Source organism: Chryseobacterium nepalense (assembly GCF_023195755.1).
Taxonomy (GTDB): domain Bacteria; phylum Bacteroidota; class Bacteroidia; order Flavobacteriales; family Weeksellaceae; genus Chryseobacterium; species Chryseobacterium nepalense.
Genome location: NZ_CP096203.1, coordinates 922,743 through 1,384,115, shown reverse-complemented (window position 1 = coordinate 1,384,115; position 461,373 = coordinate 922,743). Strand labels below are relative to the sequence as shown.

General features: G+C 36.8%; 377 protein-coding genes, 5 tRNA genes and 2 pseudogenes (2 of these 384 running past the window's edge). 272 read left to right on the top strand and 112 right to left on the bottom strand.

Features of this window, described 5'->3' with window-relative positions; genetic code table 11:
• A protein-coding gene (locus M0D58_RS05835; RefSeq protein WP_248394206.1) for a hypothetical protein crosses the window boundary here: on the top strand, positions 1 to 352 show its final stretch. Its footprint begins 548 nt before the window's first position; only the last 352 of its 900 coding nucleotides appear in the window; its start codon lies beyond the left edge, outside the window; it ends in the stop codon at positions 350 to 352.
• 145 nt (positions 353 to 497) lie between these two features.
• Here M0D58_RS05835 and M0D58_RS05830 read toward each other — a convergent pair whose 3' ends face one another.
• Entirely contained in the window at positions 498 to 3,551 is a 3,054-nt protein-coding gene (locus M0D58_RS05830) for a DNA polymerase III subunit alpha (RefSeq protein ID WP_248394205.1), read from the bottom strand.
• Positions 3,552 to 3,556: 5 nt separating this feature from the next.
• Positions 3,557 to 4,699 (bottom strand): DNA polymerase IV, encoded by a 1,143-nt coding sequence (gene dinB / locus M0D58_RS05825; protein WP_248394204.1) that lies wholly within the window; start codon positions 4,697 to 4,699, stop codon positions 3,557 to 3,559.
• Between the two features lie 61 nt (positions 4,700 to 4,760).
• On the opposite strand from dinB, the gene M0D58_RS05820 reads away from it, so the two are divergent.
• The 7 genes from M0D58_RS05820 to M0D58_RS05790 all read left to right on the top strand — a co-directional run bounded on the left by M0D58_RS05820 (position 4,761) and on the right by M0D58_RS05790 (position 11,235).
• Positions 4,761 to 5,519, top strand: coding sequence for an XRE family transcriptional regulator (locus tag M0D58_RS05820; protein WP_248394202.1), 759 nt, complete (start codon positions 4,761 to 4,763; stop codon positions 5,517 to 5,519).
• 640 nt (positions 5,520 to 6,159) lie between these two features.
• Positions 6,160 to 6,753: an antirestriction protein ArdA gene (locus M0D58_RS05815; RefSeq protein WP_248394200.1), complete on the top strand. Its 594-nt coding sequence runs from the start codon at positions 6,160 to 6,162 to the stop codon at positions 6,751 to 6,753.
• A gap of 165 nt (positions 6,754 to 6,918) precedes the next feature.
• Complete coding sequence (locus M0D58_RS05810) at positions 6,919 to 7,671, top strand: helix-turn-helix domain-containing protein (protein WP_248394198.1); 753 nt, start codon at positions 6,919 to 6,921, stop codon at positions 7,669 to 7,671.
• 22 nt (positions 7,672 to 7,693) lie between these two features.
• Positions 7,694 to 8,857: an FAD-dependent oxidoreductase gene (locus M0D58_RS05805; RefSeq protein WP_248394196.1), complete on the top strand. Its 1,164-nt coding sequence runs from the start codon at positions 7,694 to 7,696 to the stop codon at positions 8,855 to 8,857.
• A 145-nt stretch (positions 8,858 to 9,002) separates the two neighbouring features.
• Positions 9,003 to 9,458 carry an Hsp20/alpha crystallin family protein gene (locus M0D58_RS05800; RefSeq protein WP_072884239.1) on the top strand — a complete coding sequence of 152 codons (456 nt, stop codon included), beginning with the start codon at positions 9,003 to 9,005 and terminating at the stop codon, positions 9,456 to 9,458.
• A 90-nt stretch (positions 9,459 to 9,548) separates the two neighbouring features.
• The gene (locus tag M0D58_RS05795; RefSeq protein WP_248394195.1) at positions 9,549 to 10,724 is read left to right on the top strand and encodes a cation:proton antiporter; all 1,176 of its coding nucleotides are present in this window, start codon (positions 9,549 to 9,551) and stop codon (positions 10,722 to 10,724) included.
• A gap of 262 nt (positions 10,725 to 10,986) precedes the next feature.
• Complete coding sequence (locus M0D58_RS05790; RefSeq protein WP_248394194.1) at positions 10,987 to 11,235, top strand: hypothetical protein; 249 nt, start codon at positions 10,987 to 10,989, stop codon at positions 11,233 to 11,235.
• A gap of 246 nt (positions 11,236 to 11,481) precedes the next feature.
• Here the strand turns inward: M0D58_RS05790 and M0D58_RS05785 are convergent, their stop codons facing one another.
• Positions 11,482 to 11,826 (bottom strand): helix-turn-helix domain-containing protein, encoded by a 345-nt coding sequence (locus M0D58_RS05785; RefSeq protein ID WP_248394193.1) that lies wholly within the window; start codon positions 11,824 to 11,826, stop codon positions 11,482 to 11,484.
• 1,128 nt (positions 11,827 to 12,954) lie between these two features.
• Between M0D58_RS05785 and M0D58_RS05780 the strand changes: the two genes are divergently transcribed.
• Positions 12,955 to 15,378, top strand: coding sequence for a two-component regulator propeller domain-containing protein (locus tag M0D58_RS05780; protein WP_248394192.1), 2,424 nt, complete (start codon positions 12,955 to 12,957; stop codon positions 15,376 to 15,378).
• Positions 15,375 to 15,896, top strand: a complete 522-nt coding sequence (locus M0D58_RS05775; protein WP_248394191.1) for a sensor histidine kinase — start codon at positions 15,375 to 15,377, stop codon at positions 15,894 to 15,896. The genes M0D58_RS05780 and M0D58_RS05775 overlap by 4 nt, the downstream gene beginning before the upstream one ends.
• On the opposite strand, the gene M0D58_RS05770 is transcribed toward M0D58_RS05775, so the two are convergent.
• On the bottom strand, positions 15,897 to 16,532 hold the full coding sequence (locus M0D58_RS05770; protein ID WP_248394190.1) for a response regulator transcription factor: 636 nt from the start codon (positions 16,530 to 16,532) through the stop codon (positions 15,897 to 15,899).
• A 116-nt stretch (positions 16,533 to 16,648) separates the two neighbouring features.
• Positions 16,649 to 17,119, bottom strand: coding sequence for an Lrp/AsnC family transcriptional regulator (locus tag M0D58_RS05765; RefSeq protein ID WP_248394189.1), 471 nt, complete (start codon positions 17,117 to 17,119; stop codon positions 16,649 to 16,651).
• A 143-nt stretch (positions 17,120 to 17,262) separates the two neighbouring features.
• Here M0D58_RS05765 and M0D58_RS05760 point away from each other — a divergent pair, with 143 nt between their 5' ends.
• Together M0D58_RS05760 and M0D58_RS05755 are read left to right on the top strand one after the other, a co-directional pair.
• Positions 17,263 to 18,648, top strand: a complete 1,386-nt coding sequence (locus M0D58_RS05760) for an MFS transporter (protein ID WP_248394188.1) — start codon at positions 17,263 to 17,265, stop codon at positions 18,646 to 18,648.
• Between the two features lie 111 nt (positions 18,649 to 18,759).
• Complete coding sequence (locus M0D58_RS05755; protein WP_248394187.1) at positions 18,760 to 19,506, top strand: metallophosphoesterase; 747 nt, start codon at positions 18,760 to 18,762, stop codon at positions 19,504 to 19,506.
• Positions 19,507 to 19,614: 108 nt separating this feature from the next.
• On the opposite strand, the gene M0D58_RS05750 is transcribed toward M0D58_RS05755, so the two are convergent.
• From M0D58_RS05750 to M0D58_RS05735, 4 genes are all read right to left on the bottom strand, one after another.
• Positions 19,615 to 21,876 carry a glycoside hydrolase family 3 C-terminal domain-containing protein gene (locus M0D58_RS05750; protein ID WP_248394185.1) on the bottom strand — a complete coding sequence of 754 codons (2,262 nt, stop codon included), beginning with the start codon at positions 21,874 to 21,876 and terminating at the stop codon, positions 19,615 to 19,617.
• Between the two features lie 225 nt (positions 21,877 to 22,101).
• Entirely contained in the window at positions 22,102 to 22,908 is an 807-nt protein-coding gene (metQ, locus tag M0D58_RS05745) for a methionine ABC transporter substrate-binding lipoprotein MetQ (RefSeq protein ID WP_248394184.1), read from the bottom strand.
• A gap of 174 nt (positions 22,909 to 23,082) precedes the next feature.
• A complete protein-coding gene (locus M0D58_RS05740; protein WP_248394183.1) occupies positions 23,083 to 23,739 on the bottom strand; it encodes a methionine ABC transporter permease MetI in 657 nt (218 codons plus the stop codon).
• On the bottom strand, positions 23,732 to 24,760 hold the full coding sequence (locus M0D58_RS05735; protein ID WP_248394182.1) for a methionine ABC transporter ATP-binding protein: 1,029 nt from the start codon (positions 24,758 to 24,760) through the stop codon (positions 23,732 to 23,734). Before M0D58_RS05735 ends, M0D58_RS05740 begins: the two co-directional genes overlap by 8 nt.
• 440 nt (positions 24,761 to 25,200) lie before the next feature.
• On the opposite strand from M0D58_RS05735, the gene M0D58_RS05730 reads away from it, so the two are divergent.
• From M0D58_RS05730 to M0D58_RS05660, 16 genes are all read left to right on the top strand, one after another.
• Complete coding sequence (locus M0D58_RS05730) at positions 25,201 to 26,130, top strand: ring-cleaving dioxygenase (protein WP_248394181.1); 930 nt, start codon at positions 25,201 to 25,203, stop codon at positions 26,128 to 26,130.
• Between the two features lie 75 nt (positions 26,131 to 26,205).
• Positions 26,206 to 26,499: a GNAT family N-acetyltransferase gene (locus tag M0D58_RS05725; protein ID WP_248394179.1), complete on the top strand. Its 294-nt coding sequence runs from the start codon at positions 26,206 to 26,208 to the stop codon at positions 26,497 to 26,499.
• 30 nt (positions 26,500 to 26,529) lie between these two features.
• Positions 26,530 to 27,483: a VOC family protein gene (locus tag M0D58_RS05720; RefSeq protein WP_248394177.1), complete on the top strand. Its 954-nt coding sequence runs from the start codon at positions 26,530 to 26,532 to the stop codon at positions 27,481 to 27,483.
• A gap of 3 nt (positions 27,484 to 27,486) precedes the next feature.
• Entirely contained in the window at positions 27,487 to 28,107 is a 621-nt protein-coding gene (locus M0D58_RS05715) for an alpha/beta hydrolase (protein ID WP_248394175.1), read from the top strand.
• A gap of 45 nt (positions 28,108 to 28,152) precedes the next feature.
• Positions 28,153 to 28,500, top strand: a complete 348-nt coding sequence (locus tag M0D58_RS05710) for a cupin domain-containing protein (protein WP_248394173.1) — start codon at positions 28,153 to 28,155, stop codon at positions 28,498 to 28,500.
• A gap of 1,331 nt (positions 28,501 to 29,831) precedes the next feature.
• Complete coding sequence (locus M0D58_RS05705; RefSeq protein WP_248394172.1) at positions 29,832 to 31,442, top strand: Na+/H+ antiporter; 1,611 nt, start codon at positions 29,832 to 29,834, stop codon at positions 31,440 to 31,442.
• A gap of 182 nt (positions 31,443 to 31,624) precedes the next feature.
• Positions 31,625 to 31,936 carry a hypothetical protein gene (locus M0D58_RS05700; protein WP_248394171.1) on the top strand — a complete coding sequence of 104 codons (312 nt, stop codon included), beginning with the start codon at positions 31,625 to 31,627 and terminating at the stop codon, positions 31,934 to 31,936.
• Between the two features lie 9 nt (positions 31,937 to 31,945).
• A complete protein-coding gene (locus M0D58_RS05695; RefSeq protein WP_248394170.1) occupies positions 31,946 to 32,530 on the top strand; it encodes a Crp/Fnr family transcriptional regulator in 585 nt (194 codons plus the stop codon).
• A 789-nt stretch (positions 32,531 to 33,319) separates the two neighbouring features.
• Positions 33,320 to 34,195, top strand: a complete 876-nt coding sequence (locus M0D58_RS05690) for a pirin family protein (protein ID WP_248394169.1) — start codon at positions 33,320 to 33,322, stop codon at positions 34,193 to 34,195.
• 285 nt (positions 34,196 to 34,480) lie between these two features.
• Positions 34,481 to 34,606: a hypothetical protein gene (locus M0D58_RS18115; protein ID WP_282569134.1), complete on the top strand. Its 126-nt coding sequence runs from the start codon at positions 34,481 to 34,483 to the stop codon at positions 34,604 to 34,606.
• A 223-nt stretch (positions 34,607 to 34,829) separates the two neighbouring features.
• Positions 34,830 to 36,947: a type IA DNA topoisomerase gene (locus tag M0D58_RS05685; RefSeq protein WP_248394168.1), complete on the top strand. Its 2,118-nt coding sequence runs from the start codon at positions 34,830 to 34,832 to the stop codon at positions 36,945 to 36,947.
• A 292-nt stretch (positions 36,948 to 37,239) separates the two neighbouring features.
• Positions 37,240 to 37,662: a PaaI family thioesterase gene (locus M0D58_RS05680; RefSeq protein ID WP_248394167.1), complete on the top strand. Its 423-nt coding sequence runs from the start codon at positions 37,240 to 37,242 to the stop codon at positions 37,660 to 37,662.
• Between the two features lie 73 nt (positions 37,663 to 37,735).
• Positions 37,736 to 38,080, top strand: coding sequence for a phage holin family protein (locus M0D58_RS05675; protein ID WP_248394166.1), 345 nt, complete (start codon positions 37,736 to 37,738; stop codon positions 38,078 to 38,080).
• Positions 38,081 to 38,272: 192 nt separating this feature from the next.
• Positions 38,273 to 40,267: a S9 family peptidase gene (locus M0D58_RS05670; protein WP_248394165.1), complete on the top strand. Its 1,995-nt coding sequence runs from the start codon at positions 38,273 to 38,275 to the stop codon at positions 40,265 to 40,267.
• A gap of 80 nt (positions 40,268 to 40,347) precedes the next feature.
• Positions 40,348 to 40,836, top strand: a complete 489-nt coding sequence (locus M0D58_RS05665) for a DNA-deoxyinosine glycosylase (protein ID WP_248394163.1) — start codon at positions 40,348 to 40,350, stop codon at positions 40,834 to 40,836.
• Positions 40,833 to 41,519 (top strand): hypothetical protein, encoded by a 687-nt coding sequence (locus M0D58_RS05660; protein ID WP_248394161.1) that lies wholly within the window; start codon positions 40,833 to 40,835, stop codon positions 41,517 to 41,519. The genes M0D58_RS05665 and M0D58_RS05660 overlap by 4 nt, the downstream gene beginning before the upstream one ends.
• A gap of 50 nt (positions 41,520 to 41,569) precedes the next feature.
• Here the strand turns inward: M0D58_RS05660 and M0D58_RS05655 are convergent, their stop codons facing one another.
• A complete protein-coding gene (locus M0D58_RS05655) occupies positions 41,570 to 42,262 on the bottom strand; it encodes an AIM24 family protein (protein ID WP_248394159.1) in 693 nt (230 codons plus the stop codon).
• Positions 42,263 to 42,435: 173 nt separating this feature from the next.
• Here M0D58_RS05655 and queA point away from each other — a divergent pair, with 173 nt between their 5' ends.
• The 6 genes from queA (at position 42,436) to M0D58_RS05625 (ending at position 48,288) form a co-directional block, all read left to right on the top strand.
• Positions 42,436 to 43,485, top strand: a complete 1,050-nt coding sequence (queA, locus tag M0D58_RS05650) for a tRNA preQ1(34) S-adenosylmethionine ribosyltransferase-isomerase QueA (RefSeq protein WP_248394157.1) — start codon at positions 42,436 to 42,438, stop codon at positions 43,483 to 43,485.
• 47 nt (positions 43,486 to 43,532) lie between these two features.
• Positions 43,533 to 43,880, top strand: a complete 348-nt coding sequence (locus M0D58_RS05645) for a four helix bundle protein (protein ID WP_248394154.1) — start codon at positions 43,533 to 43,535, stop codon at positions 43,878 to 43,880.
• Between the two features lie 40 nt (positions 43,881 to 43,920).
• Positions 43,921 to 44,955: a dual-specificity RNA methyltransferase RlmN gene (rlmN, locus tag M0D58_RS05640; protein ID WP_248394152.1), complete on the top strand. Its 1,035-nt coding sequence runs from the start codon at positions 43,921 to 43,923 to the stop codon at positions 44,953 to 44,955.
• Positions 44,956 to 45,029: 74 nt separating this feature from the next.
• The gene (locus M0D58_RS05635; protein WP_248394150.1) at positions 45,030 to 45,968 is read left to right on the top strand and encodes a sterol desaturase family protein; all 939 of its coding nucleotides are present in this window, start codon (positions 45,030 to 45,032) and stop codon (positions 45,966 to 45,968) included.
• A gap of 275 nt (positions 45,969 to 46,243) precedes the next feature.
• Positions 46,244 to 47,122, top strand: coding sequence for a hypothetical protein (locus tag M0D58_RS05630; protein ID WP_248394148.1), 879 nt, complete (start codon positions 46,244 to 46,246; stop codon positions 47,120 to 47,122).
• A gap of 188 nt (positions 47,123 to 47,310) precedes the next feature.
• Positions 47,311 to 48,288: a polyprenyl synthetase family protein gene (locus tag M0D58_RS05625; protein WP_248394146.1), complete on the top strand. Its 978-nt coding sequence runs from the start codon at positions 47,311 to 47,313 to the stop codon at positions 48,286 to 48,288.
• A gap of 1 nt (position 48,289) precedes the next feature.
• Here M0D58_RS05625 and M0D58_RS05620 read toward each other — a convergent pair whose 3' ends face one another.
• Positions 48,290 to 48,583 (bottom strand): hypothetical protein, encoded by a 294-nt coding sequence (locus M0D58_RS05620; protein ID WP_248394144.1) that lies wholly within the window; start codon positions 48,581 to 48,583, stop codon positions 48,290 to 48,292.
• 137 nt (positions 48,584 to 48,720) lie between these two features.
• Here M0D58_RS05620 and M0D58_RS05615 point away from each other — a divergent pair, with 137 nt between their 5' ends.
• Entirely contained in the window at positions 48,721 to 51,153 is a 2,433-nt protein-coding gene (locus M0D58_RS05615; RefSeq protein ID WP_248394142.1) for an alpha-ketoacid dehydrogenase subunit alpha/beta, read from the top strand.
• A gap of 82 nt (positions 51,154 to 51,235) precedes the next feature.
• Positions 51,236 to 51,694: a DUF2750 domain-containing protein gene (locus tag M0D58_RS05610; protein ID WP_248394140.1), complete on the top strand. Its 459-nt coding sequence runs from the start codon at positions 51,236 to 51,238 to the stop codon at positions 51,692 to 51,694.
• Between the two features lie 8 nt (positions 51,695 to 51,702).
• On the opposite strand, the gene M0D58_RS05605 is transcribed toward M0D58_RS05610, so the two are convergent.
• On the bottom strand, positions 51,703 to 52,092 hold the full coding sequence (locus tag M0D58_RS05605) for a winged helix-turn-helix transcriptional regulator (protein WP_248394138.1): 390 nt from the start codon (positions 52,090 to 52,092) through the stop codon (positions 51,703 to 51,705).
• 344 nt (positions 52,093 to 52,436) lie between these two features.
• Between M0D58_RS05605 and M0D58_RS05600 the strand changes: the two genes are divergently transcribed.
• Positions 52,437 to 53,498 (top strand): NADH:flavin oxidoreductase, encoded by a 1,062-nt coding sequence (locus M0D58_RS05600; protein WP_248394136.1) that lies wholly within the window; start codon positions 52,437 to 52,439, stop codon positions 53,496 to 53,498.
• Between the two features lie 269 nt (positions 53,499 to 53,767).
• On the opposite strand, the gene M0D58_RS05595 is transcribed toward M0D58_RS05600, so the two are convergent.
• Positions 53,768 to 54,970 carry a C1 family peptidase gene (locus M0D58_RS05595; RefSeq protein ID WP_248394134.1) on the bottom strand — a complete coding sequence of 401 codons (1,203 nt, stop codon included), beginning with the start codon at positions 54,968 to 54,970 and terminating at the stop codon, positions 53,768 to 53,770.
• Positions 54,971 to 55,519: 549 nt separating this feature from the next.
• On the opposite strand from M0D58_RS05595, the gene M0D58_RS05590 reads away from it, so the two are divergent.
• The 19 genes from M0D58_RS05590 to M0D58_RS05500 all read left to right on the top strand — a co-directional run bounded on the left by M0D58_RS05590 (position 55,520) and on the right by M0D58_RS05500 (position 76,674).
• Positions 55,520 to 56,038 carry an RNA polymerase sigma factor gene (locus tag M0D58_RS05590; protein ID WP_248394132.1) on the top strand — a complete coding sequence of 173 codons (519 nt, stop codon included), beginning with the start codon at positions 55,520 to 55,522 and terminating at the stop codon, positions 56,036 to 56,038.
• 11 nt (positions 56,039 to 56,049) lie between these two features.
• On the top strand, positions 56,050 to 57,156 hold the full coding sequence (locus M0D58_RS05585) for a hypothetical protein (protein WP_248394130.1): 1,107 nt from the start codon (positions 56,050 to 56,052) through the stop codon (positions 57,154 to 57,156).
• Positions 57,157 to 57,317: 161 nt separating this feature from the next.
• Entirely contained in the window at positions 57,318 to 59,321 is a 2,004-nt protein-coding gene (locus M0D58_RS05580; RefSeq protein WP_248394127.1) for a vWA domain-containing protein, read from the top strand.
• A gap of 6 nt (positions 59,322 to 59,327) precedes the next feature.
• Positions 59,328 to 60,941, top strand: coding sequence for a DUF4139 domain-containing protein (locus M0D58_RS05575; RefSeq protein ID WP_248394125.1), 1,614 nt, complete (start codon positions 59,328 to 59,330; stop codon positions 60,939 to 60,941).
• A 155-nt stretch (positions 60,942 to 61,096) separates the two neighbouring features.
• Complete coding sequence (locus tag M0D58_RS05570; RefSeq protein ID WP_066439641.1) at positions 61,097 to 61,600, top strand: GbsR/MarR family transcriptional regulator; 504 nt, start codon at positions 61,097 to 61,099, stop codon at positions 61,598 to 61,600.
• Positions 61,601 to 61,720: 120 nt separating this feature from the next.
• Positions 61,721 to 62,065, top strand: a complete 345-nt coding sequence (locus M0D58_RS05565) for a hypothetical protein (RefSeq protein ID WP_248394123.1) — start codon at positions 61,721 to 61,723, stop codon at positions 62,063 to 62,065.
• A gap of 6 nt (positions 62,066 to 62,071) precedes the next feature.
• Positions 62,072 to 62,476 carry a hypothetical protein gene (locus tag M0D58_RS05560; protein ID WP_248394121.1) on the top strand — a complete coding sequence of 135 codons (405 nt, stop codon included), beginning with the start codon at positions 62,072 to 62,074 and terminating at the stop codon, positions 62,474 to 62,476.
• A 78-nt stretch (positions 62,477 to 62,554) separates the two neighbouring features.
• On the top strand, positions 62,555 to 62,962 hold the full coding sequence (locus M0D58_RS05555; RefSeq protein WP_248394118.1) for a hypothetical protein: 408 nt from the start codon (positions 62,555 to 62,557) through the stop codon (positions 62,960 to 62,962).
• A complete protein-coding gene (locus M0D58_RS05550) occupies positions 62,955 to 63,440 on the top strand; it encodes an SRPBCC family protein (protein WP_248394116.1) in 486 nt (161 codons plus the stop codon). The genes M0D58_RS05555 and M0D58_RS05550 overlap by 8 nt, the downstream gene beginning before the upstream one ends.
• Positions 63,441 to 63,856: 416 nt before the next feature.
• Positions 63,857 to 64,753: a TIGR01777 family oxidoreductase gene (locus M0D58_RS05545; RefSeq protein WP_248394114.1), complete on the top strand. Its 897-nt coding sequence runs from the start codon at positions 63,857 to 63,859 to the stop codon at positions 64,751 to 64,753.
• Between the two features lie 375 nt (positions 64,754 to 65,128).
• The gene (locus M0D58_RS05540) at positions 65,129 to 66,571 is read left to right on the top strand and encodes an alpha-L-fucosidase (RefSeq protein ID WP_248394112.1); all 1,443 of its coding nucleotides are present in this window, start codon (positions 65,129 to 65,131) and stop codon (positions 66,569 to 66,571) included.
• Between the two features lie 257 nt (positions 66,572 to 66,828).
• Positions 66,829 to 69,492 carry a glycoside hydrolase family 3 N-terminal domain-containing protein gene (locus tag M0D58_RS05535; protein ID WP_248394110.1) on the top strand — a complete coding sequence of 888 codons (2,664 nt, stop codon included), beginning with the start codon at positions 66,829 to 66,831 and terminating at the stop codon, positions 69,490 to 69,492.
• Positions 69,493 to 69,547: 55 nt separating this feature from the next.
• Positions 69,548 to 70,639, top strand: coding sequence for a DUF5700 domain-containing putative Zn-dependent protease (locus tag M0D58_RS05530; protein WP_248394108.1), 1,092 nt, complete (start codon positions 69,548 to 69,550; stop codon positions 70,637 to 70,639).
• Positions 70,640 to 70,802: 163 nt separating this feature from the next.
• Complete coding sequence (locus tag M0D58_RS05525) at positions 70,803 to 71,141, top strand: nuclear transport factor 2 family protein (RefSeq protein WP_248394106.1); 339 nt, start codon at positions 70,803 to 70,805, stop codon at positions 71,139 to 71,141.
• Positions 71,142 to 71,464: 323 nt separating this feature from the next.
• Complete coding sequence (locus M0D58_RS05520; protein ID WP_248394104.1) at positions 71,465 to 72,778, top strand: PQQ-dependent sugar dehydrogenase; 1,314 nt, start codon at positions 71,465 to 71,467, stop codon at positions 72,776 to 72,778.
• A gap of 98 nt (positions 72,779 to 72,876) precedes the next feature.
• A complete protein-coding gene (locus M0D58_RS05515) occupies positions 72,877 to 73,149 on the top strand; it encodes a hypothetical protein (protein WP_248394102.1) in 273 nt (90 codons plus the stop codon).
• A 169-nt stretch (positions 73,150 to 73,318) separates the two neighbouring features.
• Entirely contained in the window at positions 73,319 to 74,707 is a 1,389-nt protein-coding gene (gene lpdA / locus M0D58_RS05510) for a dihydrolipoyl dehydrogenase (RefSeq protein WP_248394100.1), read from the top strand.
• A gap of 394 nt (positions 74,708 to 75,101) precedes the next feature.
• Complete coding sequence (locus M0D58_RS05505; protein ID WP_248394098.1) at positions 75,102 to 75,716, top strand: PH domain-containing protein; 615 nt, start codon at positions 75,102 to 75,104, stop codon at positions 75,714 to 75,716.
• A gap of 160 nt (positions 75,717 to 75,876) precedes the next feature.
• On the top strand, positions 75,877 to 76,674 hold the full coding sequence (locus tag M0D58_RS05500; RefSeq protein WP_248394096.1) for a patatin-like phospholipase family protein: 798 nt from the start codon (positions 75,877 to 75,879) through the stop codon (positions 76,672 to 76,674).
• 28 nt (positions 76,675 to 76,702) lie between these two features.
• On the opposite strand, the gene M0D58_RS05495 is transcribed toward M0D58_RS05500, so the two are convergent.
• From M0D58_RS05495 to M0D58_RS05485, 3 genes are all read right to left on the bottom strand, one after another.
• Positions 76,703 to 77,140 carry a hypothetical protein gene (locus tag M0D58_RS05495; RefSeq protein ID WP_248394094.1) on the bottom strand — a complete coding sequence of 146 codons (438 nt, stop codon included), beginning with the start codon at positions 77,138 to 77,140 and terminating at the stop codon, positions 76,703 to 76,705.
• A gap of 48 nt (positions 77,141 to 77,188) precedes the next feature.
• On the bottom strand, positions 77,189 to 77,911 hold the full coding sequence (locus M0D58_RS05490; RefSeq protein ID WP_248394092.1) for an ABC transporter ATP-binding protein: 723 nt from the start codon (positions 77,909 to 77,911) through the stop codon (positions 77,189 to 77,191).
• An 82-nt stretch (positions 77,912 to 77,993) separates the two neighbouring features.
• Positions 77,994 to 78,551: a hypothetical protein gene (locus M0D58_RS05485; protein WP_248394090.1), complete on the bottom strand. Its 558-nt coding sequence runs from the start codon at positions 78,549 to 78,551 to the stop codon at positions 77,994 to 77,996.
• Between the two features lie 659 nt (positions 78,552 to 79,210).
• On the opposite strand from M0D58_RS05485, the gene M0D58_RS05480 reads away from it, so the two are divergent.
• The 7 genes from M0D58_RS05480 to M0D58_RS05450 all read left to right on the top strand — a co-directional run bounded on the left by M0D58_RS05480 (position 79,211) and on the right by M0D58_RS05450 (position 96,242).
• Positions 79,211 to 80,674 carry an OmpA family protein gene (locus tag M0D58_RS05480; protein ID WP_248394088.1) on the top strand — a complete coding sequence of 488 codons (1,464 nt, stop codon included), beginning with the start codon at positions 79,211 to 79,213 and terminating at the stop codon, positions 80,672 to 80,674.
• Between the two features lie 158 nt (positions 80,675 to 80,832).
• Positions 80,833 to 81,726 carry an SDR family oxidoreductase gene (locus M0D58_RS05475; RefSeq protein WP_248394087.1) on the top strand — a complete coding sequence of 298 codons (894 nt, stop codon included), beginning with the start codon at positions 80,833 to 80,835 and terminating at the stop codon, positions 81,724 to 81,726.
• A gap of 9 nt (positions 81,727 to 81,735) precedes the next feature.
• A complete protein-coding gene (locus M0D58_RS05470) occupies positions 81,736 to 82,653 on the top strand; it encodes a helix-turn-helix domain-containing protein (RefSeq protein ID WP_248394086.1) in 918 nt (305 codons plus the stop codon).
• Between the two features lie 486 nt (positions 82,654 to 83,139).
• Positions 83,140 to 84,519, top strand: a complete 1,380-nt coding sequence (locus tag M0D58_RS05465; protein ID WP_248394085.1) for a T9SS type A sorting domain-containing protein — start codon at positions 83,140 to 83,142, stop codon at positions 84,517 to 84,519.
• 10 nt (positions 84,520 to 84,529) lie between these two features.
• Entirely contained in the window at positions 84,530 to 95,215 is a 10,686-nt protein-coding gene (locus M0D58_RS05460) for a polymorphic toxin-type HINT domain-containing protein (protein ID WP_248394084.1), read from the top strand.
• A 4-nt stretch (positions 95,216 to 95,219) separates the two neighbouring features.
• A complete protein-coding gene (locus tag M0D58_RS05455) occupies positions 95,220 to 95,696 on the top strand; it encodes a hypothetical protein (RefSeq protein ID WP_248394082.1) in 477 nt (158 codons plus the stop codon).
• Positions 95,697 to 95,792: 96 nt separating this feature from the next.
• Positions 95,793 to 96,242, top strand: a complete 450-nt coding sequence (locus M0D58_RS05450; RefSeq protein ID WP_248394080.1) for a hypothetical protein — start codon at positions 95,793 to 95,795, stop codon at positions 96,240 to 96,242.
• A gap of 109 nt (positions 96,243 to 96,351) precedes the next feature.
• On the opposite strand, the gene M0D58_RS05445 is transcribed toward M0D58_RS05450, so the two are convergent.
• Positions 96,352 to 97,269 (bottom strand): LysR family transcriptional regulator, encoded by a 918-nt coding sequence (locus tag M0D58_RS05445; RefSeq protein ID WP_248394078.1) that lies wholly within the window; start codon positions 97,267 to 97,269, stop codon positions 96,352 to 96,354.
• Positions 97,270 to 97,353: 84 nt separating this feature from the next.
• Between M0D58_RS05445 and M0D58_RS05440 the strand changes: the two genes are divergently transcribed.
• Both M0D58_RS05440 and M0D58_RS05435 read left to right on the top strand, forming a co-directional pair.
• Complete coding sequence (locus M0D58_RS05440; RefSeq protein WP_248394077.1) at positions 97,354 to 98,790, top strand: NADP-dependent isocitrate dehydrogenase; 1,437 nt, start codon at positions 97,354 to 97,356, stop codon at positions 98,788 to 98,790.
• Positions 98,791 to 98,867: 77 nt separating this feature from the next.
• The gene (locus M0D58_RS05435) at positions 98,868 to 99,182 is read left to right on the top strand and encodes a hypothetical protein (RefSeq protein ID WP_248394075.1); all 315 of its coding nucleotides are present in this window, start codon (positions 98,868 to 98,870) and stop codon (positions 99,180 to 99,182) included.
• A gap of 69 nt (positions 99,183 to 99,251) precedes the next feature.
• Here M0D58_RS05435 and M0D58_RS05430 read toward each other — a convergent pair whose 3' ends face one another.
• The 3 genes from M0D58_RS05430 to M0D58_RS05420 all read right to left on the bottom strand — a co-directional run bounded on the left by M0D58_RS05430 (position 99,252) and on the right by M0D58_RS05420 (position 101,978).
• Positions 99,252 to 99,698, bottom strand: coding sequence for a hypothetical protein (locus tag M0D58_RS05430; RefSeq protein WP_248394074.1), 447 nt, complete (start codon positions 99,696 to 99,698; stop codon positions 99,252 to 99,254).
• A 437-nt stretch (positions 99,699 to 100,135) separates the two neighbouring features.
• The gene (locus M0D58_RS05425) at positions 100,136 to 101,617 is read right to left on the bottom strand and encodes a contractile injection system tape measure protein (protein ID WP_248394072.1); all 1,482 of its coding nucleotides are present in this window, start codon (positions 101,615 to 101,617) and stop codon (positions 100,136 to 100,138) included.
• Positions 101,618 to 101,657: 40 nt separating this feature from the next.
• On the bottom strand, positions 101,658 to 101,978 hold the full coding sequence (locus tag M0D58_RS05420; RefSeq protein ID WP_248394071.1) for a hypothetical protein: 321 nt from the start codon (positions 101,976 to 101,978) through the stop codon (positions 101,658 to 101,660).
• 434 nt (positions 101,979 to 102,412) lie between these two features.
• Here M0D58_RS05420 and M0D58_RS05415 point away from each other — a divergent pair, with 434 nt between their 5' ends.
• The 17 genes from M0D58_RS05415 (at position 102,413) to M0D58_RS05335 (ending at position 126,198) form a co-directional block, all read left to right on the top strand.
• Complete coding sequence (locus M0D58_RS05415; protein WP_248394070.1) at positions 102,413 to 103,000, top strand: Pvc16 family protein; 588 nt, start codon at positions 102,413 to 102,415, stop codon at positions 102,998 to 103,000.
• A gap of 137 nt (positions 103,001 to 103,137) precedes the next feature.
• On the top strand, positions 103,138 to 104,859 hold the full coding sequence (locus M0D58_RS05410; RefSeq protein WP_248394069.1) for a phage tail sheath family protein: 1,722 nt from the start codon (positions 103,138 to 103,140) through the stop codon (positions 104,857 to 104,859).
• A gap of 85 nt (positions 104,860 to 104,944) precedes the next feature.
• Positions 104,945 to 106,687, top strand: a complete 1,743-nt coding sequence (locus M0D58_RS05405) for a phage tail sheath family protein (protein ID WP_248394068.1) — start codon at positions 104,945 to 104,947, stop codon at positions 106,685 to 106,687.
• Between the two features lie 38 nt (positions 106,688 to 106,725).
• Positions 106,726 to 107,163 (top strand): phage tail protein, encoded by a 438-nt coding sequence (locus M0D58_RS05400; RefSeq protein ID WP_248394067.1) that lies wholly within the window; start codon positions 106,726 to 106,728, stop codon positions 107,161 to 107,163.
• 19 nt (positions 107,164 to 107,182) lie between these two features.
• Complete coding sequence (locus tag M0D58_RS05395; RefSeq protein WP_248394065.1) at positions 107,183 to 108,514, top strand: phage tail sheath family protein; 1,332 nt, start codon at positions 107,183 to 107,185, stop codon at positions 108,512 to 108,514.
• A gap of 38 nt (positions 108,515 to 108,552) precedes the next feature.
• Entirely contained in the window at positions 108,553 to 108,984 is a 432-nt protein-coding gene (locus M0D58_RS05390; RefSeq protein WP_248394063.1) for a phage tail protein, read from the top strand.
• A gap of 2 nt (positions 108,985 to 108,986) precedes the next feature.
• Positions 108,987 to 109,454: a phage tail protein gene (locus M0D58_RS05385; protein ID WP_248394061.1), complete on the top strand. Its 468-nt coding sequence runs from the start codon at positions 108,987 to 108,989 to the stop codon at positions 109,452 to 109,454.
• A gap of 200 nt (positions 109,455 to 109,654) precedes the next feature.
• A complete protein-coding gene (locus M0D58_RS05380; protein ID WP_248394059.1) occupies positions 109,655 to 109,816 on the top strand; it encodes a DUF5908 family protein in 162 nt (53 codons plus the stop codon).
• Positions 109,816 to 110,556, top strand: coding sequence for a CIS tube protein (locus tag M0D58_RS05375; protein ID WP_248394057.1), 741 nt, complete (start codon positions 109,816 to 109,818; stop codon positions 110,554 to 110,556). Before M0D58_RS05380 ends, M0D58_RS05375 begins: the two co-directional genes overlap by 1 nt.
• A gap of 1 nt (position 110,557) precedes the next feature.
• Positions 110,558 to 112,303, top strand: a complete 1,746-nt coding sequence (gene vgrG, locus M0D58_RS05370; protein WP_248394055.1) for a type VI secretion system tip protein VgrG — start codon at positions 110,558 to 110,560, stop codon at positions 112,301 to 112,303.
• Positions 112,304 to 112,307: 4 nt separating this feature from the next.
• A complete protein-coding gene (locus M0D58_RS05365; protein ID WP_029297107.1) occupies positions 112,308 to 112,598 on the top strand; it encodes a PAAR domain-containing protein in 291 nt (96 codons plus the stop codon).
• Between the two features lie 151 nt (positions 112,599 to 112,749).
• The gene (locus M0D58_RS05360; protein WP_072884160.1) at positions 112,750 to 113,160 is read left to right on the top strand and encodes a GPW/gp25 family protein; all 411 of its coding nucleotides are present in this window, start codon (positions 112,750 to 112,752) and stop codon (positions 113,158 to 113,160) included.
• A gap of 88 nt (positions 113,161 to 113,248) precedes the next feature.
• The gene (locus M0D58_RS05355; protein WP_248394053.1) at positions 113,249 to 116,299 is read left to right on the top strand and encodes a baseplate J/gp47 family protein; all 3,051 of its coding nucleotides are present in this window, start codon (positions 113,249 to 113,251) and stop codon (positions 116,297 to 116,299) included.
• A gap of 24 nt (positions 116,300 to 116,323) precedes the next feature.
• Complete coding sequence (locus M0D58_RS05350) at positions 116,324 to 119,113, top strand: hypothetical protein (RefSeq protein WP_248394051.1); 2,790 nt, start codon at positions 116,324 to 116,326, stop codon at positions 119,111 to 119,113.
• Between the two features lie 13 nt (positions 119,114 to 119,126).
• Positions 119,127 to 122,366, top strand: coding sequence for an Ig-like domain-containing protein (locus M0D58_RS05345; RefSeq protein WP_248394049.1), 3,240 nt, complete (start codon positions 119,127 to 119,129; stop codon positions 122,364 to 122,366).
• A gap of 125 nt (positions 122,367 to 122,491) precedes the next feature.
• Positions 122,492 to 125,116, top strand: coding sequence for a PKD domain-containing protein (locus tag M0D58_RS05340; RefSeq protein ID WP_248394047.1), 2,625 nt, complete (start codon positions 122,492 to 122,494; stop codon positions 125,114 to 125,116).
• 146 nt (positions 125,117 to 125,262) lie between these two features.
• A complete protein-coding gene (locus M0D58_RS05335) occupies positions 125,263 to 126,198 on the top strand; it encodes a hypothetical protein (protein WP_248394046.1) in 936 nt (311 codons plus the stop codon).
• A gap of 70 nt (positions 126,199 to 126,268) precedes the next feature.
• Here the strand turns inward: M0D58_RS05335 and M0D58_RS05330 are convergent, their stop codons facing one another.
• Positions 126,269 to 126,934 (bottom strand): S24 family peptidase, encoded by a 666-nt coding sequence (locus tag M0D58_RS05330; protein ID WP_248394044.1) that lies wholly within the window; start codon positions 126,932 to 126,934, stop codon positions 126,269 to 126,271.
• Between the two features lie 874 nt (positions 126,935 to 127,808).
• Here M0D58_RS05330 and M0D58_RS05325 point away from each other — a divergent pair.
• The 20 genes from M0D58_RS05325 to M0D58_RS05230 all read left to right on the top strand — a co-directional run bounded on the left by M0D58_RS05325 (position 127,809) and on the right by M0D58_RS05230 (position 157,371).
• Positions 127,809 to 127,967, top strand: a complete 159-nt coding sequence (locus tag M0D58_RS05325) for a hypothetical protein (protein WP_157456450.1) — start codon at positions 127,809 to 127,811, stop codon at positions 127,965 to 127,967.
• A 304-nt stretch (positions 127,968 to 128,271) separates the two neighbouring features.
• Positions 128,272 to 128,436, top strand: a complete 165-nt coding sequence (locus M0D58_RS05320) for a hypothetical protein (RefSeq protein ID WP_248394042.1) — start codon at positions 128,272 to 128,274, stop codon at positions 128,434 to 128,436.
• A gap of 189 nt (positions 128,437 to 128,625) precedes the next feature.
• Entirely contained in the window at positions 128,626 to 128,892 is a 267-nt protein-coding gene (locus M0D58_RS05315; RefSeq protein WP_248394041.1) for a hypothetical protein, read from the top strand.
• A gap of 349 nt (positions 128,893 to 129,241) precedes the next feature.
• Complete coding sequence (locus M0D58_RS05310) at positions 129,242 to 132,550, top strand: hypothetical protein (RefSeq protein ID WP_248394040.1); 3,309 nt, start codon at positions 129,242 to 129,244, stop codon at positions 132,548 to 132,550.
• A 7-nt stretch (positions 132,551 to 132,557) separates the two neighbouring features.
• Positions 132,558 to 132,836 carry a DUF6966 domain-containing protein gene (locus M0D58_RS05305; RefSeq protein ID WP_248394039.1) on the top strand — a complete coding sequence of 93 codons (279 nt, stop codon included), beginning with the start codon at positions 132,558 to 132,560 and terminating at the stop codon, positions 132,834 to 132,836.
• A 94-nt stretch (positions 132,837 to 132,930) separates the two neighbouring features.
• A complete protein-coding gene (locus tag M0D58_RS05300) occupies positions 132,931 to 133,254 on the top strand; it encodes a hypothetical protein (protein WP_248394038.1) in 324 nt (107 codons plus the stop codon).
• A 482-nt stretch (positions 133,255 to 133,736) separates the two neighbouring features.
• On the top strand, positions 133,737 to 137,723 hold the full coding sequence (locus M0D58_RS05295) for a phage tail protein (protein ID WP_248394037.1): 3,987 nt from the start codon (positions 133,737 to 133,739) through the stop codon (positions 137,721 to 137,723).
• Entirely contained in the window at positions 137,723 to 138,589 is an 867-nt protein-coding gene (locus M0D58_RS05290; RefSeq protein WP_248394036.1) for a hypothetical protein, read from the top strand. The genes M0D58_RS05295 and M0D58_RS05290 overlap by 1 nt, the downstream gene beginning before the upstream one ends.
• A gap of 113 nt (positions 138,590 to 138,702) precedes the next feature.
• Positions 138,703 to 139,122 (top strand): 5-fold beta-flower protein, encoded by a 420-nt coding sequence (locus M0D58_RS05285; protein ID WP_248394034.1) that lies wholly within the window; start codon positions 138,703 to 138,705, stop codon positions 139,120 to 139,122.
• Between the two features lie 411 nt (positions 139,123 to 139,533).
• Positions 139,534 to 140,385 carry a hypothetical protein gene (locus M0D58_RS05280; RefSeq protein ID WP_248394032.1) on the top strand — a complete coding sequence of 284 codons (852 nt, stop codon included), beginning with the start codon at positions 139,534 to 139,536 and terminating at the stop codon, positions 140,383 to 140,385.
• Between the two features lie 781 nt (positions 140,386 to 141,166).
• Entirely contained in the window at positions 141,167 to 141,904 is a 738-nt protein-coding gene (locus tag M0D58_RS05275; RefSeq protein ID WP_248394030.1) for a hypothetical protein, read from the top strand.
• A 914-nt stretch (positions 141,905 to 142,818) separates the two neighbouring features.
• Positions 142,819 to 144,132 (top strand): ATP-binding protein, encoded by a 1,314-nt coding sequence (locus M0D58_RS05270; protein ID WP_248394028.1) that lies wholly within the window; start codon positions 142,819 to 142,821, stop codon positions 144,130 to 144,132.
• A 142-nt stretch (positions 144,133 to 144,274) separates the two neighbouring features.
• A complete protein-coding gene (locus M0D58_RS05265; protein ID WP_248394027.1) occupies positions 144,275 to 144,847 on the top strand; it encodes a hypothetical protein in 573 nt (190 codons plus the stop codon).
• Positions 144,844 to 145,284, top strand: coding sequence for a lysozyme (locus M0D58_RS05260; protein WP_248394025.1), 441 nt, complete (start codon positions 144,844 to 144,846; stop codon positions 145,282 to 145,284). Before M0D58_RS05265 ends, M0D58_RS05260 begins: the two co-directional genes overlap by 4 nt.
• Before the next feature lie 174 nt (positions 145,285 to 145,458).
• On the top strand, positions 145,459 to 146,307 hold the full coding sequence (locus tag M0D58_RS05255; protein ID WP_248394023.1) for a hypothetical protein: 849 nt from the start codon (positions 145,459 to 145,461) through the stop codon (positions 146,305 to 146,307).
• A 2-nt stretch (positions 146,308 to 146,309) separates the two neighbouring features.
• On the top strand, positions 146,310 to 147,728 hold the full coding sequence (locus tag M0D58_RS05250) for a phage tail protein (RefSeq protein ID WP_248394021.1): 1,419 nt from the start codon (positions 146,310 to 146,312) through the stop codon (positions 147,726 to 147,728).
• Between the two features lies 1 nt (position 147,729).
• Entirely contained in the window at positions 147,730 to 149,541 is a 1,812-nt protein-coding gene (locus M0D58_RS05245) for a pyocin knob domain-containing protein (protein ID WP_248394019.1), read from the top strand.
• Positions 149,542 to 150,001: 460 nt separating this feature from the next.
• The gene (locus tag M0D58_RS05240) at positions 150,002 to 150,808 is read left to right on the top strand and encodes a hypothetical protein (protein ID WP_248394017.1); all 807 of its coding nucleotides are present in this window, start codon (positions 150,002 to 150,004) and stop codon (positions 150,806 to 150,808) included.
• 15 nt (positions 150,809 to 150,823) lie between these two features.
• Positions 150,824 to 151,843, top strand: a complete 1,020-nt coding sequence (locus M0D58_RS05235) for a hypothetical protein (protein ID WP_248394016.1) — start codon at positions 150,824 to 150,826, stop codon at positions 151,841 to 151,843.
• Entirely contained in the window at positions 151,843 to 157,371 is a 5,529-nt protein-coding gene (locus M0D58_RS05230) for a pyocin knob domain-containing protein (protein ID WP_248394015.1), read from the top strand. Before M0D58_RS05235 ends, M0D58_RS05230 begins: the two co-directional genes overlap by 1 nt.
• A gap of 128 nt (positions 157,372 to 157,499) precedes the next feature.
• Here the strand turns inward: M0D58_RS05230 and M0D58_RS05225 are convergent, their stop codons facing one another.
• From M0D58_RS05225 to kdpB, 5 genes are all read right to left on the bottom strand, one after another.
• On the bottom strand, positions 157,500 to 159,224 hold the full coding sequence (locus M0D58_RS05225) for a HAMP domain-containing sensor histidine kinase (RefSeq protein WP_248394014.1): 1,725 nt from the start codon (positions 159,222 to 159,224) through the stop codon (positions 157,500 to 157,502).
• 106 nt (positions 159,225 to 159,330) lie between these two features.
• A complete protein-coding gene (locus M0D58_RS05220; protein WP_248394013.1) occupies positions 159,331 to 160,449 on the bottom strand; it encodes a sensor protein KdpD in 1,119 nt (372 codons plus the stop codon).
• Positions 160,450 to 160,591: 142 nt separating this feature from the next.
• Entirely contained in the window at positions 160,592 to 161,677 is a 1,086-nt protein-coding gene (locus tag M0D58_RS05215) for a porin (protein WP_248394012.1), read from the bottom strand.
• A 111-nt stretch (positions 161,678 to 161,788) separates the two neighbouring features.
• Positions 161,789 to 162,403, bottom strand: coding sequence for a potassium-transporting ATPase subunit C (locus M0D58_RS05210; protein ID WP_248394011.1), 615 nt, complete (start codon positions 162,401 to 162,403; stop codon positions 161,789 to 161,791).
• A gap of 222 nt (positions 162,404 to 162,625) precedes the next feature.
• Positions 162,626 to 164,713, bottom strand: a complete 2,088-nt coding sequence (kdpB, locus tag M0D58_RS05205) for a potassium-transporting ATPase subunit KdpB (protein WP_248394010.1) — start codon at positions 164,711 to 164,713, stop codon at positions 162,626 to 162,628.
• Positions 164,714 to 164,849: 136 nt separating this feature from the next.
• Here kdpB and M0D58_RS05200 point away from each other — a divergent pair, with 136 nt between their 5' ends.
• Positions 164,850 to 165,206 carry a four helix bundle protein gene (locus M0D58_RS05200; protein WP_248394008.1) on the top strand — a complete coding sequence of 119 codons (357 nt, stop codon included), beginning with the start codon at positions 164,850 to 164,852 and terminating at the stop codon, positions 165,204 to 165,206.
• 129 nt (positions 165,207 to 165,335) lie between these two features.
• Here the strand turns inward: M0D58_RS05200 and kdpA are convergent, their stop codons facing one another.
• The 3 genes from kdpA to M0D58_RS05185 all read right to left on the bottom strand — a co-directional run bounded on the left by kdpA (position 165,336) and on the right by M0D58_RS05185 (position 169,059).
• Positions 165,336 to 167,033 carry a potassium-transporting ATPase subunit KdpA gene (gene kdpA, locus M0D58_RS05195; RefSeq protein ID WP_248394006.1) on the bottom strand — a complete coding sequence of 566 codons (1,698 nt, stop codon included), beginning with the start codon at positions 167,031 to 167,033 and terminating at the stop codon, positions 165,336 to 165,338.
• 104 nt (positions 167,034 to 167,137) lie between these two features.
• Complete coding sequence (locus M0D58_RS05190; RefSeq protein WP_248394956.1) at positions 167,138 to 167,215, bottom strand: potassium-transporting ATPase subunit F; 78 nt, start codon at positions 167,213 to 167,215, stop codon at positions 167,138 to 167,140.
• A 497-nt stretch (positions 167,216 to 167,712) separates the two neighbouring features.
• Positions 167,713 to 169,059: a sigma-54-dependent transcriptional regulator gene (locus M0D58_RS05185; RefSeq protein ID WP_248394004.1), complete on the bottom strand. Its 1,347-nt coding sequence runs from the start codon at positions 169,057 to 169,059 to the stop codon at positions 167,713 to 167,715.
• A gap of 268 nt (positions 169,060 to 169,327) precedes the next feature.
• On the opposite strand from M0D58_RS05185, the gene M0D58_RS05180 reads away from it, so the two are divergent.
• The 8 genes from M0D58_RS05180 to M0D58_RS05145 all read left to right on the top strand — a co-directional run bounded on the left by M0D58_RS05180 (position 169,328) and on the right by M0D58_RS05145 (position 179,311).
• Positions 169,328 to 169,879, top strand: a complete 552-nt coding sequence (locus tag M0D58_RS05180; protein WP_248394002.1) for a DUF421 domain-containing protein — start codon at positions 169,328 to 169,330, stop codon at positions 169,877 to 169,879.
• Between the two features lie 161 nt (positions 169,880 to 170,040).
• Positions 170,041 to 172,542, top strand: coding sequence for a PIG-L family deacetylase (locus tag M0D58_RS05175; protein ID WP_248394000.1), 2,502 nt, complete (start codon positions 170,041 to 170,043; stop codon positions 172,540 to 172,542).
• 100 nt (positions 172,543 to 172,642) lie between these two features.
• Positions 172,643 to 174,334 carry a sodium:solute symporter family protein gene (locus tag M0D58_RS05170; protein ID WP_248393998.1) on the top strand — a complete coding sequence of 564 codons (1,692 nt, stop codon included), beginning with the start codon at positions 172,643 to 172,645 and terminating at the stop codon, positions 174,332 to 174,334.
• 219 nt (positions 174,335 to 174,553) lie between these two features.
• Positions 174,554 to 175,072 (top strand): DUF2911 domain-containing protein, encoded by a 519-nt coding sequence (locus tag M0D58_RS05165; protein ID WP_248393996.1) that lies wholly within the window; start codon positions 174,554 to 174,556, stop codon positions 175,070 to 175,072.
• Between the two features lie 185 nt (positions 175,073 to 175,257).
• Entirely contained in the window at positions 175,258 to 176,079 is an 822-nt protein-coding gene (locus M0D58_RS05160; protein ID WP_248393994.1) for a hypothetical protein, read from the top strand.
• 510 nt (positions 176,080 to 176,589) lie between these two features.
• Positions 176,590 to 177,741 (top strand): zinc-dependent alcohol dehydrogenase, encoded by a 1,152-nt coding sequence (locus M0D58_RS05155; protein ID WP_248393992.1) that lies wholly within the window; start codon positions 176,590 to 176,592, stop codon positions 177,739 to 177,741.
• A 25-nt stretch (positions 177,742 to 177,766) separates the two neighbouring features.
• Positions 177,767 to 178,291: a hypothetical protein gene (locus tag M0D58_RS05150; protein ID WP_248393990.1), complete on the top strand. Its 525-nt coding sequence runs from the start codon at positions 177,767 to 177,769 to the stop codon at positions 178,289 to 178,291.
• A 174-nt stretch (positions 178,292 to 178,465) separates the two neighbouring features.
• Positions 178,466 to 179,311, top strand: coding sequence for a phosphatase PAP2 family protein (locus tag M0D58_RS05145; RefSeq protein ID WP_248393988.1), 846 nt, complete (start codon positions 178,466 to 178,468; stop codon positions 179,309 to 179,311).
• A gap of 155 nt (positions 179,312 to 179,466) precedes the next feature.
• Here the strand turns inward: M0D58_RS05145 and M0D58_RS18175 are convergent, their stop codons facing one another.
• Together M0D58_RS18175 and M0D58_RS05140 are read right to left on the bottom strand one after the other, a co-directional pair.
• Positions 179,467 to 179,685, bottom strand: coding sequence for a hypothetical protein (locus M0D58_RS18175; RefSeq protein WP_428037172.1), 219 nt, complete (start codon positions 179,683 to 179,685; stop codon positions 179,467 to 179,469).
• A gap of 231 nt (positions 179,686 to 179,916) precedes the next feature.
• Positions 179,917 to 180,312 carry a DoxX family protein gene (locus M0D58_RS05140; RefSeq protein ID WP_248393986.1) on the bottom strand — a complete coding sequence of 132 codons (396 nt, stop codon included), beginning with the start codon at positions 180,310 to 180,312 and terminating at the stop codon, positions 179,917 to 179,919.
• Between the two features lie 120 nt (positions 180,313 to 180,432).
• On the opposite strand from M0D58_RS05140, the gene M0D58_RS05135 reads away from it, so the two are divergent.
• Entirely contained in the window at positions 180,433 to 180,789 is a 357-nt protein-coding gene (locus M0D58_RS05135; protein ID WP_248393984.1) for a winged helix-turn-helix transcriptional regulator, read from the top strand.
• 209 nt (positions 180,790 to 180,998) lie between these two features.
• On the opposite strand, the gene M0D58_RS05130 is transcribed toward M0D58_RS05135, so the two are convergent.
• A complete protein-coding gene (locus M0D58_RS05130; protein WP_248393983.1) occupies positions 180,999 to 181,379 on the bottom strand; it encodes a YidH family protein in 381 nt (126 codons plus the stop codon).
• A 5-nt stretch (positions 181,380 to 181,384) separates the two neighbouring features.
• A complete protein-coding gene (locus M0D58_RS05125; protein WP_248393982.1) occupies positions 181,385 to 181,555 on the bottom strand; it encodes a hypothetical protein in 171 nt (56 codons plus the stop codon).
• 344 nt (positions 181,556 to 181,899) lie between these two features.
• Between M0D58_RS05125 and M0D58_RS05120 the strand changes: the two genes are divergently transcribed.
• The 6 genes from M0D58_RS05120 (at position 181,900) to M0D58_RS05095 (ending at position 187,207) form a co-directional block, all read left to right on the top strand.
• Positions 181,900 to 182,877, top strand: a complete 978-nt coding sequence (locus tag M0D58_RS05120) for an aldo/keto reductase (RefSeq protein WP_248393981.1) — start codon at positions 181,900 to 181,902, stop codon at positions 182,875 to 182,877.
• Positions 182,878 to 182,888: 11 nt separating this feature from the next.
• On the top strand, positions 182,889 to 183,626 hold the full coding sequence (locus tag M0D58_RS05115) for an SDR family oxidoreductase (RefSeq protein WP_248393980.1): 738 nt from the start codon (positions 182,889 to 182,891) through the stop codon (positions 183,624 to 183,626).
• Positions 183,627 to 183,642: 16 nt separating this feature from the next.
• The gene (locus tag M0D58_RS05110; RefSeq protein WP_248393979.1) at positions 183,643 to 184,557 is read left to right on the top strand and encodes a helix-turn-helix domain-containing protein; all 915 of its coding nucleotides are present in this window, start codon (positions 183,643 to 183,645) and stop codon (positions 184,555 to 184,557) included.
• Positions 184,558 to 184,799: 242 nt separating this feature from the next.
• Complete coding sequence (gene gntA, locus M0D58_RS05105) at positions 184,800 to 185,486, top strand: guanitoxin biosynthesis heme-dependent pre-guanitoxin N-hydroxylase GntA (protein WP_248393978.1); 687 nt, start codon at positions 184,800 to 184,802, stop codon at positions 185,484 to 185,486.
• On the top strand, positions 185,486 to 186,064 hold the full coding sequence (locus M0D58_RS05100; protein ID WP_248393977.1) for a DUF1989 domain-containing protein: 579 nt from the start codon (positions 185,486 to 185,488) through the stop codon (positions 186,062 to 186,064). Before gntA ends, M0D58_RS05100 begins: the two co-directional genes overlap by 1 nt.
• A gap of 414 nt (positions 186,065 to 186,478) precedes the next feature.
• Positions 186,479 to 187,207 carry a fatty acid desaturase gene (locus M0D58_RS05095; RefSeq protein WP_248393975.1) on the top strand — a complete coding sequence of 243 codons (729 nt, stop codon included), beginning with the start codon at positions 186,479 to 186,481 and terminating at the stop codon, positions 187,205 to 187,207.
• 721 nt (positions 187,208 to 187,928) lie between these two features.
• Here the strand turns inward: M0D58_RS05095 and M0D58_RS05090 are convergent.
• Genes M0D58_RS05090 through M0D58_RS18110 form a run of 4 tightly spaced genes read right to left on the bottom strand, consistent with a single transcriptional unit; the run spans position 187,929 to position 192,224 of the window.
• Positions 187,929 to 188,732: a hypothetical protein gene (locus M0D58_RS05090; RefSeq protein WP_248393973.1), complete on the bottom strand. Its 804-nt coding sequence runs from the start codon at positions 188,730 to 188,732 to the stop codon at positions 187,929 to 187,931.
• A 22-nt stretch (positions 188,733 to 188,754) separates the two neighbouring features.
• Positions 188,755 to 191,031: a glycosyltransferase gene (locus tag M0D58_RS05085; RefSeq protein WP_248393971.1), complete on the bottom strand. Its 2,277-nt coding sequence runs from the start codon at positions 191,029 to 191,031 to the stop codon at positions 188,755 to 188,757.
• Between the two features lie 32 nt (positions 191,032 to 191,063).
• Positions 191,064 to 192,092, bottom strand: a complete 1,029-nt coding sequence (locus M0D58_RS05080; RefSeq protein WP_248393969.1) for a glycoside hydrolase family 130 protein — start codon at positions 192,090 to 192,092, stop codon at positions 191,064 to 191,066.
• On the bottom strand, positions 192,093 to 192,224 hold the full coding sequence (locus tag M0D58_RS18110) for a hypothetical protein (RefSeq protein ID WP_262486255.1): 132 nt from the start codon (positions 192,222 to 192,224) through the stop codon (positions 192,093 to 192,095).
• 166 nt (positions 192,225 to 192,390) lie between these two features.
• On the opposite strand from M0D58_RS18110, the gene M0D58_RS05075 reads away from it, so the two are divergent.
• The 4 genes from M0D58_RS05075 (at position 192,391) to M0D58_RS05060 (ending at position 193,889) form a co-directional block, all read left to right on the top strand.
• Positions 192,391 to 192,951: a helix-turn-helix domain-containing protein gene (locus M0D58_RS05075; protein WP_051289100.1), complete on the top strand. Its 561-nt coding sequence runs from the start codon at positions 192,391 to 192,393 to the stop codon at positions 192,949 to 192,951.
• Positions 192,952 to 193,054: 103 nt separating this feature from the next.
• Positions 193,055 to 193,273, top strand: coding sequence for a CsbD family protein (locus M0D58_RS05070; RefSeq protein ID WP_027378534.1), 219 nt, complete (start codon positions 193,055 to 193,057; stop codon positions 193,271 to 193,273).
• Positions 193,274 to 193,404: 131 nt separating this feature from the next.
• On the top strand, positions 193,405 to 193,623 hold the full coding sequence (locus tag M0D58_RS05065; protein ID WP_248393967.1) for a hypothetical protein: 219 nt from the start codon (positions 193,405 to 193,407) through the stop codon (positions 193,621 to 193,623).
• Positions 193,620 to 193,889 (top strand): heme oxygenase, encoded by a 270-nt coding sequence (locus M0D58_RS05060; protein ID WP_248393965.1) that lies wholly within the window; start codon positions 193,620 to 193,622, stop codon positions 193,887 to 193,889. Before M0D58_RS05065 ends, M0D58_RS05060 begins: the two co-directional genes overlap by 4 nt.
• Before the next feature lie 147 nt (positions 193,890 to 194,036).
• On the opposite strand, the gene M0D58_RS05055 is transcribed toward M0D58_RS05060, so the two are convergent.
• Positions 194,037 to 194,110 (bottom strand) — tRNA-Arg (locus M0D58_RS05055).
• Positions 194,111 to 194,158: 48 nt separating this feature from the next.
• Between M0D58_RS05055 and M0D58_RS05050 the strand changes: the two genes are divergently transcribed.
• Genes M0D58_RS05050 through M0D58_RS05040 form a run of 3 tightly spaced genes read left to right on the top strand, consistent with a single transcriptional unit; the run spans position 194,159 to position 197,936 of the window.
• Complete coding sequence (locus M0D58_RS05050; RefSeq protein WP_248393963.1) at positions 194,159 to 195,205, top strand: ABC transporter substrate-binding protein; 1,047 nt, start codon at positions 194,159 to 194,161, stop codon at positions 195,203 to 195,205.
• A gap of 42 nt (positions 195,206 to 195,247) precedes the next feature.
• Entirely contained in the window at positions 195,248 to 195,892 is a 645-nt protein-coding gene (gene mtgA / locus M0D58_RS05045; RefSeq protein ID WP_248393961.1) for a monofunctional biosynthetic peptidoglycan transglycosylase, read from the top strand.
• A gap of 13 nt (positions 195,893 to 195,905) precedes the next feature.
• Positions 195,906 to 197,936, top strand: a complete 2,031-nt coding sequence (locus M0D58_RS05040) for a site-specific recombinase (RefSeq protein ID WP_248393960.1) — start codon at positions 195,906 to 195,908, stop codon at positions 197,934 to 197,936.
• On the opposite strand, the gene M0D58_RS05035 is transcribed toward M0D58_RS05040, so the two are convergent.
• Genes M0D58_RS05035 through M0D58_RS05020 form a run of 4 tightly spaced genes read right to left on the bottom strand, consistent with a single transcriptional unit; the run spans position 197,914 to position 200,073 of the window.
• Positions 197,914 to 198,210: a hypothetical protein gene (locus tag M0D58_RS05035; protein WP_248393959.1), complete on the bottom strand. Its 297-nt coding sequence runs from the start codon at positions 198,208 to 198,210 to the stop codon at positions 197,914 to 197,916. The two genes, M0D58_RS05040 and M0D58_RS05035, sit on opposite strands and share 23 nt — an antisense overlap.
• A gap of 26 nt (positions 198,211 to 198,236) precedes the next feature.
• On the bottom strand, positions 198,237 to 199,316 hold the full coding sequence (recF, locus tag M0D58_RS05030; protein ID WP_248393958.1) for a DNA replication/repair protein RecF: 1,080 nt from the start codon (positions 199,314 to 199,316) through the stop codon (positions 198,237 to 198,239).
• A gap of 3 nt (positions 199,317 to 199,319) precedes the next feature.
• Entirely contained in the window at positions 199,320 to 199,589 is a 270-nt protein-coding gene (locus tag M0D58_RS05025; RefSeq protein WP_248393957.1) for a hypothetical protein, read from the bottom strand.
• Positions 199,590 to 199,599: 10 nt separating this feature from the next.
• A complete protein-coding gene (locus M0D58_RS05020) occupies positions 199,600 to 200,073 on the bottom strand; it encodes a hypothetical protein (protein WP_248393956.1) in 474 nt (157 codons plus the stop codon).
• 18 nt (positions 200,074 to 200,091) lie between these two features.
• Here M0D58_RS05020 and M0D58_RS05015 point away from each other — a divergent pair, with 18 nt between their 5' ends.
• Positions 200,092 to 205,980 (top strand): alpha-2-macroglobulin family protein, encoded by a 5,889-nt coding sequence (locus tag M0D58_RS05015; protein WP_248393955.1) that lies wholly within the window; start codon positions 200,092 to 200,094, stop codon positions 205,978 to 205,980.
• Positions 205,981 to 206,061: 81 nt separating this feature from the next.
• Here M0D58_RS05015 and M0D58_RS05010 read toward each other — a convergent pair whose 3' ends face one another.
• Positions 206,062 to 207,858, bottom strand: a complete 1,797-nt coding sequence (locus M0D58_RS05010; protein ID WP_248393954.1) for a T9SS type A sorting domain-containing protein — start codon at positions 207,856 to 207,858, stop codon at positions 206,062 to 206,064.
• A gap of 411 nt (positions 207,859 to 208,269) precedes the next feature.
• Between M0D58_RS05010 and M0D58_RS05005 the strand changes: the two genes are divergently transcribed.
• The 10 genes from M0D58_RS05005 to M0D58_RS04960 all read left to right on the top strand — a co-directional run bounded on the left by M0D58_RS05005 (position 208,270) and on the right by M0D58_RS04960 (position 214,781).
• A complete protein-coding gene (locus tag M0D58_RS05005; RefSeq protein WP_248393953.1) occupies positions 208,270 to 208,725 on the top strand; it encodes a DinB family protein in 456 nt (151 codons plus the stop codon).
• A gap of 20 nt (positions 208,726 to 208,745) precedes the next feature.
• A complete protein-coding gene (locus M0D58_RS05000; RefSeq protein ID WP_248393951.1) occupies positions 208,746 to 209,219 on the top strand; it encodes a hypothetical protein in 474 nt (157 codons plus the stop codon).
• A 35-nt stretch (positions 209,220 to 209,254) separates the two neighbouring features.
• Positions 209,255 to 209,626 carry a VOC family protein gene (locus M0D58_RS04995; protein WP_248393949.1) on the top strand — a complete coding sequence of 124 codons (372 nt, stop codon included), beginning with the start codon at positions 209,255 to 209,257 and terminating at the stop codon, positions 209,624 to 209,626.
• Positions 209,627 to 209,644: 18 nt separating this feature from the next.
• Positions 209,645 to 210,094, top strand: a complete 450-nt coding sequence (locus M0D58_RS04990; protein WP_248393947.1) for a VOC family protein — start codon at positions 209,645 to 209,647, stop codon at positions 210,092 to 210,094.
• A 150-nt stretch (positions 210,095 to 210,244) separates the two neighbouring features.
• Entirely contained in the window at positions 210,245 to 210,919 is a 675-nt protein-coding gene (locus tag M0D58_RS04985; protein ID WP_248393945.1) for a DUF2490 domain-containing protein, read from the top strand.
• 166 nt (positions 210,920 to 211,085) lie between these two features.
• Entirely contained in the window at positions 211,086 to 211,511 is a 426-nt protein-coding gene (locus M0D58_RS04980; protein WP_248393943.1) for an SRPBCC family protein, read from the top strand.
• Between the two features lie 96 nt (positions 211,512 to 211,607).
• On the top strand, positions 211,608 to 212,630 hold the full coding sequence (locus tag M0D58_RS04975) for a glutaminyl-peptide cyclotransferase (protein ID WP_248393941.1): 1,023 nt from the start codon (positions 211,608 to 211,610) through the stop codon (positions 212,628 to 212,630).
• A gap of 100 nt (positions 212,631 to 212,730) precedes the next feature.
• On the top strand, positions 212,731 to 213,702 hold the full coding sequence (locus M0D58_RS04970) for a hypothetical protein (RefSeq protein WP_248393940.1): 972 nt from the start codon (positions 212,731 to 212,733) through the stop codon (positions 213,700 to 213,702).
• 32 nt (positions 213,703 to 213,734) lie between these two features.
• Entirely contained in the window at positions 213,735 to 214,349 is a 615-nt protein-coding gene (locus M0D58_RS04965) for a deoxynucleoside kinase (protein ID WP_248393939.1), read from the top strand.
• 81 nt (positions 214,350 to 214,430) lie between these two features.
• Positions 214,431 to 214,781, top strand: coding sequence for an arsenate reductase family protein (locus M0D58_RS04960; protein WP_248393938.1), 351 nt, complete (start codon positions 214,431 to 214,433; stop codon positions 214,779 to 214,781).
• A gap of 35 nt (positions 214,782 to 214,816) precedes the next feature.
• Here the strand turns inward: M0D58_RS04960 and M0D58_RS04955 are convergent, their stop codons facing one another.
• Complete coding sequence (locus tag M0D58_RS04955; RefSeq protein WP_072884052.1) at positions 214,817 to 215,122, bottom strand: DUF493 family protein; 306 nt, start codon at positions 215,120 to 215,122, stop codon at positions 214,817 to 214,819.
• A gap of 40 nt (positions 215,123 to 215,162) precedes the next feature.
• Positions 215,163 to 215,840, bottom strand: a complete 678-nt coding sequence (locus tag M0D58_RS04950; RefSeq protein ID WP_248393937.1) for a DUF4197 family protein — start codon at positions 215,838 to 215,840, stop codon at positions 215,163 to 215,165.
• A 430-nt stretch (positions 215,841 to 216,270) separates the two neighbouring features.
• Between M0D58_RS04950 and M0D58_RS04945 the strand changes: the two genes are divergently transcribed.
• From M0D58_RS04945 to M0D58_RS04880, 14 genes and pseudogenes are all read left to right on the top strand, one after another.
• Complete coding sequence (locus tag M0D58_RS04945) at positions 216,271 to 219,087, top strand: SusC/RagA family TonB-linked outer membrane protein (RefSeq protein ID WP_248393936.1); 2,817 nt, start codon at positions 216,271 to 216,273, stop codon at positions 219,085 to 219,087.
• 10 nt (positions 219,088 to 219,097) lie between these two features.
• The gene (locus tag M0D58_RS04940) at positions 219,098 to 220,561 is read left to right on the top strand and encodes a RagB/SusD family nutrient uptake outer membrane protein (protein WP_248393935.1); all 1,464 of its coding nucleotides are present in this window, start codon (positions 219,098 to 219,100) and stop codon (positions 220,559 to 220,561) included.
• Between the two features lie 18 nt (positions 220,562 to 220,579).
• Positions 220,580 to 221,560 carry a LamG domain-containing protein gene (locus M0D58_RS04935; RefSeq protein WP_248393933.1) on the top strand — a complete coding sequence of 327 codons (981 nt, stop codon included), beginning with the start codon at positions 220,580 to 220,582 and terminating at the stop codon, positions 221,558 to 221,560.
• A 45-nt stretch (positions 221,561 to 221,605) separates the two neighbouring features.
• Entirely contained in the window at positions 221,606 to 222,991 is a 1,386-nt protein-coding gene (locus tag M0D58_RS04930) for a glucoamylase family protein (RefSeq protein ID WP_248393931.1), read from the top strand.
• A 17-nt stretch (positions 222,992 to 223,008) separates the two neighbouring features.
• Positions 223,009 to 224,397: a glucoamylase family protein gene (locus tag M0D58_RS04925; RefSeq protein ID WP_248393928.1), complete on the top strand. Its 1,389-nt coding sequence runs from the start codon at positions 223,009 to 223,011 to the stop codon at positions 224,395 to 224,397.
• Between the two features lie 160 nt (positions 224,398 to 224,557).
• Positions 224,558 to 225,265, top strand: a complete 708-nt coding sequence (locus M0D58_RS04920) for a carboxylesterase family protein (RefSeq protein WP_248393926.1) — start codon at positions 224,558 to 224,560, stop codon at positions 225,263 to 225,265.
• Between the two features lie 189 nt (positions 225,266 to 225,454).
• Positions 225,455 to 227,785: a beta-glucosidase BglX gene (gene bglX, locus M0D58_RS04915; RefSeq protein ID WP_248393924.1), complete on the top strand. Its 2,331-nt coding sequence runs from the start codon at positions 225,455 to 225,457 to the stop codon at positions 227,783 to 227,785.
• A 79-nt stretch (positions 227,786 to 227,864) separates the two neighbouring features.
• Complete coding sequence (locus M0D58_RS04910) at positions 227,865 to 228,278, top strand: hypothetical protein (protein WP_248393922.1); 414 nt, start codon at positions 227,865 to 227,867, stop codon at positions 228,276 to 228,278.
• A gap of 145 nt (positions 228,279 to 228,423) precedes the next feature.
• On the top strand, positions 228,424 to 229,851 hold the full coding sequence (gene purB / locus M0D58_RS04905; protein WP_248393920.1) for an adenylosuccinate lyase: 1,428 nt from the start codon (positions 228,424 to 228,426) through the stop codon (positions 229,849 to 229,851).
• A 57-nt stretch (positions 229,852 to 229,908) separates the two neighbouring features.
• Positions 229,909 to 230,871: a WG repeat-containing protein gene (locus tag M0D58_RS04900; protein WP_248393918.1), complete on the top strand. Its 963-nt coding sequence runs from the start codon at positions 229,909 to 229,911 to the stop codon at positions 230,869 to 230,871.
• Positions 230,872 to 230,982: 111 nt separating this feature from the next.
• Positions 230,983 to 231,456 (top strand): annotated as a pseudogene (locus M0D58_RS18170) (IS200/IS605 family transposase).
• A gap of 273 nt (positions 231,457 to 231,729) precedes the next feature.
• Complete coding sequence (locus M0D58_RS04890) at positions 231,730 to 235,425, top strand: phosphoribosylformylglycinamidine synthase (RefSeq protein WP_248393916.1); 3,696 nt, start codon at positions 231,730 to 231,732, stop codon at positions 235,423 to 235,425.
• 48 nt (positions 235,426 to 235,473) lie between these two features.
• Positions 235,474 to 235,854 (top strand): barstar family protein, encoded by a 381-nt coding sequence (locus M0D58_RS04885; RefSeq protein WP_248393915.1) that lies wholly within the window; start codon positions 235,474 to 235,476, stop codon positions 235,852 to 235,854.
• Positions 235,855 to 235,975: 121 nt separating this feature from the next.
• Positions 235,976 to 236,308, top strand: a complete 333-nt coding sequence (locus M0D58_RS04880) for a gamma-glutamylcyclotransferase family protein (protein WP_248393914.1) — start codon at positions 235,976 to 235,978, stop codon at positions 236,306 to 236,308.
• A gap of 69 nt (positions 236,309 to 236,377) precedes the next feature.
• Here the strand turns inward: M0D58_RS04880 and M0D58_RS04875 are convergent, their stop codons facing one another.
• Positions 236,378 to 236,728 carry a diacylglycerol kinase family protein gene (locus M0D58_RS04875; protein ID WP_248393913.1) on the bottom strand — a complete coding sequence of 117 codons (351 nt, stop codon included), beginning with the start codon at positions 236,726 to 236,728 and terminating at the stop codon, positions 236,378 to 236,380.
• 197 nt (positions 236,729 to 236,925) lie between these two features.
• On the opposite strand from M0D58_RS04875, the gene dnaN reads away from it, so the two are divergent.
• The 4 genes from dnaN (at position 236,926) to M0D58_RS04855 (ending at position 242,272) form a co-directional block, all read left to right on the top strand.
• Complete coding sequence (gene dnaN / locus M0D58_RS04870) at positions 236,926 to 238,056, top strand: DNA polymerase III subunit beta (RefSeq protein WP_169230932.1); 1,131 nt, start codon at positions 236,926 to 236,928, stop codon at positions 238,054 to 238,056.
• A 78-nt stretch (positions 238,057 to 238,134) separates the two neighbouring features.
• Positions 238,135 to 238,965 carry a M23 family metallopeptidase gene (locus M0D58_RS04865; protein ID WP_248393912.1) on the top strand — a complete coding sequence of 277 codons (831 nt, stop codon included), beginning with the start codon at positions 238,135 to 238,137 and terminating at the stop codon, positions 238,963 to 238,965.
• Between the two features lie 189 nt (positions 238,966 to 239,154).
• Positions 239,155 to 241,557 carry a phenylalanine--tRNA ligase subunit beta gene (gene pheT, locus M0D58_RS04860; RefSeq protein ID WP_248393911.1) on the top strand — a complete coding sequence of 801 codons (2,403 nt, stop codon included), beginning with the start codon at positions 239,155 to 239,157 and terminating at the stop codon, positions 241,555 to 241,557.
• Positions 241,558 to 241,864: 307 nt separating this feature from the next.
• Entirely contained in the window at positions 241,865 to 242,272 is a 408-nt protein-coding gene (locus tag M0D58_RS04855; RefSeq protein WP_248393909.1) for an META domain-containing protein, read from the top strand.
• A 51-nt stretch (positions 242,273 to 242,323) separates the two neighbouring features.
• On the opposite strand, the gene M0D58_RS04850 is transcribed toward M0D58_RS04855, so the two are convergent.
• From M0D58_RS04850 to rplS, 7 genes are all read right to left on the bottom strand, one after another.
• Positions 242,324 to 242,563 carry a hypothetical protein gene (locus M0D58_RS04850; protein ID WP_002977986.1) on the bottom strand — a complete coding sequence of 80 codons (240 nt, stop codon included), beginning with the start codon at positions 242,561 to 242,563 and terminating at the stop codon, positions 242,324 to 242,326.
• Between the two features lie 38 nt (positions 242,564 to 242,601).
• A complete protein-coding gene (locus M0D58_RS04845; protein ID WP_248393907.1) occupies positions 242,602 to 243,918 on the bottom strand; it encodes a hypothetical protein in 1,317 nt (438 codons plus the stop codon).
• A 75-nt stretch (positions 243,919 to 243,993) separates the two neighbouring features.
• The gene (locus M0D58_RS04840; RefSeq protein WP_248394955.1) at positions 243,994 to 244,884 is read right to left on the bottom strand and encodes a 3-hydroxybutyryl-CoA dehydrogenase; all 891 of its coding nucleotides are present in this window, start codon (positions 244,882 to 244,884) and stop codon (positions 243,994 to 243,996) included.
• A gap of 28 nt (positions 244,885 to 244,912) precedes the next feature.
• Positions 244,913 to 245,320: a hypothetical protein gene (locus M0D58_RS04835; protein ID WP_248393906.1), complete on the bottom strand. Its 408-nt coding sequence runs from the start codon at positions 245,318 to 245,320 to the stop codon at positions 244,913 to 244,915.
• Positions 245,321 to 245,350: 30 nt separating this feature from the next.
• On the bottom strand, positions 245,351 to 246,229 hold the full coding sequence (gene bla-A / locus M0D58_RS04830) for a CGA/CIA family class A beta-lactamase (protein WP_248393905.1): 879 nt from the start codon (positions 246,227 to 246,229) through the stop codon (positions 245,351 to 245,353).
• A 225-nt stretch (positions 246,230 to 246,454) separates the two neighbouring features.
• Positions 246,455 to 248,176 (bottom strand): cellulase family glycosylhydrolase, encoded by a 1,722-nt coding sequence (locus M0D58_RS04825; RefSeq protein ID WP_248393904.1) that lies wholly within the window; start codon positions 248,174 to 248,176, stop codon positions 246,455 to 246,457.
• 184 nt (positions 248,177 to 248,360) lie between these two features.
• Positions 248,361 to 248,717, bottom strand: coding sequence for a 50S ribosomal protein L19 (gene rplS, locus M0D58_RS04820; RefSeq protein ID WP_034709455.1), 357 nt, complete (start codon positions 248,715 to 248,717; stop codon positions 248,361 to 248,363).
• 282 nt (positions 248,718 to 248,999) lie between these two features.
• Here rplS and M0D58_RS04815 point away from each other — a divergent pair, with 282 nt between their 5' ends.
• A complete protein-coding gene (locus tag M0D58_RS04815; protein ID WP_248393903.1) occupies positions 249,000 to 251,738 on the top strand; it encodes a fibronectin type III domain-containing protein in 2,739 nt (912 codons plus the stop codon).
• Between the two features lie 176 nt (positions 251,739 to 251,914).
• Here the strand turns inward: M0D58_RS04815 and M0D58_RS04810 are convergent, their stop codons facing one another.
• Positions 251,915 to 252,292 carry a DoxX family protein gene (locus M0D58_RS04810; protein ID WP_248393902.1) on the bottom strand — a complete coding sequence of 126 codons (378 nt, stop codon included), beginning with the start codon at positions 252,290 to 252,292 and terminating at the stop codon, positions 251,915 to 251,917.
• A 164-nt stretch (positions 252,293 to 252,456) separates the two neighbouring features.
• Between M0D58_RS04810 and M0D58_RS04805 the strand changes: the two genes are divergently transcribed.
• Entirely contained in the window at positions 252,457 to 253,158 is a 702-nt protein-coding gene (locus M0D58_RS04805) for a CoA transferase subunit A (RefSeq protein ID WP_248393901.1), read from the top strand.
• A gap of 148 nt (positions 253,159 to 253,306) precedes the next feature.
• On the opposite strand, the gene M0D58_RS04800 is transcribed toward M0D58_RS04805, so the two are convergent.
• Complete coding sequence (locus tag M0D58_RS04800) at positions 253,307 to 255,100, bottom strand: ABC transporter ATP-binding protein (RefSeq protein WP_248393900.1); 1,794 nt, start codon at positions 255,098 to 255,100, stop codon at positions 253,307 to 253,309.
• 122 nt (positions 255,101 to 255,222) lie between these two features.
• Between M0D58_RS04800 and M0D58_RS04795 the strand changes: the two genes are divergently transcribed.
• The 11 genes from M0D58_RS04795 to M0D58_RS04745 all read left to right on the top strand — a co-directional run bounded on the left by M0D58_RS04795 (position 255,223) and on the right by M0D58_RS04745 (position 267,941).
• Complete coding sequence (locus tag M0D58_RS04795; protein WP_248393898.1) at positions 255,223 to 255,876, top strand: CoA transferase subunit B; 654 nt, start codon at positions 255,223 to 255,225, stop codon at positions 255,874 to 255,876.
• 120 nt (positions 255,877 to 255,996) lie between these two features.
• Complete coding sequence (locus M0D58_RS04790; protein WP_248393896.1) at positions 255,997 to 258,255, top strand: family 20 glycosylhydrolase; 2,259 nt, start codon at positions 255,997 to 255,999, stop codon at positions 258,253 to 258,255.
• Between the two features lie 16 nt (positions 258,256 to 258,271).
• Complete coding sequence (locus tag M0D58_RS04785) at positions 258,272 to 258,904, top strand: Crp/Fnr family transcriptional regulator (protein WP_248393894.1); 633 nt, start codon at positions 258,272 to 258,274, stop codon at positions 258,902 to 258,904.
• Positions 258,905 to 259,277: 373 nt separating this feature from the next.
• A complete protein-coding gene (locus M0D58_RS04780; RefSeq protein WP_248393893.1) occupies positions 259,278 to 260,066 on the top strand; it encodes a sulfite exporter TauE/SafE family protein in 789 nt (262 codons plus the stop codon).
• Positions 260,067 to 260,547: 481 nt separating this feature from the next.
• Entirely contained in the window at positions 260,548 to 261,960 is a 1,413-nt protein-coding gene (locus M0D58_RS04775) for an MBL fold metallo-hydrolase (RefSeq protein ID WP_248393891.1), read from the top strand.
• Between the two features lie 16 nt (positions 261,961 to 261,976).
• Entirely contained in the window at positions 261,977 to 262,540 is a 564-nt protein-coding gene (locus M0D58_RS04770; RefSeq protein WP_248393889.1) for a YeeE/YedE family protein, read from the top strand.
• A 10-nt stretch (positions 262,541 to 262,550) separates the two neighbouring features.
• Entirely contained in the window at positions 262,551 to 263,033 is a 483-nt protein-coding gene (locus M0D58_RS04765) for a DUF6691 family protein (RefSeq protein ID WP_248393887.1), read from the top strand.
• 96 nt (positions 263,034 to 263,129) lie between these two features.
• Entirely contained in the window at positions 263,130 to 264,125 is a 996-nt protein-coding gene (locus M0D58_RS04760; protein WP_248393885.1) for an isoaspartyl peptidase/L-asparaginase family protein, read from the top strand.
• Between the two features lie 103 nt (positions 264,126 to 264,228).
• A complete protein-coding gene (locus M0D58_RS04755) occupies positions 264,229 to 264,891 on the top strand; it encodes a copper homeostasis protein CutC (RefSeq protein WP_248393884.1) in 663 nt (220 codons plus the stop codon).
• Between the two features lie 177 nt (positions 264,892 to 265,068).
• Positions 265,069 to 265,446, top strand: coding sequence for a GxxExxY protein (locus M0D58_RS04750; protein ID WP_248393883.1), 378 nt, complete (start codon positions 265,069 to 265,071; stop codon positions 265,444 to 265,446).
• Complete coding sequence (locus M0D58_RS04745) at positions 265,446 to 267,941, top strand: beta-mannosidase (protein WP_248393882.1); 2,496 nt, start codon at positions 265,446 to 265,448, stop codon at positions 267,939 to 267,941. The genes M0D58_RS04750 and M0D58_RS04745 overlap by 1 nt, the downstream gene beginning before the upstream one ends.
• A gap of 17 nt (positions 267,942 to 267,958) precedes the next feature.
• Here M0D58_RS04745 and M0D58_RS04740 read toward each other — a convergent pair whose 3' ends face one another.
• Positions 267,959 to 268,429 carry a hypothetical protein gene (locus tag M0D58_RS04740; RefSeq protein ID WP_248393881.1) on the bottom strand — a complete coding sequence of 157 codons (471 nt, stop codon included), beginning with the start codon at positions 268,427 to 268,429 and terminating at the stop codon, positions 267,959 to 267,961.
• 104 nt (positions 268,430 to 268,533) lie between these two features.
• On the opposite strand from M0D58_RS04740, the gene priA reads away from it, so the two are divergent.
• The 7 genes from priA to gldG all read left to right on the top strand — a co-directional run bounded on the left by priA (position 268,534) and on the right by gldG (position 279,287).
• Positions 268,534 to 270,981 (top strand): replication restart helicase PriA, encoded by a 2,448-nt coding sequence (priA, locus tag M0D58_RS04735; protein ID WP_248393880.1) that lies wholly within the window; start codon positions 268,534 to 268,536, stop codon positions 270,979 to 270,981.
• Between the two features lie 159 nt (positions 270,982 to 271,140).
• On the top strand, positions 271,141 to 272,613 hold the full coding sequence (dacB, locus tag M0D58_RS04730) for a D-alanyl-D-alanine carboxypeptidase/D-alanyl-D-alanine endopeptidase (protein WP_248393879.1): 1,473 nt from the start codon (positions 271,141 to 271,143) through the stop codon (positions 272,611 to 272,613).
• A gap of 86 nt (positions 272,614 to 272,699) precedes the next feature.
• Positions 272,700 to 274,628: a M1 family aminopeptidase gene (locus M0D58_RS04725; protein ID WP_248393878.1), complete on the top strand. Its 1,929-nt coding sequence runs from the start codon at positions 272,700 to 272,702 to the stop codon at positions 274,626 to 274,628.
• A gap of 87 nt (positions 274,629 to 274,715) precedes the next feature.
• Positions 274,716 to 275,909 carry a glycine C-acetyltransferase gene (kbl, locus tag M0D58_RS04720; protein ID WP_248393877.1) on the top strand — a complete coding sequence of 398 codons (1,194 nt, stop codon included), beginning with the start codon at positions 274,716 to 274,718 and terminating at the stop codon, positions 275,907 to 275,909.
• A gap of 337 nt (positions 275,910 to 276,246) precedes the next feature.
• Positions 276,247 to 276,795, top strand: a complete 549-nt coding sequence (locus tag M0D58_RS04715; protein ID WP_248393875.1) for a CopD family protein — start codon at positions 276,247 to 276,249, stop codon at positions 276,793 to 276,795.
• Between the two features lie 88 nt (positions 276,796 to 276,883).
• The gene (locus M0D58_RS04710; RefSeq protein ID WP_248393874.1) at positions 276,884 to 277,612 is read left to right on the top strand and encodes an ABC transporter permease subunit; all 729 of its coding nucleotides are present in this window, start codon (positions 276,884 to 276,886) and stop codon (positions 277,610 to 277,612) included.
• 4 nt (positions 277,613 to 277,616) lie between these two features.
• Positions 277,617 to 279,287, top strand: coding sequence for a gliding motility-associated ABC transporter substrate-binding protein GldG (gene gldG, locus M0D58_RS04705; RefSeq protein ID WP_248393873.1), 1,671 nt, complete (start codon positions 277,617 to 277,619; stop codon positions 279,285 to 279,287).
• A 294-nt stretch (positions 279,288 to 279,581) separates the two neighbouring features.
• Here the strand turns inward: gldG and M0D58_RS04700 are convergent, their stop codons facing one another.
• Positions 279,582 to 280,310 carry a hypothetical protein gene (locus M0D58_RS04700; protein ID WP_248393872.1) on the bottom strand — a complete coding sequence of 243 codons (729 nt, stop codon included), beginning with the start codon at positions 280,308 to 280,310 and terminating at the stop codon, positions 279,582 to 279,584.
• Positions 280,311 to 280,382: 72 nt separating this feature from the next.
• Entirely contained in the window at positions 280,383 to 281,297 is a 915-nt protein-coding gene (locus M0D58_RS04695) for a helix-turn-helix domain-containing protein (protein ID WP_248393871.1), read from the bottom strand.
• Between the two features lie 161 nt (positions 281,298 to 281,458).
• Here M0D58_RS04695 and M0D58_RS04690 point away from each other — a divergent pair, with 161 nt between their 5' ends.
• The 18 genes from M0D58_RS04690 to gcvP all read left to right on the top strand — a co-directional run bounded on the left by M0D58_RS04690 (position 281,459) and on the right by gcvP (position 298,771).
• Positions 281,459 to 282,049 (top strand): Crp/Fnr family transcriptional regulator, encoded by a 591-nt coding sequence (locus M0D58_RS04690; RefSeq protein WP_248393870.1) that lies wholly within the window; start codon positions 281,459 to 281,461, stop codon positions 282,047 to 282,049.
• Positions 282,050 to 282,126: 77 nt separating this feature from the next.
• On the top strand, positions 282,127 to 282,531 hold the full coding sequence (locus M0D58_RS04685; RefSeq protein WP_248393869.1) for a VOC family protein: 405 nt from the start codon (positions 282,127 to 282,129) through the stop codon (positions 282,529 to 282,531).
• A gap of 24 nt (positions 282,532 to 282,555) precedes the next feature.
• Positions 282,556 to 283,080 carry a DinB family protein gene (locus tag M0D58_RS04680; RefSeq protein ID WP_248393867.1) on the top strand — a complete coding sequence of 175 codons (525 nt, stop codon included), beginning with the start codon at positions 282,556 to 282,558 and terminating at the stop codon, positions 283,078 to 283,080.
• Positions 283,081 to 283,082: 2 nt separating this feature from the next.
• Entirely contained in the window at positions 283,083 to 283,859 is a 777-nt protein-coding gene (locus M0D58_RS04675) for an alpha/beta fold hydrolase (RefSeq protein WP_248393865.1), read from the top strand.
• Between the two features lie 752 nt (positions 283,860 to 284,611).
• Positions 284,612 to 285,043: a VOC family protein gene (locus tag M0D58_RS04670; protein ID WP_248393863.1), complete on the top strand. Its 432-nt coding sequence runs from the start codon at positions 284,612 to 284,614 to the stop codon at positions 285,041 to 285,043.
• A gap of 60 nt (positions 285,044 to 285,103) precedes the next feature.
• Complete coding sequence (locus tag M0D58_RS04665; protein WP_248393861.1) at positions 285,104 to 285,517, top strand: SRPBCC family protein; 414 nt, start codon at positions 285,104 to 285,106, stop codon at positions 285,515 to 285,517.
• 66 nt (positions 285,518 to 285,583) lie between these two features.
• Positions 285,584 to 285,799 carry a helix-hairpin-helix domain-containing protein gene (locus M0D58_RS04660; protein ID WP_248393859.1) on the top strand — a complete coding sequence of 72 codons (216 nt, stop codon included), beginning with the start codon at positions 285,584 to 285,586 and terminating at the stop codon, positions 285,797 to 285,799.
• 157 nt (positions 285,800 to 285,956) lie between these two features.
• Complete coding sequence (locus tag M0D58_RS04655) at positions 285,957 to 286,823, top strand: VOC family protein (RefSeq protein WP_248393857.1); 867 nt, start codon at positions 285,957 to 285,959, stop codon at positions 286,821 to 286,823.
• A gap of 301 nt (positions 286,824 to 287,124) precedes the next feature.
• The gene (locus tag M0D58_RS04650) at positions 287,125 to 287,958 is read left to right on the top strand and encodes an SDR family oxidoreductase (protein WP_248393855.1); all 834 of its coding nucleotides are present in this window, start codon (positions 287,125 to 287,127) and stop codon (positions 287,956 to 287,958) included.
• Positions 287,959 to 288,006: 48 nt separating this feature from the next.
• Positions 288,007 to 288,435, top strand: a complete 429-nt coding sequence (locus M0D58_RS04645; protein ID WP_248393853.1) for an SRPBCC domain-containing protein — start codon at positions 288,007 to 288,009, stop codon at positions 288,433 to 288,435.
• A 232-nt stretch (positions 288,436 to 288,667) separates the two neighbouring features.
• Entirely contained in the window at positions 288,668 to 289,126 is a 459-nt protein-coding gene (locus M0D58_RS04640) for an SRPBCC family protein (protein ID WP_248393851.1), read from the top strand.
• 17 nt (positions 289,127 to 289,143) lie between these two features.
• The gene (locus M0D58_RS04635; protein WP_248393850.1) at positions 289,144 to 289,602 is read left to right on the top strand and encodes a DoxX family protein; all 459 of its coding nucleotides are present in this window, start codon (positions 289,144 to 289,146) and stop codon (positions 289,600 to 289,602) included.
• A 109-nt stretch (positions 289,603 to 289,711) separates the two neighbouring features.
• Positions 289,712 to 291,715: a S9 family peptidase gene (locus M0D58_RS04630; protein ID WP_248393849.1), complete on the top strand. Its 2,004-nt coding sequence runs from the start codon at positions 289,712 to 289,714 to the stop codon at positions 291,713 to 291,715.
• Between the two features lie 342 nt (positions 291,716 to 292,057).
• A complete protein-coding gene (locus tag M0D58_RS04625; protein ID WP_248393848.1) occupies positions 292,058 to 292,612 on the top strand; it encodes an RNA polymerase sigma factor in 555 nt (184 codons plus the stop codon).
• Between the two features lie 13 nt (positions 292,613 to 292,625).
• Positions 292,626 to 292,967, top strand: a complete 342-nt coding sequence (locus M0D58_RS04620) for a hypothetical protein (protein ID WP_248393847.1) — start codon at positions 292,626 to 292,628, stop codon at positions 292,965 to 292,967.
• Between the two features lie 83 nt (positions 292,968 to 293,050).
• Positions 293,051 to 293,320: a hypothetical protein gene (locus tag M0D58_RS04615; RefSeq protein WP_248393846.1), complete on the top strand. Its 270-nt coding sequence runs from the start codon at positions 293,051 to 293,053 to the stop codon at positions 293,318 to 293,320.
• Positions 293,321 to 294,741: 1,421 nt separating this feature from the next.
• Positions 294,742 to 295,392, top strand: coding sequence for a J domain-containing protein (locus M0D58_RS04610; RefSeq protein WP_248393845.1), 651 nt, complete (start codon positions 294,742 to 294,744; stop codon positions 295,390 to 295,392).
• Between the two features lie 520 nt (positions 295,393 to 295,912).
• Positions 295,913 to 298,771 (top strand): aminomethyl-transferring glycine dehydrogenase, encoded by a 2,859-nt coding sequence (gene gcvP, locus M0D58_RS04605; RefSeq protein ID WP_248393844.1) that lies wholly within the window; start codon positions 295,913 to 295,915, stop codon positions 298,769 to 298,771.
• Between the two features lie 273 nt (positions 298,772 to 299,044).
• On the opposite strand, the gene M0D58_RS04600 is transcribed toward gcvP, so the two are convergent.
• The 3 genes from M0D58_RS04600 to M0D58_RS04590 all read right to left on the bottom strand — a co-directional run bounded on the left by M0D58_RS04600 (position 299,045) and on the right by M0D58_RS04590 (position 300,939).
• Positions 299,045 to 300,208: a hypothetical protein gene (locus tag M0D58_RS04600; RefSeq protein ID WP_248393843.1), complete on the bottom strand. Its 1,164-nt coding sequence runs from the start codon at positions 300,206 to 300,208 to the stop codon at positions 299,045 to 299,047.
• A 137-nt stretch (positions 300,209 to 300,345) separates the two neighbouring features.
• Positions 300,346 to 300,654 (bottom strand): hypothetical protein, encoded by a 309-nt coding sequence (locus tag M0D58_RS04595; protein ID WP_248393842.1) that lies wholly within the window; start codon positions 300,652 to 300,654, stop codon positions 300,346 to 300,348.
• A gap of 105 nt (positions 300,655 to 300,759) precedes the next feature.
• Positions 300,760 to 300,939 (bottom strand): hypothetical protein, encoded by a 180-nt coding sequence (locus tag M0D58_RS04590; RefSeq protein WP_248393841.1) that lies wholly within the window; start codon positions 300,937 to 300,939, stop codon positions 300,760 to 300,762.
• 405 nt (positions 300,940 to 301,344) lie between these two features.
• Here M0D58_RS04590 and M0D58_RS04585 point away from each other — a divergent pair, with 405 nt between their 5' ends.
• Positions 301,345 to 304,344 carry a LamG-like jellyroll fold domain-containing protein gene (locus tag M0D58_RS04585; protein ID WP_248393839.1) on the top strand — a complete coding sequence of 1,000 codons (3,000 nt, stop codon included), beginning with the start codon at positions 301,345 to 301,347 and terminating at the stop codon, positions 304,342 to 304,344.
• 215 nt (positions 304,345 to 304,559) lie between these two features.
• Here M0D58_RS04585 and M0D58_RS04580 read toward each other — a convergent pair whose 3' ends face one another.
• The gene (locus M0D58_RS04580) at positions 304,560 to 305,282 is read right to left on the bottom strand and encodes an AAA family ATPase (protein WP_248393837.1); all 723 of its coding nucleotides are present in this window, start codon (positions 305,280 to 305,282) and stop codon (positions 304,560 to 304,562) included.
• 790 nt (positions 305,283 to 306,072) lie between these two features.
• Positions 306,073 to 306,783 (bottom strand): endonuclease, encoded by a 711-nt coding sequence (locus tag M0D58_RS04575; protein ID WP_248393836.1) that lies wholly within the window; start codon positions 306,781 to 306,783, stop codon positions 306,073 to 306,075.
• Positions 306,784 to 306,943: 160 nt separating this feature from the next.
• Here M0D58_RS04575 and M0D58_RS04570 point away from each other — a divergent pair, with 160 nt between their 5' ends.
• The 3 genes from M0D58_RS04570 to M0D58_RS04560 all read left to right on the top strand — a co-directional run bounded on the left by M0D58_RS04570 (position 306,944) and on the right by M0D58_RS04560 (position 311,608).
• A complete protein-coding gene (locus M0D58_RS04570; protein WP_248394954.1) occupies positions 306,944 to 308,299 on the top strand; it encodes a deoxyguanosinetriphosphate triphosphohydrolase in 1,356 nt (451 codons plus the stop codon).
• 124 nt (positions 308,300 to 308,423) lie between these two features.
• Entirely contained in the window at positions 308,424 to 309,380 is a 957-nt protein-coding gene (locus tag M0D58_RS04565) for an SPFH domain-containing protein (protein ID WP_248393834.1), read from the top strand.
• A gap of 206 nt (positions 309,381 to 309,586) precedes the next feature.
• The gene (locus M0D58_RS04560) at positions 309,587 to 311,608 is read left to right on the top strand and encodes a DUF3857 domain-containing protein (RefSeq protein ID WP_248393832.1); all 2,022 of its coding nucleotides are present in this window, start codon (positions 309,587 to 309,589) and stop codon (positions 311,606 to 311,608) included.
• A 67-nt stretch (positions 311,609 to 311,675) separates the two neighbouring features.
• Here the strand turns inward: M0D58_RS04560 and M0D58_RS04555 are convergent, their stop codons facing one another.
• A complete protein-coding gene (locus M0D58_RS04555; RefSeq protein WP_248393830.1) occupies positions 311,676 to 312,017 on the bottom strand; it encodes an Mpo1-like protein in 342 nt (113 codons plus the stop codon).
• Positions 312,018 to 312,130: 113 nt separating this feature from the next.
• The gene (locus tag M0D58_RS04550) at positions 312,131 to 313,801 is read right to left on the bottom strand and encodes an APC family permease (RefSeq protein WP_248393828.1); all 1,671 of its coding nucleotides are present in this window, start codon (positions 313,799 to 313,801) and stop codon (positions 312,131 to 312,133) included.
• Between the two features lie 252 nt (positions 313,802 to 314,053).
• On the opposite strand from M0D58_RS04550, the gene M0D58_RS04545 reads away from it, so the two are divergent.
• The 4 genes from M0D58_RS04545 to M0D58_RS04530 all read left to right on the top strand — a co-directional run bounded on the left by M0D58_RS04545 (position 314,054) and on the right by M0D58_RS04530 (position 319,448).
• Entirely contained in the window at positions 314,054 to 317,014 is a 2,961-nt protein-coding gene (locus M0D58_RS04545) for a tetratricopeptide repeat protein (protein WP_248393826.1), read from the top strand.
• A gap of 5 nt (positions 317,015 to 317,019) precedes the next feature.
• Positions 317,020 to 317,511, top strand: coding sequence for a hypothetical protein (locus tag M0D58_RS04540; RefSeq protein WP_248393824.1), 492 nt, complete (start codon positions 317,020 to 317,022; stop codon positions 317,509 to 317,511).
• Positions 317,512 to 317,542: 31 nt separating this feature from the next.
• Positions 317,543 to 319,303: a TonB-dependent receptor gene (locus M0D58_RS04535; RefSeq protein WP_248393822.1), complete on the top strand. Its 1,761-nt coding sequence runs from the start codon at positions 317,543 to 317,545 to the stop codon at positions 319,301 to 319,303.
• A gap of 71 nt (positions 319,304 to 319,374) precedes the next feature.
• A tRNA-Arg gene (locus tag M0D58_RS04530) sits at positions 319,375 to 319,448 on the top strand.
• Between the two features lie 121 nt (positions 319,449 to 319,569).
• On the opposite strand, the gene nhaA is transcribed toward M0D58_RS04530, so the two are convergent.
• Entirely contained in the window at positions 319,570 to 320,895 is a 1,326-nt protein-coding gene (gene nhaA / locus M0D58_RS04525; protein WP_248393820.1) for a Na+/H+ antiporter NhaA, read from the bottom strand.
• 417 nt (positions 320,896 to 321,312) lie between these two features.
• On the opposite strand from nhaA, the gene M0D58_RS04520 reads away from it, so the two are divergent.
• The 6 genes and pseudogenes from M0D58_RS04520 to M0D58_RS04495 all read left to right on the top strand — a co-directional run bounded on the left by M0D58_RS04520 (position 321,313) and on the right by M0D58_RS04495 (position 331,276).
• A complete protein-coding gene (locus M0D58_RS04520; RefSeq protein ID WP_248393818.1) occupies positions 321,313 to 321,696 on the top strand; it encodes a hypothetical protein in 384 nt (127 codons plus the stop codon).
• 214 nt (positions 321,697 to 321,910) lie between these two features.
• Positions 321,911 to 326,338, top strand: a pseudogene (locus M0D58_RS04515) (CusA/CzcA family heavy metal efflux RND transporter).
• Positions 326,339 to 326,342: 4 nt separating this feature from the next.
• Positions 326,343 to 327,482 (top strand): efflux RND transporter periplasmic adaptor subunit, encoded by a 1,140-nt coding sequence (locus tag M0D58_RS04510; RefSeq protein ID WP_248393816.1) that lies wholly within the window; start codon positions 326,343 to 326,345, stop codon positions 327,480 to 327,482.
• Between the two features lie 145 nt (positions 327,483 to 327,627).
• On the top strand, positions 327,628 to 328,503 hold the full coding sequence (gene fdhD / locus M0D58_RS04505) for a formate dehydrogenase accessory sulfurtransferase FdhD (RefSeq protein WP_248393814.1): 876 nt from the start codon (positions 327,628 to 327,630) through the stop codon (positions 328,501 to 328,503).
• Complete coding sequence (locus M0D58_RS04500; RefSeq protein ID WP_248393811.1) at positions 328,500 to 328,850, top strand: DUF7009 family protein; 351 nt, start codon at positions 328,500 to 328,502, stop codon at positions 328,848 to 328,850. Before fdhD ends, M0D58_RS04500 begins: the two co-directional genes overlap by 4 nt.
• A 29-nt stretch (positions 328,851 to 328,879) precedes the next feature.
• Positions 328,880 to 331,276, top strand: a complete 2,397-nt coding sequence (locus M0D58_RS04495; protein ID WP_248393809.1) for an FdhF/YdeP family oxidoreductase — start codon at positions 328,880 to 328,882, stop codon at positions 331,274 to 331,276.
• A gap of 17 nt (positions 331,277 to 331,293) precedes the next feature.
• On the opposite strand, the gene M0D58_RS04490 is transcribed toward M0D58_RS04495, so the two are convergent.
• Positions 331,294 to 331,893 carry an NTP transferase domain-containing protein gene (locus M0D58_RS04490; protein WP_248393807.1) on the bottom strand — a complete coding sequence of 200 codons (600 nt, stop codon included), beginning with the start codon at positions 331,891 to 331,893 and terminating at the stop codon, positions 331,294 to 331,296.
• Between the two features lie 146 nt (positions 331,894 to 332,039).
• Between M0D58_RS04490 and M0D58_RS04485 the strand changes: the two genes are divergently transcribed.
• Positions 332,040 to 333,185 carry a cysteine desulfurase family protein gene (locus tag M0D58_RS04485; protein ID WP_248393805.1) on the top strand — a complete coding sequence of 382 codons (1,146 nt, stop codon included), beginning with the start codon at positions 332,040 to 332,042 and terminating at the stop codon, positions 333,183 to 333,185.
• Here the strand turns inward: M0D58_RS04485 and moaCB are convergent.
• From moaCB to M0D58_RS04440, 9 genes are read right to left on the bottom strand one after another with little or no spacing between them, the layout of a single operon-like run.
• Positions 333,182 to 334,090 carry a bifunctional molybdenum cofactor biosynthesis protein MoaC/MoaB gene (moaCB, locus tag M0D58_RS04480; RefSeq protein WP_248393803.1) on the bottom strand — a complete coding sequence of 303 codons (909 nt, stop codon included), beginning with the start codon at positions 334,088 to 334,090 and terminating at the stop codon, positions 333,182 to 333,184. The genes M0D58_RS04485 and moaCB overlap by 4 nt on opposite strands.
• A gap of 3 nt (positions 334,091 to 334,093) precedes the next feature.
• Positions 334,094 to 334,531, bottom strand: coding sequence for a molybdenum cofactor biosynthesis protein MoaE (locus tag M0D58_RS04475; protein ID WP_248393801.1), 438 nt, complete (start codon positions 334,529 to 334,531; stop codon positions 334,094 to 334,096).
• The gene (gene moeB / locus M0D58_RS04470; RefSeq protein WP_248393799.1) at positions 334,518 to 335,633 is read right to left on the bottom strand and encodes a HesA/MoeB/ThiF family protein; all 1,116 of its coding nucleotides are present in this window, start codon (positions 335,631 to 335,633) and stop codon (positions 334,518 to 334,520) included. Before moeB ends, M0D58_RS04475 begins: the two co-directional genes overlap by 14 nt.
• 3 nt (positions 335,634 to 335,636) lie before the next feature.
• A complete protein-coding gene (locus M0D58_RS04465; protein ID WP_248393797.1) occupies positions 335,637 to 335,867 on the bottom strand; it encodes a MoaD/ThiS family protein in 231 nt (76 codons plus the stop codon).
• A 42-nt stretch (positions 335,868 to 335,909) separates the two neighbouring features.
• On the bottom strand, positions 335,910 to 336,644 hold the full coding sequence (locus M0D58_RS04460) for a sulfite exporter TauE/SafE family protein (RefSeq protein ID WP_248393796.1): 735 nt from the start codon (positions 336,642 to 336,644) through the stop codon (positions 335,910 to 335,912).
• A gap of 10 nt (positions 336,645 to 336,654) precedes the next feature.
• Positions 336,655 to 337,830, bottom strand: a complete 1,176-nt coding sequence (locus M0D58_RS04455; protein WP_248393795.1) for a molybdopterin molybdotransferase MoeA — start codon at positions 337,828 to 337,830, stop codon at positions 336,655 to 336,657.
• Entirely contained in the window at positions 337,827 to 338,423 is a 597-nt protein-coding gene (locus M0D58_RS04450) for a nucleotidyltransferase family protein (RefSeq protein WP_248393794.1), read from the bottom strand. The genes M0D58_RS04455 and M0D58_RS04450 overlap by 4 nt, the downstream gene beginning before the upstream one ends.
• Complete coding sequence (gene moaA / locus M0D58_RS04445) at positions 338,423 to 339,403, bottom strand: GTP 3',8-cyclase MoaA (protein WP_248393793.1); 981 nt, start codon at positions 339,401 to 339,403, stop codon at positions 338,423 to 338,425. The genes M0D58_RS04450 and moaA overlap by 1 nt, the downstream gene beginning before the upstream one ends.
• Positions 339,404 to 339,410: 7 nt before the next feature.
• Positions 339,411 to 340,529, bottom strand: a complete 1,119-nt coding sequence (locus M0D58_RS04440; RefSeq protein WP_248393792.1) for an XdhC family protein — start codon at positions 340,527 to 340,529, stop codon at positions 339,411 to 339,413.
• A 252-nt stretch (positions 340,530 to 340,781) separates the two neighbouring features.
• On the opposite strand from M0D58_RS04440, the gene M0D58_RS04435 reads away from it, so the two are divergent.
• The 6 genes from M0D58_RS04435 (at position 340,782) to M0D58_RS04410 (ending at position 348,554) form a co-directional block, all read left to right on the top strand.
• Positions 340,782 to 341,384: a (2Fe-2S)-binding protein gene (locus M0D58_RS04435; protein ID WP_248393791.1), complete on the top strand. Its 603-nt coding sequence runs from the start codon at positions 340,782 to 340,784 to the stop codon at positions 341,382 to 341,384.
• Positions 341,371 to 342,348: an FAD binding domain-containing protein gene (locus M0D58_RS04430; RefSeq protein WP_248393790.1), complete on the top strand. Its 978-nt coding sequence runs from the start codon at positions 341,371 to 341,373 to the stop codon at positions 342,346 to 342,348. The genes M0D58_RS04435 and M0D58_RS04430 overlap by 14 nt, the downstream gene beginning before the upstream one ends.
• A gap of 26 nt (positions 342,349 to 342,374) precedes the next feature.
• Positions 342,375 to 344,603 carry a xanthine dehydrogenase family protein molybdopterin-binding subunit gene (locus M0D58_RS04425; protein WP_248393789.1) on the top strand — a complete coding sequence of 743 codons (2,229 nt, stop codon included), beginning with the start codon at positions 342,375 to 342,377 and terminating at the stop codon, positions 344,601 to 344,603.
• Between the two features lie 191 nt (positions 344,604 to 344,794).
• Positions 344,795 to 345,277, top strand: coding sequence for a (2Fe-2S)-binding protein (locus M0D58_RS04420; RefSeq protein ID WP_248393788.1), 483 nt, complete (start codon positions 344,795 to 344,797; stop codon positions 345,275 to 345,277).
• Positions 345,270 to 346,289, top strand: coding sequence for an FAD binding domain-containing protein (locus M0D58_RS04415; protein ID WP_248393787.1), 1,020 nt, complete (start codon positions 345,270 to 345,272; stop codon positions 346,287 to 346,289). The genes M0D58_RS04420 and M0D58_RS04415 overlap by 8 nt, the downstream gene beginning before the upstream one ends.
• 27 nt (positions 346,290 to 346,316) lie before the next feature.
• Positions 346,317 to 348,554, top strand: a complete 2,238-nt coding sequence (locus M0D58_RS04410) for a xanthine dehydrogenase family protein molybdopterin-binding subunit (RefSeq protein WP_248393786.1) — start codon at positions 346,317 to 346,319, stop codon at positions 348,552 to 348,554.
• Between the two features lie 125 nt (positions 348,555 to 348,679).
• Here the strand turns inward: M0D58_RS04410 and M0D58_RS18105 are convergent, their stop codons facing one another.
• Positions 348,680 to 348,811 (bottom strand): hypothetical protein, encoded by a 132-nt coding sequence (locus tag M0D58_RS18105; RefSeq protein ID WP_262484279.1) that lies wholly within the window; start codon positions 348,809 to 348,811, stop codon positions 348,680 to 348,682.
• Positions 348,812 to 348,893: 82 nt separating this feature from the next.
• Complete coding sequence (locus M0D58_RS04405) at positions 348,894 to 350,225, bottom strand: alpha-amylase family glycosyl hydrolase (RefSeq protein ID WP_248393785.1); 1,332 nt, start codon at positions 350,223 to 350,225, stop codon at positions 348,894 to 348,896.
• Positions 350,226 to 350,419: 194 nt separating this feature from the next.
• Between M0D58_RS04405 and M0D58_RS04400 the strand changes: the two genes are divergently transcribed.
• A complete protein-coding gene (locus M0D58_RS04400) occupies positions 350,420 to 351,211 on the top strand; it encodes a glycosyltransferase family 32 protein (RefSeq protein ID WP_248393784.1) in 792 nt (263 codons plus the stop codon).
• Positions 351,212 to 351,523: 312 nt separating this feature from the next.
• Positions 351,524 to 354,880, top strand: a complete 3,357-nt coding sequence (locus tag M0D58_RS04395) for a response regulator (RefSeq protein ID WP_248393783.1) — start codon at positions 351,524 to 351,526, stop codon at positions 354,878 to 354,880.
• A 73-nt stretch (positions 354,881 to 354,953) separates the two neighbouring features.
• Here M0D58_RS04395 and M0D58_RS04390 read toward each other — a convergent pair whose 3' ends face one another.
• The gene (locus tag M0D58_RS04390; protein ID WP_248393782.1) at positions 354,954 to 357,041 is read right to left on the bottom strand and encodes a PAS domain-containing sensor histidine kinase; all 2,088 of its coding nucleotides are present in this window, start codon (positions 357,039 to 357,041) and stop codon (positions 354,954 to 354,956) included.
• A 145-nt stretch (positions 357,042 to 357,186) separates the two neighbouring features.
• On the opposite strand from M0D58_RS04390, the gene M0D58_RS04385 reads away from it, so the two are divergent.
• Genes M0D58_RS04385 through M0D58_RS04370 form a run of 4 tightly spaced genes read left to right on the top strand, consistent with a single transcriptional unit; the run spans position 357,187 to position 366,361 of the window.
• Complete coding sequence (locus tag M0D58_RS04385; RefSeq protein ID WP_248393781.1) at positions 357,187 to 358,851, top strand: T9SS type A sorting domain-containing protein; 1,665 nt, start codon at positions 357,187 to 357,189, stop codon at positions 358,849 to 358,851.
• A 7-nt stretch (positions 358,852 to 358,858) separates the two neighbouring features.
• Entirely contained in the window at positions 358,859 to 362,344 is a 3,486-nt protein-coding gene (locus M0D58_RS04380) for a hypothetical protein (protein WP_248393780.1), read from the top strand.
• Positions 362,345 to 362,348: 4 nt separating this feature from the next.
• Positions 362,349 to 365,936, top strand: a complete 3,588-nt coding sequence (locus tag M0D58_RS04375) for a DUF6443 domain-containing protein (protein ID WP_248393779.1) — start codon at positions 362,349 to 362,351, stop codon at positions 365,934 to 365,936.
• An 11-nt stretch (positions 365,937 to 365,947) separates the two neighbouring features.
• Positions 365,948 to 366,361, top strand: coding sequence for a hypothetical protein (locus M0D58_RS04370; protein WP_248393778.1), 414 nt, complete (start codon positions 365,948 to 365,950; stop codon positions 366,359 to 366,361).
• A 53-nt stretch (positions 366,362 to 366,414) separates the two neighbouring features.
• Here M0D58_RS04370 and M0D58_RS04365 read toward each other — a convergent pair whose 3' ends face one another.
• Complete coding sequence (locus M0D58_RS04365; protein ID WP_248393777.1) at positions 366,415 to 366,687, bottom strand: XRE family transcriptional regulator; 273 nt, start codon at positions 366,685 to 366,687, stop codon at positions 366,415 to 366,417.
• 155 nt (positions 366,688 to 366,842) lie between these two features.
• On the opposite strand from M0D58_RS04365, the gene M0D58_RS18165 reads away from it, so the two are divergent.
• The 4 genes from M0D58_RS18165 to M0D58_RS04345 all read left to right on the top strand — a co-directional run bounded on the left by M0D58_RS18165 (position 366,843) and on the right by M0D58_RS04345 (position 371,452).
• A complete protein-coding gene (locus tag M0D58_RS18165; protein WP_428037170.1) occupies positions 366,843 to 367,892 on the top strand; it encodes an RHS repeat-associated core domain-containing protein in 1,050 nt (349 codons plus the stop codon).
• Positions 367,893 to 368,103: 211 nt separating this feature from the next.
• Complete coding sequence (locus M0D58_RS04355) at positions 368,104 to 368,622, top strand: hypothetical protein (RefSeq protein ID WP_248393776.1); 519 nt, start codon at positions 368,104 to 368,106, stop codon at positions 368,620 to 368,622.
• A gap of 697 nt (positions 368,623 to 369,319) precedes the next feature.
• On the top strand, positions 369,320 to 369,952 hold the full coding sequence (locus tag M0D58_RS04350; protein ID WP_248393775.1) for a hypothetical protein: 633 nt from the start codon (positions 369,320 to 369,322) through the stop codon (positions 369,950 to 369,952).
• 252 nt (positions 369,953 to 370,204) lie between these two features.
• On the top strand, positions 370,205 to 371,452 hold the full coding sequence (locus M0D58_RS04345) for a hypothetical protein (protein ID WP_248393774.1): 1,248 nt from the start codon (positions 370,205 to 370,207) through the stop codon (positions 371,450 to 371,452).
• Between the two features lie 149 nt (positions 371,453 to 371,601).
• Here M0D58_RS04345 and M0D58_RS04340 read toward each other — a convergent pair whose 3' ends face one another.
• The 6 genes from M0D58_RS04340 to M0D58_RS04315 form a co-directional block, all read right to left on the bottom strand.
• Entirely contained in the window at positions 371,602 to 371,883 is a 282-nt protein-coding gene (locus M0D58_RS04340; RefSeq protein ID WP_248393773.1) for a TIGR03643 family protein, read from the bottom strand.
• Between the two features lie 181 nt (positions 371,884 to 372,064).
• Positions 372,065 to 373,543: a cryptochrome/photolyase family protein gene (locus tag M0D58_RS04335; RefSeq protein WP_248393772.1), complete on the bottom strand. Its 1,479-nt coding sequence runs from the start codon at positions 373,541 to 373,543 to the stop codon at positions 372,065 to 372,067.
• Positions 373,528 to 374,826, bottom strand: a complete 1,299-nt coding sequence (locus M0D58_RS04330; RefSeq protein WP_248393771.1) for a DASH family cryptochrome — start codon at positions 374,824 to 374,826, stop codon at positions 373,528 to 373,530. The genes M0D58_RS04335 and M0D58_RS04330 overlap by 16 nt, the downstream gene beginning before the upstream one ends.
• Complete coding sequence (locus M0D58_RS04325; RefSeq protein ID WP_082423549.1) at positions 374,778 to 374,933, bottom strand: DUF2256 domain-containing protein; 156 nt, start codon at positions 374,931 to 374,933, stop codon at positions 374,778 to 374,780. The genes M0D58_RS04330 and M0D58_RS04325 overlap by 49 nt, the downstream gene beginning before the upstream one ends.
• A gap of 183 nt (positions 374,934 to 375,116) precedes the next feature.
• Positions 375,117 to 376,433 (bottom strand): ABC1 kinase family protein, encoded by a 1,317-nt coding sequence (locus tag M0D58_RS04320; RefSeq protein WP_248393770.1) that lies wholly within the window; start codon positions 376,431 to 376,433, stop codon positions 375,117 to 375,119.
• Positions 376,434 to 376,637: 204 nt separating this feature from the next.
• Positions 376,638 to 377,297, bottom strand: coding sequence for a TetR family transcriptional regulator C-terminal domain-containing protein (locus M0D58_RS04315; protein WP_248393769.1), 660 nt, complete (start codon positions 377,295 to 377,297; stop codon positions 376,638 to 376,640).
• Between the two features lie 731 nt (positions 377,298 to 378,028).
• Between M0D58_RS04315 and M0D58_RS04310 the strand changes: the two genes are divergently transcribed.
• From M0D58_RS04310 to M0D58_RS04285, 6 genes are all read left to right on the top strand, one after another.
• A complete protein-coding gene (locus M0D58_RS04310; RefSeq protein WP_248393768.1) occupies positions 378,029 to 378,607 on the top strand; it encodes a CinA family protein in 579 nt (192 codons plus the stop codon).
• 338 nt (positions 378,608 to 378,945) lie between these two features.
• Positions 378,946 to 380,541 (top strand): PAS domain S-box protein, encoded by a 1,596-nt coding sequence (locus M0D58_RS04305; RefSeq protein ID WP_248393767.1) that lies wholly within the window; start codon positions 378,946 to 378,948, stop codon positions 380,539 to 380,541.
• On the top strand, positions 380,526 to 382,877 hold the full coding sequence (locus M0D58_RS04300; RefSeq protein ID WP_248393766.1) for a response regulator: 2,352 nt from the start codon (positions 380,526 to 380,528) through the stop codon (positions 382,875 to 382,877). The genes M0D58_RS04305 and M0D58_RS04300 overlap by 16 nt, the downstream gene beginning before the upstream one ends.
• Positions 382,878 to 382,890: 13 nt before the next feature.
• Positions 382,891 to 383,247 (top strand): response regulator transcription factor, encoded by a 357-nt coding sequence (locus M0D58_RS04295; protein WP_248393765.1) that lies wholly within the window; start codon positions 382,891 to 382,893, stop codon positions 383,245 to 383,247.
• Between the two features lie 5 nt (positions 383,248 to 383,252).
• Positions 383,253 to 384,317 carry a HEAT repeat domain-containing protein gene (locus M0D58_RS04290; protein WP_248393764.1) on the top strand — a complete coding sequence of 355 codons (1,065 nt, stop codon included), beginning with the start codon at positions 383,253 to 383,255 and terminating at the stop codon, positions 384,315 to 384,317.
• Entirely contained in the window at positions 384,311 to 387,745 is a 3,435-nt protein-coding gene (locus tag M0D58_RS04285) for a sulfatase-like hydrolase/transferase (protein ID WP_248393763.1), read from the top strand. Before M0D58_RS04290 ends, M0D58_RS04285 begins: the two co-directional genes overlap by 7 nt.
• A gap of 249 nt (positions 387,746 to 387,994) precedes the next feature.
• Here the strand turns inward: M0D58_RS04285 and M0D58_RS04280 are convergent, their stop codons facing one another.
• The 3 genes from M0D58_RS04280 to M0D58_RS04270 all read right to left on the bottom strand — a co-directional run bounded on the left by M0D58_RS04280 (position 387,995) and on the right by M0D58_RS04270 (position 390,740).
• Positions 387,995 to 389,227 carry a YaiO family outer membrane beta-barrel protein gene (locus tag M0D58_RS04280; protein WP_248393762.1) on the bottom strand — a complete coding sequence of 411 codons (1,233 nt, stop codon included), beginning with the start codon at positions 389,225 to 389,227 and terminating at the stop codon, positions 387,995 to 387,997.
• Positions 389,228 to 389,356: 129 nt separating this feature from the next.
• Positions 389,357 to 390,001, bottom strand: coding sequence for a MarR family winged helix-turn-helix transcriptional regulator (locus tag M0D58_RS04275; protein ID WP_248393761.1), 645 nt, complete (start codon positions 389,999 to 390,001; stop codon positions 389,357 to 389,359).
• 40 nt (positions 390,002 to 390,041) lie between these two features.
• Complete coding sequence (locus tag M0D58_RS04270; protein WP_248393760.1) at positions 390,042 to 390,740, bottom strand: SDR family NAD(P)-dependent oxidoreductase; 699 nt, start codon at positions 390,738 to 390,740, stop codon at positions 390,042 to 390,044.
• Between the two features lie 112 nt (positions 390,741 to 390,852).
• Here M0D58_RS04270 and ribA point away from each other — a divergent pair, with 112 nt between their 5' ends.
• The 6 genes from ribA (at position 390,853) to M0D58_RS04240 (ending at position 396,591) form a co-directional block, all read left to right on the top strand.
• Positions 390,853 to 391,443 (top strand): GTP cyclohydrolase II, encoded by a 591-nt coding sequence (gene ribA, locus M0D58_RS04265; RefSeq protein WP_248393759.1) that lies wholly within the window; start codon positions 390,853 to 390,855, stop codon positions 391,441 to 391,443.
• Between the two features lie 41 nt (positions 391,444 to 391,484).
• Positions 391,485 to 392,918: an SDR family oxidoreductase gene (locus tag M0D58_RS04260; RefSeq protein ID WP_248393758.1), complete on the top strand. Its 1,434-nt coding sequence runs from the start codon at positions 391,485 to 391,487 to the stop codon at positions 392,916 to 392,918.
• 173 nt (positions 392,919 to 393,091) lie between these two features.
• Complete coding sequence (locus tag M0D58_RS04255; protein ID WP_248393757.1) at positions 393,092 to 393,913, top strand: alpha/beta fold hydrolase; 822 nt, start codon at positions 393,092 to 393,094, stop codon at positions 393,911 to 393,913.
• A gap of 57 nt (positions 393,914 to 393,970) precedes the next feature.
• Positions 393,971 to 394,459, top strand: coding sequence for a MaoC family dehydratase (locus tag M0D58_RS04250; RefSeq protein ID WP_248393756.1), 489 nt, complete (start codon positions 393,971 to 393,973; stop codon positions 394,457 to 394,459).
• Between the two features lie 258 nt (positions 394,460 to 394,717).
• Complete coding sequence (locus M0D58_RS04245; protein WP_027381692.1) at positions 394,718 to 394,894, top strand: histone H1; 177 nt, start codon at positions 394,718 to 394,720, stop codon at positions 394,892 to 394,894.
• Between the two features lie 269 nt (positions 394,895 to 395,163).
• A complete protein-coding gene (locus M0D58_RS04240; RefSeq protein ID WP_248393755.1) occupies positions 395,164 to 396,591 on the top strand; it encodes a hypothetical protein in 1,428 nt (475 codons plus the stop codon).
• Positions 396,592 to 396,653: 62 nt separating this feature from the next.
• Here the strand turns inward: M0D58_RS04240 and M0D58_RS04235 are convergent, their stop codons facing one another.
• The gene (locus tag M0D58_RS04235; RefSeq protein WP_248393754.1) at positions 396,654 to 398,777 is read right to left on the bottom strand and encodes a Tex family protein; all 2,124 of its coding nucleotides are present in this window, start codon (positions 398,775 to 398,777) and stop codon (positions 396,654 to 396,656) included.
• A 260-nt stretch (positions 398,778 to 399,037) separates the two neighbouring features.
• Positions 399,038 to 401,440 carry a hypothetical protein gene (locus tag M0D58_RS04230; RefSeq protein ID WP_248393753.1) on the bottom strand — a complete coding sequence of 801 codons (2,403 nt, stop codon included), beginning with the start codon at positions 401,438 to 401,440 and terminating at the stop codon, positions 399,038 to 399,040.
• Between the two features lie 272 nt (positions 401,441 to 401,712).
• Between M0D58_RS04230 and M0D58_RS04225 the strand changes: the two genes are divergently transcribed.
• Positions 401,713 to 402,390: a YceI family protein gene (locus tag M0D58_RS04225; protein WP_248393752.1), complete on the top strand. Its 678-nt coding sequence runs from the start codon at positions 401,713 to 401,715 to the stop codon at positions 402,388 to 402,390.
• Positions 402,391 to 402,489: 99 nt separating this feature from the next.
• Here M0D58_RS04225 and M0D58_RS04220 read toward each other — a convergent pair whose 3' ends face one another.
• Complete coding sequence (locus M0D58_RS04220) at positions 402,490 to 402,885, bottom strand: hypothetical protein (RefSeq protein WP_248393751.1); 396 nt, start codon at positions 402,883 to 402,885, stop codon at positions 402,490 to 402,492.
• Between the two features lie 518 nt (positions 402,886 to 403,403).
• Here M0D58_RS04220 and M0D58_RS04215 point away from each other — a divergent pair.
• Entirely contained in the window at positions 403,404 to 403,847 is a 444-nt protein-coding gene (locus tag M0D58_RS04215; RefSeq protein ID WP_248393750.1) for a hypothetical protein, read from the top strand.
• Between the two features lie 26 nt (positions 403,848 to 403,873).
• On the opposite strand, the gene M0D58_RS04210 is transcribed toward M0D58_RS04215, so the two are convergent.
• The 6 genes from M0D58_RS04210 to M0D58_RS04185 form a co-directional block, all read right to left on the bottom strand.
• On the bottom strand, positions 403,874 to 404,248 hold the full coding sequence (locus tag M0D58_RS04210; RefSeq protein WP_248393749.1) for a hypothetical protein: 375 nt from the start codon (positions 404,246 to 404,248) through the stop codon (positions 403,874 to 403,876).
• Positions 404,249 to 404,397: 149 nt separating this feature from the next.
• The gene (locus tag M0D58_RS04205; RefSeq protein WP_248393748.1) at positions 404,398 to 404,952 is read right to left on the bottom strand and encodes a hypothetical protein; all 555 of its coding nucleotides are present in this window, start codon (positions 404,950 to 404,952) and stop codon (positions 404,398 to 404,400) included.
• Between the two features lie 243 nt (positions 404,953 to 405,195).
• On the bottom strand, positions 405,196 to 405,615 hold the full coding sequence (locus M0D58_RS04200) for a hypothetical protein (protein ID WP_248393747.1): 420 nt from the start codon (positions 405,613 to 405,615) through the stop codon (positions 405,196 to 405,198).
• 10 nt (positions 405,616 to 405,625) lie between these two features.
• Positions 405,626 to 409,366: a DUF6443 domain-containing protein gene (locus M0D58_RS04195; RefSeq protein ID WP_248394953.1), complete on the bottom strand. Its 3,741-nt coding sequence runs from the start codon at positions 409,364 to 409,366 to the stop codon at positions 405,626 to 405,628.
• Between the two features lie 59 nt (positions 409,367 to 409,425).
• Entirely contained in the window at positions 409,426 to 412,227 is a 2,802-nt protein-coding gene (locus M0D58_RS04190) for a hypothetical protein (RefSeq protein ID WP_248393746.1), read from the bottom strand.
• 5 nt (positions 412,228 to 412,232) lie between these two features.
• Positions 412,233 to 413,963: a T9SS type A sorting domain-containing protein gene (locus M0D58_RS04185; RefSeq protein ID WP_248393745.1), complete on the bottom strand. Its 1,731-nt coding sequence runs from the start codon at positions 413,961 to 413,963 to the stop codon at positions 412,233 to 412,235.
• A 563-nt stretch (positions 413,964 to 414,526) separates the two neighbouring features.
• Between M0D58_RS04185 and M0D58_RS04180 the strand changes: the two genes are divergently transcribed.
• The 4 genes from M0D58_RS04180 to M0D58_RS04165 all read left to right on the top strand — a co-directional run bounded on the left by M0D58_RS04180 (position 414,527) and on the right by M0D58_RS04165 (position 416,542).
• Complete coding sequence (locus M0D58_RS04180) at positions 414,527 to 414,916, top strand: helix-turn-helix domain-containing protein (RefSeq protein ID WP_248393744.1); 390 nt, start codon at positions 414,527 to 414,529, stop codon at positions 414,914 to 414,916.
• Between the two features lie 343 nt (positions 414,917 to 415,259).
• On the top strand, positions 415,260 to 415,667 hold the full coding sequence (locus M0D58_RS04175) for a DUF6266 family protein (protein ID WP_248393743.1): 408 nt from the start codon (positions 415,260 to 415,262) through the stop codon (positions 415,665 to 415,667).
• Complete coding sequence (locus M0D58_RS04170; RefSeq protein ID WP_248393742.1) at positions 415,618 to 415,902, top strand: DUF6266 family protein; 285 nt, start codon at positions 415,618 to 415,620, stop codon at positions 415,900 to 415,902. The genes M0D58_RS04175 and M0D58_RS04170 overlap by 50 nt, the downstream gene beginning before the upstream one ends.
• A 319-nt stretch (positions 415,903 to 416,221) precedes the next feature.
• The gene (locus M0D58_RS04165; RefSeq protein WP_428037169.1) at positions 416,222 to 416,542 is read left to right on the top strand and encodes a GIY-YIG nuclease family protein; all 321 of its coding nucleotides are present in this window, start codon (positions 416,222 to 416,224) and stop codon (positions 416,540 to 416,542) included.
• 245 nt (positions 416,543 to 416,787) lie between these two features.
• On the opposite strand, the gene M0D58_RS04160 is transcribed toward M0D58_RS04165, so the two are convergent.
• Positions 416,788 to 418,122, bottom strand: coding sequence for a lipase family protein (locus M0D58_RS04160; protein WP_248393741.1), 1,335 nt, complete (start codon positions 418,120 to 418,122; stop codon positions 416,788 to 416,790).
• Positions 418,123 to 418,581: 459 nt separating this feature from the next.
• On the opposite strand from M0D58_RS04160, the gene M0D58_RS04155 reads away from it, so the two are divergent.
• Genes M0D58_RS04155 through M0D58_RS04140 form a run of 4 tightly spaced genes read left to right on the top strand, consistent with a single transcriptional unit; the run spans position 418,582 to position 426,186 of the window.
• A complete protein-coding gene (locus M0D58_RS04155) occupies positions 418,582 to 418,929 on the top strand; it encodes a nucleotide pyrophosphohydrolase (RefSeq protein ID WP_248393740.1) in 348 nt (115 codons plus the stop codon).
• Positions 418,930 to 418,944: 15 nt separating this feature from the next.
• On the top strand, positions 418,945 to 421,116 hold the full coding sequence (locus tag M0D58_RS04150) for a DNA/RNA helicase domain-containing protein (RefSeq protein WP_248393739.1): 2,172 nt from the start codon (positions 418,945 to 418,947) through the stop codon (positions 421,114 to 421,116).
• 38 nt (positions 421,117 to 421,154) lie between these two features.
• Entirely contained in the window at positions 421,155 to 423,563 is a 2,409-nt protein-coding gene (locus M0D58_RS04145) for a hypothetical protein (protein WP_248393738.1), read from the top strand.
• Positions 423,556 to 426,186 (top strand): hypothetical protein, encoded by a 2,631-nt coding sequence (locus M0D58_RS04140; RefSeq protein WP_248393737.1) that lies wholly within the window; start codon positions 423,556 to 423,558, stop codon positions 426,184 to 426,186. Before M0D58_RS04145 ends, M0D58_RS04140 begins: the two co-directional genes overlap by 8 nt.
• Positions 426,187 to 426,251: 65 nt before the next feature.
• Here the strand turns inward: M0D58_RS04140 and M0D58_RS04135 are convergent, their stop codons facing one another.
• A complete protein-coding gene (locus M0D58_RS04135) occupies positions 426,252 to 426,608 on the bottom strand; it encodes a hypothetical protein (protein WP_248393736.1) in 357 nt (118 codons plus the stop codon).
• A 63-nt stretch (positions 426,609 to 426,671) separates the two neighbouring features.
• Between M0D58_RS04135 and M0D58_RS04130 the strand changes: the two genes are divergently transcribed.
• The 3 genes from M0D58_RS04130 (at position 426,672) to M0D58_RS04120 (ending at position 431,967) form a co-directional block, all read left to right on the top strand.
• Positions 426,672 to 426,929, top strand: a complete 258-nt coding sequence (locus tag M0D58_RS04130) for a DUF1294 domain-containing protein (RefSeq protein ID WP_248393735.1) — start codon at positions 426,672 to 426,674, stop codon at positions 426,927 to 426,929.
• 368 nt (positions 426,930 to 427,297) lie between these two features.
• Positions 427,298 to 429,103 carry a translational GTPase TypA gene (typA, locus tag M0D58_RS04125; protein ID WP_248393734.1) on the top strand — a complete coding sequence of 602 codons (1,806 nt, stop codon included), beginning with the start codon at positions 427,298 to 427,300 and terminating at the stop codon, positions 429,101 to 429,103.
• 1,271 nt (positions 429,104 to 430,374) lie between these two features.
• A complete protein-coding gene (locus tag M0D58_RS04120) occupies positions 430,375 to 431,967 on the top strand; it encodes a glycoside hydrolase family 10-like protein (RefSeq protein ID WP_248393733.1) in 1,593 nt (530 codons plus the stop codon).
• A 225-nt stretch (positions 431,968 to 432,192) separates the two neighbouring features.
• On the opposite strand, the gene M0D58_RS04115 is transcribed toward M0D58_RS04120, so the two are convergent.
• On the bottom strand, positions 432,193 to 432,519 hold the full coding sequence (locus tag M0D58_RS04115) for a winged helix-turn-helix transcriptional regulator (protein ID WP_248393732.1): 327 nt from the start codon (positions 432,517 to 432,519) through the stop codon (positions 432,193 to 432,195).
• Positions 432,520 to 432,632: 113 nt separating this feature from the next.
• Here M0D58_RS04115 and M0D58_RS04110 point away from each other — a divergent pair, with 113 nt between their 5' ends.
• From M0D58_RS04110 to M0D58_RS04080, 8 genes are all read left to right on the top strand, one after another.
• On the top strand, positions 432,633 to 433,406 hold the full coding sequence (locus M0D58_RS04110; RefSeq protein ID WP_248393731.1) for an SDR family oxidoreductase: 774 nt from the start codon (positions 432,633 to 432,635) through the stop codon (positions 433,404 to 433,406).
• Positions 433,407 to 433,528: 122 nt separating this feature from the next.
• On the top strand, positions 433,529 to 433,717 hold the full coding sequence (locus M0D58_RS04105) for a hypothetical protein (protein ID WP_248393730.1): 189 nt from the start codon (positions 433,529 to 433,531) through the stop codon (positions 433,715 to 433,717).
• Between the two features lie 160 nt (positions 433,718 to 433,877).
• A complete protein-coding gene (locus M0D58_RS04100; protein ID WP_248393729.1) occupies positions 433,878 to 434,429 on the top strand; it encodes a ferritin in 552 nt (183 codons plus the stop codon).
• A 206-nt stretch (positions 434,430 to 434,635) separates the two neighbouring features.
• Positions 434,636 to 435,727, top strand: a complete 1,092-nt coding sequence (ychF, locus tag M0D58_RS04095; RefSeq protein ID WP_248393728.1) for a redox-regulated ATPase YchF — start codon at positions 434,636 to 434,638, stop codon at positions 435,725 to 435,727.
• Between the two features lie 87 nt (positions 435,728 to 435,814).
• Positions 435,815 to 435,937 carry a hypothetical protein gene (locus M0D58_RS18100; protein ID WP_282569133.1) on the top strand — a complete coding sequence of 41 codons (123 nt, stop codon included), beginning with the start codon at positions 435,815 to 435,817 and terminating at the stop codon, positions 435,935 to 435,937.
• A gap of 224 nt (positions 435,938 to 436,161) precedes the next feature.
• Entirely contained in the window at positions 436,162 to 436,896 is a 735-nt protein-coding gene (locus M0D58_RS04090) for a hypothetical protein (RefSeq protein ID WP_248393727.1), read from the top strand.
• A 45-nt stretch (positions 436,897 to 436,941) separates the two neighbouring features.
• Positions 436,942 to 437,889 carry a helix-turn-helix domain-containing protein gene (locus tag M0D58_RS04085; RefSeq protein ID WP_248393726.1) on the top strand — a complete coding sequence of 316 codons (948 nt, stop codon included), beginning with the start codon at positions 436,942 to 436,944 and terminating at the stop codon, positions 437,887 to 437,889.
• 89 nt (positions 437,890 to 437,978) lie between these two features.
• The gene (locus M0D58_RS04080; RefSeq protein WP_248393725.1) at positions 437,979 to 438,743 is read left to right on the top strand and encodes an SDR family NAD(P)-dependent oxidoreductase; all 765 of its coding nucleotides are present in this window, start codon (positions 437,979 to 437,981) and stop codon (positions 438,741 to 438,743) included.
• 431 nt (positions 438,744 to 439,174) lie between these two features.
• Here the strand turns inward: M0D58_RS04080 and M0D58_RS04075 are convergent, their stop codons facing one another.
• Positions 439,175 to 440,323 carry a methionine aminotransferase gene (locus tag M0D58_RS04075; protein WP_248393724.1) on the bottom strand — a complete coding sequence of 383 codons (1,149 nt, stop codon included), beginning with the start codon at positions 440,321 to 440,323 and terminating at the stop codon, positions 439,175 to 439,177.
• A gap of 351 nt (positions 440,324 to 440,674) precedes the next feature.
• Here M0D58_RS04075 and M0D58_RS04070 point away from each other — a divergent pair, with 351 nt between their 5' ends.
• From M0D58_RS04070 to M0D58_RS04055, 4 genes are read left to right on the top strand one after another with little or no spacing between them, the layout of a single operon-like run.
• Entirely contained in the window at positions 440,675 to 442,540 is a 1,866-nt protein-coding gene (locus tag M0D58_RS04070; protein ID WP_248393723.1) for a DNA topoisomerase IV subunit B, read from the top strand.
• A gap of 56 nt (positions 442,541 to 442,596) precedes the next feature.
• The gene (locus M0D58_RS04065) at positions 442,597 to 443,079 is read left to right on the top strand and encodes a hypothetical protein (RefSeq protein WP_248393722.1); all 483 of its coding nucleotides are present in this window, start codon (positions 442,597 to 442,599) and stop codon (positions 443,077 to 443,079) included.
• Positions 443,080 to 443,082: 3 nt separating this feature from the next.
• On the top strand, positions 443,083 to 445,665 hold the full coding sequence (locus tag M0D58_RS04060) for a DNA gyrase/topoisomerase IV subunit A (RefSeq protein WP_248393721.1): 2,583 nt from the start codon (positions 443,083 to 443,085) through the stop codon (positions 445,663 to 445,665).
• Between the two features lie 12 nt (positions 445,666 to 445,677).
• Positions 445,678 to 446,331, top strand: coding sequence for a rhomboid family intramembrane serine protease (locus tag M0D58_RS04055; protein WP_248393720.1), 654 nt, complete (start codon positions 445,678 to 445,680; stop codon positions 446,329 to 446,331).
• Positions 446,332 to 446,384: 53 nt separating this feature from the next.
• Here the strand turns inward: M0D58_RS04055 and M0D58_RS04050 are convergent, their stop codons facing one another.
• The 6 genes from M0D58_RS04050 to M0D58_RS04030 all read right to left on the bottom strand — a co-directional run bounded on the left by M0D58_RS04050 (position 446,385) and on the right by M0D58_RS04030 (position 450,122).
• A complete protein-coding gene (locus M0D58_RS04050; protein WP_248393719.1) occupies positions 446,385 to 447,635 on the bottom strand; it encodes a hypothetical protein in 1,251 nt (416 codons plus the stop codon).
• 49 nt (positions 447,636 to 447,684) lie between these two features.
• Entirely contained in the window at positions 447,685 to 447,822 is a 138-nt protein-coding gene (locus tag M0D58_RS04045) for a DUF4180 domain-containing protein (RefSeq protein WP_248393718.1), read from the bottom strand.
• 12 nt (positions 447,823 to 447,834) lie between these two features.
• The gene (locus M0D58_RS18145; protein WP_345892716.1) at positions 447,835 to 448,293 is read right to left on the bottom strand and encodes a HemK/PrmC family methyltransferase; all 459 of its coding nucleotides are present in this window, start codon (positions 448,291 to 448,293) and stop codon (positions 447,835 to 447,837) included.
• Between the two features lie 32 nt (positions 448,294 to 448,325).
• Positions 448,326 to 448,682: a class I SAM-dependent methyltransferase gene (locus M0D58_RS18140; RefSeq protein ID WP_345892712.1), complete on the bottom strand. Its 357-nt coding sequence runs from the start codon at positions 448,680 to 448,682 to the stop codon at positions 448,326 to 448,328.
• On the bottom strand, positions 448,683 to 449,441 hold the full coding sequence (gene yaaA / locus M0D58_RS04035; RefSeq protein WP_248393717.1) for a peroxide stress protein YaaA: 759 nt from the start codon (positions 449,439 to 449,441) through the stop codon (positions 448,683 to 448,685). It lies immediately after the preceding gene.
• 69 nt (positions 449,442 to 449,510) lie between these two features.
• A complete protein-coding gene (locus M0D58_RS04030) occupies positions 449,511 to 450,122 on the bottom strand; it encodes an L-threonylcarbamoyladenylate synthase (RefSeq protein ID WP_248393716.1) in 612 nt (203 codons plus the stop codon).
• 101 nt (positions 450,123 to 450,223) lie between these two features.
• Here M0D58_RS04030 and M0D58_RS04025 point away from each other — a divergent pair.
• The 4 genes from M0D58_RS04025 to M0D58_RS04010 all read left to right on the top strand — a co-directional run bounded on the left by M0D58_RS04025 (position 450,224) and on the right by M0D58_RS04010 (position 451,042).
• Positions 450,224 to 450,296: transfer RNA gene (locus M0D58_RS04025), tRNA-Met, on the top strand.
• Between the two features lie 39 nt (positions 450,297 to 450,335).
• Positions 450,336 to 450,408 (top strand) — tRNA-Met (locus tag M0D58_RS04020).
• Positions 450,409 to 450,443: 35 nt separating this feature from the next.
• Positions 450,444 to 450,516 (top strand) — tRNA-Met (locus M0D58_RS04015).
• Positions 450,517 to 450,631: 115 nt separating this feature from the next.
• A complete protein-coding gene (locus M0D58_RS04010; RefSeq protein WP_248393715.1) occupies positions 450,632 to 451,042 on the top strand; it encodes a hypothetical protein in 411 nt (136 codons plus the stop codon).
• A gap of 34 nt (positions 451,043 to 451,076) precedes the next feature.
• Here the strand turns inward: M0D58_RS04010 and M0D58_RS04005 are convergent, their stop codons facing one another.
• Positions 451,077 to 451,283 carry a hypervirulence associated TUDOR domain-containing protein gene (locus tag M0D58_RS04005; protein ID WP_248393714.1) on the bottom strand — a complete coding sequence of 69 codons (207 nt, stop codon included), beginning with the start codon at positions 451,281 to 451,283 and terminating at the stop codon, positions 451,077 to 451,079.
• A 115-nt stretch (positions 451,284 to 451,398) separates the two neighbouring features.
• Positions 451,399 to 451,983 carry a hypothetical protein gene (locus M0D58_RS04000; RefSeq protein ID WP_248393713.1) on the bottom strand — a complete coding sequence of 195 codons (585 nt, stop codon included), beginning with the start codon at positions 451,981 to 451,983 and terminating at the stop codon, positions 451,399 to 451,401.
• A 330-nt stretch (positions 451,984 to 452,313) separates the two neighbouring features.
• On the opposite strand from M0D58_RS04000, the gene M0D58_RS03995 reads away from it, so the two are divergent.
• From M0D58_RS03995 to M0D58_RS03975, 5 genes are all read left to right on the top strand, one after another.
• Complete coding sequence (locus M0D58_RS03995; RefSeq protein WP_072885664.1) at positions 452,314 to 452,679, top strand: BlaI/MecI/CopY family transcriptional regulator; 366 nt, start codon at positions 452,314 to 452,316, stop codon at positions 452,677 to 452,679.
• Between the two features lie 6 nt (positions 452,680 to 452,685).
• Complete coding sequence (locus M0D58_RS03990; RefSeq protein ID WP_248393712.1) at positions 452,686 to 454,536, top strand: M56 family metallopeptidase; 1,851 nt, start codon at positions 452,686 to 452,688, stop codon at positions 454,534 to 454,536.
• Between the two features lie 68 nt (positions 454,537 to 454,604).
• Entirely contained in the window at positions 454,605 to 455,510 is a 906-nt protein-coding gene (locus M0D58_RS03985) for a GLPGLI family protein (RefSeq protein WP_248393711.1), read from the top strand.
• Positions 455,511 to 455,654: 144 nt separating this feature from the next.
• Positions 455,655 to 456,608 (top strand): GLPGLI family protein, encoded by a 954-nt coding sequence (locus tag M0D58_RS03980; RefSeq protein WP_248393710.1) that lies wholly within the window; start codon positions 455,655 to 455,657, stop codon positions 456,606 to 456,608.
• Between the two features lie 91 nt (positions 456,609 to 456,699).
• Positions 456,700 to 457,260, top strand: coding sequence for a sugar O-acetyltransferase (locus M0D58_RS03975; protein WP_248393709.1), 561 nt, complete (start codon positions 456,700 to 456,702; stop codon positions 457,258 to 457,260).
• Between the two features lie 54 nt (positions 457,261 to 457,314).
• Here the strand turns inward: M0D58_RS03975 and fsa are convergent, their stop codons facing one another.
• Positions 457,315 to 457,968 (bottom strand): fructose-6-phosphate aldolase, encoded by a 654-nt coding sequence (fsa, locus tag M0D58_RS03970; protein ID WP_248393708.1) that lies wholly within the window; start codon positions 457,966 to 457,968, stop codon positions 457,315 to 457,317.
• Positions 457,969 to 458,347: 379 nt separating this feature from the next.
• On the opposite strand from fsa, the gene M0D58_RS03965 reads away from it, so the two are divergent.
• Positions 458,348 to 458,839: a DUF1905 domain-containing protein gene (locus tag M0D58_RS03965; RefSeq protein ID WP_248393707.1), complete on the top strand. Its 492-nt coding sequence runs from the start codon at positions 458,348 to 458,350 to the stop codon at positions 458,837 to 458,839.
• Between the two features lie 39 nt (positions 458,840 to 458,878).
• Here the strand turns inward: M0D58_RS03965 and M0D58_RS03960 are convergent, their stop codons facing one another.
• Entirely contained in the window at positions 458,879 to 459,454 is a 576-nt protein-coding gene (locus M0D58_RS03960) for a tetratricopeptide repeat protein (protein WP_248393706.1), read from the bottom strand.
• A 184-nt stretch (positions 459,455 to 459,638) separates the two neighbouring features.
• Between M0D58_RS03960 and pepE the strand changes: the two genes are divergently transcribed.
• Both pepE and dacB (M0D58_RS03950) read left to right on the top strand, forming a co-directional pair.
• A complete protein-coding gene (gene pepE, locus M0D58_RS03955) occupies positions 459,639 to 460,331 on the top strand; it encodes a dipeptidase PepE (RefSeq protein ID WP_248393705.1) in 693 nt (230 codons plus the stop codon).
• A gap of 174 nt (positions 460,332 to 460,505) precedes the next feature.
• Positions 460,506 to 461,373 carry the 5' portion of a D-alanyl-D-alanine carboxypeptidase/D-alanyl-D-alanine endopeptidase gene (gene dacB, locus M0D58_RS03950; protein WP_248393704.1) on the top strand. The gene runs 503 nt beyond the window's last position, so 868 of the gene's 1,371 nt are visible here — the first part of the coding sequence; the start codon lies at positions 460,506 to 460,508; its stop codon lies beyond the right edge, outside the window.

Sequence of the window (461,373 nt, the reverse complement as noted above, 5' to 3'; positions counted from 1 at the left end):
TTCTATTAAACTCCATAAATGGGTTGGACACAGCCAGCCATTAGGTTATCATAAGCATAACGACTTCGATGACTGTCTCTATTATATTCGTTATACAGATTCTTCATTTCAGGAAGTAACAACAGCGATGGAAAAAGTTAATAAAAATGCTAAAATATTACTTGCGGAACATCCAAAATATATTGAATATTTGGCTACAAATGATCCTAATGCATATCAAGGGAATAATTTCATTTATGATTTATTAGGGGTGGATGAATATGTTAATTTTATGATGGAGATTAACAAAGACTATATTGAAGTGCTTAAAAAAGCAAAATATGAAGCTGTCATTAATAAGCAAGATTTTTAATTGCAAAGATATTCATCTTTTTCTAATGGACTTACAAAAACAAAGTCACATATTTATAGCTCACCTATTTAATTGGATATTTATATACAAAGCTATATATTTATATAAATTTTGAAAAATTTTCTTAATTCTTTTTTAACCATTGTTAAGTCATTTTATGTCTAGGTAACCCAATTTCTTGCTCTTGTGGGTATGGTTTTCTAAACGTCATACTAACATCCTCCCTAATATTTGCTTGAGCTTTTTGAGCCATTTCTTTGTCAAGGGAATATCGAGGGTCTGGGATGAAAGGCATCTTTGCCATTTTGGTAATTGTAATTGTTGGAAAATGAAAGTCAACTTCAACAGTTCCAAGTAACAAATAACAGCCTCCACCTTGAAATGGATACTTTTCCAAGCAATCAGAAAAATGAGCTGTATCAAAGTATTCGCCTTCTGCATCAATCCAAGTACCAAAAAACATAGTTCCTCTCTTGGTTGGTACATGCTTTCTTGAAATCAGATAAGCTAACATTTTCACTTCTTGTTTATGGTGTTTTATTAAGTCTTTAGCCATGACACTACCTCTGTACTTTGTTTGCAGAATATCAAAAGGACTATAAGAAACTGGAAAACCTAAAATCTCTATTTCATCAAATGCATCTTCATATTTATGTCTGTCAACCTTTGGTAGTTTATAATTCTTTGGGGGTTCTTCCAGTAATGTCAAGTATCTAAAGTCAAATTTGTTCTCAGATAATAAAAATCTTACTTCAATAAGTAGTTCATGTTTTTGTTTACCTGTAAATCTAAATGCTCCAATAAAAATTAATATTTGTATAGTCTCAACTCCTACAGGAACTCTTTTCACAAAGTCTTCTAAAGATTTAAAATCTCCATTTTTTTTTCTTTCCTCTGGAATAAAATGCCCCAATCTAATTTCTAGTTTTTCCAAATGCATGAGTCCGAGATAAACCTCATCATCGTATAAGGTTGTTTTATATTCACTTTTGTTTACACAGGGATTCATAATTTTAGCACCAGACATTCTTGCTTCATGAATGTAAACTTCTGTTCTATAAAAGCCTCCCTGATTGTTTATTACAGACACCATAAATTCAAGAGGATAATAAACCTTTAAATATAAACTTTGATAACTTTCTACTGCATAAGAAGCCGAATGCGCTTTACAAAATGAATAACCTGCAAAGGATTCAATCTGCCTATAAACTTCTTTTGATAGTTGCTCTGAATGACCTATTTGTTTACAGGATTCAAAAAAATGGTCTTTTACTTTCTGTAGTGCTGATAGTGACCTTCCTTTACCACTCATAGCTCTTCTCAAGATATCACCATCAGGAGCTGATAAGCCTCCAAAATGCAAAGCAATCTTTATCACATCCTCTTGATAAACCATGATGCCATAGGTTTCTCCCAATTCTTTTTCAAAAACTTCATGAAAATATTCAAATTTATCTGGATTATTATGTCTAAAAATATATTCTTTCATCATTCCACTTTGAGCAACTCCAGGTCTGATGATAGATGATGCAGCAACCAAAACTTTATAATTTTCACATTTAAGTCTCCTTAGCAGGCCTCTCATTGCGGGGCTTTCTATATAAAAACATCCAATGGTTTTCCCTTTACTTAAAAATTCATTCGCTCTTACCTCATCTTTAGAAATTGCTGTATTTCTGATATCTACTTTTATACCTCTTTTTTCTTCGATTAACTTAACAGTATCATTTATTGTTCCCAATCCTCTTTGAGATAAAATATCAAACTTCTCAAAGCCTATATCCTCTGCAATGTGCATATCAAATTGAACAATAGGAAATCCTTTTGGTGGCATTTCTAATGCTGTAAAATTCGTAATTGGCTCTTCAGCAATTAAGATTCCACAAGCATGCATACTTCTTTGATTAGGAAATTTTTCTAAAAGCTTTCCATATTTATGAACAGAACGGAACACAGAGTTATCATCATGTTCATTTATTGATTTTGTTGCCAAAATATCAAGTTCTTCTTTTGGCAATCCAAAAGCTTTTCCTACTTCCCTAAAAATAGATTTGTACTTAAACTCAACATTAGTTCCACAAAATGCTACATGGTCTTTTCCATATTTATTAAAGATATATCTTAATATAGTATCTCGGTTTTCCCATCCCCAATCGATGTCAAAGTCTGGAGGTGTTTTTCTATTTAGATTAAGAAATCTTTCAAAGTACAAATCTAATTCTAACGGACAGATGTCAGTAATTCCCAAACAAAAACTTACAATACTGTTTGCTCCACTTCCTCTTCCAACATGCATAAATCCCATTTTATTACTATATTGAATAATATCCCAAGTGATAAGAAAATACCCGCAAAAGTTTAGCTGGTCTATAACTTCAAGCTCTTTTTCTACTCTTGCCAATGCAATACCTTTATCATTAGGATATCTCTGTTGTAGTCCCTTATAGGCAAGTTGTTTTAGTAACTTAAAATCATTCTCTTTACTATCTGTATAGTGCTTCTTATTCTTTGGAGTTGAGAAATCAAATTCAATTTCACAATCATTCAGAATTCTTTTTGTATTTTCTATTATTTCTGGATAATGTTCATACTTTTTTGAGAGGTCTGAAATACTAATAAACTTTTCATTCTCTCCACAATAATCATCTGCTGAAAGTTTAGTCAGTAAAGTGTTTTTATCAATTGCTCGTAATATCTTATGCAAATTATATTCTCTTTTGGTTTGAAATGTTACTGATTGTAGAACAACCATTTTACTAATTAATTTCTTTAACTCGGGTTTAATTAAAAGATTTAATTCTTCTGGCTTTACACCTATAAACTCGTTCTCAAATAATACTTCAGGAAGATTGCTAAGGGGATAAATAATATAAGAATCTATCAGCTTAGGATTAGTTTTAGGGATTTCAATTCCATCACAATTATAGTTTGTTAAAATTCGATTTACTTCACCTATGCTACTTCTATTCTTAGCTAAACAGATATAATACAGTTCATTCTCAACTCTTACCTCAACTCCAACAACTGGTTTGATTCCATACTCTTTACAAAGCTTGTAAAAATCATAAATTCCAGTAATTGTATTAATATCCGTTAGAGCCAAAACTTTAGTTTCCGATTCAACAGCCTGTTGAACTAATTCTTCAATCGAGATGGTTCCGTATCGTAAACTATGATAGGAATGACAGTTTATAAACATATTATTTATTTTAAAAATCCTGATGCCTTCATTACACTATCACTACCAAATCTATGTTTCAAATAATCCATAGTTTGATATAATGACATAAGTTCTTCAGTGTCTTCAAATAAATTCATTTGATGACAACCATGTACTAAGCCTGTAAATTTGACTCCAATCAATCTTATCCTAATTCTTCTTGTGTAGAGTTTATTGAAAAGTTCTAATGCATACTTTAACAAAGTATGGTCGGATGATGTATATGGAATTCTGCATTGCTTAGTTTCAGTATCGAAATTACTATATCTTATTTTTATAACTACAGTTGAAGTCAGCCACTTTTCTTTTCTTAATTGAAATCCTAATTGTTCAATCATACCAGATATAATACTTTTAATTCCCTGAATGTCTATTGTGTCTTGTGCGAAAGTATTTTCTGTAGAAATAGATTTTCTTTCACTATAAGGAATTACTGGTGTTTCATCAATTCCATTTGCTTTTTTTGACAGCTCAATTCCATTCTTTCCTATTAGTTGATGTAGTACCTCAACTGGCATTTCAGAAAGAGTTTTAATAGTTCTTACACCAATCCTCGATAATAGCTGGAAGGTCTGATTTCCTACCATTGGAATTTTTTTTACGGAAAGAGGATTTAGAAATGGTTTTACCAACTCCTCATGTAATTGTAATCTACCAACTGGTTTTGATTCTCCTGTTCCAATCTTGGAAACAGTTTTATTAGTTGACAATGCAAAGCTTATTGGTAACCCTGTTTCTTTTGTTACACTGGCTGCAATTTCAGTCGTCCATTTGTAACATCCGAAAAACTTATCCATTCCTGATAAATCTAAATAAAATTCATCAACACTGGCTTTCTCCAAGACAGGCACTTTTTCCTGAATAATTTCTGTTACGGTATGTGATAGGTTAGAGTACATTTCCATATCTCCTTTTATGACTCTTGCTTCAGGGCAAAGCCTTAAAGCCATTTTTATAGGCATCGCACTTCTTACTCCAAAAAATCTTGTTTCATAGGAGCATGAAGCAACAACACCTCTATCTCCGCCCCCTATAATCACTGGCTTCCCAACAAGTTCTGAGTTTTTAAGCCTTTCACAGGAGACAAAGAAAGTATCCAAATCCATGTGTACTATACTCCGTTTCATGAGACAAAATTAGTATGTTTTATATCAAAAAAATGTAAATTTGTTGCTACAATTTATAGCAATGTCAATTTTTTCAGAAAACATAAGGTATTTAAGAAGTAAGCTTGGGGTATCACAACAAAGTGTTGCTGATAGTATTAACATTACTCGTGGGAGATATGCCAAATATGAGGATGATGCTAACAGTCCATCCCCTGAAATTTTAGTTAGTATTTCAAGATATTATAAAGTTAGTATAGATTTATTGCTAACTGTTGATTTAAAAAAATATTCAATCGATGACATTTTAAATCTACCTGATAATAGAATTGTCTTGCCTATCAAAGTTGGGAAGACAGGTGAAAATAAAATTGAGATTGTTCCCCATAAGGGAAAGATGGGCTATCTTACTGGCTACAATGACCCTGAATACATTGAAGCTTTACAACACATGTCCCTTCCTTTTTTAAGAAATGGGAAGTACAGAGCTTTTCCTGTTGAAGGAGATTCTATGCCTCCTTATAATGACGGTACATACATTATTGGAAAATACATTGAAAGTAAAGATTATTTAAAAAAAGGCAAAAGCTATATGTTTGTCACTAGAGACGGTATAGTTTACAAGAGGTTTGGTAAACTTAATAATTCTGGTACTTTTGTAAGTTCTGACAATGTTTTCTATGAACCTTATGAGATTGAATGGAAAGACATTCTAGAGATATGGGAATTTGCTGGAAGTGTTAACACTAAAGAGTTGGAAATACCCAGCAATGATTTTGAAATGATAAAAAAAATGTTTAAAGTTTTACATAATGATATAAAATCTCTTAAAGATTCCTAAGTTATTTATACAATTATTTAAGATGTATAGTTATTCAATATATATCTACCGAATTACCCCAAAACGAGAAAAGTCTCTCGATAAACGAAAGACTCAAAAGCGTAAATGATGAAAAATTTATTACTTTTTATAGGTTAGTGTAACCTCACTGTACAATCTCTACAAACTGTAATAAAAGTGTTTTGAGAGTTGATAATATAAACTCTCTAACTCACTTCTAATAATTTTAAACCAACATTTTAGGAAACTATGGTAGACGGTTTGTGATGTTGTGGTTCAATACCTAATTCGATTATTGATATATAATGGGAATGTATAAGACTTAGCTTACTATTTACACCAACCCGTCAAATTTTACTTTAAAAATGTACCCCTATGCCCAAATTTCAAAATTTTCATAGACGCATCGGGTCTGTACCCACTATACGGATTTCATAACTCATAAGAGTGTTTTTTTTGTTACACCCCTGCCAAAGATTCTTTGTTTTTTGGCGGCTGTTTTACTTTCGTGCGCTCCGAGTGATTAAAAAGTTTTTAACAGACGTTGATATTTTAGTTAAAAACTGCTTTAAACACTTGTGTTTATCGGCATTTTGTTGTATATTTATACTGCTTTTGTGAGCGACTTTTTCACAAAAAAATGCCTAGAAGTATTGGCGTACTGCTAGGCGAATCAATAAATTTTAAATCACGCTTAAAACTTATCAACATGACAAATTTACAAAATTGTCTTGATACTTCTAGTATCTATGTATCAACGTACGCTAAGTACAACAACGGCTCATTATTTGGGAAATGGTTAAACCTTTCGGATTATTCCGACTATGATTCACTACTCACCGCAATGTATGATTTACACAGTGACGAATCCGACCCTGAATTTATGTTTCAGGATTATGAGTGTCCTTTTCTTGAAAAAATGGGGTTGTTAAGTGAATGTCACATATCTAAAGATATTTACGAAATAATAGAACAAATCAACGATTCAGGTCATGACCTAGAAGTTTACGAAGCGTGTTTGGATTGTTTAGGTAAAATGGAGTTTCAAAGCTTATATGAATATGTAAACAATTTTTATTACGGCGAATTTAATTCGGACGAAGATTTTGTACAATACTTATATGAAGATGATACCTTTAATATTCCTAATTGGGTTGTTATTGATTGGGAAGCTACGGCAAGGAGTATAATGCATGATTATTTTGAGAGTAACGGACATTATTTTAGGTCTTAGCTATCTTTGTTACTAGCGAGCTGTAATTGGTGAAAATAATGTTATTTTTAATTATTTGATGCTATATTGTTCCTATTTTTTATAACTAATTGATAATTAGTATTAACTATTTTTGTATCGGGAAATAACACATAAATATAACTTATTGTAGAAATTGTCCTAAGAATGTCTTCGCCTCTACAATATCATTTTAAAAAGCCAGCAGAAAAGCTTGCTGATTTTGTATATGGATTTTCTTCATTAAGCAATATTTCTGAGTGCAAAGAAGGGATCATCATTCCTAACGGCAGAATTGATCTTCTCCTGTGCCGGACAACAGACGGACGGTTTTTCACAGTATTGATGGGCCTTGAGACAAAACCTAAAACAATGCCGCAGCAGAATATTGCCATGTTTTTTTCCATCAGTTTTAATCCGTTGGCGCTGGAATATATTCTCAATGAATCGATTGCTGAACTTATCAACAACGGAAAAGAACTGCCTGAAAATTTCTGGGGTTTCCGGGAAGAGGATCTCAATAATTTTGAAGATTTTTGTGACAAAGCCTCCCATGCAATAAAAAAACATCTCAGTAATTCAATTGATGAACGAAAACGAAATTTATTCCGGCTGATTTTTGAGGCGAACGGTGAGATCAGCATTAAAGAATTATCACAAACCATACACTGGAGTGAAAGGCAGATTAACCGGTATTTCACAAAATATTTGGGCGTTACCTTAAAAATGTACTGCAAAATACTTCGTTTTCAAAAATCATTGGAATACATCAAAGACGGGATTCTTTTTCCCCAGCTTAATTTTTCGGATCAGTCACATTTTATAAAAGACGTTAAAAAACTTTCGGGTGTTTCGCCAAAAGAACTTTTTAAAAATGATAATGACCGATTTTTACAATTTTTAGTTTTTCCTAAGAAATAACTTTGCAGCATAATTTAAAACTATGCTGATAAAAAACAAATCCGTTGCCATTATCGGCGGCGGCCCCGGAGGACTGACTCTGGCAAGACTTTTACAGATGAAAGGAGTACAGGTAAAAGTATACGAAAGGGATTTTGATAAAAATTCCCGTGTTCAGGGTTCCCTGCTTGATATGCATCAGAATTCAGGACTGGCTGCTATCCGTGCTGCAGGTCTGCTGGAAGTATTTAAAGAAAACTTTATGACCGGTGCAGATAAAACTAAGATCATGGATGAAGATGGAAAGGTTTGGTTTAGCGATCATGATGCTAAATCTGATGAAAATTTCGAAGAAGAACACTTCCGGCCGGAAATTGACCGCGGGACTTTAAGAAAAATTCTGCTGAATTCTTTAAATGAAAATACAATAGTGTGGAACAGTCATTTTCTGTCGATGGAGAAAGAAAATGAAGGCTGGATGTTGTATTTTAAAAATCAGCCTGCAGTATATGCTGATATCGTGATCGGATGTGACGGAGCAAATTCAAAAATTCGGCCTTATATAACGGAAATCAAGCCTTTTTATACGGGAATTGTAATGTTGGAGGGAAATATTCCGGATGCTGATGTGAATGCTCCTGAAATTAATACAATTTTGAGAGGCGGAAAAATTATGGCTTTCGGAAATCAAAAAAACCTGCTGATGGGACAGAAAGAAAAAGGGGCAATCGGTTTTTATGCCAGTTTTAAAGCCGATGAAGACTGGTCATCCACAAGCGGATTGAACTATTCCGATAAGTCTGAAATTATCCAATGGTATAAAAAGATGTATCCAGGATGGAACAGCATCTGGCTTAAATTGTTTGAAAGTGCGGAAATACCGTTTATTCCTCGTCCTATTTACTGTATGCCGTTTGATCAGTACTGGAAACCTTTAGAAAATGTCACCATTATTGGCGATGCGGCACATGTTATGCCTCCATTTGCGGGAGAAGGAGCGAATATGGCGATGAAAGATGCGTTGCACCTGAGTGAATGTTTAACATCCGAAAACTATTCGACAATAAAGGAAGCTATTGCCGGCTATGAATCGGAAATGAGAAAAAGGGCTTCTTCAGCTGCAGAAGAATCTGTTAAAAATGGAGAAATCATGCATTCTGAAACAGCTTTACAATCAATGCTGGACTTCTTTGGCAGCTTTAAGTGATTTCAGGATGAAATTTTTTCATACTGACTGTCAATTTTTCAGTTTAAAAATGACAAAATTTCAGAATTTTTCGATGGTATATTGTTTGTAATGAATAGGTTACGATCATTAAATATATTGTTTAACCTTTAAAAACTCGTAAATTATGTCAATCGTTAAGAGAAACAATGGCAGTTTGCTCCCTGCAAATCCACGTACACTGTTCGATGACTTTTTTAGCCGCGAACTTTTTAACTGGGGCAACAACAATTTTTCGTCAACACTGACTACACTTCCTTCGGTGAACATTCGTGAAAATACCGAAAATTTTGAAGTGGAAGTGGCTGCTCCGGGAATGGAGAAACAGGATTTTGAAATTACGCTGGAAGGAAATGTACTCACGATTTCTTCTTCACGAAAAAATCAGAAAGAAGAAAAAGATGAGAACTATATCCGAAGAGAGTTCAGCTATCAGTCATTCCGAAGAAGTATTGAACTGGCTGAAAATGTGGTTGATGAAGAACACATTGAAGCAAAATACGAAAACGGTGTTCTGAAACTTACCATTCCGAAATCGGAAAAAGCCAAAAAACAGGCGCCTCGCCTTATAGAAGTTCAATAATTAGTTATTAATCAGTTTATACATTGGTTTTCCTTTTGGAAAACCAATTTTTGTCGTACCTGTTTCATTTGTACTCTAAAACAATAAGCTATGAACGGATTACTTTGGTCGATCTCAATTTTGTGCCTTACCACATTGGGGATTATGTTTGTTCTGAAAAAATTTAATCAGCCTTATCTTATTGCTTATATATTGGTGGGAATTATTCTCGGGCCACACATTTCAGGAGTTTTCACAGATCCTGAGCAAACGGAAACGATAGGAGAAATAGGAATTTTGCTGCTTATGTTTTTCCTGGGAATGGAAATCAATGTACCGGACAACAGAAGCCTGCTTATAAAACCAATAGTTGCACAGCTTATTAAAATTCTTCTGAGTATTGGTTGTGCATTTCTGGTGGGATATTTTGCAGGTCTTCCCATGAACAGTATCTTGCTTATTGCTATTTTATTCATTTTCAACAGTACCGCGGTGGTCAGTGAGTTTTTAAACAAACATCAGACTTTAAAAACAACTTTCGGTATTATGATTTTAAATATACTCATATTTCAGGATCTGCTTCTAGCTCCTGTACTTACTTTGTTGAAAGCTTGGAATAAACAGGATTTTCATAGCTTTACTATCATTTTTCCGGTTGTATTGTGTGGTGTTATTTTCCTCATCCTTAAAAGAATCAGGACTTTCCGGGAAATAAAACTCCCGAAATTCTTCGCCTCAATTGAAAAAGATCATGATCTGCAGGTATTTTTCGGATTATTTATATGTCTTATTTCCGGATTATTGGCTGAGGCAGCGGGAATAAGCAGTGCTTTTGGAAGTTTTATGGCTGGTGTTGTAGTAGGAAGGGTAACAACATTCAGCTGGCTGGAGCATTCATTGGCTCCTTTTAAAGTATTTTTCGTTACATTCTTTTTTGTGTCGATAGGATTAAGGCTTGATATTCCTTACCTTTTTTCCAATTTTAGCATAATTCTTCTGGGAACTTTTTTTGTGTTAGCCAGTAACAGTATCATGTCTGCAATAACGTTCCGTCTGTTGAAATTCGGGTGGAGGGAAAGCTGGTATGGCGGAGCCTTACTTTCACAAACGGGAGAGTTTGGAATTCTGGCATTGTCTGTAGCATATAAATCAGGAATTATAGAGTACAGCCTTTATAAATCCGGTCTTGGAATTACCTGTCTTTCACTTTTGCTCTCCACGATCTGGATTGCCATACTCTATAATGTAGCGAATCGAAGCAAACTAGGGAAAATAATATGTAAGTAATCAAATAATCTTAATAGTACTAATATTACATGTTGTAGGTTAAGTATGTATGTAAAGCCGATAAAGTTTTACAATCTTTTTTTTACAACTTGAATAACTTTATATATATAGATTCTTGCTACAGTATCATTAAATAGGGAATATAAATTTTTTATAACAACTTTGTCGTTGTAAATAAACGTCCCTAATTGGAGATTTCTTGAACATAACCGTAATTTTTTGAAATATATATATTGTGATTAATATAAAAACATAACCTGAAATGAAAAAGAAATCCAAGCAAAGTGGGGAAAACAATTTCATTCCCAATCTTCAGCATATGAAGAAAGAAGAAGTGTTGGCGACATTGGAATCTTATACAAGAGTACTTGACAATGATGATATTTTGATATTTCAGCTTAAAAAAACATGGTATGGAGAAAAAACGCTATTATATGTTTTTTTCAATGAAAATAAAGTAGAATGGTATACAAAAAGATTTCGTCTTTGGTATGAGAAACTATCTCTTTAACATTTGTACAATCGATTCTTTGAGAAATTTGTGATAATATGAGTAAAGCCTTCCAGAGCAGCAGGAAAAATCAAAACTATCAACCAAAATTTATTTCCGGGTAAAATACATATTGGTATTTTATATCTCTACTATCTCTAGTGTACATCGCTGAAACTCTGATTGTACTTGGAAACATTTTACAGTAAAGAAACTGCTCTGAAAAGGCTGTTATTATATTTTTCAGTGTAATTCGATAGAATGGAATTACAAAAAATTATTATTCTGTGGTAAAGAGAATGTCTTTTTCCACTTACTTACTGTACTCCGGCTTAAATTAAAATGTCTGGATACTGCTACATTACTGAGATTATTTTCCTTTTGATAATTCAGAATTTCAGTAATGGTGCAGCTGTCGTAGCTTTTGTGCTTTTGATTAGTAACATCAGATGCTGTTTTTTTATCAAAAATAATATCATTCAGCCGCAGAACATCCATTGCTGATATTTCGCGTTTATTCAGTATGTGTTCGCACAAAGTATATTTTTCAGGACATTTTTTGCTGATAATATCTTCGAAGATTTTTTTATAATTAGGTACAGATCTTTCCATAAAGTTTTTAATATATTGCTAAGGCTTCTTATACAGGCCGTACAGGAAATTATAAGCCATTTCGTTATCGTGATTTTTAAAGTTTTAAATTCTTTTTTGTTTTCTAAATGAACTCAATGCTTACAATTTAATTTTAGTTAATCACTGTGGATATTCTGTTAGCTGTTAAAGAAAATAGTTGGTTCATTTAATGTTTTTTTCAATTGAGAATGTTATGAATATGCTTTATAGAAAGTTTTCAAAACAATGATGTAAACCATAAATATGTTATGAGCTGCGGAACGAACGTAAGATCATCCAATTTATCGTTCCGCAATGAATTCCTTTATTTTGAAATCGTCTGGAATCTCACGTATGCTCAAACCTTTAAGAAAACTTTTAATGTATGGGAATAATTTTATCTTCATCTTAAAATGCATGTGTTAATGAATTTGTGTTTTTTCATCTAAGTTTCAGAAATGCAGAGTAAAAGTCTCTGCAATATCTGAATACTTAATTAATCATTATGTGTTTTAGAATCTTATAAGGAAATGTTTTCTTATTTCTCGCAGCAATAAATTTCTATTATTTATGCTTTCTTTTTTTATATCGTACTTTCTTTCTCTGAGATTTTAAAGAATCATTCTGGTGATTGCCGTAGAGTTTTGATAAGGAAACGGTAAAAATCAAAATGTTTCTTCTTAAATCATATAATATTTTCATTGGGTTTAGGTGTCATCTTCAAAAATCCTTCCGGATTTTATTTTTCTTATTCCGTTTCAACAATGGCCTATCAGTAATCTAATTGCCCAACAGGCCATGTGATGATCAGGAATCCGAATTTTTTCTCATTATTTGCTTTTTAGGCTTTTCAAGGTTTTTGTTTTTAATTTTTTATATCTGATTCATTAAATTGTTTTACTAATTGCATATTATGGTAAAATAATATGTGAAATATCATAAAAAAATGTATTTTTGATATACATTTTACAGTTGACATCTATTATTGTTAACTGTAAAACTACAAACACAAAGTTATTTTTATGAAAAGATAGAAGTTGTAATACTATTTTAAATTTTAATAAGTATTTGTATGACTTGTTGTAGTATTAGTATTACAAAATATTAACTGTCTTATTATAACACAATATGAAATATCTTTGCGTACTGTTCCTTGTTCTCGTATTCGTTCGGATCTCCGCACAACAGGATAATTATTTTGAAAAATGGTACAATGCTGATGAATGTAAGCTTCCCCAAAATACCATAAAATCAATTGTAAAAGATAAATATGGCTTTATATGGCTCTCTACTGATAACGGTATCGCACGGTTTGACGGAAAGAATTTTCTGACATATGATGTGAATTTACCATCGGTTGAAAACAGAACTCTACTGATAGAAGGCTCTGCGGATGACGACTGGCTGTTTACATTCTACAATTCGGGAGATATTCCGGCTTTGATCAGCCGCAGGGGATTTTCGGTAATCTCTGATACGAATTCATCTTCTTTTAAGCAATTGAAGCCTCATGGTGCAGAGAGCCTCTGGAAAATATTAAAAGAAACGTCTGAAAAAATAAAAAAAGGGAAATATTATTTTTTTATTACAAAAAAGGAATTTTATTATATCGACAATTACAGACTTTTTTACCAAAAGGACGGCAAAAGCCGATTCATTAGAGATTTGAATGGTTATACTTACTTTCGGTTTTTCATTCTGGGAGATCAGTTGTTTTATATGAGGAAGCCTTCTTTAATCGAAAAAATAGAGAAAACAGGAGAAATAAAAGAATGTCAGACAGGAATTACAGAAAAAGAAGATTTTGAGTTCTTCATTAATACAGCTAATAAACAGCTTCTGATAAGGAATGATAACAAAGTTTATGTGATTGAACATAAGAATAATACGATATTATCAACTGAGATCTGCGACAGTAAAACGGTTAAAAACGTTGCGATCACATGTATGTATTATGATCATAGTACCAGAACGCTTATCCTGGGAACAGTTTCACAAGGCTTTTTAGTAGTTAGAGAAAATTTTATCAATGCCTATAACACTCCTGATAAAACGATTTTTCATGCTATAACTCCATATAATAATAAGGAGGTGATTACAGGTGATGGCGATATCTTTAATTGCAACGGATATGTGAAAACTTTTCCTTTTCCGAATAAAGATCCGTACGGAATTCTTCCGCTTAAAAATAAACCCGAATTTCTCCTGAAAAGTGAACATAGTCTCATTCTTTACGCTCAGGGTCAAGCTAAAACGATCCGGAATTTCGGTAAAAATACGGTAGTTCGGGGTATAAGCAGTACGATAGGAAATAAAATATGGGTTTCTCTTGCATCAGATAAAGACCTTATAGGCTACATAATCATTGAAAACCAAAAAATTATAAAAGAAAAATTTTATGCGATCAATGTTCCGGTAAGAGGAATCACACAAGTCAATAATGATGAATTGCTTCTTGCCGCACACAACGGACTTTACCTTTTCAATGAAAAGAAAAGCACACGAAAAACACTTATCAAAAATATAACTTTCAGAAGTATTAACAACAATGGGGATCATTTTTTCTGGATACAAACCTATGGAAAAGGCCTTTATCTTTATAAAGACGGAAAAATATACGAACCACCACAAAAAAATAGTGTACTTTCAGCGGTACATAGCGTAATTGACGACGGAATAGGATATTACTGGCTTTCATCAAATAAAGGCCTGTTTCAGGTTAAAAAAGAGAACTTTCTAAACTATTATCTCCATGGAAATACCGCTGTATATATTCATAAATACAGCCGTACAGACGGTCTGCTGACTTTGGAGTTCAACGGTGGTGCAAATATCAACGGATTGATGCATAATGGCTCTATCATATTTCCTTCTATGAATGGAATGGTATATATTAATGCAAGAAATGCTTTTCCTGTTACGCCTGGTAAAGATTATTACTTAGACAGAATTGCCATCAACGAAAAAGAAAAAAATATTTCCGGTATTTTAAATCTTGAAAATAATTTCGGTTACGTGAAAATTTTCGTCGACTACACGAATTTTGGTAATCAGGGGAATGACTACATCGAATATCGAATTGATGATAACAAGTGGCAGCCATTGTCCGATAGCAGGGTAATAAGCATTAACTCACTTACTAACGGAAATCATGAGATTCATGTAAGAAAACTGAAAGATTTTTCTTCCGATTATAATTACAAAACATTACATGTCTTTGTAAAGCCTGCCTTTTGGGAAACTGTCTTATTCAGATTATCCGCAATTGTACTATTGCTTTTGATTTTTTACTCGTTTTACAAAATAAGGCTGAAACAAATAGAAAAAGAGTCTCTCATTCTTAATACTAAAATTGATGAACGTACCAGAGAACTGAAAGAAACCATAGGTTCATTGTCTAAAACCCGGGAAGAACTTTACGCTCAGCTTTACAGGCAAAAAAAACTTGTGGCAGCAATAAGCCATGATATCAAAAGCCCTCTCAAATTTATCAATATGAGTACCGAGATTCTTATGGATAATACTGATGATGACTGCTATGAAAAAAAGTGATCGGTTCTATCAAAGAATCTTCCGCGCAGATACTTGAATTTATAGATTCCACCATTAATTACAATAAAATTTTTATTTACGATAATCATAAAACCAGGGAAAATATCATGCTGCGTGATTTCGTTTTCCAAAGGATGCGGCTGTTTGCGAATACTGCTGAATTTAAGTCTATACAAATACAGAATAATATAGGCAAAAATGATGTTCTGATAAGTAATCCGGATGTTCTGAGTATTATCATTCATAATATACTTGATAACGCCATTAAATATACAGACCAGGGTTTTATCTATATTTATGGTATTACCAACGAGTGCCGTTATCACCTGGTAATTGAAGATACAGGGTTGGGAATGTCGGAAGAAGAGATTTCAAAACTAAAACAGGCTGAAGATTTCTCGGGTTCCAGATTAGGAATGAAGATCGTAAAAGAACTTTTACCGTTTATTGATGTATCCTTTAATATTGAAAGTAAAAAAGGGGAAGGAACAAAAATGATTTTAACATTTACCGGGTAATCAGTTCAGATTGAAAAGGTTGAGAAGAGCAGGAATGTTGTTGACTCCCAGTTTTTCGAAAATCCTTGTTTTATAGGTGCTTACAGTAGATTTGTGAATATAAAGTTTGGAAGCAATCTCATTATTGGATAATCCGGCAACAAGAAGTCTTGCAATTTCAAGCTCGCGGATGGACAGCATTTCAATAGGAGATGCATTGCTTTTCCGGATCATATTATCAAGCAGTCTTTCTTTAAGTTCGTCACTTAAGTATTTACCTGTCTCAAAAAACTTGCTGAAAGCCCTAACGATTTCTTCCTGTTCAGAAAGTTTGCTTAAAAAACCATGTGCACCGGCTTTAATAAAATTAAAAGCAAAAATTGTTTCTTCAAGAGCGGAAAAAATGAGTATTTTGATGCTGTCGCCGTATTCAATGGAAAGATTTTCAACAAAATTTAAACTGTTGCCTTCAGGAAAATTAATATCAAGTATAATGAAGTTTATATTCTCCTTTTTAATGATCGATTTACCGTCATTTAATGTTGAAGCTTCAAATATCTCGGTATTGGTGAAATGCTTTCTGATGAGCAGATAAACGCCCTGCCTCACAATACTATGATCGTCAATAATTAAAACTTTTCTTTTGTTGGTCTCCATTGATGCAGTTTTCATCATGTTTACAATTCAAATATATTAATATTTTTTCTAAATCGTGTATATCTTGGGATTTGTGTAGAGAATTTTTGGATAATAATATTTATTCTTCAGAATGATTAAAGAATCTGTACACTTTCTTTAATGCTGTTCATCACAAAAATGCTTTTTGTTTGTCCGATGCCTTCAATTTCCGAGAGCTTATTCACGAAAAATTCATGAAATTCATCCATATTTGGAGCCAGAATCTTCAGCATAAAATCAAAATCTCCGCTGATATTATAAAATTCAACGACTTCTTTCAGTTTACCAACCTCTTCTATAAATTTTCCTGCTGTTTTTTTATTATGAATATTAAGCGCGATCATGCAGATCACCATCATGCCTTTATTCACTTTTTTACGGTCTACAACGGTTGTATATTCTTTAATGATGCCTGATTTTTCCATTCTTTTAATACGCTCGTGTGTCGGGGTAGGACTCAGGTTGATTTTTCCTGCAATATCCCGAACACTCAGTTTGGCGTCTTTCTGAAGAATTCTCAGGATTGCAAAATCTTTTTCGTCCGGAATGTAATTTTCTGTTGCCATATGTTCTGTTTTATATCATTAAAAATCAAATATAAGAATAATTGTTCTTTAAATGTATTTATTTTTTATTATTTGTTCTTAATTTGTGTTTAAATTTTAATGTATGTCCTACAAATGGTAATTTTGCAGCATAAATGAACTATATGGACAGAAAAAAGATCATCTTGATGGTAGCATCGGCAGGAACATTTGTAGAAGCTCTGGATATCGCGATTGTTAACCTCTCAATTCCTTCTATCCAGGAACAGTTTGGCATCGGTACCGAAACCGTACAATGGCTTCAAACATTGTATGTGCTGTTTTTCGGAGGATTTCTCATTATCGGCGGAAAACTTTCTGATCAAATCGGACGAAAGAGAATTTTTCTTGTGGGTTCATTAATTTTTATGCTGACTTCCTTAGGCGCAGGATTATCATCCGGTTTTGAAATGCTGGCTGTTTTTCGGGCTTTGCAGGGGTTGGGTGCTGCATTCATCATGCCTTCTGCGATGTCTGTCGTTACCAATACGTTTACGGGGGATCAGGAAAGAAACCGTGCGGTGGGGATCTTCAGTTCATTTGCTGCCATAGGTTCCGGAAGCGGACTTTCATTAGGCGGAATTATCAGTACTTATCTCAGTTGGCACTGGGTTTTCCTTATTAATGTTCCGGTTTTGGCGGTCACGCTTATACTTGCTTATTACTATCTTCCGAAAGATACCATTATTGAAAAATCAAAAAAAACAGACACTTTATCTGGAGTTTTATTGGTGTTGGGACTTCTGAGTCTTACCTACGGAACACATGAACTTATTCATATTCAAGAACAGACCGTAACTGTTGTTTCCTCTTTTTTAATGGCGTTTTCATTATTAACAATCTTATTTTACCGTTTAAGATCAGCATCACAGCCGTTGATTGATTTATCACTGATGAAACACAGATCATTAAAAGTATCCGGACTTGGTTTTGTTGCGTTGGGAGCGTTTTTCATAGGCTTTTTGTTCCTTATTTCACTGATGCTCCAGAAAGATATGAATCATAGTGCTGCTTCTGCAGGATTAATGTTGGTTCCATTTAGTATCATGTCTGCGCTGGTTGCCAAATTTGCTTTGCCGCATATTTCAAAAAGGCTGGATTCTGCTCAGATGGCTATTTTCGGGTGGAGCTTTATGTTAGCAGGCGCTTTATTGCTGCTGATTTCAGTATTTACCGGACATCTTTTGCCTTTGGTTTTAATGGGCGCAGCCTGTATTTCGGGGATAGGCATGACATTCTGTTTTACCGCCCAGTCAGTGTTAGGGGTTCAGGATATTGCGTCTTCAGATTATGGAGTAGCCTCAAGTGTGGGGTCTACAAGTTATTTCTTAGGTGCGGGGATCGGACTGTCATTCATGACTTTAATGAGCCAGATCTTTCCTTCAGAATGGGCAGTGGGAAACTTGAGTTTAATTATTCTGATGATATACGCTTTATCTGCATTGGGAGTATTGTTATATTTTATTTTCAGAAATATAAAAATAAAAGAGGTTGAAATAATTGTAGAATAGCTTTCTGAATGAGCCATTATGATGCAAATTCTTCATTAAAATCTTGATGATCACATTTAATAAAATAAAGAATCGGTGCAAAAAATGCCGGTTCTTTTTTATTTTAGCAGAATGAAAATACAAATCATCAGTGATCTGCATCAGGAATTTGGAGTAACCGATTTATCTTTTGATAATTGCGATGTAGTAATACTGGCGGGAGATGTAAATCTGGGAACCAAAGGAATTGATTGGATTAAAAGCTACATTCGTGACATGCCTGTAATCTACGTGCTCGGAAATCATGAATATTACAAAGGATCCCATCCTAAAACTTTAAATAAAATAAAAGAAGCGGCCGCGAAATCCAATATTTTTGTCTTGGAAGATGAAAGTATTGATATTGAGGGTATTCGTTTTCACGGAGCAACTTTATGGACAGATTTTTCAGTATTCGGAGATCCCAGATATTACGGTTTTCTTTGTCAGAACGGAATGAACGACTATAAAATGATCCGTCGAGATCCTTCTTATTCAAAAATAAGATCAATTGATATTTATAAAATCCATCAGTTTTCAAAAGCATGGCTGAAAGAAAGTCTGGAAAATTCTAAAAAATTACAAAATATAGTCATTACCCACCATGCTCCAAGCCTTCAATCGGTGCCTGAACATTTTAAAAAGGATCCTCTAACTTCTGCCTATGCTTCGGATCTTGAGCGTTTAATTCTAGAATATCAACCTTTATACTGGATCCATGGGCATATTCATATGCCCTGCAGGTATAAAATAGGAGAAACCGAGGTTATTTGTAATCCACACGGTTATATCACGGAAAAGTACAACGGATACGAGAAGGAACTGATTATAGAAGTTTAAAATTTTAATTAAAAGTATCTTTGATAATCTCATTTGATACTATTAAATAATAAAAATGCCCGGATAAATTCCGGGCATTCACGTTTTAGAAATATAAATAAGGTAAAACTACTTTAAAGTAAACTTCACTTTGGTTTTAATAGCATCGGAAGCATTACCGATTAAAGCCTCAAAATCTCCCGGTTCTGCTACCCAGTCGTGTTTATCGGCATCGAAGAAGCTTAATGCTGTTTTGTCGATGGTAAAGGTTACTTCTTTTTCCTCTCTAGGGTTCAGGAATACTTTTTCAAAACCTTTCAGTTCTTTAGCAGGACGCTGAACAGATGATTTCAGATCGCTGATATACAACTGTGCCACTTCGGCACCCGCTTTTTTTCCTGTATTTTTAACCGTTACTGTAAAAGTAATTTTGTCATCCTGTGCCATTGTTTTTTTATCCGCTTTTGCTTTTCCGAATTCAAAAGTCGTGTAGCTTAAGCCATGTCCGAAACTGAATAAAGGTTTGATTTTTTTCGTATCGTGCCATCTGTATCCTACCAGAATACCTTCGTTGTATTTGATATTGATCGGGTTTTTCTGGTCTTTTCCTTTTCCTGCAGCCAATTCTTCCTTATTCCCCGGATATTCTCCCATCTGATGTGCTGCATTATCTTCAAGTTTTACAGGAAATGTAAACGGCAGTTTTCCGGAAGGGTTCGCATCACCAGCCAAAATTGCGGCTAAAGAATTTCCGGCTTCAGAACCAAGATACCACGCCTGAACAATTGTCGGAACATCCTTTACCCACGGCATTGCCACGGCATTTCCGGAAACCAGAACTACGGCAAGGTTTTTATTGGCTTTTGCCAGCGCAGAAATGACTTGATCCTGATTGTATGGCAGTCCGTAGCTTTTTCTGTCATTTCCTTCACTGTCTTGGAAATCAGCTTTATTCAGTCCGCCAACGAAAATTACGTAATCAGAAGATTTTGCCAGTGCTACAGCTTCTTCCAGAAGAGCTTCTGGAGACCTGTCTTCCTTCAGGTTTTGTCCGGACTTTACCCCGTTGTATTCACCGCCGATATCTCCTACATAGCCTCTTGCATACTGCACATCTGCCTGTTTCCCGAATCTCGCTTTAATTCCTTCCAAAGGAAGCGTTTCATATTTTACTTTCAGGGAAGATGAACCTCCTCCTACGGTCATTATCTTGATGGCATTTTCACCAATAACGGCAATTTTTTTAGCTTTATTGATGTCAATCGGAAGAACATTTCCCTGATTTTTAAGCAATACAATTCCCTCTTCACCGATTTCTTTAGCAACGGCTTTATGTTCTTCAGAAGCAATATTCCCGAAAGGTTTATTCCTGTTCATGGTGGTTTTATAGGCAAGACGTAAAAGTCTGGTCACTTTATCGTCAAGCTCTTTAGTTCCAACTTTTCCTTCTTTAATCAATTTTAAATAAGGCTGGGCCAGATAATAATTATCATAAGCATTGGAATGCCCGTCCGATAAACCGTTGGTCCAGCTTCCAAACTCCAGGTCAAGGCCGTTGTGAATCGCCTGTTCGGTATTGTTTACCGCACCCCAGTCTGAAACAACCACACCTTTATAATTCCATTCTTTTTTAAGGATGTCATTCAGAAGATATTGGTTTTGGCTGGCGTACTGTCCTTTGTACATATCATAAGCTCCCATAATTGTCCAGGAGTCTCCTTCGGTTACAGCTGCTTTAAAAGGGGGTAGATAAATTTCATATAATGTCCTGTCATCTATGATCACATTGCTGGTATGACGGAACATTTCCTGATTGTTCAGGGCGTAATGCTTCACGGAAGTTGCTACACCGTTCGACTGCACACCTTTAATATAAGGCACCACCATTTTTGAGGTTAAAAAAGGATCTTCTCCCATATACTCGAAATTTCTTCCGTTGAGTGGCGTTCTGTAAATGTTGACACCAGGTCCCAGAAGAATGTCTTTTTTTCTATAGCGGGCTTCTTCACCCAATGCTTTACCGTAATTCCACGACATGTTTTTGTTCCACGTTGCGGAAAGTGCTGTTAAGGCAGGGTAGGCGATGATTGAATCATTGGTCCAGCCGGCCTGATCCCACTCGTCCCATTTTACTTCAGAACGTACTCCATGAGGGCCGTCGGTTGTCCAGAATTCAGGAATTCCCAGTCTTGGTACTCCGGGAGAGCTGAACTTGGACTGTGCATGAAGCATCGCAATTTTTTCTTCAAGCGTCATTTTGGACAGAGCATCCTGAATACGCTGTTCAACAGGTTTCGATTCGTCTAAATAAACGGGAATGGTATTATTTTGAGCCATATACGAAGCAGAAATAAAAGTAAATAAACTTACAATGGCGGTTTTCTTTAACATAAAAAGCCTTTTTAGATTAAAAACAAAAATAGGAATTTTTTTTATTATCTCAAATTGAGAAAATGTAATTTCGTGAAATTGGTTATTTCTCACCATTCACTTAAAGAGAACAAAAAAGCATCATTCCGTTGTATAGAATGATGCCGCAAAAATATATAAATAACAAAAATCTCTTAGCAATAACTAATTTCTGTGAAATGCATTAATATTAAACTTTTATCATATTTAGTTCCAGCCTTTAACGGCACCACCTTTAAAAATTTCTTCTGCTTTTTTTTCTACCTCATCAGATTCGTAAGCTTTTACAAACTTCTTCACTTTTTCAGAATTTTTATTATCCTCTCGTGAAACAATCACATTCACATAAGGCGAATTTTTATCTTCCTTTAAAATTCCCTGCTTTTCTGCATCCAGTCCGGCCTGTGCTGCAAAATTATTGTTAATGATCGCCAGTACAACTTCCTTATCATCCAATACTCTCGGTAGCTGTGGTGCTTCAATTTCGATAATTTTCAACTGCTTCGGATTATCAGTAATATCAGTGACTTTTGGTAATAAACCGATTCCGTCTCTCAGTTTTAGCAAACCATTTTTTTGTAACAGCAATAAAGAGCGGCCGCCGTTGGTTGGATCGTTCGGAATAACAACCGTACTTCCATTCTGCAGCTCGCTGATGTTTTTTATTTTTTTGGAATAGGCAACGATCGGGTAGACAAATGTATTTCCCACTACGGCAAGTTTATACCCTCTCTGTTTGGACTGCTCACTCAGATACGGGACATGCTGAAAAGCATTGGCGTCGATATCCCCGTTGTTCAGGGCTTCATTGGGAATGACATAATCGTTGAAGGCAACCAGCTCCACATCAAGGTTGTATTTTTCTTTGGCCACTTTTCTGGCAGTTTCCGCAATTTCCTTTTCCGGTCCGGAGGTAATACCTACTTTAATCGAATTGGGATTGTCTTTCCCGGAATTGCAGGCTGACAGTAATAATCCAACAGTTATCAGTCCTAAAATCTTTATTTTTTTCATTGTAAATTATTTTCTTTTTTAAATGGTAAGAAAGCGAAAATCACGGAACGGTATTAATCTCAGGATGCCCCGGAAATTCGCCTTTTACCATCAGTGACAAAGTTTTGCAATGCCACCACACTATTTCACATTCACATTATATTATCTTAAATTTGAAGGACAATTATTATCCTTTTATCGATGATCAAACCGTTTAGCCAGTCGGTCACCAGAAAATTGGATGATAAATACAATCGCTACCAATAAGGCAAGTACAAGGTTCATAATGACCGCATCATAGCCGATATAGCCGTACTGATAGCCGATCTGTCCGAGTCCTCCGGCTCCCACCGCTCCACCCATTGCAGAATAACCCACTAACGTTATCAAAGTGATTGTTGCGTTGTTGATTAAAGAAGGCAGTGCTTCCGGGAGGAGAATTTTCCTGATGATCTGAAACGGGCTGGCTCCCAATGCTCTGGCGGTTTCTATTAATCCGGCAGGAACTTCCAGCAGGCTGTTTTCAACCAGTCTTGCAATAAATGGTGCTGCCCCGATACTCAGCGGAACCAATGCTGCATTAACACCAATAGATGTTCCTACCAGGCTCCTGGTGAAAGGAATCATCCAGACAATCAGAATAATAAAGGGGATTGAACGGAAGATATTGACCAGCACCGATAAGATTTTGTTATAAATCCTGTTTTCCAAAAGCTGTCCTTTTCTAGTCAGAAATAATAAAATCCCAACCGGCAGTCCCAAAACAAACCCAAAAAATCCGGAAACAAATGTCATGAAAACCGTCTCCCAAACTCCTTTTGAAAGGAGCGTAATTATCGTGTCACTAAGCATAACCTCTTACTCTGTTTTGGATTTTATTCTGGTTTAAATAATAAATGGCCTGCTGATTTTCTTCTTCATCACCCTGGAGTTGTAGAAGAAGTCTACCAAAATTTGTGTCTCCCAGATATTCTACGTCTGCCTTTAAAACTTTATAAGGAATCTTATATTTATCGTATACAATGGAAAGAAGTGCTTCAACGGAAATATCTTCATTCACTTCTACTTCTATAAGGGGAAAAAGCCCTTCCTGCGGTTCTTTTTGCAATTTTTTACTGAGTTCCTGCGGTATATTCATAACACCTGAGTTTAAAAATTTTTTGATGATGGGTTGATCTTTTTGTGTAATAATTTCACCTAAAGTTCCTTTTGTAATAAGTTTTCCTTTGTCTATAACAGCAACATGGTCGCAAATCGTCCGTATGACTTCCATTTCGTGGGTAATCAAGAGAATGGTAATGCCGAGCCTCTGATTAATATCTCTTAGCAGCTGCAAGATTGACCATGTTGTTGCGGGATCCAGTGCACTGGTCGCTTCATCACAGAGCAGGAGATAAGGATCGTTGGCAAGTGCTCTGGCAATAGCTACTCTTTGTTTCTGACCTCCTGAAAGGCTTTTAGGATAATCATTGGCCTTATCTTCAAGTCCTACAATACTTAGAAGCTCATTAACTTTTTTACTGATTGCTTCTTTTTTTACGCCATCAAGTTCTAGCGGTAAAGCAATATTTTCAGAAACAGTTCTTGATGAAAGAAGGTTGAAATGCTGGAAAATCATTCCTATTTTTTTTCTTTCCTTTGCCAGCTCTCTGGATTTTAGTCTGGTAAAATCTTTTCCGTTAATGATGATTGCACCTTTATCCGGTTTTTCAAGCAGATTTACCGTTCTGATCAGAGTGCTTTTCCCCGCTCCGGAAAACCCTATAATTCCTACAATATCGCCCTTTTCTATATTCAGGCTGATTTGGTCCAGTGCCTTAAAAGACTGATTTTTCTGATGGAAGGTTTTTGATATATTTTTTATCTCTATCATAATTACGATGCTTCATTAAACAAAAAAAGGCTCTACAACGTGGTAAAGCCTTTAAAATATGTCATATAAAAGTAAGGTCAGTCACCACAATGCTCTATTTCAGGCATACAGCAATACTTCATCATTATTCTGATGGTATGCTTGATGATGAAAATATTTTTCAAACCTGTATTCATTGTTTTTATCTTCTGATTACGGTTGCAAATATAAAACATAAATTTTCAATAGTCTACTAAAAAAGTAGGGTTTTTACAAAATATTTTTTAATCGAATTTTAATATATTGATTTTTAATGGTTTATTTTTACTAAGCTAAATTTAGCCCTCTAATTAATTTAAAATAATAACTTAAAATGATATTTAGGATAATATCATTTATTAAACTAGTTAAATGTGCAGGATTTTATAAGCTCATACATTTGTCATATAAAATTAAACAACATGAACAATAGAATTTTAGGGCTGCACCATATCACTGCGATCGCAGACAACGCCAAAAGAAATTTAGATTTTTATACTCAGGTATTGGGGGTAAGACTGGTTAAGAAAACTGTCAATTTTGATGATCCCGGAACCTACCACTTTTATTTCGGAAATGAAGAAGGAACACCCGGAACTATTCTGACCTTCTTCCCGTGGGAAGGAATAGGAAAAGGAACAAACGGAGCGGGATTGGCCACGCACATCGGCTATTCAATTCCCAAAGGAAGTATTGATTTCTGGAAAAACAGACTGCAGCAGTTTAATGTAAATGCGGAAGAGGGAGAAATATTCGGTGAAAAACTGATTTCATTTAAAGATCCGGATGGTTTACAGCTGCAGTTTATCGAATCTTCCACAGATGAAAGAAAAGTCTGGACAACAGAAGACATCAAAGAAGAAAATGCTTTGAAAGGATTTCACAATGTAACGCTTTCATTAAAAAAAGCAGAACCCACCATAAAAGTTTTAACGGATATCTTCGGATATGATCTCCAGAAACAGGAAGGTGAAAGATACCGTTTTGCTACAGATGCAGTTGAAACTGCCAACCGGGTTGATATTATTGAAAATGATAAATTGTTATTGGGAAGGAATGCGGCAGGAACCAATCACCATGTTGCTTTCAGAGTGAAAGATGATAATGTGTTGATGGAATTCCGTGAAAAAGTCCTTTCCGCAGGTTTGAATATCACTCCGAAAATCGACAGAGATTATTTTTATTCACTGTATTTCCGTGAACCGGGCGGTGTTTTATTCGAAATTGCTACCGATAATCCTGGATTCACCGTAGATGAACCTTTAAACGAGTTGGGAACAAGCTTAAAACTTCCGAAACAGCACGAGGGTTTACGTGAAAAAATAGAAGAGGCATTGCCGAAGTTATCATAGGTCATCAGCCATTTTCAGCAAACACAGTAATTTAGCAATTAGCAATTAACCAACAACCAACAACCAACAAACATTATGGAAACAACGAAAGTAGTTTTAGGAAACGTAAGAGGAGAAATACAGCTTTTTTCAGACGAAAACAAAGCCGGAAAAATGGATATTTCAGTAATGGGAAACAAATTGACCGTTTATCACACTGAAGTCAGCGAAGAATATGCAGGAAAGGGTTTTGCCAAAATATTATTGGATAAGCTGGTTTCGTATGCAAGAGAAAATGATCTTAAAATCGTACCGTTGTGTCCGTATGTTCATGCCCAGTTCAAAAGAAATCCGGAATTGTACAACGATGTCTGGCTAAAAGAAGAATAATTATTAACCTTAACCTTAATCTCAACAACCATGAAACTGATCACAGGACTTCATCACGTTACAGCCATCACAGGCGACACACAAGAAAATATAGACTTTTATACCGGAGTATTAGGACTTCGGCTGGTTAAAACAACGGTTAATTTCGATTATTCCGATGTATACCATTTTTATTTCGGGGACGAATTCGGAACTCCGGGAACGATTATGACGACTTTTCCCTACGGAAAAGGACTGGTAAATGGAAGGCACGGAAAAGGTATGCTGAATACAACAGCGTTTTCCATATCCATGGATGCACTGGATTACTGGATGAATCGCCTGAATCAGTTTAATATCCCTTTCAAGCAGCCTCAGCAAAGATTCTCAGGTGAAGTATTTATTTATCTTGAAGATTTTGATGGACTCGGACTGGAATTGGTTTTTAATGATAAGGATGATCGTAAAGGATACTACAATCATTTTATCCCAAAAGATTTTGCCATTAAAGGAATTCACCATGTGGAAATATGGCTGGATGCTTATGAAAGAACTGCAGCGCTGCTCACAACCCAGATGAATCATCAGCTTATTGCGGAAAGTTCAGACAGGTTCAGATACGCCGCGGAAGATGCTCCGGGAAAATATGTAGATCTTGTATGCACCCCGAATGCTTTGAAAGGACTTGCCGGAAGAGGAACGGTTCATCACGTTGCCTTCGCTACACCAGATGCACAAACCCAGCTTGAGATGATTGAAAAACTCAATACATTCGGATTGGAACATACTGAAGTGAAAGACCGTAAATATTTCACTTCCGTATATTTCAAAGAACCGGGTGGTGTTTTGTTTGAAATTGCTACTTCAGGTCCGGGATTTGATGTGGATGAGGAACTCGCTTCATTGGGTGAGCATCTCAATCTTCCTCAACAGTTTGAAGAAAAAAGAGAACATTTAGTAGAAGTTCTTCCGAAATTTAATTATCCAACAGAAAAATACAGATAAGTCATGGCTCATATTTTAGATATAAAAACAGCAGGAAAACCATTGAATGAAGCAGAAAAAGTTCTGATTATGGTGCATGGAAGAGGTGGAAGCGCACAGGATATTTTAAGCTTGTCGCAATATTTAAATGTGAAAGATTATGCATTACTGGCTCCTCAGGCCACAAAAGGAAGCTGGTATCCGTTTTCCTTCATCGCTCCGGTGGAACAGAATGAGCCGTGGCTCTCTTCAGCCATTGAAAACATAGGCAAAACCGTAGAAAAAGCTTTAGCTGAGGGTATAGAGCCGGAAAATATCTACTTCTTCGGATTTTCACAGGGAGCCTGTCTTACGCTGGAGTTTTTAGCAAGAAATGCACAGAAATTCGGAGGGGCGGCAGCCATTATCGGTGGAGTAATTGGTGAAAAGATCAACAGAGAAAATTACAAAGGAGATTTTGCACAAACACCTGTTTTGTTAGCAACCAGCAATCCGGATTTTCATGTACCGGTAGAAAGGGTATATGCAACGGCTAATATTCTCCGGGAAATGAATGCTGATGTTACCGAAAAAGTCTATCAGAATTTTGGACATTCTATCAATCAGGAAGAAATTGAACTGGCAAATTCATTGATTTTTGTTTAAATAAAGATAAAGCTATTATACTCTTTTATTTTAAATTGAAACATCATGAAAATCACAAGAATATTTAGTGATGAAGAAGGAGAATCTCATTTTGAAGATCTTGAAATTCCTTTAATTGACCAAGGTGAAATAGGATATTTATCCGAGAATTTTGAAGTTAAAAGATTACAGTTCAGAAAAGTTTCTGCAGATTACGATTACGATTTCCATCATGCTCCGCAGAAGCAATTCATTGTGCTTTTGAATGGAGGTGTTGAAATAGAAACCTCACTCGGAGAGCTTCGTCAGTTTCAGACCGGCGAAATCCTCCTGGTAGAAGACACAGTCGGAAAAGGTCATAAAACCAGAAACCTGGAAAAGAAGGAAAGAACGTCATTATTCATACATTTGTAAGAAAAAGACCGTAAGATAATAGACGGATAGAGGATAAAAGAAAAATTGTTTAAAATATGTTGAAATTCTTCCAGAATGAGACAGTTAGATAATACAATCTGTGAAACTGTAAGCAAAGCAATTGAAGGTTCTTTTAGAAATGACTTAGGAAGCTGAAGCGTAAAGAAAATTACTTTTGCGAACGTAAAGAAAATTCTACTGTCCGAAGCGCGACAAAATATAGAGCAATAGTGAACTCGCGCAAGTTTTAGAATTTTTAGAGAGCAAAAGGAATTTTTAGCGGAAGATTCCAGTCTTGAACTTTTGTTTCTTTTGTTTTAAGACAAAAGAAAAAATAACAGATAATAATTCTTTGTTTCAAGACAAAGAAATGTAATTAAAAGAAGTTGAGATTCTTTCAGAATGACACAGTCACATAATACACTCTGTCATCCTGAACACGAAGCAGTCGAAGGATCTTTATTCACAATAATATAAAAAACGACCTAGGAAACTGGAGCGTAAAGAAAATTACTTTTGCGAACGTAAAGAAAATTCTACTGTCCGAAGCGCGACAAAAATATAAAACCGAAGAACCAATAGTGAACTCGCGCAAGTTTTAGAATTTTTAGAGAGCAGAAGGAATTTTTAGCGGAAGGTTCCAGTCTTGAACTTTTGTTTCTTTTGTTTCAAGACAAAAGAAAATGTAATAAAAAGAAGTTGAGATTCTTTCAGGATGACACAGTCACATAATACACTCTGTCATCCTGAACGCGAACCAGTCGAAAGATTTTTATTCACAATAATATAAAAACGACCGAGGAAACTGAAGCGTAAAGAAAATTACTTTTGCGAACGTAAAGAAAATTCTACTGTCCGAAGCGCGACAAAAATATAGAACCGAAGAACCAATAGTGAACTCGCGCAAGTTTTAGAATTTTTAGAGAGTAAAAGAAATTTTTAGCGTAAGGTTCCAGTCTTGAACTTTTGTTTCTTTTGTTTCAAGACAAAAGAAATGTAATTAAAAGAAGTTGAGATTCTTTCAGGATGACACAGTCACATAATACACTCTGTCATCCTGAACACGAAGCAGTCGAAGGATCTTTATTCACAATAATATAAAAAACGACCTAGGAAGCTGAAGCGTAAAGAAAATTACTTTTGCGAACGTAAAGAAAATTCTACTGTCCGAAGCGCGACAAAAATATAAAACCGAAGAACCAATAGTGAACTCGCGCAAGTTTTAGACTTTTTAGAGAGTAAAAGAAATTTTTAGCGTAAGGTTCCAGTCTTGAACTTTTGTTTCTTTTGTTTTAAAACAAAAGAAATTAATATATAGAAAAATAAAAACCATGCACGAACAACTACTCCTTATACTAGGCCTACTCCTAATCGTCATGCTCCTCGTGATGCTGGCGCAACGTATAAAAATTGCCTATCCCATATTTCTGGTATTGGCAGGATTGGGCATCAGCTTTATTCCCGGCGTTCCTGTGCTAAGGCTGGATCCGGAAATCATATTCCTGATTTTCCTTCCGCCGCTTCTGTATGAAGCAGCCTGGTACACTTCATGGAACGACTTCTGGAAATGGAAAAGAACGATCGGACTGTTAGCTTTCGGTTTGGTTTTTTTAACATCACTGGTTGTGGCATTTGCTTCACAGGCTTTAATTCCGGGTTTTACCCTGGCATTGGGTTTCTTATTGGGCGGTATTGTTTCTCCTCCGGATGCCGTTGCGGCAACTACTGTTTTAAAAGGACTGAAGGTTCCCAAACGCACCATTGCCATATTGGAAGGAGAAAGTCTTATTAATGATGCTTCGTCACTTATTGTTTTCAGGTTTGCCCTCGCTGCGGTTATGACGGGTGTATTTTCTATGCAGGAAGCGACCGGGCAGTTTTTTCTTGTAGCAGGAATGGGCGTAGTGGTAGGAATTGCCGGGGCGCATGTTTTCTATGCCATTCATCGGTTTCTGCCTACAACTCCTGCTATTGATGCGGCGCTAACGGTAATTACGCCCTATATTTTATTTCTTTCTGCAGAACATTTTCATTTTTCAGGTGTTATGGCGGTGGTGAGCGGCGGATTATTCATGTCGTTCCGTGCCCATGAAATATTTAAAACCGGAACAACCAGAGTCAACATGCTGGGAGTCTGGAATACCCTTATTTTCGTGATGAATGCATTGGTGTTTGTTCTGATAGGTCTTGAGCTGCCGGATATCATCCACGGATTGGGAGAAACCTCTTTAGCGGAAGGCATAAAATACGGTCTCATCATCAGTGCTATTGTTATTGTGGTAAGAATGCTATGGATCTATCCCGTAGCCCATATCCCGAGATGGCTCAGTAAAAATATACGAAAAGATCCGACGCCGGGCTGGAAAAATCCGCTGATTATCGGTTGGGCAGGAATGCGTGGCGTTGTTTCGCTGGCAACAGCACTTTCAATTCCGGTAATGATGAATGGACAGTCGGAATTTCCCATGAGAAATCTGATTCTTTTCATCACATTTGTTGTCATTTTTGTGACACTGGTGTTTCAGGGGCTTACGCTTCCTTTAATTATCAGGCTGATTAGAATTGAAGAAATAGATCTCATTCAGCCCTCCCATGAGCAACAGGCGGGAATTCAGATCAGGCTTGATAAACTGGCGCTTAACACACTTCACGAAAAATATCAAAAGAATATTAATCGAAACAATCTTGTTGAAAACTTTAAAAATACCATAGAAAATGACATTAAGCTCCATAAGAATCATTTAAGTTCCATTGAAATGTGCACCAACAGGCAGAATGATCTTAGAGAATATCATGAAATCATGCTGGATATTTTTGCACTGCAACGGAAAGAGCTGTTTACTATGAAAAGAGAAAAGCTATACAGTGATGATGAAATCCGGAAAGCAGAGTCACAGTTGGATTTAAATGAATTAAAGATCACGGGAAGCAAGCATTTGTAGAGTAAATCGAAGGTTGAGGTTAAGGTTTAGATTAAGAAGATCCTATAACTTCAGTCTGACAATATTGTAGCGGATCTCCCTGTGCTCTTATAAGTGAACGGCTTTGTGAATCTTAAACAGAAAATATTAAAAAGAATCTTAGTCCCTTAGTGTTCAAACCAACATAAAATAAACAATCAAAAATGAATACCTTACACTTCTTAGTCATCGGTAAAAATCAGGAGATCCTTGATACCCTGAAAAGAGTCATTGAAAACAATGAAGGCTGGAAAGCAACCATCCAAATGGATGAGAATACATGCTATGATACCATCAGAAATACCAATATAGATATTGTACTGCTGAGTTCCGGACTGGAAGAACAGTTTGAAAAAGACATCAATACCTTTTGTGAAAATCTGGATAAAAAAGTAAAAGTTATTGAGCATTATGGTGGAGGAAGCGGATTATTAAAGAACGAAGTTTACACAGTTTTTCCTAATTTGCAGCCATAAACTGCAACTATGTCTGAAAACATCATCGGAAATGTAACAAGATTCATTAACCTTGAGCCTAAAGAGGAACAATTTTTCACCGGTTTGCTTACCCTGCAGACCTTTCCCAAAAAGACAATCCTGCTTCGTGAAGGAGAAATCTGTCAATTTGAGGGATACATCCAGAAAGGGTGTGTAAGAGTATATTATCTTGATGACAATGGCTTTGAAGTGACCATCCTGTTTGCCATAGAAGACTGGTGGATCAGTGATATTGCTTCCTTTCAGGATCAGAAACCATCTAATTTATACATAGAAACCCTGGAAGATTCGGAAATTTATATGCTGAATCCGGCAGCTAAAGAAAAACTATTATCCGAAATCCCAAAATTTGAAAGGGTTTTCAGAATGCTTGTGCAAAGAAATCTTTCCACGCTCCAGCACCGTCTGGTCAATACTATTTCCAAAAGTGCTTCAGACCGGTACCTGGAATTTATAAAAGTTTATCCGTCCATTCCGCAAAGAGTGGCACAATACTATATCGCTTCCTATCTCGGCGTTTCCAAAGAATTCGTAAGCACCATCCGAAAACGCCTCGCTTCCAAGCAAAAATAATTTTCAAAATCAAGATCCGCACAATTCCCCTCCTAAGGAGGGGTGGCAAAAATTTGCAGAATTTTTGACGGGTGGTTTTATCACCCAATTTCTTTTCATGGTTAATGGTTTGACACTCTGTCATTCTGAGCGCGAAGCAACGAAGAATCTCCAAACATCACACTATCAACCGACCTGGGAAACTGAAGCGTAAAGAAAATTACTTTTGCGAACGTAAAGAAATCCCACTGTCTGAGTGCAAGAGCAATAATAAACCGAAGAACCAATAGTAACTTTGCATGAGTTTTGGGATTTTTAGAGAGCAGAAGGAATTTTTAGCGTAAGGTTCCAGTCTTGAACTTTTTTTCTTTTGTTTGACTACGTCGAATCTTCGATTTCAAGACAAAAGAAAATATATCAAATGTAGTTTAAGATTCTTTCAGAATGACAAATTCATGTAATACACTCTGTCATTCTGAGCGCGAAGCCGCGAAGAATCTCCAAATATCACACTATCAATCGACCTAGGAACCTGAAGCGTAAAGAAAAATAATTTTATGAACGTAAAGAAAATCCCACTGTCTGAGTGCGACAGCAATAATAAACCGAAGAACCAATAGTGAACTCGCACGAGTTTTGGGATTTTTAGAGAATAAAAATATTTTTTAGTATTCAGGTTCCAGTCTTGAATTTTTGTTTCTTTTGTTTTAAGACAAAAGAAAATAATCACATTTATTAAACTAGTTAAATGCACAGCAAAACCCACCAACCTAACTTTGTCCTATCAAAACAAATAAATACACACCAGATATGGACAGAAAAGATTTTTTAAAAAAAGGATTATTGGGAACGGGAATGTTCGTGGCATCAGCATCATTGGGCAATACCATGAAAAATGAGATCGATGAGATCGAACCGTTGGAACCGATTGGCTACAACCATCTTCCCAATCCAGATTCAAAAATAAAAGACAACTCTGTTATTCATAAAGCGGATACCAGAGGAAAGGCAGACCATGGCTGGCTGGTGAGCAATCATACCTTTAGTTTTGCCAATTACCATAATCCGGAAAGAATGCATTTCGGGGTATTAAGAGTTTTAAATGATGATAAAGTGGAGGCGGGAAGAGGCTTCGGAACACATCCTCACGACAATATGGAGATTATCAGCATTCCATTAGAAGGCGACCTTGAACATAAAGACAGCATGGGAAATTCAGCCATCATCAGAAGTGGTGATATTCAGGTAATGAGTGCGGGAACCGGAATTATGCACAGTGAATTCAACAAAAACCAGGATCAGCTGGTAAAATTCCTCCAGATCTGGGTATATCCGAATAAAAGAAACGTTACCCCGAGATATGACCAGATTACATTAGACAAAACGAAAAGCAAAAATAAATTCCAGCAAATCCTTTCTCCAAATGCCGATGACGAAGGAGTGTGGATTCATCAGGATGCATGGTTTCATTTGGGGAACTTTGAAACCAATACCGAAACCGATTATCAGGTTAAGAAAAAAGGAAACGGTGTTTATGCTTTTATCATTAAAGGAAGTGCGGAAATCGAAGGCCAAAAGCTGGAAGAAAGAGATGGCTTCGGAGTTTGGAATATTAATGAGCTTCACATCAAAGCGACATCCGAAAACACGGAAATTCTTCTCATGGACGTTCCGATGACCATGTAATAGAAATTAAATTCATGAACCTGGTTCATAAGTATTGTTGGTGAGCTCTCTTTTTTAAGGGAGCTTTTTTTGAATTAATTAATCTTAATAGTCTAAATTTCTTATGCAGTTAAAATAATAAGCTTCATCGAATCAACTCGTTGATTAATTATTTGCTCCTTAAATATGCTGGATTATAATTTCAACTTTGCGAAAAAAAATTCTTTTAACAACAAGTTTAATCTATATTCTCCAATACTTATACACACTGCAAACATACTTCTGTTTACTTCAGATTATATTTTTATGCCTGCAAACTATATTTCAGTTCCTGTAAATAATATTCTTGCTACTGCAATGGTAATTGAAGTCCCTGTAAATAATATTCTTGCTACTGTAAACCATATGGTGATTACTGCAAATGCAATATGAACGCCCGCAGAAATACTTCCTGCATTAATACATCCGGAATTCCCAACATTATTTATAATACACGATATAGGAAACACTTTTCTTACCAATGAGCTTAATTGCAAAAGATATCACCCACACGCTCAACCATCAACAAACAACGCTTCACCATCCGCCATCAACAAATTAGCAAAATCCAAAAAAAATCCCGATTTTTGCCCCTCTTCAAAACTCCGAAAAATTCATGAAACTTTGTATTGCCGAAAAACCCAGTGTTGCCAGAGATATCGCCAAAGTATTGGGGGCCACCACTCCCAAACAGGGATATATGGAAGGAAACGGCTATTGTGTGACATGGACTTTCGGGCATCTCTGCACCCTCAAAGAACCTCACGATTACGGTCCGCAGTACAAATCCTGGAATCTTTTTCTGCTGCCCATCATTCCTCATAATTTCGGGATCAAATTAATTCCGAATAAAGGCGTTGAAAACCAGTTTAAAGTGATTGAAAGATTAGTATCCGAATGTGATGAGGTCATCAACTGCGGGGATGCCGGACAGGAGGGAGAACTCATCCAGAGATGGGTGCTGCAGAAAGCAAAATGCAACAAACCGATTCAGCGTTTGTGGATCTCGTCCCTTACCGAAGAAGCCATCAAAGAAGGTTTTGCAAGCTTAAAACCTGCCGAAGATTACAAAAATTTATATCTCGCAGGAAATGCAAGGGCTATCGGCGACTGGCTTTTGGGGATCAACGCAACCAGGCTTTTCACCAAAAAATTCGGGGGAAATAAAGCCGTGCTTTCTATCGGAAGGGTTCAGACGCCAACATTGGCGATGCTGGTTCAGCGCCAAAAGGAAATTGATGCCTTTACTGTAGAAGAATACTGGGAACTGAAAACGCGATACAGAGATGTTGTTTTCAATGCCGCTATCGACCGTTTAAAAACATTAGAACGGGCCGAAAAAGGCTTAGAATATCTAAAAGAAAACTTATTCGAGATCGTTTCTTTTGAAATTAAAGAAGGTAAAGAAAAGAATCCGAGGCTGTTTGACCTTACCGGACTTCAGGTGGAAGCCAACAGAAAATATGGTTATTCCGCAGAAAATACGCTGAATTATATCCAAAGTCTTTACGAAAAAAAGCATGTGACCTATCCTCGTGTAGATACGACCTATTTATCTGAAAGTTTATATCCGAAAATAGAAGGAATTCTGAGAAAAATGTACTTTTATCAGGAACTTGTGGCACCTTTGCTGGAAGCCCCGATTCCGAAATCCAAAACGGTTTTTGATGATACAAAAGTCACAGATCACCACGCCATTATTCCTACCGAAGTTCCGCCTTCCCAAAATCTGAGCAGGGAGGAAAAACTGGTGTATGATTTAATTGCGAAACGTTTTATTTCCGTCTTCTATCCCGAATGTAAAATCTCTAATACTTTGGTAGAGGGGAAAGTGGGAACCATTCCTTTCAAAACCAGCGGAAAACAGATTCTCGAACCGGGATGGAGAGCCGTTTATGCAAAAGAGCCGAAAGATGAGTCGGAGAAAGAAAAAGATAAAGAGGAAGAACAGACCATTCCGGAATTTACCGTAGGGGAAACCGGACCTCATGATCCGATGATCCATCAGGGTAAAACTTCGCCGCCAAAACCTTACACCGAGGCAACGCTTCTTCGTGCCATGGAAACAGCCGGAAAACAGGTGGAAGATGATGAGCTCCGAGAATTGCTCAAAAATAACGGGATCGGAAGGCCATCAACCCGCGCTAACATTATCGAAACTCTTTTCAAAAGAAAGTATATTGAAAAGAAAAGGAAAAATCTCATCGCTACCCAAACGGGAATTCAGCTGATCGATACCATTGAAGATGAACTCCTTAAAAGCCCGGAACTTACCGGTGAATGGGAACTTAAACTCCGGAAAATTGAAAAAGGAGAGTATGAAGCCAATCATTTCAAGGAAGAATTGATTCAGATGGTTACTGAGCTTACCGAAAAGGTAGTCTACGGAAAAGGAAAAGTAATCAATCTGGAAGAAGAGAAGGTAGTGAAAGAAAAAAAGAAACGTGAACCAGCCGTAAAAAAAGAACTGCAGTCCTGGGAAGAAACAAAATGTCCGAAATGCAAAGAACATCATCTTATGAAAGGAAAGACAGCGGTAGGGTGTTCAGATTTCAAAAACTGTGGCTTTAAAGTTTTGTTTGAAATTTTTGGTAAAAAAATATCAGACAAGCAGCTGATGGATCTCGTTCTAAAAGGGAAAACTTCAAAACTAAAAGGTTTTACGGCACATCCTGAAAGCCTGACAGAAGGTGTTTTGTCTTTGGATGACAATTTTCAGATTGTTTTAAACTAGGTATGCATAAAATGCTTCACCTCTGTACAAAATGACACTGCTGCAAAATCATGTTTAATAAACTGTTAGCATTCGCAATGTCATGCTGAGCTCGTCGAAGCATCTGTTCAAAATAATAATTCAAAAGATATCAATAGGGGCGGACTTTAGTCTGCTTTCTAATAATAAAAACCTCAAAATGGCTTTGGCCAAAACTTAATGCAATCGGATCTGCTTAAATTAATTTAAGGTCAGAACCATATTTGCATTGTTTTTGAAATTTGTCTTTACATTTACATTTTAAAATCATTACATGACACCCGAAAAAAAACAGCTCATCACCGACAGCTTTCACCGTTCCGAAACATTGAAATTCTATAAAGCAGAACTCCTGGAAGTTGAAACCGATTTTATCTCTATGAAAATCCCTAAAATGGATCTGATGACCAGGAAAGCCGGAATGTTCAACGGAGCAATGATTGCTTCTTTAGTGGATGTTTCTTCAGGATACGCCGCGGTAAGTCATTATGAAGAAGATTGCTATGTAGTAACCGTAGAATTGAAGGTGAATTATCTGCGTCCGGCAATCGGCGATGCACTCGTTTCAAAATCGTATGTCATCAAGGGCGGAGCAAAGATCAGTGTCATCCGTACGGAAATCTATACTGTTGATGAAAACAATGATTCGGAAAGCCATGTTGCCACTTCTTTGGTAACCATGATGAAAATAAAGTAAATCTTTTCGGAAATTTATGCTATATTTAATATAACAATTTCTGAATAAGTGACTGAACTAAAAAAATAAAAATATGAACTTAATTATTCGTCTGCTGGTAACGGCAATTGTTGCCTACCTGCTTACCATGATCTTACCGGGAGTACATTTTTCCGGATTCGGTGGGGCCATTATCTTTTCCATTGTATTGGGAATTTTAAACCTGATTGTAAAACCGATCCTTAATCTTTTGGGATTACCTTTAACAATTATTACTTTAGGTTTATTTGCCCTTGTTATAAACGCGATCATCATTCTTATTGCAGATTATTTTATAGACAGTATGGTCGTCGACGGTTTCTGGTGGGCACTGATTTTCAGTATTCTTCTCTCCCTGATAACTTCTCTGGCAAACTCCATGTTTTCAGACAGAGATTAAATCATAAACATTTCAAAGGTTGATAATGAGTGGGCTTCGGTTCACTCTTTTTTATGTAGACAATACACAATTTTGCTTAAATTTTATCTCTGAATATTCTCTTGCTGTATGGTAAAAATAAGTAACTTTGAAAACTTTGAAATAAACAGGATTATGAGCTTTATATCATAATCAAAAAATTTGATCAACAATATGAAATTTAAGTACAGTCTGCTGGCTTTGGCAGCGCCGCTCTTAATGAATGCACAGAAAGTAATGACGCCGGAAATCCTCTGGACTTTAAAGAAAGTCGGGGTACAGGCAGTTTCACCAGATCATTCTTCGCTTATATATAAAGTGGGACAGGTGGATCTTAAAACAGAAAAAACCAAAAACGAAAGCTATTTCCTGAATGTTCTGAATAACCAGTCCGCAAAAATGGATTTGGGCAAAAAAGCCCTTATCCAATGGGATAAAAACGGAATTTATGCCCAGGAAGGTGACAAAATTTTTGTTTCTAAAGACAATGCAAAAACCTGGACGGAATTTTATACAATAGGTGAAGCGGATAATATTGTCATTTCTCCCGATGGCAAAAAAATAGCATTCAGCAGACAGGTTCTTGTGGAAAAAGTAATGGGGAAAGATAAATATTCCGACACCCCGAAAACCACGGCACAGGTTTATACCGACCTCAACCACAGACACTGGGATTATTTCAACGAAGGAAAATACAACCATATTTTTGTAGTAAATGTTTCGGATAAAGCAGATGCTGCAAAAGATCTTCTGGAAGGAAAGATGTGGGATTCTCCACAAAGACCATTCGGGGGAGCTGAAGATTTTATCTGGAGCCCGGATTCCTCACAGCTTCTTTATGTAACAAAGCCTAAGACCGGAAAAGAGTATTCCACCAGCACAAATACTGATATCTTCGCTTATGATATTGCAACAGGAACCACCAAAAATCTGACGGAATCTAATAAAGGCTATGATGTGAATCCTAAATTCAGTCCGGACGGAAAGTCGTTAATTTGGCAGAGTATGGCCAGAGACGGTTATGAAGCGGACAAAAATGATGTGAAAATCATGGACTGGAAAACGGCTAAAGTAACAAATCTTACTGCAGGATGGGACGAAAGCGTTTCGGGAGATGTCTTCTGGAGTGCAGATTCAAAAACAATTTATTTTACGGCTGCATTCAGAGGAATAAAACAGCTGTTTTCATTAGACCCGAAAAATGCTAAAGTTCAGCAGATCACAAAAGGTGATTTTGATGTGAATGAAATCTTTGCAGATCAGAAAAAATCGTTACTGGTAGGAAGAACAGACATCAACCATGCAACAGACCTGTTTTCGGTGAATATCAAAAACGGAGAAATGCAGCAGGTAACCGAAGTCAATAAAGACACGTACGCAAGCCTCTCTCAGGGAAAATCTGAACTTAAAATGGTGAAAACTTCGGATGGCAAAGAAATGGGCGTATGGTTCCATTACCCTCCAAATTTCGATCCTAATAAAAAATATCCTACACTGGTGTATTGCCAGGGCGGGCCACAGTCGGCTTTAACTCAATTCTTTAGTACAAGATGGAATTTCGCCTTAATGGCTGCCAACGGATATATTGTTGTGGCACCAAACAGAAGAGGAATGCCGGGCTGGGGAACAAAATGGAATGAAGAAATTTCCAAAGACTGGGGCGGTCAGCCGATGAGAGATTATCTTGCCGCAACAGACTTTGCCAAAACATTACCTTACGTGGATGGTGAAAGAGTAGCAGCTGTTGGAGCAAGTTACGGAGGATACAGTGTATTCATGTTAGCCGGAATCCACGAAAACAGATTCAAAACGTTTATTGCCCATGATGGATTGTTTGATATGAAATCCTGGTATCTTACCACAGAAGAGCTTTGGTTTGCCAACTGGGATCTCGGTTCGCCTTGGGAAAAGCCACTTCCTAAAGCGTACACAGAATTTAATCCAAGCAATTTTGTGGATAAATGGAACAAGCCGATTATGATTGTTCAGGGTGGAATCGACTACAGGGTTCCTTACGAGCAGGGTCAGGAAGCTTTCCAGGCAGCACAGCTCAGAGGGTTAAAATCCAAACTGGTGTACTTCCCGAATGAAAACCACTGGGTGCTTCACCCTCAGAATGGTCTCGTTTGGCAGAGAGAATTCTTCGACTGGCTGAAAGAAACATTATAAAATATCAATAGGAGCGGGCTTTAGCCCGCTTTTTGTTTTTTGAAAATGAAAAGGCTTTAGCCAAAATATAAAATCCAATTATGCAAAACAGAATCTTCTCTTTTCCTCCAATTATTGATGATCATTCTGAAATTATAATTTTAGGCTCAATTCCGGGTGTTAAATCCTTGGAAAAGCAACAATATTACGGTCATCCGCAAAATAAATTCTGGAAGATCATTTTTGAATTGCTGAATGAAGAATTTACGGAAGATTACGACCAAAGAATTCAGATCTTAAAGAAAAATCATATTGCGCTTTGGGATGTTATCGATTCCTGCGAAAGAAAAGGAAGCCTGGATTCGGAAATTAAAAACGAAGAAGCCAATGAGATCGGTGAATTGCTGGAAGATCATCCTAATATTAAAGCCATATTTTGCAACGGCGGAAAATCATATAAAAATGTACAGAAAATTTTAGGCAAGAATTATAAAATTCCGGTATTTTTACTGCCTTCTACCAGTCCTCTCCACACCGTGTCTTTTGAGAAGAAACTAGAAGAATGGAAGAAGGTAAAACAATATCTATGAAAAAATTCATCCTATTATTGCTTATTTTAAGTTTTACGAATGCTTTTTCCCAGGAATATCATTTTGATTATTTTGTTAAATATAAATTCCAATCAAAACAAAAAAAAGAAAAGCGAACAGAGAATTTTGAATTTCTGAGTATTGTAAATTCAAAAGACTATTCTTATCAGATTAATTTCAGAGCTGAAAGTAGAGATACAATGACAGCAACAATAACTGACTTGAAAAATAATTTACAACATTATTTTCATGTAACGAATACCACGTTTCCTTTAAGTAAGCTGAATTTTGACTATAAATATTCAAAAAGAATTCCTTCTGCTAAAAAACAACTTGAAGATGAGTCAAAAAGAAGGTTCTTTAGATCTGAGTTTGTTGGAAAACAAAATGACGGCTTGTCACGATATTTAATCAACGAATATACAAATGGAAAGATGAAAAAGCCGAGAGTTTCAGCAGAAGTTATTTTTGCAGACTTTCAGGACGATTTATCATATATTGGATTACAGTTTTTATTCGATTATTATGAAATCTATAATAAAGTTAAATTTGAAAAAAATTATATAGTAAAATCAGCATCAGCAAAATCTGAAAATCTTGAAATTGTATTGTCATTAGATAGTATTGAGCCTCAAAATTTTGATATAAAAATTAATCCTGATCAACTAAAATTTCAAAACTAAAACAGCAAAGTGAGCAATTTGCAAACTTTACTGTTTTTATGGGTATTTTACTATTTATCAATCCTATACACTTCCTCATAAGGCTGTATTAAAACCCATCCGTTCCCGGAGAATTTCATCTGAAATTCTTCGCCGCTCCCTCTTCCGATAAGACTTTTAAAAGAAACATTGGTCTTTAATTCAGGAGTTAGGTTTCCGGACCATGCTACCGTAGCATTAGGATCTGTAAAAACAGGTGCATCAGGAGTTACCAGCAAAGTCAATGGCTCACCGTGCGTAGTAACTGCAATGTGTCCTGTTCCGGATAGCCTTACCTGGAAAAGTCCGCCGGACATAACGCCTGCAATGCTTTTCAGCATCGTAATATCACTTTTTACGCTTTGTTCGTGAGCTAATACGTCGTTTCCGTTTACACAAACTGCTTCATTGTTAAGGTAAAGAATGCGTACCTTCTTTCCTTCATCGGCCACATATAATTTTCCGGTTCCTTCGGCTTTCATCAGTCTTGCTCCTTCACCGCTGATTGCTTTTTTAAGCAGATTTCCCAAACCGCTCGAAAGCATTCCCTGTCTTTCAAAATTGATGTTTCCTATATAACTTACCATACTTCCGGTCTTTGTCCATACTGCCTGATTGTTCAGGTTAATTTCCAGAAGCGCTGGCTTTTCAAGTTCGAAGTAATCTCTGTTTTCGGGTTTTTCTTTTGTTTCGTTGACGAAAGATTCAATTGAATATTTGCTCATAAGTGTACATTTAAACTGCAAAATACAAATTTTCAGACGTAATATTCGCCGTAAAATCACGGTTTTTTGCCTGATTGTAAATAATACTTGACAAAGGGGTACCGAATGTCGTATATTTGCAGTCCGAAAATTACATCTTGTAATTTGATAATTTTTAAACCGTAATTTAAAAAATGAAAACATCAGATTTTAATTTTGATCTTCCTGCAGAATTATTAGCAGAACACCCATCCGAGCACAGAGACGAAGCAAGGCTAATGGTTTTGGACAGAAAAACCGAAACTATTGAACACAAATTGTTCAAGGATGTGGTTGATTATTTTGATGAAGGAGATCTTTTCATCTTTAACAATACCAAGGTTTTCCCGGCACGTCTTTATGGAAATAAAGAAAAGACAGGAGCAAAAATCGAAGTTTTCCTTTTGAGAGAACTTGATAAAGAAACCCGCGTTTGGGATGTATTGGTAGATCCTGCAAGAAAAATCAGAATTGGAAATAAATTATTCTTCACGGAAGACGAATCTCTGGTAGCGGAAGTTATCGATAACACAACTTCAAGAGGGAGAACATTAAGATTCTTGTTCGATGGTTCTTACGAAGAATTCAGAGCTAAATTAAAGGAGCTTGGAGAAACACCGCTTCCAAAATATATTAAAAGAGACGTAGAACCGGAAGATGCAGAAAGATACCAGACAATCTACGCAAAAGTGGAAGGAGCGGTTGCTGCACCTACGGCTGGGCTTCACTTCTCAAAACATCTGATGAAAAGACTGGAAATCAAAGGAATTGATTTCGCAGAAGTTACCCTTCATGTTGGATTAGGAACATTTAACCCGATCGAAGTGGAAGATCTTTCCAAACACAAAATGGAATCTGAAGAGATTTTCATCGATGAAAAAAATGCTCAGATCATCAACAATGCCGTTGAAGCTAATAAGAGAGTGTGTGCTGTAGGAACTACAACAATGAGAACACTGGAAACTTCAGTATCTTCAAATAAGAAAATTTCCGCATTCCACGGATGGACAAATAAATTTATTTATCCTCCTCATGAATTCGGGGTTGCCAACTGTATGATCACGAATTTCCACACGCCGAAATCTACGTTAATCATGATGATTGCAGCGTTTGCAGGAAGAGACTTCGTAATGCACGCGTATGAAGAAGCTGTAAAAGAGAAATACAAATTCTACTCGTACGGAGATGCGATGCTAATTTTATAAAAAAGTAAAAAGAGCCAAGTTAAAAGTAAAAAGTTAAAGAACACAAAATGAAACAAAACGATTTACTTGCAAGAACTTTTATGTTTGGCGTGAATTGTCTTAAGTTTTTAAGAACACTTCCAAATGATCCTGAAAGTAAGTTAATTAGGTTTCAACTTGGAAAATCAGCCACTTCGATAGGGGCGAATTATGAAGAATCACAAGCCGGGTCTTCAAAAGCAGATTTTAAAAATAAGGTGAAAATTGCCTTAAGAGAAGCTCGGGAAAGCAATTTCTGGCTTCGGATTTTAAAAAATTTAGACGGTTATAATTCAGAAGAATTTCAAGTATTATTAAATGAAAGCGCTGAATTAAAAAATATTTTAGCAACAATAGTTAACAACACAAAGTTGTAAAAACTTTTCAATTTTTACTTTTAACTTGGCTCTTACCTATATGAAAGATATCAGAACTTTATCACTCGACCAGCTTAAAGAGTATTTTACGTCTTTAGGAGAAAAGCCTTTCCGAGCGAAACAGGTGTACGATTGGCTGTGGAGCAAAAACCTTCATTCGATTGATGAGATGACGAATCTTTCAAAGTCTCTTCGTGAAAGAATTTCCGAAGAATACACCATCAATCCGGTTTCTGTTGATCAGCTCCAGAAAAGTACCGACGGAACCATCAAAAACGGAGTCAAATTACACGACGGTTTATTGGTAGAGTCTGTTTTGATACCTACCGAAACAAGAACTACAGCTTGTGTCTCTTCTCAGGTAGGATGCTCATTAAATTGTGAATTCTGTGCAACAGCTAGACTCAAAAGAATGAGAAATCTGGAAGTGGCGGAAATTGTAGATCAGGTTGCTTTAATCGACAGCCAGAGCAAAATGTATTTTAACAGGCCACTTTCCAATATTGTTTTTATGGGAATGGGAGAGCCGATGATGAACTATAAAAATGTAGTGGAAGCCATCAGGAAAATCACACAACCGGAAGGTTTAGGGATGTCGCCGAGAAGAATTACCGTTTCTACATCAGGAATTCCCAAGATGATCAAAATGCTTGCTGATGACGATTTGAGAGTAAAGCTCGCCTTATCACTTCACTCCGCTATCGAATCAAAACGTAATGAGATCATGCCCTTTTCCGAAAAATTTCCTTTAACGGAAATTATGGAAGCGCTTCAATACTGGTATCAGAAAACAGCTTCTGTCATTACTTTCGAATACTGCGTATGGAAAGGGATCAATGACGGAGATGAAGATATTAAAGCGCTTATTAAATACTGTAAACAGGTTCCTTCAAAAGTTAATTTAATCCAATACAACCCAATTGGAGACGGGAAATATGATCAATGTAATAAGCAGGCAGAAGAAAATTATATCCGTCAGCTTGAAAATGCAGGAATTGTTTGTGTAATAAGAAAAAGCCGGGGAGGCGATATTGATGCAGCCTGCGGACAATTAGCCAACAAAACAGCTGATTAAAATTTCATTAAAAAAATCATGAAATATTCTTAACGTTTCTTAAAATCTTACCTTTGTACCAAATAAAAGTGACAATGGTAGATTACTTTTTTGGTAAAGATGGTCTTGAAAATATTTATGCATGGTCGATCCCGGTACATGCAACAATCATTCTGGCAGAAATGATTTACAGTCATGTTGCCGAAGCCAGGCTTTATAACGGAAAAGATCTTGCAACAAATATTTATCTTGCGCTACTCAATTTTGGGTTGGATCTTCTGATGAAAGCTTTTGCCATGGGAGTAATGTTTTTCTTCTTCAACCACAGGCTTTTTTCATGGGAATATACAGTATGGTACGGATTGCTTTGCTTCATTATTACGGATTTCGATTATTATGTCCTTCATTATGTAGATCATCATTCCAGGGCGTTTTGGGCGGTACATATTACCCATCATAGCTCGGAATTCTTCAATCTGACAACCGGTTTTAGGAGTCCGGTTCTACAGCCGCTGTACCGGTATCTTTATTTTTCACCGCTCGCTTTTTTAGGTTTTAATCCGTGGCATATTATGGTGGCATATGCGATAGGCCAGGTGTACGGAACCTGGGTGCATACACAGACCGTAAAAAGTATGGGTATTCTGGAATATATTCTCGTTACTCCCTCTCATCACCGGGTGCATCATGCCTGTAATATTAAATATCTGGACAGAAATATGGGAATGTGTCTTATTATCTGGGATAAAATTTTCGGCACCTTTGAAAAAGAAGATCCCAATGTGCCCGTAAAATATGGTATATATCCTAAAATGCCCGACAATAAGCCTGATACAGTTCTTTTATATGAATGGCGAAAAATATGGAAAGACATTAAACAACCGGGGTTAAAATTCTCAGACAGAATTAATTATATTTTTAATTCTCCCGGATGGCGACATGACGGAACCGGAAAAACAGTACGGCAATATCAGAAAGATTACTGGACAAAGAAGAATAAGAAAAAACCGGAATCACATAAAAAAACAGCGTAAATTTTCTCCGTTCTAAATAATTTTCAATATCTCTATATAATCAATTCAAGCGGCTTGGTCCGTCTTTTTTATTAGATTTTTTAATTTTCATTTAGACTTGGCTGAGTGGAACAATAGTATCAAAAAAACTCAAATTATATTAATATCAGATTTGCTATCATTTGCTGAGTACTAACGCCTTTGCGAACGAAAAATAAATACAGTTATTTTAAAAAAAATTGCGTCCATTGCGCTAAAAAGATTGCAATTACTGTCATTTATAATATTTTTACAAAATGAAAAAATTATTTCCTGTTTTAGCCATTCTGATTTCTACGTTGTATTCTTCCCAACAATCTGAAACATTAAAGATCAGAAAATTCAGAATTGCTTATCTGGATGAAAAGATTGAAGAAACATCAGGGTTAAGCTTAATGAACGGGAAATTGTACACATTTAACGATAGTGGAAATTCACCGGAAATTTTTGAACTGGATAAAACAACAGGATCAATCATCAATATCCTACCGATTAATGCTAAAAATAAAGACTGGGAAGCTTTAACTCATGACGGAAGTAATTTTTACATCGGCGATTTCGGAAATAACGGAGGGACGAGAAGAGACCTTGAAATTTATAAAGTATCATCTGGAAACAATTCTTTCACAAATGATTCGGTTCGGTTGATCTCATTTGAATATCCGGAACAAAAAGACTTTACCCCGAAGTATTCTTCAACGGATTTTGATGCTGAAGCAATGATTTATCTCAACGGGAAAATTCACCTTTTTACGAAAGATTGGGACACGAAATCCACCGTGCATTACAGCATTGATCCTGAAATTTCAGGAAAGCAGCAGGCGCAGCAAACAGAATCTTTTAAAATAAATTTTTTGGTTACGGATGCTTCTTATTACAATAAAAAGTTATACCTCATCGGCTATACAAAGAAAACGGAAGTTTTTTTGAATATTTTCAGGGAAACAGAACCGGGGATTTTTTTCAACGGAACTCCGGATAGATATTATTTAGGAAGCGCACTGTCAATAGGACAGATTGAAGGCATTGCTGTAGATGAAACCGGCATTTATATTTCCGGAGAAAAATTTCATTCACCTTTGGGAACTGCAAAGCAGAGTCTGTATTTTATTCCAACTGACAAGCTCAAAGATTAATAATTTAAACATTTGTGTCACTTGCTGAGCTAAGCGCCTTTGTGGGCGTAAAAATATTCAAATAATTATACAATTCTCTGCGACTTTGCGTTAAAACTAAAAAAATGATATTCGTATTAAATTACCTTAAAATTGACTGAAAAAAATTATCTTTGTGGTAATTAATAATTTATCCATCATCAAAGATTGTGGCGAACACTGTAGAAGAAATCAAGCGACCGATCAATGAGGAAATGAAACTTTTCGAGCAGAAGTTTTATGAATCCATGCAGAGTAAAGTACCTTTATTAGATAAAGTCACACGTTTTATTGTTACTACAAAAGGGAAGCAGATGCGGCCGATGTTCGTTTTTCTTTGTGCCAAGCTTGTGGGAGACGTTAATGAAAAGACCTACCGTGGTGCTTCCATGATTGAGCTCATTCATACTGCAACGCTGGTACACGATGATGTGGTGGATGAAAGTTTTAAGCGACGCAACTTTTTTTCGATCAATGCGTTGTGGAAAAATAAAATCGCTGTTTTAGTAGGAGATTACCTTTTGTCAAAATCGGTTTTACTTTCAACGGATCACAAAGATTACGATTTACTGGGAGTTATTTCCAGAACAATCCGTGAAATGTCTGAGGGAGAACTTCTCCAATTGGAAAAAGCCAGGAAACTGGATATTACAGAAGAAGTGTACTACGAAATTATCCGTCAGAAAACCGCTACCCTTATTGCAGCCTGTTGTGAAATCGGAGTTTTGTCGAATAATGCTGATGCAAATTTGGCAAAAAAAATGATGGATTTCGGAACTTATACCGGAATGGCTTTTCAGATTAAAGATGATCTATTTGATTACCTGACTTCTAATGTCATCGGAAAACCCGTAGGAATCGATATCAAGGAGCAAAAGATGACATTGCCATTGATTTTTACCCTGAGAAACGCCAACGAAAAAGACAAAAAGTACTATTTTAATACTATTAAACGGTATAATAACGATCAGAAACGTGTAAAAGAGCTGATCAGCTTTGTAAAAAGTTCCGGTGGGCTGGATTATGCCATTTCAATAATGAAAGATTTTCAACAAAAAGCCAAGGATATTCTTAACGAATTTCCCGATTCCGAAGCCAGAAAATCTTTACATATTATGCTGGATTACGTAATTGAGCGAAAATTTTAAATTAAATTATTTTCATCGTTACAATAATAACGGCTAAAACTATGCAAAATAAAGCTGTTAAAAATAAATAATCCGCAATAGTTTCAAATCTGTGTCCACGCTTTTCATGCGTAGATCTTATCGCAAGAAAGGAAAAGAAACAACTGAATGCGAAAAACAGGCAGGCTACACCCGCAAATTCGTCCAAATGAGTGCTGGGACTCATTTTAGTAATCTTCAGAGACGTGATGATCACCAGTGAAAAGCCCAGCAGATTACTCGAAGCATTCAGAATATGGGTGGATTTCTTCTCCATCTTTACAATTTTTTTCTAATATAAATACAATTTTTTTTATTATCAAATATTTAAAAAAGATTATTAAAAATTAAAATTAATTTAAAAAGTGTATATTAGCAAAATACTTCAAGAATTATAAAATTTTTTATCGGGCTATGCAGACAACCTATATTGAAACACAGCAAATTTCCTTTCAAGACTTTAAAAATCAGATACTTGAAGATTATAAGTTAGGAAGGATTTCTCGCGAAATGTCATATCTGGGCAGAAGAGAAGTTCTTACGGGAAAAGCTAAATTTGGTATTTTTGGGGATGGAAAAGAGCTTCCTCAGCTTGCAATGGCGAAAGTTTTCAAAGATGGAGACTTCCGTTCAGGATACTACAGAGATCAGACCTTTGCTTTGGCTGTTGATGCGCTGACTGTTGAAAGTTTCTTTGCACAGCTGTATGCAGATACCAGCGTTGAAAGAGAGCCAGCCTCTGCAGGAAGACAGATGAATGGGCATTTTGCTACACGAAGTCTTAATGAAGATGGAAGCTGGAAAGATTTAACAGCTCAGAAAAATATTTCATCCGATATTTCTCCCACTGCCGGACAAATGCCAAGATTATTAGGATTGGCGCAGGCTTCCAAAATATATAAATCAGTAAAATTTGAAGGTTCTGAGAAATTCTCAAAAGACGGGAACGAGATTGCTTTCGGTACAATTGGTGATGCTTCTACGGCAGAAGGCCATTTTTGGGAAACGCTGAATGCTGCTTGTGCACTTCAGGTTCCGATGATTGTTTCAATCTGGGACGACGGCTACGGGATTTCTGTTCCTACCATGAAGCAGAGAGCAAAAGCAGATATTGCTGAAATGCTGAGCGGTTTCCAGAGAAAAGAGGGTGAATTCCAGGGATGTGAAATCATTCAAGTGAAAGCATGGGATTATCCTTCATTGCTGGATGCCTATGCCAGAGCAGAACAGTTTGCAAGGATGGAAAGCATTCCCGTGGTAGTACACGTTATAGAAGTGACACAGCCTCAGGGACACTCCACTTCAGGATCTCACGAAAGATATAAGAACGAAGAGCGTCTTGCCTGGGAATCTCAATTCGACGGTTTGGTGAAATTCAAAGAATGGATTTTGAATTATTCAATCGAAATCGATGGAAAAGAAGAAGTTCTGGCAACGGCTGAAGAATTGGATGCTATTGATGAAGAAGCTAAAAAAACGGTAAAAGCCGGGCAGAAGGCAGCCTGGGAAAATTACCAGAAAACCATTACGGATTTAATTCATTCGGTGTTACCTTTTGTTGAAAATCTGAAAGGTCAGAATTCCGAAATTGAAAACTATATCAGTCAGTTTAATAAACTGGTTTCCAAAGCGAAAAAAGATGTCTTCCATTTGGTAAGAAAATCTTTATTGGCAACAAGAGGAACGAATTCTGCAGAAAGAAATCAGCTGATGCAGAAATACAATGAGATTTTTGAGGTGGAAAAAGACAATTATTCGTCTCACTTATATTCTCAGTCTCAGTGGAAAGCGGAAAATGTAAAAGAAATTAAACCTGTTTACTCTGAAAACTCCGAAGACGTTGACGGAAGAGTAGTGGTACGAAATAATTTTGACAAGATTTTTGAAAAATATCCTGAAACTTTAGTATTTGGTGAAGATGCCGGAAATATCGGTGACGTAAACCAGGGACTCGAAGGAATGCAGGAAAAATACGGCGAAGTTCGTGTAGCAGATACCGGAATCCGTGAAGCTACGATTCTCGGACAGGGAATCGGTATGGCGATGAGAGGTCTCAGACCAATCGCTGAAATTCAGTATTTAGATTATATTTTGTACTGTTTACAGGGAATGAGCGATGATCTTGCTACCGTCCAGTACAGAACAAAAGGTGGTCAGAAAGCTCCGGTAATCATCAGAACAAGAGGCCACAGGCTGGAAGGGGTTTGGCATTCAGGCTCTCCGATGGCGGGTATTCTTAATCTTTCCAAAGGAATTTTAGTTTTGGTTCCAAGAAACCTTACAAAAGCTGCCGGATTCTATAATACCATGCTTCAGAGCGATGATCCTGCTGTAATTGTTGAATGCCTGAACGGATACCGATTAAAAGAAAAACAACCGGATAACTTAGGAGAATTCACTGTTCCTGTAGGGAAAATTGAAGTTACCAAAGAAGGAAATGATGTGACGTTAGTAACATACGGTTCTACGTGGAGAATTGTTATGGAAGCAGTGGAAGAGCTTGAAAAATTAGGGATTTCTGCGGAAGTGATTGACGTTCAGTCATTGATTCCTTTCGATCTAACTCACGAAATTGCTGAATCGGTGAAGAAAACCAACCGATTGGTGGTAATCGACGAAGATGTGGAAGGCGGAACTTCAGCGTTTATTTTACAGCAGATTTTAGAAAAACAGAAAGCCTTCAGATTCCTGGATTCTGATCCGTTGACAATCTCTGCCAATGATCACAGACCGGCATATGCAAGTGACGGAGATTATTTCTCTAAGCCATCTGCAGACGATATGGTAGAGAAAATCTACGCCATGTTTAATGAAACAAATCCTCAAAAATATCCAGCAATATTTTAATTGAGATTTTAGATAAATTTTTGAAACCGCTTCTTTTGGGAGCGGTTTTGTTGAATAGGAGAATTCATAGATTATAAATATTATGCTACAAGATCAAATAACTTTAAAAACACGTCATAGAAATTTCGTAAAGAAAATTTCAGAGAAAGAAATTGTCTATGCCTTAAAAAATAATGAAGGATATGCGACCTCCTCATCAAATAAAGTAAAAGATGAAGAGGGTAATCCAATTGAAATAATTTGCTTTTGGTCAGATATTTCTATCGCAAAATCATGTATAGAAAATGAATGGAATGAATATGAAATTAGTGAATTAAGTTTATCGGAATTTTTAGAAAATTGGTGTGTCGGAATGAGTAATGATCGATTAATAATCGGGACAAATTTCGATAAAAATCTTTTTGGCTATGAAATTGAACCTTTGGATTTAATTTTAGAAATTATTTCAGAATTGAATTTATTAAATAAACAGATTATACTTAATAAGTTTGATGGTATTCAGGATTTAGAATTTCAAATTAAAAATATTCTTGAAAATTAAAATACCATTTAAACAGCACTCTTCTGCACCTTCTTTCCTTCCAAAATCATTTTACAATCCTTCTCTTTTTCCGGATCGTACACATGATATTTCGTTTCCCATTCCTCAAGCTGGTACAAAATAGGAAGCAATGCTAAGCCTTTCTCCGTCAAAGAATATTCAACCCTCGGCGGAATTTCTTTAAACTCTTCACGAATCACCAGTCCGTCCGATTCCATTTCCCGAAGCTGGTCGGTAAGCACTTTTCTGGAAATAACATTAATGCGCACCGCAAGTTCCCCGAACCGCAGTTTCCGGTCTTTTATTACCAGAACAATAATCGGTTTCCACTTGCTTCCCAAAGCAGACATCGCTTTACCAAGAGGACAGCTGTACTGCATTAATTCGTTCTTTTTCATAAGGTTTTATTTCTAATTTGACTTATTAATCTTTTGTAAACACGAAGTTCACAAGAATTTTTACCTGATTACCTTTTTAGTTTCACAAAGCCACTCTACTTACATGAGAGCACAAGATTTTTAAACTTATGTGTCTTATCCGCGTTTTTATAAACAACTTAAAATAATGTATAATCATCTTTTGTGCCTTTTGTGGTAAAAAATAACTTAGATGAGAGCCTTAAACGTTACTTCAAAGTTACTAATGTAAGTTACCACAAAGTTACTACTTTTTTTCTTCGTAAGATACAAATCTGAACTATTATTAGTTACTTTGTGTAACAAATATAAAAAGTAAATCTAAAATGAGCACAGAATCATTATTTACACCTTTCAAGTACAAAAATTTAGAACTAAAAAATAGAATTGTCATGGCTCCGATGACAAGAGCACAATCGGACAACGGAGTACCCACACAGCAGATCGCTGATTACTACGCCAGAAGAGCAGCTGCAGAAGTAGGATTAATTCTTTCTGAAGGAACGGTAATCAACCGCCCGGCTTCGAAAAATATGCAGAATATCCCTGATTTCTACAGAACAGAAGCCTTAAACGGATGGAAAAACGTAATTGATGCTGTACACCATAACGGCGGAAAAATGGGACCTCAGATCTGGCACGTTGGAGATACCAGAAGTACACCGGATTATCCTTTGGAGGATATGGAAAAAGCTTCAACAATGACATTGGAAGATATTCAGGATACGATTGAGCAATTTGCAGCATCTGCAAAATCGGCTAAAGATCTTGGATTTGATGTATTGGAAATTCATGGCGCTCACGGCTATCTGATTGACCAGTTTTTCTGGGAAGGAACCAATACCAGAACCGATGAATATGGCGGAAAAACCATTAAAGAAAGAAGCCGTTTTGCAGTGGATGTTGTAAAAGCCATAAGAGCTGCAGTAGGTGAAGATTTCACGATTATCATTCGTCTTTCCCAATGGAAACAACAGGATTATTCGGTAAAATTAGCCCACACTCCTGAAGAAATGGAAGAATGGCTGTTGCCGTTAAAAGATGCGGGAGTCGATATTTTCCACTGTTCACAAAGACGATTCTGGGAACCGGAATTTGAAGGTTCCGACCTCAACTTTGCAGGCTGGGCGAAGAAAATTACCGGTCAGCCAACCATTACCGTAGGATCTGTAGGACTGGAAGGCGATTTTATGGCTGCTTTCGGAGGACAGGGAACGGAAAAAGCAGATTTAACGGAACTAACGAAAAGACTGGAAAGAGGAGATTTCGATTTGGTTGCCGTTGGACGTGCATTGCTTCAGGATCCGGAATGGGCTAAAAAAGTAAAAGAACAAAATACCGAAGCACTTCTTGACTTTTCAGCAGAAAGCCTCGGCGTATTATACTAAAGTTTAATTGTCAATAGTGGTTCTGCTTTGCTGCCCGTTTGATTTTTACAACTTTTCTGAACGGGCAATTGCTATTCACTAACGAAGTAAAATTCACTGTTGATGATTTTACCATATCTTGATTACCTATTTAAATTTTTTTCCAAAACCGCCTGAGAATATTTCAAAGGCGGTTTTTTTCAAAAGCAAAACCACTTTCCGGATAAGAAAGTGGTTTTTAACAGATTTAAATATCTAAAATGTCAGACTAATTCTGACAACGTGATCGTTTACAAACCGATACTTTTGTTGGGCTTTAGCTGTTTTCTGATGCTTTTCGGAAGCGCATCTTTGTGAACAAGGATTGCGGTAGATTTGTACTCCACATACGGTCTTGTCACATAAATATATCCTTCAAAATCATTTGTTACACCCCAGGAATTTTTTACCATATAGTATTCTTTTCCGCTCTGGTCTTTTGCAAGCCCTACGATATGCATGCCGTGGTCATCGGTTGTGGACAGGTTATTCAGAGCCTGCTGACGCATATCTTCCGTAATGGTTTTATCTTTTTTAGGTTCGGTAAATAAAGTTCCCTTGTTCTCATTATTGATTTGGTCAAGATTCATATCCGGAACATACGCCACCCCGTTTTTATAAGAAAAATAAGGTTCGGAAACATCCGTTGCCCAACCTACGGAATAGCCTTTGTTTACGGCATTATCAATAATTGCCGTTAGATCTTTCATCGGAACATTCCAGTCGGAATCGTGGCTCCAGTTGTCCGGAATCGGAACAACAAATTTCTGGAAGTAAGGATAATCCTTGTATGAAGAAATTTCAACATAATCTTCAGTATTAATGCCTACCACTTCTTTGGCAAAAGTCTGTGGCGTGTAAGATTTTCCTTCATACGTAAAATTGGAAGGAACTTTTCCTAAGTACTGATCCAGAATAGCATCTACGGAAGACATCCAGTTATCAGATAGCTTTCCTTTAGATGATGCCTGTACAAGACTGTCAAGAACAGGTTTCAGTTTACCCTGCATTTCAGAGAAATTATTTAGCGTCTGTCCCTGTCTAAGCCCTGTGTAAACGTCCTGCGGAACAGCTCCGTATTTTTTGTACATGTTGATGACATCATGCAGCTCTCCGCCGTCGCCCCAGCTTATTGCCCCGTTGTTCAGCACATATAATTTTGCTTTGTCATGGTAAGAATTTCTTGCCGTGAAGATTTCTGCAAGATCAACAGGCTTTTTACCCATTCTCTGCATTTCAGACTCCAAGAAAGAATTTCCTGAATAGCTCCAGCATGTTCCCGAAGAACCCTGGTTTTTTACCGAAGTTGCCCCAACGTCTTTCAGCGTGGTAAACTGGAAATTGGCATTTTGAGACTGATTGTTTTTTAACTTGTTGATTAAGTCATCCTGAGCAAACATCATACTTCCTGCAGACAAAACAAAAAGTAATGATATAAATTTGGTATTTTTCATTACTATAAAAGATTATTTATACGAATAGTCGTTCATAATAAAGATTTGTTACAAAGACAAAGGTTAAACCGAATCTTCAGTTTCCTATGAATTTTTTTTATCAGGAGCTTTTTCGCGCTTTCGCTACTCGCTTTTTCTGTTTTCGGCGGCGGCAAAGCCGCCGCCGAAAACAGAAAAAGAGCTCAGACAGACCGCTCAATCACGGCTAAGGTAGAGTCTTCCATTACAACTTTCAACAATACCTGGTATATTTTATCATTATAAACATTCATAAATCTGTGAAAATTCGCGAAAATCCGTGGTAACAATAATCAAATTGAGAGATTATAATTTAGTTTAATGCCTTCCTACATCATAAATTTGTATCAGCTTTACATAAGGAATTCTGTGTAAATCTTTGTGATCAGCGGGAAAATTGTAATAAATTCTCCGTTTACTTTGTGCTTTCATTTGTCGCCCTCATTAGATTTCATTACTTTTCAAAAAAAGTTTATCATGTTTCCAACCTTTTTGAAACTTTCTGCATCTGTATATATATAAAGCCTGATTATGGAACGAGAGTTACTATTACAATGTCAGCGGAACGACCGCAATGCGCAGCGGAAAGTCTATGAAAAAATGGCAGGGAAATTATATTCGGTTTGCAGAAGATATCTTAAAAATGATGAAGATATCGAAGAAGCACTGGCAGATACATTTTATAAGATTTTTACCAAAATAGACCAGCTTCACAATCCTGATATTTTTGAAGTCTGGGCCAAAAAAATAACGGTTAACGAATGCCTTCAAAAGCTCAGAACAGCGAAGTGTCTGCATATTTCACTGGAAGAAAATCATGTCATCAGTTCTGATGCATCAGGTGAAAGTGTTTCTTTTGAAAAAGATATTCTGCATCTCCTCAACTTTCTTCCGGAAGGCTGCAGAGCGATATTTAATCTTTTTGCCATTGAGGGCTATCCTCACAAGGAAATAGCGGCTATGCTCTCCATAAGTGAGGGAACGTCAAAATCTCAGCTCAATTTTGCAAGAAAAAAACTTCAGGAACTTCTGGTGAATCAAAATGTTTAAACTTTACAACAATGGAAAATAATCACGATATCGATAAAACTTTCAACGAGGCTTCTCAGTCTTTAGAAGAACCTGTAACTTTTCCGGGGTTTGATAAGGTTTGGAGCAGAGTAGAAGAAAAGCTGGATCAAAAAGAAGAAAAGAAACAGAGAAAAATCCCTGCATGGCTTCCGTACGGAATTGCCGCCAGTCTGATCATGGCTTCCGGAATTTTTTATTTTACCTCAACAGCAGATACTGCGAAGATTAGCCAGCCGGTTATTGCAGACAACAATAAAATTCAAAAAACCTACGCTCCACAGATTTCTGAACGTATCCAAAAGACAGACAGTGTTGTAAAAGCCAATATTCAAAAAACAATTATACCATCTGCTGCTGTAAAATTAGCCCGAAACGAAATACCAAAAATTTATACCCCTTCATTAACGCCTCCGGCTTACGAAGTTATATCTCCGCCGTCTTCTGATAAGGAGATAACCAAGATTGCTGAAGAACATGCGATTATGGACAGTATACAACGGCATAATATAGAAGAAGTTATTGCAATGGGAATAAAAAAAGAAAAAGCTTCAATGAATGCAATGGCTTCTAACAAGAAAATTTCTGAGCTCAGCACCATTGCCGATACTGCAGATTATGATTATCCGGATGTAAGATTCGGTCGTCTGGAAAAACAGAAGGAACCGGAAATACTTTATAAAAGATCTTCCACAAAAGAGTATACGCCTCTTGCATTAAATGGTGGGAAAAGAACTTTACTGGGTGAAAAACAGGCTGTAACTTCTCTGAATGGATTTGCGCCGGGCCTCAGCATAAATTCTATTTCGGGAGCGGCAGGATCAGGGAGATTGGATATTTCAGTGGGATATCTGTCAAATTCTCAGCCGGGAGCCGAACCGCTGGTTGTTATCAACGGAGCTGTGTCTGATGTAGAAACCCTAAAAAAACTGGATCCTGTAAAAATTGACAATATTTCTGTAATCAGTAAAGAAAAAGCCGGCGGTTTGTTTGGCGGCAAAGCAAAGAATGGCTTAATCGTAGTCATCACAAAAGATATTTCTAAATCGGAAAAACAAAGACTAAAAAAAATGCTTCAGGAAAAAGCTCCTGGAAAATAACCTAAAATATTGAAAACCAATAACCATTTTATCATACATCAGAAAAAGGAAATTTCCTCAAAGATTTCCTTTTCTTTTTTTGGATTTTTTACTGCAACTTTTTAATAAAACTGAATCTTCATATAAAGTACAATAAAGAAGTTACAATTTAAATGATAAACATGAAAAGAATAGGAACTACAATACTTGCTATAGGCTTATTGATGGCTTGTAAAACCAAAACAGCAACAGATCAGGAGAAAGATTCGGGGAAAATAAGCATTAAAAAAGATAAAGATCAGGACGGCATTAGCAACAGGAAAGATCAATGTCCTGAAATTGCCGGACCGGAGGAAAATAAAGGCTGTCCGTGGCCGGATCTGGATCAAGATGGTATTCCGGATAAAGATGATCAGTGTAAAGATGTTTCGGGACCGGTGGAAAATAAGGGTTGTCCTTTTCCTAATACCGATGGAGATGAAGTAATCGATAAAGACGATGCTTGTCCTACGGTTGCCGGACCGGCAGAAAATAACGGCTGTCCCTGGCCGGATACCGATGGCGACGGAATTCTGGATAAAGATGATGCGTGTCCTACCGTTCCCGGAATGCCGGAATATAATGGCTGCCCAAAACCGAAAGCGGTTGTTGCAGAGGAAATTTCTTATTCACCCCGAAATTCTTATGCGCTTGAAAGCTCATATCAACAAGGAAAAGTTTATAACAATCATGTTGGAAACAATAAAAATAAGAAAATAATAAAGGGAAATTATTACAATGAAGAATACAATGCTTTAGTTGAAAATCCATTTGAGTTAACGAAAAACCAACCGCTTTCAACTTTTTCTATCGATACCGATAATGCTTCCTATTCCAATGTAAGAAGAATGATAGAATACGGCGGGGTCGATAAAAATGCTGTGAGAGTGGAGGAAATGATCAATTATTTTAAATATGATTATCCTCAGCCCAAAAATAATCAGCCTTTTTCTATTAATACGGAAATAGGGAAAAGTCCGTGGAATCCTGATCATCAATTGCTTAAAATCGGTCTGAAAGGAAAAAACATCCCGATGAATAATCTTCCGCCATCCAATATGGTATTCCTGATTGATACTTCAGGTTCTATGGCTTACGAAAACAAACTGCCGCTGCTGATATCCTCTTTAAAGATATTATTGGATCAGCTGAGACCAGTAGACAAAGTAGCAATAGTGGTATATGCCGGAAGTGCAGGTGTTGTATTGCCTTCGACTTCAGTGGCAGAGAAAAGAAAAATTACAGAAGCTCTGGAAAAACTTCAGGCGGGTGGAAGCACAGCGGGTGGCGCAGGAATTGAGCTTGCTTACAAACTCGCACAGAAAAGCTTTATAAAAGGCGGAAACAATCGTGTGATTTTGGCAACGGACGGAGATTTTAATGTAGGCATTTCTTCTGAAGCAGACCTTGAGAACCTGATTGAAGAAAAAAGAAAATCCGGCGTTTTTCTTACCTGTCTGGGGTATGGGATGGGAAATTATAAAGACAACAAAATGGAAACTCTTGCAGATAAAGGAAACGGAAACTATGCTTACATCGATAATCTTCAGGAAGCCAATAAGTTTTTAGGAAGAGAATTTGCCGGAAATATCTATACTATTGCGAAAGATGTAAAAATTCAGATCGAGTTTAATCCTAAATTCGTCAAATCATACAGATTGATAGGATACGAAAACAGAAAACTGAGAAATGAAGATTTTACAAACGATAAAATCGATGCCGGAGAATTAGGAAGCGGACATACCGTAACAGCTTTATATGAAATAATTCCTGCCAACGTTAATTCTAAATTTTTACCGAAACATAATAAGCTTAAATATACTTCAAATTCCGCAAGTAAGAATTTCGGAAATGAATTAGGGACTGTAAAATTCAGATATAAAAAACCTCAGGGATCAAAAAGTTCTGAAATTGTTCATATAATAAAGAATTCTTCAGCTCAGCAGTCCGGTACAGATTTCAGATTTGCTTCTTCGGTAGCCTGGTTCGGGTTAGTTTTAAGAGATTCTGAATTCATTACCATAAGAGATTTAGATGCCATCGAAAAATTGGCGAAAGAAAATAAAGGGCAGGATAAAGACGGTTACAGAAGCGGATTCATAGAAATGATCCGGAATTATAAAAAGATAAAAATAGCTAAACGTTAAAAAAATATGAAGAAACTCATCATCATTGCTTTATGCAATTTCTCAATCATTATTCTGGGGCAGAAACCTGTCTTTGCAGAAGCAAAATTGAAGTCGGTCACATTGTACGAACAGTCTGCGGAACTTTACAGCAATGCTTCATTTAAAATTCCGAAAGGAAGTTCTGAAGTTGTGATCACCAATATTGCACAAAACATTGATGAAAGCAGTATAAAAATAGGCTCTAAATCTAAAGTTTCAGTATTAACCTACCGTTTTACTACAGATGAAAATTTTTATAAAGTAGAACTGGATAAGAAGAATCCTCAACATAAAGTTGTCTTGGACAGCATCTCTCTTTTAGAGAAAAAAATTAAAGATCTTGATTTCCAAAGAACTGCATTAGCAAACAGTATTGTTATTTTAGATAAAAATCAGACGATTAATTCCGGTTCCGCTTCTTATTCCAAAGAATTGCAAAAACTGATTGATTACTATCAGAAAAAGAGAACCGAACTAAGTATTGAGCTTGATAAAGCTGAAACATCATCTGCTCTTTTGGCAGAGAAACTGGATAAATTGCGTACCAAGTTTGATCTCAATAATCAGGAATTAGAAAAATATCCTAAGGGAAAATTGGTGCTGCAGATTTCCAGCGATGGTTCGGAAGATGTCAATCTGGATATTAAATATGGTATTCGCGAAGCGTTTTGGAGGCCTTATTATGACGTTGTTATTCCGGATATAAATTCTAAAGCCCAGTTGCTTTACAAGGCAATGGTAAGACAAAATTCCGGACTGGATTGGAAAAACGTCGAACTTCACCTGGTTTCCGGATACCCAAACGTGAGAAAGCAGATTCCTTCCTTATCTTCATGGAGTTTATTCTATCAGGAGCCTGTGGCGGCTGTTATTCCGGGAGTGCAGACAGATCGTGTTGAAAATTATGCTTCCGTACGGTCACAGTCTGCTGTAAAGGAAGTAAGTATTGCGGAAGTTGCGGTTGTAGGTTCCAGTATTTCCAGAAATCAACTGAATGTAGCCTACGACCTGAAAGATCTTTACACTATTTTGTCCAATAATCAGGACAACAGTATTAACCTTGATCGTACGGAAATTCCTGCCACTTATACTTATTACACCGTTCCGAAAGTAGACAGAACCGTTTACCTGATTGCAGAACTTGATAATCTTGATAAATATAATCTTATTAATGCTGAAGCAAATATCATTTTCGAAAATACCAATGTAGGAAAGACAATGCTCAATGCAGAAAGTACCGACAGTAAGCTTCTGCTCACACTTGGCGATGACAAAAGGATCAGTGTGAAAAGAGAAGTTATTAAGGATAAAACAATGGAAAAGAGTATCTCTTCGTCCAACAAGGAACAGCAGTTTGCCTACCAGTTTACGATTCGAAATAACAAAAGTGAAAAGATAAAACTCAGAATTATAGATAGAATTCCGGTATCGCAGGATAAGCAGATCATTATAACGCTCGTAAATAAAGGGGGTGCATCTTACAATGAAGAGACAGGAGAACTGATTTGGGATATGGTTTTAAATGCCAATGAAACAAAGAAAACAGAGTTTTCATTTAAGGTAAATTCATTAAAAAATAAAGTGATCTTAGGACTTTGACAGAATACCATATAAATATTTCATAATAAAAGTGTAATTAAAATTAGTGCTGACAGGCATTCTTAAGGGATGTCTGTTTTTTATTTAAATTAATTTTCAAAAATTATTGAAAATTCAATAAATATAATTACATTTGTAAAAGAAATGAATTAAAGATGAAACTTTCAGAAGCAAAAGAAAAATACATTCAGACCTGGGGAACATTTGCTACCAATTGGGGAATCAACCGTACAATGGCGCAGGTTCATGCCTTGCTTTTGGCAACCGGGAAACCGCTTTCTACCGATGAGGTGATGGAGCAGCTTGAAATTTCAAGAGGAAATGCCAATATGAATCTCCGTGCTTTGATGGACTGGGGAATTGTAAGAAAGGAATTCATAAAAGGTGATCGTAAAGAATATTTTGTTGCTGAAAAAGATGTATGGTTTTTATTTAAACAGATTACGAAAGAAAGAAGAAAAAGAGAAATAGAACCGGTGATTTCTTTTCTGGAAGAATTAAAAAATATTGAAGATAAAGATTCTGAAGAGGCAAAAGAATTCATAAAATTAATGGAAGACTTCAGCTCAGTAACAGGTAAAATCAACAATATCATGGATCTTGCGATAAAAAGTGATGATCATTGGCTGGTTGGGAAAATCACGAATTTGTTGAAATAAAATATGCCATTCTGAACGCTGGATCACGGGTGAAGAATCTTAAAGAAAGATAAAAAGGAGTTATTCCTTTTTTATTTAAAATTAACTTTCAAAAATTATTGAAAATATAAAAACTACGAAATGTTTAATGTTGTCTCATATCTGATTTTTCTCGCAGCCGCTTCATTCATTACCATTGATGTAGGAAGAAGATGCTATCAGGCAGGCAAATTCTATCTGGAATACCTAATCCACGACAAGCATCTTTGCCTTACGATCAACAGGATACTTTTAGGCTGTTATTATCTGATTAACCTCGGATATATTGCCATCAGTATTACAACCTGGGACAGGATTTCCTCCCTGGAGCAGGTATTTGCAATAACAGCAATACGCATCGGGAATATTATGCTGATTCTTTGCGTATTACACTACATCAATATTTTTACGCTTTATCTTCTAAGAAAAAATTTAACCATAAAATAAACTATTATGACAGCAACAATCCTTACCGCAGCAACGTACAATTTTTCAGCGTACATGATCTATTTGCCTATTGTAATTGCACTTACTGTTTTTGTTTCACAATTTCTGTTCAAAAACTCAAAGACTTTTATGATTGATATTTTTCACCAGAAAGAAGATATCGCCATGGCCACGAATTCCCTTTTCAAAATCGGATTTTACCTTCTGAATGTTGGTTTTGCCTTATGCATCATCGAGTTTTACAGAATAGAAACAGTGGAAAGCCTGGTGGTAAATATGAGCGAGAAAATCGGTAAATTTTCTATTTACCTCGGAATCATGATGCTCCTTAATCTCCTTCTCTTCCTGAAAGGCCGTAAACACGCTATGAACAAAAATAAAATCACTAAAAATGAAAACATTCATCTTTAAAATCTGGATGTATTTTACATTCAAAATGCAAAACAAAAGAACAAGAGGAGATTTTTTAAACCTTTAAAATTAATACCCATGAAAACTTTATTAACCTATGATCTCAGGATTCAGCAGACATTACTTATCCTGTTTCTTGCCACAATTATTGCAACAGCCGTGATGCATAAGGAATTTTTATACATCAGCATCTTTGTAGAATTCTTTCTCATTGCTTTTATTCAATATTCTTTAAATATGATCAAGTTTTTGTCTAAAGAATACTCAAAAAAAGATTCGAGAAAGTTATATATTTTGGTTTCAACATATGTGGTTGTCACATTCTTAATTTTTATTATTTGCTGGTATATTGAAATAGACTTTCATTATGGTTTTCTTGAATGGATTCTTGTATCCTGGATCGTACTATCACCTGTTCTTATGATTCAGTCCCTTGTTATCAGTTTTTATGATAAAGAAAATGGTAAAATAGCAGATTATGCCTGAAATTCAATTGAAAACTGTGATAAAATCTGACCTTCAGAAGGTTTTTGATTTGTCAAGAAATATTGATTTCCATCAGAAATCAGTCTCAGAAACAAACGAAAAAGCCATCGCAGGTAGAACTTTCGGACTCATCGAAGAAGGAGAAACGGTAACATGGAAAGCAAAACATCTGGGAATTTATCAGACATTAACGGTTAAAATTACAAGTATGGAAAAGCCTTTTTATTTCACAGACGTTATGCAAAAAGGTGCTTTTAAATCTATGAAACATCAGCATATTTTCAGGCAGGAAGGTAAAAACACAATCATGATCGATATTTTCGAATTTCAATCACCTTTCGGATTTATCGGGAAGATATTTGACAGGATTTTTCTTAAAAACTATATGAAGAAATTTCTTTTGAAAAGAAATCAATTGATTAAATCAACTGCAGAGAAACGATCTGAGCGCGAGCGAAGCGAGCGTCAAAACAGTTAGTAGTGGAAATATAAACTCAAAACAATATTTAGCTTAAAATGATAATATGATTGGATATCCCATTGATTTAGGTTTGGTTATTTTCTTACTTATAATTTCATCAATTGTTTTTCCAACAGTTGTCTTGATTGTTATTAATATGATTTTTGAAAAATCTCAAATGAAATTATTTTTCAGATACATTTTAAATCTATTTTTTATCTCGGCTTTTTTATTATTCCAGCAAAATATTATAAAAATTTTACCAGGTTATTTTATCACAATTGTAATTATAGAATGCATAATTACTACGCTACTAATGATCTGTATAATATTAAAAGTTGTCAGAATCTGGCGTAGTTAAGTAGCATCTTGGAAGAAAACAGGATAAATCCTGTTAAACAATAAACAAATTACCATCAAAAACCAACCATAAAATGAAAATAATCATTGCAGCCGGAACGGGGTTTCTCGGCAAAAACCTTAAAAATTACTTTACCGGAAAAGGTCATCAGGTGTATGTTTTAACCCGGAATCAAAAGCATAAAAATGAAATCTATTGGGATGCAAAAACGTTGGGCGAATGGAAAAGGATCCTTGAAAATGCTGATGTCATCATCAACCTTGCAGGAAAATCAGTCGATTGCCGTTACACAGACAAAAACAAAAAGGAAATTTATTCATCCAGGATAGAAAGTACAAAAGTTCTTCAGCAGGCAGTTAATGAATGTATCAGTAAGCCTAAAGTCTGGCTGAATGCAAGTTCAGCAACAATTTATATTCATTCAGAAACACATTTAAATACAGAGGAAAACGGAGTAATCGGTGATGATTTTTCAATGAATATCTGCAGAAGCTGGGAAAGCGAATTTTTTAAAGTAAAAACAGAAAATGTACGAAAAGTTGCTTTACGAACTTCTATTGTCTTAGGAAATTATGGAGGCGCTTTTCCTAAATTAAAAATGTTAACAAAACTCGGGCTGGGCGGGAAACAGGGAAGAGGAGACCAGAACGTAAGCTGGGTTCACATTGATGATTTTTGCAAAGCTGTTGAGTTTATTTTGGAGCATGAAAATCTTTCCGGTCCAATCAACATAACCGCTCCGGAACCATTATCCAACGAAGAATTCATGATGAAATTAAGAAAAGCAATGAAGGTGCCGTTTGGTTTAAACGCGCCGGTCTGGCAATTGGAAATAGCGTCCGTATTTCTAAAAACACAAACCGAATTATTACTGAAAAGCAGAAATGTCTATCCCGAAAAACTAATATTGAATGGTTTTGAATTCAAATATCCTCAGGTTGAAAAAGCATTTGAGAATTTAATATATTAATTTACATTTTCAAGATTCCCATGTTAAAATAAATGATCAGATGGAATCCTAATAGTATTACATTTAAGTTTAAACTGCCGGATTAGACAAAAACAGAAAACTCTTTCAGTCTAAACTGTCGGATTAAACAAAAACACAAAACTATTTAAGTCTAAACTATCGGATTAAACTAAAACACAAAATTATTTAAGTTTAAACTGCCGGATTAGATAAAAACAGAAAATTATTTCAGTCTAAACCGTCGGATTAAACTAAAACAGAAAACTATTTTAGTTGATACGTGATTAATTCAGCAAAAGGAAAATTTCAAACTTTTATATCTTTTTTGTTAAAATTTTCTTGCTAAATATTAATTTAGCAAAAAACGAAAACTTCATGTTCATCAGGCTAAAAACGAAAACCGTATTTCTCTCCGCTTTACTCACCTCATCGATATTTTTATCACAGGCACACAATGTTTCAGAAGGATATCAGAAACCGGACGATCCTTTGGTTGAGAAAAATCTTGAAAACTGGCAGGATCTGAAATTCGGACTGTTCATGCATTGGGGAACATACAGCCAGTGGGGAATTGTCGAAAGCTGGAGCCTTTGCCCGGAAGATGAATCCTGGACCCAAAGAAAACCCGAACACGGAACATCATACTATGAATACCTGAAAAACTACGAAAACCTCCAGACTACTTTCAACCCGGTACAGTTTAATCCGCAAAAATGGGCGGATGCTGTAAAAAAAGCAGGAATGAAATATGTGGTGTTCACAACAAAACATCATGATGGCTTCGCCATGTTCGATACACAACAGTCGGATTACAAAATAACCTCTCCGAAAACACCTTTTTCCAAAAATCCGAAAGCAGACGTTACCAAAGAGATTTTCAATACTTTCCGCAAAGAAGGATTTAAGATCGGGGCCTATTTTTCAAAACCCGACTGGCATTCCGACGATTATTGGTGGTCCTACTTTCCGCCAAAAGACCGTAATGTGAATTATGATCCGAAAAAATATCCTGAGAAATGGAACAGTTTTAAGAATTTTACTTTTAATCAGTTGAATGAAATTACTTCCAATTACGGAAAAATTGATATTCTCTGGCTGGACGGAGGCTGGGTGCGCCCATTCAATACCATTGATCCCAACGTCGAATGGCAACGAACCATCAAAGTAGAACAGGATATTGATATGGATAAAATAGGGACGATGGCCCGGAAAAATCAACCCGGAATCATCATCGTAGACCGTACGGTTCCCGGAAAATGGGAAAATTATGTAACGCCGGAGCAGGCCGTTCCGGAAAAACCGCTCTCGATTCCCTGGGAAAGCTGCATTACGATGGGAGATTCTTTTTCGTATGTCCCGAACGATAACTACAAATCTTCGCAGAAAATTATTGAAACATTGGTGAAAATTATTTCACGAGGAGGAAATTACCTGATGAATATTGCTCCCGGGCCAACCGGAGATTATGATCCAATTGTTTACGAAAGATTAAAAGAGATTTCCGGCTGGATGGATCAAAACCAGTCTGCCGTTTTTGCGACAAGAAGTGTAGCGCCTTATCACGACGGAAACTTTTACTACACCCAAAGCAAAGACGGAAAAACAATGAATATTTTTCACCTGGACGAAAAAACAAATTATAAATCTCCATCAACATTAGATTTTACCATTCCGGAGAATTTTAAACCAAAATCACTGAAAGTTTTAGGATTAAAAAATAAAATTCAATGGAAACAATCAGGAAATGTAATTAAAGTTGATTTGCCGGAAAAAAGAAATCAATTGAAATATTCAACCGTAATTCAAATTACACAATAGTTCAAATTGTAGACTATTTGATATCAAAACGACCTAAGAAATCGGAGCGTTAAGAAAATGAAAATATGTGAACGTTAAGAAAATTCTACTGTTTGAGCGCGTTAACAATATTGAACCGAAGAACAAATATTAAATTCGCGCGAGTTTTAGAATTTTTAGAGAACAGATTTTATTTTTAGCGAAGAGTTCCAGGTCTTGAACTTTTGGTTCTTTTGTTTTAAGACAAAAGAACTTATTTAAACTAAATTATTTTCGTGATGCGTTGTAAACTTCGTTTTAAAATTATAGGAATATTCTTATTGGGTACTGTAATTACTTTTGCTCAAAAACCATTATACAAAGACCCGAAGCAGCCTGTTGAAGCGAGGGTTCAGGACTTATTAAAAAGAATGACACCCGAAGAAAAATTCTGGCAATGCTTTATGATTCCCGGAGATTTGGATCATGTACCTAAAGATCAATATGCACACGGAATTTTTGGGCTGCAGGTCAGCGCGGGAAATCAGGGAGGCGGAGCGGCAGGTCAGCTGTTAACGTATAATGCCAATGAAGATGCAGAAAAACTGGCCAGGAAAATCAATGCTATCCAGAAATATTTTGTTCAAGAATCAAGATTGGGAATCCCGATCATCCCTTTTGATGAAGCTTTGCACGGATTGATGCGTGAGGGTGCTACGGCTTTTCCACAGGCTATAGGGCTCGCAGCAACCTTTAATCCTGACCTGATGAAAGAAGTTTCTACAGCCATTGCCAAAGAATCAAAACTGAGAGGAATCCGCCAGATTTTAACACCGGTTGTAAACCTGGCAAGCGATGTCCGTTGGGGAAGAACCGAAGAAACGTATGGTGAAGATCCGTTCCTGACTTCTGTGATGGGTGTCAATTTTGTCAGCTCTTTTGAAAACAACGGAATTATTACGACTCCCAAACATTTTCTGGCCAATGTCGGAGAAGGAGGAAGAGATTCGTATCCGATTCACTGGAGCAAAAGATATCTGGAGGAAACTCATTTAATTCCATTTGAAAAAGCCTTTCATCAGGGAAAAAGCCGCTCGGTAATGACCTCTTATAATCTGCTGGATGGAAGACCTTCGACAGCCAATCATTGGTTGTTGACAGAAAAATTAAAAAAAGAATGGAATTTTACGGGCTTCGTCATCAGTGATGCGAGTGCAGTAGGCGGTGCCAATGTACTGCATTTTACCGCGAAAGATTATGAAGATGCTTCTGCACAGGCGATGAATGCAGGCTTAGACGTTATCTTTCAGACTGAATATAAGCATTACAAACTTTTCATCCCGCCGTTTCTGGACGGAAGGATTTCTCAGCAGAGAATTGACGATGCGGTAGCAAGGGTTTTAAAGGCAAAATTTGAATTAGGCTTGTTCGAAAGTCCTTACGTTTCGGATCAACAAATTCAGGAATTAAAGAAAATCAACCATAAAGCTCTAGCCGAAAAAGCAGCCGTTGAATCTTTTGTTCTCCTTCAGAATACCAATAAAACACTTCCGGTTCCAGAAACGATGAAAAAGATTCTGATTGTCGGGACTGATGCGGTGGATGCAAGATTGGGCGGTTATTCAGGTCCCGGAAATAAGAAGGTCAGCATTCTGGACGGAATTAAAGATTTCGTTAAAAATAAAAATATCGAAATTACTTATTCAAAAGGAATCGACTGGAATCTGAAGAAGTTTGTGACTGTTCCTGGTGAGTTTTTATCTTCTGAAAATGAGAAAGGATTAAAAGGAATGTATTTCTCTAATCCTGAATTAAAAGGCAATCCCGCTTTTGAAAAACAAGACGAAGACTTGAATTTTAAATGGACATTGTATTCCCCCGATCCTGAAAAATTGCAGCCTGATAACTATAGCGTGCGCTGGACAGGAAAACTGAAAGCACCCAATTCAGGGAAATACCAATTGGGACTGCGTGGAAATGATGGATTCAGATTATTTTTAAATGGAAAACTGCTGATCGACCACTGGGAAAAGTTAAGCTATTCAACCCAAACGATCGGACTTGATTTTGTGGAAGGAAAACAATATGACATTGCCGTGGAATTTCATGAAAACAGGGGAGAAGCGAATATTGAGCTGATCTGGAATTATGGTTTGCCAGACTACCAAAAGGATTTTAATGAAGCTGTAAAACTCGCTCAGCAAGCAGATTATATCATTGTAACCGCAGGAATTCACGAAGGGGAATTTCAGGACCGGTCTTCGCTCAGTCTTCCCGGAAACCAGGAATCATTTATTCATGAAATTTCAAAATTAAATAAACCGGTAACAGTAGTGCTGGCGGGGGGCTCAGCAATTAAAACAACCGATTGGAAAGATAAGGTCGGAGCTATTTTAGACATCTGGTATCCGGGAGAAGAGGGGGGAAATGCGGTGGCCAAAGTTCTTTTCGGGGTTGAAAATCCTTCGGGGAAATTACCAATTACTTTTCCGGTAGAAGAGGGGCAACTCCCGTTGTCTTACAATCATCATCCGACCGGACGTGGAAATGACTATTATGATCTGAGTGGCGAACCGCTGTATCCTTTTGGTTTCGGATTAAGCTATACGACTTTTGAAATTTCGGATTTACAGTTAAATAAACTACAGTTTACAACAAAAGATACGATTACTGCTACAGTCAATGTAAAGAATACAGGTTCAAAAGAGGGCAGTGAGGTTATACAGCTTTATGTGAAAGATTTACTCGCTTCAGTTTCAAGATCGATTATTGAACTGAAAGGATTTCAAAAAGTATATTTAAAACCGGGTGAATCTAAGCAGGTAACTATTGAAGTTCCGGTGAAAGAATTACAGTTTTTAGACGAGAAAATGAACTGGATTGTTGAAAAGGGAACCTACCGGATTTTTGTCGGGAATTCTTCAAAAAACCTTCCGCTGAAACAGAATATCGAGGTGGAGTAATAAATTGTATTTGCTTATTTAATTATATTTGCTGCATTAATAAGGGTTATAAATAATGATAAAACGATTACTTTTAATAATTTGTATTTTACAGGCATCTCAATTCTTATATTCACAAAAATTTGACGATTCTGTATGTTGGGAGTATTTCAGGATTACGGATAAATTAAAAAAAGACCAGCCGGTTGATCCTTTGGAATGGAAGCATCTCATGAAAAATGAAGCCATACAGGTTTATCTTAAAGATCAGGGAGTCGACAGTATTTATACCGATAATTACAGGAAAATCATGGAAACAGTCTACATGCCAAAAAATGAAGCAAAACTCCAACAAAGGCTCAAAGATCCTTATAATAACTGGTGGACCTACATCATCAATGAATACAAGGTTAATGAAGATAAGATGAAAGCTTATCTTAAGAACATTGAACAACAGCCGGAAAAATACCTTGATCTTTCTTATCAGTATAGTTATCAGATGCTGCCTAAAAAAGATCATAAAAAAGCTCCGGAATATAAAATTACGATTATCCCTATTCATAATGATGCGCATGTGGAAAATGGCTGGATGATTTACACTTTACTGGCTGCTTATTTCAATGACTATAATAAAATGGGGGTATTGGGTGGCCATGAGTTTCAGCATGTGTTGCGGCCAAGAATGGATTTTGATGCTGACCAAAATGATCTTGTCATCGTAAGTATGCTACAAAGAATTCTGAATGAAGGGTCGGCTGACCTTATAGACAAAAGATATCAGGGAGAGGATGCTAAAAATTTGCTGGAATTTCAGCGCGGATATCCCGAGAGTTTTCTATCTGACGGTTACAAAACGTTAAAAAATATTGATTCCTTACTTTCTGTAAAACCTTTGGAGAAATCACAGTTAAAATTAAATAAGCTGTTTAAAGGATGGAATACAAGCGGGCACATCCCGGGATATTATATGGCTAATATTATTGAAAAGGCAGGGTATAAGAAACAATTGATCAAACATATTGAGGATCCGTTTAATTTTGTATATCTGTATAATAAGTCAGCAAAGAGGACTAAAGATGCCTATGTAATTTCTGATCAGACCATTGCCATGATACAAGATCTTGATAAAAAATACAGGCCTAAATCGCATATTGTGCGACATCAGTAGAATATAAGCAATTTTAATTTTCCAAGCTTCAAAATATTTTTAATAAGTATATTGAGGTGGAGTTATTTCCGGATAATTAAAGCCATAAGTGTATCGCAGACATCACATACGTCGGTACATTTTTAGCAGCATTAGAATCAACTTTACATGAAAAATAAACATTATGGATTTAAAGTCGATATTACAGGAAGCTAATGCCTGTATTGCAGCAGGCCACCACGAAGGATTTTTGAACTTTTGTACAAAAGATACCCATTGGGATTTTATTGGTGACCGTACGCTTAAAGGAATTGATGAGGTAAGAGCCTATATGCATGAAGCATACAAGGAACCTCCAAAATTTGAAGTTGCATTAATGATTGAAGAAGGTAATTATCTGACCGCTATGGGAACCATCAGTTTACTAAACGAGAATTCGGAATGGGTCGATTATGAATACTGTGACGTCTGGAGATTTGAAGACGGAAAGTTAGCTGAATTGAAGGCTTTTGTAGTCAGCTGACTTTAACTTAATTTACTTGTTTAAACTTTCTGTTAACCGCAAAAGAAGCAAAAGATTTGGATACTTTTAATTAAAGTTCATAACATTAAATCTTTGATTTTTATTCTTTTGAGAACTTTGTTTTCTCTAATAAAAACTTTAAAATAGCCTTTTGCCTCTTTTGTGGTTAAATTTAAAATAGTTTAAACAGCTTTAATTCTAGTATAAAAATACATGACAAGCCTAAACATTCTATAATAATAAATTCTTAAACATCAGAAAAACTGCTGATTCTTAAGGAATAGTTTTTGCAAGTCTGTTACCAACCATAATCACTAAAATCTATGAAAAATTATCTTCTACCAGCTTTTGCGCTGATCTTTTTCAGCTGTAAAGAAAATAAAAAGGAGAGTACAGCAATCGAAAAAGAGGTTGTCACGGAAACAGATACATTGAAGTTACCCGCTCCCGACGAGAAAAACTCCAAAAATAAATTCAGCAATGTCATCGGGTGGCCGCAGGGAAAAACTCCTGTTGCACCGGAAGGATTTACTGTGACGCGTTTTGCTGATAATATAAAAAGCCCGAGAAATATGATTCAGGCTGAAAACGGTGATATTTTTGTTGTCCTTTCCAATTCAGAACGTTCCACAACGGAAAAAATAAAAAATGACATCAGCGGAAAAAGTGATGCTGAGGTCGGAGGCAAATCGGCCAACAGGATCATCCTGTATCGTGATACCAATAAGGATGGCATTCCCGAATCGTCTTCCGTATTTCTTGATAAGCTCAATCAGCCTTACGGAATGCTTATCATTAAAGATAAATTTTACGTAGCCAATACCGACGGACTTTGGGTATATCCTTATAAGTCTGGAGATACAAAAATTACCCAGCCTGGTAAAAAGATCGTCAACCTTCCTGCAGGAGGATACAATAATCACTGGACCAGGAATTTAATTGCCAATAAAGACCAGTCTAAAATTTACATCAGCGTAGGTTCAGGAAGTAACATTGGCGAAAACGGAATGGAAAATGAAGTACGGAGAGCCAACATTCTTGAAGTCAATCCTGATGGAACGGGAGAAAAAATTTATGCTGCGGGTTTAAGAAATCCCGTAGGCATGAGCTGGAACCCTGTTACCGGTGAACTGTGGACAGTTGTCAATGAGCGCGATGAGCTTGGGGACGAGCTGGTTCCGGATTATCTGACCAGTGTAAAGCAGAATGCCTTTTATGGCTGGCCTTATGCTTATTTCGGTAAAAATGAAGACCCGAGGAGAAAAGGAGAAAAGCCTGATCTGGTTGCAAAAACTATTGTTCCGGATGTTCCGCTGGGAAGTCACACCGCATCATTAGGATTAACATTCTATACTGGAAATCAGTTTCCGGAGAAATATAAAAACGGAGCTTTTATCGGTCAGCATGGATCTTGGAACCGGTCTTCACTGGTCGGTTATCAGGTAGCATTCGTTCCTTTTGCTAATGGTAAAGCTTCAGCTCCGTATCAGCCATTTCTTACCGGATTTATTGCCAATGAAGCCAAAGGCGATGTATACGGAAGACCGGTAGGCGTACTGCAGATTGCCGATGGTTCCTTACTTGTTGCGGATGATGTAAGCGGAATTGTATGGAGAGTTTCTTACAATAAAAAGTAATTTGGAATTGCTATTTAATTGTGGTATGATATATGCAAATATTTGATAAACCAGAATGATATGCGAGCTAAAGTTCAATCATTCAAAAATAAAAAGTCATGAAAAAGTTTTTAATTACCACACTTTTGTTTTTGGGTTTATCTGCAGAAGCTTTTGCACAGAAACATCCGCCACGTCCTCCTGCGCCGCCTCACCCTTCAAGAAGTGAGATGTACAACAATAAGGCGAGAGAGCTGGATAAAAAATACAATACCGAAAAAAGATTGATTCTCAATCATCCGCTTGCTACCAAAAAAATGAAGAGCGATCAGCTGAAAGCCCTGAATCTGCGATATCAAAATGAAAAACGACTGTTAAGGGCTACCAGATAAATTAAATACAATAAGGAATTAACTTCCGGATCAAAAAAGGAGAACACTTGAGTGTTTTCCTTTTTATGTTTTTAATTGACAAATAATCTGTTTTATTCCCCTCTATGTTAAAGCAAGAAACACTGAACATCCAATATTTTTCCTTAAATTCGCATAAAATTTTAAACTAATGAATTACGATATTATTGTCATCGGAAGTGGTCCCGGTGGATATGTTACTGCAATCAGAGCGGCACAATTGGGTTTCAAAACTGCAATTATCGAGAAAGAAAGCTTAGGAGGTATCTGCCTTAACTGGGGATGTATTCCTACGAAAGCTTTGCTGAAGTCTGCTCAGGTTTTTCATTATATCAATCACGCTGAAGATTATGGCTTGAATAAAGTGGAAGGTAGTTTTGAATTTCCGAACGTAATTCAGAGAAGCCGTGGTGTTGCCAATAAAATGAGCAAAGGAATCGAATTCTTAATGAAAAAGAACAAGATCGATGTTATTCTGGGAACTGCCAAAATTCAGAAAGGTAAAAAAGTTTCCGTTACTGATAAAGAAGGAAAAGTAACTGAATATACAGGAACGCACATCATCATCGCTACAGGTGCACGTTCAAGAGAATTGCCAAACCTGCCGCAGGATGGTAAAAAAGTAATCGGATACAGACAGGCATTGTCTCTTCCTGAACAGCCAAAATCGATGATCGTAGTAGGTTCAGGAGCGATCGGGGTAGAATTTGCCGACTTCTATAATACCATGGGAACCAAAGTAACGGTTGTAGAATTTATGCCGAATATCGTTCCTGTAGAAGACGAAGAAATCTCTAAACACTTAGAAAAATCCCTTAAAAAATCAGGGATTGAGATCATGACCAACGCTTCTGTTGAAAGTGTGGACACCACCGGAGAAGGCGTAAAAGCTAATGTAAAAACAGCAAAAGGAAATATCACGCTTGAAGCTGATATCTTATTGTCTGCTGTTGGTATTGCTGCCAATATTGAAAATATCGGACTTGAAGAAGTAGGAATCCAGACAGATAAAGGAAGAGTGCTGGTAAACGAATGGTACGAAACTTCAGTTCCGGGATATTATGCGATTGGTGATATCATTCCAACTCAGGCTTTAGCACACGTTGCTTCTGCAGAAGGAATTACCTGCGTTGAAAAAATCAAAGGAATGCACGTAGAGAAAATCGATTACGGCAATATTCCGGGTTGTACATACTGCCATCCTGAAGTTGCTTCTGTGGGGCTTACCGAAAAGCAGGCTAAAGAGAAAGGATATGAAATTAAAGTTGGAAAATTCCCTCTTTCTGCAAGTGGAAAAGCAACTGCCAACGGAAATACGGATGGTTTCATCAAAGTGATTTTCGATGCTAAATATGGCGAATGGTTAGGTTGTCACATGATCGGAGAAGGTGTTACGGATATGGTTGCTGAAGCGGTTGTTGCCAGAAAACTGGAAACTACCGGTCATGAGATCATCAAATCGATCCATCCGCATCCAACAGTATCCGAAGCGATTATGGAAGCTGCTGCTGCTGCTTATGGAGAAGTGATCCATATTTAATTTGATAATTAAATTATAAATATAGTAAACCACAGATTTTGTCTGTGGTTTTTCTTTTTGAAAGAGCCTGTTTAAATTGACATTTAAAGTTTTTAAATTCTATTATTTTTAAACGCGAAGATTTAATTCAACTTTACACATTACTTTTAGAAAGCAAAGGCAAATAAAATTTGCTTCACAAAGCTTGAAGAAATAGCTTTATCAAATCAACTTGTTGATTCTCCTTTGTTTACTTAAGTAATTAAGTCTTTAAATTAAATCTTTGCGTCAAAAAATGAATGAATTTTTGAATAATTAATCAAATTTAAACGAGCTTTAGGATAATTTTTTTTGATTTTATCTCAGTTATTTTCTTAATTTTATTCACTAAACAAAATACAAATTAAAATAAATTATGTTCAAAAAATTAGCTGCAGAAGCATTAGGACTTGGAGATATTGGTAAAATTATTCCTTCTCACGATTATGATAAAGTAGATTCTGATGATTACATTTTATCGGAAGATAATGAAAAGATTTTCTTCCTCATCAAATCCAAACGAGATGAATATTGCTTTACCAACAGAGCATTGATCCATATTGACGGCGCAAGTGCCCTGGATAAAAAACGAGTATTGAGAAGATATGAATATTATCAGTTTCCTTTCTCAAATATTGCTTTGCAGACGGCAGGAACCATCGACCTGGATGTTGAAATTTCATTTAATATCGGGAATGTTCCGTTGATGATCAGTGTCACAAAAAGTCAGATTGATCAGTTGAAAGATCTTTATAAAGCACTTTTGGCGATTCAGCAGGCAGTGCATCATAATCAGTCATTGCTTAATTTTTCGAATGACAGTCTGCAAAAAGCGATCACTACCGTAGCATCAGGAAAACAGGAAAATGTATCGAAAAGTCAGGAATTAAGAACCATTAACGAATACATTTTTGCCTGGAATACTACCAGCTTTGATAAGTATAATCAGAAAGACTTTTCAAAGATCTTCGAAAAATATATTAATAATTAATACGATAAAACTTTAAAAGCCAGTAATGTCGGGTTTTTTTAATGACGATTTTTTTAAAAGTATTTATGAATTGTTACCCACCGGTTATCTCTACTACTATTTAACAAAAAATTAGTAAAAACAGACATTCTATTTTGTGGTATTTTCTTACATTTATTCAATGAATATTGAAAAAGTAGGTCTTGTTTTATCAGGCGGCGGTACAAAAGGAATTGCACACGCAGGAGTTTTAAAATTCCTGAGAGAAAAAGATATTGATGTTCATGTTCTGTCTTGCTGTAGTGCAGGCTCTATTGTAGGATGTATGTATGCCGTAGGAAAAAGTCCGGAAGAAATTCTGGAATTCTTTAATTCGGTATATTTTTTCAACTGGAAACATTTTGCATTCAATCAGCCGGGGTTGGTCTCTTCGGTGATTTTCAGGAATTATCTGAACCCCATTTTCGGAGATATGAAACTGAAAGATCTCGGAAAAGAGGTGAAAATTGTAGCTACAGAACTGGTAAGCGGAACGGAAAAAATTTTTGATGAAAATTTTAAAGTTGTGGACGCCATTATCGCTTCATGTTCCATACCGGGGATTACAACGCCTTACATTATTAACGAAGAAATGTACTGCGATGGAGGTGTGCTGAATAATTTCCCTGCAGATATCATCAGAGGTGAATGTGATAAACTGATCGGGGTTTTTGTTTCCCCGCCTCATGATATTAAAATTAATGATCTTAAATCAATCAAAGCAATTGTCTCAAGATCATACGATCTTCTATCTTACAGAATCGAGAAAATAAAATTTGATTATTGCGACTGGTTTATTTCCTCACAGGAACTCTCAACATACGGAACTTTTGAAAGAAGAAAAGACCGCCTCGAAAAAATATTTCAAATTGGGTACCAGGCCGCAAAGGAAAGCTTTAATGAAAGTAATTTTTATCTGTTAAAAAAAGCCGGAACATAAAAAAGCTCACTGAAGCGAGCTTTTTTTCTTAATTTTTTACAACTACTGCATCCTGCTTTACAATCGTCTTTCCGTCCTGATCTTCTACGGTGAGTGTATAAGGAGCTTTTTTAGGAGAATCGGTGAGGTAGTTCCTCCAAACCTGATAGGTGTATCCTTCATTACCAAATTCAAAATAATAACTTCCTCCGGTTCCGTCAGGAATCAATTCTCCGCCACTGATAATCATGCTCGGCTTGGAAGTGATTTTTCCATTGGCAGGCCATGATTGGTAAAGATATTTTCCATCCGGCTGCTGATCAATTTTAATTTTAAATTTTTTCGTTTTTAGGATTACGGATTTTGGAATTTTCTGTGAAACCTGCTTCGTAACATTTTGCGGAATTACAGGCTGTTGCAGATCTTTAGCTGAAAATATGCTAATGTTCATCATGCATAATGCTCCCCATACAATTGATTTAATCATAATTTTAATATTTTGTCAGTGTCTTAAAATTATCAAATTTAAAGCCAATTAAGGATTCATTTCAGAGACAACGGATGCCTGGGTATAACTTGCAAAAGCCTCCTCCAGACTTCCGAATTTACCTTTAAATTCATTAATAGGACAATCCTGAAGAATATTACCTTTATGAATAAGAATTACGCGGGAACATAACGCTTCCACTTCCTGCATGATGTGGGTGGAAAGCAATACAGTCTTTTGCTGTCCGATTTCTTTCACCACGTTTCTGATTTCAATAATCTGGTTTGGATCAAGTCCGTTAGTCGGCTCATCCAGGATTAAAAGATCCGGCTGATGGATAATGGCCTGGGCAAGACCTACCCTCTGTTTATATCCTTTGGAAAGTTGCCCGATTTTCTTTGTCTTTTCAGGAGTAATCCCTACAAGTTCTATAACCTCATCTAATCTGGAAGAGGGGATGTGATGAATATTAGCTACGAACTGAAGGTATTCTTTTACAAACATCTCAAGATAAAGCGGATTGTTTTCCGGAAGGAAGCCAATCTTTTTTTTGCTTTCTATCTCATTTTCGGTAATATTTTTACCGTTGAAGATGATTTCTCCTTCATCAATTTTTAAAGCTCCTACAATAGATTTCATTAACGTGGATTTCCCGGCGCCGTTTGGTCCTAAAAGCCCTATAATCTCATTTTTGTCTATGGAAATATTGATGTTGTTCAGTGCAGTTTGTTCACCGAATTTCTTGGTTAAATTATTTATCTGAAGAGACATACTCGTAATGATCTTTTTGCAAAAATAAAAATAAAAAAGCTCATTCCGGTGAATGAGCCTGGTTAATATTTTCTATAATTGATTATTTCTTAGTTTTCTTATCTTTATTTCCGGATTCTGATGCTGTAACATTATTCGCAGGCCTGTTTCCGATATTTCCTATTGCAGCCGCAGCCGGCTTTTCATAAAGAGAAGATTTTCCGTTTTGTCTTCCGAAAATTTTATCAATCTGCTTTTTGTTCAGAAATTGCGATTTTCCTACGTACTTTCTGTTTTTATTAATATACTGAATAAACTGAACCGTAGGCTGCCCGAAATTCTTCTCAAAATGAAGTTCAATGATATCATTAGGAAGTTCCAGGACAATGTTGCTAACAGGTATATCAATAAATCCATTGCTGATAAGCTCATATAAACCTGAAACATCTTTATTGAGATTTTCAAAGGAAAAAGAGCGGAATGTATTTAGGTTAGCAGTATTCAGATCCTGATAATTTATGGTAAATTTATTGTCCTTTTTATATAAACCAACAGAATTATCTTTACCGATTTCTACCACAGTTTCATTTTTCAGCACTTTGATTTGTGAGAAAGCCGAAAAACCTAACAAACATGCAAATAGTAGAATAATTTTTCTCATTACTTGATTTTTTAATGCTTTATAAACTTGGTATTATTTAAATATCGAATGCAGAAGCAATTGATATTATATAAGCAAATGTAAAAAAAAAAATCCACATCGGCTTCTCGGTAAAAACGGCAATACATGACGGATCTGTGTTATTGTAATTAAATTTAAGATATAGTTAATATAAAAATTCAGATATGAAGTTTAATTCTTCAATGTTTGATATTGAATTTCAGGAAACTGTAAATTTTTATAATACGAATCAATATTATATTGGAAAAAAAAACGTCGGCTTAATAAGTTGCTGTTATCCCTAAAAACTATTTATCTGATAAGTAATTTTTTAATTCATAAATATTTTTTGGTTAATAATAATTTTAAAATAAAGTATGACATAGTTAAATTTTAATGTTAAATTTTATAAAAATTAAAGCGTATAAAAAACATATATGCTATACATATAAAATACCTTAAACAGCTGATAAGCAACTTCGTTTAGGTACCACATATTTTTAAATTATTGTTTCTGAAGCGCGTTGTCAAACATTTTAATGGTGTAAATGGTATAATAATTGAATAATGAAGAGCACGAGCTGAAACCTCTGATTTTAATTTGTTCTGTTTTTAAAAATAGGACAGGTTATTTGTTAATAAACATTAAAAAAAATCATATGAAATCAAAACTATCAATCTTATCGTTGGCAATAGCATTACCCACATGCCTTTTTGCCCAGGATTCATTACAGGTTATGAATAACACACAGTATCCGAATACTTTCTCTTCAGGATCTGCAGATGTGCAACCATTTACAAACTCTGCAAAGAGATTCAATGACTGGTCAATCTCTTTTGGTGCTGGTGTGCCTTGGCTACAAAGTGCTGATCTTGTATCTTATAAAACAAAAGACGGTTACGGAAAAGATTTATTTGGTTATTCTGCATATGTGAGTGTAGATAAAGCCATTACACATGCTTTCGGATTAAAATTACAATATGACCGAGGTGAAACAAGACAGGGGTATTTTAATACCAAAGATGCTGCACCTGCAAACGCTGCTGCTAATAATCAGTATGGAGCAAGAACACAATATGATGCGATCTCTATTTTAGGAGATATTAATTTCTCTAATCTTTTAAGAAGAGTTGATAACAAATCACCATTCAGATGGGCATTACACGGTTATGCAGGTATTGGTACTTTAGCATACAGAGCTTACCTAAAAGATGAAACAGGACAAAGGTTAATGACTGAGATCAAACCATTTAGATTTGATTCATTTTTTGGACAGGCTGGTGCCGGTTTGAAATATAAAATCAGTAACCGCCTTGATCTGGAAGGAAGAGTAATGTATGTTGTAACGACAGATGATGCATTTGATGGTGGAGGCCAGCAGTACAGTGCAATCAACAGAAGAAATAATAAAAGTTCTGATAATTTCATCAATACAACTTTAGGGCTTACTGTTAATTTAGGAAAGCATGAATCTCACCTGATGTGGCATGATCCTTTGCAGGAAGCTTATTACAAAATTAGCGTTTTGGAATCTAAAGTTACAGATTTAGTAGTTTGTAAAAATGGAGATGCTGATAATGACGGTGTTTGTGACGATTGGGACAGACAACTTGATACTCCTGCAGGTGCAAGAGTAGACGGATCAGGAGTTGCTTTAGACGTAGATCTTGACGGAGTAATCGACCTTTACGACAAATGTGTAACCGTTCCGGGAAGTGTGGAAAATAACGGATGTCCGGATCAGACTCAGGGACAGGGTGCTGTTGCTGAAACAGAAACAAAACTTGAAGGTATTGAATTTGACCTTAATTCAGACAGAATCTTACCCTCAAACACGCCGATCTTAAATAACGCAGTAAGCTATATCAATTCATCAGACGGTTCATATACTGTTGTTGGGGCTACTGATACAAGAGGAACTGAAGCTTACAACAAAATGTTGTCTGAAAGAAGAGCTAATAATGTAAAAAATTATTTGATGCAGAATGGTGTGCAGTCAGGAAAACTTGATGCTCAGGGAAATGGTAAAACAGACCTGAAATATCCTGAATGTGATCCTGCTTCAAAATGTCCTGAATGGAAAAACAGAGCGAATAGAAGAGTGTATTTTAAAGCAAAATAAATTATAATAACTTCTAATTGGAGGGCTGCCGTTGTAACGGCAGCCTTTTTTGTTGACAGTACAAATATTTCCGGTTCTTTTTGGCTACAACAATCTTACTTTAGGATACATTAATATTTCCGAATGTACGCAACTTTGTATCAACAAAATAAAAGATAATGAAAGTATTTGTAACAGGAGCTTCAGGATTTATAGGTTCCGCAATTGTAAGAGAATTAATTGATGCGGGACACCAGGTGACCGGTTTGGCACGTTCGGAAAAATCAGCAGAAAAAATCAGGCAGGCAGGGGCAGAAGCTGTGGAAGGCAGCCTTGCGGATCTGGAAATATTGAAACAACATGCTTTGTATGCAGATGGTATTATTCACACGGCCTTTTCTCATGACTTTATGATTTCAAAGGATATTTCGCAGTTTCCTAAAGCAGCAGAAATGGATCGTATAGCTATTGAAACAATGGGTGAAGTATTAATAGGTACTGATAAACCACTTATTGTCACTGCTGGACTTCTGGGTTTGCCTCTTATTAACGGAAAGATAACGGAAGAAAGTGTTGCCGAAAATTCTTTACGGGCTTCTGAAACAACAGCACTGAAGCTTGCAGAAAGAGGGATCAATACTTCGGTAATCAGGTTAGCCCCTTCTGTTCACGACGTGGGTGATTATGGTTTTGTCCCATTTATGATCTCGCAGGCAAAGGAAAATGGTGTTTCTGCATATCCCGGAAATGGAAATAACCGATGGACAGGAATACACCGACTGGATGCCGCACGATTATTCCGTCTCGCGCTGGAAAAAGGTGCGCGCGGTGCTTTATATAACGGTGTGGAGGATGAAAGTATTGAACTGAAAGAATTGGCAACACTGATCGGTGAGAAATTACATGTCCCTCTGAAAGCTGTGTCCGGAGAAGACTTAAACAAACATTTTGAATGGCTGGCCCACTTTATTACTATGGATTGTCCCGTAACTAATCTTAAAACAAAGAGACAATTGGGCTGGGAGCCAATGCATATCAGCTTATTGGAAGATATCGAACAGAATTATTTTTAAATTTGTCTAATGGAGCAGAAAAAAATAATCAGGATAAAATCAATCAGCGAATTTCATCAGTTCAGAGGTTTGCCAAAACCTGCACATCCGCTCATTAGTATTGTAGATTATGCTTCTATAAAACACCAGCCTGAAATGGAAGAAACAAGCTGGATGTTTGATTTTTATCAGATTTCCGTTAAAAAAGGAATTGATGGAAAATTTAAGTACGGACAGCTGGACTATGATTTTGATGATGGGGTGATGTTTTTTATTGCTCCGAACCAGATTTTTAATATACGCGTCAATCATCATTCAACGATGGAGCGTTCAGGATGGATGTTGCTTATACATCCTGATTTTTTCTGGAACACATCACTTGCAAAAACCATCAGCCGTTATGAATATTTTGATTATTCGGTAAATGAAGCCTTATTTCTTTCTGAAAAAGAAGAAAACATACTTAACGAAATAGTGGAAAACATCCGGGAAGAGTATCATTCAAACATCGATAAATACAGCAGGAAAATCATCATTTCTCATATAGAAACGTTACTAAGTTATGCTGAGAGATTTTACAGCCGCCAGTTCATAACCCGGGAAAAAGCGAATCACCAGATTCTGGATAAGGTGGAAAATTTGCTTAATGAATATTTTGCAGATGATTTAATCTCCAAAAAACTGCCTACCGTACAATACGTTGCAGATGCTTTAAATATTTCTCCCAAGTATCTCAGTGGTTTGCTTAAAACATTAACCGGGCAGGGGACACAGCAACATATTCACGGAAAATTAATTGAAAAAGCCAAAGAAAAATTATCAACTACCAATCTTTCGATAAGTGAAATTGCTTACGAGCTGGGTTTCGAACATTCGCAGTCTTTCAGCAAACTGTTCAAAACAAAGACTGATCTTTCGCCTCTGGAATTTCGTGCTTCCTTTGATTAGTTTGACAGGCAATTTAAATTATTAATTAATATAAACATCACAAATTGTTCCCGGAATTAGGCTTCGGGAACAATTTTGTTATAATTAAAACTGAAGAAATTGATGCCTGTAAAAGCGGTTTTTATTTACTTCAAGATAATTCATTAAAAATTATTTTTTCAAACGTCATGTTTTGTCGTTTCTCCATGTGATCTTTGCTGTACAGATTAAAGAAAGATATTGTGATTTATATAATTTATTCGTCTAATATTAAAATTAAGTTACAAATTTTCATTTAAATGTTAAAGTTTAGAAAATTTAATAATTGATATGATATTTTTCTTAGTTTTGTGAATTATAAAAACTAATGACCATGACAACTCAAACGTTTTCAATTTTTTTGAAACATCAGAAATACTACACATACAATTTTATCTAAAATACGTCAACCGAATTTAGGGTAAAAACTAATAACACACTTTCAATTTTCACAAACAAAATCCACTTATGCTACACCTTCGACAATCGAGGATTGTTACGATGCTTATGCTGTCGTGCTCATTCTCGGCCTATGCCCAATTGGTAGGCTCCGATGTCCAGCTTTGGGAAAAAACCAATCCTACTCTGCGGGAAGCGACCAGGTGCCGGGATGAAAATCTGCTGAATTTCCATTGCGGTATCAAGGACAAATCTCTCAAAAAGTACATCAAGTACAGTAAAAACAAGAGCCATACGCTCAGTCTGGTTCATGCTTCAAAAGAAGATGAAATGATCTGGATGAATCCGGACAAAGAAGTTTCTTTAGGAAATACAGTCTACAACAAAGGTAAAGAGGCAAAAGAAATCGGTAAAAAGCCGAGTATTTTTTCCTTTACCGGAACTGCAGATCCGGACAAGCAGAAAACAGACAGCTTAAAGATCAGATTTGAAGATCAGAATCTTTATGAAATGATTTTCCTGCCGAGAAAAGCAAAAACAACGGATCTTAATAAAATTCATTCCTATCTTTCTATTAAATACGGAATATCTTTAGAAAAAGGTAAATATTACGGAAGCGATGGAAAAGTAATCTGGGATCCTGAACAACACAAAGATTACAGTTACAGGCCAACGGGTCTGGGAAGAGATGATGGAAATGAACTGTATCAGAAACAGTCTTCCAACCAGGCAGATCCTTTTTTAGCTATCGGAATGAACAATATCTTCAGAACAAATTCTGAAAATACAACCGTTCTGGATAATAATAATTTTGTCATGTGGTCTGATGACAACAAAGATATGTCTTTAAAAAATGACAGAATTCTGGATGTGCTTGATAGAAACTGGGAAATTGGTTTTATCGGAAATAAAATTCCTAAGACCGGTTACCAAGTGAGAATTATTAAAGAAACTGTGAATCCAAAGGCTTTACCGCTTTCTTACTGGATGCTTCTGAAAAAAGACAACGGGGAAATTCAAAAGATTGCAGGGGTTGAAAACGGAAATTATGTTACTTTCAGTAAAGTTGATTTCATCGATCCTTTCGATACGGGAAATACCACGCATTTCACGTTTGCCGTAAGCCCTTTGAAGAATACGAAACCTGAAACCGGAAATCAGGACCCGAGATCAAATACAATCAGTGAAAAAGATATTTCTCTGGACCTTACAAAGATTTCATTGTACCCTAATCCGGTGAAAAAAGATCAAAACTTTACCATTGTCTTCCCGCCTATGGAGAATCTTATCATCTCTATTTATGACGGCGGCGGCAGATTGGTAACTTTAGATAAAGTAGATGAAAAGGCAAAATCTTATGTCAATCACCTGCCTGTTCAGAGTTCATATCTGATCAATCTTACCCAGAACGGAAAAATTATTAAAACTTTTAAACTAATCGTCGATTAAAACCACACCCATGAAAATAGACATGAAACGGCTTCCTCTTACGAAGAAGTCATGCCTTCTGGTGTTCTTTTTTGCTTGTATGTTTGTTTTTGCAAGCTTTACAAGGGAAGACAGGCAGAAGGTGCGGGCGTTTAAAAAAGATTTGATGAGTAAGCTGACCGATAAAAAAGACGTCGATTCACTCAAAGAAGCTTCCAGTGAGAAATCTTCGGAAAAATCTTTAGCCACAGACCGTGAGAAGAATATTTCTCCGGATATTTTATCAAAAAATAATCCTTTCACTACAGGAACAAGAGATGCTGAATTATCTGAAATGAATAATGTTTCGGCTGATGTCATTTCTTATCCTTCAAAAGAAAGAGAAGGAACCATTGGTACTTTTTCTGAAGAAGAGGAAGACCGGATCTCAGACAACTTTTTCACCATTGATGTGCCTGCCGGCAACAGTAAAAGTGCGATTGCTTATCTGGAATATGATCTTTTCGGACTTGCTTCTCATCAGTCTGTATCAAGATCAATTAATAATAACGTAGCCATAGGGGGAGACATTGTTGTGCCAAGTGCAAAATGGAGCCATCAAAAAGAAGTACTGAGCGCTGCGCTTATTAAAAACGGACAGAATACGATTTTATTTACTTCGCCGTCTGACGGAGTGAAATATAAAATTAAAAACCTGAAAATCGTTTTCGATAAAGAAAAGAGATCTTATGACCATGTGGTGGTAAGTTCTGTTCTTTCAGGAGATAAATTATATGTAAAAGGAAATAACATTACCGGAGCATCTGCCACGATTAATAATGAATCTGTTTCTGTTAAAAACGGAGAATTTGAAAAAGTAATTCAGCTAACAGAAACTGATAAAGCAAAAGGAAGCTTTTTAATTACGGCAAACGGAACTACCGGAAGTTATAAAATTCCTGCAGAAACTACATCTTTCAGAACAGTAAACAATTCCTATTATAATGCCAAAGGAATTTCTGTTTCAAAAGATCAGGAATTTAGTGTAGATTATGAGGGAATCAATATTAAGATTGAAAAAGAAACTTCGGAATCAGCCTATTTTGAGGTTTTAAAACTGAGAGCTAAAGATTTTCCTTCAACTTCACAGGGATTGAAAAATGTTACGGCAAATAATTCTGCGTACAGAATATCTTTAATCTCAGGGAAATTAAACAAAAAAATAAAGATTACGATTCCTTACGACGAAAAACGTTTAGGACTGATCTCACCGAAAGACATCAAAATTTTCCATTTCGATTATGCTAAAAAGCAATGGGCGATGGACAAATCTGCGGTGGTGGATACCAAAGCCAAAACGGTTACCGTAGAAGGGGACGGAGATACGGATTATATCAATGGGGTTATTTCCACTCCGGAATCCCCGCAGCTGAATGCTTTTACTCCAACAAGTATCAGCGGGCTAAAGGCAGGAGATCCTATGGCTGCCATTCAGCTGATGAGTCCTCCGACAGCTAGTCAGAAAGGAGATGCCAATATGAACTATCCGATTACGGTACCATCAGGATTGGGCGGTCTGCAGCCTTCTTTGTCAATTGGTTACAGCAGTGGAGGCAGCAATGGCTGGATGGGTGAAGGATGGGATGTGCAGGGACTTTCTGCCATCAGTATTGATACAAGATGGGGAGCTCCGCAGTTTGACGGCGCTACCGAAACCGAACTGTACTCAATGGATGGCGAAATGTTGGTGTATCCTAACAATTATCTTCCTCACAGGCATAATGATGTAAGCGAAACCAATACAGCTTTTACAACAGATAAACAGCCGAGAGCTTCTTATGCAACGCCGGGAACTACAGGTGTAAAGAAATTTTACTTAAGAAAAAACCATGACTTTTCTATCATAGAAAGAATAGGAGATAATCCTACCAATTATTCATGGAAAGTTACCTCAACAGATGGTACGAAGAGTTATTACGGAGGCGGAGATCAGTTCGTGATTAAAAATTCTGCCAATCAGATTGTGCATTGGGCGTTGAGAAGAATTGAAGATGTTCATGGGAATTCTATGAATTTCACCTATTATTATTCTCAGGTAAATTTCGGAACCAATAATAATAATAGTAACCTGAATGGAGGTGTTTATTTTCATATCAGACAGATTTCTTATGGGAAGAATGGTGACTATACCGTTAATTTTAATGCGGAAACGGGACTTAGCAGAACTGATCTGAACATCAATGCAAAGCAGGGAGTAAAAAGAGTAGAACCTTATTTATTAAGAAATATTACTGTAAATTATCAGGGGCAGCTAATCCGTACTTATGGTATGGAATACGAAACCGGACAGTTTTCTAAAACAAGGTTGAAAAGATTATATCTTGACGGGGGAGATTCGCCGGGTAAATACAGTCTTTTAGGAGATTACGATTTCCAGTATTATGACGATGTTGCAGACGGTTCTATCTTCGGAGGAAACGTAACGGTACCTGTTAACAATTCAATCAATGTTTTTGGTGGTTTGGTTCAGGGATTATTAACCCCTTCAAGAATCAGTGGAAACAGTGCGACGGAAACAGGATTCAATTTCAGGGCTGCAGCGGGATTAAATTTATATTATCCTTCCAATGATGCTTACGGACATATCATGTTCGGTCTTCCTTTCGGATTTTCAGATACGGAAGCTAAAACCATGCAGCAGCTGATTGATTTCAATGGCGACGGAATCCAGGATATGATCTATAAGAACAATTCCGGACTGTATTTTAGCCAGGGATCACTTTCCAACGGTGCATTATCTTTCGGACAGCCTACAGAGTTATTGAACTTCAACAGCAACTTCTCTTTTACAAAAAGTAAAACCAGCAGTTCCGGATGGGACATGGGACTTTTTATCAAGAGCAGAAGTATGATCACCTCTAAGGCTTCCAGTACAACATCTACTTACCTTACAGATGGAAATTCTGATGGTTTGATGGATATTGTTCACAACGGTGAAGTCTGGTTTAACAAGTTTAATACGTCTACGGGGAAACCGGAAATGACCAAGCATAGTGAGTACACGGAAAACATGATCGTAAAGGCGAAAGCCATTGATCCTCCGTTTAATCCTAAAACCGATCCACCGTTACAGGAACCAATGACCCCTGTTGTGGATGTAGTAAAAGTGTGGGTGGCACCTAAAGACGGATATATTAAAATTACCGATCAGATAGGTTTGGGATTAGTCCCATTGGGAACACCATTTAAAACATTATATTCTGTTGAGATTCTTAATCCATATGTTACAGGTGTAACAAAACACGGAAGAATCTATATGACAGAGCTGGATCCCAATGGCCCTTCTACTGCAACAGTTAGTATTGAAAGGTATAATGATTACTATTCCCAGATCCAGGGCATGCTGCCTAACAATGTGGATCACTTTGGAATCAATAATCCGAACCGTCTGTATGTAAAAAGTGGCGAAAAAGTATATGTAAGGCTTCATAAAAATAAGGATTTTAATGCAGAAGTTACTTCAAATCCGAAGATTACATATGTAGATACCAATGGAAATGAGGTGCCTAATGCCTTTGAACTTGCTCAGGATTTGTTCTATTTAAATAACGGAAGCTATTCTGACAACTTTTTACTTAATAACGAAACAGCACCGATTTACCTGGATACACCGGGTACAGCTCAAATTGATGTGGCATCTGTGAGTTTCCCTTATACTGTAAGTGATTTTAAATTTAAAATCTATAAGGATAATATTAATGCCAATACTACGGATGAAATTTATTCTGCATCTTACAACCAAAGTGATGTCGGTCTCGTTACGAGTGCAATATCACAATCTCTCACAGTAAATGCCGGTGAGCCTGTATATCTAAGATTCGTTGTAGAATCAGATTCTTATATAGGAAACGTCAGCAGCAACTGGCAAGGTAAAATTGGGGTTACGTATACAGCAAATACACCTACAGCAGCCAATCCTTTGGCGACAACATTTGTAGAATTTTTGACAGTACCTCAATATCCTTCCTATGCAATTACGCAGTTTTCTGAGAAATTCAATGTAAAGAATTACATAGCCCTCAGCGGAACGCATGATTATAAGGCACAGATTAAAAAGAACATTACCAATTTTTCTACTTTAGGAGTGGGTTCTTTTTATTACATTATTAAAAGAGGAAATAAGATAGTTGCCAAAAGAAAGGTTATTGTAGACAATACCAATAATTCTGTGGAAGAGCAGGATATGATTCTCAATCAGCCTATTTCAGGAATTTCTCCGGCAACGTTCTATACGGGAAGCACAACAAGTACATTTTTAAGCCCATGGTTAGTTACGATTCAGGTATATTGTAAGACAGACGCTGAATATGCATTGTATAAGAAATATTCGGCTTATTTCCAGAATAAACCGTTTAATATCTATTATGATAATGATATTTTACTTACCGATACGCCGCATACATCAATCAACACGGCGATGTACAGCTCGAAAGTTAAATTTTTCAATAACTGGGGCCAGTTTTTATACAATCAGGATCAGGCTTATCCTGCCATCCAGGGAACAATAGATAACTACGGTGCTATGATTACTCCGGAAGCACTTTCGGATAATCCGCCTTTGCAGCCTTTATACAGTACCTGCTCACAGCTATATCCGAATCAGAATCAACAGCAGCTTTTGGCAGAGTGTATTGCGAATAGCATGCAGAATCCAAGCAACGGAAATGCTACAGCAGTAGTTATTTCCCCTATGAAACCATCTGTGACAAGACAGAGAAACAGTTTTCTGTATAAATGGATCGGTACGGGACCCAATCAGCTTGCCAGTAAAACGTCTTTTAGAGATGACGATACACAGCCTGCTTATTTTAACAATCCTAACCCGGATCCTTCACCTGCGCCAATTCAATCAATGGGGTCAGCACAGATTTCTGTGGACACTACGATGAAGGCAATTGATAAGAAAACACGCAGTACGTCAAGAAATACTACGGACGGAGTTGCTATTTCGCAAATCAATACGAATTCTGCTAACTCTATTACAGAGCTTCTTTATCCGGGAAGTGTAGTTACACAGGATTTCATGGATATGAATGGTGACGGATACCCGGATATGGTGTACGCGGAATCAAGACAGATGACCAACAGTACGGGAGGACTGAAAGATACGGAAAGCAACCCTGTTTTCGGATATCCGACAGATTCTTACAGCTTACAGGAAATGAATTCCGTAGGATTCTCTTATAACGCCTACTCGGTAGGTGGAAGAATTGATGCTTTCGGGCCATCAACCTCATCTGCGAAACCGGATATGTCATTGACATGGTCTGCGGGGATTTCAGTAAGTGCCGGAATTAATAAATATTTTAATTCTACGGATTATGCCAAGGAATATTATCTGGATATCAACGGTGACGGATTGCCGGACAGAGTAAGAAACGGAGGGACTTCCGGGATAACTTACAGTCTGAACTTAGGTAAAAATTTCTCCGGAAATGATAAATTCGAAAATCTTATTTCTTACAGATCTCACCCTATAGGTGGAGTCAATGTATCCATTGGAGGAGGACTTTCTGCCAATCTGCAATCTTTGTCAAGTTTTGGATTCGGGATCAGTGCAAGTGCGGGAGCATCTGCATCGAAAGGATCTTCTGATGTATTGTATGAAGATATCAACGGCGACGGCCTTATTGATATCCTGGAAATTAACAGTACAAATAAAACGACTGCAGTACGTTATAACTTAGGAAATAAATTTGATATTGCGAGACCTTTGTTAAGATCCAATTCCGCAATAGACTTTACAGAAGAGAACCAGTCTTACAACGGATCATTGTCTTTCGGAGGGAATCTGATGGTGAATATCGGGCCGATTACCATTGTTCCGATCCTTCCGATCCTGATCTTGTACATCAAAGCAGGAGCGGGGGCCAATGCCAATTTCGGGATCAATGTTTCCGAGGTGAAAAAGATCTTCAAAGATATGAACGGTGACGGCTATGCCGATCTGGTAATGGATAATGGCGGAAATGCTTTCACGGTAAACTATTCAAGAATTGGAAGAACCAATAAACTGAAGCAGGTAACCAGCAAAATTACGCAGGGAAAATACACAATAGATTATCAGTTTACCGCACCGAATTACCAGGATTCTCGTGCAAAACTGGTAGTAAAAGAGGTAAAAGTGCTGAATCCGGATCTTTTTGACACCAATTATACCAATACAGATGCATCTAAAGACATGGTGACAAGGTACACCTTTGAGAATTCCAGATATGACAGACGTGAAAGAGATAATTTTGGGTTTGAGACGGTAATTTCCGAAGAAATGCTTGATGCCAATAATGCGTACAGAAAAACTGTGGATACGTATTACAACAGCAGCTATTTTTTCAACGGTTTGTTAAGAAGCAGTCAAAAGTTTGATGGATCAGGAAATTTACTTTCTGAACATTTCAATACATACAAGCTTTACAAGTTTATCAACGGTGTTTCGGAGATTGATATTAATAATGCGATTTTGAATCCAAGCGTGTATGATACGGGCGGAAAAGAAGGAAGAAGAATGGCAACTGTACTTCTTGCTAAAAAAGATAAAATAGCATACGAAACAGGAGGTAGTATTCAGACTACTGAAGAAATGTTCTACAGTACAAAAGGGCATCTTAAGAAGTTTCAGTACACGAGCCCTACAAGAGCGTATAATTCTGTAATAGATTATTGGAGTGGGCTGAATAATAATCTTATGAAAATACCTAAGGAAATTTTAGTTTATGAAGGAACAGGAAATTCCACTTTATTAAGACAAAGAAAGACTTCAAACATCAATGCTAATACGGGTAAGATAGGTACGGTTTCTGTTTTTGACGGAACGAATGACATTCAGACGGATTATGCGTATGATTCTTACGGAAATATCTTGAGTGTACAATACCCTCCCAATGAATTTGGACAACGATACACTTTAAATTATCAGTATGACTATAGTGCGACAGCAAAATATGTAACAAGCGTTACCAATAATTTTGGATTGACTTCTACTGCAGAATACATTCCACAGTTTGATGTTGTTAAAAAGAGCATTGATATGACGGGTAATACAATGACTTATGCTTATGATGGCTGTGGACGAGTAATCAGTGTGACCAGTCCGTACGATTATGGGACAAATCATGCGACGATTAACTACAATTATTATTATGAAAATTTTGGTATTCCGAATACCAATACCAATGTTAAGATTTTTAGAGCATCTACTTCTCATTATGTAGCAGAAACACCAACCAATCCTATTAAAACGGAAACCTATGCAGATATGTTGGGAAGAATTATTCAGGTTAAAAAGGATGTGGAAATAGATGGAGTTGAAATGAGGTCGGTATCAGGACGCCCTATTTTTGACAAATTCGGAAGAACGATCAGGCAATACCAGCCTGTTGTGGAAAACATCAGTTCTACCAACAACAATATCAATTTATCATTGGCAATGTATTCTTCTACGAGTGTTTATGATAATCAGGATAGAGTAATTCAGGTAATTGATGAAGATAATCAGGTTCAATATACAAGCTATCAAATATATGGAAGCTTCTTTAGAACGATAGAAGAATTTGATACAATGAAGTCTGAAACCCTTGCTAATATTGAAGGACAAATTATTAATAAAATAGATTATTTGGGTAATGTTCCACTAACTACATCATACAAGTACAGCCCTTCGGGAGAGCTTGTAACGGTAACAGATCCGCAAGATATATCTACATATTATGATTATGATATGGCAGGGAGAAGAATTGGAATGAATCACCCAGATAAAGGGCAAACCGAATATCAATATGATCAGGCTGGTAACCTTATCATACTTTCAACGCCTAACCTTTCCAATGATCCTAATATCAGTACGCATTATATTCATTATGTATATGATTACAACAGAATTACGGATATTGAATTACCAAATCTTCCTGACGGTTCTGCAAATCCAAATAATGTTCATTACGGATATTTAAATGGAGGTTATGGAAACAACTCAGGAAGAATGTATACAAAGAGTGATGGTACAGGATATACCGTTTATAGCTATGGAAAGATGGGTGAGATCGTTTCTGAAAATAGGACTGTTTTTGGGTATAATATCCCAACGATGAACTTCCAGACATTTTTTAATTATGACAGCTGGAACCGTATTAAACAAATTACGTATCCTGATGGTGAAAATGTATACTATGGATATAACATGGGAGGAAATTTAAAATCTGTCAGAAATGATTATCAGGATTATATTAAAGAAATCACCTACGACTTGTATGAGCAGAAAACAAAAGTGACGTACGGAAATGGAGTGGTGAACAGATTTGGATACGTACCTACAAACAGAAGATTAAATTTTTCTACTCTTGCAAATGCTTCGGGAATTGGATTTTTGTCCAATAGCTACCGATATGATTACAGAGGTAATATTGCCAAGCTGGAAAATCATTCAGACGTTTCGCCAAACGGAATGGGAGGACAGTATGTATTCAATTATAATTATGATACCTTAAACCGGCTTATTGGGACAGAAGGAAGTTCCAGATTGGTCGATAAGGCAGGAAACCCAATCACACCAGGTACTTCACCATATGCACAAAGTAATTCAGGATTCAAACTGCATATGGAGTATAATGATGCCGGAGGTATTTTGGAAAAGAACCAGGAACATTCAGTGGACCAGGTAGTAAACCAGAGAAATACATACTATAACCAATATAAGTATATTGATGGTACTCACATGATTCAAAAGATCGGTGACAGCTATTTTGGCAATACACAGGATTTTAAGTATGATAGTAATGGAAATACCATCATGCATAAGGATGAGTACAGAATACATGAAATGTCATGGGATGAGCAGGACCGATTGAAAGCTTTATCAGATCCAGATAATGGGCTTTACCAGTATTATATGTATGACGATAAAGGGGAAAGAACGATTAAATACAGTCTAACCGGAGGTTCACAATTGTATCAGAACGGAGCCTTGGTAGATCCGGGAAGTATAGGTATTGATCATTACAAATTGTATCCCAACCCTTATGTAGTGGTAACTTCCGATGGACAGTACACCAAAAATTATTTTGAAGGTACAACCCGTTTTGCAAGCCGTATCGAACCTCATAATGATATCTTTATTCCAACAACCATAAAGGCTCCGAATAAAGATGTGAAGGAAATTGATCCTGCGAAAGATTTCAGGAATTATTTACAGAAAATGGAAATTGATGGAGCGGTTTCGTCCGAATTAGGAACTGCAAAGGCGCCTCCAGGAATGGGAGGACAGCCGGGATTATATTATCTTCATACCGATCATTTGGGGACAGCAAGCTTTGTTACAGATGATAACTCTGAAACAACACAATTTTTCCTGAATTTGCCATTCGGAGAGACTATGATGGAGCAGCAGTCCGGCGTATATGATAATCCATATAAATTCAATGCTAAAGAATTAGATTCAGAAACTGGACTTTATTATTATGGTGCAAGATATTATAATCCAAGAGTAAGTGTTTGGTATGGTGTTGATCCTTTGGCTGTTTATAATCCTTCTATGGAAAGTGAATTTTATGGAGATGGTCAGCATAACGGTGGAGTTTTCTACTTGGGAAATTTGAATCCTTATATTTATACGTATCAAAACCCTATCGTTTATATAGATCCAAATGGTAAACAAAGTAAGGGAAGCCAAAGTAGCTATAAAGAAAAATTAGCAATGCAATTTGCAAAAGTATTGATTGCTGTCGATAATGTTACCCGTAAAGCTGCTCCTTACACCATGGGCGCAAGAGTTCTAAATAATGGTAAAGCTTCGGACAAATTTTTAGGAAATATAGAGTTCTTTATATTTGACCAATCTATGATATGGGATCCGGTTGCTGCGATACATGCACCTCAAGGAGAAATGAAAATGGCATCAAAAATGGAAGAAGAAATTGTTCCAAAAATAGGAACTAACTATTCAAGCATTGTAAAGGGCATGAAAACTTTAGAGAGTTTTTGTTTTGTTAAAGGTACATTAATATCTACTGAGAAAGGATTTAAACCAATTGAAGAAGTAGTTGTTGGAGATAGGGTATGGTCATATAATGAAACTAAACAATTAAATGAACTAAAAGAAGTTGTAACACTATTTAATAATAACACATCTGAAATAATCAAGATTACTGCAGATGGAGTAATTATTGAATGTACACCTACTCATCCATTTTATATTAATAAAAATTGGGTGGCAGCAAGCAAAATAAAAAAGGGTGATCATTTATTTTTAAAAGATGGTTCTAAATTAAAGATACTATCAACAGAATTATATGTAAGGGATGAAGAAGTGTATAATTTTGAGGTAAAAGATAATCATAACTATTTTGTTTCAGATCAGGCTGTTTTAGTACATAATAATTGTGATTTCATTAGAAAATTATTTGCTAATAATATAAATGATATAGAAACTTTTTCTGCACAATTAAAAAAGATTGGAAATCCTGTATCAAATATTACAAAAAATCCAGGCTTAGCTAATGCTAAAATTCCTGGAATTGACCTAAGTTCATTACCTTCGTGGAATAAAGGTGAATTAACTGAACATTTGGGAGGATTAGTTGAAAAAGGTACAGTGAATAAAGCAACTGCCCAAAAATTCATGAAATCATTTAATAAAGCATTTGAAACCAGATCTACTGGAGGAAATTTAGGTAAAAAACAATAGAGATATGCGAATTAATATAGAATATACATTATATGGTGATTCTACTACCTTTACAGTAGAACTTGATCCCGATTTTTATTTTGATGATAATGAAGATTTCTTATTTGGATCTACACCAAGATATATACATCCATACGAATATCTTAATCTTGATAAATTATTAATAGAAAAGATTATGCTTACTATAGAAAGTGACAAAAGTATTTATCGAAGAATAATTAAATTTTGGAATAATTCTAAAAATAATTCTGATATTTTATATATCTATGATGATTCTGATAAAACAGTAACTGAATGGTTTAAAATTGATTCGGAGCATAACTTTTATATTGAAAGCCTTGATTTCTATAAAAATGAAATAGATATTTGGGAACTCCAGTCACATTATCTTGTTATGAAAGATGATTTTTCTCAAAAATTTATTTACAAAAAAGAACTTGAAAGAGATGCTATACAAGCAACGAAAAAAGTTAACAAATAGAAATTATATTAAAAATAATTTTTATTAAATATTTCTCCCTTGCATTTGTAAGGGAGTTTTTATATAGCATTGATTGTTAAAAAAACTTACAGAAGTATGAAGCCACTATTCACAATATGTTTGCTATTTTTTCTTTACAGCTGCTCGCAGCCGGAAAAAAAAGGAATAACCTATAAAGATCTTCCGTTAGATGTTAGAAATAAATTCGAGAATGTTTACCATTATAAAACACCACCTGTTGTAAATGCAGAAGGTGATACTGTTGACTGGTATTCACCACCGCTTGCAGAATGCTATAATTTGAAAAAAGATTGTAAATGCAATGTAGAATCAAAAGGTGGTGCAATAACGAATCCGTATTTTGTAATAACCTCTTGCGGAAAAGAATCTGAAATTTCATGGGAAATTCTCCAACGAGTTTTTATCATTAAAAACGACAGTATATATTTTCTAAATGCAAAAAATGCTGTTACAACAACCGGTGAATCAAGAGCATTTAATATTAAACTGGATACAATTAGTTTTTATGTTCAGGAAATGAATTAATAATAAATTATCGTAATACTGAAAAGGTTACACCAATTCAACATTAAACAATCGGGCTGCCTTGAAAAGGCAGCCCGATTTGTATTTTTTCAAGAAACTTGCAAACATCCTAATACTGCTCACACCAGCTAAACCTTTCTTCGATAATCTCTGCCTTGGCTTTTTGAAGATACTGTAAATACAGTTCAGAAACCGGGGAATGTTTTTTACCACGCATCCAGATCAGACTCCACATGGTCTTTATGGGAAGACCCTTGATAGGAATGATTTTCAGCTCCTGATTGTACAGTTCATTTCTGATTCCGATAAGCGGCATGATAGAATAGCCCAATCCTGCCAGTAATGCCTGTTTTACGGCCTCGTTGGATGTGAGTTCCATTTTTTTTAAAACAGAGATGTTTTTATGTTTGATAAAGCCTTCCATAGTTGTTCGCGTTCCGGATCCTTTCTCCCTGAAAATTAAAGGAATGCTCTCAAAATCTTCCAGCGTGATGGTTTGCTCGCTGTTTTGGGAATTCCCTACAAGGTAAAGTTTATTCTGAAGGAGATCCATCCGTTCAATATTTAATGCACTTGGCAAGATTGATACAAGGGCAAAATCTACCTCATTGTTTTCCAGGCTTTCAATCACTTTTTCCTTATTGGTAACATCCATTACAAGTTCAATTCCGGGATGCTGACGGATAAAACCCGAAAGAAAATAAGGCATTACATATTTCCCGGTGGAAACAACCGAAATTTTCAGCCTTCCGGTTACCTGTCCCTGATATGCCAACGTTTTATAGTTGATGGAATGAATCTGGTTCACAATTTCTTCCGCTGCATGCGCAATCTCTTTACCGAAGTCGGTTACATAAAGCTTTCTGCCGACAACTTCCGTTAAGGGAATATTAAACTGATCCTGGAAATTTTTCAGCTGGATTGAAACTGCAGGCTGTGTCAGAAATAACGCTTCCGCCGCTTTGGTTACGCTTCCTGTTTGTACAACTTTTAAAAAAATCTGAAGCTGATTAAGCGTATAATTCATAAAATTATTTTATGTTATCAATTACAAATATAAATAAAAATAAATGAATTAAAATGCACAACTTTGTCATGTAAAAAAAGTATTATGACAACAATTACAGTAGCCAAAGGTGACGGCATCGGTCCCGAAATTATGAATGCAACGCTAAAGATCATTTTAGCAGCAGGTGCGAGAATTGAAATTAATGAAATTGAAATCGGAGAAAAAATTTACCTTGAAGGACACACATCAGGTATCAGCGATGAATCCTGGGAAATAATCAGGCGTAATAAAATATTCCTGAAAGCACCCATCACAACCCCTCAGGGTGGCGGATACAAGAGCCTTAACGTCAGCACCAGAAAATTTCTGGGCTTGTATGCCAATGTAAGGCCTTGTGCAAGCTTTTATCCCTTTATACAAACCAAACATCCCGTAATGGATATTGTGATCGTAAGAGAGAACGAAGAAGATTTGTATGCAGGAATTGAGCATCAGCAGACGGATGAAGTAGTGCAATGTTTAAAACTGATAAGCAGGCCGGGATGCGAAAAAATCATCCGTTATGCTTTTGAATATGCCAAACAGCAGAACAGAAAAAAAGTAACATGCTTCACCAAAGATAATATTATGAAGCAGACCGACGGATTGTTCCACCAGGTTTTTAATGAAATCGCGGCTGAATACCCTGAAATAGAAAATGAACATTGGATTATTGATATCGGAGCTGCGAAAATGGCAGATACACCGGAACTGTTTGATGTGGTGGTAATGCCTAATCTGTATGGTGATGTTTTAAGTGATATTGCAGCACAGCTTACAGGTTCAGTCGGTCTTGCAGGCTCAGCAAATATAGGAGAAGAATGTGCCATGTTTGAAGCGATTCACGGGTCTGCTCCTGCTATAGCCGGACAGAATGTAGCGAATCCTTCCGGACTTATTCAGGCAGCGATTATGATGCTGAATCACATCGGACAAAACCAGGTGGCTGAAAAAGTACATAATGCATGGCTGAAAACATTGGAAGACGGAATTCATACCGCTGATATATTTAAAGAAGGCGTAAGTATAAAAAAAGTTGGAACACAGGAATTTGCACAAGCGGTTGTGCTTAATCTTGGTAAAAAACCATCAGTGTTAAAATCCGTTCAGCACCTGAATAATTATACCCTTAACCTTCCGAAGTACAGACGCAGAGCCAAAGCTAAAAAAGTACTGGACGGAGTGGATCTTTTTGTACACTGGAACGGTACGGATGCCAATGAGCTGGCCGGTAAATTACAGCGCCTGGAAATAGGAGGCATAAAACTTAATGTAATTACTAACAGGGGAATCAAAGTCTGGCCGGATGGTTTCAAAGAGACTTTCTGTACCGATCACTGGCGCTGCAGATTCAGGCCTCAGCAAAGCCTGGAAATCAGTAAAATTGATATTGCCACGTTACTCACCAGAGCTATAGAGGAAGATATTGATGTCATAAAAACCGAAAATCTATATTCTTTTGACGGGAAAGTGGCTTATTCTTTAGCGCAGGGGCAGTAATATAGAACATCTCAGAGATAGTTGAGGATTTTATTGTTGATTTAAAAATTTTTATTACAATTTCAATTCTAAATAAGATGAAAACAAATACTATTAAAAATACAAACATCAAAACAGACAATACATTTTTTCTGATCAAGGGCGTATTTTCTCCAGAAGATGCTAAAGAAATACTTTCCAAGATTTACAGTTTCAAAATAAATTATCACAATTTAAACAACTGGCGTTCTTTGGAAAGATTTGGAGTCGATGATGAGAATTCTCAGAAACGAATCCCGAAATTAAAAAATGACAAAGCAAAAATTGAAGAATTAATTGATGCAGGTAAAGCCAAAAACCGAAAGATTCGTATCAATGCAGAGATCACAATATCATTCTGCGAAAAAACATAATTTTATATAAGCCTTAAAACAACACAGACCCATTAAAATATGGGTCTGTTGTTATTATTATATTTTGCATTATTGCAGAAGAGAGTAGATTGCAACTCCAATTCCGGCATAAGCAACTACGGTAATGATATCCGCGATCGGTTGTGAAAAACGTTTTTCTGCAATCTTTTCTGCATTAATCTGATTCTTATGGAATTTCAGTGTCTTTTTTGCATTATGAACAGGATGTGCGACCAGGCTGTCTCTTTCCCATTTGTCCACAATTACTTTGTATTTTTTGCCGTCAACATCTATTTTTACATTTTTGCCGGCTGCCAGTTTCTCCTGAACATTTACAGGTGCCGGAGGTGCCGGTTGCTGCGAGGTCATATTCTGAGGAGGCATGTTTCCCTGCTTTCCGTTGTTTTTAGACGCATCTTTACTTGCTGCCATCGGATCAGGTTGTTTTTTTACCTGATAGGTATAGCAGCTGACAAGAGAAAATGATATGATGATGAGATAAAGATTCCTTTTCATGAGACTAATTTAAGAATTAAACCGAATATTCGCTATTTTCTTTTAATCTATTCTGTTTTATATAAAAGTTTATTCGGCCAATTTAGATGTAACCGCAAAAAGGTCAAAGCTTTGAACACATGAGCCACAGAAGATTATCAAAAAAAAGTCTCTGTAACTCATATGTTAACGTTTCTGTGAAAATCTGCGTCAATCCGTGGTTTAATTTTTAACCACAAAAGCAGCAAAAGACATTTATGTTGTGTAAAGGTGTTAAATGGTTGATGTTAAAAAAAAGTATACAAAGTTTAAAGTCTTTGATTTTTCTAATATGTTCTGAAATATTTTCAAGATTATCAAAAAATTCTCTGTGACTCATATGTTATTTTCTCTGTGAAGATCCTTGCGATCCGTGGGAAAATTTAACTCCAAAGGTCAAAGCTTTTTGAACATATAAATTACCAATTTACCAGCATAAATTTTTCCTTCCACGGTAATTTTACAAAACCAATTCCCCAGCTAAGTTTGTCCATCAAAATATCCTGAGTTTTTCGTTCTACCGTAAGCGTGTAATCATATTCGGTAACAACAAGTTTGCCCGGCCGTTGAAAAAACTCATTTTGTAATAGTGCCGGGGATGATTTTTTCATCGGACTCCAGTTGTGAAGCACACTTTCAATAACATTTTTGGCCTCATTTTTATGCTTCCTGGAAAGTTTGATATGCCTGTTGATACTTTGATGCATCGGTATATTGCATAAAAATTTTTCAAATATCATTTCGTATTCAGGAGCGTTGATATTTCCGGTAGCAACATAATGAAGCAAATGTGCACACAATTCAGGATCAGTGAGTTTCTGGGTTTCTTTGTTCAGAAGATCACAATGTTCAAAGAAAGTTTTAATGAAAGGGTGTATCAGGACAAGTCCTGCATTCTGCACATACTGTCCGTCATCTGGAATTCCGTCATTACCAATTTCTTTAGGCTTCTGATCTTTTGTTCTGATGGGTGTTTTTAAGATATTTTCCTCATCATCTTTATGGGTATTTGAAATAATTTCAGTGTTTTTGTTGTCTTCCTGATTTTGACCCCCTTCAAAAATTTTATTTTCTTCAATAAAAGGAAAGATTTGGGCTAAAGTTTTACGGGTTTTATGGCTTATTTTTTTCCTGAACAATTCCGGATTTTCTTTTGAAACATGCTCTGAAAGATATTCCCGGAGATAAGCCTCTGAGGAGTGCAGATATTTTATCAATGCAAGGAAAACCAGGCGCCATATAAAAGTTCTTTCAGCGGGATTCAGACTTGATAGATAATGGCTCTTCACAATAATATCTAGATTAATCTGTAAATCTTTGTTTTCTAAAATGGTTAAACATAATTGAGCAATCTGTTCATCCGAAAGCTGATTGATGATCCGTTCCTGTACATATTGTTTGGGCAAAACAGGAATTATATTTTTTTGAAAACCCGGAGTAGCAATAAGATCGGCAAAAACAGTTGTTTCCAGTAAGTCCATACCTTCTTTCCCAGAATTCCACCATGGCATCAATCCATTCTCTAAAAAATAGATAAAAGTTTGCAGTATCTTTTCTTCATTATTAACCCAATATGGCTTGGACCGATGTTCTGTTTTTTCATCAGATACATCACCTGGCCGAATTATTTCTGAAAGTTGCTCTTTAAAAAGCTCTGTAATTTTATTCTTTAATTCAGAATCAAGCGAACTGTTTTTTACATCAAGATCCAGTTTCAGCCGGGGAATCTGCACTGTATGACCGTGCAGTTGAGCCTCTAAATCATTGATGTATTTTTCTATTTCCGGGAAAACATCAATAGACAAAAAGCTGTTGATATCATCTTTTATATAATGTGCTTTTTCTTTATTGCTGACGGTAATTTCAATAAAAACTTTCTGAATAATATGATTATGATTCACTTCGATAGATTTATTAGGCCATGTTTTAATTTTCAACGCTTTATTTCCTGTCAAATTCTCCACCCCAGAAACCTGCCGGGCAAAGGCTCAGCTTTGATCTTTGTTTTGCGCTCAGCCGGCATCCGCAGCCTCTTATGAAATGGTCTTTGGGAGCATCTGCAACTTCAAGGGTTTCTGGATTCATCCATTTCATGGCATTGCAGTTGTTGCCGTTTTTTAAGGGGCAGGCATTGCATATTTCTTCCCGTAAAGAAAAAATTGCTTCCTCATCCTGATTCGCCATGCCTATTTTTGCACGCAATTCATTAAAATGGCCGCCAATGATTTCATTGCGCTTGCCAAAGATTTTTCTGATATTCATATGATTTAAGTTTTTAGATTATTGGGGTCAAAATTAGAAGAAGAAATCCCATTTTTCGAATTCTGGGACCTCTCCGTTCTGTCTTTGCAGTAAAAAGAAAAGCTTGAAAAACAAATATTCTTTAAAAAAACTTCGTGTATTCTGCGTTAAAAAAGATTAATAGAAATTCATGTACTCTGCTTTCAAAGAAATGATGAAAATCAAATCAAAAAATTTCACTGCAACTGGATTTAGACAATCTGTTATTTCATTTTTTATTTTAAATTAAAATATTTAGTATATTGATTTTTAATACTTTATATTTGTTGTTTTTAAAAAAATAATGAAAAAATCAAAAAAATATTTACTGCAAAGACAGGTTTGACCCCTCAAAATATTTGTCTTTTAACAGAGTGGGATTGTATGTTTGCAGCGTAATAATAAAGAGCAAAATTATGATTAAAGAAGTATTGACAATTTTAAAAAATAAGCTCAATGATCCGGTAAATGGTTTAAAAGACGGTCAGAACAGCGGAGATATTGCAGTAGTAGATGATATAGCAAAACATGAAGATGATACCTCGGGTCTTGATGATAAAGTAGTGATCACACTCCTGAATGTTGAAGAAGAATCAACATTGAAAAACAGATCATGGTATACGAGAACCACTGTAAGTGAAGATCCTCTTTTGTATGATATGAAAAAGCAAAACCCGCCGGCTTATCTGAACCTGTATCTTATGGTTGCCGCCAACCGTAATGCTTATGACAAATCTTTATCGGATATCTCAAAAGTTATCGAAATATTTCAAACCAATAATGTGCTGGAATATACGGATTCCAATGTGAATAAAAATTTCAGGTTCAGAATTGAACTGCACTCTATTCCTTTTGAACAGCTGAGTTATATTTGGGGATTGTTGGGAGGAAAAGTAATGCCCTCTGCATTGTACAAGGTAAGCGTTGTAAAAATTGAAGCAATTGGAGAAACGAATGTTAATTTAATTGACGAAGTAAATATCAAAAGCATTAAAGTAGAATAATCAATAGGTTGTCCGTAATGTTTATAATTAAAAAAATTGCGTGACCTATGTTAAACTAAATATTATGGATAATGACCGATAAACACAGCAAAAAAAACTAACCAAAAACTAATAACCTTTAACTTAAATTTTTAAACATGCAAAATCCAACTACACCAGGTATTTCAGTTGAAGAAATTACCAGGCTTCCCAATTCGGTTTCATTAATAGATACAGCGATTCCGGTATTTATTGGATATACCGAAATGATTCCTGAAGAGCATACCGGTCCCAGGAATATCAGTTCTCTTTTGGAATATGAAAAACATTTTGGAAAAGCAAAAAAGGAAAGTATCCTCCTTAGAGATACAGAAGATAAAGGTGTAGAAATCATAACACCGGATGCACAGTTTTTAATGTATTATTCCCTTCAAATGTATTTTGCCAACGGAGGCGGGCCTTGTGAGATTCTGTCAGCAGGAAATTATACATCCGGAACAGTTGAGCTTGCTGATTTGATTGCAGGCCTGAATAGGGTTAATCATTCAGACGAACCCAGACTTATTGTTTTCCCTGATGCCGTATCATTACCCGAAGCCGATTTTTATACGATCTATAATCAGACGATTGCCAAAATTACATCCACTGCAAAAAACTGGTTTGTCATAATAGATACCTACTACGGAAATTCTGTAACTCAATCCAATAATCGTAATACCATTGCTAATCTTAGAAATAATATAGTACTTACAACTCATGCTGCAGCTTATTTCCCTCATTTAACCACGATTTTAAATTATACTTTTGATGAAACCGATACGCCTATTGTGCATACGGGTTTACAAAGTGAAGGACAGGCCAGTGCCGTTTTTTATGCCGGTGAAATCGCAGCTTTAGAGGAATTAAAAGCCATGGCAAGCGAAGAAATAGAAAGCGTATCGGTTGACGCTTTAGTATTGGCTGATTTATTAAGCCAGGCTATCGCTATCGCAGAGGAAATTAATGAAACTGCAGATGAAACTTCCGGCCAGCCTTTAGATGCAAAAGCAGATTTAATAGAAGCTATTGAAGAAGCAAAAGCCGTTCTGGAAGCTATCTATGATGGAACAATAGATGATTTTGTGATCCCGGATGATCTAGAAGCAGGTACTCCTGTTTTCAGTGGAGAGTTTGATGCATTAATAGACGCGATTCTTGCCGTAAAAGATGAGGTAGGCGCTGCAAACGGGAAAACCCTGAAAAACTTAGAATCGTCCAATTCGGTACTTTATCATCAGATTAAAAAAGAAATCTCATTGTTAAAGGTTGTTCTGCCGCCGTCCGCAGCAATGGCAGGTGTCTATGGCAGAATAGACGCAACCAGAGGGGTCTGGAAGGCACCGGCCAATGTGAGCCTTAATTATGTTCTGGGGCCCACGGAAAAAGTTTCGGATCATGAACAATCAGATATGAATGTCAATGATGCAGGATCAGTAAATGCTATCAGAGCTTTCACAGGAAAAGGAACATTGGTTTGGGGAGCAAGAACGATGGATGCAAAAGAAAAAACCGAAGACGACCAAGAAAATATCTGGAAATATATCAACGTACGTCGCTATTATGATATGATTAAACTCTCAATAGACAGAGCATTAACAGACGGAAAATTCATTAATGAACCTAATATTTCCCAAACCTGGTTGCATGCTGAAACAATGATCGAAAATTTCCTTAACCAGCAATGGATGGATGGAGCATTAGCCGGAAGTACCGCAAAAGAAGCATATCATGTTGAAGTTTCAGGTGATATCGTTAAAGCAGGAACAATGAATATAACCGTAAAAATAGCATTGGTACGTCCTGCGGAATTTATCGTATTGAATTTCTCACACCAATTATAACAAATCTGAAATAGAATCAGTCACAATAAAAACATTCGAAGTTTACTTCGAGGTATATTAATCTTAATTTAAAAATTTTTAACAAATGAATTACAAAACCCCTGGAGTTTACGTGGAGGAGCATGAAAAATTTCCGCCTTCCGTAGCGCAAGTTGAAACGGCTATTCCCGCTTTTATAGGATATACTGCGGAAGGCCAGAAGAATAAGCCAACAAGAATTACCTCTATGTTGGAGTATGAGCAGCTTTTCGGAAAAGCAAATCCGGAAGCGTTTGCAGTAGCTTTTGAGGATGGCGTTGCATCTGCAACACAGACTAAAGTAAGCAATTTTAAAATGTATTATGCCATGCAGATGTATTTCGCAAATGGCGGCGGGCCTTGTTATATCGTTTCCGTAGGAGATTATACAAATCAGGTAACCGTTGGAAGTTCTACAGCCGCAGGAACTTTATTATACGGTCTTGAACTGCTTAAAAAAGAAGACGAACCAACACTTATCATATTCCCGGATATTCAAAGCTTGGTTCCTGTAGCTGCTGAAGTTGATGCCGCTGAGGCTGCTGCTCAGGTTGCAGAAGATAATGAGTTATTAGCCTCGAAAGCCAAAGCTGCCGCCAGTGCTGTTGTTGCCGTTGTTGTTACAGCGGTTGATGGTGGAGGAGACCTTCAGGCTGCGATTACAGCTGCCAATGCCAAAGTTGCCACTTATCCAGTTTCTGGCTCAAGTACTCTTAGTCAGATTACCGAAAATGAGGCTGCGAAAGCTGTTGCTAAAGCTGTTCAGAATGCTGCTAATGCTGCAGGAGCGAAGACGGCCGCGCAAGCTGCTGCAAGTATTTATAATACTTTCTTTACTACTGCTACAACTGTTGCCCAGAACGCAGAAGCTTATGCTCTTGAATTGGCAGGTGTAGATTCAGCGGATATTACTGCTGCTTACTCGGTATACAACAGTGCTTTAGATCAGGCAGAGCTTATGAAAGACAGATTTGTCATCATGGATGTACTTGGAGGCTCTGATACTGCAGTTTCCGATTTTAGAAGCAATGTAACATCAGGACCAAGTGGAGAACGTTTAAAATACGGAGCTGCTTATCATCCAAAACTGAAAACAATATTAAGCTACGATTATAATGAGGCTGATGTTTTAGTTACAGGTACATTCGGGATTGCAAGTTTAGAACAATTAAAAGGAACGAACTCAGATTTCTATAATCAGGCTAAAAAAGCCATCGAATCTAAGCAGGTTGTATTGGCTCCATCATCAGCAATGGCGGGAGTGTATGCTAAAGTAGACAGCGTTTCCGGAGTATGGAAATCCCCGGCTAATGTAGGTTTGAATTTCGTGGAAGCACCAACAGAAAAAATTTCTGATAGACAGCAGGAAGGTCTTAACGTAGATCCTACATCCGGTAAATCCATCAATGCGATCAGAACCTTTACAGGCAAAGGACCTATGGTTTGGGGAGCAAGAACATTAGACGGCAACAGCAACGAATGGAGATACATCTCAGTACGCCGTTTCTTCAATATGGTGGAAGAATCTGTGAAAAAATCGACCGAGCGTTTCGTTTTTGAAGCCAATACGGCCAATACATGGATCCGCGTACAGACGATGATCGAAAATTTCCTGAACCAGCAGTGGCAGGACGGCGCTTTGGCAGGAAGCAAGCCTGAAGAAGCCTATTATGTAAGCGTAGGCTTAAATAAAACCATGTCTGCACAGGATATTCTGGAAGGAAGAATGAATATTGAGATCGGTATGGCAGCAGTACGTCCTGCAGAATTTATCGTGCTTCGTTTTTCTCACAAGCTGCAGGAAGCATAAAACTTAAAGTAAATAACAATTAAAATATACATACAATTATGAGTACATATCCATTAGTAAAGTTTGCCTTTGAAGTAGATTGGGGCGGAACAAAATTAGGGTTTACTGAAGCATCGGGAATGAATTTAGAAACGGCTGTAGTTGAATACAGACATGGAGCCAGCCCTGATTTCAGTAAAACAAAGATGCCGGGATTGAAAGTGTTCAGTAATATCACTTTAAAAAGAGGGACTTTCCAGGGAGACAATGAATTTTTCGAGTGGTTCCGGTCTGTACAGCTCAATACGGTTGAGAGAAGATCAATTACTATTTCTCTTTTAGATGAGAACGGAAATCCAGCAGTAACCTGGAAGGTTAAAAATGCTTTCCCTGTAAAAATGCTTTCCAGCGATTTGAAAGCAGATGGGAATGAGGTAGCTATCGAGACCCTTGAAATTGCGCACGAAGGATTAACTATTGAAAATAACGAATATTAACTTTAAAAATTAAAAAAAAATGAATTACAAAACACCAGGAGTCTACGTAGAGGAAATTGCAAAATTCCCGCCGTCTGTAGCACAAGTAGAAACAGCCATCCCGGCGTTCATCGGATATACTGCCAAAGGCCCGAAAAACCAGCCAACAAGAATTTCTTCCCTGCTGGAATATGAAACACTTTTCGGAAAAGCAAAAAATGAAGAATTCTCAATTGTTGTAAACGCTGCAACAGCAAATACACCGAGAACAGTAACTGCTACTTTAACACCAAGTGCTTTCAAAATGTATTATGCCATGCAAATGTATTTCGCCAATGGTGGCGGGCCTTGCTATATTGTTTCAGTAGGAGATTTGGCAACAGGCTTTCCGGCTGCTGTAGATTTTGATGATATGATTGCAGGGCTTGATACGCTGGAAAAAGAAGATGAGCCAACACTTATCGTTTTGCCGGATGCTGCTAATTTAAGCACAGCTTACGATTTATTCGAAAAAGCTTTAGATCAGGCAGAGCTTATGAAAGACAGATTTGTTATTATGGATGTACTTGGAGACTCTAATACTGCAGTTTCTGATTTTAGAAGCAATGTAACATCCGGACCAAGCGGAGAACGTTTAAAATACGGAGCGGCGTATTATCCAAAATTGGAAACGGTTCTTACGTACAGCTATGACCCTGCGATTACTGTAGGAAACAATACCCTGGAGCATTGGAAAACAAATGATACAGAACTGTACAACCTTGCAAAAAATGCTATGGAATCTCATAGGGTAGTATTGGCTCCATCATCAGCAATGGCAGGAGTGTATGCTAAAGTAGACAGTACTTCAGGAGTGTTTAAAGCGCCTGCAAACGTGGGACTGAACTATGTAGTGGCTCCAATCCAAAAAATTTCTCACGAAGATCAGGAAGGTCTTAACGTAGATCCTACATCCGGTAAATCCATCAATGCGATCAGAACCTTTACAGGTAAAGGACCTATGGTTTGGGGAGCAAGAACATTAGACGGCAACAGCAACGAATGGAGATATATCTCAGTACGCCGTTTCTTCAATATGGTGGAAGAATCTGTGAAAAAATCGACCGAGCGTTTCGTTTTTGAAGCCAATACGGCCAATACATGGATTCGCGTACAGACGATGATCGAAAATTTCCTGAACCAGCAGTGGCAGGACGGCGCTTTGGCAGGAAGCAAGCCTGAAGAAGCCTATTATGTAAGCGTAGGCTTAAATAAAACCATGTCTGCACAGGATATTCTGGAAGGAAGAATGAATATTGAGATCGGTATGGCAGCAGTACGTCCTGCAGAATTTATCGTGCTTCGTTTTTCTCACAAGCTGCAGGAAGCATAAAACTTAAAGTAAATAACAATTAAAATATACATACAATTATGAGTACATATCCATTAGTAAAGTTTGCCTTTGAAGTAGATTGGGGCGGAACAAAATTAGGGTTTACTGAAGCATCGGGAATGAATTTAGAAACGGCTGTAGTTGAATACAGACATGGAGCAAGCCCCGATTTCAGTAAAACAAAGATGCCGGGATTGAAAGTGTTCAGTAATATCACTCTAAAAAGAGGGACTTTCCAGGGAGACAATGAATTTTTCGAGTGGTTCCGGTCTGTACAGCTCAATACGGTTGAGAGAAGATCAATTACTATTTCTCTTTTAGATGAGAACGGAAATCCAGCAGTAACCTGGAAGGTTAAAAATGCTTTCCCTGTAAAAATGCTTTCCAGCGATTTGAAAGCAGATGGGAATGAGGTCGCTATCGAAACCCTTGAAATTGCGCACGAAGGATTAACTATTGAAAATAACTAATCATGGCTCTTTTATATCCTCCAACCAGTTTCTCTTTTATTGTTAATGGGATTTCAACAACAGAGGGTATTGACTCCAGATTTCAGTCTATATCTGGTTTATACACAGACATTCAAGCTGAAGAATATGCCGAAGGAGGGGAAAACAGATTTATCCATCAGCTTCCTTTAAGGCCAAAATATCCCAATTTAGTTCTTAAGCGTGGCTTAATGGTAAGTTCCGGATTGATAAGCTGGTGCAGAAATGCGATGGAAAACTTTGAATTTGAACCCAGAAACCTCATCGTTACCCTTTCAGGAGGACTCCAGTCTACAGCACCTTTGATGGTCTGGAATGTAGTGGGAGCTTACCCGGTGAGATGGGAAGTCTCGGAATTCAATGCGGAAGAAAGCAAATTGGCTATTGAAACAATAGAACTGAAATACAGATATTTCACGATACCTTCATCGTTAGCAAGCTTAGGCTTGTAATTTCTAAAATCAAATCTGAGCACCTGAAAGTGTCTTCGTCTAAGGATAACTTTTAGCACAATTATTTTTCAGAAAACAACAACAGATTAGTCTATCACAGGACTGAACGCACTCTTTATGTGCTTGGATTTTTTAAAACATATAGGTTAAATCATTGGTTTTTAAATATTTAAATTAAAAATCAATTAAAAACAAACGAAATGCCAATAGAAATAAAAGAGCTTCACATTAAAATAAATGTGGACGAGAAAACAGCAGCTAAGACCACTGCTACATCAGTAGATGAGGCAAAGATCATGCGGGCCGTGAGTGAAAGTGTAGAGCAGGCAGTAAACATTCAACAACGTAAAAAAGAAAGATAATGGGAGGAGCACTTACAAAATTAAAGATAGACACTTATAAGGATGATACTTATAGTAACAGCAGCAAAATTAACACTGATGCTTTTGAAGCTTTTATCAATCCTACAAGCTTCTCAATGACTTACAAAACCAAACATAACACCGATCAGGCAGAAGGCAGTTCTAAAGCCAGTTTAGGTTATATCGCATCACCTCCTTCAGACTTGCAGCTGGAATTTCTTTTTGATGGTACAGGGGTAACACAGGCAAATCCCGGCAATAAACTAATAAATACAATTGCTGAAAAATTAGGAAAAAAAGATGCTTTTATAAAGAAAGCTGTTGAGCAACAGATAACAGACTTCTATAATGCTACCGGTAAGCTTGACGGAACTATTCACAAGCCCTATAATGTCGTTATCACTTGGGGAGACCTTCACTTTAAAGGAATACTCTCAGAATTTACCATAGACTATAAAATGTTTACCAATGAAGGAAAAGCATTAAGAGCTATAGGAAAAGCAAAATTCAGTGAATCAATCAGCAAAGAACTTGCTGCGAAAGAAGAAAATAAACAGTCTCCGGATCTCACCCACAAAAGAACAGTACAAGATGGAGATACCCTTCCTTTAATGACCGAAAGAATTTACGGAGACTCCAAATACTATCTGGAAGTTGCCAAAGCAAATGGCCTCGTTAATTTCAGGCAATTAAAACCAGGGAGTGAACTCTACTTTCCGCCAATAGAAAAAAGATCATAATATGAACAATAGCGGATATATACAAACAGCAAAAAATCCGGATCTGACTACTTTTAAAGTAATGTCCGGAGGTACCGAATTGCCTGGGAAATATGGTGTGAAAAGCATTATCGTAGAAAAAGAAGTCAACAGAATTCCTTATGCCCGCATTGTTATTTTAGATGGTAGTGTACCGGAACAGGATTTCAAACTCAGCAATGAAGAATTACTGATTCCCGGAAAAGAAATTGAAATCACTGCCGGATACCATTCTAAAGAAGAAACGATTTTTAAGGGAGTGGTTGTAAAGCATAATATTAAAGTCAGAAACGGATCTTCTTATCTCATCATCGAATGCAGGGATAAGGCAGTAAAAATGACACTGGGAAGAAAAAGCAAATATTTCTATGACAGCAAAGACAGTGATATCATCGAGGAACTGATTGGCAACAGCGGAACTACCGCCGATGTGGAAGCTACTTCAAATACCCATAAGGAATTGGTTCAGTTTCAGTCATCTGATTGGGATTTTATGTTAACCAGAGCGCAGACCAACGGAAAATTGTGTTTTGTTGATGACGGAACCGTAAAAGTTGCCAAGCCTGATTTCAGCGGCGAAGCAGTAGAAACCGTTGTCTTTGGATCATCCGTACACGAATTCGACGGTGAAATTGATGCAAGGGATCAGTTCAGCAAAATTACCGCTAAAACATGGAGCTATACAGACCAGGAATTAACGCAAGTGGAAGCTCAGGATCCGGCCATCAGTCTTAACGGAAATCTTTCTTCCGGTGATCTGGCCAAAGTTTTTGGAATTGAAGACCTGCAGCTGAAACATGGCGGCAATCTTACCCAGGATGAATTACAGCAATGGGGAGACGCTAAAGCCACTTTCCAGCAATTGGCAAAAACCAGGGGAAGAGTAAAATTCCAGGGAATACCATCGGTAAAACCAGGTGTTACATTAACCCTTCAGGGAGTTGGAGACAGGTTTAACGGAAAAATATATGTAACAGGAATCCGTCATGAAATTATTGATGGAAACTGGCTGGTAGATGCTCAGTTCGGACTTTCTCCAACGTGGTTCTCAGAAACCTATGACGTAAGCGAAATGCCCGGTTCAGGAATTATTCCTGCCATAAGCGGACTGCACGTAGGAATCGTTTCACAACTGGAATCTGACCCGGATGGAGAAGACCGGATTTTAGTACAGATTCCTATCATTAATAATGAAGAAGAAGGAATCTGGGCAAGAATAGCCACTCTGGACGCCGGAGAAAACAGAGGGTCTTTCTTCAGACCTGAAATCGGCGATGAGGTTATTATCGGATTTATTAATGATGATCCTAATGATGCCGTAGTTCTCGGAATGCTGAACAGCAGTACAAAACCGGCTCCTATTGTAGCTTCTGATGACAATCATGAAAAAGGATTTGTAACCCGGAGCGAAATGAAAATGATCTTCAATGACGACAAAATTTCCTATACCCTGGAAACCCCGAAAGGCAAAAAGATAATCGTAGACGAAGATGCGGATATCATTAAGATTGAAGACGAACATGCGAATACGTTTATACTTAACAAAGACGGGATCAGCATGGATAGTTCAAAAGATATCAAGATCAAAGCGAAAGGTGACATCAGTATGGAAGGAGTCAATATCAATGTAAAAGCCAGTGCGCAGCTAAAAGCGGAAGGAAGCTCTGGTTCGGAACTTAAATCGGGAGCGGTAACTGTGGTAAAAGGCTCTCAGGTTAAAATCAATTAATCGTATGAAACCGGCAGCAAGAATTACAGACATGCATACCTGTCCTATGGTTACAGGAAATGTTCCGCATGTAGGCGGACCCATCATTCCGGCGGGAGAACCTACAGTACTTATCGGCGGGAAACCGGCCGCAAGAGTAGGGGATAAAGCCGTATGCACAGGTCCTTTAGATACCATTGCATCAGGATCTTCAAGCGTAATGATCGGTGGAAAACCGGCCGCAAGAATGGGAGATTCTACGGCACACGGAGGAGTGATCTCCGCAGGTGAAGCTACTGTTTTAATAGGCGGATAATATTTTTTTGCAGTTTTCAATTCATCATAAGCTGCATTTTTTAGATGGTATCTTCCTTACAATAGAAACGTAAAAATCAATAACAAGCAGTTATGAAAACCAAAGCTCTATGTTACGGATGCAGATCTACAATTAATATAATAAATAACGTATGAAAATAAATACAGATTTTTTAGGAACAGGCTGGAGCTTTCCGCCAGAATTTAATGAGACTGAAGGAAAGCTGGCAATGACATCAGATGTGGAAGACATCAATAACAGCCTTATGATTCTCCTGTCTACACGTCCCGGTGAACGCGTCATGTTCCCGAATTACGGATGTGACCTGCAGGAAATGCTATTTAAGCCACTGGACTTAACGCTCATTACACAAATGAAAGGAATCGTTGAGCGTGCTATTTTATATCACGAACCTCGAATCAATATTTTAAGTATTGAAATTAATGCTCAGGACGAAATTGAAGGGGAAATTTTAATAGAAATTAACTACGAAGTAAGAAATACGAATACAAGAAGCAATATGGTTTTTCCTTTTTACAAAGAAGAAGCTACCGAAATATAATGAATTACGGGATGTCTGTAGCCATTTTAAATACTACCAAACACTACATAAGTATTGCATCTGAACATAGAAAGATAAATATAAACAAATGAAAAAAACAGATACATTTTCACATTATCGTGAAGGAAAATCACAAATGCAGCGCTTTTTAGCAGAATTAGATCCGGGCAATCTTGAATTACACGATTTCGATTTGTTTGACTGGCTATTATTCGCAAATAATTTTGCTCAGCGTGTAAACTATTTCGATAAAGATGATAATACAACACCCAAAGGAAACTGGGGAAACTTTTTCCTGGGTGATGATGACAATGCTGTACCGAGAAGGGAAAGCATTGAATATAAAAGTATGAAAAAACAGGTTACAGATCTTATTTCCCAGTTTGAACAGGACAGCAACCTGACTCCCCACCTCACCCTGTTTGTCTGCTTTTTAAAATTATTGGATTTCTCAAAAAAAGCTTTTAATAATTTAACCAAAAGACATCTGGATTTCTATTATAACGAAATTCTTCAGATTGAAAAAAATGAGGCAAGACCTGATAAAGTCTATGTGATTTTTGAATTAGCCAAAAAAGCAATCCAGGAAAGGATTCCCGGCGGAACATTGCTGGATGGTGATAAAGACGCCAACGGAAAAAAACGCGTTTACAAAACAGGCGAAGAGCTTGTTGCCAACCAGGCAAAAGTTGTGGAGATTAAAAGCTTTCTCAATGATGTTAAAAAAAGAGAGCTGAAGATGGCGCCGGTTGCCAATTCGGTAGATGGTTTAGGAGATAAACTCCCGGAGGAAAGCAATTACTGGTGGCCTTTCGGTTATAATGCTGATGAAACTGTTTCCGAAAAATCCATTTACAAGGAACTCCCGAAAGCGAAACTCGGTTTTGCAATCGCATCATCATTATTTGATCTGGAAGAAGGCGAGAGAATCATTACCGTGAAAATTGATTTTACTAAAAATTCTGCTCAGAAGTTTCAGGATTTATCAGCCGGAGATATCGAAAATAATATCAAAGTATTGTGCAGCGGACAAAAAGAATGGATCTCCGGAATGGCTTTGAAATGTGTAAGGAAAAGTGCAGATCAGCTGGTGCTTTCCTTTACATTAACCAAAGATTTTCCAGCCGTGGTAAAATACAATAAGGATGTTTTGCTGCAAACGTTCCAGACTGATTTTCCTGTGGTAAGATTCGTGATTGAAGGAGAAAAATACTATACGCTTTATGAGGCACTTTCGGAAAAGCTGGTGAAAAATGTTGAAGTAGCGGTAGAGGTAAAAGGCGTAAAATCTCTTCAGATCGAAAACGACAGCAATATACTGAACGCAGAAAAACCTTATTATCCGTTCACTGCACAACCTGTTAAAGGATCTAATTTTTACATCAAATGTCCTGAAATGTTTTCCAAAAAATGGGAAAAAGCAGACATCACCATCAATTGGAAAAACACACCGGATTCAATAACTAATTTATACAGCGGGTATGTAATTCAGCCGAATCAAAATATCAGTGTAAAACAATTTGAGTCGTTAGAAGGTCCGTCAATTGTCCGTTCGGATGCTTATTTCACGGCAGATACTGCGCTATTGGAAAAAGAAGTATGGCGAGAGAAAGGCAATAATATTGAACTGTTCAGGAAAATGGAAAACGGATATAAAACACAATTTTCCATCCAAAACACCAATACCGATCCCGGAACGAGCGAGGCTATCAGATTAACAATAAACCAGTCGGCATTACAGGATGTGTACCCTAAATTATATACTTTGGCACTATCCAGCGATCCTGCTAAAAATAAGCTTGTTCCGAACGAACCATACATTCCTTTTGCGGAAGATATCGAACTGAATTACAGTGCAAGAGAAATTGCTTATTCTTATCTAGATAAAGATTTCAATGGAAAAGCTGCCAAAAACAAAGGTGTACAGTTGTACCACGAAGACGTATTCGGGCAATATGAAAAAGAAACTGAAACGAAAAGCATCGTCCCCGTACATGAAAATGGAGGTGAGCTGTACATCGGTCTTGAAGCTGTAAAACAAACCACTGTTTCCCTGTTGATCCAGATGCTGGAAGGAAGTGAAAATCCTTTAGTGGATACTTTCGAGGAAAAAGAGTTTATCGAATGGCATATTCTGTCCGGCAATACATGGATCGACCTTTCACAAAATATGCTGAAAAACGAAACAAGAAAATTCCTGGAATCCGGTATCGTAAAGTTTAAGATCCCGAAAGACAACAACACCAGCCATACAATGCTTACAGACGGACTGGTGTGGATCAGGGCCAGATCAAAAAGAAGCTATGATGCTGTTTGTAAAATTCAGGGAATATACACACAGGCAGTTTTAGCAACATTCCAAGATCAGGGTAACGATGTGGCGCATTTGGCCAACGGTTTGCCGGCCGACACGATTTCGAAACTAATAACCAGGGTTCCTCAGGTAAAATCGGTTAGCCAGCCATACAATTCGTTCGACGGAAAGTACAAAGAAGCCGATTCTGAATTTTACAGAAGAGTAAGCGAGCGTCTGAGACACAAACACAGGGCTATTACACAATGGGATTATGAAAACCTTGTATTGCAGGAGTTTCCGGAAGTTTTCAAAGTGAAATGTTTAAACCATACCTCTGAAAAATCATATATGGCCCCCGGACATGTTACATTGATGGTGGTGCCGAATATCAGAAATAAAAATGCTTTCGACGTCTACCAGCCAAGAGTGAGCAGGGCCAGCCTCAACAAAATTCAGAAATATGTAAATGAATTAAATACAATGCACGTTAAAGCTCAGGTAATTAATCCTAATTATAAAGAAGCAAAAATACAGGCTACTGTAAAGATCTTTGAAAATTTTGATGAAGTATTCTACATGAAACAATTGGACGAAGACATAAAGAAATACATTTCGCCATGGGCCTTCACAGATTCTAAAGACATTGATTTTAATGTCGAACTGAATGTTAATCATCTCATCAACTACCTGGAGCAGCTGTATTACGTAGATTATATTGATGAAATCAAAATACTGGTAAATGATGTGATACAAAAGAAATCTTTAATAGAAGTAGATCCGAAATCCATTCTCGTATCTGCAAAACAGCACCAAATTACTATCGCAGAACAAGTATGTATTTAATAATAAAAAGAATAAAACATAACCATGTCAGAAAATAAGCACATTAGTATACCGAAAAATGTAGAAACCGGGGATCAGTCCGATTTTCACTTTCTGCGCAGAACCGGTATTGAATACATAGAGAAATTGGGAGGAAAACTTTGGACAGATTATAACTCTCACGATCCGGGAATTACCACGCTGGAAGTTCTGAGCTATGCCATAACAGATCTCGGGATGAGAATGAACCTCAATATGGAGGACCTTCTCACCTCTGAAGATGAAGATAAAAATATCCATGCCCAATTTTTAAAAACAACGGAAATTCTGCCTTCAAGACCTTTAACGGAGCTCGATTACAGAAAACTTTTCATAGACATCAGCTTTACGGCAGGTCATAAAAGACCGATAAGAAACTGCTGGCTGGTCCCCCACAATGAAAAACTATATGTTGACTGCAAAACAGGAAACATGGATTTTAAGCCTATCGGAGATAAAGTACAAAGCTTTGATGTAAAAGGGATGTATGATCTTTACGTAGACTACTCCGATGATGTTACTGAAGAAAACAGCGGGTGCGGAAAAATTGGTGTCAACCTTCAGATATTGGAACGTTATCATGCCAACAGAAGCCTTTGTGAAGATCTTGCTGAAATTAAAGAAGTTGAAATCCAGAAAGTGGCAGTCTGCGCGCGTATCGGGTTGGTAAATAAAGCCGATGAAGAACTCGTACATGCCAAAGTATTAAAAGCTATTAACAATTACCTGTCTCCGGAGATTCATTTTTACTCGTTAAAACAAATGCTGGAAAAAGGTTTAACAACGGATCAGATCTTTGAAGGCCCGCTTTTGGAAAATGGTTTTATTGATACTGAAGAGCTGAAAAACAGTCAGCTGAGAACAGAAGTCCGCCTTTCGGATATCGTAAGCGAAATCATGAAAATTGACGGTGTAAAAGAAATTCATGAGATTTCTATCGCAGGCTGTGATAGCGTGATCAAACAGAATAACGAGTGGTTGATCTGCATAGAAAAAGGCAGAAAACCGGAGCTTTGCGAACTGAGCTCTTTCAGCTACAGTAAAGGATCGCTTCCATTAAATATTAACGATAAAAAAGTTCAGGAATACCTCCAGACTCTTAAAAAAGAAGAAGAGGTGCTGAGAGAAGATGCGAGGCAGAATAAAGAACTGGCTTTACCGCAGGGAACATCCTATAATGTAGCGGAATATGCTACCATTCTCAATGAATTTCCCGATACCTACGGCGTAGGAATTTCCGGAATTATAGGAAACCACACCCCGCGAAGAGAAGCGCTCGCAAAACAAATGAAAGCGTATCTGTTGTTTTTTGATCAGATTCTCGCGGGCTATTTTAAACATCTTGAAAAAGTAAAGGAAATTTTAAGTGTAAACGGAAATCTGAAAAGAACCTATTTCACACAGGCCCTGAAAAATATTAAAGGATTCGGCGAATTGGTTTCTGATTATCCAACCGGAAATGATGATGCACTTACTGATGCTTTGTATGAAGAATTGGATAACAGCGTGGAACGCCGTAATGAAATCCTGGATCATTTGATTTCCCGTTTTGCAGAAACCTTCAGCGACTATACGTTCCTGATGAAGTCATTATATGGAAACTCTGCAGACGAAATTGTCCTTAATAACAAGCAAAATTTCCTTAGCGAATATGCTTCGATAAGTAAAGACCGCGGATTGGGCTACAACTATACTCTTTTTGCAGATTCGGACCTTTGGAACACCAACAATATTTCCGGTGCCCAAAAAAGGATCGCCCGTTTATTGGGAATTAAGGATTATAGCCAAAGAAATTTATCCCAGTCGCCGGTGTTAATCACCAAAACACAAAATGGAAACCAGGACAACTTTACATGGAAAATAAAAGATGCTTCGGGCAATATTATTTTATCATCCATAAAAAATTATCAGATTGAATATGCCGCAACTAAAATCCTGAACGAAGCCATCTATCAGATTATCCAGATTGATGAAGAAGATCTTGAAAATGCACTGGAGAATTTAGGTCCGTGCGAAGACAATAATTGCTTCATCGGAAACATGAATATCCGGTTTTCCGGTGGTGGTAACTATTATTTTGATGTAATTGATGATTCTCCGGAGAAGAATGTGATTGCTACTCATAAAAGAACAAATCCTTACCAGAATCTTAATGCATTGAAAAATGGAATCCGGGAAACGGTAAAGTATTTCAAATATGATTTTACAGAAGAAGGTATTTTCCTGGTAGAGCATCTGTTATTGAAGCCCGCTGTTAAAGATTACAAGCAGATGGGTGGTATTGGATGCATGGAAATAGAACAGACTTTTAAAATAATGTATGACTTTGAAGATGTGGCTGCCACAGATCCTGTGCAGTATTCGGAAACCTTCATGCATTCTTGTGAAGAAGATTGTGAAACAGATGTTTTTGACCCTTATTCCTACCGGGTGAGCATTGTTCTTCCGGGCTATGCATACCGCTTCCAGGATCCTGATTTCAGACGCTATGCTGAAACTGTTATCAGGCAGGAAATTCCGGCGCATGTTTTAGCAAAAATCTGCTGGGTGGGAGACCGCTTCACAGAAACGCAGACCGCTAAAAGTGACCTCTCAGAATTTGAAGTTGCTTTTAAACAGTACCTGTCGGATAAATCTAAAAATAATCTGCTGAATTTAGGAAACAGCATCTATCAGCTATTGATTGCTCTTACCAATCTAAATAATATTTACAGACCGGGAAGACTTCTGGACTGTGCAAAAGATGATAATGACAGCCTGGACGGAAAAATCATATTAGGACAATCAAACATATAAAAATTGATAAATAATGAATACCAAATTAAATAACGTAACAACCCAATATAGAAAGTTCAACGAAAATCAGGCGTTAACTGAAGGGCAACTAAACGAATTTATAGATTATTTTGAGGATCAGGACAGGATGTCCAGAACCCGTTTGAGCGGAGTTGGATTGGCTTGCGGCTTTGAATCTATTTACCTCAGTCCTCTTTCGCTTTCAGGTTCTGAAATTCTCATGGAGGAACTTCCTCAGATGCAGAAACTGGATCTGGTGGATTATGATAGCGTTGTGATTTCTCAAGGAGCAGGAGTTACCACAGACGGGGATATTATTACATTGCGTAAAAAAGGAAGCACTTCTTCTGAGGTTGCCATAAATTTTGACGCTAACAGCTACAAATATTATAAAAGTTATACGGATGAAGTAGAATATAAACATTTCCGTATCGGCAATAAGCAGATCCCTCTTTTAGAATTAATTACACAGGAAGAATATAATCTGATTCCTAATGGCGGTGGTTTCAGAAATGTAAAAGAATTAGGTAATACCATTTACAACAAAGTTATTATCCTGTATCTGGAAAGCTATTCTAATGATGAAACGCCATGTCAGGACGCAGATTGCGATAATAACGGTGCCGAGCAGGTTTCTAATCTTAAAGTGCTTTTGGCAGACTCTGATGCGGTGCTTAATCTGATCTCTTCGGGGGATGCAAAAGATACTATTTATAAAGCTCATCATACATATCAGTTGCTTTTTGATACGCTGCCTAAATTAGAGGCTAAAAGAGTCATTCTTGATAAAAGCATTGTAAGACCTTCAGATCTTAAAATGAGGTTCCAGAACGCATTCAGTACCGTTACCCAGCTTAGTGACGGTTTTAATAAAATTGCTGATGTTTTCAATATAAATCTCAATTTCAGTGGCCAGGCGCTTATTGATAAACTGACTTCCGTATTATATCCTGCGGAAACTCCAAGACTGGAGGATTATCAGTACCGCTATGATCTGCTGAAAGATTTAATTGATACTTACAATGAAATAAAGGGGCTTATTTTGCATCTTGATGCAGAATGCTGCCCGGATATCAATTCATTTCCGAAACACCTTTTGCTGGGCCGTGTAGGAGCATCACTGGAATTAGGGGAGGATACCCTTTACCGTCACAGTTTCTACCACTCACCGGTAACCACAACAGAGGATGAAAATTATGAAAGAGTGATTATGCTTGCCAATCGTTTTGTGCAGAAAATCAATGGATTTCAGTCTTATATCGGACCTGTTAAAATTACTCCTTCCAATCAGTATGTCAGATTAGGTGATAAAGCTATTCCGTACTATTATAATGTCGACAGCTTGTTGTTGAATAAATGGAACTATGAAAAAACTAAAACCGACAGGGAAACTTACAACCTAAGTTATCATACGGGAAATCTTGCAGGTGATGATTTTATTCAGGATCCTTTAAGTTATAATATTGATGATAATGATTTCTACAGAATCGAAGGTCATATTGGAATGCCATACAGAACCGCGATGCAGAACATCAATGATATCAAAACAAAATACGGATTGGCTTTTGATGTAATCGCGTTGGTTTTGCAAAAAGGGGAAACTCCCGTTGAGCCGGATAAAGAAACCGTATCCATTGATGACCTGAGAAAACATCTAATATCAATTTCCTCCGATATCAGCAGGGAAAAAAGCGATTCGCGAAATACCCTTCTCACAATCTCAAAACTGGATGAAAAATTAAAACTGCTTAATAAAGCTGAGTTTTCCAAAGAAGGAGAAGGTGTTACTGTAGTAAGGCAGGATCCTAAAAAAGATGATGTAGTAAGTGAACTTTTAAGTGAGTTCTTAGACCGAAAATCAGGTTTGGAACATCTTGCCGGTGTAGAACACGGAGGTACATTTGTATTGCTGTACTGGTCGGAAGCCAACAACCAGGTTCTGGCAGATTTCTCTTTACCTTACCTGTGCTGCTCAAAAGAAAAGCCTAATATTCCGCCAATTGCCAAAGACGACAAAGCTTCATGCCTGATCGGACAATCTGTAACAATACCTGTTTTAGATAATGATTATGATGCGGATAATGATGCACTCACCGTAATTAAAAAATCAAATCCTTCACATGGATCAGTAATATTGAACAGCAATGGAACATTCAAATATACCCATGATGGTTCTGCTAATCTTGAAGACTCATTCACGTATTGTGTTAATGACGGCAGAGATGATAGTAATATTGCTACGGTATTTATTACGGTTAAATCTCCTCCGGTAGCTGTAAACGACCATGCTTCCGTAGCAAATAACGAACATGTGGACATTGCTGTTAAAGATAATGATTACGATTTAGGAAATACACCGTTATCCGTTATTATAGACACTCAGCCGGCTTACGGAACAGCAACACTGAGACCTGATGGCAAAATCAGATATACTCATAACGGATCAAACACTCTTTTAGATTCCTTTACCTATCATATAAATGATGGCGAATTAGACAGTAACATAGCAACAGTAACTGTCAGAATTGGTCCGCCACCATGTAATTCAGGTATGGATGTAGTTTTCATATTTGATTATACGGCGAGTATGGGAGGTCAGATTGAGGCTGCTAAAACCGGAGCGGGTAGTATTATAACAACAATACAGAATCAGTCGTCTCCTAATCCATACAGATTGGGTATCGTACTGGCGGATGAAACAAATTCCAGAACAAATTCGGGCTATAGCTCAGCAGCGGCATACACAAGCCTGCCGGCAGCCCAGAGATTTGTTAATACGGGAATTGGTTCAAAATACCAGTGGATTACGGCAATGGAGGTTATGTCAGAAAATAATGTTTCCACATTTACCAGTCAGCTTGGTAAAATTAATAATCCTACCGGAGGCCTTAGCCTCGGATGGGGAGAGGGAGGTCCGGAACCTACCGATATGGCATTAAGCAGAGTGGTAGAGCATGATTTCGCCGGTGCATTCAGAAATGGCGTGGCCAAATATGTGATCATTATAACAGATATTGTACCTGGAGGTAATGATGATACTGCAAACGGACTGGATGTAACAGAAATTAACAGGCTGAAAACAGTTTGCCTTTCCAAGTCCATCAAGGTAATTGTGCTGGGAGCTGGCGTAGAGCAGCAGATAGAAGGAAAATACATCTGGAAAGAGCTTGCCAACGGAACCGGAGGTTCATGGAACACCAGCTACAATGCAAGTGCTATTCAAACTGCAATTATAAATGGTTGTGGAGGTTAATATGATAAAGACATCACATGATCAGAATATCATATTCTATCGTGATGATATACTTCTTGGGCAGAAAATTTTCTGCCTGAGAAGCTTATAAAGCTTTTTCATAAATCATTAAAAAATTAATAATAATGAATAATCAATTAAGTAATATATCAACCCAGTACCGTAAATTCAGTAAAGGACAGTATGTAAAGCATCCCCAGTTCAATGAGTTTTTAGACTTTTTTGAAGATCAGGACCGTTTATCCAGAGTGATGCTTCAGGGGGTGGGTATTGTTTGCGGTTTCAAACCGGATCTTATTTATGCCGATAAACTCCTGAGCAGCATACGCCTTTCGCAAGGAATAGCGGTAACGACAGATGGTGATTTGCTGACTTTAAGCAATACCAATGCGATTAGTGAAGATTTATATGTAAGTGAACTGAAAACCATTGATATACAAAACAAAGACTTCACACATTTTAAAGTATACGAGGATTTCAAAGTGAAATATAAGCCATTTCGTAAAAATAATGGACTTGGCAATCAAATTGAACTTTGGGAGCTGGCTACGGCAAAGGAAGCAAATTCGGATTTTCAACCCATCAGTAATCTTGCCGGTTTGGAGGATAAATATGTCCTTCTTTATCTTGAAAGCTACGAAAAGGAAATTAAACCCTGCAGGGGAGTAGACTGTGACAATCACGGTGTTCAGCAGATCCGGAATCTCAAAGTATTGGTTACTACCGCTGAAGGTATTATCAATATTCTTGGAGAAAATGTTCTTGTAAAAGATCCGGATAGCGGAGCGCTTGTACCGGCTCCGATGGATCGTATCCAGCCTCATCCGTTATTTATAGAAGATATCCTTAAATATGGGAAGCAGGAGCGTGTTATTGTAGAAAAACTTATTGCAGAACAGGGCGTTAATGCATCTTTTTTATCTTCTGATATAAAAAGTTTGTATGCTGATGTTTTGGAGAACAATCAGTATGGTAAAGTTATTTTCGAAAAAATCAATGCAATTGCTCAGCTAATAGGGCTTCCTGCTGTTAATTATCAGGGATTTAAAAACACATTGGAAAGCTTTCTCGGTCAAAATGCGGGTTTTCAGTATGCATATGATGTGATCAAAGATTTATCAGATACTTATAGTGAAATTATAAAGTTACTTCCTAAAGCATTTACGGTAAATCTTCCGGACCTGAATTCTTTTCCCAAACACATTATGTTGGGAAAACTGGTTCCGGTTAAGCAACTGGATTTTTCAAGACACCGGTTTTACAATTCATCCGTTTTGGATGATGAAAAAAACTCTGCAAGAGTACAATTGCTGATCAGCCGTTTTACACAGCAGGTACAGAATTTCAGAAACTTTACGGTTGCTGATAACGGCAGTGCACAGATTAAAATCACTCCGTCACAGAAATTAAATCCCCTTAGTAATAAAGCGGTTCCTTTCTACTACACAATCAGTGAAGAATTCCTGAAAACCTGGAACTATGATAAAACAGGCAATCGTTCATACAGAGATAATTTAGCCTTCAATAATTGGTTGTCGACGGATGTGCATATTCAGGAACCTCTACTGTTTAATATAGACAAAAACTCATTTTATAATATAGAAGGACATCAGGGAATGCATTATGAAAAAGCTTTCAATATGCTAAACCAGATCAGGGATGAAAAACAGTTGGGATTTGATGTGATGATGTTGTCTTTGGAAGAGCTTATAGATAATAAAGACATGTTTAAGGCATATTTCAATGAATATGTAGAAAAACATCCCGGACTGGAGCACAGGCGCGGAGTGGAAAAAGGCGGCACTTTTATTATTATGTACGAGTCATCAGAAAACCCGGTGGTTTTTGCAGATTTTTCACTTCCTTACATTTGCTGCACCCCGAAAATTGATGTTAAATTAACACTTCCAACTACGGTTATTTGTGCTAAAGCTGGCTCAATACCATTTACCGTGTATCCTATGAACGGAGATGTAAAAGCGGTTGTCACTTCAGGCTTGGATGGTGGCGTAGAACAATCAGCCGGCGGACAATATGTCTTTAATCCTTCTCGGGTAAGCCCGCAATTATATGGAAAAGCCATCGTTTTCACGGTTAACGGAAAGCCTACCAGTTGCACTATCAAGGTGAATAAGGAATCTGATGTACATATTGAGGTGGCTTCAGTTATTTATCCGTCGGGAGATTCCAACGAGACAAAAGTGAAATTTAAAATTTCGGGAACAGGATTTACAACCTATGATTACAATTGGGACTTCTTGCAGAATGGTAATTTTGTCAATCTGAAACCTGATGGAGAAGGAAATGTAAACTACATTTATTACGATTTGAATCCGGCTGAAATTCCTGTAATAACCGTGAATGTAAATAGCAACGGCTGTACTCAGATCATTACGATCAGAAATTGGTATAATGGTCCCGTTACAACCATTGATGATATTTCATTCCCAAAAGGAAATTGCTGCGAAGGCGTAATGCCAACTATCAGAGCTGAAGCAGGAGATTTCCAAAGGTTCCCTTTATCTAAAAATTCCTTTGTATTGACAGGAAGCGGATCGGGAGCGGATACATTGTATTATTCTTGGATACAGACACAGGGTCCTGCAGTAACGCTTATGGATGTTAATAAACCTTCTTTAATAGTGAAAAACCTTATCATCGGCACTTACGAATTTAAGCTCACGGTTATTGATCCTCATAGTGGTGCTTTTGCTACCGATCTTGTGCAGGTAAGTGTATTCGAAGGATAGCTAATGATCTGTAATATATCATCTTACTCTTGAGTGCAGGTAATATTAAAGTACAGATTTCTGTATAATCTTATTAGGAGGTGTTTTAATTATTAAGAGTTTTTAAACACCTCTTTTTATACCGATAAATAAAAAAATATAATATAATGGCAATAGCAACATGCAATATTTCATTTGAGGTACATTATACCTCTTCCGTTCCTATAACGGGTGCAGTCGCGTCCTACAAAATAAAGGATTCGGCAGATCCATATACGGTGTTCAATATCACTCCGGTACCGTCTAATGGAGGTTTGGTAATCCTTCCTGCAATTATAAAATCCGGGGAATACGAATTGGTAGTAGAGTTAACAGCTTCAGGAGTTGTTACCAGAAAAGTAAGTTCTTTCAAAATTGGTAATTGTGGAACGTCCGTCTGCGAAACACCGGCTATAAAAAATGTAGAGGTACGAGAAAACGGGCAGATTGTAATGGATTACATGGTGGATGATATAAATCTTGATACACCGGAATATCAGATAGCAACAGATCCGGACTTTAATGATGTTATTCACTTCAGGGTAGATTTTGATTACACTCCGCTTGAAAATGTTTATATGGACGGCGGAAATATTCCTGAAAATACATCTCTTTATATGAGGGCCAGAAAACATTGCTTATCTCCAGCCGGAATTTCAGACTGGTCTAATGTATTTCAGTTTGAATCCAAAAGATGGGTCATTAAAAAAGCACCTTATACTTTTGCGGATGCTTTCTGTGTTTCGGCGAAATTTAAAGATCCCACCAATAGCAATGAGTCCGGCGCAAGTATTTGCTGGAGCGAAGGCGTTTTGAAGAAAACAATCAGTCTTACAACACCTTTTCCGCAGGAAGGAAGCTATATTTACCTGAGCGATGGTATTACACCGGCAATCCCGGCGAACCTGGGTAGCTTTGATACGGGTGTAGCCAGCAGTGGCTTTAAAGACAGGGGGATCAGATGGGTGAGGTTCGGAAGTTATAACGGAAGTAAAATTTATAATGTAGACCCTTCCAGTGGCCTGATAACCAGTATTTCAACATCATATAATTGTGCAACCTGATAAGAAGCATGATCTGAGTATATCTTAATAAAATCCTCCGTTTGTGAGGATTTTATTAAGTCAGATCTCTTTATCTTCTGTTATTCTTACGTCTTGTACTGATGATGTTGAACAGTTTGGCAACATCCTGAAGATGGATTTCAAAATCATCGTAATATTCATTAAGAGAGTGCAGGGTAATAATGCCTTTTTCAACATCATGGTTAATGATTCGTTTTACCAGAATGCCTTTTTCTTTATGAACAATTACAAAATCCCATTTATCATAATGCAGCTTACTCATCCAGTAATCTTGTCTTATACTCCTGCATAAAATGATATCACCTTCCAGGTAGCTTTCGTAGGATCCGTCGTCCATACTGTCTCCTCTCACTTCAAAACACATGTACTCACCGCGGTGCTCAACATCGTCGGTAAAAGGAATTGTAGGGAGACTTTCTATATATTCTTCGTCAGCAAATCTGCTGAGATATCCTGCTTGTGCATATTGATTGGCCAGAGGGACATTCATTATCTTCAGGTCTGAAAAAGCAAGCGGCGAGGCACTGTCTTCATTTTGTTTTTTCTCTTGGTTCAACAGGAGATTGGTAATGAAATAAGCCGTGGTTTCAGGTATTTTCCGTTCGCCTTTTTCCCAGTATTGTACGGCTCTGGTGCCGACTCCTATGGATTTTGCGATCTCGGCCTGCTTCATATTAAGCTTTTTCCTGATTTCTTTGAATTCTAAATAGTTCATTTTGATGTGTTTATGGTCATTGTGTAAAAAAATTACGAAAAATATTCATAATTATTTTTTTAAAAGCGAACATTGTTCGTATATTTGTTTCACAGTTAAGATGGAACACTGCAAATATACAAAATTATATTGATGATTTAATTTTTATTTGAAGTTTAGAAACTTTATTTGAATTAAATATCTATTTATAATCAATGGTTTAAATGCTTTTTCTGTACTTAAGGACTTTAAAAAATTAGATTTCCTCTTTTTGTTTTGTTTGGCGCTTAAACGAACAAAAAAAATATTTCTGGTTTTTATAAATGTAAAAATTGCGCTTTTTGTACTTGTTTTAATGAGTTTGATGCGTGTTGTGGTGTGTGATGGTGAATGAAATGCGGTTGTTTTTTATTCATTGCAGAAATGAAACTGCTTTCCTAAATATTTCCTTATTGCCAATAATAAAAAAGCAAGCCGAAATATAAATATTGTAACTGTTAACATATAAAATATCGATTAATTGTAGTTATCAGTAAGGATTGTTGCACATGCTAATACACATTGTAGACAAACTTATCATCTTATAAGATATAATGTTGCGCTCTTTAAAACGAATTACTGGTCGGTAAACGAAGTGGCTCGCCTATAAAACATTGATTTGATAGCAGCAACGGAAAATACGATAGGTAATATTTAGCAGAAAGGCTGGATGCTGTTATGAAGATTAAGAATGGCGGATCTGCTTTTCTAAAAATCAAAAACAATAATGTAATGAACATCTTTCAAAGGCTTGAAACAAGTCTTTAGGGTTTCTTATGGTCTTATTTAAACAATAAATAAGAAAGCTGAGGTGTCTTTTTAAAAAAAACTTTTAACATAAAAACTTTAACCAAACATGAAACGTAGCAAAGAATTAGTAGAAAAAAGAAAAGATTTTGTCATTGATTATGTAAAGCGTAATCAGGATAAACAGATGAAGGTAATTGTAACCGAACTCACAGAGATGCTTTTTTTATCCGAAAGAACAATATACAATATCATTCTTCAGGCATAGATCTGCATCCGGTCTTATTCATATTTCTTTTAAAAACTGATAATAACCATGAATTTAATCTGCATTATAATCTTATAATGTAGAACAGGACTACATAACTCAAATAACGATCCGAAACCATATTCATAAAAAGGGTTGTCCTAAAGTCTTTCATAAATTCATCTTACAGGTAATTACTAAGGTAAAAAGGTTTTTGCTTTTAGTTCTGTTGTTTAAGCTAATGATGAGCTTAAGGCAGGAACCTTGTGCCCTTAGAAGAATTATTACTAATTAAAAAAGTGTTCAATTTAAAACTTCAGTAACCATGAAAAAGAGAAGAAAAAAAATAAAGAAAAACCGAGAAATAAACAAAAATCCAAGAAAAAACATTGATGATATTATCGATGAATTAGCCTATATGGACGAAAACAAAAACATGCAGAAAAGCAAAAGGTTTTTGGATGATATGTACATCCTCGACCTGGAATAAATGATGCATCTGACCGTGCGTCAAAATCAAAATTTGAATCAATATATATATTAAGAGAAAAGATGAATTTAGATAGTATAAAAGCCCTTTTAATCGGAACTGCCATTGCATTTTCAGGCGGATTATTAAGGGTCTTAATTTCAATACAGAATAAAGAAAAAAAAGCCGTGGGAACACCTGATTACCTTGATGATCGTTATTATCGTAGGGTTTACCATGAGTTATCTCATGAACAGGGCCGAACTGCACGACAAATGGTATTCGACAGGGATATTATTTGTACTGGGTTACGGTTATGATAAATTCTTAAAGATGATCACCACTAATCTGCCAAACTGGATCGAAAAAGCAGTAAACCTTTTTATTGAAACCCGATACGGCATCAGAGCAGAAAAGCAAATTGATCAAAAGGAAGAACCTGCAATAGGATTTCCTGAAGATCAGGTGAAAAAGTAAATATGAACTGCAGGCCTTTAGGTGAAATCAATCAAAGCAATTGAGTACTTAAAAATGCATTACTGCAACTACAGAATTCATCGTACGAAAAACAAGGTATTCTGACAGAAAAATATGATTTTTGAAACATAGAATTTAAAAGCTCAGATAACAGGAAAAAACTTGGAGTGGCTCAATCATTACCTGTTTCTCATACATAGCCGGACGCCACTTCTGATTACTTGCATTCTTTAAAAATCACCCGCTCCGGGTCCGATTTTCACATTCAACAGGTATATAAAACGCAATTATTTCAATTGCGTTTTGTATGTCTTTTTTACATCCAATTATGAAATAAAAAAACTAATTCATGAAAGCACCAAAACCTGTAGAAACAGTCAAAAAAGCCCATCATAACCCAAATATAAAACCAAAACCGAAAAATCCGCTGGCAAAATTTTTTTCCGGAATGAAAGCTGCTGCGATGCAGTCTCAAAAATCCGTAGACACTGCCGGTAAGCAAGGATTGACAAAAGCAGATAAAAACCCGGTTGCTTCAAATGGCAAAGTAACGCCCGTTCATGGTTCGCAAACCATTTACGACCAAGGTTCGGAGGTGATGTACGGAAAGCTTCGGGAAAGTTTACAACAAACCGGAAATATCAGTCATCCGGAAACGAAGGATGTGGAAAAAGGATATATGACGACACTGAATGTCAGTCAGGTACAGGATTATCATCAGCTTAAATCCGGAAATTATACCCCAAAAACTTTACAGGAACAGGCTGTGGTTCATCAGATGCTTAAAAAACCTGAAAATAAAGTAAAAACAACAGAAGAAAAAGAACTCGTAAAAGCCGCTGATCTTACACCTAAGGTACCAAAACCTGTTGTAGATCAAAAGCCGAAGGAGAAGCTGGCTGAAATTAAAAAACCTCAGATTAAACCGGTTTTATCTGATGTCAATGCCGGCAGCTCAAAAAAGACTGCAGATAAAAGTGAAAATTTCCAATCTGAAAAAAGAAAAGGAAATGATGAGAAAAAATCCGACAATAAAAAATTAAATACAAAAACCAAAGGAGAAGAAGAAGCAAAAGTTGTTGTTCCTGATGATATTCAACCTGTTCTTATGCCAAGAATGGATAAAGCTGTTGACAGTGAGCAGGCTGAAGTAGAGCCGGATGCACAAACTACCGTTAATATTCTTGGTCTTGTTGCTGCAGCTCAGGAATTCAGAGATCAGGGAGTTGAAGCAAGGAACCAGGTGAAATCACAGAATGAGGCAGCAAAAGGATTAAAAAATAAAATCAGGGAGGTTGAAAAAACAATTCATCAGTCAGACGATGATCTGCAAAAATCGGAAGACGGCATTCAGACAAAGGAAACTTTAGTGAATCAACTGGAAAGAGGACTGGAAACTTCCGTGAAAAGGCAGCAGAAAGTAGAGCAGGAAGTTGGAACTTACCAGGAAGAGTATCATAAGAATAAATCAAAATCAACTGATTTGCATAAAGAAGCAACTGATTTACTCGGCGGATCGCAGAAACATCAGGATCCTGAAAATGATGATTCCGGAAAGCTTACTCAAAAATTAAGAGAGCTCAACAGCAACGCTGCTACAATAGATCAGGCAGTTTCACAGTCGGGAAATACTGTTCAGAAATTAACTCAGGAAGCCCAGCAGGCTAAAGCTAAAAATACGGCAATACGCAAGGAAGCCTTATCTTCAAAAGAATCTATACGGAAATCAAAAGCAAAACTCGCGGCAGATACCAAACAGAATAATGAGGCTAAAAAACAGCTGGCAAAACTTAACCCAAAACTAAAGGCAGCTGAATCGGAAAGCAAAAAATTAGACAAAGAAGCTAGTGCTTTATTGCGTGATTCTTATAGTATTGAGCGTGATGTTATAAAAACCCAGAATGCGTACTATAAAAACATGGCTACCGTTGAGGGACGAAATAGCCTAACACAAAAAGAAAAAGATAAAATTCAGCAGGCTCCCAAAGAGCTTGATCCTTCAGAACGTTTATTGATTGATTTTTCGCAACTAAAAACACAGGATGATCAGGTCGCTTTTGTAAGAGGATTAAATCCAAATGAACAAAACCTTTTAAAAGAAAAATTTGAACAGGTAACAGCCAATTATGATCATGATCAGTCCGAACAGCAAAACTCCATCAGCGAGAATGTAGAAACTATCAGAAATAGCCAAATAGAAAACTTTAATAATAAGCGAAAAGATGCTTTACAGAAACCGTTAAATCTGGTAACCAAAAACCTGAACAGGATTACCGGTTTAAAAAGACTCTGGATGTCTATTACCATTGCTTTTTCCGGTATCTGGAATGATATTACTTCGATAACCTGGTCTGATGTGGGCAAACTCATCAACTCTATTATTAATCCTAAAGAGTGGTATCATACCATTTCAGGTTCAATACAGGGAATTTGGGATGATCTGACGAATTGGAAAGGATTCTCCCAGGATCCTGTAGGAATGATTCTTCAGAAAGCTGCAGGAATAGCCAATAAAGTACTCGCTATTGCAGGTGTGATTACCGGAATATTGGGTGTTTTAACATTAGCGGCAACGGTAGGATCCATCTTCACTTTGGGTGGTTTGGCCCCGTTAGCGGCCTGGCTGGCAGGAGCAACCATAACGATGGGTACCATCACCTTCTGGATCGGAGCTATTGCACTGGGACTGAATGTACTCAACGGAATAAAAAATATTTACGATATCCATACGGCAAAAACGGCTGAAGTTTTATTTAAAAATTCCGGCGAGCTGAAAAGTGATATTACCAATTCAGGAATGGCTATTCTGGCAATAATCGGAGGGAAAGCCTCACAAAAAGGGGGCGCTTCTATAAAAGATCTGGCCAAAAGAAATCCGAAAACTTTTGGTAAACGGATGTTTATTAATGTAAAAAACGGTTTAAAAGCAAAAATTGTTTCTATCCCTCGCAAGATAACATCGGTTTTCAAAAAAGAAACCTGGATGAAATGGGCTCAGAATTTCAAAGCAGCTTATAAAAAAGCACAGGAATGGGTGACTGAGCCTTTCAGGAAAAAAGCTACGACACCTCAAAACCGCAATTTAAATCAGCTTCCTTTTGAAGAGCAAACCGTTCCGGACAGAATGCATGAGCAGCCACTAAAGGATAGAAGTAAAAAAATAGATAATAACAATGATCTTGATGCTGAAACAACTAAAGATGGTATATTTGATAAAAATTCAGACCTTAAAAAAGATCCTAATGTAGTAATTTATGAGGACAGAATTATTCTTGAGGATGGTGCTCCTGAATTATCTGGTACTCAATCATCATCATTTATGGCTGGAAAATATAAAGGCTCTAAATTGAAGCAAGACAAAATTTATTACAGAGCCGGAGAATCTGGCAAGCCACTTGGTCAATATTTTTCTGAAGATCCTCCGGCTGGGGTGTTACAGGTTAGAATAGATAAAGCAATACTTCCTGTATGGCCAACAGGAGATAAATCGATCATAAATATGGCATATAAAATTAAAATACCGGCCGGAACTTTTATTTATGAAGGAGAAATTGCCGGACAGGGAGGAATTTATCTGGGAGGTACAAAACAAATTTTTATCTCCGAGCCATGGAAAATCAGTGGAGTTGAAGTTTTAGAAAGTTATCCGTTAAAATAAAGAAAATATGACAATTAAAGACTATTGCCTGCAAATAAGTAAATTATTGGAAGAGGCAGATCACGAAAAAAGCAAAGCTTTTATACAGCTTGGAAATCTATATGTGATTAATAGAGAAGAGGCACTTTCAAATATAAAAAATATATATGGAGGTATGGGCTCATTTAACGATTTCGTACTATTTAAAGACGAGAAAGTTGACGTTGAAGCCAATGAAAAACTCAGTGCATTAAGAGAAGATCTGTATAAAGCAGTGGTATCTGAAATTATTGAATTGAGAAGTTAAACATAATTCTCAAATAAAGAGCTACTGTTTAAATACAGAAATATAGCATAATATGTTCAGTTTTTTTAGGATAAAAAAATTATAAGTAGTTTGTATGAATAATATCGAAAGCTTGACAAAAGAATTTAAATCATTTAAGGAGAGTGATCCTATTAAAAATTACATGCAACTATTAAACATATGTGATGTATTATTGCATGATTTTCCCAATGATTTAAGAAAGGAACCTTTTTATAGTTTCACTTTGGATATAATAAATGAATTAATAGAGTTAAGAATTGAAATTGGTTCAAGAAAAATGTATGATGGATCTGATTTAGATTTAGAAATCGTTATAAGAGAAATGAATCTATTAAAAAGTGTTGTGCCGAATGATGAAAAAATGCAAAAAATTATCAATCGCCTTTTTAGGGGATAATCAAAGTCAAAATTTATTCACAGAACAACTAAGACATATTTAAAGGTCTGGATTTTATAATCCGGACCTTACTTTTATATTCAGTAAAACAATGGATATTAGATTTTCTACAGAATAATCGCTTTAAAACGCAATAGCTTCCAGCTTCATTCATCACGCTTCAAGCCTCAAAGCATTTCCTTACTTACTGCAACTACAGAATCCATCGCTCAAAAAACAGGGTATTCTCATCAAAAAATAAGATTTTTGAACCAGAGAATTTAAAACTCGAAAAAACACAGGAGACAAAAAAACGGAGTGGCTTTATCATTACCTGTTTCTCATTACAAAAGCAAAATGCCATTTCCGATTACTTAAATTCTTAAAAAAATCACCCGCCCCGGAGCTGATTTTTCACATTCAACAGGTATACAAAACGCAATTCATTTCAATTGCGTTTTGTATGTCTTTTACCCATCAACTATGAATAAAAAAACTAAGTCATGAAAGCAGCAAAACCTGTAGAAGTAGACAACAAAGCCCACCAGAACCAAAATAAAAAGCAAAAGCAGAAAGATCCGGTGGTTCTGCCTCAGTCAGAGGTAGAGATGACTACTATACAAACCCAAAAATCTGGTAATCAAGTCAGCAATCCAGGATCCGCCACATCAGATGATAGCAAGGTGAGCCTCAATGGTACACCGGCGGCCGTTCACGGTTCGCAAAATATTTATGATCAGGGCTCAAAGATCTCTTACGGCAGATTTCAGGAAAATTTACAGAAGACCGGCGATATCAACCATCCCGAAACCAAGGAGATGGAAAAAGACTATATGGCCACCCTGAATGTTAACCAGATAGAAGATTATCAAAATCTTAAATCCGGCAACTATACTCCAAAAACCTTACAGGAGCAGGAGGAAGTGTATCAGGAAGGCAAAAAAGTTGAGGAAGGAAAAACAACAAACACGGAAACAGCTGTTAAACCTGAGCATAAGGCAGAAGGGAAACCTGCAGCCGGGACTAAAGATAGAGCGGAAGAGCAAAGCGTAGAAGCAGCACCTTCTCCAAATGCCCAAAACAATCCCGAATTTACACAGTTAAGTGGTAAAATAGCCGCAACAGCACATTCTCAAAAAAGCCATGAACCCGCACAAAAAGCAAGCGATGCAGCACAGGCCGCTGCTCCTTCACCTGCAAACGAACGCGAAAGTATGGCGCAGGCAGGCAAAGTAGATCATATGGATGCGCAAAAACCCGGAACATTCAGCAAAGATGATTTTAAAGCTTTATTAAAGAAGAAAATTGAAGGAATCAGACTTCCTAAAGATGAAGCTGAAGCTGATGATTTCGAAAACAACAACAACATACAGCAGGTCAATAAAAATGCAGTTGCCGATGTTAAGAATGAAAAAAATGCAGCAACCAACGATATTGCTTCAGCTACCGCGGCAAAACCTAACATTGGGGCACAACCTGTTCGCTCCGTTGCCAAAATGCCAACACCTAATACCGGAAAAGCTCCTAATGTTCCAAATGCCGCAAAAGCAATGCCTAATAAAAGAGATGCTGCAAGCGTGGAAAAGCCTCTTCAGGAAGAAACCAATACCATTGACAGCGAAATGAAAACCCATGGAGTAACGGATAAAATGCTCGCCAACTCCAACGAGCCTTCATTTACGGAAGCCTTAGACGAAAAAAATAAGGCTAAAACAGAAAGTACCGCCGCCACACAGAAATTCAGGAAAACAGAAAATACCGAACTCTCTAAAACCCGGCAACAGGCACAATCACAGGCTGTTCAACATATTGGCGGAATGCATAATGCACGCAAAGGCGGATTGAATCATGCGCACGGCGAACAAAAGAATACCGCAACAAAAGACAGCCAGAAACGAAAAGAAATAGCCGATCATATCAATAGTATCTACAACAGCTCTAAAACAGAAGTTGATGGTATTTTAAACAATCTTGATAAAAAAGTTGCAGAGATGTTCGACTACGGTAGCAAGATTGCCAAAAAAGCATTTGAAGATCACGTAGATAAGGGAATGAAAGAATACAAAAAGAAGCGTTACGGTGATGCTTATGCCAAATACGGCGCTTTAGCGACTGCCGGATTATGGCTGTGGGATAAAGCAACCGGACTTCCCGATGAGGTCAATAAATATTTTGTAAGTGGTAAAGCATTATATATTGAAACCATGGATCAGCATATTGATAAAATTGCAACCCATGTTACCGATCAGCTTAATGCTGCTAAAGCGAAAATTGCCAAAGGTAAAAAAGACGTACAGACGTATGTCAACAGCTTATCGCCAAGCCTGCGTAAAATAGGCAAAGAGGCCATTGCTGAAATTCAGAATAAATTCAATGCGCTGGAAGAAAGCGTGAACAGTAAAAAAGATGCACTTATCGATGTATTAGCTAAAAAATATGCCGAAAACGTAGCAAGTATCGATGCCCGAATTGAAGAATTGAAAGTCCAAAACAGCGGTTTCATAAACAAAGCACTCAACGCTTTGAGCGGTGTATTTGCCATTATTATTGAAATTAAAAACACCCTTACCAATTTATTATCCGGTATTGCAGATGTTGTCATGGCAATTATAGCGGATCCGATAGGCTTCTTTAAAAATCTTATTGCAGGCGTCGGGCAGGGATTTGCCAATTTCGGGGCCAATATCTGGACGCATCTTAAAACCGGCTTCTTCACCTGGCTCACCGGCGCAACAAAAGGCATCGACCTTACCATGCCGGAAGATATATTTTCTCTTAAAGGAATTTTCTCTATCACCACACAGGTGCTTGGTTTGACCTGGAACGGAATCAGAGCCATCGGTGCAAGAGTGATCGGAGAGCCGGTCATGAAAGTTCTGGAAACCAGTTTTGAAATGGTGCAGATCGTCCGTAAAGAAGGTGTTGCCGGGCTCTGGGAACATCTTAAAGACCAGTTTGCTGACCTGAAAGCCACGATCATGGATACCATTATGGATATGATCCAGACCCAGGTAATCCAGGCGGGAATAAAATGGATTATGGGCTTGCTGACTCCGGTAGGAGCATTTATAAAAGCTGCCATGGCGATTATTGATGTGGTGAAATTCTTCATCCAGCGTGCCGCACAGATTATGGAGCTGATTAAGGCCTTCATCGACAGTGTGGCAGCCATTGCCAGCGGAAACGTAGGTGCTGTGGCCAAATCCATAGAAAACGCTTTAGGCAAAGCGGTTCCTGTTTTAATTGGCTTTTTGGCTTCATTACTGGGAATTGGCGGATTGGCTGATAAGGTTTTGGGCGTAATTCGCAAAATTAGACAGCGTATTGAAAATGCCATTGTGAAGTTCTGGACTTTTGTGAAAGGGAAGGCTAAAGGATTGCTTGGGAAAATAGGAGGGGCGAAACTAGGTTCTGATAAAAAGAATAAAAAGGAGCAAAAAGGAGTAGATACACGTACCATGGCTGAAAAAGAAAGAGATTTAAATGCAGGAGTAAAAGAAGGAACCCTACTACTAAAAAACGAAAATCTTGATAAAAAAGAAATACAAAGGCGTCTTGAAGTTTTAGAAGACCGTTACGATTTGCAGGAGCTTAAAATAGTTACTGATAAAGTTGATGCAAATAAAGAAACGGTGCATATTTATGGTAAAGTAAATCCTGACAAACATGGAGATAAATCTGATCGAAAAATTGATGAAGCACCAAAAAGAGGAGATCATATTTTCAATTTGGGATTAGGGAAATCTTTTAGATCATTAGCTTCATTAACTGATAGTCAATCTTCATTGTCTTCTAGTTTTGCAAAAGCAGGAAATGTTGTTGATGCTGACGAATTTCATATGACTGTTAAAAAAGTGGAACAGAGAAGTAGTGCGGGTGATTTTAATTCACAAAAGTTTGGAGCTACCAAAGCAAGATTGGAAGATAGAATGGCCGACTTTATGGAAGCTGTAAATCATAATAAACCCACAAATCCTTCAGCTATAACAAGCTTAATAAAGGATCTGATAGACAGTGCTGTAGATCATGATGCTATAAATTATCTGAATGCAAAAGACAAACAAAAAGCCCAGAATGGCAAGAATAAATTGCAGGAAATAAAACAAGATCTTGTTAAAGCCATTATGGCAGTGGAATCCAAGGATGAGAAAGATTCTGGATACAAAGATGTAGAAATAGCTAAACAGGAGTTAAAAACAGCTATTAAAGAAACCCAGGAACTTCTAGACGAAAAAGAAATCTCAAGAACCATGAGAATAAACGAGTTGGAAGCATTGAAACAAAATATGAATGAGGTGAATCGATTAAAGGGCGTTTCGTTTTATAATGCAAAGGAACTTTTAGATCTTACTAGAGAAAGCTTAAAGGAAGTTGAGCACTACCATATAAATGATCAAGATGATAAAGAGTTGGTAATTTTTCAAATAAATAAAGAGTTAAAGAATGTTAATGAAGCAAAAAGTTTAATTTTACTACAAAAAATAGATTAATGATACATACAGCTAAAGGGTTAATAGGTGTTTTAAACAATATCCCAATCACAATAACAAATAAAGAAATAATTAAATGGAGTTTAGAAGATGCTTCAATTATACAACTATTAAATTATAATTTTACAGAAAGTATTGATAATTACGATATTAGGAGTAAAGATGGGCGTATATTTATAACTGATTTACAAACTGCAGATTTGTATTGTTTAGAAAATGATTTGAATATAAAAAATATTGTGTTTGAAGACCGGTATGAAAATAGAAAACTACGAACTAACTATCTTTTTAAAAATCTAAACTCTGAAGATTTAATTATAAATGCAAGAGATAGTTATGGTTATTACTTATTAAATTTAAAAAGTTATCAACTTACCAAATATTTATCTATTTTAGTTTCAAAGTACATGCGACCTTTTTCAATAATGGATAGTAATATTTTATTTATATCTTATAATATCCTATATTCTACTAATGATAGCGAAGAGATATTATATCATTATCATTATAATGGAACAGAAAATGAAATAGGAGTTTATATAACTGCCGATGAAAAAAAAATTGCTCAGTTTCAGGCACCAGAACCCATAAATTGCGTCAATTTTTATACTAATTTAATTGATGAATACAACACTAAAACTTACAGTAACATAAAAGGTTGTTTGGTAGCAGATAAAATTGTGCTGTGTTATCAGCATATGTTGTATGTATTAGATTATGAAGGCAATGTACTAAAAACAAGGCCGGCTAAAGAGAACAGCCGGTATTGGGGATTGGAAAAACTAAACGAAAACCAAGTGCTTTTAGCTGAACTAGATCCCAATGATTCAGAGAAAATGTTTGTTTTTGAGTATGATATATTGTAAAAATAAAGCGAAATTTCCAGCCGGAATTTCGCTTTTTTATTTCGGGAAATTCGTCTTATATTGGTATTGATAAAAATGAAAAATAAACCAATCACCAGATAAAATTATCCATCATGAAAAAAATACTATTCTTTTTTTTACTTGTGTTAAATATTTCCATTATAAGCGCTCAAACCATAGAATCCGAAAGCCACAATACGGCAGGATATATTAAAAGCGACGGTACTATTGAAGACAGAAGCCATGCGACCGTTGGATACATTAAAAATGACGGCACTGTTGAAAACAAAAGCCACGGAACTATTGGTTATATTAAAAGTGATGGAACCATCGAAAACAAAAGTCATTCTACCGTAGGATACGTTAAAAAAGACGGAACGATAGAAAACAGAAGCCATGTTACGATAGGCTATCTTAAAGACGACGGAACGGTAGAAAACAGAAGCCACATAACAATCGGCTATGCAAAAGGGGTGAAAAAAGATTGGGCAGCAGTCGTTTTTTCTTTTTTAATCTTGATTAGCAGAAGATAATTTTTTAACAATTACCTGAAAATAAAAGGCTTGGATTTAATCTGAGCCTTTGTTGTTTTGATCTGAAGCGAGATCTAAGTTTGGACTGAAGTTATAGACAGTCCGAATTATAACTTTCTGCATCTGCATCTCCTTCCTGTTTTACCTCATTAAGCTACTTCCTGCAACTACAGAATCCATACAGCATAAAACTTTCAGCAGAACAAAAAAAACTTGAATTTTGAATTTCACTTCACATTATTCTTGAATACACAAAAACCAACGACATTCTATTATCGTTATAAACATCACACCTGAGAAAGAGCAAGTCACTGCAACTACAGAACCTACACCGCAAAAAGCTTTTATAAAAACAAAAAAAATATGAATTTTGACCTGTAAATCAAAAGCAGCACAGAATACTAAAAATACATGGAAACAAACGAAATAACCACCAGAGAAAAATTAAAAACCTATTTTGAAACAGGTAAATATCCCACAGAGGGTCAGTTTGCAGAATTGATTGATTTTTTTAGCCTTAAAGATGATATCGTTTCGAATAAAGAACTGGTTACGCTCGCCAACAACCTGGCTGCTCTTGATAATGGATATATTCTTTACAATACCAGTAATATTGAAAATGAGAAGTTTGCGATTGTTGTACATTCAAAAGAAGGCGAAGACCAAATTTTTACAATCGGCAAAACCGAAAACAAAGAACAAAAACGATATTTCCAGGGCAGCGCTCCTTACACAGTCAGGACAAAAGACTTTCTGGTAAACCAATTAGAAGGGCACAGATATTACTACCTGAACACCCAGATCGATGATGGCGCTACAATGAGCAGGCTTTTCGGAAATAATCTGCCTCCTATTCCCGGGGATTTTGAAATGGGAACAGTAGAAAATAAAAAAATTTCTGTAAGAATAAGTAATGAGGATTTTGATCGTAAAATAAGTAATTTACATACACATCTTACTTTTGTTAATAAAACCGAAATACTTATTGAATACGCTTTATACGGAAATTACTGGTCTAATAGGTATGTTTCCGAAGATATGGTTACAGATCATTACGACCTTGGAGACTTTCTGGCTTGTTTTTACAGAGCGGATCTCACCGAAGTTAGTAAAGCCATAGAATGCAGGATTTATGATGCAGATAATGATACTCTTTTAATGAAAGCCTCTTTGATACCAGGACAGAAAAATATCAATGTCTCTGCAGGAGGTGCTCTGGCAGGCATAAGAAATGCCAGAATCGAATGCCAATATGAAAGCTAAATAAAAGCTTCTGCAACTACTGAACAGATAAAGTAAAAAGCTTTTATAATAGGAAAAAAAGAAAGAGCTTTGTATTTTCAGAATAACTAATAGGTCATTCACTTTTAAAAAATAAGAGTTACTGCAGCTACAGACAAGACAGGGCAAAAAGCTTTTATAATAAGAAAATAAGTATCAACTTTGCAGTGTCAAATAAAAATAAAGCAGTCGCTTATGCAGAACAAGAGTTACTGCAGCTACAGAAGAGACAAGGCGAAAAACTTGTCAGATAAAAAGAAAAATTGCAATTTTGAAATTCAATTCTCAGGCAATACAAGCCTTCCAATTAATATAAAAAATTATTTGGATATCGCAGAATCAGCGAAATGTAAGCAATTACAAAATCAATAATAAAAATAATCCTCAATCGGGTAAGATCCTCAATCGCAGGAAACCTTTTGCTCTCGAAATATCGGAATTTTCTGGTGTTTATATCAGAATCTCGCCGGGAAGTAAAATGACAGAAACGATCATAGAATCTGTTGTTTTTTTCAGGAGTAGATTGATTTCTTTAAAAAGTAGGAACTCCGTTTACGGTGGAACTTTCATAAACAGCTGCCCCGGCAGTTGGGTAAGATTCACAAATTTGGGCTACTTTCCGGTTGGGGGTTATTTCTAATACATAAATACATTTTAAAAAAATTCAGACAAAAAACTTCAATGCTGAAACATACTTTTAAAAGGGAATCATCAGCTGAAATGGCATCATACGAAGGACATAAGATAAAAACATTAAGATATTATGGAAGAAATAAATAAATTCACCCAAAGAGAGGAACTGAAAACCTATTTTGAAACGGGTAAATATCCAACACAGGGTCAGTTTGGCAGGTTTATAGATAATTATGTCCATCTGAATGAGTTTAATTTCGGAATCGAAGTAAAACCGGCAGGAGAGTATGAGACAAAAAAATATCATTTTTATGTGGCCAAGGATCTCAAAAATTCACACAGAGGGCACATCACCCTTGAAGATACGGGCAATCCGCCCCAGGATATAAACGGGTACAATCATGTTTTATCAAGGGGGTTCGGCTACAGATACCTAAACGTGAAATTATCAGGCGAATTGGATATTGATAAACACAAGCCGAAAATCATCATCCAACGTTATAAACAGAAAAAAAGGCTCTACAGTGGTTATTTAAAGCCACCCGGATTTTACAAGGAATGTAATGAAGATGCAAAAACCTGGGGCAGGCAGTCGGAATATCCTGTAACATCTAACGAGATGAAACTTGATATTAATCCTGTAAACTATTTCAGACCTGGAGCAGACTACAAGGAGTTTTATCCGGCAGGTACTTTCAGCAGACCCGGTTCATTCAGATATTCCGTGCATCACAGAAAACCCTATTCTCTGATCCAGATGCTTTTGGAGATTGAGGTGAACGGAACAAAATTCAGATCAAATCCTGTCACGATCAAAATCCTTTTGGGGCGCGATGAAAAGGACCTGATTAATTATATTATAAATTAATAATAAAAAAGATAGCCTCAATTGGGTAAGATTCTCCTTTCTTGGAAACCTTTTACTTTTGAAATACCGGAATTTTCCGATGCACGTCAGAATCTTGCCGGGATGTAAAATAACAGGTTGCAAAATCTCTTGTTTTCTTTCAGAAGTAAGATTGATTCTTTAAAAAGTAGGAACTCCTTTGGATGAGAAGCTTTTATAAAAACAGTTGCTGCGGCAGTTGCGTAAGATTCTCTAATGTGAGCTGCTTTCCGGTTGAGGCTCCTTTTTTACAACCATTGTTATTCTCATTGAAAATACAATAAATTCAGAATATAAATAGGTTGAAAACAACCATATCAAAGCATTATTAAAACATTGCACATTGATGAAAAAATTATTAAAAAAAGATAAAATATAAAAACAATGACCATGAAAACTGAGTATTACAACAATTATTCAGACTCATTTGTGAGCAGCTTTAAGGCTGAGGTTTGTTAATACAGATCAGAGAATAAAATGCAGCATCAGAGATGTAAATGCATGATATTTTAACAACCCGAGTAAGATGCTCCCTGACAGGAACCCTTTTTACCCTGAAATATTGGAATTTTTTTGAATAAATCAGAATCTTATCCATAATGGAAAATGAAGATTATCACATCTCTTATTTTCTTTCCGGGACAGGTAATAATATCCGTGAAACGGAAATTGATTATCAAAAAGTAGGAATTCCGGTATGAGAAGACTTTCAAAAAAAACTGTTAACGCAGTTATGGTAAGACTTTCCTTTATGAGTTACAGTATTTAATATTACTGATGGTCATTTTTTTCCAACATTTTTAACATCAAAAATCTTTAACGATTGCATAAGGCAAATTTATTTGAAAGATAAACAGGTAATGGTTTTGATTTCAAAAATAAAAGACTAAAAACCAATGGAGGCAGAACAGATACAGAAACTATTTACGCATTTGGAAGAGGTGATAACCTGGCGTATCAACAATTCTTCAGAAGATTTTATGGGAGCGCCGGGATTCATATCCGATGACCATACAGGTTTTCCATTAGGAAACTATATTTCAGAGAAAAAATTTGCGCATCAGGAAGTTATCATTCTTTTAATGGCTTTATTGCCAAGATTAGATCCCGCACTTCTGAAGCGTATTTACCTGGATTTTCCCAACAGCCCGCTGTTTGATTTTTGTTCGGTTAATGATAATGGAAGACTCTTTTATCCTACGGTTCAGACGGTTCAGTATATTTTGGGCGGTCAGAATATTTCAGAAAGATTAACAGCTCTGGATTATTTTGCTTCAGATTCTATGTTGGTTAAAGATGAGATTATTACATTCTCCGGCTCAGGAAAGGAGTATGGAGCTGAAAATAGTCAGTTAAGTGTTCATCAGGAGGCTTTTAATATTATTATTTTCGGATCAGAATTATTGCCGAAAATGAGCAACGACTTCCCGGCAGAACAGATACACACCCACCGTTCCTGGACAGACCTTATCCTTCCTCAGAATACACTCGATGAAATTCAGAGTATTGAATCCTGGTACAACAGCAGCAGGATTCTTATGGAAGACTGGGACATGCAGAAAAAATTAAAACCCGGTTTCAGAGTTCTGTTTTACGGAGATCCGGGAACAGGGAAGACCCTGGCAGCAAGTCTTTTAGGGAAATATACAAAACGTCCCGTTTTCAGGGTGGATGTTTCTATGCTGGTTTCAAAATATATTGGCGAAACAGAAAAACAATTGGCAAAACTATTTGATAAGGCAGAAAATAAAAACTGGATCTTATTTTTTGATGAGGCTGATGCTATTTTCGGAAAAAGAACCAATGTGCGGGATGCCCATGATAAGTATGCTAATCAGGAAGTTTCTTATTTACTCCAGCGGATAGAAACATTTTCAGGGCTCATTATTCTGGCATCCAATTTTAAAAATAATATGGACAAAGCTTTTACAAGGCGTTTCCAGAGCTGCATAAAATTTAGTAATCCAAAATACGAAGAACGCCTGCGTATCTGGAAGAATAATATACCCGAACAGCTGAAGCTCGAGGGAATTAAGCTGGAAGAAATTGCCGAACGGTATGAACTTACCGGGTCTAATATTATGAACATAATACAGGATGTAAGTTTAAAAACAATTGCATTAAGAGATCCTGATTATAAAGTAAGTCCCGATATGCTGCTGGAAAGCATCAGAAAAGAATATGTAAAAGAAGATAAAATTTTCACATAAAATCCCATCAGTTTAAACTCACGTCTGTTCGAGTGTTTTCGTAACAAAGTGAAGAAAATGTATCGAGAACACGGTGCAGCTTTGCTCTCCTGGTTTTAAACCAACTAATCAATCATATAATTAACTACTAAAAATAAAGCTGATGAAAGCAAAAATCCTGCTGCTGATGATATTCAGTGGCCTAATACTTGGCTGCTGCAGAAGCAAACAAAAAATTACAACCGTTTCAAAGGAAAATACCCGGGAAACTGAAACAGTGAAAGTTGATTCCCTGAATTTACAAAGTTCAGAAACAATTCAAAGCAACTCGAAAGACCTTGCAGTCAATGAAAAAATCAACGAAATATCCGGGGATTTTTCAATTACGGGGAAATCTGATGTCTCCAGCCCTTTTGTTTTCCACAATGTTGTCGGGAAAGATACTGTTCAGAGTATTTCCATTATGGGAAATGCAGAATATTCCATTCGCAATCATTATGCAAAAGCATCGAACGAAAAGACTGAAAATAAAAAAGAAGTATTCAATAATATTTCCCTGAAGGCAAATAAGAATGCTGTTTCCAAAAAAACTGAAAAAGAAACAGCATCGGTCGTTTCCCAGGAAACAAAAAGAATAAAAGTAACAGGCTTTGGAATTGCAGCATGGATTTTCATCACCGTCTTCGGAATTACTGTGATTCTCTTGTTTTTCACCTATAAATATTTCAAAAGATGAAAACATCACAAAATGGAATCAATTTAATTTTATCATTTGAAGGTTTCAGTTCAAAACCTTATCTGGATTCGGCAGGAATCCCTACAATTGGCTATGGAAACACCTATTATCCGGGCGGTAAAAAAGTAACCATGAAAGATCCCGCCATCAGCAAAGAAAAAGGAACGGAATTATTCGCATCCGTTTTACCGGCTTATGAAAAAATAGTCAGCAATAAAATTAAAACTGCGCTTACACAAAACCAGTTTGATGCGCTGGTATCCCATACCTACAATACGGGAGGATCTGATACCCTGTTTTCTTTAATCAATAAAAAAGCAAATCCGGAAGCCATCAGAGACTGGTTTACATCAAGATATATTACCGCCGGAGGTAAAGTTCTGAACGGACTGATCAGGCGAAGAAAAGCGGAAGCCGACCTGTTTTTTTCGAAATAGGAACTGTGCTTTTCCGTCTTTGTATTCCTAAAAACGAATGAAAGAAAAGTTGAATTCAACGAGTTTATAATCACTTAAAATGAAATTAAAGCCAATGAAAAATGTAGATACGAATATAATCAAAAATAAAAAAAATGTGATCATAGAAGAACTCAAACTTAATTTTCAATAAACATGGCAGTACCATTAACAACAATATTCAGCTGGTTTGAAAAAGGCGATTCTCCTACAGAATATCAATTTAAACAAACCTTTTCTTCATTCCGTCACACAGATGAAAGAATCAGGATGGATGAAGTCACAGGTTTACAGGAAGCAGTTCAGAATATACTTCCTGTCACAATTTTCAACAATCACCTGGAAGATGAAAACGCACATACTTCAGTGCTTGCAAAACTCAACGCATCCAACCTCACTGCTGCCGATATCAACGGATGGAAAGAAAAATTACAAATCAATTTAACAGCTACCATAGATGGTGACGAAAATACAGGAAATGTCTATACAAAAGCACAGACAGAACAGATTTTAAATATACTCCGCGAAAAGAATGATGATCTTCTTGAACGTATTCAGGAAATTACCGGTAAGCTTTCTTCCGATGATGTAAATCTTGATACACTTTACGAAATCGTACATTATATCAAAGAAAACAGGAGACAGATAGAATTGCTTAACGATCTTTTTTCAGGAGGCAGTTCGGATGATAAAATCAGCCTTGTGGGAAGTTATTCAAACTGGGGAACTATTAATTATCAAAGCCAGTTTAACAGTTTAGTGTATGACAAAATCCGGCAAATCGAAAATAGCGGCTCCGAAAAAATCAGACATGAGGAGAAGGTGCAGAATGATTCCAGGATAAAACATGACCTTAATACATTAAGTTTTGCAATAGACGCATACGATACCGTTACCCTATTTTCAATACCAATTAAAGTAAGGAGAATTGATCCTAATACCATTGATGTACTGTTTGATTCAGTACCACCAAATATGATTCAGTTAACAATTAAAAAATTATAATTATGGATATTAAATATGCTTATTATCACAGTTCTGTTGGATACAAAATCGTAGGAAAAACAGACAACGACATCTTAACAGCCGGCGGCGGAACGCGCTCTATCAGCTCTTTCTGGCATGACGGAAATTTTACTCCGACTGACTATGTTCCGAAGACAAGAACGTTAACAATTAACGGAACAAGTTATGACCTTTCGGCAAACAGATCATTTACAACGCCGGATACGGTTACCCGTGTGAAGGGAGGTACATCCGGCTCTTTAGTATCCGGAGATATTACGCTTGCTGCGGGTGCCAATATGTCTATCAGTCAATCCGGAAATACCATTAAATTAGATTCCACGGATACAACTTATGCTGCAGGTAATGGTTTAACCCTTACAGGAACTACATTCTCTCTACCGGTTACAACTTCAGGAACCGGGAACGTGGTTACGGGAATTACCCAGACCGCCAGCGGAATAACGGTTTCTTTGGGATCTGTACCTACAACAACGGATCTTGCCAATTACATCCCATTGTCACAAAAGGGTGCGGCAAACGGTGTTGCAGTGCTTGATGGTGCCGGGTTGGTTCCTGCTTCTCAGTTGCCTTCTTACGTGGATGATGTTCTGGAAGGATATTATAAAGTTGCCGACGGAAAGTTCTATAAGGAAGCGGCTTATACCAATCTTATTGCCGGCGAAACCGGTAAAATTTATGTGTCTCTTGATACCAACAAAACATACCGTTGGACGGGAACAACATTCGTTTATATTACTTCAGGAGCCGTAGATTCTGTAAATGGCTTAACAGGAGTTGTCGTTTTAAACAAATCTCATGTAGGCTTAAGCAACGCCGATAATACTGCGGATGCAGCGAAAAATGTTCTTTCTGCTACAAAATGGACTGCCGCAAGAACCATTACACTTTCTGGAGTTACCGCAACGGCACAAACGATTGACGGATCCGGAAACGTTGCCATTCCCGTTACTGCTGTTCCTGCAACATTGTTAACAGGGACTGCATCCATCAATACAAGCGGATCGGCAGCTAAATTAGCCACCCCAAGAACAATCGCCGCTTCTGGCGACGGAACGTGGAATGTTTCCTTCGATGGCTCGGCAAATGTTACTTCGGCATTAACATTGGCGCCTTCAGGGGTAACTGCAGGAACGTACAGCCGGGTTACCGTAAACGCGAAAGGTTTGGTTACTGACGGAAGCAATGTTTCAAAAACATACACTACGAATATTACAGGAACTTCAACTTTAGCTCACAACCTAAACACACTGAACGTTGAGATTACCATGCGTGATACGGTTACTTCTTACAAAGTTTACGGAAGAATAAAACCAATCGATACAACAAGTGTAGCAATAGAATTTGATTCTACACCTCCTAATCCAATTTCAGTAGTGGTAACCAACTTAGATTTATAGAATGGATATTAATTACGCATATTATACTTCTGCGAAAGGCTATAGGGTAGTCAACGGTACTGCGGCCCAGTTTTTAAAAGCTGATGGCTCTGTAGATAATGCCTCATATATTCCTGCAGGCACAGAAATTAATATGGCTGATAAAAATATTAATTTCACAACAGGAAGTCTTTCACGATTTGAAAATAACACACGGGTTTTTAATAAAGTGTACCAAAGACTTTATGCTGGTGCCCAAACAGGAATTTTAAGTTTTAAATTTCCACAGGCTACCTCACTTGCAACGATGTTCGATGTAACAATCAAAATATTCGGATGGAATGCCAGGATATTAGGAACCGTAAGAGTATCTTTTTATAAGTTTTCCGCAACTGTACTTAATAGCAATCACAAAGCTATTATTGAATGTTCTGATAATTTTCCTTCATCGGTAATTAATGTAGGATTTGATGCTTCCGGCAATGTTTGTATTAATATTGGGGAATCAAATACGGTCTGGAATACCTATCTGAAAGTAGAGGTTGAAAGAGTTGCAGCTTTTCATCAGGGAGCGAACTTCGATTGGTCTAAAGGATGGACACAAACCATCGAAACGGATGTTTCAACGTACACTCAGCTTCTGTCAATTGCTACGGAAGTTGTTGCAACAAGAACATGGGTAGATCAAAATAATACCGGTTCAGTTCCTAAATTTGCCGCATTACTTGCTACTGCCGACCTGAATACATTTTTGACGCCCGGTTTTTACTATCAGCATGCCAGCTCTAATGCTACTTCAGCAAGAAATTACCCGGTTGGTCTGGCCGGCTGTTTAAATATTTATAAAACTTCCAGTACCCGGATTGTGCAGGAGTACAGTGATTTACAGTATGGCAGAACCTGGAAGCGTATTTATGATGGTATCAGTTTTAGTGGCTGGCTGAGAGTGTGGTCTGAAATAGATTTCAATCAGAGTAATATTACCAATTGGAATAACTCCGTACAGCAGTCAGCTTTAAGCAATTACTATACAAAAAGCGAAGCTCTGAATCAATTTGTGGGCAAAAATGGAGTTGAAACGATAAATGATACTAAAACTTTTACTCAAAGCCCCGTAATCCCCGCTGGGACATTGGATAATCATGCGGTAAACGTATCCCAGCTTATTAATTTAACGGACGGATTTGTAAAGCTTAATGAACCATTTCCGGGTTGGGAAATTATGCTGTTAAATCTCAGTGCAGCTGGGATCGCAGGATTGTTTGATAAAAAGAATGATCTCCTTATTGCCGCGAAAGAGAAAGACTATGTAAAAGTTGGCTGTAAAACAGGAGGTTACGATGGTGTTGCTATTAATTTAAATAACGGGCATATCGGTTATGGTGGTGTAGAACCAACAGATTCTCATAATCATTATTTTAACGGAACTATAAGAATTCCGTATGGTATTTATTCGGAATCCAGCAATAATAATGATGTATATGGCGGAGACGGGAGCTTATACCGTTTGTCCCACGAAATAGCCCGCGAAGATGAATATATCCGGCTCAGACCGGATGATAAGGAATTTACTGGTACTGCAAATTCATACGCCACCAAAAACAGGGTTGTAAAATTGACACTTCTTGACGGAGGATCAATAGTAATTGGTCTTATGCCTGAATATCAGGAAATTACTGTTATGAACGTTAGCGGAAATCAGGCAAAATTTATAGTAAACAATACCAGTGTGAATTTTACCATACCTCCCAAAAGCAGCGCAAGGTATTACATGAACAGCAACGGAAGAATAATCCAGGAAACAATGAATATAGGAAACTGCGTTGCTTCTTAATATTTCTTAGCAAAAATGTAACGCAAAGTGAATCATTTGATTTAAAATGTTTGCGTTCAGCAATAATTTATCAGCGTATATGGATATTCCTGTGCGCTGATTTATTTTAATGATGACCTATTATTCAGACAAATTTTATACAGACAGAATGTACTTCTGCAATTATTAAATGATCAGGATCCTGAATGGAAACTTACTGCAGCTACGGACTATACCAGTTAAAAAGCTTTCCCGGTAACTGAAAAAACATGAAATTTGAAGAGTACAGCATAACGGTAATCATTAAATTCAACAGACAGGTTTATGATTCAGGTTGAATTTCATACAGTTTCTTTTGCCCGGTGCAAAAACTTAATTCTCCAAAAACAAATCAGAATCATTTAATGAAATAAGTAAGTTTTAAAAATGCTTTAATGTCTCACTTATTCTCACTTATATCAAGACTAATTTCAACAATCAAATGAATACACCATTAAATACAATTTTCAGCTGGTTTCAAAGCGGAGATTTTCCTACTGAAGCACAGTTCAAAGCAACATTTTCATCGTTTTATCATAAGGATTACCCAATTCCGGTTGAGAATATTGAAGGGCTTGAAGATCTTTCTCAATTATTTGCCGGTGCAGAAGCGTTTCAGGAACACCTGAGTGATTCTGATGCTCATTCCGCGCACCTGGCTTTACTGAATGCAGGTAATCTGACGCCAGCTCATGTTAACAGCTGGAAAGATAAACTGGGAATTGTAAATGTATACACTAAAATACAAACAGATGGTTTTGTTAACGAATTGAAGGTGGCGGATACCAATCTGGAGTCAGAAATAGAAAATATCAAAAAGTTACTCTTATCCAACGATTTATCTCTTGATGAACTTCAGGAAATAGTTGATTTCATAAAGAAAAACCGTATTGATATTGAAGCATTAAAAGCGATTTCACAGGAAGGAATAAAAGAAGATAAAGTAAAGCTCTTACTGGATTACAGCTGGCTGAAAAGCCCTAAAAACCAGCAGGAATTTAATCAGCAGATTTACGAAAAGGTTTTGGTCATCTCGGAGACCCCAACAAGCGCCTTAGTACAGATAACGGGAAGTACAGTATTTTCTAACCCTGTTGAAACGGAAAATGTAATCATCCAGGCACGCGATAGTGTTACTGGTAAAAAAATAAATATCGACGATTATGCAACCAACCAGACCATAGAGATTAATATGCTGGGCGAAATCGTTAACCCAATCAATATTCTCATTTTAAAAGTTAAACCATAAAAAAAATAAAATACCATGAATAAAAACGCAGTAATAAGCAACAACGCAAATCAGGATAATTTTTTTGGAGAACTCCTACGTACACGTTTCCAGTATTTTGATTCACTTCCCGACACAAGCGGAGTTCCCGCGGGCTGGATCATTGATTACAAAAATGAGCTGCATCAATGGAATGGAAATCAATGGATTAATCTGGCAAATAATTATGTGCATCCGGATTATCCTCTTACCAATAATCCGTTCCAGACAGATCAGACCAGCGGACTTCTTTTGTTAAGTCAGATTCTTACCAACAGTTCCGGACATGTTATTAAAGTAGCAGGAAGAAACCTTACCAACGCAGATATTGTTTCCATTTTCCTGAATGATGCCGTTCAGTCGGGAACGTTTACATGGTCGTCGAATAAAATCAAAACGTATGTTGAAAACCTTTTAGGACAAAGTCTTACAGGTGCATTGATTTATCAGCCGGGAGGGTATGTTCCTTCTGCTGTTGAAGGTTCCATGGCTGCTCCGTCACCCATTACATCAGCCGGCATAAAAGTCGGGATGGTGTGGGTAATTACGGCAAATGGCTGGGTTGGAAATAATCCTGTCTCTGTGGGAGACCATCTTATTGCCAACACGGATGGCGGGTCAAATGTACCGGCCAATTATCAGATCATAGAAAAAGGAATTCCGGATATTGTAGATGCTACAGATTCGGTAAAAGGACTTATTCAGATCGCTACGGATGCTGAAGCCCTTGCCGGAAGCAACGCTACTAAAGCAATGACTCCCAGATCAACAAGAGCGGTCCTGGATTCGAAAATCAAATCTAAAACATGGTATATTGGTGATGGCTCTTCGGTAACTTTTGTTATCACGCACGGCTGGAATGCCTGGGATGTCGACTATACCTGCTATCGTAATACAGATAACAGAAGAATAAATGTAAGCTTCCTGCCTCTCTCTGCAAATGATGTACAGATAGATGTTTTGGCACCTCTCTCCCCGAATGAATACAGAATTACTTTAACTGCAAGATTAGATTAATGATCGCACCGGAATATTTTAACAATCACATCGCTGTAGAAGGCGAAATTATCGTGAAAGGAGTTCCGAACGATACAGGTTTTGTATTGGTATGGAACCCTCTAACGAAAAAGATAAGCAAAAGGACACATGCAGAAATAGTTTCTGATTTAAGTCTCATGACTACCAATACTTCACAGGACGTCGGTGGCAGGAAAGTATTCTATGTTTCCGGAAATTCCAATCCGGAAGATACTACATTGTGGACTTATGGAACCGGTGGCGCAAAAGCAGGAATTGTGTTCTACAGCTCCGGAATGGATGCTGGAAAGATCAATTTTGACGGATATTTTCATTTTAAAAATTTTAATGATACAGGATATAAAGGCATCGTTGCATCTGAATTCAGAAAAGCAAATTCCGATGATGGCAAAGTTCTTTTGGGAGGTGGTGGAGAAAAATCAATTTCAGACTTCTCCGTAAACAGTCATACGCATGATTATCTATTTAAAGACGGATCATATCTGGCAGATGTTCACGGGTTATTTGAAAATAATAAGTTTAAATTTATTACCCGGGTTGATCAAAGTTCGGCAAATTTATTTCCCAGTAAACTAAATTCAAACTCAATACTCAGTATCGCATCACATGATGGAGACTATGGAAACCTGTTGGGCTTTAATAGTGAAAACCAGATGTTTGTAAAGTCAATTAGTGGCGGAAACTGGAGCGGTTGGGAACAAATAGCGTATAAAAGCTGGGTTGCATCACAATTAAATAATTTAACAGGTAATTATGTGCCTTTTAACGGGGCTTCACAAAACATCGATCTTAATTCTAAAAATATCTCAAATGTAGGACACTTTCAAAACTCCGGGTCAATAATTAGCAATAATATTGCCTTATCCGCATTTGCAGGCTCTTATGGAGGATATCAGTCGAATCCTTTGATTAAAATTGGAGCGAGGCCTGGAAATATGATGACTTTTACTGTAAAACTGTATAATTATCCGCATTTTTTCTATGAGTTTCAAGTTAATATTTATAATTATTTAGGAGATGTTTATGAGCCTACGGTTACCTGGAAAGCAGGTGATTCTGCACACATAGATAGAATAGAGTTTTATAAAGATCCTGCTACGGGGGTTTTCTATATAAGACCCATTATTGAGGTTGCTTATTCCAGAATAGCAATTACAGATGTACAGGCATATGGGGGAGACGACACATTTTTGTCTTCCAGCTGGGATGTTGTTTGGGGAGGCGATGTTACACCACTGCTTCTCCAATATACAATATTAAGTACTAATTTTAATGGAGATTCGAGAGTCGTAAATACTCATAAAGAACAGCTTATTAATGCAAGAAAGGACTTTAACGGAGCTACCGGAAATGACTATCTGGGAGCCGCTCTGCAGCTGAGGGGTAATGGTCCTGCAAATACGATATTCCCAACAATTGCTTTTCATCAATCTGGTTTGTATGCCGGGACTGTTAGTTACAGAGGTGATGCTCAGGGATTTTATTTTACGGATGTTAATGGCAGCGGCTTTGAAAATATTACCGCAAGAGCATTCTATAAATATGGTTCTGATAATGGTAAGGTTCTTTTAGGAGGCGGAGATCATAAGTCTTTATCAGATTTCTGGACTCCGAATAATTTTAATCCTAATAACTATATCCCAAGCTCACATCCCGTTTACGGAATCACTTCTGCTGAAATCAATGACTGGCGGGATTTTGGAGGATACTTGGATAACAGGAATATTCAGCCGGCACATCTGGAAACTCAAAAATTACAGATGGGCTTTACAAACTGGTTTAATAATGGCGATCAGGCTAGTCATTATGCTGATTACCTGCATTTTGGAGGATATCAGGATTCTTCCGGCGGAAATCAGAACCTAATTATGTTTAGCAAAGCAGGACCTGGAATAAGACAGTTTCAGGGAAGTCCGCAGGGAGTTTCGCCATATAAGTCATATGTTGACTACTGGCATACCGGAAATTTTACACAATCAGAAATTGACAGATGGAACAGTGTAGCGGCAAATTCCAGTAATTTTGTCAGTCTTCATACAGAACAGACCATAATTTCCAAGAAAACTTTTGCCGGAGGAGATGGTAACGGCTATTCAGGTGCTCCTTTAATGGTGAACGGAAACGGCAATACCAATTTGGTTTATCCAACAATATCATTCCATCAGCCCGGACTGTATGCCGCAACAGTAAGCTACAGAGGTAATGGTTTTTACTTTATGGACATCAATGGAAATAATTTTGATTATGTAAGGGCTGCAGGATATATAAAAGACGGATCTGATAATAATTATGTGCTCCTTGGCGGAGGCGGCCACAAAGCGGTTTCAGATTTTTTAACCTCATCTAACTTAAATGATTACTTACCAAATGCTGGCGGGACAATGACCGGCATGATCAATTTCGGAAACAATGTGGGCGGAATTATGGGGCAGGTTGGTGATAATGATTACTGGCGGGTGTATGGCAATACAGCAGGATCAAATCAGGGCTATCTGGAAATAGCAACGGGTGATGATGGTAACGAACCGATTTATGTACGTCAGTACGGTGGCCTTTTTACGAGTCTCATAAGAACAGCCACCCTTCTTGATGAAAGCGGAAATACAAATTTCCCGGGTACTGTTTATTCTCAGGGATTTATAAAAGCCAATTCCGATAATTCATTAATCTTGTTGGGAGGAGGAGGCCATAAGGCTATTTCGGATTTTGCACTGTCTTCTCAGTTAGGAAGTTATGTTACGTCCAATACTACCCAAACCATTGATGCCACCAAAACGATAGGTTTTCAGAATACCATCTATTCGGGATGGGACAGATCATCGGTAGCCAATCCGCAGATGGGGCCTTTTTCGTTGCTTAATCTTGCATTGCAGGGAGCTTATCCTTTATATGGAGATGAAGAATTCAGATATGGCGCAAATGGAATAGGAGTTTATAATAATTATGGCAACGGTACAGTTTCCATGACCAGGGAAGCCGCATCTGATCTGCCAAACAGGTCAGGAATGCAGCTGAGGTTTAATTATAATGGTAATGGAGCTACGCCGGGGTTGGGTGGATTTATATTAGGGTTTAATGCCAGAGCCAATGCTGTGTTTATCCAGAAGTTTATGGCTAAACTGCCTATAGGCTATTCATTTAACAATGCCGAAAACTATATGGGCGATCATGCTTCAGTTAGCTGGCTGACTCCAAGATCCGGAACGGGAAAATGGGAAACCTATGTAAGAGCTGTTATATGTGGTACAGGAACCAGTTTTGGAAATGGAGGTCATGTATATGTTGATGGCCCGGATACGGCAATGGAATTTACTTTGGCTTTTGCTGAAGTGTATGAAGTAAACAGCTCTGTCTTTTCCAGAATAAAAGAAACATTCTATGCTAAAAATGAAACGATTGATTTTAATGAATCTGTTGATCCTTTAATTACCGCAGGAGCCGGTTCATGGATCCAGAGAGTTCTTCTAAAAAGAGGGTGGGATGGATCATATGGTGATTTTATTCAATTAAAAGTTCCGGGTTCAGGAGGTAATTCGGCATCATTAATAATAGATCAGAATGGTGGCCTCAGATCTAATTACGGATATTTTTATAGCGATAATTTAATTGGAGCACAGGTATTCAATCCTCAGAAAGAGACTCTTTATCTGGGTAACCCATCGCTGCCGCATATGGTATTACAGACCAATACCAATGTTCATTTTGATTATGAAGGAGCCGGCAGCATTTATACATTTAATATAAAAGGAGTTTATCTGGACAGGAATATTAATTTTAATCTTGATAATTCCGGAATCAATTTTTTTGAAGGGGGTAAGATCTACAAAAAAGCAGGTGGCGGAGTCTATATTAACAGAGGAAGCAACGGCATAGATCCAAGGATAGAAAATGTAGATGGGTCTGAATCCTGGATGATATTGCATGAAGGAAATTATAATCCTTTTAAGAATTTAAGACATGTATCTGCTTTAGAAGATGTTTCAGAATCAGGAATCTACAGGCAGGAAGGTCCTACTTCCGGATATAGTTTCACAACAACTCTAAACCTAAACTCTTCGGACGGAAGACAACAGCTGACTATTGAAAGAGGTGGCGGAGGAATGAAGTTCAGAGGTTCTTATTACGGTTCCGGAAATCAGGGATGGAGCGATTGGAAAGACGTTATTCATTCAGGAAATATTAGTTCTTATATGAATGGCTATGGGTTTATAAGCCAGTCAGGTTTAAATTCCCAGCTTTCAGGATATGCTACTTTAGCAGGCGTACAGACATTTACCAATACCAATACTTTCGCTCAAAGTCCGGTAATTCCTAACGGTACTTTAGGAGCTCATGCAGTTAATTTAAATCAGCTGAACGGGAAAGCCAATGCGCTGGAAAATGCTACAGGAATAGGTTTTTCATCAGGTAATTATCCATCTGCAGACGGTTCGCAATATCCCTACATCTACTTTAATAATGGAGGAACGCAGGCTTATATCGCATTGGCAACACAAGCCTATTTGCAGAACAATTTTTTAAGTACTCCGGATGGTACCTCTGTGATGATTCCCGGTTCGGATTTAAACAGCTACTTTAAAACAGGCTTTTACAGAGGTTCCGGATTGGCCAATGCACCTATGAATAACGGCGGATGGTGGTATGTGGCAGTTGAAACCCACGACAGTACCTGGGTAAAGCAAACCGCTACTTCATACGGTTCAGGAAACACTCCTAATATTACGTATCAAAGGACGATGGTGGGAGGAAGGTGGACTGCATGGGTACAGATCTGGACTACCGCAGATTTTACAGTTTCTAATATTCAGCAGTGGAATTATGCTTATCAATACGGATTAAAGCTGAATGAAGAATTTACAGTGCTCCAAAATACAGGTTTGGTACTGGCAGATAATTATTTTGGCGGAGAATCCGGGATTATCGACAATCAGACAACAAGGCTTCTTGCTGCGAAACAGAATGAATACTATTTTTATGGCTCCGGTTATGATAATTTTGATGGCCTGAATTTCGAATGTAAATACAGCCTTTTCGGAATGGGAATGCCATCTAACGGCAAAGATAAACTCGTTGTAAAAGGATCCGTAAAAGCTTTAAATAATTTTAAATCGGATAAAGAAAGACCGGATACACTTTTTATTCCTAATGGTGAGATCGCAGATTTAAGGGACGAAATTATCAATGATGAATCAGAATACGCCATAAGATTAGATCCTCATGAATACGAAATTGACCAGTCAGGATATCTGGAATTAAATGATAGAAACAGGTTGATCCATATTATTGGTGAATATTCTAAAGACCTGATGGTCGTAAACCTGAGGGAAATCTATCCGAAACAACAAATTGTCATTTATAATTTTGACCATACAGGAAACGGTATGGAAGTAAGAATTCAGGGAAATAAAGTGTATAATATTGAATCACGCTGCTTCCTTAGATTATATGTCACTAATTCATTGAGAGTGATTGCAGAACGCCTGCAGCCTTGTGACATGATCTGGTAAGAATAATATTGATAATCAATTATGTAAACAGTATCTTACAAATTATATAAATTATTTAAATCCTGCGCCGCTTCGAAGAAGCGGCGCAGGATTATTATGGTCATAAAAATTTACAGTTGCTTTTCTGTTTAAATCTTTTCAAGCGTAAACCTGAAGGTACTTCCGGCGCCGTATTCGCTCTCAACTTCTATATTGCCGCCCTGAGATTCTATCAGCTCTTTACTGATGCTTAGCCCCAAACCCGTACCTTCTTTTTTACTGCCCGGAATCCTGAAATAACGGTCAAATATCCTGTTAACATATTTTGGTTCAATGCCTTGTCCCGTATCCTTCACTGAAAAAACAATATGATGATTCACTTCCTGAACTTTAATAATAATTTCTGAATTCTGATAAGAATACCGTATGGCATTAGAAATCAGATTATTAAGAACCCATGAGGTTTTTTCACTGTCGGCCTTTACCAGTTCAGGTCCTTCGTCGGTTTTAATGTTAAGAGTGATATTTTTTTGCTCTGCTGCAGCCTTATTCGCTTCCACAGCATATTTTATAATGTCTGATATTTTGGACGGAGCAATATTTAATTTCATCGAGCCGCTTTCAACCTGGGCAATGTTCAATAGTTCTCCGGTGATTTTCAGAAGCCTGTTGGTATCTTCATTGATCCCGTTCACAAGATTTTTCTGATCGTCATTCAGGCTGCCTATTTTTTCATTTTCCAGAAGCTGTAATCCCATTTTGATAGATGAAATAGGTGTTTTAAATTCATGTGAAACGGTTCCTATAAAATTGGTTTTTGCAAGATCCAGCTCTTTAAAAGGCGTAATGTTATGAAGCATAATTACCTGCCCGATAAACTGGCTGTCCTGTTCACCGGTTGGGACAATATTAATATCGATGATGTTCTTTTCAAAATAGCTTTCTTTTCCATGAGCATAGATTTTCATCGATTCAAGGTCCCTGCTTTCATCAGGATACAGGAGATCTTTGATGATATTTCGCACCAGGTCATTGTTGATCGCCACGTCCTGAATCAATTGTCCTACGAAGCTTTCTTTCTGAAGTCCGGTAATGCTTAATGCCTCATTGTTTACAAACAACACTCTTTTATTTTCATCAATACCAATTACAGGATCCTGCATATTATCGATCAGCGTTTCAATACGTTTTTTACCTTTTAAAATTTTATCCAGCCTGCTTTCGGAATATTCCTGAAGCTTTTCAGCCATGGTATTGAAAGAATTTGCGAGTTCACTAAATTCGCTGCTGCCTTCAAAGTGTACTCTTTCCTTATAATTCTGATTCGCAATTTGTCTGATACTTGCCGTAAGCTGGCGTACAGGGTCCGCAATATTGGAAGGAAGATTTACCATTAAAATAAATGCCAGTAAAAAGCAGATCATTCCCACCACGGAAATAACGGTAATGGCATCACGGGCAGTATCATCCGCAACGCTGCTTTTGTGCTGAATGGCAGACATATTAAGCTGCATCAGTTCCGTAAGGTCTTTCCTGATGGAAGACTGCAGGCTGGTATTTTCCGGATTATTTTTAAGGCTTGCAAAATGCGTGATTATTTTCTCCGTAGTTTCTTTCTCTCCCGGCTCCGTTACGTTTTTTTTCTGCTTTTCCAGATGCTTTTCAAACACCTCGAAAGCCAACGGGTCCGAATTGATTTCCTCCAGAGCCAGCAGCATATTCCGGGAATATTCCAGCGTATTGTAATTCGCAACAAGAATATTATTGGTGTCTTTTTTCAGTTTTGTGATATTCCATACGCTTAATACAGAAAGCACGACAATCATCACAAATAAAACGCCAACACCGATATTGAGTTTTGTTTTAATTTTCATAGGATAATGAAAGGTTTTAGTAAAAAATGAAAGAATAACACTTTTTACATTTTACTTCTAACTTTTTACATTCAACTTCTAACTTTTAACTTCTGACTTTTTACATCTAACTCAAGATGACTAAATCTATATTTTCCCGGGAAAGTTTATTAAGCAGCGTATTGAAAGTATCGGTTGCCAGAATAATCTTCCAGAGGTTCAGATGAGGTTTTCCGATACAGACTGTGGTGATATTTCTTTCTTCGCACTGTGTCATGACAGCATGTGCTATTTTGGTATCTTCCACTTTTATAATTTCCGCACCCAATTCTGTGGCTAATTTAAAGTTATTAATTAAATGCCGCTGCTTGTCTAATGCAATTTTATCCGAACTTTCACTCGGAACCTGAACATACAAAAGATACCATTGGCTGTTGTAATAATTTGCCAGTCTTGCTGTTTTTCGGATCACATTCTTTGCCGTTTTTTCATTCGAGCTGATGCAGGCCAGAAATTTTTCCTTTTTCAACGATTTATGAATCGTTATTTCAGATTCTACTTTTCTCGTTACCTGTGATGCAACTTCTTTTAAGGCAAGTTCCCTAAGCTGTAAAATACTTTCTGCCCTGAAAAAATTATTTAATGCTGCGTTAATTTTCGTTTTGTCATAAATTTTTCCTGCTTTCAGACGGTTGATGAGTTCTTCAGCGGTAAGATCGATATTTACCACCTCATCTGCCTGAGAAAGAATGGAATCAGGAATTCTTTCCTTTACCTCGATATCGGTGATCTCCTTTACTTCTTCATTAAGGCTTTCAATATGCTGAATGTTGACCGCAGAAATCACGTTGATTCCCGCATCTAAAATCTCAACGACATCCTGCCAACGTTTTTCGTTTTTGCTGCCTTCAATGTTGGTGTGCGCAAGCTCGTCTACAATTACTACTTCGGGGCGGAGATTTAAAACTGCCTGAACATCAAGCTCTTCAAGCTCTTTACCCCTGTAAAATAATTTCCGTCTTGGAATAATAGGCAATCCTTCTAATAAAGCATGTGTTTCTTTACGATGATGGGTTTCAATATAGCCGATTTTCACATCAATTCCGTTTTCCAGAAGAGCGTGAGCCTCCTGCAGCATACGATAGGTTTTTCCTACACCGGCGCTCATTCCGATGTAGATTTTAAATTTTCCCCGTCTTGATTTTTTGATCAGGTCAAGGAAATCCTGTGCAGAATTTTTATTCATAACGGATTATGTGTGTCAAATGTAATGATTTAAGAGTTGTGAAAAGTGAGTAAGAAGTGAGAAGTAAGAAGTAAGAAGTGAGAAGAAATAATTAGTAATTTTTTTCACCTTTTACCTTTCACTTCTTACTTCTCACTTTTCATTAAAAGCTTACCGCCAATGAGGTTGCTACAGATGGGCTGTTTGATTTCAGAATGTTGTCTCGGTTCAAAAAGATGTCATCTTTACTGCTTAAATTCTTAAGTTCTGTTCTCCAGACAAGATTAGGGAGAATCCAGTAATCTGCATTGAAAGAATATCCGAAAGTTTTGAATCCGTTTTCTGTTCCCGTTGCAATGATAACGCCTTTTTCGTCGCTGTAATATTCGCCTCTTACAGCAAAGCTTAGTTTTTGTGTTGGAGCATATTTGGCAATCAGGACAGGAGAGTACCAAACATTGTACTGCTCACTTCCTTTAGCTTTCTGTTCTGCACCGATATCAAAACCTGCGATAAAGGCAAACTTTTGACTGATCTGGAAACTTCCGTAAAGATTGTGGAAATATCTCATTTGTCTGATGCTGTCAGGTTTATCATTGCCTATGAAAGAGCTGCTGTTTAAAGTAATCTTTTCATTAGGTTTAAAAGTTATTTGATGTCCGAAGGCAACCGTGGAATTTCCGTCTACACGCTGGATCCTCTGCCATCCGTTCAGAACCAGTCCGCTCAAAAACCATTTTCCGCTGTCACTGGTGTAAGAGATTTTTGCACCGCTTTCAAAATAAGGCGAGTTATCTGCCAAAATACTTCTTGTCAAAGTAAAGCAGTCTTTGCTGACCGCACTTTCAAAACCAATGTGTGATGGCATTACACCCGCATCAATCCATAGGTTTTTGTTTTTTGATATTTTTACCCCTATGTTCGCTTCATAAATATTTTTTAAAACGCCGGGTTCTGCTGCGTAATTGGCATTCATATAAGTTCCTGCGCCTAAAGCAATATTGGCTCTGAACTTTTCAGTTTCATAATTGGCTTTTACAAATCCTAAATTAAGGTTTACCTCATTGTTCCTGTTGTGACTATACACGAATCCGGGTCTTGTATTGTTCTCAGGATTATTGAAATCATACTGGTAATATACTTCTGCATAACCGGAGATTTTTAAAGGATTTTTAGTTTCTTCCTGAGCTTGCAGTGTAGAAACTGCACCAAGCATTACAAATGCAAGTAATGATAATTTTCTTTTCATTTTAAATTTTATTAAAAGAGGTTAGAAGTAAAATGTGAAAAGTAAAAAGATAGTAATCAATGAAAAGCTTTCAAATACTTCTCACTTCTTACCTTTCACTATTTTTACTTATTACTTCAAACCGTCTAATGCGATATTGAGTTTTAAAACATTGATTTTTTCAGTTCCGAATATTCCAAGGAAAGGAGGCTCGATATTTTTTTCAATAAGTGTGTTTACCGTATTGATGTCGATTTTTCTGATGTCGGCAATTCTTTGGGTCTGAACTCTGGCAGCCTGTACAGAAATGTTCGGGTCCAGACCTGCACCGCTTGGTGTAACGATATCCGAAGAAATTTCAGACCGTTTAACCGTTGGGTTGTGTTTCAGAAAATTATCAATTCTTCCTTCAACTTCTTTAAGATAATCGGGGTTAGAAGGTCCTTTATTACTTCCTCCCGCTCCTGCAGCGTTATAATCTACCGCGGAAGGTCTGGACCAGAAATATTCATCCTTATCGAATTTCTGTCCTATATTGGCGTAATAGTAAGAAGTTTTTGGTGAGATGTTAGAAGCTTTTCCGGACTGCTTGCTTTTAACATTTGATTTTTCACTTAAAATGATTTCTCCTTTTCCGTTATTCGGAGCTGCCTGAGCTATTCCGTAGATTAAAAAGGTATAAATTCCTGAAAAAAACACAGCACAGAATAATGTTAATCTGATGGCTGGTAATATATTTTGTTTCATAGTTTTGAATGTTTGGTTTTAATAGTGAGAGGTAAGAAGTTAGAGGTAAGAAGTAACTGTTAAAACGTAAACAAATCTGACTTTTCACTTCTCACAATAATGTTATTAAATATGGATACGATTGAGAGTAAGAAGCATAGGTAAAACAAAGGCTAAAGTTCTATAAACAAATTTGACCTCTTACTTTTCACTTCTTACTTCTTACTTCTTACTTCTTACTTTTTAAATAAAAACTGATACGATTAAATCTATAATTTTGATTCCGATGAATGGAATTAAAACACCTCCTAAACCATAGATCAAAAGGTTTCTTCTTAACAATGCGCTTGCACCGATGGGTTTGTAAGCCACTCCTTTCAAAGCTAGCGGAATCAGCATCGGGATTACAATTGCATTGAAAATTACAGCTGAAAGAATCGCGGATTCAGGTGAATGGAGTCCCATAATGTTAAGACCTTGCAAAGCCGGAATTGAAGCAATAAACAAAGCGGGAACGATCGCAAAATATTTGGCTACGTCATTTGCAATACTGAAGGTTGTAAGCGTTCCACGGGTCATCAATAACTGTTTTCCGATTTCCACAACTTCAATCAGTTTTGTTGGGTCGTTATCAAGATCCACCATGTTTCCGGCCTCTTTTGCAGCCTGGGTTCCGCTGTTCATTGCTACACCCACATCGGCCTGAGCAAGAGCCGGCGCGTCATTGGTTCCGTCACCCATCATGGCGACCAGCCTTCCTTCTGCCTGTTCTTTTTTGATGTAATTCATTTTATCTTCAGGTTTTGCTTCTGCAATAAAATCATCAACACCCGCTTTTTCAGCAATGAATTTTGCGGTTAAAGGATTATCCCCGGTTACCATCACCGTTTTAATACCCATTTTTCTCAGACGGTCAAAACGCTCTTTGATTCCCGGCTTGATGATGTCCTGAAGTTCTATAACCCCAAGTGCTCTTTCATTTTCTGAAACCACGAGCGGCGTTCCGCCGTTTTGAGAGATTTCCCTGACTTTCTGTTCAACTTCTGCCGGAAATATATTGCCCGAATTTGTAACAATATTTTTAATTGCATCAGTTGCGCCTTTTCTGATTCGTGTATTCTCATAATCAATACCGGAACTTCTTGTTTCTGCTGTGAAATTGATGTATACAGGTGAGAAGTGAGAAGTAAGAAGTGCCAGTTCTCCCTTCACAATACCTTTTACATCTAACTTTTCACTAAGTTCTATGATGGATTTTCCTTCGGGTGTTTCATCAGCCATTGAACTTAAGACCGCAGCTTTAATCAATGTATTTTCACTAATTCCATCCGCAGGATAGAAATGGGTGGCTTTCCTGTTTCCAATAGTAATCGTTCCGGTTTTATCGAGTAATAAAACATCGATGTCTCCCGCAGTTTCTACTGCTTTACCACTTTTAGTAATCACATTGGCTCTCAAAGCTCTGTCCATCCCCGCAATACCGATAGCTGATAACAATCCTCCGATGGTAGTAGGAATAAGACATACAAATAAAGAGATAAATGCAGCAATAGTGATCGGTGTATTGGCATAATCACCGAATGGTTTTAAAGTAACCGTAACGATGATGAACACCAAGGTAAATCCTGCCAACAAAATAGTTAAAGCAATTTCATTTGGTGTTTTCTGTCTGGAAGCACCTTCTACCAGGGCAATCATTTTATCAAGAAAGCTTTCGCCGGGTTCCGTTGTTACTTTCACTTTTATTTTATCAGAAAGAACTTTTGTACCTCCCGTTACACTGCTTTTATCACCGCCGGCTTCACGGATTACCGGTGCAGATTCTCCGGTGATGGCACTTTCGTCAATTGTTGCCAATCCTTCAATGATTTCACCGTCAGATGGAATGATATCTCCGGTTTCGCAAACAAATATGTCTCCTTTTTTCAATAAGTTAGAAGTTGTTAGTAAGAAGTCAGAAGGTTCCAGAGCGAAGAGACTTTTCACACTTAACATCTCATTTTTCACCTTTTTGGCTGGCGTTTCCTCTCTCGTTTTTCTCAAAGAATCTGCCTGTGCTTTACCTCTTGCTTCGGCAATAGCTTCCGCAAAGTTGGCGAAAAGAAGCGTGATAAATAATATGAGTGTTACAATGATATTATAAACCAGGCCTCCCTGGCTTTGTTCACCCATGGCAATCCAGATACATACTCCGGTCATAACCAAAGTCCCGATGTACACCATAAACATTACCGGATTTCGGAACATTTTTGAAGGGTGTAATTTTATAAATGATTGTTTCAGCGCTTCATTAACTAATTCTGCCTGAAACAAATTGTTATTTCCTTTCATTTTTTTATTTTTTAGAAGTAAAATGTGAGAAGTAAGATGTAAAATGTAAAAAGTTGACTGTTAGAACTTCTAATTTTTTACTTTTAATTAACTTCCAGAATTTGTACATATATTTATTATTTAAAAAACATTTTTGATGAAACCTCATAGAAACTTAAAAGCCTGGAGCGACAGCATTTGGTTAATAAAAGATTTATATCTGATTACCAGATCTTTTCCTAAAGAAGAACTTTTTGGCATTACTTCGCAGATGCGAAGAGCTGCATTATCAATTTCTCTAAATATTGCTGAAGGTGCTGCAAGAACGAGTAAGAAAGAATTTGTAAGATTTCTTGATATTGCTATTGGTTCTATTGCAGAACTTGATACCTTGTTTATCATTTCAGTAGAGTTAGAATTTTTATCTGATGAAGATTTTAATTTGCTAAATCATAAACTCGAAACCATTGGTAAACTTACTTATGGTTTGAAGCGAAAATTGCTTAGTGAGTAGGGTAATAGTAAGATGTAAAAGTAAAAAATGAGAGGTGATGTGAGATGTAAGACGTAAGAGGGATTGGGATGTCTTGCACGAGTTGCATTACCTTTAACAGCTAGCTTCTTACTTTTAATTTCTCACTTCTCACATACTAAAATACTCAGCGATAGGTCCTAAAGCCAAAGCCGGGAAGAATGACAGGGCTGCCACGATAGCAATTACTGCAAATACCATTAAACCGAATGTCGCAGTGTCTGTTTTTAAGGTTCCTGCACTTTCCGGAATATATTTTTTGGCAGCAAGGCTTCCTGCAATAGCTACCGGACCTATAATGGGTAAATATCTCGCCATTAACATTACAATTCCGCAGGCGATATTCCAGAATGGATTGTTGTCTGCCAGTCCTTCAAAGCCGCTTCCGTTATTGGCACTTGATGAGGTAAACTCGTACAGCATTTCACTGAAGCCGTGAAAGCCCGGATTATTTAGCCATTTGCCGTATTCAGCGGGATTGTGGGCCACCATATAACTTGCAATTGCAGTTCCTGCAAGAATCAGCAACGGGTGGAGAAGTGCAATAATCATTGCAATTTTCATTTCTCTGGCCTCGATTTTCTTGCCTAAAAATTCGGGGGTCCTTCCTACCATCAGTCCACTGATGAAAACAGCAAGAATGATGAAGATGTAAAAGTTGAGAAAACCTACACCCACACCTCCGTAAAAGGCATTAACCATCATTCCGAGCATGGTATTCATTCCTGAAAGCGGAGTCAGAGAATCATGCATCGCATTCACAGAACCATTACTGGTTACGGTGGTGTTAATGGCCCAGTATGCTGAAGCAGCAGGTCCGAAGCGAACTTCTTTTCCTTCCATACTTCCTAAATTCTGAGTGATTCCCATTTTTTCAATAGCAGGGTTTCCATTAACTTCATTAATTACCGTTGGGGTTAATAACAACAGGAATCCAACAGTCATCACTCCGAAAATTGTCCATGCCAGTTTTTTTCTTTTTAAAACATAACCCATCGCGAATACCATCGCAATCGGAATAAGCATTATCGATACTGTTTCTACAATATTGGTAAAATAACTTGGATTTTCCAGTGGATGTGCAGAATTTGGACCGAAAAATCCGCCTCCATTGGTGCCCAGCTGTTTGATGGCTACAAATCCGGCTACCGGGCCGCGGCTTACTTCCACTTGATCTCCCTGTAAAGTGGTGATGGTGTCTTTCCCTTCAAAAGTCATCGGAGTTCCGCTGAAAGCCAATAAAGAAGCTACCATTACAGCAATTGGAAATAAAACTCTTGTACAGGTTCTGATGAATAAATAATAGAAGTTCCCTAATTTATCTGTAGTTCTTTCTTTCATTGCAAGGAAAACAACGGCAGCAATAGCAATACCGCAGGCTGCAGAGATAAACTGCCAAAGCATTAAGGTTAATTGTCCTAAATAAGATAATCCGGATTCCCCCGAGTAATGCTGAAGGTTGGTATTGGTAACGAAGCTCACTGCTGTATTGAATGCCAAATCTCCACTCATTGAAGGGTTATAGTCCGGATTGAGCGGTAACCACTCCATATTGGTGAGCACAAACATGGAAATGAGAAACCAAACGATATTGATGGTGAGTAAAGCAGAAAGGTGTTGTTTCCAGTTCATTTCCTTTTCAGGATTTACACCGGAAATTTTGTAAAATAATTGGTCAATAGGATTGAAAATTTTATCCAGCCAGGTTTTTTCTTTGGTAAAGATCTTTCCCATATATCTTCCCAGCGGAATTGCAAACAAAACCACGAGAGCATACATAAGAAAAATTCCTGCAATTTCTGTATTCATTTTTTAGATAGTTAGATGTTGTAAATAAGAGGTAAGTGGTGATTAGCTATAATAAAGAACATCAGAAGGACGTCTTACTTTTCACGTTTCACTTTTTACCGGTTTTAAAATTTTTCCGGTTTTATCAGCACGTAGCCTATGTAAACAAATACGGCGATGGCGATGATGAATAATGCTGTCATATTTTTTCAAAATATTTTACGGTTAGAAAAAAAAGTACAAAAAGTACAATACCCGAGATGGTTAATAAAAGTGTCATGTTTTATTGATTAAAAATTCTGTATGTAATTGCGAAGCAGACCAAAAGGCCATAGAAGATTGCTAATAAATGCCAGGTCTTTGTTTTCCTGTACATCCTGATTTTCCATTTTTGCATAGCGAACGATTATTGTTATGCCATACTATTTTTCAAATGCTGGTCCAGCTGAGAATTTTTGATATAAAATTCTGAATTTCATTATATTAAAATTTAATATAGACTTTAAACAACAAAAAACCCTTTCAAAATGAAAGGGTTGATGCTGTTATTATGAAAGGATTTATTTGAGTGAGAACTGGTAATTGAAAGTAAAAAGTGAGAAGTGACAGGTGAGAGGGTGAAATTCGCTGCAATATTTATTACGTTTTCCATTTCACTTTACTTCTTACTTCTTACTTCTCACCTCTTACCTCTCTCTCTCTACTTAATCTGATATTCTTCTATTTTCCTGTATAATGTTGTAAGCGCGATGCCTAAAAGTTCTGCCGTTTTGGTTTTGTTTCCATTGGCATAGTTCAGGACTTTTTGGATATGAATTTTTTCGGCACCTGCCAGCTCAAAAGCCGAAAGGATTTTACCTTTTATATTGATTTCCTGATCATATTGAAAATCCTGAGGGAGCGATTCTACCTGAAGCTCCTCTCCATCGGTAAGAATAGTGCTTCTTTCAATGACATTCCGTAGCTCACGGATGTTTCCTTTCCAGGGATGTTTTTTTAGAGCTTCTCCGTACTCTTTTGAAAAGCCGGATATTTTTTTGCCGGTTTTTAGAGAAAAGTTCTTCAGAAAGTTATAAGTAAGCTCTTCGATATCACTCACTCTTTCCCGAAGAGGCGGTAATTGTACGGTAAAAATGTTAATGCGGTAAAAAAGGTCTTCCCGGAAATTTCCGTTTTCTATTTCTTTTTCGAGGTTTCTATTGGTCGCTGCAATAATTCTTACGTCTATCTTAGTAGTTTTACTGTCTCCTACTTTTAAAAACTCTCCGGATTCCAGAACACGTAATAATTTAGCCTGAAGATCCATTGGCATTTCGCCGATCTCATCCAGGAAAACGGTTCCTTTATCGGCCTCTTCAAAAATTCCTTTCGAATCTTTTACGGCTCCGGTGAAGGCTCCCGCTTTATGTCCGAAGAGTTCATTCTCCAATAGTTCTTTAGTGAAGGCAGAGCAGTTTACGGCAATAAAATTATACTTTGTACGGTTGCTTGCATTATGAATAGCGTTGGCAAAAACTTCTTTTCCGGTTCCCGTTTCACCGGTAAGCAGTACTGTTGCATCAGTGGTCGCTACTTTTTTCGCAGATTCTATCGCAGATTTTATTTTTCTGGAATGTCCTATAATCGATTCAAATGAATGTTTGTTACCCAACTGTTTTTCGAGCTGGGAAATTCTTTTATTGAGAGAAACTTTTTCCAGCGCCTTGTAGACCAGTGGGATAATCTTATTATTGTCGTCGCCCTTTGTAATATAATCAAAAGCTCCGTTTTTAATCGCCTGAACACCATCCTGAATATTGCCGTAAGCAGTTAAGAGAATAATTTCCAGCGAGGGATATTTTTCTTTTATTTTTTTCACAAAATCCACTCCGCTGCCGTCCGGAAGCTTTACATCGCATACTGCAACGTCTATATCGCTAAACTCCAGTCTTTTCATCGCATTTTTGAGATCTGAAGCCTGGAAAACTTCATATCCTTCAAGACTTAAAATTTTAGATAAAAGTGTTCTTATTTTCTCTTCATCGTCGATGACCAGTATTTTACTCACTGTTGTTATTTTGTTTACAAATTTAGATTATCTTTTAATAGGTTAAGTTGAAATGAGAATAAAATATCCTGTGCGATTTGCAATAGATTTAAGCACATATTATATTATGAGAATAATTCAAAGAGTATGTTGAAAATAAGCTTTTAACATATGATTTTCTTTTGTTTATTTAAATAACTGATAAATGTTATAAAAATCTAATGGTTGGATGTTTGCAGATGTACTTGATAAACATCAATAAGTCAGGATTAATTTAAAAACACTTCCTATGGATAATATATTTTTTGAAAGCTGGACTAAAGTAGGGCATGTTGCGTTACTTACCGTCATTTCTTTTGTAACACTTTTTCTGTTTATAAGAATCTCAGGAAAGCGTACACTCGCCAAGTTTAATGCATTCGATTTTGTGGTAACGGTAACACTCGGGTCGGTCCTGGCTTATATGATGCTTGCACAAGTGAGCCTTACTGAAGGTGTCGTTGTATTATTCCTTATTATTTCCATGCAGTTATTATTTGCAAAACTTTCCCGCAAGTCGAAAGTTATGGAGAAGCTACTCAATTCATCACCGAAGCTTTTGTTTTATAAGGGCATCTATCTTGAAAGCAGTATGGAAAAGGAATCGGTTACCAAAGAAGAGATTCTGGCATCCATCCGCCAGAAAGGTATAGAGAATATAGATGAAATACTTGCTGTGGTTATTGAAGCAAATGGAGATCTTAGTGTCGTTAAAATGTACGATGAAACCACCACAAACAGTTCCTTAAAAGGAATAAAAAATCATGATATTGAAAATTTTCCTGAAAATGGTGAATTATAATGTAGAAGTTTTACTATTTCGCTTAACTTATAAATTTCATTAGTTTTTTTAAGACCTTTAAAGAGTGATTCATCATAATAACTGCATTTTTATACTATATACTTATTGTTTAATTTTAAGAAAAACGATTTACTTATATTTGCCCTGCAAAGCCAATTCAAATGTTCAAAAAAGTTTTCATTGTATTTATTCTTAGCACTTATACGGTTTTTTGTTCGGCCCAACAGGTCCGGCCTGCAAAATCTTCTGAAATTTACCGCGAACTTAAAACACTCAAAAACCTGCCTAAAGTTTTATACCTTGCAGCACATCCCGACGATGAAAATACAGGTCTACTTTCCTGGCTGGTAAACGACCGGAATGTGGAAACAGGATATTTGTCTTTAACCAGAGGTGATGGCGGTCAGAATTTATTAGGCACCGAACAGGGTGCTGCATTGGGTTTAATCAGAACGCATGAGCTTTTAGAAGCAAGAAAGCTGGACGGCGCCCAACAGTTTTTTACCCGCGCCATTGATTTCGGGTTTTCCAAAAATACAACGGATACTTTTAAACAATGGGATGAAAACAGTATTATAGCTGATGTGGTCTGGGTAATCCGAAAATTCCGTCCTGATGTGATTATTTGTCGTTTTCCTCCTACAGCTGCGGCAGGTCACGGACAACATGCGGCTTCGGCAGTGGTCGCAGAAAAAGCTTTTAAGCTCGCCGGCGATAAAACGGCTTTCCCGAATCAGCTGAAATATGTTAATGCATGGCAGCCAAAACGCGTATTGTGGAATACGTTTAGGTTTGGTTCGGTCAATACAACCGCTGAAAATCAACTGAAAATCACGGTTGGGCAATATGATGCCCAACTGGGAATGGGCTACGGTGAGCTGGCCGGATTAAGCCGAAGTCTGCATAAAAGTCAGGGCGCAGGAACACAGTCTGTAGCCGGAATTAAAACCGAATATTTTTCACACGTTGATGGTGAGCCTGCAAAAACAAGTCTTTTTGACGGAATCAGTAAAACCTGGACTAAAGAAGGAAGTCCCGATATTGACCAGGCTTTGGATAAGATTATTTCTACATTCAATTTCAATCATCCGGACCTTAGTTTGCCCGCTTTGGTTGTTTTGAGGAAAAAGGTAATGGCATTAAAGGATTCAGACCTGAAAAAGGATAAAATTAAATCTCTTGATCATATTATTTTAAGCTGTGCAGGATTTATGGGTGAAGTCGTTACCAACCGGGCTGAAGCTGTTGCCGGCGATCAATACAATTTCAGGTTGAATATGATTTCAAGAGCTGAAAGCCCTGTCGTTTTAGAACATATAAAATGGTTAACCCAGTCAGAAAAGTTCAACAGAAAACTGGCAAAAGATTCATTAATTAGCATTCAGCAAGATATTCAGATTCCTGCAGATGCAGCACTTACGGAGCCTTACTGGTTAGCAAAACCACCCGCAAATGCGGCGACTTTCTCTGTTCCGAATGATACTTTGGTCGGTTTACCCGAGACAGATTCATCATTGAATGTTTTACTGACTTTAAAAATAGGTTCGGAAAATTTTCAGGTAAAGCTTCCTTTATCATTTAAGAAATTGGACCCTGTACGCGGCGATGTCGTCGAACCTTTACGCATTGTTCCTGCATTAGAAGTAAAATTTACGCAACCTCTTTATCTGGTTAAAGAAAATGAAGATTTACGGGTAAGTTTAAATTTTAAAGTCAATTCCGATAAACCTTTAAGCAATGGAAGAGTAAATCTGATGTATAATGGAGAACGATTAGGCGGTGGTGATTTACAATCGGTTAATGGAAAATATTTTACCGTAGATTATATAATTCCAAAAACGAAGCTGGCTTCAATACAATCGGATCACCTGCAACTGGAGGCGAATTTTCTGGCAGATGGGATAGCTTATGACAAAAAACAGGTATTAATCCAGTATCCGCATTTACCTTCCCTGCAATATTTTGCACCGGCATTGGTTAATGTTATGAAAGGTGATATCCGGGCGAATGTTAAAAAAGTAGGGTACATCGAAGGCGCCGGCGATTTCATTCCTGAGTTTCTTCGCATTGCAGGTATTCAGGTAGATGTTTTGAAAGACGAAGATTTTTACGGCAATGTAAATGAATCTGGAAACGGGACTCAGAACAAACTGTCGCAATACGATGCTATCGTACTGGGAGTTCGTGCCAACAACACAGAGAAAAAACTGGGACGCTGGATGCCTTTTTTATGGTCTTATGTGAAAGGCGGAGGAAATCTGGTGATGCAGTATAACACCAACCAGGATACAACCGTTGACCAGCTGGGAATATATAATTTGCGTATCGCCAATAAACGGGTAACTGAAGAAAATGCTGAGGTTACATTCTTAAACCCTAATCATAAATTACTGAACTTCCCGAATAAGATCACTCAAAATGATTTCAACGGCTGGGTACAGGAGCGTGGCGCTTATTTTCCTGATCAATGGGATGCCGCTTATGAACCGCTTTTCGAAATGCATGACACCGGCGAGGAGCCGCTGAAAGGCTCAACTTTATATGCCAAATATGGAAAGGGTAATTTTATTTATACGCCGCTGGCATTTTTCAGACAGCTGCCTGCCGGAAACGCAGGTGCCGCAAGATTATTTTTAAACTTTTTATCTGCACAGAAAAACTGATGAACAAAAAACTTAAAAATTGGAATCTCTGGTATATATTATTAGCAGCTGCGCTGGTTTTTCAGATTGTATTTTATTATTGTTTTACTAAATTCTGGTCATGAGTACTATAGATTGGACTGTTCTCATCTTTACCCTCGTTGCAGTGGTGATTTACGGGGTTTATATAGGCCGTGGCCAAAAAAGCAACGAGTCTTACCTGAAAGCAGATAATAAAATGCCGTGGTATATAGTGCTGATCGGGATTATGGCAACTCAGGCAAGTGCTATTACTTTTCTTTCGGCGCCGGGTCAGGCTTATACTGATGGTATGCGTTTCGTTCAGTATTACTTTGGTCTGCCTTTGGCGATGATCGTTATCTGTATTACCTTCATCCCGATTTTTCAGCGTCTGAATGTGTACACGGCTTACGAATATTTAGAAAACCGTTTTGATAAAAAAACAAGAGTGCTCACTTCGCTGCTTTTCCTTTTTTCAAGAGGATTATCCACAGGAATCAGCATTTATGCACCGAGCATCATCTTATCCAGCGTATTGAACTGGAATATTTATCTGACCAATGTTTTAACAGGTGGGATTTTGTTAATTTATACCTACGTCGGTGGCGCAAAAGCGATCGCCCATACCCAAAAATTACAGTTCCTTATCATTCTGGGAACCATGGCTTTCGCCGGTTATCTGCTTATTGAAAATATGCCGAACGGAATCGGTTTTAAAGACGCCCTTTATCTGGCCGGGAAATCCGGAAAGCTGAATGTCATTACCACAGAATTCGACTGGAAAGATAAATACAATATCTGGAGTGGACTGATTGGCGGTTTTTTTCTGGCACTTTCTTACTTTGGGACAGACCAGAGTCAGGTGGGAAGGTATATTACCGCAAAAGACAATACCAATGCAAAAATGGGTTTGCTGCTGAACGGATTGGTTAAAATCCCGATGCAGTTTTCAATTCTTCTCATCGGTGCCTTGCTTTTCGCCTTCTTTTCCCTGAAGCCGGCTCCGATTTATTTTAATGAACGTTCTTATCAGAATCTGAAAGAGATACAACCTGAACAGGCCGCGGTATTCGAAAAAGAGCATCGGGATTTGCAGGCAAAATTTAATGCAGAATCGAAAGAAATTTTAAAGCTAAAAGACACACATTCTCCTCAGCTTAACAAAACAATTCAGGATTTTAAAAACACGCAGGCTGAGGTAAAAGCACTTCACGGAAGGGTAGAGGAGGCAATCAATACATCGAATTATAACGCAGAAAAAACAGATACCAATTATATTTTTCTGTATTTCGTAAAAAATACCCTGCCTGCCGGAATGATCGGGTTATTGTTTGCAGTCATTTTCTTAGCGAGCTGGGGTTCCATTTCGGCGGCGCTGAATTCTCTGGCAGCCTGCTCGGTAAAAGATATTCATTTGATATTCAGAAAAGAAATTCCGGATGAGAAAACCGAATTGAAGTACAGCCGACTGCATACGTTAGCCTGGGGAATCTTCTCGATTGGCGTAGCGATGTTTGCCACACAGATGGGCTCTCTTATTGAAGCGGTAAATGTATTGGGCTCTCTTTTCTACGGTCCGATATTGGGGATTTTCCTGGTCGCCTTTTACTATAAAAAAATCAACGGTCAGAACGTTTTTATTTCTGCAATTCTTTCTGAAATTGCGGTTATTGCCGTTTATCAGTTCGATATTGTTTCTTTCCTGTGGCTCAATGTCATCGGCGCTGCGGCGGTCATTTTATTTTCAGCAATTGGGTTATTGTTTTATAAGCCGAAAGCAGTACATTCGTAAACGAAAAAAGAATAATATAAAAAGCCTGTTTACATTTTGGCAGAAAACCAAAGCTCACGCAAATTACGGTGATGACGCAGATATCTACGCAAAAAAATCTGCTAAATCTGCCCGATCTGCGAGCGTATTATTAGCATAAAGGTAATATCAGCCTAAGAACAGGTAAAAAATATCATTCTGAAAAATATACTTTGACAACAAACAAACAAATAAAGTGTTATGAAAACAATTTTTAAATCTGCAACCGTTCTTGTTGCGGCCATGACGATTTCCGTAAATGCCTTTGCACAGGAAGCTAAAAAACCGGCAAGTCCTCCAATGACTGCGACAGGGAAAATTAAAGATGCCGACATTACCATCAACTACAGCAGTCCTTCCGTGAAAGGACGTACGATCTGGGGCGGACTGGAGCCTTACGATAAAGTTTGGCGTGCAGGTGCCAATGAAGCCACCACTTTTGAAACGAGTAAAGACATTACCGTTCAGGGTAAAAAACTTCCGGCCGGAAAATACAGCTTTTTCCTGATCCCTAAAGCCAGCGGTTTGTGGACGGCCATCTTCAACAAAGAGCCAAAACAATGGGGCGCTTATAAATACGATCAGGCGAAAGATGCTTTACGCGTAGATGTAAAAACAAAAGCGTTACCAACCACCCAGGAAGCGTTGGTGTACAAAATCAACAAAAACGGATTCACCATGGATTGGGATAAAATCTCGGTTCCTGTGGAGATTAAGTAAGCTTGAATATGAAATTTGAAATCCCGGTTTTGGCCGGGATTTTTTGTTTGTTATTGATGATTTTTAAAGATAATTAACAAACTTGAATTAGCATTTATTGTCATAATATTTAGATTTATGGTTTTCCACAATTTCTTCATATATGCTATATCTATATTTGAAAATAATAACCAATATCTATTATAATGATAACTCTTACAACAATTTTAGTGTTTTTATTTATTACGTTTTTTGTCAATTTTCTGATAGTAAGATTTAGAGCAAACAAATTTCCAGATAAAACTAAAAATGAAAATTTAAGATCAACAGAAAAAATTAGGCAAACAGTTTTGATCTCAGGACTAGCAATGATATTTATTTCTATGCTTTACATTAATTTCTTTTATCAAACAGAATCTGAAATAGCAGCTGAAAAAGAATGGAAGGAAAAATCAGATAAGATTTCAGCGGAAAAATTAGCACGAGAAAATGATATAAAAAGATTGGGGTTAACACCAACTGAAGTTGAAATCTTACTTCAACATGAAATTCCTGTCAATAATTTAGCAGATGAAGTCAAAAATGCATATCTAATCTTAAAATCTCAAAAGTATTTTGTAGACACTGAGATTATAAGATTTACGGGACTGGCTAAAAAAACAAAAAGTTCTGAATTTGCAAAAAGAATTGAGAAAACCAAAGATTCATTAATTAAAAATAAAGATAAAATTGGTAAAAAACAGATTGCTGATTTAGATAAAAAGACATCATTAGAAGAATCCCAAATGCGATTAAAATATGGAGAGAATCTTAGAGATTTATTGCTAGACAAAGGTTTAGATATTAAAGTAACAGTTTTTGGTAAAGACAATAAAAAAATAAGATTGACCTACATTCTCTTTAATGATGTTTGGTTTCGAAAATTTGAAACATTAGGCTATTTTGATATGATTCACGAAAACGGCTTTAACCATATTGAGTTATCAGATGGATACGACTATGGCAGATGGATGCAGTATGGTAAATAACAGCTTAAAGAGGATATTTGTAATTGTCAGTGCTTGCTTAAACTAACGCATGTATTATTCCGATATTACCGAATATAACAAAAGGTATTAAATTTTACACAGGACATGAGTACATATAAGAACAAAGCTTTAAAGATTTAGTAGACAAGATCAATAAAAACGGATTCACCATGGATTGGGATAAAATCTCGGTTCCTGTGGAGATTAAGTAAGCTTGAATATGAAATTGAAATCCCGGTTTGACCGGGATTTTTTTTACAATTTTGATATATAAAAATTAATGTTAAGGCCGATTAATCGCTGTAATTATAATCTTTTTCAATTTGCAGACATCTTTTTAATAAATAAACTATTTTTTATATTTTATTAACAATCTGCTCATTACCACATAATTTTTCAAAAAAACTTTAGATACCACACTGGCTATAAAAAATCATAAATTATATTCAGGCTCGTTATGGCGGTCTCTGTTTTGCTTTACCTATGGCATCACCAACAAAATATATACATATGTTAGCAATGAATTTCCGCGGACCTTTCCGCGTGCGCGCAGACCGCAATATGCCCGAGCCGCAAATAGAACATCCGGAAGACGCTATTGTAAAGGTATTAAGATCCTGCATCTGCGGTTCGGATCTGCATCTTTATCACGGCCTTGTTCCCGATACTCGTACTGGCACTACTTTTGGGCATGAGTTTATTGGCGAAGTCGTTGAAATCGGCTCTTCTGTACAAAACCTTAAAGTAGGGGATAAGGTTATGGTCCCTTTTAATATTTCCTGTGGTAAATGTGCCTTTTGTAAGCAGGAGCTGTACGGCAATTGCCATGAATCTAATCCGATGGCCACCGCAGTAGGCGGTATTTTTGGATATTCCCATACTGCCGGAGGGTATCAGGGCGGACAGGCAGAATATGCCCGCGTTCCTTACGCAGATGTAGGCCCAACCGTCATTCCCGACTGGATGGATCCCGATGATGCCGTGCTTCTTACCGACGTAGTTCCTACAGGTTATCAGGCGGCAGAAATGGCAGGTATTCAGAAAGGCGACACGGTAGTGGTTTTCGGTGCCGGACCGATTGGTATTATGGCAGCTAAATCTGCATGGCTTTTTGGAGCAGGACGGGTAATTGTCATCGACGAGCTGGAATACAGGCTTGATTTTGTGGCCAAATATGCACAATGCGAAGCTTATAATTTTAACAGTATCGGCGATCCTGTGGTCTTCATAAAAACACAGACTGATTCTCTGGGTGCCGATGTCTGCATTGATGCCGTGGGCTGCGAGGCGAAAGGAAATTTCATGAATACCGTCATGGGAACAAAATTACTTTTACAGGGTGGCTCTACAACGGCGCTTCATTGGGCTATTAATTCCGTTAAAAAAGGTGGAATTGTTTCTATTGTAGGGGTTTACGGTCCTACGGATGCTTTGGTTCCGATAGGGAATGTGGTGAATAAAGGAATTACGATTCGGGCTAACCAGGCGGCGGTGAAACGTCACTTGCCTAAGCTTATCGAACACGTAAAAAACGGAATTCTTGATCCGAAACAAATCATTACGCACCGTGTTCCGTTGGAAGAAGTAGCGGATGCGTATCATATATTTTCAAGAAAGCTTGACGGTTGCATAAAGACTGTGCTTATTCCGCCAACTGCTTAAAGTTTTTAACCCAAAATAGTACAACATGATTACAGACGAAACAAAGCCTTCCGACTTTAAGAAAAGTGAACAGGCAGATTATACTCATATAAAAGGCTGGGGAATTGATGCGGATCCTGAAAATGATCCCGTTTATCCCATGAAGAAACGTACCAACGAAGAACATGAAGGTTATGCCTGGCAAAGACCGGAACAGCAACCTGAAGACGTTGAAATTTTGAAGTCAGTAGAGCGGCCTAATTTAACCGCTGCTTTTGGAACGGCATCACCGCCTGAAGGTCTTAACGGAGAAATCAGAAAATTTGCTTTTAAATACAGTGAATCCAGCTATGGCAGGTGGCTTCCGCTGGTATTGGCAGATCGCGTCGGTGCATTAGAAGGGATTATTGATGACTTAAAAAAAGGTCATTTGCCCAATATTTTTGCCGAGCGTGGCTGGGGAGCAGAATGGAAATACAACAGAAAGAATTTTCTGCTGAAGATGGCTGCAACGGCGGCCGTTACTGCTATTGCCATAAGCGTTATATCGTCAAAGAAGAAAAAGAAGTAATTAATCAACTCATGGCCGGAAGAAATTCCGGCTGTTTTTTTAAGACGACGCCCTTCATACGACAGAACGCTGTAAGAGCGTAATAATAAAGTACCACAAAAATAGCTTTTATAGAGAAACCTGTGCATCAGGGATTTTTGGTACATCATTTTATATCATTTCCTTAAAATAATTATGTTAAAAAGATCAATGACTGAAAAGCAATTGAAAATCCGGCAGCAGGCTTTTGCATTATCCGTCTGTACAGTTATATTCATGGCTGTTTACAATCTGTGTACGTGGCATGCTACTTCTTTAGGGTATCTGCCATCATTTACTTTTGACTTTGAGAGATCAATTCCATTCGTGCCTTTATCAATTGTTCCGTATATGGCAAGCGGAGTTTTTTTCTGTCTCGTATTTTTTTCATGTAAAAATAAAAATCAATTAAAAATATTAACATGGAGGATGCTTTTTGTAATTATTATCGCCGGAATATTTTTTATTACGGTTCCTTTACGATTTTCATTGACAAAACCGGAGGTATCCAACAGTATCCTGAAACTTCCTTTTTCTTTTTTACATACTTTTGATTCACCTTTTAACCAGTCACCTTCGCTGCATATTGCTTTTGCTTTTATATTCTGGTCGGTATTTAAAGATCTTACCAAGTGGCGGATGTTTCTAATGATTTGGCTGATTCTTTTAGGAGTTTCAACATTGACTACCTATCAGCACCATGTCATTGATATTTTAACCGGAGCCATTCTTGCACATGTTAGCTTTATTATCATTCCTTACCGAAAGAAAAACCCGAAATACCGAAGCTGCTGGTTGGCAAATTACTATTTCATATCGGGATGGATTCTCATTTTAGCGGCTTTATTGCTTCATAAATACTTTGCAACTGAGGGGTTAATACTTTTATTACCTGCGTTGATAATGATGATAATCGGGTATTGTTATCAGAAAAATACCGGTATTATATCTCAATTTATGCCAACAGTTAAACAAAATATGTATCAGTCCGAGAAAAACTAATTGCTTTAATCTTTCCTGTTAATAAATAACATTTCGGTTCCTGGCCCGGTTGCCCGTAAATGTTGCTTTCCTTTTGTACATTCGACTGGTGTACATGCAGGTTGTCCCCGTCTTTGGACATGATGGAAATACCCCGATCGCTGTAATCAAACTTTTCAATAAAGTGATAATATACCAGCCTTGCTACGGACCTTACGGTATTTTTTACCGTCTGCGGATAAAGTACAGTGAACCTGATAACTTTCTTTGTGCAGATATTGATTAAAGGACTTTACAAAAATCAGCTTCATTATTTTTTCAGGAAGCATTCTTTCCATCCCGAATAGTGAAGGCGCCTGCCGTTCCAGACTTTTCAGCCTTCCGTAATTGGAGATCGCATACTGGTCAAACCCTTCTACAGCCTTTTATTGGAGTTTTAATACCCATTCCAACGGTTACCTGATTTTTCTCATCATGTTAATATAAGAAACGACATGTTCTGTCGTTAATGGATTATAGTTTTGCGAATGATATTTATAATAAGAGGGAATATTTTTTTACTAATTTTTGATGCTTATTCTGACTGCACACAATGGAGAAAGTAATAAAAAGATGGCCGTCATGAATTAATTTTCATAATTAAGTTTTCGAAAATAATAGTAGGATACAGCAAGAAATACAAAAGGAACAAGCGGTGCAACACCCTTTACAAATCCATCGACAATGCCGTGCGCCAGACTTGCCGACAATAGCAGGATACCGAAACCAACATAGGCCCATTCTTTGAACATCGTAGGGATACGCGGAACCAGGATAACAATAGCTCCAACGATTTTTAAGATATCCAGTTCAAGAGTAAAGTAATCAGGAAACTGTAACTTTTTTACCGCCTGGATGAGGTACTCTCTTGGTGCGAAATAGGATGGCAAGATAATCAATGCCATTGTAAAGCTAGTGATGATCCAATAGGTACGTTTGGATTTTTTATCAGGATTTTTTACGAAGTCAATCTGTTTTGTCATTCTTTAAGGATTAATTGTTGAAAATTTTATTTACATTTTTAATGATACAAAATTACGTACATTTGCTTACATTTTGTAAGCAGTTACCTAAATGTAAGCAGTTACCTTAAAGTAAGCAATATGACAGATCAATTTCCGGAAAGTACTAAAAACGAATGTTTGGCAAGAATGCTGACCGTGCGTGATGCCCTTGACGTCATCAGCGGCAAATGGAAGATTCTTATTATTATTTCTATTATGAGCGGTCATAAACGCTTCAGGGAAATAGAAAGGAGCATTCCGAAAATATCCTCAAAAGTTTTAGCTAAAGAACTGAAAGATCTGGAGGAACATCAGCTAATCAAACGCACAGTTTATGATGAATCTCCTGTATTGGTGGAATATACGGCAACAGATTATGTTTTTACTTTAGAAAAAGTTATTGAGGAATTGCATAACTGGGGAGCCAATCACAGGAAAAAGATATTAGGGAAATAAAGCGTTCTGTAAGTGATGTTTCTCCCATGAGGTTTGGGATAAATCTTCCTGTAGTTTATCAAGATAGTAATTAATAAAACCGTGATGGCTAATGCTGCTGAATAAAGTGCAATTATAATTATAGAACGCTGTACAAAATTTTTAAACTCAAAATGATAATATTTAATTATTATGTAATTACGATAGTAGACTTTATCAATTGTCCATTGTTATAGGTTGCCAATTAAATAATAAATAAGAAAGATGCTTAAGGAGATCAGCATGACCGCAAGGATCAGCAGCATAATATTGTTTCCCAAGTAAGAATTGCTGTTAATCTGTTTCTTAATCCGTAAATAATTGATGTACGAAAGGATTAATACGACTACACCTGCACCAATCAGCAATACACCTGTCAGACCGGATTGTCCATTCTGAACGTGCGAAAGAAGGTGATTCTCTGATGCAAGAGATATCTGTTTAAGGAAAATGGAAAATTTTACCAAAATAAATCCGAATCCCATCATGGCGATTGCCGTACGAACCCAAGCCAGAAAAGTCCGTTCATTGGCAAGGTGGTCGCCCGTATTGTTAGAAACTTTTTTATCCATAATTTTTATTGACTGATCAAATGATGACAAGAATTGTTCCTATTCAGATTGCTTTCATGGTTGGAAGCAACAATCAGTGCTATATTTTCCGATTTTCTTACTTTGATCGGTTTAATGGTTTCAGTTGTTTGATTTTTGTAATCTATTGTTTCAATTTGGTTATCGCTGATGTACATTGTTACTCTAATTTTGTGTCATTAATAAAATCAGAATATGGATACGGATAAAGTATGGTTTGTAACGGGGGGTCTCCAAGGGAATGGGACTTTCCTTAGTGAAAAGACTGATCAGAAGCGGTTACAGGGTTGCTGCAACAAATAGTTTGATATATGCCGCTCAACTTATAATTTTATTATTTGCCTCAATACTACTACCAATATTTTTCATAAAGATTTGTAACTGTTTTTTATTTTGATTGACTACAACAATTACCAATTGGACTACTTTTTATAGAGTGAGATTAAGGAATTTTGTAATTGAAAATTGAGGTCAGTTTTAAAAACAAGTAAAAAAATTAATTATGCAAAAAAGAAAGTTAGGAAATAACGGGTTGGAAGTTTCCGCATTGGGATTTGGCTGTATGGGTTTAAATTTTTTGGATGGCAAAGGGCTTGATAAGAAAGAGGCTATAACGCTACTGCGCAATGCCGTTGAAAGAGGAGTCAATTTTTTTGATACTGCTGAAGCTTATGGACCTTATACCAATGAAGAGATTGTTGGAGAGGGATTAAAACCTTATAGAAAAGACGTTGTGATCGCCACAAAGTTCGGGTGTAAAGATGCCAGTCCTGCAGTAGGTTTGGACAGCAGACCAGAAACGATAAGGGCAGTAACTGAAGCATCACTCAAAAGATTAAAGACAGATTACATTGATTTGCTGTACCAGCACAGGGTTGATCCCTATGTTCCGATAGAAGAGGTTGCCGGAACAGTGAAAGACCTCATACAAGAAGGTAAAGTAAAATATTTTGGTTTATCGGAAGCCGGCGTTAAAACGATAAGGAAAGCACATTCAGTTCAGCCTGTGTCAGCATTACAAAGCGAATATTCATTATTCTGGCGTGAACCGGAAGATGAGATTATACCAACTCTGGAAGAGTTAGGCATTGGCTTCGTCCCGTTCAGTCCTTTGGGAAAAGGTTTTCTCACGGGTGCCATCAATACAAAATTAGAGGCTGTTGATCGCAGGAATGTTCTCCCACGTTTCACGGAAGAAAACATAAAGGCCAATTGGGTTTTGGTGAAGGCGCTTTCCGAGATCGCCCAAGAAAAAAATGTGACCACAGGACAATTGGCATTAGCTTGGCTTTTAGCCCAAAAGTCGTGGATTGCACCGATTCCCGGAACCACAAAGCTGCATCGGTTAGAAGAAAATATTGCCAGTACAAATATTATTTTAACCCAGGATGAGCTTGCCAATATTGATATAACGGTGAAAGGAATTACACTTGCAGGTGACCGTTATCCTGAGTTTTTAGCAAAGCAAATTGACAAATAAAAATACAAGCAATGCATAATATTAAAGGAAAAGTAGTTGCCATTACCGGTGCAAGCAGCGGGATGGGTAAAGCCATAGCCATTGAATTGGCTAAAAACGGAGCAAAAGTTATTTTAGGTGCGAGACGTACAGAACAGTTGTTGCAGCTTGTGGAAGACATTAAAAGTACAGGTGGCGAAGCTGCCTGTATTACAACTGATGTGAAGAATAAAGCTGATCTTGATCGTCTGGTTCATAAAGCTGTTGACCAATATGGGAAATTGGATGTGATGGTAAACAATGCCGGTATCAGTCAGCTAAGCCGCATTGACGATCTGGATCTTGAAGGTTGGGAAGAAATGATCGACATTAATCTTAAAGGTGTACTCTATGGAATGGCCGCAGCAATTCCTGTTTTTAAAATGCAGGAGGCGGGACATATCGTCAACATTATTTCTACAGCTGGTTTAAAAATTACCCCGATGATGGGCGTTTATGCCGGAACAAAAAATGCTATTCGTACCATTGCGGAAGCTTTTCGTCAGGAATCAGACGGAAAAATACGCATTACGGGAATATCGCCGGGGTTTGTAAAAACAGATTTTGCTGGCAGCATCAAAAACGAAAAAATGAGAACGGTCATTCAAAAAGAAATGGATCAAATGGCTTTAGATCCTTTAGCCATTGCCAATGCGGTAATGTATGCAGTTAGCCAGCCAAACGATGTTGAAATTGGTGAACTGGTAATTCGCCCGTCAAAACAAAATTGATTAAATTAGTAACGAAATGCAAAAATCATCTGACATCTTTCATATCAACAGTATATCCCAATTGATGCGTCTATTGGAGCTTCCTGCGCCGTTGCATCCAATGATTGCATTGGTTGATTATCGGAAGGTACCCATGGAGACATTTCCCAGAGGACAGAAAATAAGCCTTGATTTTTACAAAATTTCCTTTAAAACAGCATTTACGGGACAAATCAAATATGGACAGGGATATTATGATTTTGAAGAAGGCGGAATGGCATTTCTGAAGCCAAGACAAATCGTTTTCCCTCCCGAAGAAATAGAAAGCTATGAAGGAATTGCGCTTTATTTTCATCCGGATTTTATCCGAAACTATCCTTTGGGGAAGACCATACATCAATATGGTTTTTTCTCTTATGATGTGTCAGAAGCATTATTTTTATCCGCTAAGGAAAAAGAGATCATCGCAGGTTTATTTGCTTCAATTGCCGTTGAACTTGAGAATAATATTGACAGCTTCAGCCAGGATGTTTTGGTGTCACAATTAGAATTGTTACTGAATTACAGCAACCGTTTTTACAGCAGGCAGTTTATTACCAGAAAAGCAGTCAACAACGATATTGTCAGTTCTCTGGACCAACTCTTAAACCGTTATTTTGAGGAGGGCAACAGTCTGAAAAACGGATTGCCGTCAGTTAAATACATAAGTTCCGAATTAAAGCTATCACAACGCTATCTAAGTGATTTGCTGAGTTCACTGACCGGACAAAATACACAGCAGTTTATTCAGAATACAATTATAGAAAAAGCGAAAGAAAAGTTATCGACAACGAATCTTTCCGTTTCGGAAATTGCGTATGAACTGGGCTTTGAACATTCGCAATCATTCAGTAAACTTTTTAAAACCAAGACTAATTTTTCACCTTTGGAGTTCAGGCAGTCGTTTAATTAAATATAGCAATCGATCTACTATACGACCCTTACTTATAGTAATTGAAACTGCCTTTTCATTCGTTATTTCTTACTGGAATTTTTTTGAAGGTTGATCTTTGTCAGATATCTTTTGCCGTCATTCATATATGTTTTTACATCAATCTATTAACATCAGTTATGAGTTAATGCTGTCTGAAATTCTTAGGATATTTCAAAGTCGGGTATGTTTTCCGGTGGCATACGCTTTGCGTATATTAAGGTATGACACCAAACAACAATTCACAAAATACAGAGCATGCCCTGGCAGTACAAGATGCTTTCAGGTCATTTATTGACGACAAGTTATTTCCTTGTGTAGCAGCTAAGGCTGCACTTACGAGAGATCATATGCATATTTTTGTTGCCGGTCATTTGGCTTGTCCGAAAGATGATCAGGAAATCCTGGATTTCATTTATAAATTCATTGATGAGTACAGAGCTGCAGATAGCGATTTTCACACTGTTTGTGTGATCTTTCCCGAAACGCATTCTATCAATGAGGAGATGTTTGACAGTCTTCTTTGGCAGAGGTTGCAGGCATTGTCTGATCTGGATGCACAGAAATATCCCTATGATTCCCGTGTAGATTCAGACCCGTCATCTCCACAGTTTAGTTTTAGTCTGAAAGAAGAAGCTTTTTTTATTATTGGGCTTTCCCCGGGAAGCAGCAGGGATGCAAGAAGATTCCGTTATCCGGCAATTGTTTTTAATCCACATGAGCAATTTGAAGAATTGAGATCATTAAAAAGGTATGACAAAATGAAAAATATTGTGCGTAAAAGGGATGTTGCGCTTAGCGGCTCCATTAATCCGATGCTTCATGATTTTGGTGATGATTCGGAAGTGTATCAGTATAGTGGTATGAGATATGATAAAAATTGGGAATGCCCTTATAAATATAAAAATTAATGAATACAATACAACCACGAAGCGGTACCGCATTTATTCTACGAAAAGGAGAAAAACTTAAAATTACCGATATCAAAGGAGAGCAGGTTTCAGATTTTATATGTTTTAATCTAAATGATACCAAAGAATATCTTTCATCCGGAAGAACAATTGATTATGCAGAAACCATATTTCTGACCAAAGGAAATCCCTTCTATTCAAACAGAAGTAATATTATGTTTAATATTACTGAGGACACCGTGGGCCGTCATGACTTTCTGTTAACTCCCTGCAGTGCCGACACCTTCCGCATTATATACGGCGATGAAAATCCTCACCGCGGCTGTTTTGGCAATCTTTGTGAAGCACTAAAACCATTTGGCATTGAACCTGATAGCATTCCTATTTGCTTTAACGTTTTTATGAATGTTGCAGTTAATGGTGAGACTGGTAAAATAAGTGTGCTTCCTCCCAAAAGTGCAGCTGGAGATTATATAATTATTGAAGCAGCAATGGATCTTATTGTTGGTATGACAGCTTGTTCAGCTGAAATGTCTAATAATTACGCATTTAAGCCTATAGGCTATTCCATAATGTAATTGTAATACCGTAGGAAATCAGTATCAATCGAAATTATTTATATAATTCGTGTAAATAGTATATCTTATCATCTGATTAGAAAGTAGGAAATAAAAAAAACCGACATAAGAGAGTGAAAACTTCAAATGTCGGTTTTGTGACCAATACGAGCGTATTTACAAAATAAATAATGTTTGAAAGTGATAGAATGTAAATTTATATTGATGAGTAAACAGACAAAACATTTTATTTCTATTTATTTATAAATCTTTGAAAGAAAATCAAACCATGTTTACAAAATTGTCGTATCTTATAAAAGATATTGCAGAATGAAAATTAATTTTCGTGTGAATAGTGGCTAATCAATTAAGCATAATTTTTTCTTTGCCTTCCGTAATACTTCTACGATAATTATTCATCTTAATTTAAAACTTATGGCAATATTCATTTTTATACTCATCCATTGGTATGCATCTCTTTTTTTTCAGTCCGTTTTTCACCATCGTTATGCTGCACACAATCTTTTTACAATGTCAAAATTTTGGGAAAAGATGTTTTACCTGGGCTGTTTTTTTACTCAGGGTTCCTCTTACATAAGCGCTTACACGTACGGTCTAATGCACCGTTTGCATCACGCACATACAGATAAAGCCGAAGACCCACATTCACCTCACAACGATCCTAATCCTTTTGTCATGATGTGGGCAACACGAAATAACTATTTTAACCTTTATATCGGAAAAACAGATGCCGCAGAAAAATACAAAAAGAATCTTCCGGAATGGGAGAGGTTTGATAAAATAGCACACAATTATATTACAAGATTTTGTTGGATTGCTGTGTATATAATTATTTATGCTTTATTGACAACAGCTTGGTGGCAATGGCTTTTTTTACCAGCGACTGTAATAATGGGTTCTCTACAGGGAATGGCCGTAAATTGGTGGGCGCATAAATTTGGTTATGAAAACTATAAGTTAACAAATACTTCAAAAAATATTCTGCCATTTGATTTTATTTTCTGGGGCGAAGCCTATCATAATAATCATCATAAGTATCCGCAAAGACCTAATAATGCAACGAAGTGGTTTGAATGGGACATGGGTTTTCAAACGATGGTTTTTTTACAAAAACTTAAGATAATCAAAATAAAATATCAATAAACAGATTTTAGTTAATGATAATTATTCGATTAGTACCAAAACACATAAAGGAAGTTTCTACAATACTTAAATTGAGAAGAACTTTGAAGATATAATATTCCGTGACCGGTAATTTTTGAAACTAAAGGTTTGATTGGGTAGAAATAATAGATATTGACGAGAATATTGTGAGAAATTTCTCAGATCAAAATATTTTATATGTTTGCCTTCAAGAATCCTTTAAAAAAGAGAATTTCGTATTGCCCATTTGATGCTAAAGGAAGGAAATCATCATTTATTTATGGAGGGCGATAAATTTATAAAAGGTAAATTTTGTCATTCAGAAATATTAGATTAGATCATAACCATTGTTGTTTTTAATAAAATAATGTTCTATAGTTTGTTTTGAAGAACTGCATAAGTGTATCAATTCTTTGTACGACAGATCTTCGTAAATAAAGGCACTGGGGATATTAATTACATATTCCGTAACAATTTGAATGTCTAAAGTTGTAATTTGCCTGGAGTCATCTAAAATATCCAAATTAGATTCCTTATTCAAAAAAGGTATTTTGCTGGTGATTGAATCTTTAAATTTATATAATCGTATAGTATTCATATGTTAATTTTTAATGATTAGGGATTTAAATTAGAAAATAAATGTTCAATCGGGAATAATGGAACAAATTATTTTACTAACTTCAATATGAAATAGTTTTCGGAACAATCCGGAATCTTATATTTAAATGCTATTAATCTTTCTTCTATCCTTGCCATCAATCCATCTTTCTAGCATTGTTTGTTCTGAAGGAGATTGATCTTTATTAATGGTCAGAGCTTTTAATACGACATTCCAAAAACTGAGTTTTTCGCTGAATTCCTCTTTATAGTTTTTTAAAGCCTCAATATATATTTGTTCGTACCTATTAAGTCTATCACTATTTTTGATTTTCGGAATGTTTACAATAATGTTCTGTATGATCTCTGATAAATTATGAGGGGAATGGATTTTGATAAAGTTTAGTTCCATTTTGCAAATATTTAAAAATGAAATCATAAGATGAAAAAACTCATCATGCATATTACAAATATTTGTTTTCCAGTATTGTAATACTTCTTTTGGGAGAATTTGATTTCCTAATAGCTCCAGTTTTGCGTAATTTTCTTTTATTATTTTTATGAAAATTTTATTCTGTTGCCAAAACAGAGAATAATTAAAGTAGTTTGCTTGTATAGTATTTTCTTTTATATATTCAATTTGGAGTTTGATATACATAAGATTTTGTTTTATCTCATTGATAATGGTTTCCCAAAGAATATGTTTAGTCAGTGTACAATTGGTTTTAAAAACCAGTCTTGATTTTTTATTTGATTTTTGCAGCTCTTTTAGTATACGAAGAATTTCTTCCAGATCTTTATTTAAGGCGATATTGGTATTTCTGATATAAAGCAATGAAACAAATTCAGTATGAGAGATTTTATTCAAGCTGTTTTTTTTATTGAGCAGACGAAATTTAGTTTTCCTTTTATTAAGTGTATGTTTCATTTTAAGCATCACAGGCAGTTATTTATTCTATTGAAAATTCCAGACTAAGCCTTGCCATCAGATAACTGACGGTAGATTCTGCACCCTGATTGAGATTTACATTTTTTTCCTCAAGCCCATCATAGCAACCTCCCGTTGCAGGGTTATAAACAATCTGATTCAAATGATTTTTCCCCAAAAACCAGTTGAAGGAATTCTTCATCATTTGCAGATACTTTTCATCTTTAAAAGTTTTATAAAATGAAGATAAAGCCAGAAGGGTGTAGGCAACATCAATAGGTTGCTCTCCACCAATGGGGAGTACATTTTCAGTATTTTCTTTTTGCAGCCAGCCTTTATTGGAAATCACTTTTATGCTGTCATTAATCATAATTTTAGACATTAAAAACTGGAAAGACTCTTCAGCAATTTGCTTGTAAAGTTCATCCTTAGTAGAAATCCACGCACACAGTAAAGCTTCCGGCAATACGCTGTTTCCGTAGGTCAGATAATTCTCAAACCAATGCCAATCGTATTTTGCTTCATGTTGATACATTTTCACCAGACGATTTGCTAATTCTTTTAATAAAGGAAGGTTATTTTCTGAGTTTTGATAATACAATCCTTTAATAATAAAAGCCATTGCTCTTGTAGAATGAATTTTTTCTGCCCAGACAAGATTTTTCTGAATGATTTTTTCCGCATTCTCAGACAACTCCTGTGGCAAAATTTCTTTTAATGAAATTAAATAACCTAAAGCCCAGATTGCTCTTCCATTGGAGTCATCCAGATTAGTTTCATAGTTTTGATTAGTGAATTGTTTTTGTTCATTTACATAGTTCAGGAAACTCCCGTCTTTATGCTGGCAAAATTTAATAAAGTTTAAATAAATTAAAATCAATTGCAGATCTGCTTTGTTTCTACTGATTTGAAAATGCTTGCAAATAGCGATCATCGCCCGTGAATTATCATCCAGCGTATATCCTGAATTGATATCCCGTTTGCTTATCTTTGAAAACTGAATCATCCCAAAATCGGTTGTCATATTTTGAATATGCCTAAGATTGATTTCCGGTAGAGTATAATTGAGTTCTGTTTTATTATTTTTAAATTTCTGAAATAACAAAGCGTGTAAGATAGATGAATTTTCCCACGCTGTCGGAGCCATTTTTTCCAATGATTTCTGACGTAGCTCCTCTCGTTTGCTTTCATTTTCTAATAATGTGTTTACCGCAACAGCCAACTGCTCCGGAGCTTCAAAATCAATAATAATTCCTGTATCTTCCTTTAAAACTTCCATAGCATGCGGAATTGGAGTAGAAACAATGGCGGATCCGCTGCTGATTGCATAGGAAAATGTACCGCTTACTGCCTGATTTCTGTCTTTTGAGGTGAAAAGATAAACATCGGTAAGCTGAAGATATTCTAGTAATTCCTGAAGTGGAAGATAATCATTTATAAAGCGGATGTTGTTTTCCAGATGAAGGGTACAGGTAAGGTCTTCCAAAAAGTCACGATATTTTTCGCCTTCATGCCTTACTAATGCAGGATGTGTTTTGCCAAGAATTAAAAAAATGACATCAGGGTTTTTAGCAATGATTTCCGGTAAGGCTTTCAGTGTCGTTTCAATATTTTTTCCGGAGCCTAATAATCCGAAAGTGGAAAGAACTTTTTTATTTTTAAGATTATACTTTTCTTTCAAAGTAATTTTGTCTACGAAGGGCAAAAGGTGTGTTCCGTGAGGGATTACCGTAATTTTATCAGGAGAAAGGTCATAATGGTTCAAAAGAATGTCCGCTGAAATACTTGTCATTACGATAATAGATTTTGCATAATCTGCGATCTTTTTCACTTTTTCCTTCAGCTCTTTATCAGGGTTTGGCAAAACAGTGTGAAAAGTGATGATAATATCTTTTTTTAAGTTCTTGAGAAAAAGTAACAAACCATTTTGGGTTTCATTAAAAAATCCGAATTCGTGCTGAAGCATCACTAACTCAATAGCATCATTTTTGTTGATTTTTGCGGCTAATTCCAAGTAGGAAACGGCGTCCGAGATATTTAATTTATACTCGGTAAATTCTTGATATTCATAATTTTCCTCTTCTGTTTCCATCGGACAAATAATTGATTTGAAGGATTCTCCGAATTTCGACTGAAGAGATTTTATCAGATCTTGTGTATAAGTGGCAATTCCGCATACCTTTGGAGGAAATGTACTTACAAAGACAATCTCGGTTTTATTATAGATTTTGTGTTTTTTATCATTATAAGATTGTCTAATTGCTTTATCCTCCACGTCTGAATTATTATTTTTATTCATTTTAATTTCTTTTTTAATTTGCCGAATAATTTTCATACCGCGTACATCATAAGCTCTTTCAATAACTTTGAAATACTGAGTGAGGCAACAGCAATTCTTTCGTCTGCGGCTCCATAATAAATATATAGTTTGTTATTTTCCACAATGGTTCCCGTCGGGAAACATACATTGTTAACCTCACCCTTGAGTTCCCATTCTTTTTCGGGTTTGAAAAGCGGATAAGGAAGTCTGGAAATTTCTTTTTTTGGATTTTCAAGGTTCAGTAAAGCTGCACAGGCGTTGTAAACATAACCGTTAATGGTGTCATAAACACCGTGATAAATCATCAACCAGCCGTATTCTGTTTCTATTGGCGGACATCCACCTCCGATATAACTTGATTCGTGATCGTATTTTGGAGATAAAAGAACATGGTCTTTAAAATGTGAAAAGTAATCCTGCCAGAAATCAGAATTCAAGTCTTCAATATTTTTTATGCTGACAATCTGAATTTCAGGCCTTATTCTGTGAAGAAAATAAAATTTATCGTTTATTTTTCTTGGGAAGAAAATCAGATTTTTATCCCACAAAAAAACAGGATCGCTGTCAGGATGATTGGTTTGAAATTCGTTGTATCTTCTATATTTATCCGGGATTAAATCCTCTGATTCTGATAAAAGCTTAAACTCTTCATAAGAAATTTTTGGAACAATAATTTCCTTATTTTTCCAGGATTTGAGATCTTTTGAAGTCGTTAATGTTCCTAAAGCATTGATGCCATCATAACTGGTGTAAGTAAGATAAAACAAATCATCTATTTTTACAATTCGAGGATCTTCTACACCGTGTTTTTCGTATTCAGATTCAGGAACAATAATGGGTGAATCTGACCGTTTTTCTACCGTAAGCGGATCTGACAATATGCAATGCCCAACAGTTGAAAAATTACCCTTGGCAACAGCGCGGTAAAATACATGTATTTTGCCATTTTCCTTAATAATAGCAGGATTCAAAACCCCTTCGTTTTCAAAACTTAAATTGGTTTTTCTAAGTATAATTCCTTCTTTTTTTATTTCTACCATTTAGGTTGTTGCGTTGCGACTTTCATTTTCTTTGTCTTTCCTTTTGTTTTGTTTGGCTTCCCGCTTCTCTTTTAATGATTTTGCCGCAGGTGTTTTATCTGTTTTTTTCTTTGTATCCTTTTCTTTTGACATTTTAAAATATTTTTATTATATGTAAAGGTCATCTATTAAAAAAAGAAAGGTTTGTAATAGTCTATTAATTTGTTACATAAATCATAGTAATTAAAATTTAAAGGACTAACTTTGAAAGGATGGCTGTCAACATATAGATTGACAAACACGAAATACGGTAAGGATTATGAAGTTATATATAAAATATATGGTAAGCCTGCGCTGCAAGATGGTGGTTCATCAGGAGCTTGAAAAACTGAATATCAGAAATGCCGTAGTAGATTTAGGACTTGTAGAAATATTGGATGATATTACAGATGAACAGCGACAGTTTTTAAAAGAAAATCTCCTCAAAACCGGACTTGAATTACTTGATGATAAAAAAAGCATTCTGATCGAAAAAATAAAAAGTGCGGTTACAGAAATGATCCATTATTCCGAATCTCTTCCGAAAGAAAATTTCTCAGATTATATCAGTGAAAAGCTTGGTTACGATTACACTTACCTTGCCAATACATTTTCTGAAGTGAAAGGAATGACTTTACAGCATTTTATCATCATCAATAAAGTGGAAAGGGTAAAAGAGCTCCTTTTGTATGATGAACTCAATCTTACTGAAATCTCTTATAAACTCAATTACAGCAGTGTTGCGCATCTTTCCAACCAGTTTAAAAAAATAACTGGACTTTCTCCTTCTTTCTACAAACAGCTAAAGCAAAAACGGCTGAAAAATTTAGAAGACTTATAAAAAGTGTGATATATGTAAATTTAGTATTGAAATGTGTAGCGGGATAAGATTAAAATGGATCACCTTTGGATTGTAATAATTCTGTTACACAAAAATTCGAATTATGAATACAAATCACAATAAAGCTCATGAGGCTTTTAAAATTACAGGAGATTGGAAAGAACAATCAAAACAGTTAAAAGAAAAGTTTTCACAACTTAAAGATTCAGATTTGGTGCTTGAAAAAGGAAAAGAAAATGAATTGCTAGGAAGATTGCAAAATAAACTAAGTAAAAGCCGTGAAGAGGTTATTAAGATTCTTAATAACACTCAACTTTCATAATGAGTTTATTATAACTCCGGTAAACAGCTCAATATGTTTAAAGGGGTTTTAATACAAAAGGGGACGGGTACTTTTTTAGTTCCCGTCCTTTTTTATTCTGATATTATTATATTTCGTTTAACTAGAAAGATATGAAATCAACTTATAATTTGCAGAATCTTACCGGACAGATCTTCAATGTAACGGCTAAAATCCAGTCTTTATATCCTGAATTGTATTTTCTATTAAATGAGACTCCATTATTTATGTCACCGAACGAGAAAAATATTACAATGAAAGACTTTAAGCAATATCTTTCCTCTATTAGAATGCAGCTCATTACTTTCGAAAAAGCAAAAAATAAAAAATGAAAACAATTATATTATATAAATTTAAAAACTCTTTCACGCAGAAAATGCCTCTTCTGAAAGAAAATAATCTGCTTAGTTCGCTTAATGATCTGATGGCAATTGATCTTCTTGATACAGAAGTGATAACGGAATATACAATTGATGTTCCTGACGATTTTAATTTTGAATACCACAGCAATGAAGAATTGTTGGAATTGTGCAAGGCTTCTAAAAGTTTTATAGATTATCATTTTGTAACAACTTTAAACGACTATGATGTTATCTGATTTTAGCAATAAAAGTTTCAATTTATTAGTATACTAATAGATGTAATATTCTAAAATAAAAGCGCAATCTGATATATTGAGTATATCCAAACTAAAAAAATCAAAATGGCGCAAACTGTCTTTAGTTTGCGCCATTTGGTAAATATGTGACCTCGACAGGATTCAAACCTGTAACCTTCTGAGCCGTAATCAGATGCGCTATTCAGTTGCGCCACGAGGCCATTGTTTAATGGTTTGCAAATATAACACTTTTTTGCTTTCTTTGAAAGATGAAACCAAGAATTTTACTATTAATCGCGTTTTTAACGCTAACGGCTTGTAAAAGAGAACAAAAAAAATCTACTTCAGAACCTGTTTTAATTTCAAACAACGTTCAGTATACCGAAGAAAACGGAATTTTGAATATCCAGTCGGGAAAGTTTAGCTATAATTTTAAAGAAAATCAGCTTCCATTCAAAAAAATCATATTGCTGAATGCAAGTATGGCGGGATACATAACCGAACTGGGAGCTGAAAATATGATAATCGGCGTTGCAAGCCCGGAGTATATTTATTCCGAAAATATTCAAAAATTAGTAAGAGAAGGTAAAATTCAAAACGTCGGAAATGAACAGAAATATGATGTGGAAAAAATCATTTCTTTAAAACCCGATGCTATTTTTACCAATCATATCGCGAGTTTCGACAATACCTATAAACTTTTGAAAGATAATGGAATTCAGGTTGTATTTTTAGATGAATATCTTGAGCAGAATCCGCTTGAAAAAACGGCCTATATTAAACTTTTCGGGAAACTTTTCGGGAAAAGTGACACAGCAATGGCTAAATATGATGAAATTATTAAAAACTATCAGGATCTAAAGCAGCTAGCTGCTAAAGCTAAAGAAAGACCTACTATTCTTGCAAACGAAATGTATGGCGACATCTGGTATCTTCCCGGCGGAAAAACATCACTGGCACATTTTATTTCAGACGCCAATGCCAATTATATTTTGAAAAATAATACGGAAGAAAAAGCAGTTACAATGAGCTTTGAAGAGGTTTTTGCAAAAGCAGGCCAGGTTCAGTACTGGATCAACGCAGGAAACCATCCTTCGAAAAAAGAAATGCTGACAATGAACCCTGTTTACAACAAATTGCCTGTTTTTAATAAAGGGAAAGTGTATGTAATTACCGCAAAAGAAAAAGCCAAAGCCAATGATTTTTTCGAAAGCGGTGTGGTAAGATCAGATCTTGTGTTAAAAGATTATATTAAAATTTTCCATCCTGAACTTTTGCCGGGCTATCAGCTTACCTACATGAAAGAATTGCAATAACTCGGACTATTTGCTTATTTTTGACTTTTCATTTTTTAAATTATGTGGAAAACGATTAAACGCATCATATTCATCATTCTTATTCTGAACGTAGTATTTATTGTTTGGGGAAGATTTTTTAACCCGCCTATAACGATTACACAAATAGGAGGATTATTAAAATACGGAAAATTGAACAGAGACTATGTTTCGTATGAGGAAATGGGGAACAATGTAAAAAAAGCAGTTATCGCTTCCGAAGACCAGAAATTCTTTTCACATAACGGTTTCGATTACACTGCCATTGAAAAGGCGATGAAGCACAATGAAAAAGGTAAAAAAATCAGGGGAGGAAGCACCATTTCCCAGCAGACAGCAAAAAATATATTTTTGTGGCAGGGAAGAAGCTGGTTCAGAAAGGGGCTTGAAGCTGTTTATACTTTTATTATCGAAAAAGTGTGGAGCAAAGACATTATCCTCGAAAGATACCTCAACTCCATCGAAATGGGACAGGGCGTTTTCGGAGTTGAAGCCGCCTCAAAGTATTATTTCGGGAAATCTTCAAAAGACCTTACTGTATCCGAAGCAGCTTGGATAGCAGCCGTTTTGCCCAATCCTAAAAAATATGATCCTAAAAATCCTTCAGCCTATTTAAGAAAGAAACATAATTGGATCATGAGACAAATGAGGAATGTGAGTTTGAAATAGTATCTTTGTACTAATGAAACTCTTTAAATCCGGTAACAATTTCGAGTCTGTTCTTAAAAAATATTTTTCCTTTAAGAATGAGACAGCTTCTCTTGAACCCTTTTCAGAATTTCTGGAAAGTGCTAAAAGTGCGGATTTTACAGATGTGATTAATTTCCTGAGAAATAATCCGCCAGTCGCAGAAAATTTTAAAAAGTATATTCATAATATTTTCAGGGATAAAACCTTTAATCTGTCTTTAACAGAAGCGAATATTCTCTCAGAAAATGCTTTCGTTCCTGAACTTAAGAAAAGAATTCTTAATAAGATTCTGCCCCCCGTTGTCAATGAACAGACGATCTGGTACATGATCGACAATGTAAGTTTTACACCGAAAAAAGATATTGAATTTCTTCAGAATCTGCCGGAGAATGAGATTGATGAATTCTTTAAAATTTTAGGATTATCGGATTTTATCATAAAGCCACAAGTAAAAAAAGAGTTGCTTTTCTCAATGAACATACTTTCGTGGCGCGTTACCGGCTCGGCAATGGAAGTTGAGGTAGTAAGGATGGCGCCTCAATATCGTAATTTTGATAATCCTTTTCTTGCTTTACAGAATGAGCTTGAGGAGCTTGCTGCAGAATTTGAGAAAGATCCGGAACTGCAGCTGCATTCTAAAGACAGCCGCTATAAGCAGATAAAAATTTACATCGAACAATGTCTCGAATTTGTAAATATTTCATTTAAAAACTCATCTAAATACGGAATTTCCGGGAAAATCAACCAGTCTCTGCTGAAAATCCGCCAGCAGGTTCAGAGAATTTATGAAACGGTACAGCTGTTGGTAATTGATGATGAAAAAGATATTTTAATCAATTCAAAGCAATTGGTATTTAATATTTTAAGTTATAAATCACACAGGAATAATATTTCAGAGCTTATTAATGACAGCACAAGGCTGATTTCGCATCTCATTACCAATCATACGGCTGAAACAGGAGCACACTATATTACATCCACACGCAAAGAATATATGACGATGTTCTATAAAGCCAGCGGCGGCGGAATTATTGTAGGAGCGCTTTGTGTTTTGAAAATGCTGTACGGCTATGTTCCGGGAAGTGATTTTTCACACGCATTCCTGTATTCCATGAACTATGCAATGGGTTTTGTGATGATTTACCTGATGGGCTTTACGCTGGCAACAAAACAGCCTGCGATGACAGCCGCCACCATGACGAAAGTTCTGTCTGAAGAAGGGAATATAAAAACAGACAGCAAAGAATTTGCCCACCTGGTCTCAAAGCTGTTCCGAAGCCAGTTTATTGCTTTTGTAGGAAATGTTCTTTTATCTTTCCCTGTCGCATTGATTATTATCTATGGCCTCGACGTTTTTTTCTCACAGAATCTTGCTGTTGAAAGGTCTGATAAACTCCTCAAAGATCTTGATCCTTTTAAATCCAAAGCGGTACTGCATGCATGTATTGCAGGATTTTACCTTTTTATTTCGGGCATTATATCTGGAAATATCGGCAACAATTCCGTGTTTTATCAGATACCGGAGAGAATATCAAAAAACCTTTCCATCAGAAGATTATTTGGAAAGAACTTTGCAAAAGGCTTATCAAAATATTATGCTAAAAACTGGCCGGGTATTGTATCGAATTTCTGGTTCGGGGTATTTCTCGGAGCGACGGCTCCGGTAGGATTATTTTTAGGTCTTGACTTGGATATCAGGCATATTACTTTTGCAGCAGGAAATTTTGCACTGGGGCTTTACGGAAAAGATTTCACCATAGATTCTTATACATTCTGCATCTCACTATTTACCGTTTTCCTGATCGGGTTTTTCAATTTTGCGGTCAGCTTTAGTTTATCTATGTTTCTGGCATTCCGATCAAGAAAGCTTAATTTCGGACAGGTAAGTGAAATCTATAAAGGGATTTTCAGATATTTTCTGAAAAATCCGTTGAGGTTTTTTATCCCGCTGCGTTCCGGACTTGATAAAAGAACGGATGATCTTATGAACAGCAGGATTACTACGAAATCTGAAGATCATTAAATTTCTCAGCACCAAACTTATCCTGGAATTTCTTCAGATAAAAACTTTTACGCATCTGAAAATCGTTTTTCAATAGCGGTGAATGGATTTTGATAATCACGGTTTTGTCTTCAATATTTACACTTTTAATTTCCCGGAAAAGGCTTTCATCAAGATATTCCTCTAAGAAATCCTTGATCTCAAAGGCAATCAGTTTATCTTCAAAACCATAGATCCTTGCGAAAGATTTCACAAGGTCGGATGACTGGTATTCCCGTTTTTTATTTTTCTTCATGATAAAATTCTGTTACATCAAACGGATTATAATTCGAAAATGATACTTTCCTCATTAATTTTTTTAACCACACTTTCTGTACGTTCCCGATGGGTATCTGTAATAAAAATCTGCCCGAAATTTTCCTGATTTACCAGCTCAATCAGCTGAGAAACCCTGTTGTCATCAAGTTTATCAAAAATATCATCCAGCAGCAGAATCGGCGTTTTTTTGGTAAGTTCTTTTACAAGGCTCATCTGTGCAAGCTTTAAGGAAATAAGGAAAGATTTTTGCTGTCCTTGTGAACCTATTTTTTTAATTAAAACAGAGTCCATTTCAAACAAAAGATCATCTTTATGAATGCCTTTTGAAGTATAGGTAAGCATTCTGTCACGCTCCAGGCTTTCTTTTAACAGGTCTTCGAAAGAGTTTTCCAAAAGATGGGATTCATAAATTACCGAAACATGTTCCATGCCCCCGGAAATAATCTGATAAAAACTCTGAACGATAGGATTCAGCTTTTCAACAAAATCCCTGCGTTTTATGAAAATCTTGGTTCCGGTTCTGGTAATGGGATCATCATAGATTTCCAGGGAATCTTTGTCCCAGATTCTGTTTTTAGCAAAATATTTTAATAGTGCATTTCTTTGCTGAATGGCTTTCTGATATTGGATGAGATCAAACAGATATTCGGAATCGGTCTGAGAGATCATGGAATCCAGAAACTTCCTTCTGCTTTCTCCGGAATCTGAAATCAGGTTGGAATCGTAGGGGGAAATCATGACGCTGGGCAGATAGCCGATATGATCCGCGAGCCGGTCGTAGCTTTTGTCATTCTTTTTGATGATCTTCTTGGCTTCTTTCGGCTGAGAAATTTTAATGACATCTTCACTGTCTTCATTCATAATTTCTGCATCAATTGTGAAAAAATCTTCCTCATGCCTGATATTATTGAGATCAGTGTTTCCCAGGAAACTTTTTCCTACTGAAAGATAGTGGAGCGCATCCAGGATATTGGTTTTTCCGACACCGTTATTTCCCACAAAACAGTTGATCTGCGGTGAAAACTCAAATCTCTTTTCAGAATGGTTCTTAAAATTATACAACGAAAGTTTCTTGATAATCATTCTTCAAAAATACTTCATTATTACTGAAAATAAAAAAGGAAGTGCAGAGCACGTTTCCACTCCGAAAGAAAAATAGACATCATCTCTTTCGTTCTCAGAGAAATAAATAAAAATATACGTAATAATACCTGAAAGAAAAAAAGAAACCGAATAATTAAAAGTAAGATATTGCGAAGCAAGCATCATGCTTAGAAATACTAGGATATAAGCAATGTATTTGGTATTCTGAACGCCGATAAGTGCAGGAAAAGTCTTTACTGTGTCCACTTTCATATCACGGATGTCAAACGGAAGTACCAATGCGGTAATGAAAAAAACTGATCATGAATATAGGAATATTAAATTCCGGCAGCGTAAGCCAGCAGTTCACCAGCGCCCAGACCAGACCGACATAAAATACTTTCAGCAACGGGATTTTCCGGATGTAAAGATCAAGAAAAAAACTATTGTAGAGAAGTCCCAGAAAAACAATGATGCCCCATTTTATCAGGCGTATTTCATTATGATTATAAATAATTAAAAGAGCGCAAATCATCCCGGCGACAATATTCAGAATCAGTATTTTAAAGAAATGTTTTGTTTTCTGGTACTTGGTGTAAAGATATCCGCTGAAATAGGTGATAAAAATCAGGAAAACAGTAGGATAACGGAATGTGTTTTGCTCCTCCATGAAGAATACTGCAAAAAGGGTCCCCATTAAAGAAACATACAATTGGCTGTCTATAACGGATTTTTTCAGTATTTTTAAGAAATTCATTTATCAAAAATAACATATATGAAAAGATTTTCCAAGATTTTTATGCTTTTGCTGCTCCTGCTGAATTTTTCGGTGGTTTTTGCTCAGAAATATTATGATGAGCAATGGAAAAAAGTAGCTGCAAATTCTCAGAAAGGAGCTTATAAATCAAATCTTCCCATCATTTCAGAAATACAAAAACAAGCGATGAAAGACTATAATATCGTACAGCTAATTCAGTCTTTAAAGGCGGAATTCATCATAATTAACCGAATTCAGGATGATGAAAAAAACAATATGGCAAGTCAGTTTTTCAAAAAACTTACGGATGTAGAAAAACAGCTGAAAGGTGATGACAAAGTACTATTTGAGGTTTTACTGAATAGTTTTTTCCTTGATTATTATAATGAGCATTCCTGGGAAATAAGACAGCGTACCAATATCAATTCGCAGGATCTGTCACAAATAGAAACCTGGAGCAGGCTTGATTTTAAAAATTATTTAAATAAAAGCTATCAGACGCTTGATCTGCAAAAAGAAAAAATGAAGAAAATTGCTTTGAAAAAGTTTGAAAACACATTTTCAAATGGCGATTATATTACTTATTTTCCAACATTATGGGACTGGTATCTTATCCAGGAAAATATTTTTTTTGCCAACAATGATTTTTTCACTAAAAATGAGCTCGAAGAAAACCGCATTAAAATTAGTACAAACTTTGATGAATTAATCACTCAGAATACCGGCAATTCAAAACTGTATTTTATGCACCAAAAATTGCAGCAAAACTGTAATTTCAATCAGTGCAAAGACAGGTTGGTGCAGCTTCGTAATCTTTTGAAATCCGACGCGGAAGGCGATTATAAAGTCCTGATCATGGAGGATATCATGAATCAGCTGATTTCTGATAAAAAGCAAAAAGAAGCGCTGGAAATAGCCGCTCAGGCCAAAAAACAATATCCGAAATCTCCTTTCATCGGTAATATAAAAAATATAGAAAATCAGATTTTAAATCCGTTTTTGAATATAAAATACGAACAGCAGACTCAAAGCAATAAACCGATTCACTTTGTTGCAGAATATAAAAATGTGAGTTCTTTTTCCATCAATATTTATGAGGTGAAAGAGGATCTGACATCATTTCTAAAATATGCCAAAAATCCTTATGCCAATACGTTCAGCAGTGTTAAAAAGAATCTTATTAGAAAAGAGGCATATCAGCTGAATGATCCAAAAGATTACCAAAATCACAAAACATCTCTGGAAATAAAGTCTCTTCCGTCCGGAATTTATCTTGCAGAATACACTGTTGACGGAATCAGCGCCAAAGATGCCGAAGCTGAAAAAGATTTTTATTTTCTGGTCTCAGACAACAGAGTTATTTACCAGTCAAAGACCGACAGAAATCAGTTAGAGAATGAATTAAAATTGGTTAACAGCGAAAACGGACAGCCTGTTGCTAATGAGAGTCTTACGTTTTATGAATTTGTTTCAAATAAAAACGTCAATACGATACAAGGTAAAACCGACGGTAAAGGTGTTTTTACATTTCCAACAACAATCAATAAAGATTATTACAGAACTTTCCTCATCTCAGAATCGAAAACAAATAATTTTCAGATGATGGATGTGTATGGAAACCGAGACTCCGTTGTAGATCGAAACAATGAAACGAAGCCCACCAAGGCCCAGATTTTTATGGACAGGGCCATCTACAGACCCGGACAAACAGTTTATTTTAAAGTGATTAATACCAGTCTTGATAAAGAGAAAGAGAAAGAGTCCGTTATTTCAGGGCTACAGCAAAAAATAACATTAACGGATGCAAACGGGCAGGAAGTTTCTTCGCAGACATTCACCACCAATGAATTCGGTTCTTATCACGGAAGTTTTATGTTGCCGAAAGGTAAATTAAACGGAGTTTTCTATTTAAAGACCGATACCAATGAAGGGTATAAAGATTTCAGCGTTGAAGAATATAAACGACCGAAGTTTGAAGTAACCTTTGATCCCGTAAAAGACGAATACAAATACGGACAAACCATTGAGCTGAAAGGGAAAGCTATGATGTTTTCCGGAGTTGCTTTAAGCAATACAATGGTACAGTACGAAATTAAAAAACACAATATCCGCTGGAGGTATTTTTCCTGGTATCCGCAGGATGATGATAATGAAAATTCTGTTTTGGGAGAAGCAAAAACCAATGAAAAAGGAGAATTTACCATTAAGCTTGATCTTAAAAAAGATGACAATGTAGAAGGTATCCAGATTGATAACTATGAAATCAATGCTTCCGTTACGGATATCAACGGGGAAACACAGAGTGCGGATACACAGTTGAAAGTTGCGTCAGTTTCCCATTATATACAGGCTGAGGAAATTAAAGATGTATTCTCTGATGAAAATATAAAGCTGAAAGTTGAAACCAAAAATTATAATGAACAGAACCTTAAAAAATCGTATCAGGTAAAATTATCAAAGCTGCAGGCGCCGGACAGAATTTTCAGGGACAATTTTACATCTGAAGTTCAGGATATGCCGAAATACTCAAAAGCAGAGTTCATCAGCAAATTTCCTCATGATCTTTATGATAAAAATGATGAAAAGAAAAACTGGAAAACAGCTTCTGTTATTCTTAATGATGTAAAAAGAAATGAAGAATCGCTTGATCTTGGAAAACTGGAAGCGGGAGATTATCATCTCGAATTATACAATATCGAAGGTAAAGACACGATAAAAACGACTCAGAATTTCAGTGTCTGGGATAAAAAATCTTTAAAGCCGAATCAAAAAACCTTCCTTACGGTTCTACAGCCTAAAAAAGAATTTTTAAGAGGCGAAAAAGCGGTTTTTACTGTTTATTCTTCAGTGCCTGAAGCCTGGCTGAATATTTTTGTTCAGGACGGTTCTGGAAAAACAGTTTCAGAAGTTCGGCAATTTAAAAACGGAATGGTAGAATATACAGCAGACATTCCGAAAGATAAAAATATTCAGACGTTGAATGTGCAGTTTCAGGTGGTAGCTTTTAATGATGTTCAGACAGAATCTGTCAATCTTGCCATAAAAGATGCAGAGCAGCCTTTAAGAATTGAAACCATTACTTTCAGAGATAAAATTCAGCCGAACTCAAAAGAAAAATGGTCGGTAAAAGTGTCTGGAAATGAAAAAGAGAAATTTAATGCTGAGGTTCTAGCCAATATGTACGATATGTCTCTGGATAAATTTGTGATCCATAGATTCAACTGGTACAGTTTATATACGCCGGTTTCCATTGTTACTTCTTATGACATCAGAAAATACCTTAATCAGCAATATTATCAGAAAAGATTAGAATATATGGCGAAAAAACAAGTGGGTGTTCCTATTTTTAATTGGTTTGATAGGAGCTTTTTTAGATCACTGCAGGGTAATTTATCTGGACTTAGAATTCGTAGCGCTGCCAATCCGGCAGCAATGGCAGATAGTATTTCAAATAAAAATATTGAAGAGGTGGTTGTAATGGGCTACAGCAAAGTAGCTGCAACAGCTTCAGAAGTTGTTGCTGACGATGTTGATTATGACGGAGTTCTTGATAAAGACGACAAACCCCTGGAAAATATCCCTGTCCGCCAGAATCTTAATGAAACTGCTTTCTTTTATCCTGATTTAAAAACAGATTCCGAAGGAAACGTAAGCTTCGAGTTTAATTCTCCGGAAGCGTTGACGAAATGGAAGTTAATGTTCCTGGCTCACACAAAAGATGCAAAGGCAGCAACTTTGGAAAAAGAAGTCATAACCCAAAAAGAATTTTCGGTAACACCCAATTATCCACGATTTTTAAGAGAAGGTGACGAATTAAATTTACAATCAAAACTGTCGAATTTAACGAATAAAAAATTAAACGGTTCGGCAAGCTTACAAATCCTGGATGCTATCACTAATGAAGATATTTCGTCTCAATTCGGATTACATTCAAGTGCCAAGAATTTTGATTTAAGTGAAAACGAAAATTCAGCGTTAACATGGAACATAAAAGTTCCGGAGAATGTTTCTTCGATCATTTTGAAAGTAGTTGCCAAAGCCGGTCAGTTTTCCGATGGCGAACAAAAAGCGGTGGCTGTTTTACCAAACAGAATGCTGGTGACAGATGCGGTTCCGATTTTCGTGAAAGAAGGTGTAACCAAAACATTTACATTGGAAAATCTTAAAAATACAACTTCAACATCAATTTCCAATGTTTCCAATACGCTGGAATTAACGACCAATCCGATCTGGGAAATCATGTTTGCGCTTCCAAGCCTTAAAAATGACCAGAATAATTCTGCCGATGTGATCTTCAATAAATGGTTTGCGGATGTTTTGGCTTCAGAAATTTTCAGGGCTAATCCGAAGATGAAAGCTGTTTTTGAAGAATATCAGAATAAAGGATTATTAAACTCCAATCTGGAGAAAAACCAGGAATTAAAACAATTGTTACTGGAAGAAACGCCGTGGGTTTTGGAAAGTAAAAATGAAGAAGAGCAAATGGCTAAACTGGCATTGTTGTTTGATGTAAATTCAATGAAAAATTCAATTAATCAGGATTGGGATGATCTCAGAAAACTGCAGAATCCTGATGGCGGATTCTCCTGGTATCAGGGATATCCGAGTTCCTATTCCACATCATTGTATATCCTGAAAAACTTAGGAAAAATTAATATTTGGCTGAAAGATCATGTAAATGATTATCAAAGCTCCGAACAAAATGATTTGGTTAAAAAACTCATTCAGTATGTAGATAACGAGATTGCTAAATATGGTACTTCGGCTTCGCTTAAATCAAATAAAGAAAATATCCTGAACAACTGGACGCTGGAGTATCTTGATACCCGGAATTACTGGGAAAAACAATATCCTTTAACAGTAAAAAGCGAGACAATAAAATCACTGGTAAAACAAAAAGCAAAAACAGCAAAAATCACGGATTTCACATTTTTCGGATTGCATCGTACTGCTTTACTGATGAATGATTTCGGTTTGAAAGATGTTTCGGATAAATTAATGAATTATTTAAAAGAAACTTCCGTAGACTCAAAAGCTCAGGGCGTTTACTGGAAACAGAATCTTGACGACTGGGGTTGGTTCAGCTCAAAAGTTGTGAATCATGCCGGAGCGTTGGAAGCATTTAATACATTAAAGCCAAGCGATCAGAAATTTATTGAAGATTTGAAAATCTGGCTGATCACACAGAAAGAAGTGAATTCATGGGGAAGCTCGAGAGCAACTTCGGAAGTAATTTTCACGATCCTAAATTCAGGAAAATCATGGACTTCTGCTGAAAGTGATAAAGCAACCATTATTTGGGGTGGAAAAGAACTGAAGCCGGAAACCCAGGCAAGCGGTTATGTGAAATCTACAATAAAAACGGATGTTCTTAATAAAAATCTTGCTGAGGTTACCATTACCAAGCCGGGACCGGGAATCGTTCAGGGAGGTTTATTCTGGCAATATTATGAAGATCTGGACAAAATCAAATCTTCAGAAAATTATCTGTCGGTAACAAAAGAATTGTACAGAAAAATCAAAACAGTCAACGGTGAAGAATTACAGAAAATAACACCGGAAACTCCGTTGAAAGTAGGAGATAAAGTTACGGTAAGAATGATTTTAAATACAGACCGTGCCATGGAATTTATTCATATCAAAGACATGCGGGCAGCTGGTTTTGAACCTTTGGATGTACTATCCGGATACCAGTGGAAAAATAATTTAGGCTATTATCAATCCACAAAGGATGCTTCCACGAATTTCTATATTCAGTATATGCCGAAAGGAAAATATGTATTTGAATATGATTATGTAGCGAACGCTTCCGGAAAATTCTCAAACGGAATTACCACGATCCAGAATTATTATGCGCCGCAGATGAATGCGCATTCAAAAGGAGACACAGTAAAAATCTCCGAATAAATTCATCTTTTAATCTTAACATAAAAACTCCGCAAATCAACAGATATGCGGAGTTTTATTATTTTTAAGTCTATTCAAAAGTTAGCTGACAGTCATCTTAAATGTTTTTAATAATTTTTGATGAGCAGAAATTTCAATAATATAATTTCCTTTTTTAAGTAAGTTTTGCATTTCAAAATATTGAGAATTTTCATTGTTCAATTTTTTTGAGATGATCATTCTTCCGGACATATCATAAATTTTCATGATGCAATCTGTTTTTGCAAGAACTTTTCCGCGGAGTGTGAAATTACCATTATTAGGATTGTTGAATAAAACGAGATCTGATGAAACTTCATTTTCAGATGTTGACAGATTTTTGTTGTCGAATCTTGCAATAAAGCAGGTAAGATCATTGGTGTTGGCCGGATTAGGCAGCTGCATCCATGAGCCTTCCATGCTGTAACCATTGTTCGAATTTGTGCTTCCGTACAGATAGAGGGTATTATTATTAAAAGCTACATTAATAGGTACAATCATTTGTGCAAGAATGGTAGACCCTCCATAATAAGAGCTCCATACCAGATTTCCTGAAGAATTGAATTTTGCAAAATAAAAGTTATAGTAATTAGCGGCATTTATTTCGGGTGTTTCCTGGTAAGCTCCCGGCGTTGCAATATTATTCCCTATGCCATATGTATTTCCAGTAATATAGATGTCATTTCCGTTTACCGCAATCACCTTATCGAATTCATTCATATCTTCCGCTGAAGATCCAAAATAAGTACTCCATTCCCGATCTCCGGACAAAGAAAATTTGGAGAGAAAGATATCCGAGCCTCCGGTCACATACTGCTTGTAGCTTGATGGGGTTCCAAAGAAGCTTGTGCCGTCATAATTATAATCTGTCCCGGCAATATAAACTCCTGTTTCATTGACATCCAGATCTACAAGAATGCCCAAACCTGTAGATGGGGCAGGTCCGTAATATGTTCCCCATTGCCTTGTTCCGTTTATCGCATTCATTTTTGTAATAGAGCTTGATGCAGGAGAGGTCTGAAATGCTCCCGCAGTAGCCATTGTATTCAGTGCAGGATTGGTGTTTGATCCGGAAATCATATAGAGAGAACCATTGTAATACTTCATAGCCGGTGCCATGCCGGAAGGCATGTAGGTTCCCCATATTCTTTGTCCGGTGGGAGAGAGTTTCAGCAAATAACCATTTGCAGCAAATTGTCCGTTGGGAGTAGGTATAAAATCATAGTCTTCCTGCAATACACCCGGTGTAGATAAGTTGGTGCTTAAGGTGGTTGTACTGTAAATATACAGATTATCCGCCTCGTCAATTTCAATATTAATATTCATTTGAGTTGAAGGCAGATAGCTCGCCCAGAGAAGTGTTCCGGAAGGGGAATATTTTGCCAGGATAATTTTGGCAGGTGAAGAAGGTTGCGGATCGGTACTTAAATATACTCCTGCTGTTGGCTGAATGGTCGGAGAAACAGCGTATGAAATATAATATCGGTTGTCCTGGTGATCGATTTTTTCTAAAAGTGTTGAAAACTGATTATTGGGATATCCATAATACGAGAGCATTCCCGAAGGTGTAATTTGGGTTTCAAAAAGATGTATGCCCGGCTGAGTGATATATGAATTTCCACTGCCTACTAAAAACTGATTGAAATATGCAGGTCCGTAATTGGAAGAATTCCATATATTGCCTCTTAAATGCATATTCCTTTGAGAATCGAACAGAATTCCTTTGTTAATATATACCCCTGCGATCTGACCGCCGGTTGCTCCAAAATAGGTCCCCCAGGTTCTTGCATATTCAAAATTATTTTGAGAAAAAAACTGACTGGAAAACAGCGTAAAAAGTAAGAATGTATAAATTTTCATATCATAGTTATTAGCCTATATGGCGTTTACATTTAAAAAGGGATTATCCTTCGGTCTGATTCATTATAATTTTACCATGAAATTACAGTAGAGTCAATGGAAAGGCTGAATAATAATAATCAAAACACAATGATTGAATAATATATTGATATTAATTGTGGATGAAAATATGAAAATTAATTGATATTTTATTCAACATTTTGTGACAAAATAATATTATTAGGGTTTTATTGATGTAAAATTTAATTTAAATTAAATTTTTTCTAATATTTATGATGAAATGAAAAAATCAATCTTTTAAAACATGTTATAGTTTTATTTTGGATAAGTAATTTGTTGCATTCTTTTTAATATTTCATGAAAACTGATCAGAAAAAAACTGATATATTTGTTTTTTAACATTACTAAACTATGGAAAACATTTTTGATGTAAAAGTTGTTCAGAATTACATTGACAGGATCAACACGCTTACTCCTGAAACACAGCCGTTATGGGGTAAAATGTCGGTAGACCAGATGCTTGCTCATTGTAATGTTTCTTATGAAATGGTGTACGAACCGGAAAAACACAGAAAGCCGGGATCTATTGCGAAATTTATTTTAAAAACATTCGTGAAATCCAAAGTTGTAGGTGAAAAAGGATATCCCAAAAACAGCCCTACAGCTCCTCAGTTTATCATTGCCGACAGGAAAAATTTCGAAGAGGAAAAGAAAAGACTGATCGGTTTTATCCAGAAAACACAGCAGCTGGGAGAAACAGCTTTCGACGGTAAAGAATCCTTCTCATTCGGTAAACTGAAGGCCCGGGAATGGAATAATATGTTTGCCAAACATCTGAATCATCACCTGGCGCAATTCGGAGTATAATTTAAATTAAACTAAAACACATGAAAAAAATATTACTATTTCTCGTTCTCATTTCAAATGTTCTGTTCTCACAAATGCCTGATATCTCCAATGTCTGGTTAAATAATGGTAAAACTTACACAGGAACAATCGGCAGCAAAGATCAGCAGATCAAACTTAAAATTGATATCTCCGAACAGGACCGGAAAAATGATCAGGAATATTTTGTTTCGGGTTATACGATGGTGGATAAGAATTATACCAAATTTGAAGGTAAATTTAAAATCAAAAAATACAGAGACTCCGGTAAAAAAGGAACTGTATATGGCGAATATGAACTTGCCGAAGAATACAAAGGAAAGCATTCCGGGATGTTCAGAGGAAAATTTGTATACACGTTTCGGTGGAATAAAAACAGCGAAAAAGTTGAACAACAATATATAGAGCTTACCGGTGACTGGAAAAGCTATGACGGGACTCTGGATTTTAAAACCCGCATACAGAACAGTCAGTAATTTAACTTAAAAAAGATAATTCTTAAAAACAAAATATGAAATTAGGAGCTTTTTCAATCAGTTTAAGTGTAAAAGATCTTCAGAAGTCTAAAGATTTTTACGAAAAGTTAGGATTCAGCCAGATGGGCGGAAATATGGATCATAATTATCTTATTATGAAAAACGGAGACCACATCATCGGTCTTTTTCAGGCGATGTTTGATGGTAACATGCTTACGTTTAATCCGGGATGGGACCAGAATGCCCAAAATATTGATCGTTTTGATGATGTCCGCGATATTCAGAAACAACTAAAGGAAAAAGGTGTGGTGCTGGAAAAAGAGGCCGATGAAAATACCTCCGGACCGGAACATATTTACCTGAAAGATCCCGACGGAAACATGATCCTCATCGATCAGCACAGATAAACTAAAAAATATATTATTATGGCTACAGTAAATGTTTATTTAACATTCAACGGAAACTGCATGCAGGCTTTCGACTTTTATAAATCTGTTTTCGGGGGAGAGTTTCCCTACGTAGGAACTTTTGGCGAGATGCCTCCAATGGAAGGTAAGGAAACTCCTGAAGAAGATAAAAATAAAATTATGCATATCAGCCTTCCGATTTCCAAGGAGACGATACTTATGGGAAGCGATACGGCCGGAGAATGGGCTTCAAATCATAAGGAAGGAAACAATTTTTCGATTTCCATCAATGCAGAATCCAGGGAAGAAGCAGATAAACTGTTCAACGGACTTTCTGAAGACGGAAAAGTGACCATGCCGATGTCTGATACTTTCTGGGGGGCGTATTTCGGAATGTTTACCGATAAATTCGGAATCAACTGGATGGTAAATTATGACGATCCTGCCAAAACACAGCAGCATCCGTAAAGAGTAAAGAAGACCGGCATTAGTGCCGGTTTTTTTATTTTAAATTAAAACCAGACATAAATCATTTTTATAAACTGATTATTTTGCTTATTATTGATAAATGATATTAAACTTCAAATTTTAATAGATTTTAGTAATAAACAATAAAGAATGAAAATTTTAAGATTATTTGCGGCAGGACTCCTTATGTTTGGTATTTCTTCAATTCATGCACAAAAAAGCGATCTCGGCGCATGGTATATGTATTTTGGAAATAATAAAATCAGCAAAAAATTAAACTGGCATAATGAAATTCAGTACAGGAATTTCGATGCAGGCGGAGATCTCGAGCAGCTTCTGATCCGTACGGGAATCGGATATGACCTTACTGAAAACAACAACAATATTTTATTAGGGTACGGATTTATTCTAAGTCAGCCTTATACGAACGGTGAAAAAACTGAAAATATTGAGCACCGCATCTTCCAGCAGTATATCACGAAGCAAAAATTCGGAAGATTTTACCTTCAGCACCGTTATCGTCTGGAAGAACGGTTTCTTGAAGATGATTTCAGGATGAGGTTCCGGTATTTTTTAGGATTTAATATTCCCATCAACAACAAAGAGCTTGTCCCGAAAACTTTTTATGCATCTGCATACAACGAAATATTTCTGCATTTCAACAGTCCGGTTTTCGACAGGAACAGGGTTTACGGAGCATTAGGATATGTTATTAATAAAAATATGAGAATTGAAGCGGGATATATGAATCAGATTCAGGAGAACAGGAATCGCGGGCAAATTCAGATCGGGTTTTATAACAATATTCCTTTCACAAAGAATTAACAGGGAATTTTTATAATTAATTTTTACCAACCTTCATCTGTCTGTTTACGGCTAATGAAATTCTTTTAGCATTCTTTTTGAAAAAAACATTACATTTAATAATGAATAGAATGAAGAAAAGATGACAATGTCAGAAAAGTTGCATTAAAAATCAATAAACAAATATATGAGCCATCCGATCATTGTAGAACAGAAAGTGAATGCGCCTGCAGAAAAGGTTTGGAAAGCATTAACGGACATAGATGAAATGAAAATATGGTATTTTGATATCCCTGATTTTATCCCTGAACCAGGAACCGTTTTTAATTTTTATGAACCGGGAGACGAAAGAAAATATCATCATCAGGCAGAAATTCTGGAAGTTATCCCGGAAAAAAAACTGAAACACACCTGGTTTTATCCCGAATTTTCAGACCAGAAAACCACGGTAACCTGGGAGCTTTATCCAGAGGGGCTGCAGACTGTCATCAGACTGATTCATGAAAATATTAATGCTTTTCATAATCTCGGTGAAAATTTTTCCGAAAAAGCTTTCACGGAAGGCTGGACACAAATCACAGAACAAAGCCTGAAACGGTATCTTGAAAGTTAATCTTCATACTTATTATATTACAATTTGGTGAACCTGATAAGTAAATTAGCAGGGTGCCATAAATTTTGCTAATTTTGAAAAAATTTTTAGAAATCAATGAAGAAAAATATTATAGCCGGTCTTGCGGCAATCTTATTGTTGTCAGCCTGCAAGGATGATCGAAAAGTTCTGGATGCATTGGCAGATTACAACAACTCTATGGAGCAGAAAGGATACCACTTCGGGGAAAAACTTATCCTGCCGAATGAAGTTACCGATGAAGCGGAAAGTATATCCATTAGTTTCGGGGATAAAGAAACTTCCAGTTTGACAATTGATCCGAAATTTTTTACACTAGGCGATAATCCGGTTACCTTTAATATCAAAACCAAAAGCGGTGAAACGCTTACCCAGGATGCAACCATAAATGTTTTTGCTAAAAATCCGGAGGAAAAAATGTCTTATGAAATCGTAGCAGAATATCCTCATGATCCAAAGAATTTTGTTCAAGGCTTCCAGGTTGAGGGAAACACTGTCTATGAAAGTGACGGACAAAACGGCTCTTCCCAGATATTAAAATACACATTGGGAACCACAACACCACTTGCTTCAACAAAACAGCCGCAGGAAGATTTTTCTGAAGGAAGTACTATTGTAGGAGATAAGGTCTATCAGCTTACATGGCAGAGTAAGAAAGGATATATTTACGATAAAAGCTCCCTGAAGTTATTATCAGAATTCGCCTATCCTAATGTGCTGGGTGAAGGTTGGGGACTTACTTACGATGGAAAAAATCTTATTGCATCAGACGGAAGCAAACTTCTTTACTTTCTTGATCCTGCCAATCCTTCAAAACTGGTAAAGTATATCGCAGTAGCAGGAAGCGCACAAGCATACGATCAGCTGAACGAACTGGAATTTCACAACGGATTTATTTACGCTAATGTCTGGCAGAAACCTATTGTTTTAAAAATTAATCCTCAGAATGGAGAAGTTGTAGGAACATTTGATTTTACGGATATTGCAAAACAAAATACCAAAGGAAGTGATGATGTACTCAATGGTATCGCTTTTAAAGGAGAAAATATGCTCGTAACAGGGAAAAACTGGCCGAAAATTTATGAAGTTGCTGTTAAATAGGTAATGATTATATTTAAAATTCTGATTAAGCTTTAAATTTTAAATAAAATAAATAGTAAATTGGTAGCGTTCCTTTGGAGCGCTACTTCAGTAAAATAATTTGAGAATATTATATTTGATATTGGTGTTTGTTTTCTGCTCTCTTTCAGCGCAGAAATCTCTTCCTTTGGATACCCTGAAACTGAAGGAAGCTAAAGATATGCTTGCTGATGATTACGGAAACCTCTATATCTACAAAAACAAAGATTTCAGTCTCACCAAATATGATTCGCTGGGAAAACAGATAGGGCAGATGATGCTTACGGTGCCCTTCAAAGTTCAGAGCGTACAGAATCCGCTGAGTGTGCCGCTTTTCTCGGAAAATGCGCAGGAACTTAAATTTGTTGACCAGAATATGAATGAGATCCAGCGCGTGGATTTTAAACAAAAATTCGGGTTTATAAAAATGGCCTATGCGGAAGACCTTCAGCAGCTCTGGCTGTTGGATGAAAGTACCAAAAGGCTCATCCAGTACAATTTCAGAAACGAAACCATTATTAATTCTTATCCTTTTGATGCGAGTTTCGATGATCTTATGGATCTTCTGGTGTATGAGAATAAGATTTACATATTAACAAAACAGGCTTTTCGGGTATATACTTTTAAGTTTGAAAAAATCTTTGAAGCACCGGTAGAAAATGGGAAACGTTTCAGAAGGGAAAATGAAAATATTTTAGTGATTACCAATAATGCTATTTTAAAATACATTCAGGAAAAAGAAATTGTTAAAATTTTTCAGGATCCCGAAGCGCGGATTGTGGATAAAAATACCCTTTCTTATTTTGAAATCAAGACCAACAAACTTTATCTTTACAGCCTCGAAAAAGAGGTTCAGCCGCAGCAGGAACCGGAAGAGAAGCAGAGAGAACCGGAGCAGGAGGTGAAGCAGCCTGAAGAGAAGCCGGCAGAATCCGGAAGCCCGGAAGAAAAGCTGGAGAAAAAGACTCAGGAAATTGAAGATAAAAATCCTTCCGAAAGCTCTTTGCAAAAGTTGATAGAGGATATCTCAACGCTGGAATCAGGCGGCAATTAGTCGGTAAAAATCAAAAATATTAAGGAGAAAATATGCATATTGCAGTTACAGGAAACATCGGAGCAGGCAAAACTACTTTAACCACCATGCTTTCTAAACATTACGGATGGGATGCCCAATTTGAAGATGTAGATCACAATCCATACCTTGAAGATTTCTATGCAGACATGAGCAAGTGGAGTTTTGCGCTGCAGATCTATTTTTTAGGTAGCCGTTTTCAGCAGGTGAAAGAAATAAGGGAAAGCGGAAAAAATATCATTCAGGATCGAACGATTTATGAAGATGCCCATATTTTTGCAGAAAACCTGAACGATATGAATTTGCTTTCAGACAGGGATTTTAATAATTATTCATCTTTATTTAATCTGATGAAATCATTTGTTTCTGCGCCCGATCTTTTAATTTACCTAAAGTCTGATGTGCCTAATCTGGTAAAAAAGATTTATAAAAGAGGAAGGGAGTATGAAGCATCAATCAGCATAGAATATCTTTCCAAGCTCAACCAGAAATACGAAAAGTGGATCTCAAATTATACGGAAGGAAAACTGCTTGTCATTGAAGTAGATGATCTTGATTTCGTAGAAAAGCCGGAAGATTTTGGTTTTATCCTTGAAAAAATTGAGGCGGAGCTTTATGGTCTGTTTTAGAAAGATTTATTAAATTAAGATAGTTCTGGTAGTATTCTTGCTACATTTGTTGTAATCAGAATATATTTAAAATCATTAAAAATGTTAGTGAAAGTCTTACACAACGGAAATTGCTCAAAATCCAATGCGGTTTTGGAGTATCTTGATGAAAATGGGGTTCCGTTTGAAATCATTAATATTGTTGAGGAACCGTTGACCGTGCAGGAAATTAAAGCCGTTCTTAAAAAGCTCAATCAAAATGTTTTTCATATCATCAGAAAAAATGAAAAGCTGTATGTTGAAAAATATGCTGGTAAAAACCTTTCAGAAGAAGAATGGATAAAGGTTTTATCCGAAAACCCTTCTCTCATTCAGAGACCTATTTTGATTAAAGGTTCTGTAGCTATGCTGGGTAGGCCTGTTGAAAATGTAAAATACTTTATAGACAAATAACTAAAAAGTCAGCTTTTTGAGCTGACTTTAAAATTTTATAGTAGAATAACGCCTTCTATCTTGGCTACTTCCTTATAAATAGTGACTACCTGATTGGCATCCAATACAAATGCATTGATGTTGCAGGCTGTATATTTTCCGTTTTTACTTTCCCTGTTTCCCAAAGTAAATTTAATCCCGTCAAAAACCCGGTAAATTTCGGTAAGTTTTGCCTGATCGGTCGGAATAATAAATTTGAATAAATAATCTTCCGGAAAATCATGATGATCTTCCAGTTTTGTCCTTAATGAATTGTAAAAATCATCCGGACTTGCATGTTGATTTCCTTGTAAAATATCCATCTCCAGTTGTAAATAATATATAAATATAACGAAAATTTTTCTACTTTCCAAGTGGGCCTAAAAGCGATCTGGAATTCTGAATCTCGTAATCTTCAATAATGTTAAACAGACCGTTCACCAGTTGCTCAGAAGCCATCTGACTCAGTCCGCCGGAATTTACCGTAGTTTTACTCCCTCCAAGCAGGCCATTCAGAAGATTACTTCCTGATAAGGCTGTATTGATGCTTCTTGTAATGCCATATTGGTTCAGCTGCTCTTCAACTTTCGGCGTAATTGTGGCGATAAGCTGTTGTGATGTCTTTTCCTTCAGGATAAGTGTGGCTGTCCCTTTTTCTCCCTGGATGATTCTTGTAACATCCTGAGCATTAAGGCTGTTTACGGCATTTACAAGAATAGGTTTTGAAATATTTACGGTATAGACGGCTGCGTCTGCAATATATTCTCTCTCTTTAGCTACCAGTGAAGGTGCTACTTTTTCAAGCATAGAATTGATTTCCCGCAGCTGTTTAGGAAGAGCCTTGTCTACCATGTTATTTTGCAGAAAAGCGTCTCTGTTGCTGTAGATGTTCACTCCTTTATCTATTCCGTTCAGAAGTAATCTTTTAATAACCGACAAACCGAGATCTGACGTTGCCAATGTAGTGCAAGACTGCACTGATGTATTGATGACAGCTCCAGTACCTATAATAAAGGCAGCAGCGATGATGTATTTTTTCATTGTAATGATTAAAAATAAATATATTCTCAAATAATAAACCAAATTTAATTACAAATATTGTTTTAACAAATTTTATAATAGTGAATATTGAGAATGTTAAAAAATTAGTATGAGGATAAATTATTTTTGATTTGAACTAAATATTAAAAATAAATATTTTTTGTTAAAAACAGATCTTGTGATTAAGTATAATAGCTATTTTAAACTAAAACTTGAATATCTTTTTTAAAATGGAAATATTATCTCTATTTTATACAAATTGATGTTTTAACTAAAGTATAAAAACATTAAGTAAAATTAACATTGTTCAAGATATTTTTATAATTTTGACTAATGTCTTTTTGTGAGAATATGCGATATTTTCATGATAAGCAGGAAAAAATCAGGCATTTTTTCCATCACTATGATTGTACGAATAAAAAATAACTATATGAAACAACGTGATTTAAAGTATTCATGTCTCATTGCTGTTTTATACTTCGGTATGAATGTCAATGCACAAACCACACCAAATGATACTGTTGCGAAAGAACAGAAGATTGAGGAAGTGGTGATGATTGGATATGGTAGTAGAAGGAAAGTTGACAATACTGCAGCAATTAGCTCTATTAGCGCGGAAGAAGTCAGCAAAACAAAAGTGTTAAATCCAACTCAGGCTATTCAAGGTAAAGCTGCTGGTGTTCAGGTTTCTGCATCGGATTTGCCCGGTTCAACACCTTCAATTGTTATTAGGGGTTTAGGAACAGCACTTGGTGGAAGAGAACCACTTTATGTGGTAGATGGAATGATGGTTGGTGGTATTTCTAATATCAATACTAATGATATTCTTACTTACGACGTTCTAAAAGATGCATCAGCTTTAGCAATTTACGGTAATAGAGGAGCAAATGGAGTTGTAATCATTACTACAAAGAGTGGTAGAGGTAAAGGTATTTCTGTAGAATATGATGGATTTATAGGAGTAAGAACACCTCTTAAAAAGGTGAAAATGGCTGGTAGTAATCTGTTTTCTTACTATACTAATACAGCGTTAGGAACTACGAAATTTTCTCAGGATCAACCTGTAAATACAGATTGGTTTGATGAAATAACAAGAGTAGGTATATACAATCAACATAATGTTTCAGTTTCAGGTTCTTCAGAAAATGCAAAGTATTTCTTCAGTGCAAGTAATTATGATGAAAAATCAATTCTTAAAGGTACAGATTATAACAGAACTACAGTAAGAACCAACAATGAGTTTAAAATAGCCAAAGGTGTAACGCTTACTCAGACGTTAAGTGTTGCTTTTTTTAATGTCACTCCAAAACCATTAAGTGCTTTTACTGCTGCTTATAAGCAATCGCCTATAGTTCCTGTTTATTTTGGAACGGGGCAGTATGGTGTTTCTTTTGTAGGAGCAGATGGTTTTGCTTCAACAACAGGTTCTTCATTTAATAATGTTGGTAATCCGGTTGCACAATTAAATTTCAATAATCAAAGAAATAATGATTTTCAGTTACAAGGGAGTGCAAAATTAGATGTAGATATATTTAAAGGACTTAAGTATACAGGACAGTTTTCAGGACAGTATAATAACGCAAAAAGCTATAACTATACTCCAACCAGACAGATTTGGCTAGCTAATGACCCTACAAGAACTTTAGCCCAATATAATCCATCTGATCCAATCAATACTTTAACAAATAATAGATCAAATGATTTTAATTATGCAATCACAAACTATTTAACATATAATAGAAAGTTTGGAGTTCATGATATTGAGGCTACGGTAGGTACTGAACTTACAGTCTTTACTGGAGCAGAATCTGTAGCATATACAAGAAATAATGTCTTAGAAAACAGTAATTACTGGAATCTTGACGGGACTAATTATGCAGGTAATAATTTGGCTACCTTAAACTCAGTAAAAGCAAATGATGCTAGAACATTATCTTATTTCGGAAGAGCTCAATATAAGTTAATGAATAAATATTTATTGACAGCAACTATAAGAAGAGACGGTTCTTCTCAATTTACAAAAGATAACAGATGGGGAACATTCCCTTCTTTTGGTGCTGGTTGGGTTGTATCTGAAGAAGATTTCTTAAAAGATGTTTCTTTCTTAAATCTATTAAAGTTGAGAGGTGGCTGGGGTAAATTAGGAAACCAAAATGTACCACTTAACTTCTTGCCTTTCGCAACAGGTCAAAATTACAATTATTACTTCAATGGAGTTGCGAATAATGGAGGAACAACATTGGTAAGATATTTTGATCCGAATTTATCTTGGGAAATAGTTAAAGGTAGCAATATTGGGCTAGATTTTGAGATGTTGGATAGAAGATTAACAGGGACAATTGATTTATATAAAAAGGTTACTGATAATCTAATTCTCCAGGCTACACCTATTAGTACTACAGGTTTGGAAGAAGCAGGTTATTCTCATTTAGGTCAAGTTACAAATAAAGGTATTGAGATATCTTTAGGTTGGGGAGATAGAATTGGTCAGGATTTTTCTTACTCAATCAATGCAAATTATTCATTTAATAAAAATACTTTAGATAAGCTTGGTGATGAAAATGTAAATGACATCAATGGTGGGAGCTTAGGAAATGGACAGTGGACAAAACTTTTATCAGAAAAAACACTAGGGCAGTCTCTGGGAAGCTTTTATTTATGGGAAGTAGCTGGATATGATGCTAATGGAAATTTTATTTACGTGGATACTGATGGAGATGGTAAAAGCGGTGCGGCAGATGCAGATGACAGAAAATTCTTCGGATCTTATATTCCTAAATCTACTTTAGGTATTAATATCAATCTAAAATATAAAAATGTAGATTTATCAGTAAATGGTTATGGAGCATTTGGCTTTAAAGTTTATAATGGTAAAAAGGCACAAAGGTTTTCTGGAGAAAATATAGAGTACAATGTTGCAAATGATTTTTGGACTCCAAATAATACTTCAGCTGAAAACCCGGCTCCATTTAATTCAGTTCCGATCGCATCTAATTATTATTTAGAGTCTGGAGATTTTTTCAGAGTAAATAATATTACTTTAGGATATAATATTGATACAAAATTAAAATCAATTAAAACAATACGTTTATATGTAAATGCAATTAATCCTTTTATAAGCCAAAAATTCTCAGGATTTACTTCTGAATTACCAGGAGATAATAATCCATACGGAAGTGCAGGTATTGAATTAGATGCATATCCAACTGTGAGATCATTTGTATTTGGGGTTAATGTAAAATTTTAAATTGTAAGTCATGAATAAAAAAATAATAATATTATCAGTTATAGCTTTGTCAGGATTATTTTTGAATAGCTGTAATGATGAGTTGGATGTTACACCAACGGCAAGTGTATCTACTCAAGATTTATCTTTATATAATAATGATGAAGGAGCAAAGAGCTTTGTAACAGCTGTATACGCAAAGTTTTTAGATTGGGATATGAGTACCTTCTCATGGATTGGTATTACAAGTATAATTACTGATGATGCAGATAAAGGTTCTTCTCCTGGAGATTCAGGTTCAGATAAAGATTTAATAGATGCTTTAAATATCACACCCACTACGGGATCTTTTAACGAAGTTTGGAGAGCTAACTATAAAGGTATAAATAGAGCGAATCAAGCTCTCAAGTTTATTCCTATGCTTGATCAGGCAAATCCGCAGTTAAGAAACAGATTAATTGGTGAAGTAAAATTCCTAAGAGCATTTATGTACTTTACACTTGTTAAAGGTTGGGGAGGAGTTCCAATTGTTGATAGAATTGCAGATTCAAACAATGAGGAAGATCGTAAGATGTTATTAACCAGAAAATCAAAAGAGGAGGTTTATGCATTTATTGTTAAAGATTTAGAAGATGCAATTGCCGCATTGCCTGCAAAGAGTGCATATTCTGGGGCTGATGTGGGCAGGGCTAGTAAAGGAGCCGCTTATGCCTTGTTAGCTAAAGTTTATTTATATCAGAAAAACTGGCAAAAAGTTTCGGAAAATTGCGATCAGGTAGTAGGTTATTCATTGACTCCAAATTTTCAGGATATATACAAGGTATCTGGAGAAAATAATGCAGAATCTATTTTCGAGATTCAAGGTTTTGGTGGCGCTTCAATGCCTGGTATTCAGCAATATTCACAAGTTCAGGGCGCTAGAGGAGCTGGTGGCTGGGGGTGGGGCTTTAATACACCATCTCAAAGCTTAGTAGATGCTTTCAATGCTGCTGGAGATACTGAAAGAAGAGATGCTACAATTATTTTCAGAAACTCAACATTATACGATGGTAGAGTAGTTCCAGCTACTGTGGAAAACCCGTATTATAATTACAAAGCTTATTCATCTGCATTTACTGGTTCGGATGATTCCGACGCAAATATTAGATATTTACGATACTCAGAAGTTTTATTAATGAAGGCTGAAGCTCTAAATGAAACAGGGCAGACTAATAATGCTGCAACATATTTAAATCAAGTTAGATCAAGAGCAGGGCTTGCAAATACTACCGCTACTACCCAAGCTGCCATGAGAACTGCTATTTGGAATGAAAGAAGATTAGAATTAGCTTTTGAGCATGATCGTTGGTTTGATCTTGTAAGAACTGGACAAGCACAAGCTGCTATGGCTGCAAATGGTAAAACCTTTGTTGTTGGTAGACATGAATTATTTCCAATTCCACAGTCATTTATCGATGAATCAAAGGGAATGTCTCAGCAAAACCCAGGTTATTAATATTAATAATGTATACAGATGAAAAATATAAATTTAATTAAATATATAGCAGCAGCATTTTTATTTAGTATAACTGCTATCAGCTGTGAAGATAGTATTGACAAAGACAATCCGCCAATACCATATTCTTCTATTGGAGGATATCAAAATTCAGACGAAGTAGCATCCGGTAATCTTGTTGCAAAATTAAGTTTCGAAAATAACTTAAGTGATAAAATAAATAATATTACGGGGCAAATGCCACAGGGTGTTGCGTATACCTCAGGTGTAAAAGGAATGGCTTATAATGGCTCTTCCTCAGAAATGAAGTATTCTGTTGCTAATGCTACAACTGCGATTACAGGTCTGAATAGTTTTACAATTGCTTTCTGGATGAAAAGTGATGGTACGGTAGATCCTGCAACTCCGGGACAAGGTAAAGGTGCACAAGGTATTTTTACTATAGTTCGTCCAACCGAATTCTGGGGAGGTATTAATCTATTCTTAGAAAATCCGGATGCATCCAAACCAAACAGGATAAGACTTAAATTGGGTGTTGAAAATAGCAGAACAGGAGTTTCCTGGAAAGGACAGGGTGTTATAGCAAACCTTGATGGATATAAAGGAAAATGGGTTCATGTAGTTTTCGCTTATGATGCTAACACAAGCAAATGCTATGTATATCAAGATGGTGAAGCAGCTAAAAATCTTGACGGATTTGCTTATTCCCCTGCTGGAGGAGAGCTTGGTGGAGCTGCAACATGGTTTGCTTCAGATCCTGGCGGTGCGAGCAATCCAGCCAATGCTCCCGGATACGGTAACTTCCAAATGGGAGGAACGAATGGAAAAGTGGTTTTTGGGTCACACCAATTTGAAACCGTACCACCGCAAAATAACGGATCACAGCAGGACTGGGCAACAAGTTACGCTGGACAGCTGGATGAATTCAGGATATATAATGTGGCTTTGAAAAGTTCTGATGTAATCGCGTTATATAAACTTGAAAAAGACGGAAGATAATCTTAGAAGAGCCTGTAATTAGGCTCTTTTTTTATATATTTGAATATGAGAAAAATGATAGCTTCAATAGTATTCATCGGAATTTTATTAAATTCTTGCTCTTCAGATGATACACCGGCAAGTTCCGGAACACCAATCGGTGGTAATACCGAAACACCCAACAATTATACAGATCCACAACTTATCGAAATGGTTCAGAAAGATGTTTTAAAATATTTTTGGGATTATGCAGAAACAAATTCAAAGCTGGCCAGAGAAAGATACCATACCGATAATACATCTCAGGATGCAAATGTGGTAACTACAGGAGGATCAGGTTTCGGATTGATGACTATTCTGGTAGGAATTAAAAACGGTTATATCTCAAGAGCAGAGGCTGTTTCGAGACTTACAACTTCACTTAACTTTCTACAGAATGCCGACCGCTTCCATGGAGCATGGCCCCATTGGATGAACGGAACATCCGGACAGGTTATTCCGTTTAGTACAATGGATAATGGAGGAGATCTTGTGGAAACGGCATTTTTGGCACAAGGTCTAATCTGTGTAAGGGAATATTTTAAAAATTCTTCTGATACCTCAGAATTAGCACTATCTCAAAAAGCAGACACTCTATGGAAAGGAATTGAATGGAATTGGTATACAAAAGGAGAAAATGTACTCTATTGGCATTGGTCGCCAAATTATAATTTTCAGATGAATATGCAGCTGAAGGGCTTTGATGAAACATTGATTACCTATGTGTTGGCTGCTGCTTCACCAAATTATTCCATAGATAAGCCCGTTTATCAACAGGGTTGGGCTAGAAACGGAAACATTAAAAGTACCGCCACGCAATATGGAATCCCGGTTATTGTAAACCATAACGGAGCAAATGGAACAGTAGGGCCGATGTTCTGGTCACATTATTCTTTTTTAGGCCTTGACCCAAGGGGGCTTTCTGACGAATATGTAAATTATGGAGAAGCAACCACTAACCACGCCAGAATTATGTATCAGTACTGTTTAACAAACCCTAAAGGTTGGCTGGGGTACAATTCAAAAAGCTGGGGACTTACCGCAAGTTATTCAAGAAATACGGACGGATCTACAGGGTATGCTGCTCATCAGCCAAATAATGATTTAGGTGTTATTTCGCCTACAGCAGCACTATCAGATATGCCTTATACACCTACTGAAAGTATGAATGTACTTAGATTTTTATATAATGAAAATTACAGCAAATATATTGGTGTTGCAGGACCATACGATGCATACTCGGTTCATTACAATTGGGTAACGCCAAGATATCTGGCGATAGACCAGGGTACAATCGCGCCAATGGTAGAAAACTATAAAAATCAGTTTTTATGGCAGTTGTTTATGAATGCTCCAGATGTGAAACAGGGGCTTATTAAGCTAGGCTTCCACTCTACACAGTATGGATTTTAAAAAATAAAAATTAAATTATGAAGAGGATAATAGCATCTATCGCTTTAATATCTTTATTCACGGTTTCATGCAAAAATTCGCAAGCTCCGCAACAGCAGACCCCGAAACCTCAAATCGTGAAGAATGATATCACAGATGAACAATTAATGGACAGGGTGCAGAAAGATGCATTAAAATATTTCTGGGATTATGCAGAACCCAACTCTAAGCTTGGACGTGAGCGTTATCATGAAGACAATATTTACCCCGATAACGACAAACATGTCATTACCACTGGTGGTTCGGGCTTTGGTCTGGCTACCGTTTTGGTGGGCGTTGAAAGAGGTTTTGTACCAAGAAAAGAAGCGGTGAAAAGATTAACCGTAATGATGGATTTTCTTGCAAAAGCAGATCGCCACAAGGGAGCCTGGTCACACTGGATCAACGGTGAAACCGGTAAAACAGTTCCTTTCGGCAAAAAAGACAATGGCGGAGACCTTGTAGAAACGGCATTTTTAACATCGGGGATTTTAATGGTGCGCGAGTATTTCAAAAACGGAAATGCCGAAGAAAAAGCGCTAGCCCAAAAATGTGATGATCTCTGGAAAGGAATTCAGTGGAACTGGTATACCAAAGGTGGGGAAAAAGTATTATATTGGCATTGGTCACCCAATTATGGATGGGAAATGAATTTTCCACTTGAAGGCTACAACGAATGCCTGATTACCTATATTTTAGCGGCATCGTCACCGACTTATCCAATTGATGCGGAAACCTATTACAAAGGCTGGACAAGAAACGGAACCTATCTTTCAGACAAAACAAAATACGGACTTCCTTTATACGTAAAGCATAACGGCGCCGAAGAATACGGAGGCCCCTTATTCTGGGCGCATTACTCCTATATCGGTCTGGACCCCAGCAACCTTTCAGACAAATTAATCAAAAATTATTTTGACCTTAATAAGAACCAGGTACTGATCGATTATAACTACTGTGTGGAAAATCCTAAAAAATGGAAAGGATACGGACCAAACTATTGGGGACTTACGGCAAGTTACTCCAGAAATGCCGACGGAACTGCGGGATACGACGCACATTTTCCAAAAAATGACAGAGGGGTAATTACGCCTACCGCCGCACTAAGCAGTTTTCCGTATACCCCGAAAGAATCCATGGATTTTTTAAGGTTCATCTATACGCAGAAACCTGAATTTATTGGCTCTGCCGGACCTTATGATGCAACTTCAATCAATTACGACAACTGGTTTACCCCAAGATATCTCGCAATAGATCAGGGTACCATTGCACCCATGATTGAAAATTACAGAACCGGATTTTTATGGAAATTATTCATGAATGCTCCTGAAATTCAACAGGGATTAAAGAAATTAAGCTTCAGATCAGAAAAATATAATATTAAATAATTTTTCAGAAGCTGTTTCCCGCTTTCCGCACTCGCTATTTTTGGGTTTCTGCGCGGCGAAGCCGCGCGCAGAAACCCAAAAAATGAGCTCAGACAAATGCTACAATCGGGGCTAATTAAAAAGAAATAGTTAAATTGGGAATCCAAAATAGAAATTTCAGATGAAATGTAAACTAAAATACGCTTTGCTACTCCCGGTTTTGTTTTTCATAAAAGCAAATGCCCAGGAAATTAAAGCAGAATTAAATAAAGAAATTAAAAGACAGGAAAAGATTTCCTACATTCTCGATTATCCTCAGAATGCAAAAGGAAATGTTCCGCTAATTGTATTTCTACATGGATCCGGCGAAAGAGGCAATGATCTGGAAAAAGTAAAAGCGCACAGTCCTTTCACCTACAAAAACCTGATCAAGGAACCTGTAGCCATCTTAGCTCCTCAATGTCCTGAAAATACATGGTGGGATACGGTTACTGTATACGCTCTGATCAAAGAAATTCAGGCAAAATATAATATCGATGCTTCCAGAATTTATCTTACGGGACTTTCTATGGGAGGTTGGGGAACCCTGAAATTGGCAATGGAACATCCCGAAATGTTTGCAGCAGTAGTTTCTGTTTGCGCGCCTACGGACAGAGTGATGTATGCCAACATTGATCAGTACAAAAATTTAAATATGAAAATATTCCATGGCGGAATGGACGATGTCGTATTACCGGAAAATGCATTTAATTTTTACCAAAAACTCCACCCGGTAAATCCGTCTGCAGAATTAACGATCTTCCCGAATGACAACCATAATTCATGGGATTCAACCTATTCAAATCCTAAATTGTATGAATGGATGCTGTCAAAAAGAAAAGAAAAATAATCTGGAAATATTTTAAGCAAATCTTTGCTGGGTTAAATGCCTTTGCAAACGAAAATATACAGGTCATTGTAAAGAAAAATTTTTGCGGGCTTCGCGTTTAAAATAAACGAAATAAAAAGAAACTATAATTAAAGAAGATAGATTTATGAAATCGAAGATTCACGAATTCCTTAAAATAATGAAGAAGTTATGAGTAAAAAGTTAATTGTAATCGCCATGTTGGCATTAGCTCCTGTATTTTCTGCACAGGAAATGGTATCTCAGCCTGTCCAGTCTTATCAGACGGCTCAGTATCAGGCTAAAAAGAAAGCTTTTGTAGATAATCTTTTGTCAAAAATGACTTTGGATGAAAAAATTGGACAGCTTAATTTGCCGAGTTCAGGTGATTTTACCACAGGTCTGGCAAAAAGTTCTGATATTGGTAAGAAAATCGAGCAGGGATTAGTTGGGGGACTATTCAATATAAAAGGGGCTGACAAAATCAAAGCGGTTCAGAAAGTGGCCGTTGAAAACAGCCGCCTCAAAATTCCATTGATCTTCGGAATGGATGTGATCCACGGATATGAAACCACTTTCCCGATTCCTTTAGGTCTTGCCTCTTCATGGGATATGAACCTCGTTCAGCAATCTGCAAGAGTGGCTGCCAAAGAAGCTTCATCAGATGGCATCAACTGGACATTTTCTCCAATGGTGGACATTTCCCGCGAACCAAGATGGGGAAGAGTATCCGAAGGCTCCGGTGAAGATCCATACTTAGGAAGCGAGATTGCTAAAAATATGGTGTACGGATATCAGGGCAAAGACCTTTCTTCTGGAAATACTATTTTAGCATGTGTAAAGCATTTCGCATTATACGGTGCCGGAGAAGCGGGCAGAGATTACAATACGGTTGATATGAGTCACGTGAGAATGTTCAATGAATATTTCCCTCCTTATAAAGCAGCTGTAGACGCAGGAGTAGCTTCTGTAATGGCTTCATTTAATGAAGTGGATGGTGTTCCGGCTACCGGAAACAGATGGCTTCAGACCGAAGTATTGAGAAATCAGTGGAAATTCAAAGGGTTTGTAGTGACCGACTATACCGGGATCAACGAAATGGTGGATCACGGAATGGGAGATCTTCAGCAGGTTTCTGCACTGGCGCTGAAAGCGGGTGTGGATATGGATATGGTAGGGGAAGGATTTTTAACGACCCTTAAAAAGTCCCTGTCTGAAGGAAAAGTTACCCAGTCAGAAATCGATATGGCAGCCAGAAGAGTTCTCGAAGCTAAATATGATCTTGGACTGTTCGATAATCCTTACAAACATGGAGATGCTAAATTAGCAGCTAAAGAAGTTTTCAGCCAGGAAAACAGGAATATTGCCAGAAATGCTGCTGCCCAGTCTATGGTTTTATTAAAAAATGAAAACCAGACCTTGCCTTTAAAAGCTACCGGAACAGTGGCGGTAATCGGACCACTGGTAAATAATGCCATCAATATGACCGGAACATGGAGTGTTGCGGCAAAGCATGACAAGTCGGTTAATCTGGTACAGGGACTTCAGGCGAATTATGGTAAAAATGTAAAATTCATTTCTGCAAAAGGAGCTAATATTGATGACAATGCAAAACTGGAAGAAATCTATGCGGCTCACGGCAAAAAAACTGACCGTGACAATCGTTCGAAAGAAGCTTTATTGAAAGAGGCTGTTGAAGTAGCCAACAATGCAGATGTTATCGTTCTTGCTATCGGAGAATCTGCCGAAATGAGTGGTGAATCTTCTTCAAGAACAGAAATTACCATTCCTCAGTCTCAGGTAGATTTATTAAACGAATTGAAAAAAACGGGCAAACCTATAGCGATGGTGCTTTTCACAGGTCGTCCATTGGCGCTTACGAATGTTAAAGATGCTCCTGATGCTATTCTAAATGCGTGGTTCCCGGGTTCAGAAGCCGGAAATGCCATTGCAGACGTTCTTTTCGGAAAAGTAAATCCTTCAGGAAAACTTCCGATGACCTTCCCGAGAAGCTTAGGACAGGTTCCAATTTATTATAATGCAAAAAATACGGGAAGACCGTTGGATCAGAAATTAGTTGACAAATGCGAATACCAGAGATTCCGTTCCAATTATATGGATGAGTGTAATACACCGCTTTATCCTTTCGGATATGGGTTGAGCTATACAAAATTCAACTATTCTGATGTTACAGTTTCCAACGCCAATCCAAAAGGAAATCAAACCATTCAGGCCTCGGTAACAGTTACGAATTCCGGAAATTTTGATGGGGCAGAGGTTGTACAGCTTTACATCAGAGATATGGTAGGAAGTATTACAAGACCGGTAAAAGAATTGAAAGGATTCCAGAAAGTAATGCTTAAAAAAGGAGAATCTAAAAAGGTTACCTTTAGCATCAGTCCGGAAAATCTGAAATTTTACAATGGAGACCTGAAATACGACTGGGAGCCGGGAGAATTTGATATCATGATCGGAACAAGTTCTGAAGATGTAAAACATTCGAAAATCAACTGGACAAAATAAACTTTAAGTCACTCAATTTGAGTGACTTTTTTGTATATTAGAGTAAGATTAAACCACCAGAAAACTTAAAGTAAAACATATGAAAAAAACAATCTTATTCAGTTTGATGTTTCTTTTTTCCTTAATGCCGGCTCAAAAAAAGACTCCGGTTGTAGGAAATGACAGAGATGTTCACGGATGTATTGGCTCAGCAGGCTATACGTATTCCCAGATAAGAAATGAATGTGTACGCGTTTTTGAACAAAAAATCAAGCTCAAAGAAGTAGATTCCGATAAAGGTTACGCTTCAATGACTGCGGTTATTTTCAGCAAAAACATGAAAAAAGCAGAAATATTTATTCCGGACGGCGCCGCAAAAAGTATTATCCTTGAAAGACAAGGCAAAAGCAAAGTGTGGAAAAGCGGAAAGGCAATTAAAGATAGTTATGTATTAATTCCTTACAAGAAAAAAGGATATCAGATTAAGAAAAATGATGTAGTAATTTATCATTAATAAACACAAAGCCATTCTCAAGAGTGGGTTTTATTATTTAATTCTTATTCATTTGATATTTTGTAACATGATTCAGTCGCAAAAAACGATTTTCAACTCTCAAGGAAAAACCCTATTTTTGCATAGCTAAAAAGTAAAAGAAAGAATGAATTCCTACAAAAATCCATTGGAAGAACGCTATTCCAGCGAAGAAATGTTGTTTAACTTCTCTCACAACAATAAATTCCAGAACTGGAGAAAGCTTTGGATTGCCCTTGCTGAAATCGAAAAAGACCTTGGTCTTGAAATCACAGACGAGCAAATTGCTGAGTTGAAAGCCAATGCAGAAAATATCGATTACGAAAAAGCAGCTGAATATGAGAAAAAATTCCGTCATGATGTAATGGCTCACGTTCACGCTTATGGTGATGTGGCACCTTCAGCCAAAGGAATTATTCACTTGGGAGCAACTTCGGCGTTTGTAGGAGATAATACAGATTTGATTCAGATTCGTGACGGACTTTTAATTTTAAAGAAAAAGTTGGTTAACGTAATGAAGAATTTAGCAGATTTTGCTATTCAATATAAAGATTTACCGACTTTAGGATTTACACACTTTCAACCGGCTCAGCTTACTACTGTCGGAAAAAGAGCAACGCTTTGGCTGCAAAGTTTAGTGCTGGATATAGAAGAACTTGATTTTTTCTTGGAAACATTAAGATTCAGAGGAGTGAAAGGAACCACCGGAACGGCAGCAAGTTTCCTTGAGCTTTTTAACGGTGATTACTCTAAAGTTAAGCATTTAGACAAAGAATTGTCCAAAAGATTCGGTTTTGAAAAAGTTTTCGGAGTTTCCGGACAGACTTACGATAGAAAAATTGATGCTAAAGTAGTTGCTTTATTAGGAAATATTGCTCAATCTGCCCATAAATTTACCAACGATTTACGTTTGCTTCAGAACCTTAAAGAAATTGAAGAACCATTTGAGAAAAACCAGATCGGTTCATCGGCAATGGCGTACAAGCGTAATCCGATGAGAAGCGAAAGAATCGGAGCATTGGCAAAATATGTGATGTCTTTAACGACGAGTTCTGCAATGGTAGCTTCAACACAATGGTTTGAAAGAACACTGGATGATTCTGCTAACAAGAGATTAACGATTCCTCAGGCGTTTTTAGCAGTTGATGCAATTCTATTAATCTGGAATAATATCATGAACGGAATTGTAGTGTATCCGAACAGAATCAACAAACATATTATGGAAGAGCTTCCTTTTATGGCGACAGAATATATCATCATGGAAGAAGTGAAAGCTGGTGGCGACCGTCAGGAAATCCACGAAGTAATCAGGGTTCATTCCATGGAAGCTTCCAAACAGGTGAAAGTGGAAGGAAAAGAAAACGATCTTATCGAAAGAATTCTGAATGACCATTCATTAAAGCTGGATAAGTCGAAATTAAAAGAAGTGCTTGATCCGAAGAACTTCATCGGTTTTGCCCCCATCCAGACAGAGGAATTTATCAAAAACGAAGTACAGCCGATTATCGACCAGAATAAAGATCTGATCGGACTGGAGGCTGATCTTAAAGTATAATACAATATGCAGTCTTTTGGGCTGCATATTTTATTTTAATCACACCAAATAATCCATATGAAAAAATTACTTTTAGCCATTTTATTAATGCCTATACTTTCTTTTTCCCAGGATAAAGAAATTTTAAAGTATTTTAAATCAAAAGATTCTTTGGTTGGTGTTAAAACTCAAGATGGTAAAATTGTCATTCCGGCTCAGTTCAAAATTTTTTCTTATTTGAAAGACGGAGAATTGGTAAAAGGAGAAACCATTTATTTTGACGGACCAAAACGAGACGAGAAACAGGAAAAAAATGCATGGGGATATGTCTATGACAGAAAGGGGAATTTCCTTTATAGACCTTTCTTTTATGACAACGGAGCCGATTATTTCTCCGAAGGTGTAAGAAGGTTTGTTAAAAATGGAAAGGTGGGATTTGTAGACAGAAACGGAACGGTTATCATTAAGCCTGAACATGATTTTGTATCTTCGTTTAATTATGGATATGCTGCTTTTTGTGACGGCTGTGACTGGGAAAAAACTGAAGACGAGCATAAAGCAATCGTTGGAGGAACATGGGGTATGATGAATTTCAAAGGAGAAATTATAAAGCCTGTTTCAAAATCTGAAAATACGGTTGAAGTTGACGGAAAATATTATCCGAATCCATTCAGATACAATGAAAAAGAGAAGACTATTCTTCAGTTTTTCGAAAAGCAGAACAAAAAAATTTCAGAACTATATTATGTTAATCATTACACAGAATTATCTGAAAATGAAAAGAAATTATTCTTTGAGATCGTAGAAAGGCCAAAGGAAAATTTCCCGTTTTATCAGGTAAATACCTATGATTACAGAAAAGTAGAAACAGGATTGATGTATGATTTTAAATTTCTAATCTCAGAAAACGGCAAAACCATTTTTGCGTTGGATGATGATAATGAAAAGATTTCTTTTGAAAAATGGCTTGAAAATGAAAAGAAGGAAGCCGCGCAATTTCAGAAAGAACATCCGGATCATCCGAATAAGTTAAGTAAATGAAAAATGTTGAAAATGTTAATTCCGTAGGAATGAAATCTGTGTAGGAATTAAGATTTAAACGATATGAATTCCGTAGGAATGCTATTTTTGCAAAAATGATGAAAATAAAATATGCCAAATACCTATACCCAAATTTATATTCAGGTTGTTTTTGCTACAAAAGGAAGAAATATTAAAATTAAATCAGAAGTTAGAGCTGAAATTGAAAAATATATTTGTGGAATATTTAACAATAAGAAACAAAAAGTATTAGCGATTTATGCAAATCCTGATCATCTTCATGTTTTCTTTAGTTATAAAAATTTGCAAATAACAATTCCGGAATTAATTAAAACGGTTAAAATTGAGTCTACAAATTTTATTAATGAAAAGACATTATGTTTTGGTAAATTTTCCTAGCAAGAAGGTTATGGTGCTTTTTCTTATGCAAAAAGTCAGAAAGATAAAGTTGTAAATTATGTATTAAACCAGGAAAAACATCATTCAAAAAAAACTTTCAAAGAAGAATATATTGAAATGTTGAATGTTTTTGAAATTGAATTTAAGAATGAATATTTGTTTGAATTCTATGATGAAGAAAAATAATTTTGTGATTGCAGAATTATTTTGAAACTTCCAATGAAATGAAAATAGCAGTCCTACGGACTGCAAATTTAATTTAAACAGGTTTTCTACACAGCTATGATTCCTACGGAATCACATTAGAAAATTATATCATTCTGTAGGAATGAAATCTGTGTAGGAATAAAATTAAATAATGCACGCATTCCGTAGGAATGCTATCTTTGTAAGATGAAAAGGCGGCGCAGCCACATAAAATTTGAAATAAAAAATAAATCTAATAAAATCTGACATCTAATGTCTCAAAACAAAAGAATTTTCGTAGAAAAAAGAGGAATTTTCGATGTGGAAAGTCCAAAAATTTTTGATGAAGTAAAAGCAGTAGTATCCGAAGTACAGCAAGTAAAAGTGTACAATGTGTACGATATCTTCGGACTGAATGACGGAGAATTTGAAAAAGTAGTCAACAGTACCTTCGTAGATCCCGTAACCGATATTCTGCATGAAGAAAATCCGGCAAAAGGAATTTATTTCGGAATGGAATTTTTACCTGGCCAGTACGATCAGCGCGCAGATTCTGCACAACAGTGTATTGCGTTGCTCACTGAAAATGAAAAGTCTAAAGTAAGAAGTGGTAAATTAATAGAATTCGAAGGAATTTCAGAATCGGATTTGGTTAAAATAAAAGATCTTCTTATCAATAAGGTTGAATCACAGGAAAAAGATTTAACCATTTTAGATATTCCTGCAGAAGAAACACCTTCAAAAGTAATCATCCACGAAAATTTTATTAATTTTGATGATGCGCAGTTAGAAATATTTTATAATTCTCACGGTTTTGCATTAGGCCTGGATGATTTGAAATTCATTCAGGAATATTTTAAATCAGAACAGAGAAACCCTACGGAAACTGAACTGAAAGTTTTAGATACCTACTGGAGCGACCATTGTCGTCACACAACTTTTGAAACACAGTTGTCAAACATTGAGTTTGAAGGACAGTTTAAACATACATTGGAAAAAATTTTCAATGACTATATCGAAAAAAGAAAATTTCTCGGCCGCGAATTAAAACCTATTTCCTTAATGGATTTAGCAACCGTTTGCGCCCGATATTTCCATAAAACAGGTCAATTGGAGAACTTGGTAGTTTCCGATGAGATCAATGCCTGTACGATTCAAATCGAAGCGGAATACGATGGTAAAAAAGAACCGTGGTATTTATTATTCAAAAATGAAACACACAATCACCCAACAGAAATCGAACCTTTTGGTGGTGCTTCAACGTGTTTGGGAGGCGCTATCAGAGATCCTTTATCCGGACGTTCTTTTGTTTTCCAGGCGATGAGATTATCGGGTGCGGCAGATGTACTTGAGCCAGTGGATAAGACATTGCCGGGTAAATTACCTCAAAAAACAATCACAAAGCAGGCTGCAAACGGATATTCTTCTTACGGTAACCAGATTGGTCTTGCGACTACAATGGTTTCTGAAATTTATGATGAAGGCTACAAAGCGAAAAGAATGGAAGTTGGTTTTGTTGCCGGTGCGGTTCCTGTAGATTGGGTAAGACGTGAAAAACCTGAAGCGGGTGATTCTATCATCATTTTAGGCGGGGCAACAGGTCGTGACGGAGTAGGAGGAGCCAGCGGAAGTTCAAAGGAACAGGACGAAACGTCCATCCACACGATGAGTTCTGAAGTTCAGAAAGGAAATGCCGTTGAAGAACGTAAAATCCAGAGGTTATTCAGAAATCCCGAGGTAACGAAATTGATTAAAAAATCGAATGACTTCGGAGCCGGCGGTGTTTCCGTTGCAATCGGTGAAATCGCTGATTCTTTGGAAGTTAATTTGGATGTTTTACCTTTAAAATATGAAGGTTTGAATGGAACCGAACTTGCTATTTCCGAATCTCAGGAAAGAATGGCGGTTGTGGTTGAACCAAAAGATAAAGAAAAATTCATCAAGTTCTGTGAAGCTGAAAACATTGTGGCTGTTAAGGTTGCAAAAGTAACTGATTCCGGAAGAATGCAGATGTTCTGGAAAGGTGATAAAATTGTTGATCTTTCAAGAGCATTTCTTGATACCAACGGTTGTTCAAAAAGTCAGGAAGTTAAAATTACTCACCTTAATGAAGTAAAAGAAGAAAATCAGACATTCAATGAAGAGAATTTCTTAAAAATATTAAGCGATAAAAATGTTGCTTCTCAAAAAGGTTTGCTGGAAATGTTCGATTCTTCTATTGGTGCGACTACGGTTGCGATGCCTTTAGGTGGAAAATATCAGCAGACTCTGATGGAAGGAAGCGTTCAGACATTGCCAATTATCGGGGCAAAAGATATTGAAACGGTTTCTTTGGCAAGCTGGGGTTTTGATGCTGAAATTTCAAAACAGAATTCTTTGCTCGGAGCTTCTTATGCGGTAGTGGAAAGTGTTGCGAAAATCATAGCCATGGGTGGTGACTATAAAAATATCAGATTAAGTTTCCAGGAATATTTTGAAAAATTAGGTCAGAGCCCTGAAAAATGGGGCAAGCCGCTGGCTTCTTTATTGGGAGCTTATGATGCACAGATGAACCTCGGTTTGGCAGCCATCGGAGGGAAAGATTCAATGAGTGGAACGTATCAGGATCTGAATGTTCCGCCAACGTTGATTTCTTTCGCGTGTGCCAACGGAGAAAAGAAAAATATCATCTCTCCTGAATTTAAAAACGCAGGAAATAAAATATACTTCTTCAATCATGTCGCTCAGGAAAACGGACTTCCGGATTATGATGCTTTAAAAGGTATTTATGAATTTATTTTCGAAAATATTAAAGCCGGAAAAATTATTTCTGTAAAAACAGTGAAAGAAGGCGGAGTTGCCGTTGCTTTAGCAAAAATGAGTTTCGGAAACAGGTTAGGTGCTGAAATTACAGTTGATGAAAACGTTTTATTAGCTAAAAATGTCGGTAGCTTAATTATCGAATCTAAAGAAGAATTAAGTTCTGTAAATCTTCAATTGATTGGTAAAGTTGTTTCAGACGAAGTTTTAACGATCAACAATCAGCCAACAACCATCAACAAATTATTAGCAGCTAATACCAATACATTTGAAAATCTTTTTCCAACGGTTGAAAAAGGAAAAATTACGGTTGAACTGGATGAAAAATTAAATTCAGTCAATCCAAGAAATATCATCATTAAAAAGCACGGAATCGCTCAGCCAAAAGTATTCGCGCCGGTTTTCCCGGGAACCAACTGTGAGTACGATACACTGAATGCTTTCGCTAAAGAAGGAGCAGCAATCAGCAGTTTACCTTTAATCAATATCAATCACCAGCTATTGGATGAAAGCATTGATGCCTGGGTTAAAGAAATCAAAACTTCTCAGATTTTAGCTTTCTCAGGAGGTTTCTCTGCAGGTGACGAGCCGGATGGTTCTGCAAAATTCATCGTGAATGTTTTGAAAAACGAGAAAATGAGAAACGCCGTTCATGAACTGTTAGACAGAGACGGAATGATTATCGGAATCTGTAACGGTTTCCAGGCATTGGTGAAATCAGGATTACTGCCTTACGGAAGAATCAAAGATTTGGATGAAAATTCTCCAACGTTGGCTCACAATGCGATCAGAAGACATATTTCCCAGATGGTCAATGTAAAAGTTCTGAACGATGAATCGCCTTGGTTAAAGGGAATGAAAGGTCAGGTTTACACCATCCCGATTTCTCACGGTGAAGGTCGTTTTATGGCATCGAAAGAAGAAATCCAGAAGTTGTATGAAAACGGACAGATTGCAACGCAGTATTTAGATTTAGAAGGAAATATCGCTCACGGAATGCCATTCAATCCAAATAATTCATTATTCGGAATTGAAGGAATAACAAGTCCGGACGGAAAAATTTTCGGCAGAATGGGGCATCCTGAACGTTTTGCAGAAGGTTTGATGAAAAATATTCCGACCGCAAATTATCACAATATCTTTAAAAATGGAGTGGAATACTTTAAATAAGTTGCTGGCTTTTAGCAATTAGCTTTGGCTTTAAAATGTTAAAAATAAATGAATAATAATTCAAATAAACAAATGACTGTCATCAATGGCAGTCATTTTTCAAATCTGGAAGGTTTCTATGAAGAAATTTCCCGGCTTTTCTTAAAGGATGAAGAATGGAAAGTCGGTACACTGGATGGTTTCGATGATATTTTATACGGATTTAAAGGTGGAATTATCTGGAAAAATTCTCAAAAATCAAAAGAAAATTTAGGGTTAAATCTGACTAAGGAATTTTACGAAAATAAAATCAGACAAGGGAAGCCTTTTAATACCAAATTAATTCAGCAAAAGCTAAATGAACTGGTGGATGGAAACGGACAAACCTTATTTGAAATTTTAGTTGAAATTATTGGATCACATAAAAATATTACATTAGTTTTGGATTGATTATTTGATTAGAATAACGATTGGTATTAATAATGTTGTGCTGAGCCTGCCGAAGCATCTTAATAATCTTCAACTTTTTAATCAAAATCTTATTGGTTTAATTTAATTAAAAAAATCATCAATGCCTAATCTGTTTTCCTACGGAACACTGCAAAAAGAACAAGTCCAAATCGAAACTTTCGGAAGAATTTTACAAGGACAAAAAGACATTCTCAAAGGCTACAAGCTTAAAATGCTGGAAATTAAAGATCCTGAAGTTTTACGGAAAAGTAAGGAAAAATATCATCCGATTCTGGAATTTTCAGGAAATCCGGAAGATGAAGTGGAAGGGGTATTGTTTGAAGTTACAGACGAAGAAATTCTACAGGCCGATAAATATGAAGTGGATGATTATAAAAGGGTGGAAAGTGTTTTTAAATCAGGAAAGTCAGGCTTCATTTATGTCGGAAAATAATCTTATTTAAGAATAATAATGAGCTAACTTCGAAGTATATCTGTTAAAACATTTAATTAAAGATGAAGTTTAAATATATTTCCAGTAAATTAAAATTCCTGTAATGACTGATGCCACGGCCAGAAGAAGTACTGCTCCGGCAGAAATATCTTTTATAAAACCAATCCTCTTATCAAATTCAGGTTGAATTATGTCACAAATCCTTTCAATAGCCGTATTAAAGATTTCAGCAGCTAATACGGCAGAGGAAATAATGATAATCAAAACCGCATCAGTTGTAGTAAGTTTTAGGTAAAAAATCAAAAAAAGATTAATAAAAAATGCGGCGGTTTCTATCTGGAAATTCCTTTCACTTTTCACCATCATCAAAACTCCGCGGAAAGCATTGAAAAAACTGTTATGAAGAGGCGGTTTTCGCATAGTGAAAAGATATTTGCAAATATAATTATTTGCTTGAAGAAAATGCTTATCTTTAGTCATTATCAATTTGATACTGTTGATATCGGAAAAGAAACGGAAACAATCTGAATCTTTTGATGGTTGTTAATAACTCTCAGGATTATTCTTTTCCATCTGTTTTCTATTTATTATATTTGTAAAAATTTATTTTTGAATCTATGAAATTTATTATTTCAAGTGGTGAACTGCAGAAAGCTTTGCAAACTGTAAGTGGCGTAATATCAAGCTCTCAGTCGAGACCGATTTTAGAAAATTATCTTTTTGAATTAGACGGAACTCAGGTTACCATTACAGCATCTGATGGCGAGACGACTCTTGTTACTTCTCTGGAAGTAAAGTCCGATGATACCGGTAAATTTGCCGTTCCTGCAAAGATTTTTCAGGATTTTATCAAGACCTACGGAGAACAGCCATTAACGCTTGTTGTAAAAGATAATGCTGAAGGTACCGGAAGTCAGCTTGAGATTTTAGATGAAAAAGATAACTTTGCCGTAGCGTTGGATAATGCAGATGACTATCCGGAGCTTCCGGAATTTGATGCCGCACAAAGCGTTACCATGTCTGCAGGAGTTTTATCTGAAGCACTTACCAACACGCTTTTTGCAACCAGCAACGATTCTCTTCGTCCTGTGATGACGGGAGTTTTATTCCAGTTCGGGGAAAATGAAACCAATTTTGTTTCTACTGATTCCCACAGACTGGTTGTGTATAAAAGAAATGACCTGATGAATGCCGAACCAATGGAATTCATCATGCCGAAAAAACCGCTGAACATTTTCAAAAATATTCTTGCAAGCTCAAATGACGATGTAACGATCGATTTCAATGAGAATATGGCAAGATTTACTTTCGGAAAACATACCTGGATCTGTAGATTGATCGATGGAAAATATCCGAACTATACGGCAGTAATTCCGAAAGAAAACCCTAATGTATTAACGATCAACAGAAATCTTCTTTTGGGAGCAATCAAAAGAGCTTCCATCATGTCGAACAAATCTACCAACCAGGTACGATTTAAATTATCCGCCAATATTCTTCATCTTCATGCGGAAGATACCGAGTATGCAAATAAGGCAGACATGCAGATTCCTTGCGATTATAACGGTGAAGATATCAATATCGGGTTCAGTTCTAAATTCTTAACAGAAATGCTTACCATTCTTGGATCAGACGATATCACCATGAAAATGTCCCAGCCTAACAGACCGGGAATCATCGAGCCTCTTGATGGTCTCGAAGAAAACGAAAGTATCTTAATGTTGTCAATGCCGGTAATCGGGTTGTAGTATTAATTTAAATAAAATATAAGAGGTTTTGATTTTTTCAAAGCCTCTTTTTTAGTGAATGAACAATCAATTTTTACCATGAAAAACATTTTAACATTAATCCTTTTATTACAGTTTCTTATCTCGTTTTCGCAAAATATTAAAATTTACCATCAGAAAAAAGGAGACACCATCACTTATTACACAGATAATCAGGAGATCTATCCTGTATCATTTGTTTTTGTCCACCAGCCGGAAGTAGAAAATATGAAAAGTCCTGAACCTTTTAGAATGACTCAGGTTTTTCCTCCAAAATCAGTTAAAAATAAAGTGGCAAGTTTTATTATAATTGATGATTCTAAAAAATGGAGTATAAAAAAGATGCCCGGATACATGACGTATATTGGAGATGTAACCATTAAAAATTTTGATTCAGACTATCAGTATGATCTTCCTTTTAAGACTGGTAAATCTTTCACGGTTTTTCAGGGATATAACGGCTCATTTTCTCACCAGAATGAAAATTCTTTGGATTTTACCATGCCTGAGGGAACAGAAATTGTAGCAGCACGGGAAGGAATAGTAGTAGATTTGGTGAGCAATAATAATTTTTCATGTCCTACGAGAAGCTGCGCAGATAAAGCCAATTATATAACGATTTTGCATCCGGACGGAACATTTGCCCAGTATTATCACTTAAAACAAAATGGAGTGAAAGTCAATATAGGAGACCAGGTAAAGAAGGGCAGCGTAATTGGTTTGAGCGGAAATACGGGATGGAGTAAAGGACCGCATTTACATTTTGTAACTTATCTTTCCAGCACTACCGCTGATAAGCTTATGAAAACCGTAAAAACTCTTTTTAAAACAGGTAATGGAACAAAGGCAGAATATCTTGCGGAAAAAAAGACCTATTCAAAAAACTACTGATAAACTTGGGTAATATTTCGCGGGCACATTAAAATTTGTATAGAAATTAAACCTTTAAAGTTTGTTATAAATTTCCCTGTTTCTCAAAAAAACACGACATTTGTAAACTTAAAATTCAACTCAATTTTTCAAATATATCAGATGAAACCGTAAGATTACATCTGGCTTAGAAAAAATAAAAATTATCAGATGAAAATATCGAATAACTGGCTTAAAGACTTTATCAAAACGGAATTGAAAACTGAAAGAATCGGTGAGTTCCTTACGGATATAGGTCTTGAAGTTGAAGGGATAGAAAAATTTGAAAGTATAAAAGGCAGCCTGGAAGGAATTGTTGTAGGTAAAGTATTAACCTGCGAAAAGCATCCGAATGCAGACAAGCTCAAAAAAACAACGGTAGACGTTGGAAACGGGAAAATATTAAATATTGTTTGCGGTGCTCCTAATGTAGAAGCCGGACAAACGGTTCCTGTAGCAGTAGTCGGAACAAAGATCTATGATAAATCCGGGAGCTTTTTTGAAATTAAAGAAGCCAAAATTAGGGGAGAAGTTTCCCAGGGAATGATCTGTGCGGAAGATGAACTGGGATTAAGTGATGACCACGGAGGAATTATGGTGCTTGATGAAGAAAAGTTTGAAGTAGGAAAAAAATTCGCTGACTATTTTGAAATTATAAATGACGAAGTTCTTGAAATCGGTTTGACGCCAAACAGAACCGATGCTATGTCTCATTATGGTGTGGCAAGGGATCTTCATGCTTATCTTTCTACAAACAAACAAAAATCCGATTTTGAAAAAGTTTCTTCTGTTGTGCTGAGCAATGAGGGAACCCACGATTTTAAATTGGTAGTGGAAGATGCGGAATTATCTCCCAGATATATCGGAGCAGTAATTGAAAATGTAAAAGTAGGCGAGTCTCCGTCATGGCTGAAAGACCGGCTGAAAGCGATCGGATTAAGCCCTATCAACAATGTGGTGGATATTACCAACTACATTCTTCACGGTTTCGGCCAGCCGTTGCACGCTTTTGATGCAGATAAGATTGCAGATAAGACCGTAAAAGTAGGAACTGTAAAAGAAGGAACGAAATTCACAACCCTTGACGGTGTGGAAAGAACGCTGAACGGTTCTGAGATCATGATCAAAGACGGAAAAGACAATCCAATGTGTATTGCCGGAGTTTTCGGTGGTGCCAATTCAGGTGTTTCCGCTGAAACTAAAACCATTTTCCTGGAAAGTGCTTATTTTAATCCTGTTGCCGTAAGAAAAGGTGCCAAATTCCACGGGTTGAATACGGATGCTTCTTTCAGGTTTGAAAGAGGGGTAGATCCTAACATTACCAGAACAGCCATTACTCATGCCATTAAATTAATTCAGGAATTAGCTGAAGGAAAATTAGCAGGTGATTTGCTGGAAGAATATCCTAAGAAAATTGAAGATAATTATGTAATCATCAGATTTTCTAAAATCGAACAAATTTTAGGGACGAAAATTCACAGGGAAAAAGTAAAAGAAATCTTAAAGGCACTTGATATTCAGGTTTTAAATGAAATTCAGAACGGACTTGAAATTTCTGTACCGGCTTACAGAGCAGATGTGACGAGAGAGATTGACGTCATCGAAGAGATTTTAAGAATTTACGGTTACAATAAAATTGATGCTCCTCAAAAGATATCTTTTACTCCGGTTAAACTTCATGCCAAAGATCAGGATGAGCTGGAAAACAGCTGGGCAAGAACATTGCAAAGCCTTGGCTTCAACGAAGTGATGAATAATTCATTAACTTCGGTGAAAGATGAGAAGGACGCCGTAAAATTGTTAAATCCGTTAAGCAGTGATCTTGCATTCATGAGAAAGTCTTTATTGGAAGGACTCTTACAGAATGCTATCTATAATATCAACAGGAAAAATCAGGATATCAAATTCTTCGAATTTGGGAAAATCTATCATAAAAGAGAAAAATACGAAGAAAGAAAGCAGCTTGGAATTCTTGTTACGGGAAGAGATGTTGCTGAAAACTGGCTGCAGCCGAAGTCTGCAACAAGTTTTTACAATTTGAAAGCTTACGTTAAAGTTTTGCTGGAAAGATTAGCCATTGATTATAAAGAAGTGGCTCTTTCAGAGGAAAGATTCTCCGATGCGCTGGCTTATGAAGTTGATGGTAAAGCTTTGGTAAGAATAGGAAAAGTTTCCGCTGAGATGCTGAAAGATTTTGATATTGATCAGGAATGTTTTTATGCAGAAATCGAACTTGAATTTGCCCAGAAACTGCGCTCTGACAATGATCTGAAATTTAAGGACATTCCTAAATTCAACAAAATCCGGAGAGACTTGGCATTATTGATTGATAAGAATGTAAATTACGAAGACCTTTATCAAACCGCCAAAAAGAATAAATCTCCATACATCAAAAACATCAATCTGTTTGATGTATATGAGGGGAAAAATCTTCCGGAAGGTAAAAAATCCTATGCTATGAGCTTTGAGCTCCTGAATGAGGAAAAAACGCTTGAAGAGAAAGAAATTACTGCAGTAATGGATTCACTTATCAAATCATTCCAGAAAGAATTCAATGCGGAATTGAGAGGCTAATTGTTATTTTAAATATAAAGATTAAATACATCAATAGAAACGGGCTATTATCCTGAGCATGTCGAAGGAAGCCCGTTTTTTATTACAACCAAATGCCATTGGTTTTACCCAAAATATAATATAAAAATAATATTTCGTAATAAATAGAAATTCTAAATCACGATCTGCTGCCTTAGAAACGATGATTACATCTATATATTCTTAAAAATTTTCATTGAAAACTACCGTTAAAAGAATAATAAAATCTTTGCAACCCTTTTTAAATAATAATATTTCCGTAAATTTGATTTCAATCAAAAAGAAAAAAATGAAAAATCTTTTTTTAAGTTTATGTACTGCAGCGGTTTTGGTTTCCTGCGGAGCAATGTCCGGTTCTGCTTCAAAAGTAGGTAAGGCGCAGCCTTCACTTTCCGGTACTAAATGGGCTTTGGCTGAAAATGTGAAAGGAAAGATTCCTACCCTGAATATTGATGGTGAAAAGATCAATGGAAATACGGGATGCAACAACTATTTCGGAACAGCTAAAGTAGAGCCTTCCACAGGTAATTTCTCTGCCAGCCAGATGGGTTCTACCAAAATGGCTTGTGAGAATATGAGCGTAGAAAAGAACTTTATGGATATGATGTCTAAAGCTAATAAATATGTCATCACAGGAAATGTTCTTGAATTGTATCAGGATAATCTCCTGCTGTTAAAATTCAATAAGGCAGAATAAAATAAAAAGAAAGGAACTCGTCTGAGTTCCTTTTTTATGTTTAGATTGTTATTAATCTTCCTCTTCTTCGTCGTACTTAGCCAACTCTTCATCACACCATTTAAACGCAGCTTCTACCACTTTTGTAGCTTCGTCTGCCATAGTTTCCTCATCATCACCTTCAAGATCATCCAGCCATTCTACTTCTTCCTCCTCAACATTCAGGATGAATCTCGGATATTCTGTGTGAACTACGAACAAATCTTCTGGAAATTCCGAATTATCTGCTAATAAAAACTTTGGTAATTTCATTTTTTTAATGTTTTAACTTTGAATCAAAGATAATAAAATTATTGGTATTTGTTCTTGTCTATCTTTATTTTTTGCAAAACTTTATGCCTCGTTAATGTTGTTTTACTTAAAGTGTCTTTCGGCTTAAAACTCAGGGTAACATTCGGATTTACGGTGCTTATCAGTTCCGCTACCTGTATTTTGTCAAGATCTTCGGCAGTTTCCAGATAGAATTTCAAAGGTACTTTATCCAGTTTTTCTGATCGTAAAAACTGTTTCATCTGCATTCTGTTTTCCAGGTAATTGCCTTTGGATAACCAGGTGAAAAGCATTCCTGAAGCAAGACTTAAAAAACCGATCGCATATACGTTATTGTTGAATAGAAGGAAAAGCTTTCTGAAGTATACCAGCCATACTGCAAAGCTGAACGGAGCCATTAAACGGTAATCAATAGGATTTACAGAATAAAAATATTGTATTAAATAGGAACAGACAATCCCCGAAATACTGATGAAAACAAAGAAAAACTCAATCTCGGAAAGTTTATATCTGATAAATAACCAGCATATCAAAAGGATGTTTAAAAGCCCGATACCATAGATCGCATAATTGATGATTCCTCCTCCCGGATTTGCAATATGAATGAAAGGATTAAAAGTGGTGCATAACCCCTGAAACAGCTCCACCAAAAGCTTGGAAGTAGGATGTAGACCGATTTCGAGAAATTCATTGACGTAGTTTTGATTAAAATAATCAATGAATAAAAATTTATATAAAACCACGAATATACCACCGGTCAAACCTGAAATAATAAAGACCGCCGAGTACTTTCTTTTCAAAAAAATCAATCCGAAAAGTCCGGTCCCGGCCATAATAAAAAGCGAACTGTACCGTATATTGTACAGTGCAATTAAGGATAATGAAAGATAAAAAACAGCTTTGCCTTTTTTCAGTTTACCTTCAATGATTAATGAACAGGTATAGAGAAATAGCAGCACAAAAGGCAGTATCAGTGCTTCACTCATCGTATAGGAGTAAATCGACAGAAAGCTGAAAAGTGCACATAAAACCACAGATTCTTTAAAGAAGAATTTCTTTTTCCAGGTAAAAAAAAGAATAAACAGGAAGGCTGAAATCCCTACAATTTTACTGCTCCAGAATTCATCCGCCCCAAAAAAAGTAAAAATTTTAATGCTTACAGGATAACCTAATGGAGTAGTGGTATTATCAATCGTCGGAAAAACATGGGCAAACCTCATATAACGGATAGAATCCGGATTGGTTCTGCCTTTTTCGTTCAGTAAAAAACGCAAAATGATCATCATTAACGTAATGATGATCATTGATATCTGAATATTTCGTTCTTTAAATTTCATGGATGGTGAAATTAATCAATTTTGTAACGCAAATCAATTAAAATGCACAGTTGATCATCCACCATTCATTTTCTTTTATTTCGAAAACATTTTCGCCACTTTTTCAGCTTTCTTGCTTTCAGAATAATCATAGAAGCCTTCTCCTGATTTTACCCCTAATTTTCCAGCCATCACCATATTTACCAATAATGGATTCGGTGCATATTTCGGATTTTTAAAGCCATCGTACATTACATTCAGGATTGCCAGACAAACATCAAGACCGATGAAATCTGCCAATTGAAGAGGTCCCATCGGATGAGCCATTCCCAATTTCATTACCGTATCAATTTCCTCAACACCGGCAACACCGTTGTATAAGGTTTCGATAGATTCATTGATCATCGGCATAAGGATTCTGTTAGCCACAAATCCCGGATAATCATTAACTTCTACAGGAACTTTTCCTAACGTTTTGCTCATTTCGTAAATCGCATTAAAAGTTTCTTTGGAAGTAGAATATCCTTTGATGATCTCTACAAGCTTCATGATAGGAACAGGATTCATAAAGTGCATCCCGATTACTTTATCCGCTCTTTTGGTGGCAGCCGCGATCTTCGTAATGGAAATAGAAGACGTATTGGTGGCCAGAATGCAGTTTTCCGGTGCAAACTCATCCATCTGACCGAAAATTTTTAGTTTTAATTCCTGATTTTCCGTTGCTGCTTCTACGATAAGATCTGCAGAGCTCACCGCATCCTGAAGTGCAGTGAAAGTATTAATATTGCCTAATGTTTCAGCTTTTTGTTCTTCCGTAAGGTTTCCCTTTGCAATTATTCTGTCGAGATTGGTAGTAATGGTTTTAAGCCCTCTGTCCAAAGCTTCCTGAGATACATCTACCAGGTTTACTTTAAAACCGCTTTGTGCAAAAGTATGGGCAATACCATTTCCCATGGTTCCGGCTCCGATAACGACAATGTTTCTGATCATTTTTCCTTATTTAGTTAATTAATTTTTATTTGATTAGGGTTAAATTTCTTGCGTTTGAAAGATCGGCTTTTTTGATGACTTCAGTCTCGTCAAAGCTTACATTACCGTCTCGGTTAGGCTTTTTCATTCTGTTTTGGGCATCAATTGCTGCTTTCAGACCGTTTACAAACTGCATTTTCTGAGTCTTAGAAAATGCATCGGTTCCGATATACAGATTGAATTCTCCTTCTCTTCCCAGTCCGTTCTGACGGTAAACTTCAAAATTTTTTATTTTATTTTTGGTCCTGAATGTATTGATAAAATCCATTACCGGCTTATCGGAAGGCGTACCGCAGCAAATGCTGTGATAACCCACGACAAGATAATTTTCGTTTTTCTGTGCAAAGAATAATACTGTGCTGAATAGCCCTATTGTTAATAATATTTTTTTCATTTTAACGGTTTTAAAATTAAGGTTAAATTTTTACTTATTAAAATAATCCCAGACCGACTTTGATATATCCGAAATCATTTTGCAGTTGACCATATTCGTTTCCGTTGAGTTACTGACAAATACAGCTATTGCATAATGTTTGCCATTCGGTAAAGTAACGATGGCAATTTCATTTTCAGCGCCCGTTAAGCCTGCATTATTCTTTCCGGAAGCTCCCGTTTTTCGCGCTACGGGTGTATTTTCCGGAAGTTGTTCAATCAGTTTATTTTTTCCGGTAGAGGTAGAAAGCATTACTTTCATCAGGTAATCCGTAGACATTTTGGAGAGTAATTTCCCGTCATAGAATTTTTTCAGAACCTCTGTTGCAGAGGCTGCGGTGCTGTAATTTTCATACTGCGCGTTCCAGTCTTTATGCATTTCTGCTTCATTGAACTTGATCTGGAAACCTCTTACATCTTTAGAATTCATAAATCTCTGTACCGTTTTTGTTCCTCCCAGTAATTTCAGGAGAATATCGCAGCCGTTATTATCACTTTTAGCGACCGTATATTCAAGGATTTCGCTTAGAGGTACTTCAACATTTCCCTTCGGATATTTATCGCGAAGCGGCGACCAGGTATTTTCATGTAAATTGGCATTATTTAAAAGGATTTTTTGATCCAGTGACAGTTTTCCCTTATCAACATAATCCAGGACAGCTGCAGCAATATGAAATTTAAAAACGCTTTGCATCGGGAGTTTCTTGTCGGCGTTTTTATTGTATTTAAAACCATTTTCAAAGCCCAGAACGGAAATTCCTACCGTAGCATTTTTATCTTTAATAATTGCGTTGATTTTTTGTTCTAAAACAGATTGCTGGCCAAAAACAAATGCCGAAATCAAAACAAATAATAACCCGATTTTTTTCATAATATTTTGTTTGATATTTACCGCAAGAGGTAAAAGATATTTTATAATGTTAATATTTTAGCTTATTTAAAGTCTGCAAAATAATAAACTCAGGAATTTTAGCTAATGTATTCTATTGTATAATAAAGATTAGTGCTAAAATCTGTTGTTTCTTTTGCGGTTAAAAATTAAAAAAATAAATCCCTTTCAGATAACTAAAAGGGATTTGCAATTTAAGATTTTTTCTTATTTCACCTCAAAATAATTAAGGTTTATACCATTATTTTCGAAATAGATCCGGATTTTATTTTCTCCTTTTTTAAGGCTGATGCCTTTCACAGAAAGGGTTTTCCAGATCTCATTGCCGCCTGTGGATGCTAATGAAACAGTAGATAATTGTTTTCCTGAAGCATCTTCAATCCTGATTTTTGCTACATTGCTGCTTGCATAATTAAAATCGAAAGTATAGGTTTTGTCGGTTTTGGCGTTAATGGTATATTGAAGCCATTCTCCGCTTTCCGTTTTTCCTACGTAATATTCATTGGTATTGGATTTATAAATGTCGACGCCATCATTTCTCAGCTGGTTTCCGGAATTCCATTCGGATCTTTTCGCCGGATCACTTACCCAAAGATTCACATAATCATTATCAAGGTAAGCTGAACCCATTCTTCCCAGATCATAATCGGTTGCCAAAATTTTACCGGGAGCCTGGAGATTTTTAAAAGGTTTTGTGGAAGCATCCGTTGTCTGCCTGAACATCGCATCAATCACATCATTTTTAACCTCAACATTGCTGAATTTATAGTTTTCTGCAATCTGCATCAGCGCTTTTTTGGCAAATTCTTTCGAAGGTTTTTCGCCGCCGTTCTGCCAATAATTCAACAATTTCTGATATTCGGGAGTGATTTTTACGTTGGTAACTCCTGCAATATTATCGATTTTTTTCATTGGCCAGAATGCATAACCGATGTTGTGTTTATCCAAAAGCTGAATCAGCTCCGTAAACCACACATTTGAGTTTTCACCTGTTTCGCCCAGCCAGATCGGGATATTGTGCTTTTCACGAAGATCCAGTGCAAATTTAATAGTAGCATCATCCGTATAATTCCAGTATTTATGGAAGCTGAAAACCATATTGTTATCCCAAAGCGGCGTAAGTCCATTGTAATTATTTCCCCAGCCGTTTCCTTCAATGATGATGATGTGCTTTTTATCAACCGTACGTATAGCTTCTGTAATATCTTTCTGAAGTTTCCAAAGCGGTGCATTCGACATTTCATCGGTTCCGTTCGGATTTTTTCCGGTGAAATTGATGTTGGGTTCATTGATTAAATCATATCCTCCGATCCATGGCTCATCTTTATATCTTTCTGCCAGTTTTTTCCATAACGCAATTGTTTTTTTCTGATTTTCCTCACTTTCCCAAAGAGAAGGTTTTGATTTGTCATTGTCGGAAATATTCACGTCATTTCCCTGTCCGCCCGGAGCAGCGTGAAGATCCAGGATCAGGTACATTTTATTATCGGCACACCATTTTAAAAGATCATCGGTCATCTTAAAACCTTCTTCCAGCCAGGTATTTTGACCTTTTTTAGATTCTTTTTCAATAGGTAAGGTGTAAAGATTGTAGTGCATCGGAAGTCTTATCGAATTGAATCCGGCTTTCTTCAAAAAATCAATATCCTGTTTGGTAATGCCGTTTTTAAGGTATGCTTTGTAAAACTCATTCATTCCGTCTTCTCCGATGAGTTCAGCAATTTTTTCTTTGATTTTGTATTGAGGTCCGGCAAAATCTGCCGTCTTCAGCATATAGCCTTCCTGAAGCATCCATCCTCCAAGACCCAGACCTCTCAGTTGTACATTTTCACCTTTGTCGTTAACGATTTTTTGGCCGTTGGTTTTTAAAAGCTGTGATGTCCCAAATTGAGACAATAAAAAAGCGGATAGTAGGATGGCTCGTTTCATAGTTGTTTTAATTATTAAATATTATGGGGTATTTTTAAGAATGACTATTTGATAATCACAAATATATTTAAATTTATTGAATAAAAATCAAATATTGTAGCAATATGAAAGTGCTGCCGAAGGTAAAAATGAAAAAAGACCGCTTAAAATGAGCAGTCTCTTTCCGTATGTATTGTTGTCTGAATTATTTCTTCTTGTAAGCAGCGTCTTTAATTCTCGCTTTTTTACCTCTAAGGTCTCTGAAGTAGTAGATTCTTGATCTTCTAACTCTACCTCTTCTGTCAACTTCAATTTTTTGAAGAGCAGGCATGTTGATTGGGAATACTCTTTCTACTCCTACATCACCAGACATTTTTCTGATCGTGAAAGTTTTTGTAGAACCGGTACCTCTTAATTGGATAACTGTTCCTTTGAAGAACTGAGTTCTTGTTTTCTGACCTTCTTTAATCTCGTAATAAACAGTGATTGTATCACCCGCTTTGAATTCAGGGAATTCTTTTTTTGTAATGTACTTGTCTTGTACGTACTTTAATAAATCCATTATTAATAAAATAAAATGTTTAAGCTAAGCAACTTACACGGACTTCGTCAGAGGTTGAATAACAGGTTGCAAATATACAAATCTTTTTTTCAATATTCCAAACACATTACCATTAAAATATAATGAAATTTTAAAGAAAATACCGGGTATAAATTAATATTTCCTTGAAGTTACCATCAGATACAGTTTACATGTGTATTTTACTTTTGCACGATGATAAAAATGGCTTCTTCAGCCTTGTTATATCAGCTAAACTATTAAAACATTATACAAATTGTACTCATGAAACAGCTTTTATTCTTTTTTTGCTTTGCCGTCCAGATGGCTTTCGGGCAGGCTCTGTATCCTTATTTACAAAATCCGACACCGAATTCAATGATTGTCAGCTGGAAAACATCATCAAACACCGAAACAACCGTTTTTTACGGAACAAATCCAGCCAATCTTAATGTGACCTTTACAGGAACCACTAATATATTTTCCGATACCGGTTACAACAATAATTATTATTATCATACGGCAAAAATCACCAACCTTCAGCCGAACACGAAATATTATTACAAAATCAGAACAGGAAGCAGCGAATCTGCGGTTTACAATTTCAGAACACTGCCTTTGCCGGGGCAGGCCGCAACGGCTAACGGGAAAATCCGTTTCCTGATTATGGGAGACAATCAAATCAAGGCAGAACCGAGATATGACACCTTAACGCTAAATGCCTATAAAAAGCTAAAGGAAAAGTTCGGTCCAAATTCTGATCCTTCCGATAATGTTGCTTTGACTTTTATGGTCGGAGATCAGGTGGATGTGGGAACACTCGATCATTATGAAAATGTTCATTTTAAAAAGAATATCAATCTTTCACCATATCTTCCTATACAGACCACGGTAGGAAATCACGAAACCTACGGAACTCTTGGAATGAATTCTTATTACGCTCATTTTTATATCGATGAAATAAAATATAAAAATATCTCATCCGGAAATGAGAACTATTACGCTCAGCAGGCGGGAAATGTTTTGTTTATCAGTTTAAGTTCTGAACATACCGGTTCTGCGCAGATGACCTGGCTGCAGCAGATTTTAAATGCGGCTGAGAACGATTCTACTGTAGACTGGATTATTTCTTTAAGTCACAGACCTTACCAGGCAGAGCAATATGTAGGAGATATTTCAACCTGGGTAAGAAACAGTGCCGCTCCTCTTTTAACCACTTCTTCAAAATATTTAATGCACGTCGGAGCGCATCACCATTTGTATCACAGGGGACAGCTGAAAAATACGCCGAATTACCAGATTATTTCCGGTGGTGTTGCATGGGACCAGTATTGGGGAATGTCTACCGAACAGGATTTTGATGATGTTCAGAAAACCCTTACTGACTGGACGTACCAGATCGTGGAAGTGGATGTGAACACAGGAAAAGTAGATGTTGAATCCTATTCCATCGGAGGAGTGTATCACAAAAAATATAATGAACTGATTGACACGTTCCACCGGTATAAAAATCAGCCTAAGCCGGCAAAGCCTATTATTTCAAACACATTTACCGCACCGGTTACTTTGCCTTTAACTTTAAACGGAAGTGCATTTTCAAGTTCGAACGGAGAATTGCTGAATACGACTCAGTTTTTAATTAGTAAAGCTGCAGATTTTTCCATTATTGAAAAGGAATTTTACAGAGATTACGAAAACTGGTTTGGGAAAGACGGAAACGGAACGCCTGATATTACCAAAAACCTTAATGCCGGCGTTGATATTACAAAAGCTACAATCGATGCAAACTCTATTACCAATGGTGTTTATTATGTGAAAGTACGCTACAGAGACCGAAATATGGAATGGAGTGACTGGAGCGATGTAAAAGAATTTACGGTAACCGGAAGTGTTGTTTCAAATCCTGTTTTTACTTTAAATAAAACAGAATATCTCCAAAACGAGCCAATTACAGCCAATTTTACAGATGGTCCAGGAAATAATCAGGATTGGGTAGGAATTTACAAGAAGGGCCAGAATCCTGCGGCTGTAACTTCACAGGCTTTCGTCTATACCAACGGACAGACATCGGGAACAGCTTCATTTCCGAACGGAATTGCTACTAAAGGTCAGTATTTTGCAGGCTTTTTTGCGAACAACAGCTATACGGAAATTACCCCAAGGAAAAATTTTTATGTAGGACCGAAAGTGGTGCTTTCAACAACTTCTGACGTGTATCCTGTCGGCGGAACGGTAACCGTTAATTTCTCCAGCGGACCAAATCTTACCAAAGACTGGATCGGGATCTATAAAATGGGACATACGCCGGGGAATGTAAATTCTACACAATGGAGCTACGTGACCACGGCTTCTGGTACACTCAATTTCACAGGTCTTGCAAAAGGATATTATTATGCACAGTATTTCTTAGAAGATGGTTACACGACAATAGGCGAAAAAGTTTTCTTTAAAGTCGGAGATATTGTAACCGAACTCTGGACCAATAAGCCTGTTTACACATTAGGTGAAAATATCACAGCTTCCTGGACCGATTCTCCGGGTATTATTAAAGACTGGTTGGGAATTTATCCTCAGAATATTACCGTTCCGGATGATAATTTTATTTCTTATACGTATTTTGACGGAATTACCCAAGGTACAAAAACCATTCAGGGAACAGCAGTTCCAACAACACCCGGAAATTATTATATGGTAATGTTTACCAATGATTCGTATACCGAGGTATCCAACAGGCTACAGTTTCAGGTAACCGGCCCGACATTGGGAACGGGAGAAACAAAAACTACTGAGAAAAATGTAATCTTGTATCCGAATCCTACAAAACCGGGAGAACCTACCTTTATAAAGAGTGATTATCCCATAGAAAAAATAGAATTGCTTTCAGCAAACGGAGATCTTCTCTATGAATCAAAAAATATCAACAACCAGCGTTTCTCCCTGGTGAATGAAAACCTTCCGAAAGGCGTCTATTTTGTAAAAGTACATACCAGAAAATTATTTACTTTAAAATTAATCATCCAGTAAGAGTCCCGAAGGGACGACCTAAAACAGCATTGGACGTAAGTCCAATGAATAAAATAATAATTAGATTAAAATATATCCGATAAAGAGTCCCGAAGGGACGACCTAAAACAAATGGATAAAAAAATAATCCAACATCAAAAATCGGCAAAAATTTTAATTTTTGCCGATTTTTATATTTATTCATCAGTAGATTTCAGTGCCCATGCTATTAAAGGTGCCTGCATAAAAAGCCTGGCCAATCTTTGATTATCGGTATTTAGTCCGAAAGAATCGCGTCTGTTTTTATATTGGGCAATATTTCCGGGAAGTACGGCTGCGAAAAATCCTGCTACAATTTTTCCCATTGTTTTCCGGTATTTTTTGGGTGTTACAATTACGGCGGTGCCTAAAGCAATTTCTGCAATTCCGGAATAGACAACAGTGTCATCTTTATCAAGAGGAACCCATTCGGGAACCTGCGCCTGAAATTCTTTTCTTGCAAATGTGAGATGCCCGATTCCTGCGGTGATAAGAAATGCGCCAAGCGCAACTCTTGAAATGTTTTTCGTTTCCATAATACTGTATTTATGTGATAAGGTGTAGATATCTTAACCAAAATCCAGACCATCATCAGTATGGTTATCGGTGATCCGGTACAACAAATGCTTAAATGACGATCCATTATTCTGAAATCTGAGAAAAAGTATTAAATTTAAGCCAACAGAAAATCTAATATTTCATGATAGATAAAAGAGTAAAAAATGCAAAGGAAGCCATTGAGGGAATTAAGGATGGAATGACATTGATGCTGGGCGGATTCGGACTTTGCGGGATACCTGAAAACTCAATTAATGCACTGGTGGAGAGTGATGTAAAAGACTTAACCTGTATTTCAAACAATGCCGGCGTTGATGATTTCGGATTGGGATTGCTTCTGAAAAAAAGGCAGATCAAAAAAATGATTTCCTCTTATGTAGGTGAAAATGCAGAATTTGAAAGACAGATGCTTTCCGGAGAACTGGAAGTGGAGCTGACACCACAGGGAACACTGGCAGAAAAATGCAGAGCAGCACAAGCCGGAATTCCTGCTTTTTATACGCCTGCAGGCTTCGGTACTGAAGTGGCGGAAGGAAAAGAAGTGAAAGATTTCAAAGGGAAACCTCATATTCTGGAATATGCCTTTGAAGCAGATTTTTCAATAGTCAAAGCATGGAAAGGAGATCACGCAGGAAACCTTATTTTCAAAGGTTCTGCAAGAAATTTTAATCATCCGATGGCTGGTGCAGGAAAAATTACCATCGCTGAAGTGGAAGAACTGGTAGAACCGGGAGTATTGGATCCCAACCAGATTCACATTCCGGGAATCATGATCCAGCGAATTTTCCAGGGAGAAAAATTTGAAAAGAGAATCGAGCAGAGAACGGTTAGAAAAAGAGATTAATTTTTTATCAGTTCTTGAAAAATAATACCCCGAAATCAACTTTCGGGGTAATTTATTTTAGTTATAAAGTCCTAATTGTTATTCTGACAAAGTGAAGAATCTCACAGTCTCATAAACTTCCATCATCCAGCTTCCAACCTTCACTCATCTATACTAAAGTTTTTCTCTCCCCGATCTGCTGTCTCCACATTGCATAATACAATCCTTTTTCTTCAATAAGATTGAGATGAGAACCGGTTTCTACTATCTGTCCGCGTTCCAGGACGAAAATTCGGTCTGCATGCATAATGGTGCTTAATCTGTGGGCAATAAGAACGGTAATCTGTTCTTTTTCCTTAGAAATTTCTTTAATGGTAGTGGTAATTTCTTCTTCCGTAATACTGTCTAAAGCGGAAGTCGCCTCATCAAAAATCAGTAAATGCGGTTTTCTTAACAAGGCTCTGGCAATGGCAATTCGCTGTTTCTCACCGCCGCTTAATTTCAAACCTCCTTCTCCGATTACGGTTTCAATTCCGTTTTCTGCACGTTCTAAAAGATTGCTGCAACTCGATTTTTTTAATGCCAACTGCAGATCTTCTTCCGTTGCGGAAGGATTCACAAACAAAAGATTTTCTTTTATGGTTCCTGCAAAAAGCTGGGTGTCCTGGGTCACAAACCCGATCTGGTTCCTCAGTTCATCAAAATCGAATTCCTTTCCGTCAATATTATTGTATAAAATAGAACCTTCCTGAGGTCTGTACAATCCTACAAGAAGTTTTACCAAAGTACTTTTTCCTGAACCGCTCGGTCCTACAAAGGCAATTGTTTCCCCGTTTTTTACGTTGAATGAGATGGAATTTAAAGCTTTATAATGGGCAGTCTGATGTTGGAAAGAAACATTTTGAAATTCAAGCTCTTCAATAGCCCCGATTTTCTTCGGAGTTAAAGGCTTAGGCTCAACTTCTTTTTTCATCACCCGGTCGAAATTGTTCAGCGAAGCCTGTGCCTCCCGATAGGAAATAATGATATTCCCGATTTCCTGCATCGGCCCGAAAATGAAGAATCCGTAAAACATTAACGATAAATACTGTCCCGGAGTTACAATGTTTTTAAAAATCAATAACAATAAAGTAAAAGTAATGGTCTGCTGTAAAAAATTGACCAGTGTTCCCTGTACAAAGCTCAGGGAACGGATGCTTTTTACTTTTCGCAGTTCCAGATTCAGGATTTTATAGGTATTGTTGTTAAGACGCTCAACTTCCTGGCTGGTGAGTCCTAAACTTTTTACGATTTCAATATTCCTGAGGCTTTCCGTGGTGCTTCCCGCAAGATTGGTGGTCTCCGTAACAATATTTTTCTGAATGGTTTTGATTCTTTTACTCAGCAAATTGGTTACTACCGCGATAAGAATAATTCCTACAACGTAAACCGGCATGATCGACCAGTGAAGACGAATGGCATACACCGACACGAAGATAATACTCACCAGAATTCCGAAGAATACATTAATGAAATTATTGATGAATTTCACGGTATCTTCACGCACCTTTGTTAATATGGAAAGGGTTTCACCGCTTCTCTGATCTTCAAACTCCTGAAAAGGCAGTCGCATCGAATGTTTTAAGCCATCTGTGAAAATTTTGGCACCAAACTTCTGAATAATTACATTCACCACATAATCCTGGAAAGCTTTAGCAATACGGCTGATCATGGCAGTACCAACTAACAGGGCCAGAAAATAGAAAACACCATGATAAATATCAGTTCCATAAAGATATTCATTCATATTTCTCGGGAGCGTTTTCTCTTTATCGAAAAAATTGGGATGCGTTACGAGTTTATCTAATATGTTTCCGGTAATAGCGGGTGCAAATAAAGAAAAAACCTGATTAACAGAGGCTAAGAACAGTGAAATGATAATCAGCCATTTGTAAGGTTTAAGGTAATGTAATAAAATTTTCATCGGTAAAATTAAAAACGTACAAAGTTACAACAAATAGAGATTCAAAATATATCATAGGATAAGAAAGAAAGGTATTTTGTAATTCCGTAAAAATGGCTAATTTGGCAGGATAAGATTAAGCTATGCTAACGAAAGAACAAATTGCACAAAGAATTTCCAGAGAAGTAAAAGACAGGTATTACGTAAACCTAGGAATCGGAATCCCGACATTGGTTGCCAATTACGTTCCGGAAAATCTTAATGTAGAATTTCAGAGTGAAAACGGGGTGTTGGGAATGGGACCGTTTCCGTATGAAGGTGAAGAAGATGCAGATATTATCAATGCAGGAAAGCAGACCATCACGATTCTGGAAGGAGGTTCATTCTTCGATTCTGCATTCAGCTTCGGAATGATCAGAAGCAAAAAAGTAGATCTTACGATTCTCGGTGCCATGGAAGTTGCAGAAAATGGAGATATCGCCAACTGGAAAATCCCTGGAAAAATGGTTAAGGGAATGGGCGGTGCGATGGACCTTGTGGCCTCTGCAGAAAATATTATTGTCGCCATGATGCACGTCAACAAAGCAGGAGAAAGCAAAATCCTCAAAAAATGTACGCTTCCTTTAACAGGAGTAAATTGTGTTAAAAGAGTTGTCACCGAATTGGCCGTGCTGGATGTTACGCCTGAAGGTTTCAAACTTATTGAACGAGCTCCGGGAGTTTCCGTAGAACACATCATAAAATCAACAGAAGCTGATCTTATTATAGAAGGTGAAATTCCTGAAATGCAGTTTTAAATAAATACAAACCTTGTCGCTGGCAAGGTTTTTTGTTTATAAGGATAATTTTAAGGCAGAAAATTAAAGGCGCGAAAATTATTCGAGAAATAAGTATCTTAGCAAAAACCTAAAAATTACATGATACGCGCTTTCTTACTTATTCTTCTTTTCTTTTCAGGAGTGGCTTTTTCGCAAAATAAACTTCACCTCATTCCATATCCGCAGAAAGTTGAATTTCAGAAAGGAGAATTTATTATTCCTGAAAATTTTAAATTTGATAAAAATCTTCCGATAAAAGAAACTGCTTATTTTAAAAAGCGAACAGCGGGAATGTTTACTTTCAGCTCCGGGAAAAAGGAGGAAGGCGCTCACTTGGTTAATACTCTTTTTACTCCACAATCCGTAATCGGTCAGCAGAAAAAAGAAAAATATTCAATTGACATTTCACCCAGGGCAATTGTTATCAGCTCCAATACGGACCAGGGATATTTTCTCGCCCTTCAGACATTAATTCAGTTATTGGAACAATACAAAGATTCGGGAAAAATTCCGGCAATGAAAATTGAGGATGAACCAAAATTTGCCTGGAGAGGAATGCACCTTGACGTTTGTCGCCACTTCTTTACGGTTGATGAGGTGAAGCAGTACATCGATTATCTTGCGATGTACAAGTTGAATACGTTTCACTGGCATTTAACCGACGACCAGGGCTGGAGAATTGAAATCAAAAAATACCCGAAATTGACACAGATCGGTTCAAAAAGAAAGGAATCGATGATCGGAGCCTATGTTGATAATACCTTCGACGGAAAGCCTTATGGGCCTTATTTTTACACCCAGGATCAGATAAAAGAAGTGGTAAAATATGCTCAGGAAAGACATATCACTGTTGTTCCGGAAATTGAAATGCCGGGTCACGCTTTAGCAGCACTTTCTGCCTATCCGGAATTGGCCTGTACAAAAGGTCCTTTTGAGCCGGCTACAAAATGGGGCGTTTTTGATGATGTTTTTTGTCCGAAAGAGGAAACTTTTACATTTTTAGAAAATGTTCTGGATGAGGTAATTCAGCTTTTTCCTTCACAATATATTCACATTGGTGGCGATGAATGCCCGAAAACCAGATGGAAAGAATGTCCGCATTGCCAGGAATTAATCAGAAAAAATAATCTGAAAGATGAACATGGGCTTCAAAGCTATTTTATCCACAGAATTGAAAAATATGTCAATTCAAAAGGAAGAAAAATCATAGGATGGGACGAAATTTTGGAAGGCGGACTGGCCCCGAATGCTGCCGTAATGAGCTGGACGGGCATAAAAGGCGGTGTGGAAGCTGCAAAAACTGGTCATTTTGCAGTCATGACTCCTGGATCTTATTGCTATTTTGATCATTACCAGGGAGATCCTGCAACGGAACCGAATGCTTTCGGAGGATTTACCCCTTTAGATAAAGTGTATTCTTACAATCCAATTCCGGAAGAACTGAATGCAGAACAGTTAAAATATATTTTAGGGGTTCAGGCAAATCTGTGGACGGAGTATATTCTTGATTTTAAGCAGGTTCAATACATGACTTTCCCGAGATTACTGGCGCTTTCGGAAGTAGGCTGGGGAACAGCTGATCCTAAAAATTACAAAGAATTTGAAGGAAGAGTAATTAATGAATTTAAGGTGTTGGATAAAATGGGTATCAATTATGCGAAAAGTATTTACAATATCAATGGGAAAGTGCAACCGAGAGTAGGAGGTATTTCGTATAAACTTTCAACATCGCAGAAGCCGGAAGGAATTCGTTTCACAACAGACGGGAGTGTTCCCACAGAAAATTCCCAAACGTATGACGTTCCAATTCCCGTTTCAAAAACCATGACCATTAAATCAGCTTATTTTGAAGGTGGACTTCAAAGTGCCGTTTCTTCGCAAGATTTTGTGATTTCTAAAACTACCGGAAAACCCATAACATTAGAAAGCCAACCTGATGAAAATTATTCATTCGGAGGTGAATTCACTTTAGTTGACGGAATTATCGGAAATCAAAAGCAATTGGGAAAAACATGGCTTGGCTTTCAGGGAAAAGATGTTGTGGCTACGATTGATTTCGGACAGAAAACGCGGTTTTCAGAGGTGTACTTTAATACTTTAGACAACAAAGGAAGTTGGATTCATTTCGCAAAATCAGCTCAGATTTTCGTTTCAGACAACGGAACGGATTTTAAACTCATTAAAGAAATCGGAAAAGAGGAAATCCTTTCAGCAAAAGGTAAAATCAAAGTGAATGTAGGCATTCAGAATTCAAAATATATTAAAGTTAATATAGAAAACGCTGGAATTATCCCTGCCGGAAATCCGGGTGCAGATTCCAAAGCATGGCTTTTTGTTGACGAAATTGGTGTAAATTAGCCTTAGAAATTTTATTATGCAGGATTCGGTTCTTTCTTCAGAATTTACTTCTTCGCCAGAACTGGTAGAAAAGCTATATCAGTATGGGATCACGAAGAAGTATCACGAAGGCGATATTATATTGGATGAAAATTCATCCATCCGTTCAATTCCGATCGTGATGAAAGGAATGCTGAAGGTGATCCGCACCGAAGAAGACGGCCGGGAAATTCTTCTGTATTACATTAAAGCAGGAGAAAGCTGTATCATGTCTTTTCTGGGCGGAATGCACAATGAAAAGAGCATCGTAAAAGCCGAAGTAGAAGAAGATACCGAAATTCTTTTTCTGCCGATAGATAAAGTTTCTTTATTCATCAAAGAATATCCGGAATGGCTGGATTATATTTTCAGGCTGTATCATAAGCGCTTTGAAGAGCTTTTGGATATTATCAATGCCATCGCTTTTAAAAAAGTAGATGAGAGGCTGCTGAATCTTCTCCACAAAAAATCGGAAATTTTAAATTCCAAAACAATAATTATTACACACGAACAGCTTGCCAATGAACTCGGAACGGCAAGAGTTGTGGTCTCCCGATTGCTGAAACAGCTGGAAGATGCGGGTAAACTTCAGCTTGGAAGAAATAAAATTACCATTTTGGAAGACATTTAAAACTTTTTAGCGGCTTTGCTGAGTGTAATATAAAGGTTTACAAATGTAGTTCAGCATTTAATGTACTTCCATGAATTTCTTTGCGTGCTTATCTAAGTGAAACGCCTTTGCGAACTTAAAAACATTGAGTAGTCAAAAAATCTTCGCAATCTTTGCGTTAAAATATATAACGATATCAAGATGCTTCCGGCATGACAATCTGCTGATAAGGTAACAGCTTTTAATCTTGCTGAGTGAAAGGGCTTTGCGAACTTAAAACATTGAGTAGTCAAAAAAAATCTTCGCGGCCTTTGCGTTAAAAAAAACCTTCTGTAACAAAAGTAGCGGTACATCTTTTCCGATATGTTCAATTTTGCATCATAAAGTTGAGAAAATGGAAATTTTTGGATATATCGCATCGGTTCTAATAGGGATTTCATTGGGGTTAATCGGCGGTGGCGGAAGTATTCTTACGGTCCCCGTTCTGGTTTATATTTTTGGATTAGACGCTTTTCTGGCTACGGAATATTCACTTTTTATTGTAGGAATAAGCAGTGTTGTCGGTTCGGTTTCGTACTTCAAAAAAGGATTGGTAAATTTTAAAACAGCTTTTATTTTCGGAATTCCTTCAATTATTTCCATTTTTCTTACACGTCGTTATATTTTACCTTTAATTCCCGATCATGTATTTACAGTTGATAATTTTGTGGTGACAAAAGATATTTTACTACTGTTGATTTTTGCGGGATTAATGATGCTGGCTTCTTACAAGATGATAAGGAAAAATACAGAATATCAGCCTGAAACAGACCGTGGAAATAACATAATTCTCGCGGCCGGAGAAGGCTCAATCGTCGGAATCCTGACAGGTCTCCTGGGCGCAGGCGGCGGATTCCTGATTATTCCGGCTTTGGTCAGTCTTCTCAAAACCCCCATGAAAGTTGCTATCGGAACATCTCTTGTCATCATTTCATTCAACTCACTTATCGGTTTTTTCTCATCAATGCATAATGTTGTGATCGACTGGAAATTCCTGACAATCATATCATTAATTGCAGTTATAGGAATTATTATCGGTTCTCGGATGTCCAAAAAAATCGAAGGTAAAAAACTTAGACCTGCTTTCGGGTGGTTTATTCTCGTGATGGGAATCTATATTATCATAAAAGAAATTTTCTTTTAATTTTTTATGGCAGCTATTTCCAGCATGATAATCTTCCGATAAAGTAAAATCTTTTAACCTTTGCTGAGTGAAACGGCTTTGCGAACTTAAAAAAAACAGTTAGTCGTCAAAAAAACTTTTCGGCCTTTGCGTTAAAAAATATTTCGGATATCGGGAAGCTTTCAGCATGATAATCTTCTGATAAAGTAATAATCGTTTACCCTTTGCTGAGTGAAACGCCTTTGCGACCTTAAAAAACAGTTAGTAGTCAAAAAACTCTTTGCGTTCTTTGCGTTAAAAATATATAACGACACAGAGAAACTTCCAGCATGACAATCTCCTGATAAGGTAAAAACATTCAAAAACATTCGCTTCATCTGCGAAACCAGCGAACTTCATGTTTAAAAAAATCCCGTTCTGTAACAAAAGTAGCTGTATACCCAATCCCAAACCCGGAAATTTGTATCAATAAATAATAAGTAAAATTTAAAATCATCAAAAAATGAAAATAGAACAGATTTATACAGGATGTCTAGCTCAGGGAGCATATTATATCGTTTCTAATGGTGAAGCAGCAATGATAGATCCATTGAGAGAAACTCAGCCTTACATCGACCGGCTGGAAAAAGACAATGTTAAACTTAAATATATTTTTGAAACACACTTTCATGCAGATTTTGTAAGTGGACATCTGGATCTGAGCAGAAAAACAAATGCACCTATTGTTTACGGGCCGACCGCAAAACCTGAATTTGAAGCCATCATTGCAGAAGACAATCAGATTTTTGAGGTAGGAAATATTAAAATAAAAGTGCTGCATACTCCTGGTCACACCCTTGAAAGTTCATCTTTTCTGCTGATTAATGAGAATGGAAAAGAAACAGCTTTATTTAGCGGGGATACTTTGTTTTTAGGAGATGTTGGTCGTCCTGATTTAGCACAGAAAGCAGCAAATATGACACAGGAAGAATTGGCCGGGTTGTTATATGAAAGCCTGTACAAGAAAATTTTACCTTTAGACAATGATATTACCGTTTATCCGGCTCACGGAGCGGGTTCAGCCTGCGGAAAAAATATGCAGAAAGAAACAATAGATACATTGGGAAATCAAAAGAAAACCAATTATGCGCTGAACCAAGAGGATAAAGAAAGCTTTATAAAAGCAGTAACCGAAGGTCTTTTTCCGCCTCCGGCTTACTTCGGAATGAATGTGGCTATGAATAAAAAAGGATACAGCAGTTTTGACGAGGTCCTGTCAAAAGGTTTACAGGCTTTTTCTCCGGATGAATTTGAAGAAATCGCAGAACATTCCGGAGCGTTAATTTTAGATGTAAGAAATAATGAAGATTTCGCGAAAGGATTTGTTCCGCAATCAATCAATATTGGTCTGAATGGCGATTTTGCACCTTGGGTCGGAGCTTTGATAGTGGATGTAAAACAGCCGATCCTTCTTATCGCTGGTCAAAATGAAGAAGAGGAAACCGTGACCAGATTGAGCAGGGTAGGATTCGACAATGTTCTCGGATTTCTGAAAAATGGTTTTGAAGCGTGGAAAAAAAGCGGAAAGGAAACAGATTACGTTAACAGAATTTCAGCACAACAATTTGAAAAAGAAACCAAAGATAAAGATGCAACAATTATCGATGTCCGAAAAGAAAGCGAATATAATGCAGAACACGTCGATCAGGCATTTAATAAACCGCTAGCCTATATTAATGAATGGATCGGTTCAATTGGTCCGGCAGAACACTTTTATCTTCATTGCGCAGGAGGGTACAGAAGCATGATGGCAGCAAGTATTCTTCAGGCGAGAGGCTACAGAAAATTCAGTGAAATCGAAGGTGGATTTAATGCAATTTCCCAAACTGAGGTTCCTGTAAGTGATTTTGTGTGTCAGAGTAAAGTTTTAAAATAAAATAAATTTACAATTAATGGTAGAAATAATCAAACAACCCTGGCCATGGTATGTTGCTGGGCCGTTAATAGGACTTACCGTTCCGGCTTTACTTATTTTAGGTAATAAATCTTTCGGGATCAGTTCATCGCTGAGGCATGTCTGTGCAGCATGTATTCCTTCAGACATCAAGTTTTTCAAATACGACTGGAAAAAAGAGATGTGGAATCTATTTTTCGTTTTCGGAATTCTATTGGGAGGGATTATCGCTTCTCGATTTTTGATAAATCCGGGAGAAATTTCTGTCAATGCAGCTCTTAAATCCGAATTAGCAACTTACGGAATTACAGACTATAGCAATATGGTTCCGGTACAGCTCATGAATTTTGCCGGTCTTTTTACTCTGAAAGGTTTCATTATTATGGTTGTCGGCGGATTTCTGGTCGGTTTCGGGACGCGTTATGCGGGCGGATGTACCAGCGGACACGCCATTATGGGACTGTCTAATTTGCAGTGGCCATCCCTTATTGCAACAATATGTTTTATGGCAGGAGGTTTTTTAATGGCGAATGTAATTCTGCCAGTCATCCTTTCACTTTAATTAAATAAAAATGAAAAAAGAACAAGATATACGGCATCAGGACAGTATCTGTACCAACGAAAGTCACCTTAAACATCAATTGTATCACAATTTAAAATATCTCGTAGTGGGAATTCTCTTTGGAATTGTATTTGTGAAGGCGGAAGTCATCAGCTGGTTCAGGATTCAGGAAATGTTTCGTCTGCAATCTTTTCACATGTACGGAATTATAGGAAGTGCTGTTGTAACTGCAATGATTTCAGTATTTATTATTAAAAAATTAAATATCAAAACCATTTATGGCGAAAAAATTTCCATTGCTCCAAAGAAATTCAATAAAGGCCAAATTTATGGCGGATTGATCTTCGGATTTGGATGGGCCATAACGGGTGCGTGTCCCGGTCCGCTTTTCGCTCAGATCGGAACCGGAACTTTGGCGATTGTTGTTACTTTAATCAGCGCCATTTTCGGAACCTGGGTTTATGGATATTTCAGAGAAAAGTTACCTCATTAATTTTTCATAAAATCATTCGAACGGTAGGAAATCTACCGTTTTTTTATTTCCTGCAAATGCGAAAAATCCTTAATTTGGAGCCAAATAAATTTAAGCATGCAAAGTAGAAGAAAGTTTCTGAAAAAATCGGCAATCGCTTCGCTGGCTTTAGCGGCAAGTCCATTGGATGTACTGGCTAAAGACCTTCCTGAAAACAACAATACAATAATTAACAAACCGATTGTTCTTTCCACCTGGAATTTTGGTTTGAAAGCCAATGAAGAAGCCTGGAAAATTTTAGATAAAGGAGGTAGGGCTTTGGATGCCGTAGAAAAAGGCGTCCGGCTTGTAGAGGATGATCCTGATGAAAGAAGCGTCGGTTACGGAGGCAGACCCGACAGAGACGGAAGGGTAACTCTGGATGCCTGCATCATGGATGAAAATTATAATATCGGCTCTGTGGCATGTCTTGAAAACATCAAAAATCCGATCTCTGTGGCAAGAGCAGTCATGGAAAAAACACCTCATGTAATGCTGGTAGGAGACGGAGCATTGCAGTTTGCCGTTTCACAGGGCTTTAAAAAAGAAAATATTCTTACTCCCGAATCAGAAAAAGAATGGAAAGAATGGCTCAAAGACAGCAGATATCAACCGGTTGTCAATATAGAAAATCACGATACTATCGGGATGATTGCGATGGATGCTCATGGAAATCTTTCCGGTGCCTGTACCACCAGTGGAATGGCTTTTAAAATGCATGGAAGAGTAGGAGATTCTCCGATTATAGGAGCGGGCTTGTTTGTAGATAATGAAGTCGGAGCAGCCACAGCGACAGGTCATGGCGAAGAAGTGATCCGAACGGTGGGAACACATCTGGTCGTAGAATTAATGAGACAGGAGAGAACTCCGCAACAGGCCTGTAAAGAAGCAGTGGAGAGAATTGTACAGATTACGAAGAGAAGAAATAAAAATCTGAAGGATATCCAAGTAGGTTTTATTGCCATTAATAAAAAGGGAGAATACGGCTCATACTGCATTCAGGATGGGTTTAATTTTGCTGTTTACGACCACAAAGGAAACCGCCTGGAAAAGCCGGGTTTTGCATTAAAATAAATTTTTTGTAATCAAACAATTAGAAAAGATTAATAGTAACGGGCTTTAGTTCATTTTTCAAAATAAAAAAACATTGGCTTTAGCCCAAACTTAAATTACAACGATGTCAAAAATAGAAATAGCGTGCTTTAATCCCGAATCGGCAATAATCGCTTTTGAAAACGGAGCAGATAGAATAGAACTGTGCGATGGATTAAGCGAAGGCGGAACCACACCGGATTTTAAAACCGTACAGCAGCTTCGTGGAAAAATCAACATTCCGATGTTTGTAATGATTCGTCCTCGTGGTGGGGATTTTACTTATACAGATGAAGAGTTTGAGCAGATGAAATCAGATTTAATTCATTTAAAATCATTACGTGCAGACGGCTTTGTATTCGGAATTTTGGATGAAAATGATGAGGTTAATATTCAGCAAAATAGAGCTTTAGTTGAGCTGGCAAGTCCTTATCCCTGCACTTTTCACCGAGCTTTCGACCGTGCAAAAGATTTAGAAAATTCTCTGGAAAAAATAATTGATTGTGGTTTTAAAACCATTCTTACTTCCGGACAAAAAGCCAATGTCTTAGAAGGTAAAGAAAATCTTAAAAAGCTGGTAGAGTTATCCAACGGCAGAATTGAAATTCTTGTCGGTGGCGGACTTCGTTCTTCCAATATCGAAGAAATCCGTGAGTTTACTAAAGCCGGATATTTTCATTCTTCAGCAATTACCGATGGTGGTGTTTTTGCGAATTCTGAAGAGATAATTTTCTTGAAAAATAAATAATATTAAACGCAAAGCTTATATTAATTTGAATTATATTTAAGGAGCAAAGAATGCGACAAAGTCGCTTAATGAAGCTACTCGTTTAATTTAGCTTAATAAAATCAATTTATTGATTCTTCTTTGCTCCTTAATTGTGAGAATATTATAAATAATCTTTGCGTTAAAAACAAAACACAAATGACAGAAAACGAATTGTCCTATAAAATTATAGGCGCAGCTTTAGAGGTTCATCGAAATTTAGGAGTAGGCTTATTGGAAAATGCTTATGAAACAGCACTGTTTTACGAAATTAAAAAACTGGGAATTAAAGTAGATAAACAGGTTTGTTTACCTCTCCAATATAAAGAAATATTTATTGAAAAAGCATACAGAATTGATTTAATTGTCGAAAATAAAGTGATTGTGGAAATTAAATCGGTTTTAGAGATGCATCCTATTTTTTATTCTCAAGTATTAACCTATTTAAAACTGACAAATTTGAAATTAGGACTCCTTTTTAATTTCAATACAACACTTATTAAAGATGGCATCCATCGAATAGTAAATAAATTATAATGAAAAAAATTTTACTTTTCACATTCTTTTTCACACAAATTTTAATCAACGCTCAGTTTTCAGAGCGTAATTTATCCTTAGAAAAATGGAACTTTAAAAATGCTAAAGAAAATAACTGGCTCACAGCCTCCGTGCCGGGAACAGTACATTTGGATTTGATGAAAAATAATATCATTCCGGATCCTTTCAAAGATGAAAATGAAAAAAAAGTGCAGTGGATAGAAAATGAAAACTGGGATTATCAGTCTCAATTTACCGTTTCGGGAAAAGAACTGGAAAATCAGAATATAGATCTGGTTTTTGAGGGACTTGATACTTTCTCCGATATTTATTTGAACGGAAAATTGATTCAGACGACAGATAATATGTTCAGAAAATGGACAGTTCCTGTAAAGAATTATTTAAAAAAAGGAGAAAATATTTTACAGGTTAAATTCAGATCTGCAGTGAAAACAGGAAATGAACTGGCTGCAAAAGTACCATTTACTATGCCTGAATCTCCCAGAAGTTTTGTAAGAAAAGCACAATACCAGTTTGGCTGGGACTGGGGACCAAGACTCGTCACTGCCGGAATCTGGAAAAATGTAAAGCTGGAATTCTGGAATCATGCGAAAATTAACAATATTCAGTACGAAACGCTTGATCTAGGAGAGAAACAAGCTGTTTTGGTATGGAAAGCCGAAATTTTTTCCGAAAATGATGAGTATGATAAAACCATTATTTTTTTAAATGAAAAATCAGTTTCCGTGCTTCTGAAAAAAGGAATAAATTTTATTGAAATTCCCTATAAGATTTTTAATCCGGAACTTTGGCAGCCGAACGGAATGGGAAAGCCGAAATTGTATGATTTTGAAATTTCTGTCAAAAGAGGAATTGATATTTTAGATAAAAAAACTGAGCGCATTGGCTTAAGAACCATAGAATTAGTTCAGGGAAAAGATGAAAAAGGAAAATCTTTTTATTTCAAAGTGAATGGAAAACCCATGTACGCCAAAGGAACCAACTGGATTCCCGGAGACAGCTTTTCACCAAGAATGAGCAAAGAAAAATATCAAAAACTCATCAAAGACTGTAAAGAAGCCAATATGAACATGATCCGGGTCTGGGGCGGCGGAATTTACGAAGACGACGAATTCTATAAAGCCTGTGATGAAAACGGAATTTTAGTCTGGCAGGATTTTATGTTTGCGGGAAGCTTTTATCCGGCAGATGAAAAATTTCAGAAAAATGTGAAACTGGAAGTGAGAGACCAGATAGAAAGGATTCAAAATCATCCTTCCCTGGCTTTATGGTGCGGAAATAATGAAATCGATGAAGCGATAGTCAACTGGGGATATCAGAAGCAGTTTAAATATTCCAAAGAAGATTCTCTTCAGGTATGGAAAGATTATAAGACCATTTTCCATGAAATAATTCCCAATACTATTCAAAAATATGCGTCACGGGATAAGCAGATTTACTGGGAAAGTTCGCCTTCTATAGGATGGGGACATAAAGAAAGTTTAACAGAGGGGGATTCTCATTACTGGGGCGTCTGGTGGGGTGAACAGCCGTTTGAAATATATAATGAAAAAGTTCCCCGTTTTGCTTCTGAGTATGGTTTTCAGGGAATGCCGACACTGGAAACTACAAAATCCATGTTTTCAGGAAAACCAGAGTTAAATTTGCAAAATGGAATTATCAAAGCGCACGAAAAACATTCCAGAGGGTGGGAGATTATCGAAAATTATATGAAACGGGATTATAACATTCCGAAAGACTTTGTGAAATACAACTATATTTCCCAGTTGCTTCAGGCCCGCGGAATGCAGATTGCTATTGAAGCACACCGCCGTGCAAAACCATACAATATGGGAACGTTGTACTGGCAGCTGAACGATTGCTGGCCGGTGGTTTCCTGGTCATCAATTGATTATCTGGGAAACTGGAAAGCACTGCATTACCAGGTGAAAAGAAGTTTTGAAAACCAGGTGATTTTACCGCAGGAAAAAGATGAAATTTTAGACTTTTATGTTATTAATGACGGATTGAAAACGTTTGAAAATGTATCTTTAGATTTTGATATTCTAAAATTTAGCGGTGAGAAAAAAGGTTCAGGTGCAGCGGCAGAGACCAGAACTTTAGAATCAAACGGAGTGCTGAATTTTGATTCTTTTTCGTTGGAAGAAATCATAGGAAATGCAGACAGAAATGAAATTTTTTTACATGTAATGTTAAGGGATGAAAAAAATGAAAAAGTAATTGCAGAAACCAACTATTTCTTTGCAAAACCAAAAGATCTAAAACTACCAAAACCCAATCTGACCATCAGGAAAATCTCTCCCACGGAAATTGAAATTTTTACGGATGTGCTTGCTAAAGATGTCTATTTGATTGGGGATACCCATTTCAGCGATAACTTTTTTGATCTGCTTCCAAAAACCTCAAAGAGAATTATCCTTTCAAAACCAATTGAAGGCATTAAGGTCATGAGCCTTTGGGATGCAAAGAATTAGTGATTTGAAATGTTATTTTAGTTCAGTTCGAAATCGTATAAAATAATAGAATCAATGTGATCTTTCCATTGCTCCACAAGTACAGAATTACTTATGGCCGGCATAATAGAAGTTGATTGATATGAAGAATTACCTTTTAATCTGATTTTAGCCTTAAAAAGTAATTTTTTTCCTGTTTTTTGAATAACAATTAAAACATACATTGTAGATGTCATCATGAAGCCTTCTGCGAAAGTAAGCTCAATGCTGTTATCTTTAACTTCATCTTTTTTGAAATTTTCTAATGTATCAAACAGATCCACTTTTTGAGTAATATTGTCTTCTTTTACAATTTCAAAACTTATAATTTTATTGTTTTTTATTTCAGGTTTCAGTAGAATTTTTTTGCCAATGGGAACTGTAATTTCTCCTTTGTTTAAAGAAATTTTTTCCTGGGCAGAAGTTAAAATGATCAGAAATACAGTTATAATTGAAAGTAATTTTTTCATGGTTGTTTATTTATTGAAATATTAGTTAATATAAGAACGATAAAAATATAAAAAATTGCAGTTCCCGAAAGAATCAATTAATTTTACATTTTAAATATTTTCCTTTGCAGTACGCCCAGATTGTTTTACCGTTAAATTTAAAAGGATCTTTTACCTATAAAGTTCCCGAAGAACTGCAATCCGAAATCCAGGTTGGAATGAGGGTTTTGGTTGCGTTTCGTGGTAAAAAAATCTATACCGGAATTGTATTTGAACTTCATAATGATGCGCCGGAAGCATTTGTCGCAAAAGAAGTGATCAGCCTTTTGGATGATCAGCCTATTGTTCCGCAGGAGCAGATTGAGTTTTGGAACTGGCTTTCAGATTATTATTTGTGCGGGCTGGGTGAAATTTACCGTTTTGCATTTCCTTCTTCGTTGAAGCTGGAAAGCGAAAGTTATTTAAAATTAAAGCCGAATATAACGGTTGATTTCGAAAATCTGGATGTCAATGAAATGTACCTGATCCAGGCTCTGGAAGTACGGCAGCTGATTAATTTGACGGATATTGAAGCATTTATCCCCAAAAAAGATATCATCAGAACCATCAATTCTTTAATTGATCTTCAATATATTGAGATTGATGAAAAAATCGCCGAAAAATACAAAGCAAAGGAAGTTGCATACGTAAAAGTAAAAGATGAGGTTTTAAAAAACCAGAACCTTACGGAAATACTTTTAACCTTAAAAAGATCGCAGAAGCAGAAAGACCTTTTCCTTCATATTCTCGAAAAGCAGACGGAAAATCCGGATCTTCACATAAAAAAATCAGAGCTTTTTGAAGATGGTTATTTTGTAAGTTCACACTTTAAAGCATTGGCAGATAAGAATCTGGTTGAGGAATATTATATGCAGAAAGACAGGCTTGAAAGCTATGAAGGGGAAATAGAAGAAATAGAAGAGCTTTCAGAATCTCAGAAAAATGCGAAAGCGGAAATTGATGAAGCCTTTGAAGAAGGAAAAAACGTGCTGCTTCACGGGGTGACATCATCAGGAAAGACCCATATTTATCTTGAAAAAATAGAAGAATGTATCAATGAAGGCAAAAACGTATTGTTTCTCCTTCCTGAAATTTCTTTAACCAAGCAGATTACTCAACGATTAGAAAAAAAATACGGAAGACAAATCGGGTTTTACCATCAGAAACTGACAGATTTTGAACGCGTGGAGGTCTGGAGAAGAATCCGCCAGAATGATATTAAAATCCTGATCGGAACACGGAACTCTTTGTTCCTGCCTTTCCGGAATTTAGGTTTGATTGTGGTGGATGAAGAACATGATTCCGCATACAGGCCTCGCGAAGTGTCTCCTTATTTCAATGCTAAAGATGCAGCACTGGTATTGGGAAATTTTTATAATGCCCGGGTCATTTTAGGATCTGCAACACCTTCTGTTGAAAGTTATTACAATGCCAGGAAAGATAAAATGGCCTATGTTTTTCTCGAGGAACGTTTTGGAAACGTAAATCTTCCGGAATATGAGCTGATAAATTTTAAAGAAGCCCAGGATTCCAAAAAAGTTTCCGGAAACTTTTCTTTGCAGATTATTGATGAGATTAAAAAAGTTCTTGAAGAAAAGAACCAGATTATTGTGCTTCATAATCGCCGTGGTTACGCCAACGTGGTAGAATGTGAAACTTGTGGTTATGTGAATTATTGCTCCAATTGTGACGTCGTAATGACATATCACAAAGCTGCCAATGAAATGAAATGCCATTACTGTGGCCAGAGAGCTTCCAAACCGAAAACCTGTCCCAAATGTTATTCTGAAAACCTGAATGAAAGAGGAGTGGGAGTCGAACAGATTCATGAAGAAGTCTCAAAACTGTTTCCCGACAACGAAGTTGACCGCATGGATGTTGATTCGATGAGAAAAAAATTCGCGTACGAAAGATTGTATGAGAAAATTGAAGACCGTGAGACCGATATTGTAGTCGGAACACAGATGATTTCGAAAGGGCTGGATTTTAATCACATTGAGCTTGTGGCAATTCCAAAGGCTGATTCAATGTTGTATGTTCAGGATTTCAGAGCAGAAGAACGTGCTTACCAGCTCATTACACAGGTTTCCGGAAGAGCAGGCAGGGTATCCGGAAAAGGAAAAATTATCATACAGACGTATAACCCGGAACATTCCGTTTTTCAGCTGATTAAAATGAATAATCCGGCAAGGGTATATAAATATATTTTAACGGAACGTAAGAAATTCCATTATCCGCCTTTTACGAAACTCATCATGATTGAGCTGAAACACAGAAGAGAAGATAAAGCGAACAGAGCTTCTCAGTTTCTAGGATCAATTTTGAGGAAATATCTTCCCGGAGATTGTGTACTGGGGCCGGAAAAAGCGCAGATTGCAAAACTTAACAACCTGTACCAGTTCCAGATCCTTCTTAAGCTTCCCAGAGGAAAAAAATATGAAGAATATAAAAAATTGGTTTTAACAAGTCTGGAAGAATTTGATGAAATTACTGCATATCACAGCATTAAAAAAGATGTATTTGTAGATTTTTAACAAATTTTAACAAATTTTATAGGGTTTTATAAGCCTTCTGCATCCCTACTAATTGCAATATTTTCTACATTTGGTCGTTGATTATATGTTTGGGGTTTAACTTTCGATTTAACCGATTGATTTTTAATCCATCCAAACTATAGCAAAATGAAAAAATAGATGGTAAATTTCAGAAAGTATATTTCAGGTGTTGCGGTGCTGGCCGCAGGATTTTTCCTTGCCCAGTCTACCGTTTCTACAGTGCTGTATGCTCCGGGTTACGAAAATCAGAACAATAGTTTGAATCTGCCTTCACCGATTACTTCGATGGCGGAAAAAACGATTCTCTCGGCAAAAGAGCTTGTAGACATTAATGTAAACACAATGATGACCGATCCGGTGCTGAAAAATGCAACCTGGGGATTCGTAGTGTACGATCCGAAAACGAAGAAAATAATTTCTTCGTATAATGAAAATACTCCTTTAGTTCCTGCTTCCACCACAAAATTACTCACTACCGAAACGGCAATGAACATGCTGGGTGAGAATTACCGTTGGAATACGCAGCTGGAATATTCGGGAAGTGTTGATGAAAATGGAGTTCTGAACGGAAATCTTTACATCGTGGGAAGCGGGGATCCTTCTTTGGGGACCAATAAAGCAGGAGCATGGGCGTACAGAGATATTATTTCAGATTTTAAGGAAGGACTTTCACGCGAGGGAATCAAAAAGGTAAATGGTGATATTATCATCCAGACAGCGCTTTTCAAAGGCAATATTTCAAAGCTTCCGGAAAATGTTGTGTGGTTGGAGAATAATAATTACTACCTGCCTGCAGGAACTACGCACGAGATCAATCCTGCCAATGAAAAACTGATTGTGAAAAAATCAACCAATTTCTCAAACGAAAAGAAATTTTTCTACGTTTCTCCTTATAACAACCAGATGGTGTATGCCGATAAATATGAAGGTGACGGTATTTTAACCACAAAATTACCAGACGCTCCGGCCTATCTTGCCAACTCTTTCAGAACGACTCTGGTGAAAAGCGGGATACCTGTAACAGGAAAAGTGACTCCGAAAATGACAGACGCTAATCCCGAAAGCAGAAAGATGATCTCGGTCTATAAATCTCCAACTTTAGGCGATATTATTTTTTATACCAATCAGCACAGTGATAACGGTCTAGCCGAAGCATTGCTGAAAACGGTAGGTTTCCAGAGTTTGGGAGACCAGACTACTGAATCAGGAAGAAAAGTAGTAACCGAGCATCTGAAGAAAGAAGGCTTTGATATGTTAGGGTTAAATTATATCGACGGAAGCGGACTTTCAAGAAGCAATAACGTTACGCCGATATCACAGGTAAAGTTTTTAACTTCTTTAATGGATGAAAAATATTATAAAACATATCTGAATTCATTGCCGGTAGGAGGCCAGTCCGGAACATTGAAAAGAATGTTCAACGGAGTCGGAAACGGACAGATTTATGCAAAAACAGGAACTTTAAACAGAGTAAAAACATTAGCAGGATATATGAAAACCAATACAGGGAAAACTTTGGTTTTTTCTTTATTGGTGAACAATTATACAGGATCGGTAGACATGGTAAAGAAAAGAATGGAGAAAATTCTTGAGCCTGCATTGGATTTATAGTATTATTAAAATTTAATTAAGATAAAAACCTTTTGATCAATGATTGAAAGGTTTTTTTATATCTTTGATACAATTTTTTACTAAGTATGAAAAAAATCTATTTTTTGTTATTGGGTGTTTTTACAATCCATCAATTGTACGCCCAAAAAGACATAAACAATATTGAAAGAAAGGGACTGATCGCAAAAGAAATGAAATCTTTTGCCAACAAAATGGAAGCCGGAAATACAAATCCGAATACGCTTAATTATGATCTTCAGTATCAGAGAATGGATGTTACGGTAAATCCGGCTATATATAGCATTGCAGGCTCCGTAACCTCTCATTTTAAACCCAACCAGAATATCAGCAGCATCTATTTTGATCTCGATGATCAGATGACGGTCTCACAGGTTGCCTATCATGGAAATAATCTTAATTTTCAGCAGCTCTCTACAAAGGAAGTAAAAATTGATTTTGCTTCTCCACTTGCTGCCAATGTACTGGATTCTCTTACGATTAGCTATTCGGGAGCGCCGCCTACGGCAAATAATGCTTTCTTTAACGGAACACAGGGCGGAACTGCGGTTTTATCTACCCTTAGCGAACCGTATGGTGCTCAGGATTGGTTTCCTACCAAACAAAGCTTAAATGATAAAATCGAAAGGTTTGATATAAAAGTAACCACACCTTCCCAATATAGTGTAGCTGGAAACGGTAAATTTATGTCTGAAACCATTCTTGGAAACGGACAAAAACGTACTTTCTGGAGAACACAATATCCTACTGCGGCTTATCTTATCGCGTTTTCTATTACTAATTTTGTTAAGTTAAATGACACTATGGGAAATCCGCCATTCCCTTTTGTAAACTATATTTTTCCGTCTACTTCCAACAATACAACAAGCATGAGCAATATTGAATGGACGAAAACAGTGATGGATACTTTTGAAAATTATTTCGGGCCTTATCCTTTCCGGAATGAAAAGTACGGACATATGGAATTTCAGGCCGGCGGCGGAATGGAGCATCAGACCATGTCATCCATGGGCGGTTGGTCCAGAGATTTAATTGCCCATGAACTTGCCCACCAATGGTTCGGAGACAAAGTAACCTGCGGCGCATGGAATGATATCTGGCTTAATGAAGGTTTCGCAACATTTGGTGAACATTTAGCTAATGAAAAGCTGCTCATGAACAATGCCAACTTTCTAAATTATCTTCTGGGACAGAAAAACTATATTACAAGTGCAACGGGTGGAAGTGTATATGTTGCCGATTCAAACCTATGGAGTGTAGGAACTATTTTCAATGGTAGATTGTCTTACGCAAAAGGAGGTTATGTATTGAGAATGATTAAATGGATCCTTGGAGATGCAGCATTTTACCAGGCTATTAAGGAATATCATTCAAGACCTGCCCTTGCCTATAATTATGTAAGAACACAGGATCTTAATGCTTCTTTATTGACTTCCACCGGTAAAGATTTTACAGAATTTTTCAACGACTGGATCTACGGACAGGGCTATCCAACCTATACTATCCGCTGGAAACAGATAGGAAATACTTTAACCATAAGAGCTTCACAGACGCAAAGCAATCCTACGGTAAGCTTTTTTGAGATGCCTCTTCCGATTAAAGTAAACGGAACCGGAGGGCAGGTTGCTTATCTGGCATTAAATAATACGACAAACAATCAGTATTTCACGCAATCCGTGGTCTTTCCTGTGGCCAGTATAGAATTTAATTATGAATACCAGATTTTAGAAAAAAATTCAACAGTGGCCCAGGATAATACGCTGGGAACAGCAGAGCCGGCTAAAGATGAATTTGCACTCTATCCGAATCCCGCCAAAAATGAAATTAATATCAGGGGAATTAATAAACCTGAGGAATTCATTATTTATTTTACAGATGGAAAACTGGTTAAAAAGGGAATGTATCAGCCTGGAAAACCAATCAATACATCAGAACTGGTTCCGGGGACTTATTTTATTAAAATTAATGATAAGAATGTGAAGTTTTTAAAGAAATAAATAGATCTCATTTAAATAAGAAAGCTGTTTCATCCTTATGAAACGGCTTTTTTTATTAAATTAGCGAATCTTAAAAAATTATTAGAAATGATCTCTAAAAAGTATCTTGAAAATCTACAGAACGAACTGCAAAATATTGAAAATGACGGACTTTACAAAAGAGAAAGAATTATTACTTCTCAGCAGAGTGCGGAAATAGAAGCTAACGGGAAAAGACTGCTGAACTTCTGTGCCAACAATTACCTGGGATTATCCAACCATCCGGAAGTGATGAAAGCTTCTCAGGATATGATAGAATCTCACGGTTACGGAATGTCATCCGTTCGTTTTATCTGCGGAACCCAGGATATTCATAAGCAACTGGAGCAGAAGATTGCGGATTTTTTAGGTCTTGAAGATACGATCCTTTATGCCGCTTGTTTTGATGCAAACGGAGGAGTTTTTGAACCATTATTCACAGAAGAAGATGCGATCATTTCGGATGAGCTGAACCATGCTTCCATTATCGACGGCGTTCGTCTTTGTAAAGCGGCAAGATACCGTTATAAAAACAACAATATGGAAGATCTTGAAGCCCAGTTAATTGCGGCTTCCGAAAAAAATCACCGTTTTAAAATCATCGTTACGGACGGTGTTTTCTCAATGGACGGAATTGTTGCCGATCTGAAAGGTGTTTGCGATTTGGCAGATAAATATGACGCTTTGGTAATGGTAGACGACTCTCATGCTACAGGTTTCATCGGGAAGACAGGCCGTGGAACGCATGAAGCCAACGAAGTGATGGGTAGAGTAGACATCATTACTTCCACTTTAGGAAAGGCATTGGGAGGTGCTTTGGGAGGATTTACTTCCGGTAAAAAAGAAATCATCGATATGCTGAGACAGCGTTCAAGACCGTATTTATTCTCGAACTCACTGGCTCCGGGAATCGTGGGAGCAGCGTTGAAAGTATTGGATATGATCTCCGAAGATACTTCTCTGCGTGATAAAGTAATGGAAAATGCAGAATATTTCAGAGCTGAAATGAAATCGAAAGGTTTTGATATTCCGGATGGTGATGCAGCAATAGTTCCGGTAATGCTTTATGATGCACCTTTAGCCCAGAAAATGGCGGAAAAATTAATGGATGAAGGAATTTATGTAATTGGTTTCTTTTATCCTGTTGTACCGAAAGGAAAAGCGAGAATCAGAGTTCAGCTGTCTGCGGCCCACACAAGAGAACATCTGGACAAAGCAATCGCAGCTTTTGAAAAAGTAGGAAAAGAACTTGGTGTGATTTAAAAAATAAAATCAGATTGTTAGAATAAACAGGATTTCTATATTTACGGAAATTCTGTTTTTTTATGCAAAAAATATATTGTTTTACTGAAGGAAGTTTCTGAAAGTGAAGTTTTGGTTTTACTTTGAAAATTGCAACCGTTATGATAAGACGGGAAGTCTGAGTTATATAGTAAAATATGAAGACAGAAAAAAACAGACAGTATTTCTTTTATAAATTAAAACTTTTACAGCTTTTCATAAATAAATAGTAAACATATCAGGAAAATGAGAATATTTTATTGTGTTTTCTATCCAATATTTTTGTCATTAACGTTATATTTGCCATTATTTTTTTACGATGCTTTACACCATAATAAAAGCGCTTCATATTATCTTTATGGTAAGTTATTTTGCAGGGATCTTTTACCTTGTAAGAATATTTGTTTATTATAAAGATACCGACGAATTTGCCGAGGATAAAAAGAAAATTTTAAGAGAACAGTATACCTTCATGGCACGCAGGCTGTGGAATATAATTACCGTTCCGGCGGGTGTAATCATGACACTTTGCGGAATAACCATGATCTTCCTGAATTTAGGGTTGATGAAAACGCCTTGGTTTCATCTGAAGCTCACGTTTCTTATCGGCCTCGCAATTTACCATTACTGGTGCTGGAAAAAAGTGTTACAACTGAAAAAACTGAACGGAAATACCTTGGAAACTGCCAATATCAAACTAAGACAGGCGAATGAAATTGCGACATTTATTTTGTTCCTTGTTGTATTTACGGTGATCTTAAAATCTCAGGTTATTGAATATTGGTGGCAATTAATTACCGGATTTTTCGTTCTGGTATTTTTAATTATGATGACGGTGAAATTGGTTAATAAAAATAAGAAAAAGTAATGATTGGTTAATGGTTGTTTGCTCATGGTTGATCGTAAAAAGCTAACAACTAACAACAATTAACTAACAACATTTGACAATAAAAACTATGATTGCAATTTTAAAAAAAGAACTTTGGAGTTACTTCGGAAACTGGAGCGCATGGGTGATCATTGCCGCCTTCAGTCTGATCACGACGCTGTTTCTGTTTTTTTTCGACAACGATTCCAATATTTTTGAGATCGGGATGGCTTCTCTACAGAGCTACTTTGTTTTGGTTCCTTGGCTGTTAATGTTCATCATTCCGGCTCTTTCGATGAAAACTTTTGCGGAAGAACAGCAGACCGGAACATTAAACTGGCTGTTTTCCCAACCCTTAAAAATTTCGGATTTAATATTTGGAAAATTCTTATCCGTTTGGATTGTTGGTATTTTATGCCTGATTCCATCACTGATTTATTTATACACCGTTTATGTACTAGGTGTTCCGGCAGGAAATATAGATTTAGGGATGACCTTCGGAAGTTATATCGGGTTAATTATTTTAATTGCAGCATTTTCGGGAGTTGGAATTCTGGCTTCTTCGCTTTCCCAAAACCAGATCATGGCTTATCTGTTGGGTGTTTTCATGTGTTTCATCATGTACTTCGGGATTGAGCAGCTGGCAAGTTATAAATTGCTTGGAGGCGCAGACTTTATTTTACAGAATGTAGGCTTTTATCAGCATTTCTTAGGTTTTACAAGAGGACTTATTGATTTTAAAGATGTAGCTTATTTTGTGCTGATCATCGGTATTACCTTAGTTTTGTCCAATCATTTCATTAATAAAAAAAAGTAGAATTATGAAGAAGATATCATTTAAATCTCCGCTGGGAATTTTACTTTTCGTCATTTTACCGCTGGTTATTATTCTCGCCGTTTCAGGCATCAGGTTGGATTTAACCAAAGAAAAAAGGTATACACTTTCAGACAATACCGTTAAAGTATTAGAATCGGTAAATAAACCTTTGGTGGTGGACGTTTACCTGGAAGGCGATTTTCCTGCCAGCTTCAAACAGCTTCAGAGTGAAACGAGATTCATGCTCGAAGAATTCAGGAAGATCAATCCGAAAATCGATTTCAAATTTATTGATCCCATCAAAACCAAAATGTCTCAGGATACCCTGATGGCAATGGGAATGCAGCCTTCCGTACTTCCGGATATCAAAGACGGGAAAGTTTCGCAAATTATGCTGTTTCCGTATGCGGTGGTAAAATACGACAAAAAAGGAGTTTCCATTCCGTTGGTAGTACAGCAGTCCGGAATTGATGCAGATCAGCAGTTAACAAAATCCATCGAAAATTTAGAATATAATCTGATTTCCAATATCAAAAATATTGCAGCAAACCGGAGAAAAAAAATCGGGGTACTGATCAACCAGGATGAGCTGAGCCCCACTGAATTCCAGGGATTCATGCAGCTGGCAACGGAAAGTTATGATGCAGGACCTATTATTCCTAAAAATCAGAAAGAGCTTAGCCTTGCTGATGTTCCGATGCTGAAGCAGATGAGTGCGCTTGTCATTGCAAAACCAAGAAAAGCCTTCACCGACGGAGAAAAAGTGATCCTTGACCAATACATCATGAACGGTGGTAAAACGTTGTGGATGATTGATGCCGTAAATGCGGAAATGGATACGCTGATGAGGTCTAAAAAAGTAATGCCGTTCCCGGTAGATATCAATATGACCGACTTTTTCTTCAACTACGGAATCAGGATCAATCCTGCTTTGGTAAAAGATGTGAAGAAATTTGCCCTGTTGAGATTAGTGACCGGAGAAGTGAGTGGAAATCCTCAGTACACCAGTCTTCCGTGGCCATATTACCCATTAGGAATCGCAGAAAACAAAAATCCGATTACCAAAAATATCAATCCGGTGAAATTTGAATTCCCGACCTCCATTGATACCTTGGGCGGAAGAAAAAATATCAAAACGAATGTTCTTTTTGAATCCAGTGAAAGAACTTTGCTCAAGCAGGTTCCGAATTATGTGGATTTAAAAGAAATTTCCAGTGTCGACAGCCTTGGACAAATGGAAAAACCTAGCACCCCGAAAATCTATGCAGTAGCATTGGAAGGAAAGTTCAATTCAGCGTATGCTTCAAGGATTGAAAGAAAATCATACCCGAATTTCAAAAATTCAAGCCCTGAAAATAAAATGATCGTTATCGCCGACGGCGACGTAGGCCGAAATAAAGTGCTGAAAGGTGAGCCGCTTCCTTTGGGTGTAGATCTGCTCACCAACGAACAGTTTGGCAACGAACAGTTCCTGAGAAATGCCCTCGATTATCTTCTGGACGACAGCAACCTGATGGAGCTCAGAAACCGAAATATTGAAGAAAGGCTTCTGGACCGTCAAAGAATTACCGAAGAGAAAAACAACTGGCAATGGTTTAATTTGCTGCTGCCGTTAGTAATCATTGGGATTTTAGGAGGGTTGTTCTTCTGGTTGAGGAAGAAGAAGTTTGGATAAATAAAAAAGAGAAGTTTTGGACTTCTCTTTTTTTATTTTAACAAGTTATTTTTACCAATTTTTTGATTGATTTTCTAAATCTGTCTGGCATTTAAATTTTCCCTTTTTAAAGTCATCTTCTGATCTTTCGATACGACTGATGAAAATTTCAACAGTAAAAGGAACAAATTCAGAATGATCTTCCTTTTCCAGTTTAGATAAAATATATTCTTCAATTTTCTCAAAGAAACTTTCATCTTGGAGTTGAGCGAGATAAGTGATTAAGTTTAATTCTTGTTTAAATATCCATAAATGTTATAATTTTTCCCAGATGAACGATGCAATTAAAGATCCTATTATACCTAGAGCTATTGCAAAAATTGCAGAAAGCAATAAAGATAAAAGAGGATATTGCTTAATAAAATCAAAAATTCTATAATACAAGATTTTATTAATTTTCTTTATTTCATTTTGAGATTTTTGAATTAGATTCTCTGGTACCTTGGAGACTTTTAATTTTTCTATACAAGAATTACAAATGATAGGATTGTTAGTTGAAAAAATTACTTCTTCCTTTATACCGTTCATATCAAATAAACAACCTTTAGTCTCGTCGTGTGTAAAAGACCTAAATTCAATACTTGTTGGTAAATTTTTATTGTGACTTAAATATGCAAAACTGTAAGCATACAACAATCTTAAAATTAAATTTTCTATTGGAATATTTTCATTTTTAAGAAGTTTCGCCATATCGCAAAATGTTATACAAATTCTATTATTAGACAATCTTCTTGAATAATAATTATCCTGTAAAGGAACATTTGTGATAGCAAATAAAATATCACCATTAAAATTATCAGGTAATTGATTTTCAATATTTTGATCAGAGTATTCCCAGTCTTTGCTATCTGAATTATAATTTATTGAATATTTATCAATTGTCTTTTCTACATCAAATAATTCAGATTTCCATTTTATCAAGGTTTTAGTTTTAAATTCAATTGGAACATTTCCCAAAATCACCAATTTTAGTTTTATTTTCATGATATATTAGTTAAATAATAACAAGATAACTATTTCTAAATAGAGTAAAAAAGAAAGTTATAATTTTATTCGCTAATAAAACGCCCTCCTAAACTCCCCCGGCGACTGCTTCACCTTCTGCTTAAACAATTTACTGAAAGACTGCGGATGCTCAAAACCAAGCTCATAAGCAATTTCACTGACGGACAAATTGGTTGTGCTCAAACGCTCTTTAGCATGGTCGATCAGCTTATTCTGGATGTGCTGTTGCGTGTTTTGCTGCGTGTGAATCCGCAACAGGCTGCTCAGGTAGTTCGGGGAAATACTCAGTTGTTCCGCGATGGATTTTACCGAAGGAATCCCTTTTTCCAGAAGATTTCCGCTGCTGAAATACTGCGAAAGCGTTTCTTCAAATTTTTCCAGCAATTCATGGCTTGATTTTTTTCTGGTAAAAAACTGGCGTTCATAAAAACGTTCGGCGTAGATCATGAACAATTCGAGTTGTGCGACAATCAGCTCCTGGGTAAATTTATCGGTATTGTTCTGGTATTCTTTTTCAATATTCCTGAAAAGATCAACGATGATTTTCTCTTCCTTATCTGATAGAAAAAGTGCTTCATTGATCTGGTAGCTGAAAAATTCGTATGATTTGATTTTTTTGATCAGGGAAGTTCCCCAAAGGAAATCAGGGTGAATGAGCAATAAATAGCCCGTCGGTTCCGCTACCACATCAGGTTTCATTTCCAGGCTCAGGAACTGAAGCGGCGAAACAAAACACAGCACACCGGAATCAAAATCGTATTCCTGCTGTCCGTAATTGAATTTTGCATTCACGTTACGTTTCAGGCCTACCGAGTAGAAATTCTGGATCCATTTCAGCTCCGTATCGTTTACCGGATACTGTACTTTGCTGTAATCAATAAGGCTGATCAGCGGATGTTCCGGATTCGGAAGATTACAAAACGCATGAAAATCTGAAATCGAATTAAATCTGAAAGTTTGTTTCATACTGCTAAATTATTAATTATTTTGAATCGTTGAACGTCAGATATTTATCATAATTGAAATCTAATGAAATTCTTTAAATACTCATTTTTCAAAATCTAAAAATTTATCTTCATCAGTTCCCGCAAAAATTCTATTTTTAAACCACAAAAAACAGTTACCTGATGATCAATAAGGCCCTCGAAATATGCTATGATTTCCCGTTTTTCTTACCGGAAGAACTTCTGGAAATATTCAATGCCCATGAGAAAATTACCTTCCATAAAGGAGATTTTATCCTGGAAGAAGGCAAAACAGCCAATGAATATTATATCGTGGAAAAAGGCCTCGCAAGATCATTTGTTACAGACTTCAACGGTAACGATGTTACGACTAATTTTTTTGTTGAAAACGAAATTATTATTGAGGTTTCATCACTTTTCCAGAGAATTCCTACGCAGGAAAACATCGTCTGCATTACCGACTGCGAATGCTGGAAGTTCGATTTTGAAACTTTTCAGGAGCTTTTTCATAAAATCCCGAATCTCAGGGAGTGGGGAAGGGCATGGATGTCGCAGCAATTGTTCATTTGCAAGCAGCGTTCCGTGGAAATGTTTACCCTGTCTGCCACCAGACGCTACCTTAATCTTCTGGAGCAGAAGCCTTACGTCATTCAATTTGCGCCACTCAAGCAGATCGCGTCTTATCTCGGCGTTACAGATACTTCTTTAAGCCGAATCCGCAAAGAATTGGTTTCACATCCCAGGAAAATATAAATCTTGCCTTATGACAAGTTGATTTTCACGGCAAGTTGATAATTTTGGTTACAGGTTAAACAAAATAAAATCACACTATGAAAATCAATCAGATCTTTGTCAATCTTCCCGTAAAAGATATTCGGGAAACAAAAGAATTCTGGACGAATCTGGGTTTCTCCGTTAACGAGCAGATTTCCGATGAAAGAGCAGTCTGTATCATGATGAATGATACGATTTCCATCATGTTCTTAACGGAAGAATTTTTCGAAACCTTTTCAGAAAGACCTGTTCCGAAAGGTGATACGACCCAGGTATTGGTTGCCATCGGATTAGACAGCCGTGAAGAAGTAGACCAGGTTGTGAATGCGGCTGTCGCCAACGGAGCAACACAGCATGAAGAGCCGCAGGATCATGGCTGGATGTATCAAAATTCTTTCTGGGACATCAATGGTCATGGATGGAATGTCATTTTTGCAGATCCTTCTCAGATCCCATCATAATTAATACATCAGAAACATAACATTATGGACACGCCAACATCAAAAAAATTAGAAATTATTATTCCTGCATTCCGTGGTCACAGTCAGAATTTCCTGATGGTGCTGGACGGAATTTCCGAGCAGGACGCTCTGAAAAGAGTAGAAGGCAAAACCAATCATATCATCTGGATGGCCGGAAACTTTTTGGATATGAGGTATGCTTTAGGATCGGTGCTCGGAATTCAGGAAGAATTTGAATTTAAAGATCTTTTTTTTCAGGGGAAAAGTTTAAATGAAAGTTTTGCCTACCCTTCTTTGGAGCAGTTAAAGGATGCTTTTCACAAAATATCGCCTCTGGTGTATCAGAAATTACTGGAAGCTTCAGACGAAGAATTGGACAAAGCCTTTCCCATGGGAATGAATATCGAATTTTTTCCGGAAACGATTCTGAATTTCATAGGAATGTGCATCGGTCGGGAAGATTATCTGTGCGGGCAAATCGGACTGATGCGGAGAATTCTCGGTTATGAAGGCTTAAAATATGAATTCGATAAAGATTTAAAATATTAAAAATGACTCCAGCTGAAAAAGGGTATCAGGAAGTTAACGGAATTAAGATGTATTACGAAATCTACGGTTCCGGAAAACCTTTGGTGTTGATTCATGGCGGCGGAGGTTCCATTCTGTTTGATTATAAAGAAGTTATTACAAGGCTTGAAAATAAGTTTCAGCTTATCGGCATCGATCTTCAGAATCACGGAAGGTCCGGTCATCGTGATATTGCGGAAACTTTTGAACAGGATGCGCATGATGTTGCTGCACTTCTGAAAAGTATCAACATAGAAAAAGCTTCATTCTGGGGATTCAGTAATGGCGGAAATACGGTAATGCAGGTTGCTCATCGGTATCCTGAAATGGTGGAAAAACTGATCGTTGCATCGGCATTCTACAAAAAAAACGGAATGCTGGACGGTTTCTTCGAAAGCATAAACAATGCTACTCTCGATTCAATGCCCGAACCGCTTAAAATTAATTTTTTGAGCCTGAATCCGGACTTTTCTGCCTTGGAAAACATGTTCGATAAAGACAGCAAAAGGATGCAGACTTTCGAAGACTGGAGTGAAGAAATTTTGAAAGGCATATCTTCTCCCGTATTATTTATTTCCGGGGATAAAGATGTAATGAAACCGGAACATACGGTGGAAATGTGGCGGCTTGTCGAAGATTCAAAACTCTTGATTCTTCCTGCAACCCACGGTTCCTACATGATGGCTGATTTTAATGGCAATACTGACGACAGGCTTATTGATTTTACTGTTAGCGAGGCAGAAAAGTTTTTAAATAATTAAAGTTTTTCAAAATCAATAGCTCATTTAAATCTAACTCTCTTTGCTGAGTAGAACGCTCTTGCGAACTTAACAACAGTTAGTAATTAAAATCTTCGTGGTCTTAGCATTAAATTAAACATTAATTAAAAATACTTAAATCAAGACCAATTAAATTCTTAGAAACGATTGTTCATGTAACTCTTATGCTTTTGCTGAGTAGAACGCCCTTGCGAACTTAAAAAAGTATAGTAGTAAAAAAATCTTTGCGGTCCTTGCGTTAAAAAAAATAAACATTAAATAAAAAAATACTAAAATCAAGGCCAATTAAATTCTTAGAAACGATTGTTCATGTAACTCTTATGCTTTTGCTGAGTAGAACGCCCTTGCGAACTTAAAAAAGTATAGTAGTAAAAAAATCTTTGCGGTCCTTGCGTTAAAAAAAATAAACATTAAATAAAAAAATACTAAAATCAAGGCCAATTAAATTCTTAGAAACGATTGTTCATGTAACTCTTATGCTTTTGCTGAGTAAAACGCCCTTGCGAACTTAAAAAAGTATAGTAGTAAAAAAATCTTTGCGGTCCTTGCGTTAAAAAAATAAACATTAAATAAAAAAATACTAAAATCAAGGCCAATTAAATTCTTAGAAACGATTGTTCATGTAACTCTTATGCTTTTGCTGAGTAGAACGCCCTTGCGAACTTAAAAAAGTATAGTAGTAAAAAAATCTTTGCGGTCCTTGCGTTAAAAAAATAAACATTAAAATAAAAATCATGGCTAAATTAAATTCTTATTTAAACTTTGACGGGAAAGCGGAAGAAGCTTTCAACTTTTACAAATCCGTTTTCGGAGGAGAATTTCTCGGAGAAATTTACAGAATGGGAAATGCACCCGGAACCGAAAACCTTTCGGTAGAAGAAAAAAAAAGGGTAATGCATATTGCGCTTCCTATCGGTAACGATCTTTTGATGGCTTCTGATATCGTTCCGAGTTTTGGGCAGACCCTCAAGGTAGGAAATAATAACTATGTCTCTATTTTCCCCGATTCCAGAGAAGAGGCGGAAAGACTTTTTAAAGGACTTTCTGAGGGCGGCAATATTGAAATGCCTCTTGAAGACCAGTTTTGGGGCGATTATTTCGGAAGTTTCCAGGATAAATATGGTATCCATTGGATGATCAATTATAATGAAGAATATATAAAATAGTGTACCTTAGTATTGAAAAGTGAAGAGCAATTATTTCAAAACACCAAAATAGATATTGATATGGAACCAATAAAAATTGAGATTACGATTCTGGAGCCCGTTGAGAAAGTATGGACGTATTTCAACAGCCCTGAACACATTACCCAATGGAATTTTGCCAGCGATACATGGGAGTGTCCTTCTGCTAAAGTAGACTTAAAAGAAGGAGGACGATTTACAACAAGAATGCAGGCAAAGGACGGAAGTTTCGGGTTTGATCTTGTCGGAATTTATGACGAAATTATTCCTGAGAAAAGAATCACTTATCACATGGAAGATCAAAGAAAAGTAAAAGTGATTTTCGATAAAATTGATGAAAACACGACAAAAGTTACTGAGATATTCGATCCTGAAAAGCAAAATCCTGTTGAAATGCAGCGGGACGGCTGGTACGCGATTCTTAATAACTTTCATAAATATGTTGAAAATCATTAAGTAATACCTTTTTCGGTCATGATCAATTTGGTAATAATGGCAAAGTGCCTGAACTCAATTTGCGCCGTGAGCCATACTGTAACAAGCGATTTCCTGCAGGGAATTATTCCCATGCCGGCAAGAAGAGCTTTAGGAAAAGAAAAAATAGATTCCCTTGAAAAACTTTCGGAATATTCCGAGAAGGAAATCCTGCAAATGCATGGTTTCGGTAAAAATGCTCTGGAAAAACTGAAAATCTACATGACGGAAAATAATATGTATTTTAAAAATAGTGACGCCTAGCATCCGGTAAATAATAATTAAATAAATTCAGGAATATTTAATACAATACCTGAAAAAAATTAAACCACTATCCTTTGCTGAATGAAATACCCTTGCGCCTTTGCGTTAAAATAATACAGAACGATTAAGCTTATTATTTCAATATTAAATTAAAACAATGAACAACAATATCTTTCCGTGCCTCTGGTACGATGAAAACGCTAAAGAATCTGCCGAATTTTACTGTAAAATATTCGGCGGAAAAATTACCGCAGATACACCGGTGGTGATGAACATTGCACTTTTCGGCCAGAAAATAATGCTTCTCAATGGCGGTCCTCAGTTCAAAAAAAATGCGTCGGTTTCTTTTATGGTTATCTGTGAAACGGAAGATGAAGTGCAACAGTACTGGGATCAGCTGATGGAAGGCGGGATGGCCTTAATGCCACTGGATTCCTATTCATGGAGCAAAAAATACGGATGGCTGAAAGATCAATATGATGTTACCTGGCAAATATTCCTCGGAAATAAACAGGAATCACAAAAAATAATTCCTACTCTGATGTTTATGCATGAAAACAATGGCAAAGCAATGCAGGCTATGGAATTGTATACTTCAACATTTCCCGATTCTAAGATCGGCAGTATTTTGAAATACGGAGAAGGAAGCGAGGGACACCCAATTGCAGAACCGGGAGAAAATATTCAGCATGCGCATTTTGTAATTGATGGTTATAGCTTTTTCTGTATGGACAGCTCTTATAATCATCAGTTTGATTTTAACGAAGCAATTTCAATGGTGGTGATGACAGAAGATCAGGAGCAGACCGATCAATATTGGAAAAGCCTGACCTCAGACGGAGGAAAGGAAAGCATGTGCGGATGGCTAAAAGATAAGTTCGGATTCAGCTGGCAGATTGTTCCTAAAAAATTAATAGAACTGATGAGTGATCCGGATCCTGCAAAAGCCCAGAAAGTAGTGCAGGCGATGATGAGAATGCAGAAAATCATTATAGAAGATCTGGAAAAAGCTTATCATTCTTAGAATCAATTTAAATGTTATGATTGTCCGTAATTTGTCATAATTGAAAAGCTTTGACTTTTTTTGCTGAGTATAAACTGAAGGTTTACGAACGTAGTTCAGCCCTTGCGAAATTAAAAGCATTTAGTAATAAAGAAATCTTTGCGAACCTTTGCGTTCAATAGATTCAAAAACTGCTCTGATTATTTTAAATAATCAATTTTATACATAATCTGAAAAACTAATTAAAATGTAATTCATATTTATAAGATACCATATTTTCAGCTTCGGCTTGCTGTTTGATGCTGTAAAGGAAATATCTTTTATGAAAACACACAACAAGTCACAATCTAAATCAAAAGTACCGGAAGAAGGTATCCTGCCGGAGATTATCCGGGAGAGCTACAGAGGAAGCGAGAAACTATTGGATAAAAAAGCGGTTATTTCAGGAGGGGACAGCGGAATAGGACAGGCTGTTGCCGTGCATTTTGCCCGCGAAGGAGCAGATGTTGCCATCATCTATAAAGAAAGTGATGACGATGCGGAAGAAACAAAAAAATTGGTAGAAAAGGAAGGCAGGAAATGCGTTTTGCTGAAAGGTGATATTTCAAAAAAGAATTTTCAGAAAAAATGCATTGAAAAAATAAAAAAAGATTGGGAGACATTAGATATTCTTGTCAATAATGTAGGAATACAGTTCCCGAAAGATGATATTGAAAACATCACAGACGAACAGATTCATGAAACGTTCAATACCAATATCATCTCTATGATTTCATTTACCAGAGACTGCCTGCAGCTGATGAAAAACGGATCACGGATTATCTGTACCACTTCTGTAACAGCGTATCGCGGAAGTGATCACCTCATTGACTATTCGTCCACAAAAGGTGCAATAGCAACTTTTATCCGCTCTCTGGCAACCAATATTGCAGAAAAAAATATTCTGGTAAACGGCGTTGCGCCTGGTCCTATCTGGACACCTCTGGTTAAAGAAACCTTCGATGATGTATCAGATTTCGGGAAAGATAACCCAATGAAAAGAGCGGGGCAGCCATCGGAAGTTGCACCGGCCTACGTGTTTTTAGCATCACAGGATTCAAGTTTCATTACCGGCGAAATCATCCATATCAATGGCGGAGATTATGTCGGAGGATAAAAATAATATAATACACAAATAACATAATAACAGCTACTTATACAATTTATGGAAATATTACATTTTGATATTCAGATTAATGCGGAAGCGGTAAAAGTCTGGACTGTACTTTGGGACGATTTCTCTTTCAGACAATGGACATCAGCTTTTACAGAAGGTTCTTTTTATCAGGGAAGTTTGGAAAAAGGAAATATTATAAAATTCCTAGACCCTAAAAATAATGGAATGTACAGTAAGATCGTTCAATTGATTCCCAGTGAGGAAATAACTTTTCTTCATCTTGGAGAAATTTATGAAGGAGTAGAAACACCGCGCGATTTGGGAGAAGCTACAGAACGATACATCCTCAAGGAACATGAAAATACCACGCATCTTTACGTTGAAGTGGCAACCACAGAAGAGTTCAAATCATTCTTTGAAGAAAAATTTCCAGTTGCATTATCCAATGTTAAAAATCTTTCTGAAAATCAACTTTAAATAATAAGTCTGTTTAAACTTTTACCCGCAAAAGTCACAAAAGATGAACTAAACTTTTATTTAAAGTTGATAATTATAAACGAAAAAGTTAACAATAGTTTTTAAAAATCTTTGATTTTTATTCTTTTGAGCACTTTGATTATTCTGGAAATTCGCTTTAACATTATCTTTTGTACCTTTTGCGGTTAATTCTGAAGTTATTTTAAACAAGTTAATACATAAAATTTCAGCTATGGAAACATTATCTTATGAAATCATCATCAGCGCTTCCAAACAAAAAGTCTGGGACGTACTGTGGAATGAAAAAACATATCGTGAATGGACAAAATTTTTCAATCCGGCTTCTGCATCTGTAATGAAATCAGACTGGCAAGTTGGCGGAAAAACGTACTTCCTGAATAGTGAAGGTGAGGGAATGGTTTCAACCATAGATAATATGGAAGAACCGGATCAGATTATTTTCAAACATCTCGGAATGGTAGATAAAGAAGGAAATGAAGACACTGAAAGCATGGAAGTGAAGCAGTGGAGCGGATGTTTCGAGAAGTATTTTTTGATTGATTTTGACGGAAGAACCAAACTTCATGCTGAGGTTCAGGTGGATAAAAACTGGGAAGAGCACATGAACAAAGGCTTCACACAGGGACTTGAAATAGTTAAAAATCTCGCGGAAAATACTTTAACACTTTAAGGGGAAATTATAGCAATATGAAACTATTAACAATTCTCTTTGCAACATTCTTTCTTGCTTTAGCAGGAACGAAAATTTTTGAGGGTGACTGGAACTTTTTGTTTTCCGGAAATCTTGGAATGGCTGTCTTTATCATATTTACCGGGTTGTCACATTTTAAATTTCAGAAAGGAATGGCAATGATGATCCCGGAATTTATACCTGCCAAAATGTTTTGGGTATATATTACCGGAGTTATAGAAATTGCTGCAGGAATTGGTCTCATGATACCCTCCATTCGTGAGCTGACTGCTGTTTTACTGATAATTTTTTATGTATTGGTATTTATTGCCAACATCAATTCGTCAAAGAAAAATATCAATATTTTTAAAGCGGATTTTACCGGCCCGGGAATGAGTTACCTTTATAAAGAAAGAATTCCGATGCAGATTATTTTGATTGCCTGGACCTGGTACTTCGGGATTTATCTGAATTAATTTATTTAAATAAGATTTCTTTAAAACATATTTAGCATTTGATGTAACAATTCTTCAGGGTAGGGCGTCTTATTATATATTAGAGACATTTTTAACCAAACCATGAAATATGAATATCACTGCTAAAATTTTCGGGATATCACAAGTGGTAATAACCGCCCTCATGATGAATGCACAGACCAATACCGCAAAATTGCCGGGAGATCCTTCCCTGGTTTCTACAAAAACAACGTTCGACCAGCTTATTTCTTATGATAAAGGAAACTTCAAATATAAAGTGGAGGATTACTTTGCAAGGCCGAAAGCTTCACAATTTAAAATTTCGCCGGACGGCCAGTATCTTTCCTATAAGGAAAAAGACAAAGACAGCAAAAACCACGTCTATGTAAAAGACCTGAAAACAGGAAAAGTAACCAAAGCACTGGAAGAAAAAGATGATTTGATCAGAAGCTACGGCTGGCTGGATAAAAAACGCTTATTCTACACACAGGACCGTGGTGGAAACGAAAATCTGCATTTATATGCCGCAGATATTGATGGTAAAAATCTAAAAGATCTTACCCCTTTTGAAGGAATTACACTGGGAACCGTAAGGGTTATCAAAGATACTCCGTTTGTAGTAGTTACTATGAACAAAAACAACAAGCAGATTTTTGAGCCGTATAAGATCAATTTCAATACCGGGGAAATTACGCAGCTGTATGAGAACAAAGATGTTAAAAGCCCGATTGATGATTATATTTTTGATAAAGACGGAAACCTGCGCGGATATGTTGTTCTTGAAAACGGTCTCACTTCAAAGCTGTACTACAAAGACCTGCAGACCGGGAAATTCAATCTTCTGAAATCTACAGACTGGAAAAATACCTTCTACATCGCAAGTTTTAACGAAAATTCCAAAAATAAGGATGAAGCGTACGTAGTTACCAATCTTGACGGTGACAAATCAAGAATTGTCCTGTACGATTTAAAAAAGGATGCAATCATTAAGGGAATATATTCAAATCCTGATTTTGATGTCAGTTCGATCAGTCTGGCAGGGAAAAACAGAAATTACGAACTCGATTACATCAGCTATAACGGAATTAAAAATGAAACGATTCCCGTAAGTAAATTCTATAAAGAAGTTCACGATAAACTGGCTTCTGAATTCGGAGACAAACAATTTTATGTTGTTTCTTCTGATGATAAAGATAATAAGCTGCTTGTCATTACAGACAGCGATAAGGTTTATGGAAAATATTATGAATACGATACCAAATCCAAAACCATCAAGCTTCTTTTTGATCTCATGCCTCAGCTGAAAGAAGAAGATATGGCAGAAATGCGCCCAATTGAATTTAAAAGCAGGGACGGATTAACCATTCGTGGGTATATCACATTGCCAAAGGAAGCGCTGCAGGGTAAAAAAGTTCCTTTAATTGTTAATCCCCACGGCGGTCCGCAGGGAATTCGCGACGACTGGGGTTTTAATCCGGAAACACAGTTGTTTGCCAGCAGAGGATATGCGACATTACAGGTAAACTTCAGAATTTCCGGCGGATATGGCAAGGAATTCCAGCAGGCAGGTTATAAACAAATCGGAAGAAAAGCAATGGATGATGTGGAAGACGGCGTTAAATACGTCATTGAACAAGGCTGGATTGATAAAAATAAAGTTGCCATCTACGGCGGCAGCCATGGCGGATACGCCACTTTAATGGGATTGATTAAAACTCCGGATCTTTATTCCTGCGGAGTTGATTATGTTGGGGTATCCAATATCTTTACCTTTTTCGATTCCTTCCCGGAATACTGGAAGCCGTACAAAGAAATGGTGAAGCAGATCTGGTACGATCTTGATAATCCTGAAGAAGCCAAAATTGCCAAAGAAGTTTCGCCGGTTTTCCAGATTGATAAAATTAAAAAACCTTTGTTTGTGGTTCAGGGAGCGAATGACCCAAGAGTGAACATCAATGAATCTGACCAGATTGTAAAAGGTTTAAGGGCTAAAGGTTTTGAAGTTCCGTATATGGTAAAATATGATGAAGGCCACGGATTCGGAAAAGAACCCAACCGTATTGAATTTTACAAAACCATGATGGGCTTCTTTGCTAAAAATTTTAATCAGTAAATCCAATACATTTTTATAATTAAACTACGGAAAGTTCCTTGAGCTTTCCGTTTTTGTTTTTAATGACTGCATTTTTACCGATAGACTATAGTCTAGCCCCGATAGAAACGGCATCCTTTTTTGTTTGCTGAAGCTTTAGAATGGAAAAACAAAAAAGATAAAGTGGATAGCGGGAAAAAGCTCCTAAAAAAATTAATACAAGTTCTACAAATAAAAACTACATCTAAAAAAATACGATTAATAAAAGAAAATCCTGAGTTCCCGAAAAATATTTTAAATTTATTAAAGTAAAACAAAAATTTCAACCGTCATAGCAATATGGAGGTTGTCGAAAAAATAACAATGCCACAGAAGGAGAAGGACAATATCATCTCGCAAACCGTTTCAAAGTACGGAGGAAAGCTGATGTCTTATATTCGTCCCAAAGTGAAAAATGCGGAAGATGCGGAAGATATTCTGCAGGAGGTGTGGTATCAGTTCAGTAGTCTTACGAATTTCTCTGAGATTGTAAACGTAGGTGGCTGGCTGTACAGGGTTACGGCCAATAAAATCACCGACAAGTACCGGAAGAAAAAAACCGAAAACCTTGAGGATTTCGTGTATGAGGATGAAGACGGCGATTTCTCCATTAAAGATATTCTGCTGATGGATGAAAGCGCCGGTCCGGAAATAAAAATGTTTCAGGATGAAATCTGGAAAAAATTATTTGAAGCACTGGAAGAACTTCCTGAAAAACAAAGAATTGTCTATGTTGAAAACGAACTCAATGATAAAACCCTTCAGGAAATAGCCGATGAACACGGTGAAAATATCAAAACCATCATCAGCCGAAAAAATTACGCGGTAAAACACTTGAGAAACCGGTTGAGAAAATTATACGAAGATTTAAATAGTTAGTAAAAAGAAAAATATGAATCATAAACATAAAAAAGGCTGGATTTTTTTAATACTGTGTCCGCCATTGATTTTTTTAGGAGTTACCTGGATTGTGATGGCCCTCTGGAATCATCTTCTTCCCGAAATATTGGGCATAAAATCCATTACGTATTGGCAGGCCATGGGAATTCTTGTCTTAAGTAAGATTCTTTTCGGAGGCTTCCATTTCGGAAAAGGAATGAGAGATTTTAAGGAAAGAAAAATGAGAGAGAAAATGATGCATCTTTCTCCTGAAGAAAGAGAAAAATTTAAGGAAGTCTGGAAAAACAGATGCGAAAGCGGTTTTTTCGGAAGAAATAAAAAAACAAACGAATAATTTGAAATTTAAGAAGTAGTAAAGTAAAGTTCAATACGATTCGTCTTTATAAAAAGAAGTAGTAAAATTTAAAATTTAAGAAAATGAAAAATTCAGTATTAAAAGGTGCTCTTGGAGCATTAGCTATTGCAGGTGTTGCCATGATCGTTAAAAAAGCAGCCCAAAGAAAAAGATTTGTCAAAGGTATTTTTGAGGAATACGGAATCAAGGAAAAATCACCTTTCGGACTAGCCGATAAAATCAGGGAAATGAATGACGAGCAATATCAGGAAATGAAGGGAAAGTTCAAAAAGGAATTCGCATCAAGATGCCACAGCAGATTTGAAAAGAAAGAAAATATTGCGGAAGCATAATAGAAAGTAACTAAATTGAGATTATTTATTCCGGCTCGGGAAGCGAAGCTTCCCGAGCCGGAATTTTTATAGTCATTGCGGTGAGCGGCGAAGAAGCAGTCTAAAAAAGTATCAATTCATGACAAGCTTTCCACTTGCGGCAATTTCTAATGAGCTTTTTCCAGCTTTCCGCACTCGCTATTTCTTTGTTTCCGGCTCGGCGGCTTTGCCGCCGAGCCGGAAACAAAGAAATGAGCTCAGACAATTGCTGCAATCTGGGCTAGGGTGGCAGTCGTTCCTTTCAATATTTAGAAATGTCGACAAAAGTTGCCATATTGAAAGCATAATGCAACTAACGCATTCAGCATTTGCTGAGTGATAGTTTATGCTGAGCTTGTCGAAGTATCTTTGCGAACAAAAAAATATTCTCAGCCATTTAAAAAAAATCTTTGTGTACTTCGCGTTTAAAATGCTTGTTGAAATACTTCCACATGACAACATTAGAGTGAATTAAAACTTTTATAAAAAAAATCTGCGTAATCTGTGAAATCCGCGGGATAAATAAAACCCTGCATTTAATTTCACGAGCCTATTTACGAATTTTGCTGAGTGGAACGCCTTTGCGAACGAAACGATATTCTCAGGTATTAAAAAAATCTTTGTGTACTTCGCGTTTAAAATGCTTTTTGAGATGCTTCCAGCATGACAACATTAGATTAAATTAAAACTTTTATAAAAAAATCTGCGTAATCTGTGAAATCCGCGGGATAAATAAAACCCTGCATTTAATTTCATGAGTCTATTTACGAACTTTGCTGAGTGGAACGCCTTTGCGAACGAAACGATATTCTCAGGTATTAAAAAAATCTTCGTGTACTTCGCGTTTAAAATGCTTGTTGAAATACTTCCACATGACAACCTTAGATTGAATTAAAACTTTTATAAAAAAATCTGCGTAATCTGTAAAATCCGCGGGATAAATAAAACCCTGCATTTAATTTCACGAGTCTATTTACGAATTTTGCTGAGTGGAACGCCTTTGCGAACGAAACGATATTCTCAGGTATTAAAAAAATCTTCGTGTACTTCGCGTTTAAAATGCTTGTTGAAATACTTCCACATGACAACATTAGAGTGAATTAAAACTTTTATAAAAAAATCTGCGTAATCTGTGAAATCCGCGGGATAAATAAAACCCTGCATTTAATTTCACGAGTCTATTTACGAATTTTGCTGAGTGGAACGCCTTTGCGAACGAAACGATATTCTCAGGTATTAAAAAAAAATCTTTGTGTACTTCGCGTTTAAAATGCTTGTTGAGATGCTCCCAGCATGACACCTTAGATTAAATTAAAAACATTAAAAAAACTTCGCGAACCTCACGTTAAAAAGAATTATACCCTTTGCCCGCCAACACAAATTCCTTACTTTTGTATCATTCAATGAAAGATTATTACTATTTTCTAGGGATTCCGCACGATGCTTCAGAAGAAGACATCAAAAAAGCATATCGTAAACTTTCTTTAAAATATCACCCCGACAAAAATCAGAATGATGATTTCTTTGCAGACCGCTTCAGGGAAATACAGGAAGCTTATGAAACGCTGAGCGATAAAAGCAGGAGACATTCTTATGATCAGAATTTAGAAAGCCAGCAGAAAAGCTTTCGGTATACGGTTCCGCCATCCATCAAGACGTTTTCAGCCAATAAAATCCATGCAAAAAAAGGGGAGGAAATTATCGTGACCTGGCAGACACAAAATGCGGATGTAGTGAAGGTTTTGCCTTTCGGGCTGGAAAAAGCGTATGGAGAAAGAGTATTTAAAATAACGGAATTTAAAGACGGAAAATTTCAGATTTTGCTGCATGCTACCAATTCATTGCTGCATAAAACGGCGGTACAAGGCATTACCATTACCGAAGTTTTTGAAAGCGATACAGAAAAATTCAAAGAAAAAGCAGAAGAATTATTCAGATCACAGCCGAGAACAGCTGCAAACCCGCACGGTCAGCCAAAAATCATGAAAATTATTGTGGCTGTTGGTTTACTTATCCTGGCCCTGTATTTTTTAATAAAAAGCTTCGGGCATTAGGCCATCTTCTTTCTTCCGGGGCATTTCTTGCACCGTTTTCCTTTTTTAAATTTCTTGCAGCAGGATTTCTTATCACCACAATACATTTCTTCAGAATTTGCAGAATATACAGGCGCTAAAGGCGGTACTTTAAATGGGACAATCATGTTCATGATGCAAATATATTAATTTAGAATAAATACAGATAATAAAATTTCATGAAATTTATTAGGTTGAATAATAAATGGTTAGTGCATAAATGAAAAATTCATTCCTTATAATAATTTTATAATAAAATTGTATTCATTTGTCCATGTTTTTGGGTTAGTTTTTAAAGAATTAAAAAAAATAAAAACTGAAATAATTTATGCAAAATTGAGTATTTGCCTTATTTTTATTTCAAAATGACAATAAAAACCTCTTAATATTGATAGGATAATATACTTTTTGTAATTTCTGTACGTTCTTAATTTACTTGTACAATTTTCTAAAAAATCGTAATTTTACGAATCTTTTTTACAACAAAATCTAATAAATAAAAATGAATACAGAACAGTTTGTGAGCCGCCACATTTCAGTAAATGAAGCCGATAAACAGGCAATGCTGGAAAAAATTGGCGTTTCAAGTGTTGAAGAGCTCATCTCTCAAACCATTCCTTCTTCTATCCGCTTAGAGAAAGATCTTGACATTTCAGAACCGCTTTCAGAATACGAAATGCTGAATCATTCGAAAGAGCTGGCATCGAAAAATACGGATTACACCAGCTATATCGGTTTTGGATATCATAACACGCTGTTGCCTTCGGCTATTCAGAGAAATATCTTTGAAAACCCGAGCTGGTATACTGCATATACTCCTTATCAGGCGGAAATAGCACAGGGAAGGCTGGAAGCGCTTCTTAATTTCCAGACTGTTGTATGTGATCTTACAGGTTTTGCCTTGGCAAATGCATCATTGCTGGACGAATCCACCGCAGCAGCAGAAGCCATGCACATGTTCTTCAATAACAGAACAAAAGATCAGAAAAAGGCAGGAGCTAATAAATTCTTCGTTTCAGATCTTGTATTACCGCAGACGGTTTCCGTTTTAAAAACAAAAGCAGAAGGACTGGAAATTGAAATCGTTGAAGGAGATCATGCTTCTCATGAATTCGACGGTTCTTACTTCGGTGTATTATTGCAATATCCTGGTAAAAACGGAATCGTTTTAGACTATACTCAAAATATCGCTGAATATAAAAAATCAGATCTACAGGTAGTAGTTGCCTGCGATCCGATGGCTTTGGTTAAGCTAAAATCTCCTGCATCAATGGGTGCCGACTGTGCTGTAGGGACAACGCAGAGATTTGGTATTCCGTTGGGATACGGAGGACCTCACGCGGCATTCTTCTCTTGTAAGGAAGATTATAAAAGAGATATCCCGGGAAGAATTATCGGGGTTTCTCAGGATGCTTACGGAAAACGTGCCCTCAGAATGGCATTACAGACCAGAGAGCAGCACATTAAAAGAGAGAGAGCAACATCAAACATCTGTACAGCCCAGGTTCTTCTGGCAGTAATGGCTGGAATGTATGCTGTTTACCATGGTCCGAAAGGATTGAACTATATCGCAGATCAGATTCACTTTAAAGCAAATGCTCTTAAAAACGGGCTTAAAGCATTAGGATATGACATCGTTGAAGAACCGATTTTCGATACGGTAAAAATCAACCTTAGTGAAGATGAAAAAGGAAGACTGATGAGAATGATGCTTGATCATAAACTCAACCTGAATTATTTCACGGAAGGTGTGGTAAGTATTGCGATCAACGAAAGTACAACGTTGGATAAACTGAATTATCTGATGGCATCTTTTGCTCAGTTTAAAGATAAGCAAAGTTTCAAATTAGAAATAAAAGAAGGATACAGCATTCCTGATGAGAATTTAAGAAAAGACGAAATTCTTACGGAAGAAGTATTTAATAAATACCATACGGAAACAGAACTGATGCGTTACATCAAGCGCCTGGAAAGAAAAGATTTATCATTGACACACTCTATGATTTCTTTAGGTTCTTGTACAATGAAGCTTAACGCAGCAACGCAGATGCTACCGCTTTCATGGGAAAACTGGGGAGCAATTCACCCATTTGTACCGGTGAATCAGGCAGCAGGTTATCAGGAAATGATCAGCGAACTGGAAAAAGATTTAGCTGAAATTACAGGATTTGCAGGAACTTCTTTACAGCCGAATTCCGGTGCACAGGGAGAATACGCAGGTTTAATGGTGATCAGAGAATATCATATCTCTAGAGGTGAAGGCCATAGAAATGTTGTTTTAATTCCGCAATCAGCACACGGAACAAACCCGGCGTCTGCAGCAATGGCAGGAATGAAGATCGTGGTAGTGAAAAACCTTGAAAACGGTGAAATCGACTTCGATGATTTAAAAGCTAAAGCAGAACAGCATTCTGAAAATCTTTCCTGTGTAATGATCACATATCCTTCAACTTACGGATTCTTCGATGCCAACATTAAAGAAATTACTTCTTTGATCCATGAGCATGGCGGACAGGTATATATGGACGGAGCTAACATGAACGCACAGGTAGGATACACAAGTCCTGGGAATATCGGGGCAGACGTTTGTCACTTAAACTTACATAAAACTTTCGCAATTCCTCACGGTGGAGGAGGCCCTGGCGTTGGCCCGATCTGTGTGGCTAAACATTTGGTGCCTTTCTTACCTTCCAATGCGAACATTAAAATCGGTTCTAAAGAATCAATAGACGGTATTTCCGCAGCACCTTACGGTTCAGGATTAATTCTGAATATTTCTTATGCATACATCAAAATGTTAGGAACTTCAGGGTTGAAAAAAGCAACGGAGCATGCTATTCTGAACGCAAACTATTTAAAAGAAATTTTAGCCGAGCATTTCCCGATCTTATATTCCAACGAAAACGGAAGAGTAGCACACGAATGTATCGTAGATTTCAGACAGTTCAAATCGTTAGGAATTGAAGTGGCAGATGTTGCGAAAAGACTTATGGATTACGGATTCCACGCGCCGACCGTTTCTTTCCCTGTGGCAGGAACATTGATGATTGAGCCTACAGAATCTGAAAGCAAAGCTGAAATCGATCGTTTTGCAGAAGCATTAATCGCGATCAAGCATGAAATTGATGAGATTGCAAACGGTGATGCAGATCCGGCAAACAACGTGTTGAAAAATGCACCTCACACGGAGCAATTGGTAATCTCTGATTCATGGGATAAACCATACAGCAGAGAGAAAGCAGCATATCCGCTGGAGTGGGTGAGAGATCATAAATTCTTTGCTTCCGTTTCAAGAGTAGATGAAGCCTACGGAGACAGAAACTTAGTATGTACTTGTGAGCCTATTGAAGCTTATATGTAATCAAAATTTTTTTATATAATTAATCCCTTTCAGTGATGAGAGGGATTTTTTTGGTGGAAAATTAATTTGAATTGATTTAAAATAAAAAGTATTAGCGAGGTCGGACTTTCAAAGGACTCAAAGTTCAACGACACACATAGGTAGCGAATACTTCATAAATACTGCTAACTTACAAAAATTTGCAGAGTTGAAAAGCATGAGCGGAATGAAAACATGCTTTTCAATTTTGCATTTCTCCCATCATTTTGGCAATACAATTTTAACTGCAGTTTTTTAGCTCAAATTTATATTTGGTTGAATTTCAAATGATCCATCTTTCAGTGAAATTATATCATCAAGCATTAATACAGTTCTAATTAAACATCTTCTAGTTTCATCCCTATATACTTCTGCATGAACTCCTTTATTTGCGAGATTATTCAATTTTGACCATTGTGCAAATAATAGTTCCGTTGAAGCAGTAATTAAATCAATGTTTGTAGAACTTAATTTGTTCTGTTTACTATATTCATATATTCGATTTTTATATTTATCTGCTTTCAATGAATTTCCATTTCCGTTTAGTTCATTTTGTGGTGGAAAAATACAATCTGTAACATATTCAAATATTCTTCTACAAGTTGTCACAACTTGAGCAAATTGTTCATTAGTTTCTGAACTTTCATACGTATTTAAAGCTGACCATAATTTGTTACCTAAATCAGGTGCGATATCAGATAATTGCGATACTACATTATCTGCTATATATGCTAGAGATGAGCCAAATCCTTTTTTCCATTCAGCAACTCGTCTTGCATGTTCGTAATCATGGAAACTATCAAATATTGAATATTTAAGTTTCAAGTCTTCAAATTCAACACTTTCAAAACCAATCTTCAAATATTCCTTTTGCATTTCTGTGTCTAAATCATCACTTTCAAAACTATCATGGAATAAATTCAGTTTTTTATTTCTTATCCTTGCATATGGTATTAGTGTACGACTATAAAGCATCCAATGTGTTTTGTTTGAATCATTTATTTCCATTGCTCCTATAAAAGGTTCATAATCTTTAAGATTTTCAAATAAATATTCAGCCCATTTTAAATCTAAGCTTTCAAAACATACGGCAAAAATATTATGATTTAAAGAATTTTCGAGTCTTTTACTGTCAAATTTTTTCCAATTATTTTCCTCAGAATATAACCAACTTTCAATTAACTGATAATATTTTTCTGGATTCACTTGATACGTTGTAGATGTTACATTTTCTTCAACCTTTTTCTGAACTTCCTCTTGGCTATATAATAAAAATAATAAATCTCCTACAAAAAGTTTAGAAGAAATATTTAAAGTTCTATTTTCTAAAATAACTTTAAAAATTTCTTCATAAATTGTGTAACCGTAAAGTGAGCCTAAACTTTCATGATCAGCATTAAAATGTAAAGCTATTTTCATTTGATGAAGTAATGTTGTTGTAAAATTGAAGGTAACGTCTTGTGGCTTTGCGTCAGTGGCGGTTTTTCAGCACCAAGCCTTTCCAAATATGTCCTAAGCTCCGCCATTGCTCAAAACCGATGTTATGTGAAGTTTTTTTACATTTTATCAGACCAGCCATCTGTGTAGCTGTCTTTTTCTCCATTTGCGCCACTAAAAGTAATTTCTATTTTATTCCAATCTGGATTAACTTGATGAACTCTACATTTGTCTTTCGATTCATATAAGATTTCAATTTTACCCTCTTCATTTTCAATAATGTATTTTCTTTTGAGTAGAGTTGCACCAGTTGCTTCTAAATCTTCTGTAGTAATTGTTGCGTTTTCAATTGTTGGAAGACTAAAGTATTCTTGTTCAGTAGAAATTCTTTTAGTGTTTTCTATTATTTGATTGTAGATTTCTTTCATGTGTTTGTTATTCTTCAGAGTATAAATCTAAAGTTGTTAGTAATTTGAGTTCTTTTAAAATTATTTTATCACTTTCAGGAAAATCGAATTCTCCATTTCCGTCTACTAAAAGAAAAAATTTTCATCAAATCCGTCTGCACCGCTTGAGTTTAGTATTACGTCAAAATTAAATTCAACTTCTTTGAATGTGAAATTTCTATTTGGAATGTCAACATAGATATTTTCCATAGTTGCATTAACTTCCCATTCTTCTGCTCCATAATTTCCTGGATTAGTATCTGTCAAGCAATAATTCCAAAAATCAAAGGAATTATTTAATTTTCAGCAATCATTTCTCTGATTGAATCTATATGCATATTGTTGGTTTTAAAATTTAACACAACTTTTGTCTTCATGCATTGCGTCAATTCAAAATATAATCAAATATAAAAAAAGTCTTCCGAAAACGATTGATTTGTTATAATTGATTTTTAATTTATTCCAACGCAAAAGAAAAAAACACAAGAAATCCAATCTAAGCTTAATGTATTTCCTCATTTTATTGTGATAATAATCTAAATAATAGGGCAGAATGGAGTCTCCTTTTTTTATTTAATATCGTAATTGATTGAGTCGTAATCGTTCAGCAGGATGCAGCAGGATGCCTGTATTTACGTTTGTGTTTAGATTAGTTAACACAAAATTAATCATATGATAAAATCATTACTACCTAAACACACCCTTACGGCCTTACTGTTTTGCGGATTAACCTATTCCACATTTGATTTACAGGCACAGACATTAGCCTTTCCGGAAGCTACCGGTTTTGGAAGATTTACGACAGGAGCGAGAGGTGCTACCAATCCCCAGGTTTATTTAGTTACCAACTTAAATGACAGTGGACCGGGCTCATTCCGTGATGCAGTGAGCCAGCCGGGAAGATTTGTCATCTTCAAAGTGGGAGGTATTGTGAATTTACAGTCCATTGTTGCTGTTGCGGCCAACACAACGATTGCCGGACAGACCGCTCCCGGAGAGGGAATTGTGTTTTTGGGACCGAGAGTATCCTTTACAGGAGCCAATAATACCATTGCAAGATATCTCAGAATCCGTTACGGAGGGACTTCTCAAAACCAGGATGCCTCAGGAATTGCCAACGGAGCAAATATCATTTTGGATCACATGACTTTTACCTGGGGCACGGACGAAGTTTTCTCGGTGAACTGGGATAATAACGGCACAGCGCCTGATAATATAACGATTCAGAATTCTATTATCGGTCAGGGAATGCACCGTCACAATCATTCTGCCGGCGGACTGATGCAGCCTCCACCGGGAGGTAAAATAAGCCTGATCGGAAATTTATACATCTGCAACAAGACGCGTAATAATAAAATAAAAGGCATTAATGAGTTTGTAAACAATGTGGTGTACAACTGGGGCAATTACGGAAATACCTATGGGCATACCCAATCCGGAGAAGCTTACATCATGGGCGGGGATTCTGCGGGAAGTTCTTTCGCGAATATCATCAATAATTATTTTATTGGAGGACCTAATACAAGCAATACAGTAACTACCCCTTTCAGCGTCGGGAATGCTAATTTTAACCTCTATGGTTCCGGAAATTATTTCGATAATAATAAGAATGGATTACTCGATGGTTCCCTGGTTCCTCAGGATTTAACGGGCTATCCGGTCGGTGACCCTACAGCGATATTAAGTGCTCCTTATGATTATCCGGTGAAAAACCCTGCATTAAGTGCCCAGGAAGCATACGACAATATTGTTTCCAGAGTGGGAGCATCTTATCCAAGACGTGACCAGGTGGATAATTTAATGATTTCAGACTTGCAGTCGAAAGGAACTACCGCTACCTATGTTTATGTGCAGACTGATTTAGCCAACCAATTTGGTTTTACCAATGGAGGGGCAGGACACGTTTATGGCGCACCGGCTCCTTTGGATACCGATAATGACGGAATGCCGGATGCGTGGGAAGATGCCCATGGAACTGATAAAAATGTTTTCGACGCTCTGGAAGTAAGTGCTACCAATGCACCATATCTGAATATTGAAGTTTACATTAACGGTTTACCCACTACAACGGCTCCGGATTTTATTATTCCGCCAACCAATCTGAATTTCACCAATGCAGTGACAACAGGAAATCCTGCTGTAAGCTCTCTAACGGTTAACTGGAATGATAATGCCACGAACGAAACAGGTTATGTTTTGGAACGTTCAGACAACGGGACAAATTTTTCGGTGATTGCGACATTAGGTGCGAATACAACAACATATAACGAAACTGGGTTAACCCCAGATACGCAGTATTACTACAGGGTAAAAGCAGTCAATGCTTCAGAGTCTTCTGTATACACTTCAAATGCTTCAGTAACAACACCGCCAATTCCTTCACCGCCGACAAAAGCAATCAATCCCGTTCCTGCAAATGGAAATACCGGTGCAGAATTAAACAGCGGAAATCTGCTTTTAAAATGGAATGGAAGCACAAATACAACAACATATTCCGTTTATTTCGGAACAGATCCGGGAAATTTAAGTAATATCGGAACGGTCTCTTACAGCGCTTCACCTTCTTATCAGTTAAACAACCTTAATCCTGCAACGAATTATTATTGGAGAGTAGATGCTACGAATACTTTGGGTACTGCGACAGGTGATGTATGGTCTTTTCGTGCATTAACACAGACACTGGTCGGAAGCTGGCCTTTCACAGAAGCGCCTTCGTCAGGGACACAGATTGCAGATGTGACATCTTTTGCCAATCATGGAACGTTAAATACTTCCTATGATAATGCCAATGTACGGGTTCCCGGAAAAGAAAATTATGCCCTGGATCTTGCTACAGCTCCAAACAATATCTACATTGCAAGCATTCCTCACCAGGATCAGATTTTATTTAATGCTAATTCTTTTACGGTTTCTTACTGGATGAAAGCACCGGCGAGCATGATTCCGTCTTCTTCCTCTACAAGTTTATACGTTCTTTGCAAAGGTTCTATAACGGCTAATGCTTCTACAGGAGCTACCGGAAAACGCTTTAATGTAGAAATCAAAGGGGGGCAGCTCCGTTTTGCAATTGACGATAATGTCACTAAAAAAGAAATTACCTCACCCATCGCTAATTATTTTACCAATAATTGGGTGCATGTTGTGATCCAGCGTGATGTTATTGCTCATAAAATAAGAATTTATACCAATGGTATTTTAAGTTCCGAAGGAGATGAAACGGCTGTTACAGGAATTGGTGAGTCTAGTGATTTTATCATCGGAAATATCGGTGAGCTGGAATTTCAGGCGACTGCCAATGCTTCTGCTCCATATAAAGGTGCCTTTGATGAGCTTAAAATGTACAACTATGCATTAACAGCGGCGGAAGTTTATTCACTATATAACCAGGCTGTATTGAGTAATGATGAATTCAGCATCAGCAAAAATATGGGAACGGTGTATCCGAATCCTGTAAAAGACCAGCTGTCCATCAAACTTCCTGAGTATAAGAAATCCAGCCTTACCGCGACCGTTATTGATATGACGGGAAAAATCATCTTTAAAGAAAAGATTAATGCTAATGGAAATGGCGTATTTAATTTTAATATTGCAAGCAGAAAGGTTGCAGGAAATTATATTCTGAATGTTTCCGGGGAGAACTTAAATAGCAATTTTAAAATTGTTGTTCAATAAAAAAAAAATACTTAGTTCATTCATATTATATTAGAAGAAGTCCCTTTCAATGATGAAAGGGCTTTTTTGTCGATTAACTTTGTGTTCGTCACTTTGAGTAGATTTTGAAAAAATCGTATCGAAAAGTTACTCCTACAAGCCTTTTTCATTCGCCGGTTCTCGATACATTTTTCTACGCTTTGCTCCGAAAAAGACTCGAACTGACGGTGTAACAATTACTTAAAGTTTTGTATTTTCTCACCTTCAAGCTTCTTGATGAGGTTCCCTTTCACCACCGTAAAAGCATAATCCTTAGCTTCGGCAAAAGAAATATTGTACTTTCTAACAATATCTTGAAGATCTTCCGGGAATTTATCGAGAATATTATCATAAAACAGATCAAGATATTCTTCGGAAGGCATTTCATAATTAATTTTCAGCTGAAAGCGGCGAAGTAAAGCAGTGTCAATAATTTCAGGATGGTTGGTAGCGCAGATCAGCAATGCATTTTCCGGATAATAGTCGATCAACTGAATCAGGGTATTCACCAGTCTTCTCATTTCGCCTACGTCTTTGTCATCACTGCCTCTTGCTTTGCCGATCTGGTCCAGCTCATCAAGAAACAGAACCGATCTTTCTCTTGCTGCCTTATCAAAAATCATTTTGATATTCTGTGAAGTTTCCCCGATTCTTGAAGAAACAATATTGCTTAAATTAAGAATAATAATGCTTTTACCCAATTCATGGGCAATCGCTTTTGCGGTCATGGTTTTTCCGCAGCCTGAACTTCCCTGAAGCAGTACTTTATTATTTACCGGAAGTCCGTACTCATGTAATTCCGGAGCATAGGTGTTTTCTTTGATAAGCTGTGTGATCAGTTCCTTATTATATGCATCAAGGAATACATCTGTGAGCGCTATTTCTTCTTTATCCTGAATAATAAGGTTGTAGAGGTTCATCGGGAGAGTTTACCGGCAAATATAAAGGTTATTCAACAAAAAAGCCGAACAAATACATGTTCGACCTTATCGGCTATTATAAAAATTAAAAATTGTCCTTAGTGTAAGTTGCCTTATGTTTTCGTTGCCCTTTTACTCCGCTGAGTAAAAGAGCAGTCAACCATTAAAAGTTGAAAACATAAACAATATAATTCATTTGTGAGTTCTTAGGCTTCCTAGCCACAGAATTTAAATTAGTTTCTTTCTTCTCTCTTAACTGTTGCGAAATAAGAAGAAAAAACTACTAAACATGTTGCGATTCCGATGTAAGCGATCATTTTATTGTATTTTTAATTATTTGATTAATTATTGTTGATTTGATATTGCAATATTACGACAATAAAATGATATCTGAAAGTAAAAATTATGATGTATATCAGTGTTTTAAGTGTGTTAAATTAACTTTTAGGCTAAAATTAGTTTACGTATATTTAATATATAACTGAAAATTAATTTATGAATTTGTTAATTTTTATTTAATTTTTTGTGATTCTTTCAAAAGAAGATGTTGAAGCTTCAAAACTTAATAATCGAAATGCGTCGCATAGCTTCAAATAAAACCTGATTTAAATCACCTAAATTTGAGTAAAATACTTTAATATGAACAAAATTTAATTTTTAAATCCTTTAGAGGTGAAAATTATTTCAAAATATGAGAATGAAATGTTGCTGTAAATGTGTTATTTACATGGCTTAATAAAAAACAAATCATATAATTTTTAAAATGTGTAAGATAGAAAGTAAGTAGAAATTAATGATATAATTGCTGATCGGTTTCACAGAAAAAACTTCTTCTTTTTCCTTTACCTGTCTGCCTTTTGATGAATTTTTGGCCGCATTTCGGGCAAATTTTCTTAGTGTGGGCCAGCCAGTGTTTCTTAAGCGTAAATTCTCTCTTCCACTCCAGAAAATCGAAGCTATAATTTCGGGCTTCTTTCATCAGTTCTTTTATTTTTTTATCCGGCATTTTGCCTAAAAGGCTTTCGGGCTGTACCTCAATTCGGAATAAAACTTCATTTTTAATAATATTTCCGACTCCGGAAAAAATATCCTGATCCATCAAAGCATCACAAACCATCATTTCGGGATTTGCTTTAAGTTTCTTTAATGCTTTTGTAGGATTCCAACTGTCACTCATGACGTCAGCTTCCCAATCAATGCCGGCTAAGAATTCAGAATCCACCATTTTTACATGGCAGGTATAGAAATAAATGCTTCCGCCGGAAAATAGTAAAGACAGCCTTAGCTGCCGGTCGGGTTTCGTCTGTTCATCCACACTATGAGAACCGAACATCAGCAGGTGAATCCTTACCGCGACATCATTAAATACAAGATACGTTTGTTTTCCGAAGGTTTTTATTTCTTTCAGCGTTTTTCCAACCAGGATTTCTTTATCGATTTTGGCATTTCCGGAAACTTCAAGAACTTTTCCGCCTTCAAATTTCTGAATGCTTTCTTTCATTAAAATTATGGAAGGACCTTCGGGCATGATCTTATTTTATATCGAGATAACAATAATTTTGCCACAACAAGCTTTAGCAGCTGTAAGAATATAAACAGATGATAAAAAATGATGAGGATGTGTCGGAAAAAAAATAAATTTGAGCTAATTTTGGCACATGATGAACTTAAACCAGATTTTCACGAATCAGCGTACAGGCAACAATCCGAACACAAAAGCTTCAAGAACGGATTTCCAGAGAGACTTTGACCGAATTATATTTTCATCGGCATTCAGGAGACTTCAGAATAAGACTCAGGTTTTTCCGTTGCCGGGAAGTGTTTTTGTACATAACCGCCTTACGCATTCACTGGAAGTTTCTTCTGTGGGCCGAAGTCTGGGAAGCGTAATGGGTGAGTTCATTCACGATCAGTATAAAAATGATCTTACAGAAGATGCTAAAAATTTTTATCTCCATAATTTAGGAAATGTAATTGCCGCGGCGTGCCTTTGTCATGATGTTGGAAATCCTGCATTCGGGCATTCCGGGGAAGATGCTATTGCAAGCTATTTTGAAAGAAACGAGACAGACCTAAAGCCTAAATTCAATGAAAAAGAATGGGCAGATCTGATGAATTTTGAAGGAAATGCCAATGCCATAAGAGTTTTGGCGCAGCAACAGCAGGGAAAAGATGCCGGAGGAATACAGCTTACGTTTTCAACTTTGGCAAGTATCGCTAAGTATCCCTGTGAAGCCATTGCCAAAAAGAAAGGGTTTATTCATCGTAAAAAATTCGGTTTCTTTCAGAATGAAAAAGATATTTTTCTTGAAATTGCTAAAGAAACCAATCTGATTTCAGAAAGTGAAGATCCTCATATTTTCAAAAGACACCCTTTTGTATGGCTGGTAGAAGCGGCTGACGATATCTGCTACAATATTATTGATATGGAAGACGCACACCGCCTCGGAATTGTTTCTACCGCCGATTGCAAAAACCTTTTTTTTGAACTGGTAAAGTCCGAATCAGATGATGTAAAGCGCATTGAGACCAAACTAAGCTCTATTTCCAATGAAAATGAACAGATCTCATACCTTCGTGCCAAGGTTATTAATGCACTGATCAACCAATCGCTGGAAATGTATAAACAAAACTTTGATAAAATTCTGGAAGGAAATCTTGATACAGCGCTTTTGGATCTTTATAAATCCGAGAATAAAACATTACAGGATATTGAAAGTTTTTCTATTGAGAAAATATACAATCATAAAGCCGTAGTTGAAATCGAAAATGCAGGTTATAACGTAATGTATGAACTTTTGGATCACTTTATTCCTTCTATTCTGAAGCATGAGGACGAAAGAAAGTCCTACGACAAAAAAGCATTAAAACTCCTTCCGCAGCAATTTGTTTATCAAAACGGAACCGATTACCAAAAGGTTTTGGGAATAATAGATTTTGTTTCCGGAATGACGGATAATTTTGCCACGGATCTCTACCGTAAAATAAAAGGAATTGATATTGGTATGACGATGTAATCTTATTATAACGACTGTAGAGAGGATATATTAAAACCGGATGCAATAGAGTGTCCGGTTTTCTTTTTAAATCTAAAAACCATATCTTTATGAAGAATACAAATTTATATTAAAAATTATAACTATGAGTCTTTTTTTAGTACCTATTATTTTTATCGGATTAATTATTTTATTTGCTTCCTTCTTTGTGGTGAAACAGGAAACGGCAGCCATCATCGAACGCTTTGGAAAATTCCAGGCCGTGAAGCATTCTGGGCTTCATCTTAAGCTGCCGATTATTGATCAGATTGCCAAAAGACTGAACCTTAGAATTCAGCAGCTGGATGTGATGATTGATACCAAAACATTAGACAATGTTTTTATCAAAATGAAAATTTCAGTACAATATCAGGTGATCAGAACACAGGTGGGAGATGCGTATTATCGCCTCGAAAATCCGGAAAACCAGATTACTTCCTATGTTTTTGATGTGGTAAGGGCGGAAGTTCCCAAGCTGAAGCTGGATGATGTTTTCGTAAAAAAAGATGATATTGCTATTGCTGTAAAAGGAGAATTACAGGAAGCCATGCAAAGTTATGGTTACGATATTATTAAAGCATTAGTAACAGATATTGATCCGGATGAACAGGTAAAACACGCGATGAACAGAATCAACGCGGCAGAAAGAGAGAAAACCGCGGCAGAATACGAATCTGAAGCCCAGAGAATCCGGATTGTTGCCGTAGCAAGAGCAGAAGCGGAATCCAAAAAACTTCAGGGACAAGGGATTGCAGACCAGAGAAGGGAAATTGCCAAAGGTCTTGAAGAATCCGTAAGAATGCTGAACAATGTGGAAATCAATTCCCACGAAGCTTCTGCTTTGATTGTAGTTACCCAGCATTATGACACCTTACATTCCGTAGGTTCCAGCAACAGAAGTAATCTTGTGCTTCTGCCTAATTCTCCAACTGCAGCCAGCAACATGCTGAATGATCTTGTCGTAGCGATGACTGCAGCAAACACAGTGGGAGAAGTTACCAAAGGAAATTATCCTAAACCGCCAAAGGATCATAATCACAACAATAACAATAACGATCTTTAAAATAAAACCTCAGTTTTGCTGAGGTTATTTTTTTGTTTTTGAAATCTGCCTGATGAGACTGTGTTGAATTTTCAAAGCAGAGAAGTCAATTTTTATGCCTCATTTTTAAATTATCTTAACATTTTCCGGTCTTGTTTTTAAGATTTTAAATACCTAATTTAACCTTTTATTATTTATACACCAAGACACAATTAGTAAAATATAATATGGATAATCAGATCGAAATTGAAAATTACAGAATCCGGAAACCGGAAGAATGGGCTGGAAATATTGATGATCAGGAACTCATAAACAGAATACAGGATTCCGATTTTGCCCGACAGCAAAACAATGAAGGAAAGGATTTTTGTTATTTTTTAGATAAAAAGTATTACACCAGCAATACGGAAAACAATGAATATGTCTGTATGGCCTACACTTTAAATGAGCCCGCCAATCTTGAAAGAGCTTCTGTTTCAGATGTCGTTGTTGAGGAAAATGAAGTCTACCATATTCACCGCATCAGTGTTTTAAGAGATGGTGTTCTGATTGATAAGATCCCGGATACGAAAATTAAAGTTCTGGACAGCGAGAATCACAGCAGCGGAGGGATTCTGAGCAGCAACAAGAAAATCAATATTACCATAAAAGATCTCCGGCTCTATGATATTCTTATTATGGAAGATTCAAGAGTGAAACCCTTTACCGAACGCGATTTTCTGAGAAAAGAATTTTCAAAATACGTTTGGGTAAGTCCTGATAATTACTGGGCCTACGGCAGCTATAAATTTACCTTCATCAATGAACGCAGTGAAAAAATTGCTTATAAGAAAACATTTTTCAGGGATGAAAGCGGCAATGTACAGGAGCCGGAAGTACATTACCTTGAAAAAGGGGAAAAATTCGTTTTTGAAGAGACTGATTATATCAATCCCGTAGATGCTAACCGTGAAATTTTCCCATTCATAGATTTTGCAACGGACAACACCTGGAAAGAGCTTTCCAATTATATTGCACCGATTTATCAGGAAATCTTTAACAATGCTTCTTTAAAGGATTTTGCACCGAACCTTATTGAGAAACTTGATGCTTTACAGGATCTTGATGAGAAAATCCAGTTTGCGATTGAATATGTACAGAACAATATTTATTACATTTTTAATGCTGATGAGATGAATGGCCACAAGCCACAGGAACCTGCTGTAACTTATGATAATAAACAAGGCGATTGCAAGGCCAAATCTGTTCTCTTAAAGGTAATTCTGGATTACATCGGAGTGGAGGCCACTATTGTTCTGGTAAATTTTCACACAGATTTTTATATTAAATATTATCTGCCTTCTTTGCTGACATTCAATCATGCGATTGTGAAAATTAATTATAAAGGTGAAGAGTTTTTTATAGACGCTACGATTCGTGATGAATTCGGAACACTTGAAAACCGCGGATTCATTTATTTCATGCATTATTTGGAAGTGAAACCCGATCAGGAACTGAAGCAAAGAAAACCGTACCGCTATCCTTATTTCTGTGTAGATGAAAAAGTAGATTTCCGGGTTCAGAATACAATAGGAAAACTCACCCTTACCACAACTTATAAAGGTAACCGTGCCAATGCCATGAGAAGGTATTTTAAAAACACAAATAGGAGAGAAGTGATCGACAGCTGGAATAATTTCCTTTTTTACAGCCTTAATTATTCGGGAGACAGAAACGGAACGGATATCAGAAATATTTTTAAAGATGCTGTAATAGATATCGTAAGTGATGACAAAAAACAGAATGAATTTAAAATTCAGTATCAGTCCATTATAGAAAATCCATATTATGTGGATCCTAAAAATAACCGTTTTCTGATGTATTTCGACCGGAATTTGGTGAAAGCCAGCGCCCGGGATTATATGCATAAAGATCTTCCTTTCTGGCATAATTTTGACAGTGAGAAATATGAAATCAACTTGTACACCGACCAAAAGATTGATACGGAAGAAAAATACACGGTGCAGGAAAGTAGCATTAGCAATCCGTATTTTGATTTTAAAAGCCGAAAGAAAGTAATTAAGAATGGAGCAACAGCCTACATAGAATACAGTCCTCTTGTGAATCTTGAAATTCCGAAAGATGAATTTGAAAAATTCAGAACAGATCATCACACGGTGGCGGACAGTAATTTCGGTTTGGGAATTGATATTATTGAACCGGGGCTGATGAATATGCTGAAGTTTAACTTTAAGAAAAGATTTAAATAAGGTTGAGGAAAATTTCGGGCGGGTTTGCAAAGCAAACCCGCCCGAAATTTTTTTGATTATAAAAGCTCTAAATCTCTTCCGTCTTCTTCGGAACCGGAATTCCAGTGAATTTCTGTTTGCCGATCAGGAGTTCAAAAAAAAGTCTGAAATCTGAAATCAATGACCACAGCGGATAACGGAATGTTGCCGGTTTATTCTTTTCAATCACAGCATGACTAAACCATGCAAAGCCGTATCCAAATATTGGAACATACCATAAAAACCTTTCTTTTCCTGAACTTATCACGTATCCTATTACAAAAAATACCAATAAAATTCCTACAAAATGGAAAATTCGCGTTCCCATTTTACGATGTTCAGTAAGGTAAAACTGGTAAAATTCCTTGAATGTTTTTATTCTTTCAGACATGGCATTTGTATTTTAATTAATAGAATCTAAGCAATAAGTTCGCCAAATTTTAAAGTTTCCAAAAAATAAAAGCCGGATTCTTTTAAAGAATCCGGCTCCGTATTTGTTATATGTTAAGCTTTTCTGAGCTTACTGTTTCTGTATCCGTAGCAGAAATAAATAATCAGTCCTATTGCAAACCATAGCCCGAACCAAAACCAGTTGTCATGGCTCATCCCGGTTAAAAGATATAAGCATGAGCTTAACCCGACTAATGGAATCAATGAAAAGTTCTTTATAAAAGTAAAGATGCAAAGAACAAGATTAATCAATATAAAGAAAAATATAGAAGCTCTGAATTCTCCTTCTTTAGGATCATTCCAATCCATCAGCGTGTTAAAAAATTCAGGCTGCCAGAAATAGAAACCGATCAGGCTACCGATAAAAATAACCGGGAAAATGATTTTACCATTAATATAAGGAAGATGGAATCTGCCTTTCAGTTTCTCTTTTGCAGGGAGCGTCAGAACGCCGGCGCAAACCAGTACAAATGCGAAAATAGTTCCGATACTTGTAAAATCAAGAATGAAGCTTTTATCGGTAAATAATATAGGAATACCAACTACAATTCCTGTAACTACGGTTGCATAAGAAGGGGTTTTGTATTTTGGATGTACCGTCTGGAATTTTGGAGACATCAGTCCGTCACGGCTCATCGCATACCATATTCTCGGCTGCCCCATCTGAAATACCAGTAAAACCGTCGTAATAGCAACAATAGCAACAAAAGAAACCACGAGTTCCATCCAGGCAACATTGGCATTGGATTTTTCAAAGATGAAAGAAAGCGGATCTCCAACACCGTCGAATTTCCTGTAATCTACCATTCCTGTCAGCACCAGAGTCAAAGCGATATAAATAACAGTACACAGCACCAGGGAAATGATCATTCCCTTAGGTAATGTACGCTGCGGATCTTTTGTCTCTTCGGAAAGTACACTTAAAGCATCAAAGCCGATGTAGGCAAAGAATACTCCTGAAACTGCACTCATGACGCCTGCAAAGCCGTTCGGCATAAAAGAAGCGACCTGTGTTTCAGGATTTACAGGGGTCCAGTTATCTGTATTAATGTAAGCGAAGCCTACCAAAATTATCAGAACAATAACGGCAAGTTTCAGAATTACTAAAACGTTATTAAAGTTTTTACTTTCTTTAACGCCGACATAGCACAGCCACGTGATTAGTCCGTTAATAACCAATGCCGGAACGTCAACAATGAATTTTAAATTTCCCAACAACGGTGCATTTTTCCATGCACTGATGAGCTCTTTATTTTCTGAGCCGTTCATAAAGGCTTTTTTAGCTTCCGTATAACTGCAGGTAAGATAGTCCGGAATATGCATGCCCAATCTTTCTAAAAAGCTGGTAAAATAATCCGACCACGAAAAAGCGACATAGATATTTCCGAAGGAATACTCCATAATCAATGCCCAGCCGATAACCCAGGCAATAAGTTCACCAAAACTTGCATAGGCATAAGTATAAGCCGATCCTGCAGTAGGAATTCTGCTGGCAAATTCAGCATAACAAAGTGCCGTAAATCCGCAGGCAAAACCACAAATCAGATACAGTAAAATAACTCCGGGACCTCCTCTGAAAACCGCTTCTCCCAAACTGCTGAAACTTCCCGCACCAATAATCGCTGCAATACCAAAGAACACAATATCCCAAACACCCAAAACTCTATGCAGGCTTGTGGATGTATCTGACTCTGAATAGATTTTCCTTCTAAAAAGCTGACTCATTCAATTCTAAAATTTGATTTGAAAAAAGCAAATGTAATTATTTATCTGAAATAATTCAGGTTTTCTTAAGGTTTCTTACCGAAAAGTTAAGAAGTCTTAAAAATTTATCCACTTATTAACAATGTGTTAAAACACTTGTATATACAATATCTTTTCAATATTTTCGTTGATGGATTGTGGATAATTTTTCCGCAGAATTTTAAATATAGTAAAGCTGATTATCAGCCTTAAACATTTTAAAATTTAAAATTAATGAAATCAAAAAAAATACTCTTAGCGGCTGCGGTGTTCTATTTCGGAATCTCCGATGCACAGCAGTCTCAATACTTTACCCAAAAAGAAAATTACCGTTTCAACCTTGCTGAAAATCTTTATCAGACCAAAATATACAACGCTTCTCAATATGAATATGCCCGGCAATATTTCTACAACCAGAATTTGTCAAGGTCAAGACAGGAAGCTGCGCAGTTTTTTGATAATGTGATTGGAGTTATTCTTCAGAAAAATCATGCGGAAGAAGGTTTAACGGCTTTTATTAAAGAATATCCGAACTCGGCGTATTTTGCACAGGCTAATTTACCGTTGGCAGATTATTATCTTGCTAAAAAGGATTTTCCGAAAGCCCTGGAAACACTTAAAAAAGTAAATCAATATCAGCTTTCAAAAGAAGAAAATACGCAATATGTTCTGAAATTAGGATATGCCAAATTCATGATGGGAGATTCTAAAGGGGCAACTGATGCTCTTGAAGAAGCCTACAAAACAGCAGACGATTCCCAAAAAGGGGATATTGCCTACATGTTAGGACATTTATATTATTCCGACCGGCAGAATGAAAAGGCATTCCGATATTTCGATTCGGTAAAAGATCAGCCTAAATATTCCAAACTCGTTCGTCCTTATTATGTTCAGATGTATTATAATGATAAGGACTATGATAAGGCAATTTCAGAAGGTACAGCTTTATTGAATGAAGATATTTCTGAAGCTTATAAAGCGGAAGTTCATAAAATCATCGGAGAAAGTTACTTCATGAAAGGCGATTATACGTCAGCATATCCCCACCTTAAAGATTATCTGAGCGTTCAGCAGAATCCTTCGGAAAATGATCTGTATGAAATGGGATTTGTGGCAGCTCAGCTTAAAAAATATGATGAAGCGGTTTCCTATTACAACCAATTATTAAACAGCAATTCAGCGCTGGCTCAAAATGCTTATTATCAGCTTGGAAATGCGTATCTCGCGGTGGATAAAAAACAGGAAGCGCTTTCGGCTTTCCGTTCTTCATACCAGATGAACTATGATCCGAAAGTGAAAAAGCTGGCCCACGAGCAGTATGCAAAATTAAGTTATGATATCGGGAATCCTTTTGAAAGCGCTTCCACGGTAATTCAGAATTATATTACCGAAAATCCGGAAACCAATGCTTCAGAGATGAGATCACTTTTGGTGAAATCTTATCTCTATTCGGGAAATTATAAAGAAACACTGAATGCGATCGACAGGCTTAAGAATTCATCTCCGGAAATTGATAAAATTGACCAGGAAGTTTCATACTTACTGGGAACGGAAGAATTCAACAAGGGGAATTATGATGAAGCGGAACAGTATTTCCTCAGAAGTTTAGGGTTTAATATCAATAAAGAGTTTAACAACAGGGCATTATACTGGCTGGGACAGGTGTATTACCAGAAAGGGAACTATCCTTCTGCCATAGCACGCTACGAAAAGCTTTTAAATGAAAATTTCCCTGAAAAGCAGCAGCTTCCTTACGATTTGGGATATGCCTATTTCAAGTCTAAAAAGTTTGATCAGGCAGAACAGTATTTCACCCAATATTTAAAAAATCCGAAACCTGAATTTAAAAATGATGCTGAACTTCGTTTGGCAGACATCAATTACGCCAATAATAATCTGAATGAAGCGATCGCCATCTATGAGAAAAATGAAGATGCCACAGATTATACATTGTATCAGAAGGCAATGGCCTTAGGATTTAAAGGCGATACGCAGGCTAAAATTTCCAATCTGAAAAACCTGTTGTCAAAATATCCGGATTCGGAGTATTATGATGATGCTCAGTATGAAATAGGAACAGCCTATGCGGCGCAGGATGATTTTGCCAACTCAAATGATTTCTTTGCCAAAGTAATCAGAAACTCATCGGATAAAGATCTGGTTGCGAATGCTTCAATTTACAGGGCACAAAATTATATTGATTTAAATCAGAATGATAAAGCATTATCTGAATTAAAATCTCTTGGTGAGCAGTACAGAAATACAGCTTATGCTGAAAAAATAGCGCAGGCTGCAAAGCCAATTTTCACTAAAAACGGAGATGTTGCCGGCTATCAGAGTTTTGCTAAAAATATCGGAGTCAACATCGATGCTGCTGAAATTGACGAGATCAACCTTTCCACGGCAAAACAGTATTTTGCTAAAAAAGATTATCAAAGTGCTATTTCGTACTACGAAAAATATTTAACCCAAAATCCTACAGGAGAAGGTCTTTACCAGGCAAAATATGAGCTTGGAGAAAGTTACTACCAGACAAAAAATACAACAAAAGCATTGCTGGTTTTACAGGAAATTGCCAATGTGCAAAACGATTATCAGGATGATGCGCAAACCCGTCTGGCCCAGATCTATATTGCACAGGGTGATTCGGGAGAAGCCAGAAAATATTTAGAAAACATCAAAAATTCTTCAAATGTAAATGTTAAAAACTATGCAAATGTAGAATTAATGAAATTATACGCTGAAGAAAAGAATTTTGCTGAAGCTGAAAAGCTTGCCGATGCGGTAATTGCCAACGGTAAAAACTCGGCGGCCGTTATTGAGACTGCAAAAGTGATTAAAGCAAGAAGCCTGATGAATGCCGGAAAAGATAAGGATGCACAGGCTGCATATGCTTCTTTGGAGAAATCTTCTAATACGGAAGTTGCGGCAGAATCGCTTTATGCAAAAGCATTTTATCAGAGTAAAGCAAAGGCCTTTAAATCTTCCAATGAAACGATTTTTAAACTGGCCAATAATTATTCTTCGGAGGAATATTGGGGAGCAAAAGCTCTTGTATTAATGGCGAAAAACTATGTTGGTTTAAAAGACAATTACCAGGCGAGCTATACATGCGATCAGATTATCGAAAATTATAAAGATTTTCCGGAGATCGTAGCGGAAGCAAAAGAGGTTAAAAAGCAGATTAAAAAATAGCTTTCATGAAAATTAAGGTTATAACATATTTTTTTCTTTTTTCTATTTCTTTGTGTAGCTGTTTTCCTTCTTATAATGCTAGCAATAAAGAATACAGAAGAATAAAGCCAGATTTTCAGAAGCAGAAAGCTTTTGTGATTAATAAAGAACTGAAACGTGAATATACTATTTTAAAACACTCTGATATTTATGAAATTGTAGACGATAGTATGGATGTCGCAAAAATAAAATTGTATGAATTAGTTCCGGATCAAAGCTTTCAGTGTGGCAATTTAATGGCGGGAAGTATGCTGACTTTAGGATTATTGCCTTCGGTTTATCGTACCAAAGACACTTTCAACTATGATGTTTCAGAAAACAATACGGTTAAAAATTATCAATTTAAATTAGAAGTTAATCAGAGTTTATGGCTATTTAATATATTCAGACTGAGCAAAACTTATAATAAACAAGCAGGGAAAGCATTATTGGGGAGTTATATGGCTTCCAATAAATAATCTCTAATTATATTTTTCAAATAAAGAAAATATGAACAGGAAAATTCAAATATTATCTATATTATTCTTAGGGGTTTCGTCGGTGGCGTTTTCCCAGATCAAAGAAGAAAAACTGATTCTTAATAAAAAAAGAGAACCGGAAGTAAAGAACATCGAAAAAAAGAAAACTTCGGTAGAAACCATTAAAAATTATCCGCCGGAAGAAAAATCCCAGAATCCTGTACAATACAGAATAACGGATGTTCCCGCAGTTTCGGATTTTAAAACTTCTACCATCCAGGGCCAGGATGTTACACCAAAATTTGAAGGTTCTGCGCAAAATAATTATATCCAGTTCGGAATGGGAAATTACGGGAAAATTCTCGGAGATGCCAATATTTCCAAAACACTGGAAAACAAAATTGAGGTGGGTGTTGATGCCCATTTTCTTTCAACACAAGGCCTTAAAAAAGAATATGACTGGGATTCCAAGCAGAGTTCCACTACTTTGGGAGCCTTTCTCAATTCTTACGGAGATAAAGGGAAATTCAATCTGAATGCTGAATATGGCTTAAACAGTTATAACTACTACGGAATTTATGCACTGCAGCCTGGAGATGTTGATCTGGATCAGAGAGTTAATCAATTTAAAGTAAACGGATATTATGATTTTTATTCCAATGAAATTCTGAATGATGTGCGTGTAAAGTCATCTTTTTTGAAAGACCATTTTGATGCTCAGGAAAACCAGGTCTCCATTTTAGCCAATTTGTCAAAACATGCGGTTGAAATCGGGAAGTCAGGTTTTAACCTTAACGCTGATCTGGGAGTAGGTGTGGAAGCTGTAAAAAGTGAATTTGCCATTCTTGATCAGAATTCATCCAATTTTGTTAATCTGAATCTTGCTCCTAAAGTTACCTTTAGAAAAGGAGATTCATATTTAATGTTAGGTTCTTCATTTGCATTTCTGAATTCGAAAAATCAGAATATGATGATGGCTGAACAGATGAAAAATAATAAAACGTATTGGTTTCCACAGGCTGAATTCCAGTATGCCGCCGCTGATGAGTTTAAATTCTACGGTGGGGTAGACGGAGGTCTTAAACTGAATACATATGCTGATCTTTTACAGCAAAACCCTTTTATCGTTTCCGATCAGTACTTAAGACCTACTGAAACAAAATATCATTTTTATGTAGGTTTGAGAGGAGATATTGATGAAATGTTCAAATATGATGTTTCTGCAGGGTACGGAAAAATGAATGATATCATGTTCTTCAGAGCAAATGATTTGTTCGATTATACTTCGGTTAATCGTTCCGCTTATAATTATGCCAATACTTTTTCTGCTGTTTATGATAATGGTAATGTGGGCGATATTAAAGGTAGCCTTCAATATTTCCCGCTGGCAAATCTTATCCTGGATACAGAAGTAAAATTTACCAAATTTGACCTCGATAATTACTCGGATATCTATAATGTACCGCTCGTAACGGCGTCAATCGGAGCAAAATATACCATGCTTGATCAAAAATTAATGCTTGGTTTTAAAGGGATTTTTGCAAGCGACAGAACGACGAATTCATTTGTGCTTGAGGGAGTTGGCAATCCGGTAACCTACCTGTCTACAGAGGATACAAATGATAAAGTTGGAGGGTATGCTGATTTAAACTTATCAGCAGAGTATAAAATTCACAAAAATTTCAGTATTTTCGCACTCGGAAATAATCTTCTAAACTCAAAATACCAAACGTACAAAGGCTACAAAGTTCTTGGTGCACAAATTTTGGGAGGCGTAAAGATTACATTCTAAATATAATAATTGATAGATGATAATTGATGAATGATTAATCATTTATAATTCATCAGTTATCATTTATAAATGGCTCCGTAGTTCAACTGGATAGAATAACGGATTTCGGCTCCGTCGGTTGGGGGTTCGAATCCCTCCGGGGTCACCTGTAAGGAAAAAAGCATTTTAAGAGTGCTTTTTCCTTTTTTTATTTTATAATTGGTATAATACATCTGGTCGGTGAGCCTGTTTGTCATATTCCTGATCTATATTCTAATCATCCTTAGTTATTTTGCAGATCGGTTGAGAATCACATATCCTATAATTCCACCGATAAGTGATGCGGCAAATATACCTATTTTTGCCTGAGTCTGGTATTCTTCATGGCCAAAGGCCAGTGAGGTTACAAAAAGTGACATGGTGAATCCTATAGAAGCTAAAAATCCAAGTCCGAAAAGGTTTTTGATTGTCATTCCCGTAGGAACTTTGGCAATTTTCAGTTTTATAAACAAAATACTAAATCCTGCAATGCCGATTACTTTACCCAATAACAGACCTAAAGCAGTACCTACTGCAATATTATTGTTAAAGAGACTCTCTATATCAATAGTTAGCGAGACACCTGCATTCGCTATAGCGAAAATAGGGATAATCAGGAATGAAACGGCAGGATGCATGGCATGTTCCAGTCTTTGCAATGGGGGAGTGGCAGCCAGGGTTGCCTCGTTCATTTTTTCCAGGACATGTAGCTGTTCATTGGTGAGGGTGGGTGTATTCTGGTCCGGATCAATATTTTTAAATCGTTCCAGATAGGAATTAATCTTGGCAATAAAAACACTTTCCCGGATCTTCACATCGGCCGGGATCGTAAATGCGGCCAGTACGGCGGCGATCGTAGCATGAACTCCCGACACGAGAAAACAGGTCCAGACTCCGCCGATTCCCAAAACTGCATAAAAAATAATGGATCGTATGCCAAGCTTGTTTCCCAAATACATTATAGCAAGAATGAAAAGTCCGGCCAGTAAAAATACCATATTGATTTCAGCGGTGTAGAAAAATGCGATAACGAGCACTGCTCCAAGATCATCGACAATAGCAAGTGCTGTTAAAAAAACCTTAAGTGCCAACGGTATTTTATTTCCCAGCAGGTAAAGAACTCCCAATGCAAAAGCAATATCTGTAGCCATCGGGATTCCCCAGCCTTTGTGTGGCTCGCCTGAAGGATTGAAAAGAAGATAAATAAGGGCAGGCATTACCATGCCTCCAACAGCAGCTACAATAGGTAAAACAGCCTTTCTGACATTAGAAAGCTCTCCCCCGATAATCTCCCGTTTCAGCTCCAAACCTACCACAAAGAAAAATATGGACATCAGACCGTCATTAATCCAGTGGTGAATGGTATAATTAAAATAGGTTTCATTGTTCCACTGGAAGCCAAAAGATTGTTCCAAAACTTCATGATAGGCATGAGACAAAGGTGTATTTGCCAAAATAAGGGCCAATATAACGCTGATTCCCAACAACAGTCCCCCAGACTTTTCCTGTTGAATAAATCTTTGCATAGGCTGCACGATCTTGTCTATCGGTTTGTAATTGTAATCATTGCTCATCGTTTCTTTTTTAATAGATTGTAAATTTACGATTTTTGGCGTTTATCTCCCGTCATTATGCCCCGACGGTCAATTTTACCAGGTCTGTTTAATATCCCAAGGATTCAGTGAATAATTTGATTTTTAAAACATTGGATATTAAAATTTAAACAAAAATTTCGAAATAAAAAATAGTAGTGGCAATAAATGTAGATTTGAATACTGTAGTAAAAGATATTTGATGGCTTACAAAAATAATAAACTACAGCTGAAAAGATGTGTTTCTTAAATAAAGATAAATCCTTTTTAAGAAATGTTTAAGAAAAAGATCACTTCTATAATGAGTACCAATATACAATACAGAGCTTTTAATATTGCAAAAAATGATTTAGCTTATTTAAAATTGTTCTTAACGAAACATTTTATAATTTTGCATAAGTGAAAAAACTGATCTCAATACTATTGCTTAGTTTATACTTGGTTTCTACAACCGAGCTGTATCAGTTTTTGAAAGTTCCTGCGCTTATTGAGCATTATCTGGAGCATAAGGAGCAAAATCCTGCTATCACAATCGGTTCGTTCTTTAAAATCCATTACGAAAACCCGGTAAAAGATTCAGATTATAACAAAGATCAGCAACTGCCATTCGTTTCGCACGCTGCGCATCTTGTGATCGTTTGTACACCGGCGATACCTTTTACTTTTCAGTTGTCCGACAAAGAATCCAACCCGATTATTAAATCCAAACAGACTTTTTACAAAAGCATCTTTTACAATAAAGATATTCTCAATTCTATCTGGCAACCGCCGAAATTTTGTTGATTTTTTCTGAATTCTTCTCAAAAATATTTTTGAGAACGTTTTGATATTAAGTTGATCAACCATAGGTTCATTAATTTTTTATCAGGCGATCAAACTTATTTATTCATAAGCATTTGCTGGAATAGTAAATTCGAATAGAGATTTATCTATCAAATAGTTATCTATCATTTGTAATCTATTATCTATCATCTGCTAATAAGCTCAACAAATCATTATGCTTACAAAAATCATTGAGTTTTCTGTAAAGAATAAACTCATCATTGCGCTGTTGGTTTTGGGATTGATAGGCATTGGTTCCTATCAGGTAACCAAACTGCCGATCGACGCTGTTCCGGACATTACCAACAACCAGGTTCAGGTCATCACGATTGCCCCTTCATTTGGAGCAACGGACATTGAAAGACTGGTGACATTTCCCATAGAACAGGCAAACAATAATATTTCAGGATTAAAAGAGATCCGCAGTTTTTCACGGTTCGGTTTATCGCTCGTTACCATCGTTTTCGAGGATGATGTCGATATTTACTGGGCAAGACAACAGGTTGCAGAAAGGCTGCAGCAGGTTCAGACCCAGATTCCGCAGGGAATCGGAACCCCCGAATTAGGTCCTATTTCCACAGGGTTAGGAGAAATTTTCCAGTACGTGATCCGTCCCGAAAAAGGCTACGAGAAAAAATACGACATCACAGAACTCCGCACCATTCAGGACTGGATCGTAAGAAGACAGCTTCTCGGTGTAAAAGGCGTTGCCGAAGTCAGCAGTTTCGGAGGAAAAATGAAACAATACGAAATTGCCGTAAATCCCGACAGGTTAAATGCTTACGGAATCACCATCAACGACGTTTTCGATGCATTAAATACCAATAACCAGAACACAGGAGGTGCTTATATCGAAAAAGGCCCGACCGTTTTATACATCCGAAGCGAAGGTCTGATCGGAAATATCGAAGACATCAAAAATATTGCGATTGCTTCCAAAACCAATGAAATTCCATTATTTATAAGAGACGTTGCAGAGGTGAAAACCAGCTTTGCCACAAGATATGGTGCCATGACATTTAATGATCAAGGAGAAGTTTCCGGAGCAGTGGTCATGATGCTGAAAGGCGAAAACAGCAATCAGGTCATTAAAAACGTAAAAGAAAAAATTGCACAGATTCAGAAAACACTTCCGAAAGGAGTAGTAATAGAACCGTTCCTGGATCGTACCAAAATGGTAAATAACGCCATCGGGACCGTTGAGAAAAATCTTACAGAAGGCGCATTGATCGTTGTTTTTGTACTGGTTCTGTTCCTCGGAAATGTACGCGCCGGATTGCTCGTTGCTTCCGTAATTCCTCTCGCAATGCTTTTTGCCATCTGTATGATGAATCTTTTCGGAGTCAGCGGAAACCTGATGAGTCTCGGTGCACTGGATTTTGGTTTGATTATCGACGGTGCGGTGATTATTGTAGAATCCGTCCTGCACCAGTTCAGCCATAATTCAAAATTCAAAAAAATATTCTCCGTCGGAAAAGAAGAAATGGACACCATTGTTACCGATTCTGCCGGAAAAATGATGAACAGTGCCGTTTTCGGACAAATCATCATTCTGATCGTGTATCTTCCGATTCTTACCTTACAGGGAATTGAAGGGAAAATGTTTAAACCGATGGCTCAGACTGTTGCTTTCGCTTTATTAGGTGCATTTTTACTCTCATTAACCTACATTCCGATGATGAGTTCTTTGCTCTTGAGAAAAAGAAACCTGAAACCGAACTTATCCGACCGGATGATGAAAAAAGTGGAGAAAATCTATCTCAAAACATTGCTTAAAATTTTAAGATTTCCGAAAATGGTATTTTCTGTCGTGGCTGTACTTTTTGTCTTGGCAATTTTCATTCTCAGCAGAATGGGAGGGGAGTTTATTCCTTCGCTTGAAGAAGGAGATTTTGCCGTAGAAACCAGGGTTTTGCCGGGAAGCAATCTCAACACAACCATTGAAAGCACCCAGAAAGCCGCTCATATTCTGAAATCAAGATTTCCCGAAGTACAAAAAGTCGTGACAAAAATTGGAAGCGGGGAAGTTCCTACAGATCCGATGCCGATGGATGCCGCGGATATAATGGTAATTCTGAAAGATAAAAAAGAATGGACTTCCGCATCCACATTCCCGGAACTGGCAGATAAAATGACCAAAGAACTGCAGGATGTTCCCGGGGTAACGGTAAGTTTCCAGTTTCCGGTGCAGATGCGTTTCAATGAACTGATGACGGGAGCAAGACAGGATGTGGTAGTGAAAATTTTCGGTGATGATCTGGACGTGCTTTCAAAAAATGCCCAGAAACTCGGGAAAATTATTGAAACTGTAGACGGAGCGCAGAATCTTTACATCGAACCGATTGCAGGAATGCCGCAGGTAACGATAGAGTACAACCGGCCGGTAATCGCACAGTATCATTTATCCATTTCCGACATCAACCGGATTGTGAATGCTGCATTCGCAGGGCAGAGCACAGGTCTCGTTTTTGAAGGCGAAAAACGTTTCGATATGGTTGTCCGTCTCGATTCCAAAGTCCGTAAGAATGTGGATGATATTAAAAACCTGTTGGTTCCGACTCCTTTCGGAAACCAGATTCCGCTTTCCCAGCTCGCGAAAGTTGAGGTAAAAAACGGTCCGAATCAGATTCAGAGAGAAAATGCACAGCGCAGAATTGTCGTTGGATTCAACATCAAAGGAAGAGACGTTCAGAGCATCGTGGAAGAACTTCAGACTAAAGTCAACAAAGAGATAAAACTACCGACAGGTTATTATATGACTTACGGAGGTTCTTTTGAAAACCTGAACAATGCAAAACAGCGTCTGATGATTGCTGTTCCGGTTGCTTTGGCGCTTATTTTTGTGATGTTGTTTTTAGCATTCGGCTCGGTAAAAGAAAGTCTGCTGATTTACACCGCAATTCCACTGTCGATTATTGGCGGCGTATTTCTTCTGGCTTTGAGAGGAATGCCTTTCAGCATCAGTGCAGGTGTTGGATTCATCGCCCTTTTCGGAGTGGCAGTTCTCAACGGAATCGTTCTCATCTCAGAATTCAACAGATTATACAAAAGCGGAATCCGGAATATCGTAAGAATTGTAATTGATGGTGGAGAATCCAGACTTCGTCCGGTTCTGATGACGGCTTTCGTGGCATCTTTAGGATTTATTCCGATGGCATTGAGCAACGGAGCAGGAGCGGAAGTCCAGCGTCCGTTGGCAACCGTGGTGATCGGAGGCTTGCTTGTTGCAACCTTCCTTACGCTTTTTGTATTGCCGCTGCTTTATGTAACCATTGAAAAAGGATTTAAAATGAAATCGCCATCATTTGGAAAACGCAAACGCATTTGAAGAAAACGCGATTACATATGACCTTTAAAAAACAATAAATATCTACATATGAAAAATAATCATAAAAATATAACAGCTGTATTCATTTTGCTATTCAGCTTTGCAGGATTTGGACTGAAGGCACAAACGCCGATCAATCTTCGGACTGCGATCAATACCGCACTGGAAAACAACAGAAATCTTAAAAACGAAAAATTGAAATCGGAATATTCCAAAGCTTTGATAAAATCGGCAAATGATATTCCGCAGACTGGTGTGACGTTCGATTACGGACAGATCAACAGTGCGTACAACGATATGAAATTTGGCGTATCTCAGAACATTGCTTTTCCGACAGTGTATAAAAAACAGAAAAATGTATACACCGAAGAATGGAAAAAATCTTTGCTGAATGTTTCCCTGAAAGAATATGAACTTAAAAAAGCAGTCAGCCTTACCTTTTACAATATGCTGTACTGGAAAGAAAAAGAAAAGCTGCTGAATGAAATCCTGAAACTGTACACTGACTTTTCAGACAAAGCAAATCTCAGACTGAAAGCAGGCGAGAGCAATATTCTGGAAAAAACAACCGCTTCCAGCCAGAAATCGGCGATAGAAATTCAGTTAAAACAATTGCAGCAGGAATTAGCGGTTTTAAAGATCCAGTTTCAGTGGCTTTTGAATACGGAAACCGATTTTATTCCCGAAGATTCAAAATCGTTTGCCAATTCTTTAAACGAAAAACTGACGGATCATCCTTTGCTGAAAATCTGGGAACAGCAGAAAAATATTTCCACAGAACAGATCGCACTGGAAAAAGCGAAAATGCTTCCCGGTCTGCAATTGGCGTACAATCTGAACAGTTTTAAAGGATTGGGACCGGATGATAAATTGTATAATGCAACGCCTCAGTTTCATTCGGTTCAGGTCGGTGTTTCGCTTCCGATATTTTCCGGAGGTCAAAAAGCGAGAATTGAAGCTGCAAAAGTGGCGCAGTCTGTCGCAGAAAGTGAGCTGAAAAACGTGGAATTCAATCTGCAGAATCAGCTTAAAAAGGCAAGAGAAATCTATCAGTCCAATCTGGAAATTGTTTCAAAATATGAAAGTTCCGACCTGAAAAATGCAGAGGTCATTACTGAAACTGCGAAACGACAGTTTATCGGCGGCGAAATCAATTACCTTGAATTTGTGATCCTCGTGAACCAGGCGGTACAGCTTAAAAACAATTACACCGATGCCGTCTGGAAACTTAACCAAAGTGCCATTGAACTGGAATACCTTACTTTAAATCCGTAAAAAAATGAAATCAATTTCAATATATACCTTATTAATCAGCTTTTTTGTCTTCATCCAATGCAAAAAAGAAGAAGCTCCAAAGCAGGAAAAAAGTCTCCAGAAAAATGAAAATGTAGTTACCTTAACTGATGCTCAGCTCAAAAATGCACCGATAGTAACAACAACACTTTCGCTTCAAAATATTGCTTCCACCCTGAAATTAAACGGAATGATCGATGTTCCGCCACAGAACCTGGTTTCCGTAAGCATTCCGCTTGGCGGTTATCTGAAATCCAGCAATCTGCTTCCGGGAATGCCGGTTTCCAGAGGGCAGGTGATTGCAGTGATCGAAAATCCGCAATTCATTCAGCTTCAGCAGGATTATCTGATGGCAAGATCCAAAGCACATTTTGCAGAACTGGATTACAACCGTCAAAAAACACTGAACCAAAGTCAGGCAAGCAGCGACAAAGCAATGCAGCTCGCTCAGTCTGAAATGAACAGCCAGAGAATTCTGATGAATTCATTGGCACAACAGCTCAGACTCATTAATATAAATCCTGAATCTTTAAAATCGGGAAGCATTACGAAGAGTGTTCCGGTGTACAGCTCCATCAATGGTTTTGTAAGCAAAGTGAATGTGAATATCGGGAAATATGTAAATCCTTCGGATGTACTTTTTGAGCTCATCAATCCGGATGATATCCACCTGAATCTTAAAGTGTACGAAAAAGATCTGGAAAACCTGAAAAAAGGACAGCGTTTTGCAGCGTACACTAATGCTGATCCAAGCAAAAAATATTATGGCGAAATTCTTTTGATCAGCAAGGATATCAGTCAGGGCGGTCTGGCAGAAGTTCACTGTCATTTCGACAAATACGATCAAACCTTGGTTCCGGGAATGTATATGAATGCCGAAATTGAAACCAACACCTCTTTTTCCAATGCGGTTCCGGAGGAAAGCATCGTGAATTTTGAAGGCAAAGACTTTGTTTTTGTTGAGGTGAAAAAACAGACCTATCGGTTAACGCCGGTTACTTTAGGAGAAACGGAAAACGGTTTTGTTCAGATTCTCAATTTTGATGATTTTAAAAATAAAAAGATCGTGACCAAAAATGCCTACACGCTTTTGATGAAACTGAAAAATACGGAGGAGGAAGAGTAAAACGAATCATATAATAATATGTTTAACAGAATTAAAAGCATTCACTAATAAAAAAAGAAGCGAAAAGTATAGCTGTAAAATGATTTCGGCCCATTTTTTATTTGATAGATAAAATTTGTACCTTTATTTACAATTGTTATAAATTATGAAAGCGCATCTGTTATCAGGTACATCAGTAAAGCAGATAGAAATCGTTAAGGTAAAGGATAGCACCTGTCTTCGTTATACAGATGATGTCTCTGTGGAAGAACCTTTGGAAATAAGGATTATATATTATTTATCGGGTAAAAAAGAATCTAAAAATATATCGGTCACCATGAGAACCCCCGGAAATGACCCGGAACTGGCGGTCGGGTTTTTATTTACAGAAGGAATTATTACGGGTAACGAGCAGATAAAAACCATCTGTTATCCGGAGAATGCATGTTCAAAGAACAGCGAAAATAGCATCATTGTCGAACTGAATGAATCTTTCGTTCCTGAACTTATGAAAGTGGAAAGAAATTTTTATACTACTTCCAGCTGTGGTGTTTGTGGAAAGGCTTCCATAGAATCCATTAAAACAGTGAGCATTTTTAAAGAACATAAAAAAGAAAATACGGAAGTTTCTCTGGAAATACTGTATCAGCTGTCTGAAAAGCTGCAGTCGTTTCAGAATAATTTTAGCATCACCGGTAGTATACACGCTGCCGGTATTTTTGATTTGGAAGGTAACCTTCTTGCCTTACGCGAAGATGTGGGAAGACATAATGCTTTGGATAAACTTATAGGATATGCGCTGTCTGCAAATTTACTTCCACTGGGCAATAAAATTTTGCTTCTCAGCGGGAGAGCAAGCTTTGAGCTGATTCAGAAAGCCGCAATGGCGGGAATTACAACTGTTGCTGCAATAGGAGCCCCATCAAGTCTGGCAATAGAACTTGCAAAAGAATTCGATATGACTTTATTAGGCTTTCTGCGCAACAACCGATTTAATATTTACCACTGCGGAAGCCATTTTAAAATTGAAAATTTATTATGAAAATAAGAATTAAAGACCATTCAGTAAGATACCGTTTAACTCAATCCGAAGTAGCAGAATTAGGAAAAAGCGGAAAGATTTCAAACACTACAGCATTCATCAACCGTTCTTTTGTCTATGCTATTGAAAAAACAGAAGATTCGGAACTTTCAACAGTTTTCATTGAAAATAAAATTATTCTGAAAATGCCTGAAACCATGATTGATGAGTGGATTTCTACCGATAGAGTAGGTTTTGAAGGACAATCCGGTTTGGTAAAGATTTTGGTGGAAAAAGATTTTGTCTGTATTGATAACACCCTGGAAGATCAAAGCGACAATTATCCTAATCCGAATATTAAATGTTAAGTCTTTCATTTTTTTAAATGTAGAAAATCATGGAAAACAAAGATCTGTTCAGTAAAAAAGAAGAAAGCAGCAAAACACCTTCTGCGGAATCTCCATATCAGTTAGCGGACCTTAAAATAAAGTCTCCGAAAAATTGGGCAGCGGGAGTTCCCGCCGTTATCCATTCCATAGATCAGCTTGTTCTTAATGCTTCTGTTCTTCGCGGCGGAAGAGCACTTTTCAGCATGAATCAGTTTAACGGATTCGATTGTCCCAGTTGTGCCTGGCCCGATCCGGATGATGAGCGTTCTAAATTAGGAGAATATTGCGAAAACGGAGCCAAAGCTTTGGCAGAAGAAGCTACTTCAAAAAAAATCGGTGCAGGTTTTTTTAAAGAAAATTCTGTATATGATTTAGCAAAAATGACAGATTTTGAAATCAGCCAGCTGGGAAGGATTGCAGAACCGATGTATCTTCCGCAAGGAGGAACACATTATCAGCCGATAAGCTGGAATGATGCCTTTGCAAAAATTTCAGAAAAATTAAACGCACTGGATTCGCCGGATGAAGCCATATTTTACACCTCAGGAAGAACGAGTAATGAGGCAACGTGGGTGTATCAGCTATTTGCCAGGGAATTCGGGACCAATAATTTTCCGGACTGCTCCAATATGTGCCATGAAACTTCAGGCTATGCACTTTCCAGAAGTATCGGAATAGGAAAGGGAACTGTAAAACTGGAAGACTTTTATGATACTGATTTAATTATTATTATCGGACAAAATCCGGGAACCAACTCACCGAGAATGCTTTCTGCCCTTACAAAAGGAAAGAAAAACGGAGCGAAAATTATAGGAATTAATCCACTGCCGGAAGCCGGTCTGAAGGGCTTTAAAGATCCTCAGAATGTCCGCGCATTACTGAATAAGCCTTTTGAATTATCAGATTTACATCTTCCCGTAAAGATCAACGGAGATATGGCACTTTTAAAAGCGCTTCAAATCCTTGTTTTGGAAGAAGAAACGAAAAATCCGGGAAAAGTTCTTGATCATGATTTTATAACGAATAAAACAGCAGGTTTTGAAGTCCTGACTGAAGAATTAAAACGGTATGACATAAATTTTTTGTCGGAACAATGCGGAATTGCGGTAGAAAATTTGAAGGAAGCAGCACATATGATTGCTTCAAAAAAACGCATCATTATTTGTTGGGGAATGGGAATTACGCAGCAGCATAACGGTGTGGAAATGATCTATAATATTGTAAACCTTTTATTAATGAAGGGAAGCATCGGGATTCGCGGGGGAGGAGTCTGTCCGGTCCGTGGTCACAGCAATGTTCAGGGAAACAGGACCTTACTTATCAATCACCATCCCACAAAAGAACAGTTAGACAAGCTGCAGGAATATTATGGTTTTAACGTTCCGAGAAAAGGAGGATATGATGTAGTAAATGCGCTGAAAGCAATGCACGAAGGAAAAGTGAAATTTATGTTCTGCATGGGAGGAAATTTTCTTTCTGCGGCACCTGATACCGCTTTTACTGCAGAAGCCATGCGTAATCTCGAAATGTCGGTTATGGTTTCTATAAAACTCAACAGAAATCATCTCATTCATGGAAAAGAAGCGCTCATCCTGCCGGTAATTTCCAGAAGTGAAAAAGATATAGTGAATGGAAAAATTCAGCATGTAAGTACGGAAAATTCAATGGGAGTAATACAGGCTTCAAAAGGAGTTTTAGATCCCGTTTCGGAACATCTTATTAACGAAACCCACGTTGCGTGCAGAATGGCAAAAGCTGTTTTGGGAGACCGTTCCGTAGTTGACTGGGATAAATTCATCAACAGTTATGATGCTATCCGTCATGATGTGGAGCAATGCATCCCGGGATTTGAAAATTACAATGAAAGAGTAGTACAGAAAGGTGGTTTTTATCTTCCGAATGCTGCAAGGGACGGCATATTCAACAGCGAATTTTTTCCTGGAAAAGCAGCCTTCAACATTACATCGGTACCGGATAATTTGCTTGACGAAGATGAATATCTGATGGGAACCACAAGAACACACGATCAGTTCAATACCGTTGTATACGGTTTAAATGATCGCTACCGTGGAATTTTCAACGAAAGGAGAGTGGTTATGATGAACGAAAAAGATATCGAAAAAGCTGGATTAAAAGAAGGTGATCATGTAGATCTGTTCAATTATGATGATGGTAAAGAAAGGATTGCACCACTTTTCATTGTCGTAAAATATCCTATTCCGCAGAAAAGTACCATGACCTATTTCCCGGAAACCAATGTTTTGGTCTCCATTAATAATGTGGTGAACGGAGCCAATATGCCCGCTTCGAAATATGTCCGGATTAAAATCAAAAAACATAATCCCGATATTTTTAAAAAGATCGACGAACACATCATTGCAGCAGCAGGAACAGGTATAGAATAAAATTGTTTGGTTAAAAATTAAAATTTTAATATTTTCTGTACTTTCTCCAGATCTTCGGGAGTATTCACGTTCATCATAAAATCCGGGTGGCCTGGTTTCAGGATTGTTGTATCACTGTTAATCAAAATTTTTCGGAGTGAGGTGTTTCCTTTTGAAAGAAAATGATGAAGCAAAGGATAGCTTTTAGGTTCCCATATAGCGATCAGAGGTTCCGGTAAACCATCAGAAGGACTTTCATAAGCCGTTGCCACTTTTTCCGGATCTCTGGATTGGATAAGAAATTCTATCGGGTTTTTGTCTAAAAGAGGAAGATCACAGGCAATGACCAGCCACGCTTTGTCTTTCTGAAAATCCAACGCAGAAAGCAATCCGCCGAAAGGCCCCATGTTTGAAAAAGTATCGGTAATAGCCTGGTACTCATTATTGAAATTTTCAAGCTGATCCGCTCTGCAGGAAATAAATACCTGATCGCACAATGGAGACAACAGGTCAGCCATATAATACCGCTGTTCTTTGCCGTGCCAGTTGATTTTATCTTTGGGATTTCCCATTCGCATACTTTTCCCTCCGGCGAGTACCAGTCCGTTTATTTTTGGAAAATCAGTCTTGGAATGCATATTGTAAATCTAAATACAAATATAATGAATGTTTTTCGGCAAAAAGATTACTTTAAAACATACAATATTCGGCAGTACACAAGCTCTGGCTAAATTTAAAACTAATCTAAAAAAGTTCGCTATTTTTATAAATGAATTAAAATATTATGATGGATAATGATTTCGTTTACCTGGATTATAATGCTACAACTCCGGTTGATCAGCGAGTTTTAGATACCATGTTGCCTTACTTTAATCAATTATATGCCAATTCAGGAAGTTCTCATCTTTTCGGACTTACTATAAGAGAAGCGGTTGAAAATGCCACGGAAGAAGTAGCAGAACTTATCGGGGTCAACTCCAGAGAAATTATTTTCACATCGGGAGCTACAGAATCCGTAAACCTTGCTTTAAAAGGATTTAAAAAAGATCAGAATAAAAACCATATTATTACGGTTACCACAGAACATAAAGCTGTTTTGGATACTTGCGCGCAACTTGAAAAAGACGGATTCAGGGTTGATTATCTGCATGTTGATCATTTGGGAAATATCAATCTTTCTGAATTGGAATCTTTGATTACCGAAAAAACATTAATGGTCTGTATCATGTTGGTTAACAACGAAACAGGAGTCATTCATCCCATCAAAGAAATTGGCGAAATTGTTCACCGGAATGGCTGTTATATTTTTTGTGATGCAACGCAGGCCGTAGGGAAAATACCAGTTGACGCAAAAAAACTCAATATCGATTTGATGGCTTTCTCCGCCCACAAATTTTACGGACCTAAAGGTGTAGGAGCGCTCTATATTTCTTCTTCCGTTAAAAATAAGTTGCAGTCACAAATTCAGGGAGGAGGACAACAGAATAATCTGAGAAGCGGAACTTTAAATGTCCCGGGAATTATAGGAATGGGAAAAGCAGCGCAAATCGCTCTTGAGGAAATGCATGAAGATGCACAAAAAATAAAAGAACTAAGAAATCATCTTGAAAATGTATTGCTGAAAATTCCTCAAACATTTATCAATGGAAATCATTCTGCACGGATTTTCAATACCACCAATATCTGTTTTGAAGGGATCAATTCCGAAGAATTAATTCTTTCTTTAGGAAATATATGCGTTTCCAGCGGTTCTGCCTGTAATGCTGTCACCACAAAGCCTTCGCACGTTCTTCAGGCAATGGGAATGAATGATCGTGATGCATTATCTTCCATAAGATTCAGCATAGGAAAATATACCACAATTTCAGAGATTGAAAAAGCTGTGGAAAAAATAGAGAAAACAGTTCTAAAGTTGAGAAGCAGAAATTAATGTCCGTCTCCTTTTTTTACGGAAAATACATGTAAAACCTGGGGAAAAAGAGCCTGAACATATTCTTTTACCGCACCGTGAGATCCCGGAAATGTCAAAATCAGCATATCGTCAGAAAATCCGGCAATTCCTCTCGAAAGCATGGAAGTTTTAACACGATCCTGTCCGTAGTTTCTTGCTGTTTCCATAATCCCCGGAATTTCTTTGGTAATAAACGGTAGAACCGCTTCCGGAGTAACATCCCGTTCAGAAAGACCGGTTCCGCCTGTAAAAACAAGAAGATGACAGCCTTTATTTTTAAAGAATTCTACCTTTTGCTGAATAGCAGAAACCTCATCCGGAATCACTGAATAATCAACATTAATAATTCCTTGATTTTTAAGAGATTCTACCAAGAATTTTCCGGAAGTGTCATTTTTAAGTCCCTGAGCAACAGAATCACTGCAAACTACTACTGCAGCGGTAAGATTTTCAGTTTCTATGCTTTTCTGACCGCTTTTTCCGCCCTGTTTTTCCAAAAGCCTGATATTGGAGATCTCTACATTTTTATCAATAGGCTTCAGCATATCATAAATCACCAAAGCGGCTACAGAAGCGCCATGCATTGCCTCCACCTCAACGCCGGTCTTGTAAATGGTATGAACTTCAACGGTAATGTTAATGTCTAAACCACTCATTTCATAATTAATGGCAGCATATTCTACAGGTAAAGGATGGCAGTCCGGAATAACATCGCTGGTTTTCTTGATCGCCAATAAAGCCGAAGCTCTTGCAAATTCCAGAACGTTACCTTTCGGAACGGTTCCGTTTTGTACGGCTTCTACCGTTGAAATGTCTGAGGTTTTTATGGTTGCCGCTGCAATTGCTTTTCGCAGGGTGAAGGTTTTAAAAGTAATATCTACCATGGTTTATTGGTTTATTTTCCATTGATGAGTTTCATCCTCAAAAATTTCTCTTCCCCAGATCGGAAGTTCATTTTTGATGCGTTCAACGACTTCATTGCAGGCTAAGGTTGCTTCTTTACGATGTTTTGATGAGGTAAATACAAAAAGACAGATTTCTCCTGCATTCACGATACCTAAACTGTGATGAATATGCATACAGGCAAGATTATATTTTGCAAAAATCTCTTCGCGGATCGTTTCCATCTGAGTGAGTGCTAAATCTTCGTAAGCTGTATATTCGATTGCTTTGACGGTTTTATCTTCAATTTTGTCTGCCCGGATTTGTCCCAGAAATATCTGATGCGCACCAATTTCCGTTTTCGTGGAATGTTTCGTAATGCTTTCCGCGATAAATAGAGGTGAAATAGGACTATTCTGGAATATATTTTTAACCTTGCTCATGAGTTTCTTTATTTAAATGATTAATGCCGCCTTCCAGATGACTGATATTGTATTCCGTGCCTAAAATTTCCTGTAAAATTTTTGCTCCGGTTATACTCCTTTTACCGGATTGGCAGACAATAATAATATTGCGGTCACTGATCTGGTCTGTATTTTCCTTTAATTGGGATAAAGGAATGGAAATATATGGAAGATTGAGTTTTGGTTGTTCTTCCGGTTCCCGAACATCAATAACAATTGTTTCGGGAAGTTTTACTGTTTTTGTAAATTCTGAAGGAGAAATATTTTTAATTCTGGCAAATTCAATTCCACAGTGAAGCTGATAATTCATATTCTCAAATTCTTCGATGCTGTAAGGAATATTTTTATCCGTTAAATCTAACGAAGGAATTTCAAAAACAGCAGTCTGATAATTCAGTATATTGATGGTCATTAATTTGTTGATTAATGCTTCGCCAATTCCTGTGAGTAATTTAATCGCTTCTGTAGCTTGTAAAGTTCCTATTACTCCGGGTAAAACGCCCAGAACACCTGCGTCGTTGCAATCCGGAACTTCTCCCGGCTCTGGTGGTTCCGGAAAAAGATTCCTGTAATGCGTAACATCACCTTCATTGCTTTTAACATTGAAAATGGCAATCTGTCCTTCATATTGATAAATTGCCCCGAAAATTAAGGGCTTTTCCAAAATTCTGCACACATCATCAAGCAGGTAGCGCGTAGGGAAATTATCGCTGCAGTCTATAATTACATCATATTCGGAAATTATTCTGACCGCATTTTCAGTGGTAATCCGCTCAGAAATAATGCTTAATTGTACTTCGGGATTCATCGCATTCAGGCGGTCGAGAGCAGCTTCGGTTTTTAGCTTTCCGATGTCATCCGAAGTGTAAAGAATCTGCCGGTGCAAATTACTTAATGAAACCTGATCATCATCCACAATACTAATATTGCCAACTCCGGCTGCGGTGAGATATTGCAGAACCGGACAGCCTAAACCACCGGCTCCGATTACCAGAACTTTCGCTGAAGCAAGTTTATCCTGAGCTTCGATGCCGAAACCCTGTAATTTAATCTGTCTGTCATATCGTTCTGAATTCAACATAATTTATCCTCCTGAATAAGGTGGCATTAAAGCTACCATATCGTTATTTTGTAAAGCAGTATTCTCTGAAATAATCTTCTGATTCACAGCAATTCTCAGTTTTAGATCTTTCAACTGTGGAAACTTTTCAGTGAGCTGACTGAGCAGTTCATCGGTGTTTTCTGCTTCAGCTTCAAAATCCGGACCTAAAATCTCTTTTAGTCTGCCAAAGCTAATTATTTTTACAGTACTCATTCATTCATTTTTTTACTATAATTTTTTTAATGAAATAATTATTTAAATAGTGCTTGATATTAATTTATAGGAAGCCATCAAAAGTACAACGGCAAGAACATATTTCAAACCGTTCTGATTCAATTTTTTTGAAGCTAAATATGCTCCGAGCAATCCTCCGGCAAATGCACAGATGATATACATCCACATATCGTTGGTAAAGGAAATTTCTTTGGTGAACATTCCTCCCAAACCTGCTATGGAATTGACAAAAATAAAGGCTGCGCTGATCGCGGCGGTCTGTTTCTGGTTGGTCCATTTCAGTAAAATAAGAACCGGAGATAACAAAATTCCTCCGCCAATGCCGATCATTCCCGATAATAAACCGATCACTCCTCCGAAAAGTAAAGATAAATAGATTTTGGGATCTTTCAGTTCACTGTCATCCGGACTTTTAAAAAAGAAAAAACGGACAACGGGAAAAAGCAGTAAAATACCTAAAATTCTTTTGTACAAAGTGTCTTCAATATGAATCATTCCACCTAAAAAAGCCAGAGGAATAGACGCCAGAGCAATCGGAATAAAGATCCTGAGTTTAAAATGTCCTCCACGATAATATTGTATGAAAGAAGTAAGTGAAACGAACAGATTAAGCACCAAAGCGGTCGGCTTCATTTCTTTGGGAGCTATTCCGTATAAAGCCATTAACGCCAGATAACCGCTTGCGCCACCGTGCCCGACTGCTGCATATAAAGCCGCAATCACAAATAAAATCAGATAAAAAAATTCTACGTTCATTGCGTGATTTCTATTTTAGCAGTATAATTTCAACCACGTCATCTTTTTTACAGCCTTCAGAATCTTCCGGTAAAATCATCAGGCAATTGGCTTCTGCAAAAGACTGAAGACGATACGATTCCTGTGCGTGAAGCGGCGTTACTTTTCCGTTTTCATAGGTTGCTTTCAGGAAATGGGTAAGACCGGTTTTCTTTCCATACGAAGAAGTGGAAGTTGCATTGGTTTTCTCCGTAATCGCCGGACGTTTCATCATTTCTGAAAGTAAAGGCGCAATGTATAAATAAAAACAGGTCAATGCCGATGACGGATTTCCGGGTAATCCGAAAACGAGTTTTTCTCCTTTGGTTCCAAAATAAAATGGTTTACCGGGTTTTTGTTTTATTTTATGAAATTTCTGTTCAACACCACATTGTTTTGTGGCATCAATCACAAAATCGTAATCGCCTACACTCACGCCACCTACCAAAATCACAATATCGGTTTTGGAAATGGCCAGATCCAGCGTTTTTTCAACTTCTGAAGGATCATCTTTTACCCAAAAGCTTTCAATAATTTTAATTCCACATTGTTTTAAAACGCTTTCAAGCTGATAAGAATTAGATTCGTAAACCTGCCCGAAATTTAAATTTTCTCCCGGTTGTACGAGTTCGTTTCCCGTAAGAATTAACGAAACCGATGGAGCAGCAAAAACCTTGACTTCCGTACATCCGATTCCGGCAAGATATCCGATCGCGGCGGCTGAAAGACAACTTCCTGAACTGATCGCAACGGTATTTTTTTTAGCATCGCTTCCGGCATTTCGTACATGCAAACCTTTTTCGAGTTCGGTGTCATTCACCGTGAGATATCCGTTTTCAATGAGGGCTTTTTCCTGCATAACAATGGTATCTGCGCCGATAGGAAGCGGAGCTCCTGTGAAAATACGGCAGGCAGTTCCTTTTTCAAGATGAAACTGTTCTGTTGATCCGGCCTGCATTTCGCCTGTGATTTTTAGCTTTATATCTCTATCTTCAAAACGAATCGCATAACCGTCCATCGAGGATTGTGAAAAATTCGGGATATCATATTTTGAATAAATATCTTCTGCAGTTGTATATCCAAATGCTTCTTTCAAAGGAAGAATCTGAGTTTTCTTTTCAGGGATATTTTGTTCAATTATTTTTTTTGCTTCCTCTACACTTATCATGGTTTGTTTTTTAAATGATTATAATCTGACGGAGTATCAATGTCAACAGCACCTTTTTCAAACTCAAAAGATTCCACATCGTTCATATTCTGCTGAATAATTTTTTTGGCACCCTGTTTACCGGTAAGTTCCATTAATTGTTTAAAATATTTTTTTGAAAATAAAGCCGGAACGCCTAATGTATCGGCATATTTTGCGACAACAATTTCCTTTTCTGAAGTCTCCTTCAACTGAAGCATTTTTGAAAATAAATCACCCGTAAGATAAGGCTGATCACAAACTGAAATAAAACATCCTTCCATTTCCGGAAAAAAACCGGACAGTGCTTTCATTCCTGATTGTATAGAGGAAGCCATTCCTGATTCCCAGTTTTCATTGATAACAATGTGTATATTTTTATTTTTAATGACAGAAGATATTTCATGATGACAGGCTCCAAGAACCAAAACAATGTGATTCGGATCAAATATTTCTAAAGCAGTATCAATTATTCTTTCTAAAAATGTTTTTCCCTGATACATCAAAAGCTGTTTCGGAGATCCCATTCTCGAAGAATTTCCTGCTGCCAGTAATATAATGCCTGTATTTTTCATTATCCGCCAATATTGATCATACTTCTGTTCTGAATGATGGAAGCATTTATTTTTTCGAATTGTTCATTCAGTTGTCCGCCTTGCGTTTTTGCTTTCGACCAGATCGCAGATTCTATAATCGGTAAAATATCTTCACCGTTTCGTAAAGGTGTGAGAAGATCGGTTTCTTTTTTTGAAAACAGGCAGTTTTTTAATTTTCCATCTGCGGTAAGTCTGATTCTATTGCAGCCACTGCAAAATGGCTCGCTCATTGTACTGATAATTGAAAAGCTTCCTTTGTGACCATTAATGCTAAATTGCTTCGCGGTATCATGAAAACCCATTGGCTGAGGAATAAAATCATATTTTTCCCTGATGATATCCAGAATGTCTTTCTGAGTCATGACCTGATTGCTGGTCCATCTGTTTCCGCTAAAAGGCATAAACTCTATAAACCGCATTTCTACAGGATGATCTTTTGTAAAAGCGATAAAATCTGAAATTTCATCGTCATTAATCTCTTTCATGGCAACAACATTGATTTTGGTTTTGATGTTGTGCTGCAGCAACAGATCAATATTTCTGAGGACGCGGTCAAAGTAATCGCGACGGGTAATCTTAAGGAATTTTTCCTTTTGTAAAGTATCAAGGCTGATATTAATGCTGTGAAAATTAGACTGAATAATTTCGGGAAGCATATCATCAATACGAATTCCGTTGGTGGTACACGTCAATTGTACAGGCAGTTTGCCCAGATTTCTAATGATCTTTGAAGCATCCTTTCTCACAAACGGCTCCCCACCGGTAAGTCTGATTTTATTGACACCGTGCTGTACAAATAATCGGGCAATGGTATCAATTTCATCAGCCTGCATCAGTTTTGAATGCGGTGTGAAATCATAATTTTCTTCCGGCATACAGTAGAAGCAACGCAGGTTACAATTGTCTGTTAAAGATATCCGAAGATAATTATGGGTTCTTCCGAATTGATCTGTTATCATAATTTTTTTATATACTGAGAATATCAGTATGCATTTTTTCCGGTTTATCCCGTAGCGATGAACCTTTTTTTCCGCTTAAGACCGCTTTGATCTCTGCAATGACGGAAATCGCAATTTCTTCCGACGTTTCAGCACCAATATCTATTCCAACCGGACCAAAAAGTTTATTTAATTCTTTTTCACCTAATTCAATTCCTGAATTTTTAAGATCGTCCATCATTCTGTTGAACCTAGTTTTTGGTCCTAATAATCCGATGTATTGTACAGGTTGATGAATAATGAGCTTCAGCAAATCGAGATCATAATTGTAATTGTGGGTCATCAGAACAAAAACCGTTGCTTCATCAATCTCTATGTTTTTGATAATTTCTTCGGGTGTTGCAAGCAATACTTCATCGGCGAGTGGAAATCTCTTTTTCAGGGCATGCGTTGCTCTTCCGTCTGCAATTACTGTTTTCCAGCCTAAAATAGAAGCGGTTTCCACCAAAGGTTTAACATCATTTCCGGCTCCTGCAATGATCAATGTTGTCTGCGGAGGAATATATTGCAGTAAAATTTCATTCGATGAATGTTTGGCAAGTAGGTTTTGTTTTTTTTCTAAAACTTCTGAATAAAAATGATTCAGCTCACTTTCTGAAATACAACCAGAGTCTGATATCATCGTACTTTCCTTTTTCATCAATCCGATAGTTCCCGTCTGCTTATTTCTCTTTTCCAGTGAAAATAGGGTTGCGATGACAGATTCATTCCTGTTTTCAGTTGTCTTTTCTAAAAGGGAGATATGATTTTGAGAGGAGTTTTCATCAATATATTCGAAAAGAATATGGACAATCCCATTACAGCCCAACTGGACTCCAAATTCGACATCATCCGGATTACTGGTATCATAAGTGATGAGTTTGTTGTCTTTCTGATGGATGGCAAGCAATGCTTTTCTCAGGGCATCTCCCTCCAGACATCCTCCACTGATGGCACCGGTAAGTTGTCCATCTTCAGTAACCAACATTCTTGCTCCGGCTTGCCGGTAAGAGGAACCTTCCACTTTTACAACTGTTGCCAGAGCTGCTTTTAACCCATTAATCTGTGCTTTTTTATAAGCTTTTACAATATCATTGATCTCTTTCATCAGAATACATTTTATGGATTAATCATTATTTTAAAACTTGAGTATGATTTTTGTTGAGGTAAAATCATTAAAAAGTTATTATATATTCAAATTTACATAAATAATATCTGTTTTTTTAGAACCCTTAATTAAAAACTGTAATATTGGTATATAAAACTGTAATGTGTATCATTGATTTGTAATAATATTTGATGATATTTGTTAAAACCTAATCCACATACCATTTAATACTATATTGAAAAAAAATAACTTATGGAATTGAAAGGACAATACAGTAGGAGAAACTTCCTCAAAGTCTCCGGATTGCTAGCCGGTTTTATGGCTATTCCGTCTTCAGTGAAAGCATTCTATCAGGATGTAAAGCAGTATCTTGTTCCAAAGAAAAACGTATCCAGGCTTACGCTTTCCATCAATAAAAAAAGTCATACGCTTTATGTTGATACGAGAACTACCTTATTGGATTTGTTCAGAGAACAGTTAAATCTTACAGGGTCTAAAAAAGGCTGCGACCACGGACAGTGCGGTGCCTGTACCATCCATATTAACGGTGAAAGGGCATTGAGTTGCCTTACACTGGCGGCTATGGCCCAGGGAAAAGAGATCACAACGATTGAAGGTCTGGCAAACGGAGATGAGCTTCATCCGATGCAGAAAGCATTTATTGAATGTGACGGCTTTCAGTGCGGGTATTGTACGCCGGGACAGATTATGTCGGCCGTTGCGTGCGTGAAGGAAGGCCACACAGGTTCTGTAGAGGAGATTAAAGAATATATGAGCGGTAATCTTTGCCGTTGCGGAGCGTATAACGGAATTGTTCAATCCATTCAAAAAGTTGCAGCCCATGAGACCGTTTAATTTTGAAAAAGTAAAATCTGATACTGAAGCTTCTGCCATGAAATCAGCAGTCAGTCAGTTTATTGCAGGCGGAACGAATCTGGTAGATCTGATGAAGAAAAATATTGCCCAACCGGAAGTGCTGATTGATGTAACCACAGCATTATCTGATACAGTAAATCATCAGAATAACAAATTGCAGATTGGTGCAATGGCAAGTAACACCAAAGTGGCAAACAGTAAAGATGTGACGGAAAGATTTCCTCTCATTTCAAAAGCTATTTTGGCGGGTGCTTCACCGCAGATCAGAAATATGGCAAGTTCAGCGGGAAATCTGTTGCAACGAACCAGATGTCCTTATTTTTATGATGTTACAACGCCCTGTAACAAAAGAAAACCCAATAGCGGTTGCAGTGCCATTGATGGTGCAAACCGGATGAGTGCTGTTGCAGGATATAATAATCAGTGTGTTGCGGTTCATCCTTCAGATTTTTGTGTGGCTTTAGCTGCATTGGATGCAACCGTAACCGCTCAGACAAAGGATGAGAAAGAAATTAAAATACCATTTAAGGATTTTCATAAGTTGCCGGAAGATACGCCCTGGCTGGATAATAATTTACCGCAGGATGCCATAATAACGAATATTGAAGTTCCGGATAATGCATTCTGGAAACATTCTGCCTATGTGAAAGTAAGAGACAGAACTTCATATGCATTTGCCTTGGTTTCTGTCGCAGCAGCACTGGATCTTGACGGAAAAACAATAAAAAATGCACGCCTGGCTTCAGGAGGCGTGGCACATAAACCCTGGCGTTGGTTTGACGTGGAAAAATTTCTGAATGGCAAACGCGCTACAACAGATGTCTTTGAGGCAGCAGCAAGATTGGCAACCAAAGATTTGAAACCACTGTCTGAGAACGGCTATAAGATTCCGATGCTTCAGGGAGCGATGGTAACAGCATTACAAAATTGTGTCAATCAATAAGGGTGGAAAATTAAAAAGTAACAATTATGGGATTACTCGAATTATTGAAAATCAAGTCTAAAAGACCAGAAGGACGCGTTGAAGGGGTAGAAAAAGTGACCGGAATCGGTAAATATGCTGCCGAATATGAGGTAAAAAACGTGTGTTATGCTGTTCTGGTAAACAGTACGGTGCCTTCCGGTAAAATACAATCGATATTGGTTGATAAAGCCAAAGAAGTGGAAGGTGTTATTGATATCATTACCCATCTGCATAAACCTTCGGTGCCGGGGTTGGCAAGTGAAGAAAAAATCAAAGAAGCAAAATTTGGCTTACCAATTTTTCATACGGATAAAATATTTTTCAAAGGTCAGCCTATTGCAATGGTTATCGCCGAAACGTTGGAAGACGCGACTTTCGCAGCATCATTGGTAGAAGCTCAATATCAGAAAGACCGTTTTGCGGTGGATTTTGATTCTGAGAAAGAATCCGTTGCTTTAAAAGCAGAAGGAAAAGAAAGAGGAAGCGTTGACAGCTGGCAAAATTTACCGTTCATGGTAGATGAGCAATACAATATTAAAGCAGATGTGCACAATCCTATGGAAATGCACGCTACGATTGCCCACTGGACAGGAAATGACAGCTTACGTCTTTATGATAAAAACCAGGGGGTAAACAATGTTCAGAAAACCTTTGCCAAATTATTTGAACTTCCTGAAAAAAATATAGAAGTATTCAGTGAATTTGTAGGCGGTGGTTTCGGTTCCGGATTAAGAGTCTGGCCCCACGTTTTAGCTTCAGTGATGGCTGCCAAACAGGTCGGGCGTCCTGTAAAGCTCATGCTCACCCGTCCGCAGATGTTTGCAGCGACAGGATACAGACCGGCTTCCTGGCAAAGAATTAAGGTAGGATCAGATCAGTCGGGAAACCTTTTAGGAATTTTACATCAGGCGAAGAACGAAACTTCAGTATATGAAAACTTTAATGATGGTATTACCCGTGTGACGAGGTTAATTTATAAATTTCCCAATCTAAAGACAGAAGCTGCAAGTGTTCCTTTAAATTTAAGTACTCCAACGTGGATGCGCGGCCCGGGTGACTGTACCGGGGTATTTGCTTTAGAATCTGCCATAGATGAATTATCTTACAAGCTTAAAATGGATCCTGTAGAGCTGCGGTTAAAAAATATCTCACTGGAAAAACACCCTGATTCCAATCTACCGTGGTCTACCCATTTTCTCGATGAAGGTTTAAAAAAAGGCGCTGAAATGATCGGATGGAAGGCCAGAAAATCAACTCCCGCCACTGTTAGTGATGGAGATTGGTATATTGGCTACGGAATGGCTGTCGGAATGTGGAATGCGGGAAGAAGAGAAGCAAAAGCAGCTATTATCATGCACAAAAATGGCGCCATCACTGTCCAGACGGCAATGACCGACATCGGAACCGGTACGGGAACCGGAATGCAGAATATCGCACACGAAATTACCGGGATTTCAAAAGATAAAATCAGTATAGAGCTTGGAAATTCAGCACTTCCTCCCGCACCAAGCCAGGGCGGAAGTACAGGGCTGTCTTCTGTAAGCGGAGCGGTTTACGACGCGAGCAATCAATTAAAACAAAAGCTGGCAGAATATGCATCGTCAGTTAATCAAAGCTTTAAAGGGGTGGCTATTGAAAATATTATTCTTTCGGATACAGGCATCAGTTTAAAAAATAATTCTAAAGTTTCTGTTTCGTATGACGAATTATTTGAAAAGAATAATCTGACTGAAATACGTCTTGAAGTAGCATCAAAACCGGGAAGTGAGCGTGAAAAATTTGCTTTCTGTTCATCTGCGGCACATTTTTGCAAAGTCCGCGTCAATAAGCGAACCGGAAAAGTGAAAATAGAAAAACTGGCAGTCGTAGCAGATGGCGGAAAAATCATCAACAGTCAGGCTGCGGCAAATCAGATGTCAGGAGCTGCGGTTGGTGGTATCGGAATGGCTTTGATGGAAGAAAACCAGATCGATGCAAAATTGGGAACATTAATCGGTAATGATCTGGCAGGATATCATTTTGCTGTAAATGCTGATGCACCCATTATCGAGGTTGATTTTATTCATAAACCAGATCCGAATATCAATCCTTCCGGCGCCAAAGGTCTCGGAGAAGTGGGAATTATTGGTACGGCACCCGCAATAGCCAATGCTATTTATAATGCTATCGGTGTACGGATGAGAGATTTGCCCATTACCCCAGATAAAATACTTATGGCATTATCACGCAGATAAATTATCATTTCAAATTTTACAATCATATAAATATTCTGTATCTGAAGGTTACAGAATATTTTTTTAATCATTATTCTTATTTAGATTGAATACATTTAAACATTTCCAATAGTTAATCTGCCTTAGATAAGACATTTTCATGGATAACGGTTTCTTTTTTGTATCAATACCGGTAACCAAATTACAGAGATATGGCAAATACCGGAAAACAATCTATTACACTAAAAGTAAATGGAGAGGAACATCATCTGGATGTACTTCCCTGGGTATCACTTCTTGATGCTCTCAGAGAGAATCTGCATTTTACCGGAACAAAAAAAGGCTGCGACCACGGACAGTGTGGAGCGTGTACCGTTTTAATTGATGGTAAAAGAGTTCTAAGCTGTCTGAGTCTATGTGTGATGAAGGCTGATGCTGAAATTACAACGATAGAGGGCATTTCAGATGGTGAGAATCTACATCCTGTACAACAGGCTTTCATTGATCATGATGCTTTTCAGTGTGGATACTGTACTCCGGGACAGATCTGCAGTGCCATCGGATTATTAAATGAAAACAAAGCGAATACCCGCGAAGAAATTCAGGATCTGATGAGTGGAAATCTTTGCAGATGTGGTGCCAACAGAGGAATTATTAACGCTGTATTATCAGTAAAACAAGGTGCTTATGAATAATTTTTCCTATACAAAAGCGTACAGTGTTGATGAGGCAGTTTCACTGACCAATGTAAACGAAGACAACAAAATCATTGCCGGAGGTACCAATATTATCGATCTGATGAAATATTTTGTTACTGAGGCAGAAACTTTAGTTGATATTAATAAAATTGAGGGAATAGGTGATATTGTTGAACTTGATAAAGGTGGAATTCTTATCGGCGCTTTAATGACCAATGCGGATACAGCCTACCATCCACTTATTGAAGAAAAATATCCGTTGCTTTCAAAAGCAATTCTGGCAGGAGCTTCGGCGCAGATCAGAAATATGGCGACCAACGGTGGAAATTTATTACAGCGCACCAGATGTTATTATTTTTACGATATAAATACTCCCTGCAATAAAAGAACTCCCGGATCCGGATGTTCTGCAATTAAAGGATACAACCGTATTCATGCTATTTTAGGCCACAGTGAAAACTGTATTGCTGTTTTTCCTTCGGATATGTGTGTTGCGCTTGCTGCTTTGGATGCAGTTGTTCATATATCGGGACCAGATGGAGACCGGAAATTACAATTTTCAGATTTTCACAGACTTCCGGGAGATACTCCAAACATAGACAATAATCTGAAAAAAGGGGAAGTCATCACAGGAATTGAACTGCCAGAGAAAGGATTTTCAAAGAATTATTCCTATCTGAAATTAAGGGACCGAAGTTCTTATGCATTTGCACTGGTTTCTGTTGCGACAGGTCTGGAACTTGAAAATGGAATGATTAAAGAAGCGAGAATTGCGTTGGGCGGCGTTTCACACAAACCGTGGCGTGTACAAGAAGCTGAAGAATTTTTAAAGGACAAAGTGGCAAATGCTGAAAGTTTTGCTGCCGCTGCAGATATTATTTTACAGGGAGCGGTAGGTTTTGAACATAACAGCTTTAAAATTAATCTGGCTAAAAAAGCGATCGTGAGAAACTGTATGATGGCAATCGATCCGACCTCTCAGAGACCTGGAGCAAAACCTTCTTTATAATTTACTATTAATGCTAATTAAAATTTTATGGAAAATACACCGTCTGTCGGACAACCAATAAGTCGTCTGGAAGGTCATCTGAAAGTGACAGGAAAAGCAAAGTATGCCGCGGAATATGATGCTCCCGATTTATTATATGGATATATCGTAAACAGCACGATCACGAAAGGTAAAATTAAAGCCATTGATACATCAGAAATAACAAAAATGAAAGGCGTTGTTGAGGTTTTTACTCACGATAACAGACCTTCGACGGCCTGGTTTGATTTTCAGTATGCCGATATGGATGCTCCTCCGGGAATTGTTTTTAAACCGCTTAAAGATAATGAGATTAAATACAATGGTCAGCCAATCGCTTTGGTCGTAGCAGAAACTTTTGAGTTAGCACGTTTTGCTGCAGCAAAAATAAAAGTCGTCTATGAAGAAGAAAAATTTGAAACAGATCTTAAAACGAATTTGGATAAAGCAAGAGATCCTAAGAAAGGGTTGGCATCGCTGCTGAAACCTCCTCCGCCAAAACCTACCGGTGATTTTGAAAAAGAATATAAAAATTCATTTGTAAAAACGGACAGTCATTTCAGTCATGGCACCGAGCATCACAATCCTATGGAAATGTATGCTTCTACCGTAATTTACGAAGGAAAAGATAAACTCACCATCTACGATAAAACCCAGGGAACCATCAATTCCCAAATGTATGTTGCCAATGTTTTCGGGCTGAAGATGAAGAACGTTCAGGTGATTTCACCGTTTGTTGGTGGTGGTTTTGGTTCTGGTCTTCGTCCGCAACAGCAGCTTTTTATGGCAGTAATGGCATCATTGGCTTTAAAACGGAATGTTCGTGTAACCTTGGATCGTTCGCAGATGTACATGATAGGACACCGGCCTCCAACGTTGCAGCATACAAAATTTGGGGCTGATAAAGAAGGTAAAGTGAATGCGATTTATCACAAAGCAATCGGAGAAACGTCGAGGTTTGAAGATTATGTGGAAATTGTTGTTAACTGGGCCAATATGCTGTATCCCGCAGAAAATACATTGCTGGAACATGAGATTGTTCCACTAGATGTTTACAGTCCGCTTGACATGAGGGCTCCCGGCGGAAGTACCGGAATGCACGCTATCGAAGTAACAATGGACGAAATTGCTTACCAGTTAAATATAGATCCGCTGGAATTAAGGCTTATCAATTATTCGGAAATTGATAAAAGCAGCGATAAGGAATATTCCAGTAAGGAACTCAGAAAATGTTATCTGGAAGGTGCGGAAAAATTCGGATGGAAGGAAAGAAATCCTGAACCCCGAAGTATGAAGCGTGGAAATAAGCTCGTCGGTTACGGAATGGCTACCGGAATCTGGGATGCCAACCGTATTTTGGGACGCGCGGAAGCAATCATGACTGCTGATGGAAAAGTTGAAATAAAAAGTGCCGTTACCGATATCGGAACCGGTACGAAAACGATCATGACCCAGATTGCAGCCGATGAACTTGGTCTTCCGGTTGAAAATATTACATTTTCATATGCCGACAGTAAAATGCCTTTTGCGCCTATCCAAGGTGGATCGTTTACTACTGCAACAGTGGGACCTGCCGTACAGAATGCCTGTCAGGCTTTAAATAAAAAACTTTTTAAAAAAGCTAAAGAATTAAACGGATCAGTATTAAAAAATATCAAGTTTAAAGATGTTATTTTTAAAAACGGTATTATCTCGGTAAAAGATCAGCCTGAAATACAGATTGATATTAAAGAAATTTTAAAAGCAAACGAGGGTAAAGCTATTCGAACGACTAATTCTGCGATGCCCAATCCATTAACTTACGGAAAAAAAGCAAGAGCTGTCCACAGTGCAGTTTTCGTTGAAGTAGAAGTGGATGAAGAACTTGGCGTTATTGAAGTGAAAAGAGCCGTCACAGCGGTTGCAGCCGGTAAAATTATCAATCCTAAAACAGCGGAAAGTCAGGTTTTGGGAGGGATGATTTGGGGAATCAGCAAGGCATTGCACGAAGAAACCATACTCGATCATCAATTCGGAAGATATATGAACGCCAATCTTGGGGAATATCATATTCCTGTACATGCAGATATTCATGACCTGGAAGTGATCTTTGTAGAAGAAAATGATTCATTTGTGAATGACCTGGGAGTAAAAGGAGTGGGAGAAATCGGTGGAGTAGGAATGCCTCCTGCTATTACAAATGCTATCTTCCATGCAACAGGAAAAAGAATATATGACCTTCCTATTCATTTTGACAAGTTGATGTAATTAACACCAAGACTATTGCTAAACGGCAAATAAGGAAGCTTGTTGAATGCAGATCTCAACTAAATTTAGTACAAAAATATCCCGGCTTATGCCGGGATATTTTAGAATTTAATTTAAGAATACTTTTAGTCACCTTTTTTGTGGTGATGAGGTTTAAGTTCTTTTTTATTCTTTGGAGTTTCCTTGTTATCTCTTTGGCGCTGATCTAACTTATCCGTTGATTCTGCAACTTTTTTCGGTCCTGGTTTAATTCCCATAACAATTAAATTTAAAGGTTAATGTAATAATATAAATCATTCATAATTAGTGCCAAATGCAATTTGTATTGAAATTTTTACTTCAATTTGATGGAGTATGGTGCAGTACAACATAATCCCATGGCTCCAAATCAATAATCAGGGTATCATCTACAATCTGTTCTTTTCCTGAGAAAAGATTTTCATAGGATCCTTTATCAAAAGATGTATCAAACTGTGCGAGTACATGATCTTTGCTCAGATTAATAAATGTAAGTACTTTATGGCCGTTTTTCTCTCTGACAAATGAAATGATCTGGTCCATCTTATCATTCATAATTCTTACGATTTCACCTCCAAAACGGCCATTCCACAATGCCTGATTGCGGTGCTTCAGATCAAAAATCGTAGCATAAAGTTGTGCATTGTCATGCGTTTGCCAATTGATGGGATCTTTTTCAAAAAATTCCAGTGAACGGTCAAGTCCGGCTTCCTGACCATTGTAAACCAAAGGAATACCATCCATCATAAAAGTAAAGACGGTGGCTGCCTGTAAAGCATCTCCAAAATTACCGGAAGGTGTCCCCTCCCAGGAATTTTTATCGTGATTATCAATAAAGTTCATTCTTAAAGCCTCCTTGGGAAATACGGATACATGCTCTGCAAGATAGGCCTCAGTTAACGTTTTAACACTGTAATGATTAAGAGCAATCTGATGCAGGATATTCCATAAAGTCCAGTTATAAGTGGCATCAAATGCTTTCCTGTGCAAATCCCGGTCTTCACCTTCAGCCAGCATAAAAACAGGTTTTAAGGTGTCCAGCTCTGATCTTACATTTTCCCAGAAATCAAGGGGCACGAAACTCGCAATGTCACAACGATAGCCGTCAATATCAAATTCGCTGATCCAGTATTTCAAAGCGTCAGTCATATACCGGCGCAGCTCAGGATGGCTGTAATCTAATTCAATGATATCGTCATAGTCACGCCATCTTGTAGACTGAAAAGTATTTTTTCTCGACCTTGTGTACCATTCTGGATGCTCTGCAACCAGGGTGTTGTCCCAGCTTGTATGATTGGCTACCCAATCCAGAATCACAAACATCCCTTCATCATGGATCTTCTTTACCAGGCTTTTGAAATCTTCTTCAGTTCCGAATTCAGGATTAACCTCAAAATAATTTTTAACAGAATAGTAGCTTCCTAAGCTTCCTTTACGATGAAGTTCCCCGATGGGGTGTATCGGCATCAGCCAGATGATATCAATCCCCAGCTTTTTAAGCCTTGGTAGTTGTTCTTCTATCGCTTTAAAATTACCTTCTTCAGAAAACTGTCTTATATTGAGTTCATAAAGTGTTGCATTTTTCACCCATTCCGACGTGGAAATTTCAACATAGGATCTGGGCTGGTACCGGCGATCTGAAATATGTTTCATAAGAATATTATTAATAATCAATCAATGCTGTATCGAATATCATACCTATCAGGCATAAAATCAGTAGATTTAGCAAAAAAATAAATAGGGTATCTGCAAGAAACTGATGTAAAAGCATATTTTTATTGCTTTTGCTTTCGATAAAGGTTTAATGTTTGTATGGTTAAATCAAACCAATTCTAAAATATTAAGTTATGATACCAAAGAAAATACACTACTGCTGGTTTGGAGGGCATCCTAAAGACGAGCTGGCCGAACATTGCATCGCTACCTGGAAAAAAATTCACCCGGATTATGAAATTATCGAGTGGAATGAAAGTAATGCCCCTCTGGATGATAATAATTATGTGAAGGAAGCATTTGCCAAAAAAAAATGGGCTTTTGTTTCAGATTATGTAAGATCTAAAGTGATGTACGAACATGGTGGGGTGTATATGGATACCGACATGGAACTGAAGCTGCCTTTGGATGAATTTTTGAATGAAAAAGCAGTATGCGGTTTTGAGGTTAAAGGAGTACCGTATTCTGCTTTCTGGATGGCCGAACCAAAACATCAGTTATCTAAAGATTTTGTAGACTATTACAATAAACAAGAAGGTTTTGAAGAACGTATAAATACTGATATTTTCTCAGAAATGCTTGAAAAAAAGTATGGTGCGGATCGCTATAGTGACACCGTTCAGAAGCTAAAACATGATGTGACCTTATATCCATCGATTTATTTTTCACAAGATCTGCCTAAAAATTATGTAAGCCATCATTTCAATGGTTCCTGGTTTGGTGGTGATTCAGAAAATACCCATAAAAAAATGGTTAATGTATACGGTCTTTTGGAACGGATTACCACATATCCGGGAGCATCCAAAGCCGTAAAAAGTATTCTGGATGAGCACAAAATAATTAACGTAGATGATCTACTTGACCTGATTCCTATAGAACATATAGCGGCTTATGTTAAAAAAAATGCTTTTAGTAATAAAGAGTAAAACAAATTTTAATGATTATGTGAGAGGAGTCAGTCGATTTTCTTATTACATAAATGAAGAGGCTATGAAAATCCGGAGAATTTCTTCGGATTTTTAGATGTATCTGATAATCAAACTGGAGAATTAATTTTTAAAAATAATGATGAGTTTTTTCTGTAGGTGTTCTGAACAATTATCAATTGATTTTCAAAAATATTAATTCTCTGATTCTTTAATATATGCTTATTATTTTGGCGTATATTATGATAAATTGTTAAATTAAATTAGTTATATAAGAATTTATTTTTTTTACTTTACCATAAAGAATTTTTAATGCCGAAAAAAATCATAAGAAATCTCCGGATTGGAGTAGCACTTTCCTTATTACTGCTGATTGCAGGCTCTGTTGCATCTTTTATTAGCATACAAAAGCAAATGGAAAACAGGGAAAGTTTATTGAAAAGTAAAGAGTCAATAAGTTTAGTTAAAGATGTTTTAAATTCTCTTTTAAATACGGAAACAGGTATCCGTGGATATCAGCTTACAGGGCAGAAAAATTTTCTTGAGCCTCTGGATAAAGGGATGAAACAATATGCTGTGCTTATTTCTACTATAAACGATTTAAATATTAGAGATAAACACCAGCTTAAGCTTCTGAATGAGCTGATGCGCACTTCAGATATAATGATGAAAGCAAATGCATTGTTCATTGAAAGACGCAAAAACGGAATAATAATGACCCCAAAAGAACTCGTTCAGAACAAGACAGCTATGGACCAATGCCGTACGCTGGTTGGGGAATTTGTAAAATATGAAGAAATGCAGCTTGCTGTAAAGGATAATGATCTGAACAGCTCTTCTCAATCCACTGTTTTGTTTATTATTTTTTCTGCTGTTGCAGCCATTGCGGTAACAATATTCTTTTATATACAGCTAAAAGCCGACCTTATCCGTAGGGATAAATTAGAAAATGATCTTTCTTACACAAAAGAAATTCTTGAGCAGACAAGCTCCGTTGCCCAGGTAGGAGGCTGGGAAGTCAATATGAAAACAGGAACTGTTTTCTGGTCCCAGAGTACAAAAGAAATTCATAAAGTCGGAAATGATTTTCAGCCTGATTTTGAAAATGCGGTCAGCTTCTTCAAAGATGATAGCCTGGACAGAATGAAATTCCTCTTTAACAGAGCTATGACTGAAGGAGTTCCTTTTGATGAAGAATTACAGCTTGTTCGCAATGACGGAGTTACGATCTGGGTAAGGGTACAAGGGCTCCCGGAATTTGAGGGTGAGGTCTGCAGCAGGGTTTTCGGGATCATCCAGGATATTGATGCATTCAAAAAAATGTTTCTGGAAGTGACCAGAAAAGAAGCGATGATGCAGTCGTTTGTGACGGATGTTCCGATTCCTTTGGCCATGTTTGATAAGGACCTTAATTATGTTTCCGTGAGCACCGAATGGAGAGAGGAATTCAATATGAATGATGTGGATCTTATCGGAAACAGCTTGTTTGCCATATCACAGGATGTTCCGGAGGAAAGAAAAGAAATATACCAAAATGCTTTATTGGGTAAAACATATACTAATGGAGATTTTGCCCTTAAAATACCAGGTAAAGATGAAATTCAGCATTATGATCTGAAGGTGGGACCTTGGTATCTTACTGAAGATGAAGTGGGGGGTATCATTATTTCGGTACAAAATATAACAAATGCAATATTGATTAATGAGGAACTGAGAAATGCGAAGGAAGTGGCCGATATGGCCAGTAAGGCGAAATCTGAATTTCTTGCCAATATGAGCCACGAGATCCGTACGCCACTCAACGGGGTGATCGGATTTTCCGATCTTCTTCTCAGAACACCGCTGAATGAAATTCAGACCCAATATCTTAATTACATTAATGAATCGGGGGAAAACCTGCTCAACATTATCAATGATATTTTAGATTTTTCCAAGATAGAATCCGGAAAATTGGAGCTGTTGATTGAGAAAAGCGATGTGTATGACATGGTGAGCCAGGTCATCAATGTGATCCTTTATCAGTCGCAGAAAAAAAATATCGAACTTCTCCTGAATATCGAGCCGGGACTACCGAAAACGCTTCTGATCGATGAATCCAGATTAAAACAGATTCTGATCAATTTGCTTGGAAACGCCGTTAAGTTTACGGAAAAAGGAGAGATTGAGCTGAAAGTGGAGAAGCTCCGCATGGATGATAAAAATATTTCACTGCGGTTTTCTGTAAGGGATACGGGAATTGGTATTCCGGTTGAAAAGCAGAAATATATTTTTAATGCATTTACCCAGGAAAACAGTTCGATCAGCAAACGATATGGCGGAACGGGGCTTGGACTTACCATTTCAAACAATATTCTGAAATATATGGGAAGTCATTTGTCGCTGATCAGTGCGCCAGATAGAGGTTCTGTATTTTTCTTTGATATAAAAATGCCTTATGAAATCTCCGAATCCAGGGAAGAGGAAGATATGACGATAAAAAGAGCATTGGTGGTAGATGATAACGAAAGCAACAGGATTATTCTTGATCATATGCTTGGTTATAAAAATATTGAGACTACGCTGGCTGCCAACGGAATGGAAGCGCTGGAAATCCTCATGAAAGGTGAAAAGTTCGATGTGATTCTCATGGATTACCATATGCCACTCATGTCCGGACTGGAAACTATTGATAAAATCAGGGAGCTTTTCCAACAGAGAAAGGATAGTCTTCCTATTATAATACTTTCCTCTTCTTCGGAAGAATTAGAAGTAATTACGTCAATCAGGGAAAAGGAAAATGCCTTTTTGCTGGTGAAACCTATTAAATCTGATGATTTATACAAAACGCTGCGAAAGGTGGCCCGGAATAATACATTAGAAATTATTATTGAACATCAGGATGAGAAAAATTCCTATTCATTTGTATCAGAACTTGAAGTTCTTCTGGTAGATGATAATCCAGTGAACATGGTACTGAATAACAGAATAATGAAATCCATTACTCCTGATGCACATCTTACGGAAGCCGTAAACGGGCTGGAAGCCTTGGAATTGTGTCAGAAAAAACAATTCTCCATTATTCTTATGGATGTCCAGATGCCGGTAATGAACGGTATTGAAGCCACGAAACAGATCCGCATGCTTCCGGATTACACCGGTGTGCCGATTATTGGCGTTACCGCAGGAAATGTACTGGGTGAAAAAGAAAAATGCCTGGAAGCCGGAATGACTGACTTTCTTCCCAAGCCTCTCAGACAGGCAGATCTTCAGGAAATGCTTACAAAATATATCGGTGTTAACGGGAATAATAACACGGATGCTCTTGTTGTTGATGATCAAAATCAGTCAGAAATGAATACGGAACAGTATATTAATCTCAATATGCTAAATGAGCAGATTGGAGATGATGAAGATTTCAAAGAAGTTTTTCTCAATTTGCTGATCCAGGAACTTTCTCATGCGGAAAAAAATATAGAAAAGGCAGCCCAGGAAAAAGATATTGCAGAAACCAGAATGATCCTTCACAAACTTAAAGGAACTGCAGGCAGTGCCGGGCTTTTCAAGCTTTCTGAGTGTGCTCTGAAATGGGAGAAGATGGGAGAAGATGGAATGGATTTTTATACCATGAGCAATGAAATACATCAGGACATAAAAATAGGATTAGATATTGTTAAAGATTTAATGAAATAGAATTTTACCGGAATTTTTCTTTGTAGGAATTCCGGTATATATTTACAGACAGATACTTAGCTGGAAGGTTTTGTCACTCAATCGGTAAAACGAATGCAAATGTGGTACCTTCCATCTTTGAACTCTGGACCTCTATTGTACCGTTATGAAGATCAATAATTTCTTTACAAAGGTAAAGCCCTATACCAAATCCCGATGTCGTTCTGCTATTAATGTCTTTTACACGGTAATAACGTTCAAAAATTCGTTGCTGATCTTCTTCGGAGATTCCGATTCCGTGATCGGTAACAGTAACTTGTAAGCTATTTTGGCCGATGGCTGCATATTCAATAATGACCGATGTATTGACAGGTGAGTATTTTATAGCGTTTCCGATAAGGTTATGGATAACCTGCGATATTTTGTCGCGGTCTGCATTGATTAATGTTTGACCGGAAGCTCTGAAAATAAAGCTGCGGCTATGGTTGGTGGAAAGAATCTCATGTTCAATTTCTGCGAATAATGACTGAAAATCGAAGACTGTTTTTTCAATGTGCATTTGTCCGGAATCGAGTCTTGATACATTAAGAAAACCATTGATCATATTGTTCATATAATCCACTTGCTTTACAGATTTTTCCAGCATAATTTGATGTCTGGAATTTTCCTCGTTTGCTTTCGTTCTTTGCAACAGCTGAAGGTAAGCTTTCAATGAGGTGAGTGGTGTTTTAAGTTCATGGCTCACCATTCCCATAAAATCATCTTTTCGCTGTTCTTCTTTCTTCTGTTCCGTAATATCTCTAAGCGTACCGTTAAGGCTTAAAGGATTGTCCTGTGAGTCATAAAAAACTCTTCCGTTCGCCTGTAGCAGCCTTATTTTTTTATCGGTGTTATTTTGTATTCGGTACTCAATAAAATAATGGCCGTCAGATTCTTTACTGAGAGCATTGGTGATAGCATTAATAACCCTGTTTCTATCTTCAGGCAGAATGACCTGTAATGCAATAGATAAGTCTAAATTTTCTTCTGATGACAATCCAAACCAATTATTAAGTAAGGAATTTCCGGAAAAGAGGTTGGTTGCGGGTTGATAATAGAAAGTGGCAAGTGCTCCGGCGTCAATGGCAAGAGCAAGCATTTGCTGATCATTCTGACTTTTGCGGCGCTCTAAAACCTGCTGAGTAATTTCTTCGAGAATGATAAGAACTCCGGAAATAGTTCCTTCAGAAAATATAGGCTGATATATGGAATTGACAATAGCTTCTCTTAAGCCATCATTGTGCCGTAATCTGACTGTAAATTCATTATTTATCTTAGGTTTTCCACTATTGTAAACTTCTCTGAGCCATTTGTTAACGGGTTGTCCCTGTAGTTCGGGGCGGGCTTTCTCATGGGGAAAGCCAACAAGTTCCGACTCCTTGCGGCCCCAAATGCTAAGGATGGCAGGATTGGCAATTTCAATGATGTGGTCTGGTCCCTTCAGCATTGCAATTCCAACAGGAGCCTGTTCAATAATCGTTCGTATGTACTCCCTGCTGTGTGCAAGTTGTTTTATAGAATCACTGAGTTCTTCATTAGTGGAAGTCAGCTCTTCAAGGGTAGCAGCCATTTCCTCATTGAGTGCATGTTCTCTTTCTTCTTTCTCTCGTATCTGCTGTAAAAATTCACGGCGCGAAGTTACATTAAGTGCTGTATTAAGTATGCACCATGTTTTATTGTTTTGATCAGTAAGTGCTTTGTATTCATAATCAAAATAATCGAGCATTTCCTGTCCGTTTTTGATCAGTTTTGCAGGAGCCTCCGATATAGAGTAGGTTTTACCGGAACGCCAGACTTGCTGTAATAATCCCAAAAAGGGCTGTCCCTCCAACTCCGGAATCGCCTCCATTAAGGGTTTACCGATTGCAGACGAATCTTTTCCCCATAAAGCCAGCATGCCTTCATTTGCAAAGCGGATGATCATATTTTCACCTGAATATATGGCAGTTGGTGCAGGAGAGGAGGCCAGTGCCTGTATGATTAAATCAGGACTGAAAATATTATCTGTTGAATGTTCAGGAGTCATAAATATAACAAAGATAGGTAAAAGTAAGTCTATTACAACTGCAACTTTTGTTCCTTTTCTCATCATGTTAATATAAGAAACGACATGTTTTGTCGTTAATGGATTATAGTTTTGCAAATGATATTTATAATAAGGGGAAATATTTTATCTGATCAAATTCATAATAAATTGATATTGTAGTTTTTCCCCAGCTTGTATAAAATAAGTATTTTTGCGGCGATTTAAAATTAATAATCAACACAACTCGAAATAAACATTAGGAATGAATAAATTCTACTCAGGAGCACTGTTCTTGTGCTCTGTTCTGGGCGTTTCTGCCCAGGAAGTGATCTGGCAGAAAGACATTAAATCCTCCACTCAGGATTTTCTTTCCCAGGTTACCACTACTATTGATCAGCAGTATTTAATCACAGGAAGCAGCATCCCTTCGAGAGCCTCAGGGACCGCTGCTTTAGCCAACAACCAGCAGCCTAATAACGGTTACGATTTTCATTTGGTTAAACTTAACCAGCAGGGCGAAGAAGTCTGGGAAAAATATTTCTCGGGGCAAAACCATGATTTCCTTTCGGCTACCGTGAACACTCAGGACGGTGGATTCGTTTTAGCAGGAACGAGTTTTTCAGGGAAAGGCTTAGACAAGAAGGAAAATTCCAAAGGCGGAAGCGATTTTTGGCTGATTCGCATCAACGAATTCGGGGATGAATTGTGGCAGAAAACGATTGGCAGTGCTTCGGATGAAGAAGCCAGAGCGGTAATTCAGACAACGGATATGGGATTTTTTGTGGCAGGAAATATAATGACAGGTTCCCTTCGAGAGCCTCAGGGAACGAGAACTTTGGGTTACGGATCTAAGGATGTTTTGGTCGTTAAATTAGATAAAAACGGAAAAGAATTATCGCAGCTTATTTTAGGCGGAAAAGGCCTGGATGAGGTTGAGAAAATGATTCCAACGAAAGACGGAGGTGCATTGCTTGGTGTTTATTCGAGAAGCGGAGCGGTAGCTGGAAGCGGGATGCCGGAAGCGGGAAGTAAAGCCAGCAGCCAGATGCCAAAAGCCAGCGGCAATTTCGGTGAAGGCGATTATTGGATCATCAAACTTTCAAAAGACGGCAAAGTAGAATGGGAAAAGAATTTCGGAGGAAAAGGAGATGACCATTTGAGAACATTAGCTTTAACCTCTACAGGTTATTTAATCGGAGGAGAATCAAGATCGGAACGGTCAGGGAATAAAACCGTAGGCATTGAAGAAGGAACTGATTTGTGGCTGATCTCACTCAACGAAAGAGGAGAAGAGATCTGGCAGAAATCCTACAATTTTAAAAACCGGGATGTGCTGATGGGAATGAGCGTAATAGCCGGGAAGCAGGAAGATGGAAGCGGGAAGTCTAAAGGCGTTTTATTGGGAGGTTATACCCAGGCTGAAGGAAGAATTGAAAGTGATGATGAAACGTTCTGGATGCTGTATCTGGATCAAAATGGTAATGAACAGTGGCGAAAGCACGTAAAAGGAGAATCCAGGAAAAGAGAGGAAAGATTATCTGATATAAAGCTGAACAGGGATGGTTCGATAGTTTTGGCCGGAACCAGTGCTGAAGAGCTTGGCAAAGAAAACTGGAAGATCGTAAAGCTGGGAGATAAGCAGATTGACCAGCTGATCGAAAAGCAGGATATTAAGATCTACCCAAATCCAGTATCAGATTACGCGTATGTGGAGATTGGAATGGAAGATGGAAGCTGGAAGCTGGGTGATGGAAAGTTCGAGGCAGAAATTGTTGTGTATGATATGGGCGGAAGACAATTGCAGAGCCTGAAAACAAAAAATAAAGTCACGAAGATTAATACACAGAATCTGGTTCAGGGAGCGTATCTGGTAACGGTGAAAACAAATGATAACAAAACAGCGAGTGCTAAATTGATTAAGAAGTAAAATACATATGAAAAAGAAATCGTATACTTTAATTTTTGTACTATTTTTATATACATTTTTCGGGCAAAGTCCCAACACAACCTCTACAGATAATCATGTACCCCAGGTAATCCCTGCATCTCCAACGGTTGCAGCTTTGATGAAATTTGAAGAGACCCCGGTAAGTAACTATAATGGTATTCCTGATATTTCAATTCCAATATACGGAGTTGAAGGAAACTTAAATTTTGATATATCCCTAAAATATCACCCATTATCAATTAAACATAATGAAGTAGCCGGAGATACGGGCCTTGGTTGGAGCTTGTTTGCCGGAGGTACAATATCCAGAACGATAAGAGGTGGTTATCCTGATGATTACAACGATGTTGCTTCTCAAAAAAAAGGCATTTATTTTAATTCTTATAATGACATAATTAATGTTCTTGATGACAATTATTCATTTGATCACGATGATTATAATATCAATAACTTCTTTTTTGAAGCCAGTGAAAAACAGAGGTTTGACACAGAGTATGATCTGTATCAATACAATTTTATGGGATATAGCGGTCGGTTTATTATAGTAAAGCTTACTAATGGGACTTATCAAGTCAAAAAGTTAACTACTGACACTTTAAAAATAACGTACGATGATATTAATAAAAAATTTGAAATCGCTGATGAAAAAGGATATACCTTTACGTTTGACATTAAAGAGACTTCAAGTAACTTTACCTTTTCCCATAATCAGCTTCTTGATCCTTCTTTGGATTTTACGTCAGGAAGTAAACAATATAACGACTACATAAGTGCTTTCCATTTATCAAAAATAAAATTCCAAAATAATCTTATTGCAGAATTAATGTATGATGGTAATGTTTTTGTGGAGAAAAATGTAAGAAATAATATTGTGAAAAATGAGCCTGTTATGGCCAGAGATTTTACGCCGGTAAATTCACAAACATATCTGAGTATTCACCAAATGGGAAACTGTGGCAATTACATACCCAATAATCTATTGCCATTACAAGTTTCTACAAGTACTACAACAGAAACAAAAAGTAAAGTACTCCAGCAAATAAACATTATTGATAAAGCTCGTATTTATTTCAGTTTTGAAAAAGGCAACAGGCAGGATGAAAATATTCTTCAGCAAAGTGAAGCGCCTTATCTTAAGAAAATTACTGTTAAGAATTGGAATAACGTAGAAATTAAAAGTTTTGTTTTTAATTATGATTTCTATCACAAGCTGTTTTTAAAAGAAATTATCAATAAAACAGCAAGTGATAATGAAATTTTAAAATATGGATTTAAATACTTTAATAACCTTCAATCCTATCAGGGCTTTTCTAAAGATTTATGGGGGTATTACAGATCTGCAGAAAATTTTTGTGATGATCCGTCAGCAGGATTCTCTAATAATGAAGTAGATAAGCAGAATATCGCAAAGGATGTTCTTACGCAAATTATTTATCCTACCAAAGGATCTGCCGTTTTTGAATATGAACCTAATACTTATTCCTTTATAGGAGATACAAGTGCAGATAGTGAAATATTAAATAATTCGGATAACTGGACAATCTCTCACATCAATAATACAAATTTAAACAGCAGTAACAGTGTTGAGCAGTTTTATGATCTTGGATTAATATTAACTGATAAGAGATTGCTTATAAAAGCTATTATTGATAACAACTCAGGTATTGCGGGCTTTTTAAATTTATACAAATATCAAAATCAGAACTTAGTTTCTTCAACCTCGCTGACAGCAGGGGCAGAATGTTACAATGAATATCTATTAGAAGAAGGATATACTTATAGAATTGGATTCAGATGGAATCATCAAGCCCAGGTTGGGCAAAATCCGGTAAGTAATTTACCTGTAACCGGAACTGCCCATATTGATATCTATGGGAAAACCTTAAATGCACAAATCAATAAGTGGCTTTATGGAGGAGGAATCAGGATTAAAAATATTTATTATTTCAAAGGAAGCCCCACTATAAATGATAACGATATTAAATTTCATACTTATCCAATTGGTTTTGAAAGAAAGCTTTCTTATCAGTATCACTTGTTTGATGATAATACTAAGAGCAGCGGTTCTCTGGTTTATCCAAAACCTGTAATGGAGTATCAGGTAAATAGAAAATTTAAAGAGTTTGGGACTTCGTGTGGTTTAAATGTTGACTGGAGATATGTAACATATAAAGTTCAAACAGAACTTAACAATCTCTCTGCTATTGTAACAAAAGGCTCTGATGTCGGGTATAAAAATGTAACTGTTACTGAACAGGGGAAGGGTAAAACAGAATACACCTATACATCTCCTATTGATTATCCTGAACAATTTCCAGCAATTGCTGTAAGTTATCCTTTCATAGAAACAAGTAATCAGGACTATAAAAGAGGGCTTCTTCTTTCAGATAAAAAGTATAATAATAACAACAAATTATTAAACACAATCAGCAATAATTATAATTTCCATGATTATGTAGAAGTTACAGGATTATCTTTATATTATTTCAATTTTGATTGCCCTTATGCTAGTACTTACTTGTCGTATTCGGATTTGCTTTCGGCATTTTCAGCTCCTTTTTGTAGCAGTGATATCAGATGCTCCAATGCGTCGTCATGTGGAAAACCAGCTAACTATATCGGCTACTACAGGAAAAAAGATACGTTCGGCTGGGCAGAACTTACAAATTCAATAAACAAAGATTATTACGATTCAAATGCAAACGAAAAAATCCTGACAACCACCAGCGATTATACTTATAACTTAACAAATTTAAAGTTAAAATCCTCCCGTACAACCTATCCTGATAACTCAGTGAATGAAATCAGTTATAACTATGCATCTGATAAAAATAACACGTATCTGATCACCAATAATATTATCGGAGTGCCACTAGAAACTGTCGCTACAAAAAAAATCAATGCCCAGGATATAGGAAAAACAATTTCTAAGATAGAAACTATTTATCCTCTCAATCAATCAGAAGCCGATACAAAAACTTCTGGACTACCACTGCCTACTGAAGTTAAGTCTACCAATCTTTTAAATACAATTTCCACGGAAATCACCTATAATCAATATGATTCCAAAGGCAACCTACAGCAGTATACCACGAAAGACGGTATTCCTACGGCCATTGTATGGGGCTACAACCAGGCCCAGCCTATCGCTAAAATCGTGGGAGCTACCTATGCCCAGGTAAGCAGTCTGGCGGCGGCTATTATCTCAGCTTCCGATCTTGATGCTGCCAATCCTTCCAATGAAGCAGCATTGATCATAGCTCTGGATGATTTCAGGAAAGACAGCATAATGGTTAATTACCAGATTAGTACCTACACTTATGATCCATTGATCGGGGTAACCAGCATTACTCCTCCTTCAGGAATCCGGGAAGTGTATCTCTATGATTCCGCCAACAGGCTGAAAGAAATAAGAGAAGGCAGCCAGACCGGAAAGCTGTTAAAAGAATTCAAGTACAACTACAAAAACTAATACGATGAAAAAAATATTAATTCCTATAGGCGCTTTGCTAATATCCGGTTTATCCCAGGCACAGCTCACCACTACGGAAAACTACGTGTATTCCAAAACCTATCTGGATTACAATAGTAGTGGACAACCCACCAAATCCGCAGAAACCGTACAGTATTTCGACGGGTTGGGAAGAGCTAAGCAGGTGGTGAATATCAAAGCTTCCCCAACGGGAAAAGATGTGGTCACCCATATTGAATACGATGGTTTCGGAAGACAGGTGAAAGACTACCTTCCGGTTCCCCAGCAGATAACCCAGAATGGAGCAATCTACACATCTCCATTGAGCAATGCTACCCAGTCCACGCTGTACGGTTCTGAGAAGATCTTTTCAGAGAAAATCCTGGAAAACTCACCCTTAGACAGGATCCTGCAGCAGAAGCAGGTGGGGAATGCATGGGATACGAAACCGGTGCAGTTTGGTTATGATGCCAATACGGCTGAAGATGCCGTTAAAAAATACACCACGGTAACCACCTGGGTAAATGGAGCTACCAGTTCACAAATCAGTCAGAGTGCGAATTATCTGGCCGCACAGCTCTATAAAAACACGGTAACCGATGAAGACGGAAACCAGACCATTGAATTTAAAAACGGGGAAGGCCAGGTTCTTTTGGTAAGAAAGATGCTCAGCGCCACGGAAAAAGTGGATACGTATTATGTGTACAACGAATACAATCAATTGGCATATGTCATTCCGCCATTAGCCTCCAACGTTCAGACTCTTTCAGCTTCTGATCTGGATAACCTCTGCTACCAGTACAAATACGACGGCAGAAACCGGCTGGTAGAAAAGAAGCTTCCGGGCAAAGGCTGGGAATATATGCTCTACGATAAGCAGGACAGGCTGGTTGCAACCCAAGACACCGTGATGAAGGAAAAAGGACAATGGCTCTATACAAAATATGACCAGTTCGGAAGAGTGGCTATTACCGGAATCGGAACAGGATACCAGAGAAGTGTGGAACAGGGTACCGTTGACAGCTTTGGATCAAATAATGTAACCCGGATCAATACTCCTTTTTTTAACAGGCAGGGAATCGATGTGTATTATAATAATCCGGACGGAAGCTATCCTAATTCTTCCAACTGGGTAACTTTATTATCTTTAAATTATTATGATTCTTACCCTGGATATTACTTTAACCCATCTTTTCCAACAAATATTTTGGGAGAACCCACCCTTACCGAAACGAATACTGCAGAAGGCTTAAGCACCAAGAGTCTTCCGGTGATGAGCCTGGTGAAAAACATTGAGGACGACAACTGGACGAAAAATTACACCTATTATGATAAAAAAGGAAGAGCCATCGGAAGTTATTCTATCAATCACTTAGGTGGTCGTACCCAAACAGAATCCAGGCTTGATTTTGCAGGGGCTGTTCAGCAAAGCATCACCCGTCATAAAAGGCTGGATACCGATACGGATAAAGTGATTACCGAAAACTTTACCTATGATTCTCAGAATAGGCTTCTGACCCATACCCACCAGGTAGACAATAACCCGGTGGAATATTTAGCGCAGAACACCTACAATGAACTGTCCCAGCTTAAAAACAAGAAAGTTGGGGGAACGGTTTTAGGAAGCGGATTACAAAAAGTGGATTACGCCTACAACATCCGCGGTTGGATGACCCAGATCAATGATCCTAATAATCTTTCAGGTGATCTTTTCGCATATAAAATTAAATATAATGAAGTGGAAGGGTTGCAGACCCCGGACACCTCAGATGCCTCTTTACAGGTCCTTCCGAAATACAATGGCAACATTGCCGAAGTAGACTGGAAAACAGGCGTAAGCGCCAACGAATCTCTGAAAAGGTATGGCTATGTGTATGATAAGCTTAACCGTCTCTCAGCAGGGTTTTACCAGAATTCTACCAACCCTTCTCTTAGGGAATATTATGAAAAAGCAACCTATGACCTGAACGGAAACATTAAAACTATCCAAAGAACCGCCCAGAGAATGGGAGCAACCGCCCTGTTGATCGATAATCTTACCTATGATTACGAAAACAGCAATATGAGCAACAGGTTGCAGAAGGTAAAAGATGCCGTTACATTAACACAGGGATTCCCTTACAAAGCGACCCCAACCAATATCGGATATGATGACAATGGAAATATGACTTCTTTTCCGGATAAAAATATTTCTTCCATTCAGTATAATTATTTAAATTTACCGAAGAAGATCACTCAGAACTCGCAGGTAACAGATTATGTATACAGAGCAGACGGAGTAAAAGTAAAGAAGCTCTTTGGAGGACTGCAGACGGATTACCTGGATGGCTTTCAGTATAAGTTTACCTATGCATGGGAAGATGAAACGGGAACGATGACCAGTGATGGAATGAAATTAAGGATCATCCCTACTCCGGAAGGTTATTTTGACGGACTGAGAAACAGGTATTTTTATAATTATACGGACCACTTGGGGAATGTAAGATTAAGCTACAGCGATGCAGACGGAAATGGTCAGGTAACGGGAGATATTGTGGTTAATAATTGTTACGATACTCCGGATGGACAGGTTTGTAACAACTATATCATAACCGGAGAAGCAGAGGGTGTTACGAACTATTATCCTTTCGGGCTGATGCATAATGCACAAAGTTATAGTTTTGATAATGCGTACAACTACAAGTATCAGTCACAGGAATTGCAGGAAACAGGCTTCTACTCCTTCAAATGGCGTAATTATATGCCCGATGTGGGACGATTTTTCAACATAGATCCGCTTTCTGAAAAATATGCTTATCAATCTCATTACAATTTTTCTGAAAATAAGGTTACTTCACATAGAGAATTAGAAGGTCTTGAAGCAGTTCCTGCGGATAATTTTAATAAAAACCAATCTACTTTAGTAGTTTTAGGATTAGGAAGAGCTGACGGAAGAAATGGAGATGGCGTTGGAAGCGGAACGAATACCCTTTATTCTAATCTTCCTAAAAATCTACAAACAGATGGAGCTTTGTCCAGTCTTCAAAATAGTCTGGGAAGTAATATAGCAGTTGCGGCTTATACAGGAACTGACAGTGGTCTTGCAGCTACTCATATGGTTGAAACAATTAGCAATTACAGAAGCGTAAATCCTGATGGGAATGTTATAATGATAGGACATAGTCTAGGAGGTAAAGATATTCTTAATGCAGCAAGTTCAACAACTGAAAATATTAACCTAGTTCTAACAATGGAACCCGTATCTGTAAATGCGGGAGGAGGAACTGCTTATAGCTCAGATCCATATTCTGCAAGTTTAGGAGGTAATGTTCAAAATATTATTAGTTTAAGTGCTGATAAAAATATGTTTTCTGGAGGTGGTGGTTCAAAAACTGTTACTGGTCAAAACTCTATAAAAGCTACAATGACAGGAACAGGACACACTAATATTGATGACTCTATGACTCCATACTTAAAACCACTAATACAAAGAACTGATCAAGGTGTAAATCCAGTAAAATGGTTTCAGAATGTTAATTGGAATAACTTCCAAGTTCAACCAAATGTGAGAACTGGAGACCAACAAAAGAAAGGAACTGGATCAGGTTCATAAATTGGATTAATATGAAAAAGAAATATATAATTATTATTTTAGCACTATTGGTAGTAATAGGATTTTTAAATATTAAAATTGCTTATAATTTTTCTCCTGCATATCCTTTATATGGATTTATTTTAGATATATTTAAATCACAATCTATAAGTTTTAATATTAGCAATTATCCCAATAATTTTTTTATTATAGATATGGAAATACTGCTATCAATAGTATTATTTATACTTACAGCTTTCATTAAAAGCTCTAAATATATTTTATATTCTTCGATACTTTTATTGATTGTTTGGCTTAAGAATATGATTTTATTCAAAGGAATTATCGAACAAGATATCTATTTAAGTACCTCAATACTATTTTTAGTTAGTCTTGTAGCATTAAATATTTTGAACTTTTATTATAAGGAAAAAGCTATTGAATAAGTAAAGTAATTTATCAAAACAGAAAACACTCGCAAAAGCGAGTGTTTTCTGTTTTACGAGTACGCTTTTTTGGCTTTATAATCTCTTACCGTCATATCAATGAAGTAGAAAAGTTTGTCTTTAATATCATCGGGTAAAGCCTGTACTTCAAGAATCCTGTCCATTGTCTGCATATCGAGCAGTACATCTGCATTGCCTGTAAGATAATCCAAAGATACTTCCAGAAAAGAAGCCAGTTTATTAGCCGTATCAATGGAGGGCTTCCCACGCTGGCGCGAGCGTCTCGCTCGTGCCGGTAGATACAAATAACCCTCGCAATTTTGCAAGGGTTTTTATGTTTCTTATAACACTGTAAAACTTAATTTTACATTAAAATCAGTATAATTATTTAAATTTACCGAAGAAGATCACTCAGAACTCGCAGGTAACAGATTATGTATACAGAGCAGACGGAGTAAAAGTAAAGAAGCTCTTTGGAGGTTTGCAGACGGATTACCTGGATGGCTTTCAGTATAAGTTTACCTATGCATGGGAAGATGAAACGGGAACGATGACCACTGATGGAATGAAATTAAGGATCATCCCTACTCCGGAAGGTTATTTTGATGGATTAAGAAACAGGTATTTTTATAATTACACGGACCACTTGGGGAATGTAAGATTAAGCTACAGCGATGCAGACGGAAATGGTCAGGTGACGGGAGATATTGTGGTTAATAATTGTTATGACACTCCGGATGGACAGATTTGTAACAACTATATCATTACCGGAGAAGCAGAAGGTGTTACCAATTACTATCCTTTCGGGCTGATGCATAATGCACAAAGTTATAGTTTTGATAATGCGTACAACTACAAGTACAACGGAAAAGAGTTACAGGAGACCGGAATGTATGATTATGGCGCAAGGTTTTACATGCCGGATATTGGACGTTGGGGCGTGGTGGATCCGCTGGCGGAAGTAAACAGAGCTTGGTCTCCATATCGTTATGCTTATGACAATCCTATCAGATTTATTGATCCGGATGGTAGATTAGAAGGAGATTTTATTAATGAAAATGGAGAATATCTTGGAAATGATGGTATTAATGATGGTAAAGTTTATATTGTAAAAACCACAAAATCAAGTTTTGATTCTGGTGCTCCTTCTGCTGGAATATCCAATAAAGATAGAAAAGCGACTGAAAAATTTATTACCGAAAATTCTGGAAATACTTCAGCTTTCCAATCCAATAGTATAGCATATGATAATAGTGTTGAAATTGCAGGAAGTCCTGAAACACGTCAAGCAATGGTTGATATTGTCAACCAAGATAATGGGAAAGGGGGAACTTCAGATGCAAATAATAGAGAATATGGTGGACGCATAAAAAAAATGGAACTGTTGTGGAATCTCCAATGGGACCTGTTCGTGATCCTGCAACTGATCCAAATGCAAGTATTACTATTACTAGTTACGGAAATCAATCCACATTTCATTCACATCCAAGCGGAAGCAAAACTGAATCATCAACATCAAATAATATTTTAGGATCATCATCTTCGGCAACAATAGGAGGAACTACCACTACAAGTGGTTATAAAAATGCTCCATCTTTCAAAGGTGGAGATGTTCAGAATAGCGGAACTGCGATCAATTATGTTTTCTCTAGATCAAATGGAACTGTGTATATTTATAATAATACAGGAGTGAAAGCTACCATTCCTCAAAAATACTTTGTAACCCCTAAAACAAAATAGAAATGAAGAAAATAATATTTTTAACATTGTGTTTTATGTTCTTTTCTCTTGTTATTAAAGCTCAAAAAACAGATAATGAATATAAAATTTTAAGAGATTCTGCAATAGTAATTAAGTCAAATGATTTGTATAAATTTTATATTGAACAATCAAATAAAGACATACATACAGAAAACTGGAAAATATTTTTAGATAATTTTACACATTCAATCAATAATTTATATTTGATTGATCAAAATAATCAAAGTTTTAAAATAGATGCTTCTACCAAAATACAATTTAAAGAAATTGATATTTATGATAAAAAGAGCAGAAGTCTTCTAAAGAAAGGAATAAATGTTTGGAAAGTTATTCAACAACTAAATGGTAATAAGATTACTATTAAAATCATAGAATTTAAAGTAACATATAAAAATAAAAATTATCAATTTACGAATGGAGGTGGTTCAGAAATAGTTTTTCAATATTCATGTGAAGAGGAAAAATGGAAGTTGATAAAAGAGGAACATAAAGGAATATAGTTAGCCCCCCGCTCTGCGAAGTTTGTAACTTCGTAGCAGATAATAAAGAAACCTATCGCAATTGCGGTGGGTTTTGTATATATGATGTTCTGTTTTGTATATGCAAACAGAACTAAAGCAGAACTACTAGGTGGAGTTTAAGCTTGGTTTTTCCCGCTGCGCAAAGTCTACCGACTTTGAGTTGATAATAATAAGCCCACCGTTTTTGCGGTGGTTTTGTGTTTATAAACACCGTAAAACTTAATTTTATATTAAAATCAATATAATTATTTAATTTACCGAAGAAGATCACCTAGAATGCTCAGGTAACGGATTATGGTTACCGGGCAGAAGGAGTAAAAATAAAGAAGCTCTTTGGAGGACTGCAGACGGATTACCTGGATGGCTTCCAGTATAAGTTCACCTATGCATGGAAAGATGAAACGGGAACGATGACTAATAATGAAATAAAGCTGAGATCATCCCGACTTCGGAAGGGTATTATATGTTCCCGACGCGCTCTCGTAGATTATAATCCTTGAGGAATAACAAAAGCTTCGGGATTTTGTGAGATTTTTGTATGTTATAATTAACCAGCATTTTTATTAAAGACGTCTTTTCATAGCATCTGATACTGAAAGTGCAACATTCTTTTTTCAATTTAATTATTTAAATTTATAAGAGTGGTTCTAATGGAAAAATTCAGGAAAATAATTTTATGAAAAAAAAACATATAATATTTACGTTAATTCTGTTTAGCTATTTTTTTCAATCTCAAATAAAACTAAATGATAAGGCTATTGAATCTGTCATTGTAGAAAATAGTAATAAGTGTTTTAATTTTTATTTGGATGAAAAAAATACTTATATAAATTTTGGAGAATTGACAAAGGACGAAGGCTTTGTACCTACGAAACTAAAATTTTCTTTATCTGATACATCAAATTTCAACAAAATTATGAATAGTGATAAAAAATATGATTATTTAATAATTTATAACTATAAATTTACTATTAATGGTTTAGTGTTTTATAATACTTTTTTTAGATATACTTCACAATACGACAAATCATCTATTAAGTTGCAAGTTGATAATATTAATTTGATTTGCGCAAAAATAAAAAAAGGTAAATTTATTTCTCCACAAATAGCTGAAAATATAGCAAGAAAAAATGGATTTGAAAATATCGATTTTCAGAGCATAGAAAATCAATATTATAAAACAAAAAGCAACCATATTCAATCAGTAAATAAAGATGTCTGGATTTTTAAAGAAGAAAAAAATAAAAGAGTGAGGACATTAGTAATCAATGCGAAGAATGGAAAAATATTAACCGATTATCAACAATAAAATTAAAGAGATCCGATCCCGCAGATTTTTAATCCATTAGCAATAATAAATACCCTGCAAAATGCGAGGTTTTTACGTTTTTATAAAGCAGCTACATTTTATTAAAGCAACCTTGAAATTTTCGGTATTGAAGATTTTACAACCGTTCTGGAATCATAAATTTAATACATAATTAACGATTACGAGACCTGAATCAAAAGAGAATCTGATAGTTTCGCAGGCAATTATAACTATTAAAAATTTAAATTGCTTATGCTTCAGAAACAACTCCTCGGCTGGATGCTTTTACTTGTCCTTACAGGTGTCGGATGCCAGAATAATGAATGGGCTTCAGCTTCAACGGAAGAAGAGCTTTCATCACAAACCTATGCCAATAAAGCAGCTACGGATGCTACTGTCAATGCCTATGTTGATACAAGTGCTTATATCAGCTCAGGTTTTAGTTTTTTAAATCCTTCTCAGATCGACAAAAACCGGCAGGCAATCGGCGGAAGTGCCTACACAGAGGTTTACGGATTCAATATTCCGGAAGAAAACAGGGTAAGGGGAATCCGCTGGAATACCGATGATGAAACAACATCAATCTGGAGACCGCAGGGAATTGCAGGATTTACCAAAGATGGCGTCCGTTATCTGCTGGTAAGCTGGTATGCAAAAGATGATGCCGAATTTAAAGGATCCCGTATTACTCTTATTGACATCAGTCCAAGTTCAGGCACCTATCTTACATACCGCCACATGCTGTTGGTACAGCCTGATATTCCCGCCAATACAACAGCCTATTCACAATACGGTTCCTACGCGCCTCTGAATGTGCATGCGGGCGGCATAGCTTATTTTAAAGGTAAAATATATCTCAGCAGTACCAATTTAGGGGTTCGGGTGTTTGATTTGAACAAGATCATTGAAGTGAGCACCGGCGATACCACCAATGATAAGTGTGGTAAAGATGCCAATGGTAATTTATTCGCCTTTAATTATCGATATATATTGCCTCAGGTTGGGTATCAGAAGATCAATAATGCCAATCCGTTTTCTACTGTACAGGTTAATGAAGAAGGAACTGAGTTGTGGACCGGGCAATATTATGCAGGTAGTGCTGATGCTTCTATTATTCCAAAGGTGTTTGGTTTCCCGATTAATGCAAGTGGGATACTTCAGAATGCAGGAATTTCAGAGATTGCTCCAAAGAATAGCCTTTTTCCGGATAATCATGCGCATGGAATACAGGGCGTATTCCGAAAGGGGAACAGAACATGGCTCTCATGTACAGGATCTCCAAGCAATTCTTACGGATCAAATGCGAGATTAGCACGTTATACAGACGGAGCCGACGATACGGTGCGCTACCGATGGCCTTATGGAGCAGAATCACTCTACTATGAATCTCAATATGGTTACCTCTGGAGCCTCACGGAATATGAGCCGAATGCAGGAGCACAAAATGGAAGTCAGGTCAACAGATGTATATTTGCTGTCGATTTTTCTAAATATGAATAGATCAAATTGAAGTAAAGGCTAGTAATTTATTCTTAAACTCTATTATCAATTAAACCAAAGCAGAACTTTTTGCTTTGGTTTTTTATAGGTTGTTGTAAATTTTCTTCATTATTTTATTAAAGAATCAGAATAAATAAATTGTAAGCCTCTTATCTTTTCGAAATTTTATTATTGCTGATCACTCTTTGCCTGCTGCATTTAAAACGGTTGATTTCTTCATTTCTTTTTTTTAAATGTTTCTGGCTTATCCCGGAATTTACCCTTTTCCGCCAAAGTTTAAAACTTGATTCTTTCAGTTCCGAACGCATCAGTTCAATTACTTCCGATTCACTTATTCCGAACTGGAATTGTATGGCTTCAAACGGAGTTCTGTCTTCCCATGCCATTTCGATGATTCTGTCGATTTGTTGTATGTTGAGGTTTTTATTCATATTATAAATTTTATTGTAAGATCCTTCGACAAGCTCAGGATGACATCTCTAATACTAACTTTTACTTTGCATTGTCAGGCTGAGCTTAGTTTATCCTGAGCCTGACGAAGGAAAGCCTCTATTTACAAAGCTTTTTGCTTTTTTAACAACTCTTTACCAATCAATTGTTTATGTCTAAAAATCATTTTAAACTTCCGATAAATTCCCTTGCCGTTTTAAAATGCTGCTTTCGTTTTTCTTCCGGCATTTTCTCCAATGTTCTCAGCATCATTCCCAGACGAGGGTTTTTAGCAAAGAAATCTTTATTGTCATTAATAAAATTCCAGAACAGCGCATCCCATTGTTCTGTCCATTCTCCATCGGGATAATCGCTCATCTTTTTGATATAATTGCTTCCGCTGATGTATGGTTTTGTGCTCATTTTTCCACCATCTGAAAAACTGCTCATACCATAGACATTCGGAACCATTACCCAGTCGTACGAATCAATAAACATTTCCATAAACCATTGGTAAACTTCATCTGGATTGAATTGGCAAAGATTCATAAAATTGGCAAAAATCATCAGCCGTTCGATGTGATGGGCATAACCGGTTTTCAGAATCTTCCGGAGCGAACTGTCAATCGGTCGGATTCCCGTTTCGCCGGTATAAAACGATTCGGGAAGCTCTTGTTGATGTTTCCAGTAATTTTTATTCCGCTGATAGGTTCCTTGATAAATATAAACACCACGCACAAATTCTCTCCATCCTAAAATCTGTCGTACGAAACCTTCCAGAGAATTTACCGGAACATCATTGTCTTTAGCAAACGAAATCGCTTTTTCCAGAACATTTTCAGCAGTTAGCAATCCTGCATTCATCAGCGGAGAAAGGATGCTGTGATGGAGAAAGTGCTCTTTTTCCACCATGCTGTCTTCATAGATTCCAAATTCATGAAAACGCATTTCCAGAAACTGTTCCAGCCATTTTTCGGATTCTTTGAAAGTAGTAGGGTAGAGCTGTTCCTCCGTAAGCGTTCCGTAATTTTTTGCGAAATATTTTTCGGTATATTGTTTAGCTTCTTCATAATATTCATTGTTTACCGGAAAATGGATCGCAGGAGCTTTTTTATTTTTCGGGTATCTTTTACGGTTTTCCGTGTCGTAGGTCCATTTTCCGCCTAACGGTTTTCCGGCTTTCATTAATATATTTCGGGTGATTCTCTGCTGTTTGTAAAAATCGGTTTGATGATAGGATTTTTTATCTTTAAAATATTCTTTAAGGTCTTCTTTAGTGTTGATGAAAAGAGGACTATCCAGAATTTCAATTTCCAGATTTGTTTTTTGAAGTCTTTTTTCCAGCCAGTGGTCGCAGACGTCTGTAGTTCTTAGGGTTGTATAACCCTCTTTTTCAAGTTTCGGAATTAGATTCCTGATGTCTGAAAATTTCGATGAACTCTCGATATATTCCACCTCAAAACCTGATTTTTTCAGTTCATTTTCATAAAATTTCATGGTTGCTCTGTGAAATGCAATCTTCTGCTGATGAAATGAGTATTGCTTAAAAAACAGAAATTCTTCCAGGAGGAATACAGGCTGGTCTTTATGCAGATAATCAGTGTCTTTAAAAAGCTGATGCGGAAAAACCAGTTGGGCGGTATGTTTTATTCTTTTAGCCATAATTTTCTGAATTCTTCATTAGGATCATACATTTCTGCCTGTTTTTCGGGATTAAAAATACGATTGCGGTTATCATTTCCGACTCCGGCAAGATACATCCAGTTGCCATAATTGCTGTGCACATCATAATCAATCAGCATTTCTTCAAAATAGGCGGCCCCTATTTTCCAGTCCTGTTTCAGAATTTTGCAGAAATAGGAAGCTGCATTCTGTCGTCCTCTGTTGCTCATCCAGCCGGTATTTTTTAATTCGAGCATATTGGCATTCACAAAATCGGAATTAGTTTTTCCATCTTTCCATTTTTGAACTGCTTCTTCATTATTTTTGTAGAAATATTTTTGATGATTAATTCCGTTTTTCCTGAAAATCAAATCTTTATGCTGTAAGGAAATATATCTGAAAAAATCCCGCCAGAGCAGTTCGAAAATCAGCCAATAGGTCGAATCGTTGGCTTCCGATTCTTCTTCATATTTTTTAATTTCGTGGTAAATTGTTACAGCTGAAATACTTCCGTCCGAAAGCCAAGGTGAAAACTTGGAACTGTAATCTGTTCCTGACAAACCGTTTCGCGTTTCTTTATATTTGCTCAGACTCTGCGTTTCCCGGAAATAATAATGTAACCTTTTTAAAGCTGTATCTTCACCTCCGGAAAAAGGAAAAGCGCTTCTTTTATCGGGCTCAAAATCTTCAAAACCTAAAGTCTCAAGTGAAATTTCATCACTTTCAGCCACAATATATTCTTTGTTGTACATCAGATTTTCCGATTCAAATTCAGGGCGGATCAACAGATTTTTTTCAATCTTTTGCCTGAAAGTAGTGAAAAGCATCGGAATTTTATTCAACGTTTTGAAAACAAAAAGCGGATGTACAAGAAACTGGGAATACGGTTTTTCCCAATCTGCATCTGGAATGATCTGCCGGATTTTTGTTTGCATAATGGTTTCCTCTTTTGTCCATTCTTCCTGGCAGAAAATCTTCACGATTTCAAATTCTTCGGAAATTTCCCTGAAAACATCTTCCGGATTACCAAACTTTATTAAGAAAGGAATGTTTTTTTCGCTTAAATTTTGTTTTAAATAGTGAATACTTTCCAGTAAAAATTTTGCTCTGAATTTCCCGATTTTTTTAAATCCGAACTGTTGTTGTTGAAAAAAGTCAGCATCAAAAACGTAAACGGCGAGAAAAGGTAAATCTTCCTGCAAAATGTTGTATAACGATTCAGAATCTCTCGTTCTCAGATCTTTGGTGAACCAGAGGATGTTGATTTTTTGTTTTTTCGGCATCTTTCGCTGCAATATTTTACTTCGTCCCAGTTTTTCTTCCACTTTTTCCGCCAGTTGAAGGGCAGTCCGCAGACTTCACAGATTTTGGAGGGTAATCCTGATGGCATATTTTAAGTTTTATCATTATAATTTTAACCGCAAAAGTCATAAAAAGAAACAAAAAATTATTATAAAATATAAGAGACTTAAAAGCTAATAAAATCTATTGAATTTCTGTTTTTAAACTCTTTTCGTACTTTTGAATAACTATAAATTCATCAAAAATCTTTTGTGGCTCTTGCGGTTAAATATTACTCACTGTAATTTTTAAAATTATTAATCGCCACGTCTTTTGCTTTCAGATCGTGCATCATATGATACAGTCCGAAAAATGTTCGGTTCAGGTAAATGAAATGTCTGGAACCTCGGTTGGTATTCATTCCTTTTATATTGCTTATTTTGGCGTATCGCTGTCCCAGGTCGGCAATTTCCTGAAAGAAAGACTCATCAGCAAAATCGAATTTTTCCCGGTTGAATGGTCTTGTAAACAGTTCCAGCAATTCGTAGAATAATTTGGAAAAAAACTCTTTCTCCTGTGGCGAATCTTCTTCGCGCAGAATTTCCAATGTAAATAATTTCTCACGGAAAACTTCAGGATTTTTTAAATTTTCTTCTTTCGCCAATTCAAAATACGGAGTGTAAAAATCTTCCGGAATTTCTTTGATACAGCCAAAATCAATAACCAGTAATTCTTTATCTTCCGAAATAAGGAAATTTCCGGGATGCGGATCGGCATGAACTTTTTTAAGAATATGCATCTGGTACATATAAAAATCCCAAAGGGTTTGTCCGATTTTGTTTAAGTCTTCCTGAGAATTTTGTTTTTTGGTAAATTCCGAGAAGTGAATTCCGGCCATCCAGTCCATCGTGATGATTTTTTCACACGAATATTGCTGATAATAATGCGGAAATCTGACATTCGGGAGATGACTGCATTCTTCTGCAAAATACTGACTTCTCCTGAGCTCCAGATTATAATCGGTTTCTTCAAATAATTTGTCTTCCACTTCCTGAAAATACGATTCCGAACCTTCTTTTTTGATATTGAACATTTTCATGGCAATAGGTTTTACCATTTTCAGGTCGCTGGAAATGCTTTCTCTCACACCAGGGTACTGGATTTTAACCGCCATTTTTTGACCGTCTTTTTTTGCGGTATGAACCTGCCCGATACTTGCTGCATTGACCGATTCGGAGGAAAATTCATCAAAAATGTCCTCCGGATTTTTTCCGAAATATTTTCTGAATGTTTTCTTCACCAAAGCGCCCGACAATGGCGGAACGGAAAACTGTGAAAGCGAAAATTTTTCTACATATTCTACCGGAAGAATATTTTTTTCCATGCTCAGCATTTGGGCTACCTTCAGAGCAGAGCCTTTCAGCTCTTTTAATGAATCGTAGATGTCTGATGCGTTATCTTCATTGAGAATCTTACGGGCTTCATCTTCATCTTTCGTAATTTTATTTCCGTAATATTTCAGGTAATTGACCCCGACTTTTGCTCCTGCTTTGAGAAGGCTGCTTGTTCGTTCAATTTTTCCTGTAGGAATTTTATTGAGTGTTTTCATTTTTAAATTTTGTTTGTCAAATCTTTTTAACGCAATGTTCACAATGATTTTTTTTATTGCTGACTGTATTAAGGTTCGCAAGACGAAGTTTCGCCGATTCTAACAATAAATCATAAAATTGAGGCAAATGTTTTGTACTCAGCAAAGTCTCAAATGCAATAATTGGATATTAAAATCTAAAAGCAAGTGGCCAAAAGCCATACATCAACTCATTTTAAATTTTTCCTTCCAAAGAAATTTTCCCAGATCCAATACTTTTCTTAATGGTTCATTATCAATTAATTCAAAACCGGTATCAATAGTTTTTTCGATAAAAATATCGGTTTTTTCAAAATCAGGCGAAGTGTCTTTTTTCCAGAATTCAATGGCAGAAACTAAATGAAGCCACAATGCTTCATGTCTCGATTTTTCATTGAATGTTCTGATATCCTGCTTCGCTTTTTCAAAAATTTCCCATTCTTTAAAATCTAAAGTATTGATGAATTGTCTGTGTGTTTCCCGAAGATTCTGAAGGATTCTGATATTTTGTATTTTATGAGTTCCTAAAACTGATAACACCAAAGACCGGTTCATGGTAAGGTTTTCAAAGAAAATATAATAGACATTCAGAAGCTTTTCTTTTGTGGCAATTTCATCAGAAGAATTAACTTCATTAGCCAGCTCAAGGGATTTAATGAAAAGGTGATTGAGGATTTCTTTTTCAATCTGCTCAAATCCTGAAAAATAATGATAAAATTCTATTTCTTCAAAGTTATTTTCTTTTGCAAAGAGATAAACATTTTTAGGTTTTTCACCATTGTTTAGAAGATAATCGCCATATAATTCGAATATTTTTTCCTTTGTAATTTTTGTTTGTTCTTGCATGACCAATTTATTTTATATGTAAATTTAGTAATAAAATTTATCTATAATTATAAAATGGTATTTATTTATACTATATACATGATGTGATTTTTAAATTACTCATATAAAATTATAATCTGAATTATATTATTTAGCATTGTGCATTATTCCAGGATAATATTATCCATAATTGCATTACAGATGTTTAAATCATAAAAATGTTAATATTTTCTCTGGTTTTATAATCTTTTTTTACTAAATTTAATTCATTATCAGACGGGTCTTTTATACAGAGTGGAGACAAAATTCAGATTATTTTTTTATCACACAAACATTCTTATTTTATTATTTCTTGAATGTACAAGTACGCAGACTTTTAACCTGACTTTATATTAAAGAGATAAATTAATTCTTCTTATTTCCATAATTTAAAATTATACTATAATCATTTTCGTATTGATCAGAATCATAAGAATTATCTTTCACATTGTCTAAATTAGATCAAATTCATTTAATCCTTTTTTATAAGAACAAGTCTACTCGCTGCAATTTATTTTTATGCTAAAAAATTGAAAAATTCATGTACCATGTTTGTTTTTACTGGCAACGCTTTTGCATATGAAGGAGAAGACCTTCCGGCAAAGCCTTAAGAACAGAAATTGTATGAAATTCTCAGGTTTACTGAAAATTGATTGCTTCGCAAAAGAAGGTCTGGCGATTTCAGATCTAAAATTACAAAACAGACAGAATTAATGATTTTAAAAAATTCAAAAATCGGAATCAGTTCAGAAGAACTCTCCGTAAGATCTCTTATATATTTTATTATGGAACTGCAAAATCTGTTTAAATATATCGGAAACTACCTTTTGGAAGTAGATGAAACCATTGCTGTAGCAGAAAGTGTTACTTCAGGGTTTTTACAGTTTTCTTTTTCGCAGATGAAAGATGCTTCCAAATTTTATAAAGGCGGTATTACAGCTTATACACCTGATGAAAAAATCAATCTTTTGCAGGTAGATGAATCTGAAGCGCTGGCTTGCGACTGTGTATCACCTAATATTGCCGAAACTATGGCGCTGAATGTTTCAAAGATTTTTAAAAGCGACTGGTCAATTGCTGTTACAGGATATGCTACACCGGTTCCGGAATCAAAACAAAAGCTATTTGCCTATTTTGCTATCGTTTATAAAGGAGAGGTGCTTCTTTCGGAAAAACTTGATTTGCATTCCCGCACAAAACAGGTAAACGCACAATTGTATTATACAGAATTTATTCTTGGCTGCTTTAAGCTGGAGCTTGATAAGCATCATGAAAACAGACCATTATTATAATGTCATAAAAGGTGAAAAAAAGTATTTTATGACAAGAATCATAAAAATGTTATTAGATATCAAATATCTTTGAAATATCTATCACTTCATTTTGCAGTCATTTCTATAAGCTTCTCCCATTGAGAAGCTTTTTAAATTTATAATATCCATAAGAGAGAAAAATACCACATTGATGCATATGTAATGTACTTTTTTGATACTCAGATAAATTTTTATTAGTTTTAAGCCTGAAAATGCTAATCTCTTAAATGTGATATAATACTAAAACTTTATAAAAAACTATTTTTTTAGCAATTTTCTAATTATATTTAACATTATGAAAGAAATTAGTTATCAATATGAATAATTATCCTTTTCCTGACAATGAGGCTGGAAGAGTAAAAAAATTAGAGCTTCTTGATCTCATCAATCTTGGCAAAGATCCGGAACTGGATGTTTTTGCAGAAACGGCATGTCTTATTACGGACTGTCCGGCATCACTGATATCAATTATGGAAGCAGATACGCAGAGGATTCAAAGCTGTATAGGTCTTGCCATAGATTCTGTAGACCGTAAGGATACTTTATGCCAGTATTCCGTAGCAAGCTCGGAAGTAGTGGTTATCAATGATACGCTTTTAGATGAAAGATCTTCTGATAATCCTATGATTCTGGAAGGGGGAATCCGCTTCTATGCCGGTGTTCCGCTTATTGATGATGAAGGATTTGCGTTGGGAACCATCTGTGTAATCGATTTTGAACCCAAAAATATTACGGAAAACCAGATTTCCGCACTCAAAAAACTTGGTGAAGTTGTAACCAGACTTTTAATGAGCAACAGAGAGATCATCAATGCAGAATATTTCCAGCAGACATTTAATATTTCAAATAATCTTATCTGTGTGCTGGATAATAAATTTATGCTGAAAGATATTAATCCTTCTTTTGAAAAAGTTTTTTCAGTTACTAAAGATAAAGCGATAGAACATAATTTTTTAACCCTCTTAGAACAGGATAAAAAATCTTTGCCGGAACTTGAAAAATTTCCTGGCAGCATGAAAGAAGCCACCTTTACAACTTCTACAAAAATTGAAGACGGGACTTCGGTCATTGTAGAATGGTATCTTACACAAAATCAGAAATACTCCGAAATATTCTGTTTCGGAATTAATATTACCCAGCAGATCGAAGAAAGAAGGCAGCTGGAAAGCTCGGAACGACGTTTCAGAAGTTTTTTTGAAAATGCCATCGGCCTGATGAGCATGCATGATATGGAAGGAAATATTCTTGCCGTAAATGAAAAAGGAAGAGAAACATTACATTACTCTGCAGATGAGGTTACGGGTCTTAATCTGAAAGATCTTGTGCCGGAACAAAACTGGCTTTTACTAAAACAATATCTTGACCGCATCAAGCAAAATAACGAAGATTTCGGAACCATGATCCTCAAAACCAAAGAAGGTGAAGAACTGATTTGGATGTATCATAATATGGTGGAGATTGATAAGGAAGGAAAACCTTATGTAGTAAGCACCGCTCTTAATGTAACCGAAAGGATGACACTAGAGAAAGATCTTATTTACACTAAAAAAATGCTGGAGCAGACAAGCTCCGTTGCCCAGGTAGGAGGTTGGGAAGTCAATATGAAAACAGGAACTGTTTTCTGGTCCCAGAGTACAAAAGAAATTCATAAAATCAAAAATAATTTCCAGCCTGATTTTGAAAATGCGCTCGGATTCTATAAAGAAGATAGCCGTGAAAGGATGGAATTTCTCTTTAACAGGGCAGTTACAGAAGGAGTTCCTTTTGATGAAGAATTGCAGCTTGTCCGCAATGACGGAGTTACGATCTGGGTAAGGGTAAAAGGGCTCCCGGAATTTGAGGGTGAGGTCTGCAGCAGGGTTTTCGGGATCATCCAGGATATTGATGCATTCAAAAAATGTTATTGGAAGTGACCAGAAAAGAAGCGATGATGCAGTCGTTTGTGACGGATGTTCCGATTCCTCTGGCCATGTTTGATAAGGACCTTAATTATGTTTCCGTAAGTACCCAATGGAGAGAGGAATTCAATATGAATGATGTAGATCTTATCGGGAATAATCTCTTCACCATATCACCTAATATTCCGGAGGAGAGAAAAGAAATATATGAAAATGCACTCAAAGGAAAGACCTATATCAATGAAGATTTCACTGTTCAGCTGAAGGGCCAGAAAGAAACTCAGCATTATGATCTGAAGGTGGGACCTTGGTATCTTACTGAAGATGAAGTAGGTGGTGTGATTGTTTCCGTACAGAATGTCACAAAAGCAGTCGAAGTAAATGAGGAACTGAGAAATGCGAAAGAAGTTGCCGATATGGCCAGTAAGGCGAAATCTGAATTCCTTGCCAATATGAGCCACGAGATCCGTACGCCACTCAACGGGGTGATCGGATTTTCCGATCTTCTTCTCAGAACACCACTGAATGAAATTCAGACCCAATATCTTAATTACATTAATGAATCGGGGGAAAACCTGCTCAACATTATCAATGACATTTTAGATTTTTCCAAGATAGAATCCGGAAAATTGGAGCTGTTGATTGAGAAAAGCGATGTGTATGACATGGTGAGCCAGGTCATCAATGTGATCCTTTATCAGTCGCAGAAAAAAAATATCGAACTTCTCCTGAATATCGAGCCGGGACTACCGAAAACGCTTCTGATCGATGAATCCAGATTAAAACAGATTCTGATCAATTTGCTTGGAAATGCCGTTAAGTTTACGGAAAAAGGAGAGATTGAGCTGAAAGTGGAGAAGCTCCGCATGGATGATAAAAATATTTCACTGCGGTTTTCTGTAAGAGATACGGGAATTGGTATTCCGGTTGAAAAGCAGAAATATATTTTTAATGCATTTACCCAGGAAAACAGTTCGATCAGCAAACGATATGGCGGAACGGGGCTTGGGCTTACCATTTCAAACAATATTCTGAAATATATGGGAAGTCATTTGTCGCTGATCAGTGCGCCGGATAGAGGTTCTGTATTTTTCTTTGATATAGAAATGCCTTATGAAATCTCCGAATCCAGGGAAGAGGAAGATATGACGATAAAAAGAGCGTTGGTGGTAGATGATAATGAAAGCAACAGGATTATTCTTCAGCATATGCTTGCGTATAAAAATATTGATTCTACACTGGCTGCCAACGGAATGGAAGCACTGCAGATTCTTCTGAAAGGGGAGCGCTTCGATGTAATTCTTATGGATTATCACATGCCGGTTATTTCAGGACTGGAAACCATTGATAAGATCAGGGAATTGTTTAATCAGCGAAAAGAAATTTCACCGTTGGTGGTTCTTCATACCTCTTCAGAGGAACATGATATTATTAATTCATTTAAAAAAGAGGATAACTCTTATTTCCTTCTGAAACCTATTAAATCTGATGATTTATACAAAACTCTGAGAAGAGTGGCGCAAAGTAGTGTGATAGAAGTTGCAGCGCAGGAACATCCTGAAAATGAATCCCACTCTTTCATGAGTAACCTTGAAGTCCTTCTGGTAGATGATAATCCTGTAAATATGGTGTTGAATAACAGAATGATGACATCCATTGCTCCTGATGCACATCTTACGGAAGCCGTAAACGGTTTGGAAGCATTGGAAGAATGCAGGAAAAAACGATATTCTGCCATTCTTATGGATGTCCAGATGCCGGTAATGAACGGTATTGAAGCCACAAAACAGATTCGTATGCTTCCGGATTATGCTGATGTTCCGATTATTGGCGTTACCGCAGGAAATATTCTGGGTGAAAAAGAAAAATGTCTGGAAGCCGGAATGAATGATTTCCTTCCTAAGCCTCTCAGACAGACCGATCTTCAGGAAATGCTCGAAAAATACATCAGTGTTGGAAGCAATAATAAAAAAACTGATCATCATGAAAAAAATGAAGATCAATCAGAAATAAAACCTGAGAAATACATCAATATCAATATGCTGAAAGAACAGATTGGGGATGATGACGATGATTTTAAGGAAATGTTTCTCAATCTGCTCATCCAGGAACTTGTACAGGTAGAAAAAAATGTAGAAAAAGCAGCACAGGAAAAAGATATTGCAGAAACCAGAATGATCCTTCATAAACTGAAAGGAACAGGAGGAATTGCCGGCCTTTTTAAACTCGCTGAATGTGCACTGAGGTGGGAAAAGAAGGCAGAAGAAGAAATGGACTTTTCAGCCATGAATAAAGAAATACAAGAAGAAGTAAAAAGAGGAATAAATATCATAAAAAATTTAATAAAGTAAAAAAATCAGAGCTATGCTAATTTTGATCGCAGAAGATGATGAACTGATTCTTAAAACAATAGAACATAAATTGTTGAAAGAAGGACATGAAGTAATTTTGACCAGAAACGGGAAAGAAGCTATTGAAACATTAAAGGAAAATGACGTTGATCTTGCCATTACCGACATTATGATGCCTTTTGCTTCGGGAATAGAAATCCTTTCAGCAATAAAAACAATGGGAAAAGATGTACCTGTTATTATGCTTTCCAGTATGGGACAGGAAGAGGTGGTGCTTAATGCTTTTGATCTGGGGGCGTCGGATTTTATCGTAAAACCGTTCAGTCCAAGTGAATTGATGTTGAGGGTTAAAAGATTTTTGTCAAAATAAGATATATGGTAATTTCATCGATACATTTTCTTTTTGTTGTTTTTATTGTCATGTTGTCATTGGTATTGATGCTGGCGTTGATTGTACTTATTTACAACATCATAGAATACAACAGATCTGTACGAAGAGCCGGCTGGTCTGAAGTTATCAATAAGAAAATATCTGATGTAATTGTATATGCGGATGATGAGATCCCGGAAGATATCTACTTTAAAGCTCTTTCTGTAAACGCTTCATTCAGGAATCTGTTTCTGGAAAAACTTGTGGATTCGGAAAAAAAGTTTTCAGGTGTGGCAAAAAATAAAATTACGGAGCTTTTCAGGGAATATGATCTCCGTAAAGAAGCGATGAAAAAGCTGAATCAGAAGAAAGCTTATCTCATTGCCAGGGGAATACGGGAACTTACCGTAATGGAAGTTCAGGATGCTATTCCGAAGGTTGAGCAGTATTTGTCACATCCATCACCCCAGGTTTACCAGGAAGCACAATTCGCGATGGTACGGTTCAAAGGATTTGAGGGTCTTCATTTCTTAGATGATTTTCCCACCAGGATTTCAGAATGGCAGCAGCTCCGGTTTCTGCTATCTATTTCTTCATTACCCGCAGATTCGGAAAATGCTATATCGAAATGGCTTGAAAGTACAAACGATTCGGTTGTTATTTTTACGCTTAAATTAATAAAAAAGTTTCAGCTTCTTAATTTCTATCCGAAACTCATCGGATTGCTGAATATTTCTTCAGTTGAAGTCCGTGTAAAAGCCGTGCAGACACTCATGTCGCTGGAAAACCCGGAAACCGTCCAGTATCTTTCAGGAATTTATTATGATCAGCCGGATGAAGTTCGTATTGAAATTCTCAGGGTGATGAAAATCTCAAAAGATCAGTGCTGTATAGATCTGCTTAAAAAAGAGCTTTCCGGAGATGCTCATTCCGGAATAAAGGTGAATTCTGCGCAGGCACTATATGAGCTGGGGCATGGAGATTATTTATCAGAGCTCGCTGAAAATGAAGAAGACTCGGAAGAGTTAGTCCAAATTATTAAATACGCATTGCAGGAAAAAGTATGTTAGAATTTTCACACATTGTTTATGATGTTGTTATATGGCTGTATTTATTGTACGGTACAGCGGTGGCAATTATTTACGGCTGGGTAGGAATTTACGCGCTCGGAGCAGTATTACGATATAAAAAAGAAAATGTTTTTACCGATTACAGTATTATTGCTGCCAATCCCAATGCGCCTGTTTTCAGCCTTCTTGCTCCTGCTTACAATGAAGGAATGACCATTGTTGAAAATGTAAGATCCCTGCTTTCTTTATATTATCATAACCTTGAGATCATTATTATCAATGACGGAAGTAAGGATGATTCTATGCAGAAGCTTATTGAAGCTTACGATCTGGAATGTGTGTCTTATTTTGTTCAGGGAAAAATCGAAACCAATAAAATAAAAGGAATATATAAAAGCAGGAATCAGGCTTTCAGAAAACTCATCGTTGTAGACAAAGAAAACGGGGGTAAAGCAGATGCGCTGAATGTCGGAATTAATGTTTCTTCCGGAGAGTATCTTGTATGTATCGATGTAGATTGTATCCTGGAACAGGATGCGATTTTGAGGCTGGCAAAACCGTTTCTTGAACAGACTGATAAAAAAATTATTGCCTGTGGCGGAGTGATCCGGTTGGCAAACAATTGTGTGATCGAAGACGGAAAAGTAGTCAGTGTAAATATGCCGAAAACGCTGCTGGGAAGAACACAGGCATTGGAATATATCCGCGCATTTGTATTGGGAAGAATGGCCTGGTCAAGAGCTTCAGGGCTTATTCTTATTTCCGGGGCATTCGGGGTTTTCGACAGGAAAATAGTTCTGGATTGCGGAGGTTACGACAGGAATACGGTAGGAGAAGATATGGAACTTGTCGTGAGGATGAGAAAATATATGGAAGAACGGAATGAGCCGTATGAAGTAATTACCATTCCGGATCCTTTGTGCTGGACAGAAGTTCCGGAAACAAAAGATATCCTCAAAAAACAAAGGAACCGCTGGATGAGAGGAACTATAGAAACCCTCTGGAAACATCGCAAAATGATGTTTAATCCTAAATATAAAAAGTTAGGAATGATAAGTCTTCCATACTGGTTCTTCTTTGAGTTTCTAGGACCTTTGGTAGAATTTTCAGGGTACATCGTATTTATCATATTTCTTCTTTTAGGAATCATCAACTGGCCTTTTTTCTTTGTTTTGTTTGCTTTGGTATTATCCATGGGATTCCTCTATTCGGTTTACGGAATACTGGTAGACATGGTAAGCCGGCAGGTGTATGGTAAAAGAAAGGACTTCTTTGCATTGATCAGCACCGCATTTTCAGAACCATTCTATTTTCACCCAATTGTTGTAAAAGCGGGTGTAAATGGCTTTATCGATTATTTTAAAAAGTCTCATGGCTGGGGGGAAATGACGAGGCAGGGTTTTAATCAGAATACAAAAAATTTACCGCTGAAAGAAAAAATCTGGGCTATCCTGAAACACGGACTTAAAAAATGGGGCGCTTTAGCCTCTGTTTTCAGTGTCCTTTTTCTTATCGGAATTCTGGCAGAGTGGTTCTGGTACAGATATATGTTTACAAAAATTGACACTTCTGCAGTGGCAGGTTCTCTTTTTGCAGACAATATTCTTTTTATCTTCGAACTTATGTTCGGATTTGGTATTCTGTACCTCATCATTAATTTTATTAAAGAAAGCTGGGCCAAAACGCTGGCAATAGCTGCCTGCGGACTTGTCGTTGTTTTACAGTATATTTTATTTCTTTATTTTTCCGAAACAGGAAATTTGTTGGGGGCAGACCTTATCTACTACAGTAAAGAAGAAATGAAGCAGATTCTTCAGGCCAGCGGAATGCTCAATTTTAAAAATTATGCGCTGTTTGCTATTTTGCTGGCTGTATCATTCGTTCCGTTGTGGATGTCAGGACGTTCCGGCTTCAAATCAATTTATCCGGGTATAACTTTTCTGTCGCTTGGATTAATCGCATTTTTTATTCCTTCGGAAGCACTGCATTCTGAAACACTTGATAAGGCTAATGAATTCAGTCAGAATGCAGGAAAGAGCAAATGGGAATATTTCTTTAAAGCCAATGAAGAAAATTTTATAAGTGATCATCCTGAAATTACAGAATTTTTTGGTGGTGACGATGAAAAGATAGCATCTTCCAATACGATGTTGAATGAAGGTTTTCCTTTCTGGAAAAAAGAAGATACCCAGGATTTTCTGGGAGCATATTTAAACAAATCCGATGAAATCCCGAATCTTGTATTTGTCACATTGGAAGGCTTCGGACACGCCTACACTTCTCCAAAAGGATATGTCGGGAATTTTACACCTTTCCTGAATTCTCTTTCCAATCAGAGTCTGTATTGGGAAAATGGTCTGAGCAGCGCAGGAAGAACTTTTGCTGCGTTACCGTCGCTTACAGGTTCTTTGCCCTTCGGTAAAAACGGATTTCTTGAAATGGAAAAAATTCCGGATCATTTTAATCTCTTCAATATTCTTCAAGCTAACGGTTTTGAAACCGGATTTTATTATGGAGGTAACCTGAAATTTGATAATTACAGGAATTATCTTGAATACAGCAAAGTGAATCATATTGTAGATATCGGATCTTATGGTGAAGGGTATAAAAGGCTTCCTGCAAATAATGAAGGCGATAGCTGGGGTTATGAAGATCAGGCGGTGTTCAGAAAAGTGCTTGAAGTACAGAAAGTGCAGTCGAAACCATATTTTAACATGGTTCTTACACTCTCCACCCACAATCCGTTTTTGATTAATAATAAAGCGTATTATGAAAAAATGTACAATGAGAAGTTAGCATCAAATCTTTTAACTGCTGACCAGAAAAAATGGGCAGGACAATATAAAGATCAGCTGATCTCCATTTTAAATGCTGATGATGCTTTAAAACAGTTTTTTGAAAACTACCGTAAAAGGCCGGATTTTGCAAAAACAATTTTCTTTATTACAGGAGATCACAGTATGCCGGAAATTCTTATTCAGGATAAAATTGACAGGTTCCATGTACCAATGATGATTTATTCACCATTGCTGAAAGGGCCTAAAAAATTCATGAAAACAGTAAGTCATTTGGACATAGCACCCTCTTTTCTGGCATATTACCGGAAAAATTATAATCTTATTACGCCATCTACCGTAACATGGGTTGGAAAAGGACTGTCTTCGGATGTACAGATCACCAAAGCGGATTATCCGATCATGCAGAGTAAAAGTCTTCTCGCGGATTTTGTTTCCGACAAATACTATCTGCACGACGACAAACTTTTTATTCTTAATAACCTTGATGAAGAAAGCTATGATAATCCAGAGGTCTTAAAAAGGGTAAAAGGACGTTTTGATCAGTTTAAAAGAATGAATTCCAAATTCTATCAGACGCAAAAACTGATGCCGGATTCCGTATTCACCAATTTTAAGAAAAAAGCCAAATAAGTTAACAGTAAAATAGTTGGTGCAATCTTCTGTAATAGCTGTTATTATTGATAATATTTAAAGTTTATTGAAATTGTTTTCAATAAACTTTTTTTCTTAATTAAAAATCATCTAGTCATTACGAAAAAATCTTCATGTGCTATTGCAGAAAATGGGTGAAGACTATTATCCATAAGTAATGAAAAAGGATGGCTCAGCCATCCTTAAATTATTATTTACGCTATAAATGATTGAGGGTATTTATGAACGTTAGAATTTTCTTGTATATCCTAAAGTAACGTCAAACTGATTTCCTTTTTCATTAGGCCGGTATTCCTGATTGAAATACATAGTACCTATCGAAAACAGGTTTCGTTTAACTGAGAAATTATATTCGGCGCCTACTTTAAAGGTTTTCAGCTTGAAGGTTTCATTTTCCAGGAGATTGTTGCGGGATTCTTCAGGACTGATTCCCGTTCCGATCTGGAATGCAAAATAATCCTGAGCACTTTTGGTATAATAACGCACCGTTCCTGTATAAGAATGGGAAATATTTTTATTGTCAGGAGTAATATATGTACGGATATTGAACCAGAAATTTTTGTAATATTTTCCTACAGAAGCCGTGTACATCCATATATTATTGCTGAAATAAAGCTGTCTGTAACCGATTTCCGCTTCAAAGCTGTGCGGGAGATTTGCATTTAATGAAACTCCTGTGCGGTATTTCGGGAAGATGCCCACATCATTAGAATAGGCTCCGCCTACATACAGGTAGAACATATCGGATAATCTCGGATAAGCTTCCAGTTCTGCCTGTATGCCGTTTTCCGCAAATTTGTTGGCATAGTTTGCCCTCAGAATTACAGATCCTATAGAAGTCACTCTTTTATAGCCCACACTTACAATGTGCCAGTCGTCCGGAAACTGTTTGTCAAAATGCGAGTAATTATAGGTAACACTGATTGCATTTTTAGCAGCCAGATCATTGATTCTTACTGCAAGATTGATCGCTTCCGTATTTTTAGGGTTAATGGCTAAAAGATTTTTGATTGCATCCTCAGCTTCTTTATAATTTTTGTCGGCAAAATACGCTCTTGCCTTCAGAAGCCATAATGCTTCAGATTTAGAATGAAAGGATAGTCCTTTATCAACAATTTCAATGGCTTTCGTATTATCATCATTCCAATATTCAAGAGAAGCATATGCTATAAAATAATCTTCATCCCGGACCTCTCGTTTGCCAAGCTCTTCAAAAACCGCTCTTGCAGACTCGGTATCCTTATTCCACGTGTATACTCTTCCTAAAAAAACGGAAATATCCGTATAGTTGGGAGCTTTCTGCAACGCCTGTTTGGCAAGGTCAATTGATTTTGTATAATCTTTTTCGTCGAATGCAGCAGTTCTTGCCTTCACAAATAATTCATCTGCAGATGGATCCTGCTGGCTATATGCATAAAACGGAAGCAATACGAGTAATAAAAACCCAATATATTTTTTCATTGAAACGGGGAATGGTTAGACAGTTCTCTTATTAATGATATAATAAACAAATATATTGAACTTTTTGTATCTGTAAATAAATATTGGTAAGTAAAATATAGTTTTTATCACAAAAAAATAAATCAACTGTTATAATAATTGTATCATATCATTAAAACCGGAATTTTTATACTCGTGATAAAGATGAGAGTGGAATTCATTCAGCTTTTTTAGCAGCTTTAAAAGTTCTTCCCGTTCTTCTTTGGCCAGTTTGCCCGAAAGAAGTTGAGAGGTTTTATTAACACTTTCTACCGATTCGTGAAAAACTTCTTCCCCCTTTGCTGTGAGTTTCAGTCGTTTGCTTCTTCTGTCTTCCGCATCATTTCTTTCTTCAATCATGCCGGATTCCAGAAGGCGCTTAATGATCTGAGTTCCGGTCTGTTTTTCATGGCCGTTTCTTTCAATAAGCTGAATTTTTGTAATGTCCGGTTCATCTTTCAGACGATAGAGATAGGTAAACTCTTCATTGGCAAGATTCGGGAATTCTCCCAAACCTTTCCGGATAAGCTGTCTGGAATATCTGCCCAGCAATAACACCTGTTTACAGATCTCATTTTCTGTAAACGAAACCTCATGTTCTTCAGTGGTAAATAGCTTTGTAGGGCTTTCTTCCCTGTATTTTTTATCATTCAGCCAGAGACGGAAGTCTTCAACACTGGAATTCGGTTTGTGTGCATCCGAATTTTCAAAATCTTTTACCTGATGAAGCAGATCGATAAAAAAATCAGTATTCATAGTACAAATTTATAGTAAAAATATCATTTTATATCAAATATTACAGTTTTATGGTACTTAAACCTCCGTCAATAGCGATAATCTGGCCTGTAATCCATGAAGCATCATCAGAAAGTAAAAAAGAAGTTAATCTGGCCATTTCACCGGCATTCCCGATTCTCTGCAGCGGATGTCTTTTTGCTGAAGCTTCTCGTTTTTCCGGGGTAGATAACAGCTGTGAAGCAAGTGGAGTATCTGTTAAGGATGGGGCAATAGCATTGCATCTTATTTTCTGTGCTGAAAATTCAGCTGCAAGGCTTCTTGTAAGACCTTCTACAGCACATTTGCTGGCTGAAACTGAAGCATGAAACGGCATTCCCGTTTTTGCTGCCACAGAACTATAAAGAACAATTGATGCATTCCCGGATTTTTTCAGATTGGGAAGCAATTTTTGTATGCATTTCACGGCACCGAGGACATTGATGGCAAAATCATGGGTAAAATCTTCCTCAGAAAGTCTGTTAAGTGGTTTAAGATTAATACTTCCCGGTGCATAAACCAGTCCGTCGATTACATCTGGAAAAGCAATGTCCTCGAGGTTATCCGATAAAATATCCTTTTCATAAAATTTTAGATTGATATTATCAAGTTCCGGATGTTTAGTTCTGGAAATTCCTATTATATTGTATTTTTCCGAAAGTGTTCTTGCTGTTTCAAGCCCGATACCGCTACCGCAGCCTACTATTACGATGGTTTTCATATGCTTATCCTTTATATTAAATAAATAATATTCAAATTTAGTAAATTAATTTACTTTATATATAAATAAAGTATAAATTTGTATTATAAAAAATCACTTAAATAAAATTATTATGATGAAGATACAGGCACAATCCAATATACCAACCGATTTCGGAGTATTCTCGATGTACGCAATTTCCGAAAATGAGTCCGACTGGAATCCGCACCTGGCTCTGGTTGCACAAAACACGGATTTTAATAAAACTGTTAATGTCCGTTTTCATTCGGAGTGTATTACCGGAGAAATTTTTCATTCCAAAAAATGCGAATGCGGGCAGCAGCTCGATGCCGCCATGAAATTTATGGCTGAAAACGGAGGGGTCATCATTTATCTGAGACAGGAAGGCCGAAACATCGGAATTATTAATAAGCTTAAAGCATATGCACTTCAGGAAAAAGGTTTGGATACAGTGGAAGCCAATCTTAAATTGGGTTTACCGGCCGACGGAAGAAATTTCGATGTTGCCGTTGAGATTCTGAAAATGCTGGAAATACAAAAAATAAACCTTCTTACCAATAATCCGGATAAGCTGAGATCTCTTGAAAACAGTGGAATTATCCTTGAAAACAGGCTGCCTCTTGAGATCGATTCAAACGAGGTCAATGAAAGTTATCTGGTCAAAAAGAAAGATTATTTTGGACATCTGCTCGAAAGGGTATGATTTTTTCGGGGATTGAATAATAATTCACAGAATCATATGATATGAAAAAAATACTGCTTACGGGAGCCACCGGATATATCGGAAAAAGGATGATCAGCGTGATCGCTGCACAAGGCTATAAAGTAGTGTGCTGCTGCAGAGATGCAAGCCGGTTTTCAAGAAATACGGATATCGACGAATCTCTTATCGAAGTGGTGGAAGTAGATTTCCTGAAACCGGAAACTCTGGAAAATATTCCCAAAGACATTTCCGGGGCATATTATCTCATGCATTCTATGAGCAATAGTAATGATTATGAAGATTCTGAAAAGAAATGTGCAGATAATTTTGCAACATTTATTGAAACTACCGAATGTCAGCATATAGTCTATTTATCGGGTCTGGTAAATGAAAAAGAACTTTCAAAACATCTGGGTTCGAGATTTCAGGTTGAAAAAATTTTAATGGAATCCAAAATTCCTGTTACGGTTTTAAGGGCAGGAATTATTATAGGGTCGGGAAGTGCCTCATTCGAGATCATTCGGGATCTGGTAGAAAAATTGCCGGTGATGGTAGCTCCAAGATGGTTGGATACCAAATGTCAGCCCATTGGTATCGCTAATGTCCTGGATTTCCTGATCTTTGTTCTTTTTAAAGAAGAAAGTTATCATAAAAGTTTTGATATCGGCTGTGATGATGTGCTTACCTATAAGCAGATGCTTCTGGAATTTGCACGTATAAGAAACCTGAAAAGAAAGATCTTCACACTGCCGGTGATGACCCCGAAACTTTCTTCATACTGGCTTTATTTTATTACTTCCACTTCATATAATCTTGCAACAGCATTGGTAGGAAGCATGAAAATTGAAGTAATCTGCAGACCCGAAAGTCTGTCTGAAATAAAACGTATTACCGGAATACAGCCTTTTTCCTATGGAACAGCTTTAAAAAGAACGCTTGCAAAAATTCAGGCAAATGAAATTGTTTCGAGCTGGAAAGACAGTTTTATAAGCAGCAGGAGAGATACCAGCCTCAAAGATTTTATGGAAGTTCCTCATTACGGCTGTTTTACTGATCTTAGAAGCGGCGCTTATGATGATCGTGAAAAATGTATCGAAAGAATTTTCCGGCTCGGCGGCAGTAATGGATGGTACGGACAGAGTTTATGGAAAATTCGCGGTTTTATGGATCTTCTGGTAGGCGGACCCGGCCTCAGGCGGGGGCGGACGCATCCGGACAGACTTCATGAAGGCGACGCCCTGGATTTCTGGAGGGTTTTATATGCAGATCGACAGGAAGGAAAACTGATTCTTTTTGCTGAAATGAAACTTCCTGGAGAAGCCTGGCTGATGTTTAAAATTTACCGCGGGAAATTATGGCAAAAAGCCGTATTCAGGCCGCATGGGATTTCAGGAAGATTATATTGGTTTGCCGTTTTGCCTTTTCACGGAATTATTTTTAAAGGAATGCTTAAAAGGCTCACCGGGGATTCCTGATTTTCATATATTTTATCCGTTTTTATCATACACTCCTCATAATATTACGGTATTTCGTATTTTAAAATAATTATACTTAGATTTAAATAATTGATATTTAAATAGTTATTTATTAAGTGGTATATTTTGTAATTATAATTTTGAATTTAAACATTAATCAAAAAATTACAACAATGAGTACACTTACATTAAAAGACGGAACAGAAATTTTTTACAAAGATCAGGGTGAAGGACCGGTATTGATGTTTCACCACGGATGGCCACTATCTTCAGACGACTGGGATGCCCAGGTTATTTTCTTTCTGAAAAAAGGGTACCGGGTAATCGCTCACGACAGGAGAGGTCACGGACGTTCCAGCCAGAATATTTACAACCACACCATTGAGCAATATGCTTCTGATGCTGCAGAATTGGTTGAATTTTTAGATTTGAAGGATGTGGTTCACATCGGGCACTCAACAGGCGGTGGTGAAGTAATCCGTTATGTGAATAAATATGCCAACGGAAGAGCTAAAAAAGCAGTGTTGATCAGTGCAATTCCTCCTGTGATGGTGCAGAGTGAAAGCAATCCGGATGGTGTGCCGATGTCGGTTTTTGATGATATCAGAAATCAGACCATGAACAACAGAAATCAGTTTTATTATGACCTTACTTTTCCTTTTTACGGGTATAACAGAGAAGGCGCTGATGTAAAAGACGGTATCCAGAGAAACTGGTGGAGACAGGGACTGATGGGCGGAATCGTAGCTCATTATGACGGAATTAAAGCGTTTTCAGAGACCGATTTAAGTGAAGATCTTAAAGCAGTGGATATTCCGGTTTTGGTGATGCATGGTGAGGATGACCAGATCGTTCCTATTGCCAATGCTGCATTAAAATCCATTAAATTATTAAAGAACGGTAAACTGATCACCTATCCAGGTTTCCCTCACGGAATGCCAACTACCCAGCATGAAACCATTAACAAAGATCTTTTGGATTTTATCACAGCATAAACTTTAGAATATTTATTGGTGAAAGCTAATATTTACTCTTAACGCCAAATTAATTTTATGGAAAATTCAAATGCCGAATCACCTGTTTTTAATCCTGAAGATTTTTCTATTGTCCCGCAAAGAGGTTTCGACGAGTTGAAAATAGGAGAGGTTTTCAGAGCTCCAAGCAGAACACTTACGGATGCACATGCTTCTGCTTTTCAGACAGTATCCTGCGACAATCATCCTATTCACTACGATAAGGAATATGCAAAGAGGTACGGCCATGAGGCACCGGTAGTACACGGATTACAGGTTTTAGCCTTTACTGCACCGGGAGCTACGCTGTTGCCGCATTATTTCGGGAATGTTTTCGTCAGTTTTTTAGAACAGTCATGCAGATTTCTGAAAGAAGTGCATTCCGGAGATACTTTATATTCTTCACTGATGATTACCAATCTGGAACCAAAAGGTGACCTGGGAGTAGTAACGACTGAAGTGACCGTTTATAATCAGAAATCGGAACTTGTACTTCAGGGACAGCACAAATATCTGCTGAGGAGATAAATTTCAGAAAAAGTAAAATGAATGAAGTCTTTAAATTAATTTTTAAAGACTTTTTTTAGGATTAAGTTTCATTTCATAAATGTAAAAGATATGTGTTTGGATGCCGAACAAAAAACATTAAAAGATAAGATTTTATTTAAAAAATAAATTGAAACCACAAGGAAAAGATTAAATTTGGTTAATTATTCTATTTTTTTTCTTCTCTATTAGGCTGGAATTGCCATAAAACATATATTTGCAGCCTAAATTTTAAAAATAATGAAAGAATTAATTGAAAAAATCAACGCGGAATTTGAAGCTTTTACAACTGAAGCAAACCAACAGGCAGAAAAAGGAAACAAAGCAGCTGGTACCAGAGCTCGTAAAGCAGCTTTAGAACTAAGCAAACTTTTCAAGGATTTCAGAAAAGTTTCTGTTGAAGAATCTAAAAAATAATAAGTTGTCCCTGCCATTAGGCGGGGATTTTTTTTGCACTTAAATAACTATTAATGGCCGGAGCTTCAATCCAGTTGGCTCCCGTTAATACAATACTCATTTTAATCGTCCAAATCTTTATATTTATAAATACTGTTAATTTTACTATATACTCTCACTATTAAAATTTTAATCATTAAAATAATACGTCAAGTTTTGACGCTTTCCGAAGCTACATTTGTTTTAATAAAAATTCTTGCAAGAACTTTAATTATTAAAATCTTTTAATTATGAGCAACACATTAAATTTATTGGAAACAAATGACTTTCCAACAGCTGGTATTTCAACAGATTTCATAACGCTGATTGACAGCCGCACAAAGGAATTGGTAAATTTTGTAAAAATTGCATCAGGCCCCACGGTGGATGGTGTAATGTATTTGAAGGAAAATGTTCACAACTATGTATATGAAAGAGTATACAACGGTGTTATTAATCCGGAATGGTTTGGCCCCGGAAAAACGGACGCAGAACTTCAGGCAGCGATCAACAAAGCTAAAAATAATGATACGATTCTTATCAGAGATGAATACCGATGTTCTCACCAAATAATCATCAATAATAAATCCCTGACATTTCTGGGGCAAAATTATATTAATGGAAATGATGAGGGAGGAAACGCGAATTCAAGTATTTATTTTGTGGATTTTGCAGATACTTCAGCAGATTCCTGTATCAGAGCAAATCAAAATATCAATTTTAAAAACCTGGTTGTTACCGGAAGCAATATAGCAGGTAAAGTTGGAATAAAAGTAACAACAGGGGCTGTTGCATTAGATTCTGTTACAGTACAAAGTTTTGAAACCGGTATTGAGGTAACTCAAGGTTATTATAATAAATTTGTGAATTCTGCTATTGTGTATTGCCCTGTTTGCCTTGTTTTAAATAATTGTTATAATACGAATGCAACTTCTCTTTCTATCAGTGCAGGATATCAAAAAAACGATGCAAATACCAAGGGAATCATTCTTAATGATGGCAGCAATTTAAATCTGTTCGGGGGCAGTGTGGAAGGGTTTTCGGAATCCGGCATTGAGCTTTCTGCATCAAGGGTTTCATGTTTCGGGACTTACTTTGAGGGAGTGTATGATGAAGAAAACAATAACACATGTATTAAAGTTCAGAATAATAACAGCCGTGTTACAGCAGTTGGGTGTCATGTATACTTAACCTCAACACATGCTAATATTTTCATAGATGTTCCGTCTGATGTATCTTCTGCACACGTATACTCTAAAAATAACTATTTTGAATATGAAAAAGTAAATGATTGGTATACTTCCGTTTACCGGTTTTCAGCAACCGATTTTTCAAACTATAATATTGATATCTCAGGAGATAATTATAAAAACGATATTGTTAATACAGGATCTTCCTATATATCAATAACTTCAGCATTACTTAAGAAAGGAAACGGGATAATAAATATCGTTTATCCTTCAGGACATCCTCTGGCCGGGGTAAATCTTAGCAATTTAAATACAGTTTCACCTTATCAATACAATGATCCGATAGGTACTCAGAATGGTATGATCACAACATTTGCCAATGCCGGATATCCTGGAGATGATGGAGCCCATATACAAAGCTCGATAGGTTATGTTCCTTATACTGCAGTTTACGAAAATGGAAGTTGGAAAAAAATTCCAAAACTGTAGTAAATTAAAATTTTATCAAAATGTAATGCCCCTAAAAGTATCAGCTTTCAGGGGCTTTTTCATTATATAATCATACTCAGCTGTATTCTTTTTCTGGCTTCATCTATATCCGTTACTTTTACCTGAACGTGCTGGTGTAGTTTTACCACTTCATTCACATCAGATACAAATCCGTCCTTCAACTGGGAAATATGGACCAGTCCGCTCTCTTTTATTCCCAGATCTACAAAACACCCGAAAGCTGTAATGTTATTAACAATTCCGGGAAGAACCATCCCGATTTTCAGATCCGTAATTTTTTTCACATTCGGATCAAATTCAAAAACCTTTGCTGCTTTTCTTGGATCCAGTCCTGGTTTTTCAAGCTCTTTTAAGATATCTTTAATGCTTAAAATTCCGATATCGTCTGTGATATATTTTTCAGGTGCAATCTGTGCAATTTTTTCTTTACTGGCAATGAGTTCATGCGTTTTGATGCCTAAATCTTTTGCCATTTTTTCCACAATTCCGTATGCTTCAGGATGTACGGCAGAATTATCCAAAGGATTTTTCGGATTGCTGATCCTTACAAACGCAGCGGCCTGCTGGAAAGCTTTTTCGCCCAGTCTCGGAACCTTTTTCAGTTGTTTACGGTCTTCGAAAGCGCCATTTTCGGCACGGAAATTTACAATATTTTCCGCCATTTTTTCACCGATCCCGGAGACATAGCTCAGCAATGATTTGCTGGCCGTATTAAGATTGATCCCCACTGCGTTGACGCACTTCATCACAGTAGAATCCAGCTCATTTTTCAGTTGGGTCTGGTCTACATCATGCTGATATTGCCCTACGCCGATGGATTTAGGATCTATTTTCACGAGCTCTGCCAAAGGATCCGATAATCTTCTTCCGATGGATATTGCACCACGAACGGTGACGTCATACGATGGAAATTCTTCTCTTGCAATTTTACTGGCAGAATATACGGATGCTCCCGCCTCGGAAACTACAAAAACCTGTAACGGTTTGTCGAAAGCAATTTTTTTGATGAAAAATTCCGTTTCGCGGCTGGCAGTTCCGTTTCCTATGGAGATGGCATCAATATTATAAGCATTTACCATAGACCGTATTTTCTTCATAGCCATGCCGGATTCATTTTGTGGTACGTGAGGATAAATGGTTTCATTATGCAAAAGATCGCCTTTTTCATCCAGGCAAACGACTTTGCATCCGCTTTTGTAGCCCGGGTCGATGGCAAGAATTCTCTTTTCTCCCAGTGGAGGGGCAAGCAGCAGCTGTGTGAGGTTTTCAGAGAAAATTTCGATGGCTTTTTTATCTGCCTTTTCTTTGGCTTCCTGCAGTGTTTCATTTGAAATAGCAGGTTCCAGCAAGCGTTTGTAGCTGTCTTTTATAGCCAGCGCAATCTGTTCCACTGTTTCGTTATTGGATTTAATAATTGCATTTTCTATAAATTCAATCGCTTCATCTTTATCAATTCCCACATTTGTTTTTACATAGCCTTCAGACTCTGCACGCAACATGGCCAGGAGACGATGGGAGGGAGTTCTGCTGAGGTTTTCTTCCCACTCAAAATATTGTGAGAATTTTTTAGCATCTTCTTCTTCCTGCTTTGCCTTTACAACTTTCGAGGTAATCACAGCTTTTCTCTGGAAGATCCTTCTCAGGTTTTTGCGGACATACATGTTTTCGTTGATCCATTCAGCCATGATATCTCTCGCTCCCTGAAGTGCTTCTTCTTCGGTCCCGACTTTCTCGTTGAGGTATCTTGAAGCCAGAGACTGCAGATCCTGGGCTTTCTGGCTCATGATCATTTTAGCTAAAGGTTCAAGACCTTTTTCCTTTGCAGCATCGGCTTTGGTTTTTTTTCTTTTCTTAAACGGAAGATATAAATCTTCAAGCTCCTGCAGGTTGAAACTTTCTTCAATTCTTTGTTTTAATTCTGGGGTAAGGGCATTTTGCTCCTCTACAGATTTCAGGATGGTCTCTTTCCTTTTGACAATCTCTTCAAACTGTTTGCTGATCTTTGAGATCTGTTCAATCTGTGTTTCGTCCAGATTTCCTGTTTTGTCTTTCCGGTACCGGGCAATAAAAGGAATGGTACAGTCTTCGGCCAACAGCTGAAGGGTAGGGACAATATTTTTTTCCGGAATATCAAGAATCTGCTGTATATAACGTGTGGCGTTCATTTTAAAATTTAAGCGGCTAAAATACAGACTTTTTTATAAAAGAGGAATGTATTGTAAAAAGGATGCTTAAAGTTTATATAATCACAAAGGTTGCAAAAGCTTTAAACACATAAGTCACACTAGATGTAAGGATAATTTTTGCACAAATTTAAGAACACATAAGTTTAAAAAAATCTTTGATTTTTTCAGGATGTCCTGAATTATTTTAAGACTATTATAAAATATAAAAACAGTACGAGTGGTACTGTTTTCATTTAGTTTTATTGAACAATTTCATTATAGTAGATGGGAACATAGTCTTTGGTATCGAATCCCATAATGATTATTTTGAAATTTTTAGCCTCATCATTATTAAAGAACTGTATTCCGGTTTGGTCTTTTGTTTCTGCTTCTATGTATGGATTCCAGTATAATGTTGTCCGTGAATCTTGGGAGATCTTGCTAAAGTTTTGATCATTATAATTCGGACTTACGAAAGATATTTCCTTATCAAATCCGTGCATGATGCTCTTTTTTAATTTTGTTGAAGCTGCAAAATCACTTAAAGAACCCGTTGTACCTCCGCGTTTTGTATAGATGGCAATAGCTCCGTTTCCACCTCCAAATCCACCTGAGAAATATCCCTTAATTACTTTTACCATGGCAATGTCAGACACCGGGATGGTATTAATTTGTGACGGATCCAATAACATTTCGTCCAGATAAACATTAATGGTGCTTCCGCGGAATCTAGGGATAGAACTGCCTCTGCTGGATTCTATGGTGAGACCGGGAACTCTTCCCTGAAGCCACTGCAGAATATTCATATAACCGTTAGTAGAATTATTACCATTCACAAAATCAAAGATAGTTTCATTCATACTTTTGAATAGGGGGCTGCTGAGCTTTTCGTTAAGCTCTTTTGTAAGATCTTTTTTCTTAGCCTTTAATTTTACTTCTTCGATCAATGTTGCTTTTTCGTCGATATTACTTTGTGTATTTTTTGTAGCTACATATCTTTTAACCGTCTCGGAAAGCTGATCTTCACTTTGACGCTGAATAAGTATATAATTACTTTCCGGCAGCGGCTTTTTTAAGGGAACGAATGAATAATCGGGCTGGAAAATTACCTGAACCTGTTCTGCAGGTATTTTTGGATCATTCAATTGATAAGAAAATTTTATAGTGTCTTCAAACAGTAATCCTTTCAGGGCAAAAAATCCTTTATCATCCGTTTTTATCTGAAGCAATTTTGATCCATATTCCGGAATTTCAAACATGAGATTTAATTCTGCATTTGAAGCTGGTTTTCCCTGTATGGATACTTTTCCTTTATAAGAAATGTAAGGTTGCGGCTGATAGTTTATCAGAGGGAATCTGTCTGACATAATTGTTCGCCAGTCGAATCTTTTCCATACTTCAGAAATTAATAGAGCATCCAGTGCTTCGTTGTTACGGACTGGTGTGAAATATTGGGATGGCTTATATATTTTTGAAGCAATATCTCCGGTAAGCCATAATGTGCTTAAAAAACTATTTTCATCTTCCGGATTTTCCGAACTTCCATCTAATACCATTACGGTATAAGCATTGTTATTTTGCTCCGGATTAATACTAAAAGAGTTTAATGCTCTTGGAGATTCGTTAAGTTTCATCGACTGGATTTCCGGCTTTTTAATTTTTAATAATCCGGGCTGAACAAATATAAGTCTCCGGGCTATGATGCTTTCTTTTTCATCGAACACCGTAAGCTGGAGAATTCCGTTAATGAGCTGGTCTGCGGGAATGGAATAAGTTTTCTCAAGAATTTTATCCGAATTGACTTTAAATACGATCTGGCTGCCGATGGTTCCAATTACTTTATATACTGTTCCGGGCGCAATATTTTTTGATTTTAAAGAAAATTTTACTGCATCATTACCGGTTGAAACCTGTAAATTTATCCCCGAGCCTGAAACAGCAGGTAAATCAATAACCTTTCTGTTCCCTTTAGAATCATTTATGATTAACTGGTATTGTACTCCCGCTTTCGGGGTTAGTGAAAAGGCGCCTACGTTTTGATCAAAGCCTTTAAAAGTGCTTATCTTTACATCAGGTTTGGCTGCATCTACTACATAACCGCTCCATTCAGATGGGGTGATGCCTTTTGACTGTAACCGAACTGCACATTTTGTATTGATGCCCTCTACCAATGTTCCGCTCTCCGGAAAAACAGAAGCAGTCCATTGTGAAGCATCATTCAAAACCACTTTCTCCGGGGATGAAGGATTATACACGATAATTTGTCGAAACGCCTGAAAATCCTCACTGAAATTAGACATCCAAGTGGTGTAGGCTCTAATATAATACACTCCTTCTTTGAGATTTTCGGATAAGGTGAAACTTCCGCTTCCCTGTCCATTAAGAAGTGGGACGATTTCTTTACTGATTTGTGAATTATTACTGTCGTACATTTCTACAAACATGGAAGTAGAAATGGATGATAGGTTGTATCCATCAAATACGAAAGACTTGAACCAAAGGTTTTCTCCGGCAACAAAGCTGTTTTTATTGAAAACCAGGTGTATTTTTTCCTGGGGATATTTTTCAAAGAATGTGGTTATCGCTTTTTCTGCTTTGCCCTGCGCGTGTAAACTGCAGAAAGCCATGAAAATACTTAATAGGAAAATAATTTTTTTTGTCATAAATCTGAATTTCATTTGGAATTAGTGCGCAAATTTACATGATTAGAAATGATGAAACAATAGAAAAACAGTAATCAGGATTAAGATATTATTAAAACACAGCGCTGTATTAAACAGATTTTTATTATATTCATCAACTGAATACTGTGGTACCGTGAGATTTCTTGATGTATGGTAAGTGATGCCATCAAGAAGTTTTCTATTTTTGAAAAATCAAAACCGGAAATACCATTTCGGATCATCAGTAATAAACTTTTAAAACAATTGATAATATGAAAAAACTGAGTGTAATTGCTCTTGTGGGAGTAGGTCTTTTTGCTGCTTCATGTACGAAAGAAAAATCTGCTGAAAATGCGACAACAGCACAGGAACAGACGGTAGCTGAAAGTAAAGGAGAGGTACTTGCTGTTGATACGGCTGCTTCTGTAGTAAATTGGAAAGCTTTCCACAAAGGGGGTATGGCTCCGCGTTGGGGAACGCTCAACATTAAATCCGGAGATCTGAGCATTGAAGGCGGACAGCTTGCTGCGGGAAGCTTTGTGATTGATATGAATTCAATCAAGGTAGATCCTGCTTCCGTAACGGAAAAAGACAAGAAACCTGCAGATCTTGAAGCACACCTTAAAAACCCTGATTTCTTTGATACTGCGAAAAACCCTACTTCAGATTTCAAAATTACCAGTGTAACCGATCTTAAGAATGCTTCTGCAGATGCGGTTGCGGGCGCCAATAAAACAGTAAGCGGAAATCTTACGTTATCCGGAAAAACGATGAACGTAACGTTCCCTGCAAAAGTGGATGTAACGGAAACTTCGGCTTCTATTCAGGCTAAGTTTACGGTAAACAGGGCAGACTGGGGGATCAAGTTCGGTACTTCCGAAGCCGATCCTGCAGAATGGATGATCAGCAAGGACATTGAGATCGCTGTAGATGTAAAAGCGAAGAAATAATATTGTTAGCTATAAAATCATTGAAGCTGCCTGAAAAGGCAGCTTTTTTGTTGGCTTAAGATACCGGCAGATGGTAATTTGAGAAATTGAAAAATTATTTCAATCAATTATCCTTATCAGTTCTCCTAAATACAACGGTTTACTATTGAGATCATAATCTGATGGAATAGATATAAAATATTCTTTTTTACTATCTGATTTTCCTTTTTGTAAAACTAATCCAGTATTTTCTATTCCATCATAATTTTTTATAAAGTCAGCTACCGCAGAACTATTCTTGTCAACGACATATATCGTATCATTAGTATGAATATTTTTTACAATATAAAAATTTGAGTCTTTCTTATTTGAAGATGAATAGTAAGTTAGTAATTCAACATAAATATAATCTTTAGGTTCAATCAATTGAGAGACCCTGATTTTTCTCTCAGCTAAAGAGTTTTTTTCTGTGCAAGAAAGTAAAATGACAAAAAATATTAATAGGTACTGCTTCATGGTAGTTGAAATGTATGTCTCATTAATGGAAGATATGATAAATTTAATAATTATCCTGAGTTGAAAGTAAGGATTAATATTACTAATAGCCGTATCTTCTTAAATAATCTCCGGAAGCCGTGTTGGTACGCTAGTCTACTTCAGCAATATTCGCATTGTATTTAGACAATACTTTTAAACTGCTGTCAAACGGATCGGGAGTTTGTTTTCCCTCAACCTGATTATATTTGATTTCATATCAGAATAGTTTCCCGTTAAGATTTTCAGGAGCTTCTTCACTTTCACTCCGTCTTCACAGTACAGATATTCTGTTACCTGCAAGTTCTGAGTAATCTTCTTCGTTAAATTTAAATAATTATACTGAATGGAATATACATCAGCAAAATATATTGAAATGAAATATATAAATAAAAAACACCTGAAAACATTTTTTAAGTGTTTAATTAATTATTTTTGTGTAATAAATCTGTATCGATTTTTAGGATTAGCCACTCTTAAATCTAAGAATATTTTCGCTTATGAAAAAGTATATTTTAATATTAGTTGTCTTATTTTTGACAAGCTGTAATTTTAATAAAACCTATCGCAATAGGGAAGAAGATAAAAAAGAAGCCGAAAAAATTACTGAAAAGTACTATCAGCTTATAAAAGAAAACAACAGACAGGAAGCATTTAAATTATTTGGAGAAAAGTTTTTTGATAAGAAGTACGGCAAGATAAATAACAAAGAACAGTTAAATCAAATGATTGACGATATTAATACAGAATGTGGTAATAAAATCTTAAATACTCAATTAACAATATGGGAAACTTTTGTTTCTGTTGGTACAAATCCAAAATCTCAATATGTATTCTCATATAGAGTAGAAAGAAATATACAAAATACACAAGAAAAATTTACTTTGGAAAAAAATAATGATTCCATTAAAATTGTAGGTTATGATGTTCATTTTACTAAATAAAAAAGCTACTTTTAGTAGCTTTTTTATTATTCTAAAAGACCATTTTTTCGAGATTCTTTGAAAAGATTATTCTCTATTATACTATCTTTTCTGAAAATATATTCTACCGAATCCCCTTTTGTCTTTGATATTGAATCTCCAACCTTATATGGATATTCTAAGATTTTTTGAGAACCATTGGAAAACTTAACATACAGAAAATTATGTTCATGTTTATTATTATAAATATCAATTACTCTTGTATGTCTTTCAATAGATAATAATTTTTGCTTTCTATCAGAATTTGAATTTAAGATTAAATACATTATTGTTAGTAATAAAATACTTCCAAAAACTATTATAAATATTGTAATAGTTTTTTTACTGGATTTATCAACTTCTATATTAAAATTATTTTCCACGTACCCAAGTTTTAGATGCTGTCTACATTACAAGTGAAACTCCCACTCCGGAACTGACACTTGTGCTTATAGTAGAATAACCGTTTTTAACAGTTTGAGTGTTTCTGCCAAAATTTGCAGGATTAAACTGATCCGTATTTTTGTAGTTATCATAAGAACGAGTAAAAGTTGGTTTTTCCTTTTAAAGCCTCTTTTCTTCTATCACCTTGGCGATTTTTATCAGCATCATAATGTAAAATTTGAGGATATCCTTTCATAAAAGAAGATAAAGTATGTTTAAAGATATTTGGGGTTCTTGATTCCATTAAAAAATGAAACCCTTTTATATTTAAAAAACCGTCGGCAGTGATGTTATCATTTAAAAACTGAAATAACATTTGGGCATAAATTCCCGTCATTGTTACCCCATTGCCACCATATATCGAATAGATTCCACCATTGGAACTTCCGCCACCTTGGTCATCATTACCCAAGGCCGTATTAACAATCATCACACCACTGTCATCAGAATAGAATTTAGGCAAATATTCTTCATCTACTCCTGATCTGTGCAGAAAGCTTGCGACAGCACTTCCCAGACTGTACTGCCCGCTAAGATTATCCACCGTAATTCTTCCGTCAGGATCAATAAACCTTACCGGATTATTATTCCCGTAATGGTAAGGAGTAAACCTTCTGGATGCTTCCGCTAAGGGTTTTAACAATGGCCTACACAGTTGTAAATATACTTATTAAAATCAAATTGCTTTTAATAAATAAAAGACTGCCTTATTTCAGCAGTCTCTTATTATTGCTCAAGGATTACAAATCTGCGAGATCGTGTGATCTAAATGATAATCTGTTTCATTAATTTAATTTAAAATTTTCTACTAAAATGTTGATAAAAAAGCAACATATCGAGAACATGACTGTAGATAAATCAGAACTGATTTTTAAAATTTTTATTCTTAAAAAAAATCAAATTTATAATTATCATTTTCATTAACTATAAATGCCAGATTAATTGAGCTATTACAAAAGGTTATCAAATGAGTATAATTTTTGATAGGTAAACCAAAAGCTAAATTAATTTTTTTTCTTTGAGCTTTCATTATATCAACAAAATCTCCTGAGAATGAATAGTGATTATTTTCAACTTTTAGTACATCAGAAAGTTTTATGCATTCAAAATAGCCGATGTTGAATGGTGGTCTTATTTCAATGTTTTTAGCATATAGAATCTCTGTTTTAAATTGTATATTTAAGTTATCATTCTCATGCAATTTAACATTTAGAGAAATATTACCACTTTCATAATGATAATTTATTAATTCAGAATCACCAGTTTTAGAGAATTTCTTTTGTAATATATTTTTAAAGTCTTCCATACAATAACAGTTAAGGATTAAAATTGTAATATGTGGTGAAAGCATTCCACTCGCCACGATTTGTAATTTTATTTTTTAAAAAAAAATGTCCTTTTTGTCCATTTATATTATAATTTATGTGAGGAAATGTGGAGCTGCCAACACCTTTTCCCCAGTCACCATGCTTCCAATATACTTGGGCTCCTGATTTATTTTCCCAACCAATCCATTTTCCAGTATCGTCATACATTCTTATCTTAGAAGGACCTAACAACTTAGAACCTAAATTTTTTGCATCATTTAGATTTTCAAATAAATAATCAGCTTTTATTATACCTTTTTTTCGACTTGCTTGTAATAATAATCCTTTTTCTGCTTCAAATACATCATCAGCAGCTCTTCCTTTTGTAGCTACAATAGCCGCCACCGATAAAGCCATTGCTGCGTAGGGATGCTCTTCCGCAACTCTGCTTAGGCCAATTCCAATAAGATCAGAAATTCCCATTAGATCGCCACTCATCATATAAGCAGAACCATTATGCAATACAGGTTTAAATGGTTGACTAGCCTCAAATACAGCTCTATTCCAGGCAGACTGCATACCTGCAATGCCGTTTAAAAGAATACCATGGTTAATATTATAAGTGCTTATAGCACCTCCCCAATGTTTTGCTCTCCCATATCCATTTAGAACAAGTTCTGGCAATAGTATTTCAAACGCACTTCCGCCGCCTTCTCCGCTTGATCCCAAGCCTACCCTCATCATAAGCATGTCCATATAACTGCGACCCCAATTTATATTCTTGCCGTCATAATCCATAGCACTTCCTCCATCACTTACAAAACCTGTTCCAGTATTGTACCATGTAGTTCCTGAAGAAGAATTCCATACGTTGTCCATAAAGGATTGTGAAACCATTCCTGTAGGATCATTATACATCACAGGACTATTATTGGCGTAATGATAAGAGGAGATATGTGGTGCTACTTCCGCTAAGGGATCTATAACGCCCCATCTTCCAACATCCGGCATATAGAATCTTGCGCCGTAATCATACATTCCCGTTTCCTGAAGTTCCTTGCCGTTGTAGTTATACTGGTAAGGATTCTCAAAGCTATGAGACTCGCTGTTGTGCATCATCCCAAAAGGATAGTAGTTGGTTACGCCTTCTGCTTCTCCTGTGATGATATAGTTGTTGCAAACTGTACTGCCATCGGGTAAAGTTGAACAGTTATTCACTACAATATCTCCCGTTACTTCTCCGTTTCCGTCTGCATCGCTGTAGCTTAGCCGTACATTGCCCAAATGGTCTTTGTAATTATAAAAATACCTGTTCCTTAAGACATCAAAATACCCTTCTGATGTCGGGATCATCCTTAGCCTGATCCCATCGCTGGTCATCGTTCCCGAAGGAGCTTCCCAGGTGTACGTAAATTTATACTGGAAACCATCGAGGTAATCTGTTTGCAGACCGTTAAAGAGCTTCTTCACTTTCACCCCGTCTGCTCTGTAGGTATAGGCTGTCAGTTCAGCGTTTTGGGTGATATTTTTCGGTAAATTTAAGTAATTATACTGAATGGAAGAAATTCCCTTATCCTGGAAAGAAGTCATATTTCCGTTATCGTTATAGCCGATATCCGTAGGAACAGCGCTGTAAGGAAAACCTTTTGACAGAGTAACCTCGTCACTCACTCTCTGCAGACGGTTGCTGGTATTATTATTTTCATACCGGTACGTAAGATTGTCAATGAGTAATGCCGTACCGCCCATTCTTTGAGCAGTCCTTTTCATCGTGATGATGTTTCCGTTCAGGTCGTAGGTTGCTTTTTCATAATATTCCCTCAGAGAAGGATTGGTATCGTTCTGGTAAAATCCTGCCGAGAGACGGTTCATCTGGTCATACACATAGCCGTATCTTTTCATGGATTCGTTGGGTGTTGCTGCAGTTCTCCAGTCTACCTCTGCAATATTCCCGTTGAATTTCGGGAGTACCTTCAGGGAAGGATCTGAGGTATCGGGAGTCTGCAGGCCTTCCACTTGGCTGTATTTTATTTTATACCCGAAAAGATCGGTTCCCAGGTTGGCAGGATCATTGATCTGCGTCATCCAGCCCCGGATGTTGTAGCTGTAATCCACCGTCTGCAGACCGCTTCCTAATACTTTGCCGCCCACTTTTTTGCTTTTCAGCTGCGAAAGCTCATTATACTCATTCTGAACAAGAATCTCTTCTGCATTGTTGTCAATTTTATGCTTATGAGTACGCAGGCGGTTTTGGTGGTCATACGTAAAAGTTTCTGTTATGGTCTTTTCCGGATCGGAAGCCAGTCTTTTATGATATGTTTTTACCTGTAAAGGCACTCCTGCAAAGTCAAGGTCTGTCTCAGTCCGGGTATATCCGCCGAGATGATTGATGGAATGGCCTCCGATGGCTCTTGCCTGATTATCATAGTACACGTAGCTTTTCGTCCAGCCGTGATCTTCGATATTCTTTACCAGTGTCATTACCGGTAAAGTGCGGGTGCTTACACTGGCTGAAGGCTGGTCCGTGAGTACAGATTTCCCGAAAATAGTGGAAGGAAAAGAAGGATTGAAGCTATAGGAAGGATAAGTGTCATAATAGCTGACACTCATGATGGTCATGCTTCCTGTAGGGAAAGCATTTTTGGTGTAATAGATATCCATCCCGTTTTGTGAAATAGGCGTAGTGCTTTTCGCTTCATTGTTTCCGGCATTGGCAGTCATATTGTTTATAGCAGACTGCATTGCCGCTCTTGTACCGGTATTGGCAAAAAAGCCTGTATAAACCACTCTTCCGAACTGATCATACTTGGTAAACATCCATCCTTTTGCATTAAAGCTGTTGGCTGTAGTCCTCAGCACCGCATCCTGTGAAAGGACAAGCCTGTTCTGCTTGTCATAGACCATAAATTCCCAACCTTTGCCGGGAAGCTTTTTCTCTAAAAGCCTTGCTTTATGATCATATTTATACTGGTAACAGAGGTTATCCAGAATCTGTTGTGTTATGGTATTACCATTAGTAGAGATCCACTCGGATGCTTTTGGTGAAATAACATAAACCAAGTGCCCGTAATCATTATAGACATAATAGGTATCCGCATTAGCAGTTGTACTGATGACTTTCCTTACCAAAACCGTTTGTCCCAAACTGTTTTTAAACTCTATGGTTGTGTTACCGTCTTCGTCGGTTACCGTATTTTTAGTCAGCACTTTTTCATTATAAAAAGAGACGGCAGGCAGGGAAGATACGGCCGTAGCATTCTGCCACGAATTGGTGACGGTATATTTTTTTACCTGATCCGAATTTTTATTAAGACCATACGTCATCTTCTGAGTATGACCAGATCCCATTGCCCATTCTGTTCCGGGATGTGCAATTTCCAGCGGTCTTGCCAGTGGAGAAGCTTCCAGTTTCTGCTGACTGTAGGCATTGGAGACTCCATAATAAGCATTCACCGTGTTTTCGGAGACATTTTGTATCCCCAGATTTGCTGTTGGCATAGGGACAGAAAGCATGCTTCTGGTCTGCCTTCCCAAGCTGTCATAAATGATAGGAACCACAATATCCTGCCCCAGAGGAGTGGCTTTTACCTGTATACTCTGTTTAGGTCTTCCAAGATCATCAAAATACTGTACCGATTCGGATTTTTTGCTGCCGTCTTCAGACAGGTAAACTTTGGTATATGTATAGTTTTCGGATGGTGTAGGAAGCGTTTGGGCAGACGCGATAAACGGAATACCTGATACTAACATCAAAATATACCGGCTAGCATTTATTGTCCGACTGATTATGTTATTATTTTTCTTCATTATTAGTTTTTGTAATTGTATTTGTATTCTTTTATGGTAGCACCGTTTGCATTGATCACTTTCTGCAGCCTGTTGAAGGAATCATACCTGTACTTTTCAGTGATTCCGCCTGGAGCAGTCATGGTAGTCATTCCCACCATAGGATCGTAGGTGTAGGTCGTGATGATGAAATTCTTCAACGCAGCATCGTTCCTGAACGTATCCAGTGCTGTGATCAGATCATTTTCTTTCGCTGTTTCTGTTGCCGGCACAGCATCAGCATCGGCGTTTGATGCGTTTACAATAGCATTGATAAGATAAGAAGGGATGTCAGAGAGTTTTGCCCCTTCTATTTTGGCAATCGGCATGGTTTTGTGATATCCCCATATCATGGTAACCGGAAAACCTGCCGCCCCGGATGCATCCGGGAATGTCCGGTATTGTACAATATTTCCTCTGTCATCATAAATATCATACACGGTATTTTTCAGCGACTGGCTCGGATCATCCGGTAGATAACTCACTTGGGCAGTAGGATAGTAATGCACCGTGTCATCAAACTTAGTTTCCGATTTTGAAATAACAATGCCGTTTCTTTTGGTCTCGGAGGTCAGCAGCCTATCCTTTATTCCTACCATCCACAGTCTGATAGAACCATCCCGCGGATAGGTATATTTTTCTTCAATAACATCCCCTTCGGCAGTAATATTTTTTTTGCTGAGAATATTCAGGTCCAAAGGACGTCGCACAGACTCCGTTATTGCTGAAATGGAATCGGAGCCTATGAAGGAGGTAGATGTGTTGGTCTGCTTGGTAATCACCGAATTTTTGATAAGGAGTGTTCCTCCGTTTTGAGACGCATTTAATAGATAAAAATCACCGATCGGATAAAATTCAAATGTATTTTCTTCTTTTGCAACCGGATTGCCGGCAGCATCAAAAACCTCTTTTTTATCCAAAAGACCATTTCTCAGAATATTGTAGTGCATGATGTTGGTATATTTTAAATTACCATCTGCATCAATATTATCGGGATTGTCATAAAGCGTTTTAAAATAATATCGTGCATATCCCTTATTTTGACCTACCGTTTCTGTTACATTCCTGTAAACCACAGGTCCGTTATCACTCACATTACTGATAATCCCGCTCGTCATTGTGTTATCGTTAAATTTCTGATAAGAATAATGGCGGGTTTCAGAATCTACAACTTCATCGTTGGAAAGAAATTCTATTTTTTTTATCCTCACCCCATTTCCCGTATTGTAATTCGGAATTGGCAGGGACTTGTAACGGATTCTTTTTATATTGACAGTTCCCGCAGCTCCGGTTCCAAAAATCTGATACGTATTTGTTCCCGGTGGGAAGATCTCATTACCCGCATTATCATATCCTCCGGAAACAATCTTTAATTCAGCATTAGGATTGATTCCCGGACCCCATACAGGACCATCTGTATAAAGTACATCATAATTCACACAGTACATCAGGTAGCTGTTACCTTGTGCATCATCAGGATTGGCACTGATCTGGAAAGTACCCGTAGTGCTGTTATGAGTGTCGAAGCTGAATGTTCCCAGATCTTCCAGAATCTGTGCGTCACGGTCTTCTAAAACCGAAGGGTTGATATAGGAAGCAGAGAAATCCGGATCAAAAGGATCATAAACATTCGTCTTTTTTACATAATAGGTATTGGGTTCAAATTCATACCTTGTTTTTCCGCCGGTAGGATACTGAATCGTACTTAACAAACCAATACCCCAATATTTTGGGTTATCAGATTCGTTATTCAGGCATTTACACTTTAAATACGTCCAGTAATTTTCATCAAAAGGAGTTGATCGGTACTCAAAAGTGGTCTGTTCGTACTCAGTACCAGTTCCATATTTTCTGACTGAGTAGAGCACCCTTTTATTATAGATTGAATTGTCAGGACTGTCCGGTCCGCATGAAGAAATATTGGTATCGTGATACACGTACCCCCATATATCGCTCTGCAGAGTATATTTCTGAATGACTTTTCCGGCTGGGTTTTTTAACTCAATGGTATGAAGCTGAAAAGGATCTGATATTTTATTAAAAAGAGCGGTGTCAAAATTATACGTGAAATCTAAAGATCCGATGTTGGGAGACGTTACCTTAATAAGCTTAACACTATTAACTTGTTGATAGCTTCCACCGGGGATTATGTAATTTTCTTCACGGTAACTGAATGTAAGAAGATCATTCTGCAGCACATCCTTTATTTTGGATAAGTAATAGCATGAGGTATATGCAATGGTATTCATTCCGCTGGTATAATAAGCTTTATCCCGGATGTCAAAAAAATAAGTATTTCCCAGCTCGTCAATAATCTGAAAAGTGTTATTCGGGTCATTATAAGATATTTTGAGCTTGCTGTGTGTCAAAGGAATAAGATATTTTGTTCCTAAAGCATCTGTCTCTAATTTCAATTTGCCGCTTTTACCCATGAAATTATAATAGTATACATTGGATGAATGGTCACCGTCTCTGTATATAATACAGCTCGAACCATATAACGACCATCCTGCACCTATATCTGAAGCTCTCTGCTTCTTACCTGAGTTATTTGGATGATAGGAGATTCCTACACTTAACCCAACTTCTGAACTGCTTGTCGGTAATGAGAAGAAGGGCACTGTAATATCAGGAATGCCTGTGGATAAAGAAACCGGTGCATCGACAAAACTTGCGACCGATGCCGCAGACGGCGCTGAAACGTAATTTCCGTCTGCTCCTTGCGAAAACAATAAACTTCCATAGAAATTTATTGCGAATAGTATTATATATTTTAGTTTTTTCATTTATATTATTTCTTAATCAGTTTAGCACTCGCTGTTTTGTTATCATTGGTTTTCACCGTTACCAGATACGCTCCCTGAACCAGGTTCTGCGTGTTGATCTTCGTGACTTTATTTTTTGTTTTCAGGCTCTGCAATTGTCTTCCGCCCATATCGTATACAACAATTTCTGCCTCGAACTTTCCATCACCCAGCTTCCATCTTCCATCTTCCATTCCAATCTCCACATACGCGTAATCACTCACCGGATTTGGATAGATCTTTATATCCTGCTTCTCGATCAGCTGGTCGATCTGCTTATCTCCCAGCTTTACGATCTTCCAATTCTCTTTTCCCAGTTCCTCTGCACTGGTTCCGGCCAAAACAATCGAACCATCCCGGTTCAGCTTTATATCCGAAAGTCTTTCCTCTCTTTTCCTGGATTCTCCTTTTACATGTTTTCTCCACTGCTCATTACCATTCTGATCCAGATACAGCATCCAGAACGTTTCATCATCACTTTCAATTCTTCCTTCAGCCTGGGTATAGCCTCCTAATAAAACGCCTTTAGACTTCCCGCTTCCATCTTCCTGCTTCCCGGCTATTACACTCATTCCCATCAATACATCCCGGTTTTTAAAATTGTAGGACTTCTGCCAGATCTCTTCTCCTCTTTCGTTTAAAGAAATCAGCCACAAATCAGTTCCTTCTTCGATGCCTACGGTTTTATTCCCTGACCGTTCAGACCTTGATTCGCCTCCGATTAAATAACCTGTAGAGGTTAAAGCTAATGTTCTCAAATGGTCATCGCCTTTTCCTCCGAAATTCTTTTCCCATTCTACTTTGCCGTCTTTATTGAGCTTGATGATCCAGTAATCACCCTCCCCGAAATTGCCGCTGGCTTTAGCATGAGTGATGGTTGATAATTGATGATTGATTCCAGATGCTGAACCCTGATTCTGAGAATCATCATTCATCAATAATCGCTTATCATTCATTGTCAGAACACCGCTTCTCGAATAAACACCAAGCAATGCCCCGCCGTCTTTCGTAGGAATCATCTTTTCTACTTCATCCAAGCCTTTTCCGCCTAAAATCAATTGCGATAATTCTTTTCCGTTTTTATCCAGTCGTACTATGAGAACATCTTTGGATCCGTAACCCAAAGTTCTCGTTCCCTGAGGCTCTCGAAGGGAACCTGTCATTATATTTCCTGCTACAAAAAATCCCAAGTCGGTTGTTTGAATTACTGCTCTTGCTTCCTCATCCGAACTACTTCCAATCGTTTTCTGCCACAACTCATCTCCGAATTCATTGATTCTGATCAGCCAAAAATCGCTTCCGCCTTTGGATTCTTCTTTTTTGTCTAAGCCTTTCCCTGAAAAACTCGTTCCTGCTAAAACGAATCCACCGTCCTGAGTGTTCACGGTAGCCGAAAGGAAATCATGGTTTTGCCCAGAGAAATATTTTTCCCAGACTTCTTCGCCCTGCTGGTTGAGTTTAACCAAATGAAAATCGTAACCGTTGTTGGGCTGCTGGGTGTTGGCTGATGGCAAATGGCTTTTACTTCCAGCTTCCATCATCCCGCTTCCAGCTCCAATAGAACTGCCGGTTATTAAATACTGCTGATCAATAGTAGTGGTAACCTGCGAAAGAAAATCCTGGGTAGAGGATTTAATGTCTTTCTGCCAGATCACTTCCTGGGCAGAAACGCCCAGAACAGAGCACAAGAACAGTGCTCCTGAGTAGAATTTATTCATACAAAGTGTTTAATGATAAGTATTATTATTGTTTAAATTAAAAGGTCTGAGAATACAGAATTCCTGTATTAGAATTCGGAGCGCTATGGAGAAATGGCCGGATAAGGATGTGTTTTTATCATGGTTCTTGTTTTTTAATGACTATTGATTAGAAAAATAATTTCCATTGCTGCGAAACTAATGCTCACACACGACAAAAGATGTCGTATTATTTTAAAGATGCATTTTCCTGTTTTCAGGTTGGAAGTTTTCTAAAATCAGGTGCGAAAATAGAAAAAATAAATCTCCGGACAAAGAAATTTAAATGAATTTTATGTGACGAAAAAATGCCTGTAAAAATGCTCGTAAACGCTATTTGTTAATTTTTGTAGTATATTGATTTTCATATTCAATAAGATGAATTTTATAGAAAAATATACTGTCATAAAAGCATTGGGTTAAAATAAAAAAAATGACGTTTTTTGTATAAAAAAATATTGCTCAGGAAGGCAACAATAAATTTAATTCCCTTACGTTTGAACTGGAAAAAGCAAAATTATTATTGACCATTAAAGAGCACAAAAATGAAAAACCAGTCACATCCTCCGTTTCATCATGATGAGCTGATGAATATTATTATCGAAATTTTCTCAGAAATCCTGTTAACCCTTGAAAAATCAAAAAATAATGAAGTTCAGTATTATGACAGTGCCGATGTTAAAAGACTGCTGAATATCAGCGACAGTACCTTGTTCAGGATCAGGAAATCACAGAAAATTCCTTATGTCAGAATCGGCAGGAAAATATTTTACCCGAAATCTTTTTTACAGCTACCCTCAGAAAATGAGGGTATTTTTTTGGCTGTATATACTTATGACCCGTTGTGCATTTTGAAAAATTTTGATAGTAGATTCGTCAGTTCGAGTGTTTTTTACAGCGCAGCGGAGAAAAATGTATCGAGAACCGGTGAATGAAAAGATCCATGGAAATAACTTCTCAATACGATTTTTTTGAAAAAAAATCTACTCAAATTGACGAAAATGAATCAGAATGTAATACTTATAATCATTTTGAATAATTTGTCATCATAGGGTAACGCTTTGGCTATTGTTGTATGTCTCTTCGGGAGTTGTTCGGAAAAAGTATGCTTTTTCCGAACAACTCCCGAAGCTGACCCGAACAACTCCCGAAGAATCAGATACCCGCACCAGTCAGAAACAGGCATTGCCGGTCAAAACCGGTCACGCTTTTCACAGGTCGTTAAAATGAAGATATTCCGTTATATCTTCGTTCTGTTAACCTTTAAAATTAATTGAAATGGCAAGAATAACAAAAGGAATCCTCGGAGGATTTTCAGGAAAAGTAGGAACAATTGTAGGAGCCAGCTGGCGCGGACAGGATATTATCAGAAGTACTCCCAAACCAAGCAGCAGGCCGCCAAGTGAAAAGCAACAGCTTCAGCAGGATAAATTTAAGCTGGTGATCAGTTTCCTGCAGCCGCTAAAAAATATTCAGAACCGGTATTTCGGATCGCGTAGCGGATCAAAATCCAGGGTGAATTTGGCGGTATCCTATACCATCAGCGAAGCAATACAGATGACAGGTACCATCCCGGAGCTGATGTATAATAAGGTGCTGATTACAAAAGGAGACCTGACCGGCTTTCAGAATGTGGGTGCAGCAGCACAGACCGGAAAATATCATCAGGCTGACCTGGGAGAATAACTCGGTACAGGGCACTGCTTCCGAAAGCGACAAAGTGAATGTAGTCTGTTATTGTGAAGAGCTTGACCAATTCGAGATTTTTGAATCCATTGCCCTGCGTACAGCTCTTACGGTAGATGCTACACTTCCCGCCTTGTATAACGGTAAAGAAATTCAGGTCTGGAGCTATTTTCATAATTCTACGGAAACATTGGCTTCGAACAGTGTTCACCTGGGAACCTTTACTTTAGTGTAACCCTGATCTCCACCCACACCGGTGGAGTTTTTTTTGGTTAGGTGGCTTCGAGAGCCTCAGCCACCTTTGATACATTGTTGTTATCTGATAGTTATACTGAACGATGCCTGAGGTTCTATAGGAGAGGTGGCTTCGAGAGCCTCAGCCACCTTTGGTACATTGTTGTTATCTGATAGTTATACTGAACGATGCCTGAGGTTCTGTAGGAGAGGTGGCTTCGAGAGCCTCAGCCACCTTTGATACAGTGTTGTTATCTGATAGTTATACTGAACGATGCCTGAGGTTCTCGAAGGCAGAGTATAATGTCAAAAGTTTATCTTTGAACCTGTTAAAAACGCAAATGATGAAAGGATGGATGTACATTCTTCTCTGTTCCGACGGAAGTTATTATACCGGGAGTACGAATGATCTTGATCGCAGAATCATACAGCACCAAATTGGAGAGGGTGCCAGCCACACTAAAAAGAGACTTCCCGTAAAATTGGTATATTATGAAGAATATCACCGGATTGATCTTGCTTTCTACCGCGAAAAACAAGTCCAGGGATGGAACAGAAAAAAGAAAGAAGCACTGATTAGCGGAATGCCGGAACTCCTTCCGAAATTGGCAATTGCCTACCGGGATCTAACAAAGAAATAAGGTGGCTTCGAGAGCCTCAGCCACCTTTGGAGTATTTGTGTTTTATAAGAATTGTACAGGAACGATGCCTGAAGTTCTGTAGGAGAGGTGGCTTCGAGAGCCTCAGCCACCTTTGATACATTGTTGTTATCTAATAGTTATACTGAACGATGCCTGAGGCTCTCGAAGGCAGAGTACCAAAGCAAAGCCACCCGTTACAGGAAATCTATAACAGGTGGCTTTTATATGAAATCAATATATCGGCGTTATTTTTCTTCTTTCACTGCGGATTTCATGTCTGATAAGGCATGCTTGGAAATCCAGCCGATGATCTGGGAAATGATTCTTGCAATCATTTCGGCTTCGGTTACGGGAAAAATACCAGGTACTGTTTTGGCGTAGGATGATGGTGTTGGTGGCAAAGGCTGCGGAAGGATCAGTCCGGTCACTTCAGGATTTGAACCGTTGGCCGGAATACCGGAATACATTTCAACATGCTGGATGAACAGCTGTTCTACAAAATCCTGTATTGATTTTGGAGGAACATTAATTGCCGAATTTCCCATGGAATGCTGAAGCGTTCCGGGCAGCGAACTGTTTTGAATCCGGGTATACACGGCACCCGACTGTGTAGAATCTACGATTGCGTAAGCCTGAAGTGCCTGTAGTGAGGCTGCAGTCCAGAAGTTAGGTGATGGGCCGTAAAGATCGGCTATCTGTTGCAGATCCTGTTTCTGCCATGCGTGAGGTACGACATCCAGGTCATTCCAGTGCATCGTATTCCAGCTTTGGTAAGGAAGCGATTGCTTTTCCCAGCCGGATGGCAATGCAGGAAATGTACTGTTGAAAAGGTTGGCAAAATTGGTTTCTCCCGGAGTAGCTCCCGCAGTAGGATAAACCAGCGTAAGATCAAAAGCCTCCAGCTTTTTCTGTTCCGTAAGATACAGCGCCAAAGTAGGAGAGAGGGCTCCCGCAAGGCTGTGGCCGCAGAAAATTACAGCAGTATTTTCGGAAAGCTGCACACTGCTTAAGAATTGCTCAAGCGTAGTTCCCGGAGCTGCGGCAGTTTCTACAGTCGTCAATCCCAGAAGATTGCTGATTCCCGTAGCGGTTCCGAGTGAAATATAGGGATCGGTACCGTTGTAATCAGACGGACTGAAACTGGATGGATTATACGTACTCCAATTGACCACCTGTGAAACGGAAAAATCTTCAGATTCCCAATCGTATAAGGAATCGGGGTTGGTGGCGGCAATGGCTACGACGTAGGTTGGCATTACAGGTCCGCCCGGAAATGCCACGGCATCACACTGCGCTACAAATACGGCATTATCGGAAACATCATCGTTGTTCTCCTGCAATAGGGCAGGTCCCCAAACCAGGTTCCAGCTGCCCAGCACCGGCGTAACCGAAGCATCGGCGGTAGAAGGACCGGTCTGTCCCAGAATGGTTACCGGCGGAACATTATTCAGGTAGAAAGAAAGATCGTACTGCAGCTGTTGCTGTAATTCACTCGCGGTACCCTTGTACCCTGAGGAACGACCCACAAGGCAGGCCATCCCGAATATCTGCTGATAAGCATCTAATGTTGGATTTGTCATGATGTATTTTTGTTTTTGGTTGATTGTTTTTGTTGAATGAATGCTGATTATTTATTTTTAAATAACAGAGTAAAGTTCGGGACAAATTGCGATTTGCGAATCCGTGAAAATGACCAAAATGAGGGGTAGGTGTTTGTACGGATTGTGTCCTGATCATCGTATGTCACTGTAATATTGTTGAGCAAATCATAATGTCTTTACGGTTTTCAGTAAATAATGATTTTGTTTTTTTATTTATATTTGAAAAAAACTTTTACCATGAAAATTGTTCTTACCGAGCAGAATGCGTTGCTGCAATTCTATAATTCAATTTTTACGAAAATATTAACTTAATGTAGACCTTCAATGTATAATTTACTATTCTATTGATTGCAAATAGTACTGTAAATACTTTAAAGAGTGAAAAGCTATTAATATCTTTGATCATATTAAGGGAGTTTAGTTTTAATAGTCTAAACTTTGATAAAGTTAGAAATTATGGAAAATATGACCACGCTTATAAACGAAATAATAAAATTCAGGAATGAAAGGGATTGGGAACAATTTCATAACTCGAAAGATCTGGCTGTTGCCTTATCTGTTGAGGCTTCAGAACTTTTAGAATTATTCTTATGGAAAGAAAATGAAGATTTTAATATTGATAAGCTTAAAGAAGAATTAGCTGATGTTCTGATGTATGCCTTACTTTTAGCCAATAAGCATGACTTAGATATTCACGAAATTATTTTAGATAAAATTAGAAAAAATGCAGAAAAATATCCGGTTGATAAATCAAGAGGTAATGCAACAAAATATAATGAATTGTAGAATTAATATTAATTTATGAACTTTTCTATTCGACAATATCCTTTTGACAATAATCTGGAATCTGAAATAATTGATAATCATAGAGATTTTCTTAACTGGCCACTCGTCTATTTTTTAGAAGAGAATAAAACTAAAGAGGCTTATGTAGGTGAAACAACAGATGTTCTCAGCAGATTAAAAACACATTCTAAAAGTGAAAGAAAGCAGAGATTAAATACGGTCAATTTAATTTTAAGTGATAAGTTTAATAAATCTGCAACTTTAGATATTGAATCAAATCTTATTAAATATATTTCTGCAGATGGAACGTATTCTCTGCAAAATGGTAATCTAGGTATTTCCAATCATCAATATTATCAGCAAAAAGAAATCTATTGGGAATTGTTTAAGAACATTTGGGGGGAATTAAAAACCTTAGGTATTGCTAGACATTATCTTCACGATATTGATAATTCTGATTTATTCAAATATTCACCTTATAAATCTTTATCAAGGGAACAGATAAAGGGACTTAGAATGATTCTGAATTGCCTTCTTGATGATAATGCAAAAGTTAGTCTTATACAAGGAGGTGCGGGAACGGGTAAATCTATTTTAGCTATTTTCTTATTTAAACTTTTAAAAACAAATCTGGATGATTTTAATGAATCAGATTTTGATGAAAATGATAAAGATATTTTTCATTTATTAGAATTGGTAAAACAAAAATATGGCGAGTTAAGCATGGCTCTTGTCATTCCCATGGCTTCTTTTCGCCAGACTATTTCTAATGTCTTTAAAAATATAAAAGGGCTCTCAAGTAAAATGGTCATTGGACCTTCCGAAATTGTAAAGCAAAAATATGATTTGCTAATTGTAGATGAAGGTCATCGTTTGCGAAGAAGAGTGAATTTAGGCTCCTATTTTGGAACTTTTGATAAGAATTCTGAAGCTTTAGGTCTTGATAAAAATACTTCTTCGGAATTAGACTGGGTACAATTACAAAGTAAAAAGTCCATAATTTTTTATGACCAGTTCCAGTCTATTAAGCCTTCTGACGTAACAAAAGAAAGTTTTTATGATCTAAAAAATCTTCCAACGACAAGAAATGAAAAACTATTAACCCAATTTCGGGTAAAAGGTGGAAATAATTATGTTAAGCTAATTCATCAGTTATTTGATGAAAATATAAATAGTATTATACCAAAAATCAATATTGGCTTTTATGATCTTAAACTATTTGATAATCTTAATGAAATGGTGCATCAAATACAGTTAAAAGAAAAAGAGGAAAAGTTATCAAGAATGGTTGCTGGTTTTGCTTGGGAATGGATTTCTAAAAATGATAAATCCAAGTTTGATATTGTTATAGAGGATACTTTTTTGCAGTGGAACAGTACTGATAAAGATTGGGTCAATTCTACCAATGCCATAAATGAAGTAGGATGTATCCATACAACACAGGGTTATGATCTCAATTACGCAGGGGTTATTATCGGACCTGAGCTTGATTATGATTTTGAAAATCGGGAATTCATAGTTTATAAAGATAGATACAAAGATAAAAATGGAAAAAACTCCATTAAAGATTCTAAGGTTTTGTTAGATTTTGTTATTAATATCTACAAAACGATTTTGCTAAGAGGAATTGAGGGGACATATATCTATGTTTGTAATCTTAATTTACGCAAGTATTTTTCTCAATTCATTCCGATATATCAGGAAAAAACTAAACAAGAAAAATTATTAAAAATTTTAGATGAGCCTAATGAACATACTGTTCCTTTTTATGATTTAGAAATCGCTGCCGGTAATTTTTCTGATTTTCAAATGGTAGGAGATTTAAAATTTATTGAAGTTCCGGATTTAATTTCACCTCAAAATTATTTTATCTGTAAAGTGGTGGGAGAATCAATGAATAAAGTAATTCCGAATGGTAGTTTCTGCCTGTTTAACAAATATATTGGCGGAAGCAGAAATGGTTTGATCACTTTAGTTGAAGGTAGTGAGATTTTTGATAGTGAAACCGGAGCTCATTACACTATAAAAGAATATTCAAGTAAAAAAGTAACCGATGAAGAAGGATGGCATCATGAAGAGATTATCTTGAAACCCTTATCTACAAAATCTTATGAGCCAATTGTTTTAAGGGACGAAGAAACAATGAATTTTAAAGTGATTGGGGTGTTTGTGAAAGTTATCCAATAATTATATTACTAAAAATAACCAATAGAAAACTAATAAATATGAGTGATAAGACTGTTTTAGAAATTAATCTAAATGAGGAATACAAGATAAAAATTGAAAAAGGAAATCAATTTGAAGATTCAATTTTTAAAGAGGTTTATAAACATGCCTTAAAAAACATAATTGACATTGCACGGAATTCGGAAAAAAATAAATATTCGAAATATGATGATTTTAATAATATAATTTCTTTCACAGGTGAAAGGGGAAAAGGTAAATCGTCCTCTATGATTTCTTTTAGAGATGCATTAATTGAAAAGGATTCACATGATCATAAAATGTTCTTTGATATAAGTAATACTACCTATGAAATGTCTGATAACAGTATAGTTGTTGATAGTTTGTTTTTAAAAACCAAATCATTTGCTGAAATAGACATTATTGATCCTTCTTTATTTAGAGGAGAAAGTCTATTTGAAATGATTTTGGCTAAAATGTTTCAAAAGTTTCAAATTAATATACAAGAAAAAAAATGTATAATAAATGATGATGACAGACGAAATTTAATTAAACATTTTAACAATGTTTTTCATAACTTACAAATAATAAATTCTGATAGGAAAGACTTTTATAGAAAAGATTCTATTGAAGTTCTAAGTAAGTTGGCTACAAGTAGTAATTTGAAAAATGGTTTTAAGGATTTAGTTACCACATATTTAGGTGTTTTTGAAGGTAAAAAAGATTTTTTAATTATAACAATTGATGATTTCGATTTAAGTTTTTCAAATACGTATTCTATGTTAGAAGATATTAGACAATATTTGATTCTACCAAATATCATAGTCCTAATTTCTTTAAATAAAAATCAGCTATTCGACAGCATTAATAATGAATTTATTAATGAGCTCAATTTAAGAAATGTAAATTTTGATACTGTAAAAACCAGAACTGGAAAATATATTGAAAAGTTGTTGCCAATAAGTAGAATGATTGAGATTCCTAGCTTTACAGTTAAAAATGACTCTAATAAAATTACATCAATTATTATTAAAAAATATGGTTATAAAGATCAAAAATATGAATTAAATAAATATAACAGTTTGCATGATTTTTTAATCTTCTATATAAACTTTAATTTGAACATATTTGTAAACATTTATAGTTTTAGGCAAAATCTTGTAATCCCTAAGACTCTTAGAGAAATCAAAGAACTAATTCAAAATGTTGAAAAAGGAGACTTTAATGAATTTAAAAAATACATTCTATTAAAGAGTTACAATGAAATTGACAAGGAGCACTCGAAGTTATTCCTTGGAATAGAAACAAATGAAAATACAGCATTATTAATTATTGAACAATTCTTAATTGATAAGTTTAAAGAATATCTTGATCCCAGATTAATTAGTTTAATCAATACTACAAATCCAAATAATTTATTAATTGGTGATTTAATTTCGCTATTTGAAAATATTGAAAAGAGAATAAGAATAATTGACACACAAGCGTTGAAGTTTTTAGACTATACAAAACTATTTATTTCACTTCTAGTTGCTAGCAATGATATCTTAAAAAAGACAAATAGATTTTTGTATAATGGATATGAGCTGAAGCTACCAAGGGAATATAGTATTAGAAGGGATTGGGTAAAGTTTAATATCGAAAGCAAACTTTCATCATTTAAACCTCATGAAGAATCCATCTTTTTAGTTTATTCTTTAATACATATTTATGGTGATCCAGATAACAACTTTAGAAATTCAAATATTAATTATTTTTTTAGATTTTTTGAAAGTTTTAATCAAGGTATTTTAAATCCTTTTTCAATTTTTACAAATTACTTGGAAATTAGAGACTACTTCGAACTTGGACATATTGAGAATGGTTTTCTCTATGAAAGAATAATAAATTATGATGAGATTTTTTTATCTAAATTAAATGATCCTTTCTTTGCACAAGAGTTTATAGATGGTATTAGTAATTATTCTTTTAACTATAGAGATAAGTTGCCAGATGATTATTTTAGCGTTATTTTTATTTATTTATATCGTGGCGGAATTAATACATTAGAAAATCTAAAAAACAAGTATAAATATTTTATAACTGAGAGTATTATTGATTCATATAGAAATTTTCCACTTTTTAGAATTTGGCAGAATGAGATAAATTCTTCAAACAGTACTGCAAAAAGACTTGTAAATGAAATGTATGAATCTTCAAAACAAGATAAAAGCAAAAGTAGAAAAAGCGATTTAAATAAAATTGTAAATAATTATTTAAAGAAAGACTTATTTAATAAGACCGTACTAACAAATTTTAAAACTAGAATTAAAGCAATTGATTCGGAATCATCACTCATAAAGCTTATTGAAAATTTTTATAATAAGTTAGGAAGTAATATGAGCTCTGAAGAGACGATAAAAACCTTTAATGAATTTGTAGAAAATTTAAATGATTTTGTAAATGGATAATCTGCGTAAATCAATACGTTTGCTATTTACAGATTATTGTTCAGACTTTATATTATTAAAGATAGATTCAAGTCATTATATAAATGTAAATAGCTTCATAGAAAAAGGTTTTAGAGCGTTTTCTAATTATTCTGTGGATGAAATCCAAAATGTCTATAATAAACTAGACTCGGATTGGTTCCACGATGTTCATCAAGAAAAAAATAAAAATTATTTCCACATTCTAAATCATTTTACTTCCAAAGTTTTAATTGAGCATGACTTAGAACCTTTTGTTGGCTACGAACATTTGCTTAAATGGAGAGATTTATCTTATTATATTGGGGAAGATATTCTTACCACTTCCTTTTTTGCCTGCTTAGATAATAGGTCTCAACGTAAAAGAGACTTTTTTTCATGGAGAGCGACGGCTTTTTCTGATAATAAAAGACTTCATCAATTGCTGAAAAAAGGGTTGGCTGAAAACCATTTTCATTTAAAAGGTTCGGGACCTGTTTTTGATTTAAGTTGGATTAATATAATGAATCATCCGACTTCTTTTGAAAAAGCATTTGGTGATCTAAAAAAAGAAATTAGTCTATTAACTAAAATATCTAATTCTTCGCAAGGTTCAAAAAAAGAACTTAAAATACTTGTTTATAAGGCAGTTTATATTAGATATGAATTATTTAGATTGATTAACAAAATTGACCGTGGTAAAAAGTTTACAGTTGATCTTTCTCAAGAAAGTAATTCTTTTGAATCATTTGATTTATTATTAAATATACATGAAATTTCAAATAATATTAAAGTTTTAAGATACGACATAGGACATCAATTTGAATTCAAAGGAAATACAGAAGTTATTGATTATGCAATCCCTAAAAACATACATATACAGAATCTTGAAAAATCATATGTTTTCTACGGAGAAAGAAAACTTCTGTATGACTGTTTTAGATTGATTTATGCAGGAGATAAAGGTTTTCAATCGTATATCTATTTATTTCATGCCTATCTTTTAATTAAAGCTCAATTCAGAGCTGAATTTATTCAAGTTAATGATAAGGTAGGATTTGGTAACTTTTCTCTATATCAAGATCGTAAAGAATTTTTTTTGCCTGATAATTCTATTTATCATACTGCTTTTATGAATTTAGCGGTGCATGATACTAAATCACATAGTGAAATTAGTTCTTTTGAGCTAAGAATTGCCCCAAAAGAAAATGTAATAAAATTAAAATCAAGTTTAGAAGGGTATAACAAAGCATTGGATGATCAAGTAGTGCTATCAAAACAATTGATTCCTTTATCATCTTGTGATAATGATAATAAGTTCGATTTAAAGAAGCATAACATATTTTATACGATACATTACATTAAAAAAGCAGATAATATAAAATATTCCGATCTGTCGCTGGAAGTGTTATGTAGGCATCATGATCTGAGATTAGAAGTGAAAAAACAATCTATAGCTATAAGCCAACTTAGAGAAAGCTATTCTGAACTTTCTGATTTGATTAGAGGAATAGATGCTGCTTCCAGTGAGTTCAAAGCAAGTCCAGAAGTATTTGCACAAGGGTTTCGGTATTTAAAAAATCATAAGTTAAAAGGACATTTTAATCATTTGAAAGATAAGTTGGAAGAACCTAAGATATATGCAACATATCATGCAGGAGAAGATTTTTATGATTTAGTTGATGGCTTAAGAGCAATTGATGAATGTATTAGATTTTTAAACCTAACTCAAGGAGATAGAATCGGACATGCCTTAGCTTTGGGAATTGATGTGAAAGAGTATTATAAATTTAAGCAATTGAAATTAATGTTACCAAAGCAAATAGTTTTGGACAATATTGTCTGGTTGTTAGCCAAGATTAGAAAATTTGGTATTGGAATTCACCGAAATGAAGTAAATAGGCTTGAAAAATTGTATGAAAATCTATTCTATGAGTTATACACTGGAAATTTTGGTAAAGGAAGTTTGTTAGAACAAAAATATATTCACCATACGATTTATTTTGATGCATGGAAACTAAGAGGAGATGATCCTTATTTATATTTAAATAATATCCATGATGATATTTATCAAAAACCAAACTTTACTTATTGGGAAAGATGCCGCATTAACGAAGAGTATCCTAAAAATAAAAATATCAGAAATAATATTGATATAAAGGCATTGTATAAGGAATACCATTTTAATTCTAATATAAAAAAAGCGGGGTTACAAATAAAGCAGTTTGAAATTTCTCATGCTTATATGGAGTTAGTTGAAGCGGTACAATTTAATATGATGCATGAGCTAAAAAACAAAAACATTGCTATTGAAACTAATCCGACATCAAATTATTTAATTGGAACTTTTAGAAGATATGCAAAACATCCAATTACAAAGTTCTTCAATTTAGGATTAGAATTAGATCATGAGAAAATAAAAAGTTGTCCCCAACTTTCGGTGTCTATAAATACTGATGACCAAGGAATTTTCTCAACTTCTTTGGAAAATGAGTTTGCATTAATGGCAATAGCATTAGAAAAAGAAAAAGATGAAAATGGGAATCTAAAGTATAATTCTTCGATGATTTATGAATGGTTGGAAAGAGTAAGATTAATGGGAATTGGACAAAGTTTCAATAATTGAAAAATTCACTATAAATTAAAATATTTTTTTAAACAATGAGAGATTGCTTCCCTCGCAATGACTCATCAATTCACCACCCCATCTCCAAAAATCCTCACACAATACTCAGTTCCCAAAAACCTCGGATCCCCATGCTTCTCAGACCAGAAGCCGTCGAGCACATCTTTGTTGATCCAACGATAAACGGCAACCCCTTTATAGATCTTTTGGTCGTCACCTTCGTAGCGGAAGTTGATGACTAAAATGCCGTCTTTGTAGAAGCCGGTGCCGTGCTGTTCGTGGTCGCCGATGAGCCATTCGGCAATGATGCGGTTGTTTTCGTCGAGGGATAAAGTCAGGATTCCCTGGTAGGAACTGCCGCCTGCCTCCTCCTGATTACTGCCCTGAATGGCATAACTTCCTGCGAGATCCTGTATCGTCATTGATGTTATTTAGAATGCAAAGGTAAAAAATCGGGATCATTTTTTTTGTCTTAGATTTGCAACATGTTTTATGGAATAGCCGTCATCAGCATTATCACGTTTATCATCTTCGGAATCGATAAAAGAAAAGCGGTGAAGCACCAGCGGCGAATCCCAGAGTCCACCTTGTTGTCCCTGACTTTCTTAGGCGGAACGATCGGAGCTTTGCTGGGAATGCTTGTTTTCAGGCATAAAATTTCAAAGAGATCATTTCTGTTGAAGTTCGCATTAATCGTCCTGATTCAGGCTCTGTTTATCTATTTTATCTTTTTAAATGCATAGCCATAAACCAAGCTTCGACGTAACCAAATGTTGGACTATTCAAATAAAGAGTTCTTAAAGAAAAAAATCAAAGATGTTAAACTGTTGTATTTTTTTACCTGTTGAATAACTTTATCAAAGTCTTTGTTTCTTTTGCGGTAAAAATTAATTAGGCAGTATAAACAAGAGCTCCCGGCTTATTAAATATCAAAGATATTTTTAAACTCCTTATAAAATCTTAATGTTAAAAATCAGCATTATAAAAGTTAATCTTTAAACACTATTATATAAATTTACAAAACACCCTCATTATGAATTTGTTAATTAACACAACTTATTAGCAAGTATTTCATTAAAAATCACTACTTTTGCACCCGTAAAAATCTTTTATGCAAAACATTAGAAATATTGCGATCATCGCACACGTTGACCACGGGAAGACCACATTGGTTGACAAGATCATCCACGCTACCAATATTTTCAGGGAAAATCAGGAGAGTGGGGAGTTAATTATGGATAACAACGACCTTGAAAGAGAAAGAGGAATCACGATCTTATCCAAGAATATTTCTGTTACTTATAAAGACACGAAAATTAATGTAATTGATACACCGGGTCACGCCGATTTCGGGGGAGAGGTAGAAAGAGTATTGAAAATGGCAGACGGGGTAATCCTTTTGGTGGATGCCTTCGAAGGACCGATGCCACAGACCCGTTTCGTACTTCAGAAAGCACTGGAATTAGGATTAAGACCATTGGTGGTCATCAACAAAGTAGATAAGCCGAACTGTCGTCCGGATGAGGTTCACGATCAGGTATTTGATCTGTTCTTCAACCTTGATGCTACCGAAGAGCAGTTGGATTTCCCAACGTTCTACGGATCTTCAAAACAGGGATGGTTCAACACTTCATTGGAGCAGACTGAAGATATTTTCCCTTTGCTGGACGGTATCCTTCAATATGTTCCTGAACCGAAAGTAACCGAAGGTAACCTTCAGATGCAGATCACTTCCCTGGATTATTCTTCTTTCTTAGGAAGAATCGCCATCGGAAAAGTAACCAGAGGGGAAATTAAAGAATCCCAGTGGATCGGTCTTGCTCAGGCAGACGGTAAAATTGCAAAAGGAAAAGTTAAAGAACTATACGTTTTCGAAGGATTAGGAAAGAAAAAAGTAACTGAAGTTCAGGCAGGAGATATCTGTGCTGTTGTAGGTTTCGACGCTTTCCAGATCGGAGACTCTTTCGTGGACCTGGAAAATCCTGAACCATTGGAAAGAACGGCGATCGATGAGCCTACCCTGAACATGACGTTCTCTATCAACAATTCACCTTTCTTCGGGAAAGACGGTAAATATGTTACCTCTAACCACCTGAAAGAAAGATTAACCAAAGAATTAGAGAAAAACTTAGCATTAAGAGTACAGCAGACCGACGATGCCAATACTTTCCTTGTATTCGGTAGAGGGATCCTTCACTTATCCGTTTTAATTGAAACCATGAGAAGAGAAGGGTATGAAATGACGATCGGTCAGCCACAGGTTATCCTTAAAGAAATCGACGGCGTAAGCTGTGAGCCTTACGAATCTTTGGTAGTAGACGTTCCTGAAGAATATGCTTCAAGAGTAATCGATCTGGCTACCCAGAGAAAAGGAGATCTTCACATTATGGAAACGAAAGGCGAAATGCAGCATATGGAATTCGAAATTCCTTCAAGAGGTCTGATCGGATTGCGTTCCCAGATGCTAACCGCTACAGCCGGAGAAGCCATTATGGCGCACCGTTTTACAGAATACAAGCCTTTCAAAGGTGCTATTCCGGGAAGAAACAATGGGGTGTTGATCAGCAAAACCCAAGGTCCTGCAACAGAATATTCCATCAACAAACTACAGGACAGAGGTAAGTTCTTCGTAGATCCGGGAGAGGAAATCTATGCAGGAATGATTATCGGAGAACAGAACAAACCTGGAGATCTTGTGGTAAACATCGTTGAAGCAAAACAGCTGAACAACATGAGAGCCGCAGGTAAAGATAAAGATACCGGTGTTGCTCCGAAAATCTTATTCTCACTGGAAGAATGTATGGAATACATCCAGGCTGATGAAGCCATCGAGGTAACTCCGAATTTCATCCGTATGAGAAAGAAACTCCTTTCCGAAGAAGAAAGAAAAAAAGTGGAAAGATCAGCAAAAGCCTAATCCCACTTTCACTAATATCAAAGCTCCGAATTCCGGAGCTTTTTTGTTTAAATAATACCTACATAAAAAAACCTGCACCATCTGTTAAATCAGCGGGAGAATAAAACTTAGCTTTCTTTCTGTAGCATTTTATCTCTTTGCGCTCTTCGCTGAGTGAAACGCCTTTGCGCCCTTAAAAACATTTAGTAGTTAAAAAAAACTCTTCGCGCTCTTTGCGTTAAAAATACATTACGATATCAAGATGCTTCCAGCATGACAACCTCCCGATAAAGCAAAAGTTCTCAGCATATTCACAAGCTTTAAACAGTTTACGGAATAAGATCTGCGCCATCCGTGAAATCAGCGGGAAAAATTAAAATACATTATTTTCTAAAATTCTCTGCGCTCTTAGCTGAGTGAAACGCCTTTGCGCCCTTAAAAAACGTTTAGTAGTTAAAAACTCTTCGCGCTCTTTGCGTTTAAAAATACATTACGATATCAAGATGCTTCCAGCATGACAATTTCCCGATGAAGTAAAAGCGCTCAGCATATTTACAAGCTTTAAAAAGTTTACGGAATAAGATCCGCTCCATCCGTGAAATCAGCGGGAGAAATTAAAATACATTACTTTCTAAAATTCTCTGCACTCTTCGCTAAGTAGAACGCCTTTGTGCCCTTAAAAACACTTAGTATTCAAAAAACTCTTCGCGCACTTTGCGTTTAAAAATACATTACGATATCAAGATGCTTCCAGCATGACAATTTCCTGATAAAGTAAAAGCTCTCAGCATATTCACAAGCTTAAACAATTTACAGAATAAGATCTGCACCATCCGTGAAATCTGCAGGAGAATAAAAACTTAGCTTACTTTCTGTACCATTTCACCTCTTCGCGCTCTTCGCTAAGTAGAACGCCCTTACGCTCTTAAAAACATTTAGTAGTTAAAAACTCTTTGCGTCCTTTGCGTTAAAAACATTACGATATCAAGATGCTTCCAGCATGACAATCTCCCGATAAAGCAAAAGCGCTCAGCATATTTACAAGCTTTAAACAGTTTACGGAATAAGATCTGCTTCATCCGTGAAATCAGCGGGAGTATTTTATCTCTTCACGCTCTTCGCTGAGTAGAACGCCCTTGCGCCCTTAAAAACATTTAGTATTCAAAAAACTCTTCGCGCGCTTTGCGTTTAAAAATACATTAGTACTCAAAAAAATCTTTAGGTTCTTAGCGTTCAACTAATTTTATTATCGTAATTTAAATCAACAAATAAATTAATGTAGTTTTGCAGATATGAGAATAAATTACTTAAAACTAATCATATTATCAGGAGTTTTTACATCATTCATGGCTTGTTCCACACAGAATAATGCAGTAAAAGCTTCCATGCCTTCAAAAAATACCGCTAAAAATAAAACTTCACCGCCAGCCGGCCCAAAACCGGAAGCTGTAATTCCGCCCGATGAAACCTTCAGAACGGTGCTCCCTGAAATTAAAAGAGAATTCCGCGGCGCCTGGATTGCCAGTGTGGCCAACATCAACTGGCCTTCAAGAAATAACCTTTCCGTTGATCAGCAGAAGGCAGAAGCGATCAGCATGCTGGATATGCTGAAAGATAATAATTTCAATGCCGTGATCTTCCAGGTGAGACCTTCCGGCGATGCTTTGTACACCAGTAATATCGAACCTTGGTCCTACTTTCTGACAGGTAAGACCGGAACGGCGCCTTATCCCAATTATGATCCGCTGCAGTTCTGGATTGAAGAAGCCCATAAAAGAGGTCTCGAGCTTCACGTTTGGCTGAATCCTTACCGTGCCCATCATTCCAACGGAGGAACGCCCAACAGTTTGTCAATGGTAAACAAACTTTCGGACATTGTGATCAGATTGAAGAACGGAATGTACTGGTTTGATCCTGCTAATCCGAAAACCCAGGGCCACGTTTCCAATGTGGTGAAAGATATTGTAAAGCGTTATGATATTGATGCTGTTCATTTTGACGATTATTTTTATCCGTATGCTACCTACAACAAAGGAGCAGATTTTCCTGATAATGCAAGCTGGAACGAATATCTCAGAAACGGAGGGACATTATCAAGAGCAGATTGGCGAAGGGATAACGTAAACAAATTTGTGGAAAGGATCTATAAGGAAATCCATGCTGAGAAAAACTATGTCCGGTTCGGGATCAGTCCGTTCGGAATCTGGAAACCGGGTTATCCGCAGGGGGTTGTAGGCTCCTCTCAGTATGACGAATTATATGCTGATGCTAAATTATGGCTGAATAAAGGATGGGTAGATTATTTCTCGCCCCAGCTGTACTGGCCGGTAGAATCAAAAGGGCAGCCTTTTGAACCTTTATTGCAATGGTGGAAATCAGAAAATACCTTAAACCGTCATCTCTGGCCGGGATTGAATACCGTGGAAATAAGATCTTCTGACCGCCCAGCAGAAATTAAAAATCAGATTAATATTTCAAGACAGGTATTGGGAAATAATGCCGGCGAAATCCATTGGAGTATTGCCGGGCTCACTAAAAATCCGGGCATGCTTCCGGCACTAAAAAACGGACCTTATAAAGAGAAAGCCCTGGTTCCGAAAACACCCTGGCTGAAAGCGATACCTTTACAGACACCAAGCCTGTTCATTAATGATAACGGAAGTTTTATACAGGTAAGCTGGAGTACAAAAAATATAAAGGAGGTCTTCCAATGGGTACTCTTTACGCAGTACAACGGTATTTGGGAAACCGAAATCCTGACGCTTGATCAGCTTTCAAAAGAAATTCCGAAGTCTAAAGACGGAAAAACCTTAAGTGCAGTTGCTATAAAAGCTATCGACCGGTTAGGAAACGAAAGTGATTATACAGCAAAACAGATTAAATAAGTACTGAAGTTGTCTCAAAAATAGTAGTGAAGAATCTTAAACTTTTATTGTAGAGATTCTTCGCTGCTCTCAGAATGATAAACGATAGCACAATAATCTGCGGCATCTGCGGGTAATAAAAAAATTCATCATTCCGCTTTGCTCTATTCAGAATAACAAAAAGCCACACGATCATCTGTGACCATCTGAGAAATCTGTGGTTGAAAAAAGATTCTTTTTCAATAATCAGATCACATATTCAACGCCCCATTTATGCAGCTCATTGATGATAGGCTCTAATTTTTCGCCTTTTGTCGTTAAAGTATACTCAACCGTTGGAGGAACTGTTGCAAATACCTCTCTCACCACAATTCCGTTGGCTTCCATATTCTTCAGTTCTTTCACGAGCATTCGGGTACTGATATTGGGAATAAGCCTTTCCAGTTCACTGAAACGTTTTTTACCGGTGAACAGTGCATAAATGATGGACATCGACCATTTTCCGCCTATTACCCCTAAAATTTCCTGAAGCGCACATTTTTCTTCAGCATGTTCTATATTTTTTTTAACCATAACTGATTGATTGTGTTTAATCCTTTACTTTTTGTTATTACTGTACATTGGTGTAACTACTTGCAAAAGTAAAGTATTGTAATTTACTTTGCAACTCATTTAAACAAAAAAATATGAATCATTCATTAAAAGAAATGGTTGCTCTGGTAACAGGAGGAACAAAAGGCATTGGCAAAGCGATCGCCGATCGTTTAAGCAATTCAGGTATTCAGGTGGTAATAACAGCCCGTAAAGCTCCTGCAGAAAATAAAGAAGGACAATATTTTATTCAGGCAGATCTTGCTGAGCCTGAAAGTGCGAAAATCATTGCTGCGGAGATTCTGGAAAAATACGGAAAAATAGATATTATCGTTAATAATGCGGGAGCCAATTTAAGTCCGGGCGGAGGTTTCAGTACACTTTCCGATGAGCACTGGAATAATGACTGGCAGACGAATTTTATGTCGGTGGTACGGATCAACAAAGCATTATTGCCGGTAATGATCGAACAAAAAAGCGGAGTGATTGTAAACATTTCTACGGGAGCGGCGAAACTGCCGGTGTGGGAAATGACCATGTCATATTCTTCCGCAAAAGCAGCACTGAACGCTTACAGTAAAGCATTGGCCAATGAAGTGGCCGCCCATGGAATCCGTGTTAATGTAGTATCGCCCGGATTGGTAGAGACACCGCTCATGCTGGAATTCATTCAGAATATGGCGCAGTCATCTTCCGTTACGCCGGAAGAAGCTTATCAATCCGTTATGGAAAAGCTGAATGTTCCGATGGGAAGAATGGCTGAACCTGATGAAGTTGCAAGTCTTGTCGCTTATCTTGTTTCCCCTGAAGCGAAATACATCACAGGCGTCAATTATTCGGTTGATGGCGGTGCTTTACCTACGATCTGATATTTAAAATAAATGACGGAAAGAAATTCCCCTCCTTTGGATGGATGGATTCGACCACAGGGAGAAGACGGGGTGGTTCTGTAAAGTTGAATTGTAATAATAAAAGTCAAATATTGAAATTAATGACTTTCACCCTAGCCCTGATTGTAGTGAAAATCCTTTTTGCATGTTTCGACAAGCAAAGCCTGACAGCGGTGGGTGCAAAAAGATTGCAACGGAAAGCAGGAAAAAGTTCCCTAAAAAGCATAAATAGACAATTCAGCGAAGTCAGAAATCTTCGGAGACTGAAAAGCGTTGCTGGTAAAAACTGACGATCCATGAGTACAGAAGTTTAGAATAACTATAAATTGTTTGTGTAAAATTAAGATATTCAATGTTTTATAAATACCACAAAAACAAAATAGGGTGATCAAATCTTCTCGGAATCATTTTTGCATCGTATTGATTCATAATCACTAAAAAATATGAATTATGAATACCAACAGACTTTCCGAAGCGATGGAAAAAGCGCTTAGTGATCAGATGAATAAAGAGATCCATGCATCACATGTTTTTTTATCTTACGGAATTTGGGCAGACGATAAAGGATACCAGGGAATTGCCAATTTCCTTTACAGACACGCGCAGGAAGAAAGAAACCATTCCATCAAATTTATGGAGTACGTTCTGAACAGGGGAGGAAAACCGAAAGTGGAAGCTATACCTGCTCCACCAGCCGATCCTGAATCTCTTACCGCATGTTTTGAAGGCGTATTCAAACACGAAGTGGACAATACGACTGCGATTTACAGACTGGTAGATATGGCATTAGAGGAAAAAGACTGGGCGACATGGAACTTTATGCAGTGGTTCGTTCAGGAACAGATCGAAGAAGAAACCCTTGCGATGAACCTTATGGATAAACTGAAAATTGCAGGTGGCGACCGTGCTACTGACGAGTCTCTGTTTACTTTAGATAAAACGCTGGAAAATGCACCAAACGATGTTCCGCTTGCTCAGGAAGCGACGGGTGACAATCCATAAAACAATTCCGGTGAATTCAATACATAAAAATCTGTCAGGTTGCTGGCAGATTTTTTTATTATGAAACTCCCTTTAAAATCACTATCTTTGCACACTCATAATTCAAAGATTATAGTTTCGGGTTTAATTTGATGTTTATATAAACTTTAAGCCTAACTCTAAACATTAAACCTTGAATTTTAAACATTAAATTTGAATCTAACGTTATGAAATGTGGAATCGTAGGCTTACCGAATGTAGGTAAATCAACTCTTTTTAACTGTCTGAGCAACGCAAAAGCCCAGTCGGCCAACTATCCTTTCTGTACCATAGAACCCAACCTGGGAACAGTTTCCGTACCGGACCAGAGATTGTTTGAGCTGGAAAAAATAGTAAAACCGGAAAGAGTTTTGCCGGCGGTTGTAGAAATCGTGGACATTGCAGGATTGGTGAAAGGAGCGAGCAAGGGAGAAGGACTGGGGAACCAGTTTTTGGCCAATATCCGCGAGTGTGAAGCCATTATACATGTATTAAGATGTTTTGATAACGGAAACATTGTACACGTAGAAGGTTCCGTAGATCCGTTAAGAGACAAAGAAATTATCGATATCGAGCTTCAGCTTAAAGACCTTGAAACCGTTGGAAAAGCGGTTGAAAAAGCTAAGAAATTCATTAAATCCGGAAAGAAAGAAGATATTCTGACGTATGAAACGCTTCAGAGCCTTCAGAAATTTTTGGAAGACGGTAAAAACGCCAGAGAATTTCCAACGGATGATTTTACTAAAACAATCATCGGGGAAGTTCAGCTGCTGACCAATAAACCGGTGCTTTACGTTTGTAACGTGGATGAAAACTCCATTAAAAACGGAAACGAATGGATCGGCAAAATTGAGGAAATGGCTAAAAACGAAGGCGCAGAAGTAGTTGTACTGGCAGCTCAGATTGAGGCAGACATCAACGAACTGGAAACCTACGAAGAAAGAGAGATTTTCCTTGAAGAATTGGGACTTACAGAACCGGGTGTTAACCGTCTTATCAGAAAAGCGTATGATCTGTTAAAACTTCAGACCTATTTTACGGCAGGAGTTAAGGAGGTAAGAGCCTGGACGATCGGGCAGGGATGGACGGCGCCTCAGGCGGCTGGAGTAATCCATACCGATTTTGAGAAAGGTTTTATCCGTGCAGAAGTTATTAAATATGATGATTATATGCAGTACGGTTCCGAAGCGAAAGTAAAAGAAGCTGGAAAACTTTCTGTTGAAGGTAAAGAATATATTGTGAAAGATGGCGACATCATGCACTTCAGATTCAACGTATAAAAGAAATATTAAAGTTAGTTATTATAGAAAAACGCTTCCGATCTATTTTGGGAGCGTTTTTTGCATTCATGTCCGAAACTTTTAAGTATGAAAATTTTATATTTCCTTGCGCTGATACCGCTTATTTCCTGTTCGTCAACGATTGAAAAAATTGTTTTGAATCCGAAAAAGAAAAACCTGAATATGTTGAGCAAAAGCCTTTTACTGTAAAAGAGATTATTGAGAATAAACCGGATTATCTTGAAATTGTAAATCTTAAGAAATACCGGTCCTTTAAAGAGGATAGTCTGGAGTCGAGGCATCCTTACGATTCCGATGAAATCCTGGAGACAAAATGGAAAACATATCAAGAGGATTATAAGATATTTAAAGAAAAATTTTCAAATCAATTTTCTTTCTCACATAAACAGCAGGTCGGAAAAAGGTTGTATGCGTTGGGAACTAACAATCTCGGTTTCTGGTTACTTGCCATTGAGAATAACAAACCTTCCGCTTATTTTTTAGGCTTAAGTTTCAGTCATTATTATTTCAATGAAGTTCAGAATCAGCCTCTTATTAAAGATGGATTTTTACAGATAGAAGGAAGCCTGGTGCAGATTATTAAAGTTCCCGGGCTTCCCGGCTATGATGATTATTCTGCGATTGCTGATGGCAAAATGTTCAAAGTTAATCTTAAAGAATTAATGAAGGATACGGATCAGGATGGATACAATGATATTTTTGAGAAATGCTTTGGTCTGAACCCTGATGATAAAGATTCTGACGGGGACGGAATTAATGATTTTGTTGATATAAATCCTATGTATAGGTCAGAAAAAAATAAATTCACCGAATTGTACGAAATGCTTCTTCCGACGTATGCAGGAGCTCCTGACTTCAAAAAAGATCCGTATTATTTTGAGGTTTTTAAAACAGATTGCGATTATTTTCATCAGATTAATCCCGGAGAGTATAAAGTGTTATTTATCCCCGAAAACGAAGACAAGCAGAGTTATTATGTAAGGTTTACAGATGTCTACGATTTCGGGATTTCCAAAATCAGAAAAAATAAAGAATTTCCGGAGCGATTTTATATTAACAAATGGGGCAGCAGCTCTTCTACCGATTGTGCAGCCGAATACAAAAACGGGAAATGGGAGCTTGAAATGATGGGAGGAATTGACATTTAATTTTATATTCAATATTTCGTACATTTGAATTATACAAATTTAGGTATGGAAAAAACAGCACATACTTCCTATGCATCACTGGACGATTTTTACCGTGAAATGACTTCCAAGCTGGGAACGGATATCGAAAGTATATTTCCCAAAGGCCTGCATAAAGAAATCGGGCATTTCAATGTATTTGATATTGCGCAGACCATAGAAAAGGTGAAACTTACTTCCGAAATGCCCTACAACAGGAGAAAATATTATAAGATAAGCCTGATAAGAGGAAGAAACAGAGCGGAATACGCAGATAAAATCATTCAGATAAAAAACAATGCTTTATTGTTTGCAACTCCGAAAGTTCCTTACCACTGGATTCCCGAAGACAATAACCAGTCAGGAAGTTTTTGTGTATTTACCGAAGATTTCTTTATTAAAGATAAATCATACAACACCCTTGAAGACCTGCCGATCTTCCAGCCCGGAAATATTCCTTTATTTGAAATTGATGATGAATTGGCAGACGAAATCGAGCAGCTGTACCGGAAGATGAAAAAAGAAATAGACTCCGATTATATTTTTAAATATGATCTGATCCGGAATTACGTGCTGGAGCTTATTCATTACGGACAGAAACTGCAGCCTGCCTCAAAATTATCAACTTCCAATGATGCTTCTCTAAGGGTAGTTTCCCTCTTTATCGAATTGCTGGAAAGACAATTTCCTATCGAGTCCTCCAACCAGAGACTACAGCTGAAAACTGCAAAAGATTACGCCGACAGGTTAGCGGTTCATGTGAATTATTTAAACAAAAAATTAAAAGAAAGCACCGGAAAAACAACTACGGAAATCATTGCGGAAAGAATTGTGCAGGAAGCGAAAATTATGCTCAGGCAAACCCGCTGGAATATCTCCGAAATTTCTTATGCTCTGGGTTTTGAAGAGATTGCCCATTTTTCCAATTTCTTTAAAAAGAAAACTTCACTGGCACCTATGGAATTCCGTTCGTGATTTGAATTTTGCAAATTTCAGTTTGATTAAAGCAAACGGTCGCGGCCCGAAATAGCTGAACTTTGTTTCATCAAAAAAAATAAAACATAATGGAAGCAAGAACAAAAATTGCATTAGTTACAGGCGGAAGCCGTGGTTTAGGAAGAAATTCAGCAGTTAAGATCGCTCAGAAAGGCCTCGATGTTATTATCACTTATAACAGCAACAAAGAAGAAGCGGACAAAGTAGTGAGTGAAATCCAGGCATTAGGAAGAAAGGCCATTGCTTATCAGCTCAACACGAAAGATACAGGCAGCTTTGATGCTTTTGTAAAAACGGTAGGAGATCATCTTGAGGAAAATACAGGCAGCAGAAATATCGATTTTCTGATCAATAATGCTGGAACAGCACTGTATGCACCGATTTCTGATGTTACCGAAGAGCAGCTGGATGATGTGGTTGATATTCACTTCAAAGGCGTATTTTTCCTGACCCAGAAATTTTTACCGTATATGAATGATAACGGAGGAATCATCAATATTTCTTCAGGCCTGGCAAGATTTGCATTACCGGGATCTTCTGTATACGGCTCAATCAAAGCGGGCGTTGAAATGTTGACAAAGTATATGGCTAAAGAGCTGGGTCCAAGAAAAATTAAAGTAAATGTTGTGGCACCGGGAGCGATAGAAACGGATTTCGGAGGAGGAAGAACAAGGGATGATGAGCATATTAATGCCATGGTTGCAGCCAATACAGCTTTAGGAAGAGCAGGATTACCGGACGATATCGGCGGAGTGGTGGCTTTCCTTTGTACTGAAGATGCAGGATGGATCAATGGCCAGAGAATTGAAGCGTCCGGCGGAATGTTTTTATAATAATAATTAAAACGGGTGATTGAGGCTCTTAAAATCACCGGTTTTAAATTGGTAATTGATACTGTCAAAATCACCAATTTAGAAAAGGAGGCCCTGAAACTACACTATCGCCTGTGAAAATCCGTGCAACGCGTGGAAGTTTTAACTACAAAAGTCACAAAAGCTTTTTAAACACATGAGCCACATTAGATGAGGGGATAAGTTGTGCGTATATTTTAGAACACATAAGTTTTTAAAAAATCTTTGATTTTTTTTCTGATTTGGTCTACAATATTTCAACAAATCAAAAAATTTTCTGTGACTCCTGTGTAAATACAATTCTATGTGAAAAGCCTCAGGTCTATCGGTAGATATTATTCTCGAAATTTGTGGCTCAGGTTTTCGAAATCACAAAAAAAGGTGGCTGAGGTTCTCGAAGCCACCTTTTTTATTTATATTTTACACAAATTGTCGATTGCTTTTTCCAACGTTTCCTGTTTTTTGGCAAAGCAAAGTCGGATCACATTTTCGTCCCGCTTATTTTGGTAAAAAGATGAAAACGGAACGCTGGCTACTTTATGAGTAATGGTAAGCTCCCGCGCAAAATCAATATCCCTTTTATCAGAGATCTTATTGTATTGTAAAGCCTGAAAATACGTTCCTTCACAATCCAGCAGCTCAAACGAAGTATTCGATAATCCTTGTCTTAAAAAATCTCTTTTTTCCTGAAAGAAGGCGCTCAAACCCTTGTAATGGTGAGGATTCTTCATATATTCTGCCAAAGCAAGCTGCATCGGTGTATTAACAGAGAAAACATTGAACTGGTGCACTTTTCTGAATTCATTCATAAGGTTTTCCGGAGCGGCGCAATATCCTATTTTCCAGCCGGTCACATGAAACAGTTTTCCGAAAGAAGCCACCAGCAGACTTCTTTCTTTCAGTTCCGGGTATTTGCAGATGCTTAAATGAGGTTTCCCGTCAAAAATTATATTTTCATATACTTCGTCACTTAATATAAGAATGGAGGTGTCTTTAACAATTGAAATCAGTTGCTGAATGTCATATTCTTTTAAAATTTTTCCGGCAGGATTGTTAGGATTGTTGATGATGATCATTCTTGTTTTTTCCGTAACCAGATTCTTTACGGTGTCCCAGTCGATTTCATAATCCGGGGCTTTCATTTCAAAACGTTTTACAATGCCACCAAAAAGCTCTACAGTAGGCTCATAGCAATCATAAGCCGGTTCGAAAATGATTACTTCATCATCTTTCTTTATAAAACTTGCAATCGCCGTAAAAATAGCCTGCGTACCTCCTGCGGTAACCGTGATTTCCAGATCCGGATGATAAACTGCCTGATGGGCACTCTCGATTTTTTTGGCGATTTCTTCCTTTAGACCGATCATTCCGCCCATCGGCGCATACTGGTTAAATCCTTTTTTGATGAAATGATCAACATAGTTTAACAGCTCAGGATCCGGCATGAAATCCGGGAATCCCTGTGATAGATTAATCGCCTCGTTTTCATTGGCCAGCTGTGTCATCTGGCTGAATATGGTTGTTCCTACGTTGGAAAGCTTTGACAGTGGGAGTTGTATCATGAAAGTCTTTTAGAATACCGAATTTAATTCAAAATTTTTAATATTAACGTATACAGTTGTATTTTGATTTGAATGAATTCAAAAAGACGGCGTCATAATTCGAATTTCCAGAGTTCACCAACCGGAATTTCTGCCTGGGAATGTTATTAAAAATTTATAATTTCAGAACTTTTAAGCGGTGAAATTTTAAATAAAGGATTTTATTCCTGCCAATTCTCCAGTATAATATCATTACTTGTAAAACAGCTTCAAAAACTGTGGATTTTCAGCAAAATATTCGTGAAAAATAATGTAAAACCTTCGGATATATTTCTTCAATTTCGTATTTTTGTATGTTTGCTGAAATTACATATGTCACAAGAAATAAATCCAATCTATTCCGAAGATAATATCAGAACCCTCGATTGGCAGGAACACATCCGTTTGCGCCCCGGAATGTACATCGGGAAGTTGGGAGACGGTTCTTCTGCCGATGATGGTATATACATTTTACTTAAAGAAATACTGGACAACTCCATTGATGAGTTCAGGATGAAATCCGGTAAAAGAATCGAAATAAAAGTAGATGACGGTAAGGTTACCATCCGTGATTTCGGAAGGGGTATTCCACTTGGAAAAGTAGTGGATGCTGTTTCTAAAATGAATACCGGGGGTAAGTACGACAGCAAGGCTTTCAAAAAATCCGTTGGTCTGAATGGAGTAGGTACAAAAGCGGTAAATGCACTTTCCGAATATTTCCGCGTCCGCTCATTCCGGGACGGGAGGTTAAAAATGGCTGAGTTTTCCAAAGGAATGATCACCGAAAATTACGATGAAAAAGATACCTCAGACCGAAACGGAACCGAGATCTCTTTTATTCCGGACGGCGATATTTTCCTGAATTTTAAATTCAGAAAAGAATACATCGAAAGAATGCTCCGGAACTACGCATACCTTAATCCCGGGCTTAAAATATTTTTCAACGGCGAAACTTTTTATTCCGAAAACGGACTTAAAGATTTGCTGGAAGAGGAGCTGGAAAATGAAACGCTTTATCCTATCGTTCATCTGAAAGATAATGATATCGAAGTGGCGATCACGCATACGGATAAATCCCAGACGGAAACGTATTTTTCTTTCGTGAACGGACAGAACACTACGCAGGGAGGGACGCATCTCAATGCTTTCCGTGAAGCTTATGTGAAAACAATCCGTGAATTCTTCAATAAAAATTTCGACGCTTCGGATGTCAGAAAATCAATTGTAGCGGCAATTTCCATCAATGTGGAAGAACCTGTTTTTGAATCTCAGACCAAAACAAAACTGGGTTCAAATGATATCGGACCAAACGGGCCTACGGTAAGAACTTTTGTAATTGATTTCCTGAAGAGTAAACTCGATAACTTTTTACATAAAAATCCTGAAGTAGCGGAGGCTATTCAAAGAAAAATTTTAATTTCCGAAAGAGAAAGAAAAGAACTTTCCGGAATTCAGAAGCTGGCCAGAGAAAGGGCTAAAAAAGTTTCTCTTCACAATAAAAAGCTTCGGGATTGCAGGCAGCATTACAATGATCAGAAGAATGAAAGAAAAGGGGAAACCCAGATCTTCATTACAGAAGGGGATTCTGCATCAGGATCCATCACAAAATCCAGGGATGTAGAAACACAGGCCGTATTTTCATTAAAAGGTAAGCCTTTAAATTGCTACGGATTAACGAAAAAAGTAGTGTATGAAAACGAGGAATTCAATCTGCTGCAGGCTGCCCTGAATATTGAAGAAAGCTTGGAAGACCTGAGGTACAATCAGGTGATTATCGCCACGGATGCCGATGTAGACGGGATGCACATTCGCCTGCTGATGATCACATTCTTTTTACAGTTCTTCCCGGATCTTATCAAAAACGGACACCTTTACATTCTTCAGACCCCATTATTCAGGGTAAGAAATAAAAAAGAAACAAGGTACTGTTATTCTGAAGCGGAAAGAGTTAAAGCGTTGAATGAATTAGGGAAAAACCCTGAAATAACACGATTTAAAGGTCTGGGTGAAATTTCCCCGGATGAATTCAAGCATTTTATCGGGAAAGACATCCGTTTGGAGCCCGTAGTGGTGGGAAAAGATCAGACGATTGATCAGCTGCTGGAATTTTATATGGGTAAAAATACACCGGACCGACAGGTTTTTATTTTGGAAAACCTCGTTGTAGAAGATCCTGAGATTGATAAAAAAGAAGTATGAGTTGAAATATTGAAGATGAAAAAATAAAATCGATAAACCACAAAAACACAAAAAATATGAGACTTAGTAACCGTAAAAAAACTTCGGTATACAACTTTATCAACACAGTGCTGATCATGCTGCTGGCAGCCGGTACCGGCGCCTACTTTCTGGAAGAGAACAAATTCAATGTCTTAGGGAAAGAAAGTTTGCTGCTGATCGCCGTACCGTTGCTTTTAATCGTATTGTTTTATCTCAGCGGAAGGCAGATTTTTGAATACGACAGTGAGGGAGAAGCTCTTCATTTCAGGAACAGAAATGTAATTCCTTTTCTGCAAAAACCTCTGAATGACGAATTCCCAAAGTATAAACTGCTGAAATTTGAGATTATCAATATGTTTTTTGTGAAAAGACTGTACATTTCAATCTCCAGTAAAAACAATGGTACTACCCTTTTAAAATACGAGATTTCATATCTTACAAGAAAAGAACTTGCAGATTTGAGATTTTCCTTAAATAAAGTGACCAAAACAAATAAAGAGAACAGAGCTAATATATAAATAATGACAGAAGAACACCCGCACGAAGGTGAAAGCCTAAAGAAAGTTTCCGGGCTTTATAAAGACTGGTTCCTGGATTATGCTTCTTATGTAATTTTAGACCGGGCCATTCCGTCGGTTTATGATGGTTTTAAACCTGTTCAGCGAAGAATCATGCATTCGATGCGTGAGCTGGAAGACGGACGTTACAATAAAGTAGCCAATATTGTTGGAAATACCATGAAGTACCATCCCCATGGTGATGCTTCCATTACGGATGCCATGGTGGGAATTGGGCAGAGAGAACTGCTGATAGACACCCAGGGGAATTGGGGGAATATTTATACCGGTGACTCTGCGGCTGCAGCAAGATATATTGAAGCACGGCTTACTCCTTTTGCGCTGGAAGTGGTTTTTAATCCGAAAACTACAGAATGGGCAAAATCATATGACGGCAGAAACAACGAGCCGATTGATCTTCCTGTAAAATTCCCGTTGCTGCTGGCACAGGGTGTGGAAGGAATCGGGGTGGGGCTCTCCACTAAAATTCTTCCCCATAATTTTAATGAATTAATCAGTGCTTCCGTTGCTTATCTTAAAGGGAAAAAATTTGAACTGTTCCCGGATTTTTTAACGGCTGGTTATCTGGATGTTTCTGAATATAATGACGGACATAGAGGCGGAAAAGTACGAGCCAGGGCTAAAATATCACCGCTGGATAAACATACGCTGATCATCACAGAACTTCCGTATTCAAAGACGACAAGTGATCTTATTGATTCCATTCTCAAAGCCAATGAAAAAGGAAAGATTAAGATTAAAAAAATTGAGGACAATACCTCGGACAAAGTAGAAATTCTGATTCATCTTCATAATGATGTTTCTCCGGATAAAACCATTGATGCTTTGTATGCATTTACAGATTGTCAGGTTACGATTTCACCGAATGCATGTGTGATTGTTGGAGATAAACCAATGTTCATGAATGTTTCCGATATTTTAAAAATGAATACCGATCATACGGTTTCATTGCTTAAAAAAGAACTGGAAATCGAACTTCATGAGTTGCAGGAAAGCTGGCATTTTTCTTCCCTCGAAAGAATTTTCATTGAAAACAGGATCTATCACGACATTGAAGAAGTGAAAACCTGGGAAGATGTGCTGAAAACCATCGATAAAGGATTAAAACCTCATACCGGGCATCTTTTAAGAGCAGTCACAGAAGAAGATATTTTAAGATTAACGGAAATCAGAATCAAAAGAATCTCAAGATTCGATTTAGATAAATTTAAAGAAAATATTGCGGCACTTGAAGGTAAAATCGAAATGGTAAAACACCATCTGGATAACCTTGTTCAGTATGCTATTGATTATTACCTCAATATTCAGAAAAAATACGGAAAAGACCGCCAGAGAAAGACAGAGCTCAGGATTTTTGATACCATTGATGCCACTAAAGTGGCAGTGGCTAATGAAAAATTCTATGCCAACTTTGAGGAAGGCTTTATCGGAACTTCGCTCAAAAAAGATCAGTATTTGTTTGACTGTTCAGATATAGATGATATCATCACTTTCAGAAAGGACGGAAGCATGAAAGTCGTAAAAGTGGAAGCAAAGACTTTTATCGGGAAAGATATTCTGCACGTTGCCATCTGGAAGAAAAATGATAAAAGAACGGTGTATAATATGATCTACCGAGAAGGCAGGGAAGGTCCGTATTACATGAAGCGCTTCTCTGTGACGGGAGTTACCCGAAATACGGATTATCCTTTGGCTTCAGACAAAAAAGGTTCGGAAGTACTGTATTTCTCAGCCAATCCAAACGGAGAAGCAGAAACGGTGTCTGTTCTTTTAAAACCGAATCCAAGAATCAGGAAGAATAAAATGGATGTTGATTTTTCCGAACTCGCCATCAAAGGCCGGGATTCCAAAGGAAACCTGGTAACCAAATATTCGGTGAAAAAGGTAGATCTTAAAGAAGAAGGCGTTTCCACACTTGCGCCGAGAAAAATCTGGTTTGATGATACTGTGCGAAGACTGAATGCCGACGGGCGCGGTACTTTGCTGGGAAGTTTTAAAGGCGATAATAAAATACTGACCATTAATACGAATGGCGAAGCAAAGCTTGTTTCGTTTGACCTCGGAAACCGTTTTGACGATCAATATCTTGTCCTGGAAAAGTGGAAACCGAACCAACCGGTGACGTGTATTTATTTCGATGGTGAAAAAGATATTTATTTCATTAAGAGATTCTTATTTGAAAACACTCCGAATGTCCAGACCTTTATGCCTTCGGAACATCCGAAATCATTTATTGAAAACGTAATTGTTGCCAACGGCGCTACTGCCGAAATTATTTTCGCTAAAGATAAAGGCAAGGAGAGAGAGCCCGAAACCGTAAATATTGATGAGTTTATTGCGGTAAAAGGAATTAAAGCAATCGGAAACCAGTTTACGAAATTTAAAGTAAAGACCATTAACATAACTGTTCCGGAACCTGAAGAGGAAGAACCTGAAGTATACGAAGACCCGGAGCCAACAGCCGGAATGGATGAAGATGGCATGATTGGTGATCTTTTCCAAAGTGAAGACAATTCCGATAATTAAATTTAAGAAAATATGAATATTTTAATACTCATTATAGCAATTACCGCGATCATAAGCTTCGTTGCACCCAACGGCAGCAGTAATTTCGAAAAATATAAATTCAATGTAGGAGCTATCCTCAACAGAAAAGAATATATCCGCCTGCTTTCTTCCGGATTTCTGCATGCCGATATTTTTCATCTTTTGTTTAATATGATGACGCTTTACTTTTTCGGGCCTGTGGTGATGCAGGCATTTGGTAATTTTGGCTTTATCCTGATTTATTTGGGATCCATCTTACTTGGAAATATATTTTCACTTTTTGTATATCAGAGACAGCCGTGGTATTCAGCAATCGGTGCCAGTGGCGGAGTTTCGGGGATTTTGTTCGCTTCAATCGCCATGATTCCTCACCTTGAAATTTATATGTTTTTTATTCCGATAGGTATTCCGGGATTTGTATTCGGGCTTGTGTATTTCAGCTATTCCGTTTATATGATGCTGAATCCTAATCAACATGATAATATTGGTCATGCTGCACACTTGGGAGGTGCCTTTTTTGGGCTGGTGTATGCGGTTGCTGTTCAGCCGCAGGCTGCGATCGCCAACTCTCTTTATTTGGGGATTATGTCGCTCCCGCTGATTTATCTCGCGTATGAAATCTTTGTACGTAAAAGGATAGGATAGTTTAAAATTAAATGATAAAGTAAAACCAATGAACAATTTCATTGGTTTTTTGTTTATATTACTTCAACTTTAATTTTGTCTGACAGGTATTTCGGAAGTGTTTTTACGGCATTAATAACTTTGGCATTATTGAATTTTTTTTCTGTTTTGCTTTTGGTGTAATAATTACAGTTCATAAAGAGAAAATAAGCTAAAACTCTATTGTAATCATCGAGCTTTTCATCTTTAATCATCGAAAGAATGTTCGTAAGAAAAAGTTCTCTATTTTTTGATTCTGAAATAGCACGTCCAAGTCTTCCGATATCTCCGTAATAGTGGTTTTTTTCAGCATTATCTATTCTGAAATAAATCCCAAGTAAAAGATCAGGAACATTAATGTCCAATTCTTCCAACTCTTTAATGTAGGTTTGACGGTCTTTCCATGCATAACTTGCATCAGATACTCTTTCAAAACGGTCGTTCATGATATCGAGATGAGATCTTAAAAATATTTCCCAATGAGCAGTTTCTGCTGATAAAAGAGCCATATTTACACCCTGAATTCTTGGACTGAAATCATTACTGCATGATCCTACGGCTTCAGATGATCTCATCTCATCCAAAAGCTTTTCTTTCTTATTTTTTGGGAGGCTCTGCCAATTTTCGGGAAGGGTAACAACCGCATTAAATCTTTCGCTTTTAGCATTTTCCTTAAATTTTGTCGTTGAGAGATCAATGAGACAATCAGAGTAAACAATTTGTTTTGAATATTTCTGATCTAAAGGAATGCTTTTAAAATTTTCGGGAAAATAAAATGCTTCAATATATTCTTCAGAATAGGAAGTTTTAGGCTGATAATCATATACCCAAGTTCCTTTTTCGGGCTTTTCAACGGAAGGTTTTTTATCATCTTTTTCCAAATAAAGCCCGTAATTATTATTAAGGGATAGTTCATCATATGTTATAATATTCTTTTTATTATAATCTTTTGTCTTCGTTTTTATAATAAGAATATCTTTTCTGACTGTAGCACCTGGATATTTAAGAATGAAGTTTTCCAGTGAAATATTGTTGTCCATATCTTTTTTTGCCTGGGCGACATTTCCCGAATTGAGATTGATGATACAGCCTTTTACCTGTTTTTTTGAAAAATAGATTTTGGTGAGATCACAAGTTTTATATTTCAGATGTAATGAATCAACAATTTTGCCAAGCTTATCCATTGTTTTTTCATTATAAATAAGCCCATTTTTAAAAGTAGTAAATTCCTGAGCTGAAGCGAATGAAATAAATAAAATTCCTATAATGCAAAATCTTTTTCTCATGCGGACACGGTTTAGTTTTTGTTTATAACGTAAAGACTGATAAAATATTTTAATCTGAAAATTTATTCACTGCTTCAACAATACTGTTTACAAAAGCAACCTGCTTTCCTTTATTGCTTTCAAATATAAATTCCTGAAAGCTTTTACTTTGGTATTTCCTAAAATCGCCTACAATCGTTGATTGCAAGTATTACGGTTATTACTTTTTTCCAAAAATAAACCGGTCATTTCCGGATAAATCTTTTATCAGTTCTGCTTCTGCAAAATCTTCGTACAACTCCAGCGTTTCAGGACCCAATTTTTGATTGATTTCAAGAAATAATAATCCATTGTCTGCTAATTGTTTTTGAGCATCTTCAGCAATTTTCCTGTAAAAAATCAGGGCGTCTGAGGTCGGAGAGAAGAGCGCCATTTCCGGTTCAAAACCTTTTACGGAATCTTCAATTTCGTCCTGTTCATAAATTCCGATATAGGGCGGATTGGAAATGATCACATCAAATTGTTCTTCCAGTACAAAATTCAGGTAATCGGCATGGATGAAATTGATATTCATTTGATGAAAATCAGCATTCTTTTTTGCCACTTCCAGAGCTTTTTCAGAATAATCAACAGAAGAAACTTTAGCATCAGGAAAGTGTTTCTTCAAAACCAGAGGAATAATTCCACTTCCCGTTCCGATGTCGAGGATTTTCAGGCTGTCACTTGGTAGTGCGGAGGCGTGAATTTTTTTATAGCCAATTCCAGCAATTCTTCTGTTTCCGGCCGGGGAATAAGGACATGTTTATTGACGAAAAAAGTCATTCCGTAGAATTCTGCTTCACCAAGAATATGCTGATATGGTTTTCCGGTTTTTAATTCAGTGCAAACTTCAGAAAGTTTTTTTTCATCATCAAGCAACAGTTCCTGATCTGAGAATCTTCTCTGGTAAAAAGAATTAAATCCTGTAATTTTTTCAATAAAAATGGAACTTAAAAAAGCGTTTTCGGAATCGGTATACAATCCGGAAAGCTCTGTTTTAAAATGTTCTTTATATTCTGAAATCGTCATTTATCTTGTAAAAACCAGTTTAGTATCTGTTGATTTATCTTCATCGATTCTGTAGCCTTCGTAATTAAATGCTTTAACATCATTCAGCGTTTTAGCATTGGTTTCAGCACAAAAGCGTACCACCATTCCTCTGGCATGTTTGGTATATACGACGATAGTTTTTGGTTTTCCGTCCTTTAATTCATAGAAGTCAAAATCAATAACCGTATGATTGAGCTTTTTCCGGTCAACCACTTTAAAATATTCATTGCTTGCCAGATTAAGAAGAATTTCATTCTTTTTCATTTCACCATTCAACTGATCTGTGATTTTCTCTTTCCAGAATTCGTATAGATTTTTATAATTTTCAAATTCAAATGGCCGTCCCATTTCCAGACGATACAGCATGACTTTATCCGAAGGTTTCAACAACCCGTATAAGCCGGAAAGAATCCTGTGGTTTTTCTGCAGGTAATCCACCGCATTTTTATCCAGTGTTTTGGCGTCTAAACCCCTGTAGACCTCACCGGTAAAGGCATAGAGTGCCGGAGCAGATTCTTTTGCCGTAGGTTTTGCCTTCCATTTCTGGTTCCTTTCCCAGTTTTCATCCGCCAGCTTGGTTGAAATTTCCATCAGCTCTGAAAGGTATTTCGGTGATTTTTCTTTGAGATAAGACTGTATGTAAGCTGCATCATCAATGAATTTCGGGACTGTTGTTTTCAGCAGATCCGTAGTATTTTCAGTATTCATCAATTTGGCAGGTGAGGTAAGTATTTTCATAGTTAAAATACAGATATGTGAATATCAGTAAATAATAAATTGTTTAAACTTTATAATTTAAAATCGTTTTTAAATGATCCCTTTTCCCTGTCGGATCAGTTCCGGTTCTCCGGAAGTAAGATCTACAATTGTAGAAGCCACATTATCTCCGTATCCGGAATCAATAACAATGTCTACCAGATGATCATATTTTTCGGCGATCAGTTCCGGGTCGGTAGAATATTCAATGATTTCGTCATCATCTTTTATAGACGTTGATGCAATGGGATGTCCTAATTTTTCCACAATCAGCTGGGGAATCGGATGATCCGGGACTCGGATACCAATGGTTTTATGTCCTTTGTAAGCCAAAGGAAGGCTTTTATTGGCATCCAGAATAAAAGTAAACGGACCGGGAAGATGACTTTTAAGGAACCTGAACACAGAAGTATCAATAGGCCGCGTAAAATCTGAAAGATGGCTCAGGTCATTACAAATTATTGAGAACTGGGCTTTCTCCAGCTTCATTTTTTTAATCTGTGCAAGCTTTTCCATGGCTTTAATGTCAAAAATATTACAGCCCAGCGCATACACCGTATCGGACGGGTAAATGATCAGTCCGCCATTATTTAAAGTTTTAATAACCTCATTAATAAGATTTTCCTGAGGGTTTTCGGGATAAATTCTCAATATTTTTGCCATAGTTCAAAGATACAAATATTAAAATAGTTTTGGTGAAAGTCCTTTATTTAAAAGAAAAATTAGGATTTTCAAAAAATTGTCGTATATTTGCAATCCAATATCGCGGGATGGAGCAGTAGGTAGCTCGTCGGGCTCATAACCCGAAGGTCATCGGTTCGAGTCCGGTTCCCGCTACTAAGATTAACGTTATCGGTAACGTTACAAAAAATATACCGCGGGGTGGAGCAGTAGGTAGCTCGTCGGGCTCATAACCCGAAGGTCGCACGTTCGAGTCGTGTCCCCGCTACTAAGAACGCTGTGGTGGCGTTTTAAAAAATACACCGCGGGATGGAGCAGTAGGTAGCTCGTCGGGCTCATAACCCGAAGGTCATCGGTTCGAGTCCGGTTCCCGCTACTACAGAGAGTATTGTCAACAGGCAATGCTCTTTTTATTTTTATATGGTACTTTTTGTTTTCCCAATGGCTTAATTTATGCAGATAGATTACTACACCATTTAAATGATAATAGTATGTATAAAAAAATCCTGGCAGGTTTGGGCGGTGCCGTAGCGCTAAGCCTTCTGCACGAAGCCATCAGAAAAAATTTCGATAATGTTCCCGAGATTAATAAAGTGGGAGAAGAAGCTTTAAACAAAGCGTTGGATAAAGTAGACGCAAAAGTTACCAACCATGATCAGCTGTATGCTGCAACGTTGGCAGGGGATGTTATTGGAAACGGAATGTATTACGCCGCAACAGCGACTACCGGTTTTAATGTAGCTTCCGGAGTTTTAATGGGACTTGGCGCAGTTGCGCTTCCTGAAAAGCTCGGACTGGATAATACACCGGTTGCCGAGAATAATCAGAAAAAAATAATGACGGTTGCCTATTATCTCTTCGGAGCAATTGTTACCAAATTTATTTATGATAAAATAAAATAATAGTATAAATGTAAAGGCCGCAAATTTGCGGCCTTTACATTTTCTTTAATGCTGATGCTTTATGTACAGCGGATTTTCCTGTTTTTTCGCTCATTACCTCATACTGCGGTTCATCTTCGGAAGCTCTCCGTTGCCTGTTCATAAATACAAAATCTTTGATGTGGACTTTTGTGATGGCGCCATGAGTTTCTCCATTGCTGGAATTCCATCGTACCATATCTCCTTTTTTTAATCTGCTCATCTTTTTCGTATTATTATTAGAATGGTACTAATTATTATGCCATACCCTAATTTATACAAAGGGCAAAAAAAATCCCGCCTTTAGAAGCGGGAATATTGTTTTAAAAGCAGATTAATTATTCTACTGTAAGCTGATTAAAAGGCTTAAGTGCATTGTCGTCTGCTGTAGTCTGACTTAAAAATTCTTTTTTCTGATTCCCTTTCATTCTGTTGGCAGCGTCATTTCCATTGAAATAAGATTCACTTAGTTTTGTAGTTACTTCAGAAGGATTCAATTCAAATTTTGTATCACCTTCTACTCCAAGATAACCATTCTTTCTGGTAAGGTTTGTAATATAGTTGTTGTAATTGATAAGGGTGCCTCTGAACATTGAGTTATGATACTCCATGCATTTTTTAGCTTTTTTTGAAGAATTGTTGAGGATACAGTTGTTCATGTTTCCTCTGTAAAGACGCCATTCCAGTTCTACTTTTCCATATTCCTTTGCTAATGCATTGGTTCCGTTGGTAAGGATTGCAGGGTCATTTTCTTTTTCGCTGATCTCTTTTAAATGTTTGATAACTAAAGGAACTGTATTTTCAATCTTGGTTTTCGCTTCACCTATCGCACTGAAATCTGCTGCTGGAGTACCCTTTTTCTGGGCATTGATCACGTTAAAAATCAGGAGTAATAGTACAAATAACAAATTATATCTTTTCATGAGAAATTTTTAAAGCACTAAAATAAATATATTTTCTGAGTTAAGACAAATTCATTTTAATTTTATTTAATAAAATTTAACAAGTTTTAAGAATTTAAATGAAAATTTTTCTTTTTAATGAATATTAATTGTCTGATAAATTGCAGCAGTTAAAAATTTAACAAATTTTAATAAAAATTATAGCATTGATTTTCAGTTAATTATGAAATAATCTTTGTTATCACTAAAAAAGTAGTTGTTTGGACAGGAAATATTTCTACATTTGTATAACTAATTTCTTAGTGATATTGAAATTGAATCGTATCACAATCAATGATAAATGAAAAATGTATGAAAATTCAGACGTTAACTAAAGCAGAAGAGCAGGTAATGCAGTATTTATGGAAACTCGAAAAAGGATTTCTGAAAGATGTCCTCGATCTTTTTCCCGAACCGAAACCTCATACAAATACCGTTTCCACAATTCTTAAAGTTTTAAAGGAAAAAGAATTTGTTGATTATCATGTGTACGGAAGGCAGCATGAGTATTTTCCACTGGTATCCAAAGAGCAGTACTCCGGAAAAACAATAAAAAGTCTGGTTAAAAATTATTTCAAGGGTTCTTATAAAAGCGCCGTTTCATTTCTGGTAGAAAAGAATGAGATGACTGTGGAAGATCTTGAAATGCTGCTGCACGAACTTAAAAAGAAAAACTGATAGGCTATGGAAACTGTACTTCTATATTTTGGGAAAGTTATTTTATGTTCCGGTGTAATGTTTTTGTATTATAAATTGTCTTTAAAAGACAGGACATTTCATCACTACAACAGATTTTATCTTTTGTCTGCGATGCTCATATCACTGCTGCTGCCGTTAGTGAAAGTTGAAGATTTTACTATCGAGGTGAGTAATGATATCTATAAATTAATAGATACCGTACAGAATTTTAACAATAAAAATGCAACCCATGATTCCACTTATTTTAGAATTATTTTTTCAGCTTTGGGGCTGGTTTCTTTCTATTTTTTAGGAAGATTGATCTACGGGATTTTCAGAATCCACCGGTTGAAAAGTCAGTTTCATAAGGAAAGCTTTGACGGAATCAACTTTTACCATACCAACCTTAGTGAAGCGCCTTTTTCATACTTTAAAAATCTTTTCTGGAAAAATTCAATTATGTTGAATTCAGATGTCGGAAAACAGATTTTGAAACACGAAATGGTTCACATCGAACAGAAACATTCATTCGATAAAATCTTTATGGAAATTATTACGTCTGTTTTCTGGTTCAATCCGTTCTTTCATCTCATTAAAAAAGAAATTAGTTTAATTCACGAATATCTGGCTGATAAAAAAGCCGTAAAACAATCGGACACCAAAGCATTTGCGCAGATGCTTTTAGCAAGCCACTTTTCCGGAAACCAGTTGCCTGCCACCAGTCCGTTTTTAAGTTCTAATTTAAAAAAACGATTAAAAATGTTACAAAAACCTAAAACAAAATTCGGGTATGCGCGTAGAATTTTTGCGTTGCCGGTTGTATTTTCAGTAGCTTTTGCTTATCTGGTAAATGCTAAAAACCAGGAAATTAAAGCAACGAATATGGAGATTGAGAAGGCCGTTTCTCAAATCAAAAAAGAAAATAAGAGTATTGTTAAAAAAGACACCATTTCTCCAAAATCATCTGAAAATAAAACCATAGTTACTCCAAAAGTATACAGAAAATCAGATGATGACAGGAAAATTGCCGAGCTGAGCAAAAAGATTCAGGAAAGAACTGAGGCTCTGAAAAATTTTAAGCCGGAAAGTAATGAATACAATAAAAATCTTGAAGAGATCGGAAAACTATCCGGTGAAATCGGAAAAATAGCAAGTTCTAAAGATTTTCTTAATTCTGCAATGGTCATTAAAATCGATGGAAAAGATATGAAATTTGATGAGTATTTTAACTCCAAAGAATTTAAAGATGTATTGAAGGAGGTTAAAGATTTTAAATATGAATTTGACATGCCTGAAATTCCGGAAATGAATATTGAATTTCCTGATGTTCCCGCACCCCCGGATGCCCCGAAAGTTAAAGTCTATAAATTTAAAACTACCGGAGATATGAAATGGACTCCTGAATCCGATATGGCTTTCAGATCTTCAGAAAAAGCAAAAGAATCTGCTGCAACTGCCAAAAAAAGAGCTAAGCTCGATAAAGAACGTGCAAGGCTGGAAGAAAAAAGAGCGAAGCTGGAAGGTGAAAGGGCAAAACTGGAAGCAGAAAGAAGAGCGTTGGAAGGCGGAAGAAGACCTTTTATTTATAGCAATACCTTCAGAACGGTTCCCGGAGATCGGGTATTAAAAATCAATGCCGATAATATAAAATTCAGTAACAACGGTACATCTATTATTACTTCAGGATTTAAAAATACAAAAGGTATTGAAGAACTGAAGATTTATATTGACGGGAAAGAATCCACAAAAGAACAGATGGAAGCCCTAAAACCGGAATCCATCAGAAGTGTGAATATCAATAAGAATAATACGGACGGAAAAACGACCGGAGAGGTAAGAGTCGAAACAAAGAAATAGAAAGTTCCCATCAGCTCTGTTAATAAAAACAATAAATATTGACAGAGCTTTTTAAAAAATAATATACTATGAAAAATATCAGTCTTTTTCTCCTGTTCATAAGCATTACAGCCGGTGCGCAAGTCAATCGATTTTTCTATGAATACAAATTTATACCTGATTCCAATAACAAAGAGGATGTAAAAAAAGAAATGATGCTGCTGGATATTGATCAGAAAGGCTCAAATTATTACAGCAGAGATAAGTTTGTAGCCGATTCCACCTCTATGGCTGAAGTGCAGAAGCAGATTAAAAGCGGTGGCGGAAATATCAATATCAGCAGAAGGGACAATCAGGGAATGGTAGGATATAAAGTGACAAAAAGCTATCCCGATTTTAAAACCTATCTTTTCACAAGGATTTCCATGGATCAGTATAAAGTAAAGGAAGATCAGAAACCGGAATGGAAAATACTTCCCGAAAAACAGAAAATAGGATCGTACAATGCCCAAAAAGCGACCACCAGCTATGGCGGAAGGGAGTGGATTGCATGGTTCAGCACAGATATCCCTTTTCAGGACGGACCATACAAATTTTATGGACTGCCGGGGCTTATTGTAAAACTTGAAGATATTACAGGTTCTCATGTTATGACCCTGGTAGGAAATAAGAAAATGGCAGCTCCGGTTTCACAAACAGAAATGGACGTTCCCGGTAATGTAAAAATTATGGGAATCGGAGGAAAAGAGCTTGAAATTTCGAAATCCCAATATAAAAAATTATGGAAAGATTATGTAAATGATCCTTCTAAAAACATGAGAGAAATGATGATGAGAAATGGTGGTGATAATACAAGAGTAAGTTTTAAGGTAAGAACGGCAGACGGCAAAGAAATATCAGATCCCAATCAGGTATTCCGCGAAATGGAAAAAAGAACCAAAGAATCTCTTGCAAAAAACAATAATCCCATTGAACCGGATTTAGTAAGTAATTAAGATTTTCTTATTTTTGATCAAATAAAAATTCCAATAATATTTTTTAAATTAAATAAATAACTAAATAAATTAATTTTTAATCTGAACCTTGTCAATAGATATGAATTAGAAATCATTGATAAAGTTTAAAAAAAATGCACAATTATGAAAAAAAATGTTTTACTTTTTATGCTTTTAAGCGTCTGCATTAATGCGCAAATCAACCGCTTTTTTTATGAATATAAATATATTCCGGATATCAATAATAAATCGGATGTCAAAAGAGATCTCATGGTACTGGATATAGATAAGAAAAATGGTTCTTATTACTACAAAGATAAGCATCGCCAAATAGTAGATTCTTTGAAAAAGGATATATCTGATTCGGATTTTGAAAATGAAATAAAAGATAAAATAACAAAAGAATACGGGAATTATAAAAGTTACAAAATAGATAAGAATGAAACTAAGTTATTCACTATCGGAAAAAAAGATTATAAAGTAATAAAAAAATATCCAGATTATAAAACATATATTATAGAAGCCCTTTCTATTGATACTTATAAAGTTTTAGAAGACCAGAAGATAGTCTGGAAAATTTTCCCGGATAAACAAAAAATTGGTGAGTACAATACGCAGAAAGCCACAACAAATTTCGGAGGCAGACAATGGACTGCATGGTTTACAACAGAAATTCCTTTTCAGGACGGACCTTACAAATTTTACGGATTGCCGGGTCTTATAATAAAGATAGAAGATGCTACTGCTTCACATATAATAACTTTAATGGGAAATAAAGCCGTTCAGGGAGGTGATCGTGAAGAGGATATTCCTGATAATTTAGCTTCTGTAATCAATGGAAATGAAATTGAAGTAACAAAAGAAAAGTTTAAAAAACTTTCGGAAGATTACAATAAAGACCCTTCACTTGGTTTGAAACAATTACTTAATAGTTTTGGAAGTAATGCAAATATTTCAACAAAAATTATAACGAATGGTAATGGCACAAAACAAGCAGAAGAAACAACTATGAATGATGTTTATAAACTGATAGAAAAAAGCGCTAAAGAAAATCAAAAAAAGGATAGTAATCCTATTGAGCTGGATTTAGTAAAATAAATTATAAATTGTTTTAAAAGCAGGATGGAATATTTTCATCCTGTTTTTGTTTTGCTATCTTTAGACTTAAAACCAATATACATCACAAGATATGACAGAAAAAGAGAAATGTGCGAACGGACTTTTATACAATGCCAATTATGATCAGGAGCTCATACAGGAAAAGATTGCTGCGAAAGATCTTTGCGGGCAATATAACCAGCTCAGAAATTCCGACTCAGAGGCAAGAATATCATTATTGAAAAAGATATTAGGGAAGACTGGCAAAAATATCTGTATAGAACCCCACTTCTGGTGCGACTATGGTTACAATATCGAAGCAGGAGAAAATTTTTATGCCAATCATAATCTTGTCATTCTGGATTGTGCTAAAGTTACTTTTGGCGATAATGTATTTATCGGGCCCAATTGCAGCTTTTACACGGCCAGCCATCCCATTGATGTAAAACAACGCAATGAGGGCCTTGAAACGGCGGATCCTATACAGGTAGCAGATAATGTTTGGTTCGGTGGAAATGTAGTAGTTCTTCCCGGGGTTTCGATTGGAAAAAATGCCGTAATCGGCGCAGGAAGTGTTGTCACTAAAGATATTCCGGAAAATGTTGTTGCAGTAGGAAATCCCTGCAAACCTGTGAGAAATATTGAACAGTAAAATCATTAGCGCGGAAACAAAGTTTCCGCGCTAATGATTTTTATTATAATTAAATTAAGCCAGTTTCTGAGAATCTGCAATAAACTGAGCCAGTCCGTTATCGGTAAGCGGATGCTTAAGAAGGCTCAAAATCGGAGGAAGCGGTGAAGTGATTACATCAGCACCAATCTTCGCACAATCGATGATATGCATAGCATGACGGATAGACGCGGCTAAAATTTCAGTCTCATACATGTAGTTATCAAAAATCAGTCTGATTTCCTGGATTAAATTTAATCCATCTGTTGAAATATCATCAAGTCTTCCCAGGAAAGGAGAGACGTAGGTAGCACCTGCTTTTGCTGCCAAAAGAGCCTGCCCGGGAGAAAAAATCAGCGTACAGTTGGTTCTGATACCTTTATCTGAAAAATACTTTAATGCTTTAATTCCGTCTTTGATCATCGGGATTTTAACCACTATATTCGGGTGGATGGCTGCCAATTCGTCACCTTCTTTAATCATTTCCTCATATGTTGTAGAAAGAACTTCCGCAGAAATATCTCCATCAACAATTTCGCAAATTGCTTTATAATGATTTCTGATCGCTTCAGCACCCTGAATTCCCTCTTTTGCCATTAATGAAGGATTGGTCGTAACGCCGTCAAGAATTCCAAGATCTTTAGCTTCTTTAATTTGCTCTAAATTAGCAGTGTCAATAAAAAATTTCATGTCTTTACAGATTTATTTAATACAAAGATAAACATTCCATTCTGAGTGGAAAATTTTAATTGTTTTAATCAGATTAATATCGAAATTTAAGTATTCATATTTTTATTGGTAGCTTTTTGACTCCGTTGAATTGTATTTATGATTTTTTAAGGAGCAATTTGATTGCATCGAAAAGCGATATTATTTTTTATTTTGAAGCTTTTTCTTGCTTTCCGCACTCGCTATTTTTATACTCATGGGTTGCGGCGGCTCCGCCGCCGCAACCCATGAGTATAAAAATGAGCTCAAACAATTGCTTCAATCAAGGCTAGGCTGAAGACACAGTAAAAACTCGGGAAATTATCTGAACAAACAGCCATTAAAAATGTATCTTTAAAATATGCAAAACAATCCATTTACAGCCAGGCTTGAAATTATTGAGATCAACCCTTTCGTTTTTGTGCCTGAGGATATCCTGAATGAGATATTTCAGGCTGCAGGAAAATGCAAAAGTCCCATTCCGGTAAAAGGAAAGGTAAATGGTGAGCCGTTCACGCAAAATTTAATGAAATATTTGGGAGAGTGGAGGTTATATATTAACCTGACGATGCTTAAGGATTCACCGAAAAGAATTGGTGAAATGATAGAAGTCTCAGTTGAGTTTGACAGGTCCGAACGAACAGTTTCCATACACCCTGAATTGTATAAAACCATTCATGAAAATCCTCTGGCACTGCAAAATTTTGAAAACCTTATTCCTTCCGCAAAGCTGGAACTGATCCGTTACATCAATAACCTTAAAACGGAAACCGCAGTTAAAAGGAATATTGAAAAGATCATCCGGTATCTAAACGGAGAGACTGATTTTTTCGGAAAGAAAATAAACCGATAAAACATAATCCGGAGAAGATTCTCCGGATTTACATTATAACTATGAATTTAAAGCTTGGCTCAGCTTGATGGCATCCTGATTGGTTGGATCATACTGCAATGATTTTGCAATATGTTCTTTAGCCTTGGCCGGATCAGTTTGTTGCTCTGAGAATGCTACATAAAAGTACGCATATGCCAGGTTTTTCTTATTCTGTTCCACCTCTTCAGGCTTTACGGTAGCTATATATTTTTCATAAGCCAATCTGGCATTGACATCGTCTTTTGCATTTTGATATGCGTAAGCCTGACTGTAATACGATGGAGCCCAATCCGGTAAAAGAACTGATATTTTCTTCCACGTATCTATCGCATTAGTCCAATCTGAAGCTTCCTGATATGCTCCTGCTAATTTAGCTAAAGCTTCTGCATCTTTCGGATTAGCTTCTATTTGCTTTTTAAGTGCTTCAATCGTTGGATTAGACGCCTGAGCAGTACTTGCTGTTGTGGCTGCAGTTGTATTAGCTGTACCTGCCGTGCTGTCTGTCTGAGTCGTTTGTGCGCTCACAAAACCTAAACCTCCTGTCAGCATTAAACCTAAAAGAAGGGTTCTGATATTCATTTTAGTCATTTTCATAATTCTAATATTTTTCAATTGCATATAATAAAATTCAATAATGATTCCATAAAGTTAATATTTTAGAACCTTTAAGCTTTTTTTGAAAAAATTAACGGGTTAATTAGGTCTTTTATATTAATTTTAGATTCATGACATATAAACTATCTTTGTCACTTTAACCTTTTTAATGACATTTATACCGATGAATATCATATTAGCATCAACTTCTACACTTTTTGGCGGAGACTATCTGGAATATTTAAGAGAGGAAATCACTAACCTTTTTCAGGGTATTGATGAAATTATTTTTATTCCTTTTGCCAGACCGGGAGGCATTTCACATGAGGATTACACGCAAAAAGCACGTTCTTTCTTTGAAAAAATCAACATTAAAGTAAAAGGGCTTCATGAATTTGACGATAAAATAGCGGCAGTGAATAATGCAAAAGGGTTCTTTACAGGTGGCGGAAATACTTTTCTGTTGGTTAAAACTTTACATGAAGAAAACCTGATGTCAATATTGAAAAATAATGTTGAAAACGGAAAACCTTATCTTGGCTGTAGTGCCGGAAGCAATATCGGCGGACAGAACATGAAAACCACCAACGATATGCCCATTGTGTATCCTTCAGGCTTTGATTGTATGGGACTCGTTCCGTTTAATATTAATCCGCATTATCTGGATCCGAATCCGGAACTTAAACACAACGGTGAAACAAGAGAAACCCGAATTAAAGAATTTCTTACACAGAATGATCTTAAAGTGGTCGGACTTCGTGAAGGAAACTGGATCAGAGGGAAAAATAATAAAATTACCGTTGAAGGAACGGAGCTTACCAGAATTTTCGAAAAAGATAAAGAACCGTACGAGATCAAGCCCGGAACAGAACTGTAATTTATTTTTAATTATATTTGAATTGATTTCTGATTAAAAGATGTTTCAACCGTATATGCTGATATTTCTATTACGTGCTATTAACCAGCAAGAATTATAGTGATGTAATGGTGAACTTGTCGTACATCAGTAATTATCATTTTTCTTTATATAGACTGAAAATAAGCTTAAAGAATGAGAAAAACATTAGCTGTCCTTACTTTATCCGTGCAGGTTGTTTTTGCCCAGGATATATCCCGAAAACTTGATGAGGCTACAAAGAATCTGATGAATTCTTCAGGTGCCGTATCATCAAACTTATCATTTTACGTTGCGGACGAAAACGGAAATTTTATTTATGATTATCAGGGAAACAAAGGACTGTCTACAGCTTCTACTCAAAAAATATTTACTGCAGCAGCGGCTCTTGAAGTATTAGGCAAAAACTACACCTATAAAACGACGGCTGGTTATTCGGGAAATATTTCCGGAGGAAATCTGAAAGGAGACTTTATCATCACTTCAACAGGGGACCCAACGCTCGGAAGCTGGAGATATGACGGGTATAAACCGGAAAATTTTAAACAGCAGCTTTTAGAAGCCATAAAAAAAGCAGGCATCACAAAAATTTCAGGGGATCTTGTTATTGATGATTCTTATTTTGATCACCAGACGATTCCCGGCGGCTGGCCGTGGGATGATCTCGGGAATTATTACGGAGCAGGAGTCTGGGGAGTTAACTGGCGCGAAAACCAGTTTGACATCAATATCAACGGAAATGAATTCAAAAGTTTTTCTTATCCTTTGGAGGGTATAAAATGGCTCAATGACGTGAAAATAGGCGGAACCTCAGATCAAAGCCTGATTTTTACCGCGCCACATTCTAATGTCGCTTTGATAAACGGAACATTGCCTTCCAAAACAGTAACGGTCTCAGGAGCTACACCCAATCCTCCGTTACAACTTGGTGTAGAGATTAAACAATGGCTGCAGCAGGCAGGAATTGAGCTTTCGGGAAAAACCGTTACCAACTCCCAGCTTGAAATTGAAGGGAAAAAAATAT

Coding starts and splice junctions, on each gene's coding strand:
- M0D58_RS04580 (WP_248393837.1), bottom strand. CDS start 305,282: ATGAACCTCTACAACCTTATTATTCAGGATAAAGAAGAAATAGCGCTC.
- M0D58_RS05170 (WP_248393998.1), top strand. CDS start 172,643: ATGAGTACTATAGATTGGACTGTTCTCATCTTTACCCTCGTTGCAGTG.
- M0D58_RS04980 (WP_248393943.1), top strand. CDS start 211,086: ATGAGCCATCCGATCATTGTAGAACAGAAAGTGAATGCGCCTGCAGAA.
- M0D58_RS04495 (WP_248393809.1), top strand. CDS start 328,880: ATGGAAAACAAAGATCTGTTCAGTAAAAAAGAAGAAAGCAGCAAAACA.
- M0D58_RS04260 (WP_248393758.1), top strand. CDS start 391,485: ATGAAAAAAATACTGCTTACGGGAGCCACCGGATATATCGGAAAAAGG.
- M0D58_RS05090 (WP_248393973.1), bottom strand. CDS start 188,732: ATGAAACATACACTTAATAAAAGGAAAACTAAATTTCGTCTGCTCAAT.
- M0D58_RS04950 (WP_248393937.1), bottom strand. CDS start 215,840: ATGAAAAAATACATCATCGCTGCTGCCTTTATTATAGGTACTGGAGCT.
- M0D58_RS04565 (WP_248393834.1), top strand. CDS start 308,424: ATGAGTCTTTTTTTAGTACCTATTATTTTTATCGGATTAATTATTTTA.
- M0D58_RS05585 (WP_248394130.1), top strand. CDS start 56,050: ATGGAAAATAATCACGATATCGATAAAACTTTCAACGAGGCTTCTCAG.
- M0D58_RS04185 (WP_248393745.1), bottom strand. CDS start 413,963: ATGAATAAATTCTACTCAGGAGCACTGTTCTTGTGCTCTGTTCTGGGC.
- M0D58_RS04200 (WP_248393747.1), bottom strand. CDS start 405,615: ATGGAAGACTTTAAAAATATATTACAAAAGAAATTCTCTAAAACTGGT.
- M0D58_RS05330 (WP_248394044.1), bottom strand. CDS start 126,934: ATGAACTATTTAGAATTCAAAGAAATCAGGAAAAAGCTTAATATGAAG.
- M0D58_RS04690 (WP_248393870.1), top strand. CDS start 281,459: ATGATCAATAAGGCCCTCGAAATATGCTATGATTTCCCGTTTTTCTTA.
- M0D58_RS04435 (WP_248393791.1), top strand. CDS start 340,782: ATGGAATTGAAAGGACAATACAGTAGGAGAAACTTCCTCAAAGTCTCC.
- M0D58_RS04175 (WP_248393743.1), top strand. CDS start 415,260: ATGGCAAGAATAACAAAAGGAATCCTCGGAGGATTTTCAGGAAAAGTA.
- M0D58_RS05110 (WP_248393979.1), top strand. CDS start 183,643: ATGCAAAAATCATCTGACATCTTTCATATCAACAGTATATCCCAATTG.
- M0D58_RS04440 (WP_248393792.1), bottom strand. CDS start 340,529: ATGAAAGAGATCAATGATATTGTAAAAGCTTATAAAAAAGCACAGATT.
- M0D58_RS04270 (WP_248393760.1), bottom strand. CDS start 390,740: ATGAAAACCATCGTAATAGTAGGCTGCGGTAGCGGTATCGGGCTTGAA.
- M0D58_RS05400 (WP_248394067.1), top strand. CDS start 106,726: ATGAGTACATATCCATTAGTAAAGTTTGCCTTTGAAGTAGATTGGGGC.
- M0D58_RS04245 (WP_027381692.1), top strand. CDS start 394,718: ATGAAAGAATTAATTGAAAAAATCAACGCGGAATTTGAAGCTTTTACA.
- M0D58_RS05495 (WP_248394094.1), bottom strand. CDS start 77,140: ATGATTAAATCAATTGTATGGGGAGCATTATGCATGATGAACATTAGC.
- M0D58_RS05190 (WP_248394956.1), bottom strand. CDS start 167,215: ATGACAGCATTATTCATCATCGCCATCGCCGTATTTGTTTACATAGGC.
- metQ (WP_248394184.1), bottom strand. CDS start 22,908: ATGAAAAAAATAAAGATTTTAGGACTGATAACTGTTGGATTATTACTG.
- M0D58_RS05305 (WP_248394039.1), top strand. CDS start 132,558: ATGACAATTAAAGACTATTGCCTGCAAATAAGTAAATTATTGGAAGAG.
- M0D58_RS05175 (WP_248394000.1), top strand. CDS start 170,041: ATGTTCAAAAAAGTTTTCATTGTATTTATTCTTAGCACTTATACGGTT.
- M0D58_RS05115 (WP_248393980.1), top strand. CDS start 182,889: ATGCATAATATTAAAGGAAAAGTAGTTGCCATTACCGGTGCAAGCAGC.
- M0D58_RS04115 (WP_248393732.1), bottom strand. CDS start 432,519: ATGGTTAAAAAAAATATAGAACATGCTGAAGAAAAATGTGCGCTTCAG.
- M0D58_RS03995 (WP_072885664.1), top strand. CDS start 452,314: ATGAAAATTCAGACGTTAACTAAAGCAGAAGAGCAGGTAATGCAGTAT.
- M0D58_RS04000 (WP_248393713.1), bottom strand. CDS start 451,983: ATGAAAAGATATAATTTGTTATTTGTACTATTACTCCTGATTTTTAAC.
- M0D58_RS04335 (WP_248393772.1), bottom strand. CDS start 373,543: ATGGCTAAAAGAATAAAACATACCGCCCAACTGGTTTTTCCGCATCAG.
- M0D58_RS05285 (WP_248394034.1), top strand. CDS start 138,703: ATGAAAAAAATACTATTCTTTTTTTTACTTGTGTTAAATATTTCCATT.
- dnaN (WP_169230932.1), top strand. CDS start 236,926: ATGAAATTTATTATTTCAAGTGGTGAACTGCAGAAAGCTTTGCAAACT.
- M0D58_RS04395 (WP_248393783.1), top strand. CDS start 351,524: ATGCCGAAAAAAATCATAAGAAATCTCCGGATTGGAGTAGCACTTTCC.
- M0D58_RS05060 (WP_248393965.1), top strand. CDS start 193,620: ATGAAAACAATTATATTATATAAATTTAAAAACTCTTTCACGCAGAAA.
- M0D58_RS04230 (WP_248393753.1), bottom strand. CDS start 401,440: ATGACAAAAAAAATTATTTTCCTATTAAGTATTTTCATGGCTTTCTGC.
- M0D58_RS04695 (WP_248393871.1), bottom strand. CDS start 281,297: ATGAAACAAACTTTCAGATTTAATTCGATTTCAGATTTTCATGCGTTT.
- lpdA (WP_248394100.1), top strand. CDS start 73,319: ATGAATTACGATATTATTGTCATCGGAAGTGGTCCCGGTGGATATGTT.
- ychF (WP_248393728.1), top strand. CDS start 434,636: ATGAAATGTGGAATCGTAGGCTTACCGAATGTAGGTAAATCAACTCTT.
- M0D58_RS05000 (WP_248393951.1), top strand. CDS start 208,746: ATGAAAAAAATATTACTATTTCTCGTTCTCATTTCAAATGTTCTGTTC.
- M0D58_RS04575 (WP_248393836.1), bottom strand. CDS start 306,783: ATGAAAGAAAGCATTCAGAAATTTGAAGGCGGAAAAGTTCTTGAAGTT.
- M0D58_RS05440 (WP_248394077.1), top strand. CDS start 97,354: ATGACAACAATTACAGTAGCCAAAGGTGACGGCATCGGTCCCGAAATT.
- nhaA (WP_248393820.1), bottom strand. CDS start 320,895: ATGAGCAATGATTACAATTACAAACCGATAGACAAGATCGTGCAGCCT.
- M0D58_RS04305 (WP_248393767.1), top strand. CDS start 378,946: ATGAATAATTATCCTTTTCCTGACAATGAGGCTGGAAGAGTAAAAAAA.
- M0D58_RS04180 (WP_248393744.1), top strand. CDS start 414,527: ATGAAAAACCAGTCACATCCTCCGTTTCATCATGATGAGCTGATGAAT.
- mtgA (WP_248393961.1), top strand. CDS start 195,248: ATGTGGAAAACGATTAAACGCATCATATTCATCATTCTTATTCTGAAC.
- M0D58_RS04400 (WP_248393784.1), top strand. CDS start 350,420: ATGATACCAAAGAAAATACACTACTGCTGGTTTGGAGGGCATCCTAAA.
- moaCB (WP_248393803.1), bottom strand. CDS start 334,090: ATGGTAGATATTACTTTTAAAACCTTCACCCTGCGAAAAGCAATTGCA.
- M0D58_RS04795 (WP_248393898.1), top strand. CDS start 255,223: ATGCTAACGAAAGAACAAATTGCACAAAGAATTTCCAGAGAAGTAAAA.
- M0D58_RS04670 (WP_248393863.1), top strand. CDS start 284,612: ATGGCTAAATTAAATTCTTATTTAAACTTTGACGGGAAAGCGGAAGAA.
- M0D58_RS05480 (WP_248394088.1), top strand. CDS start 79,211: ATGAAATCAAAACTATCAATCTTATCGTTGGCAATAGCATTACCCACA.
- M0D58_RS04485 (WP_248393805.1), top strand. CDS start 332,040: ATGATGGATAATGATTTCGTTTACCTGGATTATAATGCTACAACTCCG.
- M0D58_RS05215 (WP_248394012.1), bottom strand. CDS start 161,677: ATGAAAAGAAAATTATCATTACTTGCATTTGTAATGCTTGGTGCAGTT.
- M0D58_RS04760 (WP_248393885.1), top strand. CDS start 263,130: ATGCAAAGTAGAAGAAAGTTTCTGAAAAAATCGGCAATCGCTTCGCTG.
- M0D58_RS05470 (WP_248394086.1), top strand. CDS start 81,736: ATGGAGCAGAAAAAAATAATCAGGATAAAATCAATCAGCGAATTTCAT.
- M0D58_RS05490 (WP_248394092.1), bottom strand. CDS start 77,911: ATGTCTCTTCAGATAAATAATTTAACCAAGAAATTCGGTGAACAAACT.
- M0D58_RS05165 (WP_248393996.1), top strand. CDS start 174,554: ATGAAAACAATTTTTAAATCTGCAACCGTTCTTGTTGCGGCCATGACG.
- M0D58_RS04325 (WP_082423549.1), bottom strand. CDS start 374,933: ATGCCATCAGGATTACCCTCCAAAATCTGTGAAGTCTGCGGACTGCCC.
- M0D58_RS05235 (WP_248394016.1), top strand. CDS start 150,824: ATGAATAAAAACGCAGTAATAAGCAACAACGCAAATCAGGATAATTTT.
- M0D58_RS04815 (WP_248393903.1), top strand. CDS start 249,000: ATGAAACAGCTTTTATTCTTTTTTTGCTTTGCCGTCCAGATGGCTTTC.
- M0D58_RS03990 (WP_248393712.1), top strand. CDS start 452,686: ATGGAAACTGTACTTCTATATTTTGGGAAAGTTATTTTATGTTCCGGT.
- M0D58_RS04885 (WP_248393915.1), top strand. CDS start 235,474: ATGAATAATAATTCAAATAAACAAATGACTGTCATCAATGGCAGTCAT.
- M0D58_RS04665 (WP_248393861.1), top strand. CDS start 285,104: ATGGAACCAATAAAAATTGAGATTACGATTCTGGAGCCCGTTGAGAAA.
- M0D58_RS04560 (WP_248393832.1), top strand. CDS start 309,587: ATGGATAATCAGATCGAAATTGAAAATTACAGAATCCGGAAACCGGAA.
- M0D58_RS04050 (WP_248393719.1), bottom strand. CDS start 447,635: ATGAGAAAAAGATTTTGCATTATAGGAATTTTATTTATTTCATTCGCT.
- M0D58_RS04750 (WP_248393883.1), top strand. CDS start 265,069: ATGACAGAAAACGAATTGTCCTATAAAATTATAGGCGCAGCTTTAGAG.
- M0D58_RS04070 (WP_248393723.1), top strand. CDS start 440,675: ATGTCACAAGAAATAAATCCAATCTATTCCGAAGATAATATCAGAACC.
- M0D58_RS04855 (WP_248393909.1), top strand. CDS start 241,865: ATGAAAAATCTTTTTTTAAGTTTATGTACTGCAGCGGTTTTGGTTTCC.
- M0D58_RS04385 (WP_248393781.1), top strand. CDS start 357,187: ATGAATAAATTCTACTCAGGAGCACTGTTCTTGTGCTCTGTTCTGGGC.
- fsa (WP_248393708.1), bottom strand. CDS start 457,968: ATGAAATTTTTTATTGACACTGCTAATTTAGAGCAAATTAAAGAAGCT.
- M0D58_RS05210 (WP_248394011.1), bottom strand. CDS start 162,403: ATGAAACAAAATATATTACCAGCCATCAGATTAACATTATTCTGTGCT.
- M0D58_RS05700 (WP_248394171.1), top strand. CDS start 31,625: ATGAATACCTTACACTTCTTAGTCATCGGTAAAAATCAGGAGATCCTT.
- M0D58_RS04450 (WP_248393794.1), bottom strand. CDS start 338,423: ATGAAAAATACAGGCATTATATTACTGGCAGCAGGAAATTCTTCGAGA.
- M0D58_RS04510 (WP_248393816.1), top strand. CDS start 326,343: ATGAAATCAATTTCAATATATACCTTATTAATCAGCTTTTTTGTCTTC.
- M0D58_RS04195 (WP_248394953.1), bottom strand. CDS start 409,366: ATGTTAGTATCAGGTATTCCGTTTATCGCGTCTGCCCAAACGCTTCCT.
- M0D58_RS05540 (WP_248394112.1), top strand. CDS start 65,129: ATGTTCATCAGGCTAAAAACGAAAACCGTATTTCTCTCCGCTTTACTC.
- M0D58_RS05145 (WP_248393988.1), top strand. CDS start 178,466: ATGTTAAAAAGATCAATGACTGAAAAGCAATTGAAAATCCGGCAGCAG.
- moeB (WP_248393799.1), bottom strand. CDS start 335,633: ATGTTGAATTCAGAACGATATGACAGACAGATTAAATTACAGGGTTTC.
- M0D58_RS05155 (WP_248393992.1), top strand. CDS start 176,590: ATGTTAGCAATGAATTTCCGCGGACCTTTCCGCGTGCGCGCAGACCGC.
- M0D58_RS05135 (WP_248393984.1), top strand. CDS start 180,433: ATGACAGATCAATTTCCGGAAAGTACTAAAAACGAATGTTTGGCAAGA.
- M0D58_RS05075 (WP_051289100.1), top strand. CDS start 192,391: ATGAAGTTATATATAAAATATATGGTAAGCCTGCGCTGCAAGATGGTG.
- M0D58_RS05350 (WP_248394051.1), top strand. CDS start 116,324: ATGTCAGAAAATAAGCACATTAGTATACCGAAAAATGTAGAAACCGGG.
- M0D58_RS04645 (WP_248393853.1), top strand. CDS start 288,007: ATGGAAATATTACATTTTGATATTCAGATTAATGCGGAAGCGGTAAAA.
- M0D58_RS04075 (WP_248393724.1), bottom strand. CDS start 440,323: ATGATACAACTCCCACTGTCAAAGCTTTCCAACGTAGGAACAACCATA.
- M0D58_RS04965 (WP_248393939.1), top strand. CDS start 213,735: ATGCATATTGCAGTTACAGGAAACATCGGAGCAGGCAAAACTACTTTA.
- M0D58_RS05455 (WP_248394082.1), top strand. CDS start 95,220: ATGCGAATTAATATAGAATATACATTATATGGTGATTCTACTACCTTT.
- M0D58_RS04030 (WP_248393716.1), bottom strand. CDS start 450,122: ATGGCAAAAATATTGAGAATTTATCCCGAAAACCCTCAGGAAAATCTT.
- M0D58_RS05385 (WP_248394061.1), top strand. CDS start 108,987: ATGGCTCTTTTATATCCTCCAACCAGTTTCTCTTTTATTGTTAATGGG.
- M0D58_RS05065 (WP_248393967.1), top strand. CDS start 193,405: ATGAAATCAACTTATAATTTGCAGAATCTTACCGGACAGATCTTCAAT.
- M0D58_RS04825 (WP_248393904.1), bottom strand. CDS start 248,176: ATGAAACGAGCCATCCTACTATCCGCTTTTTTATTGTCTCAATTTGGG.
- kbl (WP_248393877.1), top strand. CDS start 274,716: ATGATCTCTAAAAAGTATCTTGAAAATCTACAGAACGAACTGCAAAAT.
- M0D58_RS03985 (WP_248393711.1), top strand. CDS start 454,605: ATGAAAAATATCAGTCTTTTTCTCCTGTTCATAAGCATTACAGCCGGT.
- M0D58_RS05770 (WP_248394190.1), bottom strand. CDS start 16,532: ATGGAGACCAACAAAAGAAAAGTTTTAATTATTGACGATCATAGTATT.
- M0D58_RS04930 (WP_248393931.1), top strand. CDS start 221,606: ATGAGAAAAATGATAGCTTCAATAGTATTCATCGGAATTTTATTAAAT.
- M0D58_RS04490 (WP_248393807.1), bottom strand. CDS start 331,893: ATGCATTCCAAGACTGATTTTCCAAAAATAAACGGACTGGTACTCGCC.
- M0D58_RS04065 (WP_248393722.1), top strand. CDS start 442,597: ATGAGACTTAGTAACCGTAAAAAAACTTCGGTATACAACTTTATCAAC.
- M0D58_RS05040 (WP_248393960.1), top strand. CDS start 195,906: ATGAAACTCTTTAAATCCGGTAACAATTTCGAGTCTGTTCTTAAAAAA.
- M0D58_RS04715 (WP_248393875.1), top strand. CDS start 276,247: ATGCTTTACACCATAATAAAAGCGCTTCATATTATCTTTATGGTAAGT.
- M0D58_RS05200 (WP_248394008.1), top strand. CDS start 164,850: ATGAAACCTCATAGAAACTTAAAAGCCTGGAGCGACAGCATTTGGTTA.
- M0D58_RS04685 (WP_248393869.1), top strand. CDS start 282,127: ATGAAAATCAATCAGATCTTTGTCAATCTTCCCGTAAAAGATATTCGG.
- gntA (WP_248393978.1), top strand. CDS start 184,800: ATGACACCAAACAACAATTCACAAAATACAGAGCATGCCCTGGCAGTA.
- M0D58_RS04785 (WP_248393894.1), top strand. CDS start 258,272: ATGCAGGATTCGGTTCTTTCTTCAGAATTTACTTCTTCGCCAGAACTG.
- M0D58_RS05575 (WP_248394125.1), top strand. CDS start 59,328: ATGAAGAAACTCATCATCATTGCTTTATGCAATTTCTCAATCATTATT.
- M0D58_RS05435 (WP_248394075.1), top strand. CDS start 98,868: ATGAAAACAAATACTATTAAAAATACAAACATCAAAACAGACAATACA.
- M0D58_RS04790 (WP_248393896.1), top strand. CDS start 255,997: ATGATACGCGCTTTCTTACTTATTCTTCTTTTCTTTTCAGGAGTGGCT.
- M0D58_RS05095 (WP_248393975.1), top strand. CDS start 186,479: ATGGCAATATTCATTTTTATACTCATCCATTGGTATGCATCTCTTTTT.
- M0D58_RS04925 (WP_248393928.1), top strand. CDS start 223,009: ATGAAGAGGATAATAGCATCTATCGCTTTAATATCTTTATTCACGGTT.
- M0D58_RS05580 (WP_248394127.1), top strand. CDS start 57,318: ATGAAAAGAATAGGAACTACAATACTTGCTATAGGCTTATTGATGGCT.
- queA (WP_248394157.1), top strand. CDS start 42,436: ATGAAAACATCAGATTTTAATTTTGATCTTCCTGCAGAATTATTAGCA.
- M0D58_RS04375 (WP_248393779.1), top strand. CDS start 362,349: ATGAAAAAAATATTAATTCCTATAGGCGCTTTGCTAATATCCGGTTTA.
- M0D58_RS05220 (WP_248394013.1), bottom strand. CDS start 160,449: ATGAATAAAAATTCTGCACAGGATTTCCTTGACCTGATCAAAAAATCA.
- M0D58_RS04725 (WP_248393878.1), top strand. CDS start 272,700: ATGAAAAAAATCTATTTTTTGTTATTGGGTGTTTTTACAATCCATCAA.
- M0D58_RS04160 (WP_248393741.1), bottom strand. CDS start 418,122: ATGACAAATCCAACATTAGATGCTTATCAGCAGATATTCGGGATGGCC.
- M0D58_RS04355 (WP_248393776.1), top strand. CDS start 368,104: ATGAAGAAAATAATATTTTTAACATTGTGTTTTATGTTCTTTTCTCTT.
- M0D58_RS04295 (WP_248393765.1), top strand. CDS start 382,891: ATGCTAATTTTGATCGCAGAAGATGATGAACTGATTCTTAAAACAATA.
- M0D58_RS05240 (WP_248394017.1), top strand. CDS start 150,002: ATGAATACACCATTAAATACAATTTTCAGCTGGTTTCAAAGCGGAGAT.
- M0D58_RS05485 (WP_248394090.1), bottom strand. CDS start 78,551: ATGAGAAAAATTATTCTACTATTTGCATGTTTGTTAGGTTTTTCGGCT.
- M0D58_RS05500 (WP_248394096.1), top strand. CDS start 75,877: ATGAATATTGAAAAAGTAGGTCTTGTTTTATCAGGCGGCGGTACAAAA.
- M0D58_RS04940 (WP_248393935.1), top strand. CDS start 219,098: ATGAATAAAAAAATAATAATATTATCAGTTATAGCTTTGTCAGGATTA.
- kdpA (WP_248394006.1), bottom strand. CDS start 167,033: ATGAATACAGAAATTGCAGGAATTTTTCTTATGTATGCTCTCGTGGTT.
- M0D58_RS05645 (WP_248394154.1), top strand. CDS start 43,533: ATGAAACAAAACGATTTACTTGCAAGAACTTTTATGTTTGGCGTGAAT.
- M0D58_RS05475 (WP_248394087.1), top strand. CDS start 80,833: ATGAAAGTATTTGTAACAGGAGCTTCAGGATTTATAGGTTCCGCAATT.
- M0D58_RS04845 (WP_248393907.1), bottom strand. CDS start 243,918: ATGAAATTTAAAGAACGAAATATTCAGATATCAATGATCATCATTACG.
- M0D58_RS05720 (WP_248394177.1), top strand. CDS start 26,530: ATGAAACTGATCACAGGACTTCATCACGTTACAGCCATCACAGGCGAC.
- M0D58_RS05290 (WP_248394036.1), top strand. CDS start 137,723: ATGATACATACAGCTAAAGGGTTAATAGGTGTTTTAAACAATATCCCA.
- M0D58_RS05335 (WP_248394046.1), top strand. CDS start 125,263: ATGGCAATAGCAACATGCAATATTTCATTTGAGGTACATTATACCTCT.
- M0D58_RS04935 (WP_248393933.1), top strand. CDS start 220,580: ATGAAAAATATAAATTTAATTAAATATATAGCAGCAGCATTTTTATTT.
- M0D58_RS04320 (WP_248393770.1), bottom strand. CDS start 376,433: ATGAAAACACTCAATAAAATTCCTACAGGAAAAATTGAACGAACAAGC.
- M0D58_RS04880 (WP_248393914.1), top strand. CDS start 235,976: ATGCCTAATCTGTTTTCCTACGGAACACTGCAAAAAGAACAAGTCCAA.
- M0D58_RS04235 (WP_248393754.1), bottom strand. CDS start 398,777: ATGAACGCCACACGTTATATACAGCAGATTCTTGATATTCCGGAAAAA.
- M0D58_RS05680 (WP_248394167.1), top strand. CDS start 37,240: ATGACACCCGAAAAAAAACAGCTCATCACCGACAGCTTTCACCGTTCC.
- pheT (WP_248393911.1), top strand. CDS start 239,155: ATGAAAATATCGAATAACTGGCTTAAAGACTTTATCAAAACGGAATTG.
- M0D58_RS04380 (WP_248393780.1), top strand. CDS start 358,859: ATGAAAAAGAAATCGTATACTTTAATTTTTGTACTATTTTTATATACA.
- M0D58_RS04350 (WP_248393775.1), top strand. CDS start 369,320: ATGAAAAAAAAACATATAATATTTACGTTAATTCTGTTTAGCTATTTT.
- M0D58_RS04150 (WP_248393739.1), top strand. CDS start 418,945: ATGAACTTTTCTATTCGACAATATCCTTTTGACAATAATCTGGAATCT.
- M0D58_RS04995 (WP_248393949.1), top strand. CDS start 209,255: ATGAAATTAGGAGCTTTTTCAATCAGTTTAAGTGTAAAAGATCTTCAG.
- M0D58_RS05450 (WP_248394080.1), top strand. CDS start 95,793: ATGAAGCCACTATTCACAATATGTTTGCTATTTTTTCTTTACAGCTGC.
- M0D58_RS04340 (WP_248393773.1), bottom strand. CDS start 371,883: ATGAATAAAAACCTCAACATACAACAAATCGACAGAATCATCGAAATG.
- M0D58_RS04420 (WP_248393788.1), top strand. CDS start 344,795: ATGGCAAATACCGGAAAACAATCTATTACACTAAAAGTAAATGGAGAG.
- M0D58_RS04225 (WP_248393752.1), top strand. CDS start 401,713: ATGAAAAAACTGAGTGTAATTGCTCTTGTGGGAGTAGGTCTTTTTGCT.
- M0D58_RS05020 (WP_248393956.1), bottom strand. CDS start 200,073: ATGAATTTCTTAAAAATACTGAAAAAATCCGTTATAGACAGCCAATTG.
- M0D58_RS05685 (WP_248394168.1), top strand. CDS start 34,830: ATGAAACTTTGTATTGCCGAAAAACCCAGTGTTGCCAGAGATATCGCC.
- M0D58_RS05615 (WP_248394142.1), top strand. CDS start 48,721: ATGCAGACAACCTATATTGAAACACAGCAAATTTCCTTTCAAGACTTT.
- M0D58_RS05795 (WP_248394195.1), top strand. CDS start 9,549: ATGAACGGATTACTTTGGTCGATCTCAATTTTGTGCCTTACCACATTG.
- M0D58_RS05750 (WP_248394185.1), bottom strand. CDS start 21,876: ATGTTAAAGAAAACCGCCATTGTAAGTTTATTTACTTTTATTTCTGCT.
- M0D58_RS05760 (WP_248394188.1), top strand. CDS start 17,263: ATGGACAGAAAAAAGATCATCTTGATGGTAGCATCGGCAGGAACATTT.
- M0D58_RS04250 (WP_248393756.1), top strand. CDS start 393,971: ATGGAAAATTCAAATGCCGAATCACCTGTTTTTAATCCTGAAGATTTT.
- M0D58_RS04315 (WP_248393769.1), bottom strand. CDS start 377,297: ATGCAAGAACAAACAAAAATTACAAAGGAAAAAATATTCGAATTATAT.
- M0D58_RS04240 (WP_248393755.1), top strand. CDS start 395,164: ATGAGCAACACATTAAATTTATTGGAAACAAATGACTTTCCAACAGCT.
- M0D58_RS04300 (WP_248393766.1), top strand. CDS start 380,526: ATGTTATTGGAAGTGACCAGAAAAGAAGCGATGATGCAGTCGTTTGTG.
- M0D58_RS05790 (WP_248394194.1), top strand. CDS start 10,987: ATGAAAAAGAAATCCAAGCAAAGTGGGGAAAACAATTTCATTCCCAAT.
- M0D58_RS05535 (WP_248394110.1), top strand. CDS start 66,829: ATGCGTTGTAAACTTCGTTTTAAAATTATAGGAATATTCTTATTGGGT.
- M0D58_RS03975 (WP_248393709.1), top strand. CDS start 456,700: ATGACAGAAAAAGAGAAATGTGCGAACGGACTTTTATACAATGCCAAT.
- M0D58_RS05405 (WP_248394068.1), top strand. CDS start 104,945: ATGAATTACAAAACCCCTGGAGTTTACGTGGAGGAGCATGAAAAATTT.
- M0D58_RS05605 (WP_248394138.1), bottom strand. CDS start 52,092: ATGAAAAAGAACGAATTAATGCAGTACAGCTGTCCTCTTGGTAAAGCG.
- M0D58_RS04410 (WP_248393786.1), top strand. CDS start 346,317: ATGGAAAATACACCGTCTGTCGGACAACCAATAAGTCGTCTGGAAGGT.
- M0D58_RS05505 (WP_248394098.1), top strand. CDS start 75,102: ATGTTCAAAAAATTAGCTGCAGAAGCATTAGGACTTGGAGATATTGGT.
- M0D58_RS04955 (WP_072884052.1), bottom strand. CDS start 215,122: ATGGATATTTTACAAGGAAATCAACATGCAAGTCCGGATGATTTTTAC.
- M0D58_RS05035 (WP_248393959.1), bottom strand. CDS start 198,210: ATGAAGAAAAATAAAAAACGGGAATACCAGTCATCCGACCTTGTGAAA.
- moaA (WP_248393793.1), bottom strand. CDS start 339,403: ATGATAACAGATCAATTCGGAAGAACCCATAATTATCTTCGGATATCT.
- M0D58_RS05315 (WP_248394041.1), top strand. CDS start 128,626: ATGATCGTTATTATCGTAGGGTTTACCATGAGTTATCTCATGAACAGG.
- M0D58_RS05565 (WP_248394123.1), top strand. CDS start 61,721: ATGTTTAATGTTGTCTCATATCTGATTTTTCTCGCAGCCGCTTCATTC.
- M0D58_RS05525 (WP_248394106.1), top strand. CDS start 70,803: ATGGATTTAAAGTCGATATTACAGGAAGCTAATGCCTGTATTGCAGCA.
- M0D58_RS04460 (WP_248393796.1), bottom strand. CDS start 336,644: ATGAACGTAGAATTTTTTTATCTGATTTTATTTGTGATTGCGGCTTTA.
- M0D58_RS05265 (WP_248394027.1), top strand. CDS start 144,275: ATGAAAGCAAAAATCCTGCTGCTGATGATATTCAGTGGCCTAATACTT.
- M0D58_RS04085 (WP_248393726.1), top strand. CDS start 436,942: ATGGAAAAAACAGCACATACTTCCTATGCATCACTGGACGATTTTTAC.
- M0D58_RS04875 (WP_248393913.1), bottom strand. CDS start 236,728: ATGCGAAAACCGCCTCTTCATAACAGTTTTTTCAATGCTTTCCGCGGA.
- M0D58_RS05820 (WP_248394202.1), top strand. CDS start 4,761: ATGTCAATTTTTTCAGAAAACATAAGGTATTTAAGAAGTAAGCTTGGG.
- ribA (WP_248393759.1), top strand. CDS start 390,853: ATGATGAAGATACAGGCACAATCCAATATACCAACCGATTTCGGAGTA.
- M0D58_RS05230 (WP_248394015.1), top strand. CDS start 151,843: ATGATCGCACCGGAATATTTTAACAATCACATCGCTGTAGAAGGCGAA.
- M0D58_RS05295 (WP_248394037.1), top strand. CDS start 133,737: ATGAAAGCAGCAAAACCTGTAGAAGTAGACAACAAAGCCCACCAGAAC.
- M0D58_RS04215 (WP_248393750.1), top strand. CDS start 403,404: ATGAAAAAGTATATTTTAATATTAGTTGTCTTATTTTTGACAAGCTGT.
- M0D58_RS04910 (WP_248393922.1), top strand. CDS start 227,865: ATGAAAAAAACAATCTTATTCAGTTTGATGTTTCTTTTTTCCTTAATG.
- M0D58_RS04595 (WP_248393842.1), bottom strand. CDS start 300,654: ATGAAAGAAATCTACAATCAAATAATAGAAAACACTAAAAGAATTTCT.
- M0D58_RS05715 (WP_248394175.1), top strand. CDS start 27,487: ATGGCTCATATTTTAGATATAAAAACAGCAGGAAAACCATTGAATGAA.
- M0D58_RS04780 (WP_248393893.1), top strand. CDS start 259,278: ATGGAAATTTTTGGATATATCGCATCGGTTCTAATAGGGATTTCATTG.
- M0D58_RS18140 (WP_345892712.1), bottom strand. CDS start 448,682: ATGACGATTTCAGAATATAAAGAACATTTTAAAACAGAGCTTTCCGGA.
- M0D58_RS05780 (WP_248394192.1), top strand. CDS start 12,955: ATGAAATATCTTTGCGTACTGTTCCTTGTTCTCGTATTCGTTCGGATC.
- M0D58_RS05390 (WP_248394063.1), top strand. CDS start 108,553: ATGAGTACATATCCATTAGTAAAGTTTGCCTTTGAAGTAGATTGGGGC.
- M0D58_RS05280 (WP_248394032.1), top strand. CDS start 139,534: ATGGAAACAAACGAAATAACCACCAGAGAAAAATTAAAAACCTATTTT.
- M0D58_RS05735 (WP_248394182.1), bottom strand. CDS start 24,760: ATGATAGAGATAAAAAATATATCAAAAACCTTCCATCAGAAAAATCAG.
- M0D58_RS04135 (WP_248393736.1), bottom strand. CDS start 426,608: ATGACGATACAGGATCTCGCAGGAAGTTATGCCATTCAGGGCAGTAAT.
- M0D58_RS04680 (WP_248393867.1), top strand. CDS start 282,556: ATGGACACGCCAACATCAAAAAAATTAGAAATTATTATTCCTGCATTC.
- M0D58_RS05270 (WP_248394028.1), top strand. CDS start 142,819: ATGGAGGCAGAACAGATACAGAAACTATTTACGCATTTGGAAGAGGTG.
- M0D58_RS05010 (WP_248393954.1), bottom strand. CDS start 207,858: ATGAAAATTTATACATTCTTACTTTTTACGCTGTTTTCCAGTCAGTTT.
- M0D58_RS04080 (WP_248393725.1), top strand. CDS start 437,979: ATGGAAGCAAGAACAAAAATTGCATTAGTTACAGGCGGAAGCCGTGGT.
- M0D58_RS05300 (WP_248394038.1), top strand. CDS start 132,931: ATGAATAATATCGAAAGCTTGACAAAAGAATTTAAATCATTTAAGGAG.
- pepE (WP_248393705.1), top strand. CDS start 459,639: ATGAATATCATATTAGCATCAACTTCTACACTTTTTGGCGGAGACTAT.
- M0D58_RS05340 (WP_248394047.1), top strand. CDS start 122,492: ATGAATAATCAATTAAGTAATATATCAACCCAGTACCGTAAATTCAGT.
- M0D58_RS05465 (WP_248394085.1), top strand. CDS start 83,140: ATGCTACACCTTCGACAATCGAGGATTGTTACGATGCTTATGCTGTCG.
- gcvP (WP_248393844.1), top strand. CDS start 295,913: ATGAATACAGAACAGTTTGTGAGCCGCCACATTTCAGTAAATGAAGCC.
- M0D58_RS05345 (WP_248394049.1), top strand. CDS start 119,127: ATGAATACCAAATTAAATAACGTAACAACCCAATATAGAAAGTTCAAC.
- vgrG (WP_248394055.1), top strand. CDS start 110,558: ATGAACAATAGCGGATATATACAAACAGCAAAAAATCCGGATCTGACT.
- M0D58_RS04610 (WP_248393845.1), top strand. CDS start 294,742: ATGAAAGATTATTACTATTTTCTAGGGATTCCGCACGATGCTTCAGAA.
- M0D58_RS04545 (WP_248393826.1), top strand. CDS start 314,054: ATGAAATCAAAAAAAATACTCTTAGCGGCTGCGGTGTTCTATTTCGGA.
- M0D58_RS04330 (WP_248393771.1), bottom strand. CDS start 374,826: ATGCCGAAAAAACAAAAAATCAACATCCTCTGGTTCACCAAAGATCTG.
- M0D58_RS04055 (WP_248393720.1), top strand. CDS start 445,678: ATGAATATTTTAATACTCATTATAGCAATTACCGCGATCATAAGCTTC.
- M0D58_RS05725 (WP_248394179.1), top strand. CDS start 26,206: ATGGAAACAACGAAAGTAGTTTTAGGAAACGTAAGAGGAGAAATACAG.
- M0D58_RS05570 (WP_066439641.1), top strand. CDS start 61,097: ATGAAACTTTCAGAAGCAAAAGAAAAATACATTCAGACCTGGGGAACA.
- M0D58_RS05610 (WP_248394140.1), top strand. CDS start 51,236: ATGCTACAAGATCAAATAACTTTAAAAACACGTCATAGAAATTTCGTA.
- typA (WP_248393734.1), top strand. CDS start 427,298: ATGCAAAACATTAGAAATATTGCGATCATCGCACACGTTGACCACGGG.
- M0D58_RS04570 (WP_248394954.1), top strand. CDS start 306,944: ATGAACTTAAACCAGATTTTCACGAATCAGCGTACAGGCAACAATCCG.
- M0D58_RS05460 (WP_248394084.1), top strand. CDS start 84,530: ATGAAAATAGACATGAAACGGCTTCCTCTTACGAAGAAGTCATGCCTT.
- M0D58_RS04140 (WP_248393737.1), top strand. CDS start 423,556: ATGGATAATCTGCGTAAATCAATACGTTTGCTATTTACAGATTATTGT.
- M0D58_RS04290 (WP_248393764.1), top strand. CDS start 383,253: ATGGTAATTTCATCGATACATTTTCTTTTTGTTGTTTTTATTGTCATG.
- M0D58_RS05520 (WP_248394104.1), top strand. CDS start 71,465: ATGAAAAATTATCTTCTACCAGCTTTTGCGCTGATCTTTTTCAGCTGT.
- M0D58_RS05765 (WP_248394189.1), bottom strand. CDS start 17,119: ATGGCAACAGAAAATTACATTCCGGACGAAAAAGATTTTGCAATCCTG.
- M0D58_RS03965 (WP_248393707.1), top strand. CDS start 458,348: ATGCAAAACAATCCATTTACAGCCAGGCTTGAAATTATTGAGATCAAC.
- M0D58_RS05355 (WP_248394053.1), top strand. CDS start 113,249: ATGAAAAAAACAGATACATTTTCACATTATCGTGAAGGAAAATCACAA.
- M0D58_RS04850 (WP_002977986.1), bottom strand. CDS start 242,563: ATGAAATTACCAAAGTTTTTATTAGCAGATAATTCGGAATTTCCAGAA.
- M0D58_RS04540 (WP_248393824.1), top strand. CDS start 317,020: ATGAAAATTAAGGTTATAACATATTTTTTTCTTTTTTCTATTTCTTTG.
- M0D58_RS04535 (WP_248393822.1), top strand. CDS start 317,543: ATGAACAGGAAAATTCAAATATTATCTATATTATTCTTAGGGGTTTCG.
- M0D58_RS05815 (WP_248394200.1), top strand. CDS start 6,160: ATGCCTAGAAGTATTGGCGTACTGCTAGGCGAATCAATAAATTTTAAA.
- yaaA (WP_248393717.1), bottom strand. CDS start 449,441: ATGAAAATACTTACCTCACCTGCCAAATTGATGAATACTGAAAATACT.
- M0D58_RS04345 (WP_248393774.1), top strand. CDS start 370,205: ATGCTTCAGAAACAACTCCTCGGCTGGATGCTTTTACTTGTCCTTACA.
- M0D58_RS04465 (WP_248393797.1), bottom strand. CDS start 335,867: ATGAGTACTGTAAAAATAATTAGCTTTGGCAGACTAAAAGAGATTTTA.
- M0D58_RS05150 (WP_248393990.1), top strand. CDS start 177,767: ATGATTACAGACGAAACAAAGCCTTCCGACTTTAAGAAAAGTGAACAG.
- recF (WP_248393958.1), bottom strand. CDS start 199,316: ATGATTATCAAGAAACTTTCGTTGTATAATTTTAAGAACCATTCTGAA.
- M0D58_RS05560 (WP_248394121.1), top strand. CDS start 62,072: ATGACAGCAACAATCCTTACCGCAGCAACGTACAATTTTTCAGCGTAC.
- purB (WP_248393920.1), top strand. CDS start 228,424: ATGAATTCCTACAAAAATCCATTGGAAGAACGCTATTCCAGCGAAGAA.
- M0D58_RS04555 (WP_248393830.1), bottom strand. CDS start 312,017: ATGTCTGAAAGAATAAAAACATTCAAGGAATTTTACCAGTTTTACCTT.
- M0D58_RS05420 (WP_248394071.1), bottom strand. CDS start 101,978: ATGAATATCAGAAAAATCTTTGGCAAGCGCAATGAAATCATTGGCGGC.
- M0D58_RS04120 (WP_248393733.1), top strand. CDS start 430,375: ATGAGAATAAATTACTTAAAACTAATCATATTATCAGGAGTTTTTACA.
- M0D58_RS05005 (WP_248393953.1), top strand. CDS start 208,270: ATGGAAAACATTTTTGATGTAAAAGTTGTTCAGAATTACATTGACAGG.
- M0D58_RS04405 (WP_248393785.1), bottom strand. CDS start 350,225: ATGAAACATATTTCAGATCGCCGGTACCAGCCCAGATCCTATGTTGAA.
- M0D58_RS05635 (WP_248394150.1), top strand. CDS start 45,030: ATGGTAGATTACTTTTTTGGTAAAGATGGTCTTGAAAATATTTATGCA.
- M0D58_RS05050 (WP_248393963.1), top strand. CDS start 194,159: ATGAAACCAAGAATTTTACTATTAATCGCGTTTTTAACGCTAACGGCT.
- M0D58_RS05810 (WP_248394198.1), top strand. CDS start 6,919: ATGTCTTCGCCTCTACAATATCATTTTAAAAAGCCAGCAGAAAAGCTT.
- M0D58_RS04105 (WP_248393730.1), top strand. CDS start 433,529: ATGACTTTCACCCTAGCCCTGATTGTAGTGAAAATCCTTTTTGCATGT.
- M0D58_RS05755 (WP_248394187.1), top strand. CDS start 18,760: ATGAAAATACAAATCATCAGTGATCTGCATCAGGAATTTGGAGTAACC.
- M0D58_RS05310 (WP_248394040.1), top strand. CDS start 129,242: ATGAAAGCACCAAAACCTGTAGAAACAGTCAAAAAAGCCCATCATAAC.
- M0D58_RS04810 (WP_248393902.1), bottom strand. CDS start 252,292: ATGGAAACGAAAAACATTTCAAGAGTTGCGCTTGGCGCATTTCTTATC.
- M0D58_RS05445 (WP_248394078.1), bottom strand. CDS start 97,269: ATGAATTATACGCTTAATCAGCTTCAGATTTTTTTAAAAGTTGTACAA.
- M0D58_RS18110 (WP_262486255.1), bottom strand. CDS start 192,224: ATGTCAAAAGAAAAGGATACAAAGAAAAAAACAGATAAAACACCTGCG.
- M0D58_RS04145 (WP_248393738.1), top strand. CDS start 421,155: ATGAGTGATAAGACTGTTTTAGAAATTAATCTAAATGAGGAATACAAG.
- M0D58_RS03980 (WP_248393710.1), top strand. CDS start 455,655: ATGAAAAAAAATGTTTTACTTTTTATGCTTTTAAGCGTCTGCATTAAT.
- M0D58_RS04220 (WP_248393751.1), bottom strand. CDS start 402,885: ATGAAGCAGTACCTATTAATATTTTTTGTCATTTTACTTTCTTGCACA.
- M0D58_RS04625 (WP_248393848.1), top strand. CDS start 292,058: ATGCCACAGAAGGAGAAGGACAATATCATCTCGCAAACCGTTTCAAAG.
- M0D58_RS04550 (WP_248393828.1), bottom strand. CDS start 313,801: ATGAGTCAGCTTTTTAGAAGGAAAATCTATTCAGAGTCAGATACATCC.
- M0D58_RS05320 (WP_248394042.1), top strand. CDS start 128,272: ATGAAAAAGAGAAGAAAAAAAATAAAGAAAAACCGAGAAATAAACAAA.
- M0D58_RS05080 (WP_248393969.1), bottom strand. CDS start 192,092: ATGGTAGAAATAAAAAAAGAAGGAATTATACTTAGAAAAACCAATTTA.
- M0D58_RS04010 (WP_248393715.1), top strand. CDS start 450,632: ATGTATAAAAAAATCCTGGCAGGTTTGGGCGGTGCCGTAGCGCTAAGC.
- M0D58_RS04500 (WP_248393811.1), top strand. CDS start 328,500: ATGAAAATAAGAATTAAAGACCATTCAGTAAGATACCGTTTAACTCAA.
- M0D58_RS05070 (WP_027378534.1), top strand. CDS start 193,055: ATGAATACAAATCACAATAAAGCTCATGAGGCTTTTAAAATTACAGGA.
- M0D58_RS04800 (WP_248393900.1), bottom strand. CDS start 255,100: ATGAAAATTTTATTACATTACCTTAAACCTTACAAATGGCTGATTATC.
- M0D58_RS05530 (WP_248394108.1), top strand. CDS start 69,548: ATGATAAAACGATTACTTTTAATAATTTGTATTTTACAGGCATCTCAA.
- M0D58_RS04975 (WP_248393941.1), top strand. CDS start 211,608: ATGAAGAAAAATATTATAGCCGGTCTTGCGGCAATCTTATTGTTGTCA.
- rlmN (WP_248394152.1), top strand. CDS start 43,921: ATGAAAGATATCAGAACTTTATCACTCGACCAGCTTAAAGAGTATTTT.
- M0D58_RS05730 (WP_248394181.1), top strand. CDS start 25,201: ATGAACAATAGAATTTTAGGGCTGCACCATATCACTGCGATCGCAGAC.
- M0D58_RS05600 (WP_248394136.1), top strand. CDS start 52,437: ATGAGCACAGAATCATTATTTACACCTTTCAAGTACAAAAATTTAGAA.
- M0D58_RS04430 (WP_248393790.1), top strand. CDS start 341,371: ATGAGACCGTTTAATTTTGAAAAAGTAAAATCTGATACTGAAGCTTCT.
- M0D58_RS04805 (WP_248393901.1), top strand. CDS start 252,457: ATGATAGATAAAAGAGTAAAAAATGCAAAGGAAGCCATTGAGGGAATT.
- M0D58_RS05710 (WP_248394173.1), top strand. CDS start 28,153: ATGAAAATCACAAGAATATTTAGTGATGAAGAAGGAGAATCTCATTTT.
- M0D58_RS05740 (WP_248394183.1), bottom strand. CDS start 23,739: ATGCTTAGTGACACGATAATTACGCTCCTTTCAAAAGGAGTTTGGGAG.
- M0D58_RS04775 (WP_248393891.1), top strand. CDS start 260,548: ATGAAAATAGAACAGATTTATACAGGATGTCTAGCTCAGGGAGCATAT.
- M0D58_RS05085 (WP_248393971.1), bottom strand. CDS start 191,031: ATGAATAAAAATAATAATTCAGACGTGGAGGATAAAGCAATTAGACAA.
- M0D58_RS05395 (WP_248394065.1), top strand. CDS start 107,183: ATGAATTACAAAACACCAGGAGTCTACGTAGAGGAAATTGCAAAATTC.
- M0D58_RS05690 (WP_248394169.1), top strand. CDS start 33,320: ATGGACAGAAAAGATTTTTTAAAAAAAGGATTATTGGGAACGGGAATG.
- M0D58_RS04920 (WP_248393926.1), top strand. CDS start 224,558: ATGAAATGTAAACTAAAATACGCTTTGCTACTCCCGGTTTTGTTTTTC.
- M0D58_RS04425 (WP_248393789.1), top strand. CDS start 342,375: ATGGGATTACTCGAATTATTGAAAATCAAGTCTAAAAGACCAGAAGGA.
- M0D58_RS04455 (WP_248393795.1), bottom strand. CDS start 337,830: ATGATAAGTGTAGAGGAAGCAAAAAAAATAATTGAACAAAATATCCCT.
- M0D58_RS04770 (WP_248393889.1), top strand. CDS start 261,977: ATGGTAGAAATAATCAAACAACCCTGGCCATGGTATGTTGCTGGGCCG.
- M0D58_RS04415 (WP_248393787.1), top strand. CDS start 345,270: ATGAATAATTTTTCCTATACAAAAGCGTACAGTGTTGATGAGGCAGTT.
- M0D58_RS05515 (WP_248394102.1), top strand. CDS start 72,877: ATGAAAAAGTTTTTAATTACCACACTTTTGTTTTTGGGTTTATCTGCA.
- M0D58_RS05555 (WP_248394118.1), top strand. CDS start 62,555: ATGAAAACTTTATTAACCTATGATCTCAGGATTCAGCAGACATTACTT.
- M0D58_RS04755 (WP_248393884.1), top strand. CDS start 264,229: ATGTCAAAAATAGAAATAGCGTGCTTTAATCCCGAATCGGCAATAATC.
- M0D58_RS05015 (WP_248393955.1), top strand. CDS start 200,092: ATGAAAAGATTTTCCAAGATTTTTATGCTTTTGCTGCTCCTGCTGAAT.
- M0D58_RS04310 (WP_248393768.1), top strand. CDS start 378,029: ATGATTTTAAAAAATTCAAAAATCGGAATCAGTTCAGAAGAACTCTCC.
- M0D58_RS05830 (WP_248394205.1), bottom strand. CDS start 3,551: ATGTTTATAAACTGTCATTCCTATCATAGTTTACGATACGGAACCATC.
- M0D58_RS03960 (WP_248393706.1), bottom strand. CDS start 459,454: ATGAAAATGACTAAAATGAATATCAGAACCCTTCTTTTAGGTTTAATG.
- M0D58_RS05130 (WP_248393983.1), bottom strand. CDS start 181,379: ATGGATAAAAAAGTTTCTAACAATACGGGCGACCACCTTGCCAATGAA.
- M0D58_RS04620 (WP_248393847.1), top strand. CDS start 292,626: ATGAATCATAAACATAAAAAAGGCTGGATTTTTTTAATACTGTGTCCG.
- M0D58_RS05660 (WP_248394161.1), top strand. CDS start 40,833: ATGAAAAAATTCATCCTATTATTGCTTATTTTAAGTTTTACGAATGCT.
- M0D58_RS04675 (WP_248393865.1), top strand. CDS start 283,083: ATGACTCCAGCTGAAAAAGGGTATCAGGAAGTTAACGGAATTAAGATG.
- M0D58_RS04985 (WP_248393945.1), top strand. CDS start 210,245: ATGAAAATTTTAAGATTATTTGCGGCAGGACTCCTTATGTTTGGTATT.
- M0D58_RS04640 (WP_248393851.1), top strand. CDS start 288,668: ATGGAAACATTATCTTATGAAATCATCATCAGCGCTTCCAAACAAAAA.
- fdhD (WP_248393814.1), top strand. CDS start 327,628: ATGAAAGCGCATCTGTTATCAGGTACATCAGTAAAGCAGATAGAAATC.
- M0D58_RS05245 (WP_248394019.1), top strand. CDS start 147,730: ATGGATATTAATTACGCATATTATACTTCTGCGAAAGGCTATAGGGTA.
- M0D58_RS05260 (WP_248394025.1), top strand. CDS start 144,844: ATGAAAACATCACAAAATGGAATCAATTTAATTTTATCATTTGAAGGT.
- M0D58_RS05620 (WP_248394144.1), bottom strand. CDS start 48,583: ATGGAGAAGAAATCCACCCATATTCTGAATGCTTCGAGTAATCTGCTG.
- M0D58_RS04650 (WP_248393855.1), top strand. CDS start 287,125: ATGAAAACACACAACAAGTCACAATCTAAATCAAAAGTACCGGAAGAA.
- M0D58_RS05410 (WP_248394069.1), top strand. CDS start 103,138: ATGCAAAATCCAACTACACCAGGTATTTCAGTTGAAGAAATTACCAGG.
- M0D58_RS04585 (WP_248393839.1), top strand. CDS start 301,345: ATGATAAAATCATTACTACCTAAACACACCCTTACGGCCTTACTGTTT.
- M0D58_RS05100 (WP_248393977.1), top strand. CDS start 185,486: ATGAATACAATACAACCACGAAGCGGTACCGCATTTATTCTACGAAAA.
- M0D58_RS05140 (WP_248393986.1), bottom strand. CDS start 180,312: ATGACAAAACAGATTGACTTCGTAAAAAATCCTGATAAAAAATCCAAA.
- M0D58_RS04130 (WP_248393735.1), top strand. CDS start 426,672: ATGTTTTATGGAATAGCCGTCATCAGCATTATCACGTTTATCATCTTC.
- M0D58_RS05785 (WP_248394193.1), bottom strand. CDS start 11,826: ATGGAAAGATCTGTACCTAATTATAAAAAAATCTTCGAAGATATTATC.
- M0D58_RS04745 (WP_248393882.1), top strand. CDS start 265,446: ATGAAAAAAATTTTACTTTTCACATTCTTTTTCACACAAATTTTAATC.
- M0D58_RS04275 (WP_248393761.1), bottom strand. CDS start 390,001: ATGAATACTGATTTTTTTATCGATCTGCTTCATCAGGTAAAAGATTTT.
- M0D58_RS05275 (WP_248394030.1), top strand. CDS start 141,167: ATGGAAGAAATAAATAAATTCACCCAAAGAGAGGAACTGAAAACCTAT.
- M0D58_RS04960 (WP_248393938.1), top strand. CDS start 214,431: ATGTTAGTGAAAGTCTTACACAACGGAAATTGCTCAAAATCCAATGCG.
- M0D58_RS05250 (WP_248394021.1), top strand. CDS start 146,310: ATGGATATTAAATATGCTTATTATCACAGTTCTGTTGGATACAAAATC.
- M0D58_RS05360 (WP_072884160.1), top strand. CDS start 112,750: ATGAAAATAAATACAGATTTTTTAGGAACAGGCTGGAGCTTTCCGCCA.
- M0D58_RS05120 (WP_248393981.1), top strand. CDS start 181,900: ATGCAAAAAAGAAAGTTAGGAAATAACGGGTTGGAAGTTTCCGCATTG.
- M0D58_RS04190 (WP_248393746.1), bottom strand. CDS start 412,227: ATGAAAAAACTAAAATATATAATACTATTCGCAATAAATTTCTATGGA.
- M0D58_RS05545 (WP_248394114.1), top strand. CDS start 63,857: ATGAAAATAATCATTGCAGCCGGAACGGGGTTTCTCGGCAAAAACCTT.
- M0D58_RS04630 (WP_248393849.1), top strand. CDS start 289,712: ATGAATATCACTGCTAAAATTTTCGGGATATCACAAGTGGTAATAACC.
- bglX (WP_248393924.1), top strand. CDS start 225,455: ATGAGTAAAAAGTTAATTGTAATCGCCATGTTGGCATTAGCTCCTGTA.
- kdpB (WP_248394010.1), bottom strand. CDS start 164,713: ATGAAAGGAAATAACAATTTGTTTCAGGCAGAATTAGTTAATGAAGCG.
- M0D58_RS04765 (WP_248393887.1), top strand. CDS start 262,551: ATGAAAAAAGAACAAGATATACGGCATCAGGACAGTATCTGTACCAAC.
- M0D58_RS05705 (WP_248394172.1), top strand. CDS start 29,832: ATGCACGAACAACTACTCCTTATACTAGGCCTACTCCTAATCGTCATG.
- M0D58_RS04655 (WP_248393857.1), top strand. CDS start 285,957: ATGAACAACAATATCTTTCCGTGCCTCTGGTACGATGAAAACGCTAAA.
- M0D58_RS05595 (WP_248394134.1), bottom strand. CDS start 54,970: ATGAAAAATACCAAATTTATATCATTACTTTTTGTTTTGTCTGCAGGA.
- M0D58_RS04600 (WP_248393843.1), bottom strand. CDS start 300,208: ATGAAAATAGCTTTACATTTTAATGCTGATCATGAAAGTTTAGGCTCA.
- M0D58_RS04615 (WP_248393846.1), top strand. CDS start 293,051: ATGAAAAATTCAGTATTAAAAGGTGCTCTTGGAGCATTAGCTATTGCA.
- M0D58_RS04280 (WP_248393762.1), bottom strand. CDS start 389,227: ATGAAAAAATATATTGGGTTTTTATTACTCGTATTGCTTCCGTTTTAT.
- M0D58_RS18105 (WP_262484279.1), bottom strand. CDS start 348,811: ATGGGAATTAAACCAGGACCGAAAAAAGTTGCAGAATCAACGGATAAG.
- M0D58_RS04740 (WP_248393881.1), bottom strand. CDS start 268,429: ATGAAAAAATTACTTTCAATTATAACTGTATTTCTGATCATTTTAACT.
- M0D58_RS05225 (WP_248394014.1), bottom strand. CDS start 159,224: ATGAAAATTAAAACAAAACTCAATATCGGTGTTGGCGTTTTATTTGTG.
- M0D58_RS04370 (WP_248393778.1), top strand. CDS start 365,948: ATGAAAAAGAAATATATAATTATTATTTTAGCACTATTGGTAGTAATA.
- M0D58_RS05655 (WP_248394159.1), bottom strand. CDS start 42,262: ATGAGCAAATATTCAATTGAATCTTTCGTCAACGAAACAAAAGAAAAA.
- M0D58_RS04890 (WP_248393916.1), top strand. CDS start 231,730: ATGTCTCAAAACAAAAGAATTTTCGTAGAAAAAAGAGGAATTTTCGAT.
- M0D58_RS05805 (WP_248394196.1), top strand. CDS start 7,694: ATGCTGATAAAAAACAAATCCGTTGCCATTATCGGCGGCGGCCCCGGA.
- M0D58_RS05375 (WP_248394057.1), top strand. CDS start 109,816: ATGGGAGGAGCACTTACAAAATTAAAGATAGACACTTATAAGGATGAT.
- dacB (WP_248393879.1), top strand. CDS start 271,141: ATGGTAAATTTCAGAAAGTATATTTCAGGTGTTGCGGTGCTGGCCGCA.
- M0D58_RS05590 (WP_248394132.1), top strand. CDS start 55,520: ATGGAACGAGAGTTACTATTACAATGTCAGCGGAACGACCGCAATGCG.
- M0D58_RS05415 (WP_248394070.1), top strand. CDS start 102,413: ATGATTAAAGAAGTATTGACAATTTTAAAAAATAAGCTCAATGATCCG.
- M0D58_RS05125 (WP_248393982.1), bottom strand. CDS start 181,555: ATGTACATCAGCGATAACCAAATTGAAACAATAGATTACAAAAATCAA.
- M0D58_RS05325 (WP_157456450.1), top strand. CDS start 127,809: ATGAAACGTAGCAAAGAATTAGTAGAAAAAAGAAAAGATTTTGTCATT.
- dinB (WP_248394204.1), bottom strand. CDS start 4,699: ATGAAACGGAGTATAGTACACATGGATTTGGATACTTTCTTTGTCTCC.
- M0D58_RS05365 (WP_029297107.1), top strand. CDS start 112,308: ATGAAACCGGCAGCAAGAATTACAGACATGCATACCTGTCCTATGGTT.
- M0D58_RS04255 (WP_248393757.1), top strand. CDS start 393,092: ATGAGTACACTTACATTAAAAGACGGAACAGAAATTTTTTACAAAGAT.
- M0D58_RS04635 (WP_248393850.1), top strand. CDS start 289,144: ATGAAACTATTAACAATTCTCTTTGCAACATTCTTTCTTGCTTTAGCA.
- M0D58_RS04060 (WP_248393721.1), top strand. CDS start 443,083: ATGACAGAAGAACACCCGCACGAAGGTGAAAGCCTAAAGAAAGTTTCC.
- M0D58_RS04835 (WP_248393906.1), bottom strand. CDS start 245,320: ATGAAAAAAATATTATTAACAATAGGGCTATTCAGCACAGTATTATTC.
- M0D58_RS04700 (WP_248393872.1), bottom strand. CDS start 280,310: ATGAAAATAAAACTAAAATTGGTGATTTTGGGAAATGTTCCAATTGAA.
- M0D58_RS18100 (WP_282569133.1), top strand. CDS start 435,815: ATGAAAATTTTATATTTCCTTGCGCTGATACCGCTTATTTCCTGTTCG.
- M0D58_RS05550 (WP_248394116.1), top strand. CDS start 62,955: ATGCCTGAAATTCAATTGAAAACTGTGATAAAATCTGACCTTCAGAAG.
- M0D58_RS05255 (WP_248394023.1), top strand. CDS start 145,459: ATGGCAGTACCATTAACAACAATATTCAGCTGGTTTGAAAAAGGCGAT.
- M0D58_RS04475 (WP_248393801.1), bottom strand. CDS start 334,531: ATGAGCAAGGTTAAAAATATATTCCAGAATAGTCCTATTTCACCTCTA.
- M0D58_RS04900 (WP_248393918.1), top strand. CDS start 229,909: ATGAAAAAATTACTTTTAGCCATTTTATTAATGCCTATACTTTCTTTT.
- M0D58_RS18115 (WP_282569134.1), top strand. CDS start 34,481: ATGCCTGCAAACTATATTTCAGTTCCTGTAAATAATATTCTTGCTACT.
- rplS (WP_034709455.1), bottom strand. CDS start 248,717: ATGGATTTATTAAAGTACGTACAAGACAAGTACATTACAAAAAAAGAA.
- M0D58_RS05380 (WP_248394059.1), top strand. CDS start 109,655: ATGCCAATAGAAATAAAAGAGCTTCACATTAAAATAAATGTGGACGAG.
- M0D58_RS05180 (WP_248394002.1), top strand. CDS start 169,328: ATGGATAATATATTTTTTGAAAGCTGGACTAAAGTAGGGCATGTTGCG.
- M0D58_RS05800 (WP_072884239.1), top strand. CDS start 9,003: ATGTCAATCGTTAAGAGAAACAATGGCAGTTTGCTCCCTGCAAATCCA.
- M0D58_RS05160 (WP_248393994.1), top strand. CDS start 175,258: ATGATAACTCTTACAACAATTTTAGTGTTTTTATTTATTACGTTTTTT.
- M0D58_RS05675 (WP_248394166.1), top strand. CDS start 37,736: ATGAACTTAATTATTCGTCTGCTGGTAACGGCAATTGTTGCCTACCTG.
- gldG (WP_248393873.1), top strand. CDS start 277,617: ATGAAGAAGATATCATTTAAATCTCCGCTGGGAATTTTACTTTTCGTC.
- M0D58_RS04945 (WP_248393936.1), top strand. CDS start 216,271: ATGAAACAACGTGATTTAAAGTATTCATGTCTCATTGCTGTTTTATAC.
- M0D58_RS04990 (WP_248393947.1), top strand. CDS start 209,645: ATGGCTACAGTAAATGTTTATTTAACATTCAACGGAAACTGCATGCAG.
- M0D58_RS04285 (WP_248393763.1), top strand. CDS start 384,311: ATGTTAGAATTTTCACACATTGTTTATGATGTTGTTATATGGCTGTAT.
- M0D58_RS04005 (WP_248393714.1), bottom strand. CDS start 451,283: ATGAGCAGATTAAAAAAAGGAGATATGGTACGATGGAATTCCAGCAAT.
- M0D58_RS04100 (WP_248393729.1), top strand. CDS start 433,878: ATGAATACCAACAGACTTTCCGAAGCGATGGAAAAAGCGCTTAGTGAT.
- M0D58_RS05025 (WP_248393957.1), bottom strand. CDS start 199,589: ATGAAAGTGGACACAGTAAAGACTTTTCCTGCACTTATCGGCGTTCAG.
- M0D58_RS05695 (WP_248394170.1), top strand. CDS start 31,946: ATGTCTGAAAACATCATCGGAAATGTAACAAGATTCATTAACCTTGAG.
- M0D58_RS04710 (WP_248393874.1), top strand. CDS start 276,884: ATGATTGCAATTTTAAAAAAAGAACTTTGGAGTTACTTCGGAAACTGG.
- M0D58_RS04865 (WP_248393912.1), top strand. CDS start 238,135: ATGAAAAACATTTTAACATTAATCCTTTTATTACAGTTTCTTATCTCG.
- M0D58_RS05430 (WP_248394074.1), bottom strand. CDS start 99,698: ATGAAAAGGAATCTTTATCTCATCATCATATCATTTTCTCTTGTCAGC.
- bla-A (WP_248393905.1), bottom strand. CDS start 246,229: ATGAAAAAAATCGGGTTATTATTTGTTTTGATTTCGGCATTTGTTTTT.
- M0D58_RS04110 (WP_248393731.1), top strand. CDS start 432,633: ATGAATCATTCATTAAAAGAAATGGTTGCTCTGGTAACAGGAGGAACA.
- M0D58_RS05665 (WP_248394163.1), top strand. CDS start 40,348: ATGCAAAACAGAATCTTCTCTTTTCCTCCAATTATTGATGATCATTCT.
- M0D58_RS05670 (WP_248394165.1), top strand. CDS start 38,273: ATGAAATTTAAGTACAGTCTGCTGGCTTTGGCAGCGCCGCTCTTAATG.
- M0D58_RS05630 (WP_248394148.1), top strand. CDS start 46,244: ATGAAAAAATTATTTCCTGTTTTAGCCATTCTGATTTCTACGTTGTAT.